Source organism: Ruegeria sp. HKCCSA071 (assembly GCF_017872555.1).
Taxonomy (GTDB): domain Bacteria; phylum Pseudomonadota; class Alphaproteobacteria; order Rhodobacterales; family Rhodobacteraceae; genus Ruegeria.
The window spans coordinates 1-328,939 of sequence record NZ_JAEDOX010000002.1 but is presented as its reverse complement, the minus strand read 5'-3'; the positions used below and the strand labels follow the sequence as shown (position 1 = coordinate 328,939).

Genomic DNA, 328,939 nt, shown 5'->3' with positions numbered 1-328,939 from the left:
CGAATAACCAACACACCCGACAAACCCGTCTGCTCAATCTCCATATCACCCAACCTCAAAAACCTGTTGCCTGTATTTTGGCTTTGCCACACGTGTATGAAATGTGACTTCGATTCGAAATTTTCAGCGCGTAGTTAACTGACCGCGCGAACAAATTGAATGGGCAAGCTCTTTTGTCGAGTTATGCGTCTGATGGTTTCGGCAACTTTTTTGACGGGGCTCTTTGCTGAATTTCTGGTTGTCCATTCCTTGCTGGTGGCCATAAATGTAACCACACAAATAGTAAACCGCTTTGCTTTGAACGAAAGAGCGGATGAAAGAAACGCAGAAAAGCGGCAGTATCGGATCCGAATTGCTACAAGACATACCGGCTCAGGTCTGCTGATTTGGTCAATTCACCCAGATTGTCGTCCACGAATTGTGCGTCGACAGTTATTTCTGTTCCGGCCTGGTCTGGTGCAGTGAATGACAGCTCTTCGAAGACCCGCTCCATGACGGTGTAAAGTCGCCGCGCACCAATGTTTTCAATGCTCTGGTTCACCTCGGCTGCGATCCGTGCCAAGGCGGCAATACCATCTTCAGTAAACCCAACAGTGACCTCTTCGGTGGCCATAAGGGCCGTATACTGACGGGTCAGTGCGTTGTCGGTTTCGGTCAGGATGCGCACGAAATCCTCCTCGGTCAGCGCGCGCAGCTCTACCCGAATGGGCAGACGGCCCTGCAACTCGGGCAAAAGGTCTGACGGTTTGGCGATATGGAACGCACCGGATGCGATGAACAGGATGTGGTCGGTTTTCACCGGACCGTGTTTTGTCGAGACGGTTGTGCCTTCGATCAGGGGCAGCAGGTCGCGCTGTACACCTTCGCGACTTACATCACCACCACGCGCTTCTGTGCGGGCACAGACCTTGTCAATCTCGTCCAGAAAAACGATGCCATTCTGTTCCACCGATTCCAATGCGGTGCGGGTGACCGTCTCATCGTCCAGCAGCTTGTCGGCCTCTTCCCCAATCAGCACGTCATAGCTTTCGGCGACAGTCAGACGTTTCCTGACAGTACGCCCGGCAAACGCCTTACCGAAGATATCACCCAGATTCATCATCCCCATCTGACTGCCTGGCTGTCCCGGAATGTCGAACATCGGCATCGGGTTTGAACTGTCCGCGACGTCCAGTTCGATGACCGTCTCATCCAGTTCACCCGCCTTGAGCTTTTTGCGGAACATCTCTCGTGTGCCTTCACGGGCATCCGTACCAGCGATGGCGTCAATCACGCGGTCTTCGGCGGCTTGATAGGCTTTGGCTCTGACGTCTTCACGCATGAATTCCCGTGTTTGCAGAATGGCGGCATCGGCCAGATCGCGGATGATTTGTTCCACGTCGCGACCGACATAGCCAACCTCTGTGAACTTCGTGGCTTCGACTTTGATAAAGGGTGCGCGCGCCAGCTTGGCCAGACGGCGGCTGATCTCGGTCTTGCCGACACCGGTGGGGCCGATCATCAGGATGTTCTTTGGATACACCTCTTCGCGAATATCGTCCGGCAACTGCTTGCGGCGCCAGCGGTTGCGCAGGGCAACAGCCACAGCGCGCTTGGCATCCTTTTGCCCGATAATGAAACGATCCAGTTCCGAGACAATCTCGCGCGGGGTCAGGTCGGTCAAAGGGCAATCCTCTCGGTCGTATTTGCGTGATGCGGTCTAGGTAATCATGGCTTTGACGAAAACAAGCAAACCGCGGGTCTTGGCCGCGTTGGTTAACAATGCCTCATGCGGTTTGCAAATCCTTTGCTTGGGGAAAACACGAACCCTCTGTTACGGTTGCGTCAGGGTTACGAGCGTCAGGAGCATATGGAATGACGAAGATTGCCAAGATTACCCTGTTGTTTGTGGTATTTGTGGATCTGATCGGGCAAGGTCTGGTCTTTCCCATCATCAATTCGCTGATCATGGAAACGAACTCGGGTTTCCTGCCGGAAAGTACGCCAGTGGGCCGCAGGCATTTTTACTATGGTCTGGTGATCGGATGCTTTTTCCTGTCGTGGTTTCTGGGTGTTGTTTATGTCTCGAAAGTGTCTGACTCGATCGGGCGAAAGAACGCGTTGCTGGTCTGCCTTGGGGGGGCGTTGGTCGGATATGCGCTGACCATTGTGGCGCTTTATCTCAATAGCCTGCTTCTGCTGATCGTCGGCCGTTCGATTACCGGGTTCACTGCGGGCAATCAGCCTATCGCGCAGGCAGCGATGATCGATGGCAGCACTGACGCGTCTGACCGGGACCGAAACATGGGCTACATCGTGACAGGTGTCAGCTTTGGCCTTGTCGGCGGGCCGATCATCGGCGCGGTTTTGTCGGATTCGGCGTTATTTGGCGGCTTTGCCACGCTGAAAACCCCGTTCTATGGCGCGTTCGTGTTGGTGTTGATCGCGATTTTTCTAGTGCTTCTATTTTTCAAGGACACCCGAACCAAGCGCGAGCCCTTTGTGTTTCGCCCCCGTGATATTACCGACAGCCTGATCGCAGTTGGCGAACACCCGCTGGTTCTGAAAATCCTGCCGGTTTATTCGTTTTTCATGATCGCCAATGTCACATTCTACGTGTTTGTCGACAATTTCCTGACCAGCGCATTCGGGTATGGGGTCATCGGGGGCAGCGTGGCGATGGTTGTCATCGGTGTGGCGTTGGCCTTTTCCAGTACGTTCCTGGTGAAGCCTGCCCAGGAAAGGTTCAGCAAACACGCGATCATTTACACGTCGCTTGTGGTGATGGTCATTTGCGGGTTTGCCTTTGCCTTCAGCCCAAGCGGTGTATTCAGCTATGTCCCGGTGTTTTTCTTCTATTTCCTGTTCGGCATCGCTTATCCAACACTGTTGGGCCTGTTCTCCTCAAGCGTCAGCGAGGCGGATCAGGGCTGGGCCATGGGCGTGGCCACCGCCGTGTTCTGCCTTGCGGGGGGGATCATGTCACTGATCGGTGGCGGATTGATGAGCATCGATATCCGCGTGCCCTATTACATCGTGATCGTAGCGGCGGTCCTGGGGTTGATCGGCATGCACCGTCGATGGAAAGGCAAAGAGATCAAGGCGCTTTTAGCCTGAGATCGTCTCAACTGTCAGGTTGCCATTGGTGTAGACACAGATATCTGCTGCGATGGCCATAGATTGCCGGGCAATGTCTTCAGCGGATTTGTCGCTGTCCATCATGGCACGCGCGGCGGCCAGAGCGAAATTGCCTCCCGACCCGATGGCAGCCACATTGTGTTCGGGTTCCAGTACGTCCCCTGCCCCGGTGATGACCAGCAGATCCCTGCCGTCTGTCACGATCAGCATCGCCTCAAGCTTTTGCAGATACTTGTCGGTGCGCCAGTCCTTGGCGAGTTCAACCGAGGCGCGGGCCAGTTGGCCGGGCGTAGCCTCAAGCTTGGCTTCCAGCCGTTCCAGCAATGTGAAGGCATCCGCTGTCGATCCGGCAAAACCTGCCACGATCTCGAACCCTCCGGGAGACAGGCGGCGCACCTTGCGCGCGGTGCCCTTGATCACGGTTTGACCCAGACTCACCTGACCGTCGCCGGCAATGACGACATGACCGTCCTTCTTGACGCCGATAATCGTTGTTCCGTGCCAACCGGGAAAGTCGTTATCTGCCATGATCGTCTCCGCTTTTGCTGGCGGTATATATGGGCCGGACCGGTTGTTGGCGCAACCCATTGCCAAACTGCCCAAAAGATATGCAAAAAACGCAATTCGGGGTTACCGGACCAGCAATTGTGAGTCCGGCCAAGCGGTACTAGATGAGGCTCACAACCGACAACGGGTCGGCTGTTTCTTCAATAAGGACTGCGCACATGGCAACCACAGCTAATATTCATGCGCCGCTCGGAGCAGCTACCATCCTGCACGTGGCGGACGTTTTCATCAATGCATTCGACAATGTTGTCGCATGGAATGAAGCCCGTAAAACACGGAACCTTCTGTCGGAACTCAGCGACACGCAGCTGGACGATATCGGTCTGAGCCGCGCGGATATCGCAAAAATCTGATCCAACCGACAGATCGCCAAACCGAACCAGCCGCCCGGATTTCCGAGCGGCTTTTTCGTTGCTCAGCTCTGGACATATTTCCCGGCAAGATCGGGCAAAAAGGCCTCGACCGCAGCAGTTGCAATGACGTGCAGAGTGCCAGTCTCTTCATCGGCGACATCCAGACCACCTTTGACCGCGCGAACCTCGGCCCGGCCCCGTGGCAAGTCGGCAGCAACCAGCTCGCAGTTCACCTGTTCCGGATTCTGAACGCCGATTGTCACACGCACGCGCATTTCGTTGTGATCGATCTCCAGCTTTAAAAACAACGTGATGGATGAATGATGCAACGCGTCCTGTACCGCGCGGCGGGCTGCTTTGGTATAATCCTGACCATAAAGGTCATTGCCGGTGCCCATTTCCAGGATGATCCGCTTTTCACTCATTGCGCAGGGTCCATGTCGAAAGAAACGATCAGTGCAGCGTTGGCGATGACCGTGTGGCCATCGCCATGCGGTTTTTCGATGTCCAGCCCACCTTTTCTGACGGTAATGTTGGGCTGGCCATAAGGGAAAACGGCTTTGAGGGCGTCGGTATCCACTTGATCCGGCTGCTGCACGCCGATCTCGGCATCGATGATCATCGCCTCTTTCGGGAAACCAAACAGTTCGGCCATATTGACTGAGTTGTGCCACAGCGCGTCTCTGATCGCCCGAAGAGATGCTTCGGTATAGTCCATTCGGCGCAGGGATGTGCCCATCCCGAACTCTACAAGAACGCGCGTTTTTGCCATTGGCTTCCCCGCTGTTTCAACAAAAAAGGCGCCCCAATCTGAGACGCCTTTCGAACAATCTGTTATCGCCAGATCAGATGGATTCGTCGATCCAGCTTTGCAGCGCGGCTTTGGGGGCAGCGCCTGCGCGGTTCGATACAACCTGACCGTCCTTGAAGATGAACAGCGCCGGGATGCCGCGCACGCCCATGGCGGCGGCAGAGTTCGGGTTGTTGTCCACGTCCACCTTGGCGATCTTGACCTTGCCGCCATATTCGGCGGCCAGCTCTTCCAGTGCCGGACCAATCTGCTTACAGGGTCCGCACCATTCGGCCCAGAAATCCACTACTACTGGAACGTCCGAGTTCTTGACTTCGGCGTCAAAGGTTTCGTCGGTGACGGCTACGGTCGACATATTATGTCTCCTGAATGAAATGCGCTTGGGCTGTGAAGGTAGGGGCGGCAGTAGGTAAGGTCAAGATATCTGGGTGCAGGCCAGGGCATCCGTCACAAGATCGTGTGGCAGCCACATAAGATTTGCCGTTCTTGTCCAAAGGATTGCGGTGCGTATCTTGTGGTTTGGATAGATCTGCGACAGGGCTTGCGCATACGCGCCCATTTGGCGAAGCAACCCTTCGGGGCAATCTTCGACCCGGTTCGGAACGGTGGCATTTGATTTGAAATCAATCACATGAACTTCGCTGTCCGTCACGATCAGGCGGTCGACAATCCCGTACATTCGCTGCCCGTTCAGGTCGGCAGTAACAGGTATTTCGGCCAATGTGTCCGGCGTGAAAATGTGTCGCAGGCTTTCGGATGTCAGCACGCCTGTGACTTCGGTCAGCAATGCGTTCTGATCCTCGTGCCCCATGTCGGGCAGCAGGCGGGCGCAAAGCTCTGGCCAGTGGTTCTGCGTGACTTTGGGCAGATGCTCAAGCAGCAGGTGCACACGGGTTCCGCGCAGTTTGGCAGCGTCTTCATCCAGACCAGCGTCACCCGGCAACGCCTTGGCACCACCCAGATCCGAAGGGCTGATGGTGGCCGCAGGTACAACTGGTTCAGCTGCGGGGTGCAGGAACATGTCGGGCAGTTCTGCATGTTTGGCCGATGCGTGTGACTGCTCAACCAATGGCAACCCATCCCAGTCGCCATGGGACAGCCGACGTTTATCTGAACCAGGCAGTTGCGTTGCCCCGGCCTTTTCCATCGCCGCTTCTACCATCTGGTACCAGCTGTTGCCATCTTTACCCAAATCACCCGCCGCCGCCACGATCAGCCACTTTTCGGCCCGTGTTAGAGCCACATATAGCAAGCGAAGCCGTTCGTTTTCCTCGCGGGTGCGCGCCTCTGACCGGGCGTGAGTGATCAGGTTCGGCGATTGATCTGCCGAAACCTTCCACAGCGGTGTCCCGTCTGCCACCATGATTTCAGCGTCGCGCGGCGGCTGCCGTTTTCCGGTATCCGGTAGAATGACGATCGGAGCCTCCAGACCTTTCGAGCCGTGCACCGTCATCACCCGGATCATATTGCCGACCCCGCTCATCTGTCGTTTGATTTCCAGATCGTCGGTCTGCATCCAGACCAGAAATCCCGTCAGGCTGGGGATATCCGTCCGCTCGTAGGCCAACGCCTGCGACAGCAGGGCATTGATACCGTCTTCAGCCTCGGGTCCCAGTCGGCCCAACAGGTTTCGCCGCCCGTTATGTCGGGTCAGAATGCGTTCGATCAGGTCATAGGGGCGCAGAAAGTCGATCTGACTGCGCAGATCGTTCAGCACGCCCAGGGTTTCGGGGAATTCGTCAGCGCGTTTGCGCAAAGCAGCCCACAGGAATTGCTCCTCCCGCCGATGGGCCAGATCGAAAAGCTGCTGCTCGGACCATCCGAACAGCGGGGATTTCAGAACTGTCGCCAGCGACAGGCTGTCTTCGGGCGTCGCCAGAAAGCCAAGCAGCGCAGCCAGATCCTTGACCGCTAGTTCGGCCCCCACCTTAAGCCGGTCCGCCCCGGCGATGGGTAGCCCGGCAACCTTGCAGGCGCGAATGATTTCGGCAAACAGGTCGGACCGGCGTTGCACAAGGATCAGAAAATCACCGGGTTGCACTTTGCGTCGAACAAACTGGCCCTGTGTGTCCCCGTCTTCAGGGATCGTTTCGCCGCCATCGATCATTTTTTTGATCGACGCAGCCACCCGTTCGGCCAGAATAACGGTATGATGCCGTGATCCGGGTCGGTCCACCGGATCAGTCCAGTCCCCCTCCTCCGCGTCTTCGACTTTTTCGACAACGGGCCAAAGATCAACCCGACCGGGCAAATCGGATTTGAAGGCGCGGTGCTGGCTTTCCTTCTGAAATCCTGCATCGGTTCGGTTATCAAAAAGCGTGTCGACCAGAGACAAGATCGCGCTGGAGGATCGGAAGGAATATTCCAGCGTCGAACCCCACAGTTTAGAGCCTGATTCAGTGAGTTTTCGGTCAAACTCCTCCTGCATCCGGTCAAAAGCCTGCGGGTCGGCGCCCTGAAAGGAATAGATCGATTGTTTTTTGTCGCCGACCACAAAAATCGTGCGCTCGACCCCTGATCGGGCCCCTTCCCCACTGGTGAACTCCTGAGCCAGTTTTTCGACCACATCCCATTGATCGGGGCTGGTGTCTTGCGCTTCGTCGACAAGAATGTGGTCGATACCCCCATCCAGACGGTATAGCACCCATTCGGCCACTGCCGGGTCATTCAGAACCTGACGTGCGCGCAGGATCAGATCGTCGAAATCCAGCCACCCCCGCAACTGCTTGCGGCGTTCATATTCCGGTAGGAATGCAGCGGCAAAGCGGTGCAATACAGCGGTTTTCTGGGCTGCAACCAGCGCCAGCCGGCGTTCGCGTGCAGCTTCAAGCCGCAGCATGAGAGCTTCGAGTTGAGGCATCCGGTCCGCCAGCGCACCTTCGCGAAGGAGTTTGGTAGGAAAGCCGTTGATCTTGGCGGTGAACGGTTCTTTTGCGCCTTTTCCTGTCAGCAGCACATCTTCCAGCATGGGCAAGTGAGCCAATCGTGCTTCGGTGAACCCTGCCAGCTTTGCCGCTGCCTTGGCATTATTGCCGCCACTTTCGAGCAACAGGGGCAAAATTGACTGGATCAGCTCAACCTCACCACCCAGGAAAACGCTTTGGAACAACGCATTATCGTCGAAATGCGAGGGCAGTTCGAAGCGTTGCAACAGATCAGGCCAATCCAGTTGCTGCGCGAACTGGTTGCGCTTTTGGGCGATCGCCGCAGTCAGCTTGTCAAAGCCTGTATCGGTGATAAACCGGGCCACGTCTTCGATCAGCTTGGCCTGCGGGCCTTCTGCGAAATCTTCAACAATTTCTTCCCTCAGCAAAGCTGCCGCACGGTCTTCCATTTCCGAAAACTGCGGGCTGACCCCGGCCTCGAGCGGGAAACGACGCAGCAACGAGGCGCAGAACGAGTGAATTGTCTGAATCTTCAAGCCGCCCGGCGTCTCGATGGCGCGGGCAAACAGGGTGCGCGCTTGTGCCAACCGGTCTGAATCGATAACGCCGGTCACGCCCAGTTCGGCCAGGTCCTTTTGCAGCCTGGCATCTTCCAGCATTGCCCATTTGCCAAGACGGTCAAACAACCGGTTCTGCATCTCGCTGGCAGCAGCTTTGGTATAGGTCAGGCAAAGTATGTGCTGCGGTTGGACGCCACCCAGCAGCAGGCGCGCCACCCGATCGGTCAGAACCCGTGTCTTTCCTGACCCCGCATTGGCGGCCAGCCAGGTCGAGGCATCGGGTCGCGCGGCTTGCACCTGTCGTTCGGTGGCTTCGTTGCGCGCGCTCATATCAGGTCCTCGGGGCGCGTTTTGGCTGTCCGGTCCCACTCGCCGAACCGGGCCAGATGATCATAGTCACCAATATCCGTATCCTTGTGCAGCATTCGGCGGGATGAATATCCCTGATCAGGCTCTAAATAGGCTGAAATCAGCTCTTTCAATTCGGCCAGAACCTTCTCGGCGGGTTCTTTCAGCAGCGGCGCGGGCACCTCTTTATAGGCACCACCCATCCCGATGAAGATCGCCTCTGCCACCGCCATCGGGTCAAGACCTTCGATACCGCCCTGTTCGGCCATTGCAGCCTCGATCAGCAATTGCTTGTCGAATTTGGACTGCTGGCTTTCTGTCGGAGGCGCACCAGTTTTATAGTCGATGATCCGCAAGGCCCCACGGCTGTTGTGATCGATCCGGTCAGCGCGCCCCGTGAGGGTGAAATCCAGCGGGTTCAGCACCAGCTTCATCGCTGCTTCAAAGGCCACTGGCCCACCGTCACCCCGGCGCGAAAGTTCGGCGCTGATAAAGTCGTCTGCGATCCGTTCCAGCCGCGCCAGCCACAGATGCCGCGCCGTGGGCCAGGCAACATGCTGCTCCAGCAATGTGTGCGCGCGTTTCAGAAAATTCTCACGCGTCAGCAAGGCGTTGTCGAGCACACTATCCTTGACGAAATGCTCGAGGATTTCGTGGATCACGATCCCCCGCAGCAACGCGTCGGGTGCCTGGACAAGCGGATCGAGAGGTTTCAACCGCAGCACATGCTTGGCATAGATGGCATAAGGATCACGGATCAGCCGCTTGATTTCCGTTACTGACAGGTGACGTGGACGCGCGGCAACTGGCGGGCGCGGGGATGGGCGTGGCGCGGGGTCAATGCGCGGCGCGTCTTCCAGAGCCTCGGACCAGTTCAGCCAGTTTTGGCCACGGGCGCGCATTCCGGCCAGCGCTTGCGGGCCACCCTGCTCAGGCAGGCCTTGCAAAAGGTTTGTCAGCCGGTTCACCCAACGGGACGGCACCGTTTCCGCATCATCCGAGCGGGTTGCGCGGGTTAGCCAGACCTCGGGCGCGCCGATGGCCTGTTGAAAATCATGCGCCGACAGGCCGATCCGCCGTTCGGGCAACAATAGGCCCGCCCTGTCGCGCATCTGCCGGTTCAGCCAGGGGTCAGGTGCCGGGGCTTCTGGCCAACTGCCTTCGTTCAATCCGCCAAGAATCAACAGGTCTGCACCCTGTACCCGCGCTTCGAGTGTGCCCCAGATCATAATATGCGGATGTGGCGCGTCGCGGTCGCGGACCTCTTCCCCTGCTAGCAACGCGCCCAGAAGATCGGCAAAATCATGGGCCGTCATTGGCCCGCTATGTTGCGCCTCTTCCCTGAGGGAATTCAGCACTGCCAGCGCCTTTTGACCCGCGTTCTTGTCCCAAAGCGTGCCGGTTTCGCCTGCACTGCCGGCCGAGATCGCCTCGGCCAGTGTTGTGAGCCGATCTACCCAGTCGGAAAGCGCCAACTCGCCTTTGATCTGTTGATCGCAGAAGTGGTGAACAACCCATTGGACCCAGGCCTCGGGGGTTTCTTTGCGTGCTGCAAATGCTGCGAGGCTGGTGCCATCCGGAAATGGCGGGCCATTGCGGCGCAGGTCCAGTTCCAGATCACGCGTGTGCAGCAAATGGTTACCGCGTTCACTGTCGTCATGGCACAACGGGTGTTTTAGCAAGGTAAGCAGCGCCTCGCCCTCCAGACGGCGCGTGAACAGACCAGCCACATGTCGCAGAAACCGGCCCGGAGGCGAGAGTTGCAGCGGCAAACCGGCGCTGTCATCCGCCAGAATGTTCCACCGATCCAGCGCGGCGCTGACCTGACGGGTCAACATGCGATCGGGCGTGATCAGGGCGGCGGTCTGACCGGTTTCAGCAGCCTTTCGTAGGCGCAGGGCAATGGCCAAAGCCTCGTCCCGCGGTGATTGCGCCTCGACCAGTGTCAGGTCTTTGGTTGCGCCGAGTAGATCAGCCAGTTTCGGGCCTTCGCTCATCCAGGCATCGGTGATCGGGGCCGGGCGCAAAGCCAGGGAAACCAGACGGTTACGAGCAGGCGAGGGGGCGTTCAGGTCTGTCCAGGGGGTGATCTGGCCGGGTGACAGGCCCAGCCCGTGCATCAGCTTGCGAAACCGGTATTGCGGATGATCTTCCGAAGTCAACGCATCATCCAACCCTTCCCAAACGCGATCCGGCTGGTCGAAATCGTATCCGGGCAGTACCAGCGCCCCTTGCGGCAAGCGCGCGACGGCGTCCATCAGCATCAGCGTGGTGCCGCGCGAACCGGTCGACCCGGCCAGTATAACCGGATGCAGGGGGGGATCGGTTTGCCAGCGGGCGATCAGGTTTTCGACCACGCGGCGTTGGCGGGCCTGCGCGTCCATCACCTGCGAGCCCGTGTCAATGAAATGATCTGCGATACCGATAAAGGTCTGAGCCCGCGCCCAATGGCCGGACATGTCGCTGACATCCAGCCCCCGGATTGTGTCCGGCGACACACCTTCACCCTGCATTTCGTCAATCAGCGCCGCCAGACTGTCGGACAGGTCAAAAACCGACGACCGCGCCGCCAAATCCGGTTGTTGTTCCAACAATTTGGCGACCAGCTGTGTCAACTCCAGACGCCGCCGAAGGGGCGGAATGGCAGGTGGAATATGCGCCAGATCAGCACTGTCCCCCAGATCGGTAACCAGAGAGATGCGGGGCAGCAGGCAAGGTGGCCCCTGATTGAACAGATCACGTACGCGCCGTTCCATACGCCGCGTGTTCAACACCAGTTCCACCCGCGCCATAGCTTCGGGCGGGCCTGAACAACGCCGCCTCAGGCCGTCGACCAACGCCTTGGGGAAATCCGTACCGGGTGGGACGGCGAAGACGCGGGGCAGGGGTCCGGGGTCAAACATCTGCCAGCAAATCCTCGGCCAGAGCGATCCCATCGGGGTGACCCACATCACACCAGCGACCGGGATACTCGATGCCGAACAAACGCCCCTGATCCTGCATCTGGTTCCAAAGCAGGTTCAACGAAAACGCTGGCTGCGAGAAGGCGTGCAACCCTTGTGTCTTGAGAATCTGTGCACCCCCGTAAACCAATCCGGGTCCACGCGTGATCCGCCCCAACCGATCAGCGGTAAAATCACCCGGCCCGTTGTGACCAATGGCCTGCGCAGTCGGAACACACATCAAAAGCGCATCCATGCGGGACGGGTCCCATGCGTTTTGCAGCAGTTTCAATGGATTTGGGCCGGACCAGATTGCATCGGTATTCAGGGTGAACACAGGGTCGGTGCCCAGCAATGGCAGGGCTGCGCGCAACCCGCCGCCGGTTTCCAGGATCTCCGGCTCCTCCCGCGATATCAGAATGCCTTTAGGCCCGAGATGCGCGTCGAGCTGATCGGCGTGGTAATGCACGTTTGCCACTGTGCGAACAGGGCCAAGGTTGTCGACAAGGTCCAGCGCATGGTCGATCAGGGGGCGCCCGGACACTTCGATCAGCGGTTTGGGTCGGTCCTTGGTCAACGCGCCCATGCGGGTGCCAAACCCGGCGGCAAACAACATTACGGCAAAGGGCGATCCGGTCATTGCGGCCTCAGCCTGGCCAAATTCTGAGGTGTTGGTCGGGGCAGAGCGTCGTGCAACAGCGAGGCCACCGATACAAGGGCAGGGTGTTCCAGATCCCGCATGAGGTGCGACCAGACCGCCGGGATCATGTCCAGATATTGCGGCTTGCCGTAATCGGTTGCCAGCCGCGAAAAACCGCCAAGGATGCGAAGATTTCGCTGCGCACCCAATACGCTGTACGCGGTCCGAAACTCGTGATCGTCCATACCTGATCCTGCAATATAGCGGTTGATCATCTGCATTTCTGTCCCGACCGAAACATCGCGGCGAATGTCCTGAAGCAAGGACACCAGATCATAGGCGGGGTGCCCCAGCATGGCCAATTGGAAATCCAGCAATCCGACGCGCCTTATGCCGTCGCGCTCAGGCAGCCACAGAAGGTTTTCTGCGTGATAGTCCCTTTGAATGACAACTTTGTCCCCAGAGGTTTCACGGTGCAAAATATCAGCAAACCGAAGTTCGAACCGGTCCAGAACGTCCTGATCAACATTGCCCTGAATGCCCGCGGCATATTTCGTAAGCGCCAGCGCCGCCAGGTCCGTCATCAGGGCCGGGTCGTAGGACGGTAGCGACAATATTGGGGCCTGATGCAGGTGCAGCAGCACGTCTGTCGCGGCCTCGTACAAAAGGCGTTCTTTGGACGGGTCTTTTTTCAGGACGCGTGCAAACAGATCATCACCCAGATCTTCCAGCAGCAGAAATCCATATTCAGCGTCTTCTGCGTAAATCTCGGGCGCACTCAGGCCAATCGAACGCAGATACTCGGCAACACGCACAAACGATTCGACGCTTTCGCCCTTGTCAGGTGGTGCATCCATCAGGACAGCCGTTCGCCCACTGACCGGATCGGTCACGCGTTCGTACCTGCGGTTCGATGCGTCGCCGGCCAGTGGTGCACGCGTTGCACCGGCCCAAGGAGTTTGCGCAATAAGGGCCTCTGCCAGGATTGTCCTGTTTGTCATCCTGCACTCTCCAGCTTTTCTACCCATTTCGGATCGGTCCATGACAAGGACACGTGGCGGGTTTCTTCTGTGTCAGGGTCTGTTTCGAAGGCCAGCTTTAACGAAGTGGCAGGGGCTAGTGCGCCCAGCTTTTCCGGCCATTCCACAAGGCAGATTGCTGTGTCAAAGGCATCGACCAAACCCAGTTCATCCACTTCCTCCAGCGCGTTCAGCCGATAAAGATCGCAGTGCCAGATCTCACCCGCCGGGGTGTCATAGGTCTGAACCAAAGTGAATGTGGGTGACGGCACGTCTTCCGGTTCAGGCATGAGTGATTGAATGAGGCTGCGTGCGAAATGCGTCTTGCCGCTGCCGATTGCACCACTAAGCAACAGGACATCCCCGGCATCAAGCGAAGACCCGATACGGGCCGCGAAATCTGCGGTTTCATCGGGCGATATAAACGTCAGGGTTTGGGGGGTCGTCGTCATGGCGTCACAATGACGTTCTGCCTAATCGGCTGCAACCCCGGTTCAGGCGCTGATCTGTTTCATCGGAGCTGTTTTTGTCAGAATATCCACGGGTGCAAACCGCACGATCGTCGCACCATTATGAACCGGTGAAACCGTGCAGTCCAAAGTGATACCTGACCGCATCCGGATTTCAGCCGTCCATTCCGCCCGATTATCCCGCATTTCGACAAAATCCCGGATCTCTCCAAGGATCGGCGTAGCGACACAATGGTCCTGCCAATGCCGCGTGACATCGGTGATGGTGTCGGTCTGAAAGCCGATTTCCTGTGCGCTGCCCCAAAGCTTTTCGTAGGCGTAGTTGGTAAGGGCCAGGGTTCCATCATCGGCAAATACAGCGATTGCATCGGCCAGCTTGTCCAAAATGGATTGCATCAGATCCATCTCGGACCGGAAGCGGCGCGTTAACGTGATTTCGGCAGTAATATCTTCGAACAGAAACGCAACGGCCCCATCGGGATGCGGCCTGCCGCTTACAGAATAAACCGAGCCAGAGGGAAGCGACCATGTTTCGTGATAGTTTCCGCCCTCGGCCGCTTCCAGCAGGTCGTTCATCTGACGCCGCCAGGTGCGGTAGTTCTTGGGTTCTGGCATCATGTGCTGATCCCGAAGCCGATCGAAGAAACTGCTGATATTCGGGCGGCAGTTGAGGAAATCCGGCGGCAGCGTTGTCAGATCGATCAGGGCTGGGTTGAACAGCGCCAGTTGCCGGTTGCGGTCAAAAATGGCCAGGCCAATCGAAAGTTGAGCAAAGGTCTTGGTCATGGTCTGCACGAACTTGCGTTGCGCAGTTTCAGCTTCGACAATGGCGTTGATGTCTGTGGCGTAACATAACCGCCCGTCGTCCTGCCCGATCTGCGTCAGGTCGAACCACAACTTGCTGTTGGTTCCTGTCACATCCACCGCCACCCTTGATTTTCCGAGCGACGGCGCATCAGAGGCGTCCGGAAAAAGCGGGGCAGTCAGATCGGCATCCTGACCACGGGCCCGGCGAACAAGCGTGACATAAGCTGCATTGCACCATTGCACCTGGCTGTTGTGATCCAGCAACCATACCGGATAGGGGGCCTGTTCCATGGCCAGACGGCTCGGTTCGCTCAGCGCGCTTGACCCGGTCGGAGCGATTCTGGCCGGTTCGTGCAGACGCACGCGGACAATCCCGTCGATCCATTCACACACCACTTCGCGTTCCACCGTGCAATCAATGGCCGAGATTACCAGTACATTTTGATCACGAACCTTTTCGGGTGTTTCGGGGAAGGTGGGGAAATCCCTTTGCAGCAGGCGGCGCAAGTCCTGCCAGCTTCCAACATGTTCGAACCCGGCAAGCGCGATATCGGAGTGGCTGATCAGGTGATCACCATCAAACAGGAATACCGCATCGAACAGGGATGTTGTCGAAAACAAACCAAAGACATCGTCGCGTCGCGTCTGGCGTGGCAATAACCACTGCACGGCAAAGCATCCCGATACCAGGCTGATCGCGGCCAGAATGATCCAGTCGGCCATGAATATCCCCAAGGTGGAACCAAACCCAGGCTGACTATGGGCAGGATTAGTTAACGGCTCCTTAACTCATACCTGAATGCGTTTGTTGGAACCGGATGGAACCGGCGTGTCGCCCTTTTGCGCGTCAATCAGATTGCGCGGCCACGAGACCTTGACGATAGCACCTGTCCTGTCTTTTTGATCGGTCAGACGCTGATACGGATCCGTGCCATTTGCGAATTTCAGTTCGGCGCCGCTGCGCTCCAGCAACGTTTTTGCGATGAACAGTCCCAACCCCATGCCTTCGTATTCCGGGCGGGTTCGCAGGTCGGCTTCGGCCCGTCTGCGGCGCATGAAGGGGTCACCGATGCGTCCAATCATGTGCGACGGGTAGCCTCGCCCGTCATCCATGATGCTGACGGTGATCCTGCTGTCTGTCCATTCGGCTTCGACCCAGACATTCGCGCGGGCAAAGTCCACGGCATTCTGGATCAGGTTGCGAAGCCCGTGAATAATCTCGGGCTTTCGCAGGATCGAGGGTTGCAGCACGTCTCCGTCCTGCACCGGGCCTTCCGAAAAATGAACGACCTTGCCCCGGTCAACATGTGGCTCGGCGGCTTCGTTCACCACCGTTGAAAGCGGAGCCTGCCGCAAATGCAGGTCATCTTTTCCGGCACGACCCATATCGCGCAGAATGTCGCGGCACCGATCAGCCTGTTCGCGGATCAAGGCGGCGTCTTCCTTGAGGTCGGGACGGTCATCCAGCTCTTCGATCAGTTCCGCACTCGTCAGTTTGATCGTGGCCAAAGGGGTGCCCAGCTCGTGCGCGGCGGCGGCGACCACGCCGCCAAGATCGGTCAGCTTTTGCTCGCGCGCCAGTGCCATATGGGTGGCAGCCAGCGCTTCGGACATGGACTGAACCTCGGAACTGACGCGGTGAGAATAAGCACCGATAAAGACGATGGCGATAATGATAGCAGCCCAGTTGCCAAACAGCAGGATTTCCGGAATGTCCAAAACCACCCCGACGTTGGTCCGCAGCGGCAGGTGGAATTCCGCCAGCAGAGTGGTCAGAACAATCGCAACAGCCCCGACAATCAAGGTCGACCGTGTGCTCATCACATTGGCGGAAATTGTGACCGGCCCCAAAAGCAGAAGCGCAAAGGGGTTATTCAGCCCGCCCGTCAGATACAGCAAGATCGACAGTTGCAGCAGGTCGAACAAAACCATCAGGAAGTTTTCGAACTCGGACATCCGCTTGTTCTGTGGAAACAACAGAATGGCAGTCAGGTTACCCATCACCGAGATCCCGATGGCCAGATAACACAGGCCCAGTTCCAGCTGCACGTGATAGTATTGCTGGGCCACGGTGATGGCGGTGATCTGACCAAAAATAGCAACCCATCGCAACAGGATCAGGGTGCGCAGGCGGATCCAGCTGCTGCGTTCCTGGCCGCGCCAAAAAGTCTGATTGGAATCTGCCATCGGTCGCTTATGTCCTGTTGCAAAGGCTGGTCATCTTGTTAGGTGTCCCGGCCGGAACGATCAACAACTCCTTGCGACCGGAAAACCGAAATGACCCGCCTATACGCAATTCTTGCAACTCTCGTTCTGGCCATCGGTCTTGGTGCGATGTGGCTTTTGACGCGTGGGGGCGGTTCCGGCAACCAGTTTGCACAGTGCCGATCCGGGCAGATCGCCGGGGGGACCGCTGCTATCGGCGGGCCGTTTGAACTGGTGAATGGCAAGGGTGAGACGGTGACCGACAAAGACGTGATCACCGAACCCACACTTGTCTATTTCGGCTATACATTCTGCCCCGATGTCTGCCCGTTTGACATGTCCCGCAATGTTGAGGCCGTGGATATCCTGAACCAGCGCGGGCAGTCGGCAACGGCGCTGTTCATCTCGATCGATCCCGAACGGGACACGCCCGAGGTTGTGGATGATTATGCCTTCAATCTTGGCGGCAAGACGATTGCGTTGACCGGTTCGCCCGAACAGGTCAGGGCGGCGAGCAAGGCTTACAAGACCTATTACAAGGCACAGGATAAAAGCGACGAATTCTACCTTGTTGACCATTCCACCTTCACCTATCTGGTGACGCCCGAACATGGTTTCCTTGAATTCTTCAAGCGCGATGACACTGCCGAACAGATGGCGGACAAGGTCGGGTGCTTTCTGGACCAGGCCGCGCCTTAACAAGGTTGTTTGACCTTTGTTTCTGCGCTGCTATTACTCATGTTTAAGCCAAAGGCATGAAATAGCGGAAAGACCTAACATATGGCAGACAGTTCTCAGCTTGATATCGGCCCTGACAAATCCTTGCTTTTGGTGGATGATGACGAGCCGTTCCTGAGACGTTTGGCCAAGGCCATGGAAAAGCGAGGGTTCGAGGTTGAAACCGCAGGATCCGTCGCCGCAGGTCGCGCAATTTCCACCGCCCGCCCACCGGCTTACGCAGTTGTTGACTTGCGACTGGAGGATGGCAACGGTCTGGATGTGGTTGAGGTTCTGCGCGAAAAGCGCCCTGACAGCCGGGTTGTGGTTCTGACCGGGTACGGGGCGATTGCGACCGCAGTCGCCGCTGTAAAAATCGGCGCAACCGATTATCTGTCGAAACCCGCCGACGCCACCGACATCACCAATGCGCTGCTGGCCAAGGGTGACGAATTGCCCCCGCCGCCGGAAAACCCGATGAGCGCGGACCGCGTGCGTTGGGAGCACATCCAGCGGGTTTATGAGCTGTGCGACCGGAATGTCAGTGAGACCGCACGGCGGCTGAACATGCACCGCCGGACCTTGCAGCGGATACTAGCGAAACGCAGCCCGCGGTAAGCACAAACGATTTTGGTTCAATCTGAAACAGGGTTTTGTTCAGACGATGCCAGTCGGGTCTGCTTTTCGGGACGAAGCGGACCTACGAGGTCCGCAAGATTCTGAGATCGCCCTCGGTCCATTTGGCACGCCGACGCCAATGTGAACTGGCTTCAGCTTGAGCATCTATGAGGGCGTGGCGTCGCCCCCAATACCGAGATATGCAGCTTCCATTAGTTCGTTTTCACGCTGCACGTCTTGATCCCTAACGCGGAATAGATCGGGCAAACGCCAACCAGACCTGTGATAAGTGGGATGATGCCGATAAGCCCCCACATCGTCTGAGGGCCGACAAAGATCAAAGACAGCAGCACAAGGCCAAGAATGATACGCAGTGTGCGATCAAGTGTTCCCTCATTTCTGGACATCATTAAATCCTCCTTGGTTGATTGTCGCGCAACTCTAACCTGTTGCGTCGCCGAGAGACGGTGACAGAGTCACCGCTAACCTGCGGCAACATGTTCCAGTTCCTTGCGATCGAGTATAGCGATGCCGTCCTCATGCTGCTTTACCCAGCCTTTCTTCGCGAACTCCGCCAATCTGCGAGACACGTAGGCGCGGCCTGAGGCTGTTTCGCTTGCCAGTTCGGAGTGGGTTGCCTTCACCCTACTGTCTGAAGACGCAAGCCTTATCAACGCCTTGGCGAGCCGCGCATCGAAGCTTGTGAGCGCCACATCTTCAATCAACTGCTGGTACTCCGAAAACCGCGAGGAAACGGACAACATAATCATATCTCGGAACTCAGCGTCCTCGGCGAGCTTCTTTCGAAACTCGTGAGCCAGCACGATTTGCCCGGTCAGGTCGGTCTCTGCAACACCTTCGGCACCGTAGGCCTCGTCCTTTATCAGGCATGACAAAGTCTGGAGGCATACGTCGCCCGGTGTGACACGATATAGGACCACTTCCCGTCCGCTGGGGCCTGTAAGTGTTACACGAATTGATCCTTCTGACAGAATGATGAAGCCTGGACATGGTTGACCTGGTTGAAAGATTGTTGCGCCCCGTGGCGCGGCAAAACTGCGGAGGACACTCATTCTCGCAAATCTCCCAGATACCCGAAGATTAGAAACTTGTGGATTGATCAATTCAAGCCGGATCGCCTTAGATTCTTCTCGTGTGCCGGTTGGATTCGAAGCCGACACAGTTCCCATAGTGCATCCTAGAGCCGAGCTAACAACGCTTTATACCGATCAGAGAATGCCCGCCGCACCTTAACTGGTGGTCTCAGCGTGATCTCCAATCCCTCCATCACCGCTTTATCCGGGCGACCAAAGAATTTCGTTGCCTCTGCCTCGGAAAAGCCCGCGATCTGGGTGGCCTCCATCCAGGCACTGATCTTGTCGGCCTTCTTGATCTGCCGTTTCACCGCTTTTGGCACCTCAGCGGGCAGGCCGAACCGAATGTGGATCGCCGCCGCCAGCCGGTCGTCCAAGGCGCCGTAACCGGGGCCCACAGCGGATTTGACCGGGGAAATCATGTCACCAATCACGTATTCCGGCGCGTCATGTAACAGGGCTGCCAACCGCCATTTGACGGGTGTCTTGGGGGCAATTCTGCCGAAGAGCTCCTCAACCAACAGGGAGTGCTCGGCGACGGAATAGGCGAAATCGCCGCGTGTCTGCCCGTTCCAACGCGCCACAAAAGCAAGCCCATGCGCGATATCTTCGATCTCGATATCCACCGGGGTCGGGTCCAGCAAGTCCAGCCGACGCCCCGATAACATGCGCTGCCATGCTCTGGGTTGTGTTGCCATTTTGCTATGCCTCGCCTGACCGGACGCGATTGCGCCATATTTTTGTGTTATGATGTACCTGTCTGGATCACTTGCTGCCAACAGTTTCTTGAGCATTTGTGCTTTGAAACGGCGCGCCATGATCCCGACATCAAAACCGAGGGGGGCACATGCTTCTCCCGGTGTGCTCCTCTCGACTGTGAAACGCGAAACGATAGGAGTTTGTCATGTTCAAGCGTTTATTCGCCATTGCCCTGACCTTTGGAATGGCCGCGACCGCCCCGCCAGCTTTTGCCCGGAGTTGCGCGGAACGCGACGACATTGTCACCAAATTGCAGGAAAACTACGCCGAAGAATTGGCCTTTGGTGGTTTGCAAAAGACACGCAGCGCACAGTCGGTGATGGAAGTCTGGGCCTCGAAGGAAACGGGCAGTTATACCGTTTTGGTAACCAATGCGAACGGGATCAGTTGTATTGTTGCCGTTGGCACCGATTTTTTTGAAGCGATACCAAAGATAAAAGTCGAAGGCACGCCAAGCTGAAAGCGGCCACCAGGCTTCCGGTAATTGTCTTCAAAGTTGCCACCTGCCCCAAGGAATGTTAGGGGCAGCCGGGACTGTGACTTACCGAAAATGGAGCGCCTGATGGCCGTGGACTATATCGTTAAAGACATTTCGCTGGCCGGGTTCGGCCGCAAGGAATTGGATATTGCCGAAACCGAGATGCCGGGACTGATGTCCCTGCGTGCGGAATATGGGGAAAGCAAGCCTCTGACAGGTGCGCGTATCGTTGGATCGCTGCACATGACCATCCAGACCGGTGTTCTGATCGAAACGTTGGTGGCGTTGGGTGCGGATGTGCGCTGGGCGTCGTGCAACATCTTCTCGACGCAGGACCATGCCGCCGCCGCGATTGCCGAGGCGGGCATTCCTGTCTTCGCCATCAAGGGTCAAACACTGGAAGAGCATTGGGATTACCTGGATAAATCCTTCCTGTTCGAAGACGGCCCGAACATGATCCTTGACGATGGTGGCGACGCGACCCTGTACATCCTGCTGGGCGCACGTGCCGAAGCGGGCGAAGACATCATCCCAGTTCCGGGTTCGGAAGAGGAAGAGGTGATCAAGAAGCAGATCGCCAAGCGCATGGCGGCCAGCCCCGGTTGGTTCACCAAGATGCGTGATCAGATTCAGGGTGTGTCCGAGGAAACCACCACCGGCGTGAACCGTCTGTATCAGCTGGTGAAAGACGGCCACCTGCCGTTCCCGGCGATCAACGTGAATGACTCGGTCACAAAGTCGAAATTCGACAACAAATACGGCTGCAAGGAATCGCTAGTCGATGGTATCCGCCGCGCCACCGACACCATGATGGCCGGTAAGGTTGCTGTGGTTTGCGGCTATGGCGACGTGGGCAAGGGCTCGGCCGCCAGCTTGCGTGGTGCAGGTGCGCGCGTGAAGGTGACCGAAGTTGACCCGATCTGCGCGCTGCAGGCTGCGATGGACGGGTTCGAAGTGACCTTGCTGGAAGACGAAGTTGACAGCGCGGATATCTTCATCACCACCACCGGCAACAAGGACGTGATCCGCATTGAGCATATGCGCGAGATGAAGGACATGGCCATCGTCGGCAATATCGGTCACTTCGACAACGAGATTCAGGTGGCCAGCCTGAAGAACCACAAGTGGACGAACATCAAGGAGCAGGTGGACATGATCGAGATGCCTTCGGGCAACCGTCTGATCCTGCTGTCAGAAGGCCGTCTGCTGAATCTTGGTAACGCCACAGGTCACCCGTCTTTCGTGATGTCGGCCTCGTTCACTAACCAGGTTCTGGCACAGATCGAGCTGTTCACCAAAGGTGACCAGTACGAGAACAAGGTCTACATCCTGCCCAAGCATCTGGACGAAAAAGTAGCCCGCCTGCATCTGGATCGCATCGGAGTGAAGCTGACGCAGATGGATGCGGATCAGGCCGCTTATATTGGCGTCAAGCCAGAAGGTCCGTACAAGCCGGAACACTATCGCTACTGATTGTCGTCTGACGATGACACAGAATAACGGACGCCGCCGGTTTCTTTACTTGGCGGCGTTCTTCGTTTTCAGGATTTTGGTTGTGGTGATCGTGCTGGGCGGCGGCGGCTGGGTGCTGTTGGCGCATCCAAAGACACCTGTGCCATCGCACTGGAACCCGTTGCGCGACCTGAAGGTCAGCGCACCGGTGACGCCGGTCACCCGATATCAACTGAACCGCACCGTGGCGGATGAAACCCAGTGTCGGGCTACGTTGGCCGAAGCGGGCGTTCATTTCGAGGCGATGGAGGATCTGGTCGTTGATCAGAGCTGTGGCATTGCCGCACGCGGCCTTCTGACCCGACTGGCTACCTCGCATATCGAAGCCATCGAAACCAGTTGCGCCACAACATTGCGGCTGGCGATGTGGGAACACCATGTCGTGCAGCCGGCCGCGCACGAACTGCTTGGAACCGGTATTGCCCGATTGCGCCATGTCGGAAGTTACAATTGCAGGCGCATGCGCACCCTGCAGGGTGAAAACAATGGATGGAGCAGCCATGCCCGTGCGGACTCGATCGATATCATCGGTGTGGTGACGACCGATGGCCGCGTGCTGACCCTGTTAAATAACTGGCAGGGCACCGGACCCGAACCTGCATTTCTGCGGAAAATCTGGCGGGGCGCGTGCGACTGGTTTCGTGTGGTTCTGGGCCCGGACTTCAATCGCTTGCACGCGGACCATTTTCACCTGCAAGGTTCGGGCTGGGGGTATTGCAGATAGGTCTTGCATCCTGTGCATTCCAGCCCCGGTTAAGGGGGAGGAAACGCGATATTTTATCCTTTTGGGCTGACCTGTGACACGTCTAGTCTCGGCTATCGGTGATTGGTGCCGGATTAACGGATAAAGGAGATTGGGACATGGGCAAGCGCGACGAGTTGATCGCCAAATACGCTGAAGATCTGAAGAACAAATGTGGGATGAACCCCGATATGAACCTGTTGACCAAGGTCACAATCGGTTGCGGCCCGGCGATCTATGACGCAGATGCGGCAACTGTTGCAGCCAGCCAGGAGTCCGAATTGGAAACCGTCAAGAATAACTTCCTGATCAAGAAACTGGGCCTGTCAGATGGCCCCGAGCTGATGGCAGCGATCAACAAAGCTATGGAAACCTATGGCATGTCTGAGCGCAACAAATACCGCGCCGTGGTTTATTACATGCTGACCAAGCATTTCGGAAAAGAAGCCGTTTACGGCTGATCTTACCGCGCATTCCTTAAACGCTTGTCGTCTACCCGGCAGGCGTTTTGTATTTGAGTTGTTTTTTAAGGACTTGGCGTTTGAAACGCCGGGTGCGGTTGGGTTAAGGTCAAACCGTGACCAGGACGGTCAGAACCAGACATTTCCATACGCGTGTGGTGAGTAGGGAGCACGCGGGGGTAGGGAAGGTTCTGTATCGTCAGAACCTTCCCTCATTTATCATCTGAACTCTCTCAAAATACGCGCGATGAGGCTTTCTGCGTTGTCAGGTTGAACCGTAGAATTGTCGTCCACATTTCCGCCGCTGCCTTCCAGATAAACCTCGATCCGCCCGGGGCGCGTCTTGCTGCCCGAGCTTGTGAAATCCCGTGCGATACCCCCAAGTGCATCGGCGGCCATGGCAGCGTTTTCGGCGTCATCGGGATGGTAAAACCGGACCTGGGTTTCTCGGACCCGGTATCCCACCCGAGCTGTTGCCACCACTGTTGCCTGACTTCGGGCAAGCAGTTCCAACGCCCGGTTGCTGGTCTCTTGCGAAACTCTCGACGGTACAAAAAGCGAGACCTCAAGATCAATGACCGGAGTCACAGGCAGCGGTTTCACCTCGGTGTAGGGCCGATTGGCGGGTGTATCGATCTCTGGCGGAATAGGATCATGGGCTATCTGCGACACTTGCGACAATCCGCCCTTGTTCAGCGGATTGGGATTGCGAAGTCGTGAATCATACCAGGCCGGAATCGCGGTATGAATGTCTGAAGCAGTTGTGACGGCCAACGTGGGTTCCAACTGGGCCGGAATGAAAATCCTGGGCGGTGTTAAGGAAATCTCCGGCTTCTCCGTTGCCGCTTCAGGATTCGGGCCGGTTGTAAACTCGCTTTCCGGCATGACAGCGCTTTCCGTTTCCTGGGAAGGGGTTACATCGGATTGATCCAAAGTTACCGGATCGACTGACCGGCTATTTGGCTCGTCCAAGGGTTCGCTGACGTCGGCGGGGATTGAATGAGGCTCGGGCTCAGGAGGCCCCGAAACCAACAGATCCTCTGGCGTAGGGGCGTCTTTTGCGTCCGGCATGCTGGTGGTTGCAGCCTCAGGCTGTTCTTCGGGGACCAGAAAGGTTTCAGAAAGCGCATTCAGAACGGCCTGGTCTTCTGCATCTGCGGGCGGCCACTCATCTAAAAGATTTGCAATGACCCATTGCAAGGCGGCCCCACACAAAAGGGCAACCAGTACTAACGCAACCCGAGTTTTCCTTTTTTTTCTGACGCGCGGTTTGTCCAGATTTAGCGAGCGGACCCGCTCGGAAACGATCTGCTCAGTATCTGTATCATCCGGCGGGGGAGGTTTGTCTGTCTGGACAGATGTCGAAACAGGTTCTTCCTGCGCCTTCGCAAGCACTGACGCGCGTTTTTCCCGCGCTTCTTTCAGGCGCGCTTCCCAGGTTTTCGTGCTTTTCGCAGCAACGGTGTTATCGAGCGTCCCGTTGCCGTTTTCGTTGTCAGACACGGGGTTCAAACTTTCAAAACATATCGAATTTATCCGAACAACACCAAGCGGTTACGACCAGAGCAATCATAACGTTCAGGTCCCCACCCGGCGTAACCCTTGGAAACATAACACCTTGCCGGACGTTTGAGAAGATTTGCACCTGATACGGGTCGGCAGGTCAATCCGGCTGCGTTTCACCCAAGGCGCAGATCGCCTTCCATTGATCGTCAGTTACCGGCTGCACCGACAAACGAGAGTTTTTCACCAGCACCATGTCGGCAAGCCGTTCGTCGGCCTTTATCTGGTCCAGTGTCACGGGCTTGGAAAAGGACCGGACGGCCTTGATATCCACGCATTCCCAGCGCTCATCATCGGTGGAACTGTCGGGATGTGCCTCGGCGCATACCTCGACAATACCCACAACCGATTTGTCCTTTTGAGAGTGGTAGAAGAACCCCCAATCCCCAATGGCCATCTGACGCATGAAATTGCGCGCCTGATAGTTGCGCACACCGTCCCATTCCTCGCCCTTATCCCCCTTGGCCATTTGCTGTTCCCAGCTCCAGGTCGAAGGTTCGGACTTGAAAAGCCAATACGCCATCAGCCGATTACCTTTTTCCAGGGAATCAGCTCAACCGACTGGAACAATCCCGCCTTCGCATAGGGGTCATTATCTGCCCAGTTTTGCGCGGCAGCCAGATCTTCGACGTCGAGCACAACCAGCGAACCGATCATAGCGTCGCCATCCAGCAGCGGCCCTGCCTGCGATACAACACCCGTTTCTTCGATATAGGCTAGATGGGCCGCGCGATTGTTCAATCGGGTTTGCAGCGCCCCGGCTTTGTCACGGGCGATGAGTGCGATCAGCATGTTATTCCTCCTTGAGTGGGCGATTGAGCAGGTTTTGGATGGCCTCGGTCACACTGTAGGCACCATGGCTCAGATCCGCCACAGTTGTACTGATGGGCATGTCCAGCCCTTCTTTGACGGCAATCTCTGACATAGCTCGCGCGGTGGCAACGCCTTCGACAGTAGTATGTTGGTTAAATGGTTGGTTCAGACCCAAACTAAGACCAAAACGGTAGTTTCGGGACAGCTCTGAGGAACAGGTCAACACCAGATCTCCAAGCCCGGACAAGCCCATCAGGGTGTCAGGGCGCGCGCCACGCAGGGCGGCAAAGCGCTGCATTTCCGCAAAACCGCGAGTCATCAACGCGGCACGGGCGCTGTCCCCCAGCCCCGCACCGATTGCTGCGCCGCAACCGATGGCCATGATGTTCTTCAGCGCCCCGCCAAGTTCAGCACCTATGGTGTCAGTGGTCCGATAGAGGCGCAGATTCGCAGTGGCCAGCTCGGTCTGCAAAGCTTTGCCAAGATTCGTATCACCGCAAGCCAGCGTTAACGCAGTGGGCAAGCCTCGCGCTATGTCATCAGCAAAACTGGGTCCTGTCAGCAAAGCGATCGGGGCATCGTGGACAACATCCCTGATGACCGCAACGGGCCCGAGGCCAGAATCCAACTCTATCCCCTTACAGCAAGCGACCAGTGTCTTGCCGTGCAGCACCGGGGCGTGATCCTGCAAAGCGCTACGCAATTGCTGCATGGGAACGGCCAAAAGCAGAATGTCAGCTTTCGACGCTTCAGCGATATGTGCCGTTACGGCGATGTTCATGGGTAAGGAAACACCGGGCAGCCGGGTGGAGTTTTCGCGCGTCTTATGCATCTGCCGCGCCTGATCCGCGTTTCTGGACCACAGTGTTACCGGCCCGCTGCCTGACAGCGAGATCGCCAAAGCGGTCCCAAACGCACCGGATCCCAGGACAGAGACGTTCATGCCTTGGCCCCTTTCTTACCGCTGCCCAGCATTGCCGGGCTGTGTTGATCCAGCGGCCAGCGGGGGCGGGCAGTCAGGTCCAGACCGTCGCGCGCGCCGGCGCGAAAGCGTTCGAGGCCCGCATAGGCAATCATCGCGGCATTGTCCGTGCACAAAGCCAGCGGAGGTGCCGTGAATCGGGCGCCTTTCTGGGCGCAAACAGACTCTAACGCCGTCCGAATAGCCGAATTCGCTGCTACCCCACCTGCGACCGCGACAACGGGATCAACAGGGTTGTGATCAAGGTACAGATCAATCGCGCGGCGGGTTTTCTCGGCCAATGTGTCCACTATGGCCTGCTGGAATCCTGCGCACAGATCAGCACGGTCCTGACGGGTCAGTCCACCTTTGTCGGCCACGATCTGGTCGCGCATCCGCATCAGCGCTGTTTTCAGCCCCGAGAAAGACAAGTCACTGCCGGGCCGGTCCAGCAGTGGCCTGGGAAAGCGGAACCGCTGGGCGTTGCCATCACGGGCTTCAACCTCGACAGACGGGCCGCCGGGTTGCGGCAGGCCCAGCAGGCGAGCGGTCTTGTCAAAAGCTTCCCCTGGCGCATCGTCGATGGTGCCGCCCAGGCGGGTAAACTGCTCGGGGCCATGGGCGATCAGGTATTGGCAATGGCCGCCCGACACCAGAAGCATGAGGTAAGGGAAGGCGATGTCGTCCGTCAGGCGGGGCGTCAGGGCGTGACCTGCAAGATGATTGACGCCAATCAACGGCAGGCCCGTAGCCGCACTCAGCCCCTTGGCGCACATGACACCGGACATGACCCCTCCGATCAGACCGGGCCCGGCGGTGACGGCAATAGCGTCCATGTCGCGCAGCGACAGACCAGCAGCGTCCAGCGCCTGCACAACGCAGACATCCAGCTTTTCGGCATGCGCACGGGCTGCAATCTCGGGCACGACGCCGCCAAAGGCGCTGTGCAGATCGGTTTGACCGTGCACCACAGAAGACAGGATTTCGGCTTTGGCACCCTTGGTCTGGCGCACGACGGCTGCGGCTGTGTCGTCACAGCTGCTTTCCAAACCCAATACGGTAAGTGTTTGCACCATCACCCTGATCCGTTGCATCATGTATATACGGCGGGGTATCACCCTGCGCGGATGCAAACAATCCTGAAGGGTCAAGGCGCCACACGTTGTTTTTGTTGATGACCCGCCCTCGCTCCGCCTCGGAAAGGTTTGTCGAGCAGCTGCCAACCCGCATCAGGTCCCGGGTTCAGGTCCTCTATTCGCCGATCATGGAAATCCGGCCTCTGCCAGTTGCAGTGGATACCAAAGGTGTAAAAGGATTGATCTTTACATCGGCCAATGCGGTGAATGCTGCGGTCTCGAAAGGTGTTGACCGAACTCTGCCGGCCTATTGCGTGGGACCCGCAACAACCGGTACCGCGAAAGGGTATGGGTGGCAGGCCAAGATGGTCGGAACCACGGCGGAAGAATTGGTCGGGCATCTGCTCAAGCATCGGCCCAAAAGCCCCCTTTTGCACCTGCGGGGTGAGCATACACGGGGCAATGTCGCTGGCCGCCTGACCGAATCTGGTCTGACCGTTCGGGAACAGCCGGTCTATCAGCAGCGGTTGTTGCCGCTAACACCCGAGGCAACCGAGGCCGCCAGAGGAAATCTGCCGATAATTGCTCCGCTTTTCTCGCCGCGCACGGCGCGACATTTTGCCGATATCTGGGCCGGATCGGCCCCCCTTTGGCTGGTTGCGATCAGCCAGGCTACGGCTGATCCCCTTTATTCCTTGGGCTATGAGCACCTGAAGATCGCAAAACATCCGACACCCAAGAAAATGCGTAAAGCTGTTAAAAAGCTTGTGAAACATGTGTTGCGGGTTGAGGGTGGCGAGGTCCCCGATTAACTTAACCTGGGCTGTTATTCATCTGAATTTGGATTCGATAAGGGGAATATTGCGGTGGCTGGTAAGAAGAAATCCGATCAAAAGCCGGTGGAACCCCTCGTAGCGGATGATGCAGTTGAAACTGATCTGCGGCAGGACGATACGCCTGTTGACCCGGCTGAACCTGTAGAAGAAGACCTGTCCGAAGCCGAAGCCGAAGCCGAAGCCGAAGCCGAAGCCGAAGCCGAAGCCGAAGCCGAAGCCGAAGCCGAAGCCGAAGCCGAAGCCCCGGTCGATGAAAAGACCGTCGAACGCGTAGTCGAAAAACGCGGCGGTTTCGTTCCGGCCCTGTTGGGTGGGGCGCTAGCTGCCGTTGCAGGTTTCGCGCTGGGCAATGGAGGGCTGTTGCCAACCGGCCCGGACAACTCGGGGGCGCTGGCGGCGCTGGAAGCAAAGCTGACAGAACAATCGGACCAGATCGCCAAGCTGTCACAGGCGCTTGCAAACGGCCCTGATGTGTCTGGACTGGCAGATCAGATCAATGCATTGTCGGACAAGCTGACACCGGTTGAAGGCGACCTGAGCACGGTAAAATCCTCGGTTGATGCGCTGTCCGGTGAGGTCGCGCCATTGACGGACCGGATCGCCGCGCTGGAAAAAGCCCCGATTGCCTCTACGGCTTCACCCGAGGCAACTGCCGCGTTTGAGGCGGAACTGAAGAAACTTCAGGACTCGCTGGCCGCTCAACGGGCTGAAGTCGAAAAAATGGTTTCGGACGCGCAGGCTCTTGAAGCGAAAGCCTCGGCAGAAGCACAAGCCGCAACGAATGCTGCCATTCTGGCGCGCCTGCGTGGGCAGCTGGATACCGGCCAGCCTTTTTCGGAATTGGTTGCTGAATTGAAGGCAGGCGGCGTGAGTGTGCCGGACGCCCTGTCCGTCCCGTCGGAAAAAGGCGTGGAAACTCTGACCGCGCTTCGGGCGTCGTTCGAGCCTGCTGCGCGAAATGCATTGGCCGAGGCGCGCGAGGCTGACAAAGGAACGGGTTTGGTCGCCTTCCTGCAACGTCAAACGGGTGCCCGTTCCGTCACGCCTCAGGAAGGTGATAGTCCAGACGCTGTTCTGTCGCGCGCGCAGGCTGCACTGGCAGATGGCGACCTGACCAAAGCGTTGAACGAACTGAAATCACTTCCCGAAGTGGCGCAGGCTGCGATGGCCGATTGGGAGCAGGCGGCCGGGACACGAGCCGCCGCCGTTGACGCCGTGAATACGCTGGCTTCCAGCCCAAACTCGAACTGAAGGACCTGCCATGCTGTGGTCATTGTTTAAGATCCTCGTTTTTGTTGCGATTATCGGCCTGCTGGCGCTGGGCGGTCACTTCCTGATGCAAACCAGCGGTGGGGTGCAGATCACCGTCGCCGGCACGGAATTCACCCTTGGGCCGCTTCAGTCGGTGATTGCGTTGGGTGTTCTGGTGCTTGCGGTCTGGCTGTTCTTCAAACTGCTCAGCCTGTTGGTTGCGACGCTCAAATTCCTCAACGGCGACGAAACCGCTCTGTCGCGGTATTTCGATCGCAGTCGAGAACAGCGCGGCTATCAGGCGCTGGCCGATGGGTTGATGGCGTTGGCCTCGGGCGAAGGGCGCATAGCCATGACCAAGGCCAGCAAGGCCGAAAAGCTGTTGAACAAGCCGGAATTGACGGATCTTCTGGTGGCCCAGGCTGCCGAGATGACGGGTGACACCAAGAAAGCTTCGGACACTTACAAGAAACTGGTGACAAACAGTGCGACCCGGTTTGTCGGTGTGCGCGGTATCATGAAACAGAAGCTGGCCGAAGGGGATGATGAAACCGCCCGCAAGCTGGCCGAAAAGGCACTGGCCATAAAACCCCGCCACGAAGAGACACAGGATGTTCTGCTGAATTTACAGACCAAGGCGCAGGATTGGGCCGGTGCCCGGTCGACGCTGACGTCCAAGTTGAAAGCCGGGTATCTGCCGCGCGACGTATTCAAACGCCGCGATGCGGTTCTGGCGCTGTCTGAAGCCAAAGGAATCCTGGATGAAGGCGCAACTGTCGAGCAACAGGAGCGCGCGATCGAAGCCAATCGCCTGTCGCCCGATCTGGTGCCTGCCGCCGCAATGGCGGCCCGCGCGTACATCGCCAAGGGGAAGTCCCGGGCAGCGACCAAGATCCTGAAAAAAGCGTGGGAGGTTCGTCCGCATCCGGATCTGGCCCATGCCTTTGCCGAGATCGAGCCGGATGAAACCCCGGAACAAAGGGTCAGGCGTTTCACGGCACTGACGCGCATTCATCCTGAAAACATGGAAACCCGTTTGATCCTAGCCGAGCTGAACATTGTGGCCGAAGACTTTCCCGAAGCCCGCCGTGCCTTGGGTGATGTTGTCGAAAAACGAGGTGATGCGCGGGCCTATACATTGATGGCTGCCGTTGAGCGCGGCGAGGGTGCCACGGACGCTGTTGTGCAAGGTTGGCTTGCCAAGGCACTGAACGCGCCGCGCGGCCCGCAATGGGTGTGCGACAACTGTCATGACATTCAACCCGAATGGGGACCTGTCTGTCAGAACTGCCACAGCTTCGATACGCTCAGCTGGCAGACGCCACAGACTCCAGAGATTGCAACTGCAACCGGGGTTCACATGTTGCCTTTGATCGTCGGTGCACTTGAGAGCCAGACTGAAGAACCCGAAACAGTCGAGACTGCGGAAGACGACGATGTGGTTGAAGTCACAGTTGATGCCGTAGAGGTCGCGGACGATGCAGAGGCTCAGAAACAGGTCTGAGCCCTGCTGTTGTTAACTGTGAATTGTCGCAATCAATTCGGTTTGCTAACGTCATCCTCGCGTCGGGGAGGGCGTTCAAATCCAAATGCTGGACTACTCTCACAACACTTGGTTGGTGGTGGCTTCGCTTGCCGTGGCGCTCATGGCCGGGTTCACGGGTCTGTACCTGACGCATGGCGCGTCCAGGCTGGATAGCCAGCGGCGCAAGTTCGTGGTGGCATTGGCCGCTGTCATTCTGGGCGGCGGCATCTGGTCGATGCATTTCGTGGCGATGCTGGGGCTGCAACTGCCAATCCTGTTCTACTATGATGCCCTGATCACCCTGATGTCGGCACTGGTCGCGATCCTGATGGTAGGGCTGGCGTTGCTGCTGCTGCATTTCCGGCCTCGTTCGGTTCAGACGATGATCGGATCTGGTGTGATTGTCGGACTGGGCATCGTCGCGATGCACTATGTCGGGATGGCTGGTATGCAGCTTTGCCGCCCCGTCTATGACATTTTCGATGTTGTTCTGTCAGCGCTGGCATCAGTGATCTTGTCTGTCGCCGCTTTTTGGGTGGCTTATGGCAACCGGACTCAACGAAACATCCTGCTCGGCACGGTTTGTTTCGGGCTGGCGGTGTTCACCATGCATTTTGTTGCCACGGGCCTTACGGATTTCGTCGCGAGCGACAGCCTGGGTGGTGCGGGTCCTGCGCTGGATAATCAGGTTTTGGCGATGGGGGTGACGGTATCCGTCTTTCTGATCTGTGGTGCTTTCCTGTTGACCGGTATCACGTTCATAGAGCCAAAGCCCGTGACTGCACCTGCCTCGGGACCTGTGTTGGAACCCGCCCCAATGCGCGCTGGTGTTCCGTATGAGCGTGAAGGCCAGACCTTATTTGCTCATCCCGCCCGGATCGCCGCAATTCGGGCCGAAGGGCATTACACGGTACTCTATATGGACGCAGAGAAACTTTTCTGCCCCTGGTCGATCACCGATGCGGAAACGCGGCTTTTGCCCGAAGGGTTCCTACGGGCGCATCGCAGTTATCTGGTGAACCCGAAACACGTCTCGCGCTTTGAACGTCACAAGGACAACGGCACCTGTTATTTCGATGGTGTTGACGCGCTGAGCAAGGTGCCGGTCAGCCGGTCCCGCCTGACTGATATTCGCGAAGCACTGGGGGTGTAGGCGCAACTCGTGCAGTTCTTTCGCATTTCGTGAAACAAGTCGCGCGCTCCGTTTTCCTTAACTGGATCAGTTAAATCCGCGGTTCTTTCCTTACCTCAGGTCCGCCAAGGCATATTGCCCGGACCCAGGGAGGAAAAACATGATACCAGCCGGCTTTGAGTATCACCGGCCAGGCGACATTGCCTCGGCCATCGGCATTCTACAGGAATACGGGGACGAGGCGCGCGTGATCGCGGGCGGGCACAGCCTGATCCCGATGATGAAGCTTCGGATGGCCGAGATGGGTCATCTGGTCGATCTTCAGGCCATTGAAGAGCTTAAGGGAATAGAGGTCGGGCCAGACACCGTTACTTTGGGTGCGATGGTCACGCAGCACGAGCTGATCACCCACAGCGGTCTGGCCGAAGCCATTCCGTTGATCCGCGAGGCGGCGCTTCAGATTGCGGATCCGCAAGTGCGGTACATGGGCACTGTCGGTGGCAATGTAGCCAATGGTGACCCGGGCAATGACATGCCGGGTCTGATGCAATGCTTGAACGCCTCGTTTGAATTGTCCGGCCCGGACGGGAACCGGACAGTTGCCGCGCGTGATTTTTATGAGGCCGCGTATTTCACCGCCCGCGAAGACGAAGAAATCCTGATCCGGATTTCGATCCCTGTGCCGGGTGCAGGCGTGGGGCAGGCCTATCAAAAGCAAAAGCGCAAGATAGGGGATTATGCGACCGCCGCCGCGGCTGTGATGGTTGGCAACGGTCAGGCCTCGGTTGCGATGACCAATCTGGCCGACACGCCCATCTGGTCGGATGAGGCCAGCACCGCGCTGGCCGGGGGTGATGTCGAAGGGTGCGTTGCCGCAATGCTAGACGCAATCGATCCGGTCGCTGATAACCGCGGCCCCGTCGAATTCAAGAAACACGTGGCAGCCGTGGTGCTGCGCCGCGCCATCGACCGTGCGCAAAGCCGCGCGGGCTGAGGGGGAGGGAACCAATGTCGAAAATGCATGTCAAACTGACCGTAAACGGCAAGCAGGTTGACGGTCTGGCCGAGCCGCGCACGCTGCTGATCCACTTCCTGCGGGAAGATCTGAAAATCACCGGCCCGCATATCGGGTGTGAAACCAGCCATTGCGGTGCCTGCACGGTGGATATCGACGGCAAGTCGGTCAAATCCTGCACCGCCTTTGTAGCGCAGGTAAACGGTGCTGAGATCACAACCGTTGAGGGGCTGACCAATGATGATGGCAGCCTTGGAGTGTTGCAGGAAATGTTCCGCGAACATCACGGGCTGCAATGTGGGTTCTGCACGCCGGGCATGATCACCCGGGCGCATCGTCTGCTGCAGGAAAACCCGAACCCGACCGAGGAGGAAATCCGTTTCGGCATGGCCGGAAACCTGTGCCGCTGCACGGGATACCAGAATATCGTCAAAGCGATCTCGGCCTCGGCTGATTTGCTCAATGCACAGAAGGAGGCCGCGGAATGACCGACCAGACCCTGACCCCCGAAGAACGCGCTGCCAACCTTAAAGGTATGGGCTGCGCCCGAAAACGCGTCGAGGACGTGCGTTTCACTCAAGGCAAGGGTAATTACGTTGATGACATCAAGCTGGACGGGATGCTGTTTGGCGATTTTGTGCGCTCCCCCTACGCACATGCCCGCGTCGTCAGCGTGAACAAAGAGGCGGCCTTGGCACTGCCCGGCGTGATCGCCGTTTTGACCGCCGAAGACCTGTCGCCTTTGGGATTGCACTGGATGCCGACACTGGCCGGTGACAAGCAGATGGTTCTGGCCGATGGCAAGGTGTTGTTTCAGGGCCAGGAAGTTGCCTATGTCGTGGCCGAAGACCGCTATGTCGCGGCAGATGCCGTTGAACTGGTCGAGGTCGAATACGAAGAGCTTCCTGTCATCACGGACCCGTTCGAATCGTTGAAGTCGGACGTGGTGCTCCGCGAAGACCTGGAAGGTCAGACCGAAGGCGCACATGGTCCGCGCAAACATCACAACCACATCTTTACGTGGGAACAGGGCGACAAGGACGCGACCGAATCTGTGCTGGCCGAGGCGGACGTGGTCGCCGAAGAGATGATCTATTACCACCGCACCCACCCGTGCCCGCTTGAGACCTGCGGTTGCGTGGCATCGATGGACAAGGTGACCGGCAAACTGACGCTCTACGGAACTTTCCAGGCCCCTCATGCAATCCGGACAGTTGTGTCTCTGATTTCGGGGCTGGCCGAGCACAATATCCGCGTGATCAGCCCCGATATCGGTGGTGGGTTTGGCAACAAGGTGGGGGCCTACGCAGGCTATGTGTGTTCGGTGGTGGCCTCGATCGTCACCGGCAAGCCGGTGAAATGGGTCGAGGACCGGATGGAAAACCTGATGTCCACTGCCTTTGCCCGCGACTACTGGATGCAGGGGAAGATTGCCGCCACCAAGGATGGAAAGATCACTGGATTGTGGTGTCACACCACGGCGGATCATGGTGGTTTCGACGCTTGTGCCGACCCGACCAAATTCCCTGCCGGGTTCATGAATATCTGCACCGGGTCTTATGACATCCCGACTGCCTATCTGGCGGTGGATGGTGTCTATACCAACAAGGCGCCGGGCGGTGTGGCCTATCGCTGTTCCTTCCGCGTAACCGAAGCTGCCTATTTCATCGAACGCATGATCGAGGTTTTGGCCATCAAGCTGAACATGGACGCGGCCGAGCTGCGCCGGATCAACTTTATCCGCAAAGATCAGTTCCCGTATCAGTCGGCGCTGGGCTGGGAATATGACTCGGGCGATTATCACACCGCTTGGGACAAGGCGCTGAAGGCCGTGAACTATGAGGGTCTGCGGGCGGAACAGGCGCAGCGGATCGCGGATTTCAAGGCTGGAAAAACGCGCAAGCTGTTGGGCATTGGCCTGACGCATTTCACGGAAATCGTCGGGGCCGGGCCAGTGAAGAACTGCGATATCCTTGGACTGGGGATGTTCGACAGCTGCGAGATTCGCATTCATCCGACCGGATCAGCGATTGCGCGGCTGGGGACGATCAGTCAAGGGCAGGGCCACGCCACAACCTTTGCCCAGATCATCGCCAGTGAAATCGGCCTGCCCGCCGATGACATCACGCTGGAAGAGGGTGACACGGATACCGCACCTTACGGGCTTGGGACTTATGGGTCCCGGTCTACTCCGGTCGCTGGTGCGGCCACGGCGATGGCGGCCCGCAAAATTCGGGCAAAAGCCCAGATGATCGCGGCCTATCTGCTGGAGGTGCACGACAACGATGTCGAATGGGACGTGGATCGCTTTGCTGTCAAAGGCGCACCTGAGCGGTTCAAGACCATGAAGGAAATCGCATTCGCCGCCTATAATCAGGCTATTCCGGGGCTGGAACCGGGTCTGGAGGCCGTCAGCTATTACGACCCGCCGAATATGACCTATCCGTTCGGAGCCTATATTTGTGTCATGGAGATTGACGTGGATACCGGTGAATGGGAGGTCCGGCAGTTCTATGCTCTGGATGACTGCGGCACCCGGATCAACCCGATGATCATCGAGGGTCAGGTCCATGGCGGTGTGACCGAGGCACTGGCTATCGCGATGGGGCAAGAGATTGCCTATGATGATATGGGCAATGTGAAGACCGGTACGCTGATGGACTTCTTCCTGCCAACCGCGTGGGAGACGCCGAACTATACCACTGACCATACGGTGACCCCGTCCCCGCACCATCCGATTGGTGCAAAGGGTGTGGGGGAAAGCCCGAATGTCGGCGGTGTGCCTGCGTTCTCGAACGCAGTGCATGACGCGTTCCGGCATTTTGGGTTGGTGCAGAGCCACATGCCGCACGACCACTGGCGGATCTGGAAGATTGCCAATGGTCTGGGGATGCATGGGTGAATGGGGTCGGACCGGCTGTTGCCGGTCCGACCGGACGGAGGGGGCTCTGCCCCCTCCGAACCTCCCCCGGGATATTTGGGGCCAGATGAAGATAGGATCCTGGTTTTGACCTTGAAAGACGTGCAGAAAGGGTTGGCCGCGCAGGGCTATGTTGCCGATGATCGGTTGGCCATGGCGCTGCATCTGGCGCAGCAACTTGGGCGCCCTTTGTTGCTGGAGGGGCCGGCGGGCGTAGGGAAAACCGATGTGGCCAAAGCGGTGGCAGCGTGGCGCGATACACGATTGATACGTCTGCAATGCTACGAAGGTCTGGACGCCAGTCATGCCATCTATGAATGGAATTATCAAAGACAGCTATTGGCGATAAGGGCGAGCGAAGCGCAAGGCGGCGTCGCAGAGGCGCAGCTGTTTTCGGATGAGTTTTTGCTGAAAAGACCTTTGTTAGAGGCGATCTCGGAAACGAAACCACCGGTTCTGTTGATTGATGAGATTGACCGGGCGGATGAGGAGTTCGAAGCCTACCTTCTGGAAATCCTGTCAGACTTTCAGATCACAATACCTGAGTTGGGAACTGTGCAGGCACGTGTGCGGCCTGTCGTCATTCTGACGGCCAACGGGACGCGGGATTTGTCGGATGCGCTGCGCAGAAGGTGTTTGTACAGCTTTCTTGACTATCCTTCGAGAGAGACCGAACAGGCAATCCTGCGGGCGCGACTGCCTGAAATCGAGGGGATTCTGGCGCGTCAGATCATCGGGGTTGTACAGGCGCTGCGTCAGGAAGATCTTGAGAAGAAACCGGGCATCGCCGAAATGCTGGATTGGGCGGCGGCCCTATCCGGGTTGGGTGTCAATGATCTGGCCAAATCCCGCGAAGACGTGCAGGCGACGCTGGTGTGTTTGCTGAAAACTGCCGCAGACTACAATGCGGCACCGCCCGAGGTGATGGATCGCCTGATCGGAAAGGTCGCGTGATGCAGGTTACGCGCTTTCCCGCCCGGGCTTTAGGCCTTGCCGACCGCATGTCGGGCTTCATAGCGCATCTGCGCTTGAATGGCATGAAAATGGGCGCGCTGGATGCGGGGCGCGCGCTTGCCGCCCTGTCCGAAGTGGATGCAACGGATGCCAATCAGGCCCGACAAGCCATGTGCGCGGTCTTGACCGGAGATGCGGAAGATTGGCGCCGGTTTGATGAACTGTTCGATGCTTATTGGTTCAACGCTGGTGCGCAGCGTTCGGGAACAGCGAAAAACAAGCATGCGCGGGTGCAGTCCGCCAAGCCAATGATCTGGCAGAGCAGCACTCAGGCTGAGGACAAACCACGATCCGGGTCGGAGCAAGTGACCACTACGCCTGACTGCGGTGAAAGAGAAGGTGAAGGAGTGGACGGTAAGTTGATCGCCACGCGAACGCCCAACCTGTCACGCCGGGATTTGCGAGAGTTGATGGATGAAGAGACCCTAAAACAGGCTGAAACAGCCGCGCTGGCCTTGGCGCGGGCATTTCGGGACAGGCGATCGCGCCGCCGGAAACAGGCGTTGCGCGGGGCTGCTCTGGACATGCGCCGAATACAGCGCGCCAGTCTGGCGCGAGGCGGTGAGCCGCTGGACCTGTATCGCCGAGCGCGGCCGCCGCGCCCGATGCGGATTGTTGCATTGTGCGACGTGAGTGGTTCGATGACCGTGTACTCACGTGTGTTTCTGGCTTTTCTGAAAGGATTGATCGGCAGCGGGATCGAGGCAGATGCGTATTTGTTTCACACGCGATTGATGCGGGTCACATATGCGTTGCGCGACCATGACACCCTCCGGGCTGCGGGTCGGTTGTCGCTGATGGCCGAAGGCTTTGGCGGCGGTACGGATATTTCCGGTAGTCTGGAGCGATTTCTGTCGGGATACGGTGCGCGGGCACTGAACGGGCGTACTGTCGTCCTGATCCTGTCGGACGGATATTGCAGTTCTGATCCGCAGGAACTGGGGGATGTGCTGGCCCGTATCAGGCGCAAGGCACGCCGGATCGTCTGGCTGAACCCTTTGAAGGGCTGGAAGGATTATCAGCCGATTGCGGCAGCGATGCAGGCAGCTGAACCCTATCTGGATGCGCATTTGCCGGCCAATACGCTGGATGCATTGGCGGCGCTTGAGCCGCAGTTCCAAAAGCTGTGAAAGGAGTCTGACATTGGCGAATTTCGACATTTTTGACACCATCGATCAGCTGCGCGGAACCGGAGAGGCCTTTTGCGTGGCGACAGTTTTGCGCACGGCGGATGCGACCTCGGCCAAAGCTGGGGGGAAGGCGGCGATTACCCAGGCGGGTGAAATCCTGGGGCATTTAGGCGGGGCTTGTGTGCAACGCGCGGTCCGGGCCGCAGCGCAACAGGCTTGGGCGTCCGGGGCGCCGCAGATTATCCGTGTCAAACCTTCGGAAAAGGTGGTGAAAATGACCGATCCCGATGGTGTGCAAACGTTCAAAAGTGGGTGCCCGTCCGGTGGCACTGTTGATCTTTTGGTCGAGCCCTATCAACACGCGCCCCGGCTGGTGATTTTCGGCGAGGGGTTGATTGCCAAAGCGCTGGCGGCACATGGATCGCTGGCCGGATTTCGCACGGCTGTCGAGGATGGGCTTGATATTGCTGGAAACCATGTGCGGTTCGCCTTGGCTCAGGTCGATGCGCTGGGCGTGGAGCCGCGGGACTATGTCGTGGTGGCTGCGCAGGGGCGCAGCGATGCGTCCGCTTTGAAGGCAGCCTTGGAAACCGATGCGGCACGCGTGTCGATGGTGGCCAGTCGCCGCAAGGCAGCTACACTGACTGCAAAGCTTATCGCCCAGGGATTGGACCCTTTGAAGGTCGCGCGCCTGAAATCCCCTGCTGGCTTGGACATACATGCCATAGACCCGCATGAGATCGCCCTGTCGATTTTGGCCGAAATCGTGATGTGGCGGAACGGTGAAAAGGCGGCAAAGGGGTCGCATGATGAAAAGCTTGCTTGAACACCTTTGCCACATGTGGCCTGCGTGGCTGGCTCAAAGGATAGAAACGGCTGCAACGCGCCTATTTCCAAGATCTTGTTGAACAAAGGAAAGACCTGAATGGAACTGACTGATGAAATCCGTATCGCATCGCCACGGGACGTCGTTTACCGTGCGCTCAACGATCCCGACATTTTGATGGAATGCATCCCGGGATGTGAGGAACTGACGCAGAAATCACCAAACGAGCTTGAGGCGAAAGTTGTTCTGAAAATAGGCCCGGTCAAAGCGCGCTTTGCAGGTGAGGTCACGTTGGACACAGCCAATGCACCAAATGGGTTCTCTCTGATGGGTGAAGGCAAGGGCGGGGCGGCTGGATTTGCCAAGGGCGGCGCAGACGTGTCGTTGACCGAAGAAGGAGACGAAACCGTACTGAAATACACGGCGAAAGTTGATGTTGGCGGCAAGATCGCGCAACTCGGCAGTCGGTTGATTGCAGGAACCGCCAAGAAGTTGTCGGCAAAGTTCTTTACGCGGTTCGGAGAGATTGTGTCAGAGCAGTCGGCGGCATGATCCGGGGCATCCATAGCAGAGAGGTTGTCAAAGAAGGAACCAGTGTCGACATGGCGGGAAAACCCGCTCTAAACAGAATGTGTGGCAATCGGCGGTGCCTGCAAATACTCAGTCAAGACAACGCTCTTCAGCGAGAGCTGCGAACACCCCTGTCAACGGGGGGTTGAAAATCGGGTTCTGCCCATAAAAAATTGGCTTTTCCCGAAATAACCGGTAGGTTTTCTGCAAAAGGTGGAAAACACCGGAGGCAGTAAGAGAGCAGATGTCACAGGCAAAAACTCGTGTTTTGCGGACCACGATACCTGCCGGTCTTGTCGGCAAACGGGACGGTCTTTTTTTCTTGTGGGGCGAGATTGAGCGTGCCCGTTTGAAAACTGAAGTCGGAGCCCGCCAGGATGCTGCAACGCCGGATGGGCCAAGTGCAAACATGGCTGGCGCAGCAAGGCGACTGGTACAGGTGCCGGTGGACGAGTTCATATTTTATTGATGGGCAACGTCTGGATGGGAATAGCGGGATCTATTCTTTTTCAAAGATCAGGATAACTTCGCCGAGGCGTACGCCAAAGCGTGAGACGTAAGCGCGGTTCAACAGACGGTCCTCGGTCAGCAGCCACATCCAGTCGTCAAAACTGACGCGCATCGTGCCATCTTTGACAGGCAGGTCAATTTTGTATTTCCAGTTGAAGGTGTCGCCCCTTTCGGTCCCGCTGGCGGTTCCCAGCACACCGGGTGCAGTACCAGCCCACGTGTCATCACCAGTCTTTGTCAATGTCCAGATGCGCTGTTCAGTTGCGCCGTCGTCGTAGATAAAATCCTCGACCAGTGTCAGGGTTTTCCCGTCCCATGTGCCGTCGATATCGACTTCAAACCTGCGTGGAACATTCCCCAACACATCCTGAAACTGCCCGTAAGCCACGGTCTTTCCGTCGAAGAATTCCTCGAGGTTCAGTTGCCGTTCAGACAGAAAGGTTGTCGGAACCTTCGGTTTGCCGGAGCAGGCAGCCAGAAGAGCAAGGCTTGCGACGGCAACACATGTAATCAGAGAGCGACCTGTGATCATTGCACCAGCTGCCTTTCTGAAGTGATGCTGTACTCATTTGCGCCACTTACGTGGATCGGATGTGATTTGGGGTTCGGGCGCATTGTTGCAACAAGTTCAGCGACCTTGATGCCGAACTTACGCATCTCGGAACGATTCATGATGACGCCATGTTCTGTCAGATACATCCAGTCTGTAACATCCAGCGTGTGCCCTCCTGCGTCTTTGGGCAGAATGATCCTGTAGTTCAGCTTGATCGTTGCGCCGGATATCGTGCCGTGACCTTCGCCAACGATATCCTCTGCCGTTGCCGTGAACGTATTTCTGGTGCCAAGCGTCAGATACCATTTACGGTTCATCTTTTTGCCATTTGAGTACGTGAAGAACTCGGAAAGTGTGCCGGTGTTCCCATTCCACTCACCGACCATGCGGGCCACAAAGCTGTTCGACATCCTGCCATTGGGGCCATAGATCAGACCCTCGGACAGGATTTCACCGTTCAGATGCCTTTTCAGCGAAAAGATGGGCCCGGTACCGGCATAGTCTGACGGGGTCTGCGCGCGAAAGCTCAGCAGTCGGGCGCGGACAAACATTGCAATCAGCAGAGCCAGCAGGATGATGGCGACAGCATTCATTTGCTTGTAACCTCGGTTGGCAGGGTCAGGACCATTCCAAAGGCCCCAAGTTTCAGGATGCAGGGTAGCACCGCGTAGGCGAGATTGAGTGAATCAAGCGCTTGGGCGGAATTGGTTTGACCGGGGGTGAAGCCACTGCGCTCCAGCAATGGCAGGGTAATAAAGGCTGCCAGAGCCAGGCCCAGCTTGCCAGCAAAGGACCAGATACCAAACGCTGTGGACGCGTTAAGACCGGCTCGGGTCAAAGTGACCGAAAACATGGCGGGCAGCACGACCATATCCGCGCCCAGAGCGGCACCCGAGGCGAGGCAAATCAACGCAAAACCGGTGAGGTTCCCAGCGCTCAGTGTGGCGGCACCGATAAACCCCGCGATGGAAAGCGGCATCGCAATCATCAGTGTCTGTTTCGAGCCAATTTTGTTGCTGAGCTTTGCCCAAAGCGGCACGCTTGCGCCCGCGCTGAGGAAAAACAGGATCAGCAACGGTCCGGCTTTGCCGGGCAGTTGCAAACGGTCCTCTACGAAAAAGAGAAACAGGGTCGATGTGATGGCCACAGGCAGGCTGTTGATCAAAGCCAGCACCAGAAGGCGCAAACCCCCGGCCTTGCCCAGGCTTGCGAAAGACAGACCGGATCCGGTGATTGGGGCCCGCCGCCAGATCGGAACGGTCAACAAAAGGGTTGCGACCGATAGCAGACCCAGAAACAGACCAAATGCGGGATAGCCTTGCGCGTGGGCTCCGGCGGCAACAAAAAGGGCAGGGGCACTTGCCGCGATGATAACGCCTGTCAGTTGTCCGCCTTCCCGATAAGCGGCGAGGGTCATCAACTCCTTCGCATCAGCGCGTTTTGCTAGCGTCGCACTACGCCCGTAGAGCAGGATAGTCCCCAGGCTAAAAGCCGAAAACAACAGTATCAGAAGAACAATCAATGTCAGTACATCTGCGCCTTGTTGCAGGCTGAACAGTGCCGGAAATCCAATGGCAAGGCCGAGAGCTGCCATGGACGCAAAGACAAGCTGGCCACTGGGCCATCTGTCAATCGCCCAACCGATCAGTGGGTCCTGTACCAGATCGACCAAACGGATCACCAGCAAGACGGTACCGATCACCCCCAGTCCAATGCCCAGATTCACCGCCGCAAAACGCGGCAGATGAATGTATAGCGGGATACCCGCCGCAGCGAGCATCAGCGCGTATAAGCTGACCCGAGGGTAAAGCATCACTTTCCCTGAAGCATTTGGGTGAAGGACGCTGACCGTGTGTTTTCGCCGAGGAAAACCGACATGAAACTGCGTTTGATGCCCGGATATGCCATTGTGCAGGTCTTTCGACCGTTCAGCCAGAAACTGACCTTGTCTGGCCCGTCGGACACCGCCAGATAGCTGTCACCCTTGGTGACACCCCTAAAACACACGTCCAGTTGGTCGCCGACCGGGGCAGGGTGGCCGACGCGTTTCATCTCGCCGAGCGTCGAGTTGACCAGCGCATTCTTCTTGATGCTTTTACGGTATGTCAGCTGAAGCCCGAAATCTTCACTCCAACTGAACGAAGCACCTTTGGGTGTGTAAAGCTTGGCGTCGTAAATCGGAAACCCGAGATAGCGGAAGGTTGCAGTTCCGCGAAGTTGTGCACCATCCAACTCTTCCGTCACAGGCGACGCGATCAACCCAGTGGGGGCCAGCAAGGAAAGGCTTAGAAGGCTCGCGCGCAACATCCCGCTATTCGGCGGCAACAGAGATGGCCGGATCTTGTCCAAGAATGGCATATTCAGCTCCGATTGTTTGCGGGGCACCATTTATCCGCTCAACAACATGCATCGCGCTGGCGATCCCGTCTTCGTGAAATCCGTGCCGGTTATACGCACCGGCGAACCAGGTTCGGTTCTGTCCTTGTATCTCGCGAATATGCCCCTGTGCTTTCAGGGCGGCTTTGTCGAATACCGGGTGGGCAAATTCGACCTGATCATAGATTTTATCCGCTGGGATCTCTGTCGAGGCGTTCAGCGTCACAAAAAGCGGGTCGTTGTCCGGTATGTTCTGTAGTCGATTCATCCAATATGTAACGCTTACGTCTCCGGCCTGTGATCGATAGGTCCAGCTGGACCAGCATGCACGCCGCTTTGGCATCTGGCCAGGATCACAATGCAGGGTGGCGGTGTTGGGTTGGTACCGAATTGCGCCCAGTGCAGCGGTTTCCGCCGGGGTGGCATTCCCGCCCAAAATGGCAAGCGATTGGTCAGAGTGGGTAGCCAGGATGATCTCATCAAACTGATCCACCGCACCCTGACTGCGGACCGTAACACCTGTCTCACTCCGGGAAATGTTCTGAACCGGACTGGCCAAACGGATTGCCGCCCCTCGTGCCCGTAGGGCGGCATCGATCCTGCGGACATATTCGATACTGCCACCTTTAACTGTGTACCACTGGTGTTGATTTGCGCGGCCACTGGCCAGAAGGGCGTGATTTCGAAAGAACTGCACCAATGAGCGTGCAGGGAACTGATCCACCAGTTCAACCGGAGTTGACCAGATCGCCCCACACATTGGCATCAGATAGTTGTGGCGGAACCAGTGTCCCAGACGAAGCTGATCCACCAACTCACCAATCGTGGTGTCGTCATCTCTTGCAGCCTCCGGAGCCTTTTTGCCAAAGCGCAGAATGTCGGCAATCATCTTGTAATAGGCAGGGCGCGCAAGATTGCGCCTCTGCGCTGTCAGGGTGCGCAGATTGTTCAAACCATATTCGATACGACCATTGTCGATTGTCGCGCCAAAACTCATTTCGCTTTCGATCACGGGAACATTGAGCTCATCAAAAAGTCGGGTCAGAAAAGGATAGGTTGCGTAGTTGAAGACGATGAAACCAGTATCCACCGGTTGATCGCCGTTCTTCCCGGCCATGACTGTGCGGGCATGGCCACCTAACCGCGGTTCCGCCTCATAGAGGGTCACGTCATTGTTTTCTGAAAGGTAGTAGGCGGCTGAAAGGCCTGAAATACCTGCACCAACAACTGCGATTTTCTTCCGTACGCCCTGGGTTTCGTCGAACATTCCAGCCTCGTTAAGTGGTTCTTAGAATGGAATACGCGGGGTAGGTGCAGCTGGATCAATCCGGTTGGAAGTTTTGTCAGAAGCGCGATCGCATTTGATCCAACTACGTCACGGGCCCGTAGAATATGAAACATGACTGAATCGGCCCGCGCATGAGCAGCTTTGACGGAAAAACCTATTGGATCATCGGCGCAAGCGAAGGTTTGGGTCGTGCTTTGGCTAAGGCGCTAAACGACAGGGGCGCGCATTTGATCTTGTCGGCACGTAGTTCTGAACGTTTGGCTGACATCTGCTCCGAGCTTCACAATGCCCGTGCGATCCGGTGCGATGTCACTGATTTAGACTCTGTTCGCCGGGCTGTGGCCGAAGCGGGTCTGGTCGATGGGCTGGTTTACAATGCCGGCGCGTATGACCCCGTGCGCTCGGTGGATTGGGATACAGAGGCGTCGCTCAGGATGGGTGATGTAAACTATCTGGGTGCTTTGCGTGTGTTGGGTGAAACCGTCCCGGACCTTGTTAAGGCAGGTCGGGGGGATATTACGCTGATCGGGTCGCTCGCGGGCTATCACGGGTTGCCAGCGGCCATCGGATATGGGGCCAGCAAGGCGGCATTGATTTCCCTGGCGGAAACGATGCGCCATGATCTGGCGGGCACCGGCGTGACCGTGCGGATCATTAATCCCGGCTTCATCAAGACCCGTCTGACTGAGAAAAACAGCTTCAGGATGCCCATGCTGATGAGCCCCGAGGATGCCGCGGGTCGTGTGGTCAAGGCGATGTCGCGGCGCCGTTTCCGTACGGATTTCCCTGCACCATTCTCGTGGTTTATCCGTCTGATTGACTATCTGCCGGATCTGTTGGTGTACCGAGGGAAATAGACCCTAACCAAATTGCCCGTGACAGAACCAGCCTGCAGACATGGTTCCGCCATGGCCATAAAACAGCCACAACCGCTCGCCCTGCTGTGTCACTACAACCCAGTAGTCCCGCACGCCGCTGCGCCAGTTCGGGTCATCCAGCCACCATTCCGGTGCGATCCGTTCCGGGCCGGTGGCCTGCGCCAGCTGCCAGTTACGCCCGCGCCAGCGAAAGGCGCTGGGCACGTCAGGGGTTTCCGGTGCCATCACCGGCTCTGGCGGCCACATCAGCAGGGGGCGGGGGCGTGGCGGCGCAGGCCAGTTGCGGGCAGGTTCCGACCATGCCGCCGCCAGCGTTTGCGCCGTTTTCTCAGGGATGTGCGAGGCCGCGGGATGGCGCCGGGTGATCGCCTCAAGCCCCACCCGCGCGCCCAGCTTGCCGATCAGGTCATCCACGGCGGTATTGCCCGCCAGCCGGTTGCGGGCCACACGGCGGGCTTCGGCATGGCCGGCCACGGTGCGCGCGTGGATGGGTTCTGTCTGAACCGCCTCAAGCCGCAGCATGTCGATGCCGTAGCCTGCGTCGATCTTGTCGATTTTCATCTCTAACAAAGGGCGAATGCGGTATTTATCGTAAGTTGGGCGGGCCAGACCGACCTCGATAATCTCAGCTGCCTGATCGGCGCGGTGCGCCTCCAGCCGCAGGGTGCGGGCACCGCGCCCCTTTTCTTCCAGCTTGGTGCAAAGCGTTGGCAGAACCCGATCAACCGCAGCCATGACATCCTCAACCAGACCAATCGGGTTGGGCAGGGTCATCCGCACCGCGAAGTGATGCGACGGACGGGCGGGCGAGACAGGCTCGGGCGCGCTGCCCATGGCCTGATCCAACCGCAGAACCAACCCGCGCCCAAACCTCCGCGCAAGGCTGGCGCGGGGTTGGCCCAGCAGATCGCCGATGCGGCGCAGGCCCAGACGGTTCAGCTGCACGACAACCTGATCTTCCAATCGCAGCGCGGCGATAGGCAGGGGGCTGAGTGCGCCATAAGATTGACCCGGCGGTGCGATCCGCGCGCCTCCGCCCAGGGCCCTCACTTGTGGCGCGGTGCCGCCCTTGGTCCAGTGCCGCCGTTTGCCCGCCCGGGCGCGGGTGGCACGGGCCTCCTGATTGATGGCGTCGCCATTGCGGTCGGATGTGGCTGCTTGCCCCGCATAGCGCGCCAAAGCCCAGGCTGCGCCCAGCGTGTCGGCGATGCCCATCTGTACGCTGAGGCCCATATCCGCGCAGTCGGTTTCAAGAATGTTCAGCAACGCCTCCTCTCCGCCAAACAGATGGGCGCAACCTGACAGATCGACGATCAGCCCGTCCGGGGCCTCTTCGGCCACCCATGGGCTGAACTTCCCCGCCCAGCGGCGCAGCGCGGCCAGGAACGCGGCTTCGGCCGGGGCGTTACGGTGGCGTGTGATCAGGTTGGCACACATGGCATGAGCATCCCGCACCGGCTGGCCTACACGCAGCCCGGCAGCCTGCGCATCGACATTCACTGAGGTAATAACCTGCATGTTCGACTGCTCGGCCACGATGGCCAAAGGCCCGGTATGCAGCCCCCGCGCAGCGCGGATCAGCCGTTCAGCCCCCAGACGGGGGAACCATAGCGAAAGTATTCGGCGTTTGGGCATTTGCAGGCATCACAATGTTCTTACTTTGTTCTTAAGTGAGAATCGATGCCTGAGTCGAGTCCGCCCTTATCCGCAGGTCAGCCGCTGGATGATCCCGTCGCCATTCACGTACACGTTCAACCGGTCGATGCGGTAATCCTGTGTGGCGATTCCATCCGGGCCCAGCACGCGCGACCGCGCCGGCAGGTTTGCCTGAATGTTCGAAACCGGCTGGCCAACGGTATCGGAAAAATCCTCTCCCTGACAAAAGGCCAGATCGACCGGGGCAGGTTCCGGCGGCAGCAAAGCGTCTTCGGGCGCGGGTGGAGTCTCAGCGCAGGCCGCCAGAAAGATCAGGATCGGGAAAAATCGGTGCATTGGCGTTCCTCATTCTGGCAATGTCGTTTCTGCAATATCAATTAATTAGCCAACCTGCCATGAAAGCACGGTTGAAAACACCCTGTAATTGACGCAGGGTCGGGGCAAAAGTGACAGGGAGAAAAGTAGCATGCGTACCCGTGCCGCCGTCGCCATTCAGGCAGGCAAACCTTTGGAAGTGATGGATGTGAACCTCGAAGGCCCCAAGGCGGGCGAGGTTCTGGTCGAGATCAAGGCCACCGGTATCTGTCATACCGACGAATTCACCCTGTCGGGTGCCGACCCCGAAGGCCTGTTCCCGGCCATTCTGGGCCATGAAGGCGCAGGCGTCGTGGTCGAAGTGGGTCCGGGTGTAACCAGCCTGAAACCGGGCGATCATGTGATCCCACTTTACACCCCCGAATGCCGCGAGTGTGAATACTGTCTGCACCCCAAGACCAACCTGTGTCAGGCGATCCGGGAAACCCAGGGCAAGGGTCTGATGCCCGATGGCACCTCTCGTTTCTCGACCTTGGATGGCGATCCGATCTTGCATTACATGGGCTGCTCGACCTTCTCGAACCACACGGTTCTGCCTGAAATCGCGCTGGCCAAGGTGCGCGAGGACGCGCCGTTCGACAAGATCTGCTATATCGGCTGTGGTGTCACGACCGGTATCGGCGCGGTCATCAACACCGCCAAGGTGGAAATCGGCAGCCGCGCAATCGTTTTTGGTCTGGGCGGTATCGGCCTGAACGTCATTCAGGGCCTGCGTCTGGCTGGAGCAGACCAGATCGTCGGCGTCGACCTGAACCCCTCCAAGGTGGAAATGGCCACCAGGTTCGGCATGACCGACTTCGTGAACCCGTCCGAGGTTGAAGGCGATCTGGTGCCGTATCTCGTCAACCTGACCAGGGGCGGTGCGGATTATACGTTTGACGCCACAGGCAATGTCGGCGTGATGCGCGCAGCACTTGAATCAGCGCATAAGGGCTGGGGCGAATCCATCATCATCGGCGTGGCACCTGCTGGGGCCGAAATCTCGACCCGGCCATTCCAGCTGGTTACCGGTCGTTCATGGCGCGGTACCGCGTTCGGCGGCGCGCGTGGGCGCACGGATGTGCCCAAGATCGTCGACTGGTACATGGAAGGCAAAATCGAGATCGACCCGATGATCACCCACACCATGGGTCTGGACGACATCAACCACGGCTTTGACCTGATGCATAAGGGCGAAAGTATCCGTTCGGTGGTGATTTACTAAGAGTAAACACCAAAGTTGTCGAAAACGGCGCGCTGATCGGCGCGCCGTTTTTTATACCTACTTTCCAGGCCGTGTTGCCCCTGTGTCTGCCCGGGGTGAACGAACCCGCAGAACCGGGGTGTTGACCGAGGTGGTGTTGGCCCGGCTTTCTCGCCAAACAACATAGACACCGGATGCGATGATGATACTGGCACCGACGGCGACCCAGATGTCAGGGCGCTCGTCGAAGAAGATCATGCCAAACAGCGTCGCCCAGATGATCTGGCTGTACTGGCTGGGGGCGACGACACCGGCGGGCGCGGCGCGGTAGGCCAGAATGATCAGGTGTTGGGCGATGACGGAAAACACCCCAACCAGTGCCATCATCGCCAGATGCAGCAGGGACGGCGGCTGATATACAGCCGGTTGGGCAAGGCTCATCACAACGATAGCCAGCAACATCGGATAGAGGATCAGCACGGCCGAGCGCTCCTCATTCCCGATCTTGCGCACCAGGACCGAGGCAAAGGCGCTGCAGAAGGCGGCCATCAGGGCGGCCATGTGGCCCAGTGTGATATCCGTTGCACCGGGGCGCAGAACGATCAGGACACCGATCAGGCCGACACCAACCGCAGCCCAGCGCTGAACGCGGACCACTTCACCCAGTATCGGGATCGACAGCACCGTGACGATCAGCGGGAATGAGAACAGCAGGGAATAGACCTCGGCCAGTGGCAGAACCGAAAACGCGTAAAACGCGCAGGACATAGCCGTTACCATCAGGCCCGAGCGCAGCAAAACCAGCCATGGATGATGCGGCAGAAAGTTTCCCGTCGTGCGGTCGGCCAGGATCGTGACGGCCATTGGAACGAACGAAAACAGCGTGGCGAAAAAGATGATCTGCATCACTGAATAGGTGCCGCCCAGCACCTTGATCAGCGCGTCGTGGCTGGCAAAGACGGCAAAGCCAAGAAATGCATAGCCAAGCCCCCGCAGGGTGTTGTTTTGTGCGCTCATCGATCCGGCCTCGGCCTATGTTGGTATGGTGACGATACATCATAGCAGCGCAGGCAGGGTTCCCGGCTGTCCTTGTGCTGATTAACCCTATTCTGAGGGCGCGAATAGTCCTTATTTTACCGCTAACATCGCATGGCCGCCATGATCTGGGATCATCGCAGGAGCGGCGGCGCGTCTTTGGGCTGTCGCGCGGATTGGACACCTGCCTTCATGCCGACACCGATGCGGCGGGCCAAGGCGACCCACGGGGTGGCCGTTTCAGCGGGCAGCGTTCGGGTGGCAACCTCTTCGAACAGATCCAGCCAATGGGCAAAAAATTCCGGTTTCACATCGGGCCGTTCGATATGGACCCGTTGCGGATTGCCGTCATAGCAGCGCTCATACAGGATGGCATTGCGCCAGAAGGCGGCGATCTTGTCCTCATGCGCGGGCCAGTCGGTGACGTGGTTTGCGAATACGGGCCCAAGAACCGCGTCTTGCCGGATACGGGCATAAAAGGCGCGAACTTGCGCGTTGATCTGCTCGGGCGTCGCGGGAAAGCGCGGGGGAAGGATGGGTCTGGTCATGACGGCCTGAATTTCGACTCTGTTTTTGGCAGATAGGGTGTTCCGGCGTTACGGAACAGAGGTGGTTTTGTCGCGCCCATCCGGTGTCAGCAGATGCCGCAGCAGGGCCACCGGGTGCGCCCGCAGGCTGAGGCGGGTGGCGACGTAATCTTCGACCACCTGCTCGCCCAGCGCCATCTGTGGCAGGTAAGCCTTGGGTTCATCCAGCGCCTCGCCCTCCAAGTCCTGCGAGAACAGTGGCAGAGGTTTGGCGGTGGCAATTGCCTTGGCTTGCCACAGCGCCTCGCGCCGGGTCAGATCGCAAGCGGCGAAGGCATCAGCCTCGGCCAGCCGTTCGATCACCGATGGCCCAAGGCCTGCGCGGCGCCAGACATCGTCGACCTGGGTGTAGCCGTTGCCGCGTGCGGCGGTCAGCCAACTGGCGTCCTCTTCGCTAAGCCCCTTGATCTGGCGAAAGCCCAGCCGCAGCGCCAGCCCGCCATGGCCGTCGGGCTCCATCACGTTGTCCCAGAAGCTGGCATTGATGCAGACCGGGCGCACCTGAACGCCATGTTCGCGCGCATCCCGCACGATTTGCGCTGGCGCGTAGAACCCCATCGGCTGCGAGTTCAGCAGGGCGCAGGCGAAGATGCCCGGATGGTGGCATTTGATCCAGGCCGAGGCATAGACCAGCAGCGCAAAACTGGCCGCGTGGCTTTCGGGGAAGCCATAAGACCCGAACCCTTCGATCTGCGAAAAACAGCGCTCGGCGAAGTCATCCTCATACCCGTTGCGTTTCATCCCGCGCAAAAAGAGCGCGCGGAATTCGCTGACATTGCCATGTTTCTTGAAGGTTGCCAGCGAGCGGCGCAGCCGATCGGCCTGTTCCGGGGTGAACCCCGCGCCGACAATGGCGATCTGCATTGCCTGTTCCTGAAACAGCGGTACGCCTAGCGTTTTGCCCAATACCTCACCCAGCGCGTCCGAGGGGAAGCTGACCTCCTCCTCTCCGTTCCGGCGGCGGATATAGGGGTGGACCATGTCGCCCTGAATGGGGCCGGGGCGGATGATGGCAACCTCGATCACCAGATCATAGAAATTACGCGGCCGCATCCGCGGCAGGAAGTTCATCTGTGCACGTGATTCCACCTGAAACACGCCGATGCTGTCCGCCTTGCAGAGCATGTCATAGACCACCGGATCCTCGGGCGGCAGGGTGGCAAGGGTGTAGCTGGTCTGATGATGCTGGCCGATCAGGTCAAACGCCTTGCGGATGCAGGTGAGCATCCCGAGGCTGAGGACATCGACCTTGAGGATGCCAAGGCTGTCGATATCGTCCTTGTCCCAGCAGATGACCGTGCGGCCCTCCATCGTGGCGTTTTCGATGGGGACAAGCTCATCCAGCCGGCCCTCGGTGATGATAAATCCTCCCACATGCTGCGAGAGGTGGCGGGGAAAGCCGTCGATCTCATAAACCAGCATTAGAGTCTGTTTCAGGCGTCGATCTTCGGGGTCGAGGCCAATTTCGCGCATCCGTTGCGCCTCAAGCCCCGAGGCCGAGAAAAAACCCCAAAGCTGTGAGGAAAGCGCCGAGATCGTATCTTCGGTCAGGCCCATGGCGCGTCCAACCTCGCGGATGGCGCGTTTGCCGCGGTAATGGACCACCGTGGCGCAGAGGCCCGCGCGTTCGCGGCCATAGCGGTCATAGATGTGCTGGATCACCTCCTCGCGGCGTTCATGTTCGAAATCGACATCTATGTCTGGCGGTTCATCGCGCGCCTCGGAGACGAAGCGTTCAAACACCATGGTGCCCATCTCGGGGCTGACCTCGGTGATGCCGAGACAGAAACAGACGACCGAGTTGGCAGCCGAGCCGCGCCCCTGGCAGAGGATGCTGCGCGAACGGGCAAAATGGACGATATCGCGGACGGTCAGGAAGTAGGGTTCGTATTTCAGCTTGCCGATCAGCGTCAGCTCATGCGCCAGCATCTTTTTGGCTTTCTCGGACGCCCCGGCGGGATAGCGCCATTTCAACCCCTCATGCGCCAGACGGTGCAGGCGCTGGGTCGGGGTTTCTTGCGCGCTGCCCTCGCTGGGGTATTCATAGCGCAGCTCGTCCAGCGAGAATGTGAGTTGTTCACTGAGTTCATGGGCGCGGGCAACGGCCCCCTCATGACCTTTGAAGATGCGTAGCATCTCGGCCTCGGAGCGCAGGCGCTGTTCACCATTGGCCAAAGCGTCCCGGCCCAATGCGTCCACCTTGCGGCGCAGGCGGATGGCGGTCAGCACATCGCCCAGTTTGCGGCGGGTGCCGTGGTGCATCATCGGTGTCGCACTGGCGAGCGTGAGGATGCCAAGCTGTTTTGCCTCAGTCTCTAATAAAGAGAAAAACGCGCTATCGGCGCCATCATACCGGGGGTGCATCAACAGATACATCCGCCCGGCAAAGCGGCGCGTCAGCTGCTGCGCCTGTGTCCGCCACGCGCCCGCGCCGCCCGGAGAGCCCGCCGCCTGTGGCCACAGCAGCAGGTGGAGGTCATCGGAAAATTCGAGCAGGTCAGACAGGTGCAGGATGCAGTCGCCCTTCTCGGCGCGCAGACGGCCTTTGGAGAGGATGCGGCACAGGTTGGCCCAGCCCTGCCGGTTCAGGGGCAGGGCGGTGACCATGGGCGCATCGGTGAAGATCAGCCGCGCCGCCGGGATCAGGCGGGGAACCGCGTGGATGGGATAGGAGGGCGGCTTGGGGATGTGATCGGGGCAGGGTGGCCCGATTGAGGTATTCTGCTCCTCCCACGCCAGCCGTTCGCGGACCTTGCGGGCGATCTCGCACGCCTGAGTGTGGGCGCGGACGATCCCGGCGACCGAGTTGTCATCAGAAATCGCAATGGCGGGCAAGCCCAGGGTGACGGCACGCTCCATATACTCCTCGGGGTGCGAGGCCCCGGTGAGGAAGGTAAAATTCGACGTGATCGACAGCTCGGCATACATGGCGATTCCACATTATATTCACGTTTTGTTCTTTTTCGAGTCCTTTGCGCAGGAAACGGGTCGATTGGGTCCGGTCAGGTGGGCATGGTCGGCAAAAAGGAGATCCGAGATGTTCAAAATCACTGCTTTGCCCACCAACGATGTACGCGCCCTACAGGCGGGTGGCCCGGATGCATATGGTTCAACGCCGGAACGCGCTGTGTCGACGGGTGCAGGTAACCCGTGCCGCCACTGCCTGCGACATATCCCCGAGGGCGATGAGATGCTGATACTGGCACATCGGCCTTTTTCAGAGACACATCCCTATGCAGAAACCGGCCCGATCTTTCTGTGTGCAACACCATGCGAGCGATACGAGGAAGACGCGCTGCCCGAAATTCTGATCACCTCGCCCGACTATCTGATCAAGGGCTACGGTGCGGATGACAGGATCGTCTATGGCACCGGGGCGGTCACACCGACGGACAGGATCGGCGCAAAAGTCAGGGAAATCCTTTCCCGATCCGACGTCGCCTATATTCACGTGCGGTCTGCGCGGAATAACTGCTATCAGGCGCGAATAGACCGCGCCTAAAGCTTGACCCGGTGGATGCCCCGGCGTGGCTGATCCTTATCATCCGCTGGGTGATCCTCGGTACGGGACGAGGTCAGGGCAAGGAATACATCCTCAAGATCGGCCTCTTCCGTGCGGACGTCGCGGATGCGGATATTCGCGGCGCGCACCGATTCCAGAACCTGCTCGGCACTGGTCTGAATGTTTCGGTATTGCAGGACAAGGCTGCCATCATCGCGGAGAGCTGCCTCGACGCCTTCTGACACAGGCAGATCAATGATCGGGCTGTCGGGCACAATCACCATGGTGCGGCTGTCCATGCGGCCCAGCAAGTTGGCCGTGCTGTCCTGCGCGACCTTTTCACCGTGGTTGATAATGGCGATCTCGTCGCACATCTCCTGCGCTTCTTCCAAGTAGTGGGTGGTCAGGATGATGGTCATGCCCCGTTCGTTCAGCTTGCGCACATTGGCCCAGAGCATCTGGCGCAGTTCGATATCCACACCTGCTGTGGGCTCATCAAGCACAAGGATTTTCGGGTGATGCACCAGTGCCTTGGCCAGCAGCAACCGCCGCCGCATCCCACCCGAAAGAGTGCGGGCATAGGCCTCGGCCTTGTCACTGAGACCGACCAGTTCAAGAATCTGATCACTGCGCCGTTCGGACTTCGGAACGCCATAGAGACCGGCCTGAACCTCAAGCGCGCCGCGCGGGGTGAAAAACGGGTCGAGGTTGAGCTCTTGTGGCATCACACCAATGGCCGATCGCGACTGGCGTGGATTCTGATCCTGATCGAAGCCCCAGATCGCCACGCGACCCGCCGACTTCACCACCAGACCAGCTAGGATATTGATCAGGGTCGATTTTCCGGCACCGTTCGGACCCAGCAGACCAAAAACCGAGCCGCGCGGGACGGTCAGGTTAATGCCTTTCAGCGCATGCTTTTCGGGCTGACCCTTGCCACCGCGATAGGTTTTGCGCAGCCCTTCGATCCTGATTGCCGCGTCGCACATGTGGCACTTGCCCCCGGTTTGATCATCGCCCATAAACGCACCTAATACATGCCCGCGTGGCCGACAACCGAAGAAGGATCGCCAGCCGTGACCATCGAAGCGCCGGAAACAAAGATCGTCGAAACCGCCCGTGTTGCCTGTGACGGCGGCGAAGGTGCGTTGGGCCATCCGCGCGTGTGGCTGCAAATTCCAGAAGACGCAGGCTGGGTCGAATGCCCCTATTGCGACTGCAAATATGTTCTGAAAGGCACAGAGCGAAGCTGATTGCTGGCCTAGTTGGGTTTCGCCCAAATCTCGCCGTGTTTTTTTATGGTAATGCACGTGGCAAGCAACGTAGGCGAGCGTGATGAGCGATATTACATCCAATGATTCCGCCAACCCGATTTTTGGTTGGGTTGGCTTTTGCATAGCGTCTTTGGCATTGTTTGCTGCCTTGTTTGTCTTCTGGGCTGGTCCATTTGCCCCAAACCAGTCCTCGGGCGTGTCGCTGGGTGAACTGGCAGCTGAAATCGGCAAATCTACTCTGCGCGCGGCCGCAGGGATGGAGCAGCCTGAGCCCGTTGCGCGCGCGCGCGATCTGGATGATTTCCTGCAGATCGGTGTTGCCATGCTAGGTGGGCTGGCGGTTATTCTGTCGGTTGTTGGCATCCTGCGTCACGAAAGGCGGCGCCCTGCCATTGCTGGGATTGCTGTTGGCATCGGCGCAATTTTGTTCCAGTTCTTTGCCTTCGCGTTTTTTGCCTTCCTCGGTGTGTTGATCATTATGGCGCTGCTGAACAGTTTCTCGGACGTTTTCAGCGGCCTCTTCGGCGGTTAGTCCAAGTTCAAGACTGGTCACCCGCGCGACCCTGTGGCAGAACCATCCCTGACCGATAGGGAGCGCGCGCATGAGCATTTTCGGAAAAGGGTGTCACCTGCATCTGATCGACGGATCGGCCTTTATTTTCAGGGCCTATCACGCGTTGCCACCGTTGACCCGCAAGTCGGATGGTCTGCCAATTGGGGCTGTTTCGGGCTTTTGCAACATGTTGCAGAAATATGTCGAGGGAAACACCGGGCCAGATGCGCCGACCCATGTGGCGGTGATCTTTGATAAAGGCTCGCATACCTTCCGCAATGACCTTTATGACCTCTATAAAGCCAACCGTGAAGCGATGCCCGAGGATCTGCGCCCACAGATGCCGCTGACCCGCGAGGCGACAAAAGCGTTCAACATCGCCTGCAAGGAGATGGAGGGCTATGAGGCTGACGACATTATCGCGACCCTCGCTGTTCAGGCGCGAGATGCGGGTGGCCGTGTGACCATCGTGAGTTCCGACAAGGACTTGATGCAGTTGGTCGGGGACGGCGTCGAAATGCTGGATGCGATGAAGAACAAACGCATTGACCGGGATGGCGTGGTCGAGAAGTTCGGGGTTGGACCGGAACGTGTGGTCGATGTTCAGGCGTTGGCAGGTGATAGCGTCGACAATGTTCCTGGCGCGCCGGGGATCGGGATCAAGACGGCGGCTTTGCTGATCAACGAATTCGGCGACCTGGAGACCCTGCTGGACCGGGCAGATGAGATCAAGCAGCCCAAACGCCGCCAGACCCTGATCGAAATGCGAGACCAGATCGAGCTTTCGAAGAAACTGGTTCAACTGGACGAGAATACTCCGCTGGATTTCACCTTGGACGACCTTGAGGTGAGGGACCCCGATGCAGACACGCTGTTGGCGTTTCTGGCCGAGATGGAGTTCCGTACCCTCACCAAGCGCATCGCTGACAAGCTGGGGGTTGAGGCTCCGGTGATCACCGACGCGCCTGCGCCAGCGGCGGCAGAGGTCGAGGCCGAGGTGATCCCGTTTGACAGTTCGAAATACGAATGCGTACGTGATGCAGCGGCCCTGCAAAAGTGGATTGACCAGGCCTATGAGCGTGGTTGGGTGGCTGTAGACACAGAGACCACGGGCCTGAACGAGATGATTGCCGGTCTGGTGGGTATTTCGCTGTGCGTCGAGGCCGGAGAAGCCTGTTACATCCCGTTGACCCACCGCGATGGATCAGCGGACGATCTGTTTGGATCGGATGCTTTGGCCGATGGGCAGATGCAATTGGATGAAGCCCTGATGCTTTTGAAACCGATGCTCGAGGATCCGTCGGTCCTCAAGATCGGGCAGAACATGAAATATGATGCCAAGATCTTCAGGCGACACGGCATCGACGTGGCACCCATCGACGATACGATGCTGATGTCCTACGCCATGCATGGCGGTGAACATGGGCATGGGATGGACACCCTGTCCGAGCGTTATCTGAGCCACACACCAATCCCGATCAAACCACTGCTGGGGTCGGGAAAATCGGCAATCACCTTCGACAAGGTTGCGATTGACGAGGCCACGGCCTATGCCGCTGAAGATGCGGACATCACCCTGCGTTTGTGGCAGCTGTTCAAACCGCAATTGCACCGGGCACAGGTGACCACCGTCTATGAGACGCTGGAACGGCCGCTGGTCCCGGTACTGGCCGGGATGGAGATGCATGGAATCAAGGTCGACCGTGATGTCCTGAGCCGGATGTCCAATGCATTTGCCCAGAAAATGGCCGGTTTAGAGGCTGAAATTCACGAGTTGGCCGGGGGAAGCTTTAATGTCGGATCGCCTGCTCAACTGGGCGAAATCCTGTTCGACAAGATGGGTCTGGAAGGCGGGAAAAAAGGCAAGACCGGGAAATACTCAACCGGGGCTGATATTCTGGAAGACCTCGCAACCGAGCATGAACTGCCGCGCCGTGTGCTGGACTGGCGGCAGCTGAGCAAGCTGAAATCGACCTATACCGACGCGCTACAGACCCATATCAACCCCGACACAGGCCGGGTACATACGTCATATTCGATCACCGGAGCGAACACGGGGCGTCTGGCTTCGACCGATCCCAACCTGCAAAACATTCCGGTGCGCACAGAAGAAGGGCGGCGTATTCGTGAGGCTTTCATCGCCGAGCCGGGCAATGTCTTGGTAAGTCTAGACTACAGCCAGATTGAGTTGCGCATTCTGGCCCATATTGCTGATATTTCGGCTCTGAAACAGGCGTTTTCTGATGGTTTGGATATTCACGCCATGACCGCGTCCGAGATGTTCGACGTGCCGTTGGATGAGATGACACCTGATATCCGCCGTCAGGCAAAGGCAATCAACTTCGGCGTGATCTACGGCATCTCGGGCTTTGGTCTGGCCCGGAACCTGCGTATCCCACGGGCCGAGGCGCAGGGCTTTATTGATCGTTATTTCGAACGTTTCCCAGGCATTCGCCGCTATATGGACGACACAGTCGAATTTGCGAAAGAGCACGGCTATGTGCAAACCCTATTCGGGCGCAAGATTCACACGCCCGAGATCAATGCCAAAGGGCCACATGCAGGGTTCTCGCGCCGCGCGGCGATCAATGCGCCAATTCAAGGTACGGCGGCGGATGTGATCCGGCGCGCGATGGTGCGAATGCCGGACGCGATCGCCGGATTACCTGCCAGGATGCTGTTGCAGGTTCACGATGAGTTGCTGTTCGAAGTGGCCGAAGACGCGGTGGATCAGGTGGTCGACGTGGCCCGTGACGTGATGGAGGACGCCTCGAATCCTGCGGTCAAGCTGGATGTGAAGCTGGTCGTGGATGCCGGGAAGGGGGCGAACTGGGCCGAGGCGCACTAACGGCGTTGTTCATCAGTCCTCGGCGGTCTGTCCTTGCAGCGGGTCAGCCCTGCGGCCCGACCATGCGGTTCACCATTCGTTGCACAGATGGGCCAAACAGCAGGATTACGGTGAAGGCGATGGGCCAGCAAAAAGCCCAGGACGCCATCCAGTCGCCAACTGTGCCGGGGTTAAACCCAATTGCTTTGACCGTCGCAATCCCCGTTACAATCAAGGACATGAGGCCGGACATGATCAGGCTGAAAACGGCACGGGCATAGCGGGCTGGTATCATGGCGGGCATCCTAATGGTCGCAATGCCCCTGATGTGCGGTATTTGAATGAAAATTACCAGTGCAAGTCCCGCATCCAGTCAAGTGTGTCGCAGGTGCGTTGAGTTGAGGGTGTGTATTCCGCGCTAACCCAGCCGCCATAACCTGCCGCGTCCATGGCCGAGAACAAGCCTTTGAAATCCGTTGGGCCACGACCCGGTTCCATGCGATCCGGGGCTGCGCCGATTTGGGCATGGACCACCTGCGGATGAAAGCGATCCCAGACAGCCAGCGCGTCGCCATGGATCATATGGGCGTGAAAGCTGTCATATTGCAGGCCGACATTCGGGCGATCCACCTGGTTGAGCACCTCTGCTGCCAGATCGTAATCGTTCAAAAAATATCCGGGCTGTGAAACCGGGTTGAGCGGCTCGATGGTGAATTGTTGCTGTGGGGCGAAATCGGCGGCCCATTGCAGATTTTGCACAAAACAGTTCAATGCATCCGGCCCGGTGGTGTATCCGGACATGATGTGGATCAGGCCGGGGCGTAGCACCCCCGCATATCGCAGGACACGGCGAATGTCCGACTGGAACCGCGATTGACCATCGGGGATCGCTGCGTAACCCGGCGCACCCCCGGTGTAGTTGGGCGGTGGCGCGTTGATCAACACAAGCTCCAACCCGTTGGCAATCAAGGCGCGGCGGGTTTCCGTCGCGGCGATGTCGTAAGGAAACAAAACCTCGACCGCGGTAAACCCGGCATCTGCCGCCGCCTGAAACCGATCCAGGTAAGGCATTTCCGTAAACAGAAGCGAAAGGTTGGCAGCAAATCTGGGCATGAGCGGTCAGTGGTTGTGGTGATCCGACCATACCCAAGGGATGATTTTCGGGGAAGGGATCGAAAACGACAGATTGTCGAAAATCGACCAGATCGCCTGCACCGAATCAGCAAAGGTCCGCTCAGCGCGGCTCGTCATTACGGGTGCCGCATTAACAAAAGGTCCGAATCCAATGGCGATGAGCCCGGAACCCGTACGCGGGGCAACTACCGTTTTGTCTGGTGGCCAAAACCCAGCGCTGTCAGGGAATGGGTTGGCCGTTGCCTCCATGATCACCTGGGCAGCGGGTTTCCCCGCGGCAGAAGTGTTGCTGCAAACCTGGCCTCCCGTTGCATTGCTGACTGCGCGCCTGGTGCTGGCGGTTGCCGTTCTGATACCGGTCTGGATTCTGCTGGACGGTCCAAGCAGAGTGTTGCGCGCCAGATGGGGCCGGGCGATGGTTGTCGGCGGCTTTGGTTTCGGCTTTGCTATGTTTCTGCTGATCGTGGCGCAGAAAATGACGGACCCGGTGACAGTCGCGATCATTGCATCCTGCGCGCCCTTGCTTGCAACGGTACTGGAGTTGGTGGCTGGAACCCGACGGCTGAAATGGACCTTTGCGTTGGGTGTTCTGGTGTCGGTTCTGGGTGGGCTGATTGCAACCAGCGCCGCCGCGCCCGAACAGCTGGGGCTGGGCGCGGTTCTGGCGATCCTTGCAACGGGCCTGTTTTGTTGGGGTAGCATGGCCACCGCGCGCGACTTCCCCGAGCTTAGTCAGATCGGGCGCTGTACGATTACCTTCGTCGGTGGGTTGCTCATGGCCGCGGTGCTGAGTTTTGGGGCGGCCCAGCTGGGCATGGATGTGCTGCCAACCGCCGCCATTGATGGGCAGCAATGGGGGATGCTTGGGATCTATGCCTTGATATCACTAGGGCTCAGCCAGGTGTTGTTCATCTCGGCCGTGGGCAAGCTGGGTGTGGCGCTGGCTTCGTTTCACATCAATATCGCCCCGTTTTACGTGATGCTGATCATGCTGATGCTGGGGGAAGACTGGAATTGGACCCGTGCGCTGGGCGCGGGCGTGGTTGCTTTGGCCGTCGTGCTGGCCCAGGATCGCGCATCTCGGTCAGCCAAGATCTGCTGAAGGGATGAGCGGGAAGAACTGTCCACCTGACCAGACACCAAACCAGCCCTCATGGTGGCTGCCAATCTCGACAAGGCGATAGAAGCTTTTGCGGTCTATGCGGGCTTCGAGGTTCGTGCGGATCAATATGTAGGGTGACGGTTCTTCTGTTGCGGGATCAATAACAACCCGGATCGGATGAGCGGGCCCTGCAACAGCGATGCCGTCCACTTGTGTGCGAAAGGTCAGGTTCTGCGTCTGACCTTCGCCGGTTTGCTCGAAATCCACGGCGATGAACGGCGCGTCCTCGACAGTGATTCCCACCTTTTCAACCGGAGTAACCAGATAATATTTCCCGTCTTCTTTCTTAAGAATTGAGGAAAAAAGCTTCACAAGCTCGAACCGATTGATGGGCGAGCCTAAATAACTCCATGTACCATCTTTTGCGACACGAATGTCCAGATCGCCACAAAACGGGGGATTCCACAGGTGAACGGGCGGTAAACCTCGGGTTTTGGCGGCTTTAACCGATGCGGCCAATCCGTCGGGCGAGGGTTTCACAGGTTTTTGTCCGCTCATTGCTTTTGCCATTTCCTCTCAGCGCGATACACTTCAATCATATTCGTCCACGGAAGGGAAAGTCATGAACGAACCTGCCGACCTCGTAGCCGAGATCGAAGCGCTGGAAAACAAGCTGCAAGAGGCCAAGGCCTCGATCACCCGCCGCTTCATCGGGCAGGAAAGGGTCGTGGACCTGACCCTGACCGCGCTTTTGTGCGGTGGTCATGCCCTTCTGATCGGTCTGCCGGGCTTGGGCAAGACACGGTTGGTCGAGACGTTGTCGACCGTGATGGGCCTGCATGGCAATCGCATTCAGTTTACGCCCGACCTGATGCCAGCCGATATTCTTGGATCTGAGGTGTTGGATACGGCCGATGATGGCAGCCGCCATTTCCGTTTCATTCCAGGCCCGATCTTCTGTCAGCTGCTGATGGCGGATGAAATCAACCGGGCAAGCCCGCGAACGCAATCTGCGCTGCTGCAGGCGATGCAGGAACGCACGGTAACAGTGGCCGGTGAGGACCGTTCCCTTGGTGTGCCATTCCATGTTCTGGCCACGCAAAACCCGATCGAACAGGAAGGCACCTATCCGCTGCCCGAAGCGCAGCTGGACCGGTTTCTTGTACAGATCGATGTAGAATACCCCGATCGCCAGACCGAGCGGGATATTCTGCTGGCCACGACCGGTGTTGACGAAGACGAAGCACATCAGATTTTCAGCAAGGAAGAGTTGCTGGCTGCGCAGGTCCTGCTGCGTCGGATGCCGGTCGGGGACTCGGTTGTCGAACTGATCCTTGATCTGGTGCGGGCCTTCCGCCCAGAAGAAGCGGGTGTATCCGAACGGGTTGCTGAAACCGTCGCGTGGGGTCCTGGGCCACGCGCTGCACAGGCGCTGATGATGACGGTTCGGGCACGTGCGATGTTGCAGGGACGTCTGGCACCCAATGCCGAGGATGTGCTGGATATGGCGCGCCCGGTGCTCAGCCACCGGATGGCGCTCAACTTTGCGGCACGGGCACGCGGCGACAGTCTGGCTGACCTGATCGACTCGACCGCTGTCGGGTTGATCCGGACCGAGGCGGCAGCGTGAATGCCGCGCTGACCCTTCGCGAAAGATCCGAGGCCGAAGCATCGCGGCTGCCGCCCCTTTTGGCGCGGGCCGAGCATCTGGCAGGCACCGTTCTGCTGGGAGACCATGGTCGGCGACGCTCTGGCATGGGGGATGATTTCTGGCAATACCGCCCCGCGCAGATCGGGGACAGCCGCCGGATGATCGACCACCGCCGTTCGGCGCGTGGAGATCAGCAATATGTGCGGGAACGCGAATGGCAGATCGCGCAATCGGTAATGCTTTGGGTCGATCAGGGGGCGTCGATGCGGTTTGCGTCCGACAAATCTTTGCCGACCAAGGCAGATCGCGCCCGGCTTTTGGGACTGGCAACGTCCATCCTGCTGGTCCGCGGTGGAGAGCGTGTTGGCCTGACAGGCACGACCTTGCCACCCCGGCGTGGCAATGCGCAGATCATCCGGCTGGCGCAAGCCTGGTCTGAAGATGATCAATCGGATTACGCTCCGCCTGAACATCGCGCCATGATCCCGCATGCCCGTGCTGTATTCATTTCGGATTTTCTTGGTCCAATGGATGAAGTTGAACTGGCCCTGACCAAAGCGGCCGACCGTGGTGTTCGCGGCGTAATCCTTCAGGTGCTGGACCCGGGCGAAGAGACATTTCCTTATCGTGGGCGTACGATTTTCGAAAGCGTTGGAGGGTCCGTCCGGCACGAAACGCTCAAGGCGGCAGAGCTGCGGGACCGTTATCTGCAACGCCTCGCCCACCGCAAGGATGCGCTGACGCAGCTTTGCCGGGCGACTGGCTGGCAGATGGGCCTGCATCACACGGGCGATAGCGCACAAGCGGCTCTGTTGTGGATATATCGTGCGCTGGACGGGGGAACGCGATGACGGTTCTGGCGGGCATCGGCTTTACCGCTCCATGGGTGCTGCTGGGTCTTCTGACCCTGCCGATCCTGTGGCTGATCCTGCGCGCGGTGCCGCCGGCGCCGATCCGCCGGATGTTCCCGGCGGTGACGTTGCTGTTGGGCCTGAAGGATGACGAAAGCGTTTCGGACCGCACGCCGTGGTGGCTGTTGCTGCTGCGGATGCTGGCAGCTGCGGCGGTGATCATAGGTCTGGCCGGTCCGGTTCTGAACCCGTCGCGGGATGAGATCGGGTCCGGGCCGCTGCTGATGGTGCTGGACGCCAGTTGGGCTGGCGCGACCCGATGGCCCGCCACGCTGGATCAGATCGATGCGCAACTGACCGAGGCTGGTCGCGCGGGACGCACGGTGGCTATCCTGCGCCTGACCGAACCGGAAACACCCGTTTTTCAGGCGGCCGAGGCATGGCGGGGACATTTGCCGGGACTGATGCCCAACCCATGGCAGCCAACCGAACCTCAGATCGCGCAGACCATTGCAGCGCTAAATTCGATTGATGGCGGGTTTGATACCCATTGGTTCAGTGACCGGCTGGATTATGCAGATCATGCGGCGCTGGTCTCCAGCTTGCAGGCTCGTGGCGATGTGGTGGTGTATCAGGCGGCGTCCCGGCCCATGGCGATCCTGCCAGCAGCTTATCAGGACGGGCTGATCCAGTTGACAGTTCAGCGCGCGGGCCCCGGACCCGAGGAGCGTGTGACAGTATTGGCACAAGGGCGCGACCCGGCAGGAACCGCCCGGGTGCTGCATTCTGTGGAACTGGCCCTTGAAGCCGGGAACGCCTCGGCGCAGGCCGATCTGGCGCTGCCATCCGAACTCCGCGCGCGGATCACGCGGTTCGAAATCCAGGGCCAAAGGTCTGCCGGGGCCGTGACCCTGACCGACGACAGCCTGCGTCGGCGCGAGGTCGCGCTGATTGCCGGGAGTTTGAACCGCGAAGGTCTGGAGCTGCTGTCCCCGCTGCATTATCTGACGCAGGTCCTGAACCCTACGGCGGATTTCGTCGATGGTGGCCTGACTGAGGTTCTGCCCGCCAATCCGGATGTCATTGTTCTGTCAGATGTGGCCCAGATGTCGGAACCTGAAAAGGCGGACCTGATTGAATGGGTCGAACAGGGCGGTTTGTTGCTGCGCTTTGCCGGCCCGCGTATGGCGGCCAGCGATCTTGGGCGTGACACCGAAGACAGCCTGCTGCCTGCACGGCTGCGCAGCGGTGGGCGATCTGTCGGCGGCGCGATGAGCTGGGGTGAGGCCAAGACCTTGGCACCATTCCCCGAAACCTCGCCTTTTTATGGATTGGACATCCCTGATGACGTCGTCGTTTCCACTCAGGTCATGGCACAACCAGACCCAAATTTGGCGGATCGCGTGATTGCCTCGCTGTCTGACGGCACGCCTTTGGTAACACGTAAGGCTTTGGGGTTGGGGCAGGTGGTGCTGTTCCACGTAACCGCAGATGCGGAATGGTCCAGTCTGCCGCTGTCGGGCCTGTTTGTCGAAATGCTGGATCGTCTGGCCGTGGCCTCGGCTGCTAAGTCCCGGCAAGAGGCCCAGTTGCTGGGAACAATATGGGAGCCGGTACAAATCATGGACGGGTTTGGCACCTTGTCAGATGCCGGAACCCTGGCCGGTGTCGACGGGGTTGAACTGATATCGGGCCAGATCGGGCCGGAACTGCGTCCGGGGCTTTATGAAAGCGGCAAGCAGAAGCTGGCGTTGAACGTCGTCTCGGAAGAAACCCAGCTGCGTCCCGTTGTCTGGCCCGCGAATATGCCGATCAAAGGGCAGGAGGTCAGTACGGAAACGCCGCTCGGTGGCCTGTTGCTCAGCCTTGCGCTGATTTTGCTGACAGTCGATGTTATTGCATCGCTTGCTTTGTCGGGCAGGTTGGGTCTGGCCCGGACGACGGCCGCCGCGCTGGCTGCCTTTCTGCTGGTACCCGAAGGTCACGCGCAAACGCCTGAGGACACCGAGTTTGCATTGGCTGCGACCCACGAACTGGTATTGGCGCATGTCCTGACTGGCGACGCTCAGGTAGATGATATTGCACAAGCCGGGTTGCGGGGACTTGTTCAAACCCTATTCTATCGCACATCGGTTGAACCGGCAGACCCCATTGGTGTTGATCTGGAACGGGATGAACTGGCTTTCTTTCCGCTGCTTTATTGGCCGATCTCAGCAAGCCAGTCGCAACCTTCGGCCGAGGCTTATGTCAAGCTAAACGCCTATCTGCGGTCCGGGGGGATGATCCTGTTTGACACGCGTGACGCGGATATTGCCGGTTTCGGTGCCTCCAGCCCAAATGGCCGCAAACTGCAACAACTGGCCGGACCGCTGAATATACCTGCATTAGAGCCGATTCCGCGCGATCATGTTCTGACACGCACGTTCTACCTGTTACAGGATTTTCCGGGCCGATATTCAGGCACCGAGGTTTGGGTTGAAGCCGCGCCGCTGGATGCAGAACAGATCGACGGGATGCCTTTCCGCAATCTGAACGACAATGTGACGCCGGTGGTCATCGGCGGCAATGACTGGGCCGGTGCCTGGGCGGTGGATCGCAACGGGCAGGCCCTGTTGCCCGTCGGGCGCGGTTATGCCGGGGAACGGCAACGCGAGTTGGCCAATCGTTTTGGTGTCAATCTGGTGATGCATGTGCTGACGGGGAACTACAAATCCGATCAGGTTCACGTGCCCGCCCTTCTGGACAGGTTGGGACAATGACAGGAACCGTCATCTTCGATCCGCTGATCCCGTGGGCGATGCTGCTTGTCGTGGGTATGATTGCCGTGGCCGGAGTCGTTCTGGCTTTGTGGCGTGGATTGTCGGGATGGGCCTTGCGTGGGTTGGCGGCGCTGGTGATCATCGCTGCGCTGTCCGGCCCGGTCTATCAGATTGAAGATCGTGCACCGCTGACAGATATCGTTCTGATGTTCGAGGATGAAAGCGCCAGCCAGACGCTTTCAGATCGGGCGGAACAAACAGCAATGGCCGCAGATGACCTAGCCGCAGAGATCGAGGCACGCGACAATACAGAACTGCGCCGTATCCGGGTTGGCGATGGTGAAGGTGATGAGGGCACGCAGATCATGGCAGCCCTGAACGAAGCTCTGGCGGAAGAGCCGCGCGCGCGTATCGCCGGTATCCTCGTGGTGTCAGATGGGATCGTGCATGATGTCGATCAGGCCCCGGATCTGCCCGCGCCGATGCACCTGCTGCAAACAGGGCGGGAAAGCGACTGGGATCGCAGGCTTATTGTCCGAAACGCCCCGGCTTTCGCCATCATTGGTGAATCGGTGACCTTGACCCTGCGCGTCGAAGACAGCGGAGCTGCCCCCGCAGGTGCAACGTCTGCGCCGCTGGAAATATCGGTGGATGGGGGCGAGCCCGAGCAGTTCAGTATTCCAATCGGTCGCGATGTCGAACTGCCAGTCACATTGCCCCATGGCGGGCGCAACGTGATCCAGTTTTCCGTCCCTCAGGCCGAGGGCGAGTTGACCGATCGTAACAACACGGCCCTGATCCAGATGAACGGCGTAAGGGACCGCCTGCGCGTGCTGCTGGTCTCGGGCGAGCCGCATCCGGGTGGTCGCACGTGGCGCAACCTGTTGAAATCCGACAGTTCTGTTGATCTGGTGCATTTCACCATTCTGCGCCCGCCCGAGAAACAGGATGGTGTTCCGGTGGACGAGCTGTCGCTGATCGCCTTCCCGACTCGTGAGTTGTTTCTGGAAAAGATCAACGATTTCGACCTGATCATCTTTGACCGCTACAAGCGGCGCGGGATTCTGCCAGCAATCTATCTGGACAATGTCACAAGCTACATCAACGAAGGCGGCGCGGTCCTGATTGCTGCAGGGCCCGATTTTGCCGGCGCCGACAGCATCTTCCGCTCGCCTTTGGCACCAATTCTGCCTGCTCAGCCAACCGCACGGGTGATCGAGGAACGATATGTGCCTATGGTCAGTGATCTGGGGCATCGCCACCCGGTCACGACCAACCTTGGAGAGTCCGAGGATTGGGGGGCGTGGTTGCGTCAGATCGATGTGAAACATCGCTCGGGTGACGTGCTGATGACCGGGGTCGAGGATCGTCCGCTGCTTGTTTTGAACCGTGTCGGCGAAGGGCGCGTTGCGATGCTTGCGTCTGACCATGCCTGGCTTTGGAGCCGTGGCTTCGAAGGTGGGGGCCCGCAGCTGGAGCTGTTGCGCAGGCTGGCCCATTGGATGATGAAAGAACCGGAACTGGAAGAAGAAGCGTTGTGGGCCGAGGCCAACGGTCAGTCCATGCGCATCATTCGTCAGACGCTCGGGACAGAAGTTGGCCCGGTAACTGTCACCTTGCCGAATGGCGAGACGTTGGAGATTACTTTCAAAGAGGTTTCTCCGGGCCGGTTCGAGGCGCAGTTTTACGGCCCCGAGATTGGCCTTTATCGTTTGCAGGAAGGCGACCACATGGCAGTGATCGGCCTTGGACCTGCTGCACCGAAGGAGTTCGAGCGTACCATCGCGACAGGTGATGTCCTTGAACCGGTGCTGGCCGGGTTGCGGGGCGGTGTGATCCAACTGGAAGATGGGCTGCCGTCGATCCGCACCGCGCGCGCCGGACGCCCTGCCGCCGGCCGGGGCTGGATCGGTTTGACCCCACGCAACGCGTATGAGACGCGGGATGTCACGCAGGCCGGGTTGCTGCCGCCCTGGCTTGTCTTGCTGCTGGCTGGGGGCTTTCTGCTGGGCGGTTGGCTACGGGAAGGGCGGCGTTAACGCTGGCCCGTTGCTGTTCTTTAACGGGAACCGGGCGCGCTCTGGTCGATCCGGAACGAGGCTCGGTCGGATTGGCCCTGTGCGTCCACCACAACAAGCGAGGTAAATCCGGGTCCGGGATTGGGAATTTCGAATTCTCGCTGCCGTTGCCCGGTCAAAACGGGCACGCCGTTGGTCAGAACGGAAAACGGCCCGACACCACCGCGTAGTTTCACTGTCAGAGGGCTCCCGAAAGTCTCTAACACAGCGTTTTCTGGTGGAAACAACAGATCAGGTGCGGTTTGGTCCGTTTCGAAAGCCGCCGCGCGGGGCCGGAAATGTTGCAACGGTTGCGGCAATTGCGCCGCGCCAACCAACAGTGTTGATGGCGGCGGTGGGCGCAAGGGCGTGAGTTCGGGTTTCAACAGGCCAAAAGCCTCGGTCAAAAGCGGCGCGGCAACGTCCCCTCCGAATGCGCCGGGAACAGGTGTGCCATCCGCACGTCCCAGCCAGACCCCGATGACATGCTGCCCGTCAAAGCCAATGGCCCAGGCATCGCGGTGCCCATAAGAGGTTCCTGTTTTAAAGGCCAGCGTCCCTGAGGTGCTGCCCGAGGGTCCTGTGATCCCGGACAAGATATCCGCAATCTGCCATGCTGAGGTTTCGGACAAAACACGAGAGGTGAGCCGTGCATCAGCCAGGGTGTCATGGCGCAGGATCGGGCCTTGCCCACCAGCGGCCAGTGTCACGTAGATCTGTACAAGATCATGCAGGCTCAGACCGACGCCACCCAAGGATATTGCCAATCCGGGTGTACCACTGCTCAGGCGCGGTTCTGATCCTGCTGTCCGCAGTGCCGCCATCACGCGTGCGGGGCCCAGCTCGTGCGTCAGGCGCACGACAGGGGTATTCAGCGACAATTGCAGCGCGTCCCGAACCCTTACATCGCCCCGGAAAACGCCATCAAAGTTACGCGGGGCGTAACGCCCAAACATCACCGGGCTGTCGCTGATCAGGGTTTCCGGATGGGCCAGACCCTGATCGAATGCCAGCCCGTAAACCAGAGGCTTCAGCGTCGATCCGGGCGACCGCACGGCTTGCGTCATATCCACGAACCCTTGTCGCGCATCCCGATACCCGGCTGACCCGACCGAGGCCAAAATCTTGCCGTCGCGATGATCTGCCACGATCAGGGCCCCGGACACGCGCGGCCCTACGCGCGCCGCGGCCCGAGCGACCAAAGTTTCCAACCGGGCTTGCACCCCTGCTTCCAGGGTCAGATCAAAAACACCGGTTGCAGGGGTTTGGACTTTCACACGGTCGGTCAGATGGGGTGCAAGGCGCGGAAACGGGATCATTCGATCAGGAATGGTTTCCATCAGGGCTGCGTGCATCTCAGCCTTGGTCAACACGCCGTGGCGCTCCAACCTGCCCAAAATCCGATCTCGGGCAATTTGGGCTGCCTTGGGTCTGCGATCCGGGCGTCGCGCCTCCGGGGATTGCGGCAAAGCGACCAGCAGGGCCGCCTGTGCGGCGGTCAACCGGGTTGCTTCCTTGCCGAACCACGCGCGGGCACCGGCTCGGATACCTTCCAGATTGCCGCCATAGGGGGCATGGGTCAGGTAGAGGTTCAGGATCTGTGTCTTGCTCAGCTGCCGCTCCAACGCCAATGCGACCCTAATCTGGCGAAATTTGCCACTCCAATGCCCGGTCGATCCATCTTCGATCAGCCGCGCGACCTGCATGGTCAGGGTTGACCCGCCTGAAACAGCGCGCCCGTTCCAAAGGCTTTGCCCGGCTGCGCGCAGCAACGCGACAGGGTCCACGCCCGCGTGGGTCCAGAAACGTTTATCTTCGTACCGGACCAGCATGGCGGTGTAATTGGGATCGACCGCGCCGGGTTGCAGCCTCCAGATGCCATTTGCAACCGGAAACACGCGCAGGAGGTCACCGTTACGATCCCGCATCTCGACCGAAGTTTCAGTCAGAACGGGCGGCAGCACCGTGGCGTCGACCCAGCGGTCAGCACCATCCCGCGCCAACGCCGCCAGATAGAGAGCACCGGCCAACGCAAATAACAGGCGCGGCAACCTAGGCATGAGAGCCGCCCAAACAGGGATTTGAACGATGTTCGGTCATCGCACCTCGACTCGTCCCGTCGCCGTTCGCGCGCGGTTCTGGGGGCGGTACATATCTTCGACCGAGGCCGCCGGATGGTGGAACACGCCCGGTGTGACGGCACGGGCGACATAAGCCAGCGTCACGGTCTGGCGTCCAGACAGGTCAACCGCAGCCAGGAACCTGTCAGAGCGGAACTCGGTATGCGTGGCATCAGACAGATTCAACCAGTCCAGCGACCGTACATCGCCCGATCGCAGCAGGTTCGGGTTGTCGATCTCGATCCCGGCGGCAAGAGGATCGTCTACCATCAGACGCGCCCCACCTTTTTCAAACGGCGTGACCGTCAGAACCGTGACAAACCGATCCCCCACGGCAAAGCGGCTTGCGTCAATCAGATCACCGTCCATCGAATAATACTGCCGTTCGATAGAATAGCCGGTGCCACCGGCCTCAGGCGGATTTTCGGGGATTCCGGTCACCGTCAGGGTGATATCGGTGGCCTGACCTTCGGTCGCAGTGATGTTGACCTCTTCCGCCTGCCCGGATTGCAGAACCTGAACAAAGGGGCCGGAAACTGACGCGCCGTTGACCGTCAAGCCGGACCCTGAAGGGTCTGACACCAGCGCGTGCGCTGCTAACAGGGCCCACGCGGCCTCTTGTGTGGACAGGGGCGTTCGGCCCGTGCTTACCCGTTGGATCAATGCGTTGCGGTCAATCGCCTCGCTGCCCGCATCTACCGCCAGAGTCAACAGGCCCGCCGCATCCCGCAGGCGGGTGCCGTAATCCGCGCGCCAGTGGTTTTCCTGATCGTTCGGCTCCTGTTGCAGCATCCGCGCCGCACGGGCGAACATCGCGTCTGCGCGGGTCTGATCCCCGTACGACGCCAGCGCAGCGCCCAGTTGTGCGGCGGCCAACGGTGTGTCGAAAGCATCCCCTTTGACATCCGCATAATAGCGCAGATCGCCCATCGCCGCCGCGCCTTCCCGCGTCAGAACCATCAGGGCATAGGCAATATCCTGACCGCCTTCGTCGAAGTCCGGCGCGTAATTGACCCGATTGCGCAGGTTATCCATGGCCTGCGCAAAAGCCCGATCCGGCACCGGGTTCCCCTGCGCACGGGCGCGCGACAGGAAATCGGTCACATAGGCGTCCAGCCAGAAATCACCGCTGCCTGCGCGCCACAGGCCAAAGGCACCGTTTGCAGCCTGACGAGTCAGAATGCTTTGGATCGAATCCGTGATGCGCTGATCCACCTCCGGGCCATTCCCCAGCCCCGAGGCCTGCGCGACGGATGACAGGTAAAGCAGCGGCAGTGCCTTGCTGGTGATCTGTTCGGTGCAGCCATAGGGGTAATGGTTCAGCTGATCCAGCAGACCGGGCGTGTCAAATTTGGCCAACGCTCCGGCTGACAGAATGGCCTTGGCCGAGCCAGGTTGAAACCCATCAAAAACATCCTGCGAAAACAGAAAGCTGTCCCCCGCACCCAGCGCAAAGCGCCGCGTCCGGGCAATTACGGGATCGTTGGCCCGCACCGGCATCCGCAGGGTTTGCGACAGATCGCGCCCATCTGGCGTGGTGATGGAAACGCTGATCTCTGGATCGCCAATAACATGGGCCGTTACAGGGATGTCGAACACCGCTTTGCCACCATCCTCCAGCAGAAAGCTTGCCGGTACCGGGCCCAGTTCCAGCCCACCAGTGGTGGTCAGGCCAAGCGCCATGTCTCCGGATGCGCCATCCGCATGGACAATCTCAAGACGCATCCGGCTTTGATCGCCGGGGGCCAGAAACCGCGGCAGGCTGGCGGTAACCACCACCGGATCGCGGACGATCATGTCAGCCTCGGCCTGACCGACGGCTTTTTGGGACCACGCGATGGCCATCAGGCGAACTGTACCATTGAAGGCGGGCAGAGGGATGTCGACCTCAACCTTTCCATCTGCACCGACCTGAACCGGGCCGCTGAACACCGCCATCAGATCTTGCGTCGGTGGCGGGGATTGGCGGCGCATCCCGTTGTCATTGTCGCCGCCAGAGCGAACCGTACCCATCGCTCCGTTCATGCCGTCGATCAGCCGCCCGTAAACATCACGCAGGTCCACACCCAGCCGACGTTGCCCGAAATAGTACTCTTGCGGGTTTGGGCTTTCGAACCCCGTCAGGTTGAGGATGCCCACATCCACAGCGGCAAGGGTCAGCCACACTGGATCATCGCTTATAAAATTTTCGACCCTAACAAGGGCCTTCTGTGTTTGACGGGGCGAGGTAACCTCAGGCACCTCAATGGCAACTGACAGCGTGCGATCCGCGGGATCAATGGCGGCATAGGCGACGCCCATGGCGCGTGCCGGGTTCTGACCACCCGAAACATTCATCGGTCGGATCACTGTGGCCGTGACATAGGCACCTGCCCCCCAATCTTCTGTCACCTCTATCGGGATAACTGTCTCGCCTTCCGTTACGGCAACCATCTGGCGATGGATCAGACGGTTCGACATCACCTCGACCTGAGCGATACCTGCCATGCGCGGAACGATGCGCAGCTGTGCGGTCTCCCCGGCGCGATAGCTGTCGCGATCCAGAGACATCTCAAGCCGGTCAGGCGTGGTCGAAGCATCTGCGGCCTGATACCAGCCTGCGTGGAAATCGACAGCGGTTTCCGTAAAGGTGCCATCAATACGTTGGACCACCAGTTCATAACGGCCCCAGTCCACGGGCTGGGACAACGTCAAAGGATCAGTGGCGACGTCTATCTCTCCGGTGGCAACGCGAGTGCGTCTGGTTGTCGGTTCCCAATTCCAGTTTCCGTAAAGCTGATACCATTGATACCGCGTTTCGATCTTGTTCAGCGTCCAGCGCAGGCGCATCGGTCTGGGGCTCAGGTCGGGTGCAAGGCCGATGATCTGAAACGCTGCCTCGGTACCTTCAGGGATTACGTCCTCGAACAGGGGTTTGACACCGATCACAGGTTGCGGCGGCAGGACAGGAACGCTCAGGCGACGCTCAACAGGTCGGCCCGAACCATCGGCCAGTCGCGCAATAACTTCGGCCTCGATTGGCTTTCCTTCTGTCTCTAACAAAGGGATTTCAACGGCTATGGATGCTTTGCCGTTTGCGTCTGTGCGCGTGTCACCGAAATAGGTGCTTTTGATCGATGTCTCGGCGTCATAGCGGCCAAAGCGATACCCGTCGTAGCCCGACACTGTGTCCGCCGGGCGTGCAATAACCTGACCGTCGATGCTCAGGTCGGACCCTGGAGCACCAAACAGATAGCGCGCGTCGATCGAAAGCGGTGGGCTGTCGCCGGGACGCAGAGGTGCGTCCGGCAGGGTCATCTCAAAATCGATACGTTCCGGCAGGAAATCTTCTACCAGCACTGTTTGTCGCGCCAGCGCATCGCCTTTGGGATCAGACTTGATTTCGATCCGCCAAGCGCCGCGTGGTGCATCTGCCGCAACAGGCAGACGAAAGACATGCCCCCCGGCGACGCCACCATCCGAGACGGTTCGGCGGTATTCCACGCCGTCCGGGCGATACAGGATCGCAATCAGGGGTAGGCCCTCGATAGCCTGCGCCTCACCATCGCGCGACAAGGCGGTGAGGTGGATCACCTCTCCGGCCCGATATGCGCCGCGATCCGTGGCTAGAAAAACATCAACCGGCCCCGCTGGTGCACGCCCTTCAACACCACGATCTGACAGGTCAAAGGCAGGATCGGTCAGGGATAGAAAGCTGAAATCGCTGTCTCCAGTTGACGCCATCACCAGTGCGGGCGCGCTGGCCCCTTTGCCGCGCGTCAGACCGGGATCGAACCTTACATAACCCGATTCATCCGTCCGCGCTTGGGCGATGACCGCATTTGCGCTTGTGACCAGTGAAACCTCGACACCTTCACGGGGTGCCGCGTCGCTCAACCCGCGCACCGTGACGTGCAATCCATCGGTGCCAAGCACGCTGCTGATCCCAAGATCGGACAGAACAAACCATTGCGTCGCGCCCGGGTCGTCATAGGGATCAGCCCCCGGAACACGGGCGGTCAGCGCATAAATGCCAGCGGGCTGATCCGCGATCGCCTCTCCAATAGGCAGGCGCGCAGTCATGGTCTGGTTCAGTTCGTTGGTCACTTCGGCGGTACCGGTCCAGATATCCTCGGCAATCTCTTCGGAAAATTCTGCTTCCTGCCATTCACTGAGCGGGCGACCGAAGAAATCCTGCTGAACCGCGCGCAACAGGTTCCGGTCGCTGACCCTCCGCAGGATCAAGTCCAGTTCGGTGACGTTGACCGTTTCAACGGGCAAAGCAGCATCAGCGGATTTCGGCAGCACGTAGCTGCGCCCGGGAAACCGGACCGAAGGCGCCCGGTCTCGCACGTAATGGGTAAGCTCAATATTGCGGTTCAGCGCCTCGCCCGAGGCGGAGGGTAGGCCTTCGCGTAGCGTCAGGCGATAGCGCTGACCATGGGCGACACCGTCAACGCAAAGCTGCCTGCCCTCAGCCTGTACCACCAACCCGTCATCGAAGCGCTGGACAAACGGGTCATAGTCAACCCCCGCCTTGACCAGCGGTTCTGAAAACTCGACGCAGATCCGCGGTGCAACGGCGTCGCTTTCCACAGAACTGTCGACCACGCGAAAACCGTGTTTCCCGATGGCATCATTCAGCGCGGCCAGTACATCCTCGCGCGGTTGGATTTCCTGGGCCAGCCGCAGCACAGGGATCATATCGCGCCCGCGCTCGACCTCTTCCAGGGCGCGGGCCAATGTCATCAGAGCGGCAATCTGCGTGCCGGGAGTATCGGCGCGCAAGTAGCCATTGGTTGCGGCATTCAGCGCACGGTTGCGCAGATCGCGCCTTTCACTCCAGTCCGGAGAGTTTGTCTGCAACAACAGGCGCGCGTATTCCACCCATAGATCGGGCGCGTCACTGAGCGATACGGCCACACCAGTCCAATTCATCGCCTGCCGCGGGCTGCTCGCGCTGCGCGCCGCGTCCAGAACGTCCTGCAGGTCGTTGCCTTGCGCCATATGAACAAAGCCCAGATCGCGTGCCTGATCTGCGGCCTGCTTCAGGTCGGCGGCGCCAAGTGCGCTTAACGCGTTTGCACGCGTTTTGGCCAATGTTTGGGTCTGATCTGGGGTAGACACCTTCTGCGCGGACACAGCCCCTTGATAGGCCTCTTGCCGGTTTACACCGCTTTTTGGAAAACAGGCATTGGATCGGGTGTTGTAGGTGAACGCGGTGCAAAGCGTATTGGCGGAACAGGCCTGAATGCAGGACTTCAGATCGGTATCGAAAAGGGCGTCCAGATCCGAGCCATAAAAATCTGCGTCCCGCGTCGTGATGTAACGGAATTCAGGCACTGCATCTTGCGCCTGGGTGGCGCTGGGCAGGACCAAAAGCGAAATGACGTAAGCTATTGAAATAAAAACAAAGCGGCGCATGGTGCCCTCCTCTTTGGGCACAGCGTTGCATGGCGTGCGCCTGTTGTGCAACGGCTTAAACAGTTTTTCATCCTCTGTCGGGATGCTGGGTGCAGAACGTTCTGGAATCAATCAAATGAGTCTTGCACATAAATTGGCACAGGAACGGCGCGCGCGCTTGGCAGCTGAACGGATGCTGGCCCTGAAGCAGGCCGAGCTTTCGGCAGCCAATCGCAAACTGGGTCAACATGCCATGGCATTGACCAAACGAATTGGCGAAACGCAGGCTGAGGTTGAAACCGTTCGGGATGAAAACGAAAAGGTCAAATCCGACCTCTGCGTGGCCAACGCCAAGATCGAGGTTGCCGAACGCCGCTTGTGGCACTCGATTCAGACAATACAGGACGGATTTGCCTTTTTTGACGGCGACAACCGGCTGATCGGTGCAAACACCGCGTATCTGAGCGTTTTTGAAGGTCTGGACGAAGTCGTGCCGGGGATATCATACCCCCGTATTCTGCATTTGCTGACGTCAGAAGGTATTGTCGATATCGGGGATGAATCCGCGGAAGACTGGCAGGCCAGAATGCTGGCCCGCTGGAGCCGCGCCAACCCGCCACCAATCGTTATGCAGCTTTGGAACGGTCACTATATCCGTCTGATCGACCAGCGCGGCAGTGGCGGTGATATGGTGAGCCTTGCTCTCAACATCACAGCGTCGGTCCGGCATGAAATCGAGCTTAAGGCGGCGCGCGAGAGGGCCGAAGCAGCAAACCGGGCCAAGTCGGCCTTTCTGGCCAACATGAGCCATGAAATCCGTACACCGATGAACGGCATCGTTGGCATGTCCGAGTTACTGGACGAGACACCGTTGGACGAAGAGCAACGGCTATACGTCAACACGATCCGCAATTCGGGTGAGGCGCTGCTGGTCATCATCAACGACGTTCTGGATTATTCCAAGATTGAGGCGGACAAGCTGGCTCTGCACCCCGAACAGTTTGATCTTGAACGCTGCATTCTTGAGGTTGCGATGCTGCTACAGCCCAGCGTGCGCGATAAGGGGCTGACATTGCTGGTTGATTACGACTTGTTCTTGCCAACCCTTTTTGTGGGCGATCCTGGTCGGATACGGCAGGTTCTGACCAATCTGGTCGGCAACGCCGTCAAGTTCACTTCTGAAGGGTATGTGCTGGTCCGGGTGACCGGGGTGCCCAACCCGGATGCGCAGATCTGCGACATCCATATTGCGATTGAAGATACCGGAGTTGGCATCGACGCCAAGAAAATCGACCACATATTTGGCGAGTTCAATCAGGTCGAAGACGAGCGTAACCGACAGTTTGAAGGCACCGGGCTTGGTCTTGCCATCACCAAGCGGCTGATCACCTTGATGGGCGGCACGGTCTGGGTCGAAAGCGAGCCGGACCAGGGATCCTGTTTCGGTTTTCGCGTGACACTGCCCACGGTAGAAGGCCCGCAACCCGAACCTCCGAACTTGGCGGATTGTTTGAAACATGTCCTGCTGGTCGAAGATCTTGCCGTGAACCGGGCCATTCTTGCCAAGCAGCTTGGACGACTGGGGGCCGAGGTGACGGTTTGCACGTCGGGGACCGAGGCACTGTCGCAGATGAATGATCAGATTGATTTGGTTCTTTGTGACCACGATCTGCCGGACATGGATGGGCTGGACCTTGCGGTTTCACTCAGGGATCGCGGGTGGGGTGATATTCCGGTGGTTGTGATGTCGGCAAACCCCGGTTTGATTCACGCCCATCCTGCCCGTGACCTGATCGACGGTGTCTTGCAGAAACCCATCCCTCGGTCCGAGTTGTATGGCAGGCTGATGGCACTCGACGGCTCATCGTTGGAAAGGGGCCCTTTGGATGTGGGTAAAACAGTCTCTAAAAAGCGAGATTCTGAATCTGCGCACCCCCGACGCATGAGGGTTCTTGCCGCCGAGGACAACCGCACCAACCAATTGATCCTGAAGAAGATGGTCAAGGATCTGAATATCGATCTTCGCTTTGCCTCGAATGGGATTGAAGCGGTTGAGATTTATCAGGCGTTCGAGCCAGATCTGATCTTCATGGATATTTCAATGCCGAAGATGGACGGCAAACAGGCAACAGCGGAAATTCGCAGGCTCGAGGTTGCAACCGGTCGTCACGTTCCCATCGTTGCCCTGACGGCTCATGCCATGGCCGGCGATGATCAGGGAATTCTGTCAGCGGGCTTGGATCACTACCTGACCAAACCGCTACACAAGAACCGCATTCACCAGATGATCCTGCAACACCAACCCGATTGCGTCTGCGCGGTCACAGACACCATACCCAGCGTCAAAATCCGGCGTGAGCGGGACGAAATCCCGGATCCGACCTCGCCGGGCTGACTCTTCAGGCGATTACCACCGGGTTGCAAGTTCAAGTGATCTGGGTTTCAGGCCGAATATGGTCTGACGAAAACGGGTTTATCCGCTTCCGACAGATCAGGGCGGTATTCATAGCCGCCACTGTCGAAATCCAGCAGTCCCTTAGGGTCAATCAAGCGGTGCTGGATGATATACCGCGCCATGGCACCACGCGCCTTTTTGGCAAAAAAGCTCACACTCTTTGGGGTGCCGCCCTTATCTTCCATGAAGACCGGTGTGATGACGCGCAGGTTCAGGGCATTCAAATCCACCGCACCAAAATACTCCTGACTGGCACAATTCACCAGAATGTTGCTGTTAATCTCGGCACCCTGCGCGTTCAGAGCTTTGCTGAGCTGATCGCGCCAGTATTCGTAAAGGTTCTTCCCTCTTCGGGTTTTCAGCTTGCTGCCCATCTCAAGCCGGTAGGGCTGGATTGCGTCGAGTGGCCGCAACACACCATAAAGGCCGGAAAGGATGCGCAAGTGGTCTTGCGCCCATGACAGCTCGTCTTCGTCCAGCGAAGCAGCTTCAAGCCCTTGATATGTGTCGCCAGCAAAAGCAAGCGCAGCCGGGCGTGTGGCCTTTGCGTCAGGTGCATCCGAAAAAGCGCGATACCGGTCGCGGTTCAGGCGTGCCAGATCGTCGCTCAGGTCCATCAGCTTTTTCAGATCACCCAGTGTCAGGTTGCGGGCGGTTTTGGACAGCCGGATCGCATCATCCTGAAAGTCGGGCTGCGTTACCCCTACACTCCGCTCGGCCCAGTCCAGCCGTTTGGCCGGGGAAATCACGATCAGCATATCCGCCCTCTTTCTTGCCTGCTTTGGGGGTATCTAGCCCGCCTCACGCAGCACGTCCAGAAAAGCAGCGCCAAACCTTTCGTGACGCCGATCACCCAGCACCTGCGCAATCCCACGGGGATCGTCGGGGCGCAGTTGCGCGACCTTTGCCAATTGCGAGGCCGAGCAGGTCAGGGGCTTGTCGATCCCGTCCGGTCCGCGCGACAGCAAGGACTGAACTTCCATCAATCGGTCGTAAATCTCAGCCTGATCGCGTCCAGCCAGTTTTCGGCGCGCCGGATGAACACTTCTTGCTTCGCCCGCGATCACTTCAAGGAACGTGTTGCCGTAGCGTTCCAGCTTTTTGGCACCAATACCGCCGATCCGGGCCATATCGTCCAGCGTTACAGGGCGCTTTTCCGCCATCTCGATAAGCGTACGGTCCGGAAAGATGACATAGGCCGGAACACGTGCAGCTTCGGACAGGGCACGGCGTTTGGCCTTGAGCGCGGATAGCAGCGGGGCGTCTTCTTCGGACACCATTGCCTTGACCGCAGGCCGACGGACCGCATTGCGCAGCGTATCCTTGCGCAGGGTGATTTGCGTCTCGCCTTTCAGAATTGGTTTGGCCGCCTCGGTCATGCGCAATGCACCGTGACGTTCAGGGTCGGGGCGGACCAGGTCGTGTCCCATCATCTGGCGGAAAATGGCCTGCCATTTCGGGCGCGTCCAATCCTTTCCGATGCCAAAAGTGGACAAATCCTCGTGGCGGCGGGCGCGGATTTTGTCGGTCTCATTTCCCAGCAGGATATCGATCAAATGGCCTGTCCCGAACCATTCCTCGGTCCGCAGGATCGCGGACAGGGCCATGCGTACCGGAGTTGTGCCATCGAAAACTTCGGGCGGGCTGTCGCACAGATCGCATTTGCCGCAGGGTCCTGTGGTCTCGCCAAAGTAACTCAACAATGTCTGACGGCGGCATTCCAACGCCTCGGCCAGACCCAGCAAGGCATTCAGACGCGCATGATCGGCCATGCGGCGCTCGGGCGGCGCTAGACCCTCGTCAATCTGTGATCGCCGCAGGCGAATGTCATCGGGGCCGAACAGGGTCAGCGTTTCGGCCGGGCCGCCATCGCGCCCGGCGCGTCCGATTTCCTGATAATAGGCTTCGATCGATTTGGGCAGGTCTGCATGGGCGACCCAACGGATATCGGGCTTGTCGATGCCCATGCCAAAAGCCACGGTTGCGACGACGATCAACTCGTCCTCGCGTGCGAAACGGGTTTCGACAATGCGGCGGTCCTCGGCCTCCATCCCGCCGTGATAGTGGCAAGCCGAGTGCCCCTCGGTGCGCAGGGCCTGAGCAATCACCTCGGTTTTGTTTCTGGTGCCACAGTAAACGATGCCGGACTGGCCTTTGCGCGCATCTGCGAAATCAAGGATCTGCTTGCGCGGCCCGTCTTTTGCGGCAAAGGCCAGATGAATGTTGGGCCGGTCAAATCCGCGCAGAAATTTGCGTGGCTCAATGCCATCGAACAGTTTTTCGACAATCTCATCCTGCGTTTCTGCGTCCGCGGTGGCGGTAAACGCGGCCAGCGGAACTTTCAGGGCGCGCCGCAACTCTCCGATCCGCAGGTAATCAGGGCGAAAGTCATGCCCCCATTGACTGACACAATGGGCTTCGTCCACGGCGATCAGGCTGACGTTGATCCGACGGAGCATCCCAAGCGCAGACCCGGCAGCCAGACGTTCGGGTGCCATGTAAAGCAGCTTTAGCCGCCCGTCCTCCAGCGCGTCCCAGACGGCCTCGGTTTCCTCGGGCGTGTTGCCGGATGTCAGCGCACCAGCCTCGACCCCGGCCTCTTGCAAGCCGCGCACCTGATCGCGCATCAGGGCAATGAGCGGAGATATAACCACCGTCACCCCATCGCGGAGCAGGGCGGGGAGTTGAAAACATAAGGATTTGCCGCCACCTGTAGGCATGATCGCCAGCACGTTTTCGCCTGCCGTCACGGCGTCGACAATCTCTGCCTGCCCGGGGCGGAAGGCGTCGAATCCAAAGACATCTCGCAGCAAGGGTGCGGCGTCGAACATATGCGGGGGTGCCCTGTTTTAAGGTTTATCTGCTCTTAAGGCAGGACAATCACATACTAAGATTCAGTGAACAAGTGGTCAGTAGAAATAGGGCGCGTTGTTGATAAGGATAATCCGCAAGGCATAGACGCCGATCAGCACCACCAGCGGGGTCAAATCCAACCCACCCATATTGGGTAGAACGCGGCGGATCGGCCCGTAAATAGGCTCTAATATCCGATTTAATCCGTACCAGATTTGTGCAACCAGTTGTTGGTGCAGGTTGAGCACCTGAAAGTTGATCAGCCAACTCATGATCACATGGGCCAGAATGATGAACCAGACAATGTCCAGGATCAGCAGCAGGATTTGGATCAGCGACAGCATGGGCACTCCGTTTTCTAGTTGGTCGAGACCTAAGCACCCTTTCAGCAAAGAGCAAGTAGGCTGAACTCTGCGCTTGCGAATTGCGCCAAAGCCCCGTCTTATGACCGCAACAAGAAAACAGGGGCAGAAATGGCAGAAATATCCAAGCGCAGGCGTATCTGGGGTTGGTGGTTCTTTGATTGGGCCAGTCAGCCCTATCACACCCTTTTGGTCACGTTCGTGTTCGGCCCTTATTTCGCGGGCGTCGCTGCGGAGTACTATCTGGCATCCGGCCTGGACGCAGGGTCTGCAGACGCACAGGCACAGGTGGTCTGGGCCAACTGCATGACCATAGTCGGTTTGATTATTGCCTTCGGTGCACCGCTGATGGGGGCGATGGCTGATGTGTCGGGTCGGCGCATCCCTTGGATATTCGCCTTTTCCGTGATGTACGCCGTAGGTTCCGGCGCGCTTTGGTACACGATGCCCGATGGCTCGAACATGTGGTTGATGCTGTCTGCCTTCGGTCTGGGTTTCATCGGTGCGGAATACGCCCTGATTTTCATCAATTCCCAACTGCCCGATCTGGGCGATGACAGCGAAGTGGGCGAAATCTCCGGCTCGGGCTTTGCTTTTGGCTATTTCGGCGGCCTGATCTCGCTGGCGATCATGCTTGCCCTGTTTGTGGAGCAGGTCAACGGCAAAACGCTGATCGGAATGGACCCCTTGTTTGGGCTGGATGCGTCGCAACAGCAGGGCACGCGCTTTGTTGGGCCGTTTACTGCCGGGTGGTTCATCTTGTTCATGGTGCCCTACTTCCTTTGGGTCCATGACGACGAAACGACAAACAAAAAGGGCAGCGTTGCCGAGGCGCTGCGACTGTTGGCGAAATCAGTGTCTAACCTGCGCCATCGCACCAGTTTGGCCAGTTACCTGGGTTCATCCATGTTCTATCGGGATGCGCTGAACGGGCTTTATAGTTTTGGCGGGGTCTATGCCCGGCTGGTGTTGGAATGGGACCTGATCAAGATCGGTGTTTTCGGCATTGTTAGTGTTCTGGCCGCAGCGGCATTTTCCTGGGTGGGCGGCAAGCTGGACAAGAAATATGGCCCCAAGCCCGTGATCATCGTTGCGATCTGGGTGTTGATCCTTGTCTGCATCACCATCGTTTCAATGGACCGGTCCCAGATATTCGGTATCGCCATGTCCGAAGGGTCAGGCTTGCCGGATATGATTTTCTTTGGTTGCGGTATCCTGATCGGAGGCATGGGCGGTATTCTGCAATCCTGTAGCCGGTCGATGATGGTCCGGCATACGGACCCGGCAACCCCCGTCGAAAGCTTTGGCCTTTACGGTCTGTCGGGTCGCGCCACCGCCTTTGCTGCGCCACTTCTGATCGGGATCGCCACCTCGGTGACAGGAAGTGCTCGTCTGGGGGTGTCACCCATCGTTCTGTTGTTTATTCTGGGGCTATTCCTGATGCGCTGGGTGAGACCGGAAGGGGATCAGAGCAGATGATAATAAAACGTTTTTTGATTATATTGGCTGCGCTTGCTATTGCTGGCACTGCGACGGCAGAACCGCTGGCAAAGCAGTTGTTCGGGGCGCAGAAACAAAGTTCACGGCAAAAACCGGCCGCATTCGGCAGTTATTCGCGCGGATGTGCTGCGGGGGCAGTTCAACTGCCTGAAACGGGGCCTACATGGCAGGCTATGCGCCTGTCACGCAATCGCAACTGGGGGCATCCGCAGGCGATTGACTACGTGCAGGACCTCAGCAGGTTTGCAGCCAGTCAACCGGGATGGAACGGTCTGTATATCGGGGATATCAGCCAACCACGCGGTGGGCCGATGACCTCGGGCCATCGCAGCCATCAGCTGGGGCTGGACATCGATATCTGGATGTTGCCGGGCGAAAACATGCGCCTGAGCCGCAAGTCGCGCGAAAACATCTCGTCTATCTCGCTTCGTCGTTCCAATGGCGCTTACGTCAACGGAAACTGGACCAAGCAGCATCATGCGCTGTTGCGCGAAGCGGCAAAAGACAAACGCGTCGCCCGGATTTTCGTGTTTCCTGGGGCCAAGGTTCAGATGTGCGATGACGAAAAAGGCAATCGTGCCTATCTGCGGAAAATCAGGCCCTGGTGGGGGCATCACTATCATTTCCACGTGCGCTTGAACTGCCCCAGAGGGTCAAAGGGTTGCGTGAATCAAGACCCACCCCCCAAAGGCGATGGCTGCGCCGAGGCCCGGCAATGGGTGCAAAACATTTTGAACCCGCCGCCACCTGATCCGAATGCACCGCCGCCGAAGAAACGCCGGGAATACGTTCTGGCCGACTTACCGCAACAATGCTCCGCCGTTTTGCAATCCAACTGAGTGCTGCGCTGATCCTTGCCCCGGTGGCTGCTGCGCTGGATGTGAAATCCGCTGCCCACCTGAACAGTTTCGCGTGGCACTATCCAGCAAGTTGGTTTGGCGGATTTTCTGCGCTTCACGTCTCGGATGACGGACGCCAGATGATTGCGCTTAGCGACCGGGCGCGGATCGTGACTGCGCGGATTGAGCGGCGCGAAGGCCGGATCGCGGATATTCACGTACTTGGTCAATGGCCGGTGCTGTCCAGCAATGGGCATGTCATGAAAGGCGGCGTCGGCGATTCCGAAGGCATCGCGGTGACGCCGGATGGCAGTATTTTCATCTCGTTCGAAGGGGTGCATCGTGTCGCGTTTTACGCCGCCCCAGGCTCCAGCGCGCGCGTATTGCCGCGCCCGAATGCGTTTCGGGGCCTCGCCGACAATGGTTCGTTTGAAGCTCTGGCCATTGGTGGGCGCGGCTGGCTTTACACTTTGCCGGAAAAGAACCGAACCGCTAAAGGGGACATTCCGGTTTACCGTTGGAATGGCGACACATGGTCAACCCCGTTTGTTCTGCCACAGCGCGGCGGCTTTAAACCCGTTGCCGCGGATTTCGGTCCCGATGGGCGGTTTTACGTTTTGGAACGCAAGGTATCCTTGGTCGGTTTCCGATCACGACTGCGGCGATGGGACGTGGTGAACGAGAAACCAGACGCCGAGGAAACCCTGTTCGAAACCGGAACGGGCGCGCATGACAACCTCGAAGGATTGTCGGTCTGGCGCGACGGGCAGGGCCGGTTGCGCGCCACAATGATCTCGGATGACAACTTTCTGGCGTTGCAGCGGACCGAACTTGTGGAATACCTGCTGCCCGATTGACAGGGCGCAGGCAAAGGTCTAAAGGCACGGCTTGCCTTGGGACGGTCCCTTGGCCAAGTCGCCGCTACCTTGTCAAAACGGGCATCAAAACATGCAACGTAACTTCATTCCCGGCATTATTGCCATGGCCACCATTGTTGTGGCGTCGAACATTCTGGTCCAGTTCCTGATCCTTGACGGGCTGCTGACTTGGGGTGCTTTCACCTATCCGCTGGCCTTTCTGGTCACAGACATCATGAACCGCGTCTATGGCGTGGGTCCGGCCCGCAAGGTCGTGTTTGCCGGATTTGTCACCGGTGTTATCTGTTCGCTGATCGGTAGCCAGATCATGTTGCAGGGTGACGGGTTCACCTATGCTGCCGTACCTCTGCGCATCGCAGTTGCTTCGGGAACGGCTTTCCTGATCGCGCAACTGACGGATGTCACCGTGTTCAATTCCCTGCGCGAAGGTCGCTGGTGGCGTGCACCGCTGGTGTCGACGCTGGTGGGGTCTGCACTGGATACTGCGATCTTCTTCACCCTCGCTTTTTCGGCCTCGGTCGCCTTCTTCGGTGCCAATGCTGACGCCGCAATTAATTGGGCGTGGGAGCCGGTACCCTTCATGTTGTCCGGCCCGGTGGTTCCGCTTTGGGTGACGCTGGCTTTTGCGGACTGGTTGGTGAAGCTTTCGCTGGCGCTGATCGCCCTGATTCCATTCAAGGTGATCGTTGCGCGGCTGACTGTACAGCCTGTGTAAAAAAACGCTTTGAGAATGGCACAACTTGTGGCACGCTTCTTTTCAACCGCAACAGATAGAAAAGGAGGTGATCCAGTGTCGAGAAAGAGATTGGAGAGAGGTGTCGGAACAACCGGGGGGATCGCCCGTTAGGGCAGCCCTTGGCGGAGCGCTCGCTCCGGCTGGTCGATTGATCTAACCGACCCGACCTCCTGAACTTTCGAAGGGCCGTCCCGCTGGGGTGGCCCTTTTTGTTGCCGTCACCCACTGGGGGTGGTCAAAACTTACCATGCGCGGAGGCTGGCTGCGTTCGACGCAGCATAAAGCTTGGTCGCGGCAACGGCGTGAATACATATCGTCAAAGCTTCGGTGTCTGGCCGCGTGCACTTGATGTCTGGCAAAGCTGCCGCGCGGCCTGACCCGGATATCCTTCTTCCTCGCTTTCATCGAACACGACATAGGCGGCATAAGCGAATCTGGGTGCCGTTTCGATCAACTTGAGCCAGCCTTTGCGAAGTTCCGGTTTGACAACACGCCGTGGGAAATATCCGGCCGAGGGAACCGACCGAAGATATTGCAGGCCGAGGGTGCCAATGCCCAGCTGAAGGCGCGGCGCATCAAGTTCCGGAAAGTTCAGCATATGATCGGCGCGAAACTCCGGGCCCCAGTCTATCAGGATATAAGCGTTGCCCAGATCAGCGGGCAGGGCTTCCGGGCCGCTGCTGACAAGGACAAACTCGTCCTCGAAAAGCTGGAGCGCGGTCAAGCCCGGTGCGTTTCGCGGCCGGTACATGATGGCAAGATCCAGGCTGCCTTCCTCGATCTCGCGCGTGAGTGTTTCCGACGGGGCCGCTGTCGCCCGGATGGCGACGTCAGGTAGTGCCGCCATCAACTCGGGCAGGGCGTTGATCAGATAGCCGTCCCAAAGGCTTGGTGTTGCGCCGATTTCCAAAGCAGCCGCCATCGAAGCCGGCAGACCGGCATCCAGCTTGGCCTGTGTCCACGTTCGCACCAGAACCTGCGCATGTTTGAGGAAATGCCGCCCGGCAATGGTCAGGGTCGCACCGGACTTGCTACGTTCAAAAACGGGCTGTCCAAGCTGTTGTTCGAGCGTTCGGATCCGCATACTGACGGTCGATTGCGTAACATGGACCTTGTCCGCTGCGTCAAGAAAAGTGCCGGTTTCAACGACCGCAAGGAAGGTTCGGGCGAGTTCAATGTCCATCGTTCACCTATTTGAATCTTCGATATTATGGGCGATATAAATTCGTTATTCAACGCTATGCGAATGTGCGATACATGCCGTGTAGCGCGAAAGTGCCCCCACCGGATCGGACCGCCAATCAACAGTTTTCATCGTATAGTGGACAACCCGATCTGCGGAACAGGTGCAATCTGTCTGCCGTAGATAAGCCTCCGACACCCAAGCGCTGCACCAACCCCTCAATGGGTAAACCGCCCATTCCCTGATGGAGAACAAAATGAGTCGAGTTTCTGTTGTTGCTCTGCTCGCGTCATTCCTTGCCCTTCCGGCCGTTGCCTTGCCGGTGGGACTGGACACGGACGGTGATGGTCTGGCTTCGCTGACCGAGCTACAGACAAAGTATCCCGATATTACCAGTGAGAGCTTTGCCGAAATTGACACGGATGCCGATGGTTTCCTCAATGACGAAGAAATGGTCGCCGCGGTCGAGGCCGAGTTGCTTCCTGATCCCAAGGGTGACGAATAAGCCAGGGTTGCCGTGAACATGAGAAATCTCACTCCACCCTACAGGTGGATGCTTGCCGGGATGGGTATCTGGTTAGTGCTGTCCCCATTTGTACTGTTCAGCCAGAAAACCCTAGCTCACGGTTCGTCTGACCGTGAGTCGCTCGCCTTCATGACGATCGGTATTGGTGTGTTGGTCATGTCAGGTGCTAGCGGCCGGGGCCACCTTCTCGCACGGGTGGCTCCGGTATTGGCGGTCGGGGCATTGCTGATCGCCGCGCCCGAGGTGCTGCATTTTACCGGTCACGGTGTGGCAGTGGCAAATGCTTGGCTCACGGGATCTGCGCTGATCTCGCTCGCCGCTTGGGAGGCGCTGGCGGGCAATAGATTGCGTGCGATCCTGTAGGCTGGCGCGGGGTAGGCAACTGCCCCGCGTTTCTTTTGGCTCCAGCGTCTAAATGATCTCGTCTTCATCAAACATCGGATCGCCGTCAAGCTGGCTGGCAATCGTATCGACCCGCATTTCGACATCCGAGCCGGTCGTTTCCGCAATATGAAACAGGGCGTCGCCCTCATGAACGACAGGCAGATTTGTGCGCCCTACGATGATACCCGTGGTTTCGCAGATGATATCGGTCCTGAGTTCACCGAACGGGTCGGAAATGCGTCCAAGCAGGTCACCGGAAGCCACATATTCTCCGGTCGCTTTGAAAGTCCGCAACAAGCCACCGGCGGGCGCGCGCATCCACGAGCTTGACCGGACGTGGACAGGCTTTTCGCGCACAGCGGCGATACCGCGCTTGGCAACCATGCCCTTTGCGTTCATCACACGAAGGATGCCTGCAACCCCCGCCCGCGCAGACAGTTCGTCGAAACGCAGACCTTCACCACCCTCGAACAGCAGGATATCCACACCACGCTCTTGCGCGGCCTTACGCAGCGACCCGTCGCGCAGCTTTGAGATCATCACCACGGGCGCACCGAAGGCATCCGCGTATTCAAGGGTAACATCCGAAGCCGGCGAGACGCGGATCTGCGGCAGATTGGTGCGGTGAATCGCGGCAGAATGAAGATCAATCCCCAGATCCGACCGCTCGACGATCTCGGTCATGAAAAGATGCGCCAGCCGACCGGCCAGCGACCCTCCCTCACTGCCGGGGAAGGATCGGTTCAGGTCGCGCCGGTCGGGAAGGTATCGGGAATGGGTCATGAAACCAAAGGCATTCACGATCGGGATAACCAGCAAGGTACCCGCAAGCTTGTCAAGCTGTGGCGCCCGAAGCAGCCGCCGTGCGATCTCCACGCCGATCACCTCATCGCCGTGAACGGCGGCACTGACAAACAGGACCGGTCCGGGGCGGCGACCGTGAACCACGTGTACTGACATGCTTACCGGTGTGTGATCCGACAGTACGCTAACCGGCAAATCCAGAGTGGTTCGTGTGCCGGGCGGTACGCGAAAACCTCCGATTTCAAAGGGACCGCGCATCAGCTCTACCCACGGCCTCGAGTCTTCGTGTTGCCTTTGGCTGCATTCTTTTCGAGAAACTCGATGATTTTGCCCGCGACATCAATGCCGGTAGCCTTTTCAACACCTTCAAGCCCAGGCGAAGAGTTTACTTCCATCACCACGGCGCCGTGATTGGCGCGCAGCATATCGACACCGCACACATTGAGACCCATGGCCTTGGCCGCACGCACGGCTGTCGAGCGTTCCTCGGGCGAGATTTTGATAGGCTTGGCGCTGCCACCGCGATGCAGGTTTGATCTGAACTCGCCCTCGGCCCCTTTTCGCTGCATTGCCGCGATCACCCTTCCACCGACCACAAGCGCACGAATATCCGTGCCGCCTGCTTCCTTGATGAATTCCTGTACCATGATGTTGACCTTGGCGCCGCGAAACGCCTCGACCACGGATTTTGCCGACCGGTTTGAATCCGCAAGCACCACGCCGATGCCTTGCGTGCCCTCCAGCAGCTTGACCACCAGCGGAGCGTCCCCGGCCAGTTTGAGGACTTCGTCGGTCTGTTTCGGGTCATGCGCGAAGGTGGTGACCGGCAATCCGATCCCGTCCCGCGCCATCAGCTGCATGGATCGCAACTTGTCGCGGGATCTGCCAATCGCAACCGACTCGTTGAGCGGAAAGACACCCATGATCTCGAACTGCCGCAACACGGCCAGCCCATAGAATGTGACCGAAGCGCCAATCCGCGGGATCACCGCGTCATAGCGCCCAAGCTTTTTGCCGTCGTAATAAACCTCGGGTCGACGCGACGCGATATTCATGTAACAGCGCAGCGTGTTCACAATATCCAACTGGTGCCCGCGTTGTTCAGCAGCCTCTTTCAGACGCTGGTGGGAATACAGGTTTGGGTTCCGGGCAAGCATGACAAATTTCATTAGCGTCGTCCCTCTGCGTCCTTGGATCTTGTCTTGCTCTTCACCTTTTTCGGGTCTTTTCGTGCATCCAGAAGATATGAGTGGCCGGGATCGACAAGAATCCCACGCCTTCGAATGGCCGTACGGCCAAGGATCAGATCAAACTCCATCTTCGCACGGTTGGCCAGCGAAACGTCGATCAGCCAGCGATGTCGCCCTAGCAAAAGCTGTGTTCTGACAATCAACCGGCGTTCCGGAATGCCGCCTGTGTTCTTGATTTCCCGCTCGTCTACAACTCGGGTGCGCACCCGGCCCGATGAACGGCGGTTATGGACCGGGATCATGAACTCGACCCATCGTTCACCATCAACCTCGAATACGGTCTGGTCCACGGCATGCAGTGCTGCGGTTCTGGCGCCTGTGTCTATCTTTGCGGGAATATGCTCAATCCCGAACTCGGGCAGGCTGATCCGTTCGCGCCATCCTATGACTTCGGGGTATCCTGTTTTCTTAGCCATGGCGACTAAGCCACGCAGTCATCATTGGCGCGCCGGTAATTCACAAACGAATTCGCGCTCATCACCACGTAAAAACTATCCATATCGATTAACACGTACCCAAGTTCAAAAAGTGCGATCGACAGGGCGCGGATATCTGCTTCATACAAACGCCTGCGCCCGGCGATCCGACGCACCAGCTTCTCCGGGATGCGATACCGCCCGCTGGCCTTGCCGCCAAACTCCTGATCGTACAAGGCGGCCAGATGTTCGGCTGCGGCGGATATCCAGTCATTTTCCTGCATACACCTTCTTATTAAGCAGAAAATTTTTTGTCTATAGACAAATTTTATCTGCTATATGGGCAAGACCAAGAATCTTATACCCCCATAGGTCGGCGGATGAGCGATACGGAATCCTTACCAATGGAAACAGGGACGCAGCTTCAGCTGGCGTTGGAAAACCGCGACGGGGCTGCGCTGGCAGACCTGCTTGATCCGCTTTCGTTAAGCGATGCGCTGCGGGAATTGCTCAACCTTTCCGTTGACCAGCGAAGCGCCGCACTCTCGTTGCTGCCACCGGAACGTGCTGCAGAACTGGTCGAAGAAGCGCCAAACGCACTGGCGGTCGATCTTGTCGAACACATGGTGTCCGATCAGGCCGCCGAAATTATCCTTGAGCTGGATTCCGACATTCAGGCGGATGTCATCGGGGAACTTGAAGACGCCGATGCAGAAGCGATCCTTGCCCGGATGGACCCGGAAGATGCGGCGGATGTCCGGCGGCTGGTCGAATATGACGACGATGTCGCCGGTGGTCTGATGGTGGCCGAAGCCTTTACCTTTTCCGATGGTGATACAGTCGGAAAGGTTCTGCGGCGTTTCGCTCATGAAGAGTACGACCTTGAACGATACCGTGGCCAGCACCCTTACGTTTTGAATTCCGATGGCGTGCCTGTCGGGGTGCTGTCCTTGCGTAGCCTGCTGTCTACACCGCGAAGCATCAAACTCACCGATATCATGGTACCCCCCATCACGGTTCCGGCCAGCATGCCGCTGGAAGAACTGGAGGACCTTTTCGATGAGCACCCTTTTCTTGGGTTGCCGGTTGTCGAAACGGACGGGACTCTTGTGGGTGTCGTTTCCCGCTCTGCCGTGGATGAGGCCCTGCTGAAGCGCGCGGAATCGGCAAGCTTGAAACGTCAGGGTGTCTTTGGTGACGAACTGCGATCGATGCCTTTGCCGCTCAGGGCGCGGCGACGGCTTCAATGGTTGTCGGCCAACATCGTGCTCAACGTGATCGCGGCCAGTGTGATTTCCGCCTATGAACAGACCCTTTCTGCCGTGATCGCTCTGGCTGTGTTCCTGCCGATGGTCTCTGATATGAGCGGTTGTTCCGGAAATCAGGCCGTTGCGGTCAGCATGCGCGAGCTGTCGCTTGGTCTGGTCCGGCCCATTGATGCTGTGCGGGTCTGGATAAAAGAGGTTTCGGTCGGCATCATCAACGGCTGTGTCCTTGGCCTGCTGATCGGACTCGTTGCCTGGATGTGGAAAGGAAACCCGTTTCTGGGTTTGGTGATTGGCGGCGCACTGGGCCTGAACACGATCATCGCGGTATCGATCGGTGGCGTTCTGCCATTGTTGTTAAAGCGCATCGGTCAGGACCCGGCGGTCGCCAGTGGCCCTTTGCTGACGACGATCACTGACATGGCAGGGTTTTTCCTGGTCCTGAGCCTTGCAACGGCGATGATGCCGCTCCTGAATTAGTGTTTTTCATGCGCCCTGATCAACACAGGGGTCGGGCGCTCAACCACGAGGAAGACATGACGATCTCAAGCATTGTCAAAACGCAGAACCTGAAAAAGCCGCCATTTTGCGACACTGACACAACGGTGTTCGATGCGGCCGTCACCATTGCGTTGCTGGATGTGAATGCGTTGGCGGTTCTCAGCGATGGGAAGCTGGTCGGGATTATCACGGATCATGACGTGTTGCTGTGCCTGGCGGATTCCGGCTCGGCTTTCTACAAGCAGACAGTGGGTGACTGGATGACGGAAAAACCTGTCACCTGCGCGCTGGGTTCGAAGCTGTCCAATAGCCTTAATCTGATGGCCAAGCACAAAATCCGAAATCTTGTCGTAACTCAGAATGGAAAAGCAATTGCCGTCGTGAGCAGCAAAGAAATCCTGGCACGGGTGCATGAGGAAGACGAGTTGGAGCTGAAGGTGTTGCGTGATATCGCCCGCGGTGCTCAGGGCCAGTCAATCGCCTGACACCTCGGTTCCATGTCTGCTCGCTCTCAACTCAGGGCCGCTATGGAAGGTCACTGTTGAAGATGGAAATGCTGACTTTCCAGGTGCCATCCTTCTGGCGTTTCAGGACGTTCACAAACTTCCCTTTTTCCGGCGGATCAGAGTCAGCAATTGCAAAGGATCCGACCTGATAGGCGGTATCGCCATCGACACCGAAATCGATCAACTCATTTGTATGCGTTCCGCCAGTGTTTTCCTTCATTCGTTCCTGATAGGCTTCGATGAATGCCTCTCGCCCGCGCAGCAGGGGTTCTCCGGGTGCCAACAGCATGACGTCTTCGGTAAAGAACGCAGCGCAGCCAGCAGCATCGCCTTGGTTAAATGCCTGATTGTACGCTTCATCAAAGTCTTCGAGCATGCGCTTCATATCCATGACGATCCCTTTCACAACCAACATTCACGAAAGATCGTTGCAGCCCTTCGCGCGTTCGATTCTGCATAAATAAAGCAATATGGCCACAGCAACGGCGGTACCCGGCATTCAACCAGCTGGCTTTGGAATACCTGAAGGCGAACGAAGCTGACGTGAACAGACTTCCCGGTCACTGCCAGGGTTCAGCACCGTGCGAACTGCTAAGCAGGCTTGATCGCAAATATGCGCTGCGTTAGGCACCGAGGATGAGGAGACTTGACGAAATGCTATGCCGCAATGGGTTGTGCCCACCCGCATCTCGCGGGCACCCGACGGCTCGGGTCGGGATCGCGACCCTTCCTTTTCATTCGCCCAAGTCTCCAAGCTGACACTACCATGCTGCACATCACCGATGATATCGCGCTGCAAGATTGGGAAATGACCGAAAGCTTTGTGCGGTCGTCCGGTCCCGGAGGGCAGAATGTCAACAAGGTGTCGACCGCAGTCGAGCTGCGCTTCGAAGCCGCGCGCTCGCCGTCCTTGCCCGATCCGGTCAAAGCCCGGTTAAAGCGACTGGCCGGGCGACGCTGGACCAAAGACGGCGCAATCATCATTCAATGTGAGGAAACACGCTCGCAGGCCCGCAACCGTGAAATCGCGCGTGCAAGGCTGGCAGAACTGATCTCCCGCGCGCTGGTCAAACCTAAACGGCGGATCGCAACGAAACCGACCTATGGTTCGGTCAAGCGTCGACTTGCCGCGAAAAAGGCGCGTGGCGACGTCAAGGCGCTGCGGGGCAAGGTGTCTGAAGATTAATCTGGCATCTTGCCGGGGCGTTGATAGTCTGGCCCGCAAAGGCTGCAAAAGGGCAACGTCATGAGGCTGGAGGGAAAAACCGCAATCGTCACCGGTGGCGCATCGGGGTTCGGTGCGGGGATCGTGCAGAAATTCCAGGCCGAAGGCGCACGCGTCATGATCGCGGATATCAACGGTGACGCAGCCGCTGAGATGGCGGCGCAACTTGGGGCCGGGGCATTGGCGCATCAGGTCGACGTCGGCGACGGGGCTTCGGTTCAAAGGATGGCGGACACGGCACTCACCGCCTTTGGGGCGCTCGATATTCTGGTGAACAACGCAGGTGTTACCCATTTGCCAACCCCTCTGGAAAACGTCACCGAGGACGATTTCGACCGGGTCTTCAACGTGAACATGAAGTCCGTCTATCTGACCGCCCGGGCATTTGTTCCCCATATGAAGGCGCGCGGCGCGGGCGCAATTCTGAACGTGGCCTCGACAGCGGGCCTGTCACCGCGCCCGAATCTGAACTGGTACAACGCGTCCAAAGGGTGGATGATCACGGCAACCAAAACCATGGCGGTCGAACTGGCCCCAACCGGCATTCGCGTGAACGCGATCTGTCCAGTCGCGGGTGAAACACCGCTGTTGAAATCTTTCATGGGCGAAGACACGCCCGAGATTCGCGCCAAGTTCCTGGCGACCATCCCATTGGGACGGTTTTCAACACCCGAAGACATGGCCAACGCCGCCTGTTTCCTGTGTTCGGACGAGGCCAGCATGATCACCGGCACCGCGCTCGAGGTTGATGGCGGCCGATGTATCTGATCCGCTCTTCATCTGGCCAAAAATATCCCCGCCGGAGGCAGCGCGCGCCCGCGCGCTTCCCCGCACCAATCCCGAGTTCAAGATGATCCCTGGACCAAGAAACCTGATTACCGATGTCCCCGGCCTGAAGGTTGGAAACGCACAGGACGACGCTCTGAAGTCCGGGACCACGGTTCTCACGGCAGATAAACCGTTTGTAGCGTCGGTCCATGTGATGGGCGGGGCACCGGGTACGCGCGAAACCGATCTGCTTGCGCCTGATAAAACCGTCACAGGGGTGGACGCGCTGGTTCTGTCCGGCGGATCGGCATTTGGACTGGACGCCTGCTCGGGTGTTTCAGATGCGATGCGGGCCGAAGGGCGCGGATTTCCCGTCGGGTCCGCGAAGGTTCCGATCATTCCCGGCGCGATCCTGTTTGATCTGCTCAATGGCGGTGCAAAGGATTGGGCGGAAAACCCCTATCGTGCGCTGGGGCGAGCCGCTTATCTGGCCGCTTCAAAAGATTTTGATTTGGGGTCCGTCGGGGCGGGCACCGGGGCGTTGGCCGCAATGCAGAAGGGCGGGCTTGGCTCTGCTTCGTCCATTCTGCCTGGCGGGGTCACGGTCGGGGCCCTCGTTGCGGCGAACCCGCTGGGCAGTGTCACGACACCGGGTGACCGGCATTTCTGGGCAGCACCCTTCGAAGCTGGCGATGAATTTGGCGGGCTGGGCCCCGATATGTCGCCGGATCAAAGCCGGATCCGCCCCAGCCGCAAGGCGATGGCCATGAGTCCAGCGCAACCCGAACAGACAAACACGACCATCGCCATCGTTGCCACCGATGCCGCATTGACCAAGCCACAATGCAAAAGGCTGGCTGTGGCCGCCCACGACGGAATTGCCCGTGCCATCCTTCCCGCACACACACCCGGAGACGGTGATCTGGTTTTTGGCATCAGTACCGGCGCCCGCCCCATCGCATCCGAGGCCGAGCTGGGCATCATCGGGCATGTGGCTTCGCTGTGCCTGTCCCGCGCCATCGCGCGGGCGATTTTTCTGGCGACCCCGGCAAAAGGTGACCTGTTGCCCTGCTGGGGTGCTGCACATGACTTAAGTTAAGGACAGGCCATTTGTCGCAGTGGCACAGTAGGCGCGCGCGGCAATCTGCGCGTTGACACTTTGTTGCGCCGGGGGTCCATTCGGTGCAGCCAATTTGTATCGGAGCACAAGCTATGAATCGTATCCTCGCTACCGCAATCGCCGGCCTGCTGGCGTTGCCCGCCTACGCCGAAGGCGATGCCGAAGCCGGTGAGAAAGCTTTCAACAAATGCAAATCCTGCCACATGATCGCTGACCCGGCCGGAGAAGTCATCGTCAAAGGGGGCAAAACCGGTCCCAACCTCTATGGTGTCGCTGGCCGCACTGCCGGAACCTACGAAGACTTCAAATATGGCGACAGCATCGTCGCAGCCGGTGAGAAGGGTTTGGTCTGGGATGAGGCGTCCTTTGTGGATTACACGCAGGATCCTAAGGGCTTCCTGAAATCTTATCTGGACGACACCGCTGCCAAGTCGAAAATGACCTTCAAGTTGAAAAGTGGCAGCGAAGACGTCTTTGCCTATATCGTCAGTGTATCAGGTGAATAAACGCTAAAATTGTGCACCCACGCACAAGGACCAAAGGCCGCAGCCCCTGCGGCCTTTGGTGCGATTGATACCAGTGTAGAACAGCGCCACTTTGGTATCTGACGGCAAACCGCAGAGTGTGCCGCAACGCCAAGCCGACCCGGCAACAGCTAAACCCAACATCAGCGCCCGTCAGGCGGATTGGCAACAGGAGAGGACAGATGGGCATTATGATCCCGGCTTGGGTCAATGGTGAATTGACCCCGGTAGACAAACTTGAAGCTCACGAAAAGGGCCTCAAGCACAAGGCCGTGTCGGTGTTTGTCGTTAGGGGCACCGAGATTTTGTTGCAGCGTCGGGCTCTGGGCAAATACCACACGCCCGGCCTGTGGGCGAACACTTGCTGCACGCACCCCGACTGGGACGAAAGCTCCTCAACCTGCGCCGTGCGCCGTTTGAACGAAGAACTAGGGATCACAGGTCTTTACCCTGAATACCGTCACCGTTTGGAATACCACGCCGATGTTGGGAACGGCATGGTGGAAAACGAAGTGGTCGACGTTTTTCTGGCCCATGTGCGCGGACCGCTGAAAATCGCGCCTGATCCGGACGAAGTCATGGATATCCGCTGGATCGACTACCATGACCTGCTGGCCGAAGTGGCCCGCCACCCGGACCGGTTTACACCGTGGCTCAAGATCTACTTGCACAACCATGCGGACACGATTTTCGGCCCGGACCTGATCATTTCAGCCAAATCCTGACGCTCTCCGAAAATCCCTGCCTTGCAAGGGCGGCTCAAGCCGCCTAAATCAACGCGTCATGGCCAAGCAGAAGACAGACCCGAATTACAAGGTAATCGCCGAAAACCGGCGCGCCCGCTTCGATTACGCGATCGAAGAGGACATTGAATGTGGCATCATTCTACAAGGGTCCGAGGTCAAATCCCTGCGCGCGGGCGGCTCGAACATCGCCGAAAGCTATGCCACGGTCGATGACGGAGAGCTGTGGCTGGTCAACAGCTATATCGCGCCGTATGAGCAGGCCAAGATGTTCAAGCACGAAGAGCGCCGCCGCCGCAAACTGCTGGTGTCCCGCAAGCAGATGTCGAACCTGTGGAACGCGACGCAGCGCAAGGGCATGACGCTGGTGCCGCTGGTTTTGTATTTCAACCACAGAGGATTGGCCAAGATCAAAATCGGCATCGCCAAGGGTAAGAAAACCCACGACAAGCGCGAAACCCAGGCCAAGCGCGACTGGTCACGGCAAAAGCAGCGCTTGTTGAAAGATCACAGCTAGAACGCCATCGCCGCCTGTACCGCGCGTTGCCAGCGATCATAGGCCGCGTCGCGTTCGGTTTGCTCTTGCGTTGGCTCGAACCGCCGGTCCAGCGCCCATGTTTCGGCAAAACCGGCCTGATCCGGGTAAATCCCGGCTTTCATACCTGCCAGCCATGCGGCGCCAAGGGCGGTTGTTTCCTGCATAACCGGGCGATCCACCGGGGCACCCAGACAATTTGAAAGACCCTGCATGGTCCAGTCAGATGCACTCATCCCGCCGTCGACGCGCAGGATGACATCCGCCTCGGCCCCCCAGTCGCCCTGCATGGCGTGCCACAGGTCGCGGGTCTGAAAGGCGATGCTTTCCAGCGTGGCGCGGGCAATCTCGGCCCGGCCGGAATTGCGTGTCAGCCCGAACATCGCACCGCGGCAATCTGGCTTCCAGTAAGGCGCCCCAAGGCCCGTGAACGCCGGCACCAGAATCACATGCTGGTTCGGGTCGGCCTGCGCAGCCAGATCACCGCTTTGCGGGGCCGAATCGATGATCTGCAACGCGTCGCGCAGCCATTGCACGGCGGCCCCGGCGATAAAGATCGACCCTTCCAGCGCATAGGTGCGCTGACCATCCAATTGGTAAGCGATTGTCGTCAGCAGGCGGTTTTTCGATTCAACTGGCTGCGCACCCGTGTTCAGCAGCGCGAAACAGCCCGTGCCATAGGTTGATTTCATCATACCGGGCTGGAAACAGGCCTGACCGATGGTGGCCGCCTGCTGATCGCCTGCCACGCCCAGAATGGGGATGTTCCCACCAAGCAAGGTGGTTGCGCCGAAATCCGAGGCGCAATCCTGCACATTCGGCAACATTTGAATGGGTACATCCAGCAACTCGCAAATCTCAGCGCTCCAGGCGCCTTTGTGAATGTCGAACAGCAGGGTGCGGGCGGCGTTGGTGGCGTCAGTGGCATGGACACGACCTTCGGTCAGCCGCCAGATCAGGAAACTGTCGATGGTGCCGAACAGCAACTCTCCGGCCTCAGCCCGCGCGCGTGCGCCTGAAACGGTGTCCAGCAGCCATTTGACCTTGGTGCCCGAGAAATAAGGGTCCAGCAGCAGGCCGGTCTGGGCGGTGACGTCATCTTCACAGCCTGCTTGCTTGTAGCGGGCGCAGATTTCGGCGGTGCGGCGGTCCTGCCAGACAATTGCGTTATGGATGGCCTTGCCGGTGTTCTTGTCCCAGACCACGGTGGTTTCACGCTGGTTGGTGATGCCGATGCCGGTGATCTGGTCAGCCGAAACACCGGCGCTTTCCATCACCTCGCGACACACATGCAGGACGCTGGACCAGATATCCTCGGGGTCGTGTTCAACCCAACCTTCTTGCGGGAAATGCTGGGGGAACTCCTGCTGAGCGGTGCCAACACGGTTCATCTGCCCGTCGAACAGGATCGCGCGCGAGGACGTGGTGCCCTGATCAATTGCCAGAATAAAGGTCATGTCCGCTCTCCCCGGTGTCATTTGCGCGACTTTAGCGCAAACAACAGCGCCGGGGCCAGAGCAGAAATCAGACCGGATCGACGGGAATATTGTCGATAAGGCGGACGCCATCGGCCCAGGCCGTAACGAACAAGCGCGCGGGTTTGCTGGCATTGGGCAGGCTTTCCAGCGTCTCGGCGCAGCGCAGATCGATATATTCCACTTCGGTAAAACCGGCGTCCAGCAAAGTGGTTTTTGCGTCTTGCGCCAGCGCCGCGAAATCCTTGCCCGCGGCAAGTTTTTCCGCTACTCGCCGCATGATCTCGTTCATGCGGGACGCGACCTTTACGCCCCCGGGCGACAAAAGCAGATTGCGTGACGACATCGCCAAACCTGACGGTTCGCGCACGGTTGGGCAGCCGACAACCTTGATGGGAATGTCCAGATCGCGGGCCATGCGGCGCACCACCAGCAACTGCTGGTAGTCTTTTTCCCCGAAATAGGCTCGATCCGCCTGCGTTTGCAGGAACAGCTTGGCCACTACAGTTGCCACGCCTTCGAAATGGCCGGGGCGAAAGGGGCCTTCCATCATGTCGGTCAAACCGGTCACGGATACCGTGGTGGAAAAGCCGTCGGGATAGATTTCCTGAGGGTCCGGCACATAGATCGCATCCACGCTATAAGGGGCCAGCTTTTGGGCGTCTTCATGTTCCGTGCGGGGATAGTTCGCCAGATCTTCGGGGTTGTTGAACTGCTTGGGGTTCACAAAGATCGTCACGATCACCCGGTCACAGTTATCGTTGGCGGCCTGCGCCAGCGACAAATGCCCTTCGTGCAGTGCGCCCATGGTTGGAACAACGCCGATTACGTCACCTGCACGGTGCCACTCTGTCGTCTTGGTTCGCAGTTCCGCCAGCGAGCGCAGGATCGGCGCGGTCACGTCTTAGGTCCTTTCGCCGGAGCCTGATCAGCAAAGACATGTTCGTCGGCCGGAAATGTCCGCGCACGCACTTCGGCCGCGTAATCTGCGATGGCGGCTTCGGCCAATGGGCCGAGCTCGGCATAGCGTTTGACGAATTTGGGTTTGAAGGCGGTGAAAAAGCCGACCATGTCATCGACGACCAGAATCTGCCCGTCGCAACCAGCTGACGCTCCGATTCCGATGGTGGGGATGGCAACCTGTTCGGTGATCCTGTCGGCCAGACCTTGCGGCACTTTCTCAAGCACAACGGAAAACGCGCCAGCCTCGGCCACGGCGCAGGCATCTGCCATCACAGTCTCGGCCTGTTCGTCACGGCCCTGCACCTTGTAACCGCCCAGCGTGTTGATCGATTGCGGGGTCAGACCGATATGCGCCATCACCGGGATGCCGCGCCTGACCAGAAAGCGGATGGTTTCAGCCATCTCGACACCGCCTTCCAGCTTGACTGCCCCCGCACCGGTTTCCGCCATCAGCCGCGCCGCGTTGCGAAACGCCTGTGCCGGGCTTTCCTCATAGCTGCCAAACGGCATGTCGATGACCATCATCGCCGTGCTCAACCCGCGTGCGACGGCCTGACCGTGCAGGATCATCATCTCCATCGTGACACCAAGGGTGGATTCCAGCCCGTGCAAAACCATTCCGACGCTGTCCCCCACAAGAACAAAGTCACAATACGTGTCCATCAGGCGCGCCATAGGCGTTGTGTATGCGGTCAGCGAGACCAGAGGCACGCCGCCTTTTCGGGCGCGAATATCTTCGGCGTTCGGGGCCTTTTTGCGGGCGGTGGCGCTCATGGTTGGCTCCTGCAGGGCTTATGTTGCAGTGCGGCATAGCAGATCGGTCGGGGCCAAAGAAACCCCGGTTGCGCGAACATTCCCTTGATTGACCTCAGGTTTAAAGGAACACTGCCGATAAAACGGCCCGGAAAACATGGGCGCAGATTTTAGTTGGGAGAGTTCACATGACAAAACACGTGCTTCGGACATTCGCGTCGACCGTGGCGATCGGCGCCAGCCTGTTGGCGACGCAGGTTTTGGCCAAATCCGACATCACCATCGCCATGCAGCTGGAACCCCCGCATCTGGATCCGACCAGCGCAGCAGCTCAGGCCATCGATTCGGTTGTCTATACCAACATCTTCGAAGGTTTGACCCGTTTCATGGGCGACGGCTCGGTCGTGCCCGGTCTTGCCGAAAGCTGGGAGATTTCCGAAGACGGCAAAACTTATACCTTCAAATTGCGCGACGGCGTGACTTTCCATGACGGCACGACCATGGATGCCGAGGATGTCAAGTTCAGCCTTGACCGGGCCACAGCCGAAGACAGCGCCAACGCGCAGAAGGCCCTGTTTGCAGGGATCGAAAGCGTCGAGGCCGTGGATCCGCTGACAGTCAGGATCACCCTGGCCGATCCGAACGGCAACTTCCTGTTCAATCTTGCCTGGGGTGACGCGGTGATCGTCGCGCCTGAAAGCATCGAGAACATAAAGACAAACCCGGTTGGCACAGGTGCATTTACCTTTGGCGACTGGGTTCAGGGCGACAGCATAACACTGAACCGCAACCCCAATTATTGGGGCGATCAACCCGCTTTAGAGACTGCGACGTTCAAATTCATCTCAGACCCGACCGCCGCTTTCGCGGCTATGATGGCCGAAGATGTGGACGTGTTCGACAACTTCCCGGCACCGGAAAACCTGCCCCAGTTCGAGGCTGACCCGCGGTTTCAGGTTCTGGTTGGATCGACCGAGGGGGAAACGATCCTGTCCACCAACAACAAACAGCCGCCATTCGATGATATTCGGGTCCGGCAGGCGTTGGCCCATGCGATTGACCGGCAGGCCATCATCGACGGCGCCATGTTCGGGTACGGCACCCCTATCGGCACGCATTTTGCGCCACACAACCCCGCTTATGTCGATCTGACGGGCCAGTCCGCGTATGATCCCGAAAAGGCCAGGGCTTTGCTGGCAGAGGCGGGATTTGAAAACGGGTTCGAGACAACTCTGCACTTGCCACCACCATCTTATGCGCGCCGGGGCGGTGAAATCATCGCCGCACAGCTGGCCGAGGTCGGCATCACGGCCGAGATCATCAACGTCGAATGGGCCCAGTGGCTGGAATCGGTGTTCAAGGGCAAGGAATTTGGTCTGACCATCGTCAGCCATACCGAACCGATGGATATCGGCATCTATGCGCGGCCCGACTATTACTTCCAGTATGACAGCATCGACTTTCAGACGCTGATGGAGACGCTGAACACCACCACCGATCCCGAGGAACGGACCCGTCTTCTGGGTGAGGCACAGCGCCTCATCTCGAACGATTATGTCAATGGGTACCTGTTCCAGCTGGCCAAGCTAGGCGTCGCCAAGGCCGGTGTTCAGGGCCTGTGGGAAAACGCACCGACTGCGGCAATCGACCTGACCGCCATTTCCTGGTCTGAATGACATCAGTTGGCTGGGCCTGCTTAACGGGCCCAGTCTCACCATTGCGAAATGCGTTTCTAACGATCATGAAAAGCTTGTTTGCAGGTTTCGTTCTTTTGCTTTTCGCGTCTGTCCTTCCAGGCGCTGTTTTTGCGCAGGGCTTGTTCCAAGGGCAGCAGGATACGCTGGTGGGAACCCCGGACAACCCGCTGAAAGTCGGGGTTGGTATCAAGATCGACCAGATTACCGGCGTCGATCAGCAATCCGAAAACTATGGTGCCGTGGTTGTACTGCGGTTCGAATGGACAGACCCGGAACTGGCGTTTGATGCGGCAAGCCTTGGTCGTGATTTTCGGGTTTTTGAACCGCCCGCTTTCGTGAAATACGCCGCTGAGCTGGATGTCGTAACCCCGGCTTTTGTTATCCATAACCAACAGTCCAATCGATGGATTCATGAATCCGCAGTTGCCGTGCGTCATGACGGTCACGTGACCTTTGTCGAAAAATCCTCGCTGACCTTGCAGGCTCCGCATTTCAACTTTCGCAAATACCCGTTCGATACGCAGGAGTTTCACTTCGAGGTCGTATCGGTGTTTCCTTCGCAATTCGTTCACTATCACTCGCTTGATGAATACTCCGGCCTGGGTGACATGCTGGGCGAAGAGGAGTGGATACTTGGCAATGCCAGGGCTCTGACGTCAACGACGACCGGTTTGTCGGGCAACGAAAGCGACCGGGTGGAACTTGTCTTCGAAGGCACCCGGCACCTGACATATTACACCATCCGCATATTCCTGCCGATGCTGGTGCTGATCACAGTGGGATGGGCGCTGTTCTTTCTGGATGAATACCGGAAACGGATCGAGATCGCAGGCGGCAATCTGTTGGTCTTTGTGGCCTTCAACTGGGCCATTTCCGCTGACTTGCCCAAGCTTGGCTATCTGACGTTTCTGGATTTCATTCTGCAATGCATGTTCCTGATGACAGGAACGATTATCGTCTTCAGCGTGATGCTGCGCAAATTGAAAACGTCCGGTCGGGAAGAGACGGCCAGAAAGCTCGACAATTACGCGATCAAATGGATTTACCCGTTGGGATATGCCGCCATCATCGGCTATGCCGTTTTTGCCTTTCTGATGACGTCTTAGGGGCTGAACCCCACATTCTATGTATTTCTGAAATCGTGTGGATAGCCATGGGCTACCGGCTGTTCTGACCCTTGTCGGCGTTGCAGGACTAAGGTGGCGCACACCGCGCGCTGCCAGCGATAGGAAAATCGCAAGATTTAGCACGCCCTTCTGATTGCCGTGGTGTCTGATTCAACACAACAGATGTCGGATTCAAGAGTATCCAAAACCCGTTTTTTAGCGGATTCTGAAAAAAAAGGTCCGATTCATGCGATACTCTGGTTTCAAGGTCATCAAAGAGGCTCTTACCGGGCACAAAGGGTGGACACCGGCCTGGCGCGAGCCAGAACCCAAGCCACATTACGACATCGTCATCATCGGCGGTGGCGGTCATGGCCTTTCAACGGCGCATTACCTGTCCAAGGTATTTGGCCTCCGCAATGTGGCGGTGATTGAAAAAGGCTGGATCGGTGGCGGCAACGTCGGGCGCAATACAACCATCATCCGCTCGAATTATTTGCTGGACGGCAACGAACCTTTCTACGAGTTCTCGCTGAAACTGTGGGAAGGTCTTGAGCAGGACGTAAACTACAACGCGATGGTCAGCCAGCGCGGGATCATCAACCTGATCCACACAGACGCCCAGCGCGACGCCTTTACGCGACGTGGCAACGCCATGATCCTGAACGGCGCGGATGCCGAGCTGCTGGATGCCGAACAGGTGCGCAAGGAATACCCGTTCCTGAACTTCAACGATGCCCGGTTCCCGATCAAGGGCGGGCTGGCGCAGCGGCGCGGCGGCACAGTTCGGCACGACGCGGTGGCCTGGGGATATGCCCGGTCGGCGGACAGCCACGGTGTCGATATCATCCAAAACTGCGAAGTGACCGGTTTCCGTATCGAAAACGGAAAATGTCTGGGCGTTGAAACCTCGAAAGGGTTCATTGGCGCAGGCAAGGTTGGCTGTGCCGTGGCCGGAAATTCAGGGCGTGTCATGGGCATGGCGGGTATGCGGTTGCCAATCGAAAGCCATGTCCTGCAAGCCTTCGTTTCAGAAGGTCTGAAGCCGGTTCTGCCCGGCGTGATCACCTTTGGCGCGGGGCATTTCTATGTCAGCCAGTCCGACAAGGGCGGGCTGGTCTTTGGCGGCGATATCGACGGGTACAATTCGTACGCACAACGCGGCAACCTGCCCGTGGTCGAAGATGTCTGCGAGGGCGGCATGGCCCTGATGCCGATGATTGGTCGCGCGCGCCTGCTGCGGATGTGGGGCGGGATCATGGACATGTCCATGGATGGATCGCCCATCATCGACCGGACCGGCATAGATGGCCTCTATTTCAATGGCGGCTGGTGCTACGGCGGGTTCAAGGCAACTCCGGCGTCGGGGTTTTGCTTTGCGCATCTGCTGGCAAAGGATGAACCGCACCCGACCGCAACCGCCTACCGGTTCGACCGGTTCCGCACTGGCCGCATGATCGACGAAAAAGGCATGGGCAACCAGCCCAACCTGCACTGAGGGGAGCAGCACCATGATCATCCATCATCCCTTGCTGGGCCCGCGTGACAGTTCCGAATTCGTCTATCTGGGAGACGCCTCGTTGATCAACAGGCCCGACTGGCAGGCCGAAGACGCGACCGAAGCGTTTTATGACTACGCCTATCTGCGCGACAATCCAGCCGGCGAACACCGCGAGTTGTGGTTCCATGAGGGGGGCGACCGATCCTGGCTGGTCGTGACCCGCAATACCGCGACACATGAGATTTCCAAGGTGGAACTGGCCCGTGACGTGGCCCGGGCACAGGGGCGCTCCAAATGACTCAAGACAACAGGCTGAGCGGCGGTCAGATCGACCGCACCAAAACCCTGAACTTCAAATTCGACAATCGCAGTTACTCTGCGCATCCAGGCGATACGCTGGCCTCGGCCCTTCTGGCCAATGGCGTGCGCCTGATGGGCCGGTCGTTCAAATACCATCGCCCGCGTGGCGTGCTGACTGCCGGTTCGGAAGAACCCAACGCCCTTGTCGAACTGCGCACCGGCAACCGTCAGGAACCCAACACCCGTGTCACGACCGTTGAGATGTTCGAGGGGCTTGAAGCCCATTCCCAAAACCGCTGGCCCAGCTTGAAATTCGACGCTCTGGCGATCAACGACAGATTCTCGACCTTTCTGACGGCGGGGTTCTACTACAAAACCTTCATGTGGCCTGCCGCATTCTGGGAAAAGCTGTACGAGCCGATGATCCGCCGCGCGGCCGGTCTTGGGTCATTGTCGATGCAGGAAGATCCCGATGAGTATGACAAGGGTTTCCGGCATTGCGATCTGCTGATTATCGGCGCGGGTCCAGCCGGATTGATGGCGGCACTGACTGCGGGCCGGGCCGGTTCCGAGGTCATTCTTGCGGATGAGGATTTCGCACTTGGTGGGCGGCTCAACAGTGAAACCTTTTCGCTGAACGACGGCGATGCGACCGAATGGGTTAAGCAGAGTGTCGCTGAACTGTCAGCAATGCCCAACGTCCGCCTGATGCCGCGCACGACCGTGATCGGTGCCTTTGATCACGGCATCTATGGTGCAGTTGAGCGGACGGGCGATCATCTTGCTTCTCTGCCTTCCGGTAAACCGCGCCAGATACTCTGGCGCATCTACGCCAAACGCGCCCTGTTATGCGCTGGCGCGACCGAGCGGCCCATCGCGTTTGAAAACAACGACAGGCCTGGCATCATGCTGGCAAGTGCTCTGCGCACCTATGCCAATCGGTTTGCAACCACGGCGGCGCAACGTGTCGCCATCTTTACGAACAACGATGACGGCCACCGCACAGCTGCGGATCTGCACGCAAAAGGTATCAGGATTGCTGCCGTCGTCGACGTTCGTGACGACGCTCCGACCAGCCATGACTATGAGGTTCTGCGGGGCGCGCAGGTCAGGGACACCAAAGGCCGACTGGGGCTGACCTTTGTCGAGGTTGAGCTGGCAGACGGGTCGTCGCGCACGCTGGACTGCGGGGCGCTTGGCGTCTCGGGTGGCTGGAACCCCAACGTGCATCTGACCTGCCATCAACGAGGGCGTCCCGCGTGGAACGACGATCTGGCGGCCTTTGTCCCCGGAGCGGACTTGCCGCCTGGGCTGTCCGTCGCGGGGGCGGCAAATGGTGTGATGTCCACCCATGGCGCCCTGCAATCCGGGGCAGAAGGCGCGGCGCAGGCGCTGGGCCTGAAAGGCCCGCTGCCCGATCTGCCTAAGGCCGAGGATACCCCGATCTCGCAGACACCGTTCTGGTATGTTCAGGGTTGCAGCCGCGCGTGGCTGGATCAGCAGAATGACGTGACCGTCAAAGATGTGAAGCTCAGCCATCAGGAAGGGTTCCGCTCGGTCGAGCATTTGAAACGCTATACCACCTTGGGCATGGCCACCGATCAGGGCAAGACATCGAACATGGGCGGGCTTGCGATCATGGCCGAGCTTGCGGGTAAGTCCATTCCGGAAACCGGCACAACGATCTTCCGCCCGCCCTATACACCCGTTCCGATTGCAACCTTTGCTGGCCGGATGAAAGGCAAGGAGTTTCATCCCACTCGCCTGACCCCGTCACATTACTGGGCCAAGGAACGCGGCGCGGTGTTTGTCGAGGTCGGCAATTGGCTGCGCGCGCAGTGGTTCCCGCTGCCCAGTGAAACCCATTGGCGGGAATCCGTGGACCGGGAGGTGCGCCAGACCCGCGCCTCGGTCGGGGTGTGCGACTGCACGACGCTTGGAAAGATTGATGTTCAGGGTGCGGATGCGGCGGATTTCCTGAACAGGGTCTATTGCAACGGATTTGCCAAACTGGCCGTCGGCAAAACCCGCTATGGGCTGATGTTGCGCGAAGACGGAATTGCGATGGATGACGGCACCGCCGCGCGTCTGGCCGAGGATCATTTCGTGGTCACCACCACAACAGCCAATGCGGTCAAGGTCTACCAGCATATGGAATTTGTCCGGCAATGCCTGTTCCCGGACATGGATGTGCAGCTGATCTCGACCACCGAAGCCTGGGCACAATACGCGGTTGCCGGACCCAATTCGCGCAAACTGCTGCAAAAGATCGTGGATCCCGAGTTTGACATCTCGAACGAAGGCTTCCCGTTCATGGCTTGCGGCAACATCACCGTATGCGGCGGGTTGCGGGCGCGGTTGTTCCGGATTTCCTTCTCGGGCGAATTGGCCTTTGAAATCGCGGTTCCATCGCGATACGGCGACGCGCTGATGCGGCGTTTGATGCAGGAAGGCGAAGAGTTCGATGTCGTACCCTACGGCACCGAAGCGCTGGGCGTCATGCGGATCGAAAAGGGTCACGCCGCAGGCAACGAGTTGAACGGAACCACCACCGCCCTGAACCTTGGAATGGGTCGGATGGTATCCAAGAATAAAGACAGCATCGGCTCGATCCTGTCCGAGCGTGAAGGGCTGAACGAACCAGGCGCTTTGATGATGGTTGGCATCAAGCCTGTGAACGCTGGCGACAAGGTAACCGCCGGAGGGCATCTGATGGATGCCACGGGTCCCGTGGACGCTGCCCATGATCAGGGCTACGTCACATCGGCGGCATTTTCGCCGTCGCTGGACAGCCATATCGGCCTTGGCTTTTTGAAAAACGGCGGCACACGTCAGGGCGAAAAGATGCGCCTTGTGTCGCCAGTGACCGATCTGACGGTCGAGGTTGAAATCGTCTCGGCCCATTTCGTCGACCCCGAGGGAGAACGGCTCCGTGCATGATCTTGTAGCAATAACCGCGCTGGGTGGAACCGAACCCAAGATCGACAGGGTCGGAAGCGTGACCTGTACCGAAACTCCGGGTGTGGCGCTGGCCTCGGTCGCCGCTCGGCAGGGTCGGGAAGACAAAACCCGGAATGCCGTATCCCAATTGATCGGCGCTGAAACGCCCGCCGTCGGGAAATTTACCGGCGGACCGATCATTGCCTTCTGGACCGGGCCTGATCAATGGATGATCGAAGCGCCTTTTGAAACGCATGAAGATCTGGCGCATCTGGTGAAAGAAAACACTGGGGACACCGCATCGGTTTCCGAACAGACAGACGCATGGGTCAGGTTTGATCTGGACGGAGAGGGCGTGTTGGCAGTGCTGGAATTGCTAAGCAGTCTGGATTGCCGAAAAATGGCGGCCGGTGCCGCATCCCGCACGTCTATCCATCACCTGGGGTGTTTCGTCCTGTGCCGTGCTTCTGGTTCGTTCAGCGTCTACGGGCCAAGATCGTCTGCCGGGTCACTGCATCATGCGATTGTGGCCGCAATGAAATCGGCGCTTTGAAGGCAAGATCAGCTTGAGGGCAGCGGGGCGTTGTCCTCGACCCGAAACCGGTTGATCCGTCGCCGGTCTTCGCTGGGGCTTAAACCAAAGGCGGACCGGTAGTGTGTCACCAACGGCGTGACCGAGCTGTATCCGATGGCCGCAGCAATGTCGGCAATAGGGTCTTTGGTATAGACAACCATCTGACGGGCCGCCTTCATCCGCATGGAGCGGAAATAGTGGCTGGGGCTTTGCCCCGTGGCCTGTTTGAAGGCGCGCTCGACCTGGCGGGGTGTGACGCCCGTTTGATCCGCTATGTCCGCGATCGAGATCGGATTGCCGATACGGCTTGCGAACAGGTCGACACATCGCGCCACAAGCGGCGGCAGCTTTTCACCCGTGGCAGGTTTGCTTGCACTGGGCACCTGTTGCTGAACACCTTCCCCTCGCATCATCGGATGTTGGAACCAGCAGGCCACCTCATGCGCGACTTCGCCGCCCAACCGGTCCTGAATCAGATGCAGGGCCAGATCAAACGCGGCCGCCGCCCCGGCCGCTGTATACCGCGTGGCATCCGACACGATCACTTCGCGCCGTGCATCGATCTGTGGAAACTCGGCGAGAAAAGCGGCTTCGTAACACCAGTGCACCGATACCGGATGGCCGGTCATGACTCCCGACCGCACGAGCGGGAAAACGCCGCCGCTGATGCCGCCCAGAATTGTCCCGTGCCGTGACAAAGCCCGCAACGCACCATTCCCCTGGGCCGGGTTTCTGAAGCCCGAGGTCGGACTGCTGAGCAGGAACAGAATATCAATCGGCTGGCAGTCTGCGAGGTTGCGTTCAGCCTCAAAACGCACTTGAGCGCTGGAGCGAACCTTTCCCCCGTTTTCCGCCACAAGAGACCAGCGAAATGCCTCTTGCCCGGCGATCTCATTTGCGGCGCGCAGCGGTTCAATGACCGAGGTCAGGCAAGCCATCGGAAAGCCATCGAACAGCAGAAACCCGATCTCAATTCTATTTTCTGTCAGCATGAGCGCTACACTATCAGTAAATCCTGGTTCGGCCCGGATTGGTTCTTGGCCGCTCTGGCCTGCGGAACCGGTTCGAACAAGTGTAGCAAAACACGGAACGCGCGAAATCGAAAAACGCGCAACAATCTTGGTGTAAATCGGGGTCAGGGCCCGCATTCGGATTGAAAGGCTGAAAGGGAAAAAGGTTTTGCAGGTCTGCCGGTGACGTAGATGCTGGACCCGTGACGGCTGAGACCCTAACGTGGCCTCAATGCTTCGCTATACCCTTAAACGACTGATCTCATTGCTTGTCAGCCTTGCCGTCGCCTCGGTGGTTATCTTCACCGTGATCGAGGTCGCGCCGGGGGACCCGGCATCGTTCATGTTGGGTGTCAACGCGCAGGAAGATACGCTGGCCGCGCTGCGGGCTGAACTGGGTTTGGATGGGTCAAGGATACAGCGGTATTTCAACTGGGTCGGGGGGATGGTTGCCGGGGATTTTGGAACCTCTTACACCTATCGCACACCGGTGTCGCAGATGATTGCAGACCGGCTGTGGGTATCGCTGCCCTTGGCTTTGTATGCGCTCACGCTGTCCACGCTGATTGCCTTCCCCGCCGGGATCTATGCCGCTGCGCGCCGGGGCAAGCCCGGGGATCTGGCGGTGATGGGGGCGACACAGCTTGGTATCGCGGTGCCGAATTTCTGGTTCGCGATGATGCTGGTGCTGATCTTCGCCATTAACCTGCGCTGGTTCAATGCCGGTGGGTTTGTTGGCTGGGGTGAGGGTCTTTGGGCAGGGCTGCGCTCGCTGACCTTGCCCGCCGTTGCGCTGGCCCTTCCTCAGGCCGCGATCCTGGCCCGCGTCATGCGATCCGCGCTGCTGGACATTCTGGGTGAGGATTTCATGCGCACCGCGCGGGCCAAGGGATTGTCACGTCGTCAGGCCCTGTGGCGGCACGGGGTGCGGAACGCGCTGATCCCGGTGCTGACGATCATCGGCTTGCAGTTTTCCTTCCTGCTGGCCGGGTCGATCATCATCGAACAGGTGTTTTACCTGCCCGGCCTCGGGCGGTTGGTGTTTCAGGCCATTTCGGCCCGCGATCTGATAGTGGTTGAATCGGTGGTGATGCTGCTGGTCTTTGCCGTCATTACCGTGAATTTTCTGGTGGATCTGGCCTACGCAGCCGTTGACCCAAGGCTAAGGAGCAGGTCATGAGCCGCAACCTGATCCTTGGCGCCGCGCTGTCGTCGCTGGTGGTGCTGGCGGCGCTGATCTCGTTTGTCTGGACACCCTACGACAATGCCGCGCTGGATATCCCCAACAAGCTTCAGGCGCCCGATGCACTGCACTGGTTCGGGACGGATCACTTCGGTCGGGACATGTTCTCGATGATCATGGTCGGAGCGCGCACTTCGATTGCGGTGGCGCTGGTGGCCGTGGGGATCGGCATGGCGCTGGGCGTACCCCTTGGCCTGACAGCCGCTGCACGCAAAGGGTCGTGGCTGGATGAGGTGATCATGCGTGGCAACGATCTGGTCTTTGCCTTTCCCTCACTGGTCATCGCCATTCTGATCACGGCAGTGTTTGGTGCCGGGGCCATCAACGCGATCATTGCGATCGGTATTTTCAACATCCCCGTCTTTGCCCGCATCACCCGCGGGGCCGCATTGTCGCTGTGGGAGCGCGAGTTCATCCTTGCCGCACGTGTGTCGGGCAAAGGTGCCGCACGGATATCAGCCGAACACATCCTGCCCAATGTCGCCAACCTGCTGATCGTTCAGGGCACCATCCAGTTTTCACTGGGTATTCTGGCCGAGGCGGGCCTGTCCTATGTCGGTCTGGGCGCACAGCCGCCGACGCCCAGTTGGGGCCGGATGCTGGCAGACGCGCAGACAATGGTCAGTTTTGCCCCGCATTTGGCTCTGATTCCGGGCCTTGCCATCATTGTCACCGTGCTGGGTTTGAACCTGCTTGGTGACGGTCTGCGCGACTGGCTGGACCCAAGGATCAGGGTGGCGCGGGCATGATGTTGCTGCAAGTCGGAAACCTGTCCCTGTCGATCCACGGGGTGCCGATCCTGAAACGGGTGAACCTGTCCATCGACCCGGGCCAAATCGTGGCGGTGACAGGTGAAAGCGGGTCGGGCAAGTCCATGACGGCGCTGGCTGTGATGCAGCTTCTGCCAAACGGGGCAACGGCAGAAGGCGCAATCCGACTGGACGGCGCAAACCTGCTGACCCAATCCGAGGCCGAGATGTGCGCCTTGCGTGGCGCGTCCATCGGGATGGTATTTCAGGAACCGATGACGGCGCTCAACCCGGTGAAAACCATCGGCGATCAGGTGATGGAGACCATCCTGATCCACAAGGCGATGCCTCCTGCTCAGGCCCGGACCCGCGCTGCCGAGGTGCTGACGCGGGTTGGACTGCCGCCCGACAGGTTTCCTCTGTCGCGCTATCCGCATGAGCTGTCGGGCGGGCAGCGTCAGCGTGTCGTCATCGCAATGGCCATCGCATTGCGTCCCAGGCTTTTGATCGCGGATGAGCCGACCACGGCGCTGGATGTCACCACGCAGGCGCAGATCCTTGATCTGCTGAAAGGGCTGGTTCGCGAATATGATATGGGCCTGCTGATGATCACCCATGATCTGGCTGTGGTCTCGGACATGGCCGATCAGATTGTCGTCATGCGTCACGGCGAGGTCGTCGAAAGTGGCGCGACGCGAAACCTGTTTCGAGATATGCAGCACCCTTATACCCGCATGTTGTTCGAAGCTTCGGGTCATCAGGTCACTCTGCCTGAACCTACACAGCAACGCCCGCTTCTGGAGGTTTCGCAGGTCGTCCGGGATTACCGCCTTCCCCGCAAAGGTCTGCTGGACGCGCCGGGCCACCACCGCGCGGTGGATGGTGTCAGCTTTACCCTCAACCGAGGGGAGCGTTTGGGGCTGGTGGGCGAGTCAGGTTGTGGAAAATCGACCCTAACACGGGCTATTCTAGGGTTGGAAGATATCCAATCCGGTCAGATTATGCTGGATGGTCAGCCGGTTTTCACCGGCCACAGGCCCAACCTTGCGGTGCGTCGCAAGATGCAGGTCGTGTTTCAGGATCCCTATGGCAGCTTCAATCCCCGCCACCGTGTCGCGCGCCTGATCACTGAACCTTTTCACCTGTTGGAAACGCCACCAAAGGGTTCCGAACGCCAGGACCGGATCGCAGAGATGCTGACGGCAGTGGGCCTCGGCCCTGATGATGCGGGCAAATACATTCACGAGTTTTCGGGCGGGCAACGCCAGCGGATTGCCATTGCCCGCGCTCTGATCATTCAGCCGGAACTGATCCTGTTTGATGAGGCGGTCTCAGCCCTCGACGTATCGGTGCGCGCCCAAATCCTCGATCTGCTTGCCGAACTCTGCGAGGCTTATGATCTGACTTACCTGTTCATCAGCCACGACCTGAGTGTGGTTCGCACCATCACCGATCATGTTCTGGTGATGCAGTCTGGGCGAATTGTCGAACAAGGCAGGACTGAACAGGTATTCTCGGACCCGCAGCATTCCTACACGCAAACCCTGATCGCCGCCGCGCCCCAACTGCCTGAAATCGGGAAGCTATCGGCGTAAAACTACTTATTAGAGCCTGAATGGAGGCCAAAATGACCCAACCACTCTGGTTTGATCCCACCCTGTGCCTGATCGGTGGAAACTGGACGCCTGCGGCATCGGGCGACTCATTGCCTTTGACCAACCCGTCAGACGGAACCGAGATTTGCCGGATCCCGCGCGGCTCGGGCGCGGATATTGACGCGGCGGTCGCCGCCGCCAGAACTGCGTTAAAGGGCGACTGGGGGCGCAAGACGGCCTTGGAGCGTGGGCGCATCCTGACCCGGCTGGGCCAGCTGGTGCTGGAGCGCGTGGACGATCTGGCGCGGCTTGAGGCGATGGATGTCGGCAAACCGCTGACACAGGCCCGCGCCGATGCCATCGCGCTGGCGCGCTATTGTGAGTTCTACGGGGGTGCAGCGGACAAGGTGATGGGTGAGACCATTCCCTATCTCGATGGCTACACCGTCTATACACTGCGCGAACCGCATGGGGTGACAGGCCACATCGTGCCGTGGAATTATCCGATGCAGATTATCGGGCGCTCGGTCGGGGCCGCGCTGGCCATGGGCAACGCCTGCGTTCTGAAACCGGCGGAAGAGGCCTGTCTGACCGCGCTGGCCTTTGCCCATCTTGCGCAACAGGCCGGGCTGCCGGCAGGTGCACTGAATGTTGTGCCCGGTCTGGGGGCCGAGGCGGGTGCGGCTCTGTCAGGGCATCCGGGGGTCAACCATATTTCGTTCACTGGTTCGGTGGCCACGGGTGCATTGGTTCAGCAGGCCGCAGGGCGAAACGTTGTGCCTGTGACGCTGGAACTGGGCGGAAAATCCCCGCAGTTGGTGTTTGACGATGCCGATCTGGATGCCGCCCTGCCGTTTCTGGTGAATGCGGGCATTCAGAACGCGGGGCAGACCTGCTCGGCCTCCTCCCGCATTCTGGTACAGCGCGGTGTCTATGATCAGGTCAAATCCCGCATGGCCGAGGCCTATGAACAGCTCAGCGTTGGACCCGCGATGCAGGATTTTCGCGTCGGACCGCTGATCTCGGACCGGCAAAAGCAGATCGTAAACAGCTTTCTGGACAAAGGCGCCGATCTGATCATTGCGGCGGAAGGGACGATCGCAAAGGATGCGCCGGAAACCGGGGCTTATGTCCGGCCCACCTTGTTCGCGGACGTGCCACCGGATCACCCGCTCGCCCGCGATGAAATCTTCGGTCCCGTTCAGGTTCTGATCCCGTTTGACACCGAAGAACAGGCTCTAACTATAGCCAATAGCACCGACTATGGCCTGGTCGCCAGTGTCTGGACACGCGACGGTGCGCGGCAGATGCGGTTGGCGAAAACGCTGCACTCAGGTCAGGTTTTCATCAATAACTACGGTGCAGGCGGCGGTGTTGAACTGCCGTTTGGTGGGGTAGGAAAATCCGGCCACGGCCGCGAAAAAGGGTTCGAAGCTTTGTACGGCTTTTCACAGTTGAAGACAGTTGCCGCGTTTCACGGATAGCACTTACCCAGGCAAGTCAGATCAGCTTTGTTTCCAACGCGTGATTGCCCCAAATCTGCGATGTTCGCGTGGCAGAATGCCCACTGAACCAACCTCCGACCACCTCGTCGGCAACGTTGGCACTGGCGGGGAACTTTTGTTTCCCGCCGTCTGCCAGGATCACGAAGTCAAACCAGACCCGAACTGAATACGGCACATTGATCCGGCCAGAATTCAGGTTGTACTTATGCCAGTGTACCGGGCAGCTTAAGAAAACAACTTTGTTGAAATGTGCCCCCATCTCGGCCGCTTTCATGACGACATTGCAGCCGTGGCTGTGGGCAACCACATCACAGCCGTGATAAACCTCGAGATCTATCCAGTTTTTCAAGTGTTTGGCAGCAATATGGCGACCGCGATCAGACCATCTGCCCTCCCATTCATAGTAGTTCTGCCCTGAATAGATGTCGTTACGATGCGGCTTGATGTAGTTGTGCAGATCTCCGACATGGGGATAGTACCATGTGGGGTCAGGATTGACTTCGAAGTGAGTGCCATGAACAAGAAGCAACCCCGGGACACCGGTTATTTGTTGCGGCGGCGCCGGTGGAACACTCGAAATCGACGGGTCGGAAATCAGAGCGGACGACAATACAGCAAGCAAATCTTGCGAGAGCAGATCCAATTGTGCCCAACGTGCTGTAAACACACCAAGCCAAAGGCGTGGTGAAAAAGATTCTGGCGAATACAGTTTGAGGCACGAACTCAGCGCAGCAAGAGCAACAATTGAATCAGGAGCCGCCAGTCCAATCTTCAAAGCAGCGTCAATATGTTCGGCGTTCGGCTGTTCTTCTGCTGCTCGGATCGCCTCGAACAAATGTTGGTAATACCCCTCAGGCTCTGGCGAAGTAAGTAGGTCAACGGGCCGTAGGTCTCCGGGGCCATCAAAGAAACGCATGTATTCGCGGGCGGACATTTGGCGGTCGTCAATTGGTCGGAATCCGAGCAAGACAAGCTGTTTGGACAAAACAGCATCGTCGGTTTCTTCCAAACCGCGGCCCAACAGGAAAAGGTCGCTGTCATCGCCTTCGGCTCGCAGAAACTGCGCGCGGGATATCAGGTATGCAGCGTAGGAAAAAAGTGAAAGCTCATCCCGGGATCCGCCGGTATCGTAGAAGTTCTTTGGTTCAAAAATCATTGCATCTCAACCTTAATGCTTAATGGGAATGCTACCCAAACTAACATCAGGTGAGTTGCTGACAAATGATGAATGCGCCGCCGTGGTTCAGACGATCACTTCGATCGCCTTTTGCGTTCCGACATCAAACACCCGCTTGTAGCGTTCGATCTGGTCCTTCGGGCCCATCGCCTTTTCCGGGTTGTCCGACAGCTTTACCGTCGGGCGTCCATTGGCGGATACGGCTTTGCAGACCAATGAGAACGGCGCCAGCGCGTCATTTGGAACCAGACCGCGGAAATCGTTGGTCAGCAAGGTACCCCAGCCAAAGGATACTTTGGTGCGGCCCGCAAACTGGGCATGCAATTCCTGGATTTTGTCCACGTCCAACCCGTCCGAGAAAATGATCCGTTTCTGGGTCGGGTCTTCACCGCGTGCGTTCCACCAGTCGATGGCCACCTCGGCCGCAGCAGCCGGATCGCCGCTGTCGATGCGAATACCGGTCCAGCCCGCCAGCCAGTCGGGCGCGTTGTCCAGAAACCCCTTGGTACCGTAGGTATCGGGCAAGATGATGCGCAGGTTGCCGTCATGTTCGTCATGCCAGTCGCTGAGAACATCATATGGGGCCTGCGCCAGCGCTTCATCCGTATCCGCCAACGCGGAATAGACCATCGGCAGCTCATGCGCGTTGGTGCCGATGGCCTCAACCTCACGCCGCATCGCGATCAGGCAGTTCGAGGTTCCGGTAAACGCGGGGCCCAGCCCTTCGATCATCGCCTGCACACACCAGTCCTGCCACAGGAAGGAATGCCGTCGTCGTGTGCCGAAATCAGCGATCCCCAGACCGTTGATCGTGCTCAGCTTTTCGATCTTTTCCCACACGCGGGTCATCGCGCGGGCATATAGCACCTGTAGCGCAAACCGGCGCATGTCGTTCAGCACCGCACGCGAGCGCAGTTCCATCAGCACCGCCAGCGCCGGAATTTCCCACAACATGACCTCGTGCCATTTGCCTTCAAAGGTCAGCTCATACTGATCGCCTTTGCGTTCAAGGTGGTAGGGCGGCAGGCGCATATTCTCGAACCATTCCATGAAATCGGAACGGAACATCTGGCGTTTTCCATAGAACATGTTGCCCCGCAGCCAGGTGCTTTCCCCTCGGCTGAGACTAAGCGTGCGGATATGATCCAGCTGTTCCCGCAGCTCGCCTTCGTCGATCAAACGGGCCAAAGGCACGTGATTCGACCGGTTGATCAGGGAAAACACCACGTTTGTTTGGGGCTTGTTTCGAAACACTGACTGGCACATCAGCAGTTTGTAGAAGTCTGTGTCGATTAAAGACCGGACAATCGGGTCAATCTTCCATTTGTGATTGTAGACACGGGTCGCGATGTCGACCATGGGGAACTCCTGCGATTTCCGTAGTTAGATCAATCGACAACGGGAATGGCAAGAGTCGCTGATTTGGTTACAATGCCAGCATGACGTCACAATACGGGCATATTGTGCATTGTTTTCGCCGGTTAGTGAGAGAAGGGGATGGAAAGACGAAACTGAGTTTGTGAATGGGTCTCGAGTACGATTTTGATATTGTTAATGTAGCACTGAACGAAATTGACCCGGAAAAGCTAGGGTCAGACTCTGATGTGGAACGCCAAGTGTGTGCGGTGTTTCGCGACATCAGAACAGCGGATGCGCTACGGGGAACATCGCCGAAAATCCGCAAGATTTTCCTGGATGCCGGGTTCAGCCTCGAGTCGCGGAACAGCGGCATCGTGCCCGGTGTGTTTCCGGCCGAAGATCAGGTGGACCGGGTCAGGATTCTGCGTTCTCTGTTTGAGAACATAAAATCGCGCGGCGTTCAGGGGGAGTATTGCGGCGAGTTCAACCTGTGGGATTTTCTGCATTACATTCGGATGGCGCAGCCCATGGCCGGTATCGTGCGTACGCGTCAGGTGCGCAAAGCGCCTCCACAGCAACAGCAACCCGTTTCGGAACGTCGGCGTTCTATTTCGGGGCGTATCGGGTTGGCGTTTGGGCTGGCCGTTGTTTTGTTTGTGACGATCAAACTGCTGGCTGCTGCCGGGGCGACACCTTAGGCCAGCGTAACACCGGCATCGCGCATGGCCTGCTCGGCGGCAGCCAGTGATCCGTCCATGTCAATCGCGCGGCAGGCATCCATACGGACTGTGACATCAAATCCCAACCGGGCAGCGTCTACAGCCGAATAGTGAACGCAGAAATCGGTCGCCAATCCAACCAGTGTCAAACGGGTGATACCTCGGGTCTCAAGATAGCCTTTCAGGCCTGTTGGCGTCTGATGGTCATTTTCGAAAAACGCAGAGTAACTGTCGATGCCACTGCGGAACCCCTTGCGCAGGATCAAATCACCATCGGTGCGCAGTTCTGGGTGAAACGCAGCACCCTTTGAGTCCTGAACGCAATGGTCCGGCCACAGCACCTGCGGGCCATAAGGCATGTCGATCAACTCGAACGGGCTTTTGCCTTTGTGCGAGCTGGCAAAGGAAGAATGCCCCGCCGGATGCCAGTCCTGCGTCAGAATCACGGCGTCGAACTCCTCCATCATGGCATTGATGGGCGCGACGATTTCGTCTCCTCCGGCCACCGCCAAGGCACCGCCCGGGCAGAAATCGTTCTGGACATCGATGACAAGCAGGGCATGGGTCATGGCAGCCTCCGTATAACTGCCTTATCGGTAGGGGGCCGGGGCCGGGGCGTCAATGCAATCCCTTGCGACTCCGGGTTTGCGGGGGTAGATCGCGCATATGTACACGATCGCTGCCCTCTATCACTTTACCCGATTCCCGGACTCCGTCGCACTGCGCGAACCCTTGCTTGATCTGTGCCGCGCGCAGTCTGTCACCGGGACGCTGTTGCTGGCACAGGAAGGCATCAACGGCACCATCGCAGGCCCACGCGCCGGGATCGATGCGGTTTTGGCACATATCCGTGCCTTGCCCGGTTGCTCGGATCTGGAGTGGAAAGAGGCGACCTCGGACCATCCGCCTTTCGGCAAGATGAAGGTGCGGCTGAAGAAAGAGATCGTGACCATGGGTCAGCCGGATGTCGATCCGCGCGCCCGTGTCGGCAACTATGTCGACCCGCAGGACTGGAACGATCTGATCCGTTCGGACGATGTCGTGGTGATCGACACCCGCAATGACTACGAAGTGGCGATCGGCACGTTTGAAGGTGCAATAGACCCTGAAACAGCCAGTTTCCGCGAATTTCCGGCCTGGTGGGAGGCGAACAAAGATCGCTTTCACAACAAGCGCGTTGCCATGTTCTGCACCGGCGGTATCCGGTGCGAGAAATCCACCAATTACCTGTTGGGGCAGGGGGTCGAGGATGTCTATCACCTCAAAGGTGGCATCCTGCGTTATCTTGAAGAGATGCCATCCGAAGACAGCTCTTGGCAGGGTGAATGCTTTGTGTTCGACAACCGTGTCTCAGTTGGCCATGGCCTTGTAGAAGGGCCGCACAAGCTGTGCCATGGCTGCCGTCGTCCGATCCTGCCCGAGGATATGAAACGCCCCGAATACGAACATGGCGTGTCCTGTCACCAATGCATCGACGAAACCTCCGAGGCCGACAAGATGCGCTTTCGTGAACGGCAAAAACAGATAGTGCTTGCGCGCAAGCGGGGCGAGCCGCATTTGCGGCAGGACTGAAAGCGGGTTGCAGGCCCTTGCTTTAGGTCGGATGATCACCGTCAGACTAGGCTGAGAGGGCGTTCATGCATCGCAAACCCACAACTCTGGAAGAATGGAAATCGACCCTGATTGCTGCATTGGGGCTGGTTCTGACAAGTTTTCTTGCCTGGTTTGGGTTATCGCGCCTGAACGAAACCGCTGCGGGTGACATGATCGGAACAATCGCGTCGGTTGGCCTGCTGATCTGGCTGGTGTCGCAATCCTGGTACTACATGACCCAGGTGACATCGCCGCGACGGCTTTTGTTCCTGATGGGCGTGTCATTCATCCAGGTCGTCCCGTTCCTGTTTGCCGCCGTTTACGGAGCTTTTGGGTACAACGATAATTGTGTGGTCGGGGCGCAGGGTCCGGGGGATGTCCTGTATTTTTCATATGTCACCTTCACCACAGTCGGATATGGCGACATGTCCCCGACCGGCCTGTGCCGCGGGCTTGCCGTGTCCGAGGCTGTGACCGGTTACATTCTGCTGGGTATGTTTGTTGCGGCTGCGGTTGCGCTTTATACCCGCAATCACGCACCAGAAGACCCTAAATAAGGGTTATCTGTTGTGATCGATCCAGCGGGACATCATTTTCTTGTCCCGAAAACACTCGGACGGGATCGGGCGGCGCTTGCTGCGTGAGATCCGTTCGGCGAACGCCACCTGCTTGCCCGTCGGGTAATTGTCGAACTGCGAGGTGTCGCGCGGTTCGTGGGCGGAAATCCAGTCGGACAACAACCGCCTGTCGCGCTGCGCCTCGACCGGAATCTCAAGCGCTGATTTCTCGGCAATGGCGCGCGCATATCGCATCTGCCGGTCTGTTACCGGAAGCAGATGGTAGTCGTTGTTTGGCCCGTTCAGTGCCACGTGGCGCATGTGCTGGGTCATCGGTTTGTCCTCTGACTATGTGGAACATACATAGAACATTAACCAAAAATTTCAAGGTTTGTGAGCGATGGCAGGCGTTATCTTGCCGCTCGGATGATTTCATTGACTGGCCAGTCAATAACCTTTAGGGCCGATTCCAAACGACCATATGCCCCGTCCGGACGGGGTCGAGCGAAAAGGACACGGTATGAAGTTTCAGCCCAAGGCCAGCCATTTCATCGACGGCGCCTATGTCGAGGATACCGATGGCGCGGCCATTGACGTGATCTACCCCGCTACCGGCGAGGTGATTGCCCGCCTGCATTCGGCGACACCGGCGATTGTGGAAAAGGCTCTGAACAGTGCGAAAACGGCTCAGGCAGACTGGGCCGCACTGACTGGAACGGAACGCGGCCGCATTCTGCGCCGCGCGGCCGACATCATGCGCGACCACAATTATGACCTGTCGGTTCTGGAAACCCATGACACCGGCAAACCGATTCAGGAAACTACGGTGGCAGACGCCACATCGGGTGCGGACGCGCTGGAGTATTTCGGCGGGTTGGCCGCCTCTCTGACCGGCGAGCATATTCCGCTGGGCGGTGGCGATTTCGTCTACACCATCCGTCAGGCGCTGGGCGTTTGCGTCGGCATCGGGGCGTGGAACTATCCCACGCAGATTGCCTGCTGGAAAGGTGCCCCGGCGCTGGCCTGCGGCAACACGATGGTCTTCAAGCCCTCGGAAACGACGCCTCTTTCGGCGTTGAAAGTGGCCGAGATTCTGGTCGAGGCCGATGCGCCCAAGGGTGTCTACAACGTGATTCAGGGCTATGGCGACGTAGGGGCCGCGCTGGTCACTGATCCGCGTGTGGCCAAGGTCTCGCTGACCGGATCGGTGCCGACAGGCCGCAAGGTTTATGCCGCGGCGGCTGACGGCATGAAGCACGTGACCATGGAACTGGGCGGCAAATCTCCGATGATCGTCTTTGACGATGCCGACATCGAAAACGCGGTGTCCGGCGCGATCCTTGGCAATTTCTATTCATCGGGCCAGGTCTGTTCCAACGGTACCCGCGTCTTTGTGCAAAAAGGGATCAAGGATGCCTTCCTGAAACGCCTGTCCGAACGTCTGGCCAACGCCAAAATCGGCGATCCGATGGACGAGGACGTCAGCTTTGGTCCGATGGTCAGCGAAAACCAGTTGAACATCGCGCTGAGCTACGTCGACAAAGCCAGGGCCGAGGGCGCAAGGCTGGTCTTTGGCGGCAACCGGATCGAAGGCGGCGGTTTCTACATGCAGCCGACCGTTTTTGCTGATGTGACCGATGACATGACCATCGCGCGCGAGGAAATCTTTGGCCCCGTCATGTCGGTGCTGGATTTCGACACGGAATCCGAGGTCATGGCCCGTGCCAATGACACCGAATTTGGTCTGGCCGCAGGCGTCTTCACCAATGACCTGACCCGCGCGCACCGTGTTGTGGCCGGGTTCGAGGCGGGAACCTGTTATATCAACACCTATAACCTTGCCCCGGTCGAAGCCCCGTTCGGCGGATCGAAAATGTCGGGTGTCGGACGCGAGAATTCGAAGCTGGCGATCAACCATTTTTCGGAAATGAAAACGGTCTACGTTTCCATGAATGACGTCGAAGCCCCTTACTAGGGTCGCTTCTTCGTTCGTTTTCCTCTGTTCCCGACATTTGGCGTCGGGAACAGAGTACAAGCCCGCCCTTACCTGTGGCTGACTTTCCTGTACCGGCCCCGCCCGACAGGAGAGCTCTCATGGCGCATAACCCGCAGACAAATACATTTTCCAGGGTTGCCGATTTCACGCTGACCCGCGCAGCCTCGGACATGCCTGAAAGCGCACTAGAGGCTGCGGCGCTGATGATGCTCGACACGATGGGGATCCTGATCGCATCCGGCCCGATGCAGGCAGGCGTGATCGCGCGGGACACGGCGGCATTGCTTTATGCCAGTACCGATCCTGCATATGGCGCACGGATGTTGTTCGATGGCCGCACCGTCAGCATGGCGGGTGCTGCCTATGCTGCCGCCACGCAAACCGACAATCTGGACGGTCACGACGGATATAACCCCACCAAGGGCCATATCGGGGTGGTCGTGTTGCCAGCGCTGGCCGCACTGGCCGAACATTGCCCGAATCTGACCGGACCCGAGGCTTTGGCGGCGGTCGTTGCCGGGTACGAGGTGGCCGGGCGCGCGGGCCTGTCGCTGCACGCAAGTGTCAGCGACTACCACACTTCCGGTGCTTGGAACGCGCTGGGCGTGGTTGCGATGGCGGCGCGCCTGCGCGGATTATCTGCCGACCAGATGCGGCAGGCGATGGGGATCGCCGAATATCACGGTCCACGCAGTCAGATGATGCGCGAGATTGCCAACCCGACAATGCTGCATGACGGGTCGGGCTGGGGCGCGATGGTAGGGCTTTCCGCCGCTGTTCTGGCCGAACGCGGCTTTACCGGTGCGCCCGCCATCACCATCGAGGCGGAAGAGGTCACACCCTACTGGAATGATCTGGGCACCTTTTGGCAGGTCGAACATCAATACGTGAAACCCTATCCGATCTGTCGCTGGGCCCATGCCGCGATTGATGGTGTGCGCGCTGTCATGATCGCGCATGACCTGACAAGCGCGCAGATCGAAGCGTTGCATATCAACAGCTTTCATCAGGCGGCCTGCCTTTTTGCGGGGCTGCCCGAAACAACCTCGCAAGCGCAGTATTCCCTGCCATTTGCCGTGGCAGTTCAGGCTGTTTACGGGCGCATCGGCGTTGAACATATCTCAGGGTCTGGCCTGTCTGATCCTGCGGTCGCCAATCTGATGTCCCGTATCACGGTCGCGGAAAGCGAACACCACAGCGTCCGGTTTCCCGAAGGGCGCTGGGCAGACGTCACGATCAGGACAACGGATGGCCGCGTTCTGAAATCCGGGGACATACATGCCCGTGGCGGCCCTGAGGCCCCCATGACGCGGGACGATGTCATCGCCAAGTATACGCAGTTTGCGGCCCCCGTGCTTGGACAGGATCGTGCCGACCGCATCCGCCAAGTGATACTTGGCTGGCCGGACAAAAGCGCGCGGTATGCAGACCTGACACCGCTGATTTTTGATCCGCCAGAACCGTGAACCGCGCCCCGTCCCGCCTGCATCGATCCGTGCAACTGGTCTGGTCGGCTGGGAAACCTTACTCCCCCCTGACCGTGTTCAGCATTTCGACGATCCTCTGACGCGTTGCCTGACTGTCCTCCAGCAGGCTTCCCGCATCCGCCAGCGGCTTGCCTGACACGCGAACCGGCGGGGCCAAAAGGGCCTCCGCAGTTTGGTTGAGGATTGCGTATTTTCCGTCAGAGGGCCCAGATCTTTCCCCCGGCAACCCGGCTAGCCATAAGTATCGGTTCGCCTCGTCCTGTTGCCCGCGGCTCTGCATGAGTTCGGCCACCGCAGCATAGTTCTGCACCTTGTCCAACGCCTGCGCCCGCAGGACGAGCGCCTCGTCCGAGGTATCATTGGCCAGCTCAAGCATGGCCTGTTGCGGGCGGTCCGACAGCAACGCCGCGCGGGCGCGCAGACGGGCACGCTCTGACCGCCGGGCCTGATCTTCAGGCCTGTTTGTCAGCGCAACGGCCCGGTCGGCAAAGCCAAGCACGGACAGGCGTTCGGCCAGTGCAATCGCGGTATCCGTGGATAGCGCCGCCATGTGACCCGACTGCTGCACCAGCGTAACCTGACGCAAAAAGGTAAGGTCGTCTGATCGCTCCGCCAGCAATTGCAGGTGGCGATTGATGGCGCTGTTGCTGTCCGGGCCGTCTGGCAAAGATTGGATCACATCGATTGCGCTGTCGAAATCCTGGCTCAGACCCAGAGCAATCGCATAGGTGCGGTTCATCATCGGGCCCAGATCGGATCGCCGGAATTCGATCGCGTAAGACGCGGCCAGTTCAAGTTCCTTGGAGGACACGGTCTTGCGGTCGAACCACCGCTTTTCCACCAGCCGCGCCAAAGCCACCGGCGCTTCACTCTTGGCCCCGGCCGAGGTCGTAACCTTGGTCAGCAGCGCCTCTTCAAGGGCGCTGTCGCCTTCAGCTTCGGCGACGCCAGCCCGGGCCAGCGTGGCGTTCGGGGACGGATTCTGTTCAACCCGGTCGACCGAACGCATGATCCTGCGCGCGGCCTCCAGTTCCTGCGCGTTTGTCAGGATGTCCGAAAGCCGCGCGCCAAGGTGGCGGCGAAGATGCTCAGGCAGCTTTGCAAAGCTGTGTTCGATGGCTTCAAGAGGTGCGTCAGGTGCCAGTTGACCTTCGGACAGCACGGCCCAAAGTGCGACGTCGCTGTTGCACCGTTGCTGACCCCTGAACGGATTTGGCTCCTGTGCTGGCCGCTCATCCACCAGCCGTGCAATCCCTTCAACACGGCCAATCTCATCCGGTGGGGTGTTCAATAACTGCAAAACCTTCAGCGCCTCGGCCCCAAAGCCGTGATAGGCATAGAGCTTTGCCAGTTTCAGCGCACTTTCCGCGTCAAGACGGTCGAACTCTTTGTACAGGGCGGTGCGCAAGGCGGACACCTGCTCTGGAAACGGGCGCGTCCCGGACCATGTCGTGAACCCCAGTTCAGCCGTCGAGATACAAACCGGGTTGTTGTCGATCTGCTGCAAACCAGAGTTCAGAATGTCCTGCAGATCATCCAGAACCGAGGTCACGCGGATGTTCGACGTCAATCCGGGTAACAGCGTCACGGCCTCGGACGAGGCAGAACGGCTCGGTCCGACAGGTGCAAGATTCAGGTCCAGCAGCTCACGATCCGCCCCTTGCACCAGACGGGTCGACAACTGATCCCTGATCCCTTGCGTCTTCCCGGTCAAAAGCGGAAGGTCCAGCTGGGAAAGAAGCTTGTGTTCCGGGGGGGCAGGTTTCGGCGCTGCCGGATTTTTTCGGGTCGGCGGAGGGATTTCCGCAAGCAAGGGCGGCAGGGCTATTGCTGGCGCAATGTCCAGAACGATCATCGAGCTTCGAAACAGGAACGCCGACGCCGTGCAGTCGCACCCGAATTCCAGCTCAAGTGCACCACCGGGTTGCGTCTGCGACAGCGCGGCCAGCCGATCTGATGTCAACCGCCCGAACACCGAACCCGTCCGAAATGTGACACCCTTCAGGTCAATTGCCAGCTTGGCGCCGTTCTTGCGTTGGCTTAGAACCCAGCCCGTATCCGGTGGAACGGTGAAAACCAGCCGGGTGTAGCCCTCATGTTCACCGGACCGCACAGTCACCTCTTCAGAGGTTGCGGCCGTTGCAAGCGTGATCAATGCTGCAACCAGTATCCCGATTTGCCTCATGCTGCGGCCCGTTTAAGCTCTTTCAACGCATCCTCAAGCTCGGAGAAACCGGGGCGGTTATGCGTTGGTGTGTTCTGGCGTCCGACCTCAATGCACATGGCGGCATTGTGATTGTGCAGGTTTGCAACCAGAACTTCCTTGATCAGCTGATAGAAGTGGTTGTCTTCCTCGACCACGGATTTCAGCTTGGCCGCAAAGGGACCAACCAGACCGTAGGCCAGAAAGACACCCAGAAAGGTACCCACAAGGGCACCGCCGATCAGTTTGCCCAGAACTTCCGGTGGCTGATCAATGGACCCCATTGTCTTGATTACCCCCAGAACGGCGGCGACAATTCCAAGCGCGGGCAGGCCATCGGCCACGGTTTGCAAGGCGTGGCTCGAATGCAGGGCGTGGTGGAAATTCGCCTCCATCCGCTTTTCCAGAACCTCTTCGACCTGATGCGGATCGTCGTAATTCATTGCTGCCGATCGCATCGTGTCGCAAATCAGATCAACCGCTTCCTTGTCGGCTTGAATTCTGGGGTAGGACGAAAACAGGTCAGAACTGCCGGGGTCTTCGATATGCTGTTCCACCTCTACCGGATTGGCGCGGGCAATGCGGATGAGGGAAAACAGCAGACACAACAGGTCGCGGTAATCCTCGGGCTTCCATTTCGGGCCTTTAAAGACCTTCCCCATGTCCTTGATCGTGTGTTTCACGCCACCGATGTCGTTGCTGATCAAAAAGGCACCAACCGCGGCACCACCGATCATCATCATTTCAAACGGAAGCGATTTCAGAATGATGGTCATCTTGCCGCCAGCGGCCAGATAGCCGCCGAAGACCATCACGAAAATGACGACAATTCCAACAATTCCAATCATCTGAGATCTCCGGCTATGTGTGTTGCAACCGCGGCAAAAACTGGCGGCTATTCCTGCGGGGCCGAGGCGTTTCGGCCCGCCATGACAACGCTGATCGTATAGGCCGCTTCGGGGCTGAGCCCCGCCAGAACCCCGGCTGCCGCATCCGGTGACATGCGTGACAGAAACCCGGCGGCAAAGGTTGGGTCCATGGTTTCGAACAGCGCGGCCGCGTCCTTCGGCTTCATGTTCTGATAGACATTGGTCAGGCGCGTCAGGTCGTGTTCCGCCGCCCTGTCCGCCAGCGCCAGAGTGGTGCGCAACGACTCCTCGGCCTCCTCAAGCGCGGCCATGCGCATCTCGATAGCCTGACCCGCGATTTTCAGAGCGTTTTCCCGCTCGCGCAGCATGTCTTCCTTTTGTTTGACACGTTCTTCCCGGCGCAGAAGCTCGGTCAGCAGAACCTGCATGTCACGGGTGTCGGACGGGGCGGGTTCATCGTGTTCCGCTTCAGGTTTCGCAGGTTTGGCAAAGGCGGGTCCGGCTTCCAGCCCGATGCGGATGGCAGCCGAGCCGATCATCAGCAATGAGATCACGGCAAGTACACCTCCGCGGGGCCGTGCGTTGGGAGTGTTGACCCGCGGACGGCTCATGCCTGCGCCTCGCCTTGCTTGCGGTCATGCCGGAAGAACATCAGCCCCTCAGGTACGCGTGTCTGTTCTTCGGGCGCAGCGGCTTCGCTGGCCTGCGGCTTTGGTTTGTCTTCGTGCTTCTCGTCCTCCGGCACTTCGGCGGTGGTGTTTGTCGCGGAAACCTCTGCCTCGGGTTGGGGATCAGTGTCTTTTTCAGGCACAACGTCATGCATTGACGCCATCATGAGTTCCAGCCGCTGTGCCACCGTTTCGGCGCGCGCCGTCAGCGCCCTAAGCTGATCGCCCGACTGATCAGAGGCATTGCGCGCATCATCTAGTGATCTCCGCAGCTCTTCCGCCTGGGTCGACAGCACCGCCACCGCGCCGCCGACGCCCTTTTCAAGATCGGCAAAACGCTTAAGACGGCGCGACAGCACAAAACAATACAGACCCGCACCCATAGCGCCGGCGACCAGCAAAATATCCGCAATCAGCTCCAATTTCGCCTCCTAGTTCAGAACAAATTCCATCACCAGCACGTCGCGCACGCGACCTTCGCCAACGACAATCTCGATGCGTCGCAGCAGGTGGCCCCGGATACGCATCAACGCCAGTGAATCCTCAAGATCCTTCAACTCGACGGCCCGCAGATACCCGTTCAGGACATCCATGATTCGCGGTCGCATTTTTTCCACGTCAGTCATGTACGGGGCGTTAACCTCAAGCTGTGCGTGAAACTTCAGATGCCGCGCGCCGCCGGAATTCACCGAAACGATCACCGGCGGCAAATCGATAAAGGCAACATCCACCAATGCCTTGGCCGGTTCATCCTTGTCCACGTCATGGCTTTCCGCTGTCTCGGCCTTGTTTCCCAGCGGCAGCAGCCCGGACGAGGTCAGGAAATACCCACCGGCGGCACCGGCGATGGCTAGAATCACACCGACGATCATTCCTTTTTTCCCCTTCTTTTCCGGGGTTTCCGCCTGTTCAGCCGTTGCGTCGGTCATGGCGTCCTCATTCCTGTGATCTGCCCTGTCATAACCTTGCAGGGACTAACCGATTGTTAAGGGCAATCGTCCAAACAGAGGACGCGCCGGGCAGAATGTCGGCGAGTCGGAGGTGAGCGTGCAGCAGATCGGAACTGTCTGGGCAAGTTTGGACAGGCGTAAACAAATCGTCGTTGCCGGTGCGGTTGTGCTGGTGTTTCTGGGGATCCTCGGGATGTCGCGCCTTGCGACAGCGCCGTCGATGACCTTGCTTTACGCGGGTCTGGAAAGCGGTGCCGCCGGGGATATCGTGCGCGCGCTGGATCAGCTTGGCGTGACCTACGAGATTCGGGGCGGATCAATTTACGTCTCTGGCGCACAGCGGGACGAGCTGCGGATGACTTTGGCCAGCGAAGGTCTGCCGGCCAACGGCAACAAGGGCTATGAATTACTGGATTCGCTGAACGGCTTCGGCACCACATCCCAGATGTTTGATGCCGCCTACTGGCGCGTGAAAGAGGGGGAACTGGCGCGCACGATCGTGGGCAGCCCGCATGTCAGCCAGGCCCGCGTTCATATCGCCAATGGCTCTGCCAATCCGTTTCAGCGCAGCGTCGCACCGACGGCTTCGGTTTATCTGGTGCCCTCGGGGGGCGATATCACCGGTGATCAGGCCAAGGCCATCCGGTTTCTTGTCGCCTCGGCCGTTAGTGGTCTGTCGCCTGAAAGCGTGACTGTGATCGATTCGAACGGGTCCGTGATTGGCGGGCAGGACACCGCCGTGGCCGCTGACACGGCAGATGACAAGGCGCGGCAGCTGCGGGAACGGGTTCTGCGTCTGGTCGAAGCGCGTGTCGGTACGGGGAATGCGGTTGTCGAGGTCAGCGTCGATACCGAAACCAGGACAGAATCCCTGCGTGAGCGGCGCTTTGACCCCAAAAGCAGAGTGGCGATCAGCACAGATGTCGAGGAACGCTCTGACAGCGTGCGCAATCAGTCAGCTGATGTCACGGTGGCCTCAAACCTGCCCGACGGCGATGGCGCGGGGGGGGAGGAATCGAATTCGACCGGGACCCAGACACGCGAGCGGGTGAATTACGAGGTTTCCGAAACCGAGCTGGAGGTGCACACCGCCCCCGGTGCGATCAAACGCCTGACGGTTGCCGTTCTGGTTAACGGAACGCGGGCGGTGGATGCCGCGGGCGCTGAATCCTTCACGCCGCTGCCACAGACGGAACTCGACGCACTTGAGGAGCTGGTGGCCTCGGCTGTGGGATTTGACGCCGCGCGTGGGGACGTCATCACGCTGAAATCACTGGATTTACCGACGGTCGCGCCGCAAGGCACGCTGGTTTCCTCTTCGTTTTGGCAAAACATCCATCTGGACGCCATGTCACTGATCCAGATGGCAGCGTTGGCTCTGGTGTCGCTGGTGCTGGCGTTGTTCGTGATCCGTCCAATCCTGATGAAACCCGCAATGGTCCCGGCGCTTTTGCCAGCCGCGGAGGGAGGGGCACCAGCCCCGTCGGCCCTGACCGGTGAAATTGCAGCGGATGGATCGGCAGAGTTCACGCCGCTGCCCCAACAAGGGACCGTTCCCGCGCTTGGGGTCAGTACCACCGGGGATCCGGTTGATCGGTTGCGCGCAATGATTGGCGACAAGCAGGAAGAAACGGTCGAAATCCTGCGCAGCTGGCTTGAAGAAGGTGAGGAGCGCGTGTGATGTCCATCGCTCATCTGCTTGAGGATTTCACCACCCGGACCAACGCCGGAGCCGTTCTGTATCTGGACGAGGAAACGCTGGAAGAACAACGCCTTGCCGCGTTCGAAAGCGGGTACGATGCCGGTTGGGAGGATGCCGCGCAGGCGCAGGAACAGAACCGCGACCGTGTTTCGGCCGAACTGGCGGGATCGCTCGAGGATATGTCCTTCACCTGTCACGAGGCGCTTACCCGGATGACATTGTCTCTGGAACCGATGTTCGAAAGCCTGGTTCAGACCGTATTGCCTGACATGGTCGAACGCGGGCTGGCCGCCCGGATCGTCGAACAACTTTGCGAGATGGCGCGCGTCGAAATCGAACAACCGATGCAGATCATGGTGCCGGAAGGGTGCGCGCAAGCCGTGCAATCCCTGCTGCTGCAGACCCTGCACTCCGCACCGCGAGTCATCGAAGACCCTGGCCTGGCGCCTGGACAGGCGCGATTGCAGGTCGGCACAAGCCGGCGCGAGATTGATTGCGCGGCCCTGCTGTCCACCATTGCACAGGCATTTGACGCATACGTCTTTGAGGCAAGAAAGGCTTTGTCCAATGAATGACACCCAGTTCCCTAAAACCGAAAAACCCAATCCTTTCGAAACGGTTCCGATTGAAGTGACCGTTTCGGTTGGCCGCGCCCGCCCGTTGATCCGGGATTTGCTGAACATGGGTGAGAACACGGTGCTGACCCTGGACAAGCGGATCGAGGACCCGGTCGACCTGTATGTCGGGGATCAGCTGGTGGCACGCGGGGTGCTTGAGGAGATGGAAGGCGATCAGGCGGGGCAACTGGCCGTGCGCCTGACCGAGATTGCAGATCTGCAAAACGGAATCGGCTGATGCGCTATGTGATCTGGCTGGGTCTGGCTGTGGTGGTGACCTTGCCGTCAATGGCGGCGGCTCAGGATGTGACCCTGTCGCTGGGCGAAGGCGGTTCGATCTCGGCCCGCACCATCCAGTTGATCCTGTTGATCACGGTGCTCAGCGTTGCTCCGGGTCTGGCGATCATGATCACCTGTTTCCCGTTTCTGATCACCGTGCTGTCGATCCTGCGGCAGGGCGTTGGCCTGCAGCAATCACCGCCGAATATGCTTTTGGTCAGTCTTGCGCTGTTTCTGACCTATTTCATCATGGACCCGGTGTTCACCGAGGCCTGGACCGCGGGCATACGCCCGATGATGGAAGAAACCATGGCGGTTGAGCCCGCGCTGGAACGCGCGTTAGAGCCGTTTCGCGTCTTCATGGCCAACCGGCTGGATTCCGATACGTTTTACGCAATGGCGGCCCTGTGCCCCGGCGGTGACGCGATCAAGCTGTCCGCCCAGGCCCCCTTATCGGTGTTGATGCCCTCTTTCATGCTGTCCGAGATCGCGCGTGCCTTTCAGATCGGGTTCCTGATCTTCCTGCCCTTTCTGATCATCGATCTTGTTGTTGCGGCGGTATTGATGTCGATGGGCATGATGATGGTGCCACCTGCCATCGTGTCTCTGCCGTTCAAGCTGGCGTTTTTCGTGATCGCTGACGGGTGGGCTTTGGTCGCAGGCGCGCTGGTGCGCAGCTACATGCCCTAGATTTGCCCAAGGGGACCCTCACGAAAAAGGGCCAGACAAGCCTGGCCCTTCAGAATTGCACAGAAAACGCGTTTTCCGGCGCTCACTTGCGCCGGAACCGGCTTAACCCGTCTTTTTCAGGTCCGTGATCAGCTGATTCAGGTTGCCTTTGCGGGCATCGAGCATAGCGCCAATCTCGGTGCGTTCGGTCAGCAACAGATTCACGCCTTCGATGAACATGTTGTAGAACTTGTCGCGGCCGGATTTGTCGGAAACAAGGAACGTCACATCGAACGGGGCTGATCCGCGCAGCTTGACCATTGTGCGAACCTCGAACCCGGCCTTGATCTTGCGGGCATTGCGCACATCGACTTCACCGCCGATGAATTCGCGAAAGCGGCGGCCGTATTTGCGCGAGATATAGCCCTGAAAGGCAGCGGTGAACTGTTTCAGCTGGGTCGGGCTGGCTGTGCGGGCGTCCGCACCCAGCGCATAGCGCGCCATGATCGGCACGTCGGCATACTGCGCGAAGATCTTTTCGAAATCGCGCAGCATCGCTTTTTCGGATTTACCCGACTCGATCACCCGGTTGATGTCGGAAACAACGCTGGTCACAAGCGCCTTGGCGGCGGCCTCGGTCTGGGCAAAGGCAGGTGCGGGCAGCATTGCCAGCGCCAGCCCGGCTGCGATAAAATGACGACGGTTCAACGCGTTATTCAGCATAGGGGTCCTCATAGGGGTCAAGATAGGGGTCCCTCACCGGGTCCGTTCCGGTTTCGGCATAGGGGTCAGAATACAAATCCAGATAGGCGTCTTCGTCATCTCTTGCCAGTTCGAAGCGGCGGTTTTGCAGGTAGATCAGGCGGGCCTGCGCATAGCTGTCAGCACTTTCGTAAAGAATGGAATCGACAGTATCCGAGAACCGGCCCCGATCGCCCATGCGCCGCACGATCTCGGCGTAGACGCCAAGGTTGTCGGCGGGGCGGGTCGGGCTGAAATTGATCGGGTTCGAGAACAGGTTGACCACAACCCCGATCGCATCCCTTTGGGTCGACGGGCCATAGAATGGCAGCTCGATATAAGCGCCTTCGCCAACCCCCCAGACATGCAGGGTCTCACCGAAATCCGTGTCCACCGGTGGCAGGTTCAACTCATCAGCGGGCGAAGACAGGCCAAAGCCACCCACGGTCATGTTGATCACAAAGCGCAGCAGGGCATTGCCCATCTGTTTCGGGTTGCCCTGAAGCAGATAGTCCACCGCCTGACCGGGCAGCGAGATGTTTTCGGCAAAAGTGCTGAAACTGGTCACCATCGGGTCAGGGACGATTTTGACATAGCCTTTCGAGGCCGGCCGGAACAGGAACCGGTCAACACCCAGATTAAACTTGTGAATTCCCCGGTTCGCATTTTCATACGGATCAAACACATCACTGCGCGAGGCACCCTCGGGCGGCGTGGTGGCACAAGCGGACACAAGGGCCATGACCGACAGTAAAAAAAGGTGTTTCAGGCGAAATCTGCTCGACACGATCTTTGTCTCTCCTAAATGGCCCGGCACATGCGCGCCGGACATTCAATCAATAATCCACCAAAATCCACGTGCCGGGGCAGCACAAGTTGCAGTCACATAGTCGTTTCAGGTCTTAAATGAAACACCTTGCGTGTAACCTGTTCATCACGGTGGGGTAAAGTGACCGTCGATCAACAGTGAGTTTTCAGTAAAGATACGCTCAGATCGCAGGAAGGCCGAAATTTGCCGGTTTCCGTCTTTCCCAATCCGTGCTTCCCGGTTAGCGTCCCGCAGAGTTGAATTTAGGGAAGGACCCTCGCAATGAGCATCGCTGCAAAACTGGAAAGCCTCGGTGTAACGCTGGAAGAAGCACCCGCGCCTGCGGCTAACTATGTGCCTTTCGTGCGTGTCGGCAATATCCTTTATGTATCCGGCCAGATCTCGAAGACTGATAAGCTGATCACCGGTAAACTGGGCGATGACTTGGATGTCGAAGCCGGGGCTGCGGCGGCGCGCGTCTGCGCGATCAACCTGCTGGCACAGGTCAAGGCGGCCTGCGGCGGAGATATCGAAAAGCTGGTCCGCGTGATCAAACTGACCGGATTCGTGAACTCGACCGCTGATTTCACGGCACAGCCCCAGGTAATCAACGGCGCGTCAGATTTTCTGGTCGAGGCGCTGGGCGATGCCGGTCGCCACTCGCGTTCCGCCGTCAGCGCGGCGTCGCTTCCGCTGGGTGTCGCGGTCGAGATTGAAGGCATCTTCGAAATCGAATGACGCCGCCCCTACCAGATGTGTTTTTGCAGGCCCCGATTGCGCATCGGGCGCTGCATGATATTACGAAGAACCGCCCGGAAAACAGCCGGGCGGCCATTCGTGCCGCGATTGAAGCTGGATACGGGATCGAGATCGATCTTCAGCTGACATCGGATGACCAGGCAATGGTCTTTCACGATTATGACATGACCCGCCTGACCGGGCAGTCAGGGCCCATTCAGCAGGTCACGGCACTTGCCGCCTCTGGCACGCCGCTTCTGCATGGGGAAGACGGCATTCCGACACTGGATGATGTGCTGGACATTGTCGCGGGCCGGGTGCCGTTGCTGATCGAATTAAAGGATCAGGACGGGGCGATGGGCACGAAGGTGGGCGCGCTTGAACGTGACACCGTGCGCGCGTTGCAGGGCTACAAAGGCCCGGTGGCCTTGATGTCCTTCAATCCCAACTCGGTCGCTGAACTGGCGCGGCTGGCCCCGCATCTGCCGCGCGGGATCACGACCTGCGCGTATGAACCCAGTGTCGAGCTTCTGCCGCAAAGCGTCTGCGATCACCTGCGCGATATCCCGGATTTCGACCGTGTCGGCGCCAGTTTCATCAGCCACGAAGCCGCAGACCTGTCGCGCCCCCGCGTGGCGGAACTCAAGGCGCGGGGCGTGCCGATCCTGTGTTGGACAATCCGGTCGCCCGAACAAGAGGCAGAAGCCCGTAAGGTTGCCGACAATGTGACCTTCGAAGGCTATTTGGCTGCGCATTCGACTTGAACCCCCTCCGTGCGGTCACAGATAAAGGACAGGCGCGGAGGACATATGGATCAGGCACAGATCGAGGTTCAGGTACTGGGCGCTCTGTCGCAGATTTCAGCGGCAGAGTGGGATGCCTGCGCCTGCCCCGAAGTTGCCGATGGCGGGCGGCCGCTTGATCCCTTTACCACACATCGCTTTTTGCTGGCGCTGGAGGACAGCGGTTCGGTCGGGCGTGGCACCGGCTGGCAGCCGCAATACCTGACGGCCTATCATGACGGGATGCTGATCGCGGCGGCTCCGATGTATGCCAAATCGCACAGCCAGGGCGAATACATCTTCGATCACAGCTGGGCCCATGCCTATGAAAGCGCGGGCGGGCGGTATTACCCCAAACTGCAAATCGCGGTGCCGTTCACCCCGGCAACCGGGCGGCGGTTTCTGGTGCGTCCGGGCTATGAACGGATCGGCATGTCGGCGCTGGTTCAGGGGGCGGTGCAGCTTGCGGCTGACAACCGGGTTTCGTCCCTTCACGTGACCTTCTGTACCGAAGACGAAGCCCTGGCCGGTGAGCAAATGGGCCTGATGCTGCGCCGATCGCAGCAGTTTCACTGGCTGAACGACAACTATTCAAATTTCGACGACTTCCTGAGCGCGCTGTCGTCGCGCAAGCGCAAGACTATCCGGAAAGAACGCGCGCAGGCCTGTGGTTTTGGCGGTGAGATCCGCACTCTGACCGGTGACCAGTTGCGCCCCGAACACTGGGACGCGTTCTGGCGGTTCTACCAGGACACCGGATCGCGCAAATGGGGCTCACCCTACCTGACGCGACAGTTCTTTGATATTGCACAGGACACGATGGTAGAAGACATGGCCCTTGTGCTGGCCGAACGGAATGGCTTTCCCATTGCGGGTGCGTTGAACTTCATCGGCCGAGAAACCCTTTTTGGGCGCTATTGGGGCTGCATCGAACATCATCCCTGCCTGCATTTCGAACTGTGCTATTATAGGGCAATCGACTTTGCCATTGCCCAAGGTCTGGCCCGGGTCGAGGCAGGCGCACAGGGCGAACACAAGTTGGCGCGAGGGTACCTGCCAACACGCACGCATAGCTTGCATTGGGTGGGCGATCCGGGTTTTACTGATGCGGTCAAGAAATATCTGGACGCCGAAGGCCACGCAGTGGAAGAAGAGATCGAGATTCTGACGGATTACGGCCCGTTCAGGAAATCGAACCCGGAGGAACAGCAATGACCGAACTCTTGTCGACCGAAACCCGTGGCCCGCTGCTGGATCCGCTGTTCAAAAACGGTTGGACCATGGTTGAAGGCCGCGATGCGATCACCAAGACCTTCATTTTCGACAATTTTGTCCATGCCTTCGGCTGGATGACACAGGTGGCAATCTGGGCCGAGAAGTGGAATCATCACCCCGAATGGTTCAATGTCTACCGCACGGTCGAGGTTGTCTTGTCCACCCATGACGTGGGCGGCCTGTCGTCGCTGGATGCCAAGCTGGCCCGCAAGATGGACAGTCTGTGCTAGCGATCGTTGCGGCCTGACCCTTCACCGCCAGCCAGCGATGCGGCAGTGCCCATCTGCCGGAACTCGGCAGGCGTGACAGTGCCGTCGCTGACGTCAATCGCCCTTGGAATGCCCGTGGTCTTGTTTCCGATCTGACGCACGCTGCGCGCGGCCGGGTTGATATCCAGACACTTGTTTTCATAGCAGGTCAGGCCAGACAGGTTTATCTGAATGCGGGCCTGCCCGTCTGGGCCTGCCACCAACGGGGCCTGCGGCACGTCACAGGCCGCAACCAGCGCCAGCGCTGTCACCCCAAGCCATTTGTTCATCCCATGCTCCTGTCGTTAGTCAAGCCGACCATTCCCGTCCTGATCCGCAGACTGGAAATCCGCGCCCATCTGTGTGTCAAATTCAGGTCTTGAGATTACGTTGTCGCCGTTTCGGTCAGCGTTGCGGAACAGTTTGATGTCCATGAACGGCTTGGCCTCGGCCTGACCCAGAGTACCGTTCCTGTCTTCGTCCATTGCCTGAAAGGCATAATCCGAGAAAGCATCGAACTCGTCTTTGGACAGGAACCCGTCATTGTTGGCGTCGATGGCCTTCAACTCGTTTTCGTGCAGTTCAGCCACGCTTTCGGCGTGACCCGAACCGGCCAAAGCCACCATGAATACCACCAGGCTTAACTGTTTCATATCGACCTCCTCAGCACGCGAATCTCTGACCTTCGATGCCGCCAGCGGCAGCGCCCGCTGCGGTCAGGATCGTCTTGCCCGATCCGCCACCGAACTGGTTGCCGATCGCGCCCCCGACAAGCGCCCCGCCCAACGTTCCGCCCAGACAGGCAATTTCGTGCTGGCGTGCAGCTTGCTGTTGCGGGGTTGGGGCCGGTCCACAGGCCGCCAAAAGGGCTGCGCCGGACAGTAATAGGTAGAACGCGTTAAGTTTCATGAAAAAACTCCCCGTATGAATAGGCCAAGTATTCGCGCTCTGGGGCGGTGCTTCAAGTTAAATTGGCGGCGAAAGGCCCCGGTCGGACCAGGGCCGATCAAAATCAGATCACATCCAGCAGGCCTTCTCCGGCGGAAATTTCGCAGGCACCGGGGTTTTCTTCCATATTCAGCACCGTGACCTTGCCATCCTCGACCAGCATTGCATATCGCTTGGACCGCGCGAAAAGCCCCACTGGCGGCGCATCGAAATCCATGCCGATGGCCTTGGTGAACTCTGCCGCCGCGTCCGATACCATGGTCAGCCCCGCCTCGGTCGCGCCAGTGGACTGCCCCCACGCCTGCATCACAAACGGATCATTGACCGAAAGGCACAGAATCTCGTCCACGCCCTTGGCGTCAAACTGTTTCTTCGTGCGGATAAAACTGGGCACATGGGCGGTCGTGCAGGTGCCGGTATAGGCCCCCGGCACGGCAAAGATCACCACCTTGCGGCCTTTGGTCTTGTCTGAAATCCGCACCTCTTCCGGCCCGTTCGTACCCATCTGGATCAGCGTTGCTTCGGGCAGGGTATCTCCTGTTGAAATCATTATTCACCTCCTGTCGTTTGGATTTGCAGAATTGGGCTTAGCCGCAATATAGGTGGTCTGAACACGGTGACCACTTGAAAACTGCGGGGTAGGCAAAGCATGAGCCATATTGTCGTGATCGGCGCGGGGCAGGCAGGCGCGTCTTTGGTGGCCCGTCTGCGCAAGGACGGGTTTGCGGGTGAAATCACTCTGATCGGGGCCGAGCCGCATCTGCCTTATCAGCGCCCGCCCCTGTCCAAAGCCTATCTGCTGGGCGAGATGGAGCTTGAGCGTCTGTTCCTGCGGCCTGAAAGTTTTTATACGGAAAACAACATCACCCTGCGTCTGGGTCAGCGCGTGACTGGCATCGACCCCAAGGCCAAAACGGTCACTGTTGGGGACGAAGTCATCCCGTATGACGAACTGGCGCTGACCACCGGGTCAGATCCGCGCCGCCTGCCTGCCGCCATCGGAGGCGATCTGGACGGCGTGCATGTGGTGCGCGATCTGGCCCATATCGACGAGATGGAGCCCAAAGTGACCGAAGGCGCCCGCGCGTTGATCGTGGGCGGCGGGTATATCGGGCTCGAAGCTGCCGCCGTCTGCGCCAAGCGGGGCGTCAAGGTCATTCTGGTCGAGATGGCCGACCGCATCCTGCAACGAGTTGCGGCACCCGAAACCAGCGACTATTTCCGCGCGTTGCACAGTGCATACGGCGCTGACATCCGCGAAGGCGTCGGGCTGGATCATCTGATCGGTGAAAACGGCAAGGTCACCGGCGCGGTTCTGACCGACGGCAGAAAGCTGGATGTTGATTTTGTTGTGGTTGGCGTCGGCATTGCACCCGCAACCCAACTGGCCGAGATGGCGGGACTGGACCTGGACAACGGCATCAGGACCGACGCCCATGGTCGCACGTCCGACCCTTCGATCTGGGCGGCTGGCGATTGTGCCTCTTTTCCGCACGGCGAAGGCCGCATCCGTCTGGAAAGCGTCCCCAACGCCATTGATCAGGCCGAGATCGTGGCCCAGAACATGCTGGGCGCGGCCAAGGACTATGTGGCAACCCCGTGGTTCTGGTCGGATCAATATGACGTCAAGCTTCAGATCGCGGGCCTGAACACCGGATATGACCGCGTGGTGACGCGGCAGGGCGAAGGGCAGACCGTATCCTTCTGGTATTACAACGGCGACAAGCTGATTGCGGTTGACGCGATGAACGATCCGCGCGCCTATATGGTCGGCAAACGCCTGATCGAGATGGGAAAAACGGCCGACCCGGCTGTCGTGGCTGACCCGGACGCAGACCTTAAACCGCTGCTCAAGGCATGAGGATCATTGCCGGAGAGTTCCGCGGTCGCGCCCTGACCCCCGTCGGCAAGGGCGATGCGGGCGCACATCTGCGCCCGACCACAGACCGGGTGCGCGAAAGCCTGTTCAACGTGCTGGCTCATCAGATCGATTTCGACGGCCTGCGCGTGCTGGACCTGTTTGCTGGCACCGGGGCACTCGGGCTCGAAGCGCTGTCACGCGGTGCGGCGCATGTCACCTTCGTCGATGACGGGCGTGTGGCGCAGGGTTTGATCCGCAAGAATATCGACCTGACCCGCAGTGCCGGGCGCACCGACCTGATCCGCCGCGATGCAACCCGGTTGGGCGAAAATCCGGGCGCGCCCTACGATCTGATCTTTCTGGATCCGCCCTATGGCAAGGCCATGGGACAGAAAGCCATTGACGCGCTGGCCAATGGCTGGATCGCGGATGATGCGCTGCTGGTTTGGGAAGAAAACTCACGGATGCAGGCTCCGGCCGGGTTCACGGTGCACGACAGCCGCAAATATGGCGACACGTATATCTCATTGATGCGGAACGGTGATCAAAGTGCATGATCTGGTCATTTTCGATTGCGATGGCGTTCTGGTCGACAGCGAGGTGATCTCGAACCAGGTGCTGGCGGACAATCTGGCAGGCTATGGCCTGCACCTGACCTTGCCCGAATGCATGTCCCTGTTTGTGGGTGGAACCATGGTTGGGGTGCGCGACAAGGCGCGTGGAATGGGCGCTGATCTGCCCGAAGACTGGATTGATCAGGTCTATGCCGAAACCTACGACCGCCTGCGCGCCGGTGTGCCTTTGGTATCTGGTGTCGCAGACCTGCTTGCGGCGCTGGATCAGCGGGGCATCCCCTATTGCGTGGCCTCAAACGGCAGCCCGGACAAGATGCAGATCACGCTGGGCCAGAACGGGCTTTGGGACCGGTTCAAAGATGTGATGTTCTCGGCCCATGTGCTGGGCACCGGCAAGCCTGATCCAAAGATGTTTCAACTGGCGGCCGAACATTTTGGCGCACAGGTCCCTGTGGTTATCGAGGACAGCCACAATGGCGTTACGGCCGCAATCCGGGCCAATATGCGCTGTCTGGCCTACGCGCCGCATGGCGGTGGTGACAGGCTGGCCGATCTTGGGGCCGAGGTGATCACGGATTTGTCACAGGCGCACCCGCTGTTGGGACTCTGACCCCCAACTGTGCTAGGGTGCAGCCATGGACCATGCTCTGACACCCTTTGTCTGGACAGTCTCCCGCGACGCCGAGGTCACGACGAAACCTGACCCCAAACCCCTGCGCGCGCCGGTGTTCATCCACGATGCGGTTACCCCTTGGGGGGCTGAGACGATGCTGCTGAAGCTCCTGCGCGAACAGGCCGCCGATCAGGACGAATAGGTCGGGTGAAACTTGCCGCCCGGTGACAGGGTAAAGATATCGACCCCATTCGCCGTTACGCCCACCGAATGCTCGAACTGTGCCGACAGCGACTTGTCGCGGGTCACAGCGGTCCAGTCATCGGCCAGTGTCTTGGTTTCGGGACGGCCCAGATTGACCATCGGTTCAATGGTAAAGAACATACCTTCCTCAAGAACCGCGCCTGTGCCGGGGCGGCCATAGTGCAGTACATTCGGCGGCGCGTGGAACACGCGGCCCAGACCGTGCCCGCAAAAGTCGCGAACAACACTCATCCGATGCGCTTCGACATAGGCCTGAATGGCATGGCCGATATCGCCGAACGTGTTGCCCGGTTTGACCATCTCGATGCCCTTGAACAGCGCGTCATGGGTTACCTGGATCAGACGCTCGGCCTTGCGCGGCAGCTTGCCCGCCACATACATGCGCGAGGTGTCACCGAACCAGCCATCCACGATGACGGTCACATCGATGTTCAGGATATCGCCATCCTTCAGCTTCTTGTCACCGGGAATACCGTGGCAGACCACATGGTTCACACTGATGCAGCTGGCGTGCTCATACCCCTTATAGCCGATCGTGGCCGAGGTCGCGCCCGCATCCTCGACCATCTGTGTGATCAGCCCGTCAAGCACACCCGTGGTCTGACCGGGAAAGACATGCGCGGCGATATCATCCAATATCCGCGCCGCCAGAGCGCCCGCCGCGTGCATCCCGGCAAAATCACCCTGTTCATAGATGCGGATACCGTCCTTGGTCAGGCGGCCACGATGCTCTTTCATCGACGCAAAGCTCCAATTGTTACGCGCGGCACTTCTTTTACGCTGCTTGTGCAGAAAGTACCAGAGGGCGCAGTGTATCAGGCGGCACATGGGGCAGAACCACGAGAGTTCAAGAACTTGAACTGAAGTTAGGTTTCAAATCCGGTTTGACCCATCGACCATTGCGTTGATGCATAACGGTTTGGTGTTTGTTCAGTTTACACAGCAAATTTCACAGACAGCCTCTGCCCTGTTATTGTTGCGATGAACTCCAACAACTAAGGAGCGCACTGAAGTGCCACGACAGCTCCCGCACGAGACAGACAAAAAGTATTTGGTTTTTGCCGGAACTGGCACGGATCTGATCTTTAACCACGGCATAGATTTGCCGGGATTTGCCTCATTTCCATTGCTAGAGAACCCAGAAACCCGTTCTGTCCTTGCAGGTCAGATGCACGCGCTTGTTCAGTTGGCGGGCGAGATGGCGGTGGGTTGCATACTTGATGCACCGACTTGGATGGCCAATGCCGATCGGGCTGCTCCTCTGGGTTACGATGCCGAACAACTGCATGAAATAAACCAGGATGCTGTCGCGTTAATGGAAGACGTGCGTCAGAGCGCTGGTCGAGATGACGTTTTGGTTTCTGCTTGCGTCGGCCCACGCCACGATCCCTATGCGGACGTTCCGGCCATGTCGATCGATGATGCCCGTCGGTATCACAGTGCGCAGCTTGCCGTTTTGAAACAAACCAGTGTCGACTTGGTGACAGCTTATACGTTCAACAGACCTAGCGAAGCAGCGGGCTGCATTCTGGCTGCGCAGGATTTTGGACTACCGATAGTGATGTCATTGGTTGTTGAAACCGACGGGTGTCTGGCAGATGGAACAAAGCTTGTCGACGCGCTGGATCAAATCGATGTCGCCACGGATGCGGCTGCGCAGTTCTTCATGGTCAATTGTGCCCATCCGACCCACTTTTCCGATGCGCTAAATCGCCATCCAAGACTAAGAGGCGTTGTCGCAAACGCATCAAGTTGCTCTCATGCGGAACTGGATGAGGCCGAGGAATTAGACGAAGGTGACCCCCATGTGCTTGGGCAAGAGATTGCGGACGTCGTGCATAACAACCCGTCAATTTCAGTGATAGGAGGGTGCTGCGGTACAGATATGAGGCATTTGAAACTCATGGCACAAGCGGTTGCTGCGTCTTAGACGCGCGCCAAACAGTCTCAATCAGTGCTCCTTAGTCAATCGCGCGCATTTTGGGCTACGTCAGCAGGTCAGGGTCATGCTGGTTGATTACTGGAAAGGTACTGACGTCAACCCAAACCCCATCCGGCGAAATCCGCGTCCCGCAAATCATCCGCTCTACCCCTTGCGCCTGCGCGACCTCAAACGCCGCCGCATAGGCCGGATCGATATCCGCGGCCAGCGCGAACCGGTCGCAATCGGTGCGTTGCACCAGGTACAGCATGATCGCCCGGTGCCCCTGCGCTGCCATCTGTGCCAGCTCGCCCAGATGCTTGGTGCCGCGGGCGGTGACGCTGTCGGGGAACTCGGCCAGACCGGGCTGGCGGGACAGCGTCACGCTTTTGACCTCGATATAGGCATCTGGCAGGCCGGGGCCGCTCAGCAGGAAATCGATACGGCTGTTTTGCCCGTATTTCACCTCGGGCCGGACAGTGTCATAAGCGGCCAGCTCGGGGATCTCGCGCGCCGCAAGCGCCGCCCGCAAAGCCCGGTTCGGGACGGATGTATCGACCCCGGTGAAATGCCCGTTTTCGTGATCCACCAGCCGCCAGCCGAATTTCAGCTTTTTCTTCGGGTCGTCGTTGGGTTCCAGCCAGATCATCTGGCCCGGTTCGGCCAGCCCCATCATGGATCCCGGATTGGCGCAATGGGCGGTCACTTCGCGCCCGTCATCCAGCCTGCAATCGGCCAGAAAGCGTTTGTAGCGACGGATCAGGCGGGCGGGGACAAGAGGGGTTTCAAAACGCATGTCTCACGGCCTATACCTGCCCCTGAAGACGATCAAGAGGAGTCCGCGCCATGGCCAATCCAACCGCAGCAATGCTGGTGATCGGGGATGAAATCCTGTCGGGCCGCACCCGCGATGCAAACATGCATTTTCTGGCGCAGGAGCTTGCAAAACACGGCATCGATCTCAAAGAGGTCCGCATCGTCAGCGATGACGCCCCCGCCATCGAAGCGGCAGTCAAAGCGCTGTCTGACAGCCACGACACCGTCTTTACCAGCGGCGGCATCGGCCCGACCCATGACGATATCACCGCCGATTGCATTGCGCGCGCCTTCGATACCCCGATTGACATTCGCGACGACGCGCGCGCGCTGTTGCAAGCGCATTACGACAAATCCGGGCAGGAACTGAACGCCGCCCGCCTGCGCATGGCGCGTATCCCGGATGGCGCGACATTGATCGACAATCCGGTCTCGACCGCGCCGGGTTTCACCCTGAAGAACGTGCATGTGATGGCCGGGGTGCCGCTGGTGTTTCAGGCCATGGTCGCCAGCGTCCTGCCGACACTGACGGGTGGCAGCCCCTTGTTGTCGCAAACCCTGCGCGTGGACCGGGGCGAAGGCGATATCGCCGCCAACCTGTCTGCGCTGGCCGAGGATTTCAGCGATCTGTCCATCGGCTGCTATCCGTTTCAGATCAACGGGGCCTTTGGGGCCAACGTGGTGGTGCGCGGCACCGATGGCAGCCGGATTGACGCGGCCATGACCCGTCTGGCGAAAGAGCTTGCGCTTTGAGCGGCGATTGGGCGGACATCGTCGACGGCACATGGCCTGCCGCGCGGTATCGCAAGCTGGGGCCGTTTCAACTGCGCGAAGGGCAGGGAGGTGGCTCGCGTGTTTCTGCGGCCAATGCGCTGGCCCCGGCCAGCGATGCCGATATCGACGCAGCCGAGGCCGCGATGCAGGCCATGGGGCAGAAATCCATATTTTGCCTGCGTCCGGGGGATGAGGCGCTGGATGCAAAGCTGGCGCAACGGGGATATGACATCCTTGATCCGGTCAACATCTATACGTGCCCCGTCTCTCACCTCACCGATCAGCCGATCCCTCCGGTCATGGTGTTTTCGGTCTGGGAGCCGCTTGAAATCATGCGCGAAATCTGGGCAGCTGGTGGGATCGGGCCCGAACGTCTGGCGGTGATGGAGCGCGCGAAGGGTCCCAAAACCGGTCTGCTGCTGCGCCACAACGACCAACCCAGCGGGGCAGCCTTCGTGGCGATGCATGGCGATGTCGCGATGCTGCATGCGCTTGAAATCCTGCCCGCGCACCGTCGTCAGGGGCTGGGTCAGTGGACCATGCGCGCCGCGGCGATTTGGGCAGGTGACAACGGTGCTCAAACCTTCAGTGTGATCTGCACCAAGGCCAATGAAGGTGCCAATGGTCTCTATCGCGCCCTCGGGATGGAGATCGCCAGTGAATACCATTACCGTCACCTTGTCTGAACAAAAGGGGTCGCCATGACACAGAAAGACATGCCCACCGCGCTGAACCTGCCCATGGTCGATCCGCTGCCGCCGGAAACGCAGAAATATTTTGATATCTGTGTCGAAAAGCTGGGCATGGTGCCGAATGTGCTGAAAGCGAACGCCTTCGATATCGACAAGCTGAACACGTTCACGGCGATGTATAATGATCTGATGCTGGCCAACAGCGGCCTGTCCAAGCTGGAGCGCGAGATGATTGCCGTAGTCGTGTCGTCGATCAACAAGTGCTTCTACTGTCTGGTCGCGCATGGTGCGGCGGTCCGGCAGCTTTCGGGCAACCCGCAACTGGGCGAGATGCTGGTGATGAACTACCGCGTTGCCCCGATCGAGCCCCGGCAGCGCGCGATGCTGGACTTTGCCGCCAAAATGACCACCGCCAGCGCCGAGATCGAAGAACCCGACCGCCAGAAGCTGCGCGATGCAGGCTTTACCGACCGCGATATCTGGGACATTGCCAATGTCGCCGGGTTCTTCAACATGTCCAACCGGGTAGCCAGTGCCACGGCAATGGTGCCCAACCCCGAGTATCACGCGCAGTTTCGATGATCCGATCAGCCGCCCTCATTGCCACGCTGCTGGCTGGGCCGGTTCTGGCGCAGGACCTGACCCTTCCAGCCAGCGCCCGCCAAATCAGCGACCGCACCTCGCCGCTGGACAGCTATGACCTGCCAACGGGGCCTTTCGCGAATGGTGCGGTGCCTGCTGACACCCTCGAAGGCCGGGTTGAACGCTACACGTGGCGGCTTCAGGCAGGCTCAAGCACAACCCTCCAGCTTTTGACCCCGCTGCGCGACCAGATCGAGGCGCAGGGCTACAAGATTCTGTTCGAATGTGATGCCCGCGCCTGTGGCGGGTTCGATTTCCGCTTTGGCACCGAGGTCGTGCCGACCCCGGATATGTATGTCGCCATTCAGGATTACCGGTTCCTGTCGGCCACCAAGGGGCCTGTTGCCCTCAGCCTGTTGGTCAGCCGCAACCCCCCGGACGGGTATGTCCAGATGATCCGCGTCACACCCCAGAATGCACCGGACCCTGTTCCGGTCGTGATCGAACAGGCAGTCGAAGGGTCGGGCGGGCTGCTTGAGGCGCTGGCAACATCGGGTCACGTGATACTGGACGATCTGCATTTTCCAACCGGTGAGGTTGCGTTGGACGAGGGGACATACGCCTCTCTGACCCTGCTGGCCGGGTATCTGGCCGAAAACCCCAAGATGCGCCTGGCGCTGGTGGGGCATACCGATGACACCGGCGCGTTGCAGGCCAATATCGCGGTCAGCAAAAGCCGGGCCGAGTCGGTCCGCACCCGTCTGATTGATGCGCATGGTGTGGCTGCCGACCGGATCGAGGCGCAGGGCGTCGGCTATCTGTCCCCGCTCACCTCGAACGCAACCCCCGAAGGGCGCGAGCTGAACCGCCGGGTCGAGGCGGTCTTGCTCGTCAACTGACCCACCACAGGTACAGCGGCAATCCGACCGTGATGTTGAACGGAAACGACACACCCAGCGACAGGGTCAGATAAATCCCGGCCTCGGCCTTCGGCAGTGCAATTTTCATGGCGGCCGGAACCGCGATATAAGACGCCGAGGCTGACAGCACCATGAACAGGAACAGGCTGCCTTGCGGCAATCCGATCACCGCACCGACGGCCCAGGCCATCAGCGCGCCGATCAGGGGCATCAATACGCCAAAGGCGAACAGGCCAACCGACAGTTTGTCGCGATTGCTGATCAGGCTGCGCCCAGCCGAAAGCCCCATATCCAGCAGAAACAGACACAGGATTCCTGTGAAAGGCGTGACGATGAAAGGCGCGATCATCTGCATGCCTTCACCCCCGGTTATGGCCCCGATCAGGAACGCCCCGGTCAACAGCACAATCGATCCATTGGCCAGCAGATCACGCCACAGCTTGTCATCCTTGACGCCATTGCTGCCGGTCTTGTGCGCCAGCCACAGCGCCGACAGAATGGCTGGCACCTCCATCGCTGCCGCAACCGCCACCATGAACCCGTCATGGGTAAGACCCACCAGATCCAGCAGGCTGGTGGCGGTGACAAAGGTGACAATCGAAATCGAGCCGTAATGCCCTGCGACCGCCGCTGCATTTAACGCATCCAGCCGTGTCATAACCCTCAGCAGGGCAAAGGCCACGAAGGGGATGGTAAAGGACAGGGCCACGCCGCCCAGCAGGGTCAGGAACAGTTGCAGGTGGATGCCATGCGCGGCAAGGCTGGCACCGCCTTTGAACCCGATAGCCAGCAGCAGGTAAAGCGACATGAACTTGGCCGCGCCCGCCGGGATAGACAAATCGCTGCGTACAAAAGCGGCCAGAAGCCCTAGGGCAAAAAACAATATGGTGGGCACCAGCAGGTTGCTGGACAGCGTCTCGATCACTCCGGGCATACTTGACTCCTGATCCCTCGTTTCAGGGCTAGGTGCCTTGCAAAATTGATTTCGCCAAATACTATCTTTTTAAGTTTAATATAGTTTCAGGCTATGAAATGCGTCCAACCCTGCGCCAATTGGAATACATCGTCACGGTCAGCCGCCTCGGGCGGTTCAGTTTGGCCGCCGAGGTGCTGAATGTCAGCCAACCCAGCCTGTCGGCGCAAATTGCAACCGTAGAACAAGAGCTTGGCATTCGGATCTTTGACCGCAACCGTGGTGGAATTCAGGTGACCACAAAGGGGGAAGAGTTCATCTCGCGCGCGCAAAAGATCCTTGCCGAGGTCAAGGACCTGCGCCACGCCATGACCAACGATATGCCTGTCGGAGGAAGGTTGCGACTGGGCGTTTTGCCTTCGATCGGGCCGTACCTGCTGCCGCAAGCCATCAAAGAGGTGCACCGCTTGCGCCCCGGATTACGCATTGTCGTGCGCGAGGAAAACACCCGCGATCTGGAACAGGGCCTGAAATCCGGTCGGTTTGACCTGATCCTGTCAACGCCCGAGGATCACCCCAATACCGTTCAGCACCGCTTGTTCAACGAACCCCTCTGGGTCGCGGTGGCCGTTGACGACGTTCTGGCACAAGACCCACAGGGCGTCAGAGCGGCCGACTTGCAGAACCGGCTGTTCCTGACCCTTGACCAAAGCCACCGCCTGTCGCGCATCGTCTATGCGCTGGCAGCCGAGTGCGGTGGCGTGGTTTCGGACGAATATGAAGGCACAACGCTTGATTCCATTGTCTTGATGGCGGCCTCGGGGGTTGGGGTTGCGGTACTGCCGGATCTGTTTGCCCGCAGACAGGGCATTTACCGCGACGAAGTACGGCTGCGCCCGCTGTCCATTCCCAATGCCAATCGCGATATCGCATTGCTGGCGCGCAATGCCGAAACGCCGCCGCCGGGTCAGAACGTATTGACGGAAAGCCTGCGCTCTTCCGCGCGATCCATCGGCCTGACAGTGATTGGTTCATAAAAAAAGGCCCGCACTTTGACATGCGGGCCAAAGGTTGGTCTTCAGGGAGAAACTACCAATCCATCGGGCTTTTGTCTTCGAATGCATCGACCAGAAAATCGATGAAGGCCCGTACTTTGGGTTGTGTGAAGCGGCCGGGCGGATAAACGGCGTAAATGCCCTGTACCTCGTCCGGCAGGGACGGCATGGCATCGACAACCCGCCCCGATTTCAACGCTTCGGCATAAAGATAGCTGGGCAGATACGCGATCCCCAGCCCCGAGATGGCCGCGTTCAGCAGCGACTGGCCGTCATTCACGCTCAGCCAGCCCGCGGTGCGCACCTGACGCTTTTCACCGGACGGTGCGGTCAGTTTCCAGACATTGCCTGACGACTGGCTGGAATAGTGCAGCAACTTGTGTTCGTTCAGATCGTCGATCTTCTGCGGGCGCCCGAACCGTTCGATATAGCTGGGCGCGGCGACCATGCGTTTGACCGTTTCGGTCAGCTTGCGGGCGCGCAACGTGCTGTCTTCCAGCTCACCGATGCGCACGGCCACGTCAAATCCTTCGGAAATCAGTTCGACATAGCGGTTGTTCAGAACCATGTTCACGGTGATGTCGGGGTAAACGGCCAGGAAATCGGACAGGACAGGCGACAGATGATTGACGCCGAAATCCGTGGCAACGCTGATGCGCAGCAGTCCGGACGGGGCCGATTGCATCGATGTGACCAGCGAATCCGCTTCACCCGCATCATTCAGAACGCGACGCGCGCGGTCATAATAGGCCAGGCCGATTTCTGTCGGCGACACCCTGCGCGTGGTGCGATTCAGCAGCCGGGCTCCCAGACGCGCTTCGAGGCTCGAGACGTGTTTGGACACGGCCGATTTGGAGATGCCCATCTTCTTGGCCGCATCGGTGAAGCCACCCTGGTCCACCACATTGGCGAAGGCTTCCATTTCGGTCAGTCGGTCCATTCTCGTTCCCCAGATCTTGATTTCCAACCCGACTATCGCTCTGAATCTGGGCGGAATCGGGGCATACATGGGATAATATCAGGGATTTGAATCGGATCGTTTGCGTATGAGAAACGCAGAAACAGTGGTTTCCAAACCGGCCCCGACGCCTGCGATACTGCATTTTCCGCGCAATTACGCGTTTCTGTTCATCTTAGAATGGCATTTTTGTGACAACAGAGGGGGTCAGGAAATCCGTTTTCATCGTCGTCGGCCTGTCCCGGTGTTTTGGCCGGGGGCACGGTACCCTGAAAACCCTTTTCAAAGCCAAGTTTCGCCACCCCGCCCAGCGGCGACACCGGGCCGCATCCGTGCTCCCGGACCGATCGCTATTTACATCTTCGCGGATGTTCGCGACCCTGCGGGCATTGGCAGGGGGTTTGAATGTCACTGGAATTCTTCATCACATCCATGATCGTCGTGCTGCTGCCAGGCACCGGTGTCATCTACACACTGGCCGTTGGCCTGGGCCGCGGTTTCCGGGCCAGCGTTGCCGCCGCGGTCGGATGCACAGTGGGAATCGTTCCCGCTGCCGTGGCCAGTATCGTCGGGCTTGCCGCATTGCTGCACACCAGTGCCGTGGCGTTTCAGCTCGTGAAATGCCTTGGTGTCATTTACCTTTTCTACATGGCGTGGGGCATCCTCAGGAGTGGCGGCGCCTTGGATGTCACCGCCGACAAGATCGCGAAGAGCAGTTTCAAGATTGCCGTCACCGGAACGCTCATCAACGTGCTGAACCCCAAGTTGTCGCTGTTCTTTCTGGCGTTTCTGCCGCAGTTCCTGCCAGCCGACACGGCGAACGCAGGGGGTGCGCTGATCCAGCTGGCCCTGGCCTTTATGGCCATGACCTTTGTTGTCTTCGTCGGATACGGGGGCTGCGCCGCACTGGCCCGCGACTATGTGATCCGCCGTCCAACGGTGATGACGTGGATCAGGCGGAGTTTTGCAACGGCCTTTGGCGCACTGGGTGCAAAACTCGCGCTGTCCGACTAGGAAACGCTAAACCGGGGCGATCAGAACTTCGCCGCCAGCCGCGTGCCCTGATTGATCGCGCGCTTGGCGTCCAGCTCGGCGGCGACATCCGCACCCCCGATCACATGGGGGGTGATGCCCTGCTCGATCAGCGCGTCTGCCAGTGACCGTTCGGACACCTGACCGGCACATAACACAATGGTATCGGCCGGGATCACCGTCGGGTCCGCGCGCTCCTCGCCAAAGCTGACATGCAGACCGTCATCGTCGATGCGCTCATAATTCACGCCGCCCACGAAATTGACGTTCTTCATCTTCAGCGTTGCCCGGTGAATCCAGCCAGTGGTTTTGCCCAAACCCTTGCCATGCGCCTGTTTCTTGCGCTGCAACAGGGTGACCTGACGTGCGGGGGCGCTGGGTTGCGGCCCCTCGGGCGCCAACCCTGCACGGTGTTCAGCCGGGTCCGTCACGCCCCATTCCTTCATCCACAGCGGCAGGTCGGTCGTGGGGCTGTGACCCTCTTCCAGCAGGAACTCGGACACATCAAAGCCGATGCCACCGGCCCCGATCACGGCAGCAGACTTGCCAACCTCGGCCTTGCCGCGCAGCACGTCGATGTAACTCAGCACGTTGTCCCGATCCTGCCCCGGTATCTGCGGATCACGCGGGCTGACACCGGTGGCGATGACCACCTCGTCAAAGCCGGTCAGGTCATCTGCGCCTACCTCGCGGTTCAGTTCCACTTTCACGCCCAGATCATCCATCATGGTGCGGTACCAGTCGACCAGTCCCCAGAATTCTTCTTTCCCCGGCACCTGCTTGGCCATGTTCAGCTGCCCGCCGACCTCATCAGCGCGGTCGAACAGGGTAACATCGTGGCCGCGCTGGGCCGCGATCATTGCGGTCGACAGACCGGCAGGGCCTGCCCCCACAATGGCAATGGATTTGCGCGTTTTAGCCGGTTCAATCACCAGCTCCGTCTCATGACAGGCGCGCGGGTTCACGAGGCACGAGGTCAGCTTGCCGCTGAACGTGTGATCCAGACAGGCCTGATTGCAGGCAATGCAAGGCGCGATCTTTACGGCCTCACCCGCAATCGCCTTGGCCACGAAATCCGCATCCGCCAGCATCGGACGGGCCAGCGAGACCATGTCGGCGCAACCGGTCGACAGAACCTCTTCGGCGACCTCGGGCGTGTTGATCCGGTTCGATGTGATCACCGGTATCCCCACCTTGCCCATCAGCTTCTTGGTCACCCAGGCAAAGGCCGCGCGCGGCACGCTGGTGGCAATCGTGGGAATCCGCGCCTCGTGCCAGCCGATCCCGGTATTGATGATCGTGGCCCCGGCCTTTTCGATCTCCTGCGCCAGTTGCACCACCTCGTCATGGGTCGAGCCGTTGGGGACCAGATCGATCATCGACAGCCGGTAGATGATGATGAAATCGGTGCCCACCGCCTCGCGCGTGCGGCGCACAACTTCGATCGGCAGACGCATCCGGTTCTCATAAGATCCGCCCCAGCGGTCGGTGCGCTTGTTGGTATGGGTCACAAGGAACTGGTTCAGGAAGTACCCCTCCGACCCCATAATCTCGACCCCGTCATAACCCGCCTTTTGCGCCAGTACGGCGGCGTTGACGATATCGCTGATCTGCTTCTCGATGCCCTCTTCATCCAGCTCAGTGGGCGGGAACGGAGAGATCGGCGATTTCACCGGGCTGGGGGCCACGCATTTCGGCCCGTAAGCATAGCGCCCCGCATGCAGGATCTGCATTGCGATCTTGCCGCCCGCTTCATGTACGCGCTGCGTCACGATGGAATGGTGCGCCACGTCCTTGTCGCTCACCATCATCGAAGCCCCCGGCAGGACCGAGCCTTCAAGGTTCGGACCAATCCCGCCCGTCACCATCAGCGCCACGCCGCCCCGCGCCCGGTCGGCATAGAACTCGGCCACCCGGTTCCAGTCGCCGGTCTCCTCAAGCCCCGTATGCATCGAGCCCATCAACACGCGGTTTTTCAACGTGGTAAAGCCCAGATCCAGCGGGGCCAGCATATTCGGGTACGCAGTCATGGCGGAACTCTCCCTCCTGAATTTGCGTGATAGATTGACGTTCGCGTAAACTTTGTCACGCGAAACCCCACGTCACCCTCTTTGCTGTGGCGCCGGTGATTGCTAGAGGTGGGCGGAACAACCCGATGAGGCCGCGCATGACCCCCGAAGAAATCGCCAAACTGCCCTATCGCCCCTGCGTCGGGCTGATGCTGATGAATGCCGAGGGCAAGATCTTCGTGGGCCAGCGCAACGACCGCCACGCGGACGCCTGGCAAATGCCGCAGGGCGGTGTGGACAAGGGCGAAGATCCCCGCGACGCAGCCCTGCGCGAGCTGTGGGAAGAAACCGGGGTCACGGCTGATCTGGTCGAAGTCATCGCCGAAACCGAGGGCTGGCTGCCCTATGATCTGCCCCATGACATCGTGCCCCACATCTGGAAAGGCCGCTATCGCGGGCAGGAACAGAAATGGTTCCTGCTGCGCTTCACCGGCGCCGACGATCAGATCAACATCGAAACCGACCACCCGGAATTTACCCGCTGGAAATGGCAGAAGCCCGACCGGCTGATCGCCGAAATCGTGCCCTTCAAGCGCGATGTGTATAAGCGCGTGGTCGAGGCTTTTTCCGATTATCTAAGCGAATTCTGATCGCTTGGATGTTTTTCAGATTGATCTGCTAGGCGGACTTAGCTGGCATTCATCAAAGTTGCGCAATGGAGCGAACCATCCAGTAGTCAAGTCGTCACTGTGTCCACTTGAATTTTCCAGTCTGCTTGCCGGACATATCGTGAAAAGTGCCCTTTCCACCCGGTCTGAACAAATAGACAACCCCAAAATCCTTGAAGACGACCTGCAAGCCACTCTTAGTTTTTGTCATAGGATTGTTTGCAGGAGAAGTATTGGTGTCTCGAAGGCACAAGCCGCTGTTCGATTTGCAAGACACGATATTTGGGCTGTATGGCCCACCGTTCTGTGAGTGCCAGTCTGAAGTCACAGTAATTCGGGAACCAGCTGTAATTTCCTGAGCGAAGGTCGGGGTCACTGTAGTCAAGATTGCTGTTGCTATTCCTGCAAGAAGTTTTCTCAAAGAATTACCCTCCACAATAATACTATTTAACTTGCCAGATGACGGACGCATGTCAAGCGAACGGAGGGTGCAGTACTTTCTCCGGTAACTTCGGACTCAAACCAGCCCTTCGTTCCTCAGAAGTTCGATCATATCCGCCTCGGGTCTCGGGCCGATATGGCTGATGACCTCGCGAGCGCAGACGTTCCCGATTCTGGCGCAGGTCTCGTAGTCGCGCCCGGTGGCCATTCCATACAGGAACCCTGCGGCGAACTGGTCGCCTGCGCCGGTTGCGTCTACGGGGACGATCTTCTTGACCGGCACGTCGATGCGTGCGCCTCCGTTCAGGACGGTCACGCCATCACCCGAGCGTGTGCAAACCACCAGCGGGCAAATCTCGGCGGTCTTGATCAGCGCCTCTTCCAGATCGTCGGTTTCAAACAGCGATTTGATCTCGGCCTCGTTGCCGATGACAAATTCCAGCTCGTTCTCGATCAGCAGCAGGAAATCGACCCGGTGCCGTTCCACGCAGAACGGGTCGGAAATGGCGATCCCGGTCTTGCCGCCGCCCTTGTGGCAGGCGCGCGCGGCCTCAAGAAATGCGGCCTTTCCCTTTTCCTTGTCAAACAGATAGCCCTCAAGGAACATGATCTGGCTGCTTCCGGCGACCTCATCGGGCACATCATGCGACGACAGTTCCGAAGAGATGCCCAGATAGGTGTTCATCGACCGCTCGCCATCGGGCGAGACAAAGATCATCGAGCGCGAGGTCGGCAATTCCCCGCCCGGAACCGGCGGGTTCACGAAATCGACGCCATCTTCGTTCATCGCATCCGCATAGAACCGGCCCAGCGCGTCGTCATGCACCCGCCCGATAAAGGCCGCATCCAGCCCCAGCGCACCTGCGCCCGCAATCGTGTTGGCAACGGACCCGCCCGGCGTCTGCACCCGGCGCTCCATCGAGGCATACAGAAGCTCGCCGCGCTCCTGCTCGATCAGTTGCATGATGCCTTTTTCAATGCCCATCAGTTCCAGGAAACTGTCATCGGCCTGCGAGATCACGTCCACAACGGCATTTCCGATACCGGTCAGCTGGTAGGTTTTCATAATGTCTTGTCCTCGAATTGACAGAGATCACGGATGATGCAGGTCGGGCATTGCGGCTTGCGCGCCTTGCAATGGTACCGGCCATGCAGGATCAGCCAGTGATGCGCATGGAGTTGGAAATCGGCGGGGATATTGTCTTCGATGGCGCGCTCGACCGCGTCCACGTCCTTGCCGGGGCAGATGCCGGTGCGGTTGCCGACGCGAAAGATATGCGTGTCCACAGCCTGCGCCGGCTGCCGCCACCACATGTTCAGCACAACGTTGGCGGTCTTGCGCCCGACACCCGGCAGCGATTGCAGCGCCGCACGGGAATTTGGAACTTCACCGCCATAGTCTTCGACCAGAATACGGCTCAGCTTGATGACGTTCTTGGCCTTCTGGCGGAACAGGCCGATGGTCTTGATATGCTCGATCAGGCCCTCTTCGCCCAGATCCAGCATCTTTTGCGGCGTATCGGCGATCTTGAACAACTCGCGCGTGGCCTTGTTGACCCCCGCATCGGTTGCCTGCGCCGACAGCGCCACGGCCACGACCAGCGTGTAGACATTCACATGCTCAAGCTCACCCTTGGGTTCGGGGTCGGCCTCCTGAAAGCGCGTAAAGATCTCGCGGATCGTATGATAGTCGAGTTGCTTTGCCATCCGGGCCTTAATGCCGCCCGAGGGGCCGCGACACAAGCCCAAAGCCAATGCGCAAGTTCCGGGTCGCGGCAGCGTGTCGCGCGCGCTATGGTTTGTGTCAGACAACGAGGTGCAACCATGAACGTCCAGACCCCCGAAAGCGGATACCACTACAACGTCATGCGCCGGGCAATCGAGCTGATCGATCAGGGCGGCGAGGGCCTGAGCCTTGATGAGTTGGCCCGCCAGATGGACATGAGCCCGGCCCATTTCCAGCGCCTGTTCTCGCGCTGGACCGGCGTGTCGCCAAAACGGTATCAGCAATACCTGACGCTGGGCCATGCCAAGGCGCTGCTGCGCGAACGGTTCACCACGCTTGAAACCGCCCATAATGTGGGTCTGTCCGGCAGTGGCCGCCTGCATGATCTGTTCCTGAAATGGGAATCCATGAGCCCCGGCGAATATGCCCGCAGGGGCGCGGGTCTGACGATCTACTGGGGCTGGTTCGAATGCCCCTTTGGCCCCGCGCTGGTCATGGGCACCGACAAGGGCATCTGCGGCATCGCCTTCGGGGCTGAAACCGGAGAGAAGGCGGCGATGGAGGATATGATCTCGCGCTGGCCCAACGCGGATTATGTCGAAGATCCGATGCGCCTGCGACCCTGGGTTCTCAGCGCATTCGGCACGGCCAGCGACCGGTCAGAGCCGACACCGCTCTACCTAATCGGCTCGCCCTTGCAGATCAAAGTGTGGGAGGCACTGATGCACATCCCGTCGGGGCAGGTGACGACCTATTCCGAAATCGCGCAGCGCGTGGGTTCGCCACAGGCCGTGCGCGCCGTGGGCACGGCGGTCGGGCGCAACCCGGTCAGCTGGCTGATCCCGTGTCACCGCGCCCTGCGCAAATCCGGGGGGTTGGGCGGCTATCACTGGGGTCTGCCGGTCAAACGGGCCATGCTGGCCTATGAGGCGGCACAGGCCGACGCCTGATTGACAGCAGACCCGACCGCTGCCAAAAAGCACCGCAGGTTCGGGTCCCCTGCCGTTCGCGGCCATTGGCTTTGGTGAAACCCGGTTGAACAAACATCTGTTGCCCTTTCCCGGCGCGCGGATGGTAATGCGAACCCCGTCCTAAACTCGCGCCCGTTCAAGGAAACGAGGCAAAACATGACACTGTCACAAGACATCGCTCCGCTGGAGGAGCTGAAAGAGCAGGCCAAACGCCTGCGACGGAAACTGCGCGACACCGGCGTTCAGCTGTCGCACGGTCAGGCCCTGGAACTGGTGGCTCATCAACATGGGGTGCGCGACTGGAACACATTGCACGCGATGGCGGGCAACCGGATGCGTTTGCGTGTGGGGGACCGGGTCGAAGGTCGCTACCTGGGCCAGCCGTTCACAGCGGAAATTCGTGGTCTGACCATGTTGGGGGACGGTGCGCACCGCCGGGTGACCCTGCAGTTCGACACGCCCGTCGATGTGGTCCGGTTCGACAGTTTCTCGGCCTATCGCCAGCGCGTGACCGGAGAGATTGGTTGGGACGGTCGTTCCCGTCGCCATACGTCCGACGGGGAACCCCAGCTAGTGGTGCGGCCTGTCTGACATAACACGGGCGAGGCAACCGCGTTGCCTCGCCCTCTCATCTCGCATTGCGCTGGGTGTATTATTCAGCCGCCCAGCCGCCGACGGATTTGACTTCCAGAAAGTCCTCCAGCCCCCAAACGCCACCTTCGCGCCCGTTGCCGGATTGCTTCATCCCACCAAACGGAGAGCCCGCGCTGCGCGACTGGCCGTTCATCTCGACCATGCCCGACCGCAGAACCCGCGCCATGCGGTTGGCGCGCGCCTTGTCCTGCGTCTGCACATAATTGGTCAGACCATACGGCGTATCATTGGCGATCTCGACAGCCTCTTCCTCGGTGTCGAAGGGGATCATGGTCAGAACCGGGCCAAAGATTTCCTCGCGGGCGATGGTCATCTGGTTGTTGGCATCGGCAAAGACCGTCGGGCGGACATAATAGCCCTTGTTCAGCCCCTCGGGGCGTCCGGTGCCGCCCGCGACCAGCCGCGCCCCTTCGTCGATACCTTTCTGGATCAGGTCCTGAATCTTGGTCCACTGAACCTCATTCACGACGGGTCCGATATGGCGGCCCTCTTCTGCGGCACTGCCCACCGTGACCTTGCTGGCGACCTCGGCGGCGATCTCAACAGCCTGATCATAGATCGGTCGCTGCACCAGCATCCGGCTCGGCGCGTTACAGCTTTGGCCGGTGTTGTTCATCATATGCAGCACGCCGCGTTTGACAGCCTTTTCATCGGCATCGGCAAAGACCACATTGGCGCCTTTGCCACCCAGCTCCAGATGCACTTTCTTGAGCGTTTCTGCCGCGTTCTTCGAAATCGCCGTACCCGCACGGGTCGAGCCGGTAAAGCTGACCATATCTACGTCGGGATGACCCGACAGCTGCGAGCCAACGCCCGCGCCATCGCCGTTTACCAGATTGAAGACACCGGGCGGGAACCCTGCCTCGTCCATCATCTCGGCAAAAATCATCGCGTTCAGCGGGCTTTGCTCGGAGGGTTTCAGAACCATCGTGCAGCCCGCAATCGCCGCTGCACCGACCTTGAGCGTGACCTGGTTCATCGGCCAGTTCCAGGGCGTGATCAATGCGGCCACGCCAACCGCCTCATAGATGATCCGGTCATTCGGGGCGTGATCCCCCAGAGGGCGTTCAAACTGAAACGCCTTGGCCGCGCGGATGAAGTTTTGCAAATGCCATGTGCCTGCACCAACCTGCTGGCTGCGCGACATGTCAATCGGCGCGCCCATTTCCAGCGACATGGCCTGCGCCAGATCTTCCGCGCGGGTCTGGTAGATGTCGATCAGCTTCTCGACCAGCGCGATGCGGGCCTCTACCGGCGTTGCCATCCAGCCCGGCAGGGCGGCCTTGGCGGCGGCAACTGCCGCATCCGTGTCGGCCTGCCCACCCAGTGAGATCACCGCGCACGGCTCCTCGGTCGAGGGGTTGATGACCTCGAAATCATTGGGTTGCGACGGCGCGACCCATTGACCATTGATATAGAAATTCCGCTTTTCGATCATCCTGAGCCCTCCTGTCGGTTCAGCTAGAATCCGGCTGTTCGCCGACACTCTGTCACCCAAGCGAACAGGGGGCAATAGATAATTTGATCAAATTATTTTTCCAGTGAAACCGGTGAATTTCCAGGCCGCGACCACGATGCAAGTTTTAACCCATGGGCAAAGTGATTAGGTTGCGGGCAATCGACTCAGGTTAATACTGGAAAGGAGATACCCCATGGGTTTGCGCATCAACGATACGGTCCCGAACTTCACCGCAGAAACAGATCAGGGCACCATTCAGTTTCACGACTGGATTGGCGACAGCTGGGCCATTCTGTTCTCGCACCCCAAGGATTTCACGCCTGTCTGCACCACCGAATTCTCGGCCGTTGCGCAGCTGAACGACGAATGGGCCGCGCGCAACACCAAGGTGATCGGCGTTTCGGTTGACGGTGTCGAAGACCACAAGAAGTGGAAGAAGGATATCGAGGAATACGGTAAGGCCAATCCCGGGTTCCCGATCATCGCTGATGAGGGTCTGGCGGTGTCGAAAGCCTTCGACATGCTGCCTGCCGAAGCCTACCTGCCTGATGGTCGCACCCCGGCTGACAGCGCCACCGTGCGGTCGGTCTTTATCATCGGCCCTGACAAGCAGCTGAAACTGTCGATGACCTATCCGATGACCGTGGGCCGCAACTTTGCGGAAATCCTGCGCGCGCTGGACGGGTTGCAGATGTCGTCAAAAGGTGTCGCAACACCCGCCAACTGGGTGCCGGGTGAAGACGTGATCATCCCGCCCTCAGTGTCGAACGAAGACGCCAAGGCCAAATTCGGCGCGTTCGAGACGATCTTTCCCTATCTGCGCAAGACCAAAGCGCCGTCCTAAGGCGGTTACCGGGTCAGGGGGGCTGTCTGCCCCCCATCGCGCCTGCCGGCACGATCCCCCCCGAGGATATTTGGGGCCAGATGAAGCAGGCGGGGGCAGGGTGACCGGCGGGAAACCTGCCCCTAGACCTCAGAACTTGTACCGAAGCCCGAAATTGACACTGAACGTATCCAGATCGTCTTCGACGATGCCGGTCAACGCACCGTTCGGGGCCAGCCGCCGCGACGAGACGTCAAAGGCGCGGGCATAGCGGGCGTCGACGGTAAAGGCGGTTGACGGGTTGATCTCGTAAGCCACACCGGCGATCAGCTGCGCGGCAAAGGCGGTGTCGCTGTCATCCAGCGCCACACCGGGCCCATAGGCAAAATCCAGATCCGAATAGGTGGCCCCCAGACCAAACCCGGCATAGGGCGTCAGCGCACCCGCCTGTTTGAAATCGAACAGCACATTGGCAAACAATGAGGTCTGCGTGACATCGCCCGAGATATTGCCCTCGGCCCCCGGCCCGTTGCCCGAGAAGTTCACACCATCCACGTCGCTGTCGCGGTAAGACAGCTCCAGCTCAATACGCGTGCCGAACCTGTCATTGGACCATTGCGGGATCTCCTTGCCGATGGCCACGCCCAGACCGAACCCTGCGTCGAACTCCGTGTCGACCGACTGCGGCGCGCCGCCGATCGTGCCTGCGAAATCGCTGTCCTGCAACTGGCTGTACCCGACAAAGCCCTGAACATAGGTGCCGTCGCCCAGGCTTTGCGCGGCAAGCGCCGTCGCGCTGGCGGCAAGGGCCGTTGAGGTAAGTAAAATGCGCTTGAACATGATTGTCTCCGTTGCTCCAAAACTCTGCTTGGCCTCGATGTGGGCGGGCTTGACGGAAAGGAAAGGCGCGGGGCTATCACTTCGTTTCACAGGTTTTTGGACGCGCGTGAATGAATAGATCCGGGGCTGGGCAGGACCGTTCATCTGCCGTCTCATGGCCCTCAGGTTCTGGTTCCGGGCAATTTGTGATAGAGTGCGCGGGGGGCAAAACTCAGGCATACGACCAATCACCTCGGGCTTTCGGACTGTACTTAGCGGGAGAAGACCATGGCTTTTACAGATTGGTATGTTGAAGGAGAGAGTTTCGGGAACTGCAACTGCGGCTATTCTTGCCCCTGCCAGTTCGAAGAGTTGCCGACCCATGGCGATTGCCGGGGGTTCGAAGTGCTGGAGGTGACCAAAGGGCATTTCGGTGACACCGACCTCAGCGGGACCAAAGCCGCGCTGATCTATGCCTGGCCGGGGCCGATCTTTGAAGGCGGCGGCGAGATGCAGGTGATTGTCGATCCCGCAGCAACCCCGGCACAGCGTGACGCGCTGGAAAAGGTCTTTCACGGAGAAGAAACCGAAGAAATGGCGACGCATTGGTACGTGTTCAGGGCAATGTGCGAGACGGTTCATGACACGCTCTACCTGCCGATCGAATTCGAGATGGACCTAGAAGAGCGCACGGCTAGCGTTAACGTTGGTGATGTTCTGAAATCCACCGGACAGCCGATTCAGGCCCCGCATGGCGGCGGCGCGCATCGGGTGCGCATCGATATTCCCGGCGGGATCGAGTTTTCCATTGCCGAGATTGGCAGCGCCTCGACCCGCTCTGACGCCGCGATCAAGCTGGACCTGAAGGACAGCTATGGCCAGTGGCACTTTCTGAAACACGGGCCCAGCGGTGTTGCCCACTGATCGGCCCCCCTGTCAGGCGGCGCGCGCAGGTGCGTTCAGGACGGGCGTCCAGCAGGGCAACGTCAGATCCGCCCTCAGCACCCGAACCTCGAAGGGTTTCAGCACCGGCAACGCGGTTGATCCATAGCCATCGGCACCGCAGGCCAGATCCGGGAACAGGGTGAACAGCTCGCGCCGTGTGGCAGGTGCCATCGCGCCCAGTGTCGTGTCACCGGGATAGAAGGATTCGGACCAGATGCCTTCGACGTTTACCAGTTCATGCCGGTCAAAGAGGATATGGACAAACTCGACCCCTTGCGCGGGCAGCTCCTGAACGATTGTCCGCCCGTTGATCAACCCCTTGGCCGGGGCCAGCATCGCGGTCTCGCAATGCATCAGCTCCATCATCGCCGAGGTGACGGCGATCCGGTGCTGTGGTGAGACGACCAGATCACGGTTTGGGCTGTTCGGCCCGAAACACCCCGCCATGATCCGGACAGGGCAAAGATGAGGGTCCTGTTGCAACTCCTGCGCTGACAAGCGACGCCTGCCGATCCAGCGCACTGGGCGGATATGGCCCTTGGCTGTAAGAACCGGGTCGCCGGGGTTCAGGGTTTCGACCCGGCGCAGCCCGGTGGGCGTCCGGATCAGGGACCCGGTGGTAAAACACACGAAAGACGGCAAAGTCTGATAGGTGCTTGGCGCTGCCGTCCCGCCAAAGCTGGTCCCCGTGATCGTATCGTTCAGCTGCGCCTGACCCGAGGTAACGATGATGTAGCGCGGGTTCGAGAACTGTACCAGAATGAAGGTGACAGGCGCCCCGTTCACCGTCCCCGAATAGCTTTCAAAGGTGCTGAAATTTTGGCTTGTCCCGGAAAAACCGGGCAGGGCCGACAGATCAAGCTGCGCGCTGTCAGGGTCAGGATCCTGCAACAGGGCGTCATTGTCGGTGATATCAACGGAATAAGCGGCAGTAATATCGACGCTTCTATTGCTATAGGGGTCTGCGCTGATTTCGAAAACGGTTATCGAGGCCACGGTCGAAAAGCATCCCTGAATGCAACAAGATCATCCTTATGGTTGAGTAAATACACGCATGAAGTGTTAACAATTGATTTACCAAGCCACGGGACACCCGGTGTTCTTGACCGCACGGACAAAAAAAGCCCCGGTCGAAACCGGGGCTTTTCGCATTCAATCAGAGGGTGGGCAGATTACTCTGCGCTTTCCTCTTTCTTTTCTTTCTTCTCGGGAACGATCTCTTCGCCGGTTTCCTGATCGACCACTTTCATCGACAGGCGAACCTTGCCGCGATCGTCAAAGCCCAGCAGCTTGACCTTCACTTCCTGACCTTCCTTCAGAACATCCGACGGATGGTTCAGGCGGCGGTTTTCGATCTGGGACACGTGGACCAGACCGTCGCGCTTGCCAAAGAAGTTCACAAAGGCACCGAAATCGACGATCTTGACCACCTTGCCGGTATAGACCTGACCTTCTTCCGGCTCGGCCACGATCGACCAGATCATGTCATAGGCCTTCTTGATCGATTCCCCATCGGGCGATGCGATCTTGATGACGCCATCGTCGTTGATGTCGACCTTGGCACCCGAAACCTCGACGATCTCGCGGATGACTTTGCCGCCCGAACCGATCACTTCACGGATCTTGTCGGTCGGGATGTTCATGGTCTCGATGCGCGGCGCGTGGACCGAGAACTCGTTGGTCTCGGACAGGGCTTTGCCCATCTCGCCCAGGATGTGCATCCGGCCGTCCTTGGCCTGTGCCAGGGCGGTTTCCATGATCTGAGGCGTGATGCCCGCGACCTTGATGTCCATCTGAAGCGAGGTGATGCCGTTTGCAGTACCCGCAACCTTGAAGTCCATATCGCCCAGGTGGTCTTCGTCACCCAGAATGTCGGTCAGAACTGCGTAAGACCCGTCATCTTCCAGGATCAGGCCCATGGCAACACCGGCAACCGGGGCTTTCAGCGGAACACCCGCATCCATCATCGACAGCGAACCGCCGCAGACAGACGCCATCGAGCTGGAGCCGTTGGATTCGGTGATCTCGGACACCACGCGGATGGTATAGGGGAAGTCGGTCGGCGCAGGCAGAACCGCCTGAAGCGCGCGCCATGCCAGCTTGCCGTGACCGATTTCGCGACGGCCGGGCGAACCCACGCGGCCAACCTCACCCACCGAGTACGGAGGGAAGTTGTAATGCAGCAGGAAGTTCGATTTGAAGTTGCCGTGCAGCGCATCGATGAACTGCTCATCGTCGCCGGTGCCCAGCGTGGTCACGGCCAGCGCCTGAGTTTCACCGCGGGTGAACAGGGCAGAGCCGTGTGTGCGCGGCAGCAGCGAGGTTTCGGCTTCGATGGCACGCACATCGGTGGTCGAACGACCGTCGATGCGCTTGCCGCCCTTGACGACGTCACCGCGCAGAATACCGGCTTCCAGCTTCTTCATCGCCGAACCAAGGTTGGCGTCTTCCAGCTGTTCCTCGGTCAGCGCTTCCTTGATCGCTTCACGGGCAGCGGCAACAGCGGCGGTGCGCTCCTGCTTGTCGGTGATCGCGAACGCGGCGCGCATCTGCTCTTCACCGGCAGCCGAAACAGCGGCGTAAAGCTCCGAGTAATCGGGTGCGACGAATTCGAACGGCTCTTTCGCGGCGTCTTCGGCCAGCGAAATGATCAGGTCGATGACCGGCTGGATCTGTGCATGCGCAAAGGTCACGGCACCCAGCATTTCGGCCTCGGACAGCTCATAGGCTTCCGATTCCACCATCATCACGGCGTCTTTGGTACCGGCAACAACCAGATCCAGACGCTGTTCAGGGTTCAGGCGCAGGTCCTGCATGTCATCCACGGTCGGGTTCAGGACGTATTCGCCATCCACGAAACCAACGCGGGCTCCGGCGATCGGGCCCATGAACGGCGCGCCGGAAATGGTCAGCGCAGCCGACGCGGCGATCATCGCGACGATGTCGGGATCATTGACCAGATCGTGGCTCAGCACGGTGCACATCACCAGCACTTCGTTTTTGAAACCGTCAACGAACAGCGGGCGGATCGGACGGTCGATCAGACGCGCGGTCAGCGTCTCTTTCTCGGTCGGGCGCGCCTCGCGCTTGAAGAAGCCACCCGGAACCTTACCGGCAGCATAATATTTCTCTTGGTAATGTACGGTCAGCGGGAAAAAGTCCTGACCGGGTTTTTGGCTCTTGGCAAAGGTCACGTTGGCCATGACGCTGGTTTCGCCCAGCGTGGCAATCACGGTGCCGTCGGCCTGACGGGCAACCTTGCCGGTTTCCAGTGTCAGCGTTTCCTCGCCCCACTGCATTGATTTCTTCGTTACATCAAACATATGCGTATCCTAGAACGGAGCACTCCCGCCCCTGCGGGTCTCCGGTTTTGCATGGCGGCCCCATTGCCGCCGACCCCATTTATCTTCCGTTCGAGTGCCGGGGTCAGGGCACAACGTCTCAGATACCGCGCGCATACATGAGAATGCGTTGGAAGGAAAGCGAAACCGAAAAAGCTGGCCGGATCATGCTGAGGCAGGTCCTGACCCCTCGCAGCGCGACACAAGGCACAGGGGCCGCATGATGGCGCGCTGCGTGCCTTTGCCCCCGTCCGGGAAATGGCCTGACAGAACCGGATCACTGCGCTAACCTCACTTTCATCGGGGGTGCGAATGAAAAGACGGCTTACGACAGTGCTGGCGGCTGACGTTGTCGGGTACTCGGCGCTTATGGATCAGGACCGGCAGGGTACACTTGCAGCGCTGAAATCGTTCCGTGACGACACGCTCACCGCCCTGCTGGAATCCCACAACGGCACATTGATCAAAAGCATGGGGGATGGCTGGATCGCCGAATTCCAGTCAACGTCCGACGCGTCGGATTTTGCGATTGCCCTGCAATCCTGCGACAAGCCCGAAGGGCTGCGGCTGCGCATCGGTATTCACACGGGCGAGGTCATTGCGGAAGGCGAGGACATCTTCGGTGATGGCATCAATGTCGCTGCCCGGCTCGAAGCTCTCGCCAAACCCGATCAGATCCTGATTTCGGACACGGCGCATCACAGTCTCGACCGGGGCGATGCGGGCCTGTTCGGCGGCGGCGGGCAGGCCGAGCTAAAGAACATCGCACGCCGCGTTGGTGTCTGGTGTTGGCCAAAGGGCTCAACCGCCAATCTTGCAACACCCGCCGACACCCGCCCGGGGATCGCCGTCCTGCCCTTCGACAACATGTCCGGCGACCCCGAGCAAGAGTTCTTTGCCGACGGTATAACCGAGGACATCATCACGGAACTGTCGCGCTTTCGCTGGCTGATGGTCGTGGCCCGAAACTCGTCCTTCATCTTCAAGGGAAAAACGACGGATATCCGCCAGGTCGGCCTGACGCTCGGGGTTCGGTATGTGTTGGAAGGGTCCGTCCGCCGCGCGGGACAGCGTGTCCGGATCACCGGGCAGTTGATCGATGCGGAAAATGGCAGCCACCTGTGGGCCGATCGCTTTGACGGGGTGCTGGACGATATCTTCGAGCTTCAGGACAAGGTTACGCAAGAGGTCGTCACGGCGATCGAACCTTCGCTGCGCCACGCCGAAACGAACCGGTCCCGCGCCAAGCCGACCGAAAACCTCGAAGCCTATGAACTCTATCTTCAGGCGCAGTCGCATTTTCATCTGCTGACAGATGACGCCAATCGCGAAGCCATCCGGCTGACGACGCTGGCGCTGGACCGCGACCCGGATTACGCCGCTGCGGCAGGGTTGCTGGCCTGGCTGCATATTCAGCGGCTTGTGCAGGGGCTTGATCCCATCGGTGAAGGGCCCAAGGCTGCCATCAGCGCCGCAGAACGCGTTCTCATGAGCGACCGCGCCGACGGCATTGCCATGGCTTATGCGGCGCATTCAATCTCGATGCTGTCCCGCGACCTGCCGCGTGCGCGTGCGGCGTTCAAACAGGCGCTGGCCGAAAACCCCAATGCTGCAAGTGTTCACATGCTCGCCTCCATCAACCTGTGCATGTTGAACCGGTCGGACGAGGCATTGGAACACGCAACACATGCCATTGAACTCAGCCCGAAAGACCCCATGCGCCATGCGGCGCATATCGCCCGGGCAAGCGCGCTGTTTCAGCTGTGCCGGTATGACGAGGCCGCCGCCGCAGCGCGTGACGCTCTGGCCGTTCGGTCAGGATTTGTCATGAGCCACCTGATGCTTATTGCCGCCTTGGGCCAGATGTCGGATGCCGCAGCGGCGCAGGCGGCGATAAGCGACCTGCAAGCGCTGCGCCCCGATATCACCGCTTCCTCGGATCAGACCAGTTTGCCAATCTTTACCGTTCCGGCCTGTGCGGAAAGCTGGCGCGAAGGGTGGAAAAAGGCCGGTCTTCCCGAATAACGGCTGATCTACAGACACACGTTCTGCTGCGGCCACGAAACGCCGCGCCCCCCCCGGTTGGCGGCGACTGGTTGTTCAAGTGTGATGTTCACCACAGAGAGATTTCAAAACTCGTCTATTGTGCAGGCTTATTGTGTCAAAGTTAATGAAAGTAGGTTTACCCATGAAGCTCCATTCCGCCTCTGGCATTTCATTCAACCCTGATGTGTTCGACGAGTCATTTATCGAGATGCTTGACAAGCTCCCCGAGGACGCGGTCGAGGACATCGACCTTGATGCAGGCCCCAAGATGCCACTGATGACAGCCCCGGCCACCGAACCAAGCGCGGCGGACGTGGCCGCGATCATGGAAAGCGCATGGGAAGAGCTTTATGCCTCAGACGAAGGGGCCGATATCCGCGCGCTTCCGGCCGACCAACAGGCGCAGATCAAGGCGCGGTTCCTGTCCCCCGACCCGATACCCGAGGCCGAAGCCGCTACGGTTCCCGTCGATGCCGCGCCGTTCTCGGTGCAGGAAACCGCGGACAGCCTGATCCTGATGCAGGGGGACACGCCGCTTTTGGGGGCACCGCTGGGCACCAGCAGGAAAAAGCGCAAGAAAGCCGCGCTGAACACCTTTATCGGGGCCGCCGCCAAAGCGTTTGCCGATATCATCACGATGGCCATGGCCGCGCTGGGGGTTTATCAGGCGCTCGGAACCAAGACGGTCACGCGGGCCGGGGCCGGGATTGCCGTCAAATGCAGCGGCCCGATCAGCCGCCATGCCGGTGCAATCGCCAAGGCCGGAACGGCGGGCAGCGATCTGGCCATGATGAAGGCCATGCTGGGCGTCGCCAAGGCGTCCGTCGGGTTCACCAAACTTGCCGGCATCGTTCTGACCGACATGAGCGGCCTTGAAAAAGCCGCCGCGATTGCCACCTGCGTCGGCGGCATGACACTGGCCGTCGCCTCGGCAAGCGGGTCGTTCTGGGTGTCGATGCTAGCGATGGTAACCGCAGTTGCGATGTTCGTGATCGACACCGCCTTGGCGGTCGATACCTACAAGAAGTGGCAGGCAATCTGACCCGAAGACAGCAAAAGCCATGCCGAGCGGCGTCGCGGATGGGAGCCGCGATGCCGTCTCGGCCGTTTGTCTAAGTGCTCACGCTGCTGAGAATTCGTTGATAGAACGTGCCGTCCGCATCCTCATCTGCACAATTTGCGACCCATTCCAAATCCAATTTCAGTGCCCCTACGGGAACGATCTTCCGCGTGATTTCAGGCGGCGTGGTTTTGTCAGTTGTTCCATTCTTCCAATCGTGAAAAGCTGATGAGTATCGAACAACCGCTCCGCTGGTCGGCAACTCGAGCAACCCGCCCTCGGCAAAGAACATCAACCCGTCACCCATTTCTTCCCCGATGAGTTTGAGCCTGTTTCCCAAACGATGTTTGAGGATGGCCACAAACACTATCGCCGCTGAAAACGTGAATTTATCGACAAGTACAACAACCTGCTTACTTGCGCTTTGCGAGATCGCGTCTATCAAAGGCATCGTCAGAAGAAAATCGCCGCCGGTGTTTCCGCGAACGTCAATCAAAAGCGTTCTGTTCGGACAGGCGCGCACGTGTTCCACTGCGGCTGAGACGGCTTTGTGCAGCGTTGTTTCGTTCGGAGCAAAAAAGCTCGGTAACGCTATTGAGAGCCCAAGATCTTGCCAATCCTTTATCTCCACAAAAGTCTTGGGCACCCAAGTTGGATCATCCTTGCCGTGCTCGTTTCTCGGGTAGAGCATGGATCCTGGAACGGTGTTTCCAATCGCCACTTTCAGATTGGTTATCTGCCCATTTTCGTCCTGAACACGATACTCGGTCGTTCCGCCGTTTGACGAAATACCCAAACGTGCCAAGGCGTACGGCCAAGCCAAAAGAATAGGTCCGATGACTCGCTTCCTTTGGCACGTTCCCGCAAGAAACTGTTCCGCCTTGGCTTCAATCTGGCTCAAAGCTGTGCCGTTGACCGCAATCAGTTCTCCTCGCGGTGCAGTTATCTCTGGAAACGCACCGACGAGTTGCACAGAACGCCCTACGCTCACGAACCTCAGCGGAAGCACGGTGATCGCATCGTTCGGGATCAGCCGTGTGTGCCCATTTTCGGGAAGTGCCAATAGACGCATCGCGGACATCAGGAAGGCTTCGGTGGAGCCCTCCAAGGCGTATCGCCGGGTTTCACTAATGCAATTGTCTATCACCGCATATTCGATCTGCTGAAAGCTGGGATCGGTCGGCAAGACAGTTTCTAAAATTTGGTTTAGGTCTTCCGTAAGCGACATGTCTCACGATGCGCATGGCCGTTCGTCAATGTCCAGATTGGGCGCACCCTGCCAACAGAGAATGAGTTTAGCACCCGCAGCATTGGTCGGTCGGTATATTTGACATTCGTCCACAAAAGAAAAACGCCCGCCAATTGGGCGGGCGTACAAATCTTACAAACCGGGGTTCAGAACCGGTACAAAACGTAACAAATACGTTTAGCGGCGGATGCCCAGCTTTTTGATCAGGTCCTGGTAACGCGCCTCTTCCTTGCCCTTCAGGTAGTCCAGCAGCTTACGGCGCTGAGCAACCATTTTCAGCAGACCACGACGACCGTGGTTGTCTTTCTTGTGGGTCTTGAAGTGCTCGGTCAGGGTGTTGATGCGCGAGGTCAGGATAGCAACCTGAACTTCTGGCGAACCGGTGTCGCCTTCTTTGGTTGCGAATTCTTGCATGACGCGTGCTTTTTCAGCGGCAGTGATCGACATCGGGGTCTCCTTTGAAAGGTTAGAGTTGATGGCGCAGGCCGGGATGTCGTCCAGCACAGGCCCATGGAGAAAACCGCACCGATTCCGATGCGGATGGGCGCGTATAAGCGCATTTGACCCAAATGGCAAAGGGTTTCTGCGGGCTCAGACCATCTGCCCGTATTGTGCCAACTGCGCTTCGGTGATCAGCTGAATGTCAGCCGCTGTCATTCCTTCGGCACCATATACCTGCGCAACTTCCTGGCCATCTATGAAAACCCTTGTCAGGTTGGCGTTTTCGGCGTCGGCCTCAACCTCGATTGCCGGGTCGGTCTCATCCTCCCACGTCACCAGCAGCTTGTCTTCGCCGGGTTGAAATCCCATTACGGTCACCTGATCGTCGCCTGGGTTCAACACGATGTCATCAGCCCCGTCTCCGCCCGTAACCACGTCTTTGCCGCCTGCCAGAATGGTATCGTCACCCGCACCGCCGTTCAGGAAATCCCTTTCGGCGGCACCCTCTTCGATCCCGAAAACAAAGTCGTCTCCATCCCCGCCAAAGATGGTATCCTCACCTTCGCCCCCGTTCAGAACATCATCCCCGAACCCGCCCTGCAACGCATCATCCCCTGCGCCGCCGTCCAGCCTGTCGTCGCCCTGACCGCCAAACAGTTCGTCCTCACCCGCACCGCCATCCAGAGCGTCGCCCCCAAAGTGACCGTAAAGGGCGTCATCCCCGTCATCACCGAACAAAACGTCGTCATCCGCCTCACCGTGCAGGACGTCATTTCCCTGCCCGCCCGATATCTCATCCGCGCCGTCGCCCCCGTGCAGAACGTCGTTGCCCTTGGCACCGTTTATCGTGTCGTCCCCGCCGTAGCCGTTGATCTGATCGACACCGTCCTGCCCGGTAATCACGTCCGAACCATCGCCGCCAGCAATCACGAGATCGCCTTCAAATTCCGAGATCACAGTTCCGGTGAAGGGCGCCTCGCTACTGTCCGGCGAGGGTTCGGTGTTAGCGTTTTCCGGGTCTTCGACACCCTCGCCGATGACCAGAAATTCACCGGTACCAACCTCGGCCGAAGGTTCACCTTCCGGGTTTTCATCCGGCGTGTCGTCCTCTTCGATCAGAAAATCGCTCATCGCGTAAGCAGCGCCGCCGATGGCGGCCAGTCCAAGCAATCCGGCCAGAAACATGGAACCCCTCCGAAAGCATGATGTTCCGAGGGTGGAATATCCCATGTCGGCCGTCACCGGGTCAAAGGTAAACCTTTGAAATGGTTAATCCTTTGTCACCAGAGTTCTGGCTGCTGAGTATAGGCGATATAAAGCGGATGTTTGGGGTGGCCGTCCTTGGTCAGGCCCAGATGGAACAGCGATTGGCCGGTGCCGCGCAACAGGGCTTCCACCGCAGGGCCACGCTCCAGATGCGCGCCATGCGTGCCCCAGGCCGCGATGACCTGATCGGCCCATTGCACGCCGTCCAGAATGGCCGCGTCATTCTCGGGCCCGACCGGATCGGCGGCAGCCCGCATCTTGCGCGGGTCGGTGTCGCGCCACGCAAAGATGTTCGTGACCTGAAACGCCCCGAACCCCAACGCGCGTGCACGCCGTTCACAGCGTTCCACTGTCGGATCGTTCTGCACCTCGGTCGCGGTTGACGGGTTCAGCATCACAAATAATGCCTTGCGCCCTTCAGGGTCCCAGATGCGGGTCAGGCTATAGCGGTATTTCTCGCAATCGGAATAGATGGCGGTCGAGGGCGCGTCGCCCTTGGTGTGGGAACGGGTGATCATGCCCTTCGCCTAACACGACTCTCAGTCGACGAACACCCGGCTGGGGTGCAATTCACCGGATTTATAGATGCCCACGGCCACGGCCTTGCCGTCGAACGATGCCCAGGCCTCGTCGCCGTATTCCACGTCCCCAGCCAGCACCATGCCCGGGTTGCCATTGCGCAGGCGGGTGGCGCCTTCGGGTGTGCATTTCAGTTCGGGTAGGTCGGACAGGCCGGTTTCCAGCGGGTGCAGATACTCGTCCAGGGCGGTTGTTTTCGCCATCTCGTCAATCTGCTCGATGCTCAACCCGTCCTCGGCCTCGAACGGGCCGGACCAGATGCGGCGCAGTTCCTTGACGTGGCCGTGGCACCCCAGCGCCTCGCCCAGATCGCGGGCGATAGACCGCACATAACCGCCTTTGCCGCAGGTCATCTCCAGCACCACGTGATCTTCGTCGGGGCGGTCGACAAGGATCAGTTCCTCGACCCAGAGGGGGCGAGCGTTCAGCTCCACATCCTCCCCATCACGGGCCAGTTTATAGGCGCGTTGGCCGTCGATCTTCACCGCCGAGAATTTGGGCGGCACCTGCATGATATCGCCCAGAAACGGGGTCAGCGCCTGTTTGATATCGTCATCCGAGGGGCGCGCATCGCTTTGCGCGATCACTTCGCCCTCGGCATCGTCCGTGTTGGTGGCCTGCCCCAGTCGCACGGTAAAGGTATAGGCTTTCAAGGCATCGGTGATATAGGGAACGGTCTTGGTCGCCTCGCCCAAGGCAATTGCCAGAACGCCGGTCGCCTCGGGATCCAGCGTGCCCGCATGGCCCGCCTTTTTGGCATCCATCGCCCAACGCACCTTGTTGACCACGGCGGTCGAGGTCATGCCCGCAGGCTTGTCCACCACCAGCCAACCGGAAATGTCGCGGCCCTTGCGTTTGCGTCCCATCATGCACCTTGAATCTTGCTGAGGCGCGCGAGTTAGCGGATCACTCTGCCGCTGTCAATTTGCGGGCGTTTCTTCGACCACACCGACAATCGGCCCCAGCGAGAATCCCAAATCCGAGCGGTTGCTGGCACGCTCATACATCCGCGAGATATTGCCGTCGAAAAACAGCGCGTTTGGCGTGCCAAGCACATCGCGGAACAAACGTCCGAACTCGTGGAAGGTGACGTAATCTTCCGAGATCGCAAACACCGCCCGTGTACCATCGGAACTGGTGCCGACCCCATTTCGAACATAAAGCGAGGTCGAATCAGGCAGGAAGCGCGGGTGCAGTTCTCCGTCGATCACCAGCATGGGACCGGATTGGGTGGCAAAGCGGCAGGTGGGCGCCTGATCCACGTATTCAAGCGTTTCAAACACATCCGCCCGGCCTTCGCGGATGCAGAACACGCCATTGGGCAGCAAACCGAAGTTGCCGGGGCCGGGGTTGGTGATCACACGCATCTGCTCCTGGCCGTCCTCGACATAATGGCCAACGGGTGAACGGTCGTCGTGATACATGCCCGCGTTCATCGCAAAGGCCAGCCGTTCGCCTTCCGGGGCCAGCACTTCGTTGACCGACGAAAAATGCCCCAATACCTGACCGTCTTCGCCGTTCAGAAAAAGCCTCAGATCTTCATTGGCTGCATCGACGTTGCAAACCGTATAACGTTTGTCCTCGTGGGTCAGCTTTTCACAAGTGACCGCGCCTGCCTGCGCGGCCCAAAGAAGCGTCGCCAATGTGACAAGCGTGCGGATCACTCGTCCAGATCGCGGCGCACCGCGTCCTGTTCGAACATGCGACGGGTATCGTCCAGACGGTCAAATGTGTCATCCAGCCGAAAGCGCAGATCGGGCGCGAACTTCAGGCCGACTTTCTTGCCGACCATGCGCCGCAGCTCACCCTTGTTGCGGGCCAGAAGTTCGATCACGTCCTCCTGCCCTCTGCCGCCAAGGGGCAGCACATAGGCGGTGGCGATCTTCAGATCGGGCGAGGTGCGCACCTCACCCACGGTGATCGACATGCGATTCAGGTCGGGGTCGTGGACATCTCCGCGCGCCAGAACTTCGGACAGGGTGCGGCGGATCAGTTCGCCGACACGCAGCTGCCGTTGGGACGGGCCGGGGCCATCGTGGAATTTGTTCTTTGCCATAAACCCCGATCTAAGCGCAAAGCAGGGCTTTGCCAAGCGGGCGCGAACCGGGTAGGAGGCTTTGAGCCGACTTAACGAAAAGGACCAGCGCAATGACCCATATTCCGGGGATCGTCATCACAGGGGCTTCGGGCCGTATGGGGCAGATGCTGATCAAGACCGTGACGGACAGCGATCAGGCCCGTCTGGTCGGCGTGGTCGAACGCAAGGACCATGACTGGATCGGTCAGGATGTGGGCGAGGCCATGGGCGGGCAGGCACTGGGCGTCACCGTCACCGACGATCCGCTGGAGGCCTTTGCGCAGGCGCAGGCAGTGATCGACTTCACCGCGCCCGAGGCGACACTGGAATTCGCTGCGCTGGCGGCGCAGGCGCGCTGTGTGCATGTGATCGGCACCACCGGCATGTCCGACGAACAGATCGCGGCACTGGAACCCGCGTCCCGCCATGCGGTGATCGTACGGGCCGGAAACATGAGCCTTGGCGTCAACCTTCTGGTGCAATTGACCAAAAAGGTCGCAGCCGCATTGGATGAGGATTTCGATATCGAGATCATCGAAGGTCACCACCATCACAAGGTCGATGCACCTTCGGGCACGGCGCTGATGCTGGGCGAGGCCGCAGCCGAAGGGCGCGGCGTTGAGTTGTCGGACGTGTCCGACCGGGGCCGCGATGGCATCACTGGCGCGCGCAAGCGTGGTGACATTGGCTTCCACGCCATTCGCGGCGGCGACATCGTGGGGGAACATGATGTCCTGTTCGCCGCCCCCGGAGAACGCATCGTCCTGCGCCATCTGGCCACGGACCGCGCCATCTTTGCCCGCGGCGCGCTGAAAGCGGCCCTTTGGGGGCAGGGCAAGGCACCGGGTCAGTATGACATGGTGGATGTGTTGGGGTTGTAAACGCTGCGATTAGAAGTAAGCGCGCACCAGCGCATATACGAAGAACGCCCAAACCCAGAAAAGCACCGCCGTAATAATCGATGCGAAACCTAGTATATATGTAAGAAAAAAGTTGGCATTCGGAACGATCCGTATCCCATTGGGAACATTTAGATCGTAGCATTTTTCAGTCATAAAAAAGTAGTTTCCCGCCCCATAGGCATTCAGCAGCAGTCTTCTTCGTGATGGAGGGGTGCCTCTTGTCCTTATCCAGAATTCAACAAATTCATCTTTGAAGTTGAAGACCGGGAATACCGACGTAAGGAATATCATCGCGGCGAGGACCGAAAAGTTCGCAATGACGAAGAAACCGAGAGTGAAAAATAAAACTGTCAACAAATCTGTCTCTAATCCGGTTCCTATAGAAATTATCGTGGGTCAACGAAACGCAGCCTGTCCGGGCGGTTCTCAACTGCACCTGTTTTCACCTGTTCAATGCCATCTGCGATAGACTCCATGCAACTATAGGGAGAGTATCGCAGAAGTTTAGCGCAAAGGTTAGGAAAACCTGAAAAAGGTCTTCAGAGGTCCCTGATCTTGTCGGCGCGCAGCGGGCAGGCGAGGTAGACGCCAAATTCCTGACCGATATCAGCGCTGACCCGTGCGTGCACTGCACCCTGCCGGTCGAGGAACCGCTGGTTGTCTTCTATCGGAAATATCCCCTCGTGCCAGATACCGGGATGGATATACAGCCCGCGCGAACCGTCGCACCAGAACGCCACCACCTTTTCTGGTGTCAGGTTGTCGCCGGGCAACGCGGCAGGAATGATGAAGGGTTTGCTGTCGAGCGGCCAGAACATCTGCCCGCCATCCGGGTGATAGTTCATGTGCCACAGCAGCACCTGATCGCGGGGCGCTGTTTGGCGGCTTGTCTGTGCCTGCTGCGGATCGGTGGACCAGCCGAGGACATAGTGGCCATTGACCGCTTCGTTCTCGCCATAAAGCACGTCACCCTTCCACTCACCGCGAAAGGTGCCTTCGACCCAGCCGCCTTCATCGCCGGTGCCTTCGTCAATCGGCCGCCAGCCCTGCTGTGGCCAGCGGGTGATCTCGATCTCGAACCCTTCGGGATCATCGACCAGACACCCGTAACCTTTGACCGAGGCGTCCGTTGCGCGGATCAGGGGAACCTCGTGCCAGGGCAACGAGGGTTTGGTGCTAGCTTCAAAGATGTATTCCGGGGCGTTCATGCGGCCTCCATGTGTTTGTCGACCATACGCTGCACCATCGGCGCAAAATGTGCAAAATCCGGGGTTTCCATATCCGCGCGTTTGCCGGCCTCATCCAGATAGCGGACCTGAATGATCTCCTTCAGGTTCGGGTTGGCTTCGAACGCGGCAACTTCTTCGGCGCTCATCGGACCACCTTGCAGTTCCAACGTGTGAACCGACGCCGCGGACAGACGATTGAAATACTCGGGTTTGGTAGCACACAGATACCGCTTGGCTGCCACGTGATAGCGGCAGCAATCGGTGATGACCGAGGGGAAGAACTGCTCCAGTACCTCGGCGCCCGCGTCCTCATGATGACGGTCTTCGGTGTCATCCGGGTGGTAGGTGCCGAACTCGGATGTGAAATGGCCGATGTCGTGCAGCAAGGCGCCCACGATGATTTCCTCGGGCATCCCGTTCTGCTCGGCAATGGTTGCGCCTTGCAGCATGTGCTGGGCCATGGTGACAGGCTCACCCAGATACTCTTCACCGCCGCGGCGTTCGAAAATGCTCCCGATGAAAGCAACGATATTGTCCCGGTTCAGGGTCGAGAAATCAGGTTTCATTCTGCCGCCTCCGGCTGCGCCATCTCCATCGCCGCCAGTGTGGACAGCAACCCGTCCTTGTCGGCGTAACATCCCTGCAACCAGCGCGACCCGGCCCCGGAATAGCCAAGCCGCGCGTGCAGGACGCGGGTGTTGTCGACGATAAAGCTTTCCCCCGGTTCCAGTTTGAAGGAAACGCCCATCGCCGGATCGTCGATGATATCCCCCAATTGTCGATAGGCGGCGTAATAAGCCTCCATCTTGTCAAACGGTACGTCTATGAAAGGGGCAGAAGAGCGGTTGTTGAAGCGGATGCCGATCAGCTCGCCATCCGGTGACAACTCGATCATCGGGCGGCGCGACCGCAGGCAGACCCCGTCCGAGCCCTTGTATTCGAACCGCGCCGGATATCCGGCCAGCAGGGCAAAGCCTTCGGGGTTTGCGTCACGCAGTTTTTCAATGGCGCGGAAGCCGTCAACAACGATGGACTCCCCGCCTTCAGCCGAGTTTTCCAGACAATAGAGGATTTGCAAGGTCGGCACCGGGTCGCGATAGGGGTTGTCGGTATGCGCCTGAAGGCCAAGCCCGGTATAGGCAAGGTTTGTCGGGTTCACCTCGGTCCGCACCTCGAAATAAGGGCCGTAATTGGTTTCGCGGACATAGCCGAACAGGTCAGCGACCTTCAGCAGCGATTCAGGCTCGGTCGGGCCGCCGGTCAGCTTGGCAAAGCCGAAACCGGCCACAGCGGCCAGCCAATTGCGCTTGGCCGCCGGGCTGGCATGGACCTCGTTCCAATCGCCGCTGGGCGCGGCGATGCCACTTTCCCAGGTCGTGATGCCGGGGGCGATGCGACCCAGCGCAATGTCATGGTCGCGGTCGTAGCTGTTTTCGGCCAACCAGTCCGCCGGGAAGGTAACGGTTTTGCTCTCAGGCTGGAACGTGACTTGCAGGTCACCTGCGACCACCTCGGCTGAACTGACCGAGATGTCGGTGGGAATATCGCCGATGGTGATCAGGCGCTGACCATTGCCTGGCGCGCGGGTATCAGCGTCCAGCGCGTTGTCGCGCAGCCAGATGGCGTGGAAACGGGCCTTGGCCCCGGTGTCAAACGCGACTGTAACAATCGAGGTGTCGTGGGTGGCGGTGCGCAGCATTGGGGTCTCCTGTTCGGCGCGAGCTTTGGTTGAGCTGATACGCCGTTCGTGGCATTACGACAATTAATCCTTATTTCGGCTGAGGCTTGGAAAAACTAATGGCTAAAAACAAGACCGGATTACCGCCGTTGGATTGGTTGCGCGTGTTCGAAGCCGCCGGGCGTCTGGGCGGGTTCTCGGCCGCTGCGAAAGAGTTCGGGTTGACGCAGGCCGCTGTCAGCCAAAGGATCGGCAATCTTGAGGCGTGGCTGGGCCGGTCCCTGTTTGTGCGCGAGGCGCGCGGCGTGTCGCTGACGGTCGAAGGAGAAAGCTATCTGCCGCTGGTGCAGGACAGCCTGCTGGCGTTGGAACGCAACACCGAAGATCTGTTTGGAAAATCACCACGCGAACTCAGGGTCGCCGGGTTGTCGTCAAACATTCACGCCCTCGTTGTACCAGCCCTGCCTGTGTTCAGGGACCTGCGCCCCGAGGTGCGGGTGATGACCGACTCGGTTGCGCGCCGGTCGTCGCTGGACGAGGAACGCACCTGGCTGCAAATCCGCTATGGTCGCGGCGTGTGGGCCGGGCGCGACGCGGCATTGATCGCGCGCGAGGTGCTGGTGCCGATGGCCGCACCGGGCGTTGAATGGGGTGCCCCCCTGATCGATCTGCGCGGCGAGCGTCCGGGCTGGCGCGAGTGGGTCCGGAAATGCGGGCATGGCGACGTCGCGCTATCACATGTCAGTTTCGATTCGATGGAACATGCCGTTTCGGCGGCAAGGCGCGGGATGGGGATCGTGCTGGGCTCGGTTCCGCTGGCGTCCGGTGATCTAAGGGATGGCCGGTTGCGCAGGTTAGAGCTGCCAGAGCTGCAAACCAAGGACGGGTATTGGCTGACATGGCCCGAAGATCGGGTGCAGTCCAGAAAACAGCGCGCCCTGATCGATGATTTTCTGAAGGCCCTGCGCGGCTGAGGGCCTAGAAATCGATGGCGATGCCTTTCTTTTCCCAGTCGCCGTAACGGGCGGGGTCCAGCCCATCGCGCCCTCCCAGTTCCTTGGGCATTTCCCTGGCCTCGGCCTGGGCTTTTTGGCGGCGTTCTTCCGCTTCGGCCAGCGCGCGTTGGGCGGCGGGGGGCAGGTCTTTGCGGTCGTCACTCATGACATCGGGTTCCTTTCCGTGCATAGCCTTGATATACGCCCGCGTCCGCCAATGGCAATGCGGGCACAGGTCACATGAAGGCGGTACCATGACAAACAGCGCGACAGCAGCACGGCGCAGCGCAATCTATCTGTTGGATCAGGTTCTGGGCGAAGGCCGCCTGTTGTCTGAATGCCTCGCTGCGGGCGCTTTGGATCGATTGGGGCCAGAGGATCGCGCGCGTGCCCAGCGGCTGGCATCCGAAACCCTGCGTGGGCTGGAACGGGCTGACCGTCTGCTGGACAACCACCTGAACCGAACGCCCGCCCTGACCGTACACAACGCGCTGAGGCTGGGCGCGGTCGAGCTGTGCAACGGGGAAGCCGCGCATGGGGTGGTGAACTCCATGGTTGAAATCATCAGCCGCTCGCGCAAGCACGGGCGTCTGAAAGGGCTGGTGAATGCCGTTTTGCGCAAGGTGGCGTCCGAGGGTCCCGAGGCATGGCCGAAAATGCGTGTCCCGCGCCTGCCGGTGTGGTTGCGAGAGCCTCTGATCGCGGCGTGGGGTTCCGAAGCGGTTGCCGGAATGGAACAGGCGCATTTCGCGGGCGCACCACTGGACCTTACACTGAAGCCGGGGGCAGAAGGCCCTCCGGGCGAAAAACTGCCCACCGGGTCTGTGCGTATTCTGGATGCGGGTCAGGTCTCGGCCTTGCCGGGATACAAGGCTGGGGATTGGTGGGTTCAGGACGCGGCAGCCGCGCTGCCGGTGCGTGTTCTGGCACCGAAGGCGGGCGAGAAGGTGTTGGACCTTTGCGCAGCTCCGGGCGGTAAAACCATGCAACTGGCCGCGGCGGGGGCGGATGTGACGGCGCTGGATGTATCCGCGGCGCGCACCGAACGCGTGCGCGAAAACCTCGCCCGGACCGGGTTGCAGGCAGAGGTTATCGTGGGTGACGCGCTGGACCATCAGGGTCAGTACGACGCAATTTTGCTGGACGCGCCCTGCTCGGCCACGGGTACGATCCGCAGGCATCCTGACTTGCCGTTTGCCAAGGATGGCTCGGAATTTGGCGGATTGATCGAATTGCAGGCGCAGATGCTGGCCCATGCGTGGACGCTGCTGAAACCCGGCGGGCGGCTGGTCTATTGCACCTGCTCGCTCTTGCCGGATGAGGGCGAGGTTCAGATCGAAGACGCGCTGGGCATGTATCCGGACATGCGTGTTGATCGCGAGGCACTGAAGCTCTCCGGCATCGAAGACAATTGGATCACCGAGGAAGGCGGCCTGCGTCTGCGGCCCGACTACTGGCCCGATCGCGGGGGTATGGACGGGTTCTATATCGCCTGCCTGAACAAATCCGCCTGAGCGCACGCTTTTCGATGACTTGACGATCGGCGCGGTCTATCGTTGGGTCTCAAGCGCCAGCAGAGCGCAAGGGGCAGAGTAACACGCGCATGTCAAATTCGGACACCATGGCCAGTCGGTGGATGCGGTTTCAGAACCGTTTCTATGCGCGTCTCAGTCAACGGCAAAAGGCCGCCACGGGGTTTGTTGCGCAGCCTCAGCCGCGCACCGTTGGTTCGTTTGCGCGCGGGCGGCAGCTGGTTGCGGGGAATCTCTTGTTCGCCGGCTATCTGGTCGAGGCAGACGATACCGCGTTGTGGGATGTCGTTGCCCCCAGCGCCGGCTTTGATGAGGAACGCCATGGTTTTGCATGGCTGGATGATCTGGCCGCTGTCGGTGATATGCGCGCACGGGAAAAAGCGCAGCGCTGGGTCTGGGGCTGGATCGAGGCGCATGGCCGCGGGCAGGGCCCGGGCTGGGTGTCTGACCTGACCGGGCGGCGGGTGATGCGCTGGATCAACCATGCACTCTTTCTGCTGCGCGGGGCAGATGAGAAGCAAAGCAAACTGTTCTTTCGGTCTTTGGCGCAGCAAACATGGTTCCTGTCCAAGCGCTGGCAGGCCGCGACACCCGGGTTGCCGCGTTTCGAGGCGCTGGCCGGTCTTGTGCAAGCCGGGTTGGCGCTGGAGGGGTTGGAGCAGATGGCCGATCCGGCCCTGCGGGCTTTGGCTGGTGAATGTGACCGGCAGGTGGATGCGCAGGGCGGTATTCCGACACGCAACCCGGAAGAGCTGCTTGAAGTGTTCATGCTGCTCAGCTGGACGTCGGCGGCGCTCAGCGATCTTGGACGCGGTACACCTGTCGCGCAGGCCAAGGCGATCAAGCGGATCGCACCGACCTTGCGCAGTCTGCGCCATGCGGATGGCGCGCTGGCGCGGTTTCACGGCGGTGGGCGCGGGGTCGAAGGGCGGCTGGAACAGGCGCTTGCGCAAAGCGGCGTCAAGCACAAGGCGGCGACCGAACTGCCAATGGGCTATGCCCGCCTGTCCGCAGCACGCACCACGGTGATCGTGGATGCCAGCGCGCCGCCGTCCGGAGCGGCCTCATTCAACGCGCACGCATCCACGCTGGCGTTCGAGCTGACCTCGGGGCGTCGCCCTTTGATCGTGAATTGTGGATCAGGGGCCAGCTTCGGGCTGGATTGGCGCAGTGCCGGGCGTGCGACCCCATCTCACTCAACCCTGTGTCTGGACGGGTTCTCGAGCGCGCGGTTGGCCAACCCGTTGCCGGGCCGCGAAAGTCAGGCGCTGGTCGATGCGCCGCGGGACGTTCCGGTCGATTTTGAAGATGCGTTCGAAGGCATCCGTTTCATGGCTGGGCATGACGGATATGTCAAAGTCTTCGGGCTGACCCACGCGCGCACATTCGAATTGCGCTTTGACGGGCGTGAGCTGACGGTCGAGGATATTCTGCTGACCGCAACCGACAAGGCCAAGCGTCAGTTCGACAGGGCGATGGACGCCTCGGGCCTCAAGGGCGTTGGCTATGACATCCGTTTTCATCTGCATCCTGACGTTGACGCGGCGCTGGATCTGGGCGGGGCGGCAGTGTCGATGGCGCTCAAAAGCGGCGAGATCTGGGTTTTCCGCCATGACGGCGTGGGAAAATTATCCGTAGAACCAAGTGTTTATCTTGAAAAAGGACGTTTAAAGCCACGCGCGACAAAACAGATCGTTCTATCTGGCCGCGCAATGGAGTATGCGACGCGCATCCGGTGGACGCTGAGCAAGGCGCAGGATACAGCCTATGCCGTGCGCGATACGCACCGGGACGAGCCCAAGTTTGACTGACGCCAAAAGGACCTTTGGACCCATGACCGACCTTCACCCCGTGCGCCGCGCGTTGCTTTCCGTTTCCGACAAGACCGGGCTGATCGAGCTGGGCAAGGCGCTGTCCGAGCGCGGGATCGAACTGTTGTCGACCGGCGGCACCGCCAAGGCGCTGCGCGATGCAGGGCTTGAGGTTCGCGATGTCAGCGAAATCACCGGCTTCCCCGAGATGATGGATGGCCGGGTCAAAACGCTGCACCCGATGGTGCATGGCGGGTTGCTGGCGCTGCGTGACAATGACACCCATGTTGCGGCGATGGAGGAACATGGCATCGGCGCCATCGACCTGCTGGTCGTAAACCTCTACCCCTTCGAGGCAACCGTCGCCAAGGGCGCGGGCTATGACGAATGTATCGAGAATATCGACATCGGCGGCCCGGCGATGATCCGCGCGGCCTCAAAAAACCATACCTTTGTGAACGTGGTGGTGGATGTCGAGGATTATTCCTCCTTGCTGGATCAGCTGGAAGAAAACTATGGCAAGACATCCTATGGCTTCCGCCAGTGGCTGGCGCAAAAGGCCTATGCCCGAACAGCGGCCTATGACGCCGCCGTGTCGAACTGGATGGCCGATGCGCTGCAACTGGACGCCCCAACGCGCCGCGCATTTGCTGGTGAGTTGAAGCAGACCCTGCGGTATGGCGAAAACAGCCACCAGCAGGCAGCGTTCTACACGGACGGCACCAACCGCCCCGGCGTCGCCACCGCCGTACAGCATCAGGGCAAGGAACTGAGCTATAACAACATCAACGACACGGATGCGGCCTTTGAGCTGGTGGCCGAGTTTGATCCGGCGAAAGGCGCGGCTTGCGCCATCATCAAACACGCCAACCCTTGCGGTGTAGCCACAGGCGCAACCCTTCTTGAGGCGTACAAGGCGGCATTTGACTGCGACCGTACTTCGGCCTTTGGTGGCATTGTTGCGCTGAACCAGCCGCTGGATGCAGAAACAGCGCAAGAGATTACGGGCATCTTCACCGAGGTTGTGATTGCCCCCGGTGCCTCGGACGAGGCCAAGGCGATTTTTGCCGCCAAGAAAAACCTGCGCCTGCTGACGACCGAGGCGCTGCCGGATGTAACCGAAGGTGGAAAAACCGTCCGTCAGGTGGCCGGCGGGCTGTTGGTGCAGGACAAGGATAACGGCTTTGTCGGCATGGACGACCTCAAGGTCGTGACCAAGAAAGCCCCGACCGACGCGCAGATGCGTGACCTGTTGTTCGCGTGGAAAGTGGCCAAGCACGTCAAATCCAACGCCATCGTCTACGTCAAGGATGGCGCAACCGTGGGTGTTGGCGCGGGGCAGATGAGCCGTGTGGATTCGGCTCTGATCGCGGCCAAGAAAGCCGAACGTATGGCTGAAGCACTGGGCTTGCCGCAGCCGCTGACCATCGGTTCTGCCGTGGCATCGGATGCGTTTTTCCCCTTCCCCGACGGGTTGATGGAAGCCGCCGAAGCGGGCGCGACCTGCGTCATTCAGCCGGGCGGGTCCATGCGCGACGATGAAGTGATCGCCGCAGCCGATGAGGCCGGTCTGGCGATGGTCTTCACCGGTATGCGTCATTTCCGTCACTGATGCGGTCACGCCTGCTTCTCTGGGCGGCCTTGGCCGCCTTCGCGATCGACCAGATCAGCAAATATCTGGTCGTTCACGTCCTGCGCGTGGCTGAACGGCCCGACGGTATCGACGTTCTGCCGCCGCTGCTGGTGTTCAAATACGGCGAGAATCGGGGCATCAATTTCGGCCTGTTTCAGGGCGACTCTGAGGCCGCGCGCTGGTTTTTGATCGGTGTATCCGTGGCGATCTGCATCGGTGTTCTTGTTTGGCTTGGTCGTTCGATGCGTTCGAAATTCATGTTGCTCTGTGGCGGTCTGCTGATCGGCGGAGCGCTTGCGAACGTGGTCGACCGGCTCCTTTATGGGTTTGTTCTGGATTTCCTGAACATGTCCTGCTGTGGCATCAACAACCCGTTTGTGTTCAACTTGGCGGATGTGTTCATATTCGCCGGAGCGCTGGGGCTGGTTTTGTTTGACGGCAAAAAGCCCTCGTGACGCGCGGAATGATATGCGATAAAAGCGCCAGAAACAGGCTGGAGACACCAATGCGGATGCCGCGCGCCATATTTGTTCTGACATTTGCCGCTGCGGTCGCGGCATGTTCGAATCCCGGATTGCGGGATCTGGCGCCTCCGGGACAGGGTCCGGATGAATTTTCGGTATTGCCGGTCAAGCCGCTGACACAGCCTCAGGATTACGCGTTTCTGCCGGCACCCACGCCGGGTGGTACGAATCTGACAGACCCGACCCCCAAAGCCGATTTGGTGGTCGCGCTGGGTGGTAATGCCGCCGCCCTGAACCCCAACGCTGGTGTGCCGTCGTCGGATGCGGCGCTTGTGACGGCGTCCAGCCGTTATGGCGTGTCACCCGATACGCGGCGGGTGGTCGAAACCGAGGATGCCGCATTCCGCAAACGCCGGGGCCGCTGGACCGGTCTGCGCCTGTTCCCTGTCGACCGCTATAATCAGGTCTACGAACGCCAGTCGATCGATCCGTATTCGGAAACCGAAGCCGCCCGCCGGGCCGGGGTCGAGACCCCGACCTCGCCCCCGAATGAATAATTCTTAACTTTCCGTCATCGGGCTTGAACCCGGGCCGCACCACCGTAGTTTGAATGACAGAAACGAAACGGAGGATGCCCCATGGTTCGGGCCCTTGCCTTGTCGGCTGCCCTGATCGCCACCACACCGGCTTTTGCCGAGGGTGGGAAAGAAGCGGTCACCACATTTACTTTGGACAACGGCATGGATGTCGTCGTGGTCGAAGATCACCGCGCGCCTGTCGTGCAGCACATGGTCTGGTACCGCGCCGGATCTGCGGATGAGCCGATCGGATCGTCGGGTGTCGCGCATTTTCTGGAACACCTGCTGTTCAAGGGCACAGATACTTTGGCGCCGGGTGAATTCTCGGCCACCGTTGCGGCCAATGGTGGTAACGACAACGCATTCACTTCGTATGATTACACTGCCTATTTCCAGCGCGTCGCCGCCGACCGGCTTGAGCTGATGATGCGCATGGAATCGGACAGGATGCGGAACATTCGCCTGAGCGAAGAGGACATCGTGACCGAGCGCGATGTGATCCTTGAGGAACGCAACCAGCGCACCGAGAACAACCCGCGCGCCCTGTTCGGCGAACAGATGAGCGCGGCACAATACCTCAATCACCGTTATGGCGTGCCGATCATCGGCTGGAAGCACGAGATGGAAGAACTGGAACTGGAAGACGCACTGTCTTTCTACCAGACCCACTATGCGCCCAATAACGCCATTCTGGTTGTCACCGGAGACGTTGATCCTGCCGAGGTCCGCACTTTGGCCGATCAGTATTACGGTGTGATTCCGGCCAATGCGGAATTGCCGGAACGGATCCGGTCGCAAGAACCCCCGCAAAACTCCGAACGCCGTCTGACATTCAAGGACCCTCGCGTGGCGCAACCCTATGTTCAGCGCAGTTATCTGGCGCCGGAACGCGATCCGGGCGATCAGGAAAAGGCGGCAGCCCTATTTCTGTTGGCGGAGCTTCTGGGGGGCAGCACGACCTCGTATCTGAACGAAAAGCTGCAATTCGATCAGAAAATGGCTGTTTATACCGGGGCGTTCTATCGTGACGTGTCACTGGATGATACAACATTCGACCTGTTGGTGGTTCCCGCCGAAGGGGTTTCCCTGCAAGAGGCCGAAGATGCCATGGATCAGGCCGTGGCCGATTTCATTGCCGAAGGTGTCGACGAGGACAATCTGAACCGCATCAAGATGCAGTTGCGGGCCGCGCAGACCTACGCGCGCGACAATGTGGACGGGATCGGCAACCGCTATGGCCGCGCCCTGACCAGCGGCCTGACAATACAGGACGTGCAGGCATGGCCCGATATCCTTCAGGCCGTGACCGGAGACGAAATCATCGCCGCCGCCCGCGACGTTCTGCAACCCGAGGCGTCGGTCACCGGCTGGCTGATGCGCGATGATGAGGTGACGCAATGAAACGGTTTCTCGCAACGCTGATTGCCTGTCTGGTTGCTCTGCCCGCTTTGGCCGAGATCGAGATTGAAGAAGTGACCTCGCCCGGTGGTATCACCGCATGGCTGGTCGAGGATCACTCGATCCCTTTCACCGCGCTTGAGCTGCGCTTCCGTGGCGGTACGTCACTGGACGACCCGGACAAGCGCGGCGCGGTCTATCTGATGAGTGGGCTGATCGAGGAAGGTTCCGGTGAAATGGACGCGCGGACCTATGCGCGCGAGCTTGAGGCGCTGGCCGCATCGTTCCGCTATAACGCCGGTGACGACACGGTTTCGATTTCCGCGCGATTTTTGACCGAGAACCGGGATGAGGTTGCCGACCTGCTGCGTGAGACGATTCACGAACCGCGCTTTGATCAGGACGCGGTCGACCGTGTGCGCGCGCAAATCCTGTCCGGGCTGCGATCAGATCAGACCGACCCGAACGAGATTGCAGGCCGCAACTTTGCCCAGATGGCCTATGGCGATCACCCTTATGGATCGGAAGGCAAGGGCACAATCGAAAGCGTCTCGGCCTTGACACGGGATGACGTGGTAACGGCGTATGAAAGCGTTTTTGCCAAGGATCGTCTTTATGTGGGGGCTGTCGGCGATATCACGGCCGAGGAACTGGGCGCATTGCTTGACACATTGCTCGCCGACCTGCCGGAAACGGGCAAGCCCATCCCGGGCAAGGCCAACGTGACCATCCCCGGTGGGATCAGTGTTGTCGAGTTTGACACCCCGCAATCCGTTGCGCTGTTTGGCCATGCCGGAATAGATCGGGACGATCCTGATTTCTTTGCCGCCTATATCCTAAACCACATCCTGGGCGGTGGCGGGTTCGAAAGCCGTCTGATGCAGGAGGTGCGCGAAAAGCGTGGCCTGACCTATGGGGTTGGAACCTATCTTGTGCCCAAGGATCTGGCCTCGGTTTACCTGGGGTCGGTGTCATCGGCCAATGACCGCATTGCCGAGGCGATAGAGGTTATTCGCAACGAATGGGCGCGCGCCGCCGCCGAAGGGGTGACGCAGAAGGAACTGGACGATGCCAAGACCTACCTGACCGGCGCTTATCCGTTGCGCTTTGACGGCAACGGGCAGATTGCCGGGATCATGGTGGGGATGCAGATGGAAGGATTGCCCATCGATTATATTGCCACCCGCAATGACAAGGTGAACGCGGTCACACTGGAAGATGTAAACCGCGTTGCATCCGAACTGTTGGACCCGGACGGCCTGCATTTCACTGTTGTTGGAAAGCCGGTTGGGCTGGAAACTACCAACTGAACTGCAAGGGGTGAGTTGCGGCTCACCCCTTTTTCATACTCCGCAGCATATCGCCCATCATCTGCCCGAACTTGCCCGATCCGCGCTGATAAAGTGCCCCATCCACGGCCAGAACCGTGCCGCTGATATAACTGGCCAGATCCGAGCTGAGGAACAGGCAGGCATTGGCCACGTCCTGCGGCTGACCCCAGCGGCCCAACGGCACGTCGCGGCGCAGTTCTTCGTGGGCGTTTTGGGTGGGCGCAAGGCGTTTCGCACCCTCGGTGCCTTCGATGACCCCCGGCACAACCGAGTTCACCCTGATCCCCTCGACACCCCATTCCATCGACAGCGTGCGGGTGATCTGATCCACCCCCGCCTTGGCGGCGCAGACATGGGCTTGACCCTCATAAGGCAGATAAGATTGCGGGGCCGAGATATTGATGATGCTGGCACCGGGGCGTTTGAGGAACGGATACGCCCCCTTCATCACGTGGATCGTGCCCATCAAGTCGATATCGATCACGGTCTTGAACGCGTTGACTGACATTTCGGACGCCAGCGCCGGGAAATTGCCCGCCGCACCCGAAACCAGCACATCGAAATCCCCGAAGGCGTCATGGAACTGCTTCAGTCCCGCCGCTACGGCATCTGCATCGCGCACATCAAACGCAACCCCAATCGCATCCTGTGCGCCTGCGGCTTTCAGCGCGGCGATGGTGTCATCGACCTTTTCCTGCGACCGGCTGGCCACGGCCAGTTTGGCACCCGAGGCCGCGAAGGCCTCGGCGATGCCCCGGTTGATGCCACTGGTGCCACCGATGACGATGACGGTTTTTCCCGAAAAATCCATGTAGGCCTCCCTTGGCAGGGAGCCCTACTCGCCGTAGGGCACCCAGATGTTTTTCACTTCGGTTGCAGCCTGAAGGAAGCGGCGGGAATGGTCCATGCTCCAGTCAAATGCCGTCGCGTTATTGACCCAGGTCCGTTTCAGGTTCCCGGCTGAAACGACCTCGATCTCTTTCGACAGGTCGGTGGACGAGAACGACCAGACCGCGTCGACGTTCAGATGCGAGGCCAGCGGTTTCGCCAGTTCAGCATGGCTGCCGGTCAGGATGTTGACCACACCGGCAGGGACGTCCGAAGTCTCAAGGATCTGGTAGAAATCCGTCGCCGCCAGCGGGTAGGGCTCAGAAGCCACCAGAACCGTCCGGTTACCCATCGCAATCGCAGGCGCCATGGCCGAGACCAGACCCAGCAGCGGTGCCTCATCCGCGCAAAGCGCACCGATCACGCCAACGGGTTCCTTCATGGCGATGGCCACGCCCCGGATCGGAACACCATGGACCTGGCCGTCATACTTGTCGGCCCAGGCGGCGGCAGTGAACAGGCGCTGGATCGAAGCCTCAACTTCTTTCGCGCCGTCTTTCCTGCTGGTCATGGCGTCGATCCGCGCCGCGAATTCACCGGCACGGGCCGAGAGGTTTTCGCCGATGTAATAGAGGATCTGGGTCCGCAGATGGCCGGTGGTTCTGGACCAGCTTTTGGCACCTGCCGCAGCCTCGACCGCGTTGCGCACGTCCTTGCGGTTGGCAAGACCCACATGGCCCAGCAGGCCGGACTTGCCCCAAACCGGTTTCGAATAACCACCATCGGGCCGCGCCTGCTTGCCGCCGACATACAACTTGGCAGTGCGGTCAATCGGGTCGACCGGTGCCCCCTCGCCCATGGCTGCCTCGACCTTTGCCAGCGGCTTGGCCTTACCCTTGGGTCTGGTATAGGCGGTCAGCCCTTCCCAACCACCTTCGCGGCCAAAGCCGCTTTCGCGGACCCCACCGAACCCGGCAGCAGCGTCAAACAGATTGGTGGCATTCACCCAGACGACGCCCGCAACCAGCTTGGGCGCGATATCCAGCGCAAGGTTCACATTCTCGGTCCAGACGGTCGCCGCCAGACCATACCGGGTGTTGTTGGCCAGCTCGACCGCCTCTTCCGGTGTGCGGAAGGTCGAAGACACCAGCACCGGGCCGAAGATTTCCTCCTGCATCAACGGGTCCGAGGTCTCGAGCCCCGAGATCAGTGTTGGCGGGTAATAGCAACCGTTTGCGGGAAGTTCGCAGGCGGCTTGGTGCACATGGCCCGCAGTGTTGCTTTCGACCATTCCTTTGATGGTCTGCAACTGAACCGGGTCCACAACCGCGCCCACGTCGATGCATTTGTCCAGCGGATTGCCGACGCGCAGCGTGTCCATCCGGGCGCGCAGCTTGTCGTGAAACCGCTCGGCGATGCCTTCCTGGACCAGCAGGCGCGAGCCGGCACAACAGACCTGACCCTGATTGAACCAGATCGCATCGACCAGCCCTTCGATGGCTGAATCGATATCGGCATCGTCGAACACGACATAGGCCGACTTGCCGCCCAGTTCCAAAGTCAGTTCCTTACCCGAACCCGCCGTCGCCTCACGGATGCGACGGCCCACAACGGTCGAGCCGGTAAAGGCAATCTTGTCCACGTCCGAGGCCACGATCATCTCGCCCACGGCACCATCTCCGGTCACGATGTTGACGACACCTTTCGGCAGACCGGCCTGTGTGCAGATATCGGCAAACAATAGCGCCGTCAGCGAGGTATATTCAGCTGGTTTCAGTACCACCGTATTCCCCATCGCCAGCGCTGGCGCAATCTTCCACGCCAACATCAGCAGGGGGAAGTTCCACGGGATGATCTGGCCGCACACACCCAGCGCTTCGGTGTCGGGCAGCTCGCTTCCCGTCAGCTGCGCCATGCCGGCGTGATAATAGAAATGCCGCTGCGCCAGCGGAATATCGATGTCACGCGATTCACGGATCGGCTTGCCATTGTCCAGGCTTTCCAGCACCGCAAACAAACGCGAATGCTTCTGCAGCAGTCGCGCGATTGCATACAGATACCGCGCACGACCCGCGCCGCCCAGTTTCTCCCATTTCGGCTGAGCCTTGCGCGCGGCGGCTACAGCGGCGTCCACGTCGGCCTGCCTGGCCTGCGTCAGCTTGGCCAGAACCTCCCCGGTCGCAGGGTTGCGGCTGTCAAAGCCTTTGCCCGGCTTGGTGAAAGCACCATCGATATAGTGTCCGAACTTGTCGCCTTGATCGACCAGCCAGGCCAGCGCCTCGGCGGCGCTTTCGGGGGCGGGGCCGTATTCCATGGTCTCAAAAATCTCTTTGACTGTCATGACTTCATCTTTTCCCAAATACTCACTGTCCAGACATACCCACGGGCTCAGCCCATCGAATGCCTGTAACCAGCCGAGTAAGCCCCGGTGACATAGTGTTCCAACTGCCGTTCGATATCGCCCAGCAACGACGACGCACCAAAGCGGAACAGATCGGGTTCCAGCCAGCGGTCGCCCAGTTCGTCCTTGATCAGCGACAGATAAACCAGCGCGTCCTTGGCTTTCGAAATACCACCCGCAGGTTTATACCCGACCCGGTATCCGGTGCGGTCATAGTAATCGCGGATCGCACGGATCATCACCAGCGACACGGGCAGGGTGGCGTTGACGCTTTCCTTGCCGGTCGAGGTCTTGATGAAATCCGCCCCGGCCATCATGCAAACCAGCGAGGCGCGCGCGACATTGCGCAGGCTGCCCAATTCTCCGGTCGCAAGAATGGCTTTGACATGGGCATCGCCACAAGCCACGCGGAACGCCTTCATCTCATCATACAGGGCCTGCCAGTCCCCCGACAGCGCATGACGGCGCGAGATTACGATGTCGATTTCCTCGGCCCCGGCTTTCACGCTTTCCTCGATCTCGGCCACGCGCAGATGGAACGGGGACAGTCCGGCGGGAAAGCCGGTGGACACGGCAGCGACCGGAATTCCAGTGCCTTTCAGGGCGTCTACAGCGGTTTCGATCATGTCGTGATAGACGCAAACCGCCCCGGTCGTGATCGGTGGCATGTCCAGCGCCTGAAGGACCGAAGGTGCAACCGGCTGACGGGCCTTTGCACACAGACGGCGCACCCGGCCCACTGTATCGTCGCCCGACAGCGTGGTCAGGTCGATCATCGTGATGGCTTTCAGCAGCCACGCAGCCTGATATTCCTTCTTGACCGAACGGCGGCCCGGCAATGTGGCCGCACGCCGTTCAATTGCGGAAGTATTGGCCTGAATGGCGCGCACCCAGTCCAGATCCAGTTCCATTCCGGGGTTCCGGGGTTCGGTCACTTGCGGCAGATGCGCGGTGCGCACGGGGCTTTCTGAGCTCTGCGTATCCATGGTTACGTCCTTTGGGAGGTTTGCGACAAAATCGCACGGGTGGGCCGGGAATGGAAGGTGTTCCGGCGCAATGATCGAATATTTTTGACCATTTGGACAAATAATCGAGGTTTTCTTGCGAATAATTCTCATTAGCGTTGACTTAGTTGCGAATGGTTCTCATATTTAATCCAACACGTATCCAAGTCGAGGTTGGAAATGATTCGTCGGCATTGCCTTGCACTATTGGCTCTGGCCCTTTCGGTGCCAGCTATGGCTTTTGCCGGGGCACCGCTGAAAGTGGTGGCCACGACGGGCATGATTGCAGATGCAGCGCGTCAGGTCGGCGGTGATCTGGTTGAGGTCAGAGGGCTTATGGGCCCCGGCGTTGATCCCCATGCCTATCGCCAGACGCGCAGCGATATCGTGGCGATGACTCGGGCAGATCTGGTTCTGTGGCACGGCCTGTATCTCGAAGCGCAAATGGAAGACTTCTTTCATGATCTCGAGCGGAAACGGACCGTCATTGCGGTTGCAGAGGGCGTAGATAAGTCCATGCTGCGTGCGCATGATGATTATGCCGACAAGTATGATCCGCATGTCTGGATGACACCCGCGCTGTGGCGCGAGGTTGTTGTTGAAGTGCAGCGCGCCCTGACCGAAGCCCGCCCCGAAGCAGCCGAGGTTTTTGCCGCCAATGCACAAGCCCATCTGGCGGACATAGATCGTCTGACGGCCTATGCCGAGGAAACCTTGTCTTCGGTACCGGATCACAACAAGGTTCTGGTCACCGCCCATGACGCCTTTGGCTATTTCGGCGAAAGTTTCGGGTTCGAGGTTCTGGGCATTCAGGGCATCTCGACCCAATCCGAGGCGGGCCTGAACCGGATCGGAGAGTTGGTTGACCTGTTGGTTGATCGCCGGATCACGGCGGTCTTCGTCGAAAGCTCGGTTTCTGACCGGTCGATCCGCGCGCTGATCGAAGGGGCCGCCGCCAAAGGGCACGAGGTGAAGGTCGGGGGCGAGTTGTTCTCGGACGCCATGGGCGAGGATGGCACCTACGAAGGCACTTACATCGGGATGCTGGATCACAATATCACCGTCATCGCAGGCGCATTGGGCGGAGAAGTTCCCGATCGCGGCATGAACGGCAAACTGTCAGCGGGGTTCTGAGAGATGCTGGGGCTGATCAGCAACGAAGGTGTGACGGTCCAGGAACATAATCTGGATGACAGCCCTCTGGCTGTGCGGGGCCTGACGGTTTCCTACGGGCAGAAGCCAGCGGTCTTTTCGGTTGATATGACAGTAACGCCCGGCGCGATGACCGCCATTATCGGGCCGAACGGTGCTGGAAAATCAACGCTGCTCAAGGCGGCGCTGGGCATCGTTACGCCATTGTCGGGGCAGGTGACCGTATTTGGTCAGCCGCTGAATTCGCAACGCGCACGTGTCGCCTATGTTCCCCAACGTGCCAGCGTGGACTGGGATTTCCCGACACGGGTGATCGACGTGGTTCTGATGGGTCTGTCGCGTGAACTGGGCCTGTTGGGCCGCTTGCGCGCGCGCCACAAGGCCCGTGCGATGGATTGCCTGAACCGTGTCGGAATGCGCGATTTCGCGGATCGCCAGATAGGCCAGCTGTCCGGTGGCCAGCAACAGCGTGTGTTTCTGGCGCGTGCTCTGGCTCAGGATGCAGATCTGTACCTGCTGGACGAGCCGTTTGCCGGTGTCGACGCCGCCACCGAAAAAGCCATCATCGCGGTGCTTAAATCCCTGAAAGAGGCCGGTAAGACAGTCGTTGTCGTGCATCACGATCTGGCCACCGTGACCGACTATTTCGACCACGTTTTCCTGATCAATACCCGCAAGGTGGCCGAGGGGCCGGTGGCCGAGGCGTTCACGGCGGAAACGCTGCAATCGGCCTATGGTGGCAGGTTGGCAACGGCCCAGATCGATCAGATTTCACGCGCGCTGGGATAGTTCATGCTTTGGGATGCTCTGACCCTTCAGCTTGGCTATAATGCCACGCTGGTTGCCATCGGTGCGACATTGCTTGGCGTGTCGGCGGGCGTGACAGGGACCTTCCTGTTTCTGCGCAAGCGCGCCCTTGTCAGCGACGCAATCAGCCATGCAACCTTGCCGGGCGTCTGTATCGCTTTCATGGTGCTGGTCGCGCTGGGTGGGGACGGGCGCAACCTGCCGGGCCTGTTGGTGGGGTCCGCCATTTCAGCCTGGGTTGGTCTGTTGTGCATGAACTGGCTGACACGGCGCACCCGACTGGCCGAGGACGCCGCGATCGGTGCGGTCCTGTCTGTGTTCTTCGGCTTTGGGATCGTGCTGCTGACGGTCATCCAAACCATGGGGGTTGGCCGTCAGGCCGGGCTGGAAGGTTTCCTGTTGGGTTCGACCGCTGGAATGCTGTGGGCCGATGCGGTAATCATCGCACTTGGTGGCGCCTTGACCTTGGCTCTGGTGCTGATCATCCGCCGTCCGATGACCCTTGTCGCATTCGACCCCGAATACGCAGCGGCGCGCGGGTTGCCAGTGCATCGTATCGACCTGGCCATGATGGGGCTGGTCATGGCCGTGACCGTGGTCGGCCTGAAAATCGTCGGCCTGATCCTGATCGTGGCTTTGCTGATCATTCCGGCAGTGACCGCCCGGTTTTGGTCTGACCGCTCGGAACGCGTTGTTCTGTTGGCCGGGTTGGCCGGTGGTCTGGCCGGATATATCGGCGCTGCCATATCCGCATCTGCGCCCAATCTTCCAACCGGCCCGATTATCGTGCTGGTCAGCTTTGCCTTTTTCCTCGCCTCCCTCTTCTTCGCCCCGATGCGCGGCGTTCTGGCGGCGGTGCTGCGGCATCTGCGGTTTCAGCGCCGGGTGCATATTCGTCAGGGGCTTCTGGCGCTGGCACAAGGGCAGAAGATCTATGAACCCCTGACCCTGCGTTTGCTGCGGCGTGCCGGGCTGGTCCGGGCGGATGGCGTCGCGACGGACACCGGTAAGGCCCGCGCGGCCAAGGCCCTGCGGGATGAAAAGCGATGGGAAATCGTGCGCGCCGATCAGGCGCACGAGGCGACGGCTGCGCTCTATGACGGGTTGCGTGATATCGAGACCGTTCTGACACGGGACCAGATTGATGAGATCGACCGCCAGATTGGCGGGCCGCAGGGGATACCGGCATGAGTGGTGAAGAATTCGTCCCGCTGTCTCTGACGCCGCTGCTGATCGGAACATGTGCGGCCATCGCCTGTGCCTTGCCCGGCAACTTTCTTGTGTTGCGAAAACAGGCGCTGATCGGCGATGCGATCAGCCATGTGGTGCTGCCGGGTATCGTTGTTGCGTTTCTGCTGACAGGTGCCATATCCACCTGGCCGATGATGTTGGGTGCGGCAGGGGCCGCGGTTCTGGCTGTTGTCCTGATCGAGGCCATTCGCCGGCTGGGGCAGATCGAACCCGGGGCCGCCATGGGCGTGGTCTTTACCACCATGTTCGCGGCAGGCGTTCTGCTGCTTGAGCAGACGGATACGTCAACCGTGCATCTGGATGTGGAACACGCGCTTTACGGCAATCTCGAAAGCCTGATCTGGCTGGACGCGACCGGGTGGTCCTCGTTGCTGGACGCTCAGGCCCTTGCCGGATTGCCCCCGGAACTGCCCCGTATAGCGCTGACACTGGTGGGAGTGACGCTGTTTACATGGCTGTTCTGGCGGCCGCTGAAAATATCCACCTTTGACGAAGGTTTCGCCCGCACGATTGGTATTCGCACGGGATTTCTGGGTATGGCGCTCGTCATCACTGCGGCCATCGCGGCGGTTGCCGCTTTTGACGCGGTAGGCTCGATCATCGTGATCGCGATGTTTATCTGCCCTCCAGCAGCCGCGCGGATGCTGACCAACCGGCTTGAGGCGCAGATTGGCTGGAGTGTCGTGATCGCTATAACCTCTGCCGTGACAGGGTATGTGCTGGCAGGCTACGGACCCCTGTGGCTGGGTGCAGCGGATGCGGTCAGTGCGGCGGGGATGATCGCAACGATGTCCGGGCTGATCCTGGCACTGGCGGCCATGTTTGGCCCATGCCGCACACGAGTTGGTGTTCAGACATCAGCCTGAGACGGCATTTTCCTGCCGCAGATGCCCATGCGTCATCGGCCAAACTCTGCCCAGATGCCGTTAAGGTTAATCTTAAGCAGATTTTTGGGAAGTCTCGTGCTAGAGGCTGCCCATTGATTAGCTGAACACACCACTCACTCTGGTAGGCCCGGATGGTACGGAATGGGGATTCATTCACGGCCATCCGGGCGCCCCTTTCCGATCAGAAGACATGCTCAAACCGGTGGCAGAATCGTGCGCGGTTGTGCTAGGTCTAGGGGTATGGCGCAAACAAACCCCAATATCAGCGAAAATCGCCCCGTGATCAGACAGCTTGACGATGCTGCCATCAACCGTATTGCGGCGGGTGAAGTGGTGGAACGCCCGGCCTCGGCGGTCAAGGAACTGGTCGAGAATGCACTTGATGCCGGGGCCGCGCGTGTAGCCGTCGAAATCGCCGACGGGGGAAAGACACTGATCCGCGTGACCGACGATGGCTGCGGTATCCCGGCCCAAGATTTGCCGCTTGCCCTGTCGCGCCACGCCACATCAAAGATCGACGGATCGGACCTGCTGAATATCCACACCTTCGGGTTTCGAGGCGAAGCCTTGCCCTCGTTGGGGGCTGTCGGACGCCTGACCATAACCAGTCGCGTGCCCGGTGCGGACGCGGCGCAGATCCATGTTGCAGGTGGCAAGACGGGTTCGGTCAAGCCTGCAGCCCTGCGCGCGGGCACGGTGGTCGAGCTGCGCGATCTGTTCTTCGCCACCCCCGCCCGGCTGAAATTCATGCGCACCGACCGGGCCGAGGCGCAGGCGATCACGGACATGGTGAAACGGCTGGCGATGGCCGAACCATCCGTCACATTTACCCTGCGCGATGTCTCGGGCGGTGGCGAAGGCCGCGTGATCTTCCGCGCGGATCGCGAGAATGGCGACCTGTTTGACGCCCTGCACGCCCGTCTTGCCCGTGTGATCGGGCGCGAGTTTGCCGAGAATGCGCTGCGGATCGATGCCACGCGCGACGGTCTCAGGCTTTTTGGTTACGCGGCCCTGCCGACCTATTCCCGTGGCGCAGCGGTGGCGCAGTACCTTTTTGTCAACGGGCGTCCCGTGCGCGACAAGATGCTGACCGGCGCTTTACGGGCGGCCTATTTCGATTTCCTTAGCCGGGACCGTCACCCGGCGGCGGCATTGTTCATCGACTGCGACCCGACATTGGTTGACGTGAACGTTCACCCTGCCAAGTCCGAGGTCCGGTTCCGCGATCCGGGCGTTGCGCGCGGGCTTATCGTGTCCAGCCTGCGCCACGCATTGGCCGAGGCCGGGCATCGCGCGTCCTCGACCGTGGCCAATGCGACCCTGGGTGCGATGCGACCGGAACCCGCGCAGTCCGCACCAGCGCGGGTCTATCAGATGGATCGCCCGTCGCCCGCAGCGCGCCAGGCCGCGTACCGCGCGCAGGCTCCGGGTTTTGCGGAACTTGCGCGTGATTACAGTGGCAGCATTGTCGATCCGATCCCGGTTGCACCGGCTTCGCAGGGTCAGGAGCCCGATGCGCAGAATCTTCCGCTGGGCACTGCGCGCGGGCAGGTGCATGAAAACTACATCATCGCCCAGACTGCCGATGGAATGGTGATCGTTGATCAGCACGCCGCGCATGAACGGCTGGTCTATGAGAAGCTGAAAACACAAATGGCCGAGACGGGAGTCGCGGCACAGGCGCTTTTGATCCCCGAGATTGTTGAGTTGTCCGAAGGTGACTGCGCCCGCCTGATGGCTGTCTGTGATGATCTGTCCCGTTTGGGGCTGACCATCGAACCCTTTGGCGGAGGCGCCATTGCCGTGCGCGAAACCCCGGCCATTCTGGGCGAGGTCGATGCGCGCGCGATGATCCTTGATATCCTCGACGAACTGGCCGATCAGGGCGAAAGCCAGATGGTGCAGGCAAGGATCGAGGCGATCCTCAGTCGGGTTGCCTGCCACGGCTCGGTCCGGTCCGGTCGTCGGATGCGGGCCGAGGAAATGAACGCCCTGCTGCGCGAGATGGAGGCGACGCCGCATTCCGGCCAGTGCAATCACGGGCGACCCACATATGTGGAACTGAAGCTAAGCGACATCGAACGCCTGTTCGGGCGCAGTTGATCCATTGGCCACTGCAGGTTAGTAAGAATAAAACAAGAACATCCGAGGCGACATGATCAAGATTGCAGGAACAGAATATGCATTGGATGACCCGGTTGTTCTTATCGTGGGCGGAACAGTTGCGCTGATCCTGCTGCTGCTGTTCCTGTCGTTGCGCGCCGCCAATCGCTCGGCCCGGATGGCGGAACCGCTGGCGCGGCAGATGGCGCTTCTGGGTCAGCATGTGCAGCAGCTGGGGCAGGGGCAGGAACAGTTGCGCGGCGGCTTGCAGCATGTCTCGGACACGCAGGCCAACGCGCAGGTGCAGGTGATCCAGACGGTCGAGGCACGCTTGTCCTCGGTTCAGCAGCAGATGAATGACCGGCTGGCGGATAACGCGATGAAATCGGCCCGCGCGCTGGCCGAGATGCAGGAACGGATGAAGGAAACCCTGCACGGTTCGTCAAAACAGACGGCGACATCACTGACGCAGCTGCAGGAACGTCTGGCCGCCATCGACAAGGCGCAGGACAATATCACGAAACTGTCGGGCGATGTTCTCAGCCTTCAGGATATCCTGTCGAACAAGCAGCGGCGCGGGATGTTTGGTGAGATTCAGCTGAACGATATCGTGTCCAAGGCGCTGCCCGCGGACAGCTATTCACTGCAAGCCACCTTGTCGAACGGCAGGCGCGCGGATTGCCTGGTGCATCTGCCGAACCCGCCCGGCCCGATCGTGATTGACGCGAAATTCCCGCTTGAGGATTTCGAGGCACTTGCCGCCGCGCAGACCAAGGCGGATGTTGAAAGATGCCTGCGGGCTTTTGGTGCTGCCGTGAAAGTGCATATCAAGGCGATTTCCGAGAAATACATCCTCGACGGGGAAACCGCTGACGGTGCCCTGATGTTCGTCCCGTCCGAAGCGATCTATGCCGAGCTACACGCCCGCCTGCCCGATGTGGTGCGCGAAGGGTTTGCCGCAAGGGTCTGGATCGTCTCGCCCACCACCTGTATGGCCACGCTGAACACGATGCGGGCGATCCTGAAAGATGCGCGCATGCGTGAACAGGCCGGTGCGATCCGCAAAGAACTGGGATTGCTGCACAAGGACGTGGACCGTCTGGGCGACCGCGTTTCAAACCTCGACCGTCACTTCGGGCAGGCGGCCAAGGATATCTCGGAAATCAAGATCAGTGCCGAAAAGGCCGGCCGCCGGGCGCAGCGGCTGGATAATTTCGACTTCGAAGAAATCGCGCCCGATACTGAAACAGAGGTTGTGCCACTGGCACGTCACGAAGGCTGAACATCCTGTTGAAAAAGTGAACCGGCGCCGGGCCGGTTCTGATGGGCCTGCGCCAGCAAGCGTTTAGATACGCAGGAAGGGTTGAAACAGGCGCGGCATCAGCTTGTTGAACTTCAGCGGCGCATCCGTAACCGCCAGGCATATGCAGTCTTCCGAGATATCCGCGACAGGTGTGTGTTCCAGATCCTCGTCGGCGATTTCAACATCGCCACGGGCAAAATGGTCAACCTCGTCCGAGAAAGCCCCTTGCAGAACCATTGTCAGCTCCATGCCGTTGTGGCCGTGATCCGGCACGGCAGCACCGGCCGGAATGAACAGCAAGCGGGCGGTGGCGTCTTTGGTGGTCGGCAGGATCGCCTGTTTGACACCCATGCCAATCGACCGCCAGCGGATGTCCTTGACTGTCCCGCCCACGTAATCCTGCAACGGGGCTGGCAGAACTGCACATCCCGGGCGAACGGGCTTGGGCGCCGGAGCACCTTGGGCGATCAAAGCCATTGTGGCCGCCAGGGAAGTTTCACTCATGCTGGCACCCTCACTCTGCTCGTCCAGCACTTGTCCGCCAACGGCGTCATAACTTTCAGCGCGCGCGCGGCAGTGGTCGCACAGGGACAGATGCGTGGCGACCATCAGATCGAAGGCTTCGGGCAGACCGCCTGCGGCATAGGCCATCAGCAGGTCATCCGTCAGGTGATGTTTGATCAACTTGCTCATCTTACTCATCTCAGTTCATCGCGTGGCGCAAGCGGTCCAGCGCCAGCCGTATGCGTGATTTGATCGTTCCCAGCGGCAACCCGGTCTGCGATGCGATTTCCCGGTGACTCAGGTCGCCGAAATATGCCTTCTCGATCAGGTCCCGCTGTGCATCCGGCAACGCCTTCAAGGCGGTGCGCAGTTGCGCGGTTTCCTGTTGCAGCGCGATGACGTCATCCTGATCGGGCTCAGCCTCGGAACCCCAACCCAGATCTTCGGGTTCAGGGCGGCGTTGCTTGCGCAGCACGTCAATGCGCTTGTTTCGAGCGATGGTGAACACCCATGTGGCTACGGTGGCACGCGTCGGGTCGAACAGGTGGGCCTTGTGCCACAAGGTCGCCATCACTTCTTGCGCGCATTCTTCTGCCATGGTGGCATCAGCCCCTGACTTCATCAGGAACGCCTTGATACGTGGCGCGAAGTGCTGGAACAGCTCGGCAAATGCCGCCTGATCCTGCGCATCCCGGATGCGTCTGACGTGGTCCACCCATTCGGCCCTGGTCTCGCGCTTGCTGTTGATTTCGTTCACCCGCCTACCCTTGATGCGTTTGTGGACGCGCCAAGGTTGAGGGGCGGGTGTTTCAACCGCTGGTCCGTCCAAGGTCGCTGTATTGGTCTCGGTAAACATAACCATATTACGGCGCATGTCCCAAGCTGGATCACTTTATCGGAACATTTTGATCCGCTCCCGGCCAAGTCTCGTAATATGAACACCAGCGGCAAAAAAGAAATCGCGACTGCTCTGGCGGTTGTGCTAGGACCAGAAGACATCGGATGGCAAAAACGATAGATCATGTTGCAGGCCACACCTATCACGGCCGCAAGGGGGCAATCGACAACGCCTTCCGGTATTCTGTCGATTACATCCTGTTTGATCCCGAAGCCCGGTTAACCACGCCTTTTCTGTTTTCAATGGACCGGACAAATGTCACCAACTGGCGAACCCGCGATCACGGAGGAGAGCCAGGTCAAGGCCATGGTGCCGCCTGGCTGCGCGCGCGATTTGCCGAGATGGACATTCCGCAACCCGCGCAGGTCATGCTGCTGACCCAGCCAAGGGTGCTGGGCCACGTTTTTAATCCCGTCAGTTTTTGGTTTTGCTTTGACCGCGATGATCAGCTTTACGCCGTGGTGGCCGAGGTGACGAACACCTTTGGAACGCGCCACAGTTATCTGTGCCATAAGCCGGATTTTTCAACCATCGAACCAACCGACCGATTGGCGGCCGAAAAGGTGATGCATGTCTCGCCCTTCCAGAAGATTGAAGGCAGCTATACGTTCCGCTTCGACTACAGCCCGGATCGGGTTGGTGTGTGGATCGACTACACGCGCGCGGGTGGCGGGTTGATCGCGACACTGACCGGACCGCGCCAGCCATTGACCAGCCGGGTGATCCTTTGGTCTTTTCTGCGTCGCCCATTCGGTTCGCGGCGCACTTTTGCGCTGATCTTATGGCAGGCCTTCAGGTTGTGGCTGAAAAAAGCTGCCTTCCGTCCGTTTCGCAAGGAACCTGTGCCTGATCATCCAGTATCGCGTGTGGGGCAGTGACCAGCCTGTTTGTTCAAGATCAAAGACGCAGGCGCCTGCCAGTGGTTGTGATGGCGTAACAACCGCGAACACGAGGAGTCGAAGAGATGTTGGAAATCTCGGCAAGAAAAGTCGCCCAGGTCGCCATGATGGGCCGCGAACTGAACCGGGCCGAGGGCGAATTGCGGGCGTTCATCGACCGCATGAGCGAAGACGAGCAGGCCGAACTGGTTGCCATCATGTGGATTGGGCGCGAGAGCTTTTTTGCGGAAGATCTGGCCGAGGCCATCGCCACCGCCAAGTCCGAGGCATCGACCCCATGTGCAGACTACCTGATCGGAACACCGCACATGTCTGACCACCTTGAGAATGGTTTGGACGCATTGGGAATATCTGCGGAAGACGTGGAAAACGATCTGATGTAGGCCGCTCGACGGCCTCACCCCAAAAACAGACCTGTGCGTTGGTCGCCAGCGTCGGATACCGAGGCCAATTCGCTTTCCACTATGGGGACACCCCAAAAAATGGGGAACAGGCGGGGCAGACCGGCCGTGAACACCTGCGCGCGCAACCTCAAGAAACCTTAATGTTTCCGACTGGCGACCTTAACGGTGGCCTCCCTTATTTGAAGCTATCACACCCAAGCAATTCAAATTTCGGAGGAACCAGCAATGACTGATGCACAAACAATTGACACTCATAAGGGCCTCTTGGAGGGCCTGTTTGCCAAATATGCCGAGGCAAAAGTCGAACATTTCCGACGTCAAATCTTCTCAAAAACTGTACGGCAGCTGGAAAAACTCAGCGATATTCAGCTGACGGATATCGGCATTCCCCGCGAGCAGATCCGTCGGCGCGCTTATCACAGCGTGTATCACAACGCACCGTATCAACAGTGACCCGAAAGTTTCGAAATCCTAGCGTGAGGTAATCAGTATGTTTGACTTTATCCCCTCGACCAATCAACCGGCCCCGGCCGCCAGCGCCTTGTTGCTGTTTGACCGCGCCATGCGCCTTCGTGCCATCAGCCCGGATATCGTGCGCGCCGCCCAGCATCTGAACGGTCTGACAGACCATCAACTGGCCGAGCTTGGCATCAACCGCAGCGATGTCGAAGACACCATCGAACGTTATATCTGAAGTTCTCTTCAGGGAATTCCAGACGAGTTTATCATGCCTGAAGAAGAACAATAAAAGCCATTCCAGAAACTCTGGAGTGGCTTTTTTGGTGCGATCAGGCCGTATGATCCACGATCTGCAAGTGCTGGGCCAGCCGGTCGATCTCGGCCATCCAGCCTTGTACCAGTTTTGGGTCGCTTGGGGCTGCGTGAACGCCTGCCGGGATGGCGCGGTTCATAATGGCCTCGACGGCAAGTGAAACCGGGATCGATACCAGACGCGCCATTGCTGTGCCGCGCTCGTCGCCCCAGGCGTCCATGACATAGGTCTTGTGCCAGACTTCGACGCCGTCTTTCTCGGCCTTCAGTCCAACACACAGCACCACGCGGTCGGGCTCACCCTCGTCATAGGCGTTTTCGTCCCAGAACTGGTCGGACATCTCTTTCAGACGCGCATCCCCTTCCGGGCCCGACAGGGTTTCGATTTCACGGAACACGTCCGACCACGCATCCGCCCAACCGTTCAGGCGCAGGGTGCCACGGACGAATTCCCTGACGGGCCAGTGATCCTCGAACTGGTACTGCGCCTTGAACGGGATCGAGTCGCGGTTGGGATAGACTTCGAAACTTTCCGGCGTTGGCAGTGGCGCGATATAGCTGCTGATCGCATCCCACGGGCGGGCAACGTCCAGCGGGGCATAGTCGCGGATCGACTTCGATGGCGACCGAAGCGCCTTGAGCACACCCAACGGCGACCAGCTGAACTTATAGCGGAACGGATTCGGGATTTTGGGTATGCCACCGCAATAGGAAATGAAACTCAGGTGGTTTTGCGGATCGAACGCGTCCGAGGCGCGATAGTCATCGACCAGCGCATGCGCCATCAGGTGGTCGATGCCCGGGTCCAGACCAACTTCGTTGACCAGTGCTACACCGGCTTCGCGCGCCTTGTCGTCCAGTGCGCGCATTTCGGGCGCAATGTAAGACGACGACACGAAATTGGCCTGTTTCGAGATCGCCAGTTCCGCCAGTGGTACGTGCCAGTCGCCCGGCAGCATGGACACGATCACGTCGCCCTTCTCAAGCACATCACCCAGTGCGTCGATGTCGAAGGCGCGAATATCGTCGGTCAGGTCCCCAACCTCGGCCTTGGCTTTTTCGATCGTCCGGTTCCAGACGGTGACCTTGTGGCCACCTTCGATCAGACGGCGCAGGCCGGGGATGGCCGACAGGCCGGTGCCACACCAGTGAATCGTCATCGCTCAGATCCCTTCGATATGTGTTTTGTAAATCGCTTCTGCCCGACCCCAGACGCCGCTGTCCAGATCGGTCAGGGTCAGAAGCGACGGCAGAAGCTGTGCCGCATAATCTTCCGAACTTTCGACCGGCAGCATCGACGGCAGGTTATCGATGGCCATCACGTCCATCACCGGATCGGTTGCCACGCGCAAAGCAGGCGCGTCCCACGTGGTGGCGCGGTCATAGACGGGCACCGGGTTGTAGTCGCTGTCCGGGTCACAGGCGACATCGCCGATGGCGGTCAGCTTGCGCGGGGCAGTCAACGCCTCACGCGGAACAAAGACCGGGGTTCCGGGGCGCGCGAAGATGCAGTTCAGGAACAGGTCGTGGTCCAAAATTTCGGGAAACGGCCCGCCGCTTGCGGTTTCCGCCATGTCCCATTTGGTGACGTCGACGCCCATCGCGTCGCACAGGTCTGCGGCCCCCGTACCCACGCGACCCAGTGCACCGATGACGATGGCGCGGGGGCGTGGGGCTCCGGTCGCGTCCAACTCGGCCAGCAATTCAGAGTTCAGAACGTCTTTGCCTTTATACACCCCAACCGGCGGGCATTCCTCGCCCCGTTGCTGTGCCGCCCACGTCTTGAGCGTTACCGCAGCACCGGCATACCCGGCCCAGTAACCAAAGGCGGCAACGCGGCGGCCATCTTCGCTCACCAGATATTCCAGATCATAAAGCGTGCCGCCCCCGGCCTTGAACCGCTCCAGCAGCGCGCGACCCGAATGCTGGCCCTTATAGGCGTGGCCGAACATGATGTGGCGATGGGGCAGGGGGGTGCCATCTTCGGGCAGTTCCTTGAGGCCAAAGATGATCGCATCCCGCTGGGCTTCGGGCCACGAATTCTCAGCCGCGATTGCACAGCCGGCGTCCTTGTAGCCATCAATCGGAATGGCGCGGACATGGCTCTCCTCAACCGTCACGCGGAGACCTGCGGCGATCAGTGCGGCAGCCCCTTCGGGTGTCAGCCCCACCCGTTCTTCGTTCGGGCGCTGTTCCGCCCTGACCCAGAGATGTGTCATCATAATTCCTTTTGTCAGAGCATCCCGGCAGCGCGCACCGCCTGAACCGAAGGCCGTGCCTCCATCGCCTTGCGGAAGGCGAGAATTTTGGGGAAGGCCGAGACATCGACGCCGTCACCTTCAAGCCAGCTGCAAACCACATAAAGATAGGCATCGGCCAGAGAGAACGTGTCCCCCAGAACAAACGGCCCGCGCAACCCGTTTGACGAGATATAGTCGCAAGATGCGGTCATCGTCTGCGCGACCTTGTCCGTCATGTCTTTCCAGCTGGATTTTTTGTCGGCCCAGCGATGCCCGCGCAGCTTGTGGGCGTGGTTCACATGCATGGTCGAGGCCAGATAGAACATCACCTCGCGCATACGGGCGGCCACGACCGGATCAGCTGGCACCAATTCGGCCTCGGGTGCCTTGGCCGCAATATATTCCAGCAACGCGCCGGTCTCGGTCAGGATGCCGCCATCGACCACCAGCGCCGGAACGCGCCCCTTGGGATTGATCTGCTTGTAGGCCGGTTTTGTCTGTTCCCCATCAGCAAAGTCCAGCTTGATCGCTTCATAGTCCAGCCCGGCCTCTTCCAGAGCAATCGCAACAGCGACCGAGATGGTTCGGGGTGCATAATAAAGCTGCATCAGGGATCTCCGATCTGGTTAGAGGTGGGTCTGCGCGAACTGCCGGTCGGGTGCTTCCAGATGCGGCACCGCATTGAACAGAACCGGGCTCAGCTGCGCGCCAATCGGGTGCAGACGATGCATCGACGTGTTCATGATGGCAAGGGCCACCCGTGCCATCGACGGGATGTCCAACCCCATCGCCTGCCGCACCACCATCGAGATCAACCCGCCCGAGGTCACGACGATGGCCGGTCCGCCCTCGGTCCCGATCTCGTGCAGTGCATCGCGGACGCGGGCTTCAAACGCGTCGAAGGATTCCGGCGCGTTCTCGATCTTTCCGCTGGCCCAGGCCGCGAAGGTTTTGGGCAGGTGCTCGACAAATCCCTCGCGATCGGTCGGGATTTCGACGCCGTGTTGTTCTTCGAACAACTGTGCAAGGGTGAAATACTCGATCTCGTTCAGCCGTGCGTCGCAGACAGGATCGGTCAATCCCATGCTGGTCACCGTCTCGGTATGGCGGGTCAGGGTGCCACAATAGACGCGTGTATAGTGGCTGCGGGTGTCACGCAGATGCGCGCCCAGCCAGCGGGCCTGTTGATGGCCCAGATCGCTCAGCTTGTCATAGCTTGCTTCGTCGCGCGCCGTCGTGTTTGCCTGCCCGTGGCGCACCAATGTGATATGTGACATGTCGCTCCCTCTTGCGCCGAAGTCTTAGGGCAGGTTCCTTGCCGGGACCAGAGGGGTTTCTTGATCTCGCCGGAAAAACATTCGCAGCTGTCCGGTTTCTGGCTATGGTCGCCCTGACCAACCACGCCCGGAGGGATTCATGGCCGTCGATCACACGCGTTTTCTGGAGGATCTGCACAAGCTGCGTGAATTCGGTGCCTCGGGTGTGGGCAAAGGGGTCATTCGCCCGGCCTATTCCAAAGCGGATATCGCTGCGCGCCAATGGCTGGCGGACCGTATGGACGATGCAGGTCTGACACCGCATTTCGACCCGGTAGGCAACCTGTTCGGGCTGGCGCCTGGTCGCTCTCTGCTCATGGGGTCGCATTCCGACAGCCAGCCCGAAGGCGGCTGGCTGGACGGCGCGCTCGGCGTGATTGCCGCGCTGGAAATCGCGCGGTCCAGCGACCAGCCGATCTCGGTCGTCAGTTTTCAGGACGAAGAAGGCCGGTTCGGTGTGACCACGGGTTCGGCGGTCTGGTCCGGCGGTCTGCCGCTGGACAAGGCCGATGTGTTGACCGACGGTTCTGGCGTCAGCTTTGGCGAGGCCCGATCTTCCATGGCGGACCTGTCGCAGGGTTTTGTCGATCCCGCGCGGTTCAGCGGCTTTGTCGAGATGCATATCGAACAGGGCCCTTCTCTGGACGCAGCGAACGAGCAGATCGGTGTCGTCACCGATATCGTCGGCATCCGGGACATGTCGATCACCTTCGAAGGGCAGCAGAATCACGCGGGCACCACGCCGATGCATTTGCGCCGCGATGCGTTTCAGGCGTTGTCACTGTTCAATACGCGCCTCAACGAACGGTTTCGCAACGTGGTGACACCGCAAACCGTCTGGACCATCGGGCGGGTCGATCTTCACCCCAATGCGTCGTCCATCGTGCCGGGTCGGGCGCGGTTCTCGATGCAGTGGCGCGATGGCGATCCGGATCGGCTGTCGCGGATGGAGGAGATCATCCGTACCGCAGCGCAGGAAATAGCCAGCGAACAGGGCATGGTACTGACCTACGGCCCTTTGCTTGGGTTGGAACCCGTCACGATGGATCAGTCCCTGCGCGCGGCGCTGGAACATGGGGCCGAACAGGTGGCACCCGGCAAATGGCGCAGGATGCCGTCGGGCGCTCTACACGATGCCACAAACGTGTCGCGCCTTATGCCTGTTGCGATGCTGTTTGTGCCCTCGATCAACGGTGTCAGCCACGATTTTGCCGAAGATACCACCGAAAGCGATCTTGTGGCCGGGCTGAGGGTGCTGGATCTCGCAGTGCAGTCACTTGACGGGCAGGCGCGATAAGGTGCGGGCAAAATACTGTTTTTACAGGCCATTGCGGTTGGTTGGTCTGGTGTTATCGTCGCGCTCGAAACTGTGATCGGCAAACCTTTGCAAAAGCCAAAAGACGAATGTTGCCTAAGGGAAAAAAGTTTCCTATAGGAACGCAAGGGATGCATGCACCCGTATACAGGCTTGTCCAACAGACGGTACTCTGGTTCGCAAGTTGACCGGAATCGTTGCAAAATTGATAGCGTGGGGCAGACTGACGGGAATGCGTTCGAAACCGATAGATACGAAAAGGTATCCAAGATGACCGAGATTAGACGCACGCCGTTGTATGGGCTTCACGTTGAGTTGGGCGGCAAGATGGTTGATTTTGCCGGGTGGGAGATGCCAGTTCAGTATCCGCTGGGGATCATGGGCGAGCATAAGCAGTGCCGCGAGAAGGCGGCGTTGTTTGATGTGTCGCATATGGGTCAGGTGATATTGCGGGGCGAGAATGTGGGCGAGAAGCTGGAAGCACTGTGTCCGCAGGCTTATGCGACGCTGAAGGAAGGCAAGGCGCGGTACGGGTTCTTCACCAATGCCGAAGGCGGGATCATGGACGATTTGATCGTGTCGAACGCGGGGGATCATTACTTTGTGGTGGTGAACGCGGCGCTGCGCCATCAGGACATTCCGCATATGCGCGCCAATCTGGACGGCGTCGAAGTGACCGAGATTTTCGACCGCGCGCTGGTCGCGGTGCAAGGTCCCAAGGCCGAAGATGTGGTAGGCGCGCTCTGCCCTGCGGCGCGCGATCTTAAGTTCATGGAAACCACGATTGCCGACATCCTGGGTGTCGAATGCCGCATCTCGCGGCTGGGATACACGGGCGAGGACGGGTATGAGATCTCGATCCCCGAGGACAAGGCGATCGAGATCACCCGGGCGTTCCTGGCGCATGAGGATTGCGAACCGGCAGGTCTGGGCGCGCGCGACAGCCTGCGGCTTGAAGCCGGGCTGTGCCTGTACGGCAATGACATCGACCAGACGACCTCGCCGGTCGAGGCCAGCCTTGGCTGGGCGATGCAGAAGCGCCGTAAGGAAGAAGGCGGCTTTCCGGGTGCGGAACGTGTGCAGCGCGAACTGGCCGAGGGGCCTGCGCGCAAGCTGGTGGGCATCAAGCCTGACGGCCGCGCCCCCGCGCGTCAGGGCGTGGAAGTGCAATGCCTTGAGGGCAATACCATCGGTCAGATCACCTCGGGCAGCTTTGGCCCCACGGTCGGCGGCCCGGTTGCGATGGGCTATGTGTCCGCGGGCCATGGCGAGCCGGGCGAGAAGGTCAACCTGATCATCCGGGGCAAGGCGCAACCGGCGCAGATTGTGGCGCTGCCCTTTGTCAAACAGAATTACAAGCGTTGAAGTCAGGAGAGAGAGACATGGCAACCTATTATTCCGAAGAGCATGAATGGCTGGCGGTCGACGGCGACACGGCCACGCTGGGCATCACCAAACACGCGGCCGAGCAGCTGGGTGAGGTGGTCTTTGTCGAGCAGCAGGAGGTGGGCGACGAGTTCGAGAAGGATGGCGAGATCGGCGTGATCGAATCCGTCAAGGCCGCCTCCGAGCTTTACGCGCCGGTTGATGGTGAGATTACGGAAGTGAACGAGGCGCTGGCCGACAACCCCGGCGCGCTGAACGACGACCCCGAGGGCGAGGCCTGGATCTACAAGATCAAGATCGCCGATGCCGCGCAGCTGGAAGATCTGATGGACGAAGCCGGCTACAAGGCCTTCATCGGCTGAATCCGGCCCGGAGCCCCCAGAGATCGGGGCTCCCCGCTTCATCTTTTTCCAAATACTCCCGCCGGAGGCTCCTGCCGTCTCCGCCGGACCTGACCTATCCTTGAGGAGCGCTGCAATGGCCTTCAAACTGACCGACTACGAAGCCTATGACTTCGCCAATCGCCGCCATATCGGGCCCAGCCCGACCGAGATGCGCGACATGCTGCAGGTGATCGGCTTCAAGACGCTGGACCAGCTGATCGACGCCACCGTCCCGCCCGCGATCCGGCAGAAGGAACCGCTGGACTGGGGCCCGGCGATGACGGAACGCGATGCGCTTTTCCACATGAAACAGGTGGCGGGCAAGAACAAGGTTCTGACCTCGCTGATCGGTCAGGGCTATTACGGCACCACCACGCCTGCACCGATCCTGCGCAACATCCTGGAAAACCCGGCCTGGTACACGGCCTACACGCCCTATCAGCCCGAGATCAGCCAGGGCCGGCTCGAGGCGCTGCTGAACTTCCAGACCATGGTCAGCGACCTGACCGGGCTCGATGTGGCCAACGCGTCCCTGCTGGACGAAGCCACGGCTGCGGCAGAAGCCATGGCAATGGCCAAGCGCGGCGGCCGGTCCAAAGCCAATAACGCGGCCTTCTTCGTGGATCGCAACTGTCACCCGCAGACCATCGCGGTCATCAAAACCCGCGCCGAACCCTTGGGCATCGACGTGCAGGTGGGCGATCCCGATCAGCTGGATGCAGGTGCCGTCTTTGGCGCGATCTTCCAGTATCCGGGCACCCATGGCCATGTACGCGACTTCACGAACGAGATCGCGGCGCTGCATGAACATAACGCCATCGCTGTGGTCGCCGCCGACATCCTGTCGCTGGCGCTGCTGAAATCCCCCGGCGAGATGGGCGCGGATATCGCCATCGGCTCGACCCAGCGCTTTGGCGTGCCGATGGGTTATGGCGGCCCGCACGCCGCGTATATGGCGACCACCGACAAGCTGAAGCGCTCGATGCCGGGGCGGATCATCGGGGTCAGCATCGACAGCCGCGGCAACAAGGCCTACCGCCTGGCGCTGCAAACCCGCGAGCAGCACATCCGCCGTGAAAAGGCGAACTCGAACGTCTGCACCGCGCAGGCGCTGCTGGCCGTCATTGCCTCGATGTATGCGGTCTATCACGGACCCGACGGCATCAAGGCGATTGCGCAGTCGGTGCACCGCAAGACCTCGCGCCTGGCCGCCGGTCTGGAAGAGGCGGGCTTTGCGGTTGAACCCGAAGTGTTCTTCGACACCATCACGGTCGAGGTCGGCCATCTGCAGAACGTGGTGATGGAGGCCGCCGTGGCCCGCGGCGTCAACCTGCGCAAGGTCGGCGAGACCCGCGTGGGCATCAGCCTGGACGAACAGACCCGCCCCGAAACCATCGAGGCGGTCTGGGGTGCCTTTGGCATTGACCGCAAGGATGACAGCTCGAACAAGCAATACCGCCTGCCGGATTACGCGCTGCGCGAAAGCGCGTACCTGACCCACCCGATCTTCCACAAGAACCGGGCCGAGGCCGAGATCACCCGCTATATGCGCCGTCTGGCCGACCGCGACCTGGCGCTGGACCGGGCGATGATCCCGCTGGGCTCGTGCACCATGAAGCTGAACGCCACGATCGAGATGATCCCGGTCACCTGGCCCGAGTTCGGCAACCTGCATCCCTTCGTGCCCGAAGATCAGGCGCGGGGCTATCACGAGATGATTGCGGATCTGAACGACAAGCTGTGCCAGATCACCGGCTATGACGCGATCTCCCAGCAGCCCAACTCGGGCGCGCAGGGCGAATATGCGGGTCTTCTGACCATCCGCAACTATCACTTCGCCCGCGGCGAAGGGCAGCGCAATGTCTGCCTGATCCCGACCTCGGCCCATGGTACCAACCCGGCCTCGGCGCAGATGGTGGGCTGGCAGGTTGTGCCGGTGAAATCGGATGCCAAGGGCAATATCGATCTGAATGATTTCCGCGAAAAGGCGGAAAAGCATTCGGACCATCTGGCCGCCTGCATGATCACCTACCCCTCGACCCATGGCGTGTTCGAGACCACCGTGCAGGAGGTCTGCCAAATCACCCATGAGCATGGCGGTCAGGTCTATATCGACGGCGCCAACATGAACGCCATGGTCGGCCTGGCGCGTCCCGGTGACATTGGCGGCGATGTCAGCCACCTGAACCTGCACAAGACCTTCTGCATCCCGCATGGCGGTGGCGGCCCCGGCATGGGTCCGATCGGCGTCAAGGCGCATCTGGCCGAGCACCTGCCGGGCCACCCGGAATACGGCACCGCCGTGGGTCCGGTCTCGGCGGCCCCCTTCGGCTCGCCCTCGATCCTTCCCGTCTCATGGGCCTATGTGCTGCTGATGGGCGGCGCGGGGCTGACGCAGGCCACGAAAGTGGCGATCCTGAACGCCAACTACATCGCGGCGCGGCTGAAGGACGCCTATCCGATCCTCTACACATCGGAAACGGGCCGGGTGGCACATGAATGCATCCTCGACACAAGGCCGCTGGACGAGGCGGCGCATGTCACCGTCGACGATGTGGCCAAACGTCTGGTCGATTCAGGCTTCCACGCGCCCACGATGAGCTGGCCGGTGGCCGGAACCCTGATGGTCGAGCCCACCGAATCCGAACCCAAGGACGAGCTCGACCGCTTCTGCGACGCCATGCTCTCGATCCGCTCGGAAGCGCAGGACATCATCGACGGCAAGATCGACGCGGAAAACAACCCGCTGAAAAACGCCCCCCACACAGTGCGCGATCTGGTCGGCGACTGGGACCGCCCCTACACCCGCGAACAGGCCTGCTTCCCGCCGGGATCCATGGGCGTCGACAAATACTGGTCCCCCGTCAACCGCGTCGACAACGCATACGGCGACCGAAACCTCGTCTGCACATGCCCACCAATGGACGCATACGAAGACGCCGCTGAGTAACACAAACAAACCCCGCCGAAACATCGGCGGGGTTTTTCGCCAATCGGAAACGCGTGTTCTGATTTGTGCCCGTTTCAGATGTCGTTTTTACCCGGTAAAGCGTCTTTTCCGCTTGCTGCAGGTGCGAAGGCCCCCTAGGTCTGTCCGTGGGACACCCCTCCCCAACGAGGGGCGTGTATCTGGAAGGGTAATACACATGACGATCGAACAACCGGCGACGCGGCCGGCCAATCCGCGCTTTTCTTCGGGCCCCTGTGCCAAACCCCCCACATTTGACCTGACAAAACTGGCCGATGCCGCATTGGGCCGGTCGCACCGCGCCGCTGTCGGCAAGGACAAGCTGAAGGCGGCCATCGAAGGCACGCGCGAGATTCTGGGCATTCCGGCGGATTACCGCGTTGGCATCGTTCCCGCCTCGGACACTGGCGCGGTTGAAATGGCGCTGTGGTCTTTGCTGGGTGCGCGCAAGGTCGAGATGCTGGCCTGGGAAAGCTTTGGGTCCGGCTGGGTGACCGATGTGGTCAAGCAGTTGAAAATCGACGCCGAGGTGAAAACCGCGGATTACGGGCAGATCGTTGATCTGGCCTCGGTCGATTTCGCAAATGACGTGGTCTTTACGTGGAACGGCACCACCTCGGGTGTTCGGGTGCCCAATGGCGACTGGATTGCGGATGATCGCCAGGGCCTGACGATCTGTGATGCAACCTCGGCGGCCTTTGCGATGGATCTGCCCTGGGACAAGCTGGATGTAACGACCTTCAGCTGGCAGAAAGTGCTGGGCGGCGAAGCAGCCCACGGGATGCTGATCCTCAGCCCGCGTGCTGTTGAACGGCTGGAAAGCTATACCCCCGCATGGCCGCTGCCCAAGATTTTCCGCCTGACCAAGGGCGGCAAGCTGATCGAGGGCATCTTTACCGGGGCAACGATCAACACACCGTCAATGCTGGCGGTTGAAGATTATCTGTTTGCGCTGGACTGGGCGCGCTCGGTGGGCGGATTGCAGGGGCTGATCGCGCGGGCCGATGCCAATGCGGGTGCGGTACACGCGTTCTGCGACCAGAACAGCTGGATCGCAAACCTGGCCGAGGATGAGGCGACACGGTCGAACACTTCGGTCTGCCTGAAGTTCACCGATGCGCGTATTCAGGACGGTGCAGCCTTTGCCAAGGCAGTCGCCAAGCGGCTTGAGATCGAGAATATCGCGCTGGATATCGGCGCCTATCGCGACGCGCCAGCAGGTCTGCGCATCTGGTGCGGCGGTACGGTTGAAACCTCGGATATCGAGGCGATGCTGCCCTGGCTGGCCTGGGCCTTTGCGACCGAGATCAAAGCGCAGGCGCAGGCTGCCTGAGTTTTATGTGCCGGGCTGAAGCCCGGCCTACCCCATCACCGATATAGGGCGGGCGTCAGCCCGCCACCCCCTGAAGAATTCAAAGGACCAAGCAAAATGGCTCCCAAAGTACTGGTATCCGACAAGCTCAGCGAAACCGCAGTGCAAATTTTCCGCGACCGTGGCATCGACGTGGATTTCATGCCCGATCTGGGCAAGGACAAAGACAAGCTGGCCGAGGTGATCGGTCAATATGATGGTCTTGCCATCCGTTCGGCCACCAAGGTCACACCGACCCTGCTGGAAAAAGCCGACAGGCTGAAGGTCATCGGCCGCGCCGGGATCGGCACCGACAATGTCGACAAAGAGGCGGCCTCGAAAAAAGGTGTGATCGTGATGAACACGCCCTTCGGCAACATGATCACCACCGCCGAACACGCCATCGCGATGATGTTCGCCGTGGCGCGGCAGATCCCCGAGGCCAGCACCTCGACCCATGCGGGCAAGTGGGAAAAGTCCAAGTTCATGGGGATCGAGCTGACCAACAAGACACTGGGCGTGATCGGTGCCGGTAACATTGGTGGCATCGTGTGCGAACGTGCTTTGGGCCTGAAGATGAAAGTCATCGCTTATGATCCTTATCTGGGCGAAGAGAAAGCCTCCAAGATGGGTGTCGAAAAGGTCGAACTGGACGAACTGCTGGCGCGCGCCGATTTCATCACCCTGCATGTGCCGCTGACGGATCAAACCCGCAACATCCTGAGCCGCGAAAATCTGGCCAAAACCAAAAAGGGTGTACGGATCATCAACTGTGCCCGTGGCGGTTTGGTGGATGAAGTGGCTCTGGCCGAGATGCTGCAATCCGGCCATGTTGCCGGAGCGGCCTTTGACGTGTTCAGCGAGGAACCCGCCAAGGACAACGCGTTGTTCAACCTGCCCAACGTGGTCTGCACGCCCCATCTGGGTGCGGCGACGACCGAGGCGCAGGAGAACGTGGCCTTGCAGGTGGCTGAACAGATTTCGAACTACCTGCTGACAGGCGCGGTCGAGAACGCGCTGAACATGCCCAGCGTGACTGCGGAAGAAGCCAAGCTGATGGGGCCGTGGATCAAGCTGGCAGGTCATCTGGGCAGCTTCATCGGCCAGATGACGGACGAGCCGGTCAAGGCGATCAACATCCTCTATGACGGTGTGGCTTCTGAAATGAATCTGGCTGCGCTGAATTGTTCCGTGGTCGCAGGGATCATGAAAAAGTTCAACCCCGAGGTGAACATGGTCTCGGCCCCTGTGGTCGCGAAAGAACGCGGGATCAAAATCTCGACCACCAATCAGGACAAGTCGGGTGTTTTTGATGGCTATATCAAGGTCACAGTCGTAACGGACAAGCGTGAACGGTCGATCGCCGGCACCGTGTTCAGCGATGGCAAGCCGCGCTTTATCCAGATCAAGGGCATCAACATCGATGCCGAGGTCGGCGCTCATATGCTGTACACCACCAACGAAGACGTGCCAGGCATCATCGGCACGCTGGGTCAGACCATGGGTGAGAGCAACGTCAATATCGCCAACTTTACCCTCGGCCGCGCTGAGGCCGGAGGCGAAGCGATTGCATTGCTCTATGTCGACGAACCGGTCCCGGCCGAAGCGCGGGCGAAGCTTGCCGAAACAGGCCTGTTCACACAGATCAAGCCACTGGAATTCGACGTCGCCTGATCGGGGCTGTTGAGTTTGAGGAACAGTTCAGGACCCGGTTATGCGAATATCCGGGTCCTTTGTTCTCTCAAACCATGATCTGAGGCACAAGCAAGCTGAACTTTACCGCCGGAGGCCGTCTATGACGCAGCCAATCTATGTTATTGGTGATCTGCACGGGCAGGTGGCTGAGCTGGAGCGCGCGCTGTCCCTGATCCAAAGCGACGGCGGCCCCGATGCTCAGATCGTGTTTCTGGGTGACTACGTTGACCGCGGCCCTGACAGTCGCGGGCTGATCGAACGCCTGATTGCCGGGCGTGATGCGGGTCGGAACTGGATCACTCTGCTGGGCAATCACGATCGCATGTTTGCCTGGTTCATGGAGGACACGCCGCGCCACGATCCGCATTTGTTGGTGGGATACCACTGGCTGCATGACAGGTTGGGCGGGGTCGAAACCCTGCGCAGCTATGGGGTGGAATTCGAAGGTCAGATCCGCCTTGAAAACCTGCACCGGATGGCACAGGCAGCCGTGCCGAAATCGCACCTGACCTTTCTGCGCGATCTGGTGGCGATGCATCAGACGCCCGAGATTGCCTTTGTTCATGCGGGTATCCGTCCGGGTGTGCCGCTGAATGAACAGCAGGCAAGTGATCTGATCTGGATCAGACAGGACTTCCACGACTACCAAGGCCCGCATCCCAAACTGATCGTTCATGGACACACGCCTGTGGATCAGGCGACGCATTATGGCAACCGGATCAATCTGGACACGGGGGCCGGGTACGGACGCCCGACGGGCGTCGCCGTATTCGAGGGACAGAATTGCTGGGAACTGACCGAACAAGGTCGAACACCATTGACGCCCTGACCGTTCCGCATGGGTATGACACTGGAGATTGGAATATGTACGTCGCCACTTTGCTGACCAACCCGGCTGCACCCTCACTGGACCGCGCCTTGCCAGAATCGCTGCGCAACGCGTGGGGCGGTGGGGATGTCCTGTGGCTCAGCCCGGACGAGGCGGTCGAGTTTGACCTGCGCGACATGCCCGCCAATCGCTGGGACGTTTGGGCAGACTTGCAAGGCATGGGCGTGGACCTGATTGTACAGCCTGCGGCTGGGCGGCGCAAAAAGATGCTGCTGGCCGATATGGACAGCACCATGATCCAGCAGGAATGCATTGACGAACTGGCGGATGAGGCTGGCGTCGGCGAAAGGGTCAAGGACATCACAGCCCGCGCCATGAACGGAGAGCTGGATTTCGAGGGTGCTCTGATCGAACGGGTTGGTCTGCTGAAGGATCTGGATGAAAGCGTCATTGGCAAAGTCCTGCGCGAACGGATCACCCTGATGCCCGGCGGACAGGTGTTGCTGGCAACAATGCGGGCCAACGGTGCCTATGCTGCACTGGTGTCCGGTGGCTTTACCGCCTTCACCGCGCGGGTGGCAGAACTGCTGGGGTTCGATGAAAACCGCGCCAACACTCTGCTGGCCTCAGATGGCAAACTGACGGGCGATGTGGCGCGTCCTATTCTGGGACGTCAGGCCAAGATCGAAGCGCTTGAACAGATCTCGACACGCCTTGGCCTGTCCGAAAGTGACGTGATCGCCGTGGGCGACGGGGCCAATGATCTGGGCATGCTGGGGCGGGCCGGAACCGGGGTTGCGCTTCATGCCAAGCCGTCGGTGGCCGCAAAATGCGACGTGCGGGTGAATCACGGCGACCTGACGGCACTGCTTTACCTGCAAGGGTACAGTCGCGCGGATTTTGCCGAATCCTGACAGGGCTTTCCATTATTTAACATTTGTGTTAAATAGAGGTCATGAGCACGCTTCTGACCACCTTTTCCGCTTTGTCTGATGCCACCCGGTTCTCGATTGTCGAGCAGTTGATGGAGCAGGGCGAACTGCCCGCTGGTGACCTGATCGAAGGGCGTGGAATATCCGGCGCTGCAATCTCGCGACACCTCAAGGTGCTGCGCGAGGCAGGGTTGGTTCAGCAGCGTGTGCGGGGCACACAACGGATGTACTCCATCCGGTCCGACGGGCTGCGGATGATTGCCGACTGGACCATCTCCAAACGACAATTCTGGGAGAGCAGCCTCGATCGCCTCAGTGATATCATCGAAAGGGAGAATTCATGGCCGACCTGAAACTGGAACGGGACTTCCCCGTCAGCCCAGAAGACCTGTTCGCATGGATCAGCGACGGCAGCCGGTTGTTGCAATGGTGGGGGCCCGAAGGGATGCACGTGCCTGAACACAATCTGGATTTCTCGCGCACCGGCCCGTGGTATTCGGTCATGGAAAACAGCGAGGGCCAGCAATACAAGGTCTCGGGCCACGTCACGCATGTCGACCCGCCAAACTCGGTGGGGTTTACCTGGGGCTGGCATGACGATCAGGATCAGCGCGGGGCCGAAAGCCACGTCACCTTCACAGTCACAGCGACAGGCACGGGGTCACGTCTGGTTTTGGACCACCGCGAACTGGCCGATGCCGAAGCAGCCGCGAACCACAAACAGGGCTGGACATCTTCGCTGCGCAAACTCGAAGCGAAGTGCAAATAAGGTTTCATCAGGGAGGAGCGATATGCCCCAATATTTGTTTGTTTATCACGGGGGACACACCCCGACCGACCCCGCCGAAATTGAGGCGACCATGGCCGCTTGGGGCGCATGGTTTCAGGGTATGGCCGAAGCGTTGGAAATCCCCGGCAACCCGGTCGGACAATCCTATACGGTCAGCAGCAGCGGGGTTGTCGACAATGGCGGTGCAAACCCGGCCTCGGGCTTTACCGTGATCAAGGCCGACAGCATCGACGCCGCGACCGAGATGGCCAAGGGCTGTCCGATGGTTGTCAACGGCTCGGGCTCGGTTGAAGTGGCCGAGGTGCACGAGATCGAGATGTAGGGGCCTTAGCCGGGGAAACCCGGCGCAGGTTTGATCACGCCGCATTCCAGCCCCCGGCGGCTGTATTGCGTGGCGTTCATGAATTTGCGGGTGGCCGGGTGATCGGCCTCCAGCACACCAAGGCTCACCAGAATGGCGGCGATGGCACATTCGCTGGCCCGCGTGGTGCCATCGGTGATCTTCAACGCAACGCCCATGCGTTTTTCCGGGATGATGGCTACAAACACCGCCTCGGCCCCGGTCTTGATGGCGGCGCGTCCGTTCATGGCGCGCATCAGTTCGGTGCAGGCACGGGTCTCACCGGCGACCAGTTCCGGGTGTTTCACCATGGCCGCCACCAACTGAACCGCTGCCTCGCTGGAACGGTCGGACCGATCCGAGGCGCTGGCGAACCACGCCATCGACCGGGCCAGCCCGGACAGGGACACGGCGAAATTCGGGGCGGAACAGCCGTCAATACCATAACCGGGGCTGGTTTCGCCTGACGTTTCTTCGATGGCAGACAGGCAGGCCTGCTGCACCGGGTGATCGATTTCCAGATATTCCGGCCCTGCGCCCATATGCTGACCCAGTGTCAGGAAACCACAATGCTTGCCGGAACAGTTGTTGTGGATCTGGCACGGGGTGTCATCCGCCAGAATCAGCCGATCCCGCGCGGCAGTGTCCGCTGGCTCCTGTGGCCCGCAGCGCAAGTCGTGCTCGCTCAGCCCCAGATGATCAAGCCACGCCGTCACGCGGTCGGTATGGATCGCGGCCCCGTTGTGTGACGCGCAGGCCAGCGCAAGATGTTCGCTGTTCAATCCGTATTTTGCCGCGGCTCCAGACGTGACCAGCGGAAGCGCCTGAATCATCTTGGCGGATGAGCGCGGATAGATAACCGCCTGCGGGTCGCCCCAGCTGCGCACGATCTGGCCGGTGTCGTCGCAGATGACCGCGTGGCCCAGATGCAGGCTTTCCAGCAAGTTGCCGCGCCACAGTTCTGTCATTGCTACGGGCTGCGTCATCAGGACCTCCGAAATTTATGCGCAAAAATCTGCCAATCGCCCTTTCGCCTGTGGCGAAACCTGCGTTAGTGTGTGTATGTCGGCAATCATCGGAATGCGCAACGGAATAGACGGGCCGGAAGGGTTCGCAGCCATGTCCGATGGATTTGAGGTATCGGTCGAGCTAGGAGGCTGGACAAATGGGATCAATGCTCGTTCGTACGATTGCGGGCCTGTGTGTGGCAGGCATCGCCGCAACGTCTGCACTCGCCCAACAGGCGACAAGCACAAACCGGGTTGCTGCAAAAACGGACTGGAGCGTTTTTGTCGAAGATGATCCCACCGAATGCTGGAGCGTTTCGGCCCCCAAGGAAACCGTGAACACCCGGGGCGGGCGCGTCGTATCCGTGCGGCGCAGCGACATCCTGTTGTTTGTGTTCTATCGCCCCAATGCCGAGGTCAAAGGACAAGTGACCTTTACCGGCGGCTATCCGTTTGCACCGGGATCGACGGTGAACCTGAATGTCGACGGGTCCGAGTTTGAGCTGTTCACCGAAGGTGAGTGGGCCTGGCCCGCATCAGATGCAGATGACGCCAAGATCGTCACCGCGCTGAAACGCGGAACCGAGGCTGTTCTGACCGCCCGGTCCGAACGCGGCACGCAAACCAAGGACACCTTCTCGCTGCTGGGCTTTACCGCAGCAATCGAAGACGCCGAAAAGCGCTGCACCAAGTAAGCACCCCGACCTAAGCAAATGGTCCCGTCTTTGGCGGGGCTTTTTTTGATTGGGCTACGGTCAACGGCGTTCAGCAATTGCTACGGCATTCCTGAAATGTCCGTTGGTTCAGGAGTTACCCCTGTCGCAGTGAGCATGGCATGTACCTGTCCCCGGTGATGGGTTTGGTGGTTGAAAAGCTGAACGACACAGACAGCTTTCGGCATTTCAATTTTGGCAGAGCCGTCCGGCGGGTACCATTTGATCGCGCCCTTGATATCTGTGTCGGTTGTACTGGCTGCCCACCGCTCGATTTCCGCGTCTCGTTCTATGCGTAAGCTTTTGAACTCAGACCAGTCTGTTGGACTGGTTAGTGAGTGTGTGATCGTATCTTGTGGGCGTTCATTGCCTTTGATGCGCTCAAGGATAAGCGCGTCGGCCCAATAGAGGTGGTTCAATGTCCCGGCGATGGACTGAAAAAAAGCGCCTCGATCCATCCAACGCTCGGCATTTGTCAATTCGTTGGCCGCTGTAACGAGTGAGGAGTTTTGCCAGCTGTTGTAGCGTGCCATGAGTTGGCAATATTCGGCTGAAATCATTTTCAATGACCTTAGTTCTATTGAAGGGATTGTGGAAAGATGGGGCGCTTAGCATTGGTATTGAGCAAATTGCGCCTTCAAACGGGCAGGCTAGCGCGCCGCCGAGTGACGCCATGTTAGATGCGCCACCGACTTTGCGTAAGCTTTTTCTTATTTGTGCATGTCGGGGTTCAGTATCACCAAGCGCCGCTTTCGGTACGCTCCGCATTCAAACAGTATGCCACACAAGCGCTTCCGTCGTAGCTATGTTGAAACCCTCTGAGATGGGGAACCTTCAACACCGCAGAACTCAATCACAACGTGGAACAGCACTGTTACTCACCCCAGAGCGCAAGATGCAACTTTACGCAGGATCAACCCGTTTACTTGATCCGTATCAATGTGAGCTCTGACGATTTCCGAACTAATCAGTTCAAGAGAAACCAAGGAGTTGCCACCATGCTGAACAAATCTCTTGTCGCGTTGATGATGATATCAGCCATGCTGCTGAGTGCCTGCGAAAACAAGGGCGAGACTTATCCTGTAACCGGCGAACAATGCGGACCGAACGATCCGGTCAAGACCCTGGATGCCGAAGATTGCTATATCCCACCCGCGGGTGTCTGACGCGGAACTGCATTTCCGTTGGTTTAGGGGGCCAACCGGCATCTAAACCTTTCTGGCAAAACATGTTACTCTGGCCCGACCCCTGCTGAATGGATGAATGAGGCGGCCATGCGTCTGATCTTGATCGCGCTGCTTTTGCCAGCCACCGCAACCGCCGACCCGGCGTTGGAATGTTCCGACGCCGGATCACAAGTCGAAATCGGATCCTGCGTCGGAGAGATGGAAGCACGGGTCTCGCGCGCGCTGCAGGTGAGTTTTGATTTGGCGGTACAATCTGCCAAGGAACTGGACGAGGTCACCGGGCGGATAGTGGCTGAACCTGCCCTTATGGCGGCGCAACAGGCCTGGGAAACCTATCGCGATACGCATTGCACCGCCGTCGGCGCGTCGTTTGGTGGCGGATCGGGTACAGGTATCGCAATCACATCATGCCGGGTGAATTTAGGGCGGGCACGCGTTGAAGAACTGTTGAGTTTTGCAGACTGACTGAAACGATTCCTTTTGATCTTTGCACAGGTTCCTATATAGAGGCGCATCCCAAGCCAGAATCCTTGAAGATACGCCTCAGCAGGTACCACAATGTCGCCCAAAGCGCCGATCACTCAAGACGTCATGACCCTCCCTCGTAAATTGCCCGAGGGGAAGGTGAACCTTGTCGGTCTCACCCGCGACCGTTTGCGCGAGGTTCTGATCGAACATGGCACGCCGGAAAAGCAGGCAAAGATGCGCACCGGTCAGATCTGGCAGTGGATTTATCAATGGGGCGTGCGTGATTTTTCCCACATGACGAATCTTGCCAAAGCCTACCGTGCGCAACTGGCCGACAACTTTGTGGTCGAGATACCCGAGGTGGTGACCCGACAGGTGTCCGAGGACGGCACCCGCAAATATCTGTGCCGGATCGCGGGTGGGCATGAGGTCGAGGTGGTCTACATCCCCGAGGAAGATCGCGGAACGCTGTGCATATCGTCTCAGGTCGGATGTACGTTGACATGTTCGTTTTGTCATACCGGCACCCAGAAACTTGTACGTAATTTAACATCTGCAGAAATTGTCGGGCAGATCATGATGGCGCGCGACGATCTTGAAGAATGGCCGACCCCCGGTGCGCCAAAGGATGAAACGCGCCTTCTGTCGAACATCGTTCTGATGGGAATGGGCGAGCCGCTCTACAATTTCGAAAACGTCCGCGATGCGATGAAGATCGCGATGGATCCCGAGGGGATTTCCCTGTCGCGCCGCCGCATTACGCTGTCAACCAGCGGAGTGGTGCCCGAAATTGCGCGCACCGCCGAGGAGATCGGCTGTCTGCTGGCGATCTCGTTCCATGCAACCACGGATGAAACCCGCGACGTTCTGGTTCCGATCAATAAACGCTGGAATATCGAGGAGTTGTTGCAGGCGCTGGCCAGCTATCCGAATGCCTCGAACTCCGAGCGGATCACGTTCGAATACGTGATGCTGGACGGTGTGAATGACAGCGACGCGGATGCCCATCGTTTGATCGACCACATCAAGCGTCACAAGATTCCGGCCAAGATCAACCTGATCCCGTTCAACGAATGGCCCGGTGCACCGTACAAGCGCAGCTCGAACAACCGCATCCGCGCTTTTGCCAACATCATCTATCAGGCAGGCTACGCCTCTCCCATTCGCAAGACACGGGGCGAGGATATCATGGCGGCGTGCGGTCAGTTGAAATCGGCAACCGAACGCGCCCGCAAATCGCGCAAACAGATTGAGTCCGAAGCCGGTTTAACCCGGTAGTTTTTCTGTTGGATTCATCATGGTTTGGATGGTCGTGCTTTGATTGTCAAAGATGACCGCCTGCACGCATGAAGTGTGCCTGTAAACTTAATGTTTCAGGTGCTGATTCAATATGCAAAATTTGCTATATTTTAATGATTCAATGCCGCAGGATGCAGGTTCAAATAGATGCACAAGGCGGTGAGTTTCCGGGACCTGAGCTGGTAAGAGATCCCGGAGCCGCTTAAATGCGAATACTGCCGTCAAGTGGCGCTCAGGCGAACTGATTTTCAGGTGGGTCGTAATAATGGACTCGTATCTTCGAATTATTCTCCAGCACAAGGCCATTGCGTGCGCGATACTTCTGGTTTCAGCAGGGCTGGCAACAGCGGATGGCCACAACGCTCATATCGCGATCGAAAATCCGGCAGAGCTGAGCAAGGATGAAGCCGCGGCTCACTACCATTCACTGCGCCGCCGCATGGCACGGGGGTATGCTGCGGCGCAACTGGATCTGGTTCTAAACTATCAAAGCTGGCCGCTTTTCAACGACGCGCCATATATTTCCGCGACACACGGTCAGCGTTACGTAAACACGTATGCCAACCGAATGGCCCATAACTACGGGACATTGCAGCAAGGCGAAGAACTTCCCATGGGATCGGTGCTTGCCAAGGACAGCATGACTGTGACCGATGAAGGTCACATACATCCCGGCGCCATGTTCATAATGGAAAAACTGCCAGAGGGTACCAGCCCGAACACCGCTGACTGGCGTTATATCATGGTGCTGCCAGACGGGTCCTTGTATGGCGATACAATGGGCGCCCGTGCCAGCGAAGTTGCATATTGCCATGTCTGTCACGAACAAGTGGCGGATCGTGACTATACGTTCTTTGTTCCCGAAGAATATCGGGTGGGAAACTAAGCCGGTTCTCCCGGCAGCTTGAGTTCTGTCGCCTCGCGGCGGCTGAGTTGCTCGCCTTGCTTCCGTTTGGACAGTACCTCGCGGGCCAACGCGTATTTGTCATCCTGCCAGAAGATCAGGCATCCGTTGCAGCCCTTGCCGCAGCATCCTTCCGTGCCGATGCGGTTTGTCTTGAACCGGCGTTCGTTACCGTCTTCGCCGATCTTTTCAACCAGATCATCGCGACGGCGTGCATAAGCTGTTGGATTGTCTCGACCGGAGGTTTCCAATCCCTGCACGAGCTTGTCAAAGCGAATGCGGCTCCAGTGTTCGTCGGTCAGGGCGCGTTCCTTGCGCAGAACGGAATAGGCGGGGAACCTGGCGCGCAGATCGTCGATATCCTCGTGGTCGAACAGGGTGAAGGGCAGGCGGATCACTGTTTTGGTGCTGCCATGCACCACGTCCATCCGCGAACCATCGGATGCGCGTTCGAAATCATAAACCCGCAGCAGAACCGTCTCGCGCGAGATGGGCGAGACGAAATCCAGCACATCGCCCGGTTCCAGCTTGTTCTTTACCTCGACCAAAAAGGCATCCTCGGTCACTTCGGTGACGATCCCGGCATATTCCCACTGCGCGATGGACGCCGTGTGTTCGTAATCATGGGCGTAATTGGTCAGCCGCCCTTCGTGGAAGGCCAGCGTATAGCCGCGGTTACCCACGGTCTCCAACTCGCGCATATAGGGTTTCGGGTCCCAGTTCTGGGGGTCGGCATAGTAATCGTCGATGGCCATACGATAGGCCCGCGCGACGATCGCGGCGTAGTATTCCGATTTGCCGCGCCCTTCGACCTTGAGGCTGTCGACTCCGATTTTCAGGTACTCGTCCAGCTTCGGCATGATGCAGAGGTCGCGTGAGTTGAGGATGTACGAGCCGCGGTCGTCTTCCTCGATCGGTATCAGATCACCGGGGCGGCATCCTTCTTCCAGCAGGAATTCGAACAGGTCGGCGTTTTCCTCGGTGATGCGCAACTCCTGATGGGTGCCGTCCTTCAGGCGCAGTTTCAGCGCATAGTTCCAGCGGCAGGAATTGGCGCAGTTGCCCTGGTTCGCGCCGCGTTCCGCCATGAAGTTCGACAGCAGGCAGCGGCCCGAATAGGTCATGCACATGGCGCCGTGCACAAAGGCCTCGAGCTTGATATCAGGGCAATTCTCACGGATCTCGACCAGTTCGGGATAGGAAACCTCGCGGGCCAGAACCACCAGCTCGGCCCCCTGATCCTGCCAGAACTTCACCGACAGCCACGAACAGATATTAGCCTGGGTCGAGATGTGCAGCGGCAGTTCGGGCGCGCGCTCGCGGACGTATTGGAACACGCCCGGATCGGCGATGATCAACCCGTCGGGCTGCACCTTGCGCACCGTGTCGATGTATTCGTCCAGTTTCGGGATGTCTTTGTTATGCGAGAACAGGTTCAGTGTCAGGTAGGCGCGCCGGCCATGGCTGTGGCAGAACTCGACCCCCTCGATCACCTCGTCCAGCGAAAACTCGGACTTGGTGCGCAGCGACATATCCGGCGTGCCCAGATACACGGCGTCTGCCCCATAGAGGATGGCGAGTTTCAGTTTGCGCAGATTGCCCGCGGGCATCAGCAACTCGGATCTGGACTGGGTCATGGAAGCTACCTGACAAAGGATCAAGGCGGCCTTCTGCGCCAAAATCATTGCGCCCAAAACCCTGTTATCTGCGACGGAACCGCGCTGTGCCGATGACTTCGATCAGTTGATGGCGCACCGGCTCGGGTTGCGCCTCGACTGCGTTCAGAACCTCGCGCAGTTCGGCGCGCAGCCCATGCATCTGATCAATCAATGAGATCATCATCGACAGCGCATCGGCCTCCATGTCGTATTGCTCGTGCAACTCGCAAGCCAGTTCCAGCCGGGCAACGTCAATACTGTGATAGACCAGCCCCTGCTCCGATTGTTCAGGGATCACGATCTCGGCCGCAAGATACTCGGTCAGGCGGTCAGAGGTCAGGCGCGAGACGGTTTCGATCAGTTCCTTTTCGGTCAGGGTCATGATGGCATTCCTTTCCGCGGATCGTAGCGGTGCGTCTCGCGCCAGGTCTCCATGAACTGCCTGAGGTCATCATCGACCTTGTCAGGCATCGCAACGGTCAGTTCGATCAGTTGGTCGCCGCGCTGGGATGAGCCGCGTTTCTTCACCCCCTTGCCGCGCAGGCGAAGGGTCTTGCCGCTGCTGGTACCCGCCGGAACATTGACGTTCACACCGCCATCGATGGTGGGGGCGGCGACTTTGCCGCCCAGAATGGCCTCATCGATGCTGATCGGCAGCGTAATATGAATGTCGTCGCCCTGACGATCAAACACCGGATGTTTGGCGACCGTGACAGTCACCAACGCATCACCCGGAGGACCTTCGCCATAACCCGGAGCCCCCTTGCCGCGCAGACGGATGGTCTGACCCTCGGTTATACCGGCGGGGATCTTGACCTCGATCCGGTTGCCGTCTGGTAGGGTCAGTTTCTGACTGGCGCCAAACACGGCATCCAGAAAGCTGATCTGAAGGGAATAGTTCAGGTTATGCCCCGGCGCATGAAACTCATGCCTTTGCTGGCCGCCAAATCCACCGCGGCCACGCATGAATTCAGCAAAGATGTCCGACATGTCGTCCGGGTCCGCCTGACGCCCGCGATAGGGGTTTCCAGCGGCCTCGGCATAGTCCCGGTAATAGTGTTGTTGCGGGCGTTCCTGACCCGATGCGTCGATTTCGCCATTGTCGTAGCGGGCGCGGGTTTCAGGATCTTTCAGCAAGTCATAAGCAGCAGCTGCGGCCTTGAATTTGGCCTCGGCCTTGGCATCGCCGGGTTTCAGGTCCGGGTGGCACTCCTTGGCAATACGCCTGTAGGCTTTCTTGATTTCGTCGGCGCTGGCGTCTTTCGGTACGCCAAGGACGGAATAGGGATCGTCGCTCATCTCACACTCGCGGGTCAGGGACAGGTCTGATCTTGATGAATGTGTTCTACCACGTGTTTTCAACGGGTCAAAAGGAAGAGGCGATTGAATTGTCTCGAAAAAACTCAGAAGCCTGCTAATATCTTCATATTTCTGATTGTAGATTGACGGAGGCCATCCCATGTCGCGCAGAATCAAATCCGCTTTGGCCCTGCTGGCCGGCAATGCTATCGGGCTGTTGCTGGCTTCGCTGATACTGTCCGGTTTCGCGATCAAACCGATCTCATTTATCGTGGTTGTGATCGTTTTCACCGTCGTTCAGGTGATCGCCGAGCCCTTGATACTGAAGCTTGGCGAAAAGAAAGCGCCCGCATTGAAAGGCGGGATCGCCCTGGTCGTGACATTTGTGGGCCTGCTGGTGACCGACCTCATCGCGTCGGGGCTGACAGTTGGTGGTATCTCGAACCTGCTGGCGGCGACGCTGCTTGTCTGGCTGGGGGCGCTGATCGCCAGCGTGGTGCTGCCGATCTACGTTTTCAAGGAACTGCGTGCCGCGAAGAAGTAATCACAGCGCGTTCAGGCTGGCCTCGATCGCCTGCCACAGTTCGTCCACCGGTTCGCATCCAACGGACAGTCGGATGAAGGCCGGGTCGACACTATCGCCCCAGCGCGCGCGGCGCTCGGCCGAGCTGTGAACACCACCGAATGAGGTGGCGGGGCGCAAAAGCGGGCAAGTGTTGATGAAGGCTTCGGCCTTGTCTTCGCTTTCCAAAGTCAAGGATAGCAGAAATCCGAACCGTGCCGTTTGTGCCTGCGCCAGTGTGTGTGACGGATCATCGGCCAGCCCAGGATAGCGGACCTGCTTGACCGCTGGGTGACCTGCCAACCGTTCTGCTATTACCTGAGCCGAGCTGCACATCCGGTCGAACCGGACATCCAGCGTTTCCAACCCGCGATGCAACAGCCATGCCTCATGCGGTCCGGGGATCGAGCCGGAGACTCTCCGCCATTCCTCGACCCGTTCCATGATGTCACTGTTGCGGCTGGCCACGTGACCCATCAGCATGTCGGAATGCCCGCCCATCGCCTTGGTGTCAGACGACACGACCACGTCGATGCCCAAATCCAACGGGCGCTGACCCAACGGCGTCATCGTCGTATTGTCGGCAACCGTCACCCCGCCAGCAGACCGCACCTGATCAGCTACGGCTTTCAGGTCAATCATGTCCAGACCGGGGTTCGAAGGGCTTTCGACGAACACAACGTCAAACTCATTAAAACCACCTGCGGCGAATGCAGTGGTCGGGCGCTCTTGGACAGTGACGCCGAGACGCGAAAGGAACCGGTCGGCCAACAGACGGGTGACATAGTACCCGTCCGAAGGGATCAGAAGGCGTGATCCGGCTTGCACCGTTGCAAACAGAGCCGCGGAAATTGCAGCCATGCCGGACGGGAAGCTGAGGCAAGGCGCGTCTTCCAGATGCGACAAAACATGCTCAAGATGTACCCATGTGGGGTTATCGACACGGCCATAGGTAGGGTGACCGTCCGGCGCGCCGGGCAGATGGAACATGCTGCTTTGCGTCAGCGGAAGGGCGACGGGTTCGCCTTTTGACAGCGCGTTGCCACGCAGGTGGAGCATTTCGCCGGCCTTTGGGAATTTCATCGCTCAGCGCCCCGGAATTTCGTCGCGGGGCGGTGCGGGTTCCCAGTTGTCGATGATATCGACCGCCTCCTGCGCGGTATCGACAAAGCGGAACAGGTCTAGATCCTCGTCCGAGATCGTACCGGCATCCGCCAGTGCGTCCCAGTTGATGACCTTTTCCCAGAACGCGCGGCCAAACAGCAGGAATGGCACGCGATCCATTCTGCCGGTCTGGATCAGGGTCAGGGATTCGAACAGTTCATCCAGCGTCCCAAACCCACCGGGAAAGATGGTGATGGCGCGGGCGCGCATCAGGAAATGCATTTTGCGGATCGCAAAATAGTGAAAGTTGAAGCTGAGCGCTGGCGTCACGAAACTGTTTGGCGCCTGTTCGTGCGGAAGCACGATATTCAGCCCGATCGAGCACCCGCCCGCTTCGTGTGCCCCGCGATTGCCGGCTTCCATCACACCGGGGCCGCCGCCAGTGACGATCACATTCTCGCGGCAGCCGGTTTCTTTCGATTTCACGGTCATCAGCCGGGCAAACTCGCGCGCCTCATCGTAATATTTCGACAGACCGGCCAGGGTTTCTGTCCGCGCGGTGTGCTTTTGCGAGGGTTCGGGAATGCGGGCACCGCCGAACATGACGATGGTCGACGCGATCTCACGCTCGGTCATGATCATTTCGGGTTTCAGCAACTCAAGCTGCAAGCGTACAGGGCGCAGCTCGTCCCGGCACAGAAACTCGTCATCCGCGAAAGCCAGACGGTAGGCCGGAGAGCGTGTTTGCGGTGTGTCCGGAACCTCTTTTGCGGTCGAGCGGTCGGTCTGCGCATCGCGAAACGGACTGTGGCGGTCTTCTCTCATCGGTGATCGATCCCTGCTTGCGTGTTTGACAAACAGCTATAGGGTTCGCGGACAGAGTGCCAGTCACGGAAAGACGAGAATGAATTGGAAAAGTGAAATATCGGCAGCACGGGACCGCATCGCGGGATATGCGCAGGTAACCCCGGTTATGGAAAGCAACATTCCCGGCTATCCGGTTGAGCTGAAACTCGAGCACATACAGCATACCGGCAGTTTCAAGGCGCGGGGTGCGTTCAATACGCTGCTCAGCTCGGATGTGCCGGCTGCGGGTGTGGTCGCCGCATCCGGGGGCAATCATGGTGCGGCGGCGGCCTATGCAGCGCAGACGCTGGGGTATCCTGCAAAGATATTTGTGCCGGAACTGGCGGGCCCGTCCAAGATCGCACTGATCCGGCAAACCGGTGCCGACCTGAGTGTTGTTTCTGGTGAATACGCGAACGCGCTGACCGCAGCGCAAGAGCATGAGGCAACGACGGGTGCAATGCAGATCCATGCTTATGACGCCCCGGCCACGGTGGCGGGGCAAGGGACTTGTTTTGCCGAATGGGACGTCCAGGGCTTGCAGGCGGATACGGTACTGGTCGCTGTTGGCGGCGGCGGGCTGATCGCCGGGGCGCTGGCCTGGTTCGGTGGCGCGCGCAAGGTTGTGGCGGTCGAGCCGGAAACGTCTTGTGCGTTGAATGCAGCGTTGCGCGCTGGTGAGCCGGTTGATGTTTCCGTGTCGGGCATCGCCGCAAACGCGCTGGGCGCGCGGCGGATCGGCGAAATCTGTTTTGAACTGGCACAGGGTATGAGTTCGGTTCTGGTGTCTGACGATGCCATCGCTGCGGCACAACTGGCGCTTTGGCGCGCGCATCGCATTCTGGTAGAACCTGCGGGCGCGACCGCATTGGCCGCCTTGACCTCGGGTGCGTATCGGCCTGAACCGGGTGAACGCGTGGCCGTTTTGGTGTGCGGTGCAAATATCGCGCCGGACCCGTTCGCTGGGTAAATTATCGGGTTGTGGATGTGGATGGTGGATTTTATCTATAATCCATGACTGCAATGATTTCCGACACGATTTACCAAAGCCTCAGCCAGCGGATCATCACCGGAGAGCTGGCAGCCGGTGAAAAGCTGCGGCAGGATCATATTGCCCGAACCTTCGATACCAGCCATGTTCCGGTGCGCGAAGCCTTGTTGCGGCTTGAGGCGCATGGGTTGGCCCGGCATGAACCACGCAAGGGAATGCGGGTTACGGCGCTGGACCCGGCAGAGGTTCGGGAGGTGATCGAAATGCGCGTGGTGTTGGAAACGCTGGCGTTGCAGCAATCGATGCAAAACATGTCTCCGGTCGCGCTGGAAAAGATCGAAAACGCACGCATTGCCTGTGACGAGGCGCAGTCGATGCCGCAATGGGAGGCTCTGAACAGAACGTTTCATCGCGCCATCCTGACACCTTGCGGGTTGCCTCGGCTTTTGCACGCAATCGACGATCTGCATATCGCAAGCGCACGCCATTTGTTCGCGCAATGGCGGTTGAAATGGGTGCAACGGGCTGACACGGATCATGCGGCCATCGTGCGGGCGTTGAAGCGCAAGGAAATGGACACAGCAACGGCGATCCTGACCCGCCATATCCGGCGCGCAAGCTGATGACCCTCTGCCTCAGACGCAATTGGGCTCGTCTACGTCGCATTGCGCCATGGGTCGGGCTTGCGTATAGGCCAAATCAACGTGAACAGATTCTGTAGGGAGACACCCCATGTCCAACGCGCAACTGGAAGCCGCCATCGAAACCGCCTGGGAGGCACGCGAGACCATCACGCCCGCCACGACAGGCGAGCAGCGCGAGGCGATCGAGGACACGCTGAATGCGCTGGACAGTGGCTCGTTACGCGTGGCGGAAAAGCTGGAAACCGGTGACTGGCACGTAAATCAATGGGCCAAAAAGGCGGTTCTGCTGGGCTTCCGTATCAAGGACATGGAAATCCAGCCGGGCGGTCCGCAGGACGGCGGCTGGTGGGACAAGGTAGACAGCAAGTTCGCCGGTTGGGGTGAAAACCAGTGGCGGTCTGCCGGGTTCCGCGCGGTTCCAAACTGCGTTGTCCGCAAGTCGGCATATATTGCACCGGGCGTGGTGCTGATGCCGTCTTTCGTGAATCTTGGGGCCTATGTTGACGAAGGCACGATGGTTGATACCTGGGCCACCGTCGGATCCTGCGCGCAGATTGGCAAGAATGTGCACCTGTCGGGCGGCGTTGGCATCGGTGGAGTGCTTGAGCCGATGCAGGCTGGCCCAACAATCATTGAAGACAATTGCTTTATCGGCGCGCGCTCGGAAGTGGTCGAGGGATGTATCGTCCGCGAAGGCTCGGTTCTGGGGATGGGCGTGTTCATTGGTAAGTCCACCAAGATCGTGGACCGAGAAACCGGAGAAGTCATGTATGGCGAGGTTCCGCCCTATTCGGTTGTGGTCGCGGGTTCCATGCCGTCAAAGAACAATGTCAGTCTCTATTGCGCGGTGATCGTGAAGCGGGTTGACGAAAAGACCCGCTCGAAAACGGGCATCAACGAATTGCTGCGGGACTGATCGTTCTGGGAATGTCATAAGGCCGGAGCAGTTACGCTCCGGCCTTATTTGTTCTTTGGGTCAGGTCGGCTAAGGCAGATACCAAGCTTGTGGCCCTAGCCTGCCTTGAAGTGCTGCTTAGCGGCTCTCACCCTGCATGGCTTCCACTTCTGTGCTTCCTGCATTGGTTTCCGCACCATCGGCCTCACCACCGCCATCGGCCTCACCACCGCCATCGGCTTCACTGCCACCTTCGGATTCACCATCGCCGCCGGATTCACCTCCGCTTTCGGCCTCGCCACCGCCTTCGGCTTCACTGCCACCTCCGGATTCACCATCGCCGCCGGATTCGCCTCCGCTTTCGGCCTCACTACCGCCTTCGGAATCGCTACCGCCCTCGGTTTCACTGCCACCTTCGGCCTCACCATCGCTGCCGGATTCACCTCCGCCTTCGGTCTGCGCGCCGCCTTCGGCCTCGCCGCCACCGGTGGTTTCGCCGCCTTCACCGCCCGCTTCTTGGGCATAAGCAGCATCACTTGTTACAAAGGACAGAATTGCAACAGCCGGTATACCGGAAAGTACAATCACGCTTGCTGTTGTTGTCATCAATCTGGACAGAACGCTCATCTCAACTCTCCTTTGAAAATGACTTATGCAGTACCCACAGCGTAGGGCCGGCATCGACGCTTAGTTGTGAATTGCTGGCGTCGTGTCCCGGCTAGCGGGAATTGGCCTAAAATGAAGAGGAAGACTGGCGCAAAAGTGCCGGATTCAACTCAACAGCTTTTCAGGCCGGAGACCTTCAATCAATGAGGGAGGCCGAGACTCGCGTTCACTGAGTCTCTCACCCAGCTTATCCCTTGATCGGATATCGGTCCGGTTCCTCGAAAACATCGATGACCCGTGTGCCAGCCCTGATTTTGCCGCCATGTTCCACGCCTGATGGGATCGAATAACTGTCGCCCGAGCGGTAGGTCCGGGTCTGCCCGTCGATGGTCAATTCAATCTCACCCTCGACCACTGTGCCCCACTGGGCTTTGTGAGAATGTAAGGGCAATTCGAAATCCTGAAGAAACGTAAAGAACGCCACCAAGCCCGCATCCGACCGGATCACGGCCGTTTGCACCACGTCGTCAGGGAATGGTACGTCGAGGCTGGGAAAACTTGCTATGAAATCTGGGTAGGGCATGAAGGCGTCCTTTGTATCCGGGATCGGTTTATTCTGGGTACTATGGGCGCAAGGCGGGATTCCTGCAATTGTTGGCTGCTTGACCGCGAACCGGCGTGGGGCTATGGCCCGGTGCATGGAGAAGCAAAAGAAACCCTCGCGTCAACAAGTCTACACCCTTCTGGTCCAGATTGGCCGCAAGGAGGGCGACGGGCTGCCCGATGGGGCGACCGGTGCGGCGCTGATGTGCTATGCCAGCGGCGTGGATGAGGCCGAGGCCGTGCGTGAGACGGTTGCGATCCTGAAGCAGGCAGACACCGCACCGCTGGATGTTACCGGATACGGCACATTGGCCGAGCGTGAAGCGCAAGGTCACGATATCGAGGCGGACGAACGTGCGCTGATGCAGAGGGCATTGGATGAAAACGCAGTGATCGTCGCGCAGATGACACCGTTTTTCGCAGACGAGGCGCAGGCCTAGTTCCGCGACCCGAACCACTTGCGATAGATTTCGTCATAGGTTCCGTCTTCGCGCAAGCCAAGCAATGCCTGGTTTACATCCTCGACCAGTGGCGATCCGGTCGGGAAAGCGATGCCGTAATTCTCGCGCAGGAAAACACCGCCTGTCATCGACGCAATCCGTCGGCCTTCATGGGCTGCAAAATAGGACAGGATCGGCGCGTCGAACACGACAGCATCCAGATCTTCGGCCTTGAATGCGTCCAGCATCTCATTCAACCCCGGATAGCTGGTAAACTCGATCTCGCGCCGGTTCAGAAAACTGGCCGCAGTCGACCCCGAGATTGTCCCGACAGTCTTGCCGTACAGGTCGTTCACCGAATTCACGCTACCGGTAATGGCGTCCACAGTCATGACCGAGGTGATACGGGCGGTGAACACCGACACGATGAACAAGGATGACACAACCAACACGACACCCAACATTCGACCGAACGGAGTGCGCGGCATTCGCTCTTCGAACCCGCCATTCACAACCAAGTTCAGCGCCCACCAGAATGATGGGAACCATGCTTCGTTCAGGTCGCGGTCGAAATAGGGTTGGGCGCGGCGTTCAAAGCTCCACATCAACATGCCGCCACCGAGGAGAATGGCAAAGGCCAGCCCGATTGCGATGAACAGTTCTTTTGACAGCAGGGCCTGCAACAGCGATGGTTTTCGTACCGCGTCCGAGGGTACCATGATCTGAAGACCGGCCTCAAAGATCGGTTGAGAGAAATCCATTTGCGTTTCGCGCAGGGCAGTGATCGAGATATTGGCGATGGCAAGGTCTGCAGATCCGCTCTGCACGGCACCCAACATGTCAGAAAAGGCGTCGACGCGGTTGACCGTGTAGTCCCAGTTCAGAGCCTCGGCCAAAGCCGCCAGCAAATCCATAGAGAAACCGGTTTCGTCGCCATCCTCGACATAGGAAAATGGCGGGCGGGTCACGGTTGTGACCGAAAGGGACTGTGCCAGGCTTTGCTGTGCGATGACGGCGAAAGTCAGGCAGATCAGTGCGAAGAAGGCGCGCTTCATATTCAACTCACCTGTTTCGCGGCCCTGTAACGCGAATTTGTGGCGGGCGGCAAGGTGGTCGCGGGGTAAAGTTCCATGTTTTATTGGGGTGCCGCTTTGACATCTACATATTCGGATTACCGATTTTTGACGGATTGGGGTTGGAAAATCGGCCAAATCGTTGAATCTTTGCGCGAACCCGCGTCAGACACAGTCCCAGAGGTCCCCGTATGACTGATCCCGTCCAATTGACAGCCGAACTGATCCGTTGCCCTTCGGTAACACCTTCAGAAGGCGGAGCGCTTGTCTTGCTTGAGACAGTGCTGTCGGATGCAGGTTTCGAATGCACGCGCGTCGATCGCGGCGGTATCAGCAACTTGTTCGCGCGTTGGGGGCGGAAAGGTCATGCGCGTAGTTTCGGATTCAATGGTCACACGGACGTCGTTCCTGTCGGCGACGAAGCTGCCTGGACTGCGCCGCCCTTCGGGGCCGAGGTGCGGGATGGTGTGATGTATGGGCGCGGCACCACCGATATGAAATCCGGAGTTGCGGCTTTTGCGGCTGCCGCAATGGATTTCGTGCGTGACACCCCGCCGGACGGGGCAATTGTCCTGACGATTACCGGTGATGAGGAAGGCGATGCGTTGGACGGCACCACTGCGCTTCTCGATTACATGGAAGGCGCGGGTGAGCGTATGTCGGTCTGTCTGGTAGGAGAGCCAACATGCCCGAACAAAATGGGCGAGATGATCAAGATCGGTCGCCGGGGCTCAATGACTGCGTGGTTTAAGATTACAGGTGTGCAGGGACATTCGGCTTATCCCCATCGGGCCAAAAACCCTCTGCCCGCCATGGCGCGGCTGATGGATCGGCTTGCCAGCCATGAACTGGATCGGGGCACAGACCATTTCGACGCCTCCACACTGGCTGTTGTCACGATCGACACCGGAAACGCCGCGACCAACGTGATCCCGGCGCAATGCAGCGGCGCGGTCAATATCCGCTTTAACGATCTGCATTCCGGGGCCAGCCTGAGTGACTGGTTGCAATCAGAGGCGGATCAGGTGGCAGCCCAATACGGTGTCGACATCGGTGTCACGATCAGCATATCGGGTAAAAGTTTTCTGACCCCGCCGGGGCCTTTGTCGGATCTGGTGGCCAAAGCGGTCGAAGCCGAAACCGGCGTTGCGCCTGAGCTGTCGACATCCGGCGGCACTTCGGATGCGCGCTTTGTTAAAAACCATTGTCCGGTGGTGGAGTTCGGCTTGGTCGGGCGCACAATGCATCAGGTGGACGAGTGCGTTGAGGTCGCGCAGATCAAACAGCTCAAATCGATCTATACCCGTATCCTGACGGATTATTTCGCCTGATCCATGCAGTGCACATTGGTGATCATGGTCAAGGAACCCAGACCGGGCCGTGTCAAGACGCGGCTTGGGCGTGACATCGGCATGGTTGGCGCCGCGTGGTGGTTTCGGCACCAGACCCGCGCTTTGATCCGAAAGCTGCGTGATCCCCGCTGGCAGATCGTGCTGGCCGTGTCGCCCGATGCCGAAGGTCTTGCAAGCCGTATCTGGCCCGTTGATCTGCCGCGCGTGCCGCAAGGGCCCGGCGATCTGGGTGACCGGATGGGCCGGATGTTGCGCGGAATGCCCAAGGGGCCGGTTTGCCTGATCGGTGCGGATATTCCGGGCATTTCGCGTGCAAATATTGCTCGTGCTTTTGGTGCGCTTGGGCGATGCCGGATGGTGTTCGGCCCCGCGCCGGATGGCGGTTATTGGCTGGTCGGTGCGCAGCGTTATGGCGCGCTGCCCGCAGGTCTGTTCCGCGATGTGCGCTGGTCGACAGAACATGCTTTGGCCGACACACTTGCCTCGATCCCAAACTGCCGTGTGACCCTGCTGGACCAGCTGCGCGATGTGGATACGGTCGCTGATCTGAAGCCCTGAGATTTTTTGGTCATGACGCGGTCGCAAACGCGTGCTACGCCGGAAGCATGACTCGCATCCCTACCAAGCAGGAGGTCCTTGACTGGATCTCGGCGAACCCCACCCTGACCTCGAAACGCGATATCGCCAAAGCCTTTGGCATCAAGGGCGCGGATCGTATTGACCTCAAGCGCATCCTCAAAGAGCTTGAGGCCGAAGGGCATCTTGAAAAACGCAAGCGCAGCTATCGCGACCCGGACCGCCTTCCGCCTGTCAGTGTTTTGCAGGTGAAGGCCCCGAATGCCGATGGTGATCTGTTCGCCCGACCACTGGAATGGCATGGCGAAGGGGTCGAGCCCATCGTTCTGATCATCGCGCGGGCCAGCGACCCGGCCCTGGGTGAGGGTGACCGTATTCTGGCCCGTCTGACCGTCGTGCACGAAGAAGACCACAATTACGAAGCCCGCCTGATCCGACGGATCGGAACCAACCCACGCAAGATCGTGGGCATATTCCGCAAAGGGGCCGAGGGGGGCCGGATCGTCCCTATCGACAAGGCAGGCCAGACCGAATGGCTGGTTGCCGATGGCGCGGTGCATGGTGCCAAAGACGGCGAATTGGTCGAGGCCGAACAGGCCGGGCCCAAAAACCGTATGGGCCTGCCGCGCGCGCGCATCGTTGAACGGCTGGGTGATCCGACCGCTCCCAAGGCTGTTTCGCTGATCGCGATCCATCAGCACGGTATCCCGGATGACTTTCCCGACAAGGTCATTGCCGAGGCAGACAATGCCAAACCCGTTGGCCTGAAGGGCCGCGAGGACCTGCGGGACATGCCGCTGCTGACCATCGACCCCTCAGATGCGCGCGATCGTGATGATGCCTGTTACGCGCACGCGGATGACGACCCGAAGAACCCGGGTGGACATGTGATATGGGTCGCTATCGCCGATGTTGCTGCTTATGTGCTGCCCGGCTCGGCCCTGAACCGCGAGGCGCGCAAGCGGGGCAACTCAAGTTATTTCCCCGACCGCGTGGTGCCGATGCTGCCTGATCGGCTGTCGGGTGATCTGTGTTCCCTGCATGAAGGCGTCCCGCGTGCCTGTGTCGCTGTGCGGATGCAGATTGACGCGAACGGTAACAAGATTGGTCATCGTTTCGTGCGGGGGTTGATGCGTTCGGTTGCGTCGCTGAACTATGCCGAAGTGCAAGAGGCCATCGACGGCAACCCAAACGACCGCACCGGGCCATTGGTGGAAACGGTCTTGAAACCGCTTTATGCCGCTTATGCCGCGCTGAAGAAAGCGCGAGCTGTGCGACAGCCCCTGGAACTGGACCTGCCCGAGCGTAAGATCGTGCTCAGCGAGACGGGTCATGTTGAAAGCGTGGCCTTCCGCGACCGGTTGGATGCGCATCGGTTGATCGAAGAGTTCATGATCCTCGCCAATGTCTCGGCTGCCGAGACACTGATCGCCAAGCGCCGTCCGCTGCTGTTCCGCGTGCACGAGGAACCCGCGCCCGAGAAACTGGAAAGCCTGCGGGAAACGGCGCAGGCTGCCGGATTGAACCTCGCGAAGGGGCAGGTGCTGCAAACCCGACACCTGAATGCGCTGCTGAACGCCGCCGCCGGAACCGAGGATGCGGAACTGATCAACCTGACCACCCTGCGGTCGATGGCACAGGCCTATTACAACCCAGAAAACTTCGGCCATTTCGGGCTGGCGCTGCGGAACTACGCGCATTTCACCTCGCCCATCCGACGCTATGCCGACCTGGTCGTGCATCGGTCGCTGATCTCAGCCCACGGTTGGGGCACGGACGGTTTGACCGAAGACGAGATTACCCGGCTCGAAGAAACGGCCACTCATATCTCGGATACTGAACGCCGATCCATGATGGCTGAACGGGACACGACTGACCGCTATCTGGCCGCGTATCTGAGCGAGCGGGTCGGCAATGAATTCACAGGGCGGATCAGCGGCATTGCCCGGTTTGGTGCTTTTGTCAAAATGGATGAAACCGGCGCAGATGGCTTGGTTCCGGTGCGTTCATTGGGGCGCGAGTTCTTCCATTTCGACCGCGAGGCTGGGACCCTTATGGGGGCGGACACGGGGCTGATTATCGCCATCGGCCAGCGTGTCACCGTTCGGCTGACCGAAGCGACACCTGTGACCGGCGGGTTGGAGCTGGAGCTGCTGTCCATCGACGACCAGGCCTTGCCGCGCGGACAGGGACCAAAAGGGCGATCATCCCGGCGCAAAGCGATCAGCACCAAGCGCAAGAAAGACAAGATCAAGCGCAAGATCGAACGCAAACGCCGTCAGAGGTGATAGGTTAACGCACGGGCAATCAACCATCCGTGGCGTGTTGGATCGATTTGCGCAGTGTCATCAAACAGAACGGCACGGGTCCCATCTATCCGGTCCTCGCCCGGAAAGGCGGATGTGAAATCGCTTATCAACCGGCTCTGACAGTGCACAAACAAGGCGAAACTTGCCGATTTGTGCGCGCCCAGCCGGATCGTTGACCCTTTGGGCGCAAGATAGGCGGGCTGACCCCAGCGCAGTTCCTCTCGCACCGTGCGGACGGCAGGCAGAGAGGCTGCCGTGTCAAACACAAGCTCCCGCAAGGCCAGAGCCCCCGCACGGGTTTGCGGGGGCAGGGCTTCAAAGGCCGAAGCGACCAAAGGGTTCTCAAAGGGTTTCATGCAATTGGTATCGCCTGTTCCAACCGGTCCACGTAGCTGTTCAGCAGGTTATCCTGTTTGATCCGGCGGGTCAGGGGGGTGTCCACAGGTGTGGCGCGCATCGCGGCAAGCATTGGACCAACGCTCATATCAGCCGATGTCGGACGGTCCCCAAGCAGGAAAGAGGATTGCCACAAATAGGCCGAGATCGCCTCGAGGTCACGTTCGATCCGGTCCAGCCGTTCGGACAGCGAAAACCGCCCGATTCCCTGTGACGTGATCCCCTTCAGAACGGATTTCCGGATCGCATTGGATGCCGGTTTCCGGATCAACGAGGGAATTCCGGTAAAGAACGTGTCACGCAAGATCGGCCAGACTTCGTCATTGCCCCAACGATCCAGAACGATGTGAAAATACAGATGCTCTTCGGCCATGCGCACCAGGGCGCGGGACTGCGCCTTTTCGACATCCGTCAACCCTTTGTCGAAATCCGCGCCCTGCTGTTCCAACCATTCGCGGATCAGGTCGCTGTCCGGAACCAGGCGTTCCGGCGTCCGCAAAACGGGCAGCTTCTGGTGGGGCATCTTGCGGGGGTCAAGCATATCCGAGCGTTGCCAGGTCCGGCCGGACTGCTGAAGCATCAATGCTGTCTTGACGCAGAAGGGGCTGGCACTGAACAGGCCGAAGGCAGAGGGGAAGGTGAGAAGGGTCAGCATTATGAGGCTCCGTGTCATTGTGTGCTGACTGAGTATCGGGACCTAATGACAGTTTCTGTCATTAGGGGTAAGCTATTGTACATCATGTCCCGCACCGCCCGATTGTTCCAACTTATGCAAGCCCTGCGTTCTGGCCCTTCGCCCAGAACATCCGAACAGCTGGCACAGGATTTGGGTGTTTCGTCCCGAACAATTCATCGGGATATTGATGCATTGCGCGGGCTGGGTGCCGTGATCGACGGCGAAGCGGGGTTTGGCTTTACCCTGATCGAGGACGCGACCCTGCCCCCATTGGGGTTCACTGATGATGAGCTTGAAGCGTTGGTTCTGGGCCTGCGCGAAGTTCAGGTGATTGGCGATCCGGCTTTGTCGGGCGCGGCGGGTACGGCCCTGCGGAAACTTCAGGGACGCTTGCCGCAACGCCAGTCCCATCGGCTCAGCCATGCGGTTCTGGCGGCTACGCGGTTCAACCGCCCGCCTGAACCCTCGATTGACGTGGCCACTCTGCGGCAGGCGACGTGGGATGAGCGCGCGGTCGAGTTTTTCTATACAGATGCGAAAGGCGATGCTACGCACAGGCGCGTCAACCCGTTGAGTATCGTCTATCTGGATCACTCGAACGTGTTGTTGGGCTGGTGCCACCTGCGACAGGATTTCCGCGTTTTCCGGTTGGATCGCTTGCAGGACATGTCAGTGACCGAACAAAGCTTCAGGCCGAACCGCGTGCCCCTGCTGCGCGAGGCATTGGAACGCATTCGGGCAGAGCGTGCTGCGCAGGAGCGTGAGGCGAACGTCTGAGCACTTTGTGAATTTCCGATTTTGCGCTACCCTGTGGTCGAGCAGTAATCAGGAAAAAACGGAATGCGAAAATGCGTAGGCGGCGTCATGACCGTCGCATTGTGGGCATCCATAGTGCAGGCGGAAACAACAGAAAACTCCAGATGGGCAGACGGCGGGAAATCGCGCGATGTGCTGCAACTGGCATCGGCGGATGTAACCGTTTCGATCCGTCCGGTCCCGCGCCCGTTAATTGAGGCCTTGCCCGTGGCTTCCGCGACAACAGCACGGTTTCAGTCCTGGCTCGGCGCCTTTCAGGGCCGTGCGCGACGGCAGGGTATTTCGCAGGGAACACTGACTCAGGTGTTTTCGGGGATGAGCTATGACGAAGATGTCCTGGAACGGGATCGCAATCAGGCTGAGTTTTCGAAACCCATCTGGGAGTATCTTGAGACCGCAGTGTCGGAAACGCGCCTGTCGAACGGGCGTGCGGCCATGCAGCGGCATCGGCAGGTGTTGAACCGGATCGAGGCGGAATACGGCGTCGAAAAAGAGGTGGTCACTGCCATCTGGGGGCTTGAAACCTCGTTCGGGTCCTATCGCGGCAGCAGTCCTACGCTTCGTTCATTGGCAACGCTTGCCTTTGATGCGCGGCGGGCACAATTCTTTGAAACGCAGTTGGTCGCTGCCCTGCGGATCGTGCAGGCTGGCGATATCAGCGCTGGCAACATGCTTGGCAGTTGGGCGGGCGCAATGGGGCATACACAATTCATGCCCACGTCATATCTGGATCACGCGGTGGATTTTGACGGTGATGGCCGGCGGGACATCTGGTCGGATGACCCGACGGATGCGCTGGCTTCGGCGGCGTCTTATCTGGCGCGGCATGGTTGGACGACGGGTCAGCCGTGGGGCGTGGAGGTTCGTCTGCCGACCGATTTCGATTACGCCTCAGCCCGTCGCGATTTTACGCTGATGCCGTCTGAATGGGCCGCTCAGGGTGTCGTGGCGCGGGATGGTACCGTCGTGCCGGATCATGGGAAGGCCGCTATCCTGCTTCCGGCGGGAAGTCAGGGCGTTGCGCTGATGATTTTCGAAAATTTCAGCGTGATCGAGACGTATAACGGGGCCGACGCCTATGTGATTGGCATCGGGCATCTGTCCGACCGGCTTGCAGGGGGCGCACCGTTTCAATCCGACTGGCCGCGCGGCGACCGGGTGCTGAGCTTTGCCGAGAAAAAGGAACTTCAGACCCGTCTGACGGATGCGGGCTTTGACACAAAGGGTGTCGACGGGCGTACCGGGCCAAATACGATCAACGCGGTTCGGGCGTATCAAATGGCGCAGGGGCTGGTCCCGGACGGATACCCCACACCAAACCTGCTGGAGAGGTTGCGGCAAGAAAAGGCGGCCCGGATGGGCCGCCTAAAAAGACGTATAAATCGCTGAGTTAGGATGCAGCTTTCATCAGCCCCTGCGCAATGATCTCGGCCTGAGCTTCGTCCAGCGATTTGTAGATCCGCACGAACATTTCGTCGATATCCGCAGGTGTCAGGATCAGCGGGGGTGAGATGATCATCCGGTCGCCAACATGGCGCATGATCAGGTTATTGGCAAAGCACCGATCACGGCAGATATAGCCGACCGTGCCGGGTTCGGATGCGAATTTGGCGCGGCTGGCTTTGTCCGGGGTCAGCGCGATGGATGCCATCATGCCAACGATCTTGGCCTCACCCACCAGCGGATGATCTGCCAGTGCCTCCCATTTCTCTTTCAGATAGGGGGCTGCAACGTCGCGCACATGCTCAACGATCTTCTCTTCTTCGAGGATGCGCAGGTTCTCCAACGCCACGGCGGCCGCGACCGGGTGGCCGGAATAGGTATAGCCGTGGTTGAATTCGGTACCGCCGATTACTTCGGCAATTTCGTCGTTTACGATGGACCCGCCGATGGGCGCATAGCCCGAGCTAAGGCCCTTGGCGATGGTCATGATATGCGGCTTGATGCCAACGGTTTGCGACCCGAACCAGTTGCCTGTCCGGCCAAATCCGCAGATGACCTCGTCAGCTATCAGCAGGATATCGTACTTGTCGCAGATACGCTGAATTTCCGGCCAGTATGTATCGGGCGCCACGATTACACCGCCTGCGCCCTGAACCGGCTCGGCGATAAAGGCGGCGACCCGGTCTTCGCCCAACTCTTCGATCGCCTCTTCCAGCTCGCGCGCGCGGGCCAGACCGAATTCTTCGGGCGACATATCGCCGCCTTCGGCCCACCAATTGGGTTGGTTAATGTGGTGGATATTCGGGATCGGAATGCCGCCCTGCGCGTGCATCCCGGCCATACCACCCAGCGAGGCCGAGCCCACGGATGAGCCGTGATAGGCGTTCTTGCGGCTGATGATGATGTTCTTGTCGGGCTGGCCTTTCTGGGCCCAGTAGGTGCGCACGAGGCGGATATTGGTATCGTTTGCCTCGGACCCGCCTGCTGCGAAAAAGACATGGTTCAGATCGCCCGGTGCCAGTTCGGCAATCTTGGCGGCCAAAGCAATCGCCGGGACGTGGGTGGTTTTGAAGAAAGTGTTGTAATAGGGCAGCTCGCGCATCTGGCGCGCGGCAACATCGGCCAACTCATTACGCCCGTACCCGATATTGACGCACCACAGACCCGCCATCGCGTCCAGAATTTCCTCACCTTCGCTGTCGGTCAGATAAACACCATTGGCACGTGTGATCACGCGCGCCCCTTCCTTCCCCAGCGCACCATTGGCCGAGAAGGGGTGAATGTGATGCGCCGCATCCAGCGCCTGCAATTCGGCGGTCGGCATATGGTTGGTGATGGTAGACATCGGAGAATCTCCTACAAGAACGCAGTTGCGGATCACAATATGATCAAATTTTTTCCTGTCAATCGAATCAGGCTGAATCAGACGGAAGTCAATGCTTCTGCCATCAGGTCCATACCTTGTTCGATGTCCTGAGCGGTTGCCTTTGCGGTCATTTCAGCGTCACCGACACGCAAAGCAGCAATAATGTCCTTGTGGCGATCCGGAAGGCTCTGAGTGCCGAAGCGCCCGCAGACAACACGCAAAGAAGGGCCAAACCGCAACCAAAGTCTTTCGGCCAGGTCACTGAGGATCGGCGCGTTTGCAAAAGAATACAGCGTTTCGTGAAAAGCCTGGTTCAAACGCAGATAGCCACCGACATCGCCATCTGCGATCATGCGATCCAAATGCCTGTCCAAACGTTCCAGTTGATCAATGTCCTGTGTTTTCAGGTTGGCGGTTGCACGTCTTGAAAGCTCTGATTCTATTGAAATTCTGGCGAAGATCATCTCTTCGATATCGTTGGAGTTCAGCAGCGGTACACTGACGCGCCGATTGCCCTGGAAAACCAACCCTCCATCCGAGATCAACCGGCGAATCGCTTCGCGGACCGGAGTCATGCCAACACCCAGCGAATCAGTCAGACCCTGGATTGTGACGGGCTGACCTGGGACCAGTTCACCGAACAGGATCTGTGATCTGAGCGTTTGATAAACCTGCTCATGTGCGGGCTGTTTCCCTTTGTCGAATGTCGACGCAGATGCCTTATTTTTGATCAAATCCAATTGGTTCTTCCCATTTCGACTAAGCCTGACTTGTCAGGTGACAGGCCACGTGAAACCATACGCTGGATCGAGGGAAAACGCAAAACTTGATCAAATCCAAAAAAACGGGAAAATACCCGTACACTTGCAGGGAGAAGAATATGACAATCAAAACGCTGACCATGACAGCGGTCGTCGCATTGGGGACTTCGGCGGCATTCGCCGAAGAGGTGCGTGTTTACAACTGGTCCGACTACATCGACGAAGAACTGCTGAGCAAGTTCGAAGCAGAAACAGGTCTGACCCTGATCTATGACGTGTTCGACAGCAACGAGGTTCTGGAAACCAAGATGCTGGCCGGTGGCTCGGGCTATGATGTGGTGGTGCCGTCAGGTACATTCCTTCAGCGCCAGATCCAGGCCGGCGCGTTTCAGCAGCTGGACCAAAGCAAGCTTTCGAACGCCGGAAACCTTTGGGATGTAATCGAAGAGCGAACTGCCGGTTATGACCCGGACAACGCGTATTCGATCAACTACATGTGGGGAACAACCGGGATCGGCGTGAATGTCGGTAAGGTCAAAGAGGTTCTGGGCGACGACGTTGCTCTGAACAGCATGGATCTGGTCTTGAAGCCCGAGAACATGGAAAAGCTGGCCACTTGCGGTGTGCATTTCCTGGATGCCCCGGCCGAGATCATTCCCATGGTGCTGCAATACCTTGGTGAAAACCCCGACAGCCACGACACGGACGTTATCGGCAAGACCGAAGCGGTTCTGACAGCAGTCCGCCCGCATATCCAGAAATTCCACAGCTCGGAATATATCAATGCGTTGGCAAATGGCGACATCTGCGTTGCCGTTGGCTGGTCGGGTGACATCCTTCAGGCACGCGACCGCGCCGCTGAAGCAGATAATGGAGTGGAGATCGAATACCACCCCTTCGCCGAAGGGTCGCTGATGTGGTTCGACCAGATGGCAATTCCTGTCGATGCTCCAAATCCCGAAGGCGCGCACACGTTCCTTAACTTCATTCTGGACGCCAACAACATGGCGGCGGCATCGAACTATGTGTATTACGCCAACGGCAACAAAGCGTCTCAGGAATTTCTGGAAGAGGACGTGATCGGCGATCCGGCCATCTACCCGGATGATGCCACGATGCAAAACCTGTACATCACGACACCTTATCCGGCGAAAACGCAGCGGGTCGTGACGCGTCTGTGGACCAAGGTCAAATCGGGCACCTGATCCGAATTGCACCGGCAGGGCGGCGCCGCCGCCTTGCCTCTCTTTCCAGCTATTCGAACGAGGGCCGTAGTGAATTCTGACGTCTTTGCGCCATGGGACGACCCGCAGGCGAAACCCTTGATCCAGTTCCGAAACGTGACCAAGCGTTTTGGTGAATTTACTGCCATCGACAACCTGTCTCTGGATATTTTCGAGCGAGAGTTCTTTGCCCTGCTTGGTCCGTCGGGATGTGGCAAAACGACGATGATGCGGATGCTGGCCGGGTTCGAAACACCGACCGAAGGCCAAATCCTGCTTGGGGGGAAGGATATCGACCCGATCCCGCCCAACAAGCGGGCCGTAAACATGATGTTCCAGTCCTATGCCCTTTTTCCGCATCTCAGCGTCTGGGAAAACATCGCCTTTGGCCTGCGCCGGGACAGAATGCCCAAACACGATCTGGAAGACCGGGTCGAAGAAATGCTGCGCCTGACCCGGCTGGAAAAGTTCGCCCGCCGCAAACCGCATCAGATTTCAGGCGGGCAGAGACAGCGTGTGGCGCTGGCGCGCTCGCTTGCCAAGGCGCCCAAGCTTTTGCTGCTGGATGAACCACTGGGCGCGCTGGACAAGAAATTGCGCCAGGACACCCAATTCGAACTGATGGATATTCAGGAAAAAACCGGCACCACATTCGTGATCGTTACGCACGACCAGGAAGAGGCCATGACAGTCGCCAGCCGTGTGGCGGTGATGGATCAGGGCCAGCTTATGCAGGTTGCCACTCCGGACCGGATTTATGAGAATCCTGCCTCGGTCTATGTCGCTGATTTCATCGGGGACGTGAACATCATTGAAGGGCGCGCGACATCTGTCGGAGAGGATACCTATCAGGTAGACTGGGCCGAAGGACAAGCGCCGCTGACCGCCGGGTCAGCAAAAAACTTTGAAAACGGTCAGTTGTGTCATCTGGCGATCCGCCCCGAGAAAGTGACGATCTCTGCCGAACGGCCCGCCGATGCGGTCAACGCCGTGCAGGGCAAGGTTCACGACATAGCCTATCTGGGCAATCTGTCCACTTATCACGTTGAACTTGCAAACGGCACAATCATCAAGGCGCAGACGGCCAACACCCGCCGCATCTCGCGCCGTTCGTTCACCTGGGAAGACCCGGTCTGGCTGTCCTGGACGGCCACGGCTGCGGTTCTGCTGGCCGACTGATGCGCCGCGCCGTTCTGATCGCCATACCTTATGTCTGGCTGCTGGCGCTGTTCATGGTGCCGTTCTTCATTGTTCTGAAGATTTCGCTGTCGGACACCGCGCTTGCGATCCCGCCTTATACACCGACACTGGATTTTTCAGCTGGTTGGGCGGGGATCAAAGAGTTCTTCAGCCAACTTGATCTTGAAAACTTCGTCTGGCTGACCGAGGACGACCTGTACTGGAAAGCGTACCTGTCCAGCGTCAAGATCGCTTTGATCTCTACCTTCCTGACTTTGCTGGTTGGCTACCCCATCGCCTACGGTATGGCCCGCGCGCCCGAGGAATGGCGCCCAACACTGATGATGCTGGTGATCCTGCCTTTCTGGACGTCATTCCTGATCCGGGTCTATGCGTGGATGGGCATTCTGTCGAATGAGGGATACCTTAACCAACTGCTTCTGTGGACGGGTATCATTTCGACGCCGTTGACGATCCTGAACACCTCGACCGCTGTCTATATCGGTATTGTTTACACCTATCTCCCGTTCATGATCCTGCCGATTTATTCGTCATTGGAACGCATGGATGGTTCGCTAATCGAGGCGGCCGAGGATTTGGGTTGCTCGAGGGCACAAGCCTTCTGGCTGGTCACCGTTCCACTGTCCAAACCGGGCATCATCGCAGGTTGTTTTCTGGTGATGATCCCCGTGATCGGCGAGTTTGTGATCCCGTCACTACTGGGTGGGTCCGGCACGCTGATGATCGGCAAGGTTCTGTGGGAAGAATTTTTCTCGAACCGAGACTGGCCCGTGGCAAGTGCTGTCGCGATCGTTCTGTTGCTTATTCTGGTCGTTCCCATCGTGCTGTTCCAGCGCAACCAGCAGAAACAGGCGGAGGCTGACGGATGAACAGATTGAGCTGGTTCAATACGGTATCGCTGACGCTGGGTTTTGCGTTCCTGTATATTCCGATGATCATCCTGATCATCTTCAGTTTTAACGAAAGTAAGCTGGTCACGGTCTGGGCCGGGTTTTCGACCAAATGGTATGGCGAACTGGTTCAGAACGAGGCATTTCTGGATGCCGCATGGGTCACGATCCGGGTTGCGGTGTTTTCTTCGACACTGGCAACCATTCTGGGGACTGCGGCCGCTTATGTGCTTGTCCGGGGCAAGCGGTTCTTTGGCCGGACACTGTTTTCCGGCATGATCTATGCGCCGCTTGTGATGCCCGAGGTGATCACCGGGCTGTCCCTGCTGTTGCTGTTTATCGGGATCGGGCTGGACCGGGGTATCCTGACCATCGTTCTGGCCCACACGACCTTTTCGATGTGTTTCGTGTCGGTTGTTGTCTCGTCACGGCTTGTGACATTCGACAAATCGCTGGAAGAGGCCGCATTAGATCTGGGCTGTTCACCAGCGCAGGCCTTTGGTCTGGTCACCCTGCCGATCATCGCGCCTGCGGTGATCTCGGGCTGGCTGCTGGCTTTCACATTGTCGCTGGATGATCTGGTTATTGCATCGTTCACATCGGGCCCGTCGGCGACGACCCTGCCGATCAAGATCTTTTCGGCCGTGCGGTTGGGCGTCAGCCCCGAGATAAACGCGCTGTCGACGATCATGATCGCGGTCGTGACGGTTGGGGTGATTACGGCCTCACTTGTGACCAAGCGCGCCATGATGCGCCAACGGCAAGACGAGCAGGCCGCAGGGCGCACCGAATGAAACGGATATTTCCCGAATACACCTATGGTGCGGGTCCTCGTGATGGTTGCTGGTGGGACGAGACCATTGCAAACCCGAACTGGCCAGAGTTTCAGGGCGATCTGAACGTTGATGTCGCCATCGTCGGTGGCGGCTTTACAGGGGTCTCAGCGGCTTTGCATCTGGCTGAAAACGCGACGTCGGTTGCTGTGCTCGAGGCAGGCCCACCGGGGTGGGGCGCATCAGGCCGCAATGGCGGTTTCTGCTGTCTTGGCGGGTCAAAGCTTGGGCAAAAATCCATGGTGCGCCGCTATGGCCGCGAAGCTGCGCAGGCCTATGAGACGGCTGAACAGGACGCGGTCCAGCTGGTTGCCGATCTCCTGGCGCGGCATCGGATAGATGCGGATACGCATTCCAATGGTGAGACCCAACTGGCCCATTCGCGACATGCGATGGATGTCCTGCGCCGTCACGCGGACGAGACCGGCATTCTACACCAAGCTGCTGATTTGCCAGCGCTTGGTATGGGTGGTGCATTCTTCGGCGGGTATACTCTGCCGGTCGGCTTTGGGCTCAATCCCCGGAAATACCTGTTCGGACTGGCCAGCGCTGCGGCAGCTTCGGGTGTGAATTTCTTTCAGAACAGCCCCGTTCTGAACATTGAAAAAACGACGTCGGGCTTCAGGCTGAAAACAAGCGCGGGGCAGGTTAACGCACAGGTCGTGCTGATTTGTACCAACGGGTATTCTAGCGAAGACATCCCGGATTGGATGTCCGGACGCTACTTGCCTGCGCAATCGACGGTGATGGTAACACGCCCGCTTAGCCAGGCAGAACTATCAGCGCAGGGCTGGAACTCGGACCAGATATGTTACGACACGCGTAATCTTCTGCACTATTTTCGCCTAATGCCGGATGGGCGCTTTTTGTTCGGAATGAGAGGCGGCTTGTTGTCGTCGCCCCGGTCCGAGGCCGCGATCCGGGCAAAGGTTCAACAGGATTTCAAACGCATGTTCCGGGCCTGGGCGTCGGTTGAGGCGACTCATATCTGGTCGGGGATGGTGTGCCTTTCGCGAAGCCTGATGCCTTATGTCGGTGCCGTACCCAAGCAGCCAGGCATGTTTGCCGGATTTGCGTATCATGGCAACGGCGTCGCTATGGGTACTTACAGCGGGCGCGCATTGGCGCGGCTGGCTTTGGGCCAGGATGCCCGTTTGCCAGCCCCGATGAGGCAATCACCTGAACGGTTTCCGTTGGGTCGCTGGCGTCGCGTATTGATGCCACCGGCATACGCCCTGTTTGCGCTTTCCGACCTCAGATAAACTCAATCGGTTTCAGGGTTTCGATTTCCAGTTTCAACCCTTCGGAATAGTCGGGTGCACCGTTTTCCGCGCGCCACAGGCAATAAGCGGCCATGCGCCAAGCATACCATGGCTTGAGCTGTTGATATCGAGCAACAATCTCGGGTCTGCGATAGGCGGACAGAAACTGAACTTCTTCCGCCTCCGACAACGGTGAGCCCCGGTACAACCTTTGCATCGCCGGGGACAGAAACATCGCAAGGTCTTCGCACGGGTCGCCAAAGGCTGGGCATTGCCAGTCGATCAAGGTCAGGCCGCGGGATGCAACCAGAATATTTCCAGCGACCGGGTCGCCATGGATCAGACATGTCTTGGTCGTGGGGGGGACGGGTATCGAAGGTTGCCGTTTTGCCAGTTCGTTTCCGATTTCTGACCTGCACCCTTGCAGAATTCTGCTCCCATGGGCCATCAGGTCCGCGCTGCCGTTGCACCCTGCAGGCGCTGGAATGGTGTTGGGCAGCGAATGCAGCCTGCGTAGCAGTTCACCAACTTTGTCCGAGCCATTCTGCCAAGGTGTTCCGGGTGCGTGGTCGTAAAACACCCAATGCGCGTCCTTGTATTGTCCTGCGGCGCGTAGCCTGGGCACGAAACCGGTCGGACCAAGCGCCTTGAGGCAGAGGGCTTCCAGCTTGGCATCATTTCGAAACAAGGGGTTGCGTAAGGTCGGGCTGTAGAGCTTCAGCACTTTGTCGCCGTTGTCCCCCAGCAGTTTCCAAACCCTGTTGGTCCGACCGCCATACAGGATTTCGAACTGCGCATACATGTTGACCAACCCCAAAGTGCTGAGGTGTTCAACCAGATCATGAGGGGGGACAGGCAGGTCGGGCAGAGGTCTTTTCACTTCTTCTGGCGAGTCGAGTTGCCAACCTTTGGCTCGTCCTGCCCGACAGATCAAGCGCCCGTTCGAACCGCAGTGACCAGATCTGCGGGAATTACCTGGCCACCCTGCAGGGTCAGCAGAACAGCATCCTCTCCCACTTGCGCTTCGACGACGCGGTTATAGGCAGCGACGGGTTTCTCGGAAATCAGCCGGTCATTCTTGTAGCTTTCCAACGTCGCTGTGTAGTTGCCAGCAGCAAACGGATCGCCTGAGGAACTTACACCTGCCCAATCAAACTCTGTCGCTGTTGTGGGAACGGAAACCGTGTCGACGATTGTGCCTTCATGATCACGGATCACCAGTTTGGTTGCGTCCGCGTCAGGGTCCGCGTGCGAGAACAGGGTTACCGGCTGGCCGTTGAAGTGGAACCCCGATGCAGATCGGACCTCCATTCCGACCCAGCTTGCAAGGTCGTTCAGATTGACACTGCCAAGAGTGCTGGTCAGGGCGGAAAGCAGGTCATTGGTTTGAACCTGTTGCTCAACCATCGAAAACTGCGCAAGTTGCGATGCGTATTCGGTTGAATCCATCGGCTCCAGCGGGTCCTGATTCTGGGCTTGCGCGGTCAGCATCAGCAGAAACGTTTCGAAATCCGAGGTGATCGCAGAACTCCGGGACGGACCGGCAGTTTGCTGAGAGGTGGCAGCCCGTGTGGCAGTGACGGGTGTGATCATCTTTCAATATCTCATATCGATGCCCCTGACCGGGGCAAGAGTTTGTGGATGCGGCTCGGCTTGCGCGAGGTGTACGTTCTGAACCGGTTCGGATTCCGGTGCGGCCTGAGCATCGAATTCATCTGCCCACTGATCCCGTGCACCTGAATCCGACGGAGTCCCCAGATTAATGTTCAGGTTTCCATAGCCCAGTTTTTGAAACTCTTCCGTAAGAACGGACAGGTGGCGGCGCATAAGCTCCATCGTGTCCGGGCGTTCGGTGGCGATTGTCATCTGCAGCCCGTCATCCCGACCGTTCAGGACAATGGATACGCGCCCCAATTCTTCGGGGCTAAGCGAGATTTCCATGATACCGGTTCCTGGTTGGGCCTGAATCGTTGCCGCCAATTGCCCGGCTATAGCACGGGCAATTTCAGCACGGGCGGACGGAGAGGGCATCGCCGTGTGTTGTGCCACCTCGCGGGGGGCTTGCTGAACGGGTTCGTCTAAGGCGATGGGCCCTGCGTCAACCTCCTGTGCCGGTGCCACCTGTTCCGTTTCGATTGAGTTGAGGATCAGTTGAAGCTGTGCAACGGGTGTTGCGCGGTTTGGACTTGTCGGATTGGGCGTGGCAGCGACTTCCGCTGTCTCGGGCGCCACCTTTGTGCTTTCAACGAGGGGTTCGGCTTTCAACCCGGCTGTCTGGTCCTTTGATCGGGTTGGCTGGCCTAGCACAGGCAAAGCCTCTGTAGGTTTTTGGGCTGGCACGACTTGGGTCGAAGCGGCGTGAACCTGCCCTTCGGTTGGTTGCCTAGGCACAAAGGGTAGAATGTCGGTCTGACGGGGCAAACCCGTTGACGCAACGGTTTGTTCCGGTTCTGTCGCGCCTGTCGCAGGGATGTCCGCTGCGGCGGGAAAAAACGGCGCGGGACGCACAGAATCCGCCCCAGGCGTTTCATATGTCCCGGCCATTTCGGCCTGCGGTGAAATATTATCTGCCAACTCTGGTGCCCAAGGTGAAATCGCCTCGACAGATGCTTCATCCGTGTTTGGCAGAACGGCCTCAACCTCAATCTCGGCAGTTTCGTCGGTTGTTTCGATAGAAGCATCCAAAAGCGTGCTGTCAGTGGCGGGACTAGTTTCGTTTCCCTGTTCAAGGATGTCCTCGAAACTGCTCGCCCCGGCAGCACGACCCGGTTCTTTGGCGGACGAATTGGGTCTCGCAATTGCTGTTGGCGCTGCGGCCGCCAGCGTTAGTGGATTGGGCATTTTGCTCTGGCTCCGTGTGAGTGATCAGAACTCTGCCCGCAGGAAGTTACGTTTATTTTAACTGCTTTCACCTTTGATCGAGAAAGTTCGAAGCATTTTCGGAGAAAACCATGCAGGTCTCAGCAATTCCCCAGGTGGCTCAAACGCCCTTGGCCCAGATCCGACTGAAAGACGCGGCCATCGAGTTGGAGGCCGCATTCCTGAGCGAAATGATGAAGTCGGCCGGATTGGGCAAGACGCGCCAGTCCTTTGGAGGAGGGGTCGGTGAAGACCAGTTCTCTTCGTTTCTTGTTCAGCATCAGGCACGCGAACTGGCCCGGGCTGGCGGGGTGGGTTTATCAGAAATTCTGCTGAAATCACTGATGGAGAAAACCGATGACGTCTGAGGTCGACATGGCACTGATCAAATCTCTGGAAGAAGTTTTGGATCTGGAGCGTGCCGCGCTTGTCCAGGGTGATCTGGATCGTCTGACGCATATGGTGCCGGAAAAAGAAAAACTGATCGGCGCGATCAACGACCTTCAGGTGCTTGACAGTGATGCATTGGTTCGAGTGCAGCAGAAAGTCGAACGCAACCAGGCATTGCTGAACAGTGCCGCCGAGGGGATTCGGGCCGTCGCCAGCCGCATGGCTGAACTGCGGCGGGTTCGGCAGGAATTCAGTACTTACGGCGCTGATGGGCAACGAAGTGAGTTTCCCGTTCGTAACACGCCAAAGCTGGAAAAACGCGCATAGGCCTGGGTTTAACTCAAATTTGAAACTTCTGGTCCGGGCGTTTTAGCACTCCGTTAGGGGATCGGGCTCAAAAGTGATGCTGCACCTGAAAACATCAGGTGGCGCGAACAGCCACGCGGCGCGTCGCACAAGTCAGAAAGACACCAATGCCCGCAGATACAGCGGGGTGAACATGGGCGAAAATGGCCCGAAGGCAAAAGGAAAAGGCAATGTCCAGCATTCTGACAAACAATGGCGCGATGGTTGCGCTGCAAACTCTCAAGTCGGTCAACAAGAACCTGGCAATGACCCAGAACGCGATTTCGACCGGCAAGGACGTCGCGACTGCCAAGGACAACTCGGCGGTTTGGGCGATCTCGAAGGTGATGGAATCCGACGTCAAGGGCTTCAACGCGATCAAAGACAGCCTCGCGCTGGGCGAATCGACTGTTGCGGTTGCGCGAAATGCGTCTGAAACAGTCACCGACCTGTTGACTCAGATGAAAAGCAAGATCGTCGCGGCGCAGGAAGACAACGTTGACCGCGGTAAGATCAATGACGATGTGACCGCACTGAAGGATCAGATCGCATCGGTTGTCAGCGCAGCCCAGTTCAACGGTCTGAACCTTGTCGACGGCTCGACCGGCTCTGCATCGATCCTCGCGTCGCTGGATCGTGACAACACCGGGGCGGTGACTGCGTCGTCAATCTCGGTCTCGGGGCAGAACCTGTCGACCGGTGGATATGTCACCAAACAGGTTTTCGATGGCTCTACCGGCGCATCGACCGGCAATGACCGCGTGGGGGCAACCATTGACAATGGTGCAACGGCCGCAACGGCGTTGGTTACCGATGAATCCAGTGGCGCTTTCGCGGCCGGAGACAAGGTTGTCGTCGCCATTAACGATCAGGTTGTGTCCTATACCGTTTCCGCGGAAGACGCTGCCGCGACAACGACCGGTGACCTTGTTGCTGTCGGGTTGAAATCGAAGATCGAAGAGCTTGGAATTACCGGTCTGACCGTCGATTACGACTCCGGCACTGCGGGTACGCTGTCGGTTACAAACGGCACAGGATCTGACATCTCGTTCTCGGCTCAGTTCGTGAATGCGGGTGCCGGTGGTCTGGGTGCGCTGGCAGGTATTGATGTGTCGACCGGTGCGGGGGCAACCGCTGCGCTGGCGGCTGTCGAATCGCTGATCGACACGTCGATTGATGCTTCGGCGGCCTTTGGCTCGGCACAGGGTCGGATCGAGACCCAGAAAGAGTTCATTTCGAATCTCTCTGACTCGTTCAAATCCGGTATCGGCGCGCTGGTCGACGCTGACATGGAAGAAACCTCGGCGCGTTTGCAGGCTCTGCAAGTGCAGCAGCAGCTGGCAACACAATCGCTTTCGATCGCCAACCAGGCCCCGCAGTCGATCCTGTCGCTGTTCCGCTAATACGCAACGCGGTCCGGGGCGCGGTTTTTGCGCCCCGGTCGTGACCACCTGACGACGGCTTTTTGGAAGGATTTCAAGTGACCCCGCAAACCCTCGCTCAATACACCTATGCGCAATCCGCCGCGCCGACGCGAACGCCCCGTGACACTGAATATGAGGCAATTTCCAGGATTACACGGCGTCTCAAGGCGGCTACAGCGCGCAAGGCAACGGATTTCTCGGCGTTTGTTCAGGCCGTGCACGAAAACCGCCGGTTATGGGGCGTGTTGGCGACGGGTGTCGCGGATTCGGTAAACGCGTTGCCAAACGATATTCGCGCCAGGATCTTTTTCCTTGCCGAGTTTACGGAACTGCACAGCAGCCGCATTTTGGCGGATGGCGCGTCCATCGAACCATTGCTTGAAATAAACACGGCGATTTTGCGCGGATTGCGCCAGATGAGGGCAACCTGATGAGCGGGCTGGTTTTGAAACTCGCCCCGAAGGAAAGGGTGCTGATCAATGGTGTTGTGATTGAAAACGGCGACCGCCGTGGCCGGTTTTCGATCATGACGCCGCAGGCCAATGTCCTGCGGCTGCGCGATGCGATACACCCGGATGAAGTAAATACTCCGGTGCGCCGTGTCTGCTATGCCGCACAGCTTGTTCTGTCCGGAGACATGGATCCGGCTCGGGCACGTCAACATCTGTTGCGCAGCGTCGAAGAGCTGAGCCAGGTTTTTACAGATACAGACAGCCGCTGTGTATTGTCCGAGGTGACAGATGCGTTGGTGGCCGAGCAATATTATAAATGCCTCAAATCACTTCGCTCGCTTCTTCCGCGCGAAGAACGGTTGATGGCCTATCAGCAATGAGCTTTCAACCTGTCATTCCGACTGGCGGAATCGTCGGCTGGCGGCTTCTGCAACGTACTTATCAAGGTCAGTTTCAAAGTTTCTCGTCTTCGGCAGTGAATGAGAGGGAGACAAGGTATTTCCTGGACAACATCGGGAAAGTGAAGACCGCCGAACAGTTGGTTTCGGACCGCAGATTGTTGCAGGTCGCTTTGGGTGCCTTTGGGCTGGAAGGGGATGTGGATAACCGGTTCTTTATCCGGAAAATCCTGGAGGATGGAACACGGGCGGAGGACGCTTTGTCCAATCGTTTGGCGGATAAACGGTACCGGGAATTTTCAGATGCTTTCGGGTTTGGGCCAGGGGCTGTTCGAAAAACGGTGCTAGTAACCAATATGGAAAAGATAGCCCAGGCCAATCTGTCTGCGCGGTTTGAGATTGCGGTCGGGCAGTCGGATGAAACGATGCGCATCTCGCTCTATGCCCAGCGCGAGCTGTCTGACCTGGCGAAAAGTGGAAACAGTACAGACACGAAATGGTTCGATCTTATGGGATTGCCACCACTGCGCAAAATGATGGAAACGGCGCTTGGGCTGCCGCAGTCATTCGCCCAACTAGATATCGACAAACAATTGGACGAATTTAAAAGTCGGCTTTTCCGCCTTACCGGATCGGATGATTTGGCACAGTTTTCGGACCAGAAGGCGGTGGAGAACCTGACCGACGCCTATCTGGCCAGAAGTCAAATCGCGGGCCTTCAGAGTACGATATCGCCAGCGCAGACCGCTTTAATCTTGCTTGGGGCTGTGTGATTAGAAGACGCGGGGCAAAAGCCTGGGCCGCAATCTAGTATCCTAGGTCTCACATTTGGTCTGCATAAACCAAAAGTTAACCGTTCAAAATCTCGTCGGTTGTGGTGTGCAAAGCGTAGCATACAACGGGTCGAGACACGTTGTGCAGGTTGACCGCGCCTAACGGTATAGCGTTAGAACAGGCAGGCTCGATATCTTCGGATACGACTATGCGATGCCCTTCGGTTTTCCCATATTCGCCCAAGCGCGCAGCAATGTTAGCTGCTTGTCCAATAACCGTAAAATCAAGACGTTCACGAGAGCCCACATTGCCATATGTGACACGCCCATAAGCCACGCCAATCGAACAGTCGCAATGTATGTCGGTACCTGCTTTGCGCAATTCTCCCAACGTTTCGACGATTTTGATTGCCGAGCGCTGGGCGTTAGCCCGGGCCGCGCTGGCGTTTTCATCGGTTGCCGGGAAAACTGCCAAAACAGCGTCACCAATAAATTTCAGAACTTCGCCTTCGTTTTCGTGAACGATACCCGAGACGGTTTCAAAGAACTCATTCAAAACACTGATATATGCGCCCCGCCCCAGTTTCTCTTCTAGGCTTGTCGAGTTGCGGAGGTCACAGAACATGATTGCAGCGTCGATTTCATCCCCGTCACCGCGCCGGATCTCGCCCCCCAATACGCGTGCGCCAGAGCGTTTTCCAACATATGTTTCCAGCAAAACCTGCGCATTCTCGCGTTGCATGAACACTTCGTAAAAGCGGGCGATCACCGAGGAGCATTCGAACACTAGGCCCAGATTCTCGGTGGTGAACCCGTTGGGATGGTCACATGTCAGGGTCAGAACGTTCGTTCGCCCGTCAGAGAAGGGCAACGGCATCGCGACATAGTCGGTGGCACCTTTGGCCCGTAACTCCTCCATGATCGGGAAGCTGTTTTGCGGGTTTTCGTCGTTCAGTCTTTGCCGTACACCGCCCAAACCGTTCGAGACATGGCGCAACGGGCTGTTGATGAAAGCCGGGTGATCATAGATTTCGTAGGTCGGGGCGCGGGTCAGTATCTCGTCCTGACCCTTTTCCCAGATATAGTGTTTGCCCGCGATCAGGGGATGCAAGGACCAGGCCAGAATGCTCAGCCGCTGGATGGCGATGCCGTGCTCCAGCATCTTTGCGGCCAATGCCTTGGTAAAGCTTTCGGGCGTGGTCGCGGCTGAAGCACCGCGCATCAGCCAGTCGATCAGTGGTCCGCTGATATTGCCGTCGTCCGGCTCGCGCAGGCGATTGTCGCCCAGATCAATACGGGTGTAGGCGCCGGACACAAACCCGATACAGCCTTGAATGGCAGCACTTTCGGGCAGCGCTTCTTCATAGGCCCAGACAGAATTGGCCAGGCTTTCAGACGCCAGATTGATGTCGTGGTAAGTGGCGGTGCCTTTGAACGGGCAGAATGTTTGCAGGTCTGTTTCTTCGCTCAGATCCACACAGACATCTGCGCGGGGAACGTAAATCGTTGGCGGCAAACGCGTTTCATACATCACCTTTGCGTTTGTGCTTTCAGCCAGAAGAACGTCGTTCCGGTAAATGGCAATCCTGCCATCCAGCGGCTCAACCGAGATTCCATATCCATTCATCTGCGGCGCGGCGTGGACGTTCATAAGCGACCTCCTCTGCCTGGGGTTTGTTTAGAATGGGGCTTTCCACCTGACATTCCAAGAGGCCGCAACGGGATTTTACCGGGCGCGAGCGACGCGTCAAAACGTCAGACCATTTGAATGACGTCTTTCTCGATCGACAGCATATACCCCTTCTTGGCAATATTCTTGACCAGCAATTCGCTGACCATCTGGTTGCCAAGCGCGTCGCGCAACCGTTTGATCCGTGTTGCGCCAGCGGCTTCGTCACAATCGGCGGCATCGCGACCGGAAATCATGGCCTCGATCTGAGCGCCGGACAATACCTCGTCATCCAACCGGGATTCCGCCAGAATCGACAGGGTTTCCATGGCGGCAGGTGTCAGCTTGAAATCCATGTTGTTAAGGTAGACAGTGTTTTCTTCGCGACTGATCAGCAGCGACGTTACCTGAATGCCGGTACGTTCGATCTGTGCGATGCGCCGGTTCAACAAGACCAGCATCACCAGAAAGACCAACGCCGAGATCATCATCGCGCTGGCAAAAACCAGCAGCACATAAATCACCATCCGATAACTGGACAGGGTGTCGGCAAAGGCGGTGCCAGACTGGGCCAGAATTTCAAGCAGACGAATCTCGGTCTGTGACGTCAGATCGGCCTCGACAAACAACCGCTCGACACGTGCGTTGAACGCATTTGCGTCCGGCAAGGTCCAGAACAGGAAAACGGCAGCGGTGATCAGAATGACGACAATGGCCGCGATGCCCAGCACAACCAGCCGGACACCCGACCGGCGTGCTTCAGAAACGGAGATAGAATTGTCCGGCATTGCCTTTCCTCTGATCCAACCCTTCGGGTCCGAAAACGGACTGCACTTCAAGCAAGGTCCAACCTGATGCGTTCAGGCGCTGGGCGATTTCTGCCCGGGCCTGCCCCTTGTCGCAGTTTGTGACCTGCATGACGCCGTAATGCAAACGCAGCGGGTTGTCCTTCTTGGCTTTGTAGTCCGCGTAACAATCTGCCGCTGTCGCAGCAGAACCAAGCGATAACAGGGCCGCAAAGGTCAGAGAAGAGAGGATCTGTTTCATAGGCCGCATCCTGCGCATGAGTTGTCGCGATATTCAATAACCCAAGGGGTTTGCGGCGCCTGATATCCGATAACACCGGGCCGTTATTGCTTGTCTGGGGCAGGTGCCCCCACTTTCAGGGCAATCAGCACGCGGTCCGTCATGCGGTCGCACGAACATCCGAAAGGACAGGCATCATGCATAAGAAATTCATCGCTTTAATCATTGCGGCCGCAGTTGCGATTACCGGTGTGTCAGCTTCTCAGGCGAAGGCGGCCGACGCAAAGGACATTCTTGGGGGGCTGGCGGCCATTGCGATCATCGGTGCCGGCGTTCATTACTATAACAAGGAAAAGAAAAAGGATCGGGCGACGCGTCAACAGACCTATACCCATACACCATATGTGGCGCAGCCGGTGCGCCCGTTACCGCCGCATGTGGCGCGTTACGATCTGCCCCAGCGCTGCCTGCGCACCTATGATGGGTATTCGCAGGATCATCCGCTGCTTGGGCCGAAATGCCTCGAGAAACATTACAAACATGCCAATAGCCTGCCGCAAGAGTGCAAGGTCGGTTTCTGGAATGGCAAAAAGGTCAGGCAGGCCTATGAACCTGCGTGCCTGCGCCAGAAGGGATACCGCGTCGTTTATCAGTAGTTCGGGTTGAGCAGGAACGGTGCCAAAGAAGTGCCGTGAGAGAGAGGGTGGTGTGGGCCGCCCTCTCTTTTCTTCTTGCGGTGCTGCGCGAAACGCGGTTTTCCAAGGGCATGACAATGCCAAACTTCGAACTTGAGCAGGCGCTGCTGGACATGGGCCATATCCGTATCGCCGGTGTGGATGAGGTCGGGCGCGGCCCTTTGGCCGGGCCGGTTGTAGCCGCCGCCGTGATTCTGAACCCGAAGCACTTTCCTGACGGGTTGAATGACTCGAAAAAGCTGACCGCAAAACGCCGGGCCGCGTTGGACGCTGAGATTCGGGACACTGCTGAATTCGCGGTGGCCGAAGCCTCTGTCGCCGAAATTGATGAGATCAATATTCTGAGGGCGTCGCACTTGGCGATGATGCGCGCGGTGGAGGTGTTGACCCCAGCACCTGATTTCCTGCTGATCGATGGCAACCTGATTCCACAGGGTCTGAGAATCCAATCACAGGCCGTTGTGAAGGGCGATGCACGATCGGTGTCGATCGCGGCTGCTTCAATCCTGGCGAAAAACTGGCGCGATCAGGTGATGGTGGATTTAGCGCAACAGCATCCGGGTTATGGGTGGGAAACCAACGCGGGCTATCCGTCAAAACAACACAAGGAAGCGCTGCGAAATCTTGGCGTGACCCCACACCATAGGCGTTCGTTCAAACCGGTGCACAATATCTTGTATCAAGAGTAAATCGTAAGTCGCTGATTCAAAAAAGAATTTGACGGCGAATCGACTTTGACTCATCCTTGTCTCAACCAAATGAGCGCAAAAGCGCCGTGGACACTTGAGGCAGTGATATGACAACAACCACCAAAAAGGGCGCAAAAGCGCTCCCTTTAAACACGATTCTATCCGGGGACTGCATCGATGTGATGAACAGTCTGCCCGAGGCGTCAGTGGATCTGATTTTTGCGGACCCGCCGTATAACTTGCAATTGAAAGGTCAGTTGCATCGCCCGGATAATTCGCAGGTCGATGCGGTGGATGATCACTGGGATCAGTTCGCAAGTTTTGGTGCGTATGACCAGTTTACGCGCGAATGGCTGAAGGCGGCGCATCGTCTGCTGAAACCCAATGGTGCAATCTGGGTGATCGGGTCTTATCACAATATTTTCCGCGTGGGGTCAGCGCTGCAGGACGCCGGATACTGGATCCTGAACGACGTCGTGTGGCGTAAGTCGAACCCGATGCCGAATTTCCGCGGCAAGCGGTTCACCAATGCGCATGAAACGATGATCTGGGCGTCCAAGCGCGAAGGCGCGAAATACACCTTCAACTATGAGGCGCTGAAGGCTCTGAACGAAGGTGTGCAGATGCGCAGCGACTGGGTGCTGCCGATCTGCACCGGGCATGAGCGCCTGAAGGACGAAAACGGTGACAAGGCGCATCCGACGCAAAAACCGGAATCGCTTTTGCACCGCGTGCTGGTCGGCTCGACCAACCCCGGCGATGTGGTGTTGGACCCGTTCTTTGGCACCGGCACCACCGGGGCCGTCGCCAAGATGTTGGGGCGCGAATTCATTGGTATCGAGCGAGAGGAAAGCTATCGCAAGGTGGCTGAGAAACGCATCGCCAAGGTCCGCAAATTCGACCGCGAAGCTCTGGAAGTCAGCGCAAGCAAACGTGCCGAGCCACGTGTGCCATTCGGTCAGCTGGTTGAACGCGGGATGTTGCGCCCGGGTGAAGAGCTTTATTCCATGAACCAGCGCCACAAGGCGAAGGTGCGTGCAGATGGAACGCTGGTGGGCGACAATGTCAAAGGGTCGATTCATCAGGTTGGCGCGCATCTGGAAAATGCCCCGTCCTGCAACGGCTGGACATACTGGTGCTTCAAACGGGACGGCAAGACCGTGCCGATTGACATCTTGCGGCAACAGATCCGCGCAGAGATGCACAACTGAATTCACGAACACCGCCGGTGCCTGTGGCCTGACACATGGCACTATGCCTTGCCCCGCCGATCAACCGGCGGGGTCTTTTGTTTTGCCTTCAACAGTGATTGCATAAGGCTGCCAAGCCTCCGCAAGAAAGACCACGGCCATGACCGAGACGACCGCACAGCCCCGCCGAAGCCTGTTTTTCACCCAGCCCGATGCGTTTGATCTGGACAACAAATATACCGAGGCTGCGTTGGAACGGCACAAGCGCGAGGGTCTGGAACTGGCTGTGCGTGCGCGATGGGTGGCGATGGCGCTGACTGCGGTGCTGCTCATTTTTCTGAACCCGCAATGGGAGGTGCTTTGGTATCATTTCATTCTGCTGCTGATCTGCGCCAACGGGTGGTTGATCCGCCGTGCAGGTCGTGTCGGGCAATCGCGGGGCGAGTTGTTTTTGATTTTCGTCGACCTGCTGATCATGACGCTCGGGATGATCGTACCCAATCCCTTCAGCGATGATGTCAGGCCATTGGCCATGCAATACCGGTTCGACAACTTTCAGTACTTCTTCATCATTCTGGCCGCGGGCACATTGGCTTATTCCTGGCGGACCGTGATCGCCATCGGGTCCTGGACGGCGATGATGTGGTCGATCGGGTGGATCGTTGCCTGGTGGGTCGCAACGCCTATTCCCGGGATCAGCGAAAAAGTTGCAGCCGCCTTGCAAGGCTACCCGGATGTTGCCGAGCTTCTGGATCCGAACAGTTTCATGGCGCCTCAGCGCATCCAGCAGGTGATCGTGTTCATGATGGTGGCCGTGACTTTGGGCCTTTCGATGCAGCGGCTGAACCGGCTATTGATGAGCAATGCAGGGCTGGAACGGGAACGGGCCAACCTGTCACGCTATTTTTCGCCCAACGTGGTAGAGGAGCTGAGCCAGAATGACGAGCCGCTGAAACAGGTCCGAAAAGAGAATGTGGCCGTTCTGTTCATCGACATCGTCGGGTTTACGAAATACGCCGCCGGGCGCGATCCTTATGACGTGATCGAAGTGCTGCGGGGCTTTCACGCCCGCATGGAAACCGAAGTTTTTCGCCACCACGGAACTCTGGACAAGTATCTGGGGGATGGTCTGATGGCGACCTTTGGCACCCCGGTGCCCACGCCGTTGGATGCAAGCAACGCGCTGGGATGTGCACGCGCGATGGTCAGCGTGATCGACCGATGGAATCTGGACCGCCGCCGGGCGGGAGAGCCTGAAATCCACGTCGGGATCGGGGTGCACTATGGCTCGGTCGTGCTGGGAGACATTGGCGCGAACCGACTTGAATTTGCTGTCATCGGGAATGCCGTCAACGTCGCGGCCAAGCTTGAGGCGCTGACGCGTGATTTGCAGGCGCGTATCGTGGTCAGCGATTCCGTGCGCGCGCGGATCGCAGAGGAGAACCAGTCTGCGTCTGTCGCCATGACTGGCTTTACAGAGCTTACCGATCAATCCGTGCGCGGTGTAGATACACCGATGGATATCTGGGTGATGAAAGGCTGAAGACGGTATGTCCTACCGTAACAGCACCCAAAGCGCCGAGCCTGATGCGCCGGGCGGCGCATCGTTTACGCATCAGGTACCGGGTTCAGGGCCTTGTTATAGGCGTGCCAATCGGTGATCTCGGGGTAGTACTGGCGCCGCCATTCCCGGACCCGTGGGTTCATGACCCGCCGCCACAGCGGTGGGATCATCGCAGCCACAGTCATGACGGGATAGCCATAGGGCAGTTGCGGTGCCGTTTCGGGCGTGTGGTGTTGAAGCAGCGGAAACCGGCGGTTTGGCTTGTAGTGGTGATCCGAATGGCGTTGCAGATTGATCAACAACCAGTTTGAAGCTTTCTGCGAGGCATTCCAGGAATGTCTGGGCAGGACGTGCTCATACCGCCCGTCCCCCAGATGCTTCCGGGTCAGGCCGTAATGTTCCACGTAGTTGACCAGTTCCAGCTGCCAGATCGCGACCCCGGCCTGCAACAGAAACAGGGCCAGACCTGACCATCCTCCGACCAGCGCCGCCAGTGCCAGCATCCCCCCTTGCAACGCCCAGTACCGCCAGAACGGGTTGGAGCAGTCGGTCCAGGGGAGGTCCTTGCGGGCCAGTTTTCCGCGTTCGGCGTTGAAGGCCGAGATCAAACTTTGCCGCAACACCCTAGGGTAAAAGCGGTGAAACCCTTCGTTGTATCGCGCCGTCACCGGATCGCGCGGCGTTCCCACATAACGGTGATGGACCAGCAGATGCTCGGACCGGAAATGAGAATAAAGTACCATGGCAAGAAGGATATCGCCCAGCCAGCGTTCCCAATGGCTTTTCTGATGCATCAGCTCGTGGCTGTAATTGATACCGACCGTACCCGAGATAACACCCATGCCAAAGAATAGGCCGATTTTCTCAGGCGTCGAAAGCTGGCTGCCGTGGCTCGCGTACCAGATCAGGCCAAACAGGGTAAGGAACTGAAGGGGTGCCCAAAGCTTGGTCAGCAGGATGTACCGTTGCAGATCGCCGTCCGGCGTCTCGGGGTCCGCATTTTCCACGTTGAGTCCGGTGATCCGGTCCAGCGCGGCAAAGACCCACCAGGTCGAGATCGGGATCAGCAAAACCCACCATCCACCCGCGAAAGCAGTGAACCAGATCAGCGGGATCAACAGCAGGGACACCCAGAAGGGTGATGCTGATTGCCAGCGTGCCAACGAGACTGTTGCGGTCATCTCTGTTGCTCCTACTAGATGGGGTCAGCCTAGCCGCGAGGCCAGGGAATGCACAGCGGTCTTATTGTCCTTTCCACAGATCATAGGCTTTGCGCATCACCGTGGGCAGATCGCTGGGTTTGAAATTGTGCTTTCCCACTGTAATCAGATGATCAGGAACATCCTGACCGGTGGTTTCTGCGGCCCATATTCTTAAAATCAGATGAAAATGCGTAAAGGTGTGGCGCACCTCGCCCGGCACCATTTTCCAATCTGCCGCAAGCGGGGGGTGCTCGACCGGATCGTCAGCCCACTCCGATCCGGGCCAGCCCAGCATCCCGCCCAGCAAACCTTTGTCCGGTCGGCGCTCCAGCAGCATGGCCCCATCTGACATGCGCGCGATGTAAACGTGACCGTGACGGGTCGGTTTGGGCTTCTTCGGTGTTTTTCGGGGAAGATCAGCCTGTGTTCCTGCAATCCGCGCTTTGCATGGTTCGCGCAGCGGGCAAATGCCACATGCCGGAGATTTTGGTGTACAAATCGTGGCCCCCAGATCCATGACCGCCTGCGCGTAATCACCGGGCCGATTAGAAGGTGTCAGCACCGAGGCTTTTTCCTTCAGCAGGGGTTTCGAGCCGGGCAGCGGCGCGTGGATGTCGTAAAATCGGGCCATGACGCGTTCGACATTGCCATCCAGAACCGTCTCAGGCTGATCAAAGGCGATGGCCGAGACTGCCGCAGCTGTATAAGGGCCGATGCCGGGTAACTTCAGCAACCCATCATAAGTATCGGGGAACTGACCATTGTGATCCCGCGTCACAACGCGGGCGCACTTCAAGAGGTTGCGCGCACGTGCGTAATAACCAAGGCCGGCCCATTCCCCCATGACCCGATCATCCGGCGCGGCGGCCAGCGCCTGAACCGTCGGCCAACGTGTCACGAAGCGCAGAAAGTAACCCCGCACCGCTGCTACAGTCGTCTGTTGCAACATCACTTCGGATAACCAGACCCGATAGGGGTCGGGGCGCACCCCGGCGGCGCGCTCTGCCGGTCCTGTGCGCCATGGCATGGCGCGAGCGTTATGGTCATACCACTCCAGAAGCGCAGCGCTGACAGTGAAATCAAAGGAATCACGCAAGTTTTATTCGTCTCCCTGTCAGGTTTCGCTGGCACCCGGTGTTCTGCCTATTACAATAGCGGCGCAGGAGTTGGAAACCAGATGCAACGCAGACGTTCGTCAACCCGCGGGTTCAAGCGCACCGCGTCTTTGCTGAATGACCAGATCAGGCGCGCCGGGGAAAGCCGGGGCTTTGCTGTGTCACGTCTGTTGACCCATTGGGCCGAGATCGTGGGTCAGGATACCGCCGCTATCGCACGCCCAGTCAGTGTCGGCTATGGCAAAGGTGGTTTCGGCGCGACCCTGACCGTTCTGACCACAGGCCCGCAGGCCCCGATGCTGGAAATGCAGAAGGAACAGCTGCGTGGTAAAGTGAACGCGGTTTACGGTTACAATGCGATTAGCCGTGTCCGCATTACTCAAACCGCTCCAACCGGTTTTGCCGAAGGGCAGGCCAGTTTTGACCATAGACCGAAGCAAGCAAAACCCGAGATTGCACCTGAAATTGCAGCCGAGGCAGACAAAGTGTCACGCAGTGTAAATGATGAAGATTTGCGCGCGGCCCTTGAACGTCTTGGGCGCAACGTTTTATCCAAACAGAAACGCTGAGAAAGGGCTGAGAATGAGCCGTATTGCAACCGTAATCTGTGCAGCCGTCGCCGTGGCCGCTGGCGGCTATTGGGTGTCGCTGTCAAACTCTAACACAAGTTTCCCGCTGGTCAGTGCCGCCGAGGCGCAAGAGGCGGACCTGGATACATCCACCATCATTGACATGGTTCAGGGGGCCGAGGACGCGCCTGTCGAAATCATCGAATACGCGTCCTACACCTGCCCGCATTGCGCGAATTTTCACATGAGTGCATATAAACAGCTCAAGAAGGATTTCATTGATACCGGTAAGGTCAAGTTCACCTATCGTGAGGTCTATTTTGATCGCTACGGTCTGTGGGCGTCAATGGTGGCGCGCTGCGCCGGTCCCGAGAAATTCTTTGGCATCACCGATCTGATCTATGAAGGTCAGGCAGAATGGACGCGCGCAGGTGGCCCGACCGAGATCGTCGATGAACTGCGCAAGATCGGTCGTCTGGCAGGTATCGATGGCGACCAGCTTGAGGCCTGTTTGCAGGATGGCACCAAAGCACGGACATTGGCCGCGTGGTATCAAGAAAACGCTGAACGCGATGGAATTCAGGCAACCCCGTCCTTCATCGTGAACGGCAAGAAAGTTGACAATCAGTCCTACGCGGACTTCAAAAAGCTGATCGAAGCAGAGCTCGGCAGCTGACCCGACCCCGGCTGGCCTCGCCGGGGCCAGCCTGGTTTACTTTGGTGAAGGGGCGGCTTTCAAAAGCATGTCCCTGACCCTGTCGGCGTCTGAAATCTGAAGCCGAACCGGCAAAGTGATCACTTTGCTTCGGAAAGCGGGCGGCAGGCGAACGGCATCTTTTTCGGTGGTGACCATCTGAGCGCCAAGTGAACGCGCATCATTTTCCAGTCGGGTCATCAGGGCCTGTGTCAACGGCTGGTGATCGTCCAACGCCTCGGCGCGTACCAGATCTACACCCAGCCGCCGCAGGGTTTGGAAGAACTTTTCGGGATAGCCGATGCCTGCAAACGCCAACGCACGTGTTTCTGACCAATCCATACCGGTTTGCAGAGGTTCGACCGCCCCGGTGACGTGGGGAACGGTCAACCGGCGTTTCCAGGTGTCGGCAAATACCTTTTGCGCCGCCTCTTCCCCCAGGGATAGTACAAGATCGGCCCGTTTCAGGCCGATATCGACGGGCTCTCGCAACGGACCGGCTGGCAGGCATAAGCCGTTTCCAAATCCGCGCTGGGCGTCCACAACGATAATCGAGAAATCCTTGGCGACCGAAGGGTTCTGAAAGCCATCATCCAAAACGATCACCGTTGCCCCCGCTGCGGCCGCTGCACGCGCGCCCGCCGCCCGATCCTTGGCGACCCAGACCTCAGCAAACATCGCCAGCAACAGCGGCTCGTCCCCCACCTCGGCGGCGGTGTGCCTGCCCGGATCGACCTGCACCGGGCCTTCCAGTGACCCGCCATGGCCTCGTGTCACGACATGCGGCTTGTGCCAGGCATTACCCAGCTGTTCGAGAGTCCAGATCACGGTGGGCGTTTTCCCGGTTCCACCTGCATTGAGATTGCCGATGCAGATCACGGGCACACCGGGATTTTCCCCTGATTTCGAGGCAATCCTGCGGGCTGTCGCCGCGGCATATAGGCGGCCCAGCGGGGCCAGCAGCAGCGCCCTCAGATCCGGCTGGTCCGGAGGAGTGTTCCAGAAATCAGGTGCCCGCATGATCTGCGCTCCGCTGGTCCAGAATATCCTGCACCATTTCGATGAGGGTGTCTGCCTGCGGCGCACCTTCGGTGATTATCTGCCATCCAGCCAAAGCCATGTCAGCGGCGCGGTCTGGTGCCAGAAGCTGTACGACTGCATCGCCCAACTCGGTTGCTGACTTGACCTCCTTGGCTGCGCCTGCCTGTTGAAGGTGGACGTAAAGCTCGTGATGGCGATGCACGAATGGTCCAGAAATTATGGCAGACCCCAGCGCGATTGCGTCGGACGGGTCCTGACCGCCTGCGCCGCGTTCCATTGAACTGGCCATGAACGTCACTGCCGACACGCGGTGCCACAACCCCAGATTTTCGGGGTCTGCAGTCAGAACGACCTGCGTGCTGTCTTCGATCAAGTCACCATCGTCCCAGTTGACACAGCGTAAATCCATCGTCTCCAGCCGCCGTCTTAGGGGGGCGGCCTCGTGAACGTCGGCGACGTGAAGTACCAAAACCAACCGGTGCAAAAGGCGCAATGCCTGACGATGTGCTGTCAGAACCGAAATAAACTCTTTGTCCTGCACCCAGGCAGCCAGCCAAACGGGTCGCCCTGCAAGCGTATGGTTGGTTTCGATCAGTTCGTCTTCTGGCCAAGGTCTGGGGTTTGGGCTGATGCGCAAAGGCGGCGAATCTTCGACTGTTGAAAACGGGACGCCAAGTCTCCGGATGTGTCGGGCGGTTTCAGAATTTGCAGTCAGTATCTTGCGAAAACAACTAAAGGTCACTCTGGTTATGTCTGGCAGCCAGCGCGCGTTCCGGGACAGTGCAACGGTAAACTGGGCGTCAAATAACACCAAGGGTACGGCCTGTTCATCGGCTCGGGTTATGATGTTGGGCATCAGATCACCGCCGACCCAAATCCCGATACTTGGGCGCCAGTATTCGATAAAGTCACGCGCGGCCCCGCTTTGCTCCTGAGGCAGGTTGATCAGGGGAAAATTGCATTCCGGCCAGGCAGACAGATCCGCGTCCGGCGGGGCGGTCAGTAGAAAGTGCAGCTCGGATCGGGACTGAAGCAACCGGCGGCAAAAATCACTTACCGCCCGCAGGCGGTCAGGCGTGGCGACGTGCATCCACACGATTTCGCCTTCGGGGCGTGGCAGGTCGGTTTTTACACCAACACCGTTCCGCATTCTCCAGGACAGCACCCGATAAGCGGCAAGGCTTAATGAGCGCGGTTTGCTCATGCGCCGATTCCCGGCCCGATCGGGTCCAGCTGAGCTGCCAGTTGCGCGTGGATCGCAGTGCTGGCGGCGACGACGCCATTCAGCCTGGGGTGGGCATTGTTGAATTTCAGCGGTTGACCCAAACGGTCTGAACAGACGCCGCCCGCCTCTCGGATGATCAGATCGCCAGCGGCAATATCCCATTCCCAGCTGGGGCGAAGGGTCAGCATGGCATCGAACCGCCCCTGCGCGACCAGCGCCATGCGATAGGCAAGCGAGGGTCGATATGCGCGGTGGAAGGCTGGAACATTCTGATTGCGCCAGTGCTGTGTATCCAGATTTGGTTTGGCGGCCAGAACCTGAGATTGCAGTAGCTCAGGCGTTTTCGACGTCGTGATCTTTTCCCCATTGAGAGTGGCGCCCTGACCTTGCGCCGCAGCATAAAGCAAGTCGCGCATCGGCAGGTAGATTACAGCGGCAGTCACAATGCCATCCACCGCAACAGCCAGCGAATGCGCCCAGGTGCGCGCGCCTTCTGTAAAGCTGCGGGTGCCGTCAATCGGATCGACGATAAAGGCGTAGCTGCGGTTCAGCCGCTCGGGCGAATCCTCGGATTCCTCGCTGAGCCAGCCATAGCCCGGCCGCGCAGCGCACAGTTTTTCTTCCAGCATCGCGTTGACGGCCAGATCGGCCTCGGTCACCGGACCGGCGCCATCGGGTTTGTCCCAACGCTGTGCTTGCGTCCCGGAATAGCGTGTAGCGATCTTGCCGGCCTCCAGTGCCGCCTCAATCAGAAGGGGCAGATCAGTTGCCGGCAAGTGTCATTCCTTCGATCAACAGCGACGGAACCACGCGCGACAAATATGGGCGCGCATCATTGGCGGGAATGATCCGCCGCAGCATATCACGCAAATTTCCTGCGATGGTGCATTCGTTGACAGGATGCGTGATCACACCGTTTTCGACCCAAAAACCTGATGCACCACGGGAGTAGTCGCCCGTATTGGGGTTGATCGTCGATCCGATCATGGACGTGACCAGCAAACCGGTGCCCATATCGCGCAACAGATCTTCGCGACTGCGGGTCCCTTGCGTCAGACTCAGGTTCCAGTTGCTGGGCGAGGGTGGGCCGGACACGCCGCGCGCAGCGTTGCCTGTGGAGACCATGCCCAGCTTGCGGCCACTCGACAGATCCAGCGTCCACCCCGTCAGGACACCGTTTTCCACGATCACCCGGCGCTGCGTTGGCAGACCTTCGGCATCAAATGGGCGCGAGCCAGAGATACGCGGGCGGTGCGGATCTTCGATCAGTGACAGATGCGCGGGCAGCACCTCTTGCCCCATGCAATCCTTCAGCCAGGACGCGCCCCGCGCAATCGCGGCCCCATTGCTAGCGGCCAGCAGATGCCCGATCAGCGAAGACGAGATACGTTCATCAAACAACACCGGGAAACTGCCGGTCGCCGGTTTGCATGCGCCAACCTGTTGCACAGCGCGTTCCCCTGCGGTGCGCCCAATCTCAGCCGCGTCGCGCAGGTCGGATTGAAACGTCCGGCTGTCACCGTCATAGTCGCGCTCCATCCCGGTGCCTTCACCCGAGATCGCAACGCATGAAATGGATCGGCTGCTGCGCTCATACCCACCGGAAAACCCGTTTGTAGCCGCCAGATGCACCCGGTGCGTTCCGTAGCTTGCAGCCGCATCCGACACCTGCGTGACGCCTTTTACCGTCAGTGCTGCGGCCTCGGCGGCCAGCGCATCCTGCATCAGGCTTTCTGCCGACGGGGGCGGGGCGGTGTCCAGCAATTTCAGTGACCGAATATCCCAGTCACTGGCCAGTTGGCCTTTGTCGGCCAGCCCGGAATAGGGGTCCTCGGGCGCCTCTTTTGCCATGGCCACAGCGCGTTCGGCCATCGCCGCAAGGGTTTCCGGGCGGCTGTCAGAGCTGGACACAATGGCTGAGCGTTTACCCAGAAACACACGCAAACCCAGATCAGCGCCTTCCGAGCGTTCCGCGTGTTCCAGCGCGCCACCTCGCACATCGACCGAGACCGAGGACCCTTCGAGAACGATGGCATCTGCCGCTTCTGCGCCTGCCCGGCGAGCAACATCGAGCAATTGTTGGCTGATTTCTTCTGGTGAGCGGGTCATGAGGTCTCCGGGTTGATTGCCAAGGACCTAGCCTTGCACCGCCCGCCCCGCAAGACCTGTGACCGGATTGTGCTGTGTGGATCGTGATAAATCCATGCCGTTACCGGATCTGGCACAAGGTGCACAGGAATGGAAAGGGCCGCGCTGCGCGGCCCTTTCAGATGGGTATTACTTGATACGCTGGCCATTCGCCAAAATCTGGCCGTCTTCGGTGAATTCGATGGTCGAGTTCAGGGTGTCAGGCTCATCGCCGGGGACAGCCATCAGACCCATCATCATCCGCGCGCCCAGCGCATCGTCGTCCGAAATGAGGCCCATGCCGATCAGCGTATCGATCAGCTGATTGGCGCCAACAAGTTTCAGGTTCGCCACGCCGCTTGGGCTGGGCATTCCGCCAAACTCTTCAGTGTTCGAATTGTCGAAGGCAAAATCGCCATCGCCGGTCAGTTTGGCGCCAACCAACGAAACCAGAAGCTGGCTGATTTTCAGCGAGTGCAGCTCACCCGGAGCTTCGTCCGACTCGACGTCGATTTCCGGATCGAAGATATTCATCAGAACTTTTGCCGTGCCGGTCGTGTCCAGCGCAATTGTCGCCGGATCGCGGGGCAGCGCGCCTGCCGGGTCAAAAATGCCCCACAGGACATCAGACATGGTGAAATCAGTCATGTTGAGGCCAAAGGCGAAGGGCTGAATTTCGTCCGATTGCTGGATCGGGAATTCGAAATTCAAACCTGCACTGGCCATGGACAACTCGATCGGGAATGGCAGGTCTGCCGTTGTCACCGCCAGTTTGGTGCTGTTCTGCACGATATCATAGGCGATGCGCTCGGCGTCGATGCTGGCGGCAAAGCGCCCACCTTCCGAGGTGCTGTTCATCGAGAACGCCTGGCCTTCGCTGGTCCCGCTCAGATCGGTGCTGCCGGATGCATAGGTAAAGGTGCCGTCAAAGGCAAAACCCGCTTGATAAAACGCCTGCGGATCAGACATGTCAAAATCCAGCGGGATCACGTTTTCGCCTTCAAAGGCCAGCTGGTCCAGCTGACCATTGATCAGCCCGCTTTCACCACTTTCCGGATCCTGAAAGTTCAGGTCATAGGTCAGTGTTTCGCTGTTGAATGTCTGGGTGATGTTTCGGTGTTCGCCTATTTGCATCCGCGACCGACCGGCCAGATCTCCCGCTTCGACCGCTATGCTGAAAACCTCGTTCGGCAGCGGTTCGCCATCAACTTCGATCGAATCCAGCGCAATGCCCAGTTTGTCAGCAGTGTAGTCATAGGCCATGTCTTCGGGTGTACCCGAAACGACCATGTTCAGCTGGCTGTGCGAATAAATCACTTTGGCTGCAAACTCTTCATCATCGGCTGTTCCCGTGACATCCATGGGAAAGCTTTCGGGCAATCCGATGGTAACGGTTCCGTCACCATTTTCGGTCAGCGTCATTTCCGGCATGACCATCTGGAACTGCCCGTCTTCTTCCGGAAAGGTCAAAGAAAGTGTCATGTTCGAAATTGTGGTGACGTCACCGGCTATGCTTTCGTCGCCTGTAACGGTGTAGCCCATTGACGTGAAATAGCTCTGCCAGTCGGACCAAACATCATTTGCAGTAAGGTCGGCGAACGCGCCCTGGGTCGCAACAGCATAAGCCAGAACAGCACCGCAGCTGCGGCGGAGGAAAACGGACATAAGGTAACCCTTCTTGATCAATTTGCGGCACATGGTCGGGGTTGTGGCACCTATCGTCAAGGGGGCAAGGGCTGGACCATTTCCCCGTTTCCGCGTTACGGCTGTGGCCGGGATCAACAACAATACGTGAGGAGAGGCAAATGCAGGGGAAAACAGTTCTGATAACTGGGGCCAGCCGTGGCATCGGGGCCGAAGCGGGGCGCGTTTTTGCCGCAGCCGGCGCCAATGTCGCATTGGTGGCCCGCAACCGCGATCAGATTGATGCCTTGGCCGCTGAACTGGGTGATCAGGCCATCGCGCTGGCCTGCGATGTCAGCGATTTCGTGCAGGTCGAGCAGGCTGTGGCCACATGTGTGGATCGGTTCGGAAGGTTGGATGTTCTGGTTGGCAATGCCGGTGTGATCGATCCGATCTTTCATCTTTCCAACGCCGACCCTGAGGCCTGGAGCAAAGCCATCGACATCAACCTCAAAGGTGTTTTCTACGGGATGCGTGCTGCTTTGCCAGTAATGCGGGCCGCCGGGGGTGGAAGCATTCTGACCGTCTCGTCCGGCGCGGCGTCCAACCCGGTTGAGGCGTGGAGCCATTATTGCGCGTCAAAGGCCGGGGCAAAAATGTTGACGGAATGCCTGCATCTGGAAGAAGCCCAACACGGTATTCGCACCATGGGGCTGTCGCCGGGGACGGTTGCCACGGATATGCAGCGGTCCATCAAGGCAAGCGGCATCAATCCGGTCAGTCAACTGGACTGGGACGCGCATATTCCCGCAGACTGGCCAGCACGTGCCCTGTTGTGGATGTGTTCCAAGGACGCGGATGAATATTTGGGAACGGAGATATCGCTGCGCCTGGAAGACATCAGAAAAAGGGTCGGGTTGATATGATTGACCTGACGAAAGAGGATGGCCTGTGGGTTGTTACGATCAACAATCCCGAAAAGGCAAACGCCCTGACCGGAGCGATGCTGGATGAACTGGTCGGGATTGCCGAGGCCGCAACCAGCGCGCGGGCGCTGATCCTGACGGGCGCGGGCAAAGTGTTCAGCGCGGGGGCCGATCTGGACGAGGCGCGCGCCGGTCTGGCCACCTCTGACGTCTGGGAAAGACTGTCCGGTGCCATCGCCGCATTGCCCTGTCTGACCATTGCCGCGTTGAACGGAACTTTGGCTGGTGGGGCCAATGGCATGGCTTTGGCCTGTGACCTTCGCATTGCGGTGCCAACAGCCAAGTTCTTCTATCCGGTGATGAAGCTGGGGTTCCTGCCGCAGCCATCCGATCCGAAACGGTTGGCGGCATTGGTGGGCCCGGCCAGAACCAAGTTGATCCTGATGGCAGGTCAGAAGATCACCGCGCAAGAGGCGTATGACTTCGGTCTGGTTGACCGGATCGTCGAGCCCGATCACCTGATGCAAACCGCGCGTGAGTTTGTGGCAGACAGCGTGAACGCTGACCCCGTTGTCGCCAGGGATATCGCAAGGATGTGTTCATGAGGATTTCGGCCGTTCGGTTGCGGGTCGCTGACCCGGAAGGACTGGCCCTATTATATCGCGACGTTCTGGGTATGCGGGTTGACCGGCAGGGGTCAGGTTGCCGCGTCGGCTACAACTCGGAAGATGCGGACCTTCTGCTGTTGCCGGGTGGTGGCGGATACACCCATGACCGGGGCCAAAGATATTGGAAGATCGGAATTACCGTACCTGATGTCGATCTTGCGGCAGCGCATCTGCGCGCGCTGGGTACTGCGGTAAGCACGCCGAGCCAGTTTTTGGATATCGGGTATATGTGCCATCTGGCTGATCCCGAAGGGTTTGTCGTCGAATTGCTGCAACATGATTTCGAAGGTAACAAACCGGTGCAGGTTGCAGATCCGGATGCTCCGTTTGCGCAGGCCCGGATCGGTCAGATAACCCTTCGAACCGGTGATATTGCGGGCGAGGACGCGTTTTGGCGCGCGCAAGGTATGTCCTTGCTGTCGATGCAGGAGGTGGCCCCCCATGGCTTTGATCTGCATTTCTACGCCTTTACCGACGAAACCCCTCCAAACCCCGATTTGTGGGCCGTCGAGAATCGCGAATGGTTGTGGAAGCGACCGTATACGACATTGGAGTTCCAGCATCTTGCGGGTGCGCAGTTTGCGCCCGTACCGGATTACCAGGGAATAGAAGTCGAGGGGTTGGCCGCACCTTTGAAAGACGCCTTTGGCGATCCGGTCCTGCCTGGCTGATCACCTGTTGCGTCGCTTGCCCGGAACTTTCGACCGAAATCCGGGTGGGCGTTTACGCACCCAGATCAGGAATTTCTCAAGCCTGGGATGCGCGCGCAAGGCTGCGACCGTGTTGTAACTGCGCGCCAGTTCGGCCTCGGTCAGGGTGGCATGGACCTCTTTGTGGCAAATCTGGTGCAGAAGAACGGTGGGTCCGCCCTTGCCTCCTTTGAGTTTTGGGATCAGATGATGCAGGCTGCCACCCCCACTGGGGATCGGGCGGTCACAGAGCGGGCAGATCGGATCGTTGTTCGCCATGATGGTTTGAACTTGCGTCGATGGACGGCGAAGGCAAGAGGGTGCGAATGGTGCAGGCAGTGGTGATCGGAGCAGGCCCCGCAGGGTTGATGGCGGCCGAGCAACTGGCCGAGGCTGGGCATTCCTTACTGGTTGCCGAAGCCAAACCTTCGGTTGCGCGCAAATTTCTGATGGCAGGTAAATCGGGGCTGAACCTGACAAAGGACGAACCGCCTGAGACACTGATGCGGTCGTATAACAATGCGGTGGACTGGTTGTGCCCGATGATTACCGCCTTTGATGCGCAAGCTGTTCAGCACTGGGCGCGTGGATTGGGCCAGACATTATTCACGGGCTCTACCGGGCGGGTTTTTCCCGAGGCCATGAAGGCGTCGCCCTTGTTGCGCGCATGGCTTGCGCGACTGGACGCAGCAGGGGTTGAGATCAGAACCCGTTGGCGATGGAAAGGTTGGGAAGCTGATGCGCTGGTATTTGACACCCCGGACGGGCCGCAAAACCTAACCGCTGCTGTAACCGTGCTGGCACTGGGCGGGGCAAGCTGGGCCCGCCTTGGGTCGGATGGTCATTGGGCGCAAATCCTGTCCGACAGGAGCGTGGATCTGGCACCGTTTGAACCTGCGAACTCAGCCCTGTCTGTGGACTGGGGCCCTCATATGCAGCCACATTTCGGGTCGGCGCTAAAATCGGTTCGGTGGATGGCCGGTGACCTGGAAAGCCGCGGCGAGGCTGCGATCTCGGCAACCGGGCTGGAGGGAGGGGGGCTTTACACTCTCACCCCTGCCTTGCGCAAAGGGCATCCACTTTATGTCGATCTGGTGCCTGATCTGGACCAGCAGTCCTTGCGGGCGCGATGGTCTTCCAAAAAGTCGAAAACCACGTTTTCGCAATGGTTGAGAAAGTCGTTGAATCTGTCACCGCAGAAGATTGCCGTGTTTCACGAGATGGCAAAACGCAGTCACCTGCCGCTGCCGGGCAACGTGGCGGTCCTCAAGAAACTGCCAATCCTGCACGCGGGGCTGCGACCGATGGATGAGGCTATATCGACGGCAGGCGGCGTGAAACGATCCGCGTTGGACGACGGGCTGATGCTGAGGTCCATGCCGGGCGTGTTCTGCGCGGGTGAGATGATGGACTGGGAAGCGCCAACCGGGGGGTATCTTTTGACGGCCTGTCTCGCCACGGGTCGCTGGGCCGGTCGGGCTGCTGCCGATTGGCTGGATCAGCGCAGATAACTCAGCGCGACCGCGCAAGCATCGCCAGACGAATCATAGCACGCTCAACCAGAGCCATTGAGGGGGCTGTTTGTCCGGCGGATCGCAGGGAGAGGTCGGTATCCGTCAGAACGGTCAGCGCTGTTTGCAACTTGGGCGCCCCCCAGCCCTGTGCCTGACGCAGAATACGGTCACGGCGTTTGCCGTAAACCGGCGGGCGCAACTTACCGATACCCTGCGCAGCACCACCCGGATCCGAGGCGCAGGCATAAAGTGTGCGGAAATGCCGGGTCGCCCCAATACACAGGGTTACCCCGTTGGTGCCTTGTGCCTGCAACCGCCGGATCAGCGGCCCGATCTCACCGGCGCGGCCTTCGGCAACCACGTTCAGCACGTCGTCAAGCGCCGCCTCGGTCGAACGCGGGGCGCAGGCTTCGATGTCTTCCATTGTCAGCTCAGAGTTGTCACCGCGCTTGTAAAGCGACAGTTTTTCAACGGTTTGGGTGAAGTCACCGGGGCTGAGACTGTTGGCCAGTTCGCTGATGGCAGACATGACATCGCGGGGGATGTTTTTCAGATGTGCTTCGGCCAGAACCCGCTCGACCTCTGCGCGCGATGGCGGGTCGTCATAAATGCCTATCGCATAGGCGGCGGGATGCCCCTCGAATGCTTTGCGGATTTTCGAATTTGGTTTCAGCTGACCAGCCGTCACGATGATCTGAGCGTCGCCGGGGGTCCAATCTTCAAGCGCGGCCAGAATCGAAGGCGAGGCGGTTTCGGTGGCGTCTTCCACAAACACCGCGCGCGGGCCGGGGAAAAACCCAACCGCCTTGACCGCGTCCAGCAGAGACGCCGGATCGCCGCGCAAGTCACCACCCGGCAGGCGGGTCAGGCGCATTTCCTCTTCCGCGCCGGGACCAAGCAGTGCGGCCAGAACCTGTTGCCGCTTAAGCGCCACCCGCATGGCATCCGCACCATAGATCAGCAGCCCGATCTTGTCCGCATCCGGCTTGGCGAAATACCCGTCAGCCTCGCGCGGGCTCAACTTCATTTGGACAAGCCCGGTGTTGAATACAGGCGGTTCACGATATGCCCGGACAGGATCACCATCAGGCGTTCTTTCGCATCGCGTTCGTCAGCCAGCGTCGACACGGTGGAACCCGAAGCAGAATAGCCCACAAAATCGGTTACGGTGCCGGACGCCGCGACTTGCCCGGTTTCGTTGGATTTCAAAGCGTATTGCGCCCGTCCATCAATCGTGTACCGCGTTGTCTCGTTCGTCGTGGTTATGGCCGCGCCGCGGATTTCGGTCGAGACCTGAACATCCAGAGTGTAATCGCTGACAGAGCCCGCGCTGCGGCCCAGTTGCTGTTCAAGGTTCTGAACCAGAAGATAGCTTTCGACGGTATTTGGCGCAGACACCGCCACCCGGCCGAACAAGGCAGAACCCGACCCGCCCGGAGCATAAACCGGTTGAAAGCCGCAGGCAGCCAGCGCCAGCGGCATCACAAGCAATGTTCTGCGATCAAACAACGACATTCACAATCCGGCCCGGAACAACGATAACTTTCTTCGGCGCGTTGCCATCCAGCGCCTTTTGGACAGCTTCGGTGCTAAGCGCGATATTTTCAACCTCGGCTTTGTCCATATCTTTCGGAACGCTGATTTCCGCGCGACGCTTGCCGTTGATCTGGATCGGCAGGGTGACGGTGTCATCAACCAGCATCGCTTCATGTGCGACGGGCCACGGGGCGACAGCCACAAGGCCCTCACCGCCCTGATGCGCCCAGATATCTTCCGCCAGATGTGGCGTCATAGGCGACATCAACTGGGCCAGTGTTTTGATTGCCTGTTTCTGAGCCGCCGCACCGGCCTTGGATTTTGCCAGCGTATTAGTGAAAGCATAAAGCTTGGCGATGGCGGCGTTGAAGCCAAAGCTTTCAACACCCAATGTCACGTCACGGATGGTTTTGTGCATCTCGCGCAACAGGTCCTCATCGCCTTCGCCCGCTGCATTGGCCTCCATGGCACCGATCCTGTCACACAGATTCCAAACGCGATTCAGATGCTTATAGGCGGCCTCGGCCCCTGCCGCAGTCCATTCCACGTCTCTCTCGGGTGGCGAATCGGACAACACGAACCAACGGGCCGTATCGGCGCCAAAGGCTGAAATGATGCTAACTGGATCGACCACGTTTTTCTTGGATTTCGACATCTTGGCCGAAGGGATAATTTCGACTACCAAATTGGCGAGATTAGCCATTGCGAGCAACGCCCCGTCGTCTACGTCTTGCCCTTCCAAGGCTTCGTGGCGTAGTACCGCCCACCGTTTACCGTCCACGTTCAATTCGATAACATCCTCGGGCAGGTGATAGACCGGCCGGCCGTTAGCGTCGCGTGTCTGGTAAATCTCATGCGTCACCATGCCTTGAGTGAACAACGCGTCGAACGGCTCGATAGCCTTTTTGGGCAAGTGGCCGGTAAGGTTCATCGCCCGCGCAAAGAACCGGGAATACAGCAGGTGCAGAATCGCGTGTTCAATGCCGCCGATATATTGGTCGACATTCATCCAGTATTCGGCCTCGGCCAGATCAGTGGGTGTTTCCGCACGCGGAGCGGTAAAGCGCGCGAAATACCACGACGAATCGACGAAGGTATCCATCGTGTCGGTCTCGCGCTTGGCCGGAGCACCGCAGGAGGGGCAGGAACAATCGCGCCAGGTCGGGTGGCGGTCCAGCGGGTTGCCGGGTTTGTCGAATGTGACATCGTCAGGCAGGCGGACCGGCAGGTTTTCCTTTTTCTCGGGCACCACGCCGCAGCTTTCGCAATGCACGACGGGAATCGGACACCCCCAATAGCGCTGACGGCTGAGGCCCCAGTCCCGCAGACGGTATTTGGTGACACCCTCGCCCCAACCGGCTTGTTCAGCAAAATCGACGGTGGCGTTGATGGCTTCTTCGCCTGTCGCTTCGGTCAAACCGGCAAAGTGGTTCACCCAGCGAACTTTCTCGGTTTTCGGCGGGACGAATGCAATTTTGTCGACCGGTGTGTCGTCATCCAGCGCAAAGAAGGTATCGACTACAGGCAGGCCGTATTTGCGGCAAAAGTCGAGGTCGCGCTGGTCATGCGCAGGGCAGGCAAAGATTGCGCCAGTGCCGTAATCCATCAGGATGAAATTGGCGATCCAGACCGGCAGTTCCCAGCTCGGGTCCAGCGGATGCTTGACCTTGATGCCTGTGTCAAAACCCAGCTTTTCTGCGGTTTCTATGGCTTCTTCCGTGGTGCCGCCTTTGCGGCATTCGGCCACGAATTCAGCCACTTCGGGGTTTTCGGCCTCAAGCCGTTTTGCGATCGGGTGATCGGGCGAGATGCCAACGAAAGATGCGCCCAGCAGCGTGTCAGGGCGGGTTGTATAGACGGTGATCGGATCGCCGCCGTCAGTGCGTTCAAAGCCGAATTGCAGACCACGGGATTTGCCGATCCAGTTCTCCTGCATCAGGCGCACTTTGGCGGGCCAGTTGTCCAGAGTGTCCAGCGCGTCGAGCAACTCTTCGGAATAATCCGAAATCTTGAAGAACCACTGGGTCAGTTCGCGCCGCTCTACCAGTGCGCCCGAACGCCAGCCACGACCATTTTCAACCTGCTCGTTGGCCAGAACGGTCATGTCGACCGGGTCCCAGTTCACCACAGCGTTTTTGCGATAAACCAGCCCGGCATCCAACATATCGAGGAACAGCGCCTGTTGTTGGCCGTAATACTCGGGGTCGCAGGTCGCGAACTCACGTGACCAGTCGATGGACAGGCCAAGTGGCTTCATCTGATCGCGCATGTCGGCGATGTTGCTGTAGGTCCAGTCCTTCGGATGACCCCCGATGGCCATCGCGGCATTTTCCGCAGGCATCCCGAATGCGTCCCAGCCCATCGGGTGCAGCACGTTGTGGCCCGTCGCCAGCTTGTGCCGCGCGATGACGTCACCCATCGTATAGTTGCGCACATGCCCCATATGGATTCGGCCAGACGGGTACGGAAACATCTCAAGCACATAGTATTTTGGCTTGTCCGCCTTGTGGTTGGCGGTGAAGATCCCGGCCTTGTCCCAGGCCTCCTGCCATTTTGCTTCGATTTCGGTGGCCGAGTAGCGCGACATTGTGCGGTCCTTCGTGAATGAAAACGCCGGGTAGGAACCCGGCGTGGTAATATTGTGATTTTCGGCGGGTTGCTAGAACTTGTTGTCCGCTATGCGTAGCTGCCGGGCACGCGACAGAATCGCATCCTCGACTGCGCGGGAAGTTGCTGCACTTACCGGAGCTCCCCCACTCGATTGCAGCGCAACCGACAAAGAGCGCGCGGCAAGCGCCGGATCGCTGATGTGAACAGTTGCCCGGTAGGATCGGCCGCCGCCCGGAGGTGTGCCGTAACCCGTTACGATTACACCGGTAAACGGATCAACCTCTTGCACAGGCAGGAAACTCAGCACATCCAGAGAAGCCGCCCACAGATACCGGTTTACGTTTGTGGTCTGTTCGGCGGTACTGCGGTCGAAAATGTCCCAGATTGTTGTCCGCTCGGGATCATTCAGCTCCTGTTCGTCCGAATTGCCGCCAGCGAGGTTGGGGGAGTACGTTGTCGAAGTGTTTCGATTCTGCCCACATGCCGAAAGAGCGGCGGTCAGCAGGATCATTCCCAAAATCGTCGGCAGGCGCATTGTAAACAGGTCCTGTTTCACTTGTTCTACAGTATTCAGGGGATACTCCTAGCCAAGGACCCCCGCTGCAACAAGTCCATTCTTCTGAAATGTAAGTGTATCAGCTGCATCAGGGCGAAAACTGACTGTGGCATCCTTGCACCAATTTGACCTCAATGACGCTCCCGCCTTTATGCCAAGCTTGCGCAAAGGGGGCAAAAAGAGCGAAACGGTGTCCGTGCTGAGACATATGCCGAGGCATGTGTCGAGTAGATAACTCTTTTGAAACCGAGGGAAACAAGATGAAAAAAGTTCTCTTCGCATCGACGGCGCTGATTGCGACCGCAGGCGTTGCAGCAGCTGAAGTTAACTTCAGCGGTTATGGCCGCTTTGGTATTGGCTACGTTGAAGATCGTAGCGGTACCGTTACAAACTTCGTAACCACAGGTACCACAACGACAACTGGTACTGCTGTTGTTCAAACTGACGACGCGATCCTGGTTTCGCGCTTCCGTCTGAACATCGACGGCATTGCAGAAACCGACGGTGGCGTTCGTTTCGAAGGCCGTGTTCGTCTGCAAGCTGACGAAAACAGCGGCAACGGTGAAGCAAACTCTGCCGGTCTGAACGGCGCACGTTTCTCGGTCATCTACGGTGGCCTGCGTGTTGACGCCGGTAACGTTGCAGGTGCCTTCGACAACCTGGCAAACTACTACGGCAACGAAGTAGGTCTGGAACTGTTCGCAGGTCAGTACTCGGGCGTTAACTACAGCTTCCTGGGTTACTCGTCGACCGGTTCGGGTTCGAACGCCGTGTTCTTCCAGTACTCGGTTGGTGACTTCTCGTTTGGCGCATCGTACGACCAAGCGACTGTAGCTCTGAACGGTGCACCTGTTGACGCTGACCGTTGGGACATCAGCGCAACCTACACCTTCAACAACATCACAGCCGCTCTGGCCTACGGCCAAACCGACCTTCCGGGTAATGTTGGTAGCGATCCGAGCCTGACCGTTCTGACCCTGGGTGGCGAATGGGGTGACTTCTCGGGTACTCTGTTTGTTGCAGACGACGCAACTCAAGTTGCTTTGACAGACGGTACCGCATGGGGTCTTTCGGCTGCCTACAACCTGGGTGCCGCAACCACCCTGCTGTTCACCTACGGTGACGGCAACGCCGACCTCGACACGCAGCAGGTCGCAATCGGTGCGATCTACGACCTGGGTGGCGGTGCATCGCTGCGCGGTGGTATCGGTGTGAACGACTGCGACATCTGCGCAGACTCGACCATCGTTGCTGACTTCGGTGCTCAGTTCAACTTCTAAGCTGATCTGAACCGCAAGGTTTAAGGGCGGGTCTTCGGACTCGCCCTTTTCTTTTGCGCCGACTTGGTGTTTTCCTGCTCCAAAACAGGATGAGGGTCCCATGTCGTTGCAAGACATCACCGCACGTATTGCCAAAGCCGAAGCCAGGTCGGACCGACCTGCAGGTTCGGTCAAACTGATTGCCGTGTCCAAAGTGCAGCCGAATGAAAGGGTGCAGGAGGTTCTTGAGCAGGGGCACAGATGTTTTGGCGAGAATCGCGTGCAGGAAGCAGCAAGCAAGTGGCCCGCGTTCAAAGAACAGTTCGAGGGTATTGATCTGCACCTCATTGGCCCGTTGCAGACCAACAAGGCCCGTCACGCAATGGAACTGTGCGATGCGATCCATTCGGTAGATCGACCCAAACTGGCCAAGACACTGGCACGTTTGGCACAGGAAATGGGAACCTGTCCGGATCTGTTCATTCAGGTCAACACCGGTGAGGAAGACCAAAAGGCCGGTATCCTTCCTGTGGGCGCGGATGGTTTCATAGCCGAGTGCAGGTCATTGGATCTGCCCGTGCGTGGATTGATGTGCATTCCTCCGGTCGATGAAGAGCCTGCTCTGCACTTTGCGCTGTTGGCAAAAATCGCAGCGCGCAACGGGCTTGACGGATTGTCTATGGGGATGAGTGACGATTTCGAACAGGCCATCGCCCTTGGCGCGACACATGTGCGCGTTGGCTCAGCTATCTTTGGCGAACGAATTAAACCTCGGGAATAATCAACCGTGTTCCGGGGGCAATGCGCTGTGATATCCAGTGTAGATGGTCCCGACGAAATGCAACGCAGCCTTCTGTTGGATAGCCGGGTCTGCGCCATTGGTGCAGAAATATCGCTGACCCTCTGCCCGGAACGGCGTCTGGCCAGTTCCAGTCGGTCAACAAAATCAGATCATATAATGGGTCGGCGCGGTGCAGCCTTTCGTGGCTGAATGCATAGGGTGCGCTGACCATGTGGTTGTATCTGCTTTCAGACACGTCGTCAGACCACAAGTCCCGTGGGCCAATGGCACAGGCCCATTTGCTGGGGGCGGCCAATCGGTCTGCCCGGTATAGCATCCCAACGATTCGATGATATCCGGTGGGGGTCGCCCCATCACCTTCGCGTTTTGCGTTGCTCAACCCGCCTTTGCCCACGGAACAGGGGAACACCCTGCCAAGAAACCGGATGCCGCGCGGGGTCAGAACAAGATCGCCTGGGGTCAAAGCAGATGGCCTGACTTCTTGGCCTTGGTTGCCAGGTATCCCCGGTTGTGAGAGGTTTCGCCAACTTTCAGAGGGACACGCTCGGTTACTGCGATACCTGTTCGCTCCATCATGGCGATCTTGGCCGGGTTGTTGGTCAGCAAGCGGACTGAGTTGAAACCCAGCGACTTCAATATGTCCGACCCAAGCCGAAAATCGCGCTCATCGTCCTCAAAACCCAGCCTGTGGTTCGCCTCAACGGTGTCAAAACCTTGATCCTGAAGGAAATAGGCGCGCATCTTGTTGGCCAGACCTATACCGCGCCCTTCCTGATTCAGATACAAAAGAACGCCTGCACCTTCTGCCCCCATCTGCTCCAGGGCGCCGCGCAGTTGCGGGCCGCAGTCACATTTCAGGCTTCCCATCAGATCGCCGGTGAAACAGGCAGAATGCAATCGGGCCAGCACAGGCTTATCGCGGTCCGGACGTCCGATCTCGACGGCGTAGTGTTCTTCACCGCCGTCTTCCGGGCGGAACACGTGTAACCGACCGGCTTCGGACACCTCCATCGGAAGGCGGGCCGCGACGACTTCGTGCAAAGTGCTGCGATCCGCCAGATGAGGCGTGGCGCGCGTGTGATCAATGCATGTCAGACCGTGGGACGCCGCAAATTCCCTGCCGTCCTCGACAGGTACCACGACCACAGCGGGAAGGATGCGCGCGGATTTGGCCAATGCAATTGCGATACGGTGCAGATTGGCATTGCCGTGACGCTCGGTCATCAACGGGCCCTTCATGGGCGCGTTCAGATCGTCGGAAGGATCGGCAACCGCCTGTACCCATGCGATATCTGCATCCGCCGGGATCGATACCCGTGCCAGATCCCCGTCGTATACCCGCGCTTTCAGGGTTTCAGCACGCCGCCCTGTTATGGCCACCACCGGATTTCCTAGTTTTTTCAGGTCGGCCAAACGCTGCGGGCTGAGGGTTTCGGCAGAAACCGCAAGCACGCTGAAGCCGCTGTCATCAGTCAGCGCAACGGGAACGCCCATGCGCAGATCGGCCCGGGCCCGGGCCAGAAGTTCCGTGATATCGGGGATGAGACTCATCAATGTTACCCTATAACGCTCAATCTTTCTCCTAGCTCTTTCGAAAGGAAATGTGAAACAATTCCGCGAACTCTGACACGAAGGCGTGAAACGGTTGCAGCAAATCTTGTTGATTGCATATTCCACACGCAAGTGATGGAAAAGCGTTTGGAGGACCGGGAAATGGCTCAACTCAAGAAAATCCTGCTGGTGGACGATGACGAGGATCTACGCGAGGCGCTCAGCGAGCAACTTGTCATGACCGAAGACTTTGACGTGTTCGAGGCGTCAGATGGTCACTCTGCCATGGAGCGCGCGCGCGAAGCGATCTATGACCTGGTCATTCTTGATGTGGGTCTGCCGGATACCGACGGGCGCGAACTGTGCCGCCTCATGCGCAAACAGGGTGTCAAAAGCCCGATCCTGATGCTGACCGGTCATGACAGCGATGCCGATACGATCCTGGGCCTTGATGCTGGCGCGAATGACTATGTTTCGAAACCATTCAAATTCCCGGTACTTCTGGCACGTATCCGTGCGCAGCTTCGCCAGCACGAACAATCCGAGGACGCAGTATTTGTACTTGGTCCCTATACGTTCAAACCGGCGATGAAGATGCTGATCACGGAAGAGGACAGAAAAATCCGCCTGACCGAGAAGGAAACCAACATCCTCAAATTCCTGTACCGCTCGACCGACGGCGTGGTGGCGCGGGACGTGCTGCTTCACGAAGTTTGGGGATATAATGCAGGTGTTACAACGCATACGCTGGAAACCCACATCTACCGCCTGCGACAGAAGATTGAGCCCGATCCGTCAAATGCGCGCCTTTTGGTCACAGAATCCGGTGGATATAGGCTGGTGTCTTAACTGGGTGTGGATTGACTTGGATCAAAGTGATACCCTGTACTCATAATTAGGTTACTCCCAACCCGCGCATGTCCGGGTTATGACATGCACCTCCCTGTTGGACTGCCGGGCCGAATGGCCCGGCTTTTTTCTTTTCTGAAGGGCGAGATCATGCGCCGCCTATACCGTCACAGGCGTTGCGAAACCCATTTTGTTCCTGTAATGTTCTATTTCTTGCGAAGGGTTGGAGGAGCGCGTGATGATCGAAGGAAGCTGTTTGTGCGGGGCGGTGAAGTTTAACCTGAAGTCTCAACCATCCGTGATGGGAACCTGCCATTGCTCAAGATGCAGAAAAGCCGGGGCCAGCACAGTCGTATTTGTCAACAAAGAAGACTTGGTGTGGGTTCGGGGAAGGGAAAATGTAACGCTGCACCGGCCTGATCCGCCCTACAAATACGGCAGGTGTTTCTGCGAGAATTGTGGGACATCTTTGGGCGAAATCATTTCAGAAGCAGACAGTTTTCCAATCGCAGCAAATGCACTGGATACCGGGTTAGAGCAGAAAGTTCAGTTTCACGAATTTGTTTCGGAGAAACCGGACTGGTACGAGATTTGCGATGATGCCCCCCAAAATGAAAGCCACCCGTCCTAGATTTTCTTTTCTGATGGTACCCCATCCCCCACCGCGTTAACCTTCGCCAAATCGCGACAGAGGAATCCTCGCCATGCCCTTCACACTTGCCACCTGGAACATCAACTCGGTCCGACTGCGCGAACCTATCGTGCTGAAACTGTTGGAAGAAGAGGCGCCGGATATTCTGTGTTTGCAGGAATGCAAGTCTCCGGTTGAAAAGATCCCGACCGAAGGGTTCTCGGCACTGGGCTATACCCACATGATTGCCCGTGGCCAGAAAGGATATAATGGCGTCGCGATCCTGTCCCGCTTGCCGATTGAGGAGGTGGGCGACAAGGATTTCGCAGATCTCGGCCACGCGCGCCACATAGCCGGACGGTTGGAGAATGGTGTCACGATCCACAACTTCTATGTCCCCGCTGGCGGTGATGTGCCGGATCGTGAAGTGAATGAGAAATTTGGCCAAAAGCTCGACTATCTGACGGACATGCGCGATTGGTTCCACGTAGAAAAGCCGGAAAAATCCATCCTCGTCGGCGATCTGAACATTGCCCCGCGCGAAGATGACGTCTGGTCGCACAAACAATTGCTCAAGATCGTCTCGCACACTCCGATCGAAGTGGAACATCTGGCCGAGACCCAGGACGCAGGTGGTTGGGTCGATATCACCCGGCAGGATATTCCCGAAGGGCAGCTTTTTAGCTGGTGGTCCTACCGGGCCCGCGACTGGGATGCGGCAGACAAGGGTCGGCGGCTGGATCATGTCTGGGCCACGCCCGATATTTCGAATGCAGGCCATTCCAGTCGCATTCTGCGGGATGCGCGTGGGTGGGAAAAGCCCAGCGATCATGCGCCGGTCTTTGCGACTTTCGACATTTGAACTGAAACTCTGCCCTTGGTTTCTGCGACAAGCGATTGCATATAGGGCGCAAGTTCGAACGAAAGAGTGATTGCCATGGACATCCTGAACGGCGCAACCGCCCCAGCCACCGATCTGATCAAGGACGGGACCGAGGCCACTTTCATGGTCGATGTGATCGAAGCCTCACAGGAAACGCCTGTTATTGTTGACTTCTGGGCACCCTGGTGCGGCCCGTGCAAGACGCTGGGCCCGATGCTGGAAGACGTTGTTACCGCCGCCAAAGGCGCGGTGAAGATGGTCAAGATCAACGTGGACGAGGCACAGATGATCGCCTCGCAAATGCGCATCCAGTCGATTCCAACGGTCTATGCGTTTTTTAAAGGGCAACCTGTGGACGGTTTTCAGGGCGCGCTGCCGGGGTCCGAGATCAAGGCTTTCGTGGACCGCGTGATCGAGGCGTCAGGTGGGGAAAGCCCGGGCGGCCAGTTGGATGACGCCGTAGTAGCCGCCGAAGAAATGCTGAGCGACGGCGCAGCGGCAGATGCTGCGCAGACTTTTGCCGCTATTCTTGGCGAAGACCCGAACCACGCGGCAGCATATGGCGGGCTGGTGCGGGCACATATCGCCACTGGCGATCTGGAACATGCCGAGGCCATCCTGAACGGTGCACCCGCCGAAATATCCAACTCGGCCGAGGTCGAGGCTGCGCATGCGCAATTGCAGCTGGCCAAGCAAGCGGCTGATGCGGGTCCGGTGGCGGATCTGACAGCGGCCGTTGATGCAGACCCCGAAAATCTTCAGGCCCGGTTTGACCTGGCACAGGCATTGCATGCGAACGGCGAAGTGGAAGAAGCCGTGGCGCAATTGCTGGAATTGTTCCGCCGGGATCGTGAGTGGGATGACGGGGCCGCCAAGACCCAGCTTTTCACGATCTTTGATGCGCTCAAGCCCAATGACCCGATCGTTCTGAACGGTCGCCGCAAACTCAGCTCGATGATATTTGCCTAATTTCTGATCAGAGCTAGAATTGGGACATGATGCATCCCGCCGATCTGCCGGACACCGTATCCGTGTTCCCCTTGCCCGGGGCGCTGTTGTTGCCCCGCTCGCGCTTGCCGCTTCACATCTTCGAGCCGCGCTATTTGCAAATGCTGGACGATGCGCTCAAGACCAAGGAACGGCTGATTGCGATGGTCCAGCCAAATCCTTCGGCCCATGATGAGAACAAACTGCACCGCATCGGATGCGTCGGGCGTGTGACCCAGTTTTCCGAAACGGAAGATGGCCGTTATCTGATCACGCTGACCGGTGTGTCCCGGTTCCGCGTGGTTTCAGAGTTGGACGCTTTCACGCCATACCGGCGGTGCGAAGTTTCGTGGGACGGTTTTGACAGGGATCTGGGCAAGGCCGAAAACGACGACAGGTTCAATCGCACCAAGTTCCTGGCTTTGCTGGAACGCTTCTTTTCGTCCCGGCAATTGTCCACCGATTGGGCTTCGCTGAAAGATGCCGAGGATGAGTTGCTGGTGAACTCTCTGTCCATGTTGCTGGACTTTGACCCGGAAGATAAACAGGCCTTGTTAGAGGCCCCTTGCCTGCGCACACGGCGCGAGACGCTGATGACATTGATAGAATTCGCAATGCGAGGCGGATCGAATGAGGAAAAACTGCAATGACTGACCCTGAACACGCCTTTGATCGCCGCATGCTCGAAGCTCTGGTCTGCCCGCAGACGCAAACGACCCTGCGCTATGACGCCGAAAGGCAGGAACTTGTGTCACAGGCCGCAGGTCTGGCTTTTCCCATCCGCAACGGCATTCCGGTCATGCTGGTCGACGAGGCACGGCAGCTGGACTAAATTGGCTGCCCTTGCAGCAGCTTGGGCAAATCTCCGGTCAAACCGGCGGCTTCGCGGACGAAACCGCGCCGCAACCCCGGCAGTGCGCCGACAATTCCCATACCAACGTCTCGCCCAATGCGCAGCAACGGGTTGTCGTTCGAGAACAATTTGTTGAAAACATCCGTTGCCATCGCAAGAGCAGCGGTGTCGAACCTGCGCCATTCCTGATAGCGTTCCAGCACCATAAGCGACCCGATGTCTTCGCCGCGCCGCCCTGCCAAGGTCAGAACCTCTGCCAGCGCGCCGACATCACGCAGACCGGCGTTAAGGCCCTGACCGGCAATCGGGTGCATCCCGTGGGCGGCATCCCCGACCAGTGCCAGACGATCAGCGACAAAGGAATTGGCGATGGTCAGGTTCAAAGGATAGGTGAAACGATCACCAGCCAGGTGGATGTCACCGAGGAAATCGCCAAACCGCGGGCGTAGCACTTGCAGATACTCATCCTCGGGCAGGGCGTTGATCTGCTGCGCGGCCTCGGTGCGTTCGCTCCATACAATGGAACTGCGATTGCCGGTCAGCGGCAGAATCGCCAAGGGGCCCGGTGGCATAAAGAACTGATGGGCAATGCCGTGATGCGGCAACTCGTGTTCAATGGCGCAGACAAGTGCGGTCTGGTCATAATCCCAACCGGTGCGCTTGATACCTGCGCGGTCCGCAGTGCCGCTGCGGCGACCGTCGCACCCGATCAGCAGTCTGCTGTTCACCGTCGAACCATCGTCCAGCGTCACGGTCACTCCAGTGGTGTCGGCTTGTTGCGACACAACAGTCTTGCCACTCAGCTGAGTGATGCGGGGCTCTTCGGCCATAGCGTCCAGAAAGGCGCGGCGCAGGTGACGGTCTTCGACCATAAACCCCATCGGACCTTCTTCTATTTCGGCATGGTCGAAATGCATGAAAAACGGTGACGGGCCTGTACCTGCGTGGCCGTCCGTGACCTTGATTTCCAGCATCGGTTGCGCGTGTTCCGCAACACGGTCCCAGGCGCCGATGGCAGCCAGCAAGCGCTGTGATGCCAAGGCCAGGGCATAGGCTCTCCCGTCGAACGCCGCATTCTTGCGGACCTTCACATCAAGCGCATCAATCACTGTGACCGAATGTCCGGTTTGTGCCAGAGCCAATGCCAAAGCCGGGCCGTTCAACCCGCCGCCCACGATCAGAATGTCAGATGCCTGTGTCATGCCCTGCAATATGCGCGCCCTTTCGGGATTGTCCATGTGCAGTCCTGTCGCTACCGTTCTTTCAAGCCAAAAAGCAGGAGGGGCGGGATGCAGGATTGGTTGACCATGACAGCGTGTGATTTGGGCCGTGGCATTGGGATGGGCCAGATCGATCCGGTTGAATTGACGGAAACTTACCTGTCCGCAATAGACGCCCATCCGCACCGTGACCGCATCTATGCTCGCGTCACCCATGACCGCGCCCGCGCCGAGGCCGAAGCCGCGCAGCAACGTGCGAAAATGGGATTGCGGCGATCGTTGCTGGATGGGGTTCCGATCAGCTGGAAAGACCTGTTCGACACTGCCGGCACCGCGACCGAGGCCGGGTCGGCGCTTCTGAAAGACCGGGTGCCGGATGCGGATGCACTTGTGGTGCGCAACGCAACGCAGATGGGGACGGTCTGTCTGGGTAAGACGCATATGAGCGAACTGGCCTTTTCCGGCCTTGGATTGAACCCGATCACCGAAACGCCCCCTTGTATCCATGATGAAACGGCGGTGCCGGGCGGGTCTTCCTCTGGTGCGGGCGCGTCGGTTGCCTGGGGGTTGGCGGCTTGCGGGATCGGTTCCGATACCGGCGGTTCGGTGCGTATTCCAGCGGCATGGAATGATCTGGTAGGGTTGAAAACCACGGCCGGGCGGCTGAGCCTTGAAGGCGTGGTACCGCTCTGCCTGCGGTTTGACACTGTTGGGCCATTGGCGCGATCCGTTGAAGATGCAGCACATATGCTGGCCCTGTTGGAGGGCGGGGCACCTGCGGACCTGAGGGGTGCTTCGCTGAAAGGCCGTCGCTTTGCCGATTTGCAGAACATTGCCAAGGACGACCTGCGCGATGCACCGCGAAAAGCTTATGACGAGGCCATCGAGAAACTTGCAGATGCAGGCGCTGAGATTGTTCCCTTGGACGTGCCCGAGCTGAACGAGGCGATGCCACTGTCCAGCGTCGTCTACACGACCGAGGCCTATGGGTTGTGGCGCGATGTGATCGAGGCCAACCCAGGGGCAATGTATCCCGAAATCCTGGAACGGTTTCGCATTGGCAAGGGCTATTCCGGCCCCGATTATGTCGCGGCCTGGGCCAAGCTCAAGGCGTGCCGCAGTGCCTGGGATGCGGCAACTGCCGGGTTCGATGCGGTTCTGGCACCTACAGCACCGATTTTGCCGCCCAATCTGGACCGGTTGATGACCGATCACGACTATTACGTGACAGAAAACCTGCTGGCCCTTCGCAATACGCGGATCGGCAACCTGATGGGGCTTGCAGCGCTGACCCTGCCCACCGGAACGCCCAGTTGCGGGCTGATGATGATGGGGTATCCGAACTCGGAAGAGGCCCTGTTGCGGTTGGGGTCAGCGGCAGAATCGGCATTGGCCTGAATGCCACAATCCACTGATTCGGAACCTCTTTGTCTGGACGAAGAGGTATGCGGACTGTAATCTGCCAAAAAAACGGGGCGCAAACGACCCCGATATTGAGGCAGTAACATGGATTTTCCCGAGCGGTTTTCGAACCTACCGGAATATGCATTCCCGCGTTTGCGCGCCCTGTTGGATCACCATCAACCGGGCGGTGACGTCGTTCATATGACGATTGGCGCGCCGACGCATGATTTTCCGGCTTGGGTGACGGATGTCATCATGGAAAATGCTGCCGGGTTTCAGGGCTATCCGCCGAACGAAGGCTCGGAAGACCTGCGCGGCGCAATCACGGGCTGGATCAAGCGGCGCTACGGGGTCGAAATGGACCCTGACGTCAACGTCATGGCGCTGAACGGCACACGAGAGGGGCTTTATAATGCGGCCATGGCGCTGTGCCCGGAACAGAAGAATGGCAAACAACCGATCATCCTGTGCCCGAACCCGTTTTATCAGGTCTACATGGTCGCGTCGATTTCGGTGGGTGCGCAACCTTATTTTGTCCCTGCAACTGCCGCGACTGGTCATCTGCCGGATTATTCCGGCCTGTCTAAAGATGTGCTGAACCAAACAGCGGTGGCTTATATCTGTTCCCCGGCCAACCCGCAGGGCGCGGTTGCATCGCGCGACTATTGGGCTGACCTGATCCGTCTGGCCGAGGCTTATGATTTCCGCATCTTCGCCGACGAATGCTATTCCGAGATTTACCGTGACCAAGCCCCGACGGGGGTTCTGACTGTCGCGCAGGAACTAGGGGCTGATCCCGAACGGATCACGCTGTTTAACTCCCTGTCAAAACGCTCGAACCTGGCTGGTTTGCGCTCGGGCCTGATTGCCGGTGGACCAAAGTCCATCAGCCAGGTGAAAAAGCTGCGCACCTATGCCGGATCCCCACTGCCTTTGCCCTTGCAGGCTGCTGCGGCCCGTGTCTGGGCGGATGAGACACATGTCGAGCAAAACCGCGCGCTCTATCAGGAGAAATACGCCATAGCGGATAAGGTGTTTGCGGGCGTGCAGGGCTACATGTCGCCCGAGGCCGGGTTCTTTCTGTGGTTGCCGGTCGAGAATGGCGAGGACGCGGCATTGAAGGTTTGGAAGGAAACCGGGGTTCGGGTTCTTCCGGGCGCATATCTTTCACAAGGTGATCCGGGAAATAACCCGGGCGAAGGCTTTATCCGGGTTGCATTGGTAGCCCCAAAAACAGAGTTGCAGCGTGGTTTGATCACACTCCGCGACTGCATCTATACGTGAGGTACGAGGGCAAAATGGCATCATATAACGCGCGAAACCGCGACCCATTGCTGGACAGCACAACACAGGCAGCCCTGGAGCGACGCAGTAAGGAACTGATCGGTATTGCGCTGATCCTGTTGGGCTTGGCCGCGGCTGCGATGATATGGTCCTATACGCCCGATGATCCTAATTGGATGGTTTCGACCGACGCGCCGGTGCAGAACTGGATGGGACGGGTCGGCGCGTCTATTGCAGCCCCCTTGTTCATGATCGTGGGCTGGGGAAGCTGGGGCATCGCGCTTGTTCTGGTTGGATGGGGTCTGCGTTTTGCTGGCCATTTCGGTGAAGACCGGGCCATTGCCCGCCTGATCTTTGCCCCGATCTGGATCGCTGTAGCCTCGGTCTATGCCGCTACCCTTGTTCCCGGTGCCGAGTGGCGTGCAACGCATAGCTACGGTTTGGGCGGTTTGTTCGGCGACACGGTCATGGGCGCGTTGCTGACGCTGTTGCCGATCTCCTCGCATTTTCTGGTCAAGCTGATGTCGCTGGCCATGGCCGTCGGGATGACCACGCTGGGTGTTTTTGTGCTGGGCTTCACCAAGGCCGACGTGAAACGCGGCTTCCGCGCCTTCCTACTGGGTCTTGTTATGTCTTATGACATGCTGATGACGCTGATGGGGCGTGGTGCGGCCTCGGCCGCGCAAGCCGCGCGGGATCGCCGGGCGCAGTGGGAAGAACGCAAGCTTGCCCGCGCTGAAGCGGCTGAGGCGATGTTTGACGACGAACTGGTCTATGCCGATCCTGTTTTTGAAGAACCTGAATTGGGACGTCCTGAACCTCCGGTCAAATCAGGCCTGTTGGCGCGAATGCCGTCACTTATCCGGCGCCCCGATCCAATGCCCGAGCCTGAGTTGGTGGATCCTGAACCGATCGCGGGCTTTGACGACATGCCCGGCGAAGATCGCATCCGCTCCAAAATCTCGGCCGCCGTGCGAAATCGCAAGGTAGCCGTAGGCGAAATGACACCCGAGCCGGATCCCAACCTACCGTTGACCAAGGGTCGTGGACGCGGTCCCGATCCGCTGATCCTGAACCAGCATACCTCGTCCGAACTGCCACCCGAACCGCCGATGACGGCGTATGGTCTGCGCCCCGAGCCGCAGGTGTCCGCTGGTGACACACCAGAGGCGCAAGAACCCGCTGTGTTCGGTTATGAGGCCGGGACAGAACAATACGAATACGCATCCGAATTGGATATCGATGATGAGTCGGTTTTCGAGGATGTCACTGACGCCGCGCCGCAGCAGCGCCCCGCGATGAAAATCCCGGTAGCTGAACCGCGCAAGCCTGTGGTGGCGCAGCCCGTGCGTCGGACACCGTTGCCGTCTCGTCGTGCGCAGGCCGAAGCGCAACCGGCATTGTCCTTCGAGGAACGGCACTCTGACTTCGAACTGCCGCCTCTGGGCTTGTTGTCCAACCCCGCCAGTATCCAACGCCATCACCTGAGCGATGAGGCCTTGGAAGAAAATGCACGGATGCTGGAAAACGTTCTGGACGATTACGGCGTCAAGGGTGAAATCGTCAGCGTACGCCCCGGCCCGGTCGTGACCATGTACGAGCTGGAGCCCGCTCCGGGCCTCAAGGCGAGCCGTGTGATCGGTTTGGCAGACGATATTGCCCGCTCGATGTCGGCGCTGTCGGCGCGGGTTTCGACCCTGCCGGGGCGTTCGGTGATCGGTATCGAATTGCCCAACGAAAACCGCGAGATGGTCGTGCTGCGGGAAATCCTGGCCAGCCGCGATTTCGGCGATGGCAATCAGGCGCTGCCGCTGGCGCTGGGCAAGGATATCGGCGGTGAATCCGTTGTGGCGAACTTGGCCAAGATGCCTCACCTGCTTATCGCTGGGACTACGGGTTCGGGTAAGTCGGTGGCGATCAACACGATGATCCTGTCGCTGCTTTACAAGCTGACGCCGGATGAATGCCGTCTGATCATGATCGACCCGAAGATGTTGGAACTGTCCGTTTACGATGGCATCCCGCATCTGCTGTCACCCGTTGTGACCGATCCAAAGAAGGCGGTTGTCGCCCTGAAATGGGTCGTGGGCGAAATGGAAGACCGCTATCGCAAGATGTCCAAGATGGGCGTCCGCAACATCGCGGGCTACAATGGCCGTGTGAAGGATGCGCTGGCCAAAGGCGAGATGTTCAGCCGCACGGTGCAAACCGGGTTTGACGATGAAACCGGCGAACCAACGTTCGAGACGGAAGAATTCGCGCCCGAAGCGATGCCCTATATCGTCGTCATCGTCGATGAGATGGCCGATCTGATGATGGTCGCGGGCAAGGAGATCGAAGCCTGCATCCAGCGTCTGGCGCAAATGGCGCGGGCCTCGGGCATTCACCTGATCATGGCCACACAGCGCCCGTCCGTTGACGTGATCACCGGCACGATCAAGGCCAACTTCCCTACGCGGATTTCGTTCCAGGTGACCTCGAAAGTCGACAGCCGTACCATTCTGGGCGAGATGGGCGCCGAACAGCTGCTGGGGCAGGGCGACATGCTTTACATGGCCGGTGGCGCCAAGATTACCCGCTGCCACGGACCGTTTGTGTCGGATGAAGAGGTCGAGGAAATCGTCAACCATCTGAAACAATTCGGTCCGCCCGATTACGTGGGCAGTGTTCTGGACGGGCCGGCCGAGGACAAGGTCGACAACATTGACGCCGTTCTGGGGCTGAACACTGGCGGCAACACGAACGGAGAGGATGCGCTGTACGATCAGGCGGTGGCAATTGTGATCAAGGATCGCAAATGCTCGACCTCTTACATTCAGCGGAAACTCGCCATTGGGTACAACAAGGCGGCGCGTCTTGTTGAACAAATGGAAGACGAAGGTGTTGTTTCGTCAGCAAATCATGTCGGGAAACGCGAAATCCTCGTCCCCGAGCAATAGGATATTTAATAACAAGGGCAGACAGCCTATCTGTACAGCATGAAACAGATTGCTTTTGCCCTTGCTTTGACACTGGCCGCACCCGCCGCATGGGCGGCGGAAAAACTGCCGCTTTCGCAGATTTCCAATTACCTGAACGGATTGAAAACGGTTCAGACAACGTTCACGCAGGTGAATGATGATGGCTCGTTGAGCACCGGGCAGCTGTGGATGCAGCGCCCGGGCAAGATGCGGTTCGAATATGATCCACCCAACAGCGCTGTGGTGCTGGCGCGCTCGGGCAGTGTTCAGATCTTCGATCCGAAATCGAACCAGCCGCCCGAGCAATATCCGCTGAAGCGCACGCCGCTTTCCATTGTGCTGGCACGCAACGTGAATCTTGATCAGGCCAATATGGTTGTCGGCCACAGCTTTGACGGCACGGCCACAGTGGTTACTGCGCAAGACCCCAAGAACCCTGAGGCAGGTCGGATTGAATTGATGTTCACCGATAATCCGGTCGAGCTGCGCAAATGGGTGATTCATGACAACGCCGGCAGCCAGACCACCGTTCTTTTGGGTGCGCTGACCGAAAGCAATGGTCTTGATCAGGGTCTTTTCTCGAACAAGGAAAGACGCGGGTCAGTCAATCGCTGACCCGCTTTTGCTGGTCAATACCGGCAATTCTCCAACTGCGCCTGATACAGTTGCGCGCGCGCGTCCACGTCATTGGCTACGCTCAACAACCACGACTTGCTGTTGTAAGTACCGCGCGCGTACCCCGTGTGGCCTTCATGATAGGCCAGGTATTGATTGCGTGTGTCGCCGGGGTGGATTCCGTTGCGCTCATAGCTTTTGTTCATATACCAGCCGATGAAGTCCGACGCGTCGCGGATGCGATCCCGCTTGGCCCGGCGCTTGCCGGTTTCGCGCTGATATTGATCCCAGGTGCCGTCCAGTGCCTGGCTGAACCCATAGGCGCTGCTTTGCCGCCCCATCGGGATCACGCCCAGCACATAACGGTGCGGGGTGCGCGCATCGTGGCGATACCGGCTTTCCTGATAAATCGTGGCCATCTGAACGTGAACCGGAACACCCCATTTCTGCTCGGTGCTTTTGAAAGCCTTGATAAAATCGGGTCGTTCGCGTGCAATGCTGCACGCGTCGTTCAGTTTGCTGGGCGGTTGTTTTGACCCGCCGCCACAGGATGCCAAAAGCAGCACCCCGAAGAGTACGATAAGAATTCTGCTCATGTGCCTCATGCCTTTTTTGTTTATTCTAGCGCAGATTGAGCTCTGAGGAAATCACAATCGCTATAAAACAATGGCAAGAATTACGGGTAACGCCGCCACGGACAGCACAGTGGACACCATGACCATGCCGGCAACGGCATCGGAATCGGCTTCAAATCGCTCTGCCAACAAATATGAGGTCACAGCGACTGGTGTACAAATCTGCAATACCAGAACGCCAAAGGCGACTGTGTCGAGATCAAATAACACCCCAATCCCCCAGCCCAACGCAAAGCAGACGATAAGTTTCAGGACTGACAACCAGAGCGCTTGCCCCAGACTGCGCGAGGTCAGGCGGGCGATTGCCACACCGACCGTGACCAACATCAGCGGAACAGCCATTTGCCCCAAAAGCTCTAACGTGTTGGTCAGAAATGTCGGAGTTTGCCACCCTTGCCACAAAAACATCGCACCCAGAATGGACGCCCAGGCCATCGGCTGGCGTAAGACCTGTCCCCATGCGCCTTTTCCGGCGACCAGATAGATCCCATAGGTGAAAGAAAACAGCGCAGTTACAGACAGAAAGATGACTGCGTAACCCAAGCCAATCTGCCCGAACGCAAAGATACATAGCGGCAGGCCAAGGTTGCCGGTATTGCCGAATATCAGCGGTGACAGGTACGTGCGCTGATCCAGTTTCAATCCGCGAACCAGCAACCAGAACACCCCTGCCAGCAGAAGATTTGCGACCAGGGTCGCCGATGTGAAACGCGACAAGTCTCCGCCCGGAATGTCGGTTTGCATGAGTGCAACAAAGATTAGACTGGGCATTGCCAGCGTTGTTGCAAAGCGTGTCACGAATTGCAGCCGGTATTCGAACCCCAGTTTGACCCACGTAAAGCCAATGGCCGCCAAGAGAAAAACCGGGGCCACGATTTCGAACACTGTCAATATTAGGTTCACAGACTGTTTCCCTGAATTTCACATCAATGATTGGCATTTCGGGCCAAAAACCGTTAGTAAATGCGGTGGGGGCCGAAACAATGTTAAAGACACGCGCGAAATACGGATTGGGCCAGGTGGTCCGTCACAAGAAACACCCTTTTCGAGGGGTGATTTTTGACGTGGACCCAGAGTTTTCGAACACAGAAGAATGGTATCAGGCCATTCCGGAAGACAGCCGTCCACGGAAAGAACAGCCGTTCTACCACCTGTTGGCAGAGAACGACCAATCCTTCTATGTTGCTTATGTTTCAGAACAAAATCTGGTTGCAGACTATTCCGGAGAGCCGGTCGAGCACCCGGATATCTCCAACATGTTCGGCCCGTTCGAAGACGGTGCTTACCCTCTGCATTTCCAACTGAACTAGGTTTGGCGAACCGGTCGGCATTGTACTGCCGCTGATCAGTATCCAAGGGCGCACCCATCCTTGCGCGGGTCGCTGGCGCCTTCCAAAACACCGTCTTTTCGGATTCGGATCGCTTGCGCTCCACCGAGCGGTGTTTCTGGAATTTCAATATTGTGGCCAATTTCAGACAATTGTTTCACCACTTCTTCAGAATAGCCCCGCTCCAGTTTCAGGATATTTCCATCGAAAAAGGCTCGCGGCGCGTTGATGCTTTCCTGTAGCTCCAGCCCAAAGTCCCTAAGGTTCGAAACGAACCGCGCGTGCCCGGTCGGTTGATAAGCACCGCCCATGACGCCGAATGGCATCGTGACACGGTCATTTTCGGTCAACATCCCCGGTATGATCGTGTGCATCGGGCGCTTGCAGCCAGCCAGTTCATTGGGGTGACCCGGTTGAAGCGTGAACCCCGCCCCCCTGTTCTGAAGCAGAATGCCGTATTTCTCGGACGCGATCCCTGATCCAAAGCCATGAAAGATCGAATAGATTAGCGACACAGCCATAAGATCGCGGTCGACCACTGTAATATAGACCGTGTCCTTGTGAACGGCTTCCGTCAAAGGTGCTGCTGCGGGCATTGCGCATTTTGGGTCAATCAGTGCCGCCAGCCTGACCGCAACATCCATATCAAGAAACCGCTCGGCCCGTGCGACATGATCGGGATCCGCAATGAACCGGTTCCGCGCGTCATAAGCCAGCTTGGTGGCTTCAGCCTCGATATGAACTCGTTCTGCTCCAAATGGATCCATACTGGCCAAGTCGAACTGTTTTAGAATGTTCAGTAACAGGATCGCGGTTGCGCCTTGGCCGTTTGGGGGGTGTTCGACCAGATCAACACCCTTGTAGGCCCCGCGCATGGGCTGCGTTTCAGTGCACCTGGTGCGGTGGAAGTCCTCGGCGGTATGGACACCTCCGAGTGCGGACAGGGCCTGGATCATATCCTCGGCAATGTCTCCTGAATAAAAAGCGTCGCGTCCCTGGCTGGCGATCCTGCGCAGGACCTCAGCCTGACCGGGGGCGCAAAAAATCTGCCCGATTGTGGGTATCTGTCCGTTGATCAGATAATGATCACGCGCAGCGCCCTGTAATGTGGCCGCCCCCGTTTTCCAGTCAAATGCAACCCGAGGGGCCACCGGAACGCCAGCATCGGCATAGTGAATTGCGGGTTCCAGAATCGCACCCAGCCCCAAACGCCCTTCGGTTTCTGCAAGGTGACAGAAGGCGTCCACGGCACCGGGAACAGTCACCGCGTCCGGGCCGTTCAACGGTACAGATGACAGGCCCTTGTCCCGCAAGGGCTCCGCCCGTGCGGCGGCCGGTGCGCGACCCGAACCGTTCAATGCGTGTATTCGGTTTTCGCCCGCACGGCTGAACAAAACGAAACAATCACCCCCTAACCCTGTCATCTGCGGTTCGCAGATCCCAAGCAGAACTGCACCTGCTATCGCGGCGTCCATGGCGTTGCCGCCGCGCTCAAGAGTATCGATTGCCACCTTTGCGGCCAGCGGGTGCGACGTTGCGCACATCCCCCGCGTCGCAAAAACTTCCGACCGGCCAGGTTTGTGCAGATCACGCATGGTGGGTACTTTCTCCTTCAAACAAGGGAAAGCTATTCTCTGATTGCCGGTTGTCCAGTCATTTCAAGGGGGGGGAGATCCTCGGCGCCGTTCACTGGGTGGGGGCTGTGATAATTGGCGCCGAGGGAAGCTATCTGAGCTACGAGTCACTGTATGGCGGCGATTTGCGGCGCGACAATGTTTCGAAAAAGGCGTTATTGTGGCCAATTTCGGCGGGTTACCCGTCTTCTTCAAAGTTAAATCGCAAGGAAAGCCGATTGCACCCGTCGCGGCGTTCATAGCAAATGTCGCTGGTGAGTTGATGAATCAGGAACCAGCCGAACCCGCCTTCGGGCAAATCCCGAATGCGGGTTCCCAGTGGCGCTGGTGTTCCGTCTGGTGGTTCGTAGCCAGGCAATGGATGGCCCGTGTCCGAAATCAGAATGTCCAGCCGGTTTCTGTCCAACCGGCATGTCACCTGAACCCCGGCCGGGGCCACGTCCATGTAGGCATGTTCCACAACGTTGTTGATTGCTTCTGCTAGTGCGATCTTGACGTCGTCCGCCTTGTGCGGCGGCAACCCTCGTTTCGCCAGTCCGGCGCTGAGTTTCGCAATCCCCGTGCTGGCTTCTGTTTCCGTTGCGGGAAAGCTCAGTTCCAGGCAGGTAGCGTTACAAATGGGCTCCACGTTGTCGCACTCCTGCTGTTGTCACCTGTCTGGTTCCGACAGGGCGTCATCCAGTGTTGCAAACAAGTTGAAGACGGTATCCATGCGCGTCAGGCGAAAAACCTTTTCCACCACGGGCTGCGGGCCTGCCAGATCGAGTTTTCGGTTCAGACCCAGTTGTTTCATGGAGGCCACGATTGCACCCAGTCCGCTTGAATCGATGAACTCGACGCCTGACAGGTCAAGAACAACTCGATCGGCGCAGGCCTCGGTTTCTGCGCGCATGTCTTCTTTGAACTGAATTGCCATCGCAGCGTCGATCCGGTCAGAGTGAACCGTGATAATCTGTGTCGTACCGTCTGATGTGCTGGTCAGCCCCATGGTCCGGCCGCCCTCCAATCTGAAAATGAGTCGTAGAAATACGCTAGACGCGAATTCTTACCATTCGGTATTCAAGGGCCGGACGACAGGAGGATTATCCGGATGAGAGATGTTGTTATTGCAGGTGCCGCCAGAACGCCAATGGGTGGTTTTCAGGGCATGTTCGACGGTGTCGCAGCATCCGAGCTTGGCGGCGCAGCGATTCGTGCCGCGTTAAAGCAGGCAGGGGCGCAGACGGTTGACGAGGTGTTGATGGGATGTGTCCTGCCCGCAGGTCAGGGGCAGGCACCGGCGCGCCAGGCGGGTTTCGCGGCGGGTTTAGGCGAGGAGGTTCCTGCCACCACGCTGAACAAGATGTGTGGTTCCGGGATGAAAGCGGCGATGATGGCCTTCGACCAGATCGCATTGGGTCATGCGGACACAATGGTCGCCGGAGGGATGGAGAGCATGACCAACGCGCCCTACCTGCTGCCGAAAATGCGGGGCGGTGCGCGCATCGGTCATGGTCAGGTGATCGACCACATGTTCCTTGACGGGCTGGAAGACGCCTATGACAAGGGCCGCCTGATGGGAACCTTTGCCGAAGACTGCGCCGAGGCGTATCAGTTCACCCGCGAAGCGCAGGATGAATATGCCTTGAAATCCTTGTCTAACGCACTGTCCGCGCAAGAAAGCGGTGCTTTCGACGGCGAGATCGTCCCCGTCACAGTGCGCACGCGAAAGGGTGAGGTTGTACAGACTGTCGACGAGCAACCCAAATCCGCCCGCCCCGAGAAAATTCCGACGTTGAAACCGGCTTTCCGCAAGGACGGGACAGTGACGGCCGCCAATTCCTCGTCAATTTCCGACGGCGCGGCGGCGCTTGTTCTGGCATCGTCTGAAACGGCAGAAGCGCGAGGGCTGACAGTTCGGGCGCGGATTCTGGGATATGCCAGCCATGCTCAAGCGCCCGGACTTTTTACGACTGCGCCGGTTCCGGCGGCGCAAAAGCTTCTGTCCCGCATCGGTTGGAACAAGGATGATGTCGACCTGTGGGAGGTCAACGAAGCCTTCGCAGTTGTGCCGATGGCTTTCATGCACGAGTTGGGATTGCCGCGCGACAAGGTAAACGTAAATGGCGGGGCCTGTGCTTTGGGCCATCCTATCGGCGCATCTGGCGCCCGTATCATGGTCACTTTGTTGAACGCGCTCGAGAAACGAAATCTCAAGCGGGGGGTTGCTTCAATCTGCATCGGCGGCGGTGAAGGAACAGCTATCGCGATCGAACGCATTTGACCCTTCATCTTTTTCGAAATACTCCGGGGGTTCGGGGGCAGCGCCCCCGAGTTTTCCAAGGGGTTCGGGACCTATGACCGTCGATTACAGTTCGCTGGCCAGTACAATTGCAGCATTGACCGAAGGCGAAACCGATCAGATTGCCCTGATGGCCACGGTTGCTTGCGAGGTCCACTATTCTGACGACCGCTTCGACTGGACCGGGTTTTACCGTGTGACAGAACCGGGCTTGCTGAAAATCGGCCCCTACCAGGGTGGCCACGGCTGTCTGGTCATCCCGTTCGCGCGCGGCGTCTGCGGGGCGGCAGCGCGCACCGGGCAGGTGCAGCTTGTGCCGGATGTGGATGCGTTTCCGGGTCACATCGCCTGCGCCTCCTCCACTCGATCCGAACTGGTTCTGCCGGTCCGGAACGCAGCGGGCGAATTGATTGCAGTTTTCGACATCGACAGCAATCAACCCGACGCGTTCTCAACCGAAGACGCGGATAACCTGTCCGCGATCCTGTCAAAGACCTTCGCGCAAGTCTGATTGAAGTTCCGGTGGTACAGGGCGCGTCTGCCGATTTCTTCATTTCGATCTCACTCGGAGCCTGATAAAACCGGAAAGTCCGAACCGTATTGGATTAACCATGGTCCCAGGCCAATTCCGAACTCCGCGCCTTTCGGTCAGCGACTGGAAGGTTGAACTCGCCGATCCGCGATTGCGAGGTCGGCTTGAAGATGATCTTGCAGCGCTTCTGACCCCTGAGGTCCTGAAACACCTGCCGCCGTCGATGCAGTTGCAGGGCCGGAGTGTTTCGAACTGGATTGATGACAGACGTGCTGAAAGCGATATTCTGCTTGCGCGCCAAAACCACGGTAACCACCTTATTGGCCTATTCGTGTTGGCCATGAGTTCAGAGGCCGATTCAATTCCAAGCCTTCACATCGGCTATCTGATTGCAGAATCCGCCTGGGGGAATGGTTACGCCTCCGAGATGCTGCAAGGCCTGCGGGACGCATTGGCGCCTGGGCCTGACATACGCCTCATCGCCGGGGTTGGGCGCGACAATCCGGCCTCAGCCCGCGTTCTGCAAAAAACAGGCTTTACGCTTTGGCCGGAGCGCGCCTCAGAAACCGCCGATATTTATGTTTGCCATATCAGCTGAGTGACCGAACCGTCAGGGCATAGCCACCCGGAATACGGGCTTGCGTGAAAAAATGCTTGGAAATTTCACGGAATCGAGTCATCGTGAAAAATGAGGTGAAATTTTCACGATCGTTGGAGCCATCCTTGAACAGCCACGCCCCGCAAAGTGCGACACTCGGCGCAGATATCCGCGCGCTGCGCAAGGCGCGTGGATTGACGCTGAGTGATATCGCGCTCCGGTTGGACAGGTCTGTGGGCTGGCTCAGCCAGGTTGAACGTGACATGTCCGAGCCGTCGATTTCGGACCTCAGGCAGATCGCCGAATGCCTTGGCGTACCCATGTCGATGTTGTTTGCGCATTCGGCGGCACCGGCGGACGAGCAGGGATATGTCGTGCGTGCCGGCTCGCGCAGACCTATGGGGTCGGGCGAGGAAGGGTTGATCGAAGAGCTGCTCTCGCCGGATCTGACCGATGATTTCGAAATGGTACATTCCACCTTCAAACCCAACTCGCAGATGCAGACACCGGCCAATCGCCCGACACAGGAGGTCGGATACATGATCTCGGGCAGGCTGGACCTGACAATCGGGTCGCGCGCGTTCACGGTTGGGCCGGGTGACAGCTTTCGGATCCGACATGAACCCTATCAATGGGCCAACCCTTATGATGAGCCCGCTGTGGCCATCTGGGTCATCGCCCCGCCGGTTTACTGATGTCGTTCGAGGCCTGGACCATATTCGCGTTGTTCTGGGTGGTATTCGTGACCACCCCGGGCCCGAACGCGGTTAATTGCATCTCGAACGGGATGAGTTTGCCGTTTCCAAAGGCAATGCTGGGCGTATTGGCTATTCTCACGCAGGCCAGCGCCTTTCTGATCCTGTCTGCGCTGGGCGTGACGGCGCTGATCGCCGCATCGCCGACCGGGTTCTTTGTCGCCAAGCTGATTGGTGCGGGGTTTTTGATCTGGTTGGGCATTCGCGGCTGGATGAATGCGACAAAACCCGCACCAGCCTCCGAGCGTCCGGCACGACATGTCTATCTGCACGCGCTGGCAGTGGCCACGATCAATCCCAAAAGCGTCGCCGGATACCTGGCCGCGTTTTCGCAGTTCGTTCAGCCCGAGGTTCCGATCTGGCGGCAGATGGGGGTTATCATGCCTACCGCGCTGGTCATCACCACACTCAGCTACACTGGCTTTACGGCGCTGGGTGCCTTGATGGGCAAGGCAGCGCTGGGCGCCGTGTTCAATATCTGGGTGCGCCGGATCATGGCGGCCTGTTTTGTCATCTACGGTGTGTTGTTGGGAACCAGCACCACACCCGCAACAAAGGGGTAGTCAGATGCATAAGGGATCCTGCCTTTGCGGCTCGGTCGCGTTCACGATCAACGGAGACATGTCGCCGCCTTCGGTCTGCCATTGCGGACAATGCCGCAAACAGTCGGGCCATGTCTGGGCTTCGGCTTCGACCCGTCAGGACAACCTGAGTTTCTCGGCCAGCGACACGCTGAACTGGTATCGCGCGTCTGACATCGCCAGGCGCGGATTTTGCAGCAACTGTGGCTCGTTCCTCTTCTGGCAACACAACCAGGAGGACACGATTTCGATTTCCATGGGCGCGCTGGACGCTCCTACGGGTTTAAAGCTCTCAAAGCACATCTTTGTGGCTGACAAGGGCGACTACTACGACATTACGGACGATCTGCCTCAAGAGGCGCAGTAACAAGGATCAAAACGCATGAGTGATTTTCCAACAAAAGCCCGCGTGGTCATTATCGGAGGCGGTGTGGTGGGGGCTTCCTCGCTTTATCACCTTGCCAAGAAAGGTTGGACCGATTGTGTTCTGCTGGAAAAGAACGAACTGACTGCCGGGTCGACCTGGCATGCTGCAGGGAACGTTCCGACCTTTTCGACCTCATGGGCGATCATGAACATGCAGCGCTACTCGACCGAGCTGTATGCGCGTCTAGGTGAGGAAGTCGATTATCCGATGAACTACCACCAGACCGGTTCGATCCGACTGGCGCATTCGAAAGAACGTGTGCAGGAATTCGAGCGCGCCATGGCGATGGGCCGCTATCAGGGGATTCCGATGGAAATGTGGACCCCGGAAGAAGCGAAAGAGCGTTATCCCTTCCTGGAAACGCATGACCTTGAAGGTGTTCTCTACGATCCGACGGATGGCGACATCGATCCGGCGCAGCTAACCCAGGCGCTGGCCAAAGGCGCGCGCGATATGGGGCAGAAGATCATCCGTTTCTGCCCGGCGACTGGCGTGACGCAGCATGATGACGGCACCTGGACCGTGCACACGGACAAAGGCGACATAGCCTGTGACTATGTTGTGAACGCAGCCGGGTACTATGCGCAGCGCGTGGGCGAATGGTTCAAGCCCTTCGGTGGCCGCACCGTTCCGGCAATGGTCATGAGCCACCAGTATCTGCTGACCGATGAAATCCCCGAGATCGAAGCATGGACCAAGCAAAGCGGTGCCAAACTGCCGTTGCTGCGTGATGTGGATGTCTCGTACTACCTGCGTCAGGAAAAGAACGGCTTCAACCTTGGTCCTTACGAGCCGAACTGCAAGGGCCACTGGATGACCGAAGACGATCCGATGCCGGATGATTTCAGCTTTCAGCTGTGGAATGACGATCTGGACCGCATCGAAGATATCGTCACCGATGCGATGGAGCGAGTGCCGCTGATGGCAACCTCGGGCGTTGGACGCGTCATCAACGGGCCGATCCCTTACGCGCCTGACGGGCTGCCTTTGATCGGCCCGATGCCCGGCGTCAAGAACGCGTTCGAAGCACATACTTTCACGTTTGGCATCGCGCAGGGCGGTGGCGCAGGCAAGGTTCTGGCCGAGTGGGTCGTTGATGGCGCGACCGAATGGGATATGTGGGCCGTCGATCCGCGCCGCTATACCGATTACACCGATCAGGATTATTGCAACCAGAAAGGCATGGAGGTTTATGGCAACGAATATGCCATGCATTTCCCGCACCATGAATGGCCTGCTGCGCGTGACAAGAAGCTGTCGCCCGTGCATGACAAGGTCAAAGCGCTGGGTGGCGTAATGGGTGCCTATAACGGCTGGGAACGCGCCAACTGGTTTGCCCAGCCCGACGATGACACCTCGCTTGAGGCGACCCACACTTGGGGACGGTCCGGACCGTGGGAACAGCGGATCAAGGAAGAATGCGAGGCCGTGCGCGATCATTGTGGCGTGTTGGACCTGCCGGGCTTCTCGCGGTTCAAAATACAGGGGCCGGGTGCTGATGAATGGCTGCGCGGTCTGGTTGCAGGGGCATTGCCCAAGATTGGTCGGGTTGGGCTGGTTTACTTCGCAGATGAACGCGGGCGTATCCTGACCGAAATGTCGGTCACGCGCGAGGCCGAAGACCTGTTCGTTCTGGTCACTGCAGCGACCGCGCAATGGCATGACCGTGAATGGCTTGAGCGTCACATACCTGCCGATGCCGAGTTCACGCTGGAAGACTGGACAACGCGGATGAGCACGCTGATCGTTACTGGGCCTCGATCTCGGGACATTCTCAGCAAAGTTACCGAGGCCGATCTGACCTTGCCGTGGCTCAGCTTTCAGGAAAGCGAAATCAAAGGCGGATGGGTCGCTCTGCTGCGTGTCTCATTCGCTGGTGAGCTGGGCTGGGAAGTTCACGCTGAAAATGCGGATATGCCTGCGATCTACGACGCGATCATCGATGCCGGTGCCAAGCCGTTCGGGATGTATGCGCTGAACTCGCTGCGGATCGAAAAGGGGTACCGCGCCTGGAAGGGCGATCTGTCGACCGACTATTCCCTGCTTGAAGGCGGGTTGGAGCGGTTCGTCAAGCTGGACAAACCGCAGGACTTCCTGGGCAAGGCTGCAATCCTGAACGAAAAGCAGCAAGGCGTGAAAAAGTCCTTCGTCACCCTGACTGTTGATGCGGGCGATTGCGACGCGCCGTATATGTCCTGCATCTGGCATGGCGATGAGATCGTGGGCGAAACCACATCCGGCGCATGGGGCTACCGTGTTGGTAAATCCATCGCGCTGGGCATGATCCGAGCCGAGCTTGCCAATCCGGGAACTGAGCTTGAGGTCGAAATCTACGGCCAGAAATGCCGCGCCGTGGTAGAGCTGGACCAGCCGCTCTGGGACCCCGAGAACGAGCGGTTGCGCGCGTGACGCTTCCGGCGACCATGTCTGGCGTCTATCTGACCGGCCATGGCGGGCCAGAGGCGCTGGAATGGCGCGACGATATCCCTGTCCCGGCCCCTGGGCCGGGGCAGGTGCTTGTTCGGGTCGCTGCAGCAGGCGTGAATAACACGGACATCAACACGCGGGTCGGCTGGTATTCATCGGATGTCACCGGTGCGACGGATGCCGTCGATCAGGATATTGAAGCCGGCGGATGGGGTGGCGCACTGAACTTTCCCCGCATTCAGGGGGGCGATCTGTGCGGGATCGTTGAAAAGGTTGGGCCAAACTCGGGGTTCAAAAAGGGCCAGCGCGTGACTTGCCCGATCAACATGCCGCGTCCGCGCCCCGGCAGCCCTCAGGGCTTTATTGCGCTCGGGTCTGAGATTGATGGCGCTTTTGCCCAATACTGTCTGGTTGAAGCAAATGACCTTTATGACGTAAGTGCATCGCCCCTGTCAGACGTGGAAATTGCGGCCATTCCATGTGCCTTTGGTACTGCCGAAAACCTGCTGACGCGCGCGGGCGTGACGGCAGGGCAAAAGGTTCTGATCACCGGCGCGTCAGGCGGCGTTGGTCTGGCGGCGGTGCAGCTTGCTGCGCTGCGCGGAGCGTCGGTTTGGGGTGTGACGGCGGCAGCGAAGGCAGAGGTCGTCAAATCCCAAGGCGCGTTGGGCACATTTGGCCGGGATGAGCTGCTGCCGCAGGATATGTTCGACGCGGTTATAGATGTGGTGGGCGGGCCCGCATGGGCATCGCTGATCCTTGCCCTGAAACCCGGCGGGCACTACGCCGTTTCGGGGGCAATTGCCGGCCCGATTGTCGAGGCTGATCTGCGAGACATCTATTTGCGCGATATCACCATCCACGGCTGCACGCATCAGGCGCCCGAAGTCTTTGGCCGCCTTGTGGAGTTGATGAATACCGGACGGATCAAACCACTGGTTTCCCGAACCTACCCGTTGAAGGATATCGCCCGCGCACAGGCTGATTTTCAGGCAAAGACCCTTCCGGGTAAACTCGTGCTGCTGCCTTAAGGAGCAAGGACATGACAAAGATCACCCTGTTGGACGGTTCAATCGGACAGGAACTGGTCAAACGCAGCGGAGACCGGGCGACGCCGCTATGGTCCACACGTGTGATGATCGACCACCCTGATCTGGTCGGCGCGGTGCATGGCGACTACTTCCGCAGTGGTGCCACGGTTGCCACCACCAATACCTACGCCGTCCACAGCTCACGCCTGGTGCGGGTGGGGATGGAGGACCATATGCCCGTTCTTATCGACACTGCCCTGACGCAGGCCGAACGTGCCCGTACTGAGACCGGGGGGCGGATCGCCGGGTCTCTGGGGCCGCTTCTGGCTTCTTACCGACCCGACCTGAATCCCGACCCGGCAGATGCGGCGGAAAAATTCGCTGAACTTGTGGCCTTGATGGCTGCACGCGTCGATCTGTTTCTGATCGAGACAGTATCTTCTGTGCAGGAGGCCGAGGGCGCGCTGCGTGGAACGACCGGATGTGGCAAACCAGTCTGGCTGTCATTCACGGTCAATGACGACGATGGCCGTCGCCTCAGGTCCGGCGAACCACTCAGGGATGTCGCGCCTTTGGTAGAAGAGTTTTCGCCTGACGCGCTGCTGATCAATTGTTCGCGCCCCGAAGCGATCCCGGCTGCTCTGGAAATCCTGTCCACTATGAACAAGCCCTATGGTGCTTACGCCAACGGCTTTACACATATTTCAGATGAGTTTCTAAAGGACGCGCCGACAGTGGATGCGTTGGATCAGCGCCATGATCTTGATCCCGATGCCTATGCGGATCACGTCATGCGTTGGGTCGATCAGGGGGCCACGATTGTCGGCGGGTGCTGCGAAATTGGCCCGGACCACATCGAAGCGCTGGCCAAGCGGTTGCGTGCTGCCGGGCACGAGATCGTCTAAGGTGACAGCGATGAGGAAAGTTGCTTCTGATTCACCGCAGGCAATACAGCAACATTTCGATATTCTGGTCGCACCCGGATTTGTGCTGCTTGAACTGGCCTCATTGGTCGAGGTTCTCAGGCTGGCAAATCGTGTGTGTCCGAAGCCGCCGTTCACTTTTGCCTATCGGTCGCTCAGAGGTGGCCCGATCTCCAGCAGCAGCGACGCGGTGGTGCAAACGGAACGCGTGCAGGCGCAACCCAAGGCGAATTATCTTTTTGTGATCGGCAATTCTGACCCGGATCACCCGGACTTGTCTTTGGGGCGGGTGGTGTCGGACTATACTTTCCGCGATGCCAAGGTGTTTCTGCTGGCGGAAGCGGCCAGCCGGTATATCGACGAACAGGGTTCAGATGACTTGGCAACTCACTGGGAAAACGCCTCGTTCCTGCGGGAACGCGGGGCCCGGTTTGAAGCTAAACTGTCGATTGCAACCGAACAGGGCGCAGTTGTGACCTGTGCCGGAATGGAGGCGACAACAGACGTCGCGCTGGCAGTAATCGGTCGCCATATCTCAGGGCCTGCAAAGATGACCGTGGCGGACATCATGTTACATGAAAACATCCGGGATTTCGCCTCGATGCAGCCTTTCTCGGGGGTAAAGTTGACGGCGACCGGAGATGTGAAGCTGGATCAGTGCATCAAGCTCATGCAGGCCAATATTGAAGACCCTCTGCCGATCAATCAGATCGTCGATTCGCTGCAACTGTCGAACCGCTCACTCGAGCGTAAGTTCAAAACCTTCTTTGGCACCACGCCCAACGGATTCTATCGCGAAATGCGGCTGGCCAAGGCCAATAACCTGCTTTTGAACACCACTATGAGCGTTCGCGAAATCGGGTTGGCCTGCGGTTTTCCGAACGGGTTTTCTTCTGTTTACAAAAGCTTCTTCGGCGTCACTCCCTTTGTCGTTCGGCGGGAAAAGCGGGCCGCGACACATCGGTGAAAAATGCGGATCTTGTGACGTTTTTGGTGCATTTATTGTCGATCTTCCGTGGCAGTTTACGCCAAACCTGACACAGCGGAGATTTCAGGATGGTTGATCTTCCCAGCAAGGCCCGAGTGGTCATCATCGGTGGCGGCGTCATCGGATGTTCGGTCGCGTATCATCTGACCAAGAAGGGCTGGACCGATGTTGTTCTGCTTGAGCGCAAGCAACTGACCAGCGGCACCACCTGGCATGCGGCGGGTCTGATCGGGCAACTGCGCGCGTCTTCCAACATGACCAAACTGGCGCGCTATTCCGCCGAACTTTATCTGGGCCTTGAGGAAGAGACCGGCGTCGCCACCGGCCTCCGTCAGGTCGGGTCCGTTTCGGTTGCCCTGACAAGTGAGCGGTTGGAAGAGCTTCACCGAAATGCGGCAATGGCCCGCGCCTTTGGCGTTCCGGTCGAAGAGCTTTCTCCGACCGAAGTCAAAGAGCGATATGAGCACATCAACCTCGACGGCGTGGCAGGTGGCGTCTGGTTGCCAACCGATGGCCAGGCGGATCCTGCTAATATTGCCTTGGCGTTGGCCAAGGGTGCGCGTCAACGCGGTGGGGTGATCAAGGAACGGGTGAAGGTGACCGGGATTTCCCGGCGCGGACGGCGTGCAACCGGTGTCGACTGGGTCAGTGATGATGGGCAAACCCAAGGGCATATCGCCTGCGATATGGTTGTTAACTGCGCGGGAATGTGGGGACACGAGGTAGGCAAGATGGCTGGCGTGAATGTGCCGCTGCATGCCTGCGAACATTTCTACATCGTCTCTGAACCCATTGAAGGGTTGAGCCAGATGCCGGTTCTGCGGGTGCCAGATGAATGCGCCTACTACAAGGAAGATGCAGGCAAAATGATGCTGGGCGCATTCGAGCCCAATGCCAAACCTTGGGCGATGAACGGTATTCCCGACAGCTTCGAGTTCGACCAATTGCCCGAAGATTTCGACCACTTCGAGCCGATCCTCGAAGCGGCCTGCAGCCGGATGCCTATGCTGTCCGAGGCGGGTATTCACACCTTCTTCAACGGCCCTGAATCCTTTACTCCCGACGACGCCTATCACCTGGGTCTGGCGCCTGAGATGGACAATGTCTGGGTCGCGGCCGGGTTCAACTCGATCGGTATCCAGTCCGCCGGTGGCGCGGGCATGTCGCTGGCCGAGTGGATGGATACCGGTGAAAAGCCCTTTGATCTGGGCGATGTTGATATCGGACGGATGCAGCCGTTTCAGGGCAATAAGAAATACCTTTATGAACGCTCAAAAGAAACGTTGGGGCTGCTCTACGCCGACCACTACCCCTATCGCCAAAAAGCTACGGCACGCGGTGTGCGCCGAACCCCGTTCCACCATCACCTGAAAGAACAGGGCGCCGTTTTTGGTGAAATCGCTGGTTGGGAACGGGCCAATTGGTACGCGAATGAAGGGCAGGAGCGCGAATACCAGTACAGCTGGAAGCGCCAGAACTGGTTCGAGAATTCCGCAGCCGAGCACAGAGCCGTGCGCGAGAATGTGGGCATGTATGACATGTCTTCTTTCGGCAAGATTCGCGTGGAAGGCCCTGATGCCGAAAAGTTCATGAACTACATCGGCGGGGGTGACTACTCAGTCCCTATCGGCAAGATCGTCTATACGCAGTTTTTGAACCGCACAGGCGGGATCGAAGCAGACGTCACCGTGACCCGCCTGACCGAAACCGCCTATCTGGTCGTGACCCCCGCAGCCACACGCTTGGCGGATCAGACATGGATGATGCGCCATGTCGGGGATTTCGACGTGGTCATTACAGATGTCACAGCGGGTGAAGGCGTTCTCGCTGTCATGGGTCCAAACGCTCGGGCGCTGCTGGAAAAGGTCTCGCCCAACGATTTCACAAACGCGACCAACCCCTTCGGCACGGCACAGCAGATCGAGATCGGAATGGGCCTGGCCCGTGCACATCGCGTGACCTATGTGGGTGAGCTTGGGTGGGAAATCTATGTTTCCTCGGACATGGCGGGCCACGTGTTTGAGACGCTGCATGAGGCCGGTCAGGATATGGGGCTGAAGCTGTGTGGTATGCACATGATGGACAGCTGCCGGATCGAAAAAGGTTTCCGCCACTTCGGCCATGATATCACCTGTGAGGATCACGTGGTTGATGCTGGTCTTGGCTTTGCCGTCAAGGTGGACAAGGGCTGCGACTTCATCGGCCGCGAGGCGGTGATCGCGCGCAAGGAAAGCGGCCCGAAATCGCGCCTGGTGCAGTTCCGTCTGACCGACCCTGAACCGCTGTTGTTCCACAACGAGCCGATCGTGCGTGATGGCGAATATGTCGGCTACCTGAGTTCCGGCAATTACGGTCATAGCCTCGGCGGTGCCATCGGAATGGGCTATGTACCGTGCGAAGGTGAAAAGGCCGCGGACGTTTTGGGTTCAACCTATGAGATCGATGTTTGCGGCGTGAAGGTCAAAGCCGAAGCATCGCTTAAACCGATGTATGACCCGAAATCCCAACGGGTGAAGGTCTGACAGACAGGGTTTGGGGCTCTGCCCCCGCCGCCCGTGCCGGGCGACTCCCCCGGGATATTTTGGGCCAGATGAAGTGCGGATCTCTTGCTTCACCTGGCTCTAAATATCCCGGAGCGCGAGGCAGAGCCTCGCATTTTTGGGGCAATAGCTGCGGTCAGCTAACTTTTCACAAATCGTTATGTGACACTTCACTGTTTTCAGAGTTTTCAATCCGTTCAGTTCTGCCGTAAACGAAACCGGTATCAACCGGAGAGCCTTCGTGACAGCCTCGCCTTTATCACCTCAGAATGCAGACACGCCCAAAGGTTTGGCTTTGGCTGTCACGGCGTATATCCTGTGGGGATTTCTGCCTCTTTACATGAAGGCGATGGATCACATAGGACCGGTCGAGGTGGTGGCGCATCGGGTTATCTGGTCTGTTCCGGTTGCAGGTTTGCTGCTGGTCGCGCTGGGGCGCACCCGGGACTTGAAGGCGGCACTCGGCAATCCCCGGATGCTGGCCATGGCGGCTTTGACGGCGGCGCTGATTTCCGTGAACTGGGCGATCTATGTTTGGGCGATCTCGACGGGGCACGCGCTGGACGCGGCGTTGGGGTATTACATCAACCCGCTGTTCAGTATTGCGTTGGGCGCAATTCTGCTGCGTGAGCCCCTGACACGGACCCAACTGTTCGCGGTGGGGCTTGCCGCGTTGGGCGTTCTTGTACTTGTTCTCGAGGCTGGGCGGTTGCCCTGGGCGGCGCTTGGTTTGATGGTAAGCTGGGGGTTCTACGCGTTTTTCAAACGTTCACTGCCGATAGGACCAAACCAAGGTTTCCTGCTTGAGGTTCTGATCCTTTTGATCCCGGCCTTGGCTTATGTCACCTGGCTGGGCGTGCAAGGCACAGGTCATTTTGGCGTAGCGATGTCTGATACTGTATTGTTGTCCTGCGCCGGTATCGTCACGGCGGTGCCATTGTTGGTCTATGCGAACGGGGCCAAGCTGGTGCGCCTGTCGACAATGGGTATCCTGCAATACATTGCGCCGACTATGATTTTCATTACAGCCATCACCATGTTCGGTGAGAAGATCGACACCGGACGCATGATCGCATTCCCCTTGATCTGGGTGGCTTTGGTCATTTACTCGATCCCATTGATCCGGCAGGCGCGGGCTCAGGCCTGAAGCAACAGGCGTGCTGCAGCATCTGCCCACAGCGCATAGGCCCGGGGGCTTGGGTGATAGCCGTCCGGTGCCGCGAGGGCCGGGTCGTCGGGCAGATCAAGCCTCAGGTGCTGCACATGGGAATGGACGGAAACAACCTGTTGCAACGCGTTATCCAACCGTGCAGCCTGACGGCCAAGCACCCAGGCCAATGGGTGTGGCAGGGCCGGAAACCTGTGCATTTGCGGAACGCCGGTGATGATTATGCGCCGCGCCTCCAGCTCGTTTGACAGGATGTTAATAAGCTGAGCCTGACGTTCCGAAAATGTGCGGCAGGAGACGGCGCGGGTGACGTCATTCACCCCCAAAGCCGTGACCACCGCATCGAATTCTCCCTTTATGCCCCTCAGACGGTCAATTGTGTCCAGCGTCGTGTGCCCTGTAGTGGCCTCAAGTTGCCATTCAACCGAGTGGTGTCTGGCCAACCGGTCCACAAGCTGTCCCGACAAGGCCTGTGCCTGAGTTCCCGCGCCCACTCCGGCCGCCGAGCTGTCGCCGGTGATCAGCAGGCGCAGGCGGGGCCCACGCCCTGTTCGGCCCTCTCGCGGGCCAGTGGGCTCCGGCAAAAGCCGGGCGTTGCGGCGCACCAAAAGCGCTTGCGTGGCCAGAACGGGAAACAAGGGCACACGTAATACCTGGTCGGGTGCTATCAGGGCGCGCATCATCAAGTCACGTCAGGGCGTTTTTGAATTCCAGAAAACGAGCGTCAGTCATCACGCGCGCCATCATCGCCTCGCGCAAAGCGCCGACTGTTTTATAGGGGCGCATGGCCACTTCGAAGATTTGGATCAAACCGGCCTCGTTCAGTGTAATGAGGTCAACGCCAATGCCGTCCAGATCTCCAATCTTGCATTGAAACTCCAGCGCCCAATCGTTGCCGGCGCCCATGACCCGGCGATACCGGAAGTCGGAAAAGACCTGCCCGACATGGCCAAGAACGGCAGCCACAGGTGCGCGCCCGGTCCAGGTGCTGTAATAGGTTGGTGGCAGGAACTGCACATCTTCGGCCAACAGATCGTGGATCAGCGCCTCATCGCCCTTGGCGACAACCTCTTGCAGTCGTTCAATTGTCGGGTGCATGTCCTGTCCTCCTGCGCAGAAGTTCACCGAACATGACCGGGCGCGCAAGGACGACGTTGCGGGAAGGTGCGCGCTGAGATAGGCAGGCCAGCATGAGCGAAACCTATGCCCCCCCGCAAACCGCGCTGGACGTGCTGCACGAAGATGCGCAGCTGATTGTGGTGAACAAACCGCCGGGTCTGCTTTCCGTGCCGGGGCGGGGCGATCATCTGGCTGATTGCCTTCTGACACGCGTGCAGGCGGCTTTCCCTCAGGTGCTGCTTGTGCATCGACTGGACCGGGACACATCAGGTGTCATGGTATTTGCCCAAACGCCCCATGCACAACGGCATCTAAGTATGCAGTTCGAGAAGCGGCAGACCCGGAAAACCTATATTGCCCGTGTCTGGGGGCGGATGGAGCCAAAGACCGGCACCGTTGACCTGCCGTTGATCGTGGACTGGCCCAACCGACCCAGACAAATGGTGTGTCATGATACGGGTAAACCTGCGGTCACCGATTGGCGCGTTGTGAAACATGAGGGTGAAACCTCTCGCCTACGTTTGTTTCCCAAAACCGGGCGGTCTCATCAGTTGCGCGTTCATATGCAGGCATTGGGTCACCCGATTCTGGGCGATCCGTTCTATGCAACAGGTGCGGCAAGGGAATTTCCCAGATTGATGCTGCATTCCGAAGAACTGCGCCTGAAGCATCCCGAGGGCGGGCACTCGATGAAGTTTCGCGCCCAGCCCGATTTCTGACCTCAGACAATTCCGGCCCACAACATCTTCAGGTTGCCCAGCGAAATACGTCTTGTTCGTTTCGTCGAAACCGGCTGGCGGCAATGGCGCTCCTGCGCGAACTCACGTTCAATCTCGAAGGCACGCAGTGTGTGATCCTGTGACCATTGGCCAAGTTTCAATGTCATCATTATGTGGTTGTCGAGGTGCGGCATTTCTTGGCTCCTTGTGTGATATCCACCCATTGTCGCCTTTCACTGCTGACAGCATGGTGTCAGTGGGGTGTGCTAGGGTGTCAGCAGAGTGTCAGGAGAATGCGATGCGCCGTTCGACCCGTTTGTTTGAAATCATCCAGATTCTGCGGGCCGCAAGTGCGCCGGTCACGGCAGAAGCACTGGCCACCCGGCTGGAAGTGTCCATCCGCACTGTCTATCGTGACATTGCCGAATTGCAGGCCCAGCGAACACCCATCGAAGGTGAGGCCGGTGTCGGTTACATGATGCGGCGCGGTTACGATTTGCCGCCGCTGAATTTCGACGCGGAAGAGGTTGAGGCCCTGTGGGTTGGCCTTTCTCTTCTGGCGCGCACCGGCGACAGCCACCTGCAGCGCGCCGCCAGTCGGATCTGTCAGAAGATCGATGCTCTGCATAGCCCGACCGATTGGTTGCAGGTTTCACCCTGGGGGGCTCCGGCGGATGATCTCGACAAGGGGTGTGTTTCTGTTTCGCATTATCGCGAAGCTATTCGGGCAGAACGGAAAATCCGTATCACCTATATAGACGGCGAAGGCGAACAAACCATCCGCGTGGTGCGCCCGCTGGCGCTGATCTATCATGTCGAATGCACGTTGCTGGCAGGGTGGTGCGAGATGCGAAACGGCTTTCGCCATTTCAGAACTGATCGCATCTGGTCCAGTGAATACACTGACGAAGGATTTCTGGGGCAGGGTAAATCTTTGCGCGATCTCTGGCAGGAGCAACAGCACGCGGGCACCTTTGCGGAACCGGTATGAGTGGCCTTTGGCGGGTATTCGCCTATTTCACCGCATTGTTGCTTGAGCCTGTGAGCAAGCGCAGTGATATACTGGGTGAAATGGATCAAGCCCGAAGAACGGGTACCGGAGCAGAAGGTGATATCATGACGATTTCAAAGTTTTTCCTGGCGACAGGCTTGTGTTCAATCATGGCCGTGACGGCCTGTACCGATCCGGGCACCCTGACCGTGCAGAACGACCCCAATAAAAATACCAAGCAGGGTGCAGTTCTGGGGGGGCTTATCGGTGCGGGTGTCGGCGCGATCGCCAATAATTCGAACCCGGGTCTTGGGGCGCTGGCTGGTGCCGCCATTGGTGCCACAGGTGGCGGTCTGATCGGCAACCAGTTGGACAAGCAGGCTGCGGAATTGCGTCAGCAACTGGCAAATGACGGGATTACCATCGTCAATGCGGGTGACCGGCTGATCGTGACTGTCCCGAATGACATTACGTTTGACACAGACAGCTCGACCGTACGCCCGGCGCTGCGGGCGGATCTGGTGAAAGTGGGCCAGAACCTTGTCAACTATCCCAACTCGAACGTTCAGATCATCGGTCATACCGACAGCGATGGTGACGCGTCTTATAATCAGGGATTGTCCGAGCGTCGCGCAAACGCGGTCGCGGATATCCTGCAGGCCAATGGTGTCAGCTACAGCCGTATCAGAACCTACGGTCAGGGTGAAAACAACCCGGTCGCGTCCAACCTGACGCCACAAGGGAAAGCGCAAAACCGTCGGGTTGAGATTGTCGTAGTCCCCAGCGGAAACGCGTGATCCTGAAACGCAGGACCGGTCTGGTACGGTCCCTGTTGCGCAATGACTGTGCGTCAATGGGGGTTTGGTCGGGGTCAATCTCGGTCTAACTATTGGGAAACACTGAAACGGAGTTGTCCCTGATGTCTCAACCGACCCTGCTTGGCCTGTCCGGCTCCCTGCGCAAGGACGCGACGAACCGCAAGCTGCTGCGCGAAGCGGCCCGGTTGTTCGACCCTGTCAGCTATGCCGAAGCAGACCTGAACCTGCCGCTTTATGATGGCGATCTGGAGGATGCCGAAGGGATACCGGCATCTGTTCAGATGCTGGCCGACCAGATCGGGCAGGCGGATGCCGTGATCATCTCGACGCCCGAGTACAACAAAGGTCCTTCGGGTGTTCTGAAAAACGCACTGGACTGGGTCAGCCGGACGAAAGGCAATCCATGGGCGAGCAAGCCGGTTGCTGTAATGTCGGCCGCGGGTGGCCGCGCGGGTGGGGAAAGGGCACAGATGATCCTGCGCGCCTGCATGGTGCCCTTTCAGCCCCGTATCTTGCAGGGTCCGGAAATTCACCTTGCTGACAGCTCGAATGAGTTCGACGATCAGGGTAGGTTGTTGTCCGAGCGATACGAAAACTCGCTGCACATGCTGATGCAGAAACTCAGGGCCGAGGCCGGTTTCTAAGCTTGGACTGCCCATATGTTGGAACAGCGTCAAAGCGATATCCTTGACCCGGCCCGTGCCGCGTCGTTTCAGGTTGCGTTGGGCTCTGAGCCAACTATTGCCAAAGGCTCAACTCTGCCGCCATTCTTCCATCAGCTCTATTTCTGGGCGCCGCAACCACCTGCCGCGCTTGGGCGGGATGGGCATCCCAAGGTGGGTGGCCTGATCCCGGATATGGGATTGCCCCGCAGAATGTGGGCCGGTGGGCAATTGGAATTTCATGCACCGCTGATCGCGGGTGTCCCTGCTGACAGGACATCGGTTCTTGAAAACCAAAGCGCAAAAGCGGGGCGGTCCGGCCCGTTGGGTTTTGTCACGTTGCGGCACGAGATACGGCAAGGCGGCCAACTTTGTCTGACCGAGTGGCAGGATCTTGTTTATCGTGAAGACCCCGCACCGGGTGTGATGACTCCGGCGCCGCCCCAATCGCGCACGGATGAAACGGATATCCGCGCGGTCGAGTTTAATTCCACCCTGCTGTTTCGCTATTCGGCGCTGACCTTCAACGGCCATCGCATTCACTACGATCTGGACTATGCGCGTGATGTGGAAGGATATGCAGGGCTGGTTGTGCACGGGCCACTTCTGGCGCAGCTTCTGATGCTGTTTGCAGTTGATCTTGGCGGACCACTCAAGTCGTTTTCTTTCCGTTCGACCTCACCGTTGATGCATTTCGAGACTGCACAGCTGTGCCGGAACGGTCAGGACATGTGGGTGCGCGGCCCGGACGGGCGGCAATGCATGAAGGCTATGGCCCTATTACAGTGAGACTTCGGGGCGGAAGTCATCGGGGATCGAATCCCGGTCCTCCAGCATCAGATCGGCCATAACCTCGGCAACTTTCGGAGCCATGCCAAAGCCGATCTTGAAGCCGCCATTGGCGATGAACTGGCCCTGGTGCAATGGATGCAGGCCCAACATCGGGGCGCGGCTTTTGCTGCGGGGGCGCACCCCGGCCCAACGTTCGATCATCTCGGCCCCGTGCAAAAGCGGCAGCGCGCGCGTGGCGCGGTCAATGACATCGTTCAAAGCACTGTCTGTGCTGGTCGGGTCGTCGTAGTCCCGTTCGGACGTTGATCCGATTGCAAGCGTCCCGTCCGCATGCGGCACGATATGGACCGCATCCGCGAATAGCTGTGGCATCTCTCCTGCATCAAAGCGCAACAGGGCGGCCTGACCTTTGACACCGTTTCCGACGGTCTTTCCGTAGGCGTCGTTCAGTTCCAGTAATCCTGCAAGGCCCGTGGCGTGGACAACTTGCCCCCTGTCGTCTGCGTTTGCGACAACGTGAACACCCATGACCTCAAGGGCTGCAACCAGCGCGGCGCAGGCCCGTCGGGGATGCATGCGCGCCGTCAGCGTATCGCGGATGACAAAACCGGTGGGGCTGGGCGGGCACCACGATCCGGCCTGCGATGTGCTGATCACCCGCCATTCTGCCTGCCCCTGCCAAAGCTGATCGGCGGAACCTTCGCGTTGCCGGGCCAGATCTAGGCTTCGGGTATCAGGAATGGGTTGAAGACGGCCCAGCCGCCCGTAGCCGGGAGAAACGCCGCCGGTACCCTCGACCTGCTGCCAAAAGGGTTCGGCCATGATCAGGCTGTCGAATTGAAAAGCTTTCTTGGCATTCCAGTTTTCGGGCACATGCGGGGCCAAGGCCCCCACCAGACCGCCACTGGACCCGGAACCAGGTCCAAAAGGATCGACGACCTGTACCTTCGCGCCCCGCCGGGCGCAGGCCCAGGCGATGGACAGGCCGAAAATTCCCGCCCCGCGAACCGTCACATCGACCATTGCCAATTCCCTTTTCCTTGTTCAGTGTCGCGCCGCTTAGCTACAGGATTCCCCGATGGCAGACCAGCATGCCGAATTGACGTGGACTGAGGATCAGATACCGGTCTCGGACCGTTTCGACGATCCCTATTACTCGTTGCAGAACGGGCAGGAAGAGACGCGCCATGTGTTTCTGGCAGGCAATGGTCTGCCAGAACGCTTTGCGCCGGGGTTTCATATTGCCGAGTTGGGCTTTGGCACCGGTCTGAACCTGCTGACGGTTTGGTCCGAATGGGAGAGATCCGGCCAAACAGGGCCGCTTCGGTTCACCAGTTTCGAAGCCTTTCCCATGGCCACGGATGATATGCGTCGCGCGCTTGGGGCCTTCCCCGAGTTGCACCCGTGGAGCAGCCGGTTTTTGGCCCATTGGACAGGTCGCGCCTGCAATCTTGAAACCCTTCAATGCGAAGTGATCATCGGCGATGCGCGCAACAGCCTGCCGCAATGGGCAGGCATGGCCAACGCCTGGTTCCTCGACGGGTTCTCTCCGGCCAAGAACCCTGAATTGTGGGGGACAGAGTTGATGCAGCAAGTGGCGGCGCACACCGCCACCGATGGCACGGCAGCCACATATACGGCCGCCGGGTTTGTTCGACGCGGGCTTCAGGATGCCGGTTTCACCGTCACCCGTACATCCGGCTATGGCCGCAAGCGGCACATGACGCGGGCGCTCAAGGCATGACGCAGAAAAACAATGCAGGTGCGGGTATCGCGCTGATGGTGGGCGCGACGATTGTCTTTGCCTTGCAGGACGGCATCTCACGCCATTTGGCCGGAACCTATAACACCTACATGGTGGTGATGATCCGCTATTGGTTCTTCGCGGCCTTTGTCATTGCACTGGCGGCGCGATCCTCAGGCGGGTTAAGGGCAGCCATGCAGACGAACCAGATGGGGTTGCAAATATTGCGGGGCCTGCTGCTGGCCACCGAGATCTGCGTCGCCGTGTTCGGTTTCACAGTGCTCGGTTTGATCGACAGTATGGCCGTTTTCATATGCTATCCCCTGCTTGTCGCCGCGCTGAGCGGTCCGGTTCTGGGCGAACAGGTCGGATGGCGGCGCTGGGTTGCGATCGGTGTCGGTTGCATTGGTGTTCTGATCATTCTGCAGCCGGGCGTTGGTGTTTTTGATCCTTGGGCCGTCATACCGCTGATCTCGGCATTTCTGTTTGCGATCTACGGCCTGCTGACGCGCTATGTCGCGCGTCAGGACAGCACGGCCACCAGCTTTTTCTGGACCGGGGTCGTTGGCGCCGTCGCCATGACCCTGTTTGGGATGTGGTTCTGGGAGCCAATGGCCCGCAGCGACTGGCTTTGGATGGCGTTGCTGTGCGTCAGCGGGGCAACCGGGCATTGGCTGCTGATCAAGTGTTATGAGATGGCCGAAGCCAGCGCCGTCCAACCTTTCGCCTATTTCCACCTGGTCTGGAGCGCGATTCTGGGGATTTCGATCTTTGGTGAAAAACTGCGCCCCGAAGTTGTCGCGGGCGCAGCGATTGTTGTGGCCGCAGGGCTGTTTACCTTATGGCGCGAACGCCGCCAGCGATGATCCGATCAGTTCCTGCGAAAACGGAACCGGCAGGGCGGGCTGCCCCAGACGAGCGCGGTAGACCGGCAGGCTTTCGGTCACGCGCATCACATAATTGCGCGTCTCATTGAACGGAATGGTCTCGATCCAGTCTACGATATCCACCTCGCCGGTGCGCGGATCACCATAGCGCTCCATCCACGAGATCGGGCGCTTTGGACCGGCATTGTATCCGGCTGCCATCATGACGACATTCCCGTTGAACTCGGTCGCAAGGCCCGAAAGATAGTTGGCGCCCAGCTTGGCATTGTATTGCCAGTCCGACGTCAACCGACCGGTCTGATGGCCGCTGAGTATCCCCAGTTCTCCGGCCACCAGCTTGGCTGTTGCAGGCATCACTTGCATCAGGCCGCGCGCACCCGCGCCGCTGACGACAACCGGATCAAATTCGCTTTCGCGCCGTGCTATAGCCAGCGTCATTTCCTTGGCCATTGGCAGACGCATGTCGGCCACCGGATGAACCGGGTAATAGGCCGCAGGCAAAACGGTGCCCGTGGTCGCTGCCCGCTTGGCGATCATGACGGCAAGATGCGGCTGTTTCAGCTCGATCGCAAGGTCGCCCAACTGATTGGCCTGCACAGGGTCAAGACCTTCGACAAGATGCGTCAGGAACCTCTCGGACAAGTTGTCTTCTCCGGCCTTCAGCAACAACAGCCCGGCTTCCAGAACGCTGGAATCGGCGAAATCTGCCTGACGCCAATGCGGGGCGCGACGCGGATTGGCCAGTTCCTTGTCAAATGGCCGTCCGATCCGTTCCGCCGCCAGAAGACCATAAAAAGAGGTCTGATGATCCGCGCCCATCGCAAAGGCCTCATAGGCTTTGTCTGCATCCCCAAGCTCAGCGTAAGCCCGCCCCAGCCAATAGCCGCCGCGCCCTTTCGAGATCGGCGATTGCACGGCATTCGAAAAATTCTGGAAGTGTCGCACGGCTGTGGCAGGGTCATTCAGCTTGCGCAGGGCCAGAAACCCGGCCAGCCACTCCAGATCCGCATAGGAATATCCCATTTCCGGGGTCATATGGTGCTTGGCGGCCACGTCATAAGCACGCGCTGCCCGCCCCGATCGCATCTCGAGCCGGGCCAGACGGCGACGTCCTTCGGCCCATTTGTCAGGCTCGCCCAGGGCCTCCGGTCCGGTTGAACGTGCCAGCATCAGGTCGACGGCGCTGTCATCCAGTTCTTTCTTGTCGCGCCAGACAAAACGGTCGAATGCCAGCCCCGGCGCATCTGCCAGTGACTTCGGCACCGCCGCCACCTTGCCGTCTACGCCCGGCTGGCGTTTCTGCAACGCAATTCGCGCTTCGGCCAGCTTGCGCTCATCGGTGGTGACCAGGGGCAGCATCTGTTCAGCACTGACCAAATGGCCATCCCACAGCATCCGGTCCAGCCGCGCGGCATGGTGCGGCTTCAGCAGTTTGGCAAAATTCTCCAGATAGTCCTTTTGCAACCCCGACCCCATCGGCATGGTACGCCAGGCTGTCACGATATCGGCTTCCGCCTCGCCAATGCGCCCTTTGGCCTTTAGGGCCACCGCATAGTTCAGCGCGCCTTCAGCAGTCTGAGGGGGTAAGCCAGCGTAAAACTTCAGAACCCTGTCCGGATCGGCCCCGGTAAAGACCGGCTCACTCTTGCGGCGCAGCCAATCCAGACCGGGCCAGTCCGCGCGGCGTTCGAGAAACACCAGCACATCGCCCGAGCTGCCAAACCCCTCACGCAACCAGTGCCAGACGATGACATCGCGCGAGACCGAGCCGCGCTGGCCCGATACGCGCAGCGCCGCGTTCCAGTCGCCCTTGCGCATTTCATAAAGTCCAGCGCGCAAATCACCGGCCGCGTCCGCGCGTGCGGCTTGCGGTGTCGCCGCTGCGTATAGAATCACACCAGTCAACAGTGCCAGAAAGCGTGTCATCCCTTGCATTTCCCAACCAACCGAGGATAGAGCCTGTGAGGATAAACCCTGCGCCGCCGGGATCAACTCACAAAGCTGGAAACGTGAGAGGCCGCGGCGTAAAAACTGCAAAATGCACCTTAAGGAGCGTGTCATGTTCAAAGGCTCGATGCCAGCCCTCGTCACTCCGTTCAACAACGGCGAGTTGGACCTGAAGACGCTTAAACATCTGGTCGAATGGCAGATCTCCGAAGGCTCGACCGGGTTGGTGCCTGTTGGAACCACCGGCGAAAGCCCGACGCTCAGCCATGACGAACACGAAACGGTCATCGAAGAAGTGGTCAAAACGGCTGCTGGCCGTGTGCCGGTTATTGCCGGTGCCGGGTCGAACAACACGGTCGAAGCCGTCCGGTTCGTTCAGTTCGCCGAAAAAGTTGGTGCCGATGCGGCGCTGGTTGTCACACCTTACTACAACAAGCCGACTCAACGCGGCTTGATCGCGCATTTCCAAGCCCTGCACGAGGCTGCGGATATTCCGATCATCATCTACAACATTCCCGGGCGATCGGTCATCGACATGACCCCTGCCACTATGGGCGAACTGGCCCGGTTGCCGCGTATTGTCGGGGTCAAGGATGCGACGGGCGATCTGGCGCGTGTCAGCCAGCAGCGTGCGATCTGTGGCAAGGACTTCTGCCAACTGTCCGGTGAAGATGCCACTGCACTGGGTTTCAACGCCCATGGCGGTGTCGGATGCATTTCAGTCACCGCAAACGTGGCTCCCAGGCTCTGTGCTGAATTCCAGCAGGCCATGCTGGCCGGAAATTATGCAAAAGCGTTGGAGTATCAGGACAAACTGATGCCGCTGCATGAGGCGATCTTCATCGAGCCGGGCCTTGTGGGTGCCAAATATGCACTCAGCAAACTGGGCCTTTGCAGCACCGAAGTGCGCTCGCCTCTGACAGAGTTGGAAGACAGCACAAAGGCCGCGATTGATGCAGCAATGGCACACGCGGGCCTCATCTGACCCGGTCTTCAGAAACAGGAAAAGGCGGCCTCGAATACTGAGCGCCGCCTTTTTCATTTTCAGGATCCAGGCTTCATCTGGCCAAAAATATCCCGGGGGAGCCGCGGCTTGCCGCGGCGGGGGCAGCGCCCCCTCAACGCTTACCGTAATAAAGCCCAACGACATGTTCAGCCTGCGCAAAGAACAGCCAGCGCGAGGTCGCGACACCTGCCAGATGCGATGCCACTGCCAGCAGGGCCAGGAAATGATTGAATGGCAGGACCAGCAACAGAACCGGCAGGACAAAGGCCAATACAAACGAGATCACCCGTAGCTTTTCGGCATGTTTGCGCCCGACCACATGAACAAACTCACGCAGCAGATAGTTGGTACCGGTATGCGGTGGCTCGAACGCTCTGACTGTGCCCCGGTTACCCAAACCTGTCGCCGTGCCCAGATCCGTTCCGGATGCCTCCAGCGCTTTGTCGCCTTTCTTCCAATACAGGATTTGAACAAAAGCGGCGATCAGCAGAAGCGGAATAGCAACACGTGTCTGGCCAGCCAGCAACGCACCACCCGCCAGGCTGAAGCTCAGAAACATGGCAGGGGTCAGGTTCATATTCCAGCGCGGGATGGTCTTGAGTTGCGTGTAGATCATCGAAGTCGTGAACACGGTCGCCAGTGACATCAACGCTCCGATCCAACCCAGTAGACTCCAATGCCGATCCAGAAACACTACGCCAATCGCATAAAGTCCCATGACGACCAGGGCGAGCACGGCACACCAGCCCTCACGGCTAAGCCAGCTGGTTTTCCATTGGGTAAAAGCCTTCCAAGCCCGTTCCGGGTGGCCGAGGTGGAAGGTCGAGGCCATCAACCCTCCGACGGCCAGACCGTAAGCAATGGCGAAGAACACAAAGGCCACCCAACCCGAGACAGCCGGAAACCCCAGGCCAAGAAAGAACAGCAGTCCAAATCCCAGACCGGACAGGGTGGTGAACAGAATGACGGAGGGTGCGGGATGCATCAGAGTTTCTCCAACGTCTTGTCGAGCCAGCCAAGGAACCCTTTGGGTTCTTCAGCGACAGGTGCCAACAGGGGGGCCAGGATGTCGATCTGGTCTTCCACCGTGTCTTTCGGGCGCGGCGGCAGATATTTATTGACGGGTTTGGTGCCCATTTCGGGCATCAGGTCCATTCCGCCGCGTTCCGCAACAAGCTTGCTGACGTCGCTGTCCGGATCACCCAGATCGCCAAAGTGCCGCGCGCCCGCCGGGCAGGTTCTGACACAGGAGGGGATCCGGTCCACCTCGGGCAGGTTCTCGTTATAGATCCGGTCGACGCAGAGGGTGCATTTCTTCATCACCCCCTCGGCCTTATCCAGTTCACGCGCGCCATAGGGGCAGGACCAGGCACACAGGCCGCACCCGATGCAGTCGCTTTCATTGACCAGCACGATGCCATCCTCGGTTCGCTTGTAGCTGGCCCCGGTCGGGCAGACGGTGACGCAGGGCGCGTCTTCGCAATGCAGGCAGGATTTCGGGAAATGGATCAGTTGCGCGTGCCCTTCCGCCGGTTGCACCTCGTAGGAATGCACGCGGTTCAGGAAAGTGCCCGACGGGTTGGCACCATAGGCGTCCTGATCGGACAGTGGCGCGCCATAATTTTCCGTGTTCCAGCCCTTGCAGGAAATCACGCAGGCATGGCATCCAACGCAGGTGTCCAGGTCGATCACCAGACCCATCTTGCGCTCGGTTGAGTTCGGTAGCTGGGTCATGTCAGGATACCTGTGCTGTTGAGGACGGGTGAGGGGGCCAGCCCCCTCTTGAGCCTGCGGCTCAATTCACCCCCGGGATATTTGTGGCCAGATGAAGCGCGGATCCGGGTCAATTGCCCACCTTCCAAGCCAGATTGTCGGGGCCAGTTCCGACCGGTGATTTGATCGGGTCAAAATGAGGTTGGCTTTGGGCATCGGCGGGCGCGTCGGCCTTTTCGATTTTCACCTTCAGGTCAAACCATGCGGCCTGACCAGTTATGGGGTCAGAATTGGCCCAGCGTAGCCCGTCGCCTTTTGGCGGCAGCAGTTCGTGGATCAGGTGGTTCAGTAGGAAACCCTTTGTGGCCTCCGGCGCGTCTTCTTGCAGCGCCCAGGCACCTTTGCGTTTGCCGATGGCGTTCCATGTCCAGACGGTGTTGTCGTTCAGCGCGGCCATTTCCATCACAGGGACGGTGATCTTACCATGAGGGGATGTGATTTTGGCCCAATCTCCGTCGCTCAGCCCATGCTTGCGCATCAGCCTGGTCGGAACATAGAGCGGGTTTCGCCCGTGCAACTGCCGCAGCCAGGCGTTTTGCGTGCCCCAGCTGTGATACATCGCCATCGGGCGCTGAGTCAGCGCGTTGACAGTGAAGCCGTCGTTGCCCTGCTGGTCGGTTTCGTACCAGATCGGAAGCGGGTCCATCGTGTCTTTGATCCGCTGGCGCAGATGATCAGGCGGCTGTCGGTCGCCATGGCCTTCGGCTGCCAGCTGAAACTTGCGCATCGGTTCGGAGTAGAGTTGGAATAGGTATGGCTGCGGGCTGTCATAGAGCCCAATGCCCACGGCCCAGTCCTGATAGGCAGCATTCCATGGTTTGTAGTAATCCGCGCCTTGCGGGATATGCGCCACGTAGAAGCCACCGTTTTCGATATATCGATTCAATTGATCCGGGTTGACCTCTCCGCGTCCTTCCTTGTTGGCATTTTCACCGCGGAATCCGGCCAGCGGGCCAATACCCGGCTTGCGTTCGTGATTGACGATATAGTCGGCGTAATCGACCCATTTTGCGCTGCCGTCTTCATGGGTGAAACCCGGAAGCTTCATGCGGTTAGCGAGATCGATCAATACTGACTGAAACCCGCGCACGTCGCGGTCCGGTTCGATCACAGGCCAGCGAATTGCGTCAGCGGCCGCATCCGCCTCGCAAATCGGGCGATCCAGCAGCGAGATACAGTCGTGGCGTTCGAGGTAAGTAGTATCCGGCAGGATGAGGTCCGCGTAAGCCACCATCTCGGAAGAATAGGCGTCTGAATAGATGATGCGCGGGATAATGTAATCGCCGTTTTCATCCTTGTCCGTCAGCATCTCGATGACACCCTTGGTGTTCATGGTCGAGTTCCACGACATATTGGCCATGTACATGAACAGCGTATCGATCTTGTACGGGTCGCCCGCATGTGCGTTCGAGATCACCATATGCATCAACCCGTGGCTGGACATCGGGTTTTCCCAGGTGAACGCCTTGTCGATCCGTGCGGGGCTGCCATCTTCCTTCAGCGCTAGGTGTTCCGGACCGCGGACGAACCCCAGATGCGGGCCATCCAAGGGCGAGTTGGGCGTCACCTTGCAATGCGGTGTCGGGTGCGCCTCGACCGGTTTGGGGTAGGGGGGCTTGAAGCGGAAGCCGCCGGGAACCTCGACCGTGCCCAGGATGATTTGCAGCACGTGCAGCGCGCGGCAGGTCTGGAAACCATTGGCATGAGCCGAAACGCCGCGCATCGAGTGCATCGCAACAGGGCGACCGATCATCTTTGTGTGTTTCTCGCCCCGGAAATCGATCCATTCTTGATCCAGCTCGAATGCCTCGTCAAAGGCGACGCGCGCCAGTTCCGCGGCAATCGCGCGAATGCGCTTGGCGGGAATGCCGCATTTTTCGGCAACCGCTTCGGGCGCGTGCTCCTCGGACAGGTATTTTTCCGCCATCAAGTGAAATACAGGGCGATGAACGACACCGTCGTTTTCGTAGACCGCTGACAAATTCGGGCGAACGCCAGGCGTATCGAAGGCCGTCAGCTTGCCTGTATTCCGGTCGATGACCAGAGGCTTTCCGTCATCGTCGCGCAGGAACAGGCCGTTTCCGGCGCCTTCGGACGCGTTCACCAAAACCGGGGCATTGGTATAGCGGCTGAGATAGTCGAGATCGATCTTTCCGGCTTTCATCAGCACATGGATCAACGACAGGATGAACAGCCCGTCAGTTCCCGGTGTGATGCCGACCCAATCATCAGCGACGGCGTTGTATCCGCTGCGGATAGGGTTGACGCCGATAACACGTGCACCGCGCGCTTTGATCTTGCCAATACCCATTTTGATCGGGTTGGAGTCGTGGTCTTCGGCCACGCCAAACAACATGAACAGCTTGGTGTGGTCCCAATCAGGCTGGCCGAATTCCCAGAATGCGCCGCCCATCGTATAAATGCCGCCCGCAGCCATATTGACCGAACAAAAGCCGCCATGCGCCGCATAGTTGCAGGTTCCGAAATTTTGAGCCCAGAAGCTGGTGAAGCTCTGGCTTTGGTCCCGTCCGGTGAAAAAGGCCAGCTTTTCCGGGTTGTCTTTACGGATCGGCTCCAGCCAGCTGACAGCCAGTTCCAGCGCTTCGTCCCAGCTGATCTCTTCAAATTCACCCGAGCCACGCGGGCCGACCCGTTTCAGTGGCTTGCGCAGGCGCGAGGGGGCGTTGACCTGCATGATCCCGGCGGACCCCTTGGCACACAGGACACCCTTGTTCACCGGGTGGTCGCGATTGCCTTCGATATAAGCAACCTTGCCGTCTTTCATGTGGACGTTGATGCCGCATCGGCAGGCGCACATGTAGCAGGTGGTCCTGCGGATTTCGTCCGAGACTTTCGGTGACGTATCAAGGATCGGCTGCTGATGGGTCATTTGCGGGTCCAGTTGGTTATGTCAGGAGGATTTTGTCAGTTTCCTCGGTATTTTAGAACATCGTTCCGGGAGCGGTGCGAAAATTAAGAGTCACAGTCCATTTGCCTGTAGCGCGGTCACGGCGATCATCTGGGTCACATCCTCGGCGCTGCATCCGCGGGACAGGTCGTTGGCGGGTTTGGCCAGCCCCTGCAAGACCGGACCAATGGCGGTGTAGCCGCCCAGTCTTTGGGTGATTTTGTAGCCGATATTGCCAGCATCAAGGTTGGGAAAGATCATCACGTTGGCCTGCCCGGCGACAGACGAACCCGGTGATTTACGCTCGCCAACCGAAGGTACAAAGGCGGCGTCAAATTGCAGTTCACCGTCGACGTTCAGATCTGGCGCGGCCTGACGCAGCGCCTCAGTGGCCTCGATCACTTTGTCCACGTGGGGATGCTTGGCGCTGCCCTTGGTGGAAAAGCTGAGCATCGCAATCTTTGGATCGACCTGCAGCAGCGTCCGGGCCGATGTGGCGGACGCGATGGCGATCTTGCTCAGCTCGCCCGCGGTCGGATTGATGACCAGCCCGCAATCGGAATACAGCATCGCCCGCGCCCCGGGCTGAGTGTTTTCCGGCGGGTACATCAGGAAAAAGGACGACACCATTCCTGCATCGGGGGCCATGCCAATCACCTGGATGGCTGCGCGGACAATATCGCCGGTCGTGTGAACGGCCCCTCCTACAGTGCCGGTGGCGCGTCCGCTGCGCACCAGCATGGCGGCATAGACGGGGGGTGTTTCAACGGCAGCACGGGCCTTGGCCCGATCGACGCCTTTATGCTGGCGAAGTTCGAAAAAGGTCTGGGCAAATTCTTCGGTCAGGTCCGAAGTCTCGGGGTCATGGATCTCAACGCCCCGAGAGGCAGCAGCCCCTTGATCTTTCAGGGCTGCTTCGACCTCGGCGTACGGGCCAACCAGAATGATATCGGCCAGATTGGCCCTCTGCGCGTTGATTGCCCCTTTTGTGATGCGGGGGTCGTTGCCTTCGCTGAGGGCGATTATGGGACGGGTGGCC

At 58.9% G+C, this 328,939-nt stretch carries 331 protein-coding genes; 186 read left to right on the top strand and 145 right to left on the bottom strand.

From position 1 onward, the window contains the following. Positions 1–355: 355 nt before the first annotated feature. A complete protein-coding gene (hslU, locus tag I9188_RS09570) occupies positions 356–1,663 on the bottom strand; it encodes an ATP-dependent protease ATPase subunit HslU (RefSeq protein ID WP_209505257.1) in 1,308 nt (435 codons plus the stop codon). Between the two features lie 191 nt (positions 1,664–1,854). On the opposite strand from hslU, the gene I9188_RS09565 reads away from it, so the two are divergent. Then, positions 1,855–3,096 (top strand): MFS transporter, encoded by a 1,242-nt coding sequence (locus I9188_RS09565; RefSeq protein ID WP_209505255.1) that lies wholly within the window; start codon positions 1,855–1,857, stop codon positions 3,094–3,096. On the opposite strand, the gene hslV is transcribed toward I9188_RS09565, so the two are convergent. Then, the gene (gene hslV / locus I9188_RS09560) at positions 3,088–3,645 is read right to left on the bottom strand and encodes an ATP-dependent protease subunit HslV (protein WP_209505253.1); all 558 of its coding nucleotides are present in this window, start codon (positions 3,643–3,645) and stop codon (positions 3,088–3,090) included. The two genes, I9188_RS09565 and hslV, sit on opposite strands and share 9 nt — an antisense overlap. A gap of 197 nt (positions 3,646–3,842) precedes the next feature. On the opposite strand from hslV, the gene I9188_RS09555 reads away from it, so the two are divergent. Beyond that, positions 3,843–4,037 (top strand): DUF1127 domain-containing protein, encoded by a 195-nt coding sequence (locus tag I9188_RS09555; RefSeq protein ID WP_209505251.1) that lies wholly within the window; start codon positions 3,843–3,845, stop codon positions 4,035–4,037. Positions 4,038–4,099: 62 nt separating this feature from the next. Here the strand turns inward: I9188_RS09555 and I9188_RS09550 are convergent, their stop codons facing one another. From I9188_RS09550 to I9188_RS09505, 10 genes are all read right to left on the bottom strand, one after another. Next, entirely contained in the window at positions 4,100–4,462 is a 363-nt protein-coding gene (locus I9188_RS09550) for a Lin0512 family protein (protein WP_209505249.1), read from the bottom strand. Further along, positions 4,459–4,809 (bottom strand): Lin0512 family protein, encoded by a 351-nt coding sequence (locus I9188_RS09545; RefSeq protein ID WP_209505248.1) that lies wholly within the window; start codon positions 4,807–4,809, stop codon positions 4,459–4,461. The genes I9188_RS09550 and I9188_RS09545 overlap by 4 nt, the downstream gene beginning before the upstream one ends. Before the next feature lie 73 nt (positions 4,810–4,882). Further along, the gene (trxA, locus tag I9188_RS09540; RefSeq protein WP_209505247.1) at positions 4,883–5,203 is read right to left on the bottom strand and encodes a thioredoxin; all 321 of its coding nucleotides are present in this window, start codon (positions 5,201–5,203) and stop codon (positions 4,883–4,885) included. A 60-nt stretch (positions 5,204–5,263) separates the two neighbouring features. Further along, positions 5,264–8,623, bottom strand: coding sequence for a double-strand break repair helicase AddA (addA, locus tag I9188_RS09535; protein ID WP_209505246.1), 3,360 nt, complete (start codon positions 8,621–8,623; stop codon positions 5,264–5,266). Further along, entirely contained in the window at positions 8,620–11,544 is a 2,925-nt protein-coding gene (addB, locus tag I9188_RS09530; protein ID WP_209505245.1) for a double-strand break repair protein AddB, read from the bottom strand. The genes addA and addB overlap by 4 nt, the downstream gene beginning before the upstream one ends. Further along, positions 11,537–12,223 carry a nucleotidyltransferase family protein gene (locus tag I9188_RS09525; RefSeq protein ID WP_209505244.1) on the bottom strand — a complete coding sequence of 229 codons (687 nt, stop codon included), beginning with the start codon at positions 12,221–12,223 and terminating at the stop codon, positions 11,537–11,539. The genes addB and I9188_RS09525 overlap by 8 nt, the downstream gene beginning before the upstream one ends. Then, entirely contained in the window at positions 12,220–13,224 is a 1,005-nt protein-coding gene (locus I9188_RS09520; protein WP_209505243.1) for a phosphotransferase, read from the bottom strand. Before I9188_RS09520 ends, I9188_RS09525 begins: the two co-directional genes overlap by 4 nt. After that, positions 13,221–13,694, bottom strand: coding sequence for a tRNA (adenosine(37)-N6)-threonylcarbamoyltransferase complex ATPase subunit type 1 TsaE (gene tsaE / locus I9188_RS09515; protein WP_209505241.1), 474 nt, complete (start codon positions 13,692–13,694; stop codon positions 13,221–13,223). Before tsaE ends, I9188_RS09520 begins: the two co-directional genes overlap by 4 nt. Before the next feature lie 42 nt (positions 13,695–13,736). Further along, positions 13,737–15,242, bottom strand: a complete 1,506-nt coding sequence (locus tag I9188_RS09510) for a PAS-domain containing protein (RefSeq protein WP_209505238.1) — start codon at positions 15,240–15,242, stop codon at positions 13,737–13,739. Positions 15,243–15,308: 66 nt separating this feature from the next. Further along, positions 15,309–16,706, bottom strand: coding sequence for a sensor histidine kinase RegB (locus I9188_RS09505; RefSeq protein ID WP_209505236.1), 1,398 nt, complete (start codon positions 16,704–16,706; stop codon positions 15,309–15,311). Positions 16,707–16,796: 90 nt separating this feature from the next. Here I9188_RS09505 and I9188_RS09500 point away from each other — a divergent pair, with 90 nt between their 5' ends. Beyond that, complete coding sequence (locus I9188_RS09500) at positions 16,797–17,423, top strand: SCO family protein (RefSeq protein WP_209505235.1); 627 nt, start codon at positions 16,797–16,799, stop codon at positions 17,421–17,423. An 81-nt stretch (positions 17,424–17,504) separates the two neighbouring features. Continuing rightward, positions 17,505–18,059 carry an ActR/PrrA/RegA family redox response regulator transcription factor gene (locus I9188_RS09495; RefSeq protein ID WP_050604676.1) on the top strand — a complete coding sequence of 185 codons (555 nt, stop codon included), beginning with the start codon at positions 17,505–17,507 and terminating at the stop codon, positions 18,057–18,059. Between the two features lie 212 nt (positions 18,060–18,271). Here I9188_RS09495 and I9188_RS09490 read toward each other — a convergent pair whose 3' ends face one another. From I9188_RS09490 to I9188_RS09480, 3 genes are all read right to left on the bottom strand, one after another. After that, on the bottom strand, positions 18,272–18,466 hold the full coding sequence (locus I9188_RS09490; RefSeq protein ID WP_209505286.1) for a DUF2892 domain-containing protein: 195 nt from the start codon (positions 18,464–18,466) through the stop codon (positions 18,272–18,274). Positions 18,467–18,541: 75 nt separating this feature from the next. Further along, positions 18,542–19,132 (bottom strand): Crp/Fnr family transcriptional regulator, encoded by a 591-nt coding sequence (locus I9188_RS09485; RefSeq protein ID WP_209505234.1) that lies wholly within the window; start codon positions 19,130–19,132, stop codon positions 18,542–18,544. 125 nt (positions 19,133–19,257) lie between these two features. Beyond that, the gene (locus I9188_RS09480) at positions 19,258–19,851 is read right to left on the bottom strand and encodes an HD family hydrolase (RefSeq protein ID WP_209505233.1); all 594 of its coding nucleotides are present in this window, start codon (positions 19,849–19,851) and stop codon (positions 19,258–19,260) included. A 206-nt stretch (positions 19,852–20,057) separates the two neighbouring features. Between I9188_RS09480 and I9188_RS09475 the strand changes: the two genes are divergently transcribed. The 4 genes from I9188_RS09475 (at position 20,058) to I9188_RS09460 (ending at position 23,105) form a co-directional block, all read left to right on the top strand. Next, positions 20,058–20,372 (top strand): hypothetical protein, encoded by a 315-nt coding sequence (locus tag I9188_RS09475; RefSeq protein ID WP_209505232.1) that lies wholly within the window; start codon positions 20,058–20,060, stop codon positions 20,370–20,372. Positions 20,373–20,474: 102 nt separating this feature from the next. Continuing rightward, on the top strand, positions 20,475–21,863 hold the full coding sequence (ahcY, locus tag I9188_RS09470; RefSeq protein ID WP_209505231.1) for an adenosylhomocysteinase: 1,389 nt from the start codon (positions 20,475–20,477) through the stop codon (positions 21,861–21,863). A gap of 13 nt (positions 21,864–21,876) precedes the next feature. Then, entirely contained in the window at positions 21,877–22,626 is a 750-nt protein-coding gene (locus tag I9188_RS09465) for an extensin family protein (protein WP_209505230.1), read from the top strand. A 137-nt stretch (positions 22,627–22,763) separates the two neighbouring features. After that, positions 22,764–23,105 carry a DUF2853 family protein gene (locus I9188_RS09460; protein ID WP_209505229.1) on the top strand — a complete coding sequence of 114 codons (342 nt, stop codon included), beginning with the start codon at positions 22,764–22,766 and terminating at the stop codon, positions 23,103–23,105. A 219-nt stretch (positions 23,106–23,324) separates the two neighbouring features. Here I9188_RS09460 and I9188_RS09455 read toward each other — a convergent pair whose 3' ends face one another. The 5 genes from I9188_RS09455 to tsaD all read right to left on the bottom strand — a co-directional run bounded on the left by I9188_RS09455 (position 23,325) and on the right by tsaD (position 27,518). Further along, positions 23,325–24,608, bottom strand: a complete 1,284-nt coding sequence (locus tag I9188_RS09455) for a hypothetical protein (protein WP_209505228.1) — start codon at positions 24,606–24,608, stop codon at positions 23,325–23,327. Positions 24,609–24,768: 160 nt separating this feature from the next. Next, positions 24,769–25,191 (bottom strand): EVE domain-containing protein, encoded by a 423-nt coding sequence (locus I9188_RS09450; RefSeq protein WP_209505227.1) that lies wholly within the window; start codon positions 25,189–25,191, stop codon positions 24,769–24,771. Beyond that, a complete protein-coding gene (locus I9188_RS09445; RefSeq protein ID WP_209505226.1) occupies positions 25,191–25,460 on the bottom strand; it encodes a YciI family protein in 270 nt (89 codons plus the stop codon). The genes I9188_RS09450 and I9188_RS09445 overlap by 1 nt, the downstream gene beginning before the upstream one ends. A gap of 1 nt (position 25,461) precedes the next feature. After that, positions 25,462–26,424, bottom strand: coding sequence for an NAD(P)H-dependent glycerol-3-phosphate dehydrogenase (locus tag I9188_RS09440; protein WP_209505225.1), 963 nt, complete (start codon positions 26,422–26,424; stop codon positions 25,462–25,464). Then, on the bottom strand, positions 26,421–27,518 hold the full coding sequence (tsaD, locus tag I9188_RS09435; protein WP_209505224.1) for a tRNA (adenosine(37)-N6)-threonylcarbamoyltransferase complex transferase subunit TsaD: 1,098 nt from the start codon (positions 27,516–27,518) through the stop codon (positions 26,421–26,423). Before tsaD ends, I9188_RS09440 begins: the two co-directional genes overlap by 4 nt. 98 nt (positions 27,519–27,616) lie before the next feature. Here tsaD and I9188_RS09430 point away from each other — a divergent pair, with 98 nt between their 5' ends. The 12 genes from I9188_RS09430 to I9188_RS09375 all read left to right on the top strand — a co-directional run bounded on the left by I9188_RS09430 (position 27,617) and on the right by I9188_RS09375 (position 40,206). Next, positions 27,617–28,330 carry a uroporphyrinogen-III synthase gene (locus tag I9188_RS09430; protein ID WP_209599604.1) on the top strand — a complete coding sequence of 238 codons (714 nt, stop codon included), beginning with the start codon at positions 27,617–27,619 and terminating at the stop codon, positions 28,328–28,330. Positions 28,331–28,384: 54 nt separating this feature from the next. Further along, on the top strand, positions 28,385–29,605 hold the full coding sequence (locus tag I9188_RS09425; RefSeq protein WP_209599603.1) for a hypothetical protein: 1,221 nt from the start codon (positions 28,385–28,387) through the stop codon (positions 29,603–29,605). Positions 29,606–29,615: 10 nt separating this feature from the next. After that, on the top strand, positions 29,616–31,109 hold the full coding sequence (locus I9188_RS09420) for a heme biosynthesis HemY N-terminal domain-containing protein (protein ID WP_209505221.1): 1,494 nt from the start codon (positions 29,616–29,618) through the stop codon (positions 31,107–31,109). 85 nt (positions 31,110–31,194) lie between these two features. Beyond that, positions 31,195–32,283, top strand: a complete 1,089-nt coding sequence (locus tag I9188_RS09415) for an MHYT domain-containing protein (protein ID WP_209505220.1) — start codon at positions 31,195–31,197, stop codon at positions 32,281–32,283. Between the two features lie 139 nt (positions 32,284–32,422). Then, positions 32,423–33,256, top strand: coding sequence for a xanthine dehydrogenase family protein subunit M (locus I9188_RS09410; protein ID WP_209505219.1), 834 nt, complete (start codon positions 32,423–32,425; stop codon positions 33,254–33,256). Between the two features lie 14 nt (positions 33,257–33,270). After that, complete coding sequence (locus I9188_RS09405) at positions 33,271–33,765, top strand: (2Fe-2S)-binding protein (protein ID WP_209505218.1); 495 nt, start codon at positions 33,271–33,273, stop codon at positions 33,763–33,765. Beyond that, positions 33,762–36,179 carry an aerobic carbon-monoxide dehydrogenase large subunit gene (locus I9188_RS09400; RefSeq protein WP_209505217.1) on the top strand — a complete coding sequence of 806 codons (2,418 nt, stop codon included), beginning with the start codon at positions 33,762–33,764 and terminating at the stop codon, positions 36,177–36,179. The genes I9188_RS09405 and I9188_RS09400 overlap by 4 nt, the downstream gene beginning before the upstream one ends. Before the next feature lie 105 nt (positions 36,180–36,284). Further along, the gene (locus tag I9188_RS09395) at positions 36,285–37,151 is read left to right on the top strand and encodes a MoxR family ATPase (RefSeq protein WP_245220514.1); all 867 of its coding nucleotides are present in this window, start codon (positions 36,285–36,287) and stop codon (positions 37,149–37,151) included. After that, positions 37,151–38,341 (top strand): VWA domain-containing protein, encoded by a 1,191-nt coding sequence (locus I9188_RS09390; protein ID WP_209505284.1) that lies wholly within the window; start codon positions 37,151–37,153, stop codon positions 38,339–38,341. The genes I9188_RS09395 and I9188_RS09390 overlap by 1 nt, the downstream gene beginning before the upstream one ends. Before the next feature lie 13 nt (positions 38,342–38,354). Continuing rightward, positions 38,355–39,167 (top strand): XdhC family protein, encoded by an 813-nt coding sequence (locus I9188_RS09385; protein ID WP_209505215.1) that lies wholly within the window; start codon positions 38,355–38,357, stop codon positions 39,165–39,167. Positions 39,168–39,266: 99 nt separating this feature from the next. Continuing rightward, positions 39,267–39,719 (top strand): carbon monoxide dehydrogenase subunit G, encoded by a 453-nt coding sequence (locus I9188_RS09380; protein WP_209505214.1) that lies wholly within the window; start codon positions 39,267–39,269, stop codon positions 39,717–39,719. 262 nt (positions 39,720–39,981) lie between these two features. After that, a complete protein-coding gene (locus tag I9188_RS09375; RefSeq protein WP_209505213.1) occupies positions 39,982–40,206 on the top strand; it encodes a hypothetical protein in 225 nt (74 codons plus the stop codon). 30 nt (positions 40,207–40,236) lie between these two features. Here the strand turns inward: I9188_RS09375 and I9188_RS09370 are convergent, their stop codons facing one another. Genes I9188_RS09370 through I9188_RS09350 form a run of 5 tightly spaced genes read right to left on the bottom strand, consistent with a single transcriptional unit; the run spans position 40,237 to position 44,443 of the window. Then, positions 40,237–40,779 carry a DUF3833 domain-containing protein gene (locus I9188_RS09370; RefSeq protein WP_209505212.1) on the bottom strand — a complete coding sequence of 181 codons (543 nt, stop codon included), beginning with the start codon at positions 40,777–40,779 and terminating at the stop codon, positions 40,237–40,239. Next, positions 40,776–41,393 carry a DUF3833 domain-containing protein gene (locus tag I9188_RS09365; RefSeq protein ID WP_209505211.1) on the bottom strand — a complete coding sequence of 206 codons (618 nt, stop codon included), beginning with the start codon at positions 41,391–41,393 and terminating at the stop codon, positions 40,776–40,778. Before I9188_RS09365 ends, I9188_RS09370 begins: the two co-directional genes overlap by 4 nt. Then, entirely contained in the window at positions 41,390–42,613 is a 1,224-nt protein-coding gene (locus I9188_RS09360; protein ID WP_209505210.1) for an MFS transporter, read from the bottom strand. The genes I9188_RS09365 and I9188_RS09360 overlap by 4 nt, the downstream gene beginning before the upstream one ends. Then, the gene (locus tag I9188_RS09355) at positions 42,613–43,107 is read right to left on the bottom strand and encodes a hypothetical protein (protein WP_245220513.1); all 495 of its coding nucleotides are present in this window, start codon (positions 43,105–43,107) and stop codon (positions 42,613–42,615) included. The genes I9188_RS09360 and I9188_RS09355 overlap by 1 nt, the downstream gene beginning before the upstream one ends. Before the next feature lie 4 nt (positions 43,108–43,111). After that, complete coding sequence (locus tag I9188_RS09350) at positions 43,112–44,443, bottom strand: FAD-dependent oxidoreductase (protein ID WP_209505208.1); 1,332 nt, start codon at positions 44,441–44,443, stop codon at positions 43,112–43,114. 152 nt (positions 44,444–44,595) lie between these two features. On the opposite strand from I9188_RS09350, the gene I9188_RS09345 reads away from it, so the two are divergent. Beyond that, entirely contained in the window at positions 44,596–45,321 is a 726-nt protein-coding gene (locus I9188_RS09345) for an SDR family NAD(P)-dependent oxidoreductase (protein WP_209505207.1), read from the top strand. A 3-nt stretch (positions 45,322–45,324) separates the two neighbouring features. Here I9188_RS09345 and I9188_RS09340 read toward each other — a convergent pair whose 3' ends face one another. Both I9188_RS09340 and I9188_RS09335 read right to left on the bottom strand, forming a co-directional pair. After that, positions 45,325–46,977, bottom strand: coding sequence for a DUF6504 family protein (locus tag I9188_RS09340; protein WP_209505206.1), 1,653 nt, complete (start codon positions 46,975–46,977; stop codon positions 45,325–45,327). Positions 46,978–47,043: 66 nt separating this feature from the next. Beyond that, positions 47,044–47,334, bottom strand: coding sequence for an I78 family peptidase inhibitor (locus I9188_RS09335; protein WP_209505205.1), 291 nt, complete (start codon positions 47,332–47,334; stop codon positions 47,044–47,046). Between the two features lie 130 nt (positions 47,335–47,464). Between I9188_RS09335 and I9188_RS09330 the strand changes: the two genes are divergently transcribed. Further along, positions 47,465–48,577 carry an S-(hydroxymethyl)glutathione dehydrogenase/class III alcohol dehydrogenase gene (locus tag I9188_RS09330; RefSeq protein ID WP_209505204.1) on the top strand — a complete coding sequence of 371 codons (1,113 nt, stop codon included), beginning with the start codon at positions 47,465–47,467 and terminating at the stop codon, positions 48,575–48,577. A 57-nt stretch (positions 48,578–48,634) separates the two neighbouring features. Here I9188_RS09330 and I9188_RS09325 read toward each other — a convergent pair whose 3' ends face one another. The 3 genes from I9188_RS09325 to I9188_RS09315 all read right to left on the bottom strand — a co-directional run bounded on the left by I9188_RS09325 (position 48,635) and on the right by I9188_RS09315 (position 53,106). Continuing rightward, entirely contained in the window at positions 48,635–49,573 is a 939-nt protein-coding gene (locus I9188_RS09325; protein ID WP_209505203.1) for a DMT family transporter, read from the bottom strand. A 152-nt stretch (positions 49,574–49,725) separates the two neighbouring features. Continuing rightward, the gene (locus I9188_RS09320; RefSeq protein WP_209505202.1) at positions 49,726–50,139 is read right to left on the bottom strand and encodes a group III truncated hemoglobin; all 414 of its coding nucleotides are present in this window, start codon (positions 50,137–50,139) and stop codon (positions 49,726–49,728) included. A 48-nt stretch (positions 50,140–50,187) separates the two neighbouring features. Next, positions 50,188–53,106, bottom strand: coding sequence for an error-prone DNA polymerase (locus I9188_RS09315; RefSeq protein ID WP_209599602.1), 2,919 nt, complete (start codon positions 53,104–53,106; stop codon positions 50,188–50,190). A gap of 109 nt (positions 53,107–53,215) precedes the next feature. Between I9188_RS09315 and I9188_RS09310 the strand changes: the two genes are divergently transcribed. Then, positions 53,216–53,680, top strand: coding sequence for a DUF1203 domain-containing protein (locus tag I9188_RS09310; protein WP_209505200.1), 465 nt, complete (start codon positions 53,216–53,218; stop codon positions 53,678–53,680). On the opposite strand, the gene I9188_RS09305 is transcribed toward I9188_RS09310, so the two are convergent. Beyond that, entirely contained in the window at positions 53,677–54,669 is a 993-nt protein-coding gene (locus I9188_RS09305) for an ABC transporter ATP-binding protein (RefSeq protein WP_209505281.1), read from the bottom strand. The genes I9188_RS09310 and I9188_RS09305 overlap by 4 nt on opposite strands. 87 nt (positions 54,670–54,756) lie before the next feature. Between I9188_RS09305 and I9188_RS09300 the strand changes: the two genes are divergently transcribed. The 3 genes from I9188_RS09300 (at position 54,757) to polA (ending at position 58,355) form a co-directional block, all read left to right on the top strand. Then, a complete protein-coding gene (locus I9188_RS09300; protein WP_209505279.1) occupies positions 54,757–54,933 on the top strand; it encodes a zinc-finger domain-containing protein in 177 nt (58 codons plus the stop codon). A gap of 82 nt (positions 54,934–55,015) precedes the next feature. After that, positions 55,016–55,486 (top strand): hypothetical protein, encoded by a 471-nt coding sequence (locus I9188_RS09295; RefSeq protein ID WP_209505199.1) that lies wholly within the window; start codon positions 55,016–55,018, stop codon positions 55,484–55,486. Between the two features lie 70 nt (positions 55,487–55,556). Next, the gene (gene polA, locus I9188_RS09290) at positions 55,557–58,355 is read left to right on the top strand and encodes a DNA polymerase I (protein ID WP_209505198.1); all 2,799 of its coding nucleotides are present in this window, start codon (positions 55,557–55,559) and stop codon (positions 58,353–58,355) included. A 43-nt stretch (positions 58,356–58,398) separates the two neighbouring features. Here the strand turns inward: polA and I9188_RS09285 are convergent, their stop codons facing one another. Genes I9188_RS09285 through I9188_RS20380 form a run of 3 tightly spaced genes read right to left on the bottom strand, consistent with a single transcriptional unit; the run spans position 58,399 to position 59,585 of the window. Continuing rightward, a complete protein-coding gene (locus I9188_RS09285; protein ID WP_209505197.1) occupies positions 58,399–58,629 on the bottom strand; it encodes a DUF2798 domain-containing protein in 231 nt (76 codons plus the stop codon). 53 nt (positions 58,630–58,682) lie between these two features. Continuing rightward, complete coding sequence (locus tag I9188_RS09280) at positions 58,683–59,447, bottom strand: TIM barrel protein (RefSeq protein ID WP_209505196.1); 765 nt, start codon at positions 59,445–59,447, stop codon at positions 58,683–58,685. A gap of 6 nt (positions 59,448–59,453) precedes the next feature. Next, complete coding sequence (locus tag I9188_RS20380) at positions 59,454–59,585, bottom strand: hypothetical protein (protein WP_280922385.1); 132 nt, start codon at positions 59,583–59,585, stop codon at positions 59,454–59,456. Positions 59,586–59,715: 130 nt separating this feature from the next. On the opposite strand from I9188_RS20380, the gene I9188_RS09275 reads away from it, so the two are divergent. Continuing rightward, positions 59,716–60,570, top strand: a complete 855-nt coding sequence (locus tag I9188_RS09275; RefSeq protein ID WP_245220511.1) for a DMT family transporter — start codon at positions 59,716–59,718, stop codon at positions 60,568–60,570. Here the strand turns inward: I9188_RS09275 and I9188_RS09270 are convergent. After that, positions 60,553–61,128, bottom strand: coding sequence for a DUF1285 domain-containing protein (locus tag I9188_RS09270; protein WP_209505194.1), 576 nt, complete (start codon positions 61,126–61,128; stop codon positions 60,553–60,555). The genes I9188_RS09275 and I9188_RS09270 overlap by 18 nt on opposite strands. Before the next feature lie 64 nt (positions 61,129–61,192). Between I9188_RS09270 and I9188_RS09265 the strand changes: the two genes are divergently transcribed. From I9188_RS09265 to I9188_RS09250, 4 genes are read left to right on the top strand one after another with little or no spacing between them, the layout of a single operon-like run. Beyond that, positions 61,193–62,200 (top strand): MoxR family ATPase, encoded by a 1,008-nt coding sequence (locus I9188_RS09265; RefSeq protein WP_209505193.1) that lies wholly within the window; start codon positions 61,193–61,195, stop codon positions 62,198–62,200. Further along, complete coding sequence (locus I9188_RS09260; RefSeq protein WP_209505192.1) at positions 62,197–63,072, top strand: DUF58 domain-containing protein; 876 nt, start codon at positions 62,197–62,199, stop codon at positions 63,070–63,072. Before I9188_RS09265 ends, I9188_RS09260 begins: the two co-directional genes overlap by 4 nt. Further along, complete coding sequence (locus I9188_RS09255; RefSeq protein WP_209505191.1) at positions 63,069–65,831, top strand: DUF4159 domain-containing protein; 2,763 nt, start codon at positions 63,069–63,071, stop codon at positions 65,829–65,831. Before I9188_RS09260 ends, I9188_RS09255 begins: the two co-directional genes overlap by 4 nt. Then, on the top strand, positions 65,828–67,870 hold the full coding sequence (locus tag I9188_RS09250) for a hypothetical protein (RefSeq protein ID WP_209505190.1): 2,043 nt from the start codon (positions 65,828–65,830) through the stop codon (positions 67,868–67,870). Before I9188_RS09255 ends, I9188_RS09250 begins: the two co-directional genes overlap by 4 nt. 20 nt (positions 67,871–67,890) lie before the next feature. On the opposite strand, the gene pbpC is transcribed toward I9188_RS09250, so the two are convergent. Next, positions 67,891–69,948, bottom strand: coding sequence for a penicillin-binding protein 1C (gene pbpC, locus I9188_RS09245; protein ID WP_209505189.1), 2,058 nt, complete (start codon positions 69,946–69,948; stop codon positions 67,891–67,893). Positions 69,949–69,984: 36 nt separating this feature from the next. Further along, on the bottom strand, positions 69,985–75,411 hold the full coding sequence (locus I9188_RS09240; protein ID WP_209505188.1) for an alpha-2-macroglobulin family protein: 5,427 nt from the start codon (positions 75,409–75,411) through the stop codon (positions 69,985–69,987). 115 nt (positions 75,412–75,526) lie between these two features. On the opposite strand from I9188_RS09240, the gene I9188_RS09235 reads away from it, so the two are divergent. Next, positions 75,527–77,785, top strand: a complete 2,259-nt coding sequence (locus I9188_RS09235) for a response regulator (RefSeq protein ID WP_209505187.1) — start codon at positions 75,527–75,529, stop codon at positions 77,783–77,785. A 47-nt stretch (positions 77,786–77,832) separates the two neighbouring features. On the opposite strand, the gene yaaA is transcribed toward I9188_RS09235, so the two are convergent. The 3 genes from yaaA to I9188_RS09220 form a co-directional block, all read right to left on the bottom strand. Continuing rightward, entirely contained in the window at positions 77,833–78,603 is a 771-nt protein-coding gene (yaaA, locus tag I9188_RS09230) for a peroxide stress protein YaaA (RefSeq protein ID WP_209505186.1), read from the bottom strand. Positions 78,604–78,636: 33 nt separating this feature from the next. Then, positions 78,637–80,676 carry a DNA helicase RecQ gene (recQ, locus tag I9188_RS09225; RefSeq protein ID WP_209505185.1) on the bottom strand — a complete coding sequence of 680 codons (2,040 nt, stop codon included), beginning with the start codon at positions 80,674–80,676 and terminating at the stop codon, positions 78,637–78,639. Positions 80,677–80,754: 78 nt separating this feature from the next. Beyond that, positions 80,755–81,042 (bottom strand): YggT family protein, encoded by a 288-nt coding sequence (locus tag I9188_RS09220; RefSeq protein WP_170382138.1) that lies wholly within the window; start codon positions 81,040–81,042, stop codon positions 80,755–80,757. Positions 81,043–81,171: 129 nt separating this feature from the next. Here I9188_RS09220 and I9188_RS09215 point away from each other — a divergent pair, with 129 nt between their 5' ends. The 4 genes from I9188_RS09215 to I9188_RS09200 all read left to right on the top strand — a co-directional run bounded on the left by I9188_RS09215 (position 81,172) and on the right by I9188_RS09200 (position 84,992). Beyond that, positions 81,172–82,539 carry an MFS transporter gene (locus I9188_RS09215; RefSeq protein ID WP_209505184.1) on the top strand — a complete coding sequence of 456 codons (1,368 nt, stop codon included), beginning with the start codon at positions 81,172–81,174 and terminating at the stop codon, positions 82,537–82,539. Then, positions 82,536–83,399: a penicillin-insensitive murein endopeptidase gene (mepA, locus tag I9188_RS09210; protein WP_209505183.1), complete on the top strand. Its 864-nt coding sequence runs from the start codon at positions 82,536–82,538 to the stop codon at positions 83,397–83,399. Before I9188_RS09215 ends, mepA begins: the two co-directional genes overlap by 4 nt. Further along, entirely contained in the window at positions 83,372–84,256 is an 885-nt protein-coding gene (locus I9188_RS09205; protein WP_209505182.1) for an esterase-like activity of phytase family protein, read from the top strand. The genes mepA and I9188_RS09205 overlap by 28 nt, the downstream gene beginning before the upstream one ends. Before the next feature lie 91 nt (positions 84,257–84,347). Beyond that, the gene (locus I9188_RS09200) at positions 84,348–84,992 is read left to right on the top strand and encodes a queuosine precursor transporter (RefSeq protein WP_209505181.1); all 645 of its coding nucleotides are present in this window, start codon (positions 84,348–84,350) and stop codon (positions 84,990–84,992) included. A gap of 337 nt (positions 84,993–85,329) precedes the next feature. On the opposite strand, the gene I9188_RS09195 is transcribed toward I9188_RS09200, so the two are convergent. Further along, entirely contained in the window at positions 85,330–86,196 is an 867-nt protein-coding gene (locus I9188_RS09195; protein WP_209505180.1) for a LysR family transcriptional regulator, read from the bottom strand. Positions 86,197–86,452: 256 nt separating this feature from the next. Between I9188_RS09195 and I9188_RS09190 the strand changes: the two genes are divergently transcribed. Next, entirely contained in the window at positions 86,453–86,701 is a 249-nt protein-coding gene (locus I9188_RS09190; RefSeq protein ID WP_209505179.1) for a hypothetical protein, read from the top strand. A 60-nt stretch (positions 86,702–86,761) separates the two neighbouring features. After that, positions 86,762–87,085 (top strand): SPW repeat protein, encoded by a 324-nt coding sequence (locus I9188_RS09185; RefSeq protein ID WP_209505178.1) that lies wholly within the window; start codon positions 86,762–86,764, stop codon positions 87,083–87,085. A gap of 48 nt (positions 87,086–87,133) precedes the next feature. Here I9188_RS09185 and I9188_RS09180 read toward each other — a convergent pair whose 3' ends face one another. Genes I9188_RS09180 through I9188_RS09165 form a run of 4 tightly spaced genes read right to left on the bottom strand, consistent with a single transcriptional unit; the run spans position 87,134 to position 89,860 of the window. Then, positions 87,134–88,168: a succinylglutamate desuccinylase/aspartoacylase family protein gene (locus tag I9188_RS09180; protein ID WP_209505177.1), complete on the bottom strand. Its 1,035-nt coding sequence runs from the start codon at positions 88,166–88,168 to the stop codon at positions 87,134–87,136. 5 nt (positions 88,169–88,173) lie between these two features. Beyond that, complete coding sequence (gene rimK, locus I9188_RS09175; protein ID WP_209505176.1) at positions 88,174–89,079, bottom strand: 30S ribosomal protein S6--L-glutamate ligase; 906 nt, start codon at positions 89,077–89,079, stop codon at positions 88,174–88,176. Next, positions 89,079–89,576, bottom strand: coding sequence for a RimK/LysX family protein (locus I9188_RS09170; RefSeq protein WP_209505175.1), 498 nt, complete (start codon positions 89,574–89,576; stop codon positions 89,079–89,081). Before I9188_RS09170 ends, rimK begins: the two co-directional genes overlap by 1 nt. 5 nt (positions 89,577–89,581) lie before the next feature. Further along, positions 89,582–89,860 carry a hypothetical protein gene (locus tag I9188_RS09165; RefSeq protein ID WP_209505174.1) on the bottom strand — a complete coding sequence of 93 codons (279 nt, stop codon included), beginning with the start codon at positions 89,858–89,860 and terminating at the stop codon, positions 89,582–89,584. A 96-nt stretch (positions 89,861–89,956) separates the two neighbouring features. Here I9188_RS09165 and mgtE point away from each other — a divergent pair, with 96 nt between their 5' ends. Beyond that, the gene (gene mgtE / locus I9188_RS09160; RefSeq protein ID WP_209505173.1) at positions 89,957–91,321 is read left to right on the top strand and encodes a magnesium transporter; all 1,365 of its coding nucleotides are present in this window, start codon (positions 89,957–89,959) and stop codon (positions 91,319–91,321) included. Between the two features lie 56 nt (positions 91,322–91,377). Further along, a complete protein-coding gene (locus tag I9188_RS09155; RefSeq protein ID WP_209505172.1) occupies positions 91,378–91,827 on the top strand; it encodes a CBS domain-containing protein in 450 nt (149 codons plus the stop codon). 40 nt (positions 91,828–91,867) lie between these two features. On the opposite strand, the gene I9188_RS09150 is transcribed toward I9188_RS09155, so the two are convergent. Beyond that, a complete protein-coding gene (locus I9188_RS09150) occupies positions 91,868–92,263 on the bottom strand; it encodes a DUF4440 domain-containing protein (RefSeq protein ID WP_209599601.1) in 396 nt (131 codons plus the stop codon). A 351-nt stretch (positions 92,264–92,614) separates the two neighbouring features. Here I9188_RS09150 and arfB point away from each other — a divergent pair, with 351 nt between their 5' ends. The 6 genes from arfB (at position 92,615) to smpB (ending at position 96,745) form a co-directional block, all read left to right on the top strand. Continuing rightward, entirely contained in the window at positions 92,615–93,034 is a 420-nt protein-coding gene (gene arfB, locus I9188_RS09145) for an alternative ribosome rescue aminoacyl-tRNA hydrolase ArfB (protein ID WP_209505170.1), read from the top strand. A gap of 60 nt (positions 93,035–93,094) precedes the next feature. Beyond that, positions 93,095–93,841: an SDR family oxidoreductase gene (locus tag I9188_RS09140; RefSeq protein WP_209505169.1), complete on the top strand. Its 747-nt coding sequence runs from the start codon at positions 93,095–93,097 to the stop codon at positions 93,839–93,841. Positions 93,842–93,923: 82 nt separating this feature from the next. Beyond that, positions 93,924–94,940 carry a P1 family peptidase gene (locus I9188_RS09135; RefSeq protein ID WP_209505168.1) on the top strand — a complete coding sequence of 339 codons (1,017 nt, stop codon included), beginning with the start codon at positions 93,924–93,926 and terminating at the stop codon, positions 94,938–94,940. Positions 94,941–95,053: 113 nt separating this feature from the next. Beyond that, positions 95,054–95,467, top strand: a complete 414-nt coding sequence (locus I9188_RS09130) for a c-type cytochrome (protein ID WP_209505167.1) — start codon at positions 95,054–95,056, stop codon at positions 95,465–95,467. Positions 95,468–95,667: 200 nt separating this feature from the next. After that, positions 95,668–96,210 (top strand): isopentenyl-diphosphate Delta-isomerase, encoded by a 543-nt coding sequence (idi, locus tag I9188_RS09125; RefSeq protein WP_209505166.1) that lies wholly within the window; start codon positions 95,668–95,670, stop codon positions 96,208–96,210. Between the two features lie 58 nt (positions 96,211–96,268). Next, entirely contained in the window at positions 96,269–96,745 is a 477-nt protein-coding gene (smpB, locus tag I9188_RS09120) for an SsrA-binding protein SmpB (RefSeq protein ID WP_209505165.1), read from the top strand. On the opposite strand, the gene glpK is transcribed toward smpB, so the two are convergent. The 3 genes from glpK to panB form a co-directional block, all read right to left on the bottom strand. Then, positions 96,742–98,220 (bottom strand): glycerol kinase GlpK, encoded by a 1,479-nt coding sequence (gene glpK / locus I9188_RS09115; protein WP_209505164.1) that lies wholly within the window; start codon positions 98,218–98,220, stop codon positions 96,742–96,744. The two genes, smpB and glpK, sit on opposite strands and share 4 nt — an antisense overlap. A 67-nt stretch (positions 98,221–98,287) precedes the next feature. Beyond that, complete coding sequence (panC, locus tag I9188_RS09110; protein ID WP_209505163.1) at positions 98,288–99,139, bottom strand: pantoate--beta-alanine ligase; 852 nt, start codon at positions 99,137–99,139, stop codon at positions 98,288–98,290. After that, on the bottom strand, positions 99,136–99,975 hold the full coding sequence (gene panB, locus I9188_RS09105; protein ID WP_209505162.1) for a 3-methyl-2-oxobutanoate hydroxymethyltransferase: 840 nt from the start codon (positions 99,973–99,975) through the stop codon (positions 99,136–99,138). The genes panC and panB overlap by 4 nt, the downstream gene beginning before the upstream one ends. Positions 99,976–100,142: 167 nt before the next feature. On the opposite strand from panB, the gene I9188_RS09100 reads away from it, so the two are divergent. From I9188_RS09100 to I9188_RS09075, 6 genes are all read left to right on the top strand, one after another. Next, positions 100,143–101,630, top strand: coding sequence for an ABC transporter substrate-binding protein (locus I9188_RS09100; RefSeq protein WP_209505161.1), 1,488 nt, complete (start codon positions 100,143–100,145; stop codon positions 101,628–101,630). Between the two features lie 65 nt (positions 101,631–101,695). Continuing rightward, positions 101,696–102,757, top strand: a complete 1,062-nt coding sequence (locus I9188_RS09095; protein ID WP_209505160.1) for a hypothetical protein — start codon at positions 101,696–101,698, stop codon at positions 102,755–102,757. Positions 102,758–103,004: 247 nt separating this feature from the next. Continuing rightward, the gene (locus I9188_RS09090; RefSeq protein WP_209505159.1) at positions 103,005–104,255 is read left to right on the top strand and encodes a sarcosine oxidase subunit beta family protein; all 1,251 of its coding nucleotides are present in this window, start codon (positions 103,005–103,007) and stop codon (positions 104,253–104,255) included. Positions 104,256–104,268: 13 nt separating this feature from the next. Then, entirely contained in the window at positions 104,269–104,556 is a 288-nt protein-coding gene (locus I9188_RS09085; protein WP_209505158.1) for a sarcosine oxidase subunit delta, read from the top strand. Further along, positions 104,553–107,498: a sarcosine oxidase subunit alpha family protein gene (locus I9188_RS09080; RefSeq protein WP_209505157.1), complete on the top strand. Its 2,946-nt coding sequence runs from the start codon at positions 104,553–104,555 to the stop codon at positions 107,496–107,498. The genes I9188_RS09085 and I9188_RS09080 overlap by 4 nt, the downstream gene beginning before the upstream one ends. Beyond that, positions 107,491–108,051, top strand: a complete 561-nt coding sequence (locus I9188_RS09075; protein WP_209505156.1) for a sarcosine oxidase subunit gamma — start codon at positions 107,491–107,493, stop codon at positions 108,049–108,051. Before I9188_RS09080 ends, I9188_RS09075 begins: the two co-directional genes overlap by 8 nt. 8 nt (positions 108,052–108,059) lie before the next feature. Here I9188_RS09075 and I9188_RS09070 read toward each other — a convergent pair whose 3' ends face one another. Continuing rightward, on the bottom strand, positions 108,060–109,064 hold the full coding sequence (locus I9188_RS09070; protein WP_209505155.1) for a helix-turn-helix domain-containing protein: 1,005 nt from the start codon (positions 109,062–109,064) through the stop codon (positions 108,060–108,062). A 250-nt stretch (positions 109,065–109,314) separates the two neighbouring features. Between I9188_RS09070 and I9188_RS09065 the strand changes: the two genes are divergently transcribed. The 4 genes from I9188_RS09065 to I9188_RS09050 are packed head-to-tail and all read left to right on the top strand — an operon-like array spanning position 109,315 to position 114,153. After that, the gene (locus I9188_RS09065; RefSeq protein WP_209505154.1) at positions 109,315–110,262 is read left to right on the top strand and encodes an ABC transporter permease; all 948 of its coding nucleotides are present in this window, start codon (positions 109,315–109,317) and stop codon (positions 110,260–110,262) included. Beyond that, a complete protein-coding gene (locus tag I9188_RS09060) occupies positions 110,259–111,074 on the top strand; it encodes an ABC transporter permease (RefSeq protein WP_209505153.1) in 816 nt (271 codons plus the stop codon). Before I9188_RS09065 ends, I9188_RS09060 begins: the two co-directional genes overlap by 4 nt. Further along, entirely contained in the window at positions 111,071–112,669 is a 1,599-nt protein-coding gene (locus I9188_RS09055; protein WP_209505152.1) for a dipeptide ABC transporter ATP-binding protein, read from the top strand. Before I9188_RS09060 ends, I9188_RS09055 begins: the two co-directional genes overlap by 4 nt. Before the next feature lie 32 nt (positions 112,670–112,701). After that, a complete protein-coding gene (locus I9188_RS09050; protein ID WP_209505151.1) occupies positions 112,702–114,153 on the top strand; it encodes an aldehyde dehydrogenase family protein in 1,452 nt (483 codons plus the stop codon). A gap of 16 nt (positions 114,154–114,169) precedes the next feature. On the opposite strand, the gene I9188_RS09045 is transcribed toward I9188_RS09050, so the two are convergent. Together I9188_RS09045 and pncB are read right to left on the bottom strand one after the other, a co-directional pair. After that, positions 114,170–115,330 carry a hypothetical protein gene (locus I9188_RS09045; protein WP_209505150.1) on the bottom strand — a complete coding sequence of 387 codons (1,161 nt, stop codon included), beginning with the start codon at positions 115,328–115,330 and terminating at the stop codon, positions 114,170–114,172. An 87-nt stretch (positions 115,331–115,417) separates the two neighbouring features. Then, positions 115,418–116,710, bottom strand: coding sequence for a nicotinate phosphoribosyltransferase (gene pncB / locus I9188_RS09040; protein WP_209505149.1), 1,293 nt, complete (start codon positions 116,708–116,710; stop codon positions 115,418–115,420). A 164-nt stretch (positions 116,711–116,874) separates the two neighbouring features. Here pncB and I9188_RS09035 point away from each other — a divergent pair, with 164 nt between their 5' ends. Beyond that, entirely contained in the window at positions 116,875–117,408 is a 534-nt protein-coding gene (locus tag I9188_RS09035) for a hypothetical protein (protein ID WP_209505148.1), read from the top strand. Here I9188_RS09035 and pncA read toward each other — a convergent pair. Further along, positions 117,405–117,998 carry a bifunctional nicotinamidase/pyrazinamidase gene (pncA, locus tag I9188_RS09030; RefSeq protein ID WP_209505147.1) on the bottom strand — a complete coding sequence of 198 codons (594 nt, stop codon included), beginning with the start codon at positions 117,996–117,998 and terminating at the stop codon, positions 117,405–117,407. The two genes, I9188_RS09035 and pncA, sit on opposite strands and share 4 nt — an antisense overlap. Positions 117,999–118,095: 97 nt before the next feature. On the opposite strand from pncA, the gene I9188_RS09025 reads away from it, so the two are divergent. Both I9188_RS09025 and I9188_RS09020 read left to right on the top strand, forming a co-directional pair. After that, positions 118,096–119,001, top strand: coding sequence for a rhodanese-related sulfurtransferase (locus I9188_RS09025; RefSeq protein WP_209599600.1), 906 nt, complete (start codon positions 118,096–118,098; stop codon positions 118,999–119,001). 65 nt (positions 119,002–119,066) lie between these two features. Continuing rightward, the gene (locus I9188_RS09020) at positions 119,067–119,579 is read left to right on the top strand and encodes a potassium channel family protein (protein ID WP_209505145.1); all 513 of its coding nucleotides are present in this window, start codon (positions 119,067–119,069) and stop codon (positions 119,577–119,579) included. Positions 119,580–119,582: 3 nt separating this feature from the next. On the opposite strand, the gene I9188_RS09015 is transcribed toward I9188_RS09020, so the two are convergent. Beyond that, a complete protein-coding gene (locus I9188_RS09015; protein WP_209505144.1) occupies positions 119,583–119,912 on the bottom strand; it encodes a hypothetical protein in 330 nt (109 codons plus the stop codon). A gap of 187 nt (positions 119,913–120,099) precedes the next feature. On the opposite strand from I9188_RS09015, the gene betB reads away from it, so the two are divergent. Beyond that, on the top strand, positions 120,100–121,554 hold the full coding sequence (gene betB / locus I9188_RS09010; protein ID WP_209505143.1) for a betaine-aldehyde dehydrogenase: 1,455 nt from the start codon (positions 120,100–120,102) through the stop codon (positions 121,552–121,554). Between the two features lie 119 nt (positions 121,555–121,673). Further along, positions 121,674–123,041 (top strand): MmgE/PrpD family protein, encoded by a 1,368-nt coding sequence (locus tag I9188_RS09005; RefSeq protein WP_209505142.1) that lies wholly within the window; start codon positions 121,674–121,676, stop codon positions 123,039–123,041. A 58-nt stretch (positions 123,042–123,099) separates the two neighbouring features. Here the strand turns inward: I9188_RS09005 and I9188_RS09000 are convergent, their stop codons facing one another. From I9188_RS09000 to I9188_RS08980, 5 genes are read right to left on the bottom strand one after another with little or no spacing between them, the layout of a single operon-like run. Further along, the gene (locus I9188_RS09000; RefSeq protein WP_209505141.1) at positions 123,100–125,247 is read right to left on the bottom strand and encodes a hypothetical protein; all 2,148 of its coding nucleotides are present in this window, start codon (positions 125,245–125,247) and stop codon (positions 123,100–123,102) included. Continuing rightward, on the bottom strand, positions 125,244–126,113 hold the full coding sequence (motA, locus tag I9188_RS08995) for a flagellar motor stator protein MotA (RefSeq protein ID WP_209505140.1): 870 nt from the start codon (positions 126,111–126,113) through the stop codon (positions 125,244–125,246). Before motA ends, I9188_RS09000 begins: the two co-directional genes overlap by 4 nt. Before the next feature lie 47 nt (positions 126,114–126,160). Next, positions 126,161–126,745 carry a hypothetical protein gene (locus tag I9188_RS08990; RefSeq protein ID WP_209505139.1) on the bottom strand — a complete coding sequence of 195 codons (585 nt, stop codon included), beginning with the start codon at positions 126,743–126,745 and terminating at the stop codon, positions 126,161–126,163. Beyond that, complete coding sequence (locus I9188_RS08985) at positions 126,742–127,224, bottom strand: DUF6468 domain-containing protein (RefSeq protein ID WP_209505138.1); 483 nt, start codon at positions 127,222–127,224, stop codon at positions 126,742–126,744. The genes I9188_RS08990 and I9188_RS08985 overlap by 4 nt, the downstream gene beginning before the upstream one ends. 9 nt (positions 127,225–127,233) lie before the next feature. Next, on the bottom strand, positions 127,234–127,731 hold the full coding sequence (locus I9188_RS08980; protein ID WP_209505137.1) for a flagellar basal body-associated FliL family protein: 498 nt from the start codon (positions 127,729–127,731) through the stop codon (positions 127,234–127,236). Between the two features lie 118 nt (positions 127,732–127,849). Between I9188_RS08980 and fliF the strand changes: the two genes are divergently transcribed. From fliF to fliP, 4 genes are read left to right on the top strand one after another with little or no spacing between them, the layout of a single operon-like run. Beyond that, positions 127,850–129,433, top strand: a complete 1,584-nt coding sequence (gene fliF / locus I9188_RS08975) for a flagellar basal-body MS-ring/collar protein FliF (protein ID WP_209505136.1) — start codon at positions 127,850–127,852, stop codon at positions 129,431–129,433. Further along, positions 129,433–130,029 (top strand): ABC transporter ATP-binding protein, encoded by a 597-nt coding sequence (locus tag I9188_RS08970; RefSeq protein WP_209505135.1) that lies wholly within the window; start codon positions 129,433–129,435, stop codon positions 130,027–130,029. Before fliF ends, I9188_RS08970 begins: the two co-directional genes overlap by 1 nt. Beyond that, positions 130,022–130,309, top strand: a complete 288-nt coding sequence (locus I9188_RS08965) for a FliM/FliN family flagellar motor C-terminal domain-containing protein (protein WP_209505134.1) — start codon at positions 130,022–130,024, stop codon at positions 130,307–130,309. Before I9188_RS08970 ends, I9188_RS08965 begins: the two co-directional genes overlap by 8 nt. Next, the gene (gene fliP / locus I9188_RS08960; protein ID WP_209505133.1) at positions 130,309–131,040 is read left to right on the top strand and encodes a flagellar type III secretion system pore protein FliP; all 732 of its coding nucleotides are present in this window, start codon (positions 130,309–130,311) and stop codon (positions 131,038–131,040) included. Before I9188_RS08965 ends, fliP begins: the two co-directional genes overlap by 1 nt. A 102-nt stretch (positions 131,041–131,142) precedes the next feature. Here fliP and I9188_RS08955 read toward each other — a convergent pair whose 3' ends face one another. Next, entirely contained in the window at positions 131,143–131,742 is a 600-nt protein-coding gene (locus I9188_RS08955) for an ABC transporter substrate-binding protein (RefSeq protein WP_209505132.1), read from the bottom strand. Beyond that, positions 131,732–132,502: a VacJ family lipoprotein gene (locus I9188_RS08950; RefSeq protein ID WP_209505277.1), complete on the bottom strand. Its 771-nt coding sequence runs from the start codon at positions 132,500–132,502 to the stop codon at positions 131,732–131,734. Before I9188_RS08950 ends, I9188_RS08955 begins: the two co-directional genes overlap by 11 nt. 348 nt (positions 132,503–132,850) lie before the next feature. On the opposite strand from I9188_RS08950, the gene I9188_RS08945 reads away from it, so the two are divergent. Genes I9188_RS08945 through I9188_RS08930 form a run of 4 tightly spaced genes read left to right on the top strand, consistent with a single transcriptional unit; the run spans position 132,851 to position 135,593 of the window. After that, complete coding sequence (locus I9188_RS08945) at positions 132,851–133,306, top strand: RidA family protein (RefSeq protein WP_209505131.1); 456 nt, start codon at positions 132,851–132,853, stop codon at positions 133,304–133,306. Then, on the top strand, positions 133,303–134,070 hold the full coding sequence (locus I9188_RS08940) for a glycerophosphodiester phosphodiesterase family protein (protein WP_209505130.1): 768 nt from the start codon (positions 133,303–133,305) through the stop codon (positions 134,068–134,070). Before I9188_RS08945 ends, I9188_RS08940 begins: the two co-directional genes overlap by 4 nt. A gap of 45 nt (positions 134,071–134,115) precedes the next feature. Next, positions 134,116–135,303 (top strand): GNAT family N-acetyltransferase, encoded by a 1,188-nt coding sequence (locus I9188_RS08935; protein WP_209505129.1) that lies wholly within the window; start codon positions 134,116–134,118, stop codon positions 135,301–135,303. After that, positions 135,300–135,593 carry a 4a-hydroxytetrahydrobiopterin dehydratase gene (locus I9188_RS08930; RefSeq protein WP_209505128.1) on the top strand — a complete coding sequence of 98 codons (294 nt, stop codon included), beginning with the start codon at positions 135,300–135,302 and terminating at the stop codon, positions 135,591–135,593. The genes I9188_RS08935 and I9188_RS08930 overlap by 4 nt, the downstream gene beginning before the upstream one ends. Here the strand turns inward: I9188_RS08930 and I9188_RS08925 are convergent. The 4 genes from I9188_RS08925 to I9188_RS08910 form a co-directional block, all read right to left on the bottom strand. Next, positions 135,590–135,901, bottom strand: a complete 312-nt coding sequence (locus I9188_RS08925; RefSeq protein WP_209505127.1) for a hypothetical protein — start codon at positions 135,899–135,901, stop codon at positions 135,590–135,592. The two genes, I9188_RS08930 and I9188_RS08925, sit on opposite strands and share 4 nt — an antisense overlap. A 15-nt stretch (positions 135,902–135,916) precedes the next feature. Then, positions 135,917–136,264 (bottom strand): EF-hand domain-containing protein, encoded by a 348-nt coding sequence (locus I9188_RS08920; protein ID WP_209505126.1) that lies wholly within the window; start codon positions 136,262–136,264, stop codon positions 135,917–135,919. 10 nt (positions 136,265–136,274) lie between these two features. Beyond that, entirely contained in the window at positions 136,275–136,520 is a 246-nt protein-coding gene (locus tag I9188_RS08915; protein ID WP_209505125.1) for a glycine zipper 2TM domain-containing protein, read from the bottom strand. 103 nt (positions 136,521–136,623) lie between these two features. Then, the gene (locus I9188_RS08910) at positions 136,624–137,109 is read right to left on the bottom strand and encodes a peroxiredoxin (RefSeq protein ID WP_209505124.1); all 486 of its coding nucleotides are present in this window, start codon (positions 137,107–137,109) and stop codon (positions 136,624–136,626) included. 99 nt (positions 137,110–137,208) lie between these two features. Here I9188_RS08910 and I9188_RS08905 point away from each other — a divergent pair, with 99 nt between their 5' ends. The 4 genes from I9188_RS08905 to I9188_RS08890 are packed head-to-tail and all read left to right on the top strand — an operon-like array spanning position 137,209 to position 139,810. Beyond that, positions 137,209–138,420, top strand: coding sequence for an FAD-dependent oxidoreductase (locus I9188_RS08905; protein WP_209505123.1), 1,212 nt, complete (start codon positions 137,209–137,211; stop codon positions 138,418–138,420). After that, the gene (rsmD, locus tag I9188_RS08900; RefSeq protein WP_209505122.1) at positions 138,417–138,977 is read left to right on the top strand and encodes a 16S rRNA (guanine(966)-N(2))-methyltransferase RsmD; all 561 of its coding nucleotides are present in this window, start codon (positions 138,417–138,419) and stop codon (positions 138,975–138,977) included. The genes I9188_RS08905 and rsmD overlap by 4 nt, the downstream gene beginning before the upstream one ends. Beyond that, the gene (locus tag I9188_RS08895) at positions 138,970–139,605 is read left to right on the top strand and encodes an HAD family phosphatase (protein WP_209505121.1); all 636 of its coding nucleotides are present in this window, start codon (positions 138,970–138,972) and stop codon (positions 139,603–139,605) included. Before rsmD ends, I9188_RS08895 begins: the two co-directional genes overlap by 8 nt. A 25-nt stretch (positions 139,606–139,630) precedes the next feature. Beyond that, a complete protein-coding gene (locus tag I9188_RS08890; RefSeq protein ID WP_209505120.1) occupies positions 139,631–139,810 on the top strand; it encodes a hypothetical protein in 180 nt (59 codons plus the stop codon). On the opposite strand, the gene map is transcribed toward I9188_RS08890, so the two are convergent. Beyond that, positions 139,798–140,610 carry a type I methionyl aminopeptidase gene (gene map, locus I9188_RS08885; protein ID WP_209505119.1) on the bottom strand — a complete coding sequence of 271 codons (813 nt, stop codon included), beginning with the start codon at positions 140,608–140,610 and terminating at the stop codon, positions 139,798–139,800. The genes I9188_RS08890 and map overlap by 13 nt on opposite strands. Before the next feature lie 274 nt (positions 140,611–140,884). Between map and I9188_RS08880 the strand changes: the two genes are divergently transcribed. Then, the gene (locus tag I9188_RS08880) at positions 140,885–141,802 is read left to right on the top strand and encodes a homocysteine S-methyltransferase family protein (protein ID WP_209505118.1); all 918 of its coding nucleotides are present in this window, start codon (positions 140,885–140,887) and stop codon (positions 141,800–141,802) included. A 55-nt stretch (positions 141,803–141,857) separates the two neighbouring features. Here the strand turns inward: I9188_RS08880 and sfsA are convergent, their stop codons facing one another. Next, the gene (sfsA, locus tag I9188_RS08875) at positions 141,858–142,589 is read right to left on the bottom strand and encodes a DNA/RNA nuclease SfsA (protein ID WP_209505117.1); all 732 of its coding nucleotides are present in this window, start codon (positions 142,587–142,589) and stop codon (positions 141,858–141,860) included. A gap of 50 nt (positions 142,590–142,639) precedes the next feature. Between sfsA and I9188_RS08870 the strand changes: the two genes are divergently transcribed. From I9188_RS08870 to I9188_RS08855, 4 genes are read left to right on the top strand one after another with little or no spacing between them, the layout of a single operon-like run. Beyond that, positions 142,640–143,362, top strand: coding sequence for a molybdopterin-binding protein (locus I9188_RS08870; RefSeq protein WP_209505116.1), 723 nt, complete (start codon positions 142,640–142,642; stop codon positions 143,360–143,362). Beyond that, on the top strand, positions 143,359–144,069 hold the full coding sequence (locus I9188_RS08865) for a GNAT family N-acetyltransferase (protein ID WP_209505115.1): 711 nt from the start codon (positions 143,359–143,361) through the stop codon (positions 144,067–144,069). Before I9188_RS08870 ends, I9188_RS08865 begins: the two co-directional genes overlap by 4 nt. A gap of 15 nt (positions 144,070–144,084) precedes the next feature. Further along, positions 144,085–144,657, top strand: coding sequence for a peroxidase-related enzyme (locus I9188_RS08860; RefSeq protein ID WP_209505114.1), 573 nt, complete (start codon positions 144,085–144,087; stop codon positions 144,655–144,657). Then, complete coding sequence (locus tag I9188_RS08855; protein WP_209505113.1) at positions 144,654–145,556, top strand: OmpA family protein; 903 nt, start codon at positions 144,654–144,656, stop codon at positions 145,554–145,556. The genes I9188_RS08860 and I9188_RS08855 overlap by 4 nt, the downstream gene beginning before the upstream one ends. On the opposite strand, the gene I9188_RS08850 is transcribed toward I9188_RS08855, so the two are convergent. Next, positions 145,549–146,511, bottom strand: a complete 963-nt coding sequence (locus I9188_RS08850) for a sodium-dependent bicarbonate transport family permease (RefSeq protein ID WP_209505112.1) — start codon at positions 146,509–146,511, stop codon at positions 145,549–145,551. The two genes, I9188_RS08855 and I9188_RS08850, sit on opposite strands and share 8 nt — an antisense overlap. Positions 146,512–146,609: 98 nt before the next feature. Between I9188_RS08850 and I9188_RS08845 the strand changes: the two genes are divergently transcribed. After that, the gene (locus I9188_RS08845; protein WP_209505111.1) at positions 146,610–147,527 is read left to right on the top strand and encodes a hydrogen peroxide-inducible genes activator; all 918 of its coding nucleotides are present in this window, start codon (positions 146,610–146,612) and stop codon (positions 147,525–147,527) included. Between the two features lie 52 nt (positions 147,528–147,579). Here the strand turns inward: I9188_RS08845 and I9188_RS08840 are convergent, their stop codons facing one another. Next, positions 147,580–148,485 carry a LysR family transcriptional regulator gene (locus I9188_RS08840; RefSeq protein WP_209505110.1) on the bottom strand — a complete coding sequence of 302 codons (906 nt, stop codon included), beginning with the start codon at positions 148,483–148,485 and terminating at the stop codon, positions 147,580–147,582. Between the two features lie 423 nt (positions 148,486–148,908). Here I9188_RS08840 and I9188_RS08835 point away from each other — a divergent pair, with 423 nt between their 5' ends. Then, positions 148,909–149,517, top strand: a complete 609-nt coding sequence (locus I9188_RS08835) for a LysE family translocator (RefSeq protein ID WP_209505109.1) — start codon at positions 148,909–148,911, stop codon at positions 149,515–149,517. A gap of 20 nt (positions 149,518–149,537) precedes the next feature. On the opposite strand, the gene I9188_RS08830 is transcribed toward I9188_RS08835, so the two are convergent. Then, positions 149,538–151,565 carry an NADPH-dependent 2,4-dienoyl-CoA reductase gene (locus I9188_RS08830; protein ID WP_209505108.1) on the bottom strand — a complete coding sequence of 676 codons (2,028 nt, stop codon included), beginning with the start codon at positions 151,563–151,565 and terminating at the stop codon, positions 149,538–149,540. A gap of 137 nt (positions 151,566–151,702) precedes the next feature. Here I9188_RS08830 and I9188_RS08825 point away from each other — a divergent pair, with 137 nt between their 5' ends. Further along, entirely contained in the window at positions 151,703–152,194 is a 492-nt protein-coding gene (locus I9188_RS08825; RefSeq protein ID WP_209505107.1) for an RNA pyrophosphohydrolase, read from the top strand. 535 nt (positions 152,195–152,729) lie between these two features. Here the strand turns inward: I9188_RS08825 and I9188_RS08820 are convergent. Continuing rightward, positions 152,730–153,719, bottom strand: a complete 990-nt coding sequence (locus I9188_RS08820; RefSeq protein ID WP_209505106.1) for an adenosine kinase — start codon at positions 153,717–153,719, stop codon at positions 152,730–152,732. Further along, entirely contained in the window at positions 153,716–154,360 is a 645-nt protein-coding gene (nth, locus tag I9188_RS08815; protein ID WP_209505105.1) for an endonuclease III, read from the bottom strand. The genes I9188_RS08820 and nth overlap by 4 nt, the downstream gene beginning before the upstream one ends. A gap of 117 nt (positions 154,361–154,477) precedes the next feature. Here nth and I9188_RS08810 point away from each other — a divergent pair, with 117 nt between their 5' ends. After that, positions 154,478–155,329 (top strand): bifunctional helix-turn-helix domain-containing protein/methylated-DNA--[protein]-cysteine S-methyltransferase, encoded by an 852-nt coding sequence (locus I9188_RS08810; RefSeq protein WP_209505104.1) that lies wholly within the window; start codon positions 154,478–154,480, stop codon positions 155,327–155,329. A 177-nt stretch (positions 155,330–155,506) separates the two neighbouring features. Continuing rightward, positions 155,507–155,941, top strand: a complete 435-nt coding sequence (locus tag I9188_RS08805) for a glyoxalase superfamily protein (protein ID WP_209505103.1) — start codon at positions 155,507–155,509, stop codon at positions 155,939–155,941. Between the two features lie 61 nt (positions 155,942–156,002). Here I9188_RS08805 and I9188_RS08800 read toward each other — a convergent pair whose 3' ends face one another. Further along, positions 156,003–157,442: an aldehyde dehydrogenase family protein gene (locus I9188_RS08800; protein WP_209505102.1), complete on the bottom strand. Its 1,440-nt coding sequence runs from the start codon at positions 157,440–157,442 to the stop codon at positions 156,003–156,005. A gap of 214 nt (positions 157,443–157,656) precedes the next feature. Between I9188_RS08800 and I9188_RS08795 the strand changes: the two genes are divergently transcribed. Continuing rightward, positions 157,657–158,307, top strand: a complete 651-nt coding sequence (locus I9188_RS08795) for a peroxiredoxin (protein WP_209505101.1) — start codon at positions 157,657–157,659, stop codon at positions 158,305–158,307. Positions 158,308–158,436: 129 nt separating this feature from the next. Here the strand turns inward: I9188_RS08795 and I9188_RS08790 are convergent, their stop codons facing one another. Next, on the bottom strand, positions 158,437–159,126 hold the full coding sequence (locus I9188_RS08790; protein ID WP_209505100.1) for an outer membrane beta-barrel protein: 690 nt from the start codon (positions 159,124–159,126) through the stop codon (positions 158,437–158,439). Positions 159,127–159,393: 267 nt separating this feature from the next. On the opposite strand from I9188_RS08790, the gene I9188_RS08785 reads away from it, so the two are divergent. After that, positions 159,394–160,029, top strand: coding sequence for a DUF1326 domain-containing protein (locus I9188_RS08785; RefSeq protein ID WP_209505099.1), 636 nt, complete (start codon positions 159,394–159,396; stop codon positions 160,027–160,029). Between the two features lie 12 nt (positions 160,030–160,041). Here the strand turns inward: I9188_RS08785 and I9188_RS20445 are convergent, their stop codons facing one another. Beyond that, positions 160,042–161,046, bottom strand: a complete 1,005-nt coding sequence (locus I9188_RS20445; RefSeq protein WP_209505098.1) for a Hint domain-containing protein — start codon at positions 161,044–161,046, stop codon at positions 160,042–160,044. Positions 161,047–161,222: 176 nt separating this feature from the next. Then, entirely contained in the window at positions 161,223–163,373 is a 2,151-nt protein-coding gene (gene pnp / locus I9188_RS08775; protein ID WP_209505097.1) for a polyribonucleotide nucleotidyltransferase, read from the bottom strand. A 330-nt stretch (positions 163,374–163,703) separates the two neighbouring features. On the opposite strand from pnp, the gene I9188_RS08770 reads away from it, so the two are divergent. After that, complete coding sequence (locus I9188_RS08770; protein ID WP_209505096.1) at positions 163,704–165,416, top strand: adenylate/guanylate cyclase domain-containing protein; 1,713 nt, start codon at positions 163,704–163,706, stop codon at positions 165,414–165,416. 163 nt (positions 165,417–165,579) lie between these two features. Next, complete coding sequence (locus I9188_RS08765) at positions 165,580–166,479, top strand: hypothetical protein (RefSeq protein WP_209505095.1); 900 nt, start codon at positions 165,580–165,582, stop codon at positions 166,477–166,479. 70 nt (positions 166,480–166,549) lie between these two features. Here I9188_RS08765 and I9188_RS08760 read toward each other — a convergent pair whose 3' ends face one another. The 7 genes from I9188_RS08760 to rbfA all read right to left on the bottom strand — a co-directional run bounded on the left by I9188_RS08760 (position 166,550) and on the right by rbfA (position 172,088). After that, the gene (locus I9188_RS08760; RefSeq protein WP_209599599.1) at positions 166,550–167,725 is read right to left on the bottom strand and encodes a peptidase S41; all 1,176 of its coding nucleotides are present in this window, start codon (positions 167,723–167,725) and stop codon (positions 166,550–166,552) included. Between the two features lie 198 nt (positions 167,726–167,923). Next, positions 167,924–168,193 (bottom strand): 30S ribosomal protein S15, encoded by a 270-nt coding sequence (gene rpsO / locus I9188_RS08755; protein WP_170329634.1) that lies wholly within the window; start codon positions 168,191–168,193, stop codon positions 167,924–167,926. A 144-nt stretch (positions 168,194–168,337) separates the two neighbouring features. Beyond that, complete coding sequence (locus I9188_RS20375; protein WP_209505093.1) at positions 168,338–169,372, bottom strand: calcium-binding protein; 1,035 nt, start codon at positions 169,370–169,372, stop codon at positions 168,338–168,340. Between the two features lie 95 nt (positions 169,373–169,467). Then, positions 169,468–169,971, bottom strand: a complete 504-nt coding sequence (locus I9188_RS08745) for a DUF1643 domain-containing protein (protein WP_209505092.1) — start codon at positions 169,969–169,971, stop codon at positions 169,468–169,470. 21 nt (positions 169,972–169,992) lie between these two features. Then, the gene (gene truB, locus I9188_RS08740) at positions 169,993–170,898 is read right to left on the bottom strand and encodes a tRNA pseudouridine(55) synthase TruB (protein ID WP_209505275.1); all 906 of its coding nucleotides are present in this window, start codon (positions 170,896–170,898) and stop codon (positions 169,993–169,995) included. A gap of 54 nt (positions 170,899–170,952) precedes the next feature. Continuing rightward, entirely contained in the window at positions 170,953–171,696 is a 744-nt protein-coding gene (locus tag I9188_RS08735; protein ID WP_209505091.1) for a phosphodiester glycosidase family protein, read from the bottom strand. Next, positions 171,693–172,088: a 30S ribosome-binding factor RbfA gene (gene rbfA / locus I9188_RS08730; RefSeq protein WP_209505090.1), complete on the bottom strand. Its 396-nt coding sequence runs from the start codon at positions 172,086–172,088 to the stop codon at positions 171,693–171,695. Before rbfA ends, I9188_RS08735 begins: the two co-directional genes overlap by 4 nt. Positions 172,089–172,180: 92 nt before the next feature. On the opposite strand from rbfA, the gene dapB reads away from it, so the two are divergent. Beyond that, positions 172,181–172,990, top strand: coding sequence for a 4-hydroxy-tetrahydrodipicolinate reductase (gene dapB, locus I9188_RS08725; protein ID WP_209505089.1), 810 nt, complete (start codon positions 172,181–172,183; stop codon positions 172,988–172,990). 560 nt (positions 172,991–173,550) lie between these two features. Here dapB and I9188_RS08720 read toward each other — a convergent pair. The 3 genes from I9188_RS08720 to I9188_RS08710 are packed head-to-tail and all read right to left on the bottom strand — an operon-like array spanning position 173,551 to position 175,939. Continuing rightward, positions 173,551–174,219, bottom strand: coding sequence for an ureidoglycolate lyase (locus I9188_RS08720; RefSeq protein ID WP_209505088.1), 669 nt, complete (start codon positions 174,217–174,219; stop codon positions 173,551–173,553). Continuing rightward, positions 174,216–174,806: an HD domain-containing protein gene (locus tag I9188_RS08715; protein ID WP_209505087.1), complete on the bottom strand. Its 591-nt coding sequence runs from the start codon at positions 174,804–174,806 to the stop codon at positions 174,216–174,218. The genes I9188_RS08720 and I9188_RS08715 overlap by 4 nt, the downstream gene beginning before the upstream one ends. Next, positions 174,803–175,939: a TauD/TfdA family dioxygenase gene (locus I9188_RS08710; protein WP_209505086.1), complete on the bottom strand. Its 1,137-nt coding sequence runs from the start codon at positions 175,937–175,939 to the stop codon at positions 174,803–174,805. Before I9188_RS08710 ends, I9188_RS08715 begins: the two co-directional genes overlap by 4 nt. Positions 175,940–176,037: 98 nt before the next feature. Between I9188_RS08710 and I9188_RS08705 the strand changes: the two genes are divergently transcribed. Then, positions 176,038–176,892 carry a LysR family transcriptional regulator gene (locus I9188_RS08705; RefSeq protein ID WP_209505085.1) on the top strand — a complete coding sequence of 285 codons (855 nt, stop codon included), beginning with the start codon at positions 176,038–176,040 and terminating at the stop codon, positions 176,890–176,892. A 4-nt stretch (positions 176,893–176,896) separates the two neighbouring features. On the opposite strand, the gene I9188_RS08700 is transcribed toward I9188_RS08705, so the two are convergent. Beyond that, a complete protein-coding gene (locus I9188_RS08700) occupies positions 176,897–177,079 on the bottom strand; it encodes a DUF1674 domain-containing protein (RefSeq protein ID WP_209505084.1) in 183 nt (60 codons plus the stop codon). An 88-nt stretch (positions 177,080–177,167) separates the two neighbouring features. Here I9188_RS08700 and I9188_RS08695 point away from each other — a divergent pair, with 88 nt between their 5' ends. From I9188_RS08695 to I9188_RS08665, 7 genes are all read left to right on the top strand, one after another. Further along, the gene (locus tag I9188_RS08695; protein WP_209505083.1) at positions 177,168–178,427 is read left to right on the top strand and encodes a transcription antitermination factor NusB; all 1,260 of its coding nucleotides are present in this window, start codon (positions 177,168–177,170) and stop codon (positions 178,425–178,427) included. An 89-nt stretch (positions 178,428–178,516) separates the two neighbouring features. Further along, on the top strand, positions 178,517–180,256 hold the full coding sequence (locus I9188_RS08690; protein WP_209505082.1) for a heparinase II/III family protein: 1,740 nt from the start codon (positions 178,517–178,519) through the stop codon (positions 180,254–180,256). 22 nt (positions 180,257–180,278) lie between these two features. After that, positions 180,279–181,868: a bifunctional phosphoribosylaminoimidazolecarboxamide formyltransferase/IMP cyclohydrolase gene (gene purH, locus I9188_RS08685; protein ID WP_209505081.1), complete on the top strand. Its 1,590-nt coding sequence runs from the start codon at positions 180,279–180,281 to the stop codon at positions 181,866–181,868. Next, entirely contained in the window at positions 181,868–182,344 is a 477-nt protein-coding gene (lspA, locus tag I9188_RS08680; RefSeq protein WP_209505080.1) for a signal peptidase II, read from the top strand. Before purH ends, lspA begins: the two co-directional genes overlap by 1 nt. A 50-nt stretch (positions 182,345–182,394) precedes the next feature. After that, entirely contained in the window at positions 182,395–182,910 is a 516-nt protein-coding gene (locus I9188_RS08675) for a DUF3035 domain-containing protein (protein WP_209505079.1), read from the top strand. Positions 182,911–182,991: 81 nt separating this feature from the next. Further along, positions 182,992–184,332, top strand: coding sequence for a pitrilysin family protein (locus tag I9188_RS08670; RefSeq protein WP_209505078.1), 1,341 nt, complete (start codon positions 182,992–182,994; stop codon positions 184,330–184,332). Then, positions 184,329–185,639, top strand: a complete 1,311-nt coding sequence (locus tag I9188_RS08665) for a pitrilysin family protein (protein WP_209505077.1) — start codon at positions 184,329–184,331, stop codon at positions 185,637–185,639. The genes I9188_RS08670 and I9188_RS08665 overlap by 4 nt, the downstream gene beginning before the upstream one ends. Positions 185,640–185,661: 22 nt before the next feature. Here I9188_RS08665 and I9188_RS08660 read toward each other — a convergent pair whose 3' ends face one another. Genes I9188_RS08660 through deoC form a run of 3 tightly spaced genes read right to left on the bottom strand, consistent with a single transcriptional unit; the run spans position 185,662 to position 189,875 of the window. Beyond that, positions 185,662–186,471: an SDR family oxidoreductase gene (locus tag I9188_RS08660; RefSeq protein ID WP_209505076.1), complete on the bottom strand. Its 810-nt coding sequence runs from the start codon at positions 186,469–186,471 to the stop codon at positions 185,662–185,664. A 24-nt stretch (positions 186,472–186,495) separates the two neighbouring features. Further along, positions 186,496–188,829, bottom strand: coding sequence for an aldehyde dehydrogenase family protein (locus tag I9188_RS08655; RefSeq protein ID WP_209599598.1), 2,334 nt, complete (start codon positions 188,827–188,829; stop codon positions 186,496–186,498). 47 nt (positions 188,830–188,876) lie between these two features. Continuing rightward, positions 188,877–189,875 (bottom strand): deoxyribose-phosphate aldolase, encoded by a 999-nt coding sequence (gene deoC / locus I9188_RS08650; protein ID WP_209505074.1) that lies wholly within the window; start codon positions 189,873–189,875, stop codon positions 188,877–188,879. A 198-nt stretch (positions 189,876–190,073) separates the two neighbouring features. Between deoC and I9188_RS08645 the strand changes: the two genes are divergently transcribed. From I9188_RS08645 to rmuC, 6 genes are all read left to right on the top strand, one after another. Beyond that, positions 190,074–191,027, top strand: coding sequence for a zinc ABC transporter substrate-binding protein (locus tag I9188_RS08645; protein WP_209505073.1), 954 nt, complete (start codon positions 190,074–190,076; stop codon positions 191,025–191,027). A gap of 3 nt (positions 191,028–191,030) precedes the next feature. Then, on the top strand, positions 191,031–191,834 hold the full coding sequence (locus I9188_RS08640) for a metal ABC transporter ATP-binding protein (protein ID WP_209505072.1): 804 nt from the start codon (positions 191,031–191,033) through the stop codon (positions 191,832–191,834). 3 nt (positions 191,835–191,837) lie between these two features. Beyond that, on the top strand, positions 191,838–193,043 hold the full coding sequence (locus I9188_RS08635; protein ID WP_209505071.1) for a metal ABC transporter permease: 1,206 nt from the start codon (positions 191,838–191,840) through the stop codon (positions 193,041–193,043). Then, on the top strand, positions 193,040–193,969 hold the full coding sequence (locus I9188_RS08630; RefSeq protein ID WP_209505070.1) for a metal ABC transporter permease: 930 nt from the start codon (positions 193,040–193,042) through the stop codon (positions 193,967–193,969). The genes I9188_RS08635 and I9188_RS08630 overlap by 4 nt, the downstream gene beginning before the upstream one ends. 261 nt (positions 193,970–194,230) lie before the next feature. Next, positions 194,231–196,093 carry a DNA mismatch repair endonuclease MutL gene (mutL, locus tag I9188_RS08625; protein WP_209505069.1) on the top strand — a complete coding sequence of 621 codons (1,863 nt, stop codon included), beginning with the start codon at positions 194,231–194,233 and terminating at the stop codon, positions 196,091–196,093. 52 nt (positions 196,094–196,145) lie between these two features. After that, positions 196,146–197,375, top strand: coding sequence for a DNA recombination protein RmuC (gene rmuC / locus I9188_RS08620; RefSeq protein ID WP_209505068.1), 1,230 nt, complete (start codon positions 196,146–196,148; stop codon positions 197,373–197,375). Between the two features lie 63 nt (positions 197,376–197,438). Here rmuC and I9188_RS08615 read toward each other — a convergent pair whose 3' ends face one another. Together I9188_RS08615 and I9188_RS08610 are read right to left on the bottom strand one after the other, a co-directional pair. After that, entirely contained in the window at positions 197,439–198,089 is a 651-nt protein-coding gene (locus tag I9188_RS08615; RefSeq protein WP_209505067.1) for a ChrR family anti-sigma-E factor, read from the bottom strand. Between the two features lie 10 nt (positions 198,090–198,099). Beyond that, positions 198,100–198,756 carry a sigma-70 family RNA polymerase sigma factor gene (locus tag I9188_RS08610; RefSeq protein ID WP_209505272.1) on the bottom strand — a complete coding sequence of 219 codons (657 nt, stop codon included), beginning with the start codon at positions 198,754–198,756 and terminating at the stop codon, positions 198,100–198,102. A 146-nt stretch (positions 198,757–198,902) separates the two neighbouring features. Between I9188_RS08610 and I9188_RS08605 the strand changes: the two genes are divergently transcribed. From I9188_RS08605 to I9188_RS08590, 4 genes are all read left to right on the top strand, one after another. Further along, positions 198,903–199,676: a DUF1365 domain-containing protein gene (locus I9188_RS08605; RefSeq protein WP_209505066.1), complete on the top strand. Its 774-nt coding sequence runs from the start codon at positions 198,903–198,905 to the stop codon at positions 199,674–199,676. An 86-nt stretch (positions 199,677–199,762) separates the two neighbouring features. Beyond that, positions 199,763–200,080, top strand: a complete 318-nt coding sequence (locus tag I9188_RS08600) for a DUF3775 domain-containing protein (protein WP_209505065.1) — start codon at positions 199,763–199,765, stop codon at positions 200,078–200,080. 246 nt (positions 200,081–200,326) lie between these two features. Next, positions 200,327–200,554, top strand: a complete 228-nt coding sequence (locus tag I9188_RS08595) for a DUF1127 domain-containing protein (protein WP_209505064.1) — start codon at positions 200,327–200,329, stop codon at positions 200,552–200,554. A gap of 37 nt (positions 200,555–200,591) precedes the next feature. Continuing rightward, the gene (locus I9188_RS08590; RefSeq protein WP_209505063.1) at positions 200,592–200,795 is read left to right on the top strand and encodes a DUF1127 domain-containing protein; all 204 of its coding nucleotides are present in this window, start codon (positions 200,592–200,594) and stop codon (positions 200,793–200,795) included. A 94-nt stretch (positions 200,796–200,889) separates the two neighbouring features. Here I9188_RS08590 and I9188_RS08585 read toward each other — a convergent pair whose 3' ends face one another. Genes I9188_RS08585 through I9188_RS08570 form a run of 4 tightly spaced genes read right to left on the bottom strand, consistent with a single transcriptional unit; the run spans position 200,890 to position 204,389 of the window. Next, a complete protein-coding gene (locus I9188_RS08585) occupies positions 200,890–202,032 on the bottom strand; it encodes a saccharopine dehydrogenase family protein (RefSeq protein WP_209505062.1) in 1,143 nt (380 codons plus the stop codon). A 3-nt stretch (positions 202,033–202,035) separates the two neighbouring features. After that, a complete protein-coding gene (locus tag I9188_RS08580) occupies positions 202,036–203,091 on the bottom strand; it encodes a saccharopine dehydrogenase (protein ID WP_209505061.1) in 1,056 nt (351 codons plus the stop codon). Between the two features lie 14 nt (positions 203,092–203,105). Continuing rightward, positions 203,106–203,720 carry a glutathione S-transferase family protein gene (locus I9188_RS08575; RefSeq protein WP_209505060.1) on the bottom strand — a complete coding sequence of 205 codons (615 nt, stop codon included), beginning with the start codon at positions 203,718–203,720 and terminating at the stop codon, positions 203,106–203,108. Positions 203,721–203,738: 18 nt separating this feature from the next. After that, complete coding sequence (locus I9188_RS08570) at positions 203,739–204,389, bottom strand: histidine phosphatase family protein (protein WP_209505059.1); 651 nt, start codon at positions 204,387–204,389, stop codon at positions 203,739–203,741. Between the two features lie 139 nt (positions 204,390–204,528). Between I9188_RS08570 and I9188_RS08565 the strand changes: the two genes are divergently transcribed. The 11 genes from I9188_RS08565 to I9188_RS08515 all read left to right on the top strand — a co-directional run bounded on the left by I9188_RS08565 (position 204,529) and on the right by I9188_RS08515 (position 216,399). Further along, positions 204,529–205,725 (top strand): Zn-dependent hydrolase, encoded by a 1,197-nt coding sequence (locus I9188_RS08565; RefSeq protein ID WP_209505058.1) that lies wholly within the window; start codon positions 204,529–204,531, stop codon positions 205,723–205,725. Positions 205,726–206,013: 288 nt separating this feature from the next. After that, a complete protein-coding gene (gene gcvT / locus I9188_RS08560; protein WP_209505057.1) occupies positions 206,014–207,108 on the top strand; it encodes a glycine cleavage system aminomethyltransferase GcvT in 1,095 nt (364 codons plus the stop codon). A 17-nt stretch (positions 207,109–207,125) separates the two neighbouring features. Then, positions 207,126–207,491, top strand: coding sequence for a glycine cleavage system protein GcvH (gene gcvH, locus I9188_RS08555; protein ID WP_209505056.1), 366 nt, complete (start codon positions 207,126–207,128; stop codon positions 207,489–207,491). Positions 207,492–207,606: 115 nt separating this feature from the next. Further along, positions 207,607–210,462 (top strand): aminomethyl-transferring glycine dehydrogenase, encoded by a 2,856-nt coding sequence (gene gcvP, locus I9188_RS08550; RefSeq protein WP_209505055.1) that lies wholly within the window; start codon positions 207,607–207,609, stop codon positions 210,460–210,462. Between the two features lie 196 nt (positions 210,463–210,658). Beyond that, on the top strand, positions 210,659–211,813 hold the full coding sequence (locus tag I9188_RS08545) for a phosphoserine transaminase (RefSeq protein WP_209505054.1): 1,155 nt from the start codon (positions 210,659–210,661) through the stop codon (positions 211,811–211,813). 96 nt (positions 211,814–211,909) lie between these two features. Further along, positions 211,910–213,505 carry a phosphoglycerate dehydrogenase gene (serA, locus tag I9188_RS08540; RefSeq protein ID WP_209505053.1) on the top strand — a complete coding sequence of 532 codons (1,596 nt, stop codon included), beginning with the start codon at positions 211,910–211,912 and terminating at the stop codon, positions 213,503–213,505. A gap of 121 nt (positions 213,506–213,626) precedes the next feature. Continuing rightward, a complete protein-coding gene (locus tag I9188_RS08535; protein WP_209505052.1) occupies positions 213,627–214,355 on the top strand; it encodes a metallophosphoesterase family protein in 729 nt (242 codons plus the stop codon). Positions 214,356–214,390: 35 nt separating this feature from the next. Beyond that, on the top strand, positions 214,391–215,269 hold the full coding sequence (serB, locus tag I9188_RS08530; protein ID WP_209505051.1) for a phosphoserine phosphatase SerB: 879 nt from the start codon (positions 214,391–214,393) through the stop codon (positions 215,267–215,269). Positions 215,270–215,310: 41 nt separating this feature from the next. Beyond that, complete coding sequence (locus I9188_RS08525; RefSeq protein ID WP_209505050.1) at positions 215,311–215,640, top strand: metalloregulator ArsR/SmtB family transcription factor; 330 nt, start codon at positions 215,311–215,313, stop codon at positions 215,638–215,640. Beyond that, on the top strand, positions 215,628–216,056 hold the full coding sequence (locus I9188_RS08520; RefSeq protein ID WP_209505049.1) for an SRPBCC domain-containing protein: 429 nt from the start codon (positions 215,628–215,630) through the stop codon (positions 216,054–216,056). Before I9188_RS08525 ends, I9188_RS08520 begins: the two co-directional genes overlap by 13 nt. A gap of 22 nt (positions 216,057–216,078) precedes the next feature. Continuing rightward, positions 216,079–216,399 (top strand): YciI family protein, encoded by a 321-nt coding sequence (locus tag I9188_RS08515; protein ID WP_209505048.1) that lies wholly within the window; start codon positions 216,079–216,081, stop codon positions 216,397–216,399. Positions 216,400–216,404: 5 nt separating this feature from the next. Here the strand turns inward: I9188_RS08515 and I9188_RS08510 are convergent, their stop codons facing one another. Continuing rightward, positions 216,405–217,403, bottom strand: coding sequence for an asparaginase (locus I9188_RS08510; protein WP_209505047.1), 999 nt, complete (start codon positions 217,401–217,403; stop codon positions 216,405–216,407). A gap of 179 nt (positions 217,404–217,582) precedes the next feature. Between I9188_RS08510 and I9188_RS08505 the strand changes: the two genes are divergently transcribed. After that, on the top strand, positions 217,583–218,119 hold the full coding sequence (locus tag I9188_RS08505; RefSeq protein WP_209505046.1) for an invasion associated locus B family protein: 537 nt from the start codon (positions 217,583–217,585) through the stop codon (positions 218,117–218,119). Positions 218,120–218,199: 80 nt separating this feature from the next. On the opposite strand, the gene I9188_RS08500 is transcribed toward I9188_RS08505, so the two are convergent. Further along, positions 218,200–218,697, bottom strand: coding sequence for a DinB family protein (locus I9188_RS08500; RefSeq protein WP_209505045.1), 498 nt, complete (start codon positions 218,695–218,697; stop codon positions 218,200–218,202). 438 nt (positions 218,698–219,135) lie between these two features. Between I9188_RS08500 and I9188_RS08495 the strand changes: the two genes are divergently transcribed. The 4 genes from I9188_RS08495 (at position 219,136) to I9188_RS08480 (ending at position 221,977) form a co-directional block, all read left to right on the top strand. Continuing rightward, the gene (locus I9188_RS08495) at positions 219,136–219,303 is read left to right on the top strand and encodes a hypothetical protein (protein ID WP_209505044.1); all 168 of its coding nucleotides are present in this window, start codon (positions 219,136–219,138) and stop codon (positions 219,301–219,303) included. A gap of 108 nt (positions 219,304–219,411) precedes the next feature. Then, on the top strand, positions 219,412–219,789 hold the full coding sequence (locus I9188_RS08490) for a lysozyme inhibitor LprI family protein (protein ID WP_209505043.1): 378 nt from the start codon (positions 219,412–219,414) through the stop codon (positions 219,787–219,789). 93 nt (positions 219,790–219,882) lie between these two features. Next, positions 219,883–221,070: a 23S rRNA (adenine(2503)-C(2))-methyltransferase RlmN gene (gene rlmN / locus I9188_RS08485; RefSeq protein ID WP_209505042.1), complete on the top strand. Its 1,188-nt coding sequence runs from the start codon at positions 219,883–219,885 to the stop codon at positions 221,068–221,070. A gap of 286 nt (positions 221,071–221,356) precedes the next feature. Beyond that, positions 221,357–221,977: a cytochrome P460 family protein gene (locus I9188_RS08480; protein ID WP_209505041.1), complete on the top strand. Its 621-nt coding sequence runs from the start codon at positions 221,357–221,359 to the stop codon at positions 221,975–221,977. Here the strand turns inward: I9188_RS08480 and I9188_RS08475 are convergent. From I9188_RS08475 to I9188_RS08465, 3 genes are all read right to left on the bottom strand, one after another. Next, positions 221,974–223,632, bottom strand: a complete 1,659-nt coding sequence (locus I9188_RS08475) for a U32 family peptidase C-terminal domain-containing protein (RefSeq protein ID WP_209505040.1) — start codon at positions 223,630–223,632, stop codon at positions 221,974–221,976. The two genes, I9188_RS08480 and I9188_RS08475, sit on opposite strands and share 4 nt — an antisense overlap. Before the next feature lie 64 nt (positions 223,633–223,696). After that, complete coding sequence (locus tag I9188_RS08470) at positions 223,697–224,035, bottom strand: hypothetical protein (RefSeq protein WP_209505039.1); 339 nt, start codon at positions 224,033–224,035, stop codon at positions 223,697–223,699. Then, positions 224,032–224,952 carry a J domain-containing protein gene (locus I9188_RS08465; RefSeq protein WP_209505038.1) on the bottom strand — a complete coding sequence of 307 codons (921 nt, stop codon included), beginning with the start codon at positions 224,950–224,952 and terminating at the stop codon, positions 224,032–224,034. Before I9188_RS08465 ends, I9188_RS08470 begins: the two co-directional genes overlap by 4 nt. Before the next feature lie 160 nt (positions 224,953–225,112). On the opposite strand from I9188_RS08465, the gene I9188_RS08460 reads away from it, so the two are divergent. After that, positions 225,113–225,496 carry a hypothetical protein gene (locus tag I9188_RS08460; RefSeq protein WP_209505037.1) on the top strand — a complete coding sequence of 128 codons (384 nt, stop codon included), beginning with the start codon at positions 225,113–225,115 and terminating at the stop codon, positions 225,494–225,496. Here the strand turns inward: I9188_RS08460 and I9188_RS08455 are convergent, their stop codons facing one another. Together I9188_RS08455 and I9188_RS08450 are read right to left on the bottom strand one after the other, a co-directional pair. After that, entirely contained in the window at positions 225,497–226,597 is a 1,101-nt protein-coding gene (locus I9188_RS08455) for a cystathionine gamma-lyase (RefSeq protein ID WP_209505036.1), read from the bottom strand. A 3-nt stretch (positions 226,598–226,600) separates the two neighbouring features. Beyond that, the gene (locus I9188_RS08450) at positions 226,601–227,443 is read right to left on the bottom strand and encodes a TIGR00730 family Rossman fold protein (protein WP_209505035.1); all 843 of its coding nucleotides are present in this window, start codon (positions 227,441–227,443) and stop codon (positions 226,601–226,603) included. A gap of 79 nt (positions 227,444–227,522) precedes the next feature. Between I9188_RS08450 and I9188_RS08445 the strand changes: the two genes are divergently transcribed. The 3 genes from I9188_RS08445 to dapD all read left to right on the top strand — a co-directional run bounded on the left by I9188_RS08445 (position 227,523) and on the right by dapD (position 230,015). After that, positions 227,523–228,434, top strand: a complete 912-nt coding sequence (locus I9188_RS08445; protein WP_209505034.1) for a threonine/serine dehydratase — start codon at positions 227,523–227,525, stop codon at positions 228,432–228,434. A 44-nt stretch (positions 228,435–228,478) separates the two neighbouring features. Then, positions 228,479–229,078: a GntR family transcriptional regulator gene (locus I9188_RS08440; protein ID WP_209505033.1), complete on the top strand. Its 600-nt coding sequence runs from the start codon at positions 228,479–228,481 to the stop codon at positions 229,076–229,078. A gap of 109 nt (positions 229,079–229,187) precedes the next feature. Then, on the top strand, positions 229,188–230,015 hold the full coding sequence (gene dapD / locus I9188_RS08435; RefSeq protein WP_209505032.1) for a 2,3,4,5-tetrahydropyridine-2,6-dicarboxylate N-succinyltransferase: 828 nt from the start codon (positions 229,188–229,190) through the stop codon (positions 230,013–230,015). 117 nt (positions 230,016–230,132) lie between these two features. On the opposite strand, the gene I9188_RS08430 is transcribed toward dapD, so the two are convergent. Together I9188_RS08430 and I9188_RS08425 are read right to left on the bottom strand one after the other, a co-directional pair. Next, positions 230,133–230,621, bottom strand: a complete 489-nt coding sequence (locus I9188_RS08430; RefSeq protein ID WP_209505031.1) for a hypothetical protein — start codon at positions 230,619–230,621, stop codon at positions 230,133–230,135. Positions 230,622–230,847: 226 nt separating this feature from the next. Continuing rightward, the gene (locus I9188_RS08425) at positions 230,848–231,183 is read right to left on the bottom strand and encodes a cupin domain-containing protein (protein ID WP_209505030.1); all 336 of its coding nucleotides are present in this window, start codon (positions 231,181–231,183) and stop codon (positions 230,848–230,850) included. 115 nt (positions 231,184–231,298) lie between these two features. Here I9188_RS08425 and I9188_RS08420 point away from each other — a divergent pair, with 115 nt between their 5' ends. Beyond that, positions 231,299–231,643, top strand: coding sequence for a hypothetical protein (locus I9188_RS08420; protein WP_209505029.1), 345 nt, complete (start codon positions 231,299–231,301; stop codon positions 231,641–231,643). On the opposite strand, the gene I9188_RS08415 is transcribed toward I9188_RS08420, so the two are convergent. Beyond that, positions 231,640–232,698: a transporter substrate-binding domain-containing protein gene (locus I9188_RS08415; RefSeq protein ID WP_209505028.1), complete on the bottom strand. Its 1,059-nt coding sequence runs from the start codon at positions 232,696–232,698 to the stop codon at positions 231,640–231,642. The genes I9188_RS08420 and I9188_RS08415 overlap by 4 nt on opposite strands. A gap of 209 nt (positions 232,699–232,907) precedes the next feature. Between I9188_RS08415 and dapE the strand changes: the two genes are divergently transcribed. The 3 genes from dapE to rnr are packed head-to-tail and all read left to right on the top strand — an operon-like array spanning position 232,908 to position 236,932. Further along, complete coding sequence (dapE, locus tag I9188_RS08410; RefSeq protein WP_209505027.1) at positions 232,908–234,047, top strand: succinyl-diaminopimelate desuccinylase; 1,140 nt, start codon at positions 232,908–232,910, stop codon at positions 234,045–234,047. Between the two features lie 3 nt (positions 234,048–234,050). Next, entirely contained in the window at positions 234,051–234,626 is a 576-nt protein-coding gene (locus tag I9188_RS08405) for a TIGR04282 family arsenosugar biosynthesis glycosyltransferase (protein WP_209505026.1), read from the top strand. A 47-nt stretch (positions 234,627–234,673) separates the two neighbouring features. Further along, positions 234,674–236,932 carry a ribonuclease R gene (gene rnr, locus I9188_RS08400; RefSeq protein ID WP_209505025.1) on the top strand — a complete coding sequence of 753 codons (2,259 nt, stop codon included), beginning with the start codon at positions 234,674–234,676 and terminating at the stop codon, positions 236,930–236,932. Here the strand turns inward: rnr and I9188_RS08395 are convergent. Both I9188_RS08395 and I9188_RS08390 read right to left on the bottom strand, forming a co-directional pair. Further along, on the bottom strand, positions 236,923–237,309 hold the full coding sequence (locus tag I9188_RS08395; protein ID WP_209505024.1) for a DUF1801 domain-containing protein: 387 nt from the start codon (positions 237,307–237,309) through the stop codon (positions 236,923–236,925). The genes rnr and I9188_RS08395 overlap by 10 nt on opposite strands. Continuing rightward, positions 237,306–238,004 (bottom strand): glutathione S-transferase family protein, encoded by a 699-nt coding sequence (locus I9188_RS08390; RefSeq protein WP_209505023.1) that lies wholly within the window; start codon positions 238,002–238,004, stop codon positions 237,306–237,308. Before I9188_RS08390 ends, I9188_RS08395 begins: the two co-directional genes overlap by 4 nt. An 84-nt stretch (positions 238,005–238,088) precedes the next feature. Between I9188_RS08390 and I9188_RS08385 the strand changes: the two genes are divergently transcribed. Beyond that, on the top strand, positions 238,089–238,802 hold the full coding sequence (locus I9188_RS08385; RefSeq protein ID WP_209505022.1) for a YafY family protein: 714 nt from the start codon (positions 238,089–238,091) through the stop codon (positions 238,800–238,802). An 87-nt stretch (positions 238,803–238,889) separates the two neighbouring features. Beyond that, positions 238,890–240,230, top strand: a complete 1,341-nt coding sequence (locus I9188_RS08380; RefSeq protein WP_245220510.1) for a lytic murein transglycosylase — start codon at positions 238,890–238,892, stop codon at positions 240,228–240,230. 1 nt (position 240,231) lies between these two features. Here the strand turns inward: I9188_RS08380 and I9188_RS08375 are convergent, their stop codons facing one another. Then, positions 240,232–241,629 (bottom strand): aspartate aminotransferase family protein, encoded by a 1,398-nt coding sequence (locus I9188_RS08375; protein WP_209505020.1) that lies wholly within the window; start codon positions 241,627–241,629, stop codon positions 240,232–240,234. 77 nt (positions 241,630–241,706) lie between these two features. Then, positions 241,707–242,390 (bottom strand): GntR family transcriptional regulator, encoded by a 684-nt coding sequence (locus I9188_RS08370; RefSeq protein ID WP_209505019.1) that lies wholly within the window; start codon positions 242,388–242,390, stop codon positions 241,707–241,709. Between the two features lie 140 nt (positions 242,391–242,530). On the opposite strand from I9188_RS08370, the gene I9188_RS08365 reads away from it, so the two are divergent. The 5 genes from I9188_RS08365 (at position 242,531) to I9188_RS08345 (ending at position 247,819) form a co-directional block, all read left to right on the top strand. After that, a complete protein-coding gene (locus I9188_RS08365) occupies positions 242,531–243,616 on the top strand; it encodes a polyamine ABC transporter substrate-binding protein (protein ID WP_209505018.1) in 1,086 nt (361 codons plus the stop codon). A 69-nt stretch (positions 243,617–243,685) separates the two neighbouring features. Next, the gene (locus I9188_RS08360; RefSeq protein ID WP_209505017.1) at positions 243,686–244,813 is read left to right on the top strand and encodes an ABC transporter ATP-binding protein; all 1,128 of its coding nucleotides are present in this window, start codon (positions 243,686–243,688) and stop codon (positions 244,811–244,813) included. Further along, positions 244,813–245,703, top strand: a complete 891-nt coding sequence (locus tag I9188_RS08355) for an ABC transporter permease subunit (RefSeq protein WP_209505016.1) — start codon at positions 244,813–244,815, stop codon at positions 245,701–245,703. The genes I9188_RS08360 and I9188_RS08355 overlap by 1 nt, the downstream gene beginning before the upstream one ends. After that, positions 245,700–246,518, top strand: a complete 819-nt coding sequence (locus I9188_RS08350) for an ABC transporter permease (RefSeq protein ID WP_209505015.1) — start codon at positions 245,700–245,702, stop codon at positions 246,516–246,518. The genes I9188_RS08355 and I9188_RS08350 overlap by 4 nt, the downstream gene beginning before the upstream one ends. Continuing rightward, on the top strand, positions 246,515–247,819 hold the full coding sequence (locus tag I9188_RS08345) for an FAD-binding oxidoreductase (RefSeq protein ID WP_209505014.1): 1,305 nt from the start codon (positions 246,515–246,517) through the stop codon (positions 247,817–247,819). Before I9188_RS08350 ends, I9188_RS08345 begins: the two co-directional genes overlap by 4 nt. On the opposite strand, the gene I9188_RS08340 is transcribed toward I9188_RS08345, so the two are convergent. The 3 genes from I9188_RS08340 to I9188_RS08330 are packed head-to-tail and all read right to left on the bottom strand — an operon-like array spanning position 247,812 to position 250,660. Continuing rightward, on the bottom strand, positions 247,812–248,699 hold the full coding sequence (locus tag I9188_RS08340; protein WP_348540331.1) for an aminoglycoside phosphotransferase family protein: 888 nt from the start codon (positions 248,697–248,699) through the stop codon (positions 247,812–247,814). The two genes, I9188_RS08345 and I9188_RS08340, sit on opposite strands and share 8 nt — an antisense overlap. Before the next feature lie 50 nt (positions 248,700–248,749). After that, positions 248,750–249,412, bottom strand: coding sequence for a flagellar hook capping FlgD N-terminal domain-containing protein (locus I9188_RS08335; RefSeq protein WP_209505013.1), 663 nt, complete (start codon positions 249,410–249,412; stop codon positions 248,750–248,752). A 3-nt stretch (positions 249,413–249,415) separates the two neighbouring features. Beyond that, positions 249,416–250,660, bottom strand: coding sequence for a flagellar hook-length control protein FliK (locus I9188_RS08330; RefSeq protein ID WP_209505012.1), 1,245 nt, complete (start codon positions 250,658–250,660; stop codon positions 249,416–249,418). Between the two features lie 110 nt (positions 250,661–250,770). Here I9188_RS08330 and I9188_RS08325 point away from each other — a divergent pair, with 110 nt between their 5' ends. The 6 genes from I9188_RS08325 (at position 250,771) to I9188_RS08300 (ending at position 254,460) form a co-directional block, all read left to right on the top strand. Continuing rightward, positions 250,771–251,046, top strand: coding sequence for a rod-binding protein (locus tag I9188_RS08325; protein WP_209505011.1), 276 nt, complete (start codon positions 250,771–250,773; stop codon positions 251,044–251,046). Beyond that, positions 251,036–251,395, top strand: coding sequence for a flagellar biosynthesis protein FlgN (locus tag I9188_RS08320; RefSeq protein WP_209505010.1), 360 nt, complete (start codon positions 251,036–251,038; stop codon positions 251,393–251,395). Before I9188_RS08325 ends, I9188_RS08320 begins: the two co-directional genes overlap by 11 nt. A gap of 209 nt (positions 251,396–251,604) precedes the next feature. Next, positions 251,605–252,816, top strand: a complete 1,212-nt coding sequence (locus I9188_RS08315; RefSeq protein WP_209505009.1) for a flagellin — start codon at positions 251,605–251,607, stop codon at positions 252,814–252,816. Positions 252,817–252,893: 77 nt separating this feature from the next. Beyond that, complete coding sequence (flaF, locus tag I9188_RS08310) at positions 252,894–253,268, top strand: flagellar biosynthesis regulator FlaF (RefSeq protein ID WP_209505008.1); 375 nt, start codon at positions 252,894–252,896, stop codon at positions 253,266–253,268. Then, positions 253,268–253,669 carry a flagellar biosynthesis repressor FlbT gene (gene flbT, locus I9188_RS08305; RefSeq protein WP_209505007.1) on the top strand — a complete coding sequence of 134 codons (402 nt, stop codon included), beginning with the start codon at positions 253,268–253,270 and terminating at the stop codon, positions 253,667–253,669. The genes flaF and flbT overlap by 1 nt, the downstream gene beginning before the upstream one ends. Beyond that, the gene (locus I9188_RS08300; RefSeq protein WP_348540330.1) at positions 253,606–254,460 is read left to right on the top strand and encodes a DUF1217 domain-containing protein; all 855 of its coding nucleotides are present in this window, start codon (positions 253,606–253,608) and stop codon (positions 254,458–254,460) included. The genes flbT and I9188_RS08300 overlap by 64 nt, the downstream gene beginning before the upstream one ends. Before the next feature lie 76 nt (positions 254,461–254,536). Here I9188_RS08300 and I9188_RS08295 read toward each other — a convergent pair whose 3' ends face one another. The 3 genes from I9188_RS08295 to I9188_RS08285 form a co-directional block, all read right to left on the bottom strand. Beyond that, the gene (locus I9188_RS08295) at positions 254,537–256,111 is read right to left on the bottom strand and encodes a DUF427 domain-containing protein (RefSeq protein ID WP_209505005.1); all 1,575 of its coding nucleotides are present in this window, start codon (positions 256,109–256,111) and stop codon (positions 254,537–254,539) included. A gap of 104 nt (positions 256,112–256,215) precedes the next feature. Further along, the gene (locus I9188_RS08290; protein ID WP_209505004.1) at positions 256,216–256,917 is read right to left on the bottom strand and encodes a helix-turn-helix domain-containing protein; all 702 of its coding nucleotides are present in this window, start codon (positions 256,915–256,917) and stop codon (positions 256,216–256,218) included. Further along, positions 256,889–257,176 (bottom strand): hypothetical protein, encoded by a 288-nt coding sequence (locus I9188_RS08285; protein WP_209505003.1) that lies wholly within the window; start codon positions 257,174–257,176, stop codon positions 256,889–256,891. Before I9188_RS08285 ends, I9188_RS08290 begins: the two co-directional genes overlap by 29 nt. A gap of 176 nt (positions 257,177–257,352) precedes the next feature. On the opposite strand from I9188_RS08285, the gene I9188_RS08280 reads away from it, so the two are divergent. The 4 genes from I9188_RS08280 (at position 257,353) to I9188_RS08265 (ending at position 261,272) form a co-directional block, all read left to right on the top strand. Beyond that, positions 257,353–257,811, top strand: a complete 459-nt coding sequence (locus I9188_RS08280; RefSeq protein WP_209505002.1) for a hypothetical protein — start codon at positions 257,353–257,355, stop codon at positions 257,809–257,811. 110 nt (positions 257,812–257,921) lie between these two features. Beyond that, complete coding sequence (locus tag I9188_RS08275; RefSeq protein WP_209505268.1) at positions 257,922–258,539, top strand: ribonuclease HII; 618 nt, start codon at positions 257,922–257,924, stop codon at positions 258,537–258,539. A gap of 107 nt (positions 258,540–258,646) precedes the next feature. After that, the gene (locus I9188_RS08270; protein WP_209505001.1) at positions 258,647–259,750 is read left to right on the top strand and encodes a site-specific DNA-methyltransferase; all 1,104 of its coding nucleotides are present in this window, start codon (positions 258,647–258,649) and stop codon (positions 259,748–259,750) included. A 139-nt stretch (positions 259,751–259,889) separates the two neighbouring features. Beyond that, positions 259,890–261,272, top strand: a complete 1,383-nt coding sequence (locus I9188_RS08265) for an adenylate/guanylate cyclase domain-containing protein (protein WP_209505000.1) — start codon at positions 259,890–259,892, stop codon at positions 261,270–261,272. 65 nt (positions 261,273–261,337) lie between these two features. Here I9188_RS08265 and I9188_RS08260 read toward each other — a convergent pair whose 3' ends face one another. Together I9188_RS08260 and mutY are read right to left on the bottom strand one after the other, a co-directional pair. Then, complete coding sequence (locus tag I9188_RS08260; protein WP_209504999.1) at positions 261,338–262,474, bottom strand: alkane 1-monooxygenase; 1,137 nt, start codon at positions 262,472–262,474, stop codon at positions 261,338–261,340. A gap of 61 nt (positions 262,475–262,535) precedes the next feature. Beyond that, positions 262,536–263,591: an A/G-specific adenine glycosylase gene (mutY, locus tag I9188_RS08255; RefSeq protein ID WP_209504998.1), complete on the bottom strand. Its 1,056-nt coding sequence runs from the start codon at positions 263,589–263,591 to the stop codon at positions 262,536–262,538. A gap of 81 nt (positions 263,592–263,672) precedes the next feature. Here mutY and I9188_RS08250 point away from each other — a divergent pair, with 81 nt between their 5' ends. Both I9188_RS08250 and I9188_RS08245 read left to right on the top strand, forming a co-directional pair. Next, on the top strand, positions 263,673–264,179 hold the full coding sequence (locus I9188_RS08250) for a DciA family protein (protein WP_209504997.1): 507 nt from the start codon (positions 263,673–263,675) through the stop codon (positions 264,177–264,179). A 13-nt stretch (positions 264,180–264,192) separates the two neighbouring features. Continuing rightward, complete coding sequence (locus I9188_RS08245) at positions 264,193–264,855, top strand: DsbA family protein (RefSeq protein WP_209504996.1); 663 nt, start codon at positions 264,193–264,195, stop codon at positions 264,853–264,855. A gap of 36 nt (positions 264,856–264,891) precedes the next feature. Here I9188_RS08245 and lpxK read toward each other — a convergent pair whose 3' ends face one another. From lpxK to I9188_RS08220, 5 genes are all read right to left on the bottom strand, one after another. Further along, positions 264,892–265,893 carry a tetraacyldisaccharide 4'-kinase gene (lpxK, locus tag I9188_RS08240; protein ID WP_209504995.1) on the bottom strand — a complete coding sequence of 334 codons (1,002 nt, stop codon included), beginning with the start codon at positions 265,891–265,893 and terminating at the stop codon, positions 264,892–264,894. After that, the gene (locus I9188_RS08235; RefSeq protein ID WP_209504994.1) at positions 265,880–267,118 is read right to left on the bottom strand and encodes a glycosyltransferase N-terminal domain-containing protein; all 1,239 of its coding nucleotides are present in this window, start codon (positions 267,116–267,118) and stop codon (positions 265,880–265,882) included. The genes lpxK and I9188_RS08235 overlap by 14 nt, the downstream gene beginning before the upstream one ends. Next, positions 267,115–267,915, bottom strand: coding sequence for a 3'(2'),5'-bisphosphate nucleotidase CysQ (locus I9188_RS08230; protein WP_209504993.1), 801 nt, complete (start codon positions 267,913–267,915; stop codon positions 267,115–267,117). Before I9188_RS08230 ends, I9188_RS08235 begins: the two co-directional genes overlap by 4 nt. Further along, positions 267,902–269,248 (bottom strand): TldD/PmbA family protein, encoded by a 1,347-nt coding sequence (locus I9188_RS08225; protein ID WP_209504992.1) that lies wholly within the window; start codon positions 269,246–269,248, stop codon positions 267,902–267,904. The genes I9188_RS08230 and I9188_RS08225 overlap by 14 nt, the downstream gene beginning before the upstream one ends. 168 nt (positions 269,249–269,416) lie before the next feature. Beyond that, on the bottom strand, positions 269,417–270,931 hold the full coding sequence (locus I9188_RS08220; RefSeq protein ID WP_209504991.1) for a DUF2125 domain-containing protein: 1,515 nt from the start codon (positions 270,929–270,931) through the stop codon (positions 269,417–269,419). Between the two features lie 140 nt (positions 270,932–271,071). Here I9188_RS08220 and I9188_RS08215 point away from each other — a divergent pair, with 140 nt between their 5' ends. From I9188_RS08215 to I9188_RS08205, 3 genes are read left to right on the top strand one after another with little or no spacing between them, the layout of a single operon-like run. Further along, complete coding sequence (locus I9188_RS08215; protein WP_209504990.1) at positions 271,072–271,815, top strand: SDR family oxidoreductase; 744 nt, start codon at positions 271,072–271,074, stop codon at positions 271,813–271,815. After that, positions 271,812–272,420 carry an enoyl-CoA hydratase/isomerase family protein gene (locus tag I9188_RS08210; RefSeq protein ID WP_209599597.1) on the top strand — a complete coding sequence of 203 codons (609 nt, stop codon included), beginning with the start codon at positions 271,812–271,814 and terminating at the stop codon, positions 272,418–272,420. The genes I9188_RS08215 and I9188_RS08210 overlap by 4 nt, the downstream gene beginning before the upstream one ends. Beyond that, on the top strand, positions 272,417–273,154 hold the full coding sequence (locus I9188_RS08205) for a VOC family protein (RefSeq protein WP_209599596.1): 738 nt from the start codon (positions 272,417–272,419) through the stop codon (positions 273,152–273,154). Before I9188_RS08210 ends, I9188_RS08205 begins: the two co-directional genes overlap by 4 nt. Here I9188_RS08205 and I9188_RS08200 read toward each other — a convergent pair whose 3' ends face one another. Continuing rightward, entirely contained in the window at positions 273,155–273,451 is a 297-nt protein-coding gene (locus tag I9188_RS08200) for an HNH endonuclease (RefSeq protein WP_209599595.1), read from the bottom strand. 47 nt (positions 273,452–273,498) lie between these two features. On the opposite strand from I9188_RS08200, the gene I9188_RS08195 reads away from it, so the two are divergent. After that, positions 273,499–274,683, top strand: a complete 1,185-nt coding sequence (locus tag I9188_RS08195) for a TIGR03862 family flavoprotein (protein ID WP_209599594.1) — start codon at positions 273,499–273,501, stop codon at positions 274,681–274,683. 1 nt (position 274,684) lies between these two features. Here I9188_RS08195 and holA read toward each other — a convergent pair whose 3' ends face one another. From holA to I9188_RS08175, 4 genes are all read right to left on the bottom strand, one after another. Then, positions 274,685–275,713 (bottom strand): DNA polymerase III subunit delta, encoded by a 1,029-nt coding sequence (gene holA / locus I9188_RS08190; RefSeq protein WP_209599593.1) that lies wholly within the window; start codon positions 275,711–275,713, stop codon positions 274,685–274,687. Then, the gene (gene lptE / locus I9188_RS08185; protein WP_209504984.1) at positions 275,710–276,201 is read right to left on the bottom strand and encodes an LPS assembly lipoprotein LptE; all 492 of its coding nucleotides are present in this window, start codon (positions 276,199–276,201) and stop codon (positions 275,710–275,712) included. Before lptE ends, holA begins: the two co-directional genes overlap by 4 nt. After that, the gene (gene leuS, locus I9188_RS08180; RefSeq protein WP_209504983.1) at positions 276,188–278,809 is read right to left on the bottom strand and encodes a leucine--tRNA ligase; all 2,622 of its coding nucleotides are present in this window, start codon (positions 278,807–278,809) and stop codon (positions 276,188–276,190) included. Before leuS ends, lptE begins: the two co-directional genes overlap by 14 nt. Before the next feature lie 72 nt (positions 278,810–278,881). Beyond that, positions 278,882–279,367, bottom strand: coding sequence for a DUF3576 domain-containing protein (locus tag I9188_RS08175; RefSeq protein WP_209504982.1), 486 nt, complete (start codon positions 279,365–279,367; stop codon positions 278,882–278,884). A 281-nt stretch (positions 279,368–279,648) separates the two neighbouring features. On the opposite strand from I9188_RS08175, the gene I9188_RS08170 reads away from it, so the two are divergent. Next, positions 279,649–280,668, top strand: coding sequence for a porin (locus I9188_RS08170; protein ID WP_209504981.1), 1,020 nt, complete (start codon positions 279,649–279,651; stop codon positions 280,666–280,668). A 100-nt stretch (positions 280,669–280,768) separates the two neighbouring features. Then, positions 280,769–281,428: a YggS family pyridoxal phosphate-dependent enzyme gene (locus I9188_RS08165; protein WP_209599592.1), complete on the top strand. Its 660-nt coding sequence runs from the start codon at positions 280,769–280,771 to the stop codon at positions 281,426–281,428. On the opposite strand, the gene I9188_RS08160 is transcribed toward I9188_RS08165, so the two are convergent. Beyond that, complete coding sequence (locus I9188_RS08160; protein ID WP_209504979.1) at positions 281,412–281,912, bottom strand: L,D-transpeptidase family protein; 501 nt, start codon at positions 281,910–281,912, stop codon at positions 281,412–281,414. The genes I9188_RS08165 and I9188_RS08160 overlap by 17 nt on opposite strands. Next, the gene (gene ribA / locus I9188_RS08155) at positions 281,909–283,000 is read right to left on the bottom strand and encodes a GTP cyclohydrolase II (RefSeq protein WP_209504978.1); all 1,092 of its coding nucleotides are present in this window, start codon (positions 282,998–283,000) and stop codon (positions 281,909–281,911) included. The genes I9188_RS08160 and ribA overlap by 4 nt, the downstream gene beginning before the upstream one ends. Positions 283,001–283,162: 162 nt before the next feature. Here ribA and I9188_RS08150 point away from each other — a divergent pair, with 162 nt between their 5' ends. The 6 genes from I9188_RS08150 (at position 283,163) to I9188_RS08125 (ending at position 287,182) form a co-directional block, all read left to right on the top strand. Continuing rightward, on the top strand, positions 283,163–283,849 hold the full coding sequence (locus I9188_RS08150; RefSeq protein WP_171724917.1) for a response regulator transcription factor: 687 nt from the start codon (positions 283,163–283,165) through the stop codon (positions 283,847–283,849). 238 nt (positions 283,850–284,087) lie between these two features. Beyond that, positions 284,088–284,480: a GFA family protein gene (locus tag I9188_RS08145; RefSeq protein ID WP_209504977.1), complete on the top strand. Its 393-nt coding sequence runs from the start codon at positions 284,088–284,090 to the stop codon at positions 284,478–284,480. A gap of 73 nt (positions 284,481–284,553) precedes the next feature. Beyond that, positions 284,554–285,342: an exodeoxyribonuclease III gene (locus I9188_RS08140; RefSeq protein WP_209504976.1), complete on the top strand. Its 789-nt coding sequence runs from the start codon at positions 284,554–284,556 to the stop codon at positions 285,340–285,342. 75 nt (positions 285,343–285,417) lie between these two features. Then, positions 285,418–286,332, top strand: coding sequence for a thioredoxin (trxA, locus tag I9188_RS08135; RefSeq protein ID WP_209504975.1), 915 nt, complete (start codon positions 285,418–285,420; stop codon positions 286,330–286,332). Positions 286,333–286,358: 26 nt separating this feature from the next. Next, positions 286,359–287,000, top strand: coding sequence for an LON peptidase substrate-binding domain-containing protein (locus I9188_RS08130; protein WP_209504974.1), 642 nt, complete (start codon positions 286,359–286,361; stop codon positions 286,998–287,000). Then, positions 286,997–287,182, top strand: coding sequence for a Trm112 family protein (locus I9188_RS08125; RefSeq protein WP_209504973.1), 186 nt, complete (start codon positions 286,997–286,999; stop codon positions 287,180–287,182). Before I9188_RS08130 ends, I9188_RS08125 begins: the two co-directional genes overlap by 4 nt. Here the strand turns inward: I9188_RS08125 and I9188_RS08120 are convergent. After that, entirely contained in the window at positions 287,179–288,405 is a 1,227-nt protein-coding gene (locus tag I9188_RS08120) for an FAD-dependent monooxygenase (RefSeq protein WP_209505266.1), read from the bottom strand. The two genes, I9188_RS08125 and I9188_RS08120, sit on opposite strands and share 4 nt — an antisense overlap. Positions 288,406–288,492: 87 nt before the next feature. Here I9188_RS08120 and I9188_RS08115 point away from each other — a divergent pair, with 87 nt between their 5' ends. The 4 genes from I9188_RS08115 (at position 288,493) to I9188_RS08100 (ending at position 294,686) form a co-directional block, all read left to right on the top strand. After that, positions 288,493–289,821, top strand: a complete 1,329-nt coding sequence (locus tag I9188_RS08115; RefSeq protein WP_209504972.1) for an amidase family protein — start codon at positions 288,493–288,495, stop codon at positions 289,819–289,821. A 108-nt stretch (positions 289,822–289,929) separates the two neighbouring features. Beyond that, complete coding sequence (locus I9188_RS08110; RefSeq protein ID WP_209504971.1) at positions 289,930–291,111, top strand: aminotransferase class I/II-fold pyridoxal phosphate-dependent enzyme; 1,182 nt, start codon at positions 289,930–289,932, stop codon at positions 291,109–291,111. A gap of 14 nt (positions 291,112–291,125) precedes the next feature. Then, positions 291,126–294,050: a DNA translocase FtsK gene (locus I9188_RS08105; RefSeq protein WP_209504970.1), complete on the top strand. Its 2,925-nt coding sequence runs from the start codon at positions 291,126–291,128 to the stop codon at positions 294,048–294,050. A gap of 39 nt (positions 294,051–294,089) precedes the next feature. Beyond that, on the top strand, positions 294,090–294,686 hold the full coding sequence (locus I9188_RS08100; RefSeq protein WP_209504969.1) for an outer membrane lipoprotein carrier protein LolA: 597 nt from the start codon (positions 294,090–294,092) through the stop codon (positions 294,684–294,686). Between the two features lie 14 nt (positions 294,687–294,700). Here I9188_RS08100 and I9188_RS08095 read toward each other — a convergent pair whose 3' ends face one another. After that, the gene (locus I9188_RS08095; protein WP_209599591.1) at positions 294,701–295,282 is read right to left on the bottom strand and encodes a lytic transglycosylase; all 582 of its coding nucleotides are present in this window, start codon (positions 295,280–295,282) and stop codon (positions 294,701–294,703) included. A gap of 60 nt (positions 295,283–295,342) precedes the next feature. Continuing rightward, entirely contained in the window at positions 295,343–296,224 is an 882-nt protein-coding gene (locus I9188_RS08090; RefSeq protein ID WP_209598337.1) for an AEC family transporter, read from the bottom strand. Between the two features lie 80 nt (positions 296,225–296,304). Between I9188_RS08090 and hspQ the strand changes: the two genes are divergently transcribed. Next, positions 296,305–296,631 carry a heat shock protein HspQ gene (gene hspQ / locus I9188_RS08085; RefSeq protein WP_209598336.1) on the top strand — a complete coding sequence of 109 codons (327 nt, stop codon included), beginning with the start codon at positions 296,305–296,307 and terminating at the stop codon, positions 296,629–296,631. A gap of 35 nt (positions 296,632–296,666) precedes the next feature. Here hspQ and I9188_RS08080 read toward each other — a convergent pair whose 3' ends face one another. The 3 genes from I9188_RS08080 to I9188_RS08070 all read right to left on the bottom strand — a co-directional run bounded on the left by I9188_RS08080 (position 296,667) and on the right by I9188_RS08070 (position 299,271). After that, positions 296,667–298,244, bottom strand: a complete 1,578-nt coding sequence (locus I9188_RS08080; protein ID WP_209599606.1) for a gamma-glutamyltransferase family protein — start codon at positions 298,242–298,244, stop codon at positions 296,667–296,669. Between the two features lie 217 nt (positions 298,245–298,461). Beyond that, complete coding sequence (locus tag I9188_RS08075) at positions 298,462–298,911, bottom strand: ATP-binding protein (RefSeq protein ID WP_209504964.1); 450 nt, start codon at positions 298,909–298,911, stop codon at positions 298,462–298,464. A 21-nt stretch (positions 298,912–298,932) separates the two neighbouring features. Next, positions 298,933–299,271, bottom strand: a complete 339-nt coding sequence (locus I9188_RS08070; protein WP_209504963.1) for an STAS domain-containing protein — start codon at positions 299,269–299,271, stop codon at positions 298,933–298,935. A gap of 102 nt (positions 299,272–299,373) precedes the next feature. Between I9188_RS08070 and I9188_RS08065 the strand changes: the two genes are divergently transcribed. The 12 genes from I9188_RS08065 (at position 299,374) to rarD (ending at position 312,513) form a co-directional block, all read left to right on the top strand. Then, complete coding sequence (locus I9188_RS08065; protein ID WP_209504962.1) at positions 299,374–300,546, top strand: acetyl-CoA C-acyltransferase; 1,173 nt, start codon at positions 299,374–299,376, stop codon at positions 300,544–300,546. 73 nt (positions 300,547–300,619) lie between these two features. Continuing rightward, positions 300,620–301,075 (top strand): GAF domain-containing protein, encoded by a 456-nt coding sequence (locus I9188_RS08060; protein ID WP_209504961.1) that lies wholly within the window; start codon positions 300,620–300,622, stop codon positions 301,073–301,075. Between the two features lie 100 nt (positions 301,076–301,175). After that, the gene (locus tag I9188_RS08055; RefSeq protein WP_209504960.1) at positions 301,176–301,694 is read left to right on the top strand and encodes a GNAT family N-acetyltransferase; all 519 of its coding nucleotides are present in this window, start codon (positions 301,176–301,178) and stop codon (positions 301,692–301,694) included. A 125-nt stretch (positions 301,695–301,819) separates the two neighbouring features. Beyond that, a complete protein-coding gene (locus I9188_RS08050; protein WP_209504959.1) occupies positions 301,820–302,389 on the top strand; it encodes an XRE family transcriptional regulator in 570 nt (189 codons plus the stop codon). After that, positions 302,389–303,012, top strand: coding sequence for a LysE family transporter (locus I9188_RS08045; RefSeq protein WP_209504958.1), 624 nt, complete (start codon positions 302,389–302,391; stop codon positions 303,010–303,012). Before I9188_RS08050 ends, I9188_RS08045 begins: the two co-directional genes overlap by 1 nt. A 4-nt stretch (positions 303,013–303,016) precedes the next feature. Continuing rightward, on the top strand, positions 303,017–303,397 hold the full coding sequence (locus I9188_RS08040; protein ID WP_209504957.1) for a GFA family protein: 381 nt from the start codon (positions 303,017–303,019) through the stop codon (positions 303,395–303,397). Between the two features lie 15 nt (positions 303,398–303,412). Beyond that, positions 303,413–305,866 (top strand): FAD-dependent oxidoreductase, encoded by a 2,454-nt coding sequence (locus I9188_RS08035; protein WP_209504956.1) that lies wholly within the window; start codon positions 303,413–303,415, stop codon positions 305,864–305,866. Positions 305,867–305,880: 14 nt separating this feature from the next. Next, positions 305,881–306,915, top strand: a complete 1,035-nt coding sequence (locus I9188_RS08030; protein ID WP_209505264.1) for an alcohol dehydrogenase family protein — start codon at positions 305,881–305,883, stop codon at positions 306,913–306,915. Positions 306,916–306,926: 11 nt separating this feature from the next. Beyond that, positions 306,927–307,820 carry a homocysteine S-methyltransferase family protein gene (locus tag I9188_RS08025; protein WP_209504955.1) on the top strand — a complete coding sequence of 298 codons (894 nt, stop codon included), beginning with the start codon at positions 306,927–306,929 and terminating at the stop codon, positions 307,818–307,820. A gap of 10 nt (positions 307,821–307,830) precedes the next feature. After that, the gene (locus I9188_RS08020; RefSeq protein ID WP_209504954.1) at positions 307,831–308,805 is read left to right on the top strand and encodes a helix-turn-helix domain-containing protein; all 975 of its coding nucleotides are present in this window, start codon (positions 307,831–307,833) and stop codon (positions 308,803–308,805) included. Positions 308,806–308,894: 89 nt separating this feature from the next. After that, entirely contained in the window at positions 308,895–311,348 is a 2,454-nt protein-coding gene (locus I9188_RS08015; RefSeq protein WP_209504953.1) for an FAD-dependent oxidoreductase, read from the top strand. A gap of 259 nt (positions 311,349–311,607) precedes the next feature. Beyond that, entirely contained in the window at positions 311,608–312,513 is a 906-nt protein-coding gene (rarD, locus tag I9188_RS08010) for an EamA family transporter RarD (RefSeq protein ID WP_209504952.1), read from the top strand. On the opposite strand, the gene I9188_RS08005 is transcribed toward rarD, so the two are convergent. Both I9188_RS08005 and I9188_RS08000 read right to left on the bottom strand, forming a co-directional pair. Then, positions 312,504–313,217, bottom strand: coding sequence for an SGNH/GDSL hydrolase family protein (locus I9188_RS08005; RefSeq protein ID WP_245220508.1), 714 nt, complete (start codon positions 313,215–313,217; stop codon positions 312,504–312,506). The two genes, rarD and I9188_RS08005, sit on opposite strands and share 10 nt — an antisense overlap. 4 nt (positions 313,218–313,221) lie before the next feature. Next, positions 313,222–313,632 (bottom strand): nuclear transport factor 2 family protein, encoded by a 411-nt coding sequence (locus I9188_RS08000; RefSeq protein ID WP_209504951.1) that lies wholly within the window; start codon positions 313,630–313,632, stop codon positions 313,222–313,224. Positions 313,633–313,724: 92 nt separating this feature from the next. Here I9188_RS08000 and I9188_RS07995 point away from each other — a divergent pair, with 92 nt between their 5' ends. Continuing rightward, complete coding sequence (locus I9188_RS07995) at positions 313,725–314,372, top strand: RluA family pseudouridine synthase (protein WP_209504950.1); 648 nt, start codon at positions 313,725–313,727, stop codon at positions 314,370–314,372. Positions 314,373–314,374: 2 nt separating this feature from the next. On the opposite strand, the gene I9188_RS07990 is transcribed toward I9188_RS07995, so the two are convergent. Continuing rightward, on the bottom strand, positions 314,375–314,566 hold the full coding sequence (locus I9188_RS07990; RefSeq protein WP_209504949.1) for a hypothetical protein: 192 nt from the start codon (positions 314,564–314,566) through the stop codon (positions 314,375–314,377). A gap of 104 nt (positions 314,567–314,670) precedes the next feature. On the opposite strand from I9188_RS07990, the gene I9188_RS07985 reads away from it, so the two are divergent. The 4 genes from I9188_RS07985 (at position 314,671) to I9188_RS07970 (ending at position 317,632) form a co-directional block, all read left to right on the top strand. Beyond that, positions 314,671–315,363, top strand: a complete 693-nt coding sequence (locus I9188_RS07985) for a YafY family protein (RefSeq protein WP_209504948.1) — start codon at positions 314,671–314,673, stop codon at positions 315,361–315,363. 125 nt (positions 315,364–315,488) lie between these two features. Beyond that, positions 315,489–316,160 carry an OmpA family protein gene (locus I9188_RS07980; RefSeq protein ID WP_209505259.1) on the top strand — a complete coding sequence of 224 codons (672 nt, stop codon included), beginning with the start codon at positions 315,489–315,491 and terminating at the stop codon, positions 316,158–316,160. Between the two features lie 122 nt (positions 316,161–316,282). Then, entirely contained in the window at positions 316,283–316,825 is a 543-nt protein-coding gene (locus I9188_RS07975; RefSeq protein ID WP_209504947.1) for an NAD(P)H-dependent oxidoreductase, read from the top strand. A 15-nt stretch (positions 316,826–316,840) separates the two neighbouring features. Beyond that, entirely contained in the window at positions 316,841–317,632 is a 792-nt protein-coding gene (locus I9188_RS07970; protein WP_209504946.1) for an acyl dehydratase, read from the top strand. On the opposite strand, the gene I9188_RS07965 is transcribed toward I9188_RS07970, so the two are convergent. Continuing rightward, the gene (locus tag I9188_RS07965; protein ID WP_209504945.1) at positions 317,624–318,658 is read right to left on the bottom strand and encodes an FAD-dependent oxidoreductase; all 1,035 of its coding nucleotides are present in this window, start codon (positions 318,656–318,658) and stop codon (positions 317,624–317,626) included. The genes I9188_RS07970 and I9188_RS07965 overlap by 9 nt on opposite strands. 55 nt (positions 318,659–318,713) lie before the next feature. Between I9188_RS07965 and mnmD the strand changes: the two genes are divergently transcribed. Continuing rightward, entirely contained in the window at positions 318,714–319,379 is a 666-nt protein-coding gene (gene mnmD, locus I9188_RS07960) for a tRNA (5-methylaminomethyl-2-thiouridine)(34)-methyltransferase MnmD (protein ID WP_209504944.1), read from the top strand. Then, complete coding sequence (locus tag I9188_RS07955) at positions 319,376–320,245, top strand: DMT family transporter (RefSeq protein ID WP_209504943.1); 870 nt, start codon at positions 319,376–319,378, stop codon at positions 320,243–320,245. Before mnmD ends, I9188_RS07955 begins: the two co-directional genes overlap by 4 nt. On the opposite strand, the gene I9188_RS07950 is transcribed toward I9188_RS07955, so the two are convergent. Further along, the gene (locus I9188_RS07950; RefSeq protein ID WP_209504942.1) at positions 320,219–322,192 is read right to left on the bottom strand and encodes a lytic transglycosylase domain-containing protein; all 1,974 of its coding nucleotides are present in this window, start codon (positions 322,190–322,192) and stop codon (positions 320,219–320,221) included. The genes I9188_RS07955 and I9188_RS07950 overlap by 27 nt on opposite strands. A gap of 133 nt (positions 322,193–322,325) precedes the next feature. Between I9188_RS07950 and dapA the strand changes: the two genes are divergently transcribed. Beyond that, complete coding sequence (gene dapA, locus I9188_RS07945; RefSeq protein ID WP_209504941.1) at positions 322,326–323,198, top strand: 4-hydroxy-tetrahydrodipicolinate synthase; 873 nt, start codon at positions 322,326–322,328, stop codon at positions 323,196–323,198. A 133-nt stretch (positions 323,199–323,331) separates the two neighbouring features. Here dapA and I9188_RS07940 read toward each other — a convergent pair whose 3' ends face one another. The 4 genes from I9188_RS07940 to pta all read right to left on the bottom strand — a co-directional run. Then, positions 323,332–324,204 (bottom strand): DmsC/YnfH family molybdoenzyme membrane anchor subunit, encoded by an 873-nt coding sequence (locus I9188_RS07940; protein ID WP_209504940.1) that lies wholly within the window; start codon positions 324,202–324,204, stop codon positions 323,332–323,334. Beyond that, entirely contained in the window at positions 324,204–324,953 is a 750-nt protein-coding gene (locus I9188_RS07935; protein ID WP_209504939.1) for a 4Fe-4S dicluster domain-containing protein, read from the bottom strand. The genes I9188_RS07940 and I9188_RS07935 overlap by 1 nt, the downstream gene beginning before the upstream one ends. Positions 324,954–325,062: 109 nt before the next feature. Next, positions 325,063–327,882: a molybdopterin oxidoreductase family protein gene (locus I9188_RS07930; RefSeq protein ID WP_209504938.1), complete on the bottom strand. Its 2,820-nt coding sequence runs from the start codon at positions 327,880–327,882 to the stop codon at positions 325,063–325,065. 90 nt (positions 327,883–327,972) lie between these two features. Further along, positions 327,973–328,939, bottom strand: a 967-nt coding sequence (gene pta / locus I9188_RS07925; protein WP_245223708.1) for a phosphate acetyltransferase, incomplete at its 5' end; no start/stop codon positions are given.

Excerpts from the sequence above, each read along its gene's own strand:
- I9188_RS08380 (WP_245220510.1), top strand. The coding sequence starts at position 238,890 with ATGACCGTCGCATTGTGGGCATCCATAGTGCAGGCGGAAACAACAGAA.
- I9188_RS08145 (WP_209504977.1), top strand. The coding sequence starts at position 284,088 with ATGATCGAAGGAAGCTGTTTGTGCGGGGCGGTGAAGTTTAACCTGAAG.
- I9188_RS09095 (WP_209505160.1), top strand. The coding sequence starts at position 101,696 with ATGAAAAGCTTGTTTGCAGGTTTCGTTCTTTTGCTTTTCGCGTCTGTC.
- I9188_RS08450 (WP_209505035.1), bottom strand. The coding sequence starts at position 227,443 with ATGAGAGAAGACCGCCACAGTCCGTTTCGCGATGCGCAGACCGACCGC.
- I9188_RS08335 (WP_209505013.1), bottom strand. The coding sequence starts at position 249,412 with ATGATCACACCCGTCACTGCCACACGGGCTGCCACCTCTCAGCAAACT.
- I9188_RS08970 (WP_209505135.1), top strand. The coding sequence starts at position 129,433 with ATGTCCATCGCTCATCTGCTTGAGGATTTCACCACCCGGACCAACGCC.
- I9188_RS09180 (WP_209505177.1), bottom strand. The coding sequence starts at position 88,168 with ATGCGCGGTCCCTTTGAAATCGGAGGTTTTCGCGTACCGCCCGGCACA.
- I9188_RS08225 (WP_209504992.1), bottom strand. The coding sequence starts at position 269,248 with ATGACCCGCTCACCAGAAGAAATCAGCCAACAATTGCTCGATGTTGCT.
- I9188_RS09460 (WP_209505229.1), top strand. The coding sequence starts at position 22,764 with ATGGGCAAGCGCGACGAGTTGATCGCCAAATACGCTGAAGATCTGAAG.
- I9188_RS08015 (WP_209504953.1), top strand. The coding sequence starts at position 308,895 with ATGGTTGATCTTCCCAGCAAGGCCCGAGTGGTCATCATCGGTGGCGGC.
- I9188_RS08590 (WP_209505063.1), top strand. The coding sequence starts at position 200,592 with ATGTTTGACTTTATCCCCTCGACCAATCAACCGGCCCCGGCCGCCAGC.
- I9188_RS08415 (WP_209505028.1), bottom strand. The coding sequence starts at position 232,698 with ATGAAGCGCGCCTTCTTCGCACTGATCTGCCTGACTTTCGCCGTCATC.
- I9188_RS09025 (WP_209599600.1), top strand. The coding sequence starts at position 118,096 with ATGTACACGATCGCTGCCCTCTATCACTTTACCCGATTCCCGGACTCC.
- I9188_RS08905 (WP_209505123.1), top strand. The coding sequence starts at position 137,209 with ATGAGCCATATTGTCGTGATCGGCGCGGGGCAGGCAGGCGCGTCTTTG.
- I9188_RS08285 (WP_209505003.1), bottom strand. The coding sequence starts at position 257,176 with ATGAAACAGATCCTCTCTTCTCTGACCTTTGCGGCCCTGTTATCGCTT.
- I9188_RS09565 (WP_209505255.1), top strand. The coding sequence starts at position 1,855 with ATGACGAAGATTGCCAAGATTACCCTGTTGTTTGTGGTATTTGTGGAT.
- I9188_RS08860 (WP_209505114.1), top strand. The coding sequence starts at position 144,085 with ATGACACAGAAAGACATGCCCACCGCGCTGAACCTGCCCATGGTCGAT.
- I9188_RS08795 (WP_209505101.1), top strand. The coding sequence starts at position 157,657 with ATGGGTTTGCGCATCAACGATACGGTCCCGAACTTCACCGCAGAAACA.
- I9188_RS08615 (WP_209505067.1), bottom strand. The coding sequence starts at position 198,089 with ATGAGCAAGTTGATCAAACATCACCTGACGGATGACCTGCTGATGGCC.
- I9188_RS08965 (WP_209505134.1), top strand. The coding sequence starts at position 130,022 with ATGAATGACACCCAGTTCCCTAAAACCGAAAAACCCAATCCTTTCGAA.
- truB (WP_209505275.1), bottom strand. The coding sequence starts at position 170,898 with ATGGGACGCAAACGCAAGGGCCGCGACATTTCCGGTTGGCTGGTGGTG.
- I9188_RS09065 (WP_209505154.1), top strand. The coding sequence starts at position 109,315 with ATGCTTCGCTATACCCTTAAACGACTGATCTCATTGCTTGTCAGCCTT.
- flbT (WP_209505007.1), top strand. The coding sequence starts at position 253,268 with ATGAGCGGGCTGGTTTTGAAACTCGCCCCGAAGGAAAGGGTGCTGATC.
- I9188_RS08805 (WP_209505103.1), top strand. The coding sequence starts at position 155,507 with ATGACACTGTCACAAGACATCGCTCCGCTGGAGGAGCTGAAAGAGCAG.
- I9188_RS08610 (WP_209505272.1), bottom strand. The coding sequence starts at position 198,756 with ATGTTTACCGAGACCAATACAGCGACCTTGGACGGACCAGCGGTTGAA.
- I9188_RS09440 (WP_209505225.1), bottom strand. The coding sequence starts at position 26,424 with ATGAACGTCTCTGTCCTGGGATCCGGTGCGTTTGGGACCGCTTTGGCG.
- hspQ (WP_209598336.1), top strand. The coding sequence starts at position 296,305 with ATGTTAAAGACACGCGCGAAATACGGATTGGGCCAGGTGGTCCGTCAC.
- panB (WP_209505162.1), bottom strand. The coding sequence starts at position 99,975 with ATGAGCGCCACCGCCCGCAAAAAGGCCCCGAACGCCGAAGATATTCGC.
- I9188_RS08055 (WP_209504960.1), top strand. The coding sequence starts at position 301,176 with ATGGTCCCAGGCCAATTCCGAACTCCGCGCCTTTCGGTCAGCGACTGG.
- I9188_RS09165 (WP_209505174.1), bottom strand. The coding sequence starts at position 89,860 with ATGCAGGAAAATGACTGGATATCCGCCGCAGCCGAACATCTGGCCGCC.
- I9188_RS07940 (WP_209504940.1), bottom strand. The coding sequence starts at position 324,204 with ATGCATCCCGCACCCTCCGTCATTCTGTTCACCACCCTGTCCGGTCTG.
- I9188_RS08315 (WP_209505009.1), top strand. The coding sequence starts at position 251,605 with ATGTCCAGCATTCTGACAAACAATGGCGCGATGGTTGCGCTGCAAACT.
- I9188_RS09240 (WP_209505188.1), bottom strand. The coding sequence starts at position 75,411 with ATGCGCCGCTTTGTTTTTATTTCAATAGCTTACGTCATTTCGCTTTTG.
- I9188_RS08945 (WP_209505131.1), top strand. The coding sequence starts at position 132,851 with ATGAGCATCGCTGCAAAACTGGAAAGCCTCGGTGTAACGCTGGAAGAA.
- I9188_RS08640 (WP_209505072.1), top strand. The coding sequence starts at position 191,031 with ATGCTGGGGCTGATCAGCAACGAAGGTGTGACGGTCCAGGAACATAAT.
- I9188_RS09370 (WP_209505212.1), bottom strand. The coding sequence starts at position 40,779 with ATGATCACAGGTCGCTCTCTGATTACATGTGTTGCCGTCGCAAGCCTT.
- I9188_RS08430 (WP_209505031.1), bottom strand. The coding sequence starts at position 230,621 with ATGAGCGTTCTGTCCAGATTGATGACAACAACAGCAAGCGTGATTGTA.
- I9188_RS08790 (WP_209505100.1), bottom strand. The coding sequence starts at position 159,126 with ATGTTCAAGCGCATTTTACTTACCTCAACGGCCCTTGCCGCCAGCGCG.
- I9188_RS09345 (WP_209505207.1), top strand. The coding sequence starts at position 44,596 with ATGAGCAGCTTTGACGGAAAAACCTATTGGATCATCGGCGCAAGCGAA.
- I9188_RS08715 (WP_209505087.1), bottom strand. The coding sequence starts at position 174,806 with ATGAAACCTGATTTCTCGACCCTGAACCGGGACAATATCGTTGCTTTC.
- I9188_RS08375 (WP_209505020.1), bottom strand. The coding sequence starts at position 241,629 with ATGTCTACCATCACCAACCATATGCCGACCGCCGAATTGCAGGCGCTG.
- I9188_RS08215 (WP_209504990.1), top strand. The coding sequence starts at position 271,072 with ATGCAGGGGAAAACAGTTCTGATAACTGGGGCCAGCCGTGGCATCGGG.
- I9188_RS08695 (WP_209505083.1), top strand. The coding sequence starts at position 177,168 with ATGACAAACAGCGCGACAGCAGCACGGCGCAGCGCAATCTATCTGTTG.
- I9188_RS08515 (WP_209505048.1), top strand. The coding sequence starts at position 216,079 with ATGCCCCAATATTTGTTTGTTTATCACGGGGGACACACCCCGACCGAC.
- I9188_RS08235 (WP_209504994.1), bottom strand. The coding sequence starts at position 267,118 with ATGAGCAAACCGCGCTCATTAAGCCTTGCCGCTTATCGGGTGCTGTCC.
- I9188_RS09400 (WP_209505217.1), top strand. The coding sequence starts at position 33,762 with ATGACCGACCAGACCCTGACCCCCGAAGAACGCGCTGCCAACCTTAAA.
- I9188_RS08840 (WP_209505110.1), bottom strand. The coding sequence starts at position 148,485 with ATGGACCGACTGACCGAAATGGAAGCCTTCGCCAATGTGGTGGACCAG.
- I9188_RS09310 (WP_209505200.1), top strand. The coding sequence starts at position 53,216 with ATGTTCAAAATCACTGCTTTGCCCACCAACGATGTACGCGCCCTACAG.
- I9188_RS08950 (WP_209505277.1), bottom strand. The coding sequence starts at position 132,502 with ATGGCCCTTGTGTCCGCTTGTGCCACCACGCCGCCCGAGGGTGCCTCG.
- I9188_RS08655 (WP_209599598.1), bottom strand. The coding sequence starts at position 188,829 with ATGACAGTCAAAGAGATTTTTGAGACCATGGAATACGGCCCCGCCCCC.
- I9188_RS07935 (WP_209504939.1), bottom strand. The coding sequence starts at position 324,953 with ATGACCCAGCTACCGAACTCAACCGAGCGCAAGATGGGTCTGGTGATC.
- I9188_RS07985 (WP_209504948.1), top strand. The coding sequence starts at position 314,671 with ATGCGCCGTTCGACCCGTTTGTTTGAAATCATCCAGATTCTGCGGGCC.
- I9188_RS08440 (WP_209505033.1), top strand. The coding sequence starts at position 228,479 with ATGACTGCAATGATTTCCGACACGATTTACCAAAGCCTCAGCCAGCGG.
- I9188_RS08925 (WP_209505127.1), bottom strand. The coding sequence starts at position 135,901 with ATGAACAAATGGCTTGGGGTGACAGCGCTGGCGCTGGTTGCGGCCTGT.
- I9188_RS09135 (WP_209505168.1), top strand. The coding sequence starts at position 93,924 with ATGATCCCTGGACCAAGAAACCTGATTACCGATGTCCCCGGCCTGAAG.
- I9188_RS09185 (WP_209505178.1), top strand. The coding sequence starts at position 86,762 with ATGGGTATCTGGTTAGTGCTGTCCCCATTTGTACTGTTCAGCCAGAAA.
- I9188_RS08000 (WP_209504951.1), bottom strand. The coding sequence starts at position 313,632 with ATGCACCCGACAATTGAACGACTGCAAGAGGTTGTCGCCAAGGGCGAT.
- I9188_RS07970 (WP_209504946.1), top strand. The coding sequence starts at position 316,841 with ATGTTGGAACAGCGTCAAAGCGATATCCTTGACCCGGCCCGTGCCGCG.
- I9188_RS09270 (WP_209505194.1), bottom strand. The coding sequence starts at position 61,128 with ATGAGCGGACAAAAACCTGTGAAACCCTCGCCCGACGGATTGGCCGCA.
- I9188_RS09525 (WP_209505244.1), bottom strand. The coding sequence starts at position 12,223 with ATGACCGGATCGCCCTTTGCCGTAATGTTGTTTGCCGCCGGGTTTGGC.
- I9188_RS08345 (WP_209505014.1), top strand. The coding sequence starts at position 246,515 with ATGAAACGGATATTTCCCGAATACACCTATGGTGCGGGTCCTCGTGAT.
- I9188_RS09070 (WP_209505155.1), bottom strand. The coding sequence starts at position 109,064 with ATGCTGACAGAAAATAGAATTGAGATCGGGTTTCTGCTGTTCGATGGC.
- mepA (WP_209505183.1), top strand. The coding sequence starts at position 82,536 with ATGATAATAAAACGTTTTTTGATTATATTGGCTGCGCTTGCTATTGCT.
- I9188_RS08460 (WP_209505037.1), top strand. The coding sequence starts at position 225,113 with ATGTCGCGCAGAATCAAATCCGCTTTGGCCCTGCTGGCCGGCAATGCT.
- rnr (WP_209505025.1), top strand. The coding sequence starts at position 234,674 with ATGACTCGCATCCCTACCAAGCAGGAGGTCCTTGACTGGATCTCGGCG.
- I9188_RS08475 (WP_209505040.1), bottom strand. The coding sequence starts at position 223,632 with ATGACCCAGTCCAGATCCGAGTTGCTGATGCCCGCGGGCAATCTGCGC.
- I9188_RS08245 (WP_209504996.1), top strand. The coding sequence starts at position 264,193 with ATGAGCCGTATTGCAACCGTAATCTGTGCAGCCGTCGCCGTGGCCGCT.
- I9188_RS08205 (WP_209599596.1), top strand. The coding sequence starts at position 272,417 with ATGAGGATTTCGGCCGTTCGGTTGCGGGTCGCTGACCCGGAAGGACTG.
- hslV (WP_209505253.1), bottom strand. The coding sequence starts at position 3,645 with ATGGCAGATAACGACTTTCCCGGTTGGCACGGAACAACGATTATCGGC.
- I9188_RS08935 (WP_209505129.1), top strand. The coding sequence starts at position 134,116 with ATGGATCAGGCACAGATCGAGGTTCAGGTACTGGGCGCTCTGTCGCAG.
- I9188_RS08510 (WP_209505047.1), bottom strand. The coding sequence starts at position 217,403 with ATGACGCAGCCCGTAGCAATGACAGAACTGTGGCGCGGCAACTTGCTG.
- I9188_RS08140 (WP_209504976.1), top strand. The coding sequence starts at position 284,554 with ATGCCCTTCACACTTGCCACCTGGAACATCAACTCGGTCCGACTGCGC.
- I9188_RS09305 (WP_209505281.1), bottom strand. The coding sequence starts at position 54,669 with ATGTGCGACGCGGCAATCAGGATCGAAGGGCTGCGCAAAACCTATCGC.
- I9188_RS09055 (WP_209505152.1), top strand. The coding sequence starts at position 111,071 with ATGATGTTGCTGCAAGTCGGAAACCTGTCCCTGTCGATCCACGGGGTG.
- I9188_RS09035 (WP_209505148.1), top strand. The coding sequence starts at position 116,875 with ATGGGTCTCGAGTACGATTTTGATATTGTTAATGTAGCACTGAACGAA.
- I9188_RS08455 (WP_209505036.1), bottom strand. The coding sequence starts at position 226,597 with ATGAAATTCCCAAAGGCCGGCGAAATGCTCCACCTGCGTGGCAACGCG.
- I9188_RS07980 (WP_209505259.1), top strand. The coding sequence starts at position 315,489 with ATGACGATTTCAAAGTTTTTCCTGGCGACAGGCTTGTGTTCAATCATG.
- I9188_RS08955 (WP_209505132.1), bottom strand. The coding sequence starts at position 131,742 with ATGCTGAATAACGCGTTGAACCGTCGTCATTTTATCGCAGCCGGGCTG.
- I9188_RS09315 (WP_209599602.1), bottom strand. The coding sequence starts at position 53,106 with ATGTATGCCGAGCTGTCGATCACGTCGAATTTTACCTTCCTCACCGGG.
- I9188_RS08760 (WP_209599599.1), bottom strand. The coding sequence starts at position 167,725 with ATGTCGCTTACGGAAGACCTAAACCAAATTTTAGAAACTGTCTTGCCG.
- I9188_RS09170 (WP_209505175.1), bottom strand. The coding sequence starts at position 89,576 with ATGGCTAAGAAAACAGGATACCCCGAAGTCATAGGATGGCGCGAACGG.
- I9188_RS08810 (WP_209505104.1), top strand. The coding sequence starts at position 154,478 with ATGAACGTCCAGACCCCCGAAAGCGGATACCACTACAACGTCATGCGC.
- nth (WP_209505105.1), bottom strand. The coding sequence starts at position 154,360 with ATGGCAAAGCAACTCGACTATCATACGATCCGCGAGATCTTTACGCGC.
- I9188_RS08320 (WP_209505010.1), top strand. The coding sequence starts at position 251,036 with ATGACGTCTGAGGTCGACATGGCACTGATCAAATCTCTGGAAGAAGTT.
- trxA (WP_209505247.1), bottom strand. The coding sequence starts at position 5,203 with ATGTCGACCGTAGCCGTCACCGACGAAACCTTTGACGCCGAAGTCAAG.
- I9188_RS08115 (WP_209504972.1), top strand. The coding sequence starts at position 288,493 with ATGCAGGATTGGTTGACCATGACAGCGTGTGATTTGGGCCGTGGCATT.
- I9188_RS08660 (WP_209505076.1), bottom strand. The coding sequence starts at position 186,471 with ATGGATTTTTCGGGAAAAACCGTCATCGTCATCGGTGGCACCAGTGGC.
- I9188_RS08480 (WP_209505041.1), top strand. The coding sequence starts at position 221,357 with ATGGACTCGTATCTTCGAATTATTCTCCAGCACAAGGCCATTGCGTGC.
- I9188_RS08100 (WP_209504969.1), top strand. The coding sequence starts at position 294,090 with ATGAAACAGATTGCTTTTGCCCTTGCTTTGACACTGGCCGCACCCGCC.
- I9188_RS09325 (WP_209505203.1), bottom strand. The coding sequence starts at position 49,573 with ATGAGCGCACAAAACAACACCCTGCGGGGGCTTGGCTATGCATTTCTT.
- I9188_RS09445 (WP_209505226.1), bottom strand. The coding sequence starts at position 25,460 with ATGCTGATCGCACTCATCGCCCGTGACAAAGCCGGGGCGCTGCAAACC.
- I9188_RS08600 (WP_209505065.1), top strand. The coding sequence starts at position 199,763 with ATGTTGGAAATCTCGGCAAGAAAAGTCGCCCAGGTCGCCATGATGGGC.
- rbfA (WP_209505090.1), bottom strand. The coding sequence starts at position 172,088 with ATGGCAAAGAACAAATTCCACGATGGCCCCGGCCCGTCCCAACGGCAG.
- I9188_RS20375 (WP_209505093.1), bottom strand. The coding sequence starts at position 169,372 with ATGTTTCTGGCCGGATTGCTTGGACTGGCCGCCATCGGCGGCGCTGCT.
- addA (WP_209505246.1), bottom strand. The coding sequence starts at position 8,623 with ATGAGCGCGCGCAACGAAGCCACCGAACGACAGGTGCAAGCCGCGCGA.
- I9188_RS08030 (WP_209505264.1), top strand. The coding sequence starts at position 305,881 with ATGTCTGGCGTCTATCTGACCGGCCATGGCGGGCCAGAGGCGCTGGAA.
- I9188_RS08220 (WP_209504991.1), bottom strand. The coding sequence starts at position 270,931 with ATGTCCGTTTTCCTCCGCCGCAGCTGCGGTGCTGTTCTGGCTTATGCT.
- I9188_RS08820 (WP_209505106.1), bottom strand. The coding sequence starts at position 153,719 with ATGAAAACCTACCAGCTGACCGGTATCGGAAATGCCGTTGTGGACGTG.
- I9188_RS08200 (WP_209599595.1), bottom strand. The coding sequence starts at position 273,451 with ATGGCGAACAACGATCCGATCTGCCCGCTCTGTGACCGCCCGATCCCC.
- gcvT (WP_209505057.1), top strand. The coding sequence starts at position 206,014 with ATGACCGAGATTAGACGCACGCCGTTGTATGGGCTTCACGTTGAGTTG.
- serB (WP_209505051.1), top strand. The coding sequence starts at position 214,391 with ATGTACGTCGCCACTTTGCTGACCAACCCGGCTGCACCCTCACTGGAC.
- I9188_RS08565 (WP_209505058.1), top strand. The coding sequence starts at position 204,529 with ATGGCCGTCGATCACACGCGTTTTCTGGAGGATCTGCACAAGCTGCGT.
- I9188_RS08835 (WP_209505109.1), top strand. The coding sequence starts at position 148,909 with ATGTCACTGGAATTCTTCATCACATCCATGATCGTCGTGCTGCTGCCA.
- ahcY (WP_209505231.1), top strand. The coding sequence starts at position 20,475 with ATGGCCGTGGACTATATCGTTAAAGACATTTCGCTGGCCGGGTTCGGC.
- I9188_RS08045 (WP_209504958.1), top strand. The coding sequence starts at position 302,389 with ATGTCGTTCGAGGCCTGGACCATATTCGCGTTGTTCTGGGTGGTATTC.
- I9188_RS08020 (WP_209504954.1), top strand. The coding sequence starts at position 307,831 with ATGAGGAAAGTTGCTTCTGATTCACCGCAGGCAATACAGCAACATTTC.
- leuS (WP_209504983.1), bottom strand. The coding sequence starts at position 278,809 with ATGTCGCGCTACTCGGCCACCGAAATCGAAGCAAAATGGCAGGAGGCC.
- I9188_RS09080 (WP_209505157.1), top strand. The coding sequence starts at position 104,553 with ATGACTCAAGACAACAGGCTGAGCGGCGGTCAGATCGACCGCACCAAA.
- holA (WP_209599593.1), bottom strand. The coding sequence starts at position 275,713 with ATGAAGTTGAGCCCGCGCGAGGCTGACGGGTATTTCGCCAAGCCGGAT.
- I9188_RS08070 (WP_209504963.1), bottom strand. The coding sequence starts at position 299,271 with ATGGGGCTGACCAGCACATCAGACGGTACGACACAGATTATCACGGTT.
- I9188_RS08210 (WP_209599597.1), top strand. The coding sequence starts at position 271,812 with ATGATTGACCTGACGAAAGAGGATGGCCTGTGGGTTGTTACGATCAAC.
- dapA (WP_209504941.1), top strand. The coding sequence starts at position 322,326 with ATGTTCAAAGGCTCGATGCCAGCCCTCGTCACTCCGTTCAACAACGGC.
- I9188_RS09360 (WP_209505210.1), bottom strand. The coding sequence starts at position 42,613 with ATGCTTTACCCTCGGGTCAGCTTATACGCGCTGATGCTCGCTGCGGCG.
- I9188_RS08330 (WP_209505012.1), bottom strand. The coding sequence starts at position 250,660 with ATGCCCAATCCACTAACGCTGGCGGCCGCAGCGCCAACAGCAATTGCG.
- I9188_RS08635 (WP_209505071.1), top strand. The coding sequence starts at position 191,838 with ATGCTTTGGGATGCTCTGACCCTTCAGCTTGGCTATAATGCCACGCTG.
- I9188_RS08280 (WP_209505002.1), top strand. The coding sequence starts at position 257,353 with ATGCATAAGAAATTCATCGCTTTAATCATTGCGGCCGCAGTTGCGATT.
- I9188_RS09480 (WP_209505233.1), bottom strand. The coding sequence starts at position 19,851 with ATGGCAACACAACCCAGAGCATGGCAGCGCATGTTATCGGGGCGTCGG.
- I9188_RS08585 (WP_209505062.1), bottom strand. The coding sequence starts at position 202,032 with ATGACGATTCACTGGTGTGGCACCGGCCTGTCGGCCATCCCCGGCCTG.
- I9188_RS09060 (WP_209505153.1), top strand. The coding sequence starts at position 110,259 with ATGAGCCGCAACCTGATCCTTGGCGCCGCGCTGTCGTCGCTGGTGGTG.
- I9188_RS09295 (WP_209505199.1), top strand. The coding sequence starts at position 55,016 with ATGAGCGATATTACATCCAATGATTCCGCCAACCCGATTTTTGGTTGG.
- idi (WP_209505166.1), top strand. The coding sequence starts at position 95,668 with ATGGGCATTATGATCCCGGCTTGGGTCAATGGTGAATTGACCCCGGTA.
- gcvH (WP_209505056.1), top strand. The coding sequence starts at position 207,126 with ATGGCAACCTATTATTCCGAAGAGCATGAATGGCTGGCGGTCGACGGC.
- mgtE (WP_209505173.1), top strand. The coding sequence starts at position 89,957 with ATGAGCGATACGGAATCCTTACCAATGGAAACAGGGACGCAGCTTCAG.
- I9188_RS09195 (WP_209505180.1), bottom strand. The coding sequence starts at position 86,196 with ATGGACATTGAACTCGCCCGAACCTTCCTTGCGGTCGTTGAAACCGGC.
- I9188_RS08915 (WP_209505125.1), bottom strand. The coding sequence starts at position 136,520 with ATGAAACTTAACGCGTTCTACCTATTACTGTCCGGCGCAGCCCTTTTG.
- mutL (WP_209505069.1), top strand. The coding sequence starts at position 194,231 with ATGGCGCAAACAAACCCCAATATCAGCGAAAATCGCCCCGTGATCAGA.
- serA (WP_209505053.1), top strand. The coding sequence starts at position 211,910 with ATGGCTCCCAAAGTACTGGTATCCGACAAGCTCAGCGAAACCGCAGTG.
- I9188_RS08990 (WP_209505139.1), bottom strand. The coding sequence starts at position 126,745 with ATGAGCCGTCCGCGGGTCAACACTCCCAACGCACGGCCCCGCGGAGGT.
- I9188_RS09250 (WP_209505190.1), top strand. The coding sequence starts at position 65,828 with ATGACAGGAACCGTCATCTTCGATCCGCTGATCCCGTGGGCGATGCTG.
- addB (WP_209505245.1), bottom strand. The coding sequence starts at position 11,544 with ATGTTTGACCCCGGACCCCTGCCCCGCGTCTTCGCCGTCCCACCCGGT.
- I9188_RS08420 (WP_209505029.1), top strand. The coding sequence starts at position 231,299 with ATGGAGAAGCAAAAGAAACCCTCGCGTCAACAAGTCTACACCCTTCTG.
- I9188_RS09085 (WP_209505158.1), top strand. The coding sequence starts at position 104,269 with ATGATCATCCATCATCCCTTGCTGGGCCCGCGTGACAGTTCCGAATTC.
- tsaD (WP_209505224.1), bottom strand. The coding sequence starts at position 27,518 with ATGGTGCAAACACTTACCGTATTGGGTTTGGAAAGCAGCTGTGACGAC.
- I9188_RS09100 (WP_209505161.1), top strand. The coding sequence starts at position 100,143 with ATGACAAAACACGTGCTTCGGACATTCGCGTCGACCGTGGCGATCGGC.
- mnmD (WP_209504944.1), top strand. The coding sequence starts at position 318,714 with ATGGCAGACCAGCATGCCGAATTGACGTGGACTGAGGATCAGATACCG.
- I9188_RS09485 (WP_209505234.1), bottom strand. The coding sequence starts at position 19,132 with ATGAGTGTCCTCCGCAGTTTTGCCGCGCCACGGGGCGCAACAATCTTT.
- I9188_RS08675 (WP_209505079.1), top strand. The coding sequence starts at position 182,395 with ATGCGGATGCCGCGCGCCATATTTGTTCTGACATTTGCCGCTGCGGTC.
- I9188_RS08830 (WP_209505108.1), bottom strand. The coding sequence starts at position 151,565 with ATGACTGCGTACCCGAATATGCTGGCCCCGCTGGATCTGGGCTTTACC.
- I9188_RS08490 (WP_209505043.1), top strand. The coding sequence starts at position 219,412 with ATGCGTCTGATCTTGATCGCGCTGCTTTTGCCAGCCACCGCAACCGCC.
- I9188_RS08470 (WP_209505039.1), bottom strand. The coding sequence starts at position 224,035 with ATGACCCTGACCGAAAAGGAACTGATCGAAACCGTCTCGCGCCTGACC.
- I9188_RS09150 (WP_209599601.1), bottom strand. The coding sequence starts at position 92,263 with ATGTTGGTTGTGAAAGGGATCGTCATGGATATGAAGCGCATGCTCGAA.
- I9188_RS08630 (WP_209505070.1), top strand. The coding sequence starts at position 193,040 with ATGAGTGGTGAAGAATTCGTCCCGCTGTCTCTGACGCCGCTGCTGATC.
- sfsA (WP_209505117.1), bottom strand. The coding sequence starts at position 142,589 with ATGCGTTTTGAAACCCCTCTTGTCCCCGCCCGCCTGATCCGTCGCTAC.
- I9188_RS08580 (WP_209505061.1), bottom strand. The coding sequence starts at position 203,091 with ATGACACATCTCTGGGTCAGGGCGGAACAGCGCCCGAACGAAGAACGG.
- I9188_RS09500 (WP_209505235.1), top strand. The coding sequence starts at position 16,797 with ATGACCCGCCTATACGCAATTCTTGCAACTCTCGTTCTGGCCATCGGT.
- lspA (WP_209505080.1), top strand. The coding sequence starts at position 181,868 with ATGCGGTCACGCCTGCTTCTCTGGGCGGCCTTGGCCGCCTTCGCGATC.
- I9188_RS09015 (WP_209505144.1), bottom strand. The coding sequence starts at position 119,912 with ATGACCCAGCACATGCGCCACGTGGCACTGAACGGGCCAAACAACGAC.
- I9188_RS07990 (WP_209504949.1), bottom strand. The coding sequence starts at position 314,566 with ATGCCGCACCTCGACAACCACATAATGATGACATTGAAACTTGGCCAA.
- I9188_RS08025 (WP_209504955.1), top strand. The coding sequence starts at position 306,927 with ATGACAAAGATCACCCTGTTGGACGGTTCAATCGGACAGGAACTGGTC.
- I9188_RS08250 (WP_209504997.1), top strand. The coding sequence starts at position 263,673 with ATGCAACGCAGACGTTCGTCAACCCGCGGGTTCAAGCGCACCGCGTCT.
- I9188_RS08745 (WP_209505092.1), bottom strand. The coding sequence starts at position 169,971 with ATGATCACCCGTTCCCACACCAAGGGCGACGCGCCCTCGACCGCCATC.
- I9188_RS08040 (WP_209504957.1), top strand. The coding sequence starts at position 303,017 with ATGCATAAGGGATCCTGCCTTTGCGGCTCGGTCGCGTTCACGATCAAC.
- gcvP (WP_209505055.1), top strand. The coding sequence starts at position 207,607 with ATGGCCTTCAAACTGACCGACTACGAAGCCTATGACTTCGCCAATCGC.
- I9188_RS09255 (WP_209505191.1), top strand. The coding sequence starts at position 63,069 with ATGACGGTTCTGGCGGGCATCGGCTTTACCGCTCCATGGGTGCTGCTG.
- I9188_RS08800 (WP_209505102.1), bottom strand. The coding sequence starts at position 157,442 with ATGATCGAAAAGCGGAATTTCTATATCAATGGTCAATGGGTCGCGCCG.
- dapE (WP_209505027.1), top strand. The coding sequence starts at position 232,908 with ATGACTGATCCCGTCCAATTGACAGCCGAACTGATCCGTTGCCCTTCG.
- I9188_RS08425 (WP_209505030.1), bottom strand. The coding sequence starts at position 231,183 with ATGCCCTACCCAGATTTCATAGCAAGTTTTCCCAGCCTCGACGTACCA.
- yaaA (WP_209505186.1), bottom strand. The coding sequence starts at position 78,603 with ATGCTGATCGTGATTTCCCCGGCCAAACGGCTGGACTGGGCCGAGCGG.
- purH (WP_209505081.1), top strand. The coding sequence starts at position 180,279 with ATGACCGACCTTCACCCCGTGCGCCGCGCGTTGCTTTCCGTTTCCGAC.
- I9188_RS08405 (WP_209505026.1), top strand. The coding sequence starts at position 234,051 with ATGCAGTGCACATTGGTGATCATGGTCAAGGAACCCAGACCGGGCCGT.
- I9188_RS08700 (WP_209505084.1), bottom strand. The coding sequence starts at position 177,079 with ATGAGTGACGACCGCAAAGACCTGCCCCCCGCCGCCCAACGCGCGCTG.
- I9188_RS08845 (WP_209505111.1), top strand. The coding sequence starts at position 146,610 with ATGCGTCCAACCCTGCGCCAATTGGAATACATCGTCACGGTCAGCCGC.
- I9188_RS08035 (WP_209504956.1), top strand. The coding sequence starts at position 303,413 with ATGAGTGATTTTCCAACAAAAGCCCGCGTGGTCATTATCGGAGGCGGT.
- I9188_RS08855 (WP_209505113.1), top strand. The coding sequence starts at position 144,654 with ATGATCCGATCAGCCGCCCTCATTGCCACGCTGCTGGCTGGGCCGGTT.
- I9188_RS08365 (WP_209505018.1), top strand. The coding sequence starts at position 242,531 with ATGACAATCAAAACGCTGACCATGACAGCGGTCGTCGCATTGGGGACT.
- I9188_RS09430 (WP_209599604.1), top strand. The coding sequence starts at position 27,617 with ATGACCCGCCCTCGCTCCGCCTCGGAAAGGTTTGTCGAGCAGCTGCCA.
- I9188_RS08785 (WP_209505099.1), top strand. The coding sequence starts at position 159,394 with ATGGCTTTTACAGATTGGTATGTTGAAGGAGAGAGTTTCGGGAACTGC.
- I9188_RS08495 (WP_209505044.1), top strand. The coding sequence starts at position 219,136 with ATGCTGAACAAATCTCTTGTCGCGTTGATGATGATATCAGCCATGCTG.
- I9188_RS08170 (WP_209504981.1), top strand. The coding sequence starts at position 279,649 with ATGAAAAAAGTTCTCTTCGCATCGACGGCGCTGATTGCGACCGCAGGC.
- rmuC (WP_209505068.1), top strand. The coding sequence starts at position 196,146 with ATGATCAAGATTGCAGGAACAGAATATGCATTGGATGACCCGGTTGTT.
- I9188_RS08295 (WP_209505005.1), bottom strand. The coding sequence starts at position 256,111 with ATGAACGTCCACGCCGCGCCGCAGATGAATGGATATGGAATCTCGGTT.
- I9188_RS08645 (WP_209505073.1), top strand. The coding sequence starts at position 190,074 with ATGATTCGTCGGCATTGCCTTGCACTATTGGCTCTGGCCCTTTCGGTG.
- I9188_RS09020 (WP_209505145.1), top strand. The coding sequence starts at position 119,067 with ATGCATCGCAAACCCACAACTCTGGAAGAATGGAAATCGACCCTGATT.
- I9188_RS08575 (WP_209505060.1), bottom strand. The coding sequence starts at position 203,720 with ATGCAGCTTTATTATGCACCCCGAACCATCTCGGTCGCTGTTGCGATT.
- I9188_RS07965 (WP_209504945.1), bottom strand. The coding sequence starts at position 318,658 with ATGGTCGATGTGACGGTTCGCGGGGCGGGAATTTTCGGCCTGTCCATC.
- I9188_RS08195 (WP_209599594.1), top strand. The coding sequence starts at position 273,499 with ATGGTGCAGGCAGTGGTGATCGGAGCAGGCCCCGCAGGGTTGATGGCG.
- I9188_RS08605 (WP_209505066.1), top strand. The coding sequence starts at position 198,903 with ATGGCAAAAACGATAGATCATGTTGCAGGCCACACCTATCACGGCCGC.
- pncB (WP_209505149.1), bottom strand. The coding sequence starts at position 116,710 with ATGGTCGACATCGCGACCCGTGTCTACAATCACAAATGGAAGATTGAC.
- I9188_RS09380 (WP_209505214.1), top strand. The coding sequence starts at position 39,267 with ATGGAACTGACTGATGAAATCCGTATCGCATCGCCACGGGACGTCGTT.
- trxA (WP_209504975.1), top strand. The coding sequence starts at position 285,418 with ATGGACATCCTGAACGGCGCAACCGCCCCAGCCACCGATCTGATCAAG.
- I9188_RS08355 (WP_209505016.1), top strand. The coding sequence starts at position 244,813 with ATGCGCCGCGCCGTTCTGATCGCCATACCTTATGTCTGGCTGCTGGCG.
- I9188_RS08870 (WP_209505116.1), top strand. The coding sequence starts at position 142,640 with ATGGCCAATCCAACCGCAGCAATGCTGGTGATCGGGGATGAAATCCTG.
- I9188_RS08290 (WP_209505004.1), bottom strand. The coding sequence starts at position 256,917 with ATGCCGGACAATTCTATCTCCGTTTCTGAAGCACGCCGGTCGGGTGTC.
- I9188_RS07995 (WP_209504950.1), top strand. The coding sequence starts at position 313,725 with ATGAGCGAAACCTATGCCCCCCCGCAAACCGCGCTGGACGTGCTGCAC.
- I9188_RS08690 (WP_209505082.1), top strand. The coding sequence starts at position 178,517 with ATGTCAAATTCGGACACCATGGCCAGTCGGTGGATGCGGTTTCAGAAC.
- map (WP_209505119.1), bottom strand. The coding sequence starts at position 140,610 with ATGAAAGAGCATCGTGGCCGCCTGACCAAGGACGGTATCCGCATCTAT.
- I9188_RS09505 (WP_209505236.1), bottom strand. The coding sequence starts at position 16,706 with ATGGCAGATTCCAATCAGACTTTTTGGCGCGGCCAGGAACGCAGCAGC.
- I9188_RS09405 (WP_209505218.1), top strand. The coding sequence starts at position 33,271 with ATGTCGAAAATGCATGTCAAACTGACCGTAAACGGCAAGCAGGTTGAC.
- I9188_RS09520 (WP_209505243.1), bottom strand. The coding sequence starts at position 13,224 with ATGACAAACAGGACAATCCTGGCAGAGGCCCTTATTGCGCAAACTCCT.
- I9188_RS09205 (WP_209505182.1), top strand. The coding sequence starts at position 83,372 with ATGCTCCGCCGTTTTGCAATCCAACTGAGTGCTGCGCTGATCCTTGCC.
- rsmD (WP_209505122.1), top strand. The coding sequence starts at position 138,417 with ATGAGGATCATTGCCGGAGAGTTCCGCGGTCGCGCCCTGACCCCCGTC.
- I9188_RS08120 (WP_209505266.1), bottom strand. The coding sequence starts at position 288,405 with ATGACACAGGCATCTGACATTCTGATCGTGGGCGGCGGGTTGAACGGC.
- I9188_RS08570 (WP_209505059.1), bottom strand. The coding sequence starts at position 204,389 with ATGTCACATATCACATTGGTGCGCCACGGGCAGGCAAACACGACGGCG.
- I9188_RS08850 (WP_209505112.1), bottom strand. The coding sequence starts at position 146,511 with ATGCCCGGAGTGATCGAGACGCTGTCCAGCAACCTGCTGGTGCCCACC.
- I9188_RS08175 (WP_209504982.1), bottom strand. The coding sequence starts at position 279,367 with ATGCGCCTGCCGACGATTTTGGGAATGATCCTGCTGACCGCCGCTCTT.
- deoC (WP_209505074.1), bottom strand. The coding sequence starts at position 189,875 with ATGGATACGCAGAGCTCAGAAAGCCCCGTGCGCACCGCGCATCTGCCG.
- I9188_RS09450 (WP_209505227.1), bottom strand. The coding sequence starts at position 25,191 with ATGGCGTATTGGCTTTTCAAGTCCGAACCTTCGACCTGGAGCTGGGAA.
- pncA (WP_209505147.1), bottom strand. The coding sequence starts at position 117,998 with ATGACCCATGCCCTGCTTGTCATCGATGTCCAGAACGATTTCTGCCCG.
- I9188_RS20380 (WP_280922385.1), bottom strand. The coding sequence starts at position 59,585 with ATGACGAGCCGCGCTGAGCGGACCTTTGCTGATTCGGTGCAGGCGATC.
- I9188_RS08110 (WP_209504971.1), top strand. The coding sequence starts at position 289,930 with ATGGATTTTCCCGAGCGGTTTTCGAACCTACCGGAATATGCATTCCCG.
- I9188_RS08065 (WP_209504962.1), top strand. The coding sequence starts at position 299,374 with ATGAGAGATGTTGTTATTGCAGGTGCCGCCAGAACGCCAATGGGTGGT.
- I9188_RS08710 (WP_209505086.1), bottom strand. The coding sequence starts at position 175,939 with ATGCTGCGCACCGCCACCCACGACACCTCGATTGTTACAGTCGCGTTT.
- dapD (WP_209505032.1), top strand. The coding sequence starts at position 229,188 with ATGTCCAACGCGCAACTGGAAGCCGCCATCGAAACCGCCTGGGAGGCA.
- tsaE (WP_209505241.1), bottom strand. The coding sequence starts at position 13,694 with ATGACGACGACCCCCCAAACCCTGACGTTTATATCGCCCGATGAAACC.
- I9188_RS09495 (WP_050604676.1), top strand. The coding sequence starts at position 17,505 with ATGGCAGACAGTTCTCAGCTTGATATCGGCCCTGACAAATCCTTGCTT.
- I9188_RS07930 (WP_209504938.1), bottom strand. The coding sequence starts at position 327,882 with ATGACCCATCAGCAGCCGATCCTTGATACGTCACCGAAAGTCTCGGAC.
- I9188_RS09335 (WP_209505205.1), bottom strand. The coding sequence starts at position 47,334 with ATGCACCGATTTTTCCCGATCCTGATCTTTCTGGCGGCCTGCGCTGAG.
- I9188_RS08165 (WP_209599592.1), top strand. The coding sequence starts at position 280,769 with ATGTCGTTGCAAGACATCACCGCACGTATTGCCAAAGCCGAAGCCAGG.
- I9188_RS09555 (WP_209505251.1), top strand. The coding sequence starts at position 3,843 with ATGGCAACCACAGCTAATATTCATGCGCCGCTCGGAGCAGCTACCATC.
- I9188_RS08130 (WP_209504974.1), top strand. The coding sequence starts at position 286,359 with ATGATGCATCCCGCCGATCTGCCGGACACCGTATCCGTGTTCCCCTTG.
- rimK (WP_209505176.1), bottom strand. The coding sequence starts at position 89,079 with ATGAAATTTGTCATGCTTGCCCGGAACCCAAACCTGTATTCCCACCAG.
- I9188_RS09330 (WP_209505204.1), top strand. The coding sequence starts at position 47,465 with ATGCGTACCCGTGCCGCCGTCGCCATTCAGGCAGGCAAACCTTTGGAA.
- I9188_RS09375 (WP_209505213.1), top strand. The coding sequence starts at position 39,982 with ATGTCACAGGCAAAAACTCGTGTTTTGCGGACCACGATACCTGCCGGT.
- I9188_RS08150 (WP_171724917.1), top strand. The coding sequence starts at position 283,163 with ATGGCTCAACTCAAGAAAATCCTGCTGGTGGACGATGACGAGGATCTA.
- I9188_RS09475 (WP_209505232.1), top strand. The coding sequence starts at position 20,058 with ATGTTCAAGCGTTTATTCGCCATTGCCCTGACCTTTGGAATGGCCGCG.
- I9188_RS09340 (WP_209505206.1), bottom strand. The coding sequence starts at position 46,977 with ATGCCCAAACGCCGAATACTTTCGCTATGGTTCCCCCGTCTGGGGGCT.
- I9188_RS08080 (WP_209599606.1), bottom strand. The coding sequence starts at position 298,244 with ATGCGTGATCTGCACAAACCTGGCCGGTCGGAAGTTTTTGCGACGCGG.
- I9188_RS09265 (WP_209505193.1), top strand. The coding sequence starts at position 61,193 with ATGAACGAACCTGCCGACCTCGTAGCCGAGATCGAAGCGCTGGAAAAC.
- I9188_RS08720 (WP_209505088.1), bottom strand. The coding sequence starts at position 174,219 with ATGAACGCCCCGGAATACATCTTTGAAGCTAGCACCAAACCCTCGTTG.
- I9188_RS08525 (WP_209505050.1), top strand. The coding sequence starts at position 215,311 with ATGAGCACGCTTCTGACCACCTTTTCCGCTTTGTCTGATGCCACCCGG.
- I9188_RS09320 (WP_209505202.1), bottom strand. The coding sequence starts at position 50,139 with ATGACCAGACCCATCCTTCCCCCGCGCTTTCCCGCGACGCCCGAGCAG.
- I9188_RS07955 (WP_209504943.1), top strand. The coding sequence starts at position 319,376 with ATGACGCAGAAAAACAATGCAGGTGCGGGTATCGCGCTGATGGTGGGC.
- I9188_RS08125 (WP_209504973.1), top strand. The coding sequence starts at position 286,997 with ATGACTGACCCTGAACACGCCTTTGATCGCCGCATGCTCGAAGCTCTG.
- rlmN (WP_209505042.1), top strand. The coding sequence starts at position 219,883 with ATGTCGCCCAAAGCGCCGATCACTCAAGACGTCATGACCCTCCCTCGT.
- I9188_RS09045 (WP_209505150.1), bottom strand. The coding sequence starts at position 115,330 with ATGATTTTTGAACCAAAGAACTTCTACGATACCGGCGGATCCCGGGAT.
- I9188_RS09220 (WP_170382138.1), bottom strand. The coding sequence starts at position 81,042 with ATGCTGTCGCTGATCCAAATCCTGCTGCTGATCCTGGACATTGTCTGG.
- dapB (WP_209505089.1), top strand. The coding sequence starts at position 172,181 with ATGACCCATATTCCGGGGATCGTCATCACAGGGGCTTCGGGCCGTATG.
- I9188_RS08275 (WP_209505268.1), top strand. The coding sequence starts at position 257,922 with ATGACAATGCCAAACTTCGAACTTGAGCAGGCGCTGCTGGACATGGGC.
- arfB (WP_209505170.1), top strand. The coding sequence starts at position 92,615 with ATGCTGCACATCACCGATGATATCGCGCTGCAAGATTGGGAAATGACC.
- I9188_RS09350 (WP_209505208.1), bottom strand. The coding sequence starts at position 44,443 with ATGTTCGACGAAACCCAGGGCGTACGGAAGAAAATCGCAGTTGTTGGT.
- I9188_RS09510 (WP_209505238.1), bottom strand. The coding sequence starts at position 15,242 with ATGGCCGACTGGATCATTCTGGCCGCGATCAGCCTGGTATCGGGATGC.
- I9188_RS08505 (WP_209505046.1), top strand. The coding sequence starts at position 217,583 with ATGGGATCAATGCTCGTTCGTACGATTGCGGGCCTGTGTGTGGCAGGC.
- I9188_RS09140 (WP_209505169.1), top strand. The coding sequence starts at position 93,095 with ATGAGGCTGGAGGGAAAAACCGCAATCGTCACCGGTGGCGCATCGGGG.
- I9188_RS09155 (WP_209505172.1), top strand. The coding sequence starts at position 91,378 with ATGACGATCTCAAGCATTGTCAAAACGCAGAACCTGAAAAAGCCGCCA.
- I9188_RS08395 (WP_209505024.1), bottom strand. The coding sequence starts at position 237,309 with ATGAAACCCTTTGAGAACCCTTTGGTCGCTTCGGCCTTTGAAGCCCTG.
- I9188_RS08095 (WP_209599591.1), bottom strand. The coding sequence starts at position 295,282 with ATGAGCAGAATTCTTATCGTACTCTTCGGGGTGCTGCTTTTGGCATCC.
- pnp (WP_209505097.1), bottom strand. The coding sequence starts at position 163,373 with ATGTTTGATGTAACGAAGAAATCAATGCAGTGGGGCGAGGAAACGCTG.
- rpsO (WP_170329634.1), bottom strand. The coding sequence starts at position 168,193 with ATGTCGATCACTGCCGCTGAAAAAGCACGCGTCATGCAAGAATTCGCA.
- fliP (WP_209505133.1), top strand. The coding sequence starts at position 130,309 with ATGCGCTATGTGATCTGGCTGGGTCTGGCTGTGGTGGTGACCTTGCCG.
- I9188_RS08890 (WP_209505120.1), top strand. The coding sequence starts at position 139,631 with ATGGACCATGCTCTGACACCCTTTGTCTGGACAGTCTCCCGCGACGCC.
- lpxK (WP_209504995.1), bottom strand. The coding sequence starts at position 265,893 with ATGCGGGCACCTGATTTCTGGAACACTCCTCCGGACCAGCCGGATCTG.
- recQ (WP_209505185.1), bottom strand. The coding sequence starts at position 80,676 with ATGTTCGACGCCGCACCCTTGCTGCGAGATGTCTTTGGATTCGACGCC.
- I9188_RS09390 (WP_209505284.1), top strand. The coding sequence starts at position 37,151 with ATGCAGGTTACGCGCTTTCCCGCCCGGGCTTTAGGCCTTGCCGACCGC.
- I9188_RS09365 (WP_209505211.1), bottom strand. The coding sequence starts at position 41,393 with ATGAATGCTGTCGCCATCATCCTGCTGGCTCTGCTGATTGCAATGTTT.
- I9188_RS09050 (WP_209505151.1), top strand. The coding sequence starts at position 112,702 with ATGACCCAACCACTCTGGTTTGATCCCACCCTGTGCCTGATCGGTGGA.
- I9188_RS08665 (WP_209505077.1), top strand. The coding sequence starts at position 184,329 with ATGAAACGGTTTCTCGCAACGCTGATTGCCTGTCTGGTTGCTCTGCCC.
- I9188_RS08390 (WP_209505023.1), bottom strand. The coding sequence starts at position 238,004 with ATGCTGACCCTTCTCACCTTCCCCTCTGCCTTCGGCCTGTTCAGTGCC.
- I9188_RS08445 (WP_209505034.1), top strand. The coding sequence starts at position 227,523 with ATGAATTGGAAAAGTGAAATATCGGCAGCACGGGACCGCATCGCGGGA.
- I9188_RS08920 (WP_209505126.1), bottom strand. The coding sequence starts at position 136,264 with ATGAAACAGTTAAGCCTGGTGGTATTCATGGTGGCTTTGGCCGGTTCG.
- smpB (WP_209505165.1), top strand. The coding sequence starts at position 96,269 with ATGGCCAAGCAGAAGACAGACCCGAATTACAAGGTAATCGCCGAAAAC.
- I9188_RS09285 (WP_209505197.1), bottom strand. The coding sequence starts at position 58,629 with ATGATACCAGCCCGCTATGCCCGTGCCGTTTTCAGCCTGATCATGTCC.
- I9188_RS08980 (WP_209505137.1), bottom strand. The coding sequence starts at position 127,731 with ATGACCGACGCAACGGCTGAACAGGCGGAAACCCCGGAAAAGAAGGGG.
- I9188_RS08705 (WP_209505085.1), top strand. The coding sequence starts at position 176,038 with ATGGCTAAAAACAAGACCGGATTACCGCCGTTGGATTGGTTGCGCGTG.
- I9188_RS08545 (WP_209505054.1), top strand. The coding sequence starts at position 210,659 with ATGACGATCGAACAACCGGCGACGCGGCCGGCCAATCCGCGCTTTTCT.
- I9188_RS08060 (WP_209504961.1), top strand. The coding sequence starts at position 300,620 with ATGACCGTCGATTACAGTTCGCTGGCCAGTACAATTGCAGCATTGACC.
- I9188_RS09420 (WP_209505221.1), top strand. The coding sequence starts at position 29,616 with ATGCTGTGGTCATTGTTTAAGATCCTCGTTTTTGTTGCGATTATCGGC.
- I9188_RS09000 (WP_209505141.1), bottom strand. The coding sequence starts at position 125,247 with ATGAGGCAAATCGGGATACTGGTTGCAGCATTGATCACGCTTGCAACG.
- pbpC (WP_209505189.1), bottom strand. The coding sequence starts at position 69,948 with ATGCCTAGGTTGCCGCGCCTGTTATTTGCGTTGGCCGGTGCTCTCTAT.
- I9188_RS08595 (WP_209505064.1), top strand. The coding sequence starts at position 200,327 with ATGACTGATGCACAAACAATTGACACTCATAAGGGCCTCTTGGAGGGC.
- I9188_RS08105 (WP_209504970.1), top strand. The coding sequence starts at position 291,126 with ATGGCATCATATAACGCGCGAAACCGCGACCCATTGCTGGACAGCACA.
- I9188_RS08350 (WP_209505015.1), top strand. The coding sequence starts at position 245,700 with ATGAACAGATTGAGCTGGTTCAATACGGTATCGCTGACGCTGGGTTTT.
- I9188_RS08930 (WP_209505128.1), top strand. The coding sequence starts at position 135,300 with ATGACCGAACTCTTGTCGACCGAAACCCGTGGCCCGCTGCTGGATCCG.
- I9188_RS09200 (WP_209505181.1), top strand. The coding sequence starts at position 84,348 with ATGCAACGTAACTTCATTCCCGGCATTATTGCCATGGCCACCATTGTT.
- I9188_RS08520 (WP_209505049.1), top strand. The coding sequence starts at position 215,628 with ATGGCCGACCTGAAACTGGAACGGGACTTCCCCGTCAGCCCAGAAGAC.
- glpK (WP_209505164.1), bottom strand. The coding sequence starts at position 98,220 with ATGACCTTTATTCTGGCAATTGATCAGGGCACCACGTCCTCGCGCGCG.
- I9188_RS09215 (WP_209505184.1), top strand. The coding sequence starts at position 81,172 with ATGGCAGAAATATCCAAGCGCAGGCGTATCTGGGGTTGGTGGTTCTTT.
- betB (WP_209505143.1), top strand. The coding sequence starts at position 120,100 with ATGAAGTTTCAGCCCAAGGCCAGCCATTTCATCGACGGCGCCTATGTC.
- I9188_RS08825 (WP_209505107.1), top strand. The coding sequence starts at position 151,703 with ATGACCCCCGAAGAAATCGCCAAACTGCCCTATCGCCCCTGCGTCGGG.
- polA (WP_209505198.1), top strand. The coding sequence starts at position 55,557 with ATGAGCATTTTCGGAAAAGGGTGTCACCTGCATCTGATCGACGGATCG.
- I9188_RS08465 (WP_209505038.1), bottom strand. The coding sequence starts at position 224,952 with ATGAGCGACGATCCCTATTCCGTCCTTGGCGTACCGAAAGACGCCAGC.
- I9188_RS09235 (WP_209505187.1), top strand. The coding sequence starts at position 75,527 with ATGAGTCTTGCACATAAATTGGCACAGGAACGGCGCGCGCGCTTGGCA.
- I9188_RS08765 (WP_209505095.1), top strand. The coding sequence starts at position 165,580 with ATGAAGCTCCATTCCGCCTCTGGCATTTCATTCAACCCTGATGTGTTC.
- I9188_RS08005 (WP_245220508.1), bottom strand. The coding sequence starts at position 313,217 with ATGATGCGCGCCCTGATAGCACCCGACCAGGTATTACGTGTGCCCTTG.
- I9188_RS09005 (WP_209505142.1), top strand. The coding sequence starts at position 121,674 with ATGGCGCATAACCCGCAGACAAATACATTTTCCAGGGTTGCCGATTTC.
- I9188_RS08535 (WP_209505052.1), top strand. The coding sequence starts at position 213,627 with ATGACGCAGCCAATCTATGTTATTGGTGATCTGCACGGGCAGGTGGCT.
- I9188_RS08270 (WP_209505001.1), top strand. The coding sequence starts at position 258,647 with ATGACAACAACCACCAAAAAGGGCGCAAAAGCGCTCCCTTTAAACACG.
- I9188_RS09190 (WP_209505179.1), top strand. The coding sequence starts at position 86,453 with ATGAGTCGAGTTTCTGTTGTTGCTCTGCTCGCGTCATTCCTTGCCCTT.
- I9188_RS08385 (WP_209505022.1), top strand. The coding sequence starts at position 238,089 with ATGTCCCGCACCGCCCGATTGTTCCAACTTATGCAAGCCCTGCGTTCT.
- ribA (WP_209504978.1), bottom strand. The coding sequence starts at position 283,000 with ATGAGTCTCATCCCCGATATCACGGAACTTCTGGCCCGGGCCCGGGCC.
- I9188_RS09465 (WP_209505230.1), top strand. The coding sequence starts at position 21,877 with ATGACACAGAATAACGGACGCCGCCGGTTTCTTTACTTGGCGGCGTTC.
- I9188_RS09355 (WP_245220513.1), bottom strand. The coding sequence starts at position 43,107 with ATGTTGCGCGCGAGCCTTCTAAGCCTTTCCTTGCTGGCCCCCACTGGG.
- I9188_RS09275 (WP_245220511.1), top strand. The coding sequence starts at position 59,716 with ATGATCACCTGGGCAGCGGGTTTCCCCGCGGCAGAAGTGTTGCTGCAA.
- I9188_RS08910 (WP_209505124.1), bottom strand. The coding sequence starts at position 137,109 with ATGATTTCAACAGGAGATACCCTGCCCGAAGCAACGCTGATCCAGATG.
- I9188_RS08260 (WP_209504999.1), bottom strand. The coding sequence starts at position 262,474 with ATGACCGCAACAGTCTCGTTGGCACGCTGGCAATCAGCATCACCCTTC.
- I9188_RS08300 (WP_348540330.1), top strand. The coding sequence starts at position 253,606 with ATGCCTCAAATCACTTCGCTCGCTTCTTCCGCGCGAAGAACGGTTGAT.
- I9188_RS07975 (WP_209504947.1), top strand. The coding sequence starts at position 316,283 with ATGTCTCAACCGACCCTGCTTGGCCTGTCCGGCTCCCTGCGCAAGGAC.
- I9188_RS07950 (WP_209504942.1), bottom strand. The coding sequence starts at position 322,192 with ATGACACGCTTTCTGGCACTGTTGACTGGTGTGATTCTATACGCAGCG.
- I9188_RS09490 (WP_209505286.1), bottom strand. The coding sequence starts at position 18,466 with ATGTCCAGAAATGAGGGAACACTTGATCGCACACTGCGTATCATTCTT.
- I9188_RS09545 (WP_209505248.1), bottom strand. The coding sequence starts at position 4,809 with ATGGCAAAAACGCGCGTTCTTGTAGAGTTCGGGATGGGCACATCCCTG.
- I9188_RS08670 (WP_209505078.1), top strand. The coding sequence starts at position 182,992 with ATGGTTCGGGCCCTTGCCTTGTCGGCTGCCCTGATCGCCACCACACCG.
- I9188_RS08325 (WP_209505011.1), top strand. The coding sequence starts at position 250,771 with ATGCAGGTCTCAGCAATTCCCCAGGTGGCTCAAACGCCCTTGGCCCAG.
- lptE (WP_209504984.1), bottom strand. The coding sequence starts at position 276,201 with ATGTCGTTGTTTGATCGCAGAACATTGCTTGTGATGCCGCTGGCGCTG.
- I9188_RS09410 (WP_209505219.1), top strand. The coding sequence starts at position 32,423 with ATGATACCAGCCGGCTTTGAGTATCACCGGCCAGGCGACATTGCCTCG.
- I9188_RS09550 (WP_209505249.1), bottom strand. The coding sequence starts at position 4,462 with ATGAGTGAAAAGCGGATCATCCTGGAAATGGGCACCGGCAATGACCTT.
- I9188_RS08265 (WP_209505000.1), top strand. The coding sequence starts at position 259,890 with ATGACCGAGACGACCGCACAGCCCCGCCGAAGCCTGTTTTTCACCCAG.
- I9188_RS08770 (WP_209505096.1), top strand. The coding sequence starts at position 163,704 with ATGAAAAGACGGCTTACGACAGTGCTGGCGGCTGACGTTGTCGGGTAC.
- I9188_RS08500 (WP_209505045.1), bottom strand. The coding sequence starts at position 218,697 with ATGATTTCAGCCGAATATTGCCAACTCATGGCACGCTACAACAGCTGG.
- I9188_RS08940 (WP_209505130.1), top strand. The coding sequence starts at position 133,303 with ATGACGCCGCCCCTACCAGATGTGTTTTTGCAGGCCCCGATTGCGCAT.
- I9188_RS09415 (WP_209505220.1), top strand. The coding sequence starts at position 31,195 with ATGCTGGACTACTCTCACAACACTTGGTTGGTGGTGGCTTCGCTTGCC.
- I9188_RS09130 (WP_209505167.1), top strand. The coding sequence starts at position 95,054 with ATGAATCGTATCCTCGCTACCGCAATCGCCGGCCTGCTGGCGTTGCCC.
- I9188_RS09090 (WP_209505159.1), top strand. The coding sequence starts at position 103,005 with ATGCGATACTCTGGTTTCAAGGTCATCAAAGAGGCTCTTACCGGGCAC.
- motA (WP_209505140.1), bottom strand. The coding sequence starts at position 126,113 with ATGATTGGAATTGTTGGAATTGTCGTCATTTTCGTGATGGTCTTCGGC.
- I9188_RS09280 (WP_209505196.1), bottom strand. The coding sequence starts at position 59,447 with ATGCCCAGATTTGCTGCCAACCTTTCGCTTCTGTTTACGGAAATGCCT.